The organism is Dermacoccus nishinomiyaensis, assembly GCF_900447535.1.
GTDB lineage: Bacteria > Actinomycetota > Actinomycetes > Actinomycetales > Dermatophilaceae > Dermacoccus > Dermacoccus nishinomiyaensis.
Window position 1 is genome coordinate 791,262 of sequence record NZ_UFXX01000001.1, and the last position, 455,679, is coordinate 1,246,940.

The following is a 455,679-nucleotide window of genomic DNA, read 5'->3' on the forward strand; positions in this document are numbered from 1 at the left end:
CGAGGTCGGCGGCGATCGTCATGTTGCGCACCATCGAGCGCCCGACCATCGCGACCTTGCGGCCGTGGGCCTCGGCGGCGTCGAGCACCTGCTGCACGCGGTGCACGTGCGAGGAGAAGCAGGCCACGATGATGCGTCGCTCCGCCTTCTCGAAGACGCGCTCGATCGCGGGCGTGATGTCCTTCTCCGGCGTCGTGAAGCCGGGCACCTCGGCGTTCGTCGAGTCGGTGAGGAACAGGTCGACGCCCTCCTCACCGAGCCGCGCGAACGCGCGCAGGTCGGTGATGCGGCCGTCGAGCGGAAGCTGGTCCATCTTGAAGTCGCCGGTGCACAGCAGGTTGCCTGCGGGCGTGCGGACGAAGACGGCGAGCGCGTCGGGGATCGAGTGGTTGACGGCGACGAACTCGCAGTCGAACGGGCCGATCTTCTCGCGCTGGCCCTCCTTCACCGTCATCGTGTACGGGCGGATGCGGTGCTCCTTGAGCTTCGCCTCGATGAGCGCGAGCGTCAGCGTCGAGCCGATGAGCGGGATGTCGTTCTTCATGCGCAGCAGGTACGGCACCGCGCCGATGTGGTCCTCGTGACCGTGCGTCAGGACGATGGCCTCGATGTCGTCGAGGCGATCCTTGAGGTAGTCGAAGTCGGGCAGGATGAGGTCGACGCCCGGGTGATCCTCGGGGAAGAGGACACCACAGTCGATGATGAGCAGGCGTCCGCCGTACTCGACGACCGTCATGTTGCGGCCCACCTCGCCGAGACCGCCGAGCGCGATGACGCGCGCACCGTTCTTGGGCAGTGCGGGCGGCGGGCCGAGTTCGAGCGAACTCTTCATCACAGCAGCCCCGCCTTCGTCAGGCCGTCACGCAGGACGGCGTACATCGCCTCGTCCGCGGGCAGCAGCGGCAGGCGGATGGCGTCGGAGTCGATGACGCCCTGCTCCTTGAGGGCGGCCTTCACCATGATGGCGCCCTGGGAGGTGTTCATCAGCGCGTCGATCGCGGGGATGAGCTTGGTGTGGATGGCGCGCGCCGTCGCGAGGTCGCCCGCGTCGACAGCGTCGATCATCGCGCGGAACTCGTTGCCTGCCACGTGGCCGACGACGGAGACGACGCCGACGGCGCCGAGCGCGAGCCACGCGAGGTTGACGACGTCGTCGCCCGAGTACCACAGCAGGTCGGTCTCGTCCATGAGCTTCGTCGCCTCGAAGAAGTCGCCCTTGGCATCCTTGACCGCGCGCACCTGGTCGATCGTCGCGAGCTGACGGATCGTGTCGCTCGCGAGCGCCGTCCCCGAGCGCCCGGGGATGTCGTAGGCCATGGCCGGCAGGTCGGTGGCGCCGACGACGGCCTTGAAGTGCTCGACGATGCCCGCCTGCGTCGGCTTGTTGTAGTACGGCGTGACGACGAGGACGGCGTCCGCCCCAGCGTCCGCGAGTGCCTTGGCGGCGCGTACCGAGTGCGCGGTGTCGTTCGTACCGACCCCGGCGGTGATCGCTGTGCGGCCCTTGACGGCGTCGGCGACGGCGCGCACCGTCTCGATGTTCTCCTCGTCGGTCGTCGTCGCCGACTCCCCCGTCGTGCCGTTGACGACGAGGCCGTCGTGCCCGTTCGCGACGAGGTGCTCGGCGAGCTTCTTCACTCCGTCGTAGTCGATCGAGCCGTCCGGTTTCATGGGCGTCACCATGGCCGTGACCATGCGCCCGAAAGGTGTCGTCGTCGTCATGCGCCCAGGTTAGTGCACGAGCGTCCACGTGTGCGGACGCCCGCCGCGCGCGACGTCGCCACCACCAACTCGCCACCACGAAGCGGACGCCGCAGGCGCCTTGTCACCGGCGCGTCCTACAGTGAGGCGCGTGGAGCAATATCACGCACTGCTGAGGCGCATTCTCGACGAGGGCACCCGCAAGGACGACCGCACGGGCACGGGGACGCTCAGCGTCTTCGGTCATCAGATGCGCTTCGACCTGTCCCAGGGGTTTCCCGTTCTCACGACGAAGAAGCTGCACCTGCGCTCGATCTTCGGCGAACTGCTGTGGTTCCTGCGCGGCGACACGAACGTCGCATGGCTGCACGAGCGCAAGATCTCGATCTGGGACGAATGGGCCGACCCCGACGGTGACCTCGGGCCGATCTACGGCCACCAGTGGCGCTCGTGGCCGACGCCGAACGGCGAGACGATCGACCAGATCGCGCGCGTCGTCGAGTCGATTCGCACGAACCCCGACAGCCGTCGTCACATCGTCTCGGCGTGGAACGTCGCCGACGTCGACGACATGGCGCTGCCGCCGTGCCACACGATGTTCCAGTTCTACGTCGCCGACGGAAAGCTGTCGTGCCAGCTCTACCAGCGCAGTGGTGACGTCTTCCTCGGCGTCCCGTTCAACATCGCCTCGTATGCCCTCCTGACCCACATGGTCGCGCAGGTCACGGGCCTCGCGGTGGGCGATTTCGTCCACACGCTCGGCGATGCGCACCTCTACGTCAATCACCTCGACCAGGCGCGCCTCCAGCTGACACGTACGCCGAAGCAGCTGCCGACGCTCGTGCTCAACCCCGACGTGACGGCGCTCGACGCGTTCGAGCTCGACGACATCCGCCTCGACGGTTACGAGGCCGACCCCGCGATCAAGGCCCAGGTGGCGGTATGAGCGATGCGCCCCAGCTGACGAGCATCGCCGCTGTCGCCGAGAACGGCGTCATCGGCACGGGCGGCGACATGGCGTGGAACATCCCCGCCGACTTCGCGCACTTCAAGGCGACGACGATGGCTCACCCCATGATCATGGGGCGCACGACGTTCGCGACGATGGGCACCCTGCCCGGGCGCCGCTCGATCGTCGTGACGCACGATCCCGAGTTCGCCCCCGCACAGCCGGCGCGTGACGACACGTCCGTCACCGTCGTTCACTCTGTCGACGAAGCCCTCGAACAGGTCGCCGGCCAGGACGCGTTCGTCGTCGGCGGCGCGCAGATCTACGCCGCGACGATGGACCACGTCACCCGTCTGCTCATCAGCGAGATCCCCCTCGCGCCTGAGGGCGACGCCCACTTCCCCACGATCGACCCGACCGTGTGGGTCGAGACGCAGCGCGCACCGCGCGACGGGTTCACGCTCGTCATGTACGAACGCCGCACCTCGTGAGCGACGCCCGGCGCGAGACGTCGGGAGGTGACGCGCCCGTCGACGTCCGTCATCACCGGACGGCGCACACCCCTGGCGACCACTCCGACCACGACCATCCCGACGCCCTCCACGAGGACGCCGCGGCCGTCAAGAAGGACTCGGTCTCCCTCGCGATCGCGACGGGCGTGTACGGCGTCAGCTTCGGCGCGCTCGCCATCGCTGCGGGCCTCACGACCTGGCAGACGATGGCGCTGTCGCTGCTGTTGTTCTCCGGCGGTTCGCAGTTCGCCGTCGTCGGGGTGCTCGGTGGCGGTGGGTCGGGAGCGTCGGCCGTCGCGACGTCGTCACTGCTCGGCGTGCGCAACGGCATCTATGGTCTGCAGATCAACCAGTTCCTACGCCCGCGCGGGCTGCGGCGCCTCCTCGCCGCGCAGGTGACGATCGACGAGTCGGCCGCCATGTCGGTCGGGCGCCCCACCGAACAGTTGTCACGCACCGGATTCTGGTGGACGGGCCTGGGCGTCTACGTCATGTGGAACACGATGACGTTCGTCGGCACCGTCGCCGGCAACGCGATGGGCGACCCGAAGAAGTACGGCCTCGACGCCGCCGCCGTCGGCGCCTTCATGGCGCTGCTGTGGCCGCGCCTCGGCACGCTGCAGGGCAAGGTGACGGCGGCGCTCGCCGCGTGCATCGCGCTCGGGTTGTCGCCGCTCACGCAGGCCGGCGTGCCCGTTCTCGCGACGGTCGTCGCGGCCGTCGTCGTCGGCTGGTGGTACTCCACACGGCACGATTCCCCCTCAGCCGACGGCGAGCCGAGCGCCGACGTTCCCGGCGTCGAGACGTCTCGCGCCGATGCGCCCGGTGACGGCGCGACGCCCGGTGGCCCGTCCGACGCCGGCCGGATCGGATCGACGACATGAGCACCTGGACGACGGTTCTGCTCGCGAGCGCGTTGTCGTTCGTGCTCAAGTTCATCGGCTATCTCGTGCCGCCGCGCTACCTCGAGGGCAAGCGGACGTCCAACATCGTCGCGCTGCTACCGGTGGCGTTGCTCACCGGCCTCGTGTGCGTCCAGGCGTTCGTCGGCGACGGCGGCCGGGTCGTCGTCGACGCGCGCGCAGCGGCGGCCGTCGCAGCGATCATCGCCCTGGTTCTGCGCGCGCCATTCATCGTCGTCGTCATCGTCGCGGCCGCGACGGCCGCGATCATCCGGTTGTTCTGAGCCGACGCTCCTGGATTCATGTCTCGCTCCCTCTGGTGGAGTGAGACCTCAGGACGAGCTTTCGAGGGGATCGATGAGGCGCAGCCCGCCGACCCCGGCGAAATCCCGCGCGTTGCGCGTGGCGAGTGCAGAGCCGGCGCCCAGAGCGATACCGGCGATCTGGGCCTCCGCCGTTCCCATGACTCGCCCGACCGACGTGCCACTCGCGAGAACGTGGGCGGTCGCGTGCGCTCACGCAGCGTCTGCAAGAAATTCTTCTCCGGCACGTGGGTCGCTGCCGCGAGAATCGCCCGCACCTCGGCCTCGACGGAACGTCCAGGCTCCGCAGCCTGACGGCGCAGGCGCTCGTGGACGACCTCATCGACATCTGGCATCCTCAGAGTGGCCAAGACGATCACCTCCTCGGCAGCAAAGCGAGCAAGGAGGTGCTCGTCAGCCCATTGCGAGACTCAGGCGGCTTGCGGCTGCACCTGCCGCTGCACGAGCTGCGTGACGTTCTGGGGCTTCCGCTCGAGCTTCGCGGCGTACTCGTTCGGCAGCGACAGGCGGATGATCGCCCACCAGGCCGACGCGATCTGCTTCGGCAGCGGCCCCGTCACGTAGGACAACCCGTAACGGCGAGCTATGTCCTGCACCTGCTCGCTGATCTCCGCGTACCGGTTGCTCGGCAGGTCGGGGAACATGTGGTGCTCGATCTGGTAGCTCAGGTTGCCCGTCGCGATGTGCATGGCCCGCGAACCGCTGATGTTCGCCGAACCGAGCATCTGGCGCAGGTACCAGTCGCCGCGAGTCTCCCCGACGATCGACTTCTTCGTGAACGTCTCGACACCACTCGGGAAGTGCCCGCACATGATGACCGAGTGTGTCCAGAGGTTGCGCGTGAGGTTCGCGATGAAGTTCGCCTTGATCGTCTGCTTGCCCGACCCCGTCAGCGCCGAGAGCAGCGGGTGCGCAATGTAGTCCTTCGTCACCTGCTCACGGATCTTGTGCAGCACCTTGCGACCGTCGCGGGCGAATACGTCCTTGTCCTTGCGCCCCTTGAGGTACTTGCCGATCTCCAGGTCGTACGCGGCGATGCCGTACTCGAAGAAGCACGCGTTGATGAAGTTCCACATCGGCTGTGCGAGGTAGAACGGCACCCACTTCTGATCCTCGTCGACGCGCATGATGCCGAACCCGAGGTCGTTGTCGCGCCCGATGACGTTCGTGTACGTGTGGTGCAGCTCGTTGTGGCTGTGCTTCCACAGGTCGGCGGGCGAGGCGTTGTCCCACTCCCACGTACTCGAGTGGATCTTCGGGTCGCGCATCCAATCCCACTGGCCGTGCATGACGTTGTGGCCGATCTCCATGTTCTCGAGGATCTTCGCCACGGCGAGCCCCGCCGTCCCGATGACGAACGCCGGCTTCTTCTTCGAGAACAACAACAGTGCCCGCGACCCCATCTCGAGGCCACGCTGCACCTGGATGACACGACGGATGTACGCCGCGTCCTTCTCGCCCCGGCTCTCGACGACCCGTGCACGCACCGCGTCGAGCTCCTCACCGAGACGCTCGATGTCGGCGCGGCTCAGGTGAGCGATCGGGTTGTGGTCCTTCTTCTGCAGTGCGGTCATGCGACAGCCATCCTTCTTCGTCGTTCTCGTCGTGCGGTTCGTCATGGTCGTGGTTCGTCGTGGTCGTGGTTCGTCGTGGTCGTGGTTCGTCGTGAGGCGCCCCGAGCCGATCTCGCGCCCGGCCGGCGCCCTGCACAGGCGTCGAGTTCAGCGTCCGATCGTGCAGTCCCCGGCGGCGGAGGAGATGCAGGTCTGCACCATGACGCCGTCGCCGTCAGTGCCGCTCGCCACCTCACCGGTGCGCATGTCGCGCACCGCGCCGGAACGCAGCGGCAGCACGCAGCCGTAACAGATGCCCATGCGGCACCCGCTCGGCACGAGGATGTCGGCGGCCTCGGCCGCGTCGAGGATCGACGTCTCGCCGCTGACGGCGACCTCCCGCGTCGTCGTGCCCATGACGATGGTCGCGGTGCCGCCCTCCCCCGGTTCGGCAAGCTCGACGACGAAGTTCTCGGTGTGCAGCTTGTCCTCGACGCCATTGAGTTCGGCGAACTCGCGCAGCATCCGCAGCATCCCGGCGGGGCCGCACGCGTACACCTCACGATCGCGCCAGTCGGGTACGAGATGGTCGAGCTCGGCCGGTTCGAGCCGGCCCTCGAGGCGTGTGTGGCGCTCGACGAGGGTGATGGCGCCACGCTCGTGCAGCCCGCGCAGCTCGTCGGCGAAGATGACGTCCTCGGGGTGGCCGGCCGAGTGCACGACGACGATGTCGTGCGTGCGTTCGCCGTCGGAACGCTCGCCCTCGGCGGCGAGACGGTGGCGCAGCATGCCCATGACGGGGGTGATGCCGGAGCCGCCGGTGACGTACAGCGTCGGCTCGACACCTCCCGTCCAGACGAACTCGCCGCTCGCCTGTTCGAGGTGCACGATCTGGCCGGAGCGCAACGACTCGTGCAGGTGGGAGCTGACGAGCCCGCCGGAGAGCGACTTGACGGTGATCGTGATGCGCCCGTCGTCGCGCGGCCCCGACGTCACCGAGTACGCGCGCCACAGGCGCACCCCGTCGACGTCGACGCCGACGCGGATGAACTGCCCCGGCACGTGCCCTGCCCAACCGAGGCCCGGCTGCAGCGTGACGGTCGCGGCGTCCGCCGTCTCGGGGTGCACGTCGACGACGCGGGCGCGCAGGTAGCGGGGGCTGCGCAGCGGGTCGACGAGGTCGAGGTAGTCGTCGGGCAGCAGCGGCGTCGTCAGGGTGCGCACGGCGTTCCAGGCGAGATGCTTCAGGCGGGCGGAGGCCCGCCGCTCGTCCGACGAGCGGGCCATCGTGGTTGATGAGGAGACAGCGTGCGGCATGCGACCAGCGTATTTGGCGCACAGCTGATAATTCTTGACCGCGACCTCACATGATCTTTTCGGGATTTGTTCGTAGAGTGTGAACATGTCGACTCTGCGGCAAGACACCATTGCCACCCTGCGAGAGCACCTGCCGAACACGGCCAGCGGGTGCGTCGAGGCCATCATCCGAGAGGTGCCCGGCTACGACCGCGAGTTCGGCGACACACTGCGCGCGAACATCGAGGCGGCCGTCGCGATGGCCCTCGCGGCCTTCCTCGACACCCTCGGTGACGACGGCGACACGACGTCCGCCACGGCCATGCGCACCGGCGCCTACCGCCTCGGCCAGGGCGAGGCGGAGACGGGGCGCTCGAGCGACGCGCTGCTCACGGCCTACCGCGTCGGCGCCCGCGAGGCGTGGACGCACTTCGCCGAACGCGCCGTCGCGCAGGGCGAGTCGGCCGCGAGCATCGCGAGCCTCGCTGCGGGCACGTTCGCGTTCATCGACGAGTTGTCCGTCGAGAGCCTCGCCGGCCACACCGCGGCCATGACGGCCCGCACCCGTGAGCTCGCGCGCCGACGCGACCAGCTGGCGGCGGCACTCGTCGCGGGCGACCAGCCCGACACGCTCGAGCATCTCGCCGAACGGGCTCACTGGAACCCGCCGCGCACCCTCACGGCGCTGGCACTGACGGGCGACGCCCCGGCGGCCGTCGCGAGCGCCGTCGGTGAGAAGGCCCTGTGGTCGCGCACCCCGGACGGCTCGCCGCTCGTCCTCGTGCCCGACCTCCCACCCGGCAACCGCGCGCGCGTCCTCGCTGCCTGCGCTACGACCACAGCAGCCCTCGGGCCGACGCTCGCCTGGAGCCGCGCCGCCGAATCGGTGACGCGCGCCCGACGCGCGCTGCGATTCGCCCGGGTGAGTGAACCGGCGGACGCCGACACGCTGCTGCCCGAACTGATCCTCGACGCCGACCCGCTCATCGCGCAGATGCTGCGCGAGCGCGCCCTGGCGCCGCTTGCCGACGTCTCGGAGGCCAAGCGGGCCGTGCTCGCCGAGACGCTGCTCGCCTGGCTGCTGCACCACGGACGCCGCGAGGAGGTCGCCGAGGCCCTCCACGTCCACCCCCAGACGGTGCGCTACCGCCTGGGCACCCTGCGCGAACACTACGGTGACACGCTCACCGACGCCCGCGCCGGCCTGGAGCTGACGCTCGGGCTGATCGCCGACCGATCGAGGACCCCGCAGTGAACACCCCCGCAACCGACCGTCCGCAACCCGCAGCAGCCGAACCGACGAACGCCGACAACACGAACCCCGACGCCATGACCCTCGACCCGATGATCCATGAACCCACACGGTCGGCTCTGCCTGACGGGCACGGCGAGTCCACTGGGCACGGCGAACATGGTGAGCACCCCGCGGGCGAGGCCCTGGCGGTGGCGATGAAACCCCTGCTGCGCGGGTGGCTGCACCTCGTCCTCGCGCCCCTGTGCCTCATCGGTTGTCTCGTGCTCGCCCTGCTCGCCGACACGACCCCGGCGCGCGTCGGGGCGCTCGTCCTCGGTGCTACGGCGACGATGCTGTTCGGCACGTCGGCGCTGTATCACCGCCGATACTGGAGCCCGCGCGCCGACACGATCCTGCGCCGCCTCGACCACTCGAACATCTACCTCATCATCGCCGGCACGTACACGCCGTTCGCGCTGACGCTGCTCGAGGGCCGGCAGCGGGTGAGTCTGCTCGTCATCGTGTGGGTCGGCGCGCTGCTCGGCGTCGCTTTCCGCACGTTCTGGGTGCATGCGCCGCGTTGGCTCTACACGCCGATCTACGTCGCGCTCGGCTGGGTCGCGATCTTCTACGCCGGGCCGTTGCACGCCGCGGGCGGCACGCTCGTCATGACGCTCATTGCCACCGGCGGCATCCTCTACACGCTCGGGGCCGTCGTCTACGGCTTCCAACGCCCTGATCCGTGGCCGCGCGTGTTCGGCTTCCACGAGATCTTCCACGCCTGCACCGTCGCCGCGTTCATCGCCCACTTCATCGCGGCGGCCATCGTCCTCACGCGCTGACGGCGGCCTCCCCGCGTGCGCTGCCCGCCTCGGCGTCGGCGCGGGCCACAGGATCGCCACCGTGGGCCTCGTCTCCGCCACGCAAGCACCGACCGGCGCAAGTCGTCCCGTCAGGCGGTGTCGCCGGCTGCCTGCGCGCCGTCCCCGAGGAGTTGCTCGCTCGCGCGTCGGATGTGCGCGTCGAGCAGATCGGCGGCGCGCGAGCCGTCGCCGTCCGCGAGCGCCGCGGCGATGGCCTCGTGCTCCTCGCGCAACCGCGCGCGCACAGCCGGCCAGTCGTCGACGCGGTTCATGCCATGACGGATGGGGCTGCGCATGGATTCGCGGATGGCGACGGTGAGGTCGGTGGCGAGCGCGTTGCCCGCGGCCCGCGCGATGGCGACGTGGAAATCGGTGTCGCACGCGTTGAAGACATCGGGCGGCAGGTCGTCGTCACGCATCGCGGTGATCAGGTCGGCGAGGCGCGCATGGTCGGCGTCGGTCGCGTTGCGCGCGGCCAGCCGCGCCGACAGGCCCTCGAGGCTGCAGCGCACGTCGACGACGTCGAGGAGGCTGAACTGCGCGAGCGCCACGTGCATGCGCAAGAACCGGTTGAGCGCCTCTGTCGGCACGGCCGTGATGACGGTGCCGCCGGCCGCACCGGCTCCGACGCGCGAGTCGACGACCCCGATGGCGTGCAAGGCGCGCACGCCCTCACGCACCACGGCACGGCTGACGGCGAGTTGCGCGGCGAGGTCACGCTCGGCGGGCAGCACGTCGCCGACACGCAGACGGCCCGAGACGATGCCGTCCTCGACCCACTGCACGACACCCTCGTAGGCACGCCCCGATCGTGACGCGACCGGGTTGGCACCCTGCGCGCCAGCCGGAGTCTCGACCTGGACGGGCGTCGCGTCCGGCGCGGGGGCCGGTTCCGACGCCGGCTGCCCCGGGTTCGACAGACCGGATTCCTCGGCTGCGGGCGGCGGGCCCGGTTCGGGCGAGGCGGGCGCGCAGGGGTGGGTCATGGGCGGCATGCTACGCGGCCTCGACTTCTTGACCGTCGGGGGTCATGCTTCTAGAGTGAGACGCAGCACATTGGTCAGACCATTAAGGATGCCGTCGTGACGATCGCCCCCACCCGCCCACGCGTCGCGATCTTCGCGACCTGCTTCAACGACACGATGTTTCCCAAGGCGCCGATCGCGACGGTGAAGCTCCTACGCCGCCTCGGGGTCGACGTCGAGTTCCCCACCGAGCAGACCTGCTGCGGCCAGATGTTCACCAACACCGGGTACGCGAACGACGCTAAGGGCCTCGTGCGCGGGTTCGTCGACACGTTCGACGCGTTCGACTACGTCGTCGCCCCCTCCGGCTCCTGCACCGGATCCGTCCGCGAGCAGCACGAGATGATCGCCGAGCGGGTCGGCGACCAGGGCCTCGCCCGCGAGGTCGACGCGCTCGCCCCGCGGGTGCTCGAACTGTCCGAATTCCTCGTCGACGTGCTCGGCGTCACTGACGTCGGCGCCTACTTCCCCCACCGCATCACCTACCACCCCACCTGCCACAGCTTGCGCATGCTCGGCGTCGGCGACCGTCCGCTGCGGCTGCTGCGCGCGGTCGCCGGTGCCGACCTGCGCGAGTTGCCCGCCGCCGAGCAGTGCTGCGGTTTCGGGGGCACGTTCAGCGTCAAGAACCCCGACGTCTCCGTCGCCATGGGAAACGACAAGGCGCGCCACGTCGTCGAGACGGGCGCGGAGTACGTCGTCGCCGGCGACAACTCGTGCCTCGCCCACATCGGCGGACTGCTGCACCGCGGACGCACCGGCGTCAAGACCATCCACCTCGCCGAAGTGCTCGCCTCGACCGAACAGGACCCCGCATGAGCTGCCAGCCCCGCACCGCCGCCGACGCGGGTCTGCCCGTCGGCACGACGACCGCGACTTTCGTCGGGATGCCCGCCTTCCCGCACGAGGCGAAGTACGCCCTCGACGACGCCCAACTGCGCGCCAACCTGCGTCACGCGACCGGCACGATCCGCGCCAAGCGCGCCGAGGTCGTCGGCGAGGTCGACGACTGGCAGCAACTGCGCACGCGCGGCGCCGCCGTCAAGGACGACGTGCTCGCCGACCTCGACACGCTGCTCGTCACGCTCGAGGAGTCGCTGACGCGCGCCGGCGCGACGGTCCACTGGGCGCGTGACGCCGAGGAGGCCAACCGCATCGTCGTCGACCTCGTCAAGGCGACAGGCACGCAGGAAGTCGTCAAGGTCAAGTCGATGGCGACGCAGGAGATCGAGCTCAACGAGGCCCTCGAAGCCGCGGGCATCGACGCGTGGGAGACCGACCTCGCCGAGCTCATCGTCCAGCTCGGCCACGACCGCCCGTCGCACATCCTCGTGCCCGCGATCCACAAGAACCGCAGCGAGATCCGCGACATCTTCCGCACCGAGATGGGCGAGGTCGGCCGCCCGGCCCCCGAGAACCTGAGCGACGATCCCGCCGCGCTCGCCGACGCTGCCCGTCGTCACCTGCGCGAGAAGTTCCTGCGCGCCAAGGTCGCGATCTCGGGCGCCAACTTCGCCGTCGCGGAGACGGGCACGCTCACCGTCGTCGAGTCCGAGGGCAACGGACGCATGTGCCTGACGCTGCCGGAGACGCTCATCTCCGTCGTCGGCATCGAGAAGGTGCTGCCGACGTGGGACGACCTCGCCGTCATGCTCGAACTGCTGCCACGTTCGTCGACCGGTGAGCGCATGAATCCCTACACGTCGATGTGGACGGGGTCGAGCGAGGCCGACGGCCCGCAGGACGTCCACGTCGTGCTCGTCGACAACGGCCGCACGCGCGTGTTGTCGGACACCGTCGGGCGCGAGGCGCTGCGCTGCATCCGCTGCTCGGCGTGCCTCAACGTCTGCCCCGTCTACGAACGCGCGGGCGGGCACGCCTACACGAGCGTCTACCCCGGACCGATCGGCGCCATCCTCACCCCGCAGATGCGCGGCCTCGACTCCGATCGCGACAAGGCGCTGCCCTTCGCGTCGTCACTGTGCGGCGCGTGCAGCGAGGTGTGCCCCGTCAAGATCGACTTTCCGAAGATCCTCGTCGAACTGCGCACGCAGGTCGTCGAGAAGAAGCGCGCCGCCTCGCGCGTCCCGAGCTTCGAGCGCACCGCCATCGCGGGCGCCGAATGGGCGCTCGCCTCCGGCAAGCGCATGGGGCGTCTGCAGACGCTCGCGACGGTGGCCGGCAAGGTCTTCAAGCGTGAGGACGTCTCCTACCTCGGCGCGATTCCCGGGCCCCTCGCGCCGTGGAGCGCAGCGCGTGACATCCCCGCTCCCCCGACCGAGACGTTCCGCGAGTGGTTCGCGCGCACCGACGGCGGCCGGCTCGACGAGAGCGGCCAGGCCGCAGCGGGGTCGCGTCCGAACCGCGCCGGAGTCGACGTCGAGGGCCACTACGGCACGAGCGCCCGCGACGCCGGGCTCCCCCACCCCACCAGCGACAGCGAGGACGAGGCATGAGCAGCGCACGCGAGGAGATCCTGCAGCGCATCCGGACGGCCAACGCGAACGCCGGGGTGACGAGCACGTCGTCGCAGCGGGCCGATTCGGCGACGACGCAGCGGGATTCGTCGTCGGGCAGCGCCGGCGCCCAGGCGACGTCACCTGATGCGGACGGTTCGCGTGCTGCGGCCGACGTCACCCCCGCGGCGGGGTCGCCCGACCTCGTCGACCTGTTCGTCGAGCGCACCGAGGACTACAAGGCGGTCGTCGAACGTGCCTCGGCAGCTGACGCCGGCGCGCGTGTCGCCGCGGCGCTCGAGGGCGCGAACGGCGTCCTGCTGCCGGCCGGGCTGCCCGAGGCAGTCGTCGGCGCGGTCGATGCGTCGATGGCGCGCGAAGACCCGGGCACGCCCGACGGTCTCGACGCCATCGAGGCGGTCGTCACGACGTGTGCCGCGGCCATCGCCGAGACGGGCACGATCGTCCTCGATCACACTGCGGGGCAGGGGCGTCGTGCGCTGACGCTCGTGCCCGATCTGCACGTCTGTCTCGTGCGGGCCGACCAGATCCACGCGGACGTGCCGGCCGCCGTCAGCGCCCTGCGCGCGAGCGTCGAGGCGGGGCATCCGCTGACGTGGATCTCCGGTCCGAGCGCGACGAGCGACATCGAGCTCGACCGCGTCGAAGGGGTGCACGGCCCGCGGCGCCTGCACGTCATCGTCACGACTGACTGACCTCGACGGACGACGCCGCGTCTCGGGTGGAATCACCACTCGCGGCGTGGTTTTCGCGCGTCATGCGGCGTTTCGTTCGGACGTGGCGCACGCCTTCGAGCAGCGCCGCGACCGCCATCGCGAGCCCCATGCCGGTGAGGATGCCCGCGAGGTGGTTGTCGCCGAACGCACGGCCGCCGATGTAGCCGATGAGGCAACCGTGCAGGGCCCACAGCAGCGTCGCGAGCAGGTCGTGCGGCGTGAACTGCCGCAGGAGCGGGTAGCGTGCAGCGCCGAGCGACATCGTGCCGACGCTGCGTCCGCCCGGGATGAAGCGCACGACGAGCAACGCCCACGACCCTCGTTCGTGCAGCACGCGCGAGACCTTCTCGAACGTGCGAGCACGCCGCGAACCGTGCGCCCCGAGCGAGCGGGCACCGACGACCCGGCCGATGCCGTAGGAGAGGTGATCGCCCAGTGCCGCCCCCAGCGTGGCCACGAGCACGACGAGCACGAGCTGCGGCCCGTTCGGATCGGACGCGGCGTACACCCCGGCGAGGATGAGCGGGGCTTCGCTGGGAAAAACAGGCACGAACGCGTCGAGGGCGCACAGGCCGAAGAGCGCCGGGTAGATCCACCACGACGTCATGAGGTGTTCGAGCGGCGCGAGCACGGCATCGAGCATTCCAGAACGCTAGCCGCGCGACGTGGCCCCGACCTGACGCCCAGGTGTCCGGCAGGCGACGCCAGCGCGACCGTCCGGACCTTCGACGTTCACGCGGACGGACGCTGTCGGCGCACCGTCCGGGCCGACCTCAGGCCCAGACGGAGCATCCGAGCTCAGAGCCCGAGGAAGTTTTCCAGGCCCACCGTGAGCCCCGGGGTCGTGACGACGCCGCGCACGCCCGTCAGCACGCCCGGCATGAAGCTCACGCGCTCGAAGCTGTCGTGACGGATCGTCAGGGCCTCACCCTCGGCGCCGAACTGCACCTCCTGGTGCGCGACGCGCCCGCGCATGCGGATCGCGTGCACCGGGATGCCGTCGACGCGGGCGCCGCGCGCGCCGTCGGGGTCGGATTCCGTCGCGTCTGGCACCGGCCCCAGCCCCGCCTGCTCACGTGCCTCGGCGATGGCGCGCGCCGTGTGCGCGGCCGTGCCGGACGGCGCGTCGACCTTGTTCGGGTGGTGGATCTCGACGACCTCGACGCTCTCGTAGAACTTCGCCGCCTCGCGGGCGAACTTCATCATGAGCAGCGCACCGATCGAGAAGTTCGGCGCGATGAGCACACCGACGCCGGGCGCCGCGTCGAGCTGCGCCCGCAGCGTCGCGAGCTTCGCGTCGTCCCACCCCGTCGTGCCGACGACGACGCTGACGCCGCGCTCGATGCACTGCGCGACGTTCGTCGGGGACGAGGCGGGCACCGTCAGCTCGATCGCGACGTCGGCACCCCCGAGGTCGCCCAGGTCGTCCCCGGCGTCGAAGCCACCGACGAACGTCATGTCGTCCGCGGCCTCGACGGCCTTGACCGCCTCGCTGCCCATGCGCCCGGCGGCACCGATGACTGCAACCTTGATCGTCTCGCTCATGGACGCGACCCTATCGACGAAGGTGCGCCACGCGCGTCAGGATCCGAATGCCGAGTGGCTGCCACGTGTCGAGACGCTTCGACTCACCGTCACCCTCGATGCGGATGTCGCTGACGACCCGCGTGTGCGGGTGCTCGAGGTCGCCGTCGCGGATCTCGCCGGTCAGCCAGCGGAAGTCGAGACCGTCGCCCGTCACCTCGACGACTGCGAGGTTGTTGTCGAACCACGGCCCGTGCGTCGTGCGCCAGCGGAACGACGGCGTGCGCACGCTCGTGCGCTCGACGACGGCGCGCAGCGGGAACGCGAGGCCCTTGCCGATCATCGCCTGCAGCGCGCGCACGTGGCGCGGCAGCGGGTTACGGATCGGCGAGCAGACGGCCTGGAAGATGCGCGACGTCAGCTCCTCGCCGCCGTTGACCTCCGACAGGAACGAGTTGTGGATGTCGCCCGACAGGAACGTGATCGTCCTCGGCGCTCGGCCACGCTCACCACGCGCGACCTCGAACAGCATGTCGCTGACCTTGAAGAACGTGTCGCTGAACGCCGCCCAGTGCTCGAGGTCGACGACCTGACGCAGCTTCTCCCCCAAGAACGCCGCCGGACGGCCCCACGTCCCCTCGGCCGCGGCCTCGTCGAGCGCCTCGAGCATGTGCAGGCCCTCGGGCATGAAGAACGGCAGCGAGGTGCCGATGAACAGGTGCTCGACGTCGCCGCGCAACTCGTCATCGAGCCAGCGCAGTTCGTCCGCGTCGAGCATCGCGCGGTGATCGGGACGTAGGTCGCGCGCCGCCCGCGAGTCGACGACGATGAGCTTCGACTCGCCCAGATCACGGGTGTAGGAGAAGCGGTACGTCGTCGGGTCCTCGTCAACCCGCTCGGCAAACGCGTCGACGGCGGCGGTGATGTCGAGCTCGTCGTCCCCGGTGTGCGACGTGATGAGCTGCCACAGCTCGTCATCGGCGAGCGCCTCGGGCGAGAGGTTGCCACAGTGCTGATAGACCCAGTACGACCCGAGTGCGCCGACGATGCGCTCGTGCCACCAGGGCGTCGCGTTCATCTTCTCGTGCCACGTCTGCGACGTGTTCCAGTCGTCACGCACGTCGTGGTCGTCGAAGATCATCGCGCTCGGCAGCGTCGACAGCAGCCACCTCACCGCCGGTTCGCTGTAGGCGAGGCGGTACAGGTGCGCGTACTCGACGTAGTCCTTGAGCTCCTCGCCGGGCGGCGCGTCGAGCCCGCGGCGCGCCTCGATGTACTCCTGCATCGCCTCCGACGTCTCGTCGGCGTAGACCTGGTCGCCGAGCAGCACGACGAGGTCGGGCCACCGCTCGTCGTGAGGGTCGCGGGCGATCTCGTGCGCGACGGCGCGCAGCGAGTCGATGCCGTTCTTGCGGTTGCTCTTCGCATCGTGCGGTTCGCTCGTGCGGCAGCTGCCGAACGCCATCTTCGTGGGGCGTGAGTGCAGCAGCGTCTTGAAGAACGGGTCGGGGAACGGCGAGTCCGCCAGGGGCCACGCCTGTTCGCCGTTCACCTCGACGCGGTAGCCGTACGTCTGCCCCGGCTCGAGACCGTCCAGGATCACGAGGGCGTAGTGATGCCCGTGTGCGCCGAACGTGCGCGCGCTCCAGCGCCCACCGTCGGTGATGACGGCGACCTCCCCGGCGTCGCGGGTCTCGACCCACATCGACGCTTCGCATTCGCTGGTGTAGCGCACCATCGGCCCCAGGACGATCGGCTCGTCGCTGGTCTGCATCACCGTGTCATTCTTGTTCGTCACCATGGTCTGCTCCCCCATCATTCGCTCCCGTCCGCGCTGCTGCGATCCTCGTTCTCGGCGTTCAGGCCCCACATGCCGCTCGGGCGCATCGGGTGGCGAGTCTGCAACCAGTCGTCGTGAGCCCGCACCGCATCCTTCCACCGCACGTCGAGATCCGAGGGCTGATCGGCGAGACCGTCGCCGTCCTTGTCGAAGACGACGTCGATGGATTCGTAGTTCTTGAACCGTTGCATCTGCGCCTGCCCCGCGTACGCCTGCTGGTCGGCGAGCGTCAGGTCGACGTCGTCGGTGAACTGTGTCATGAGGGAACGCGGGTACAGATGCTTGTGCAGCACGACGTTGATCTCGGTGCCGATGACGAACGACAACGACATGAGGTAACTGGCGAGAAGCAGCGTCAGGATGCCGCCATAGGTGCCGTAGGTGCCTGTCGAACGGGCCCCGAAGATGTTCGTGAAGGTCGTGCTGTTCGCGACGAAGAACTGCCAGGCGAAACTGATGAAGAACGCGCCCGGCGCGAGACGCCCCCAGCCCTCGCCGCGCGCGTTCGTCATCTTCATGAGCAGCAGGAAGATGCCCGTGCCGAACACGACGTTGAGCAACCACGCCCAGCTCTGCAACGGCTTCCACAGCGTCGGCAGGATGCCGATGGCGATGAGCGCCGCCCCGAGGAACATGATGATGGCGCCACTGCGCACGCGCATGAGGATCGGGTTCGGGCGGCTGTTGCGCGGCACCGCCCAGCAGTGGTTGCTCGTGTGCTGGATCGCCTGCGCCACGCCGAGGCCACCGTAGAGCGCCACGATCGCGCCGATGACGATGGCCGACACGCTGCCCGTCAGCGACTCGATCGACGCGGAGTGCAGCGACGGCCCGAGCACCGGGATCTGCGCGAGCACCGAGTCGAGGATCTGCTGACGCAACCGGTCGTCACCGTCGATGACGAAGCCGAGAACCGACTGCAGCAACAGCAGGAGCGGAAAGATCGACAGGAACCCGTAGTACGTGATCAGCGCCGCGAGGTAGGCGCCCTGGTCGTCGACGAACTTGTAGATGACACCGATCGGGTAGCCCAGCGCCGGATGTCGACGCTGGAACCCGTCGGCACGCTCCACTGAGTTCACCTGCGCATCATCCCATGCGCCCCACACGGGTGAGATGACGAACCCGCCCCCGAGCCGCGGATCGGGGGCGGGTTCGTCGGACGGAGCAGCTCACCTCAACGGTGGGCGCGCTCCCTCACGTGAGCGGCTCAGGCGTCCTCGGACGTCGCGGATGCCGCCTGGTCGTCGTCACCGGCGTCGACGAGCTGGTCGGACGCGGCGTCACCGCGGCCCTCGGCAGCGTCGTTGCCGCGGCCACGGCCACGGCCGCCACGACGACGCTGACGCGGCTTGCGCTCGCCGTCCTCATCGCTCGCGTGACCGGAGTCCATGTGGCCCGCAGCGTCGGCGATCTTCGCGGCGGCGTCAGCGCTGTCGGCGTCGACGTCGGCCGGAGCGGCCGGCGTCGTCTCGTTCGGCGCCTCGGGCGCGTCGTCGGCCTTGGCCTCCTCGACGACACCGAGCGACAGCTTGCCGCGCGGGTCGATCTCCTTGAGCTCGACCTGGACCTTCCGGCCGATCTTGAGGACGTCCTCGACGGCGTCGATGCGCTTGCCGCCGATGAGCTTGCGCACCTCGGAGATGTGCAGCAGGCCGTCCTTGCCCGGCAGGAGCGAGACGAACGCGCCGAACGTCGTCGTCTTGACGACGGTGCCGAGGAAGCGCTCGCCGACCTCCGGCATCTGCGGGTTCGCGATGGCGTTGACGGCGTTGCGCGCAGCCTCGGCGCTCGGGCCGTCCGTCGCACCGATGTAGACCGTGCCGTCGTCCTCGATCGACAGGTCGGCGCCGGTGTCCTCCTGGATCTGGTTGATCATCTTGCCCTTCGGGCCGATGACCTCACCGATCTTGTCGACGGGGATCTTGACGGCGAGCACGCGCGGAGCGAACGGCGACATCTCGTCGGGAGCGTCGATTGCCTCGTTCATGACGTCGAGGATGTGCAGACGCGCGTCGCGGGCCTGCGTCAGCGCGCCGGCGAGCACCTGCGCGGGGATGCCGTCGAGCTTCGTGTCGAGCTGGATGGCCGTGACGAACTCGCGCGTACCGGCGACCTTGAAGTCCATGTCGCCGAACGCGTCCTCGGCGCCGAGGATGTCGGTGAGCGCGGCGTACTGCGTCTCACCGTCGATCTCGGCGGAGACGAGACCCATCGCGATACCGGCGACGGGCGCGCGCAGCGGCACACCGGCGTTGAGCAGCGACAGCGTCGAGGCGCAGACCGAACCCATCGACGTCGAACCGTTCGAGCCGAGTGCCTCGGAGACCTGACGGATGGCGTACGGGAACTCCTCACGCGTCGGCAGCACCGGCATGAGCGCACGCTCGGCGAGCGCGCCGTGGCCGATCTCGCGACGCTTCGGCGAACCGACGCGACCCGTCTCACCCGTCGAGAACGGCGGGAAGTTGTAGTGGTGCATGTAACGCTTGCGCGTTCTCGGCGACAGCGAGTCAATCTGCTGCTCCATGCGCAGCATGTTGAGCGTCGTGACGCCCATGATCTGCGTCTCGCCGCGCTCGAAGATCGCGGAACCGTGCACGCGCGGCAGCACCTCGACCTCGGCCGAGAGCGCGCGGATGTCGGCGAGGCCACGGCCGTCGATGCGGACCTTGTCGCGCAGGATGCGCTCGCGCACGAGCTGCTTCTGCAGCGAGCGGAACGCGGCGGAGACCTCGGACTCGCGGCCCTCGAACGGCTTGCCCTCGCCGGCCAGCTCGGCCTTGAGCGCGTCCTTGATCTCGTCGAGCTTGCTCTCGCGCTCGGCCTTGCCCGCGATCGTCATCGCGGCGGCCGTCTGGTCGGTGCCGTCCTTCGCGACGGCCTCGTACACGTCGTCCTGGTAGTCGAGGAAGACCGGGAAGTCCTGGACCTCCTTGGCCGCCTGCTTCGCGAGCTCCATCTGGGCCTCGCACAGGACGCGGATGAACTTCTTCGCGGCCTCGAGGCCCTCGGCGACGACCTCTTCGGTCGGGGCCTGTGTGCCGTTCTTCACGAGGTTCCACGTCGACTCCGTCGACTCCGCCTCGACCATCATGATGGCGACATCATCACCCACGATGCGGCCGGCGACGACCATGTCGAACGCCGAGCGCTCGATGTCGGAGAAGTTCGGGAAGGCGACCCACTGGCCGTCGATGAGGGAGACGCGGACGCCACCGATCGGGCCCGTGAACGGCAGACCGGAGATCTGCGTCGACGCGGACGCACCGTTGATCGCGAGGACGTCGTACTGCACGTCCGGGTTCTGCGCGAGCACGGTGATGACGACCTGGACCTCGTTGCGCAGACCCTTCTTGAAGGCCGGGCGCAGCGGGCGGTCGATGAGACGGCAGGTGAGGATGGCGTCCGTCGAGGGGCGACCCTCGCGGCGGAAGAACGAGCCGGGGATCTTGCCGGCGGCGTAGCTGCGCTCCTCGACATCGACCGTCAGCGGGAAGAAGTCGAAGTGCTCCTTCGGCTGCTTGCTGGCCGTCGTCGTCGACAGCAGGCACGTGTCGTCGTCGAGGTACGCCATGACGGCGCCATTGGCCTGCTTGGCCAGGCGGCCCGTCTCGAAGCGGACGGTGCGGGTGCCGAACGAGCCGTTGTCGATGACGGCTTCGGCGAACTGGATCTCGGGACCCTCCATGTGGGGCCTCCTTCTTGTTTCATCTTCGTCTCGGGACGCGCATCGTCGTTGTGCGCGGCCCGTTTCTTGCTGCTTCGAGGCGACGCGGCGCGTGCCTCGAAAACACCGAGAGGCGGCCACCCTTTCAGGGATGACCGCCACTCGGCGTCAGATCATGGTGATCAATGCGATCAACGGCGCAGGCCGAGACGCTTGATCAGCGAGCGGTAACGCTCGATGTCGACCGACTCGAGGTAACGCAGCATGCGCTTGCGCTGACCGACGAGCAGGAGCAGACCACGACGGCTGTGGTGGTCGTGCTTGTGCGTGCGCGAGTGCTCCGTCAGGTCCTTGATGCGCTGCGTCAGCAGGGCGATCTGAACCTCGGGCGAGCCGGTGTCGCCTTCGGACGTGCCGTACTCGGCGATGATCTTCTTCTTCGTTTCAACGTCCAGGGGCATACCTGACTCCTTTGAACTCTCGCTGCGCGGTGCTCCCAGGCCTGTTCACTGGGGCGCTCTCGATCCGCGGCCGGTCTACGGCTTCGTTCAGGCTATCAGCGGCAGGAGGTGGCGGCCTAATCGACGAACTCGCCCCGGGCCTCGAACGCGGCCCGGCGCGACGCGCGTCGCAGCGCCGTCATCACGGGCCGGCCGACGGCCAGGACGAGGGCGACGTTCGTGATGACGCGCCCCAGATCCCAGCCCAGCGACGTGGCGAGGCTGAACGCGACGAAGTGCGCGAGGTTTGTCGCAAGCTGCGCCCCGGGACGGGGCTGATGCCGGGGTCGCCGGTCGTCGAGAACGGCCAGAACGACATGTTGAGGACGAAGCCGTACGCGAGTGACGCGAACGCCGTGTAGCCGCACAGCAGCGCGAGCTCGGCGGGCCAGCGCAGCCCGCGCCGCCACGGCAACAGGCCGGCACCGAGCGCGACCCAGCTCGCACCGAGCATCTGGTAAGGCAGCCACGGGCCGATGCCGGCCGTCAGGATCGCCGAGGCGAACATGCTCGTCGCGCCGAGCGCGAAACCGAACCCCGCGCCCGCCTCAGGCGCCCCGACGTGCGATGGCATCCCACACAGCGCGCCCGATGGGTGCCGCCACGCGTCCGCCCTCGCCGCCCTGGTCGACGCGCACGACGACGACGTAGCGGTGCCCCGCGACTGGCTCGGGCATGTAAGAGGCGAACCACGCGGTCGCCTGCTTGCCGTACACCTCGGCGGTGCCGGTCTTGCCGCTGATCGGGAAGCGGGCGAGGTCGAACCCGGCGAAGGCGTCCGACGCCGTCCCCGAGCGCAGGACGCGGGCGAGACCGTCGCGCTCGACGGCCAGCATCGCGGGGTCGAGGTGCAGGCTCGTGGTCTCCGTCTGCGCGGACGTCGCGTTGGGCACGAGCGTCGGCGTCACGCGTGTGCCGCCCGTCGCCACCGCGGCGTACGTCGCCGCCATCTGCAGTGGCGTTGCGCTGACGTCGCCTTGACCGATCGCGAGGTTGACCGCGTCACCGGCGTGCAGCACGTACCCGCTCGTGCAGTTCTCCTGCGCCACCTGCTTCAGGTAAGCCGCCCGCGCCTTGTCCGTGACCTCGGGGTAGCCGCGCTTCGCGCGCTCGCAGCTCTGGGCGCGCGTCGCCTCCCAGTCGCGTCGCTTCTGCGCCCGGTCGGTGACGGCGCCGCTCGCCTCGCCGGGCAGGTCGACGCCGGTGCGGGCACCGAAGCCGAACGTGCGGGCGGCTGCGGCGAACGCGTCGGGTGCGTCGACGGAGGCTTTCGCCCCGCCTGCGTCGAGCCAGCTGCGGTAGGCCCAGCGGTAGAAGACGGTGTCGCAGGAAACCTCGAGGGCCGTCGGGATGTCGATGCGACCGTGCGCCTCCGACTCGAAGTTGGTGAACGTGCGGTTGCCGATGCGCAGCGAACTCGGGCAGTCGTACGCCCCCTTCGGGTCGACACCAGCCGCGGCCGCCCCGAACAGCGACACCGCCTTGAACGTCGACGCCGGCGGCCCTGCCACCGTCACCGCACGGTTCGAGAGCGGGTCGGAGCCGCCGCGCGTCAACGTGTCCCACTCGGCCTGGGTGATGCCGCCGTTCCAGACGCTCGGGTCGTAGGTGGGCTGGTTCGTCAGCGCCGCCACCTGACCCGAATCGGCATCCATGACGACGACGGAACCCGAATCGGCCTTCGACCCGCCCTTACGGGCCGCGGCGATCCCCTTCGTGAGCGCGTCGGCCGCGGACTTCTGCAGCCCGGGGTCGAGGCTCGTGCGCACATCGGCGCCGTTCGTCGGCGCCTCGTCCGCCACGACGCGCTCGGCCTCCCCCGTCGGCGTGATGCTCACGACGCGGCGTCCGTCGCGGCCGCGCAGTTGCGTGTCGTACTGCTGCTCCAGGCCCGCGCGCCCGAGCAGCGCCGTCGTCGCGGGAGCTTCGCGGCCGGCCTCGCGCGCGGCGGTGACGTCGTCCGCCGTCGTCGTCGTGAGGTAGCCGAGCACCTGCGCGAGCGAGCTGCCGCTCGGGCCGTACGTGCGTGTGGGGCGGGTCGTCGCCGCGACGCCCGGGTAGCGCTCCGGCTGTTCGAGGATGCCGCTGACGGCCTCCGTCGGGACATCCGAGGCGATCGGCACGGGCTCGAACGGCTGACCGGAAAAACACACCGGTGCCGGCGCGGCGCCCTTCGTGCCGCAGGTCGCGGTGCGCCGTTCAAGGTCGGCGACGGGGCGGTCGATGGCGTGCGCGACGCGGCTCAGGATGCGATGAGCGTTCTCCGGACGGCGCAGTTGGTCGGGCGTGATCGTCAGCGTCGTCGTGGAGCCGTTGCCGACGAGCACACTGCCGTCCGCGGCAAGGATGCGTCCGCGCACGGCCGGGACGACGGCGGCCCGCGTCGTCATCGCATCGGCGGCCGCGCGGTTCGCCCGAGCGTCGACGAGCTGCAGTTGGGCCAGGCGTCCGACAAGCACGATCGCGGCGACGAACGTCAGGACGAGGTAGATCGCGAGGCGCCGTTGGGCCGCCGAGGTGCCACCCGTACCTCGCCGAGAACCGATGCGTTCCGGCAGGAGAAACGGCCCCAGCGTGGCGCGTCGGCCACCCGCGGCACGCGAACCGGTTCGTGGCCGGCTGGCCTGACGGCGGCGCCCGGGCACGGCATGGCCACGAGAGGCACGTCGCTCCGGCCTCGAGCCGACGCGACGACGGAGCCGCGCGAGCCGCCTCATGCCCGGCCTCGCGCTCGTTCACGAGCCGCCCAGCGGTTCCAGCGCCCGACGACGGCGAGGCCAATGACGCCGCCGACTACCACACGCACGAGCAGCGGCAGGACGGCGACGCCGACGCGGCCGCTCTGTGTCGCGGCGAGTGCGACAAGCGTCAGGTCGTGCACGAGGACGGCGAGAGCGGCGAGCGCCGCAGCCGACCAGGCACTCACCGTCGCGGCCACCCGCAGGCGTCGCAGGACGAGCACGGTCGCGATGATCGCCGCCGCATGCGCGACGATGTCGACGCCGCCGGGCGGCAGCACGACGGAGAGCACGAGCCCGGCGAGCAGCCAGCCGAGCGCGGCGAGCGCCCCCGCGTCGAGCACGACACTCACCGCGAGCGGCGCGCCCAGCCACGCCACCCATTGGCCCAGGTGCGGGGGCAGCAGGACGGCGACGACGCCCGCGCCGAGCGTCCACAGAGCCCGCGTCGCGGCGAGCGCGGACGGGCGCGCGAGGATCGTCGCGGGCTCGCGCAGCGGTTCGGGCGCGAAGAGGACGCGCTGTTCGGCGCTCGTCATCGCGACGCCCGCGGGCGCAGCACGCCGACGACGTCGAGGCTGCTGGGGTCGACGGCGGGGCGGACGGTGGCGCTGCGCTCCAGGCGGCCACGGTCGGGGTCGATCGAGGTGACCGTCCCGATGGGCAACCCCGCCGGGTACGGCCGGCCCTGGGGGCTGCCGGCGGTGACGACGCGGGCTCCCTTCGTCGCCGAACCGCCCGCCGCGAGAACGAGACTGACGGATCCCTCGGCGCGCGCGGCCACCCCGTCGGGCGCCGCTCCGCTGACGCGGGCCAGCGTGCCGCCCGGTTCGAGGCGCGCTCCGACGACGCTCGCCGGGTCAGTGATGAGCGTGACCGTCGCGGCGTGCTCGTCGACCGCCGTGACCCGTCCGACGAGCCCGCCGGCCGCGACGACGGCCTGCGCCGTCTCGAGCCCGGCGTCCCGGCCCGCGTCGATCTGGACGCGCCGGGCGTCACCGGCCGCCGTCGCGGGCGTGAACGCGACGACGCGCGCTGTCACGACGTCGCGTCCTGACGCGGCGAACGAGCGCGACAGCTTCGAAGCCTCGTCGACGACGTGGTCGGCGTCGCTGACGGCGGCGGCCCGCGCCTCGGCGCGGATGCGCGCTTCCTTCGCCTCGCGCAACGCGTCGTCGCGGGGGGTCACCCAGCCGGCGATCGCACCGAGCGCACCCGAGGTCAAGTGCTGACCCCGTGCGCGCAGCGCGGGTGAGGCGGTGAGCGCGAGCAGCAGGACGGCGAGCACGGCCACCGCGACGAGTCGGCCGCGGCGGTGCGGGTCGCGTCGCGGCGGGGCAGCACCGAATTCACCCGACGACCGCCGAACCGATCGCCCCCCGCGCCCGGATCTCGCCGTCGGTGACGACGTCGACCTTGTTCGCGCCCGGCGCGGGTTCTTCACCGCGTCACGGGCATGAGCAGCCCACGCATGAGGTCGTAGTTCTCGACGCACGCACCGGCGCCGAGGACGACGGCGTTCGCCGGGTCGGCGGCGACGCGGACGGGAACGGCGAGTTCGTGGTGCAGGCGCACGTCGAGCCCGCGCAGCTGCGCTCCCCCGCCGGTCAGGACGATGCCGGTGTCGAGGATGTCGCCGGCCAGCTCCGGCGGGCATGCGTCGAGGGTGGCGCGGACGGTGTCGCAGATCGCGAGCAGGGTCGGTTCCAGCGCGCGCCGGATCTCGACGCTCGTCACGGTGACGCTGCGCGGCAGCCCACCGATGAGGTCGCGTCCGCGCACCTCGCACGTCAGTTCCTCGGTGAGCGGGAAGGCGCTGCCGACGTCGAGCTTGATGCGTTCGGCGGTGCGTTCGCCGAGCAGCAGCGCGTATTCGTTCTTCAGGTGGGCTGCGATCGCGTCGTCGAGTTCGTGGCCGCCGAGGCGGACGGAGCGTGAGCGCACGACCCCGCCGAGGCTCGTGACGGCGACGTCGCTCGTGCCGCCGCCGATGTCGACGACCATCGACGCCTGCGTGGCCTGCACGTTGAGCCCGGCGCCGACTGCGGCGGCGACGGCTTCTTCGATGACGTCGACGTGGCGCGCGCCGGCGCGCATCGCGGCGTCCTCGAGGGCGCGGCGTTCGACGCCGGTCACCTCCGAGGGGACGCAGACGACGACGCGTGGGCGGATGAGGCGGGAGGGTCGCGAGCGGGCGATGAAGTAGCGCAGCATGCGCTCGGCGGCGTCGGCGTCGCTGATGACGCCGCCGACGAGGGGGCGGACGACGGAGACGCGCCCGGGGGCTCGTCCGAGCATCTCCTTGGCGTCGTGGCCGGCGGCGAGCAGGTCGCCGGTCGCCGCGTCGAGTGCGACGACGCTGGGTTCGTCGACGACGATGCCCTGCCCGCTCTCGTAGACGAGCGTGTGCGCGGTCCCGAGGTCGATCGCGAGATCACGCGAGGGGGTCTTCAGTCGTCCGAGCACCGGGTGAGTATTTCAAAGTTGTCTGGGTGCCGCCGTTCGCCGAGCAAGGGGCGGACGCAAATTCGCTGGCCGGGCGCCGCGCCGCGCCGGCACGGCACGATGACCGTGGCGCCGCCTGCGCCCAGCTCACGCCCGGCCTCAGCCCGGATGCGTCGGAGCGAAGGGAAGCGGATTCTCAGGCGGATCATCTCCCGCAGCATGCGCCTGACGCGTCGTGCGGCTGGGGCGTTCTCGACGCGCGAAAGCGATTGACATGACCCGAGATGCCGATTTCAAGAAGTTCGTGCGCGCCCGGATGGCCGCGTCTGACGCGACCTACCTGCAGGCACGCACCGAACTGACGCGGACGCAGCCTGCGATCGAACAGCCTCCGACCGACCGGGCGGCGTCCCCCATCCCGAACGGCGCGCCAAGCCCTCTCGCCCAGGACCCCATCATCCCGACGGCTCTGGGGAAGTCGGCTCGTCAGTTCTTCGACGACAGCCGCCTGCGCACCATCCCCACGAAGCGAACGAAGCGCATGGCCGTGCTCCTCGTCTCGTCACGCGTTTCGAACCGCGTCGAGCGTACCCGGAGGCCGAGGTGTCGCGGATGCTGGCTGAGGTCCACGAGGACCATGCGTATCTGCGCCGCGAGCTCGTCAACGTCGGTTGTCTCCGGCGCGAAGCGGGTGAGTGCACGTTGGCACCTGCGCCCCCGGCCCGCGACGTTCGGTGGGCCAGGAGTTTCCCCGCGAGAAGGCCGACGTGTTCGCGGCGCTGCGGCAGCGCACGCCGCAGCGGTGACGCCCGGCGTGCCTGCGTGGCGCTTCGACGGGGCGCGTGACGCGGCGGTCGTCTTGAGGCGTCCCCGTCCCGACGCGACGCACTGCGGTGCAGCTCGGCCCACTGTCGCTCGTCCCGGTGCCGTGGCGGGTTGGCCGACGGTGACCGTACGATGGGGGCATGACCCCGGACGCTGCTCGCGCGCTGCTGGTCGAGAAACGTCGGGAGACGGTGGCTCGCCTGCGGGGGTTGGATGAGAGTTGGGCCGACATCGTCGAGTCGGCGCGCGATGCGAACATCGACGACGAGCACGACCCGGAGGGTTCGACGGTCGCCGTCGCCCGGGCGCAGGTCTCGTCGCTGGCTGACGAGGGACGTGGCCGACTCGCTGCGATCGACGCTGCGCTCGCACGCGTCGACACGGGAACGTTCGGTGTGTGCGAACGCTGCGGCGCGACGATTCCGGACGCTCGTCTCGAGGCTCGCCCGACAGCCACCCGCTGCGTCACGTGCGCGGCAGCGCGCTGAGCCCCACCCCCTGCCCACTGCCGTCCGGGTGAGCCCGATGTGCAGTCAACGCCTCACCGCACACCGATCCTCGCTCGGTGGCATGCGCATCCGATCAGCGCCTCACCGGAATCGACCCTCGATCCACGCGAACGCGGGCCCGGGATGACGGACGCCGCCCCGGCCGGACACCGAGCGTGCGAGGTGAGCGGTCGAGGCGGCGTCCGTCATCCCGCCCGAAGCTGTGTCGCTCACCGGAAGACACAGCGAGGGAAGGTCAGAACCAGATCGCGATCTCGCGTTCGGCGGATTCGGTGGAGTCGGAACCGTGGACGATGTTCTGCTGCACCTTGAGGCCCCAGTCGCGGCCGAGGTCGCCGCGGATGGATCCGGGGGCCGCGTCCGTGGGGTTGGTGGCGCCGGCGAGGGAGCGGAAGCCCTTGATGCAGTCGTTGCCTTCGATGACGGCGACGACGATGGGGCCGGAGCTCATGAATTCGACGAGCGGTTCGTAGAAGGGCTTGCCTTCGTGTTCGGCGTAGTGCGCAGCGAGCTGGTCGCGAGTCGCCTCCGTCACCTGCAGCTTGGCGATCGTGTAGCCCTTCGCTTCGATGCGGCGCAGCACCTCGCCGGTGAGGCCGCGGCGGTAGCCGTCGGGCTTGATGATGACGAGGGAGCGTTCGAGCTGTGCGGTCATGGTGTCCTCCAGGCAGAGAGTGCGGATCTGCCCCCAACCTATCGAAGGTCGGGGGCAGATCATGAATGCCGTTCGTCGCGGCGGGCGCGTGGATCGCTCAGTTGACGGCGGCGTCGATCGTGCCGGTCGCGAGCAGCCCGAAGACGACGAGTGCGAGCGCGATGCGGTAGATGACGAACGGGCGGAAGTTGTGCGTCGAGATGTATCGCATGAACCAGGAGATGACGGCGTAGCCGACACCGAACGCGAGCAGTGTCGCGATGGCGATCATGCCCCAACTGCCGGAGTCGTGATCCTTGCCCTTGCTGATGACGTCCATGAGTTCGAGCAGGCCGGACGACAGCACCGCCGGGATGGCGAGCAGGAACGAGTAGCGAGCCGCGGCGGGTCGGGAGTAGCCCATGAACAGACCACCGGCGACGGTGCCGCCCGAGCGCGAGACGCCGGGGATGAGGGCGAGTGCCTGGAAGAAGCCGTACTTGACGCCGTCGGCCCACGTCAGCTCGTCCAGGCCCTTCTCGTGATGGCCTTCCTCGACGCGCTTGTCGGAGACGACATCGGCCAGCATGATGACGAGCGCGAAGACGAGCAGCATCGTCGCGGTGATCCACAGGTTGCGCAGCGTGCCCTCGATCGCGCTCTTGAACAGGATGCCGAGGATGCCGATCGGCAGGGTGCCGATGATGACGAGCCAGCCCATCCGCGCGTCGGGGTCGTCCTTCGCGACGTGGCCGCGCAGCGAGCCGAACCACGCCTTGATGATGCGGACGATGTCCTTCCAGAAGTACACGAGGACGGCCGTCTCCGTGCCGAGCTGGTTGATGGCGGTGAACGCGGCGCCGCCGCCGTCGTTGTCGAAGAACACGCGACCGACGAGCAGTTGGTGCGCCGACGACGAGATCGGCAGGAACTCGGTGAGCCCTTGCACGATGCCGAGGACGACGGCCTCGAGCCAGTTCATGAATACTCCCTCATGAAGTTACGGGTGAGCTCGTCCATCTTGTCGCCCTGTACGAGCGCCGTGATCCACAGCGCGAGGAAGATGAGGCCGACGACGAGCATGGACGGGACGACGAACGCGGTGAGCAGCGTCGCTGCCTGCAGCACCCATCCCAACGGAATGCCGAGCGGTTTGCGCATCGACGCGCTGGAATACAGGCAGAGCACAGCCAGCGCAATGCCGACCCAGAGCAACGTCGTCGCGTTGCCGCCACCGTCGGGGTGTCGGGAGTGGTCGAGGCCCCACGCGACGAGCGCGAAGAAGAACAGGACGAACGCCTGGCAGCCGATGACGGCGCCCGCGAGCTGTCGCGTCTTTTTCTCGCCGACGCCGGTGAAGCGGAGGCGGCGGATCCATTCGGCGATCATGACGACGTCACCCCCAGCAGCATGCGCACGTCCGCGGCCGTGACGACGGAGCCCGTCGCGAGGACGCCACCTCCGACGCCTTCGTCGTCGGCGAGGGCCGCCGCGCGGTCGAGGGCGTCCGGCAGGCTGTCGACGACGGTGACGCGATCGTCGCCGTACAGTTCGGCGGCGAGCTGGCCGAGTTCGCGCGGATCCATCGAGCGCGGCGACGTGTTGCGCGTGACGACGACGTGGTCGAGCGTCGGTTCGAGCGCGAGCAGCAGCTCTTCGGCGTCCTTGTCGGCGAGCACGGCGACGAGCCCGACGAGGCGGTTGAACTGGAAGGAATCCGCGAGCGCCTCACGCAGTGCCTGCGCGCCGGCCGGGTTGTGCGCGGCGTCGACGAGGACTGTCGGCGAGCGCCGCACCACCTCGAGTCGCCCGGGCGAGGTGACGGCGTCGAGCGCGGCGCGCAGCACGCCGTCGTCGATCTTCGTCTCTCCTCCCCCGAGGAACGCCTCGACGGCGGCGATCGCCGTCGCGGCGTTGTGTGCCTGGTGCGCGCCGAACAGGGGCAGGAAGAGGTCGTCGTACTCACCGGCGAGGCCCTTGACGGAGATCATCTGCCCGCCGACGGCCGCCTCGCGCGCGGTGACGGCGTACGCGTCGCCCTCGCGCAGCATCGTCGCGTCGACCTCGAGGCACTGTTCGCGCAGGATCTCGTCGACCTCCGCCACCTGCGCGGCGACGACGGCGAACGCGCCGGGCTTGATGATGCCCTTCTTCTCGTGCGCGATGTCCTCGACCGTGTCACCGAGCAGCCGCTGGTGATCGAGCGCCACGGGCGTGACGACGCTGACGACGCCGTCGGCGACGTTCGTCGCGTCCCACGCGCCGCCGAGGCCGACCTCGACGATTGCGACGTCGACGGGCGCGTCCGCGAACACGGCGTAGGCGAGGACGACGACGACCTCGAAGTACGTCATCCGCACGCCGCCGTTGCTCGTGCTCTCGTGGTCGACCATCGCGATGAACGGTTCGATGTCGTCCCACACGCGCACGAGTCGTTCGACGTCGACGGGTTCGCCGTCGAGGCTGATGCGCTCACGGAAGTCGTGCAGGTGCGGTGAGGTGAACCGCCCTGTCTTCAAACCGTGTTCGCGCACGAGCCGCTCGACGATGCGGGTCGTCGACGTCTTGCCGTTCGTGCCCGTGAGGTGGATCATCGGGAAGCTTGTCTGCGGGTCGCCGAGCAGTTCCATCGCGCGACGCACACGTTCGAGGGACGGTTCGGGGTTGTTCTCCGGGGTGCGCGCGAGGATCTCGTCCTCGATCTCGCGCGCCCGCAGCCGCAGCGCTGCAGCTTCCTCGGCCTCGCGAGCGGCGGCCCGGGGGTCGCCGCTGCGCTGGGCCTTCTTGCTCACGAGGTTGTCGCCGACGATGCCCGTCGTCAGGGCGCGCTCCGTGGGGTCGGCGGCGTCGCCCGTCTCAGCGCCCGGGCCGGCCGAGCCGTCACCGATGACGTGCTCGGCGACGTACTCGTCGAGATCCATCTCCTCGTTCGCGTGCCCGAACGATTCGCCCTGGATGCCGAACGTCGCGTACCCGTCGCGCGGGCTCTCACCCTCGACGAGGTGTTCGTTGACGTCGGCGCCGTCGAATCCGTCGCCGTCGTAGTCGTTCTCGTCGCGCGGACGCTGGTCGCTCATTTGTTCTCCACCTTCTTCACGACGATACGCACCTGCTGCTTGTCGCCGACCTCGGCGCTCGTGCCGACGCCGTCGGGCAGCTGGTGCTGCGTGCCCGCCGAGCCGAACTGCACCGCGAGCGTCTCACGCATGATGAGGTCCTGGTGCGCGACGGTCGCCGCCCACACCTCGTCGTCACCGGTGATGGTGAGCGAGATACGGTCGGAGATGTCGAGACCGGCGTCGCGCCGGGCCTGCTGGACGGCGCGCACGACGTCGCGCGCGAGGCCCTCGGCGGCGAGCTCCGGCGTCACCTGCGTGTTGAGGACGACGAAGCCACCACCGGGCAGCATCCCGGCGGCTGTGTCGGCGCCGGCCTTCTCGGTGTCGACGACCATGTCGAGCGTGTACTCGCCCTCCTCGAGCGCGAGCCCACCGGCGGTGACGACGCCGTCGGCGCCCAGCGACCAGTCACCGGACTTGCTGCCCTTGATGGCCTCCTGCACGTTCTTGCCGAGCCGAGGGCCGGCCGCGCGAGCGTTGACGGTGAGGCGCCGGCTGACGCCGAGCGCATCCGCGTCGACGTTCGCCGAGTCGGCGAGCACGACGTTCTTGACGTTGACCTCGTCGGAGATCAGATCGGCGAACTGCTCCAACGGGTGCGGGTTCTCACCGACGAACGTCACCGACTCCAGCGGCAGGCGCACGCGCAGCTTCTCGGCCTTTCGGATGGCGAGCGTCGCGGAGCACACCTCACGGGCGCGGTCCATCGCCGTGACGAGGTCGGCGTCCGCGGGCAGGTCGTCGGCGACGGGGAAGTCGGTGAGGTGCACCGAGCGTCCGCCCGTCAGGCCGCGCCAGATCTGCTCGGTCTCGAACGGCAGCAGCGGCGCCGCGGCGCGCGTCACGACCTCGAGCGCGGTGTAGAGCGTGTCGAACGCCTCGTTGCTCGACGCCTCGTGCTCGGTGCCCGTGCTCGCGGACGATCCGGTGCCCCAGAACCGCTCGCGGCTGCGGCGGATGTACCAGTTCGTCAGCACGTCGAGGAAGCTGCGGACGCTGTCGCACGCCCCCGCGATGTCGTACGCGTCCATCTGCGTCTGCACCTGCGCGACGAAGTCGTGCAGCTTGGCGAGCAGGTAACGGTCTAGCACGTCGTTCGACGCCGTCGACCACTGCGCGTCGTAACCCTCACCACCGTTTGCGGCGTTCGCGTAGAGCGCGAAGAACGAGTACGCGTTCCACAGCGGCATCATGACCTGACGCACGCCGTCACGGATGCCCTGCTCGGTGACGGACAGGTTGCCGCCGCGCAGGATCGGGCTCGACATGAGGAACCAGCGCATCGCGTCGGCGCCGTCACGGTCGAACACCTCGGACACGTCCGGGTAGTTGCGCAGCGACTTGCTCATCTTCTGCCCGTCGCTGCCGAGCACGATGCCGTGGCAGATGACGGAGGAGAACGCGGGCTTGTCGAACAGCGCCGTCGCGAGGATGTGCAGCGTGTAGAACCAGCCGCGCGTCTGACCGATGTACTCGACGATGAAGTCGGCCGGGAAGTGGTTCTCGAACCACGCCTCGTTCTCCATCGGGTAGTGCACCTGCGCGTAGCTCATCGAGCCCGAGTCGAACCAGACGTCGAGGACGTCGTCGACCCGACGCATCGTCGCCTTCCCCGACGGGTCGTCGGGGTTGGGGCGCGTCAGTTCGTCGACGAACGGACGGTGCAGGTCGACCTCGCCGTCAGCATTGCGGGGCAAGGCGCCGAAGTCACGTTCGATCTCCTCGAACGAGCCGTAGACGTCGAGGCGCGGGAACTCCGGGTTGTCCGACTTCCACACGGGAACGGGGCTGCCCCAGAAGCGGTTTCGGGTGATCGACCAGTCGCGCGCGTTCTCCAACCACTTGCCGAACTGGCCGTGCTTGACGTTGCCCGGCACCCAGTCGATCTCCTCGTTGAGCGCGAGCATGCGCTCCTTGATCGCCGTCACCTCGACGAACCAGGAGCTCACCGCCATGTAGATGAGCGGCTGACGGCAGCGCCAGCAGTGCGGGTAGGAGTGGTCGTAGCTCTCGCGGCGCACGAGGACGGTGCCGTCGCTGGCGTGCCCGGCGTTCGCAATGTCGCCCTTGGTCGCCGCTTTGAGGTGGTCGATGACGTGCGGGTTCGCGTCGAACACCTGCATGCCCTCGTAGTCGCTCACCGGGTAGGTGAACCGGCCGTCGGGGCCGACGGGCACGACGACGGGGATGCCGGCCGCGTCGGTCGCGGCCTTGTCCTCCTCACCGAACGCGGGAGCCATGTGGACGAGGCCCGTACCGTCGTCGGTCGTGACGTAGTCGGCCGACAGGATGCGCCACGCCTTGCCCACGACGCGCTCGTCGTCGAGGAAGTACGTGAACGGCGCGGTGTAGGTGAGGCCGACGAGCTCGGAGCCCTTCATGCGACGCACGACCTTCGCGGCAAGCGCGTCGGCGTCGAGCTTCTCGCCGAACAGGTCCTTGCTGTAGGCCGCGAGGCGCGCCTCGGCGATGACGTACTTCTCGTCGCTGCCGGTCGGGCCGGAGGCCTCGACGACGACGTAGTCGATGTCCGGGCCGACGGAGACGGCGAGGTTGCTCGGAAGCGTCCACGGCGTCGTCGTCCAGATGAGGGCCTTCTCCCCCGTCTCGAGCGTGAAACCGACCGTCACCGCCGGGTCCTGACGGTTCTTGTAGACGTCCTCGTCCATGCGCAGCTCGTGGTTGGACAGCGGCGTCTCGTCGTTCCAGCAGTACGGCAGCACGCGCAGGCCCTCGTAGATGAGGCCCTTGTCGTAGAGCGACTTGAACGCCCAGATGACCGACTCCATGTAGCCCGAGTTGTACGTGCGGTAGCCGCGCTCGAAGTCGACCCAGCGGCCCATGCGGGTGACGTAGTCCTCCCAGTCGGAGGCGTATTTCATGACGCTCTTCTTCGCGGCGTCGTTGAACTTCTCGATCCCCATGTCGAGGATGTCGTCCTTGGTCTTGAGGCCGAGCTGGCGCATCGCCTCGAGCTCGGCGGGCAGGCCGTGCGTGTCCCAGCCGAAGACGCGGTCGACGCGCTTTCCGCGCATCGTCATGTACCGCGGGACGAGGTCCTTGACGTAACCCGTCAGCAGGTGGCCGTAGTGCGGCAGGCCGTTCGCGAAGGGCGGGCCGTCGTAGAAGACGAACTCGTTGTCGCCGTTCTCGCCGGCGTCGCGCTGCTCAATCGAGGCCTGGAACGTGTCGTCGCGCCGCCAGTAGTCGAGGACGGCCTTCTCGATGGACGGGAAGTTCGGGCTGCTCGGCACGCCCTTGGGGATGCCGAACGCCTCGCCGGTGCCGGGGGTCGTGGCGGCCGCTCCCGCTGCGTCATCGGGGGTCGCTGCCGCGTGCTCTCGCGTGAGGTCGACCTTGGGGTAGGTCATGGTGGCATCCTTTGCGCGTCAGATCGTCGAGCAAGGACGACGTCGCCGGCGTGTGCCGGGTGGCCGCGGTACCACCTTGCTTGCCATCTCGAACCCGCGCTCTCGCCCGGTGGCGGGCGCACGAGGAGCGACATGACCGCTTCATGCCGGCTGTGACGGGCCACTCCCGCCCGGTTCTACTGGGGTGCGCTCGCGGTGTGCGCAACCTGTTCTTCCGGGGACTCGCCGCTGATGACGGCTCGAACGTCGTTGCCACCATGTTACCCGCCGTGGCGGAGTGTTCGATCGCACGGGCAAGCCGGTGCCCCCGGCCTGTTGCCACCTGCCCCGGAGCGACTCGACGAGCCCGGACCAGCTGCACCAGTGGTGAGTCGGCCAGCCCGGGCCGACTGCATGAGTAATGTGCATCTGCACGACTTTCATGACGCACATTCCTCGTGCAGATGCACGATTCTCGGGCAGCTGAGAAACCGGCCGCTGCGGGCAGGATCTGTGGGGCCGGGAAGCGCAGCAACGGGCCCACCGAGCAGACGGAGCCGGGCCCGCCGCCAGGTCTTCGTTACCGTGAGTCCAGCCCCGCCGCCCTGCCGACCATGCCTGTCGACGGGCCCACCCTTTTGAGGAGAACATCATGACGTCTCGCCCCACCGTCCTCGTCACCGGCGGTACGCGCGGCATCGGCCGCGCCATCTGTGACGCCCTGGCCGCCGATCACGACCTCATCATCGGCGGCACGTCCGCCGACGCCGTGGCCGAGGCGTGTGCGCGATACGAGAACGCCCGGCCGTTCGTCGCGGATCTGGCGGACGAGGCCTCGACGACTCGCGCCGTCGAAGCTCTCGGATTGACGCGTCTCGACGGCGTCGTCCACTCCGCCGGTGTGCTCGGCAGCGGCGCGCTGACGGATCTGCGTCGTGACGACTGGCGCCGCACGTTCGAGATCAACGTCGTCGCCGTCGCCGATCTGACGCGGCTGCTCCTGCCCGCCCTGGAGGCGGCTCGCGGCACCGTCGTCGTCATCAACTCCGGTTCGGGGCTGACGGCGGGTGGCCCCGGCGGCGTCTACTCGGCGTCGAAGTTCGCAGCCCGCGCCCTCACGGACGCGATGCGAGAGGAGCTGCGCCCGAGGGGGATCCGCGTCTCGTCCGTGCACCCGGGGCGGGTGGCGACCGACATGCAGGTCGAGCTCAATTCCTTCGAGGGCCGCGAGTACGACGAGGCGAACTACCTGCGGCCCGAGTCGGTCGCGAGCGCCGCCCGCCTCGCCCTCACGGCGACGCCGGACGCGAACGTCGACATGATCTCCGTCCGCCCCGGCCCGCGATGAATCACCTGAGCGACACCATGGGCACGCGTGTCCCTGGTCAGTGCAGCACCCACTGAGAGAAACTCCACGCGCCCCACAGCATGAGGAAGAGGCTCCACGAAGTGACCAGCACGATCGTCAATCCGCACCCGATGTCTCCGGCGCGTTCACGCCAGCCGGCTGTGTAGCCCTCCTGCGGGGCCCGATCCCCGTGCCATCGCCGCGGCTCGCCCGCCTCGACACGCAACTGCGCAACCTGCGGCGCCGTGGACACCATGCGAACCCGTCTGGGGATGCTGCGCCACTGCGCCGCAGGCCCTCCGCGGAAGGTCCGCCACGCGGCAATTGCTTCTCGCGCCACTTCGTCGTCGCGCCCCAGGACGAAGAGCAGCGCGCCCGCCGCGGGCAGATCCCCCATCTCGAGGTGCACCTGCGCGAGCAGCGCGATGACCTCGTCGTCGGGCGACTCCACGAGATAACTCGTCAAGCGCTGACGAGCCATCCAGAGGCGGCCTTGCGCAATGTCGCCGCGGGCTCGGTCGAGGGCGGTCATGGCCCTGATGATGCCCTACCGGCGGGCCGACGCACGACCCCATTCTCAGCGCGTCATTCCACCGTCACCGACTTGGCGAGGTTGCGGGGCTTGTCGACGTCGTGCCCGAGCACCTGCACGTCACTCGCTCAGCGCTGGCGCGCCATTCGCCCGGTATGACAAAACACGCCCCACTTCCATTGAAGTGGGGCGTGCTTTGTCGATCCTCACCGAGGTGGGTGTTCGGGGCTCCCGCAGGTCAGCGCATGACCACAGGCTGGCGAATCAGCGCTGACGCTGCTCGCGCACCATGCGGTGCGTCAGGAGGGCGTGCTGGACGCCGTCACCCTTCGTCAGTGCGTCGGGGCTGACGGTGCCGCCGAGCGGCAGCATCGGCGTGAACGAGTAGAGCTCGCCCTCACCGAGCAGCCCCAGCTTGGTGCGCGCACCCTGGTGCGGTCCGCGCAGGTCCGCGAGGTGCGACGACGGCCCGACGAGGTGCTCGGCGAAGAACTCGTCGGCCGACTCTGCAACGACGAGGTTGGTCAGGAAGTGCGGGTCGAGGCACTGCACGCGGCCGTCCTCGTCGAGGTGGTAGACGTGGCCGAAGCTCGTGACGGCGAACGGGATGCTCGCGACACCGACACCGAACCACTCCTGCAGCACGGGCGTCCACACGGCGGGGTCGACGAGCTGCAGCTCCTGCTTGCCGTACCAGCCGATGCCGTGGTCGCGGTACAGCGCGAGCAGAGACTGCGGCAGCCGGTCGGCCGCGTACTCGACGAACGCGGGCCCCACGGGGGTGACGTCGCTCGGTGCGAAACGCGCGACGAAGGGCTCGATCGCGGCGGCGCCGCGCGGCGTGGCGTTCATGTTCGTGTGCTCCCTCGTCCGAGCGACGTCTCGCCCTGATTCTCCTGCGCGCCCGGCATGTGGGCGCGTCGTCGGCCATCTGCTCATAGCCTAGGCCCCCGCCCCGGCGTTGTCGCACCGAGCCCGCCTCGTCGCCGCCGGTCGCACCAGTGCGTCAGGCATGGAAAAATGACCCCATGACTTCCGACACCACCCCAGCCCAGCAGACGCCGCCCGGCGCCCGCACGATGCCCGACAAGCCCACCGTCGACGGCCTCGAGGACGTCTGGGGTCAGGTATGGAAGGAACGCGGCACGTACATGTTCGACCGTGAACGCGCCCTGCAGCTGCCGCGCGAGCAGGTTTTCGCCATCGACACTCCCCCGCCGACGGCGTCGGGCAGCCTGCACGTCGGGCACGTGTTCAGCTACACCCACACCGACTGCATGGCGCGCTACCAGCGCATGCAGGGGCGCGAGGTCTTCTACCCGATCGGCTGGGACGACAACGGCCTGCCGACGGAGCGTCGCGTCCAGAACTACTACGGCGTGCGCGGCGACGCGACGAAGCCCTACATCGAGAACTACACCCCGCCACTCGAGGGCGCCGAGGGCAAGAGCGTCAAGGCCGCCGACCAGCAGCCGATCGGGCGCAAGAACTTCATCGAGCTGTGCGACGTGCTCACCGTCAAGGACGAGGAGACGTTCGAGGCACTCTTCCGCCGTCTCGGCATCAGTGTCGACTGGAACGTGCAGTACCGCACGATCGACGAGCGTTCGCGCGCCGTCGCGCAGCAGGCGTTCCTGCGCAACCTGAAGCGCGGCGAGGCCTACCAGCAGGAGGCACCGGGGCTGTGGGACGTCACGTTCCAGACGGCCGTCGCCCAGGCTGAGCTCGAGGCACGCGACTACCCGGGCGCCTATCACCGCGTCGCCTTCCACACGAGCGACGGCGAGAACGTCTACATCGAGACGACCCGCCCCGAACTGCTGCCCGCCTGCGTCGCCCTCATCGCCCACCCCGACGACGAGCGCTACCAGCCGCTGTTCGGCACGAACGTCAAGAGCCCGCTGTTCGACGTCGAGATCCCCGTCCTCGCGCACCCGAGCGCCGAGATGGACAAGGGCGCCGGCATCGCCATGTGCTGCACCTTCGGTGACCTCACCGACGTCCAGTGGTGGCGCGAGCTGCAGCTGCCGACGCGCTCGATCATCACGCGCAACGGCCGCATCACGGGCGAGGTGCCCGAGTGGATCGCGGGCGGCCCGGGCGAGCAGCTGTTCGCCGACGAGCTCGCGACGAAGACGACGTTCACCGCACGCGAGAACGTCGTCAAGGCGCTCATCGCCTCCGGTGACCTCGACGGTGAGCCGAAGAAGACGCAGCGCAAGGCCAACTTCTTCGAGAAGGGCGACAAGCCCCTCGAGATCGTGACGAGCCGCCAGTGGTACATCCGCAACGGTGGCCGTGACAAGGATCTGCAGTCGGCGCTCGTCGCACGCGGCAACGAGATCGACTGGCACCCCGCGTTCATGCAGAGCCGCTACACGAACTGGATCGAGGGCCTCAACGGCGACTGGCTCATCAGCCGTCAGCGTTTCTTCGGCGTCCCGTTCCCGATCTGGTACCCGCTGGACGCGAACGGCGAGGCCGACTACGACAACCCGATCGTGCCCGACGAGTCCGAGCTGCCGATCGACCCGCAGGGCCAGGCGCCGAAGGGCTACGACGAGAGCCAGCGCGGCCGGGCCGGCGGGTTCATCGCCGACCCCGACGTCATGGACACGTGGGCGACGTCGTCGCTCTCCCCGCAGATCGCGACGGGCTGGCCGATCGCCGACGGCACCGCGCACAAGAGCGACCCCGAGCTGTTCGACAAGATCTTCCCGATGGACATGCGCCCCCAGGGCCACGACATCATCCGCACCTGGCTGTTCGCGACGGTCGTGCGCGCGCATCACGAGAACGACACCGTGCCGTGGAAGAACACCGCCATCTCCGGCTGGATCCTCGACCCCGACCGCAAGAAGATGTCGAAGTCGAAGGGCAATGCGCAGACACCGGAGGACGTCGTCAGGGAGTTCGGCGCCGATGCCGTGCGCTACTGGGCCGCCTCGGGCCGCCTCGGGACGGATGCCGCCTACGACACGGGCCAGATGAAGGTCGGCCGTCGCCTCGCGATGAAGGTGCTCAACGCCTCCAAGTTCGCGCTCATGACGCCTCCGGTGACGCCCGATGCCGACGCCGCACCGACGATCGAGGCGCTGCTGCCGCACGTCACGCAGCCTCTCGACGTCTCGCTGCTGACGGCCCTGCGCGACGTCGTCGAGAACGCGACGAAGAGCTTCGAGACGTGGGACTACACGCGTTCGCTCGAGTTGACGGAGACGTTCTTCTGGGCGTTCTGCGACGACTACATCGAGCTCGTCAAGGAGCGCGCCAACAACCGTGACGGTGCGTTCGACGAGGCCGAGTCGGCGTCGGCGCGTGCCGCCGTCCGCATCGCGCTCGACGTCCTGCTGCGCCTGTTCGCGCCGTTCCTGCCGTACGCCACCGAAGAGGTGTGGTCGTGGCAGCACGCCAAGTCGGTGCACCGCGCCACCTGGCCGACGCGCGACGAGCTCGCGTCCCTGCCCGACGGTGACCCGCTCGTCCTCACCGCCGTGTCTCAGGCTCTCGCCGGTGTGCGCCGCGCGAAGTCAGAGGCCAAGCTCGGCATGCGCGCCGAGGTGACGGCGATGACGCTCGCCGGCCCGGCGGCGGCCCTCGCCGCCGCAACCAAGGGTGAAGCCGACCTGCGCGCAGCCGGTCGCATCAGCGCCATGACGAGCGTCGAGGAGGAGACGGAGAACGGCGTCCTGCTCGTGCGCGACACCGAGCTGCTCGCTCCCCCGCCGAAGGTCAAGAACTGACGAACGACTGAGAGCCGCGACCTGCCCGGCAGGATCGCGGCTCTCAGTGCGTCAGGACGCGCGCGTCAGGCAGCGCGACGTCGCACGATCGTCGGGGTGATGCGGTCGAGCACGACCTCGCGCGTGATGACGACCTTGTCGATGTCGTCCTCGCTCGGCACGTCGAACATGACGGGCAGCAGGACCTCTTCGAGGATGGCGCGCAACCCGCGCGCGCCGGTGCCGCGGCTCATCGCCTGCTCGGCGACGGCGTCGAGGGCGTCGGGCGTGAACTCGAGCTGCACACCGTCGATCTCGAACATGCGCTTGTACTGCTTGACGAGTGCGTTCTTCGGCTCGGTGAGGATGCTCACCATGCCCTCGCGATCGAGCGGCTCGACGGTCGTGATGACGGGCAGGCGGCCGATGAACTCGGGGATGAGACCGAACTTCATGAGGTCTTCGGGCTGCACGTCGGTCATCGACGCATCCCCACCGGCGGGCAGGTGCAGCTGCGAGCCGAAGCCGAGCCCCTTCTTGCCCTTGCGGTCCTCGATGATCTTCTCCAGGCCCGCGAACGCGCCACCGACGATGAACAGCACGTTCGTCGTGTCGATCTGGATGAACTCCTGATGCGGGTGCTTGCGCCCGCCCTGCGGCGGCACCGACGCGGCCGTCCCCTCGAGGATCTTGAGCAGCGCCTGCTGCACGCCCTCACCGGAGACGTCACGCGTGATCGACGGGTTCTCGCTCTTGCGCGCCACCTTGTCGATCTCGTCGATGTAGATGATGCCGGTCTCGGCGCGCTTGATGTCGAAATCACTCGCCTGGAGCAGCTTGAGCAGGATGTTCTCGACGTCCTCACCGACGTAGCCGGCCTCCGTCAGCGCCGTCGCGTCGGCGATGGCGAACGGGACGTTGAGCATGCGCGCCATCGTCTGCGCGAGGTAGGTCTTGCCGCAGCCCGTGGGGCCGATGAGCAGGATGTTCGACTTCGCGATCTCGACCGGATCCTTCGACCCCGACGCCTCGGCGGCCTGGACGCGCTTGTAGTGGTTGTAGACGGCGACGGCGAGCGAGCGCTTCGCCGCGTCCTGTCCGATGACGTACTCACGCAGGAAGTCGAAGATCTCGCGCGGCTTCGGCAGCTTCTCGAGGCCGATGTCGACCGAGTCGGTCAGCTCTTCCTCGATGATTTCGTTGCACAGGTCGATGCACTCGTCGCAGATGTAGACGCCCGGGCCGGCGATGAGCTTCTTGACCGACTTCTGGCTCTTGCCACAGAACGAGCACTTGAGCAGGTCGCCGCTCTCTCCCACGCGTGCCATCCGTCATCCCTTCGTCGAGCGACCCGCCGCGAGACGGGTGTGCGTACCCGACGACGGTAGTCGACGGGGCCCTCGCTGCCCCTCATTGAATCCCGCGTGGCGGGCGCCGGCCAAGGCTGTTCGCGCTGGGCGCAACGGACGCGGAGTCCCCGCACGCCTCGCGTCGCGAATCACTCTCAAATGGACACACGACCAACACCTGTTGTTCATTTCCAGGACACCTTGCCAGGACAACCTTTGCGCGTGCTCGAAGACCCCCCCACGCTCTCGCCGCAGGCGCACCCGCCCGCGCCCCTCGGCCCCCCGCCGCCACGCCGCGGCCGGCCCGTCGGTGAATGGTTGACGGCGGCAGCGCTGCTGCTGCCCAACCTCGCGCTGTTGGCCGTGTTCACCTACCGACCACTGATCGACAACATCCGGTTGTCGTTCACCGACTGGACGCTGTCGGCGCCGACGCTCAACTACATCGGTCTGCAGAACTACTCGACGTGGCTGCACGACGCCAACGCGCACCAGGTGCTGCGCAACACCGCCATCTTCACCGTCGCGACGGTCGGGTTGTCGATGATGATCGGTCTCGGGCTCGCGCTGCTGCTCGATCGTCAGCTGCGCGGTCGCAACCTCGTGCGCTCGGCGATCTTCGCGCCGTTCGTCCTGTCCGGCACCGCTGTCGGCCTCGCGTTCCAGTTCGTCTTCGACCCGCACTTCGGTCTGCTCTCCGACCTCGCGCACCGCGTCGGGCTCAGCGTCCCGGACTTCTACCAGGATCCGAACTGGGCCCTCGTCATGGTGACGCTCACGTATGTGTGGAAGAACATCGGCTACACGTTCGTCATCTACCTCGCCGCGCTGCAGGGTCGCCGCACCGACCTCGACGAGGCCGCGGAGATCGACGGCGCGTCGTCATGGCGTCGCTTCACCAAGGTGCTGCTACCGCAGCTGCGCCCGACGACGTTCTTCCTGTCGATCACGGTGCTGCTCAACTCGGTCCAGGTCTTCGACATCATCCAGATCATGACGCGCGGTGGCCCCCAGGGCTACGGCACGTCGACGCTCGTCTACCAGGTGTACCAGGAGACGTTCGTCAACCAGCGCGCCGGCTACGGCGCCACGATCGCGACCATCATGTTCCTCATCCTGCTCGTCGTGACGGTCGTGCAGGTGCGGGTCATGGACAAGGAGCAGAAGGCATGAGCACCGCAGCCCCGCAGGAGAACGCCGCTGCGGCCACGCCGAAGCGGTCGGGTTCCTCCCCGTTCCGACGACGCCCCCGCGAGGAGGCGCACAGCAACGAGGTCCTCGACCACGGCGGGTTGCCGATGACGATCGCCGGTTACGCCGCGATGATGATCGCGTTCGCGATCGTCGCGATCCCGCTGTACTGGATCTTCATGACGTCGATCAAGCACCGCAGCGACATCTACACGACGCCCGCCGTCTGGTTCCCGCACTCGGTCACGGGTGAGGGTTACAAGACCGCGACGCAGTCGATCCCCTTCTGGGACTTCTTCCGCAACTCGGTCATCGTCACCGTCATCCTGTCGCTCGCCAAGATCGTCCTCGGTGTCATGAGCGCCTACGCCCTGAGCCTCATCCGCTTCCCCGGGCGCAACCTCGTGTTCATCGTCGTCATCGCGGCGCTCATGGTGCCGAACCAGATCACCGTGATCTCGAACTACGCCCTCGTCAGCCAGCTCGGCTGGCGCAACACCTACCAGGGCATCATCCTGCCGTTGGCGGGCGTCGCGTTCGGCACGTTCCTCATGCGCAACCAGTTCCTGTCGATCCCCAGCGAGATCATCGAGGCCGCGCGCATGGACGGGGCCGGGCCGATGAAGCTGCTGCGCAAGGTCGTCATGCCGATGTCGTGGCCGACCCTCATCGCGTTCTCCATCATCACCGTCGTCAACGAGTGGAACGAGTACCTGTGGCCGTTCCTCATGTCCGACGACCAGCGCACCGGCACCCTGCCGGTCGGCCTCACCCAGTTGCAGAACAACGAGGGCATCACGGACTGGGGCCCTGTCATGGCCGCCACGATGCTCGCCATGCTCCCCGTTCTCGCCCTGTTCCTCGTCCTGCAGCGCCACATGATCAAGGGCCTCACGGCCGGCGCCGTCAAGGGCTGACCCTCTCCCCCACGCTTCACCCAGACGAAGGAAGAAACTCATGTCCACACTCTCGCGCCGCAACCTCTTCGGCCTGACGGCTGGTGCCGTCGTCACCGCAGGCCTCAGCGCCTGCGCCGGCTCCGGCGGCTCCTCCAGCGGTGGTAACAACGGTGGCGGCGACTCGAACACGATCGAGTTCTGGAGCAACCACCCCGGCAAGTCGAAGGCGACCGAGCAGAAGCTCATCGCCGAGTTCGAGAAGGCCAACCCGAACCTCAAGGTCAAGCTCGTCGACGCCGGCAAGAGCTACCCCGACGTCGCGCAGAAGTTCAACGCGGCCCTGTCCGGCGGCAGCCTGCCCGACGTCGTCATCGTCTCCGACACGACGTGGTTCAACTTCGCCCTCAACGACCGTCTGGCCGACATGTCGGCCCTGACGTCCGAGAACAAGCTCTCGACGGACGACTACGTCAAGGGCCTGTACGACGACTACAAGTACGAGGACAAGCACTACGCCCTGCCGTACTCGCGCTCGACGGTCATCTTCTACTACAACAAGGACGCCTGGAAGAAGGCCGGTCTGCCGGACCGTGCGCCGACCTCGTGGGACGAGTTCGAGCAGTGGGCGCCCAAGCTGCAGTCGGCCATGGGCTCGGGCAAGAAGGCCATCGTCCTGGACGACGGCTCCGACTACCTCGACTGGACGTTCCAGTCCATCGCGTGGAGCTACGGCGGCGGCTACTCGAAGGACTGGACGCCCACCATGGCGTCCGAGGGCACCGTCAAGGCCGCCACGAAGATCCAGGGGTGGGCCAAGAAGGGCTGGATGCAGACGTCGAAGGACAGCCAGGCCGACTTCGCCTCGGGCATCGGCGCCTGCGCCATCGAGTCGACCGGTGGCCTCGCCGGCGTCATCAAGGACGCAAGCTTCAAGGTCGGCATCGGCTTCCTGCCCGCGCCGGGCGGCATCAAGACCGTGCCGACGGGTGGCGCCGGCCTCGCGGTGCCGAAGGGCATCTCCGCCGAGCGTCAGAAGAACGCCGTGAAGTTCATCGAGTTCATGACGAACAAGGACAACACGATCACCTTCTCCCAGGCGACCGGGTACCTGCCGGTGCGCACCTCCGCCATGGACGACGCGAAGGAGAAGGCGTACCTCGAGAAGAACCCCGAATACGCCGTCGCCGTCAAGCAGCTGCCGAAGGCCCGCCCCCAGGACAACGTCCGCGTGTTCCTGCCCGGCGGTGGCATCGACATCGGTACCTCGCTCGACAAGATCATCGCCGGCTCGGACGTCAAGTCGACGCTCGAGGCGCTCGACAAGGCGCTGCAGGCGAAGTACGACTCCCAGATCAAGCCCAAGCTGAAGAAGTAATTCATGGCATCCGTCACCTTCGACGAGGCCACCCGCCTGCACAAGGGTGCGCCCCGTCCCTCCGTCAACAAGGTCACGCTCGACATCGCCGACGGGGAGTTCCTCGTCCTCGTCGGCCCGTCGGGCTGCGGCAAGTCGACGACGCTCCGCATGCTCGCCGGCCTCGAACCGGTCGACGAGGGCCGCATCCTCATCGACGGCCACGACCAGGCCGGCGTGCGTCCCCGTGATCGCGACGTCGCGATGGTCTTTCAAAGCTACGCGCTCTACCCGACCATGACGGCACGTCAGAACATGGCGTTCGCGCTCGAGAACGCAGGCACCTCGAAGGCGGACATCAACGCCCGCGTCGAGGAGGCGGCGAAGATCCTCGAGCTCGAGCCCCTCCTCGACCGCAAGCCGGGCGCGATGTCGGGTGGCCAGCGTCAGCGTGTCGCCATGGGTCGCGCGATCGTGCGCCAGCCCAAGGTGTTCTGCATGGACGAGCCGCTGTCGAACCTCGACGCCAAGCTGCGCGTCTCGACGCGTGCGCAGATCGCGGCGCTGCAGCGACGCCTCGGCGTCACGACCGTCTACGTCACGCACGACCAGGTCGAGGCGATGACGATGGGTCACCGTGTCGCGGTGCTCAAGGACGGCATCTTGCAGCAGTGCGACACCCCGGAGGAGCTGTACGAACGGCCGCGCAACACGTTCGTCGCAGGCTTCATCGGTTCGCCGTCGATCAGCCTCATGGACGCCGCGCTCACCGGCGGTGACGCGACGTTCCACGGCATGCGGGTGTCGTTGTCGCGCGACATCAAGGCGACGTCGGATCGCGTGACGATCGGGGTGCGCCCCGAGGCGTTCGTCGTCGCGCAGCCCGGTGAGGCGGGTGCGCTCGAGCTCGAGGTCGAACTCGTCGAGACGCTCGGCTCGGAGGCGTTCGTCTACGGTCGCCCCGCGGGCGAGCCTGACGGCCCCCGCATCGGCACGCGCGTCGACAAGCGCGTGCGCCCGACGCAGGGTGACCGGTTCGCGGTGAAGCCTTTGGCCGGCCACGTCCACGTCTTCGACACGGAGACCGGCGAGCGGCTGTGACACCCGGGCCGCTCCCCCGCCGCGGGTGATGCCGACGTGACGAATGTGCCCGCCCCTTCCACACGGAAGGAGCGGGCACATTCGTCGTGGCGGGTCAGGCCCGGTGGGCCCGGAGCCGTCAGCTCTCCAGCGACGCCTTGCGGCTCGTCAGCACCTCGTCGATGAGGCCGTACTCCTTGGCCATCTCGGCGGTGAGGATCTTGTCGCGGTCGATGTCGGCACGCACCTGCTCGATCGAGCGGCCGGAGTGCTTCGCGAGGGTCTCCTCGAGCCACTCACGCATGCGCATGATCTCGTTGGCCTGGATCTCGACGTCGGAGGCCTGGCCGCCCGAGCCCTCCATCGCCGGCTGGTGGATGAGCACGCGCGCGTTCGGCAGCGCGTACCGCTTGCCGGGCGCGCCGGCGCCGAGCAGGACGGCGGCGGCCGAGGCAGCCTGTCCCAGGACGAACGTGTGCACGTCCGGGCGGATGTACTGCATCGTGTCGTAGATCGCCGTCAGCGCGGTGAACGAGCCACCGGGGCTGTTGATGTACATGACGATGTCGCGGTCCGGATCCTGCGACTCGAGCACGATGAGCTGCGCGATGATGTCGTCGGCCGACGCGTCGTCGACCTGGACGCCGAGGAAGATGATGCGGTCCTCGAACAGCTTCGTGTACGGGTCGAGGCGCTTCGTGCCGTACGAGGTGCGCTCTTCGAACTGGGGCAGGATGTAGCGGCTCGTCGGCATCGGCGCGGTGACGCCGCCCATCGGGTGGCCCATGGAGCTGTGGGTGTTCATGAAGGTCTCCTTCGTGGGCGAGATCAGTGGTCGGACGACTCGGAGAATGCCGCAGCGTCCCCGGTCGCGTCCTTGGTGGCGTCCTGCGAACGCTCGAAGACGTGGTCGACGAAGCCGTACTCCTTGGCCTCGGCCGCGGTGAACCAGCGGTCGCGGTCGGAGTCGGCCGAGATCTTCTCGACCGGCTGGCCCGTGTGCTCGGCGATGAGCTCGGCCATCTGCTTCTTGATGTGCAGCAGCTGCTCGGCCTGCGTCTTCACGTCGGAGGCCGTGCCCTGGATGCCGCCGAGCGGCTGGTGCATCATGATGCGCGCGTGCGGCGTCGCGTAGCGCTTGCCCTTGGCGCCGGCGGACAGCAGGAACTGACCCATCGACGCGGCCAGACCCATCGCGACGGTGCACACGTCGTTCGGCACCCACTGCATCGTGTCGAAGATGGCCATGCCGGCCGTCACCGAACCACCGGGCGAGTTGATGTAGAGCCAGATGTCCTTCTCCGGGTCCTCTGCGGCGAGCAGCAGCAGCTGCGCGCAGATGGCGTTCGCATTGTCGTCGCGAACATCCGAACCGAGGAAGATGATGCGCTCCTTGAGGAGCCGGTTGTAGATCTGGTCGTCGAGGCCGGCGGCCATCTGCGGGCCTGCCATGACCACGTCCGAGGACTGGGCATTCGTCAAGGGATCACTCCGTTCCGAATCTGCCACCCCGAGCGGGTGACATCACGCTTGAACTCTTCACTGACCCTAACGCGCGGGCCCGAGCGTTTCGTCCCCGTCTCGGGGCTTGTTCGCCGTCAGCGCAAGGCTCGACGTTCGCCTGGGCCCGGACGCGACGAAGGGCCGCCCGATTGCTCGCGCGGCCCTCGTCTCAGACGTCAGTGACGACTCACTCGCCGTCGACAGCCTTCTTGGCCGTCTTCTTCGCAGCGGTCTTCTTGGCGGCGGTCTTCGTCGCCGTCTTCTTCGCAGCCGTCTTCTTGGCGGCTGCCTTCTTGGCCGGCTTCTCCGCGGCCTCAGCGGAGTCGGCGTCAGTGGCCTCGGCAGGGGCGGCGACCTTCTTCGTTGCCGTCTTCTTCGACGCGGCCTTCTTGGTCGTCGTCTTCTTCGCGGCAGCCTTCTTGGCGGGCTTGTCCGCAGCGTCGGCGTCGGCGTCCTCGGAGGCGACCGGAGTGGCGTTCTCACCGTCGGCGGCGTCGGCGGCCTGCGCCTCGTCCTCGTCATCGCCGGTGTCGACGGCGGCGTTCAGGTCGACGACGTTGCCCGCCGTGTCCTTGACCGTGGCGGACTCGAGAACGGTGGCGAGCGCCTTGCGGCGAGCGACCTCACCCATGATGGCGGGCACCTGGCCCTGCGCGTCGAGCGCCTGCGCGAACGTGTTCGGGTCCATGCCGTACTGCTGCGCCGACATGATGAGGTACTCGATCAGCTCGTCCTGGCCGACCTGGATCTCGTGCTTCTCGACGATCTCGTCGAGCAGGAGCTGCGTCGCGACCTGCTGACGCGTCGATTCGGTGACCTCGGCGCGGTGCTCGTCATCGTCGAGACGGTTCTCGCCCTCGAGGTGGTTCGTCACCTCTTCGGTGACGATGGACTCGGGCACCGGGATGTCGAGCTGCTCGAGGAGGACCTCGAGGACCTTGTCGCGGGCCTGGACGCCCTGCTCGAAGCGCTTGGTGCGCTCGACCTCGGCGCGCAGGTCGGCCTTGAGCTCGTCGATCGTGTCGAACGACGACGCCAGCTGGGCGAACTCGTCGTCGAGCTCGGGCAGCTCACGGACCTTGACCGACTCGACCTTGACGGTGCACTCGGCGTTCTCGCCCTCGTGCTCACCGCCGGCGAGCGGCGAGGTGAACGTCGCCTCCTCGCCGGCCTTGAGGCCCGTCAGCGCCTCGTCGAGACCGTCGAGCATCGTGCCCGAGCCGATCTCGTAGGAGACACCGGAGACCGCGTCGATCTCGTTGCCGTCGATCGTGGCCGACAGGTCGATCGTGACGAAGTCGCCCTTCTTGGCCTTGCGTTCGACCGACTCGAGCGTGCCGAAACGCTCGCGCAGCTCGGCGATGCGCTCGTCGATGTCGGCGTCGGAGACCTCGATCGGCTCGACCTCGACCTCGAGCGTGTCGAACGCCGGGAGCGTGATCTCGGGGCGGATGTCGACCTCGGCGGTGAAGCTCAGGCCCGCGCCGTCCTCGAGCGGGAACTCGGTGATGTCGACCTCGGGCTGGCCGAGGACCTTGACGTCGTTCTCGACAATCGCGTTCGTGTACAGCTCCGGAAGCGCCTCGTTGACGGCTTCCTGGATGACGGCCGCGCGGCCGAAACGCTGCTCGATGAGCTTCGCGGGAACCTTGCCCTTGCGGAAACCGGGGATCTGAACCTGCGAGCCGATGGTCGTGTAGGCCTTCTCGATGCTCGGCTTCAGTTCGTCGGCCGTGACGTCAACGGTGAGCTTGACCCGGGTCGGGGTTAGGTTTTCGACAGCGCTCTTCATCAGCGGTGCACTCCAGTCGATCGGTGATGGTGGGCGCGCCCGCACTGGCCGGCCGATCATCGGCCCTGCCTGCGGCGCGGCGCACTCCTCTTACTCGTCGTTCATGCTAACGGTCGGGGTGACAGGATTCGAACCTGCGGCCTTCCGCTCCCAAAGCGGACGCGCTACCAAGCTGCGCCACACCCCGTCAGCCCCGCTCACCAGAGGCGAGGCGGGCCGCTCCGCGCGCGCCGTCCTGCTGCGATCGCGCCGGGGCGCGCTCTCGCAAGACGAACGGCGGCCCCCGCGGGAGCCGCCGTCGCGGTGCTGGAGCGGGCGACGAGAATCGAACTCGCGTGATCAGTTTGGAAGACTGAGGCTCTACCATTGAGCTACGCCCGCACGTTTCTCGGACACATTACCCGAACACGCCGTGACGCCCCAATCCGCGGGGGCTGACCTAGCCCGCCGCCGTCGCCCCCGTGCTCGCGCGAAGCGCCGCCGACGGTCGTCTTGGCCACCGAGACGTTCGCCAACGAACGATGCCGGCGGTCTCGACGCCGCCCCCGCGCATGTGCTTCGGTGAAGATGAGTCCGGTTCGCCGGAGCACTTCCATTCGCAGGAGGCACATCATGGGCATTTTCGACAGCGCCAAGGACAAGGCCAGCGAGTTCGCCCAGGACAACCCCGACAAGCTCGACCAGGGCGTCGAGAAGGCCGGCGACTTCGCCGACGACAAGACGGGCGGCCAGCACGCCGACCAGATCGACAAGGGCCAGGACTTCGCGAACGAGAAACTCGACGGCGCCTTCGGCGGCGAGTGAGCTGCCTCCGTTGAACGCTGACGGCGCCGCTCCCCGGTGGGGGGCGGCGCCGTTCGTCGTTCAAGCAGGATAGGTCGATCGGGCAGATGCACTCGCTCAGAAGGGCGCGCTCACTCAGACGGACGCGGTTCCGCGCGCGTGGCGCGATTCGGACGACTCAGGCACGGGCCGCCAGATGACGACAACGGAGCGATCGTCCTGCCCCCCGGTGCGCGCCGAGGCCTCGCAGATGCGCTGGGCCGCCCCCTCCGGGCCGGCGCTGATGGCCCGTTGCGCGAGGCCGAGCATCTGCTGCGTCCCGGCCGCGAGGTCGCCGTCAGGGCCCTCGACGACGCCGTCGGTGTAGAGGAGCAGGACATCGCCGGGCTCGAGCACCCCGCCGGCGCGCGCGTAGTCCTGCGGCCCCTGGTCGAACAACCCGAGCAGCAGACCGGCCGCGCCGGTGATCATCTCCCAGCGGCGCGTGCCCGCGTGATAATGCGCGGCGCTCGGGTGACCGGCCGTACCGACGCAGTACTGGCCGTCCTCGACGTTGATCGAGACGTGGATGGCGGAGGCGAACCCGTCGCGCCAGCCCTGGCGGATGAGGTAGCGGTTCGCGCCGGGAAGAAAATCCTCCGGGCGCGTCTCCCCCAGCAACCCTGCGAGGGCGCCGGAGAGCAGCAGCGCACGCATCCCGGCAGACGGGCCGTGCCCGGAGACGTCGGTGAGGGCGAGGTGCAGGTGGTCGTCGCGTCGGGCGGCGACGACGAAGTCACCGCTGAAGGCATCCCCGCGTGAGGGCATGACACAGTGCTCGACGCGCATCCCGTCCGGCATCTCGGGTGGCAGGGCCTGGGTGTCGAGCCGCTGGCGCAGATCCTTGAGCATGCTCGAGCCGACCGAGAGCGGCACACCCATCGTGAAGCGCTGACGGTTCGCGAACGCGACGATGCCGACGATGAGGGCGAGAGCCACCGCGACGGACCACTGCGTCGGCGCGTCGGACCAGGTGATCGCGGCCGTCGTCACATAGCCCGTCAGGACGATGGCGATGGCGAGCGCCAGGCGACGCCCCGACAACAGGAACGCTGCGGCGACGATGAGCGGGATGAAGACCGCATGCGACATCGTCGGCGTGAGCGCGATGGCGGCGGCACAGACGATCGCGGTGAGCAGCGCGAACGCGACGACGACGCTGTGCGGCTTGGAGATCGGAGTGGCCACGGCACGCTGCACCGACTGACGCAGGCGCGTCTGTTCGCGTTGAGCCTCCAGAACCACGCGCGCCAGCCTATAGGGGTTGCCTCACGCGCACCAGGGGTGGTGGAGCATGCACCTGCGTGGGTGACAGGCTCCACCGACCCGGGCCGACGGCCCGTCACACGGCGAGAAGATCGCGCCGGGCGGGCCGTTCGAAGGCCTCAGTCCTCGGAGGGCAGCGTGCCGTCCCGTTCGTACTTCTCGACCATCGCGAGGCGGCGCGCGTGACGCTCGACGCCCGCGTACGGCGTCTCGATGAAGGTGCGGGCGATCTGCTTGGCCTCGTCGATCGAGACGAAGCGACCACCGATCGACAGGATCTGCGCACCGTTGTGCTCGCGTGCGAGAGAGGCGAACTCGGGCGTCAGGCACAGCGCGGCACGGATGCCCTTGACCTTGTTGGCCGCCATCTGCTCGCCGTTGCCGGACCCGCCGAGAACGATGCCGAGCGAGCCCTCGTCGTCACGCACGCCCTCGGCGGCACGCAGGACGTAGACCGGGTAGTCGTCCTCGGCGTCGTACTCGCTCGGGCCGTGGTTGATGACCTCGTGACCCTGCTCGGTCAGGTAGGTCAGCAGGGCCTGCTGGGTCTCGAAAGCTGCGTGGTCGCCACCGATGTGAATGCGCATGTGTGCTCGTCCTTGTCGCGAAGATATGGCCTGAGGGGCAGTGGTGGTGCGGAGGGTCAGCTGAAGTCGGGGCCGACGTCGCGGCTGCGCTTGAGTTCGTAGAAACCGGGCGTGCCCGCGACGAGGAGGCAGCCGTCCCACAGGCGCCCGGCGTCCTCACCCTTGGGCGCCGGCGTCACGACCGGGCCGAAGAACGCGGTGCCGCCGAACGCGACGACGGGGGTGCCGACGTCCGTGCCGACGAGGTCGGTCGCGCGCTTGTGCGCGGCCCGCAGGGCGACGTCGACATCGTCGCCGGGCACGTTGGTCGCCGCGTCGACGAGCTCCGGCTCGAGACCGCACTCGGCGAGCGACTCCACGAGCACGCGCCGCACGCTCTCGGCGTCACGCGGGTCGGCGCCGCCGGGGTGGAAGCGGGTGCCGATCGCGTCGTAGAGCGGCTTGACGACGTCGTCGCCGTGCGCCTGTTGCGCCGCGATGACCAGGCGTGCGGGCGCCCACGCCTGTTCGAGGAAGGCCCGGTAATCATCGGGCAGGTCGCGGCCCTCGTTGAGGACGGCGAGGCTCATGACGCGCCAGGTGACGCGCACGTCACGCACCTTCTCGACCTCCATGAGCCAGCGGGACGTCATCCACGCCCACGGGCACATCGGGTCGAAGAACATCTCGACGGTAGGGGCTGCGGACTCGGGCTGATTTTCGCTCACCGTCCCATCCTGCCACCTCGAGCGCTCGTGCAAGGATGGGCAGCACCGCCCGAACGGCTGTGGCGCACACCACTTCGCGCACCGCCGTTCCTCAACCCTGCTGGAAGGACACCACTGACGTGAACGGGGCCAACCTCACCCGCGACGACGCGCAGACCCGCGGCGAGAACATCACCGTCGACTCCTACGCCGTCACCCTCGACCTCACCACCGGCCCGACGACGTTCGCGACGTCGAGCGTCGTGCGCTTCAGCGCGCAGCCCGGCAGCGAGACATGGCTCGATTTCCTGGGCGAGTCCGTCAGCCGCGTCGTCGTCAACGGCGAGGAGCGTGACGTCGACTGGAACGGGGCGCGCATCCGCCTCACCGATCTCGCCGCCGAGAACGAGGTGCGCGTCGACGCCGTCGGCGTCTACATGAACACCGGTGAGGGCCTGCACCGCTTCGTCGACCCCGCCGACGACGAGGTCTACCTCTACTCGCAGTTCGAGGTGCCGGACGCGCGACGCATGTACCCCGTCTTCGAACAGCCCGACCTCAAGGCGACGTTCCAGTTCACCGTCACGGCGCCCGCGCGCTGGCAGGTGCTGTCGAACGAGACGACGCCGGAGCCGAAGCCCGCGACGCAGACCTACACGGGTCCGAACGGGGTGAGCGAGCCGGCCGCGACGTGGGAGTTCGCCCCCACCGCCCGCATCTCCTGCTACGTCACCGCGCTCGTCGCGGGCCCCTACGAGGCGTACCGCGACAGCGTCGAGACGCGCGCCGGCACCATCCCTCTCGGCGTGTTCTGCCGCAAGTCGCTCGCTCCGCACATGGACGCCGACGAGATCTTCGACATCACCAAGCGTGGCTTCGCGTTCTTCGAGAACGAGTTCGACCAGCCCTACCCGTTCACCAAGTACGACCAGATCTTCACGCCGGAATACAACGCGGGCGCGATGGAGAACGTCGGCTGCGTGACGTTCTCCGAGATCTACGTCTTCCGCGCCAAGGTCTCGGAGGCCGTCGTCGAGCGCCGTGCGCTGACGGTGCTGCACGAGCTCGCGCACATGTGGTTCGGCGACCTCGTCACGATGAAGTGGTGGAACGACCTGTGGCTCAACGAGTCGTTCGCCGAGTGGGCCTCGACGACGGCGCAGGCCGAGGCGACTCGTTGGGAATCGGCGTGGACGACGTTCGGCACGTCCGAGAAGGCGTGGGCCTACCGTCAGGACCAGCTGAGCTCGACGCACCCCATCGTCGCCCCGATCCGCGACCTCGCCGACGTGGAGGTCAACTTCGACGGCATCACGTACGCCAAGGGCGCTTCGGTGCTCAAGCAGCTCGTCGCCTACGTCGGGCGTGAGCCGTTCACCGCCGGTCTGCGCGCTTACTTCGCGCGCTATGCGTGGCAGAACACGACGCTGCCGCAGCTGCTCGCCGAGCTCGAGACGACGAGCGGACGCGACCTCACGCAGTGGTCGAAGCTGTGGCTCGAGACCGCCGGCGTCAACACGCTGCGCCCGATCGTCGAGACCGACGACGACGGCCGCATGACGAGCGTCGTCATCGAGCAGAGCGCCGCCGACGACTACCCCACGCTGCGTCCGCACCGCCTCGCCGTCGGCTGCTACATGCTGCGTGACGGCGCCCTGACGCGCACCGCGCGCGTCGAGCTCGACGTCGACGGTGAGCGCACCGAGGTGAGCGAGCTCGTCGGCACGCCGCAACCCGACCTGCTGCTCGTCAACGACGACGACCTCGCCTACGCGAAGATCCGTCTCGATGCGCGCAGCCTCGCCACGGCCATCGCCCACCCGCGCGCGTTCACGGATTCGCTGCCGCGCGCCCTCGTGCTCGGCGCCGCCTGGGACATGACGCGCGATGCGGAGATGTCGGCGCGCGACTTCATCGACATGGCCCTCGCGACGCTGCCGGGCGAGAGTGACTCGACGCTGCTGCGCACCCTGCTCGGGCAGCTGACGACCGCCGCGCGCACGTACACGGCACCGGAGCACCGCGACGACGTCGTCGCCCTCGTGGCCCGCACTCTGCGCGGTCTGCTGCTGTCGGCCGAGCCCGGCTCCGATGCGCAGCTCCAGCTCGCGCAGGCGTTCACGTCGTTCGCCGCGAGCGCCGACGACCTCGCGTTCGTCCGCGGCCTGTTCGAGGGCTCGTCCGTGCTCGACGGTCTCGCCCTCGACACCGAGATGCGCTGGACGCTGCTCACGAGCCTCGTCGCCGGTGGCGTGCTCGGCGAGCTCGAGATCGCGGCCGAACTCGAGCGGGACAACACCGCGACCGGCGCTGAGCGCGCCGCGCGTGCCCGGGCGGCGATGCCGACGGCCGAGGCGAAGGCCGCGGCGTGGGCGTCCGTCGTCGACTCCGACGCGCTCGCGAACCAGACGATCGCCGAGACCGCCGCGGGCTTCGGGCACGTGCACGACGAGGCACTGCTCGAGCCGTACGTCGAGCGCTACTTCGAGATGGCCGAGGGCTACTGGGCCTCGCGCACGCACCACATCGCGGAGCTGACGATCGGGTCGTTCTTCCCGTTCACCCTCGCCGGGCCCCAGCTGCTCGCGCAGGCCAACACCTGGCTCGACGCCCACCGTGACGCCCCGGCCGGTCTCGTGCGCACCGTTGCCGAGAACCGCGACACCGTGGCGCGCGCCGTCGAGGCTCAGCGCTTCGACGCACAGGCGGCGCGACAGCACGGCTGAGCCCGCCGCGACGGGCGGTGATGCGCGCGAGCCGTGAGTGCTCGTGCTTCCCGCGTCGTGATGCACGTGATGCGGCCCGGGACGGTTTCGATCGTCCCGGGCCGCATCGTGTGTGCCATCGCGACGCAGCTGCGCCGGCGGCAGTGATCTCGCAGAGCCCGGGGAGCCTGGGCTCTGCGAGACTCTCGCTTCACGTGGGGCGGCAGCGAATCGGCCCACGTCGGTCGTTCGAGACGAGCTGGGCGCGGGTGATTGGATGACGGCATGTCATCGATTCCCCTGAGCCTCGTCCCACTGCGCACGTCGACGATGGGCGATCTGTGGCACCACGTCGGTGGCACTCCGGTGCAGGTGGTCATCATCGTCGTCGCGGCCGTCGCGGTGCGTTGGCTCGCCCACCGCGCGATCTCGCGGGCCGTCGAGGCGATGATCGCCCGCCCCCGCTCGACGCGTTCTGGGCAGGACGAGACACGTGGGGCCACTGACGAGGCCGGTCAGCAGACGGGCGCCGCCGCCCCTTCCGCCCAGGCGCCAGAAGGCGCGGGCGACGCTGCGGGAGAGGCGGAAGGCGCTGCGGGGAGCACCGCCGTCAGCGCGGGCGACCTGCTCGCTCCGACCCGCGCCCGGTTGCGTGCCGCCGCAGGTCTCGACGACGAGCGTCGCCGTCAGCGCGCCGCGACGATGGGGTCATTGCTGCGCTCGATCACGACGGTGGCGGTCGTCGTCGTCGCGACGCTGACGATCGCCGCGCAGTGCGGCATCCAGCTCGGCCCGATCATGGCGAGCGCCGGAGTCGCGGGCGTCGCGCTCGGCTTCGGCGCGCAGTCGCTCATCAAGGACTACCTGTCGGGCATCTTCATGATCTTCGAGGATCAGTACGGCGTCGGTGACGTCATCGACACCGGCGAGGCGATCGGAACCGTCGAGGAGGTGACGCTGCGCATCACGCGGCTGCGCGACGCGAACGGTGTCGTCTGGTACGTCCGAAACGGTGAGATCGTGCGCGTCGCCAACCGTTCGCAGGGATGGTCGACGTCGCTCGTCGACATCCCGGTCGCCTACGACTCGGACATCCACACCGTCACCCATGTGCTCGAGGGCGTCGTCGACGCGCTCGAGGCCGACCCCGAGTGGAGCGAGAAGCTGATCGAGCGCCCGAACGTCGCGGGTGTCGAATCGGTGGCGGGCGGCACGATGACGTTCCGCATCATCGCGAAGACGGCGCCGAACGAGAACTTCGGCGTGAGCCGCGAACTGCGCCGACGCAGCGTCATCGCGCTCGAGGACGCAGGCGTCAAGGGCCCGCCGGCCCAGCCGTTCGCCGCCGTCAACACCGCCCTGCCGAGGTGAGGCCGACCTCGGCACCGATGAAGGGACCTCCGGCCACGCGACGGCCGTGGCGCGCGGGTGAAAGACTGGACGCATGAGTGAGCCGACGCTGTACGACCGCATGGGCGGCCACGCCACGTTTCACCGTCTCGTCGAGGTGTTCTACGACGGCGTGGCGCAGGACGCGACGCTGCGAGCGATGTACCCCGAGGCCGATCTCGAGCCCGCGAAGCGCCGTTTCGAGATGTTCCTCGAACAGTACTGGGGCGGCCCGACGACGTACTCGGCCGAGCGCGGCCACCCGCGCCTTCGGATGCGACACATGCCGTTCGCCGTCACCCCCGAGCAGCGCGACCGCTGGCTGACGCACATCATGGCGGCGTGCGACGACGTCGCCCTGGAACCGGAGCTCGACCGCCTGCTGCGCGACTACCTCGTGCGCGCGGCCTACAGCCTCGTCAACACCCCCGGGCCGGAGCCGGAGCACCCGGTTCGCTGACGCGCCGCCGTCACCGAGTCGAACGGCTCGGGCAGCGATGGGCCTGTCGGGCCCCTCTCGGCCGCGGGTGATGCGGACGGTTTCGTCCCAGCGCCCGTGGTTGGCAGACTGGGGCGGTGAGTGAACAGACTTCGTGGATCAAGCAGACCTCAGCGACGCACGTCGGCCTCGGCGGCCAGGAATGGTGGCGTACGTCCGCCGTCTACCAGGTGTATCCGCGCTCGTGGGCCGATTCGAACGGTGACGGTGTCGGCGACCTGCCCGGCATCACCGCCAAGCTGCCCTACCTGCGCGACCTCGGCGTCGACGCGCTGTGGATCTCGCCGTTCTACATCTCCCCGATGGCCGACGCGGGCTACGACGTCGCCGACTACCGCGACATCGACCCGCTGTTCGGCACCCTCGCCGACGCCGACAAGCTGATCGCCCGCGCGCACGAGCTCGACCTGCGCGTCATCGTCGACCTCGTGCCGAACCACTCCTCCGACGAGCACGAGTGGTTCAAGGCGGCCCTCGCGGCCGGCCCTGGTTCGCCGGAGCGCGAGCGCTACCTGTTCCGCGACGGCAAGGGCGAGAACGGTGAACTGCCGCCGAACGACTGGCAGGCGATCTTCGGCGGCAACGCGTGGACGCGCGTCAGCGACGCCGACGGCAACCCCGAGCAGTGGTACCTGCACCTGTTCGACCCCAAGCAGCCGGACTTCAACTGGAACAACCCCGAGGTCCGCGACGAGTTCGTCTCGATCCTGACGTTCTGGCTCGACCGCGGTGTCGACGGCTTCCGCGTCGACGTCGCGCACAGCCTGATCAAGGCCGACGGGCTGCCCGATCACGCGGCGCACGCGCAGATGGCCGGCACCGGCGATGCGAGCCACGACAACGGCGGCCCGATGTGGGATCAGGAGGGCGTGCACGAGATTTACCGCGCGTGGCGCGAGTTGCTCGACTCCTACAACCCGCGCGACACCGAGGGTTACGACTCCGCCGCCGACCGCGCGATGTGCGCCGAGGCGTGGGTCAGCCCGCCCGAGCGCCTCGCCCGCTACGTGCGCCCGGACGAGTTCCACCAGGCGTTCAACTTCGCCTTCCTCGAGACACCGTGGCGTGCCGCCGACCTGCACGAGAGCATCACGTCGTCGTACCGCTCGAACGACTCCGTCGGCGCACCGACGACGTGGGTCCTGAGCAACCACGACGTCGTGCGTCACGCCACTCGTCTTGCGCTGCCCGTCGGGCAGCCGCGCCCCAACGGCATCCGCGCCGAAGACCCGCAGCCCGACGCGGCACTCGGCCTGCGTCGCGCCCTCGCGGCGACGGCACTCGAGCTGGCACTGCCCGGCGGCGCCTACCTGTACCAGGGTGAGGAACTCGGCCTGCCCGACCACACGACGATGCCCGACGAGGCGCGTCAGGACCCGACGTGGGAGCGCTCCGAGCACACCGAGGCCGGCCGTGACGGCTGCCGCGTGCCGATGCCGTGGGTCAAGGACGCGCCGTCGTTCGGGTTCGGCCCGTCGGAGGCGACGTGGCTGCCGCAGCCCGAGGTCTACGGTGACCTCGCCGTCGACCAGCAGGACGGCGTGGCCGGTTCGACGCTCGAGTTCTACCGCCGCATGCTGCGCGAGCGTCACGCCCGCGAACTGGGCTCCGGCTCTCTCACGTGGGTCGAGGGTGCCGGCGACGACGTCCTGGCGTTCGTCAACAGCCGTGACGGCCACGAGGACCTGTGGGTCGTCACGAACTTCGGTGAGCCGGTCGCCCTGCCCGACGACGCGTTCGTCGTCCTGAGCAGCGGTGAGGCCGACAGCCTCACCGTCGAACGCGACGTGACGGTCTGGTTCACGCGAGCCTGATCGAGGCCCACCCGGTCGCAGCGCGACGCGATGATGGCGGGTAACTCACGCGTAGTCGCGTCACGAGGCGCCTACCTGTGAGTTACCCGCCATCGTGCGTCGACGGTAGCCGGAGCTGTCGTGTGTGCGTCCTGGCATGACGCGTGCTTGGCGCACGGTCACTCCCCCGGGTAGACCACCCCGAGCTGACGGCGGATCTCGTCCATGAGACCCATGACGCGCAACGTCTCGGCGTGTGGCATGAGGGGCGACTCGCGGCGGCCGTCGCTGATGCAGTGGGCCACCTCGACGGCCTCGAAGTGCAGCGCGTGCAGGTCGTCGGCACCGTCGAAGGTGTCGAGCACCTCGCCGTCGTTGCTGACGAGACGCACCTGCGTCGGGAAATAGAACCACCCGTCGAGTTCGAGGCGCCCTTCGGTGCCGGCGACGACGGCGGTGTTGGGCGTCTGCGTCGCCATCGTCGTGCCGAGACCGGCGATGGAACCACCGCCGCGCAGGGTGATCGTCTCGCATTCGTCGACGCCCTGCGGCGTGAGGATGCCGGTGGCGACGACGTCGTCGACCTGCGGCATGAGCATCGCCGCGAAGCTGAGCGGGTAGATACCGAGGTCGAGGAGCGCACCGCCGGCGAGGGCGGGATCGGACAGGCGCCGGGGCCCCTCCGGGTAGAGCGCCTGACCGTGGTCAGCGGCGATCCAGCGCACGTCACCGATGAGGCCGGCGTCGATGGCCTGACGGATCACGTCGTAGTGCGGCAGGAAGCGCGACCACATGGCTTCCATGACGAACACGCCGGCGCGCTCCGCCGCCTCGAGCACCTCCCGAGCCTCGGCGGCGTTGCGCGTGAATGCCTTCTCGACGAGGACGTGCTTGCCCGCCTCGATGGCGAGCAGTGCGTGGTCGCGGTGCGCGCTGTGTGGCGAGGCGACGTACACGACGTCGACGTCGTCGTCAGCAACGAGCTTGCCGTAGGATCCGTAGGCCGTTGCTCCGGAGGCGAATTCGTCGACGAACTCTTGCGCCCGCTGAACATTTCGAGAACCGACGGCGACGATGCGTTGCGACGTCCGCGCCGTGAGCGCTTGCGCGAACGTGCGGGCGATGCCGCCGGGCGCGATGATGCCCCAGCGCAGGCTCGGTGCGTCCATGGGGTCGAGGGTGCGTGGCTGCGGTAGTGAACGGTGCGTCATGGTCACGACGATAACCGCGCAGGCACCCTTCGTTCGGCTCGGCGGGCTCGCGTGCACGGCGCCGGATGCCCGACCGCTCAGGTGCGGAGGATTTCGACGGTGACGCATCGCACCCGAACGCGCGCCGCCAGGTGCGCACCCCGCGTCAGCAACGTCGCGCACCCCAGCCGATCGGCACGCTCGCGGTCCGAGCGACGAGCGACATCCCCCGCCCGCGCGGCCCACCCTTGAGGTGCGCAAACCCGCGTCAACGACGCCGCGCGCCCCGAGCCATCAGCGCACGAGAACGTGCCCGACGTCTGTCGAGACGCGATGCCAGCGGGCCGTGCCGTACACCGTCGCGACATCGCCGACGGCGAATCCGAGCGCGTACAGCCCGAGCGCGGCCCCGGTGGGCAACCCGTCGGCGCCGCCGAGATCACCCTCGATCGGGCGGTTCCAGACGCGTTCACGGAGCTGTTCGACGGCTGCGGCACCGGCGCCCTCGGGGGTTCCGGTGGCGACCTCCTCGATGCCGACGCGCGCGACGTGCACGAGACCGTCGACGGGCAGGCGCGCCAGCGGCGACCATCCGCTGCGCGGGGGCGTGACAGCAGCCCAGGACGTGCGCACCGTCATCGGCGGGATCTCGAGCGTGAAGGCGCCATCGGATTCGTCGACGACCTGGGGGCTTGCACCGGGCGCGGCGTTCGGTACCGCACCACGCGGCGAACCGCTGCGAGCCAGACGATCGGCGACCGCCGCCAATGGGACGACGACGTCGACCGGCTCGTCGACGGCGCGCGCGAGCGGCAGCACCCGCAACCCTATGACGGTGCCCTCCCCCATGAGTCCGCGGCCCTTGCGCACGCCGACCCACGCGGCGAGCGTCGCTCCACTCGCCTGGAGGCGGATCGCGCCGTCGGCGTCGAGCGTGCGCGCGCGGGCGACGTACGTCGTCAGGTCTGCGGCGACCTGGACGTCCGCGAGCTCCAACCCGTCGCTCACGCCGAGGCCTCGCGGCGCTTCTCGGCAGCGCGGTGGCGGAACGGCACGGGCGGGCCGACGAAGCGTCGCAGCTGTGTCTTGTCGTGCTCCTCGAGCCGGCGCGGCCGCTCGGTTTGGAAGTCGTAACCGACGAGCGTCGTCTCCGCGAGCGCGTACGTCGTCGAACCGTGCCCCCCGTCGCGCACCTCGTACCCGACGTCGTACGCCGCGCCGCCGAGGTGCGTGATCCACATGGCGACCTCGATCGGCTCGATGCGGAACAGCAACGGCGCCCGGTACTCGATCTCGTGACGCGCGACGATGATGCCTTCGCCGACGACGGAACGCTCACGACCGAACCACTGCGCGAACGCGAGGATGCGGGCGTCCTCGAGCAGACGCAGGAACTGGACGTTGTTGACGTGGCCGTAGGCGTCCATGTCCGACCACCGCAGCGGAACGGGCACGACGGAGGCATAGTCGGGCGCGTAGGTCATGGCGGTCATTATCCCCCGCGCCCAGGCCCGATCACCAACCGACGGCGGTGTCATGTCACGCGGTTGCGCGCGGGAGGCGCCGTTCATGGGTAGCCTCGCCTCGTGACTTCCCTCGTTTCGATCGAACCGTCCGACGACCCGGTCGGCGACCTGCTGAACATCCTCGACGTCCGCCCGGTGGGCAGTGCAACGATCTCCGCGTCCTTCGACGAGGACGGTGAGCGCCGCGTCGACCTCGGTCAGAGCGCCGCGGACCTGTTCGTCGGCGAATCGCAGCCGCAGCCGCACGGGCGCATCTTCGGCGGGCAGGTTCTCGCGCAGTGCATCGTCGCGGCCGGCCGCACCGTCGGTGAGATCAAGCCCGGGGCGCCGCGCCACATCCACTCCCTGCACGGGTACTTCCTGCGCCCGGGGGACGCTGCGCAGCCGGTGCGTTTCGCCGTCGAGCGACTACGTGACGGTGGGTCGTTCTCCGCTCGGCGCGTTCACGCGATCCAGAACGGCGCGCCGATCCTCAGCGTCATCATGAGCTTCCAGGAGGACGCCGGCGGCATCGACCACCAGGTGACGATGCCGGACGTGCCGGCCCCCGAGTCGCTGCCCACGACCGCGGACATCGTCGGCGACATCGATCACCCGATGGCGCAGCACTGGGCGCGCGGACGCGCTGTCGACGTTCGACACGTCGAGGGCGGGCTCTATCTCGCGCCGGCGGACGAACGTCAGCCGTTCCAGAACCTGTGGATGCGCACACTGCGTGAGGTGCCGAACGACCCGCTGCTCAGCGCTGCGATCCTCGCGTACGCCTCCGACTACTCGATGCTCGAGGCGGCGATGCGCGCCAACGGCATCGCCTGGTCGTCACCCGGCTACCGCGCTGCGAGCCTCGATCACGCGATGTGGTTCCACCGACCCGTGGATCTGACGCAGTGGATCCTGTTCGCGCAGGAATCACCCTCGACGTCGGGTGGGCGCGGCCTCGGCGTGGGGCGCATGTTCACCGAGGACGGCACCCTCGTCGCCACCGTCGCGCAGGAGGGCATGATGCGCCTCAAGGACGCCCCCCGCCCCTGACCTCGCGTACCGCCATCCCCTGCACGACTGCGATTCCCGTCCCCATCTGCGATGTTCGTGCCCATCCGCGATTCTTGGTCACATCCGTCGGGCTGCGACGCATGGGCGCTACGTTGAGGGGCATGACTGATTTCGACGCTGACATCACGCTGACCGGGTCCTTGGTGCGGTTGGAGCCCTTGACGCTCGAGCATCATGACGGCCTCGTGGACGCCGTCAACGACGGCGAGATGTGGACGCGCTGGTACACGAGCGTTCCGCGCGCTGACGGTGTTCGCGCGATGATCGAGCAGCGCCTCGCATGGCGCGAGTCGGGGTTCATGGTGCCGTTCGTCGCGGTGCGGCTGGCGGACGAGCAGGTGTTGGGGTGCACGACGTTCTACGACATCGTCGACGCGGTGCCGCGCGTGTCGATCGGCTACACGTGGAATCGCGCGTCCACGCACGGCACGGGCACGAACGCGGAGAGCAAGTTGTTGCTCATGACGTACGCCTTCGAGACGATCGGGGTCGAGTGTGTGCGGTACGAGACGAGCTGGATGAACCAGCAGTCACAGGCCGCGATCGAGCGTCTCGGCGCCAGGCGCGACGGCGTGTTGCGCGCCGATCGTCGCGAGGGCAACGGCGCATTGGGCGACAAGGTTGTCTATTCGATCCTTGCGCACGAGTGGCCGGCCTCGAAGGCTTCTCTCGAGGCGCGCCTCGCGAAACGGCGCTGACCCGTCAGCCCGACGGTCCGGATCCCCAGACCGCGGCACTGACTGCGCCGGCGATGCCGGCCGGCTCTGACGTCGCGGCGGCACCACGAGCACGCGTCATGACGCAGCCCTTCCCCGAGCCCAATCCGTCCCCCACCTCACGACGCAGGGACAGCGGACAGTGACCCGGCGCACCATGGACTCTGGATGACAGCAACGCCCCTCACGAACACCGAGCGTGCGAGGTGTGAGTGAGAGGCGTTGCTGTCATCCAGCCCGAAGGCCTGTCGCACCGAGGTGGCGCGGCGCTCCTGGGCGAGCCCGCGAGCTCAGGATCCGCGCCGCCCGGAAGACGGGTCGAGGGAGTATCAGTCGCGTGTCCTTTCCGCGACTTCGTCAGCGCTCGCTGCGGCAGGATCCTCGCTTCGCTGCGGTCCTACCTTCGCGCGCTTGATCCTCAGTCGCGGGTGAGCCGGCGGTGTGTGACGCGGTGGGGGCGCGCTGCTTCGGCGCCGAGGCGTTCGATCTTGTTCTTCTCGTAGGCGTCGAAGTTTCCTTCGAACCAGTACCACGCGGCGGGGTTCTCGTCGGTGCCTTCGTAGGCGAGGATGTGCGTCGCGACGCGGTCGAGGAACCAGCGGTCGTGGCTGATGACGACGGCGCAGCCGGGGAAGCTGAGCAGCGCGTTCTCGAGGGATCCGAGGGTTTCGACGTCGAGGTCGTTGGTCGGTTCGTCGAGCAGCAGCAGGTTGCCGCCCTGCTTCAGGGTGAGGGCGAGGTTGAGGCGGTTGCGTTCACCGCCGGACAGGACGCCGGCCTTCTTCTGCTGGTCGGGGCCCTTGAACCCGAACTGCGAGACGTAGGCGCGTGCGGGGATCTCGACCTGGCCGACCTGGATGTGGTCGTTTCCTTCGGAGACGACCTCGAACAGAGTCGATTCGGGGTCGATGCCGGCGCGGTTCTGGTCGACGTAGCTGATGTTGACCGTCTCACCGATCTTCACGGTGCCGGCGTCTGGCTCTTCGAAGCCGACGATCGTCTTGAACAGGGTCGTCTTGCCGACGCCGTTGGGGCCGATGACGCCGACGATGCCGTTGCGCGGCAGCGTGAACGACAGCCCGTCGATGAGGACGCGGTCGCCGAAGCCCTTCTTGAGGTCGTTGACCTCGATGACCTGCGCGCCGAGGCGCGGGCCCGGCGGGATCTGGATCTCCTCGAAGTCGAGCTTGCGGGTGCGCTCGGCTTCGGCGGCCATCTCCTCGTAGCGCGCGAGGCGTGCCTTCGACTTCGTCTGGCGGGCCTTCGCGTTGGAGCGGACCCACTCGAGTTCTTCCTTGAGGCGCTTGGCGAGCTTCGCGTCCTTCTTGCCCTGGACGGTGAGGCGCTCCTGCTTCTTCTCGAGGTACGTCGAGTAGTTGCCTTCGTACGGGTAGAGACGACCGCGGTCGACCTCGCAGATCCAGCCGGCGATGTTGTCGAGGAAGTACCTGTCGTGGGTGACGGCGAGGACGGCGCCCGGGTAGCTCGCAAGGTGCTGTTCGAGCCAGAGGACGGATTCGGCGTCGAGGTGGTTGGTGGGCTCGTCGAGCAGGAGAAGGTCGGGCTTCTGCAGCAGCAGCTTGCACAACGCGACGCGGCGCTTCTCACCACCGGAGAGGACGGAGACATCGGCGTCACCGGGCGGGCAGCGCAGGGCGTCCATGGCCTGCTCGAGCTGGGAGTCGATGTCCCACGCATCGGCCGCGTCGATCTTCTCCTGGAGCTTGCCCATCTCCTCCATGAGGGCGTCGAAGTCGGCGTCGGGTTCGCCCATCTCGGCGGAGATCTCGTTGAACCGGTCGAGGTCGACCTTGATCTGGCCGAGGCCTTCCTCGACGTTGCCGCGCACGTCCTTCTCCTCGTTGAGCGGTGGCTCCTGCAGCAGGATGCCGACGCTGTAGCCCGGGGACAGGCGTGCCTCGCCGTTGCTGGGCTGGTCGAGCCCCGCCATGATCTTGAGGATGGTGGACTTGCCGGCGCCGTTGGGGCCGACGACGCCGATCTTGGCGCCGGGGTAGAACGACATCGACACGTCGTCGAGGATCACCTTGTCGCCAACGGCCTTGCGCGCCTTGGTCATGGTGTAGATGAACTCAGCCATGCGCCCGAGGCTATCGGTTGCAAGCCGTTCGACGCGACTTTCCGCGGCGCGTGCGGGGCCCGACGTCCGCCCGGCCGGGCGGTGACGTGCTCACCGTCCGGCCGGCCTCGCCGTCTCAGGCGTCGACGAGCGCGCGGCGCCCCTCGGTGGCTTCCTCGTCGGACGCGGGTTCGCTGCGGCCGAACTGCTCGTTCTCCACCGTGCGCGTCACCTCCGTGACGATGTCGTCGGCGAGGCGGTGGGAGCTCGGGATGACGGGGTCGGAGCACTTCGTGAACGACGTCTGCCCGAACTTGTGGGAGGCGCCGATGTCGTGCGCGTCGATCTGCACGCTCATGCGCTGCGAGCCGTCCTGCGCGACGTACTGACTGAGCCGCAGCCGACCCGAGACCATGACGTGCTGACCCTTCGCGAGCGAGTGATAAGCGTTGCCCGCGAGCGTGCGGAACGCCGTCACGCTGAAGAACTGCGACGCACCGTCGCTCCACGTGTTCTCCTGCGCGTTCCAGCGGCGTTCGTTGACCGCCATCCGGAACGTGAGGAACGCATCCCCTGTCTTCGTCTGGCGCAGCACCGGGTCGGTGACGACGGTGCCGCTGATGTCGATCGCTACCTCGTTCATGGTGGTTCCTCCACTGCGGCCGCGGCCGCGTCAGGCGTCGCGCCGGCCACCTCGGCCGGTCGTGATCCCGACGCTAGGCAGGTTCGTCCGCCCCGCGCGTCCCACCGTCACCGATGCTGTGGATAGGCCCTCCCGAGCGCTGCCTGGGAGGGCAGATTCACAGCTGGCACGCCTCGCCTGGGGACGGCCGCGACGCAGCGTCACCATCCCCAGCCCGGAGCCGAACCACGGTCCCCCCGCGCCTGACCCACGGCCGTACTGTCCGCAGAGCCCCCACCCACCAGCACCGCAACCATCGCCCGCGGCTCAGGCCGACGCCTCCGTGAGCGCCCGTGCCGTGTCGTCGTGGCGCCTCACGACCGCCTCGACGGGCGCGATGATGCGCTCCGACGCCACCTGCGCGATGGCCTCGTCGAGGCGCTCCTGCGCATCCTGACGTGCGCGTCGGGCTCCCGTCCGAGCGAGGGTCCGCGTGAGGACCGTGAGCAACAACCCCGCGAGCAACCCGCCGGCGAGCATGACGAGCGGGATGGGCAGCCAATCACCCGCCATCGTCGGGACGCCCACGTGGATCTGCATCGTGCCGAGCAGCGCGAGCACGATCAACCACGCGGCCCCGGCCAGCGCGACACCGGCGAAGGCCCACTGCAGCGCCGACGCCGCGGCCCACCAACCCGGGAAGCGTCCGCGCAACGGCGTCCGCAGCACGGCCTGGTCGAGCGCGTCGGCCATGGCGCCGTCACGCCCCGTCGCGGCGCTGCGCACCTCGTCTGCCCAGGGGTCCGGCAGGCCGTCCGCAGCCTTCTCCCCGAGACGCCTCGTCGCGAGGTCGACCGCAGCGCACGCGGCCGGCGTCGCGGGAGGCAGCGACGACTTGCCGAGCACGACGCGCCGATCACCGCGGCTCATGCCGTCGGACACCTGCTTGTCGAGCCCGAGCCGCGCGAGCGGCCGCGCCTTGAGCTTCTGCGACCATCGCGTGAACGGCCATCCGGTGCGCCGTGCCGCCTCTGTGCGGTAGTCGCGCTCGACGGCGTCGAGCACCACCCCCACACCGGCCGACTGCGCGAGGGCGGAGACGAGCTCGGCGTTCGTCCCACTCGTGCGATGCTCGCGCACCGCTCCGACGTGCGAGCTGAGCCGCTGGGCCTGATGCCGCAGATCGCCCGCGAGGCGCCGATCGGCGGCATTCTTGGCCTGCACGACGTCCGCGAGAGCGTCGACGAGGGTCGTCACACCGCCGTCGACGACCGTCGAGGTGGGCAGCACGAGCGCGTCCGTCAGCCCGTCCTCGACGAGGAGGCGACTCAGGTCGGCGAGGCAGCTGTCGGCCCCCTCCGGCGTCAACCGATCGGCCTGGTTGAGCACGACGATCGACGTCGCCTTCGCGACCGCGAGCTGACGGACGTACTGCTCGTGCAGCACCGCGTCGGCGTACTTCTGCGGGTCGGTGACCCACACGAACAGATCGCACAGCTCGAGCACGCGATCGGCCTCCGCACGGTGCTCACGCACACGGGAGTCGAAGTCGGGAAGGTCGAGCAGGACGAGCCCGTCGAGTTCGGCATGGCGTGGCATCGCGGCGTGCACCTGATGGCGTGAAGGCACGTCGAGCCAGTCGAGCAACTCGCTCGGAACGCTCTCACCCCAGATCGCCGCGGCGGCCCGTGACGTCGTCGGGCGGCGCGCGCCGACCCGCGAGACGGGCTCGCCGACGAGCGCGTTGAACAGGCTCGACTTGCCGGAGCCGGTCGCCCCGGCGAGCGCGACGACGGTGTGGTCACCGCCGATCCGTGAGCGCTCGGCGACGCGCGCCAGCAGCTTGCGGGCGACGGCGACATCGTCCGCGGGCAAGGCGGGCCCACCGAGCGTCAGCGCGCGTTGCAGCGCGGCGGCGCGGCCGTCGACCTCCTCGCGCGTGATGGGAGCGACGACCTCGGCGCGTTCGCGCCGCTCGCGTCCGAACGGCTTCCAGCTCATCGCGCCTCCTCGACGTGGGTGAGCGCCGTCTCGATGCGAGCCGCCGCCTGCTTCGGCAAAGCCACCTCACCGAGCGCAGCGTCGTAGCGACGTTCCTCGGCGGCGAAGAGCGCCTCGACGCGCTCGATGAGCAGACCGCGGGCCGCCTTGGCGAGCGAGCGGACGGCCTGGTCGCCGAAGATCGCCTCGAGCAGGCGCTGCGCGAGCACGGACGAGCCGGCGGAGATGCCGACCTCAGCGCCCGTCAGGCCGCCGGTCGAGGCGAACGTCACGATCATGAGCAGCACGGCGATGCCGTTGACGCCGAACGCGAGAAAACGCGCCGTCGAGCGCTTCTCACCGGCTTCGGAGCGGACGAGCTCGAGCACGTCGCCCTGCCAGTCGCGCACGAGCCGCTCGATGTGGTCGGCCACCTGCGGACTGGCTGAGGTCAGCTCGGGGTGACGCGCCACGAGCGGTTTGCCCGCGTCGTCGAGGCGCCAACCGCGGCCGGCGTCGAGGGCTGCCGATTCAGCGTGTGAGGTGACCAGCTGTGCCACCCCGGACTGCAGCGCCTCCCCCAGATCCCTCGCGGGTGCGGCCTTCTCCGTCCGCGCGGTGAACATAGCGGAGACGCGGTCGCGCAGGCGGCTGACGCCGGCCTCGAACTGCTTGAACAGCTCACCCGTACCGACGAACTCCTGCCACCGCGCGAGCACCTCGCCGCGCAGCAGCGTGCCGTCCTCAAGACCTTCGGCCACCTCCTGCAGGTGCTCGCGATAGGCCTCGTGGGCCACGTCGCTCAGCCGGGCGTGGGCGTCCTCCTGGGCCCGCGCCGCCGCGACGCTCGCCCGTGCCCGCGGCGCCAGCGAGTCGAGGGCGCCGTCGAGGGTGCGGCGGATAACGGCCTGCCGCGACATCGCGTCACTCGCGAGCGAGTTGAGCCACTCGGTGATGCGCGCGACTTCGGCCTGCGGCAGCATGCCGAAGTCGTCGAGCGGCGATTCGGCGACCGCGAACACCGGCGCACGGCCCAGCCCCTGCGCGGCGAGCATGCGCGCGAGGTCGGCCTGCACCTCGTCGATCGCCTCGCGCGGCACCCGGTCGAGGACGACGGCGACGGACGTCCCGCGCTCCGTGGCCTGCTCGAGCATCTCCCACGGCACCGCGTCGGCGTAGCGCACCGCGGTCGTGACGAACAGCCACAGGTCGGCGGCCGACAGCAGCTGTCGGGCCAGGTCGCGGTTCGCGGAGACGACGGAGTCGATGTCGGGCGCGTCGAGCAGCGCCAGCCCGCGCGGCACGGACGCCGACGCGACGAGCCGCAGCGACGACGGGTCGTCACCCTGCGTCGCACTGCCGGTCAGGCGTGACAGGCCGGGCAGCACCCGCTCGTCGATGAACCAGTGCGTGTCGCTCGGGTGGTGGATGAGAACCGACGCGCGCGTCGTCGGGCGCAGGACACCCGAGCGCGTCACCTGCTCGCGCACGATCGAGTTGACGAGCGTCGACTTGCCCGCACCCGTCGATCCACCGATGACGGCGAGCAGCGGCGCGTCGAGCGATTCGAGGCGGGGCATGACGTAGTCGTCGAGTTGCGCGACGAGCTCGTGCTGCGAGCGCCGAGCGACCGCCGCGTCAGCCGTCTCGAACGGGAGGACGTTGGCCGCGACGGCGGCGCGCAGCTCACCGACTGCTGCGTGCAGCCGGGCGGCGTTGAAGGGTTCGTTCACCCTGTCAGTCTTGCCGGTGCGCGCGTGCGGCTCAACTCGCTCGGCGCATCGACCGTTCCCGGATGCCATGACGGCGCTGTGGCATCAACGCCTGATGCCCTGCCGACCACGTCGCCATCCCGCGCGCTGCTACCTCCGAGCGTCGTCGCCTTTGAGCGTCGTAGCGCTTCGAGCGCCGCCGCGCCGTCAGCCCTCGAGCAGCGTCTGCCCGACGTAGGAACCGTCGCGCGCGCCCGGCGGAATGGCGAACAGCCCGGATCCGGTGTGCTGCAGGTATTCCATGAGGGCATCCTCGCGGGACATGCGCATCTGCATCGGGATGTACTGCGTCGACGGGCGGCGCACGTACGCGAGGAAGAACAGCCCCGCGTCGAGGCGACCGAGCGCATCGTTGCCGTCGGTGAAGTTGTAGCCGCGCCGCAGCATCTGGACGCCCTTGTTGTTCTTCGGGTGGGCGAGGAAGACGTGCGAGTTCTTGGCGATGAGGGGCTTGTTCTCGCGGCCGGTGACGTCGAAGCGTGGTTCGTCGAACTCCTTGCCGCCCGACAGCGGCGCTCCTTCGGCGCGGTCGCGGCCGATGAGGGTCTCTTGCTCGCGCAGGCTCGTGCGATCCCACGTCTCGAGGTGCATCGTGATGCGGCGCGCCACGAGATACGAGCCGCCGGCCATCCAGTCGGCTGCGGCGTCGTCGCCCTTCGAGACCCACACGTGCTCGTCGACGACGTCCTGCGACTCGGCCTTGATGTTGGCCGTGCCGTCCTTGAACCCGAACAGGTTGCGCGGCGTCGCCTGCGCCGTCGACGTCGAGCTGGTGCGACCGAAGCCGAGCTGCGCCCAGCGCAGCGCGGCGAGGCCGAAGGCGATGCGGGTGAGGTTGCGGATGGCGTGGACGGCGATCTGCGGGTCGTCGGCGCAGGCCTGGACGCAGAGGTCACCGCCGCTTCGATGCGGGTCGAGCTTGTCGGCCGGGAAGTGCGGCAGCTCGCGCAGTTCCTTCGGCTGCTTCTTCGCCAGGCCGAAACGATCCTTGCCGTCGCTCGTGCGGAACAAGGTGGGGCCGAAGCCGAACGTGATCGTCAGGCCGGCCGCGCCGAGCCCGTCGGCCTCACCCGTGTCGGCCGGGGGGGCGTCGTAGGACGTCACCTCGTCCGACGCCGGCAGCCCGCGCATCATGCGTTCGGCGGCGGAACTCCAGGCACGTAGGAGCGTCTCGAGGTCGTCTCGGGTGCTCGCGGTGACGTCGAACGCGGCGAAGTAGAGCCGGTCCTGTGCCGGGGTGACGATGCCGCTCTGGTGGGCGCCGAAGAACGGGTAGGTGCGCGCCGAGGCGTCGGGAGCCGGGTTCGCGGAAGCCTGAGAGGCACCCCACCCCCCGGCGAATCCGGCCAGCCCTGCGGCTGCGCCGCCTCCTGCGACACCGAACATCCCGCGGCGCGACAGCTGCGTCACTTCACCCATCCTTCTGCACGTCGTGTCGATCCGCTCTGACGCGGATCCGGTCGCTGCGATCGTCGTGACGACCACCGTCGAAGCGCCCCACCCAGGGTAGGGCGCTTCGACGCCGGTGTCAGGACGTGACGGTCGCCGTCAGCTTCGACAGCGGTTCGCTGAGCGCGTTGACCGCGTCGGAGAGTTCCTTGACCTCGGCCTTCGACAGCTTGTCGTAGCTCTTGAAGACGGCGTCGTCTCCGGAACCGGAGACGCGGTGCTTGTCGAGCAACTTCTGCAGCGCCGCGAACTTCGTCGCGATCGACGTGTCGAGCTTCGCGTCCTTCTTCTTGAGCAGCGGACGCAGGTTCTCCCACGCGATGCGTGCGCCGTCGACGTTGCCCTGGAAGTCGTAGAGGTCGGTGTGCGACCAGATCTCCTCCTCGCCGGTGACCTTGCCCGTGGCGACCTCGTCCATGAGGGACTTCGCGCCGTTGGCGATCTTGTCGGCGGTGAACGTCGTCGTCTTGGTGCGCGTCTCGAACGTCTTGGTATCGCTGAGGAGCTGGTCGGCGATCTTGTTGCGCTCGGTCTTGCTCATCTCGGTGTAGCCCGACTTCGGCGGCCACAGATCCTTCTCGATGCGGTGCCAGCCGGTCCACTCCTGGCCCTTCTCGAGGTCGGCCTCGCGCAGGTCCATCTTGGGGTCGAGGTCGCCGAACGACTCGGCGACGGGCTCGACGCGCTCCCAGTGCAGGCGCGCCTTCGCGTAGAGGGCGCGCGCCTCGGCGTCCTTGCCGCTCTTGTAGAGGTTGACGAACGTCGTCGTCTGCGCGCTCAGCTGCGTCGCCTGATCCTTGACGTAGGCCTGGTACTGCTTGTCGGCCTCGTCGACGAGCGCCTTGTCGGCCCCCGTCGGTGTGAGGTCGGCGCCGGAGTCGGTGACGGTGAACTTCGACTGGATGCCCTTGCCGACCATGCCCGGCTTGCAGGCCGTGTAGTACGTGCCCGGCGCGGCCTTGACGACGAGTTCACGCGTCAGGCCCGGTGCGATGTTCTCGACCTCGCCGACGATGCGGAGGCGGTCCGAACCGAGCAGGTAGAACTCGGTGACCTTGTCGCCGTCGTTCTTGACGCTGAACGACAGGGTGCCCGAGGGTGCCTCCGAGGCCGAGACCTTGCACTCGCTCGACGTGGAGGAGACCGTCAGCTTGCCGTTGCCCTTGGAATCCTTCGAGTTGCTCGTGCACCCGGTGAGCGCCAAGCCGGCGATGCTGGTGAACGCGAATGCCCGTGCGGTGCGGGTGGGGAGAATCATGCTGTTGCCTTCTGCTTCGTGGCCACGGCGGAGCCCGAGGCCTTCGGGGGGTGGGGTGCGCGCACGCGCACGATGAACATCGGCAGGACGATCGCGATGTAGGCAACCCAGACGGCGAGCTCGAACCACGTCGTCGCCGGTGAGAAGTTGAACGTGCCCTTGAGCAGCGTGCCGATCCACGACGACGGCGGGATCTGTTCGCTGACGTCGAACGCGAGGGAGTTGAGGCCCGGCAGCACACCGCTCTCCTGCAGGTCGTGCACGCCGTACGCGAGGACGCCGGCCGCGACGAAGATGAGGAAGCCGCCGGTCCAGGTGAAGAACTTCGACAGGTTGAGCGACAGCGCACCGCGGTAGAGGAGGCAGGCGATGACGACGGCCGTCAGCAGGCCGAGCCCGGCGCCGATGAGCGGCGCGCTCGACGAGCCCTCCCCCGAGCTCGCAGCCTGCGTGGCTGCCCACAGGAACAGGGCCGTCTCGAGGCCCTCACGGCCGACGGCGAGCATCGCCACGACGACGAGGGAGGCGCGCGAGGCGTCCGCGGCGCGGTCGACGTGGCTCTTCAGATCGCCCGACAGGCTGCGGGCGGAGCGTGCCATCCAGAAGATCATCCAGGTGACGAAGCCGACGGCGACGATCGACAGCGTGCCACCGATTGCCTCCTGGGCCTCGAACGTCAGGCCGCGGGGGCCGTACGTGAGGGCGGCGCCGAAGGCGAGGGAGATCGCGATGGCGGCGGCGACGCCGAGCCAGATGCGCCCGAGCAGGTGGCGCCGACCCGACTTCACCAGGTAGGCCACGAGGATGACGACGACGAGCGACGCCTCCAGCCCCTCTCGAAGCCCGACCAGATAGTTGCCGAACACCACGCACTCCTCACAGCCAAACGTTTAGGTAAGGCAAACCTAAAGCATGGAGGAGTCTGAGAGTGCATCGGGGTGCATGAGGGCATGGTGATGTGACGTGATTCGCGTCGCGAGGAGGTGATGTGGGGCCCACGACCCCGATGTGGCGGAGGCGGGCGGCTCAGCGCGCGGAGCAGGGGCGTCATGAGCGAGACATGGGCGTGACATCGGCGCGCGACGACATGGCGTCGCCTTAGCACGGCAGCGCAGCGCACGCCGCGGTCGAGCCGCTTCGGTGCCCCCGGCGAGATTCGAACTCGCGACCTAGAGATTAGAAGGCTCTTGCTCTATCCAGCTGAGCTACAGGGACTCACCCGCCGAGAGCGGGTAAACAAGAAAACCCCCAGATCGCTCTGGGGGCCACTTGCTTGGGGTGAGTAACGGGACTTGAACCCGCGACATCCTGGACCACAACCAGGTGCTCTACCTGCTGAGCTATACCCACCATGCGCCGTCCACGTCACCGTGTCAGGCAGCGCGGACGAATATACCCGAAACAGGGCCGCCGCGCCCAATCAGGGACGCGTCCGGCGTCAGGGGCCAACCTCGTAGCGCTTGGCGATGACCTGCGCCTCGTTCGACGTCGGGCCGGGAGCGGGCACGAAGACAGCCTCGCGATAGTAACGCAGCTCCGCGATCGACTCGCGGATGTCGGCGAGGGCGCGGTGGCCGCCGTGCTTGGCGGGCGCGTTGAAGTAGGCGCGGGGGTACCAACGCCGCGAAAGTTCCTTGATCGACGACACGTCGATCGTGCGGTAGTGCAGGTGCCCCGCGAGCTGCGGCATGTCGCGCTCGAGGAAGCCGCGGTCGGTCGAGACCGTGTTGCCACCGAGCGGCGCCTTCCCCGCCTCGGGCGCATGCTGCATGACGTACTCGAGCACGAGCGCCTGCGCTTCCTCCATGCTGACCCCTTCGTCGAGCTCGGCGAGCAGCCCGGACCTGGTGTGCATGTCGCGCACAAAGTCACCCATCTGCTCGAGGGCTGCCGGCTCGGGCTTGATGACGACGTCGACGCCGTCACCCAGCTGGTTCAGCTCGAAGTCGGTGACGAGCGCGGCTACCTCGATGAGGGCGTCGTTCTCCAGGTCGAGGCCCGTCATCTCGCAGTCGATCCAGACGATGCGGTCGGTGTGGGCGCGGTCGTTGTCAGTCACGGCGAACATCCTAGCGAGCCTCGCCCCCGCCATGACGATGCCGCCCCACCCCGCGCTCGGCGGGGTGGGGCGGCAACGTCACGGCGGCGAATCGCGCTGAACAGGTGCTCAGTTCGCCGTGGTGTTCGAGAACCAACGGCGACGGCGCTCCTCGCGCTCCGCCGTCACGGCGCGGTACTCGCGCGTGTTCGGGTGCTCGTAGCGGTTGCGGGCATTCTCGACCTCGGCCCACTTCTCCTCGAGCGGACGCTCGGCCTCGGCCTTCTTGCGCTCCTTCGCGCGCTCGGCCTCCGCCTTCTTCTGCTCGGCCTCGACCTTGTGACGCTGCGCGTCACGACGCTCCCGCTCCTCACGCTTGTGGCGGCTCTCGGCGAGCGCACGACGGCGACGCACCTCGCGCGCCTCGGCGATCTCCGCCGCCTCGCGCTCCGCGGCGTCGTCCGTGGCGCGACGACGCGTCACGCCGTCCGCGCGTGAGACGCCGGAGCCGTCCGCGAGGTCGGGGGCCTCGTCCTTCGTGGCCGCGGCGAGCGCCGGAGCCGCTTCCTGCGTCTTCGACTGCGGACGCGTCGGACGCTTCTCGCTCGAGCCGGCCTGAGCGGCCATCGTGCGCTCGTCGGAACGCTCCTTGGGAGCCTCGGGCAGCATCGTGCGGACGGCCTCGTCCGGCACGCCGGACGACAGGCGCAGGGGGTGGGCCTGCTCGACGAGCGCGTCGTACTTCTCTGCCTTCTTGTCGATGCCCTTCTCATCACGCACGGGCAGGAGGATGAGCTCTTCGGCCGGGTAGCCGGTCTTCAACTGGCGCGTGCGCAACGTCTCGGAGTCGAACTCCGCACCGAAGAGCATGGCGAGGTTCGTGATCCACAGCCACAGCAGCAGGATGATCGGCGTCGCCATCGGGCCGTACGTCTTGCCGTAGTTGCCCATGTTGGACACGTACCAGGCGAAGGCGATCGTCCCGATCGCCCAGATCACGAACGCGAGGACGGCGCCCGGGTTGAACATCGCCTGCTTGAAGGGACGCTTCACGTTCGGCGTACCCCAGAACAGCAGCGAGATGATGAAGATGACGACGACGATGACGAACGGCACCTTCGCCCAGTCCCACACCGTCGCAGCCTGCGTGCCGAGACCGACGGAGTCGAAGATCTGCTCCGCGATGCCACCCGAGACGACGAGCGAGAACGCGGCGAGGATCGCGAGGACGAACGCCACGATCGTCACGAAGTAGAGCCACAGCCGCAGCTTGAAGACGGGGCGGCCCTCGGCAACGTCGTAGATACGGTTGCTCATGCGCGAGAAGGCGTTGACGTAGCCCGACGCCGACCACAGCGACAGCAGGATGCCGAGGATGAAGGCGAGGCCGGCGCCGCCGCCCTGCAAGTTGTTGATGAAGGTCGTGAACCCCTCGGGGATGTCGTCCTTGTTCTTGCCGACGATCTCCGCGATGGCTTCGATGACGCTGTCCGTCGTCTTCTGCCCGTTGCCGAACAGCCCGATCGTCGAGACCGCCGCAATGATGGCGGGGAACATCGCCTGCACCGAGTAGTAGGTGAGCGACGCGGCCAAGTCGGTGCACTGGTCCTGCGAGAACTTGGCCGCAGCGCGCTTGAACGCGACCTTGTAGTCGGGTTTGGCGTCGAGCTTCGGCGGATCGCCGTACGGGCGCTCCACTCCGGCTTCAGGAAGGCTCGTCATGAGTCGTCTCCGGTGTGTTGTGGTCAGAACTGTTCTGTCTCGAATCTATCGCCCCGATCGCGCCGCGTCCCATCCCCCGCTGGGCGCGTCGGAGGCGTATCGTGTTGCGCCGCACGCGAGGCGCGGCTCGAAGTTGGCCCGAAGTGCCGCTGTCGTCTATAGTTCTTTCTCGTTGCGCCAATAGCTCAATTGGCAGAGCAGCTGACTCTTAATCAGCGGGTTCGGGGTTCGAGTCCCTGTTGGCGCACCAGAAAAGCCGTTACAGCCGAACGACGTTCGACGTCGGCGCCGCGGTGTCGAAGGGCCGGTGAACACGTGTTCACCGGCCCTTCGCCGTGCGCCTTGACTGCGACACGACGTCACGCCAGGTCGGTTCGACGATCATCGGCGACGGGAACGCTCAGTCGGCGTCGTCGGTGGAGATGACGTCCGCCTGCGAGTTCAGCTCGTGGGCCGGCACCCCCATCTCCTTCTCGGCGTCGCTCTGCTCGTCTCGCGTCGTGTTCTCCTCGTTCGCGGACGTGGCGTTGTTGTCGTTCTCACCGGGCATGGTTGCCTCCCTGCGTTGACGGCGTTCACTGTCGCCTCAACCCTTTCACGGGGCGCCCCGGGCCGCCATCACCTTGCGGTTGATGCCCGACCCGGCACAGGCGCCTCACGAGCCGGGGCACTCGAACCCGAGCATGCGAGAAGGCCCACCGTGAACGGTGGACCTTCTCCGGAGTGGTGCGCCAACAGGGACTCGAACCCCGAACCCGCTGATTAAGAGTCAGCTGCTCTGCCAATTGAGCTATTGGCGCAACGAGGAGAAACACTACATGAACGGCAGGTGCGAGGCCAAATTCGTGTCAGCGCCTGCGCCTCCCCCGTCGCGACGGCTCGGAGAAACACGCGTGGCCCGCTCGTCGCGGGACGAACGGGCCACGTCGGGGGGCGCCGTGGGGCGCCCAGTGTCAGGATCGAAGGCGCTTCGCGAGGCCGACGAGCACGAGCAGCCCACCGAGGCCGCCGAGACCCATCGCGACACGGTCGGAGCGCAGGTCGCCGTCAGCAGTGCGGGTCGCGTCGGTCAGCGCGAGGCGAGCGCTCTCGGTCTGACGCTTGGCGATCTCCTTCGGCTGCGCGCGGAACGCGAGCTCGTCGATCGTGCCGGCGAGGCGCGAACGCGACGCGGCGAGCTCAGCTTCGATCTGCTTGGCCGTCTTGGGTGCCATGGTGGGTCTCCTTGCCACATGCGGAAAACTAGGATCTTGACTCAAAGGTTAACGCACCAGACGGATTCGCTCAGGAGGACTTCACCCATGGCACGCCTCGAAGCTGGTACACGCGCCCCCGACTTCACGCTGACGAGTGACGCCGGCACCCAGATCTGCCTTGGCGACTACGCCGGCCGCAAACTCATCATCTTCTTCTACCCCGCCGCGATGACGCCAGGATGCACCACGGAGGCCTGCGACTTCCGCGACTCGCTCGCACCGCTGCAGGCCGCGGGCTACGAGGTCATCGGCATCAGCCCCGACGCGCCCGCCAGGCTCGCGACGTTCGTCGAGAAGGAGCAGCTGACGTACCCGCTGCTGTCGGACGAGTCGAAGACGACACTCGAGGCGTACGGCGCCTACGGCGAGAAGAAGCTGTACGGAAAGCCCGTCGTCGGCGTCATCCGTTCGACGTTCGTCATCGACGAGAACGGCGTCATCGAGCTCGCGCGCTACAACGTCAAGGCCACCGGACACGTCGCGTCACTGAAGAAGGCCCTGAAGTTCGAAGCCTGAGCGCGCCCTGACGCAGGGTGGGCGCGGCCCCGCCGCGGTTCTGCCCCACGCAGGATGGCGGACAACTCACGTGTAAGCCCGTCACGACTCGCCTCCTCGTGAGTTACCTGCCATCCTGTGCAAGCGTCGGCGTCGGCATGGGCTCGGACGACGTGACGTAGGATCGTCGGCGCTGCGCCTGTGGCGGAATTGGCAGACGCGCCAGATTTAGGTTCTGGTGTCTTAGACGTGGGAGTTCAAGTCTCCCCAGGCGCACCGAGGACGAGGGCGGCACTCGCAGACGCGGGGCCGTCCTCGTCGCATGTCGGGTGCGGTGCTCGGGTGGGCTCGAGTTGACGGGCCCCACTCGGCAGGCGAGCGGCCATCGCCCGGATCCAAGACCCGCCCAGGTTGGCCCGCTCCCTCACCTCGCGGGCAACCGAGACCGATTCGCAACCGAAAACGCCCTCCCCTGACGTCGCGGCGGCTCTACTGTGAGCCCAGCACGTCACGACGCCCCAGCCGAGCACGAACGCCCCAGCTCGTCCCGGCCGGCGCACCCGTCGTCGGAGGAAGCCATGCGACACACCATCACGGCTGCAGTCTCACTCTGCGCCCTCACCACCCTCGTCGGGTGCTCGAGCGGATCGTCGACGAGCGGTGACGCCTCGTCATCAGCGTCGACGTCGGCCTCAGTGTCGGCGGCGTCCACGCCCCCATCGTCCACCGCCTCGGCTCCTGCGAGCGGGTCGTCGTCGGCAGCGCCGTCATCGAGTGCCAGCGGCACGAACGGCGCATCCTCGAGCGCAACGAGCGCCGGCGCCTCGAGCACCACGGCCCCCTCCCCGACCAGCCCGGCGCCGTCGTCGTCCGGCGCGTTCAGAGTCGAGATCACCTCCGTGACGTACGCCAACGGCGCGTACGACGCGGTCGTCACGACGCGCCCCGGCGCCACGTTCTTTCTGGCCCCGACCTCCCCGGGTGCCAACGGCATGTCCCCGTCAGCATCGGCGGGGGGCGTCTGCACCGCGGGAACCAAGGGCGTCCAGGGCATGCTGACGACGTACTCGCTGCACTGCCCGGGCGAGCAGAATGCTGCGACGCTCCTCATCGTGCGCGTCGCGGGCGGCGGCTCGGGAGCCAGCGTCGCCACCCCCCTGGCTGTCGGCACGACGCCGTGAAGCGCGCCCGTCGCGCGATCGCGGTCGCGACGCTCCTCGCGCTCACCGGCTGCTCCGCGCAGGCCATCACCCCGGCGTCCCCGTCGTCGAGTCGCATGACGCGGCCCTCCGTCGTCCCCACCATCGATCTGCCCGAGGGCACGGGCCCGACGGATCCGGATGTCCCCGCCGAAGGTTCGACCGATGCGCCCGAATTCGTCCCGACACAGATCTGGGTTCGTTCGGCGACCTACACCCGGGGCTCGTACGCCCTGACGCTCGCGACTGCGCCCGAGGCCGACTTCGTTCTTCAGGACACGCGAGCCGCGGGCGGTGGGCAGCTCATCCCAGGAGGTGACGCTGATCCCCAGTGCAGCAAGACCTCGGAGAAACCCCTGTCTGCACCGATCAAGGGTGCCCTGAAGAACGTCACCCACCTCGTGACCCTGACGTGCCACGTCACCGGCGCGCTGAAGCGTCCTGCCATCTCCGGCCTCTGGGGCGACGCCACGCACACGGGCGCGACCTCGGCGATCTTCGCGCTCGGCGATGCCAAGGCCCAGGGCAGTCCGCAGACAGATCCGGACGCGCCGATCCAGGCCGACCAGCCCGTCGACACGCAGGTCGTGTCCGCCCACTACCAGGGCGAGAACGTGACGGTGACGGCGTGGGCCACCGAATATGCCGCACTCACGCTCGCCGTCGCTGAGGCCCAGGACACGAATGAGTTCCCTGAGTGCACGACGGCCTTGTCGCCCGAACATCGCCCGGGTGTGAAGACGCCGACACAGCAACGGCTGTTCACGATCACCTGCTCGAACGTCAAGCGCCCGACGACGTGGGGGCTCGACGTCGCTCAGGCCACGGGAGAACTGGGTCAGGAGGCGGTCTTCACGAGCACGACCGTGCAGCTGCCGTGGAAGGCAGCGCCATCTGGTGCGCGGTCAGCATCCGCGTCGGTTTCATCGACGTCGGCGACGGCATCGACCTCGGCGAAGTAGCTCCGCTGAGCCTCAGACGAGCGCCGCCACCTGCGGCAGGATCGCGCGGAAAGCTCGCCCGCGATGGCTGATGGCAGCCTTCTCGTCCGCGGTGAGTTCGGCCATCGTCCGGCCGTCGGGCAGTTCGAAGATCGGGTCGTAGCCGAACCCGTTCATACCACGCTGATCGCGCGTCAGGCGCCCTTCGACGTGGCCGAACTCCACCTGCGTCGACTCGTCGGGAACTGCGAGCGCCACGCAGCACATGAAGCGCGCGGTGAGCTCGTCGGCGGGCACGTCGCCGGTCTGGGCGAGCAGCAGGTCGATGTTCGCCTGATCCGCGCCATGCGTGCCCGACCAGCGTGCCGAGAACACGCCCGGACAGCCACCGAGGACGTCGACGGCAAGCCCCGAGTCGTCGGCGAGCGCCGGCAGACCTGTCGCGCGCGCGACGTCATCGGCCTTGAGGCGCGCGTTCTCCTCGAACGTCACACCCGTCTCGACGGTGTCGGCCAGGTCGGCGAACTCGCCGACGCTCACGACGTCGATGGGCAGCTGCGCTGCGTCGAGCAGGTGCTGGAAATCCGCGATCTTGCCGGCGTTGCGGGTCGCGAGCACGACGCGGGTACGTGCCTCGGCGGGGCGAGCGTCGCTCACTGCAGGCGCTCGCGAGCGTCGGCGGCGAGAGCGTCGCGCTGCTTCGTCGTCAGGTCGGCGATGCCGTCGGCGGCGAGGTCGAGCAGGGCGTTGAGCTCGTCACGGCTGAACGGCGCACCCTCGGCGGTGCCCTGCACCTCGACGATGCCGCCCGAACCCGTCATGACGACGTTCATGTCGGTCTCCGCCGTCGAGTCCTCGGGGTAGTCGAGGTCGAGCACCGGCTGACCGGCGACGATGCCGACGCTGATCGCGGCGACCGAATCCGTCAGCGGCTTCGCCTTCTTCGCGATGAGACCGCGCGCCTGAGCGTCGGCGATGGCATCCGCGAGCGCTACGTACGCGCCGGTGATCGACGCGGTGCGCGTGCCGCCGTCGGCCTGCAGGACGTCGCAGTCGATGACGATCGTGTTCTCCCCCAGCGCCTTCGTGTCGATGACGGCGCGCAGGCTACGCCCGATGAGGCGGCTGATCTCGTGGGTGCGGCCACCGACCTTGCCCTTGCGCGCTTCGCGGTCGCTGCGGGTGTTCGTCGAGCGCGGCAGCATCTCGTACTCGCTCGTCACCCAGCCGGTGCCCTGGCCCTTGAGCCAGCGCGGCACGCCCTCGGTGAACGACGCAGCGCACAGCACGCGCGTGCGACCGAACTCGACGAGGCAGCTGCCCTCGGCATGATCGAGCCAGTTGCGGGTGATGCGCACCTCGCGCAACTGATCGGGGGTGCGGCCGTCGTGGCGGGGGGTGGGCGTGGCTGCGTCAGTCATGGCGTCAGCCTATCGAGTGCGGCGAGGCCTGCTGAGCGGCACCGCAGCCTGGAGATGCCGCTCGCGCTCGCCTGACGGCCGTGGACCCGCCATCCTGTGGGGGCTCACACGCTAGGAGCGCCAGGTGAACGCCGGCTAGTGCGTGCCGGCACCGGCTCGCCGGGCATCACACGAAGGTCTGACGAATCTCGTGGCGTGCCCCGTCGACGACGACGTGCGCGAGGGATCCGTTGATGAGGACGTTGCCGGGTGGCACGTGACCGAAGTCGACATCGGCGACGATCGGCACGTTGAGGCTCCCCAGCGCATCGAGGATCGCGTCGTCCTGCGTCAGACCGGCTCGTTCCGGCGCACCGGTCCGGCCGATGAGCACCGCTGATGCCCCCTCGAACCACCCGGCGAGGCGCAGCCCGTGGAGCATGCGCGCAGCATCGAGCGAGGGTGCCTCGCAGTTCTCGAGGTAGACGATGACGCCGTCATCCTCGTGGTCACGAGCGAAGCGGCGCACGTCGCCGTACGGGGTGCCCGCGAGATGGCACACGACGTCGAGGCACCCGCCGATGAGACGCCCGGAGACGTCGACCCGTGACCGGCCCGCGAGAACCCGCCACGACGTGGGCTCGCTCAGATCCATGCGATCGGCGCAGGGGTGACGCTCCCAGTCGTCGAACCACCGCGCCGACGCACGCGTGGGTCCTCTTGGACGAAAGACGCCCCGGCCGGCATCGCGGCGACGTCGAGCCAGTGCGCGGTGCCCTGCGGCAGTTCGTACGGCGCGTCCATGAGGTTCTGGCCATGCATCGTCGCGACGCCGGAGCGCAGCGTCAGCGGGAGCAGCAGCGTCGAGATGTCGCTCCACCCGACGACCCAGGTAGGGTCCGCTCGCAGCGCGTCGTGGTCGAGCAGGTCGACGAGGTCGATGGCCAGCTCCCCGCCCCACGGCGGGACGACGGCGCGCACCGCTTGGTCGCGGACGAACGCGTTGAACTCATCGGCCCGTGCACGCGCGGAGCCGCTCGTGATGCCGTCACCGATCAGGCACTCGCCGAGGACCACCTCGAAACCGCGGCCACGCAGCCAGTCAGTGACAAAAGTCAGCCGTGCCTCGTGTTCGGGTCGAACCGGCGCCGACGGGGCAGTCACCGCAACCGTGTCACCGGGACGCAGCGGGCGGGGGTAGCGAATCTCGGTCGACATGCCGTCATCCTGGCATTCGACCGTGAGCAGGCGCACGCGAATTTGCTCCGCCCCCGGTGCGCGCCCCCGTCAGCCGGTGTCGTTCTGCCGGCGCGACACTGCGCCACCCGAGGATGGCGCGTAACTCACAGGTAGGCATGCAGCAAACCCCTACCTGTGAGTCATCCGCCATCCTGGCGCGACGGCACGCCGTCCGTCGACGGCGCGCGACGCCCGTCAGAGCTCGTAGGTCTCCCCCGCGACGGCGACCTCGACGTCGCCCTCCCACACGGTGCGAGCATCCCGCAGGCAGTCCTCGACGGGCGTCCACGTCGGGATGTGGGTGAGCATGAGCCGCTTCGCCCCCGCGTCCTTGGCCGTCTGCGCGGCGCGCGAGCCGCTGAGGTGGACGCCGCGCATCTCGTCGTCGCGACCGTCGACGAAGGCCGAGTCGGTGAGGACGAGGTCGGCGTCCCGCTCGAGCTCGACGAGTCCCGGGCAGGCGTCCGTGTCACCCGTGTACGCGAGCACGGCGCCATCGGCCTCGACGCGGAGCCCGTACGCCTCGACGGGGTGGTTGACGAGGTGCGGCGTGATGCGCAGCGGGCCGATCTCGAACGTCTGACGGTCGACGAGGTCGACGAAGTCAAAGGCTGTGCCCAGGTCTTCGGGCTTGCCGACGGCGTAGGCGCGCGTCAGGCGCTCGCGTGCGCCCGCGGGTGCGTGCACCGGCAACTTGGCGTCGAAACGACCGAGCGGGTCGTAGTTGCGCACGACGTAATAGCTGCACAGATCGAGGCAGTGGTCCGGATGCAGGTGGCTGATGACGACGGCGTCGATCTCGTCGACCTCGCGGTAGCGCTGCAGCGCGCCGAGCGAGCCGTTGCCGAAGTCGAGCAGCACCGAGGTGCGCCTGCCGTCGGCCTCCGCCTCGACGAGGTAGCAGGAGGCGGGCGATTCAGGGCCCGGGTAGGAGCCTGAGCAACCGATGATGGTCAGTTTCACAGCGCCGCCTCACGCGTCACCGCGGTCACCTCGGGGCCGAGGAAGCGCCGCGCGAGGGTCTCGAACGCGGCCGGGTCGCCCGTCGTCATCCACTGGTGCTGCGTCGCGCCGAGCTCGGGATCGCGCAGCTGACCGATGTCGGCGAGCACGCGGTAGACGTCCTTCGCCGTCTCCTCCGCCGACGACACGAGCGTCACCGTCGAGCCCACGACGTAGCTGATGACACCGGTCAGCAGCGGGTAGTGCGTGCAGCCGAGGATGAGCGTGTCGACGCCTTCGTCGACGAGGCCGTCGAGGTACTTGTGCGCGACCGTCAGCAGATCCGGGCCGGAGGTGATGCCGGCCTCGACGAACTCCACGAACCGCGGGCACGGGACGCTCGAGATCTTGACCTGCGGCGCGGCGGCGAAGCTGTCGGTGTAGGCACCACTCTGGTGCGTCGCCTCCGTCGAGATGACGCCGACGCGGTTGTTGCGCGTCGCCGCGGCGGCACGGCGCGTCGCCGGGCGGATGACCTCGACGACGGGCACGTCGTAGCGCTCGCGCGCGTCGTGCAGGACGGCTGCGGACGCCGAGTTGCACGCGATGACGAGGGCCTTGACGCCCTGTTCGACGAGCGAATCCAGGCATTCGATGGCGTACTGCCGCACCTCGGCGATGGGCCGCGGGCCGTAGGGGGCGCGGGCGGTGTCGCCGAGGTAGATGATCTTCTCGTGCGGCAGCTGGTCGAGCACGGCGCGCGCCACGGTCAAACCGCCGTAGCCGGAGTCGAAGATGCCGATCGGTGCGTCAGTCACGCTTTTCAGGGTAAGTCGTGACGTGTGGTGCTACTCACCGGTTGCGACCTGACGAGGTGTGAGGCTGCCCATATCGCATCGCTTCAGCCGCCCGGAATGGGCGCCGTCAGGCGTCGTCCTCGTCAGCGACGTAGGTGTTGGCGAGCACGCCGATCTCGGGGATCTCGACCTCGACGCGCTGCCCCGCCCGCACCTGGCCGACACCCTCGGGGGTGCCGGTGAGGATGACGTCCCCCGGCAGCAGCGTGAACGCCTGCGACGCGTGCGAGATGAGCTGCGCGACGTCGTGGATCATGTCGGACGTCGGCCCGTCCTGCTTCACCTCTCCGTCGACGCGCGTCGTCACGCGCGTGGCGGACGGGTCGAGCTCGGTCTCGATCCACGGCCCGAGCGGGCAGAACGTGTCGAAGCCCTTGGCGCGCGACCACTGGCCGTCACTCTTCTGAAGGTCGCGGGCGGTGACGTCGTTCGCGATCGTGTAGCCGAAGACGACCTTCATCGCTTCCTCGACGCTCACCTTCTTGCACATGCGCCCGATGACGACGGCGAGTTCGCCCTCGAAGTCGACGCGCTCGCTGATCGACGGCATGACGACGGGGTCGTTCGGGCCGACGACGGCGGTGTTCGGGATGAGGAACATGAGCGGTTCCTTCGGCGCCTCGCCGCCCATCTCGCGCGCGTGCTCGGCGTAGTTCTTGCCGATGGCGACGATCTTGGAGCGCGGGATGACGGGCGCGAGCAGACGCACGTCGTCGACCTGGTGGACGGCACCCGTCAGCTCGATCTTCGTGTAGAGCGGGTCGCCCGTGATCTCGGCGATCTTCTCGCCCGCCCCGTCGACCAGACCGAACATCGGGTCATCACCCGTCGTGAACCTCGCGATACGCATGTGCCCATCCTATTTCGTCGTCGCCGGCCCGCTGACGGGGTGTGTCGGCAGCAGGCGGTGGAGCGCAGCGCCGTGGGTCGAGTTCTAGGATCGACGGGTGAGGGAGCAGGTCGAGGTGATGACGCCGGCGCAGTGGCGCGAGGCGGTCGCCGCCCACGAGGCACGCGTGGCCCCGCACGTCGAACCGCATCTCGGTCGTCGCAAGGAGCACCGCAAGCATCCCGTCGAGGATTTCCTCTTCGTCTACTACTCCTACTCCCCCGGCAAGCTGCGGCGCTGGCACCCGGGCGCAGGCGTCGCGTTGCTCGTCGACGAGCGCGGTCGCACGCCCATCACCGACGACCGGTTCACCCGCCGCATCACGACGGCCGAGGGGGATGCCGATGTCCTTGACGTCGACGAGTTCGTCGACGCACGCGACGGCACCATCGCGTTCGTCAGGTCGCTGCTCACCGCGACGCTCGCGCGCGCACCGCACCTGGGGTGCTTCGGGATGCACGAGTGGGCGATGGTCTACAAGCTCGCGCCGGGCGAGCAGCGTCACGAGCAGTTGCCGCTGCGCCTGAGCCAGGCCGCGACGGACGACGTCGTCGAGGCCGCCGACATCCGCTGCACGCATTTCGACGCCTACCGCTTCTTCACGCCCGACGCCGTCGAACTGAATCGCGAGCGCCCGACGCGCGAGCGTCAGGTCGAGTTCGAACAGCCTGCGTGCCTGCACGCAGGGATGGATGTCTACAAGTGGGCGCACAAACTCGCGCCTCTCGTCCCGAGTGACCTCGTGCTCGACGCGTTCGAACTCGCCAAGGAGATCCGCACCCTCGACATGGAGGCCAGCCCCTACGACGTGCGCGGCCTCGGCTACGGCGTCGTCCCCGTCGAGACGCCGCGCGGGCGCGCTGAGTACGTTCGTCGTCAGCGAGAGTTCGCCGAGCGGTCGCAGGAGTTGCGACGACGCCTGCTCGACGTGCTGGACCGTGCCGCCCCCGCGCCCTGAGACATCTGCGACTGACGTCCACTTCTGGAACCGTTCTCAACCTGGTCGATGAATCGCGAATATGGACGAAAGTCGCAGAGGGGGACGAGATTCGCCGACGTGAACAGGATCAGCCGCTGAGGATCAGGGGTGGCAATCGAGGGTGAGGTGGCGTTCGAGGTAGCGGGCGACGCCGTCGGCATCGTGGGGGCCACAGGTGTCGTCGGCGATCGCGAGCACCTCGTCGTGAGCGTTCTCGACGGCGACGCCGCGCCCGGCCCATGTCAGCATCGGGATGTCGTTGGGCATGTCGCCGAAGGCCCACACGTCGTTCGCCTCGATGCCCCGCTCCGCGCACCAGGCCTCGAGGCGGGCCGCTTTCGTCACGCCCGGGGCGCTGATCTCCGCAAGCCCTGCCGCTCCTGAGTAGGCCAGCACTCCACGCCCACCGAGGCACTCCGTCAACGCCTCGACGAACGCATCGCCGCGCCACGCCTCGTCGCGCAGCAGAATCTTGCCGACGACGACGTCGGGCGGCAGCGCGGTCAGCTCACAGTCACGGACGGCGGCGTCGTGCGCCGGCATGCCGGCGTGGGCGTCCGGGTAGGCGGCGCTTCGGAACATGCCACGCTCGGTCTCGACGGCCGCTCCCGCATCCGGGAAGCGTCGCCGCAGGTGCTCGACGACGGCGAGTGCCTCATCCGCGGTGAATCCATCGGCCTCGATGACGCGCCGTGTCGCGAGGTCGTAGACGAACGCCCCGTTCGCGCAGATCGCCAGGGTGTGGGCGCCGACTTCGTCGGCTGTCGACTCCGGCGATCCGGCAGCACCCACGAGTTCCGCGAGGTGATCGAGCCAGCGCGGTGGACGCGCGGTGACGACGATCGTCTCGATGCCGCGCGCACCGAGCCCCGACCACACCGTGCGCGTGTGATCGCTGACGCGCCCGTCGGTGTCGAGCAGGGTGCCGTCGAGGTCACTCGCGACGAGACGCGGGATCGGCCCGGCACCCGTCGCGCGGGATGCCGGGCCGTCACACCGAGCAGTCGTCATGGGGCGCGGCCCGTCGTCAGACCAGGCGCGTCATCCAGCCGCGCGTGTCCTCCGCGGTGCCCTTCTGGATCGCGAGGAGTGCCTCGCGGATCTTCGTCGCGTACGGGCCGGCCTCGCCCTCGGGTCCGGACGTCACCTCACCGTCCGTCCACACGAGACGCCCCACGGGCGTGACGACGGCGGCCGTGCCACACGCGAAGATCTCGCTGATCGTGCCGTCGTTGCAGCCCTCGATCCACTCCTCGATCGTCACGCGACGTTCGACGGGCGTGAGGCCCAGGTCCTTCGCGAGTTCGAGGATCGAGTCGCGCGTGACGCCCTCGAGGATCGTGCCGGTGAGCTGCGGCGTGACGAGCTCGCCGTCCTTGGTCACGAAGAAGACGTTCATGCCGCCGAGCTCCTCGACGTACTTGCCCTCGACCGAGTCGAGGAAGACGCTCTGGTCGCAGCCGCGCTCGTTCGCCTCGATCTGTGCGGCGAGCGAGCTCGCGTAGTTGCCGCCGCACTTCGCGGCGCCCGTGCCACCGACGCCGGCACGCGAGTAGTCGCGCGACAACCACAGCGACACCGGCTTCACGCCGCCCTTGAAGTACGCACCCGCGGGCGAGGCGATGACGCAGTAGGTCACCTCGCGGCTCGGACGCACCCCGAGGAACGCCTCGGACGCGAACATGAACGGGCGCAGGTAGAGGCTCGCCTCGCCGGCGTCGAACGCGGGCACCCACGACTCGTCAGCCTTGACGAGCGCCTTCAGCGACTCGACGAAGTCGTTCTCGTCCATCTCGGGCAGCGCGAGACGCTTCGCCGAACGGTTGAAGCGCGCCGCGTTCTTCTCGGGGCGGAACGTCCAGACCGAACCGTCCTCGTGACGGTAGGCCTTCATGCCCTCGAAGATCTCCTGCGCGTAGTGCAGGACGGCCGCCGCCGGGTCGAGCTGGAACGGGCCGTACGCCTTGACCTCGCCGTCACCCCACCCGGAGCCCTCGCGCCAGATCGAGACGACCATGTGGTCGCTGAACTTCTGTCCGAAACCGGGGTTGCTCAGGATCTCGGCGCGCTCCGCGTCAGCGCGCGGGGCGGGGTTCGGCGTCATCGGGAACGTCAGGGCCATGGTCTTCTCCAAGTTGGCAAAAAGTGGGATGCGTCACTGTGTGGCCCCAGGTTAACGCCGAAGCAGCACGGCGGGCGTCATCGGGTCCGGGGCGAGCGCGGAGCGTCGACGATGTTGCCCGGGTTTCGCGGCACCCGCGCCGCGAAACCCGGCCAGCATCGGGAAGATGTCAGAGGCGGGCGGCGATCGCGTCACCGATCTGCGACGTCGAGCGGGTGGCGTCACCGCGTGACGCGACATCCTCGGCGACGGCCTTTTCGACACGGCGTGCCTCGTCGCCGCGCCCGAGGTGTTCGAGCAGCAGCGCGGTCGACAGGATCGTCGCCGTCGGGTCGGCCTTGCCCTGGCCGGCGATGTCGGGGGCCGAGCCGTGCACGGGCTCGAACATGCTCGGCGCATTTCCTTCGGGGTTGATGTTGCCCGATGCGGCGAGCCCGATGCCGCCGGTCACGGCCGCGGCAAGGTCGGTGACGACGTCGCCGAACAGGTTGTCGGTGACGATGACGTCGAAGCGCGAGGGATCGGTGACGAGGTAGATCATCGCCGCGTCGATGTGCGCGTAGTCGTGCGTGACGTCGGGGTATTCGGCACCGACCTCCTCGACGGTGCGGCGCCACAGGTGGCCCGCATACGAGAGCACGTTGTGCTTGTGCAGCAGCGTCAGCTTCTTGCGCTCACGCCTGTTCGCGCGCTCGAACGCGTCGCGGACGGTGCGCTCGATGCCGAAGCGGCTGTTGACGCTCACCTCGGTCGCCATCTCGTGCGGCGTGCCGACACGCAGCGCACCACCGTTGCCGGTGTACGGGCCCTCGGTGCCTTCACGGACGACGACGAAGTCGATGCCGCCGCGCGCAATGTCCTCACGAAGCGGCGTCGAGACACCCGGCATCAGCTTGCTGGGGCGCAGGTTGATGTAGTGGTCGAGCTCGAACCGGATGCGCAGCAGCAGCTCGCGCTCCAGCAGGCCGCTCGGCGCGCTGGGGTCACCGATCGCCCCGAGCAGGATCGCCTCGTGGCCGCGGATCTCCTCGAGCGCCGAGTCGGGCAGCGTCTCCCCCGTCGCGTGCCAACGCTTGGCGCCGAGGTCGTACTGCGTCGTACTCACCCCGCCGTCGGTCACGGCGTCGAGAACCTTGAGGCCTTCGGTGACGACCTCGGGGCCGATTCCGTCGCCTGCGATGACTGCGAGATCGATGTTGCTCATGCCCCGCAGATTAGCTGCTCGTCTTGCCATGCGAAACGCAGGTCTCGCGATGCGAACCGCGCAGGGCGCAGCCGTCAGGCGCTCGCCACCAAGGCGATCCCTGCGAGCACGACAAGCGCGCCGACGAGCTTGCGCGCCACCCCGCGCTCCTTGAACATCCACGCCCCGAGCAGCGCACCGACGACGATGCTGCTCTCCCGTGCCGGTGCGACGAGGGCCACGGGCGTCGACTGCATCGCGACGAGGACGAGGACGTACGCGAGCGGCGACAGCACGGCGATGACGGCGGCCTCCCGCCACCAGCGCCGACAGATGGCGGCGACCTCGGCGCCCGCCCGGCGCGAGCGTTCGAGCCCCGGCGTCAGCAGGACCGTCTGCCACGCGGTGCCGAGGGCGAAATAGACGACCGGGTCGAGGCTCAGGTGCGTGACGCTCACGTCGTCCCACAGCGTGTACCCCGCGATCGCCGCGCCCGTCAGCGCGCCCCACTTCAATCCGTCCGCGACGCTGTGATGCCGCTCGCCATCCCGCGCGCTCGCGACGACGACGATGCCCGCGATGATGACGAGCCCGCCGAGCAGCGCGGCCGGCCCGGGCCGTTCGCCCCCGAACGCGACAGCGACAAGCATCGTCAGCAACGGTCCGACGCCGCGCGCGAGGGGGGTAGACGACGCCGAGGTCGGCCCGGTCGTAGGCGGTCTGCAACCACAGTTGGTAGACGATGTGGATGACGCCGGAGACGATCGGCGCCCACAGCAGCGACCACGTCAGCGGCCACCCCTGGGAGGCGAGGACGGCCAACCCGATCGGCAGCCACACGATCGCCGACAGCACGTCGTAGAACCAGACGAAGACGTATCCGTCCCCCACGACGCGTTTCGCGGCGATGTTCCACACGGCGTGCAGGAGTGCTGCGGTCAGCACGAGAGCGAGGCTCGTAGCGCTCATGAAGTCCTTGCCATCACGCAGGTCCGCGCCGGAGCGGACATGCGAGGAGCCGACGAAGGCGCCCGCCGGGGCGAACCGATCGGTTCGGCGCGGCGGGCGTCGCCGGGGAGGGAAGTGGTCAGTCCACCTTGCGCGCGGCGCCCTTGTCGGCGCTCTGCGCGAAGCGCGCGAAGATCTTGAGTGCCGCCGAGACGGGGCGGTGACGGTCGACGGGCTCCCAGCCGCGCTCGTCCTGCTCGGCGCGACGGCGCACGAGTTCGGCGTCGTCGACGAGCAGGTTGACGCGACGGTTGGGGATGTCGAACTCGATGACGTCACCGTTCTTCACGAGACCGATGGCGCCACCGGCCGCAGCCTCCGGCGACACGTGCCCGACGGACAGACCCGAGGAGCCCCCGGAGAAACGACCGTCGGTGATGAGGGCGCACTTCGGGCCGAGCCCGACGCCCTTGAGGTAGCTCGTCGGGTACAGCATCTCCTGCATGCCGGGGCCGCCCTTGGGGCCCTCGTAGCGCACGACGACGACGTCGCCGGCGTCGATCTCGCCCTTGAGGATCATCTCGACGGCCTGCTCCTGGCTCTCGGCCACCTTGGCCGGGCCGGAGAAGTTCCACTGGTGCTCGGGCACGCCGGCCGTCTTGACGATGCACCCGTCGGGGGCGAGGTTGCCGCTGAGCACCGCCAGCCCACCCTCGCTCGTGTAGGCGTGCTCGACGGAGTGGATGCAGCCGTTCTCCGGGTCGGTGTCGAGGCTCTTCCAGCGGTTCGTCGAGCTGAACGCCTCCGTCGTGCGCACCCCGCCCGGCGCGGCGTGGAACAGTTCGGTGGCCTTCTCGGTGGCTGAACCCGAGCGGATGTCCCAGTCCGCGAGCCACTGCTCGAGCGATGGGCTGTGCACCGAACGGACGTCGCGGTTGAGCATGCCACCGCGATCCAGCTCACCGAGGATGGCGGGGATGCCACCGGCGCGATGCACGTCCTCCATGTAGAACTGGTTGCTGTTCGGCGCGACCTTGACGAGGCACGGCGTGACGCGCGAGAGCTCGTCGATGTCCTCCTGGTCGAAGTCGACACCCGCCTCCTGCGCCGCGGCCAGCAGGTGCAGGATCGTGTTCGTCGAACCACCCATCGCGATGTCGAGACGCATGGCGTTCTCGAACGCCGGCTTCGCGGCGATCGCGCGCGGAAGCACCGAGTCGTCGTCGCCGTCGTAGTAGGTGCGGCACAGGTCGACGACGAGTCGGCCCGCGTCGAGGAAGAGTTCCTTGCGCGCGGCGGCCGTCGCCAGCGTCGAACCGTTGCCCGGCAGCGACAGACCGAGCGCCTCCGTCAGGCAGTTCATCGAGTTCGCCGTGAACATGCCCGAGCACGAGCCGCACGTCGGGCATGCGCTCTGCTCGATCTTCGTGATCTCCTCGTCGGAGACCGTGTCGTCGACCGACTTGATCATCGCGTCGATGAGGTCGAGACGCGTCTCAGCCGTGCCGTCCTCCCCGATGACGGCCTTGCCGGCCTCCATCGGCCCGCCGGAGACGAACACCGTCGGGATGTTGAGACGCAGCGCGGCGAGCAGCATGCCCGGCGTGATCTTGTCGCAGTTGCTGATGCAGACGAGCGCGTCGGCCTGATGCGCGTTGACCATGTACTCGACGGAGTCGGCGATCACCTCGCGGCTCGGCAGCGAGTACAGCATGCCCGAGTGACCCATCGCGATGCCGTCGTCGACGGCGATCGTGTTGAACTCACGCCCGACGCCGCCGGCCTCCTCGATGGCGCCAGCGACGAGCTGACCCATGTCCTTGAGGTGGACGTGACCCGGCACGAACTGCGTGAAGCTGTTCGCGATCGCGACGATCGGTTTACCGAAGTCGCCCTCCCCCATGCCGGTCGCGCGCCACAGGGCACGCGCACCCGCCATGTTGCGTCCGTGAGTCGTCGTGCGTGAGCGAAGTTCAGGCATGCGTTCAGTCTCCCAATTTCGAGCAAGCGGTGCGAGAGGCGTTCAGAGAATGACCGAACCCGGCCACCTCGAAGGGTGTCCGGGCCCGGCTCAGCAGCGGCTAAGGCTTCAGGATCAACGGCCATCTTCTTTCGGCCGCTTCGTCAACGCTCGCTCCGGCAGGATCCTCACTACGTTCCGGTCCTACCGCCGCTCGCTCGATCCTCAGCGGCCAGCCGAACCCTCGACATAGTCCGAATCCGTGTCCGAGTCCTTCAGCCACGACATGAGGCCACGCAGTTCCTTGCCCGTCTTCTCGATCGGGTGCGAGGCGCCCTTCTCGCGCAGCTTCTTGAACTCCGGCGCGCCGGCGTCCTGGTCGTCGATGAAGCGCTTGGCGAAGTTGCCGTTCTGGATGTCGGTGAGAACGGCCTTCATGTTCTCCTTGACGCGCTCGTCGATGACCCGCGGGCCCGAGACGTAGTCGCCGAACTCGGCCGTGTCGGAGATCGACCAACGCTGCTTCGCGAGGCCACCTTCGACCATGAGGTCGACGATGAGCTTCAGTTCGTGCAGGCACTCGAAGTACGCGACCTCCGGCTGGTAGCCGGCCTCCGTCAGCGTCTCGAAGCCGTACATGACGAGCTGGCTCGCGCCACCGCACAGGACGGCCTGCTCACCGAACAGGTCCGTCTCGGTCTCCTCGGTGAACGTCGTCTTGATGCCGCCGGCACGCAGGCCGCCGATGGCCTTCGCGTACGCCTTCGCGAGATCCCAGGCCGAACCCGAGGCGTCCTGCTCGACGGCGACGATGACGGGCACGCCGCGACCGTCGACGTACTCACGACGCACGAGATGGCCGGGGCCCTTCGGCGCGACCATGACGACGTCGGCGTCCGACTCGGGCGTGATGTAGCCGAAGCGGATGTTGAAGCCGTGGCCGAACAGCAGCGTCGTGCCGGGCTTGAGGTTGGGCTTGATGTCGTTCGCGTAGACCGTGCGCTGCACCTGGTCGGGCGTGAGGATGACGACCACGTCGGCTTCCTTCACCGCGTCGGCGACCGAGAGAACCGTGAGGCCCTCGTTCTCGGCCTTCTGCTTCGACTTGCTGCCCTCGGCGAGGCCGATGCGCACGTCGACGCCCGAGTCGCGCAGGTTGAGCGCGTGGGCGTGGCCCTGCGAGCCATAGCCGATGACGGCAACCTTCTTGCCCTGGATGATCGACAGGTCGGCGTCGTCGTCGTAGAACATGTCAGCCACGGGAGAAACTCCTCTTCATCACGTCCGCCGCATCGAAGCGGCGGCCTGTTCGGTTCGATTCTGCCCGAGCACTCACTCGGGCGGAAAGTTCAGTTCTTCTTCTTGTCGCGCGCCGAGATGGCCTTGGAGCCGCGACCCAGACCGACGACGCCGGACTGCACGAGCTCGCGGATCCCGAACGGCTCGAGCGTCGTGAGCAGCGCCTCGAGCTTCGTGAGCGTGCCCGTCGCCTCGATGACGACCGACTCGTTGGTCACGTCGATGATGTTGGCGCGGAACATCGTCACGAGATCGATGATCTGCGAGCGCGTCGCGGCGTCAGCCTTCACCTTGAACAGCACGAGCTGACGTTCGATGGCGCTCGCGTGGTCGAGTTCGACGACCTTGAGCACCTCGACGAGCTTGTTGAGCTGCTTGACGACCTGCTCGAGCGCGACGTCGTCGGCGTCGACCGTGACCGTCATGCGCGAGACGTGCGGATCCTCCGTCTCCCCCACGGCGAGGGAGTGGATGTTGAACCCGCGTCGCGAGATCAGCCCGGAGATGCGCGCGAGCACACCCGACTTGTTCTCGACGAGCACGGACAGGATGTGGCGGTTCGTCGTCATCGCTGCTGCTCCTTCGTCTGCGCGGCGTCGGCTGTGGCAGCGCCATCCTCGCGGGCCGCTTCGACCGCCTCGTCCTCGTCCGGGATGTTGACGTCGTCGGCGTCGTCCTCGTCGCGATCCCAGACGGGCGTGATGTCGCGCGCCATCGTGATGAGGTCGTTGCTCACGCCGGCGGGCACCATCGGCCACACCATCGCGTCGCGCTCCACGACGAAGTCGATGACGACGGGACGGTCGTTGATCTCGAGCGCCTGCTTGATCGTCGCGTCGACGTCCTCGGGCCGCTCGCAGCGCAGGCCCACGCAGCCGTAGGCGTCGGCGAGCTTGACGAAGTCGGGGATGCGGCTGCCGCCGTGCGAGGTGTGCAGGTCGGTGTTCGAGTAGCGCTCGTTGTAGAACAGCGTCTGCCACTGGCGCACCATGCCGAGGCTCGAGTTGTTGATGACGGCGACCTTGATCGGGATGTCGTTGATGACGCAGGTCGCGAGCTCCTGGTTCGTCATCTGGAAGCAGCCGTCGCCGTCGATCGCCCAGACGGTGCGCTCCGGCTCGGCGGCCTTCGCACCCATCGCGGCGGGCACCGAGTAGCCCATCGTGCCGAGGCCGCCGGAGTTGATCCACGCGTTCGGACGGTCGTACGTCACGAACTGGGCCGCCCACATCTGGTGCTGGCCGACGCCGGCGACGTACGTGCCCTCGGCCCCGGTGAGCGCCGAGATGCGTTCGATGACGTACTGCGGCGCGAGCTTGTCGTCCTCCGGCGTCGCGTAGCCGAGCGGGAACTGCTCCTTCCACGACGCCGTCGTCTCACGCCACGTCGCGTAGCGCGAGGTGTCGACGTCGTCGAGCGCACGCGCCAGCTCGAGCAGCACCTCGCGCGCGTCGCCCACGATCGGGACGTCGGCGTATCGGTTCTTGCTGATCTCGGCCGGGTCGATGTCGGCGTGGATGACCTTGGCCTCGGGCGCGAAGCTGTCGAGCGCACCGGTGACGCGGTCGTCGAAGCGGGCGCCGATCGTGATGAGCAGGTCGGCGCGCTGCAGCGCCGTCACGGCGGGGACGCTGCCGTGCATGCCCGGCATGCCGAGATGCAGCTCGTGGCTGTCGGGGAAGGCGCCGCGCGCCATGAGCGTCGTCACGACGGGGATCTGCGTCTGCTCGGCGAGCGCCTTCAGCTCCTTGCTCGCCTCGGCGCGGATGACGCCGCCGCCGATGTAGAGCACCGGGCGCTCCGCTGCGCGGATCATCTCGGCGGCCGCCTTGATCTGCTTGGCGTGCGGCGTCGTGACGGGGCGGTAACCGGGCAGTTCGAAGCGCGGCGGCCACGAGAATGTCGTCTTCGACACGAGCGCGTCCTTCGTGATGTCGACGAGGACCGGGCCCGGGCGGCCGCTGCGCGCCACGTGGAACGCCTCGGCGATGGCGCGCGGGATGTCGGCCGGGTCCGTCACGAGGTAGTTGTGCTTCGTGATCGGCATCGTGATGCCGCGGATGTCCGCTTCCTGGAACGCGTCCGTACCGATGGTCTTGGAGCTGACCTGGCCGGTGATGGCGACGATCGGCACGGAGTCCATGTACGCGTCGGCCAGGGGCGTGACGAGGTTCGTCGCGCCGGGGCCGGAGGTCGCCATGCAGACGCCGACCTTGCCGGTGGCGGCGGCATAACCCTGCGCCGCGTGACCGGCGCCCTGCTCGTGGCGGACGAGGATGTGGCGGACGGAGACCGAGTCGAGCAGCGGGTCGTAGGCCGGCAGGATCGCACCGCCGGGCAGGCCGAAGACGGTCTCGACGCCCTGCGCCTCGAGCGCGAGGACGAGGCTCTGCGCGCCGGTGACGCTCACCTGCTCGCCTGCGCGCTTCGCCGCGACGTCACCCGGGGTGGGTGTGCGATCGGTCGTCGCCGTATCGCTCATCAGTACTCACCACTTTCACCTGGAGGTCGTGCACGAGGGTCTGGCATCAAAAAATCCCCCAGCCTGTGCGGCGATGAGGGATCAGCGTGCGTCGTGTCGGTCGAACCGATCAGAACGCACGCTGCGTGAGTACGAGAACCTGTGCCATGTCACATAGTTTTGTCGCGGGGTTACTCATGGGTCAACATCGTGAGACGCGCATCTCACGATGCGGTCAGCGAAGGGCGGCGTTCGCTGGCGGCGTCAGCCCGCCGTCCCAGGGCGAGCGGTGGTGAGGCTCGCGCCGCCGGGCAGGAACGAGGTCCACGCTCCGGTGGTCTCGAGCACGGCAGCCGAGGCCGGCACGAATCCGCGCGTGACGACATCGATGTCCGCGCCCTCGCCGGCACACAGGTCATGGGCAAGCTGCGGCAAACCCGGCGCGTGGCCGACGACGATCGCGCTCGTCGCCTCGGGCGCCGTCGCGTCGAGTTCGTGGACGACGGCCAGCAGCGCCTGCGTGTCGGCTTCGTAGACGGCGGGCTCCATCGTGATGATGACGCCATGGCCCGTCTCGTCCTGGATGGCGGCCCACGTCTCGCGGGTGCGCAGCGCCGGCGAGCACACGACGACATCGCCGAGCCGCCCCTCGTTCTTGAGCCACCGGCCGACGGCGCGGGCCTCGCTCACGCCACCGTCACTGAGGTGGCGCGCTTCGTCACCGTCAGGGCCGGCCGGTTCGGCGGTGGCGTGACGAAGGAGTACGAGACGTCGGGTGGTTTCACTCACCTGCTCATCTTCGTAGCCGCGTACGCCTCACGCCAAACGCGGCCACGCGGCCCGCATGAGGCCTCGACGCTCTGGCCGCCATCGTCGCTCGGCGTGGCCATCGACGATCGCATCGGCGTCGGCCGTTCGGCCTTCGGTCGGAGGTCCGTGCCGGACCGATCTCAGGCGGGGCTCGCCCAGACGACGAAGTTGTTGGTGTGGTGCTGCGCGTTGGCCCAGCCGCTCGAGGAGTCGCAGGTGACGAGTGCGAGGACCGGGGCGGCGCTCGCGCCCCACACGCGCGAGTCGTTCTGCAGCGCGTTCTTGTCGACGCTGGCCTTCGAGGTGATGACGAAGTCCTTGTGCGTGCCGTCGGCGTAGGAGATCGTGACCCGGCCACCGACCGGGGCGCTCGACAGCTTGTAGAACACGTCGGGCCCGTTGTAGGTGACGTGGCCCGCGAGCACACTGATGCCCGGCTTGCCCGGGGTCACACGCCCGTATCCGGTGAACTGCTGGATGACGCCGCTCGGCGGGTTCAGCACGCCCCCGTTGAGCCCGCCGGGCACGATGCTGTGATCGAGCCCGATGCTCGGGATCGAGATGTTGACCGCGGCGGACCTCGGAACCGCGACGCTCGCGCCACCGCTTCCTCCGCCGGGTTTGGAGACGCCGCTCGATGCGCTCGCACGCGGCGTGGCCGAGCCGCTGGGACGCCGGGCTGACGATGGGCCGCTGGTCTGAGGGGCCGGGGCAGCCGACGACGACGCGGCCGACGTGCTCGACGCTGCCGTGCCCGACGGCGAGGGCGCGGAGCTGGACGACGTGACCGAGACGGACGACGGCGATGTCGACGATGCTGAGACGGAGACGGATTTGTCCGAGCTTCCCCCACCGCTACCACACGCACTCAGACAGAGCGCGACCGAGACCGCGCCGACACACTTCCCCAAGGTGTTCTTCATGGCGTCAGTCTAGGTCGCCCTGGACGCGGTGACGCCGGGATCCGTCGAGGACCCCGGCGTCACCGTGCATCGCGAGACGCTCGTCAGCGGCGCGCGCGACGCGCCACGACGAGCCCGCCACCCGCGAGGGCGAGGGCGCCCAGGCCGGCCGCGGCAGCGGTGGTGTCGTTCTGGTTCGTGACGACGCGGTCCGTCTCGACCTTCGGGCCCTGACCCGTGGTGGTCGGGGCCGGCGTGGTGGGAGCCGGCTTCGTCGGCGCGGGCTTGGTCGGAGCCGGCTTCGTCGGCGCGGGCTTGGTCGGAGCCGGCTTCGTCGGGGCCGGCTTCGTCGGCACCGGCTGCGCGGTGGGCTTGCCTGCGGCGGACCAGTCGGTGACCGGAAGGACAGTGGGCAGGCCGGCACAGCTCGACGGAACGCGACCCGAGACGCTGAAGGAGGAACCGGTCGACGCAGCATGTGCCGTCACCGTGATCGCCTTGCCTGCGTAACCCCCGACGGCGTAAACGGTACGGCTCGCCGTGTAGGGCGAGACGTTCTTCGTCACGAGCGGCGTGAAGCCCGAAGCCGTGAACGTGACCTGCGACTCCGTCTTGTTCAGCGTGCGGTAGCCGAATGCGAAGTTCGGCTTGCCCTTGTCGCACCAGTAGGTCATCGACGTGTACTGCAGGTTACCGCTGATATGCGTCTCAGCCGCCTGCGATGCGCCTGCACCTGCGAAGGCGAGCGCGCCGACGCCGACCGCTGCGAGACCAGCAAACTTCTTCATGATGGCACCTTTCGAGATTTCCTTTGGACTCGGCGGTGCGTCATGCTCTGCGCGGCCCCCGCAGGGATCGCGGTGAACGCTGACCCCTCCCCGCCTGTGATTCAGCTAAGCACAGGCTGGGAGGATTGTCAGTGGTACTGCGCAGTAATGCAGATGAATCATCCGGAAACGGGTTTCGTCCACACGACGAAGTTGTTGAGGTGGTGCTGGCCGACGAGCTTGGATTCGGCGTCGCACGTGATGAGCACGAGGCTGGGTGTGCTCGAGGAGCCCCACACGCTCTGATCGGTGCGTAGGGCCTGCTTGTCGACCGACTTCTCCCGCACCACGACGAACTTCTTCGACGAACCATCGGCGAACACGACGCTGAGCTGATCGCCGACCTTGACCTTCTCGAGGTTGGCGAACACGTCGGGGCCGTCATAGGTGACGTGCCCGGCGATGACCGAGATGCCGTTCTGGCCCGGGCTGACGGTGGCGTTGTACCACTGCGTCACGCCGGGGGGCGGCGAGATCTCGCCGTCGTCCGTGAGACCCATGCCCGTGAGCTTGCGGTCGAAATCAATCGACGGGATCGTCAGCTTCACCGGCACGCTGCCGCCGCCCTTCGACGCCTTCGCGGTCGGCGCCACGGACGTCGTGGGCACTGAAGCCGTATGGTCCGACGACGAGCCGCCCGATGAGCACGCCGTGGCGCCGAACAGCGCGGCGCCGACTACCGTCAGAAATCCTCGACGATCCATGGGCGTCCCTTCGTCCGTCACATGCCCGCTCGCGCTCAGGCCTGTCCGAGCTGGGTCAGGATGATCGTACGGGCCTTGGCCGCGTCGGCCTGGCCCTTCATCTCTTTCATCACCTGGCCGATGAGCGCGCCGGCGGCCTGCACCTTGCCGTCACGCACCTTCTGCGCGACGTCCGGGTTGGCGTCGATGACCTTGGCGACTGCGGCCTCGAGCGCGCCGTCGTCCTGCACGAGTTCGAGGCCGCGGGCATCGGCCACCTGGGTCGGCTGGCCCTCGCCGGCGAGCACGCCCTCGAGCGTCTGACGGGCCATCGAGTCGTTGAGGCGCCCCGACGTCACGAGTCCGTCGAGCTCGGCGATCGTCGCCGGCGTCACGTTGCGCTCAGTGGCGAACTCGACGAACGGCAGGCCGGCCTTGTTGGCCAGGCGGGCGATCTCGCCCGTCCACCACTTGCGGGCACCGGCCGGCGTCGCGCCGGCAGCGATCGTCTCCTCGATCGTCTCGACGGCGCCGGCGTTGTAGACGTCGCGCATCTCGAGGTCGGAGAAACCCCACTCGCCCTGCAGACGCTTGCGGCGCTCCGCGGGCGGTTCGGGCAGCGTCGCGCGCAGCTCCTCGACCCATTCGCGGCTCGGCGCGACGGGGACGAGGTCGGGCTCGGGGAAGTAGCGGTAGTCGTCGGCGTCCGACTTCGGGCGCCCGGAGGTCGTGACGCCCGTGTCCTCGTGCCAGTGGCGCGTCTCCTGCAGGATGGAGCCACCGTCGTCGAGGATGGCGGCCTGGCGCGTGATCTCGTAGCGCACCGCGCGCTCGACGGAACGCAACGAGTTGACGTTCTTCGTCTCCGTGCGGGTGCCGAACTCGTCGGCGCCCTTGCGCATGAGCGAGACGTTGGCGTCGCACCGCATCGATCCCTGCTCCATGCGGGCGTCCGAGACGTCGAGGGCGCGCATCAGCTCACGGATCGCGGCGACGTACGCCTTTGCGATCTCGGGCGCGCGCTCCCCCGCTCCGACGAGCGGCTTCGTCACGATCTCGATGAGCGGGATGCCCGCGCGGTTGTAGTCGAGCAGCGAGTGGTCGGCGCCCTGGATGCGACCGGTCGCACCACCGACGTGCAGCGACTTGCCCGTGTCCTCCTCCATGTGCGCGCGCTCGATCTCGACGCGCCACGGGGTGCCGTCCTCGAGCTCCACGTCGAGGTAGCCGTCGAACGCGATCGGCTCGTCGTACTGCGACGTCTGGAAGTTCTTCGGCATGTCCGGGTAGAAGTAGTTCTTCCGGGCGAAGCGGCACCACTCGGCGATCTCGCAGTTGAGCGCGAGACCGATGCGGATGGCCGACTCGACGCCCTTGGCGTTCACGACAGGCAGCGCGCCCGGCAGACCGAGGCAGACGGGGCACGTCTGCGTGTTGGGCTCGGCGCCGAACTCGGTGGCGCAGCCGCAGAACATCTTCGTGTTCGTGTTCAGCTCGACGTGCACCTCGAACCCCATGACGGGGTCGTACGTCGCGAGGGCCTCGTCGTAGTCGAGGACGGCGTCCATCAGTTGTTCTCCTTCAGTGCCGGAGCCTTCGCGAGCAGCGGCCCGCCCCAGGTCTTCTCGAGTGCCTTCTCCAGCGCGGCCCCGACCTCGTACATGCGCTCGTCCTTCGTCGCGGGTGCGAGGATCTGGAAGCCGACGGGAAGCCCGTCGTCCGACAGACCGGCGGGCAGCGACATGCCGGGCAGACCGGCGAGGTTGGCGGGGATCGTCGCGACGTCGTTGAGGTACATCGCCATCGGGTCCTCGAGCTTCTCGCCGAGCTTGAACGCCGTCGTCGGGCACGTCGGGCTGACGAGGACGTCGGCCGTCTCGAACGCCTTGGCGAAGTCGCGTGCGATGAGCGTGCGCACCTTCTGCGCCTGGCCGTAGTAGGCGTCGTAGTAACCGCTCGAGAGGGCATACGTACCGAGGATGATGCGTCGCTTCACCTCGCTGCCGAAGCCCGCGTCACGGCTGGCGGCCATGACCTGCTCGGCCGACGGAGCCTCGACGCCCTCGGGCGAGACGCGCAGGCCGTAGCGCATGGCGTCGAACTTCGCGAGGTTGGAGCTGACCTCCGACGGCATGACGAGGTAGTAGGCGGCGAGCGCCTGTTCGAAGCTCGGGCACGAGACGGTCACGACCTCGGCGCCGGCGTCGACGAGGGCCGTAACGGCCTCGTCGAAGCGCGCCTTGACACCGCTCTGATAACCCTCACCGTCGAGCTGCTCGATGATGCCGATCTTCATGCCGGAGACGTCGCCGCGCTTCGCCGCCTCGACGACGGGCGGGACGGGGGCGTCGATCGACGTCGAGTCCATCCCGTCGTGCCCGCCCATGACGTCGTGCAGCAGCGCGGCGTCGAGGACGGAACGGGTGCACGGGCCGGCCTGGTCGAGCGAGCTCGCCATGGCGATGAGGCCGTAACGGCTGATGCCGCCGTACGTCGGCTTCGTGCCGACGGTGCCGGTGACGGACGCGGGCTGACGGATCGAGCCGCCCGTGTCGGTGCCGACCGCAAGGGGCGCCTCGAAAGCCGCGACGGCGGCGGCCGAACCGCCACCGGAGCCGCCCGGGATGCGCTCGAGATCCCACGGGTTGTGCGTCGGACCGTAGGCGCTGTGCTCGGTCGAGGAACCCATCGCGAACTCGTCCATGTTCGTCTTGCCGAGGATCGGCATGCCGGCAGCGCGCAGCTTCGTGACGATCGTTGCGTCGTACGGCGGGATCCAGCCCTCGAGCATCTTCGAACCGGCCGTCGTCGGCTGGCCCTTCGTCGTCACGACGTCCTTGACGGCGACGGGGACACCGGCGAGGGGGTGCAGCGTCTTGCCGGCGGCGCGGTCGGCGTCGACCTGCGCGGCCGTGGCGAGCGCCTCCTCGGCGTTGACGCGGAGGAAGGCGTGGACGTCACCGTCGACCGCCGCGATGCGGTCGAGGTGGGCCTGCGTCAGCTCGACGGAGGTGAGGCTGCCGTCGGCGAGCTTGCTCGCCATCTCGGCGGCGCTGAGGCGGATGATGTCGGTCACGGTCGAACCCTTGCTCGTCTCGTCGGTCGTGTCAGCACTCATGGATCAGTCCTCGCTGAGGATGCGCGGCACCGCGAAGCGCTGCTGCTCGCTCGCCGGGGCCATCGCGAGCGCCTCCTCGGCGCTCAACGACGCTCGCACCTCGTCAGCACGCGTCACGTTCGTCAGGGGCAGCGGGTGCGACATCGGCGGGATGTCATCGGCCGCGACCTCGCTGACGCTGGCCACGAAGCCGACGATCGAGTCGAGCTGGCCGGCGAACGTCTCCAGTTCGTCGTCCGAGAGCTGGATGCGGGCCAGGCCGGCGACGTGCGCCACCTCATCGCGGGAGAGAGAAGACATGGGCGTCATCCTATGTGGTGTGTGGATCGGCGTGCTCGGGTGGGCACTCAGCCCACGAGCGCCTTCTTGACCAGGGCCGGGTCGGGGTTGGTGTGGGGACGGCCGTCGATGACGACGGTGGGCACGACCTCGTTGCCGTCATTGACCATCGCGACGAACTCGCGAGCCTCCTCGTCCTCCCAGATGTTGCGCCACGTCGCGCGCGTGCCGTCGGCGCCCAGCGCGCGCTCGAGGCGGGTGCAGAACGGGCAACCCGGCCGCCAGTAGATCGTCACGTCACTCATCGTCAGGTTCCTTCGTCGTGGTGTCGGCCGGTGCGGTTCCACCGTCCGTGGTTTCATCGTCCGTGGCGGCGGGCTCCGGATCGACCGGAGCGTGAGCTTCTTCGAGCGCGTCGTCGACGGCAAGCTCGGACACTTCGTCACCCGCTGCGCCTTCGTCGTCGCCCACTCCGTCACCGAGAGCGGCCGCGCCGCCCTCGAGCAGGCGCGTGAACTGGGCCTCGTCGAGGATGCGCAGACCCAGCTCCTCGGCCTTCGTCGCCTTCGACCCCGCGTTCTCGCCGAGCACGACGTAGTCGGTCTTCTTGCTCACGCTGCCGGATGCCTTGCCGCCGCGCGCGATGATCGCCTCCTTGACGCCGTCACGCGTGAAGTTCTCGAGCGAACCGGTCGCGACGATCGTCAGACCGGCGAGGGTCTGCTCTATCGACTCGTCGCGTTCGTCCTCCATGCGCACGCCGCTCGCGGCCCACCCGGCGACGATGTTCTCGTGCCAGTCGACGGCGAACCACTCCTTGATCGAGTGGGCGATGACGGCGCCGACGCCGTCGGTCGCGGCGAGCGTCGCCTCGTCGGCGTCACGGATTGCGTCGATCGAACCGAACTGGGTCGCGAGCGCGCGCGCCGCCGTCGGGCCGACGTGTCGGATCGACAGGGCGACGATGACGCGCCACAACGGTTGCGTCTTGGCGACTTCGAGGTTGGCGAGCAGTTTCTCCCCCGTCGCCGAGACGATGCGTCCGTCGCGCACCTTGGCCTCCGGGTCGCTCTTCTTCGCGACGCGCGTGTAGAGGGGCACCCGGGCGAGGTCGTCGTAGGTGAGGTCGAACAGGGTGGATTCGTCCGTCAGCACCCCCGATTCGAGCAGCGAGATGGCGCCCTCCCAGCCGAGGGCCTCGATGTCGAAGGCGCCACGGCTTGCGAGCGAGAACAGGCGTTCACGCAACTGGGAGGGACAGGTGCGGCCGTTCGGGCAGCGGATGTCCTTGTTGCCCTCACGTTCGTAGGCGAGCTCAGTGCCGCAGGCCGGGCAGTGCGTCGGCATGACGAACTCCCGCTCGTCGCCCGTGCGCGCCTCGACGACGGGCCCGACGATCTCTGGGATGACGTCGCCCGCCTTGCGCAGCACCACGGTGTCGCCGATCAGCACGCCCTTGCGCTTGACCTCGAACGCGTTGTGCAGCGTCGCCATCGACACCGTCGAGCCGGCGACCTTGACGGGCTGCATCATGCCGAACGGGGTGACGCGGCCGGTGCGTCCGACGTTGACCTCGATGTCGAGCAGCTTCGTGTTGACCTCTTCGGGCGGGTACTTGTAGGCGATGGCCCAGCGGGGCGCGCGTGACGTCGCGCCGAGGGCGCGCTGCACCGCGATCTCGTCGACCTTGACGACGACACCGTCGATCTCGTGCGTGACGGAGTGCCGGTGCTCCCCGTAGTGGGCGACGAACTTCTGCACCTCGTCCATCGTGTCGAGGACCTTGGCGTAGGGCGACGTCGGCAGCCCCCAGTCGGCGAGCAGTTCATAGGCCTCGCTCTGGCGGGTGATGTCGAACCCGGTGCGCGCACCGATGCCGTGGACCAGCATCCGCAGCGGCCGCTTGGCCGTCTTCGCCGGGTCCTTCTGTCGCAGCGAGCCCGCCGCCGCGTTGCGCGGGTTGGCGAACGGCGACTTGCCTTCTTCGACGAGTGAGGCGTTGAGCGCCTCGAACTCCTTGACCGGGAAGAACACCTCACCGCGGATCTCGACGAGCTGAGGTAGGTCGTCGCCGTGCAGTTCGAGCGGGATGCCCTGGATCGTGCGGACGTTGAGCGTGACGTCCTCGCCCGTGCGCCCGTCGCCGCGCGTCACGCCGCGCACGAGCTTGCCGTTCTCGTAGAGCAGGTTGATGGCGAGCCCGTCGATCTTCAGCTCGCACAGGTAGTGGAAGCTCGTGTTGGCCTCGCGCACGACGCGGTCGCCCCATTCCGCGAGTTCCTCCGGGCTGAACGCGTTGTCGAGGCTCAGCATGCGCTCGACGTGGTCGACGGCCGTGAACTCCGTCGAGTACGTGCCCCCCACTCGCTGCGTCGGCGACTCCGGCGAACGCAGCTCGGGGTAGCTCTCCTCGACGCCCTGCAGTTCGCGCAACAACTCGTCGTACTCGCCATCGCTGATCGTGGGCGCATCCTTCACGTAGTACGCGAACTGGTGGCCGTCGATCTGCTCGGTCAGTTCCGCCGCGCGGTGGCGCACCGCGTCGGGTACGTCGGTGCGCAGCGTGTCCGCCTTCGCCTGGCGGCCCTTCCTGGGCGTCGTCTCGCTCACGTGCTCCATCCTGCACCACCGGCACGACAACCCCGGAATTCCGCGGCTGAGGCCACGCGAGGCCGGTGTGCTGCTTGCGTCAGGTTCGACGCTCTCGTCGGCAGGACGAGCTATGGCACCAGATGCGTCGACGACGTCAGCCGACGCTTTCTCGCAGCATCGTGGCCGCTTCGATCGCGAGGCGCTGAATGCGAAGGGCGTCCTTGGGCGGCAGCGTCGCCAGACCACACGCGGGGGTGACGACGAGACGGTCGAACTCCTCAGCCCCGAATCCGATGCGGTTCCACATCGCGAGGAACCGTTCGACGTGGACGCGCGGGTGACGCTCGGTCGACGTGGTTGGCACGAGCCCGGCCCACAGCGTCATCCCGCCGTCGATCGCCTCACCCAGGGCGTCGAACTGGGGCTCGGCGACGAGCGACGTGTCGAGCGCGACACCGTCGAGGCCCGCGCGACGCAGGAGCGCGATCGGCGCGTCGGGCGCGCAGCAGTGCGCCGTCACGCTCGCCCCGCTCGCCCTGACCGCGTCGACGACGTCGCGCAGAACCTCACCGGCCCGCCCCTCGTCGACGGGATGCAGCCGGCGCATGCCGGACAGCGAGCGAATCGAGCCGGCGAGCACGGCGGGCAGGCTCGGTTCGTCGAGCTGGACGACGACGTCGGCGCCGGGCACGAGACGTCGCAGGTGCTCGACGTGGCCGACGGCGCCCGCGGCCAGCGACTGTGCCAGATCTCGCGACGCCCCGGCGTCGCTGACGACGCGTTCCCCGCGGGGCAACCACAGCGACGCGGCCAGCGTCCACGGACCGCACACCTGCGTCTTGAGCGGTCCGACATAGCCGTCGTAGGCCTCGGCGACCTCGTCGAGATCCTGTTGCAAGAACCCTTGAGCGCGGCGCAGGTCGCGCCCGCGAGCCGAGCCCGGGGGCGTGAGGCGCCAGCCACTAGGCTGCAGGTCGACCGGCATCTCGACGAGCAGGTCGGCAGCTCGGCCGATCATGTCGGCGCCCGGCCCACGCGCCGGTTGCTCGGGAACGTACGGGATGCCGAAGCCGTCGGGAACATCCCCGACGAGCAGGTCGCGCACCTGCCGCACGGCGTCGCGCGACCCGACGTCGGGCAGCGAACCGACGCCGCTCGTGCGAGGCCCGAGAAGATCTGCCACGGCCTACTCACTCGCCCCCGACGCTCGGGGAACCGTCAGAGCTTGTCGTCGAATCTCCCACCGTAACAACAGAACTCGACTGACGCGGCGCACGTGACGTAGCGGTGATCGTCGCCGACCCGACGACGCGCGTGCCCTCGTACAGCACGACCGACTGCCCCGGCGCCACGCCGCGTGTGCGCGCGTCGAGCCGCACGACGACGCGGTCATCGTCAGCGGTCACGGTCGCAGGAAACTCCTCGCCGTGCGCCCGAAGCTGCGCGCCGAGCCGCACCTCACCGACGGGCGGCGGGCCGGGCCAGCGGGCGTGCGAGCCTTCGATGACGTCGACGCCGAGCAGATCGGCCGTTCCGACGACGACGGTGTTCGTCTTCGGCTGGACGTCGACGACGTACCGCTTCGCGTGGTCGTCGCGCGGCACCTTGAGTCCGAGCCCGCGACGCTGACCGACGGTGTACGCGTACGCGCCCTCGTGCCGGCCGACGACCTCACCGTCGGTGTCGACGATGTCGCCGGGCTTCTCACCGAGCCGCTTCGTCAGCCACGCCTTGGTGTCGCCGTCGGCGATGAAGCAGATGTCGTGGCTGTCGGGCTTGTTCGCCACGTAGAAGCCCTTGGCCGCGGCCTCCTCACGAATCTGCGGCTTCGTCGTGTCGCCGAGCGGGAAGAACGAGTGCGCGAGCTGCTCGGCGTCGAGCACCCCGAGGACGTACGACTGGTCCTTCGCCATGTCGACGGCCCGATGCAGCTCCTTGCCGTTCGGGCCCTCGACGATCTGCGCATAGTGACCGGTCGCGACGGCGTCGAAACCGAGCGCGAGCGCCTTGTCGAGCAGCGCCGCGAACTTGATCTTCTCGTTGCAGCGCAGACACGGGTTGGGGGTACGTCCGGCTTCGTACTCGGCGACGAAATCCTCGACGACATCGGCCTTGAACCGCTCGGCCATGTCCCACACGTAGAACGGGATGCCGAGGCGATCAGCGACGCGGCGCGCGTCACCGGCGTCCTCGATCGTGCAGCAGCCGCGAGCGCTCTCGCGCAGCGTGGCAGCGGACTGGGACAACGCGAGGTGGACCCCGACGACGTCGTGGCCCGCCTCGAGCATGCGCGAGGCGGCCACGGCGGAATCGACTCCACCGCTCATCGCGGCGACGACGCGCATCACGACACCTTCCTGGTAGCTTCCTGGGCTCTGCGGGCGCGTTCGGCGACGGCCGGCAGCGCCTCCAGAAAGGCGTCAACGTCGGCCTGCGTCGAGGTATGCCCGAGGGTGAGGCGCAATGCGCCGCGCGCTCGTTCCTCGGGGATGCCCATGGCGAGCAGGACGTGGCTGGGACGCGGCACGCCGGCCTGGCACGCCGAGCCCGTCGAGCACTCGACGCCCGCGGCGTCGAGCAGGTAGAGCATCGAGTCGCCGTCACAACCGGGAACACGCAGGTGGGCGTTGCCGGGGAGCCGTGACGTGCTGTCGCCGCGCGTCCAGGCGCCGCTGATCTCGATACCGAGGTCGAGCGCGAGGGCGCCGTCGATGAGGGCGTCACGCAGGCCGACGAGACGCACGGCCTCATCTTCGCGTGCGGCACAGGCGAGTTCGACGGCGATGGCCAAGCCCCGGATGCCGGCGACGTCGAGCGTTCCGCTACGCACCTGACGCTCCTGGCCGCCGCCGTGGGTCAGCGGGTCGAGCTTCGCGTCGCGGGCGAGCAGCAGCGCTCCGACGCCTTGTGGCCCGCCGAGCTTGTGGCCGGTGAGCGCGAGCATCGTCGTGTTCGATGCGGCGAAGTCGACGTCGACGTGGCCGATCGCCTGCACCGCGTCGGTGTGGAACGGGATCGCGAACTCCGCGCAGACGGCACCGATCTCGGCGATGGGCTGCACGGTGCCGACCTCGTTGTTCGCCCACATGACGCTGACGAGCGCGACGGTCTGCGGCCCACCGTCAGCCTCGATCGCGGCACGGACGGCTGCTGCCGTGATGACACCGTCGCTCGTGGGTTCGACCCAGGTGACGGCCGCACCCTCGTGCGCGACGAGCGCCTCGACGGCGTCGAGGACGGCGTGGTGCTCGATGCCACTGACGACGAGCCGGCGCCGCGCGTCATCGATGCGGCGCGTCGCGCGGTAGGTGCCCTTGATGGCCATGTTGTCGCTCTCGGTGCCGCCGGAGGTGAAGATGACCTCCGACGGACGCGCCCCCAGAGCCGCTGCGATCCGCTCGCGCGACTCCTCGACGACGCCGCGCGCATTGCGGCCACTCGTATGCAGGCTGGACGCATTGCCCACGATTGCCATCTGTTTCGCCATCGCGTCGATCACCTCGGGGTGGATCGGCGAGGTGGCAGCATGGTCGAGATACACGCGATTCGGCACCCGCCAAGCTTAGTCCCGCCCGCCGACAGCGCCATGTCGCGCCCGATGAGCCTGGTGAACGCCTGGCGCGCAGGCCCGGTGTGGTCCCTGGAAATTCGGATGCATGCGGCGGACCTCACGGGTCACACTGACGGCGATGACCACCTCACCTGAATCCTCAGTCGGCCTCCACGACGCCATCACGACCGCTGCCCTGCGCGACGTCCACCCCCGATTGCGCGACTGGTACGACGAACCGACGCTGGCCACGAACATGCGGGCCCACCTCGCCGAAGGTGCCGAGTGGGTCGGAGACGAGGAGTTCGGCGCCGCCTACCGCGACGGCGTCGCCGTCATCGACGTGCCCGATGCCGTCGACTGGGCCAATCGCCTCCTCACCCTGCCCTGCGGTGGCTGGGCCGTCACCGGGATCCGGTTTCGAGGTCGCGACCTCACCAAGCCGTTCGTGGAGATCGCGGCGCACGACGTCGGCGACGCGTCGTCGGGCGATCACTGGCACGCCATGGCCGACGAGATCGCGCGGGCCTACGCCCCGTTCGCGCCCGGGAGGCTCCAGGTCTTCACGTCGTCGCCGGACTCGGCGCGCGTTTCCCTTGAAGCCTTCGGGTTTCAGACAGAGGTGGACACCTACCTCGTGGCCGGTCTCATTCGCGAGTTGCGAGAGCGTCCTCGGAGCACGAGGTTCGACGACGTGACCCTCGCGCCCATCTCGGCATCGGCGGCGTCGCGGCTCGCGGAGCGGGTCCACGACGATCTGGCGGAACAGAACCCCGAGACGCGTCTGTGGTCCACGCCCCAGACCCCGGAGGAATTCGACGAACACGCCGCGGCGGGAACGCTCTTCGGCATCCACCTCGCCGACCGACTCGTCGGGATCATCGCCGCCTTTCGCTGGAACGCCCATGGCATGACGGGATTCACCGTCGCCGAGAACGTCATCGACGCGCCGCACCGCGGCCAAAAGCTCGCCCCCGCTGCGATGCAGCACCTCTTCGAGATGCTGCCGGCCGCCGACGGCGACGTGCTGTGGGGCACCATCCACCCCGACAACACACCGTCACTGCACAACGCGTTGCGCGTCGGCCGCGAGATAGTCGGGGCTCACCTATGGCTCACGCCGGCGGGGTGGCCCGGCTGGTGACGCCGCCCCGACATCACCCTGCGCTCTCAGCATCGGGTGCCGGGATGTTGCGTACGGCATCTGAGAACGTCCCAACGGCTGCCGCGAGCAACAACAGGACGGCCACGCCCCCGGCGAGCGCCTCGAAGCCTGCCCAGTCGAGCACCAGACCGGACAATGCTTGCGCGCTGGAGCTGAACACGAGAGAAGCGAGGCCCGCGGCCGTCAGCACGCGTCCCCGCAGCTCGTCCGGAATGAGGCCGAGCAGGTAGGGCTGCGCCGCCACAGCGACGGTGGGCACGGGCATGAAGAGAAAGAGTGCGAGACCCACCATCCACCTGAAACTATGCGTGACGGCGAGAACGCTGGCGATCACCGCCATGGTGAGCATGGCTCCTGCTATGAGTTCACGAGCCGGCCAGCGTCCCATGACCCGGTGGGCGAGCATCCCGCCCAGCACGAGGCCGATTCCAGCGACGCCGTCCACCACACCCACACGCCAGGCGCCCTGACCCGTTGCCTGCAGGTGCAGGTTGAGCCCGATGGCGAGTGAGATGACCGCGCAGTTCCCGATGAGCCCGAGTAGCAGGAGCGTCTGGGCCGCGCGCGAACGACGCAGCCACCCGAACCCTGCGAACAGCGCGGCATGCAGAGGCTCGGTGGGCCGCTCGCGGTCAAGTGTGCCGAGCCGGCGAGGCAAGCGCGTCGTGAATGCCCACTCCATTGCCGAGAGCACCATGTTGGACACGAACGGCACTACGGGCCCGATGCCGTAGAGCACACCACCGAGGGGCGGGCCGAGGGTGGCGATCACCGCGTCCCTCGTCTGCATGCGCGCGACGGCCTCTCCTAATTCATCCTCCTCGACGAGGTCAGGCAGAACGGTGTGGCGCACCGAGCCCAGTGCCCCACTGCACGCGCCTTGGATGACGGCCAGCGCTGCGAGCAGCCCGAGACTCAGCACGTCGGTGACGATGAAGGCAGCGAGCACGCCGTAGAGGAGCACCTCTACCCCGGCGTCGAGGAGGAGCAGGCTGCGACGGTCAAGGCGATCCGAGATCAGCCCGCCCGGTAGCACGGTGACGATCTGAGTGGCGGTGCGCAATGCACCCACCAGCGCCGCGGCCCTGACGTCGTGCGTCACGGAGTAGGCGAGGAGCGTCCACCCAAGCATCGCCAAAGACGTGCCCAGCTGCGACACGGTCTCGCCCGCGAACCACAGGGAAAAAGCAGAGCGACCTTTGGTAATCGTCATAGAACAGCTTCCCCGAGGACACTTTTGCAGACATCGATCGACAGTCTTCTCAGCGACAGGTCGAGGGCGCCAAGCCCATGCTCAGCCCCCCATACTCCGCGAGCCGTATGCGCAGGGGAGGACGTTCCCAAATCCAAGCGGCGGCCCAGCTGCGCGCGGTTGGCGGCGAGCCACGCCTGCGCGCTCGACGCATCGAGAGTTCTCAGCAAACCCGCCAAGCCGGCGTGCCACCCGAGACTGTGACTGTAAACGGGTCGAGAAAGACGATTTCGGAACATATCCAGACCGTGACTCACGCGGCGCCCGCCCACCTCAAGAGCTTTGGCGGCAAGAAGGAGGCCAGCAGCTCCCTCGACGAGATGAGGACTGCGCGCATCTGCCTGAGCGATAGATGGGAGTGAGTCTTGACTCACATTCAACATATTCAAACGACGCGAGACGTGGCGCGTGCAGGCGTCCAAAACATCATTCGTGAGCCGGCCGACGATCGGTGGGTTTGCCGGAAGTAGAGAGCAGACAATCTTCTCTTCACCCTGAGCCTCGAAACATGTATTTTCCAACCAGAAACCGGCAGCCCCTCGGAACTGCCCCAGTAGTCCCACATGGGCACCCCACCCCACGACGCGAGCCCCACCGCTCCAAATCAGTGATCCGACTCGGTCTGGATCAGAAGCGAGCTGATCACTGAGAAACAGGTCTTACTCGGGTGCCCTTCAGCGCGTCGACAGTCGGCGCGGACTCGATGGACTGCATTTCAATCGGTTGTATGGTGCTCTCCCAGAGTTTACACAATGTCAACTCTGGGAGGCTTGACTTCCTTGAGTATACTCGTAGAACTTTTCAAAGTTCGCTTTATGAGGCAGCCAGTTCTCGCGGTCGGCAGCGAAGCACGCTTCGCTGATCGTCGGACCCCCGCCGCGCGAGGCAGACCCCGGCAAGGATGAGTCAACGCTCGACGCCCCCGGTGTCGCACGTGTCGACGATCAGGCGCCTCGCGTTCTGGAAGGTGCAGCGACGACCAGCGAGTACTCCCCCGGCGACGAGGGTGGATCATGTCCCAACAGCGATCAGCAACCCACCGGGTGATGCCGCACCGGCGGCCCAGGACGGACCAAACGGCTCGCGGGCAACGGTTGGTATGACGAAGGCGCCCGGCCTCCCTGATGGGAAGCCGGGCGCCTTCGACGCGCGAGAGGTGCGTCAGGTCAGTTCTTGGCCTTCGCGACGGCCTCGGTGGCCTGCGGCAGCACGTTGAACAGGTCGCCGACGACGCCGAAGTCGACGAGCTCGAAGATCGGCGCCTCCTCTTCCTTGTTGACGGCGACGATCGTCTTGGACGTCTGCATACCGGCGCGGTGCTGGATGGCACCGGAGATGCCGGCGGCGACGTACAGCTGCGGCGAGACCTGCTTGCCCGTCTGGCCGACCTGATTGGTGTGCGGGTACCAGCCAGCGTCGACGGCGGCGCGCGAAGCACCGACAGCCGCACCGAGCGAGTCGGCGAACGCCTCGACGGGCGAGAAGTCACCGTTCGTGCCGCGACCACCGGAGACGACGATGCGCGCCTCGCTGAGCTCGGGACGACCCGACTTCTGCTTCTCCTTGCGGTCGGTGATCTGGGCGCTCTTCGCCGCGTCCGAGACGGACACGGTGACGGCGACCGGAGCAGCCTGCGACTGCGACGCCTGCGGCGTCGCCGAGTTCGGCTTCACCGTGATGATCGACATCGGCGTCGTGGCCTGTGCCTTGAGCGTCCAGGAACCGGCGAACACGGACTGCGTCGTCACCGGCGCACCACCGTCGCCGGCCTCGACGTTGACGGCGTCCGTCGTCAGACCCGAGTTGGTCTTGACGGCGAGGCGCGCCGCGGCCTCGTTGTTCGTGCCCGACGAGGGCAGCAGGACGGCGGCCGGCGAGGCCTGCTCGACGACGGCGGCGAGCGCCTCGGCGAGCGGGGCCGGGTGACCGTCGACCTCGGCGGAGTCGATGACGTAGACCTTCTCGGCGCCGAACTGCGCCAGACGCGGGCGGGCGGCGTCGACGTTCGAACCGACGAAGACGGCGGACGGCGTGCCGAGGCTGCGCGCGAGCGTCAGCAACTCAGCGGTGACCTTGCGGACCTGGCCATCGACGTGGTCGACCAGGACGAGAACTTCAGCCATGGTGTGTTTCTCCTCAGTCAGAAAGTGTCGGTGGCGATCAGATGAGCTTGGCGCCGGAGAGGAACTCGACGAGCTTCGTGCCGCCGTCGCCCTCGTCCGTGACGATCTCGCCCTGCTCGCGCGGGGGGCGCTTCGTCGTGTCGAGCACCTTGGTGGCCGCGGCGTCGAGACCGACCTGGCCGGCGTCGACACCGAGGTCGGCGAGGCTCATCTCCTCGACCGGCTTCTTCTTGGCCGCCATGATGCCCTTGAAGGACGGGTAGCGCGGCTCGTTGATCTGGTCGGTCACCGACACGACGGCCGGCAGCGACGCGACGACCGTCTCGGACGCGACGTCGGAGTCACGACGACCCGTCGCCTGAGCGCCGGAGACCTCGAGGGTCGAGACCTGCGTGAGCTGCGGCAGGCCGAGGCGCTCGGCGACCATGGCCGGGATGACACTCATGCCGCCGTCGGTCGAGGCGAGACCGAACATCACGATGTCGGGCTGGCCGACCTTCTTGACGGCCTCGGCGATGACGAGCGACGTCGCGAGGGCGTCGGAGCCGGCGATGGCGTCGTCGCTGATGTGGATGCCCTTGTCGGCGCCCATCTGCAGCGCCTTCTTGACTGCTTCGGCTGCGTCGGCGGGGCCGACGGTCAGCGCCGTCACCTCGCCGCCTTCGGACTCGACGATCTTGAGTGCTTCTTCGACCGCGTACTCGTCGAGCTCCGACAGGAGGCCGTCGACGTTCTCGCGGTCGGTGGTGTTGTCCTCGGAGAAGCCGCGCTCGCCCTGGGCGTCGGGCACGTGCTTGACACAGACGACGATGTTCATGCGTCTACCGTCCTTTTCGTAGGAGCTTGTCCGTCCGAGATTACGTTACCCGTCGGTAACGTCGGCGTCGAGCCCTCGCACGGATCGTGGATGTGAGGAAGTGAATCAGCCGTGCGTCAGCTTGACGACGAGCAGACCGATCAACGTCAGCGCGACGATGATCCAGGGCAGCAGACGGTTGACGAGAGTCGAGGCGGCACCCGTCTCCCCCTGTGTGAAGTCGGCCTTGCGGCCGAGGAGCGCGTCGACGATCGCGGCCGCGATCGCGATGACGAGGCCGACGACGAACCAGATCGTGGGGTTCGCGCCCCACACCTTGTCGACGTCGCGCACCATGCCGGTCCAGCCCAGCAGGGCGAAGAACATGCCGACGAGCCCGGCCAGGGCCAGCACGATGGCGCGCGTGCGCGCCTGGCCCGCCTCGCGGGCGGTCAAGGGCGATGACACGGGGTAGTCCTTTCCGTAGGCGACGGGATCTCCGAAGATCTCGCGTGCCGTCTTGTTCTGGCGGATGCAGGCGTCGTCGACGTCGCCGAGGGCGTCGTCACGCTGCGCGGGGGTCGCGCCCCGATCGGCGAGAGCCGCGAGGAACGGCTCCTGCCAATCGGGTTCGACCTTCCACTGCTTGATCATGCTCAGCGGCCTTCGAACTGCGCCTTGCCCGGCCCCTGCTCGACGAACGAACGCATGCCGATCTCGCGGTCCTTCGTGGCGAACAGGCCGGTGAACAGCTGCGACTCGATGGCGAGCCCCGTCGCGAGGTCGCCGTCGAGGCCACGGTTGATGGCCTCCTTCGCGGCGCGCAGGGCGACACGCGGGCCGTTGACGAACGGCTTGACCTTCGCGAGCGCCGCCTCGTACGTCGTGCCGGGCTCGACGAGTTCGTCGACGAGACCGATCTCCAGCGCCTCGTCAGCCTTGACGAAGCGACCGGAGAAGACGATGTCCTTCGCCTTCGACGGCCCGACGAGACGAGCGAGCCGCTGCGTGCCGCCCGCACCCGGGATGACGCCGAGCAGAATCTCGGGCTGGCCGAGCGTCGCGTCGTTCGCGGCGATGCGGAAGTCCGCCGTCATGGCGAGTTCGCAGCCGCCGCCGAGGGCGTACCCCTCGATGGCGGCGACCGTCGGGAACGGCAGCTCGGCGAGCGCGCGGAACGCGTTCTGCAGCTTCGTGCCACGTTCGACCATGTCGACGTAGTCGAGCTGCTGCATCTCCTTGATGTCGGCGCCAGCCGCGAACACCTTGTCTCCACCGGTGATGATGGCGGCGCGCACGTCGGCGTCGTCGAGCAGGTCGGCCGCGACACGCGCGAGCGAATCCTGGATCTCCGCGTCGAGCGGGTTCATCTTGGGTCGATCGATGCGGATGGTGGCGACACCGTCCGTCACATCCAGCTTGACCCACTGGCCGTAGGCGACCTGCTCAGCCATGGCTCAGGCCTGCCCGCCGGCGGGCGCGTCACCCTCGCCGGGCTGCGCGAACGCGGGGACGCCGCCCTCGGCCGCGTGCGGGCCGTCGGAGCTGGCGCTCTGGTGCCACAACTGCGTCGCCTGCAGGATCATCTGCGTCGTCGACGGCAGCACCATCTCGAGGTCGAGATCCGGCGTCACGAGGTGCTCACCGGAGACGACGACCATGTCGCGCGCGATGCCGACCTTGACGATGTTGAGGCTGAGGGTGACGTCGTTGGCCGCGTTGAGGCGCTTGGTCAGGTCGGACGTGATGTCGTCCGTGATCTGCCACTGACCGAACAGGCGAATCAGAGCGATCTCACCCTCCATGACGCGCACGAAGAGGTTCTGGTCCTCGACGGAGTACATGATGTCGCCGTCGGAGTCGATCTGCGGGTTGAAACCGAAACCGCCGAGGATGCCGACGATCTTGTCCGTGAGGGAGGCCGCGCCGGAGGTGTCGCCGGCGCCCGTGCCGGGCGCCGGAGCGGGCTGGCCGAAGTTGGGCAGAGCTGTGGGATCAGTCATGTGGCCAACCTACCGACTCTTATCCTGGTTCGCATGGCCGACCCGCAACGAGTCTTCGTCCGCACCCCTCGTCCGGGCGTCACGCTCGAGCGGGACGGCGCGATCTTCTGCGTCGTCGCGGCCCACGCGAGCGCAGTCGAACTGTGCCTGTTCGGCACGCAGGATGCCCCGGCGGGCGAGTCGCGCGTTTCGATGATGCGCCTCGACGGCGGCCATTGGGCGGCGTTCGTTCCGGCGGCCGGCCCCGGGACGACGTACGGGTACCGCGCGCACGGAGCGTGGGCGCCCGCGGCGGGCCTGCGTCACAACCCCGCGAAGCTGCTGCTCGACCCGTATGCGGGCGCCGTCAGCGCCGAGATGACGTGGCGGCCCGAAGTGTTTGGGCACGTCGTCGACGACGCGTTCGCGGGCGACGCCCGGGTGCGGGATGACCGCGATTCCGCGCCGTTCGTGCCGCGCGGCGTCGTCGTGAGCCACGATTTCGACTGGGGCGGCGACGCCCGCCCCCAGGTGCGTGACGCCGACCGCGTCATCTACGAGGCGCACGTCAAGGGTCTGACGGTGCAGCATCCCGACGTCCCCGAAGAACTGCGCGGCACCTACGCGGGGCTCGCGCACGCGTCGATGACGACGTACCTGCGCGATCTCGGCGTGACGAGCGTCGAACTGCTGCCGGTGCATGCGTTCGTCGACGAACCGCACCTGGTGAAGCTCGGGCTCAGCAACTACTGGGGTTACAACACGCTCGGTTTCTTCGCGCCGCACGCGGCGTATGCCCATGCGAGTGATGCGCAGGGGGTCGTCGACGAGGTCAAGTCGATGGTGAGGTCGCTGCACGCGGCGGGGCTCGAGGTCATCCTCGACGTCGTCTACAACCACACGTGCGAGCAGGGCGGCCACGAGGGCGCGATGTTGTCACTGCGCGGGCTCGACAATGCGACCGCCTACCGTCTCGGCGAGCACGGCGAGGACATCGACGTGACCGGCTGCGGCAACACCCTCGACGTGCGCGAACCCGCCGTCATGCGCCTCGTGCTCGATTCCCTGCGGCACTGGGTGAGCGAGTATCACGTCGACGGTTTTCGCTTCGACCTCGCCGTCGCACTCGGGCGGGCGCCCGGTGATGACTTCGACCCCCGGGCGGCGCTGCTCATGGCGATGCAGGCAGACCCGGTGCTGTCGCAGGTGACGCTGATCGCCGAGCCGTGGGACATCGGCCTCCACGGGTGGCGAACAGGGCAGTTTCCCGCCGGCTTCGCCGAGTGGAACGACCGGTTCCGCAACACGGTGCGTGACTTCTGGCTCGCCGACCTTGCGGCGGCATCACGAGGCGACGGTGGCGGCGGGCAGCACCCCGGCGGCGGGGTGGCGGATCTCGCGACGCGTTTGACCGGGTCGCAGGACCTGGTCGGCGGCCCGCTGCGCCGGCCGCAGGCGTCGATCAACTACGTCACGGCGCACGACGGTTTCACGCTCGCCGACCTGACGGCCTACGAGACGAAGCACAACGAGGCCAACGGGGAAGACAACCGCGACGGCACGAGTGACAACCGGTCGTGGAATCACGGTGTCGAGGGTTGGCCGAGTGACGCGGTCGACGAGTCGGGTGGTGAGCCGACGTCAGACGCCGCTGCCGGGAGCGTCTCGGGTGGTGCGGGCGATGTGGCAGCGGATCTCGCAGCCCGACGACTGCGCTCGATGCGCAACATGCTCGGCACGTTGCTGCTGTCGGCCGGCGTGCCGATGCTGACCGCAGGCGACGAGTTCGCTCGAACGCAGCATGGCAACAACAACGCCTATTGCCAGGATTCGCCGATCGGCTGGGTCGACTGGAATCACTCCCCGGCCCAGCGTGATCTGCTCGCGACGACGCGGCACCTGCTCGCCCTACGGCGCCGCTTCGGCGTGCTGCGCCATCCCGATTTCTATCCCGGCTCCCGCGCCGTGGCGGGTGAGCCTGACGTGCGCTGGTTCTCCGCGGCCGGGGTCGGGCTGAGTGACGCCGAGTGGACGTCCCCCTCGACGCGGACGCTGCAGGCCTTGTTCGACGCCAGCAGCACTGACGACGAGTCGGTGCTGCTCGTCCTGCACGGGGCGCTCGACGCTGCATCGGTGACGTTGCCGCCGTCACCGCACGGGGGCGGCTGGAGCGTCGTGTGGGATTCGGCGCAGCCGGCGCCGCTGTCAGGGGGCCGGTTCGTCGCGAGCGGTGACACGTGCGCCGTCGACGGCCCGTCGATGCTCGTGCTCACGCCGTCGCGCGGCTGAGCTCCCGGAAAGGGTCGAGGAGAAACGCGCTCCAAGAAGCGCGAATCTCCACAACCCCTACCTGTCGTCACGACGACGCCAGCCACAGCCGCTGCACGACGCAACGAGCAACAAGTGATTCGGCTGCGGGCGCTCGTCCGTCACGGAACGCGACCGCGGACGCAGCGTGACCGGGATGGCGCAGGTTCAGCGGGTGGCGTTGCGGCGCAGCCACCACAGGCCGACGATCGGCAGGATGAGCGGGACGAAGCCGTAGCCCTGGCCGAAGTGCGACCACACCGTCTTGTCGTGGAAGGCGCTGGGCTGCAGGACACTCCACAATCCGACGATGAGAACTCCGGCGAGCTCGAAGGTGATCGTCGCCCGTGCGAGGCGCACGGACGCGTGGTTGCCGCGCGCGAGCGCCACCGTCGCGACGATGTAGATGACGGCGGCAAGCGCCGATAGCAGGTACGGCACGGGCGCCTTGTCGAACGACTGCGCGATCTGCATGATCGAGCGCCCCGTCGCGGCGAGCGCGAACAACCCGTAGACGGCGACGAGCATGCGCCCCGGCCCGGTGTTGACGCGCCCGCGCGAACCCGACTCGTCGGGCGTCGGCGGCGTCGAATACGCCGCGCCGGGGGTGACGGGTGACGCGCCGTCAGGAAGTGCGTTCGTGGTCTTGCGAGGGGCTTCAGGCATCAGGCGTGTCCGTTCCACAGTTGCACGAGGCGGCCGATCATGACGGCGAGGCCGACGGCGCCGACGAGGAGCACCCCTGTACCCCAGCGCGATTCGCGTTCGGCGATGGCCCAGAACCCGGCGACGGGCAGCACGAAGATCAGACCGACGAGATAGGCGATGAAGACGCCGACGTTCATGTGCGGATCCGCCGAAGCCGACGTCGCGATGCCGACGATCAACTGGATGACGAGAAGAACCTCGATGGCGATCGTCAGGTAGAACATCGGGTTGTCGATCGGGCGTGCGCGGACGGTGGCGACGAGGGCCAGCAGGGCGAGGACGCACGTCGTCACGAGCAGCGCGACGGTCAACGGCAGAAACACCCGAACATCGTAGTCCCGCGGATGAGTACCAGCCCTACGACGCAGTCGCCGTCACCTCGCGGCGCGTGTCACTGTCCACGAAATCGCCGCCGGGAGGCGGTTGTCGGTGGCATTGGGTAGCGTGACGGACGTGACAGTTTCTCAGCCAGGTGAGATGCCCCCGTTCCCCGACTCAGAGCCCCTGACGTCAGATCTCACTGCCACGTCGGCCAGTGTCGACGACCTGGGCGCACCCGCCGCGTCCACCCCGGCGAGTTCCTCGCCCGAGACCGGCCGCTACACGCCCGACACCGAGGAGAAGCGTCCCGAACCGGACGCGCACGCACCCACCGTCGCGCGCGCGGATGACGCACCGCGCGGCATCGGCCGCATCCCCGTCACCGACGTCATGCCGATCGTCGACTGCGGCAACCTGCCGACGAAGTCGGTCGTCGACGAGCCGTTCACGGTGCGCGCCACCGTGTTCCGCGAGGGTCACGACGCCGTCAACGCCTCCCTCGTCATGACGTCGCCGCACGGCGTCGAGCGGATCGTCCCGATGACGTGCGTGAACCCGGGGCTCGACCTGTGGACGGGCGAGGCCGAAGCCGACCACGAGGGCGTCTGGCACTTCCGTGTCGAGGGCTGGAGCGACCCGTACAGGACGTGGGATCACGACGCGACGATCAAGGTCGCCGCGGGTGTCGACGTCGAGGTCATGTTCGAAGAGGGCGCCCGTGTGCTCGAGCGCGCGTGTGCGACCAACACCTACGACGATGCTGACGAGCGCGTCCTGCGCGACGCCGTCACGACCCTGCGCGACACCTCGCGCAGCGACGACGAGCGTCTCGCGGCCGGCACGTCTACCGAGGTCAAGGACGTGCTCGAGCGGCTGCCGCTGCGCGACTTCGTCTCCCCCAGCCGCGACTACCCCTGGCTCGTCGAGCGCAAGCTGGCGCTGACGGGCGCGTGGTACGAGTTCTTCCCCCGCTCCGAGGGTGCTCACTTCGACGAGGAGACGCAGAAGTGGGTCTCGGGCACGCTGCGCACCGCCGCCGAGCGTCTGCCCGCCGTCGCCGACATGGGTTTCGACGTCGTCTACCTCACCCCGATCCACCCGATCGGCGAGGTCAACCGCAAGGGCCCGAACAACACGTTGACGGCTGGCCCGGAGGATCCTGGTTCGCCGTACGCCATCGGGTCGAAGGACGGCGGTCACGACGCCATCGAGCCGTCGCTCGGTGACTTCGACGACCTCGACGCGTTCGTCGCCCGCGCGAACGAACTGGGCCTCGAGGTGGCGCTCGACATCGCGCTGCAGTGCGCGCCCGACCACCCCTGGGTCACCTCGCACCCGGAGTGGTTCACCACGCGCAGCGACGGCACGATCGCCTACGCGGAGAACCCCCCGAAGAAGTACCAGGACATCTATCCGCTCAACTTCGACAACGACCCGGCCGGCATCTACGCCGAGGTGCGTCGCGTCATCCAGGTGTGGATCGACCACGGCATCACGATCTTCCGCGTCGACAACCCGCACACGAAGCCCGTCGAGTTCTGGCAGTGGCTGATCGCCGACGTCGCGAAGGACCACCCCGAGGTGATCTGGCTCGCGGAGGCCTTCACGAAGCCCGCGATGATGCACAACCTCGGCCGCATCGGCTTCCAGCAGAGCTACACGTACTACGCCTGGCGCCACCAGCCGTGGGAGATCCGCGAGTACCTCGACGAACTCATCGGCGACACGGCGAGTTACATGCGTCCGAGCTTCTGGCCGACGACGCACGACATCCTCACGCCGTACATGCAGTACGGCGGCCCGGCGGCCTGGAAGCTGCGCGCGGCGCTGGCTGCCACGCTCGTGCCGACCTACGGCATCTACGCCGGGTACGAGCTCATGGAGTCGGTGGCGCGCCCCGGCGCCCAGGAGCAGAACGACAACGAGAAGTACCAGTTCAAGGACCGTCGCTGGGCCGACTACGCCCCCGGCGGGCCCAAGGAGGGCCAGTCGATCGACTGGTACCTGCGCCGGCTCAACGAGATCCGTCGCGCCCACCCGGCGCTCGAGCACCTGCGCAACCTGCGCTGGCACGGCGTCGACGACGAGAACTTCATCGTCTTCTCCAAGAGCCGCGACATCGGTGACGGCGCCAACGGCGGCCAGGACACGGTCATCGTCATCGCCAACACAGACCCGCACGCGACGCGCGAGACCTGGGTGCACCTCGACATGGGCGCGCTCGGACTACGCGGGGACGAAGGGTTCGTCGCGCACGACCTGCTGAGCGACGCCACCTGGCACTGGGGCGAGCACAACTTCGTCCGGCTCGGGCCGGACGCCGAAAACGTCCACATCATCCACGTGAGGAAGTTCTGAGCATGCAAGGTCTTGGTCTGCACCAGCCGGGTCTGAAGCACGACCCGCAGTGGTTCCGTAAGGCCGTGTTCTACGAAGTCCTCGTGCGCGGTTTCAGCGACTCGACGGGCAACGGATCCGGCGACTTCTCGGGCCTCATGGCCCGACTCGACTACCTGCAGTGGCTTGGCGTCGACTGCCTGTGGCTGCCGCCGTTCTACGCCTCGCCGCTGCGCGACGGTGGATACGACATCGCCGACTACAAGCAGGTGCTGCCCGATTTCGGCACGCTGCCCGAGTTCCAGGAGCTCGTCGCGCAGGCGCATGCGCGCGGCATCCGCGTCATCACCGACTTCGTCATGAACCACACGAGCGACCAGCACGCGTGGTTCCAGGCGAGCCGAGAGGACCCGGAAGGCCCGTACGGCGACTACTACGTCTGGTCCGACACGGACGAGAAGTACGAGGACGCGCGCATCATCTTCGTCGACACCGAGGAGTCGAACTGGACCTTCGACCCGGTGCGTCGTCAGTTCTTCTGGCACCGCTTCTTCTCCCACCAGCCGGACCTCAACTTCGAGAACCCGGCCGTGCAGGAGGAGATGTTCGACATCGTTCGGTACTGGATGGACATGGGCATCGACGGCTTCCGCCTCGACGCCGTGCCGTACCTGTTCGAGGAGGAGGGGCACAACGGCGAGAACCACCCGAAGACGCACGAGTTCCTCGTCGAACTGCGCCGGATGGTCGACGAGGAGTACCCCGGCCGCGTCCTGCTCGCCGAGGCCAACCAGATGCCGCACGAGGTCGTCGACTACTTCGGCACCGAGGAAGAACCGGAATGCCACATGTGCTTCCACTTCCCCGTCATGCCGCGCATCTACTACTCGCTGCGCGAGGAGAAGGCGACGCCCATCATCGACGTCCTCGCCGAAACGCCCCCGATCCCCAAGGGCACCCAGTGGGGCACCTTCCTGCGCAACCACGACGAGCTGACGCTCGAGATGGTGACGCCGGAGGAGCGCGCCGCGATGTACGGCTGGTACTCCCCCGATCCGCGCATGCGCGCCAACGTCGGTATCCGTCGTCGCCTCGCGCCGCTGCTCGACAACAGTCGCGCCGAGATCGAGCTGATCAACGCCCTGCTGCTGTCGCTGCCCGGCTCGCCGTGCCTGTACTACGGCGACGAGATCGGCATGGGCGACAACATCTGGCTCGACGACCGTGACGCTGTGCGCACGCCGATGCAGTGGACGCCGGATCGCAACGCCGGTTTTTCGACGGCCGACCCGGGCAAGTTGTACCTGCCGGTCATCCAGAGCCTCGTGTACCACCACAACAACGTCAACGTCGAGGCGCAGATGGCCTCGAGCGCGTCGTTGCTGCACTGGACGCGCGGCATGCTCTCGGTGCGTTCGCGCTACCCCGCGTTCGGCATGGGCGACTTCGTCGTCGCCCCGGCCGACAACGACGCCGTCCTCGCGTTCACGCGCTCGATGTCGGACGAGGACGCGAAGGCCGAGAACACGACGACGAAGCACCTGCTGTGCATCAACAACCTGAGCTCGCGCCCGCAGGGCGCCCGGGTGCAGGTCGCTGCCAAGTTCGCCGGCGCGAAGCTCACCGACATCTTCGGCGGTCAGGGCTTCGGTCAGATCGGTGAGGACGGCACGGTCACCGTCATGCTCGGTTCGCGCGGCTTCTACTGGCTGGCGATCGAGTCCGACGTCAGCGCCGACGACGCGCTGCCCGCCGCGACCGGTACCCCGGAGGCCAACGCCTCCGAGGTGCTCGACGAGTTCAAGGACGACACCACCTCGGACGCTGAGGGAAAGGACCTCTGATGGTCGCCGAGATCCACTCCGGCGCCACGTTGTCACCCGGCAAGCTCGAACTGCTCACGCCGTGGGTGGCGACGCAGCGCTGGTTCCAGGCCAAGGGCCGTGAGCCGCACCTGCGCAAGGTGAGTGCCTTCCGCTTCGAGGACCCGGCAGGTGAGGTCGGCCTCGAGGTGTTGTTCCTGCGCGATCTCGACGCCGAGCACGAGACCACCTACCAGGTGCCCGTCACCTACCGTGGTGAGCGCGCGCCGGAGCTGGAGCACGCCTTCATCGGCACGATCGAGCACTCCGCGCTCGGCACGCGCTACGTCTACGACGGCCCGCACGACCCGGTGTTCGCCGCCGTCCTGCTCGCGACGATGGCGTCGGGCGGCACGCAGGCCGAGCGCAGCGACGGTGTCGTCGAGATGAGCGTCGCAGGCCGGCCCGGTCCGCAGAGCGCCGATCTCGCCACGATGCGCGGCGCCACGGTGCTGCGTGGCGAGCAGTCGAACACGTCGATCATCTACACCCTCGACGACGGCGAGCAGCTCATCGCCAAGCTGTTCCGTGTGCTCAACGTCGGCGCAAACCCCGACATCGAGGTGACGGGGGCCCTGACGAGCGCGGGCAACACGCACGTGCCGGCGCTGCTGGCATCTCTCAGTGGTTCGTACACGGAGGGGCGTCACTCTCGCGAGCAGCTCGTCGCGGACCTCGCGTTCGCGCAGGAGTTCATGCCCGACGTGCGGGACGCCTGGCGTGAGGCCCTCGACGCGGCTCGCGAGAACCGTGACTTCACCGACGGCGCCCGCGAACTCGGTCGTACGACGGCGCAGGTGCACCGCACCCTCGCCGAGGTGCTGCCGAGCGTCGAGGCCGACACCGACCGTGTCGATGCCCTCGTCGACGAGATGCACGAGCGAGCGGCAGCGGCCCTCAACGACGCGCCGCAGCTCGCGGAGCGCGCCACGCAGATCGCCCACCGCATCGACGCCGGGCGCAGCGCGCAGTGGCCGAGCTTCCAGCGCATCCACGGCGACTACCACCTCGGCCAGGTGCTCGATGTGCCCGGGCGTGGGTGGGTCCTGCTCGACTTCGAGGGCGAGCCACTGCGTCCGCTCGAGGAGCGCTCGGCACCGGACGTCGCCGTGCGCGACGTCGCGGGCATGCTGCGTTCGTTCGACTACGCCGGTGGCACGATCGAGAACGAGATCGCCGGCGCCGGCGGCGACCGCCGCGCGTGGGTCAGCGCCGCTCAGGACGCCTTCCTCGCCGGTTACGAGAGCGAACTCGGCGCCGTCGACCGCGACCTGCTCGACCTGTTCGTGCTCGACAAAGCGCTCTACGAGTGCTCGTACGAGGCCCGCAACCGCCCCGACTGGCTGAGCATCCCCGCCGACGCCGTCGGCCGCATCCTCACCACCTCCACCGACTCGTCCGCGACCCACGGCGAGGCGCCCACGATGACGCCCGCCGACGAGGACGACGCCGCGCCCACCGGCGCCGCGGAAAGGAGCACCATGACCTCCGACGACAGCACGACGCCTACTCCTGCCTCGATGAGCCCGTCCGACACGAACGGCGCTCCCCTCGTCTCGACGCAGGATGCCGACGCTTCCGGCGCCGCTCCGCTCGTCGCGCCGCAGGGCGCACCCGCGACGGGTGACACGACCGTCGCGGCTGCGGGAGACAAGCCCGAGGCGGCCGCGAGCGACGCGGGTTCTGGCGGTGGCCTGAGCGCCGCCGGTGAGACGAGCAACGCTTCGACCACCGACGCGAGCGCCCTCGGCGCCGCCTCGCCCGCCGTCACGCCGTCGCGCGTCGAGGTGAGCGAACTCGACGCCGTCGTCGCCGGTGAGCACCGTGACCCGCACCGTGTGCTCGGCGCGCATGTCGAGAACGGCGTCATCACGTTCCGCGTCGTGCGCCCGATGGCGCGTGGCGTCGTCATCGACATGGGCGAGACTGTGCTCGAGCTCACGCACGAGCACGACGGCATCTGGGCCGGCGCGATTGCGGGTGAGTACATGCCCGACTACCGCGTCATCACGACGTATGACGACCGCAGCGAGCACCGCGGCGACGACCCGTACCGCTTCATGCCGACCCTCGGCGAGATCGACCTCCACCTCATCGGCGAGGGGCGCCACGAAGAGCTGTGGAACGTCCTCGGCGCCCACGTGCGCACCTACCCGAGCATCAAGGGTGACGTCTCGGGCACCGCGTTCGCCGTCTGGGCGCCCAATGCCAAGGCCGTGCGCGTCGTCGGCGACTTCAACCACTGGGACGGTGTCGGCCACGGCATGCGCACGCTCGGGGAGTCGGGCGTGTGGGAGCTGTTCGTCCCCGACGTGCGCGAGGGCACCGCGTACAAGTTCGAGATCCTGTGCAGCGACGGCGTGCGTCGCGCGAAGGCCGACCCGATGGCGCGCCTCGCGGAGACGGCGCCCGCGACGGCGTCGAAGGTGACGAGCTCGCACTACGAGTGGAACGACGACGCGTGGATGACGAAGCGCGCCGAGACGAACGCGCACCACGGCCCGATGTCGACGTACGAGGTGCACCTCGGTTCGTGGCGTCAGGGGCTCAGCTACCGCGAGATGGCCGAGCACCTCGTCAACTACGTCAAGGATCTGGGCTTCACGCACGTCGAGTTCATGCCCGTGATGGAGCACCCGTACCCGCCGAGCTGGGGCTATCACGTCACGAGCTACTACGCGCCGAACAGCCGCTTCGGCGACCCGGACGACTTCAAGTTCCTCGTCGACCGCCTCCATCAGGAGGGCATCGGCGTCATCCTCGACTGGGTTCCCGGCCACTTCGCCACCGACGAGTGGGCGCTCGCCCGTTTCGACGGCCAGGCGCTCTACGAGCACCCGGACCCGCGCAAGGGCTGGCACCCCGAGTGGGGTTCGAACATCTTCGACTACGGCCGCCCGCAGGTGCGCAACTTCCTCGTCGCCAACGCGCTGTACTGGCTCGAGGAGTTCCACGCCGACGGTCTGCGCGTCGACGGTGTCGCCTCGATGCTGTACCTCAACTACGCCCGCAAGGACGGCGAATGGGTGCCGAACAAGTTCGGCGGCCAGGAGAACCTCGAAGCCGTGCAGCTGCTGCAGGAGACGAACGCGACGGCGTACAAGCGCACGCCGGGTGCCGTCATCATCGCCGAGGAGTCGACGTCGTGGCCGGGCATCACCCGCTCGACGGACACCGGCGGCCTGGGCTTCGGGCTCAAGTGGAACATGGGCTGGATGCACGACTCGCTCGACTACGTCGCACGTGAGCCGATCTACCGTCAGCATCATCACCACGACCTGACGTTCGCGCTCGTCTACGCGTTCAGCGAGCAGTTCGTGCTGCCCGTCAGCCACGACGAGGTCGTTCACGGCAAGGGCAGCCTGCTGCGCAAGATGCCCGGTGATCGCTGGCAGCAGCTCGCCAACGTGCGCGCCTACCTCGCGTACATGTGGGCCCACCCCGGCAAGCAGCTGCTCTTCATGGGTTCGGAGTTCGCGCAGGAGGCCGAGTGGGCCGACGGTCGCAGCCTCGATTGGTGGTTGCTCGACCAGCCCGCGCACTACGGCGTGCACGCGATGATGAAGGACCTCAACCGCGCCTACCGCGAGCGCCCGGCCCTGTGGGCTCTCGACCACTCGGAGGAGGGCTTCTCGTGGATCAACGCCGACGACGCGGGCCGCAACGCCTACACGTGGCTGCGATTCGCGCCCGCCGAAGCTGACGGGTACCGCCCCGTCGTCGCGATCGCCGCGAACTTCGCCGGCAACCCGCACCACGGCGTCCGCGTGGGCCTTCCCCACCTTGGTACGTGGAACGAGATCGTCAACACCGACGCCGAGGCGTACGGCGGCTCGGGCGTCGGTAACCTGGGTTCGGTCGAGGCCGAGGAGATCCCCTGGGACGGTCAGCCGTACTCGGCCGAGATCACGATGCCGCCGCTCGGTGTCGTGTGGTTCGAGCCGGCGACGCGCCCCGACATGACGCAGGTGGCTGCGCACACCGCTACCGAGCAGGCCGGTGGCGCCGATTCATCGTCCACCGCAACGGCACGACAGGAGAACACGATGAGCGACCAGAACGCAGCGACGAGTTCGTCCGACAAGCAGCCGTCCGAGGCCCTCATCGCGGGCGCGCCGCTCGAGGACGCCGCAGGCAACCCGGGCGCACTCGATCAGCCGCTCGACGGTTCGCGAGGCGGCGCGCAGGCCGAGGACGCTCAGGGAGCGGCCGGCGACCAGCAGGCGCGCTCGCGCACCGGCATCCCGGCGACGCACCCCGTCGACCACGCGGACGAGGGTGGTTTCGACGTCGAGCAGACCGAGTCGAAGGCGCACGAGCGTGCCTTCACGCCGGCCGGCGAGGACGAGACGGGTGACGAGCCCGTCGAGCACCTCAAGGGCATCACCGGCACGCCCGGTGGCGGCCTCGACGAGGACGTCGAGGGTGGCCGCTGGGGCGCCGACGACGAGGCTCGCGACGCCGCCGACCAGACGCGTCAGCGCGACTGACGACCCGCTCGATCGAGCGCATGAGGCCGGCCGTACCCGCCAGGGGTGCCGCCGGCCTCGTCACGTCTGCCCCGCCTCGCTCGAGGCATCGGTTCGGGCGTTTACGTCGCCGCTCAAAGAGGGCAGGATGAAGGCATGAGCAACCGCGCGGGCCAGTTGGCCGAACCTCGTGACCTGATCGACGTCCCCCACCTCGTCACGGCGTACTACACGCTGACGCCCGACCCTGAGAACGTCGACCAGCAGGTGGCGTTCGGCACGTCGGGGCACCGCGGTTCGAGCCTCAAGACCGCGTTCAACGAGGCGCACATCCTCGCCACGACGCAGGCGATCGTCGACTACCGCCGCTCGCAGGGCTTCGACGGGCCGTTGTTCCTCGGCCGCGACACCCACGCCTTGTCCGAGCCCGCATGGGCGAGCGCCATCGAGGTGCTCGTCGCCAATGACGTCCTCGTCCTCATCGACGATCGTGACGGTTACACGCCGACGCCCGCCGTCAGCCACGCCATCCTGCGCGCGAACAAGGGCAAGGATCTGACGAACGGCTCGGGTCTCGCCGACGGCATCGTCGTGACGCCCTCGCACAACCCGCCCGCCGACGGCGGGTTCAAGTACAACCCGCCGCACGGTGGCCCGGCCGACTCGGACGCGACGAAGGTCATCGCGGCCGCGGCGAACGAGCACATCCGTGACGGGCTCAAGCGTGTCAAGCGCGTGCCGCTGACGCAGGCGATGGGCAAGGTCCAGCGCTACGACTTCCTCGGCACGTACGTCGACGACCTGCCGAACGTCGTCGATCTCGACGCGATCAAGCGCCCTGGCGTGCGCATCGGCGCCGACCCGCTCGGCGGCGCGGCCGTCGCGTACTGGGGTGAGATCGCGGAGCGTCACGCGCTCGACCTCACCGTCGTCAACCCGCTCGTCGACCCGACGTGGCGCTTCATGACGCTCGACTGGGACGAGAAGATCCGCATGGACTGCTCCTCCCCCAACGCGATGGCGTCGCTCATCGGCGAGCGCGACGAGTACGACATCGCGACGGGCAACGACGCTGATTCGGACCGTCACGGCATCGTCACGCCCGACGCGGGGCTCATGAACCCCAACCACTTCCTGTCGGTCGCGATCCAGTACCTCTACGGTGGCGCGCGCCCTCAGTGGCGCCAGGACGGGTTCATCGGCAAGACGCTCGTCAGCAGTTCGATGATCGACCGCGTCGCCGATGACCTCGGCCGCACGCTCGTCGAGGTGCCCGTCGGGTTCAAGTGGTTCGTGCCGGGCCTGCTCGACGGTTCGGGCCCGTTCGGCGGTGAGGAGTCGGCGGGCGCGTCGTTCTGCCGCTTCGACGGCTCCGTCTGGACGACGGACAAGGACGGCATCCTGCTCGCGCTGCTCGCCTCGGAGATCAAGGCGACGAAGGGCAAGTCGCCGTCGCAGCTCTATGGCGAGCTGACGGCGAAGCACGGCGAACCCGCCTACGCGCGCGTCGACGCCCCCGCCACGCGCGAGGAGAAGGCCAAGCTCGGTGCACTGACGCCCGAGGCCGTCACGGCGGACACGCTGGCCGGCGAGCCCATCATCGCCAAGCTCACGGAGGCGCCCGGGAACGGCGCGAAAATCGGCGGCCTCAAGGTCGTCACTGATTCGGCCTGGTTCGCCGCGCGCCCGTCGGGGACCGAGGACGTCTACAAGATCTACGCCGAGTCGTTCCAGGGCCCCGAGCACCTTGCACAGGTGCAGGCTGAGGCGAAGGACGTCGTCGCGGCAGCCCTGGGCAACTGAGGCTCGGTTCCGTCACAACACGAACGAAGGGCTCGCTCTAGGTGGAGCGAGCCCTTCGCGTCCGTCACCCACCGCCGACAGCAGGGCGGCTACGTGCCTGCGTGCAAGTGCACCCGGGGCACTTGCACGCAAGGGGTCAGTGCGTCGTTGCCAGACGTCGCCCGGCCCGCCGGGGCTGTCAGTACAGCGCCGACATCAGCGCCGTGCGTGCCTTCTTGACGCGCGGGTCGGTGGCGCCGACGACGTCGAACAGCCCGATGAGGTGCTCGCGCGCGGCGTTGCGCTCGTCGCCGGAGGTCGCCTTGACGACGTCGACGAGACGCGCGAACGCGTCTTCGACGTGGCCACCGAGGACATCGAGGTCGGCGACCTGCGTCTGCGCGGTGACGTCGGCCGGGTTCTTCGCGGCGGCGTCACGTGCAGCCTGGAGGTCGACGCCTTGCGTGCGCTGCATGAGCTTGACCTGGCCGAGGGCGAGACGCGCCTCCTCGTCCTTCGGGTTCTCCGTCAGTGCCTGCTCGAACGCGGCGATGGCGCCGTCGTAGTCGCCCTTGTCGATCGACTCGTACGCGAGCTGGTGCAGCGGCGGCAGCTCGGGCTCGGCCTGCTCGCCGCCCTCAGCGCCGGCCTGGCCCGTTGCGTTCGGGTCGTAGTTCGCCACGCGGCCCGCAAGACCGTTCTGCACAGCGATCTGGACGATCTGGTCGACGAGCTCGCGCGTCTGCGCGTCTTCGACGACAGGCGGAATCGGGATCGGCTGGCCCTGGACGAAGGCCGCCGCGAGAATCTGCCCCGGCTGGCCCTGCTGCGCGGCCTGCTGCGAAAGCTGAGCGAAGACCTGACCGATCTCGGGCGCGGTGTCGAGGTCGGCGACGCCCATGAGGACGCGCCCCTCTTGCGCGCGCACCGCGCGCGCGAGCGAAGCGACGGGCGCCAGGGACGCCGGTTGTGAACCCGCCCAGATCGCGATGATGACGGGGTGCTGCACCGACTGCTGCACGAGGCCCTGGAAGTTCTCGGCTGTCACGTCGACGACAAGACCGTCGTGACGGAACGTCTCGGCGATGACGGCGTCGTCGGCGCCCTGCGGCATGGGGGCCTGCCCGGGATTCGCAGCGCTCGGCGCGTTTGCCGGCGCCGCAGCGCCGGCGTTGCCGGTCGGTGCGCCAGCGGCCGATGCGGGGCGCCCGGCAGGAGCGCCACCCTGCGGCTTCTTGAGCGAGGACAGGTCAACGGCACCGCGCAGCGACGCGGCGTTCAACGGCTGATTCGACATGCCCTCATTGTTGCAGGGCGCACCGGGGCGGGCGACGCATGATCGCGCACAGCGAACACCTGGCCACACGTGGCGAGGCGCGTCCCTCGGGTCGGACCGTCACTCCGCGGCGGGTCCTCGCGCCCGGGCCGTCAGCCCCGCGGGCGCACCATCCGCAGGTCGTACGAACCCGAGGTGTCGTCCTTGCCGACGCCGTCGAGTTCGAACCCGTGCTTGCGGTAGAAAGCCTGCGCACGCTCGTTGCCGTCGACGACCCAGAGGTAGGCCTCTTGGTCGCCGAGTTCGCGTGTCATGAGTTCGTGCGCGAGGCCCGTGCCGTGGTGCGCCGTGTCGAGATTGAGCACCTGCAGTTCGACGTCCGCGGGCGCGTCGTCGTCGCGGGCCTTGCCGATGCAGATCCACCCGACGAGCGCACCGCTCGAGCGGTCGAATGCCCCGACGACCCGAGGCGCCTCGGCGGAGGTCAACCACGCGCGCCAGCGCTTCGCACCGTCGACGGGATCGAGCCCGTCGAGCTTCTCCTGCGGGATGAGCCCGGTGTAGGTGTCGCGCCAGATCGTGACGTGGAGCTGGGCGAGCTCGTCGGCGTCATCGCTTGTCAGGCCACGGATCTCGTAGCGCTCGTCGATGGTCATGTCGACGTCCTCTCTCGTGGTCATTATCCGCGCCCGGCGAGGCCCGGGCGTCAGTTCGACTCGGCGAGCCGGGCTTCGACGCGCTCGACCTTCGCGTCGAGCTGGCCGGTGTAGCCCGGGCGGATGTCGGCCTTCAGCACGAGCGAGACGCGCGGGGACGCGACTTGGACGGCCTCGCAGGCGCGCTTGATGACGTCCATGCACTCGTCCCACTCCCCCTCGAGGGTCGTGAACATCGAGTCGGTGCGGTTCGAGATGCCCGACTCACGCACGACGCGGATGGCTGCGGCCACCGCCTCGCTGACGGAACCGTCCGGGTCGTCCGTCGTCGACGGTGCGACGGAGAAAGCGACGAGCATGATGATCTCCTCGAAGGTGATGGGAACGATGCAGTCAGGTTCGCACGTCGGCCACCGCGCGCGGCGTGCGACGAGCGTCGCGTCTTGGGCCCGGCAGGATCAGCTCGCGCAGGCGTCCGGGTCGCAGGTCCCCGTCACGACGGCCTCGAGCCAGTGGTGAACGAGCGTCACGGCCCCCGCGCCCTCACCCGACGCCGCGGCGACGCGCTTCATCGACCCGGCGCGGATGTCGCCTGCGGCGAACACGCCAGGCACGCTCGTCGCGAGCGCTTCCGGGGGCAGCCCGTCACGCCAGAACTCCTGCGGCACGTCACGACCGGTGAGCACGAAACCCTTGGCGTCACGCGCCACGGTGCCGTCGAGCCAGTCGACGCACGGGTGCGCGCCGAGCAGGAGGAACAGCCCGCAGGCGGGAACCGTCAGCTCCTGGTCCTTCTCGTTGAAGCGGATCGTCACGTGCTGCAGCCGATCGGTGCCGCTCGCCCCGACGATCTCCGCATTCGTCTTGACGACGATTCGCGGGTTCGCCTCGATCTCGCGGATGAGGTAATCCGACATCGTCTCCGCGAGCCCGTCGCGACGCACGACGATGCTGACGGAGCGCGCGAAGCGTGAGAGGTGGATGGCGGCCTGGCCCGCCGAGTTGCCGCCGCCGACGACGAGGACGTGCCCGCCCTCGCACTCGCGGGCAGCCGACGACGCCGCGCCGTAGTACACGCCGCGTCCGACGAAGCCTTCGACCTCCTCGACGCCCAGGCGACGGTAGGCCACGCCCGTCGAGATGAGAACGGCGCGGGCGCAGACCGGCCCATCGTCGGTCTCGAGCACGTGCGGTTCGCCGCGATAGCCGGGCGTGAAACCGGTGACCTCGGTGGCCGAGTAGATGCCCGCGCCGAACCGAGTGGCCTGGAACCGTGCGCGCTGCGCGAGGCGCATGCCCGAGATGCCGCGGGGAAAGCCCAGATAGTTGCGGATCATCGCGCTCGTGCCGGCCTGCCCGCCCACGGCGTCGGCCTCGATGACGGCTGTGCTCAGCCCCTCGCTCGCGCCGTACACCGCGGCAGCGAGGCCGGCCGGGCCCGCACCGACGATCGCAAGGTCGACGACGTGGCCCTCACCCAACTCGTCGACGGTGGCGCCGAAGGCGCGCCCGAGCACACGGACGTCAGGGTTGGCGTGAACCTCGCGCTCGGCGATGCGCACGAGCGGATAGGCGATCTCGATGCCCTGCGAACGCGCCATCTCGAGCGTCTTGGCTGCGTGCGGAGCCTCCGGCGGCCAGACCCCCGTCGGGATGCCCTGGCGATCGAGGAAGTCGCGCAGCACCCCGACGTTGGGGTCGCCTGGGGGCGCCACGATGTTGACGAGCTCGATCTCGGGGCCACCCGCCGACCACCCCCAGTCCGAGAGCAGCTCGGTGACGGCGGTGTGAAACTCCTCGTCGCGCGGGCCGCTCGGCAGCAGGAGCGCGGCCTCGATCTGGCCGCTGATCTGCGCGACGCGCTGCTCCTCGACCGCCCACGGTTCGCTGCGCAGGCGCACCATGACCCGCTTGGCCGCCGGCATGACGGCATGCAGGCACTGCAGCGTGACGAGGCCCGTCGCGTCGCCCACCTGCGTCGTCGCGGCGAACATCGCGACCGGGAGGCCGCGCGCGTTGAGGCCCTGCGCCATCGTCATCGATTCGCTGAGCGTCGTGGCGAGTTGCAGGTCGTAGTCGGCAGCGTAGCGGTGGGCGAATTCTTCCCGCATCTCTTCGGCGTGCTCAGCGGCCGCGATGAGCATGATGACGGGCGTGGGAGGCTTCATGCTCCGAGTGTAGGCACCGGCGCCGACAACCCCGATATTCGGCGGAATCAGAGCTGATACCGGCCGTCGACGCACGTCCGAACTCGCTCTTGCGACGCCTCGCCGCCATGGGCTCTCGCGCGGTTTCGGGACGCGCATCGAGCCCCTCACCCTCAACCCGCGACGGCCTGCGCCGCGGCGTAGGGGTCCAGAACCCCTCGAGCGACAGCCTCAGCGAGATCCTCGAGCTTCACCTCGGCGTTGGGGCGTTCCCAGCGCTCACGCAGTCGCCGCAACGCGAGCTCTTCGATCTCGCCCGCAGCCCGACGTCGGCGACGCAGGCTCAGCTCATCGTGCTCGCTCAGCCACGCTCGGTGGGTCGCGATGGCGTCGATGACGTCCGCCGCCCCTTCGCCGCGTTCTGCGACCGTCGTGACGATCGGTGGGCGCCACTGCCCCGGCTCCCCCGTCTGGCCGAGCGAGATCATGGCGCGCAGGTCGCGCACGGTCGCCGCCGCGCCGTCGTGATCGGCCTTGTTGACGACGAAGACGTCCGCGATCTCGAGGACCCCGGCCTTCGCGGCCTGGATGGAATCTCCGGCCCCGGGCGCGAGCAGGACGATCGTCGTGTCGGCGAGCGAGGCGATGTGCACCTCCGACTGGCCAACGCCCACCGTCTCGACGAGCAGGATGTCGAAGCCGGCGGCGTCGAGCAGCCGCAGTGCAGCGGGCGCCGCCGCCGACAGCCCGCCGAGGTGGCCGCGGGTCGCCATCGAGCGGACGAACACCCCGGAATCACCCGAGTGACCGACCATGCGGATGCGGTCGCCGAGCAGCGCGCCACCGGAGAACGGCGACGAGGGGTCGACCGCGAGCACCGCGACGCTGAGGCCGTGCGCGCGATAGGCCGCGACGAGTGCGTCCGTCGACGTCGACTTGCCGACGCCGGGCGGCCCCGTCAGACCGATGATCTGGGCGTGGCCCGTGAACTGGGCGATGGCTGCACCCAGTTCCGGCAGCGCCGGGTGGTCGTTCTCGATGGCCGTGAGCAACCGCGCGAGGGCGCGCCGGTCACCGCCACGCATCCGCGTGACGAGTGGGTCGACGACGATCTCACGCGGCATGCTCGGGCCGTGTCCTGGTCAGCGCTCAGGCGTCGACGCGCACGATGAGCGCATCACCCTGGCCGCCACCGCCGCACAGGGCAGCAGCACCGACGCCACCACCGCGGCGTTTGAGTTCGTGGGCGAGGGTCAGCACGAGACGCGCGCCCGACATGCCGATCGGGTGGCCAATCGCGATGGCGCCGCCGTTGGGGTTGACCTTCTCCGCGTCGAGGCCGAGTTCCTTCGTCGAGGCCAGGCCGACGGCGGCGAACGCCTCGTTGATCTCGACCACGTCGAGGTCGGCCGGCGTGAGGCCCTCCTTCTCGCAGGCCTTCGCGATTGCGCGCGCCGGCTGGCTCTGCAGCGTCGAGTCGGGGCCGGCGACGACGCCGTGCGCGCCGACCTCGGCGATCCAGGTCAGGCCCAGCTCCTGGGCCTTCGTCTTGCTCATGACGACGAGCGCCGCGGCACCGTCGCTGATCTGGGAGGCGGAGCCTGCCGTGATCGTGCCGTCCTTGCTGAAGGCGGGGCGCAGCTTGCCGAGCGACTCAGTCGTCGTGTCGGCGCGGATACCCTCGTCGTTCTTGAACACGACTGGCTCGCCCTTGCGCTGCGGGATCTCGACGGGGATGACCTCGTCGTCGAAGAGGCCCTTCTCCCAGGCCGCGGCGGCCTTCTGGTGAGAGGCGGCCGAGAACGAGTCCTGCTCTTCGCGGCTGAACTCGACGTCGCCAGCGTTGGCCTGCTCGGTGAGGTTGCCCATCGCCTGGTCGGTGAAAGCGTCCCACAGTCCGTCGAAGGCCATGTGGTCGCGCATCGTCACGTCGCCGTACTTGTAGCCCTCGCGCGACTTCTCGAGCAGGTGCGGCGCGTTCGTCATCGACTCCTGGCCGCCCGCGACGACGACGTCGAACTCGCCCGCGCGGATCAGCTGGGCCGCGAGCGCCACGGCGTCGAGCCCGGACAGGCAGACCTTGTTGATCGTCAGCGCCGGCACGTCCATCGGGATGCCGCCCTTGACGGCGGCCTGGCGCGCGGGGATCTGGCCGGCGCCGGCCGTCAGCACCTGGCCCATGATGACGTAGTCGACCTGGTCGCCCTTGACGCCGGCCTTCTCGAGCGCACCCTTGATGGCGAGGCCACCGAGGTCGGCACCTGAGAAGCCCTTGAGCGAGCCGAGCAGGCGACCCATCGGGGTGCGCGCTCCGGCGACGATGACGGCGGTGGTGTCGGTCATGGTTCCTCCAGTGAGCGGGCGGGCGTGGGTCACGGTGCCGCACGGCCGCCGGTTCGTGTCGATCGCCCGAGTTAATCGTCGTTAACCCGGCTTCCTCGTCCAAGCAAACCATAGAGTGACGTCATGACCGGCGAAATCACGCACTTGTTCGAGGCCATCGACCACGTCGGCATCGCGGTGCCCGACCTCGATGCCGCCATCCGTTTCTACGAGTCGACGTACGGCATGACGTGCGCGCACACCGAGACGAACGACGAGCAGGGCGTGCGTGAGGCGATGATGACGGTCGGCCCGGCCGATGCCCCGCACAGCCACATCCAGCTGCTCGCGCCGCTGTCGCCGGAGTCGAGCATCGCGAAGTTCCTCGACCGCTCCGGCCCCGGCATGCAGCAGCTCGCCTACCGCGTCCGCGATCTCGACGCCGTGTGCGCGACGCTGCGCGAGCGCGGCATGCGGTTGCTCTACGACGCGCCGAAGATCGGCACCGGCGGCAGCCGCATCAACTTCATCCACCCCAAGGATGCCGGCGGCGTGCTCGTCGAACTCGTCGAGCCGGCGGCTGAAGGACACTGAGGCAGCCCATCGTTTCTACCCCAAGGCTCGGCGTCGTATCAAAACGTTCGTTTGAGCTACGTCGCGGTGGGTGTGCGTAGCTCGTCAGGTGCTGCTGCCCCGGAGGGGTGTGACGTGTTCAGGCGCGCAGCGTCGTCGCCCGACGACCGTGCCCCGCAAAGGCTGCGCCTAGGCAAGCGGCGCGGACAGTGTGCTGGAACGTGCGTATACGGCGGGACTACCGTTGTGACGGCGACGGACATGGCGCTACGCAGCTTCACACGTTTCGCTTGGCCAGGGCGCCGCAAGAATCTCACGCCCGATGACACGAAGGAAACATGCTGGTGAGCACTCTTTCCACCTCAGACGCCCATCTCGACTCGGGCCGTGATGGACGCCAAGGCCCGAGTCGTAGCGTGACCATCGTGGGGGTAGGCCTGACCCTGGTAATCGTTGTGATCGGGCTGGCGTGGGCCAAGTGGATCCCGTATGACGACAAAGCTCACGCCCTCGCGAAATCGGGTGCGTGGAGTGGCAAGGCCATCTTCGGCGAGGCCGGCCACCCCGGTGACGCGCCAAGCTGGCATGGAGCCCTCGATTTCACCCGTGCCTACGTCAAAGCCGTGTGGAAGGCTGCGCTCGTCGCGATCTTGGTGGCCTCAGCACTCGAAGCATTCATCCCGAAACGGCTCCTGTTGAACGCCATGAACCGCCGCAGCTCATGGGGCCAAGGCCTCAGTGGCGGGCTACTCGCCCTGCCGAGCATGATGTGTACCTGCTGTACCGCGCCGGTAGCAATCGGTTTGCGTCGCCGCGGTGCACCCGCGGGTGCGGTGATGGCGTACTGGCTCGCTAACCCGCTACTCAACCCCGCTGTCATGCTTTTCCTCGGTCTGACGATGTCCTGGCAAGTGGTCTCCACCCGTGCCGTCGTCGGCGTCGTCGTCGTCCTGGGTGCCGCCTTCATTGCTCAACGTCAAGCACGCGAGGTCGATGCCGACGAACTCATCGACGTCGACCACGACCCGCAGGGCGTCGCTGGCATGCCGTGGCGCTTCGCTAAAGCCCTCACGCGTTATGTCGCCATCGTTGTGCCTGAGTACCTGATCCTCGTCGCACTGACCGGTTTGTTCTCCGGGTGGCTGTCCGACTTCACCCACCTAGGGAACGGGTCTGGCCTTCTGGCCTTGCTCCTCGTCGGTGTGGTCGGCGCCCTGCTCGTCATCCCCACCGGTGGGGAGATTCCCGTCGTCGCCGGTTTGAGTGCCGCCGGCGCGAGTCTTGGTGTTGCAGGGGTTCTGCTCATCACCTTGCCGGCGCTCAGCATCCCGTCGCTGGTCATGGTGGCACGCAGCTTCGGCACTCGGACCACCGTGAGCGTCATCGCTTGGGTCATCGCCGGGGGGCTGTTGTCAGCCGCTTTGCTCACCGCCCTCACCTGAGGGCCGCAGGCGGGGTGTAGCAGCCAGGGACGGGATCACTGAGATCAGGGATGCCGATGCGAAAACGGTGGGTTGAGCCACGAGGTCGACCCGATGGTGCAAAAACCTTCGTTTGAGCCACACGTTCTGCGTGGCGAGCAACGCGGCGCTCCACCGGTCGAGCCGCTGACGTGGCTGCTCGGCGGTGAGGTGGGTGAGGCCGATGCCATGGTAGTTGGGCAGCCAGTTCTCCACGACGGGGTCGGCCTGGGCCGCGGTGAGAGGATCGCTCTATGCCCACTCAGCCCTCATGGCCGCTTCGCACTGAGCGCCTAGCGCTGCGCCGCTACCGCTCCGACGACGTGGGATGGATGGCGTCCCTTTACGCTCGCCCCGATGTCGCGCGCTTCCTTCTCGAAGACCCCTGGACGCCCCAGCAGGCGCAGGAGAACCTGACCAAACGCATGACGAAGAACGGTCTCGAGGGGCCATCTGGTGCGCTGTCGCTCACTATCGACAAGGGCGAGCAGAGCATTGGCGACGTCAGCGTGTGGTTCACCGACCAGCCCCACCACGTCGCAGAGATCGGATGGGTGCTCGACCCCAGCCACGGTGGCCACGGGTATGCCCGCGAGGCCGTTCGCGCGGTCATCCGCTTTGCCTTCGATGAGTACGCCCTGCACCGTCTCGTTGCGCAGATGGATGCCCGAAATGAGGCATCGGCGCGTCTGGCGGCGTCAGTGGGAATGAGGCAAGAGGCCCATCACCTGCAGGACTGCTGGAGCAAGGGCGAATGGACTGACACTCTCATCTTTGCGCTGCTCTCTACAGATCCGCGCTGACTCACCGCGTGATGGCGGGCCAAGAGCCAGTGGGGAGCGTAGAGCAGAGTCCGTCGTTTCAGCTGCGCCAGGAACATCCGTCGCTGGGCCCCTGCGACGTCACAGTGATGGGCGTAGCGTCGAGTCATGGCAAGCGTTCGCCCTGCTCGCGTGGATGACGGGCCGCGTCTGGCCGAGATCGACCACGCTTGCTGGTCGCCGATGACCGACCCGGGGAGCCACTGGAGCCCGGGTCGCCCCTTCTTCGGAGTGCCGACAGGAACGCTCGTCGACGAAGTTCTGGTCGCTGCTGAAGGTGATGAAGTGCTGGGGTTCATCAAGATTCGACGAGAACCTAGTGAGTTCGGCCAGTGGTATGTGGGTGGGCTCGGTGTGGCACCTATCGCCCGCCGTCAAGGCCTAGCGCGGAAGCTCATACACGCTGCACTGACAGCAGTTGAGGCCAGGGGTGATGACAGCGTATGGCTCAGGGTGCTCTCATCCAACGTGGGAGCTGTTGCGCTCTATTCGGCGCTCGGGTTCGCCGAGGTGGCTCGGTTCGCCGACGCATTTGAAGATCGCCCGGGGGTGGATGACTTGCGACTGTCGGCGCAGCTGCCTCTCGCAGGCGCACGAACGGCGGGTTGAGCTACCGGACCGCTGCGATGGTGCAGAGCCTTTCGTTTGAGCTACACCTGTCGGACGGCTTCGATGATGATGACGCAGGCAAGAACGGCGTAGACCGTGGCCGCCAGGTAGTTCAACGCCGCGCTAGCTCGCGGACTGCTGGTGAATCGCTCATGAAAAGTGCCCGCGAGAGCACCGATGGTGCCGTAGAGCACGAACTCGGTGCACACGTTGACTGTGCCGAGCAGGGCCATCTGCGCTGTCGTGTTGGTGGCGTGGCCGGCGAAGCGCGGGAGGACGGCGAGGAAGAACAGGATGATCTTGGGGTTCGTCAGGCTGACCGACAGACCCCGCAGGTACCACCGCCCGGCGGCGACGTCGCCGATCGTGGACATCTCGCGAGCATGGCGCACGGTAGTCACCGACAGCCAGAGCAGATAAGCAGCCCCAAGCAGCTTCAGGCCGGTCAGCAAATTAGGGTGACTTCTGGCGACCTCACCCAGGCCAACAACGACTGCGGCGGCGTAGACGCTCATTCCGGTAGCGATGCCAAGGATCGCTTTGAGCGCGGCCCTCCGCCCTCCCTTGAGTCCGACCGCGAGCATGTACGCCATGTCTGGGCCGGGTGGGATGAGGAACACCAGAATGACACCGAGGAAGCCCGGTAGTACGGACAGGTCGACCACGAGCGTCCTCTCCGCTGGCCGCGACGCCCTCGTGGCGCCGCCCTCACGCTACTGCGTCTTCTCCCTAGGGCAGGGGCGCTGGTTCCCACGCTCCACGAAACCGTTCGTTTGAGCCACACCATTCAGGCGGGCTGAGATCGCTGCGCGATGATCACGGCTTGCGCGTCTTCTTCCGAGCCCACAGGTGACCGCTCCAGTTGAGCGCTCACCGTGAGTCCATGCTCCTCCAAGAGAGTAGTCAGGCTCTCGACACTTCGGTGGTATCTGGTCATCACCACGTCATAGCCGCGTGCCGCATATCCGCGACCTACCCGGCGCATGCCGTGTCCCACCTGGAAACCGAGGAGCAGCACCCCTTCCGGGCGCAGTACGCGGGCCATCTCCGCAACCATGACTTCGAGGTCTACATCCGGGTTGTGAATGGTGGAGTACCAGGAGAAGACGCCGTCGAAGACTTCGTCTGCGTAGGGCAGGTGCGTCAGGCTCCCCACGGCGACGGTGAAGTCAGGGTGGTCGGCTCGTGCCCTGCGGACCATGTTGGGTGAGAGGTCGATGCCCTCCGGGTGGCATCCGAGCCCAGCCAAATGGGGCAGCATTCGCCCTGCCCCGCAGCCAGCATCCAGGACCACGCGAGGCTCGTGCAGGAGTGCGACGAAGTGGTCGATCATGGCCAAGTCGATCGGCTGTTCGCCTTCGGTGGTACGGAAGTGGTCGGCGTACGCGTCGGCCACAACGTTGTAGGCGGTCCTGGTGAGAGCCTCCTCTGTTTCCGGCATGGCTCTAAGCCTGCCAAAACGTCGCGCTCAACCGCGAGGGAACTGGTGCACAAACGGTCGTTTCTGCACCACTCAAGCTGGGGTGGCCCTGCACGTGGTCATGCCCCGGTCAGGGGGTAGCAGAACGACGTGCAAAACCTCGCGGCGCCGAACGTCAGTGTCGACAACCGGTCCGAGACAGCCACCAAGGGTGCCCGGGCTCACAGAGGCGCCCACCGCTTGCGTGTCAACTCAGCCCTCGACCACGAGCGAAGCGTCGACCTCGGTCGGCAGGCCACCCTCGGGCAGCTTCGACGGCGCGACGATGCGCACGATCTCGTCGAGCACGCGCCGCACGTACTTCTCCCCCACCCACAGGTGCTTCGCGCCATCGACGCCGATGACGTCAGCCTGCGGAATGGCCGCGAACCGCTCGCGCGCCTCGTCGGGGCGCAGGTTGTCATCCAGTTCGGGCACGAGCGCCGTCACCGGCTTGCGCGATTCGGCCCACGCCGCCAGGTGCTCGGGCTGCGACCACCGCAGCGGCGGCGACAGCAGGATCGCGCCCTCGATCGACGGATCGAGCCCGTGCATGAGCGCCAGATCCGTGCCGAAGCTCCACCCCACCAGCCAACGATTGGTCAGCGCCGGCGACTCGTGGAACTCCGCGAACTCGATGGCGGCGGCGACGTCGAAACGCTCGCCGTCAGCCGAGTCGAACGCACCCTCCGACGTCCCGCGCGGCGACGACGTGCCACGCGTGTTGAACCGCAGCACCGCGATGTCCGCGAGCGCCGGCAGCCGGTTGGCGGCCTTCTTGTAGACATGGCTGTCCATGAAACCGCCGTGCGTCGGCAGCGGATGCAGCGTGACGAGCGTGGCCACCGGGTCTCGCTCGAGCGGCAGCGCCAACTCACCGACGAGCGTCAACCCGTCGGCGGTGTGCAGTTCGACGTCCTGACGGCGCGCAGCGAGCACCGTGTTCGAGCGAATCTCCTGCAGGCTCAACGCCCCTCCTCGACGATCACGACGAAACCCGGACTTCGTCGTCCGCCCTCGACCCTATGCGACCGCGAGCGCACACTCACCGCCACGAACCCCGCGGCGGACGGCGATCTCGCGCTCGCCAGCAACTCGTGTGCCAGTGACGACGATCCGTCACGTCACCCAGCCGATCATTCGGCCACACGACGACGTGCGGCAGCGATGACGCCAACTGCTGCTGACACCCCGGGCACGTGTAGATCTTGCCGTCGGCGTTACCGCGCAGGACCCGCACCGTCCACTGGCCGCCCGCGTAGGTCTGCACCGTGTCGACAGGACGAAACGCGCGGCTCACGTCGCCGCGCGTCTCGTCCTGCGCTCTGTTGTTGCGCCGTGGCATCAGCCTCGGAAGGACCGCTCCGCGAGCAGGTGCTCCGTCAGCAGCGGCGACGGCACGAGGTGCGTCTCCCCCGCCTCGAAGTACATCTCCGACAGCACACCGGAGACGTCGTCGTAGCCAGCCTCGTCGAGCAACTCGAACGGGCCCTTCGGGTAACCGCAGCCGGCCTTCATCGCCGTGTCGATGTCCTCGACGCTCGCGTAGCCCGAGTCCAACATCTTCACCGCGTCGTTGAGGTGCGGGTAGAGCAGCGCGTCGACGACGAGGCCCGCGCGGTCCTTGCCGACGACCGGCGTCCAACCCGCAGCCGCGGCGAGCGAGCGAACGGCCTCGACCGCGTCGTCCGCGATGGCGACGCTGCGGCCGATCTCGAGCACCTGGCCGGCGCGCTGCTTCTCACGCAGGACGACGGGAACGACGCGCGCATCGAGCGACGGCTCACCGGTCGCGGCCTCCGTCGCCGCGCCCTCACCGAGCGTGGCGATGACGCCGCCGTCACCGATCGCGTCGCGCACGGCGCGCATGAGCGGCTTCTCATCGATCTGCAGCGCGTGCTCGGAGACGTCGCCCTCGACATGACCGCACGAGCACTCGTCACCACAGGCGCACGAGCCGCCGCAGCACCCGTCATCCTCGACGCCGCCGTCGACGGCGAAGACGAACGTGACGTCCTCGAGCGCCGACGCCTCGTCAGCCGCCGTGACCCGCACGAGCTCGAGGCCCGCTGACGACATCTCCTCGGCGAGCGAGTCGACGAGCTCACCCTCGCCGACGAGACCGACGCGGCCACTGTGCGCCTTGCTCTCACCGGGCGTGCGCTCGTCGGCGACGAGGGTGCCCGAGCCGGCCGCCTCGTACGTGTAGAAGCCCTTGCCACTCTTGCGACCGAGGTAGCTGGCCGCCACCATCTGACGCAGCAGCGGCGGCGACGCGACGCTCGGATCATGTGTCGCGTCGTACAGCACGCCGCAGACCTCGTGGACGACGTCGAGGCCGATGAGGTCGCACAGCGTCAGCGGGCCCATCGGGAAGCCGACACCGGCCGCCATCGCAGCATCGAGGTCCTCACGGGAGGCGAGACCCGTCTCGTAGGCGCGGATCGAACGCGCGAGATAGGCGATGAGCAGCGCGTTCGCGACGAAGCCCGCACGGTCGCCGACGACGACCGGCTTCTTGCCCAGGCGGACGGCGAGTTCGCGGACGCCCTCGACGACCTTCACGCCCGTCAGCAGCGAGTGGATGACCTCGACGAGCGGCAGCACCGGCGCCGGGTTGAAGAAGTGCATGCCGATGACGCGCGACGGCTCCTTCGTCGACTTCGCGATCTCGGTGATCGACAGCGACGACGTGTTCGTCGCGAGCACGCAGTCGTCACGAACGATGTCGTCGAGCGTCGTGAAGATCGACGTCTTGATCTCGAGCAGCTCCGGCACCGCCTCGATGACGAGGTCGGCGTCCTTCATCGCGGCGAGGTCGTCGCCGAACGCGACACGGCCGACGATCTCGTCACGCTCACTCTCGGAGAGCTTGCCCTTGCTCACGGCACGCCCGAGGGACTTCGTGAGGAACCCCTTGCCGCGCTCGGCGAGCTCCGCCGAACCGTCGACGGCGATTACGCTGAGCCCCGCCTTGGCGAAGACTTCGACGATGCCGGCACCCATCGTGCCGAGCCCGATGACACCCACTGTGTTGATCATGCGCCCAGTCTTTCAGATGCGACGACCAACCGCTCGTGGGACGATCTACCGCGTGATGACCTCATGATCTTCGGATTGCTCGGCGCCCTCGTCGCCGCCCTCGCCTACGGCGGAGCGACGATCGTCCAGGCGATTGGCGTGGCGCGCATGAGGGAGGCGCCCGACGGCGCCGACCTCATCACCCGTGCGCGCTTCGGCTGGCTGTACGGCGTCGGCCTCGCGCTCGACGGCGTGGCCTTCCTCGCCTCGAGCGGCGCCCTGCGTACCCTGCCACTGTTCCTCGTGCAGTCGGTCATCGCCGGGTCGGTCGCGGTGACGGCCGTGCTCGCCGTCGTCGTCCTGCACGCCAAGCTGACGCGACGCGAGATCATGGCGCTCGTCGGAGTCGGCGTCGGTCTCGTCATGCTCGCCGTCTGCGCCAAGGAGGGTCACGCCACCGGGGTGCCGACCTGGCTGGCCCCCGCCGCGCTCGTGGTCGCGGCCCTCCTGGTGCCGTTCGGGTACGCGGCGTATCGCGCCCGCAACAGCGCGCTTCTCGCCGTCACCGCGGGGCTCGGATTCGCAGGTATCGCGATCGGCGCGCGCATCCTGCCGTGGGACGGCAACGTCCTGCACACGATCGCGAGCTGGCCGTTCTGGGTGCTCATCGCCCACGGCATCATCGCGATGACCGCCTACGGCTTCGCCCTCGACGCGGGAGAGGCGACGTCCGTCGCCGCCATCACCTTCGCCATCGAGACGGTGGTGCCCGCTGCCATCGGCCTCGCCCTGCTCGGTGACGCCGTGCGCGGCAGCACGTGGCCGCTGGCCATCGCGGGGTTCGTCATCACGCTCGGCAGCTGCTTCGTCCTGGCCGGGCAGTCGGAGCCCGACGCGTAAGGTTGTCCGGTGCGAATCGTGATTGCCGAATGCAGCGTCGACTACGAGGGACGCCTGCAGGCCCATCTCCCCCTCGCCAAGCGCCTGCTCATGGTCAAGGCCGACGGCTCGGTGCTCGTCCACTCCGACGGCGGCTCCTACAAGCCGCTCAACTGGATGGCGCCGCCGTGCACGATGGCCGAGGTCGAACCCGAGGACGTCGAGGTCGCCGACGGCGTGACGAGCGTGTGGCTCGTGCAGCACGGCAAGTCGGACGACCGGCTGCGCATCCGGTTGCACACCGTCCATCACGACTCGGCCCATGACCTCGGCGTCGACCCGGGCCTCGTCAAGGACGGCGTCGAGGCGCAGCTGCAGAAGCTGCTCGCACAGCACATCGAGACCCTCGGTGAGGGCTACACGTTGATGCGGCGCGAATACATGACGGCGATCGGGCCGGTCGACATCATGTGCAAGGACTCGGGCGGAGCCACCGTCGCCGTCGAACTCAAGCGCCACGGCACGATCGACGGAGTCGAGCAACTGACGCGCTACCTCGAACTACTCAACCGCGACCCGCACATCGCCCCCGTCAGCGGCGTCTTCGCCGCCCAGACGATCAAACCGCAGGCCCGCACGCTCGCGGAGGATCGCGGCATCCGCTGCGTCGTGCTCGACTACGACGCGCTCAAGGGCATCGACGACTCCGAGCGCCGGTTGTTCTGATCCGCCTCGAGGTTCGGGGGTGCTCAGGTCGCGAGGCTGGGCGCACGCGTGCGTCGTGCCTTCGCCACGCGTCAGGCCGTGCGCGTCAGGCAGTGCGCGCCAGCGGGACGTAGCCGCAGGCGCCGGAGACGTTCATGACCCGGTCGAGGCGGGTGCCTGCGAGCAAACGGCACAGACGCGGCGAGGCATCGGCGACGACGAGGCGACGCCGCCGACGCTCGGCCCGGTGATGCGCGCCGACCATGACGCCCAGCCCGGCCGCATCCCACACCTGCGCGTTGGCCAGGTGGACGACGAGGTCGCCGTCACCGCCCGCCAGTGCGGTGTGCAATGCCGTGCGGACGCGGTCGCTCGTGCGTGCGCTGACGGGGCCGTTGATGATGATCTCCCGCCCGGGGACGGGGTGGTCGATGACGAGGTGCGCACCCGTCGCGAGTGTCTCGGAGCGCGACGCGTGCGTGCGCCTCGTCGTCTCGGCCATGATCGCCCCCCTCGTCACTCGCCCGTGCGGGCCGAGCTGTTCGTGGACGGCCGGCGCGTCGCGCGCCCCACCCGGCGTGGAGGCGTCGCCTCCGGCGGGTGCCGTCATTGGTAAAGACGCACGGCGCCGGGTGAACGTTCGCCGCACGGCGTAACGAAGTGGTCACGGTCTGAACGCCTCCCATCGGGCGTACGTGAAACAGTGGGGGCATGGTGGTTCTCAGCACGATCTACACCCGCACCGGTGACGACGGGAGCACGGGCCTCGGCGACTTCAGCCGGACGTCGAAGAACGACCCGCGCCTCGTCGCCTACGCCGACACGGACGAGGCGGGCGTCGCGCTCGGCCTCGCGCTCACGTGTGCCCCCGATCTGCCTGAGCGGCTGCGCCCAGTGCTCCTGCGCATCCAGAACGACCTGTTCGACGTCGGCGCCGACCTGTCGACACCCCTCGTGACACAGCCCGCGCACCCTCCCCTGCGCGTCCAGCAGGAGTGGATCGACGAACTCGAGACCGCCTGCGACGAGTTCGGTGCCGACCTGCCGACGCTGCGTTCCTTCGTCCTCGCCGGCGGCACTCAGGCGGCGGCCTATCTCCACCTCGCGCGGACGGTCGTGCGGCGCGCCGAGCGTGCCTGCTGGGCGGCCATCGACGCCCACGGGAGCGAGAGCGCCGAGCCCGACGACGAGCGTCCCGGCGGCGTCAACCCGCTGACGGCCAGGTACCTCAACCGGCTCTCGGACGCCCTGTTCGTGTTCGCGCGCTACGCCAACGCCCAAGGCCCGGGCGACGTGTTGTGGCAGCCCGGCGGGGGGCGCTGAGCCCCAGCCCGCTCCAGACGTGGGATGCGGCCGACAGGGCGGCCTTGGGAAGGAGGCGCGCTCTCCGTGCCAAACCCGACCATCGCGGCGGTCGAGGTCGCGAAAGCAATGCCGCTGGGCGGGGCGTCGACCGTCAGAGACGCCGGACGGGGGTCTCAGACCAGGGCGTCCGCGTGCAATCCGGGCGGTGCGGACTCGCTCCACGAGCGCATCGCGGTGTAGTCACCGGGCGCCATGGCGATGGTGAAGGCCTCTTCACCGCAGCGCACGTCGACGCTCACCGCGTCACCCGACAGGGCCGCCGGGCGGTCACCGTCCGCGAGCTGAGCGCGCGAACCGAGGAAGAAGTCGCCGCGCGCCCAGGTGCGCCGCGGCGACATCGTCATCGAGCGGAACGAGAACCACTCGAGACGATCGTGGCGGTACCGCACCATCCCGGTGCGCCACGACGCGCCGGGGTAGCGAACCGCCATGACGGCGAGGTTGCCGTCGCGGCCGATGGCGCGCGTGCGAAGCACCATCGCCGCCAGAGCCAGCAAGACCACGATGGCGGCCAGCGCGAGAGTGATCTCGCCGGCCGTCATCGCTGAATCCATGGTTCGAAACCGCCTCAGACCCCGGCCATCTCGACGTGCTGAGCGACGACCGTCACCACGTCCTTGTCGACGGAGAGGAATCCGCCGTCGATCTTGACCGTACGGCGCTCGCCCTGCGCGGGCACGACGACGACGTCGCCCTCGACGAGGACGGACAGGATCGGCTGATGACCCGGCAGGATGCCGATCTCGCCTTCGGTGGTCCGTGCGATCAGGCGGCTCGCCTCGCCCTCCCAGACCTCACGGTCGGCAGCGACGAACTTGACGTTCAGGGTGCTCATGCGGGCTTCCTCTTCGAGTCGGTGATTTCCCCCATGATAGCGGGCGAATCGGGCCGGGGCGCGCGGCCCACCCGGTGGGTGTGCACGCCCGTGTGACAGGGGTCGTCAGCGACGCCCGTCCGCGTGCGCGTCGGCCTCGGCCGACGCGCCCGCGACGGACGCACCTTCGTGCGGCAGCGGCGCGAGCGGATCGGCGAGCGCCCCCGAAACCCGCGCCCCGGCGCGCATGAGGTGGAACACGACGACCGCGGCGAAGGTACCGAGGGCGATGCCGGCAAAGGCGACGTCACCGATCGTCCACGTGTAGTCGGCGATGCCGACGATGAGCGCGACCGCAGCCGTCATGAGGTTGACGGGGTTGGCGAAGTCGACGCGGTTCTCCATCCAGATGCGCACGCCGAGCATGCCGATCATGCCGTAGAGGACCGTCGCCGCTCCCCCGAGGACGCCGGGCGGGATCGTCGAGATGATCGCGCCGAACTTCGGCAGGAACGACAGCCCGATCGCTGTGATGGCCGCGACCCAGTAGGCCGCCGTCGAATACACCTTCGTCGCCGCCATGACGCCGATGTTCTCGGCATACGTCGTCGTGCCCGAGCCGCCACCGAAGCCGGCGAGCGTCGTGGCGAGGCCGTCACCGAGCAGCGCACGCCCCGAGACGTCGTCGAGGTTGCGGTCCGTCATCTGCGCGACCGACTTCACGTGGCCGATGTTCTCCGCGATCAGCACGAGCACGACCGGCACGAACAGCCCGACGACCGACCACGAGAACGACGGCGACGCGAAGTGCGGCAGTCCGATCCAGGCGGCGGAATCCACGGCGTCGAAGTCGACCTCACTGCGCAGGCACGCGACGAGATACCCGGTGAGCACACCGATGAGGATGCTGAGGCGCCCGAGCAGCCCCTTCGCGAGCACCGTCACCGCGAGGATGACGACCAGGGTGACGAGCGCCGTCACAGGCGCCTTCATGAAGTTGCCCTTGGCCGCAGGCGCGAGGTTGAGGCCGATGAGCGCGACGATCGTGCCCGTGACGACCGGCGGCATGAGCGCACGCAACCAGCCGTCGCCGGCGACCTGGACGACGAGCCCGACGAGCGCCAGAGCCAGGCCCGCCATGACGACGCCGCCCAGCGCCGTCGCCATGTCGTGCGCCTTCGTCGCGGCCGTCAGCGGCGCGATGAACGCGAACGACGAGCCGAGGTAGCTCGGCACGCGCCCCGCCGTCAGCAGCAGGAAGACGACCGTGCCGACGCCGGAGAAGAACAGCGTCGTCGACGGCGGGAAGCCCGTCAGCAGCGGCACGAGGAACGTCGCACCGAACATCGCGACGACGTGCTGCATGCCGATGCCGATCGTCTTCGGCCACGCCAAGCGCTCGTCCGGCGCGACGACCGCGTCACCGCGCGTGAGGTCGTCCTCACGCACCCGCCACTTCAGACCCAGATCCATCCCTGCTCCTCATTCCTGCGCGCCGCGACTCAACGACGCGCCCTGCTCACGATGCACGACGAAGGGCCGGGGGTCGAAAACCCCCAGCCCTTCGTCGTTCTCACTCGCCGCCTCGGGTCATCCCCGCCGCGGCGCGCAAATCAGTCCTGCTTGGCCAGCTCCGCGGCCTGACGCTCGACGTCGTCGAGGCCACCACACATGAAGAAGGCCTGCTCGGGGACGTGGTCGTAGTCGCCGTCCGCGATCTTCGTGAAGGCCTCGATCGAGTCCTGCAGCGACACCGTCGAACCCTCGATGCCGGTGAACTGCTTGGCGACGTAGGTGTTCTGCGACAGGAAGCGCTGGATGCGGCGAGCGCGGTTGACGAGGATCTTGTCCTCTTCGGAGAGCTCGTCGATACCGAGGATCGCGATGATGTCCTGCAGTTCCTTGTTGCGCTGCAGGATCGACTTGATGCGAACCGCCGTCTCGTAGTGCTCCTTCGAGATGTAACGCGGGTCGAGGATGCGCGACGTCGACGTCAGCGGGTCCACGGCCGGGTAGATACCCATCGACGCGATGTCACGCGAGAGCTCGGTCGTCGCGTCGAGGTGCGCAAACGTCGTCGCCGGGGCCGGGTCGGTGTAGTCGTCAGCCGGCACGTAGATGGCCTGCATCGACGTGATCGAGTGACCACGCGTCGAGGTGATGCGCTCCTGGAGCACACCCATCTCGTCGGCCAGCGTCGGCTGGTAACCCACGGCGGACGGCATGCGGCCGAGCAGCGTGGAGACCTCGGAACCGGCCTGCGTGAAGCGGAAGATGTTGTCGATGAACAGCAGCACGTCCTGCTTCTGCACGTCGCGGAAGTACTCCGCCATCGTCAGCGCCGACAGGGCGACGCGAAGACGCGTTCCCGGCGGCTCGTCCATCTGGCCGAACACGAGCGCGGTCTGGCCGAGGACGCCGGCCTCTTCCATCTCGACCATGAGGTCGTTGCCCTCACGGGTGCGCTCACCGACACCGGCGAACACGGACACACCACCGTGGTTGCGAGCGACTCGAGCGATCATCTCCTGGATCAGAACGGTCTTGCCGACACCGGCACCACCGAACAGGCCGATCTTTCCGCCCTGGACGTACGGGGTCAGCAGGTCGATGACCTTGATGCCCGTCTCGAACATCGTCGTCTTGGACTCGAGCTGGTCGAACGCGGGCGCCGTACGGTGGATACCCCAGCGCTCCTTGACCTCGAGCTGCTCGCCCTCTTCGAGGTCGAGGCAGTCACCCGTCGCGTTGAAGACGTGGCCGAGGGTGACGTCGCCGACCGGTACGGAGATCGGCCCGCCGGAGTCGCGCACCTCGGAGCCGCGGACGATGCCGTCCGTCGGCTGCAGCGAGATGGCGCGAACCATCCAGTCACCGATGTGCTGGGCGACCTCGAGGTTGATGTTCTTCTGCTCGCCGTTGAGCGAGACCTCGAGCGTCAGGAGGTTGTAGACCTCCGGCATCGTGTCGGCCGAGAACTCGACGTCGACGACCGGGCCGATGACGCGCGAGACGCGGCCCACGCCGCCCGCGGCCGGGGCCGCGGTTGCGCTTTCGTTGATGGTGGCAGTCATGAGGATTCCTTTACGTGAAGGCGGTCAGCTGGCATCGGCGAGGGCGCTGGCGCCACCCACGATCTCGCTGATCTCTTGCGTAATCTCGGCCTGACGGGCCTGGTTGGCCAGTCGGGTGTAGGTCTTGATGAGTTCGGTCGCGTTGTCCGTGGCGGACTTCATCGCGCGCTGGCGGGCAGCGAGCTCGGAAGCGGCCGACTGCAGGAGCGCGTTGAAGATGCGAGCCGTGACGTACTTCGGCAGCAGCGCATCGAGCACGCCCTCGGCGTTCGGCTCGAAGTCGTAGAGCGGAAGCGGTCCGTCGGGCTTGCCGTCGCCGTCGAGGTCGAGCTGACCCTCGGCCACCTCGAGCGGCAGCAGACGGATGACGCGGGCCTGCTGCGTCACCATCGACTGGAACTCGGTGTAGACGACGTGCAGTTCGTCGACCCCGCCACCCTCGGCACCGGCATGGAAGTCGGCGGTCAGACGCTCACCGATCTCCTCGGCGTTCTCGAACTTGGGGCTGTCGGTGAAGCCCGTCCACTCTGCCTCGTACTCGCGACGGCGGAACTTGTAGTAGCTCACGCCCTTGCGGCCGACGAGGTAGGGGACGACCTCCTTGCCCTCGTGCTCGAGCTTGGTGATGAGCTGCTGGGCTTCCTTCATCGCGTTGACCGAGTACGAGCCGGCGAGGCCGCGGTCAGCCGTGACGATGAGGACGCCGGCGCGCTTGACGTTCTCGCGCTCCGTCGTCAGTGCGTGGTCGATGTCCGACGTGGAGGACGCGACCGAGGAGACGGCTCGGGTCAGGGCCACGGCGTAGGGCGTCGACTTCGCGACGGCCTCGCGCGCCTTGACCACGCGCGAGGCAGCGATGAGCTCCATCGCGCGCGTGATCTTCTTGGTCGCCTGGACGGACCGGATGCGCTGGCGGTAGACCCGCTGCTGCGCTCCCATAGCTTTCCGCCTCTCTGTACTGGTGCTGGCTTGGGTGGTGGTGTCGACCTGGCGGCCGACCTCGGCGGGTGCTCGTCACACCCGCCGAGGTGCGATCACGAAGATCACGGCTTGTGCTTGGTGATCTTCTCCTGGTTGATGTGGTCCGCAGCGATCTCGTCGAACTGCTCGGAACCCTCACCACCGTGGTCGGACGACGCCTGGAACTGCTTGCGGAAGTCGTCCATCGCACCGGCGAAGACGTCCTTGCCGTCGTCGGCCAGCTTGCCGCTCTCGCGGATCGCCATCATGAACTCACCGTGGTTGCGGTGCATGTACTCGAGCCACTCGGCCTCGAAGCGCTGCACGTCCTCGGTCTTGACGTCGTCGAACTTGCCCGTCGTACCGGCCCACAGCGACGCGACCTGGTCCTCGACCGGGTACGGGCTGTTCTGCGGCTGCTTGAACATCTCCATGAGACGCTCACCGCGAGCGAGCTGACGGCGCGACGCGGCGTCGAGGTCGGAGGCGAACATGGCGAACGCCTGCATCTCGCGGAACTGTGCGAGGTCGACCTTGATCGAACCGGTGACGGCCTTCATGGCCTTCGTCATGGCCGCACCACCGACACGCGACACAGAGATACCCACGTCGACAGCCGGGCGCTGGTTGGCGTTGAACAGGTCGGCCTGGAGGAAGATCTGGCCGTCCGTGATCGAGATGACGTTCGTCGGGATGTAGGCCGAGACGTCGCCGGCCTTCGTCTCGATGATCGGCAGGCCCGTCATCGAACCGGCACCCAGGTCGTCCGACAGCTTCGCGCAACGCTCGAGCAGACGCGAGTGCAAGTAAAACACGTCACCGGGGTAGGCCTCGCGGCCCGGCGGGCGGCGCAGCAGCAGCGACATGGCGCGGTAGGCCTCGGCCTGCTTGCTCAGGTCGTCGAACACGATGAGGACGTGCTTGCCCTGGTACATCCAGTGCTGGCCGATCGCCGAGCCGGTGAACGGAGCAAGGTACTTGAAGCCCGCCGCGTCACCCGCCGGAGCGTTGACGATCGTCGTGTACTCCATCGCGCCGGCCTCTTCGAGCGTGGCGCGGACCTCGGCGACGGTCGAGTTCTTCTGACCGACGGCGACGTAGATGCAGCGAACCTGCTTCGACGGGTCACCCGTCTCCCAGTTCTGCTTCTGGTTGATGATCGTGTCGGTGGCGATCGTCGTCTTGCCCGTCTTGCGGTCACCGATGATCAGCTGACGCTGACCGCGACCGACCGGCGTCATGGCGTCGATCGCCTTGATGCCCGTCATGAGCGGTTCGTGGACCGACTTGCGCTGGACGACGGTGGGCGCCTGCAGCTCGAGGGCGCGACGGCCTTCGGCCTCGATGTCACCCAGGCCGTCGATCGGCTGACCGAGCGGGTTGACGACGCGGCCCATGAACGCGTCACCGACGGGAACCGAGAGGACCTCGCCCGTGCGCTTGACGCTCTGGCCCTCTTCGATGCCGCCGAACTCACCCAGGATGACGACGCCGATCTCGTGGACGTCGAGGTTCTGGGCGATACCGAGCGTGCCGTCTTCGAACTGAAGCAGCTCGTTGGTCATGGCCGAGGGAAGACCCTCGACGTGTGCGATGCCGTCAGCGGCATCGACGACGCGGCCGACCTCTTCACGGGAGGCCGCGCCGGGCTCGTAGGACTGAACGTAACCGTTCAGTGCATCCCGGATCTCCTCCGGACGGATCGAAAGCTCCGTCATCATCACTCCTTGTCATGGGCCCGCATCGGGCGCCGTGCTTCTTGGCTCAGGGCCGCGGATGCGGCAATTCTTTGGGCGTCGATCAGCCGGACAGGTGCGCGCGGGCCTCGTCGAGGCGACGCGCGATCGTTCCGTCGATGACGTCGTCACCGACAGCCACCTTGATGCCGCCGACGACCGAGGGGTCGATGACGACGTTCGTCTGCACGGGCTTGCCGTACATCTTCGTCAGAGCCGCGCGCAGCCGCTCGTTCTGCTCCGGGGTCAGCTCGACCGCACTCGTGACGATCGCGCTCGACTGGCCGCGGCGCCCGGCCACGCCCTCGAGGAACTCCTCGATGGCCCGCTCGAAACCGCGCCCACGGGGGGAGCCTGCGGCGCGAGTGGCGAGCAGCGCCGTCTCGGGGGCGACCTTGCCCTCGAGCAGACGGGCGACGAGCCCGGCCTTGTCCGCACCGCTGCGAGAGCGGTCGGACAGGGCATCCCTGAGGCCCGCGTCGGAAGCGACGGTCCGCTCGAAGCGGAACAGCTCGTTCTCGAAAGCATCCGCGCGACCGGCCTTCTCCGCCGAAGCGGTGGCGGCCTCGACCGCAAGACGCTCCAGAGCGTCACTGAGGTCGCGCTCGCTCGACCAGCGTTCACCGGCGACAGCCGTCACGACCGCCATCGCGTCGTAGCCGATCTTGCCGCTGAACAGACGCTGGACAAGGCCACGCTTGGCCTCGCTCTCGCGCGACGGGTCACCCAGCGCGCGACGCAGCGTCGCGTTGGAATCGATGACGTCGACGACCGCGAAGAGCTCACGAGCCGTGTTCATCGGGTCACCGGGGCCGGACAGGGTGCCGTTGAGCACCTGCCGGGCCGCGGAGAGAGCCGTCCTCGACGAACCCTGCATCAGGCTTCGACCCGCGTGCTGCCTGCGCTCGAGGCGGCGGCCTCGGAGCCGGCGGTGGCGGACTCGGGACGGATTCTGCCCGCCTCGAGCTCGGCGAGGAACCGGTCGACGATGCCCTTCTGACGGGCTTCGTCGTGCAGCGACTCACCGACGATGCGGCTGGCGAGCTCGGTGGACAGGCCACCGAGCTCGCTGCGCAGCTGGACAAAGGCCTGCTGACGCTCGGCCGCGATCTGCTTCGTCGCGTTCTCGGTGATGCGGGCGGCTTCGGCGCCGGCCTGCTCACGGCTCTCCGCGATGATGGCCGCACCCTGGGCGCGGGCGTCCTCGCGGATCTTGGCCGCCTCAGCACGCGCGTCGGCGAGCTGCGACTCGTACTGCTGCTTGGCGGCGGCGGCCTCCTTCTGGGCCTCCTCCGCCTTGGCGATGCCGCCCTCGATGGACGCCGTACGCTCCGCGTACATGCGCTCCATGTTCGGAACGACCTTCGTCTTGTACAGCCAGTACAGGATCGCGAAGGCGATGAGCCCGATGATCATCTCGGCGGGGTGCGGGAGCAGCGGCAGCTTCTCCGGCCAACCTGCACCTTCAGATGCGAGGAACACCTTGGCTTCCTATCTGTTGGGGGGACTGGTCAGTTCGAGGAAAGAGCTCAGCCCTTGAAGACGAACGCGAAGACCAGACCAAGGATGGCGAGGGCCTCGGTGAGGGCCATGCCGGTGAAGGCGATGGTCTGCAGCATGTTGCGAGCCTCGGGCTGACGCGCCACACCGTTGATGTAGGCGGCGAAGATCAGACCGATACCGATGCCGGGGCCGATCGCAGCAAGGCCGTAGCCGAGGAACGCGAGGTTACCGATGTTGCCGGTCATGTGCTTTTCCTTTCGAGTGGCACCGGGACCTGTTCCCGGTGTCGCTGAGGTTCAGAAGGGGTACAGAGTGCCGATCAGTGGTGATCGGAGACCGCGTCTGCGATGTACAGGGCGGCAAGCATGGTGAAGATGAAGGCCTGCAGGAACTCGATGAGCAGCTCGAAGAAGGTCATCACGATGGCAGCCGCGAACGAGAGGACGCCAGCTCCATTGAGGCCGATGTTGCCGCCGTGCAGGAGGAGGTACTCACCGCCGACGATGAATACGAGGAGCATGAGGTGTCCGGCCATCATGTTGCCGAAGAGTCGCAGCGCGAGCGTCAGCGGGCGGATGATGAAGTAGGTGAGGAACTCGAGCACGAACATGATCGGCTTGAGCCACCCCGGCAGGCCCGGGGGGATGAGCGAGCCCATGTACTTGCCGAAGCCACCCTTCGCCTTGACCGCCGCGACGTGGTACGTGATGTACACGATGACCGTGAGGACGATCGGGAACGCGATGCGACCCGTGCTCGGGTACTGGATGAAGGGGATGATGCCGGCCACGTTGTTGAACAGGATCAGGGTGAAGCAGGTCAGCAGCAGCGGCAGAAAGCGCAGGAAGTCCTTCGAGCCGATGATGTCGCGGCCGATCGTGTTGCGCACGAAGCCGTAGACGCCCTCGGCCATGAACTGGCGCTTGCTGGGCACGACCGAGAGCTTCTTGCCTGTCACGCTGACGAAGAACCAGCCGATGAGCAGCGCCGACACGAGGAGGACCACGGCGGGGCGCGTGATGGCCCAGTTGCTGTCGCCACCGATCAGGGGCCACCAGAAATCGCTCGTGCCCGGGGACTTGAACGACTCCCCGTCGGCAACCAGGGCAGCGCCCGCGATGAAGCTCACAAATTCTCCTCAGTCAGCATCCAGCAAAAAAGTTCAGTGTGTCTGTTGCAGTGGCACCGCCCCTGCCCTCTCGGGCTGGTCGGCGGCTCGAGGTGCACGCCGGAGACACTGCGTATCCTACCCGACGCTGTGCCGCGGTTCACTGGGAGCCGCCGCTCGTCGTCGAAGCGCCTGACGCGTCCGGGTCGTAGACGTACTGCCGCGTCCGCATGAATGAGCGCACCTGGAAGATCTGCCAGGCCACGACCACGATGGCGACGGTGATGCCCGTTGCAGGCCCGTCGAGGGATTCGACCTTCGTCGCGAGGACGAGGACGACACCGAGCACGATCACCTGGGCGAAGAAGACCGCCATCGCCGCAGCCATGATGGCGACCGGGCTGAGCGTGCGCAGCGTACGAAGGACAAGCAGACCGCTCGCGAAGAAGGCGAGGGCGAGAACCGTGGCGAACAGTGACGACACTCCCCCGGCCACGCCGTTGAGCACCGCGAACACGACCGCGCAGACGACGCCCACTGCGGCACTCGGCACGAGCGAATCCCGCAGCATCGCAGCAAACGGCGACACGTTGGTCACCGGGTGCGAGGTGGAGGCGGAGTCCATGGAGGAAGGGCTCACAATCTGCTTTGGCGCGGGGATCACGTCGTCGGGTTCGGGCTCGTCACCAGGGTGAATCCATCACCTGAACCTGCTTGTGAAAACTATCACAAGGCCTTGCGGCGTCGCCAACGGGGCAGCCCCCACGTCAGCGCGAAGGCGAGGACCGTCAGCCCCGTGAGGGCGGCGAGCGAGCGCTCGACGGGCCAGTACGCCATCGAGACGAGGCCGAGGGCGATGCCGATCGACCACAGGTAGAGGATGAGCACGGCCGCGCGGTGCGTGTGCCCGATCTTCAGCATGCGGTGGTGCAGGTGGCGACCGTCCGCCTCCCACGGTTTCTGCCCGGAGCGCAGGCGACGCACGATGGCCGCGGCGAAATCCCACAGCGGCACCGCGAGGATCGCGAGGGGCACGAGCAGCGGGAGCAGGAACGCGACGGAGGCGTCACCCGAACCGGAGACGGCCGCCGGGTCGAGGTTGCCGGCGAACGAGATCGTGGCGGCCGCGATGAGCGTGCCGAGGAGCAACGAGCCGGCGTCCCCCATGAACAACCGCGCCGGATGAAAGTTGTGCGGCAGGAAGCCGACGCAGACACCCACCGTCGCCGCCGCGATGAAGGCTGACGTCGTGAACACCGACTTGTCGCCCCACTGCACGGCCTGTTGGTAGGCGTAGACGAAGAATGAGAACGAGGCGATGCCCACCATGCCGGCTGCGAGACCGTCGAGACCGTCAACCCAGTTCACGGCGTTGACGATGACGAGAATGACGAGCACCGACAGCACGACGAGCACCGGCGTCGGCAGGACGGTCTGCTCCCCCAGCGGCAGGAAGAGAAACTGCACGCCCGAGACGACGAGGACGCAGGCCGCGAGCGCCTGACCACCGAACTTGATGGCCCAGTTGAGCTCCGCGAAGTCGTCCCACGCGCCGAGCCCGCACATCATGGCCGCGGCGATCGTCGTGCCGATGGCTTCGCGACTGTCGAACACGTGCGACAGGTACGGCAGCCGCGAGGCGACACCGACGGCGGCGAGGAAGCCGACGAACAGCGCCACTCCCCCGAGCCGCGGGATCGGCAGGGCGTGCACGTCACGCGCACGCACCTGCGTCACCGCACCGAAGCGAACTGCCGACCACCGTGCGAGCGGCGTCATCACGAACGTGACGATCGCAGCGACGACGCTGATGAGGACGTACTCACGCACGGCAGGCGGTCAGATTTCAGCGGGCGTAAGCGGGGAAACGCGTGACGAGATCGGTGACCTGCTCGCGGATCTCCTGCGCGACGGGGTGCTCGGGCGTGCCGTCCGTCTCGGTGACGGCGCGGTGGATGACGTCGGCGATGACGTCCATCTCGGCAAGGCCCATGCCCTGCGTCGTGACGGACGGGGTGCCGACCCGGATGCCCGAGGCGATGTTCGGCTTCTGCGGGTCGAACGGGATCGCGTTCTTGTTGAGTGTGATGCCCGCGACGTCGCAGCGCAGTTCGGCGTCAGCGCCGGTGACGTCGACGTCACGCAGATCGAGCAGCGACAGGTGCGTGTCGGTGCCGCCCGTCGTCGGACGGATGCCCTTGGCCTTGAGCCCCTCGGCGAGACGCTGCGAGTTGGCGATGACGTCCTTCGCGTACTGCTGGTACTCGGGCGTCGCGCACTCCTTGAAGTTCACGGCCTTCGCCGCGATCGTGTGCATCTGCGGGCCACCCTGCATCATCGGGAAGACGGCCTTGTCGATCGCCTTCGCGTGCTCTTCCTTGCAGACGATGGCGCCCGAGCGGGGGCCGCGCAGCACCTTGTGCGTCGTGAACGAGACGACGTCGGCGTGCGGCACCGGCGACGGAATCGCCTTGCCGGCGACGAGACCGATGAAGTGAGCCGCGTCGACCCAGAAGATCGCGCCGACCTCGTCGGCGATGGCGCGGAAGCGCTCGAAGTCGATGAGACGCGGGATGGCGGAGCCGCCCGCGAGGATGACCTTCGGCTTGTGCTCCTTGGCGAGATGCTCGACCTCGTCGTAGTCGATGTCCTCCGTCTCGGGGTCGACGCCGTAGCCGACGGCGTTGAACCACTTGCCCGAGAACGACACCTTCGTGCCGTGCGTGAGGTGGCCGCCCATGGGCAGGCTCATCGCGAGGATCGTGTCACCGGGGTTCATGAACGCGCCGTACACGGCCTGGTTCGCCGAAGCACCCGAGTGGGGCTGGACGTTGGCGTGCTCGGCGTCGAACAGCGCCTTCGCACGCTCGATGGCGACCGTCTCGGCCTTGTCGACCTCGGCGCAGCCACCGTAGTAGCGACGGCCGGGGTAACCCTCGGCGTACTTGTTGCTCAGCGTCGAACCGAGCGCGGTGAGGACGGCCGGGCTGGACATGTTCTCACTCGCGATGAGCTGCAGGCCGCCGCGCAGGCGGTCGAGCTCGGAGATGAGGACACCGGCGATGTCGGGGTCGAAGGATTCGAGGGCGGCGTAGTCGGAGCCGTAGAACGGGGTCGTCATGCTCGCAACCTTAGTGGTTCTGCTCGCCCGGGCGGCCAGGAAGCTCCACGCTCGTCACGCTCTCGGGCTCGAACGGCGGTTCCGCACCGATGCCGCCGAGAGGGATGGCCTGCGTCGCCTCGCCCGCCCGCGCGCGAGCTCCCATGGCCTCGAGACGCTGACGTTCGGCCGTGCGCTCGTCGTCGGTCGACTCGGGCGCGGGGTTCGAGGCCGACTCATGCTGCTGCGGGTTGTCCGTTTCCGGGGCATCCTGGGGTGTCTCGGACAGCGGCGCACCCGTCGAGTCGAGCAGGCTGATGGGCCCGAGCACCTCACGCAGCTGTGCCGGAGTGATCGTGCCGCGGCGCAGCATGACGGGGTCGGGCTTGGTGCAGTCGAGGATCGTGCTGGGCAACCCGTCGTCGCACGTTCCCCCGTCGAGATAGACCTCGACCGCCGGGCCGAACGCGAAACCGGCCTCCGTGATCGTCGTGACCGGCGGCTGGCCCGTGCGGTTCGCCGAGCTGACCGCGAGCGGCCCCGTCGTCTGCAGCAGTTCGAGCGCGATCTCGTGATCGGGCATGCGCAACCCGACCGTGCCGTTCGTGTCACCCAGATCCCACATGAGCGACGGCTGCGCACGGAAGATCAACGTCAGCCCGCCCGGCCAGAAGCGCTCCATGAGGCGACGCGCGTAGGACGGCACGTTCATCGCGAGGCCCTCGACCGTCGCCGGGTTCGGCACGAGGACGGCCGGCGGCTTGTCGCGCCCACGCCCCTTCGCCGCGAGCAGCGCCGCGACGCCGTCAGGGTTGAAGGGGTCGGCGCCGACGCCGTACACCGTGTCGGTGGGCAGGACGACGAGTTTGCCCTCGCCGACGGCAGCATGCGCCGCCTCGATGGCGGGGTCGCGCTCATCCGAACCGGAAACGTCGAAAACGGGGCTCACGCCACTCTCCTAGAAGTCGAAACCACCCATGTCGCCCCCGAAGTCTCCCCCACCGAAGTCGCCCCCGTCGAACCCGCCGAAGTCGCTGCCCCCGGCGAAGTCCTGGCCGCCGTCGAATCCGCCACCGTCGGCAACGTCGTTTCCGCCGCCGTCGCCCCCACCGTCCTGGTAGCCATCCTGATATGCGTCCTGCATGTCGTGGGAATCGAACTCGTTGCCCCAGTCGTCGAACATCGCATCGGCGATGGCGGTGCCGACGAAGGCGCCGGCGACGCTCGTGAGCAGCATCGAGCCCATGCCGCCCATCCCCATCCCCATGCCGCCGCGACCGAAGCCGCCGCCCATGCCGTAACCACCGAACGAGCTCTGGAGGAACCCGGGCTGACGCATCTCGGCCCGAGTCGCAGCCCGCGCCAGCGCCTGCGGGTCTGCGCTCTGCGGAGCATCCTGCGGGCTGTCGGTCGCGAGACGCGTGAGCACCTGCTGACGCTGCTCCGGCGTCAACTTGGCGAACGCCTCGGCGTGCGCCTTCTCGATCTCCTCCGGCGGGGCCGTCTTGAGCATGTACTCGTAGCGGGCGATGGCGCGCTCGTCCTCGCTCATCGACGCGCCCGGCGTCTGTCGAGGCGCGCTCGACGCCTGACGCGGGTAGCCCTGCTGGGCATACCCCTGCTGCTGGTTGCCCTGCGCCGGATACGCGGGCTGCCCGTATCCCTGCTGCTGACCGAAGCCCGGCTGGGCTCCCCCACGACCGAAGAGACGATCGAAGATCCCCATGGTGCGTTCCTCACGTCCGAGGCCGCCCAGCACGCTGCGGGCGGCGCGATTCGGCTCCCACTCTAAGCCCGGGTCCGTGGCGCACACACGTCCTCGCCGCCGGCCGGCGAGGCCGCACCAGCGCGCTGACGCGGCGTCCTCGCCCAACATCGTGACGGTGGCCGAGACGCAGGGCGGGGCGGTGCGAGACCGACATCAGAAGAGGCGCAGGCCCCTGACGCCGACCTCGCGGTGTGTGCCTCAGCGGTGGCCGAGGGCGACGGGGACGCTCGACTCCTCGACGTCGTCGAGTGCGATGGTGTCGTCGGGCTGCAGTTCGTCGACAGACGTGGCGCTACCCGCTGTCGCGTCCGGCGTCGCCCGGGCGCTGACGAGGGCCGCGAGCTCGCGCGGCCACACTCGTTCGCTCGTCGTCTCGAGGTCGCGAACCGACCACCAGCGCCAGCGCTGCATCGTCACCTGCTCCTCGGGCGTGAGTGCCCCCGGGTCGGGCTCGAAGCGTGTCGTGCGCACGGCGTAGAACACGTCGTCCTGACGCACGACCGAATCGGAATACCCGTGGACGACGCGGCGCCGCGCGATCGGCCCGACGAAGGCATCGGCCTCGACCTGCAAACCGGTCTCCTCGAACAACTCACGCACCGCGGCGTCGCGTTCGCTCTCTCCGGGGTCGATGCCGCCACCCGGGGTCGACCACCACGTCGCGGGCGGCGTGAGGCCCTGGTCGGAATCCTCGTAGAGGAGCACGTCGCCGGCGTGGTCGAGCACGAGCAGCCTGACGGTCGCGCGGCGCCTCACCGGGCGTTCTGCGGGGCTTGTGGGCACCTCGAAGCGCGAACCGCCCTCACGGCGGGCCAGCGTCATGCGGGGCTTGCCGGCGAGGTCGGCCTCGTCCCGCGCCCACTCGAAACCACGCCGATCGAGCAGCGCCTCGGGCAGGGATTCGCCCTGGGCGTCTGCATGCTCCATGACGAGCAGACCGCCGGGCTTCAGCAGGTGCGCGGCGCGTTCGGCGATCTCGAGCGGAAAGCGAAGGCCGTCCTCGCTACCGCCGTACAGCGCGATCTCAGGGTCGTGCTCGGCAACCTCGGGGTCGATCGGCACCATGCCGGTGGGCACGTACGGCGGGTTGCTCACGACGACGTCGAAACTACCCTCGAGCTCAGGTAGAGCCTGGCGCGCATCCTCAACGCTCAAGTTGACAGTGAGGCCAATCTGCTTGCAGTTCAACGCTGCCCACGCCGCCGCTTCTTCGGAGAGTTCGACGGCGTAGACCTCGAGGTCGGGACGCTCAGCCTTGATCGCCAGGGCGATGGCGCCCGATCCGGTACACAGATCGACGATGCGCCCCCCGTACGGGGCCGCCTCGAGGGCGGCATCGACGAGCATCTCCGTCTCGGGGCGCGGCACGAACACGCCAGGGCCGACACGCAACTCCAGGCTGCGGAAAGGCGCCCGACCCGTCAGGTGCTGCAGCGGAACACGCCGTGCGCGCTCGTCGACGAGCGCCTCGAAGCGGGCCATGTCCCCGTCGCTGAGCTCGTGGCCGAGCACCTCGCGACGGCGCACCTCGCCCAGCTCGCACCCGAGAACATGGGCGAGCAGCAGCGCCGCATCACGATCCGCGGATTCGATGCCGGCATCCGCGAGCCGCGCCGCAGCACGACGCAGCTTCGCGCGCAACGCCGTCACGCCCCCGACTCCCCCACTGCTGCGAGACGCGCCGCCTCGTCGGCGTCGAGCGCCGACTGGACGACAGCGTCGAGATCGCCGTCGAGCACCGCGTCGAGGTTGTACGACTTGTAGCCCGTGCGGTGATCTGCGATCCGGTTCTCGGGGAAGTTGTACGTGCGGATGCGCTCACTGCGGTCGACCGTGCGCACCTGCGACTTGCGCGCGGCCGAGGCCTCCGCTTCCTTGCGCTCGATCTCCATCTGACGCAGCCGCGCCTTGAGCACGCGCAGCGCGGACTCCTTGTTCTGCAGCTGCGACTTCTCGTTCTGGCAGCTGACGACGACACCCGTCGGCAGGTGGGTGATGCGCACGGCCGAGTCGGTCGTGTTGACACTCTGCCCACCCGGGCCGGAGCTGCGATAGACGTCGATCTTGAGGTCGTTCGGGCCGAACTCGATCTCGTCGTCGTCCTCGTCGAGATCCGGCATGACGAGGACGCCCGCCGCGCTCGTGTGGATGCGGCCCTGACTCTCGGTGACGGGCACGCGCTGCACGCGGTGCACGCCGCCTTCGTACTTGAGGCGCGCCCACGGGGCCTCGCCCGGTTCGGGCAGCCCCTTCGCGCGGACCGTGATGCGGGCGTCCTTGTACCCGCCGAGATCGGCGTCGGTCGCGTCGGCAATCTCGGCCTTCCAACCGCGGCGTTCCGCGTAACGCAGGTACATGCGGACGAGGTCGCCGGCGAACAGCGCCGACTCGGCGCCGCCCTCGCCGGCCTTGACCTCGAGGACGACATCGCGCTCATCGTCCTCGTCGCGCGGCAGCAGGAGCGTGCGCAGTTTGTCGGCGCTCGCCTCCAGATGGGTCTGCAACGCCGGCAGCTCCGCGGCGAACGCGGCGTCCTCGTCGGCCAGCTCTTCTGCCGCACCGAGGTCGTCCTGCGCGATCTTCCAGGCGTGATAAGCGGCGACGGTCGGTGCGAGGGCCGCGTAACGCTTGTTGAGGCGGCGCATCAGCGTCGGGTCCGCATGCGTCGCCGGTTCGGCCAGCTGCTTCTCGAGATCGTCGTACTCGGCGACGATCGTGGCGGCGGAATCAAGCATGACGCTCCTCGCGGACTGAAGTGATGGGGGCGCAGCGCCGGCAGGCGGCGTCCACGGGAATGCAAAACGCCGACCCCGCCCTGATGGGCTGGGGTCGGCGTGGTGCGAAGACTACTTGGCGTCCTTCTTGCCGTAGCGAGCCTGGAAGCGGGCGACACGACCACCCGTGTCCATGAGCTTCTGCTTGCCGGTGTAGAAGGGGTGGCAGTTGGAGCACACTTCGACGTTCATCTTGTCGCTCTTCGACGTGCTGCGCGTCTCGAACGTGTTGCCGCAGGTGCAGGACACCGTCGTGGCGGTGTACTCGGGGTGAAGGTTCTTCTTCACGGGGTTCTCCTAGCTGTTGAGGATGCCGCCGGGTCGTCATCACCGGGATGGTGGACGTGAACCGGAAGCCAACAAACAATCTTGCCAGATCGCCTGACATGGTTCAAAACATCGAGGTGGGACGAATCATTCCCGCCGCCACCCCGCCCGACACGATCGCCCCCGTGACCACTCGCCGCAGGGGCGTCGGGTCTCGGGGGCGTCGTCAGGTGACGTCGTCAGGTGACGTCGTCAGGCGCCTTCAGACGTGGATCAGTTGTCCTCGTCGTCGAGCTTGATGTTCGACGTCTGCTGCACCTGCATGAGGAACTCGACGTTGCTCTTCGTCTTCTTGAGACGGTCGATGAGCAGTTCGACGGCCTGCTGCTGGTCGAGGGCAGCGAGCACGCGACGCAGCTTCCACATGATCTTGAGCTCTTCGCCCGACAGCAGGATCTCCTCGCGACGCGTCGACGAGTTGTTGACGTCGACGGCCGGGAAGATGCGGCGGTTCGCGAGCTGACGGTCGAGCTTGAGCTCCATGTTGCCGGTGCCCTTGAACTCCTCGAAGATGACCTCGTCCATCTTCGAACCCGTCTCGACGAGAGCCGTCGCGAGGATCGTCAACGAGCCGCCGTTCTCGATGTTGCGCGCCGCACCGAAGAACTTCTTCGGCGGGTACAGCGCGGCCGAGTCGACACCACCGGACAGGATGCGACCGCTCGCCGGGGCGGCGAGGTTGTAGGCACGCCCGAGCTTCGTGATCGAGTCGAGCAGCACGACGACGTCGTGGCCCATCTCGACGAGGCGCTTGGCACGCTCGATGGCGAGCTCCGCGACCGTCGTGTGGTCCGTCGCCGGACGGTCGAAGGTGGAGGCGATGACCTCACCCTTGACCGCGCGCTGCATGTCGGTGACTTCTTCGGGACGCTCGTCGACGAGGACGACCATGAGGTGGCACTCGGGGTTGTTCGTCGTGATCGCGTTGGCGATCGACTGCATGACCATCGTCTTGCCCGCCTTCGCCGGGGCGACGATGAGGCCACGCTGGCCCTTGCCGACGGGCGAGACGAGGTCGATCATGCGAGTCGTCAGCACGTTCGGGGTCGTCTCGAGACGCAGGCGCTCCTGCGGGTACAGCGGCGTCAGCTTGCCGAACTCGACACGCTTCTTCGCCTGCTCCACCGTCATGCCGTTGACGGAGTCGAGACGCACGAGCGCGTTGAACTTCTGACGCGCCGGCAACTGCTCACCCTCGCGCAGCGCACGCACCGCGCCGGTGACGGCGTCACCCTTGCGCAGCCCGTTCTTCTTCACGATGTTCATCGGGACGTAGACGTCCGTCGGGCCGGCGAGGTAACCGGTCGTGCGCACGAACGCGTAGTTGTCGAGGACGTCGACGATGCCCGCGACGGGAATGAGGACGTCGTCCTCGCGCACCTCGGGAGCGTCGTCGTCGTAGTCGCGGTTGCGCCCGCGACGGTTGTTGCCGCGCTCGCCCCGGTCGCGGTCGCGGTCGCGGCCGCGCTGACGGCGACGACGGCCACCGCGCTCGTCGTCATCGTTGTTGTGGTTGCGCTCGTTGTTGCGCTCGCGACGGTTGGAGCCGCCGTTGCCGCTGTTGTTGCCGGAGTCGCGGTTGTCGCGCTTGTCGCGGCCGTTCTCGCCCGAGGCGCTGTCGCTGTTGTCGCGACGCTCGCGGCGAGCGCCGCCGTCGGAGTTCTTGTCACCGGAGGGCTCGTTCGAGCCGTTCTCGCGGCGCTGACGACGCTCGTCGCGTTCGCCGTCACGACGGCCACGGCTCTCGCCGTTCGAGGCGTCGTCCTTTGCGTCGACGTTCTTGCCATCGACGGTCTTGCCGTCGGCGTCGTTCTCGGAGCCGGTGTCCTGCGCGGCACCTTCACGCTGAGCGTCGCCCTGGTCGGAACCTGAGTTCTCGGAGGCGCGCTTGCGCTCCTCGCCACCGCGGCGGCCACGACGGGTGCGCTGCTCGCGCGGCTGCTCCTGTTCGTCGCGCGTGGAACGCTCACCCTCGCGGGAGGCAGCGTCGCCTTCGCGGGCGCCGGCGTCACGAGTGGCGCGGCGGGGCTCGTCATCCTGCGGCGCCGGAGCGTCGCCCTGCTCACGGCGGGGCGCCTCGGTGGCGGACGGCGCAGCCTCGGCCTGCTCGCTCGTGGCGCGACGGGCCGTCGGAGCGGTCGAGGTGACGCCCGCGGCCTTGGCGCGGCTGCCGCCGACACCGTTGGCCTCGGCGCGCGCGGCGCGGATCGCCGTCACGAGGTCGACCTTGCGCATCTTGGAGATGCCGGGAATGCCCATGCTCTGCGCGAGCTGCTTGAGTTCGTCGAGACGCATCGCGGAGAGCGCTCCGCGCGGGCTGCTCTGGGCCGGGGCGGGCGCAGACGGTTGTTCTGACACGAAGGTTCCTTCCCCCTCGTTCGGCCCGCGACGAAGAGCGCGGGCGGGATGAAGTTCAGGGGCCGTTCAGATCAGACCCCTGGTTCCCGCCGTCGGAATGACAGCACAGACGGGAACAGCGCACCTGGAAGCGAATGATGACCTGCAGCGAGGCTGAGGCGAGAACGGTGACCCAGAGGTCACGGGCCTGGCGCGACGACAGCGTCGCGTCGTGTGGCATGGTCGAACTCGAGCACCACCCGGGTGCACCAAAACGGTACACCCCGGCGGCGGATCAGCGCGACATGGGGGTGATTCCGCGCGTCGGAACGCTCAGTTCGAGCACCTCGCCGCCCCCAGCGGCATCGTGCACCGCGCTCAGGGCGAAACGTGATGCCAGCGCGAGCACCGTCGGACCCGCGCCCGAGATGACGGCGGGGACGCCGGCGTCACGCAGCGCGTCGACGAGCGCCATCGAATCCGGGTAGGCCGAACGGCGCTGCTCCTGGTGCAGGGCATCGAGCGTCGCGGGCATGAGTAGCGACGGCTCGGTGGTGATCGCGTGAGCCAGCAGCGCTGCGCGCCCCGAATTGCGCGCTGCCACGGCGAGCGGGACGCTCTCGGGCAACGCGGCGCGAGCCGTCGCCGTCGACAGGCGCTGCGCCGGGACGATGACGACGGGCACGACATCGGGGTGCGGGCGCAGGACGGCGGTGTGCCAGTCGCGCGGCGCGTCGGGGCCCTCGAGCACGTCGGCCCAGCTCACCGTCACGCTGCCGTAGACGGAGGCCGACGCGTTGTCGGGGTGGCCCTCGATGCTCGAGGCGACGTCATTGACGAACGCGAGCGTCGCGGCGTCGTCGAGATCGTGCCCGGCGAGCGCCGTCGCGAGCGCGACGCCCGCGACGATCGCCGTCGCCGAACTGCCCAGGCCGCGCGAGTGCGGCACGGCGCCTGTGTACCTCAGCTCCAGCCCTGCGGGCGGCGCGACGTCGAGCGCTTCCCATGCCGCCCCCATCGAGCGCACGACAAGGTGCGAGCCGTCGAGCGGCACCTCACCCGCGCCGCTGCCGCGCGCGTCGACGACGAGGCCGCCGTCCGTCACCTCGGCGCGCGCGTCGTCCCAGACGTCGAGGGCCATGCCGATCGAGTCGAAACCCGGCCCGAGGTTCGCCGTGCTCGCGGGCACGCGAACGTGCGCCGTCGACCCGACCTGAGGCGTGCGGCTCGGCCGGAGGCGGGAGGCGCTGAGCGAACGGGCCATCGTCAGGCGTCGAGGCCGAGCGCGCGCGCCACGGAGTAGGCGTCGGCGGAGACGCGCTCGGGCTGGATGTCGTCGCCGTCGGCGCCTCGCAGGGCCCACTGCGGATCCTTCAGGCCGTGCCCGGTGACGGTGCAGACGATCGTCGCGCCCGCGGGCACGCGGTCCGCGTCGCTCATCTTGAGCAACCCGGCGATCGAGGCGGCCGACGCCGGTTCGACGAAGATGCCCTCCTCGCTCGACAGGATGCGGTGCGCGGCGAGGATCTCGTCGTCACTGACGGCGTCGATGACGCCGCCCGAGTCGTCGCGGGCCTGCTCGGCCTGCCTCCACGATGCGGGGTTGCCGATGCGGATGGCCGTTGCGATCGTCTCCGGCTCGTCGAACGGGTGGCCCGCGACGAGCGGCGCGGCGCCCTCGGCCTGGAAGCCCCACATCGCCGGGGTCTTCGTCGCGACGGCGGCGAGCTCGCGGCCGTCCACGGTCGTGAACGGCGCCGCGTACTCGCGGTAGCCCTTCCAATAACCCGTGATGTTGCCGGCGTTGCCGACGGGCAGGACATGGATGTCGGGCGCGTCGCCGAGCGCGTCGACGATCTCGAAGCTGGCCGTCTTCTGGCCCTCGATGCGGGCCGGGTTGACGGAGTTGACGAGCTCTACGGGGTAGCTCTCGGCAAGCTTGCGCGCGACGTCGAGGCAGTTGTCGAAGTTGCCGTCGACCTGCAGCAGCTGCGCGCCGTGCGCGATGGCCTGGCTGAGCTTGCCCATCGCGATCTTGCCGTCGGGCACGAGGACGGCGCACGTCATGCCGGCCTTCGTCGCGTAGGCCGCGGCGGAGGCGGACGTGTTGCCCGTCGAGGCACAGATGACGGCCTTCGCGCCGTTCTTCGCGGCCATCGACATCGCCGTCGTCATGCCGCGGTCCTTGAACGAACCGGTCGGGTTGAGGCCCTCGTACTTGACGAACACACGCGCACCGACCCGCTCGCTCAGCTTCTCCGCCGGGATGAGCGGAGTGCCGCCCTCCCCGAGCGTGACGACGGGAGCACCGTCGAGCATTGGAAGTCGTTCGGCGTACTCGGTGATGACGCCGCGCCACAGGTGAGCCATGTCAGTTTCCTTCTGCGCGAAGCACGGACGAGACGCAGTCGACGTCCGCGAGCTTCTTGATCGAGTCGACCGTGGCCGCGAGCGCGGCCTCCGGTGCCTGGTGGGTCATGAAGGTGAGGGAGGCGAGGCCATCCTCGGAGCGGCGCACGCCCTGGCGCATGCTCTCGATGGAGACGCCGTGCTCGCCGAACGCGCTCGTCACGCGCCCGAGGACGCCCGGTTCGTCGGCGACCTCGACGCGCACGACGTAACGCGTCAGGGATTCGCCGATCGGCAGGATCGGCAGGTCGGCGTAGGCCGATTCCCCCGAACCGCGCCCGCCGGTGACGCGGTGGTGCGCGGCCTGGACGATGTCGCCGAGGACTGCTGACGCCGTCGGGTCGCCGCCCGCCCCGCGGCCGTAGAACATCAGCTCCCCGGCGAGCTTCGTCTCGACGAAGACCGCGTTGAATGCTTCATGCACGCTCGCGAGCGGGTGCGAGCGCGACAGCAGGACGGGGTGGACGCGGACGTTGACGCCCGCTCCCCCGTCTGCCTCGCCGCGTTCGACCTTCTCGGCGATCGCGAGCAGCTTGATGACGCAGCCCGCGCGGCGCGCGGCGGTGATGTCCTCCGCCGTGATGTTCATGATGCCCTCGACGTGCACGTCACTCGTGCGCACGCGCGTGTGGAACGCGAGGGAGGCGAGGATGGCGGCCTTCGCCTGCGCGTCGTAGCCCTCGACGTCGGCCGTCGGGTCGGCCTCGGCGTAACCGAGCTCCTGCGCCTCGGCGAGCACGTCCTGCAGGTCGGCGCCGGTGCGGTGCATCTTGTCGAGGATGAAGTTCGTCGTGCCGTTGACGATGCCGAGCACCTTCGTCACCCCATCGCCCGCGAGCGACTCGCGCAACGGACGGATGAGCGGGATGGCGCCCGCGACGGCGGCCTCGTAGGACAGGTCGACGCCGTGATCCATCGCGAGCTGGTACAGCTCCGGGCCATCGCTGCCGAGCAGGGCCTTGTTGGCCGTGACGACGCTCGAGCCGTTGCTCAGGGCGCGCGTGATGAGGCTCTTGGCGGGCTCGTCACCACCCATGAGCTCGACGACGATGTCGGCACCGTCGACGAGCGCCTGCGCGTCCGTCGTGAAGGCGTCGGCCGGCAGGCCCGTCTCCGAGCGGTCCTTGCGCGTGTTGCGCACCGCGACGCCGACGATCTGCAGCGGCGCACCGATACGGGCCTCGAAATCGGCGGCGTTCTGGGTCAGCTCGCGGGCGACGGACGTGCCGACGACGCCGCTGCCGAGCAGCGCGATCGTGATCGGCTCGCGCGGGGTCGTCGAGTCGGACGGCATGGCGGATGCGGTGGTGGTCATGTCATTCCCCTTCGAGGGCGAGCAGGTCGTCGATCGTCTCGCGGCGCAGCAGCACGCGAGCGTCGCCGTCCGCGACGGCGATGACGGGCGGGCGCGGGACGTGGTTGTACTGCGAGGCCAGCGCACGACAGTAGGCGCCGGTCGCGGCGACGACGACGAGGTCGCCGTCACGGGTGTCGGACGGGAAGTCGATGTCGCGCACGACGACGTCGCCGCTCTCACAGTGCTTGCCGACGACGCGGGTCGGCGTCAGCTCGTCGCTGCCGCCGCGGTTCGCGAGCGCCGCGTGATAGTCGGCCTGGTAGAGCGCGGGGCGCGCGTTGTCGCTCATGCCACCGTCGACGCTGACGTACGTGCGCACGAGGTCGTCGCTCGCCTGAACGAGCTTCACCGTGCCGACGCGGTAGAGCGTCACGCCGCCGGGGCCGACGATGCTGCGGCCCGGCTCGATCGAGACGCGCGGCACCGGGACGTCGGCGTTCTGGCACGCCTCGCGCACGATGTTGGCGAGCTGCGTCGCCATCTCGGCGGGGTCGAGCGGTGCGTCGCTGGGCAGGTAGGCGATGCCGAAACCGCCGCCGAGGTCGAGCTCCGGCAGTTCGACGCCGTGCTCCTTCGCGACCTGCAACTGCAGGGCGATGAGGCGCGTCGCGGCCTCCTTGAAGCCGGCGGACTCGAAGATCTGGCTGCCGATGTGGCTGTGGAAGCCGAGCAGGTGAAGCTCCGGGCGGGCGAGGACGCGGGCGACGGCGTCACCGATCTGGCCGTCGGCGGCGGAGAAACCGAACTTCTGGTCCTCGTGCGCCGTCGCGATGAACTCGTGAGTGTGCGCTTCGACGCCGAGCTTGACGCGGATCATGACAGGCGCCGTGATGTGGTGGCGCGCAGCGGCGTCGGCGACGCGGTCGATCTCCTCGAACGAGTCGACGACGATGCGCCCGACGCCGTACGCGAGGGCGTCGTCGATCTCGGCGACGCCCTTGTTGTTGCCGTGCATGCCGATGTTCTCGCCCGGCACGCCCGCCTTCTTCGCGATCGCGAGCTCACCCCCCGAGCAGACGTCGAGGCGCAGCCCCTCCTCGGTGACCCACTGCGCGACGTGCGACGACAGGAACGCCTTGCCCGCGTAGTACACGTCCGCCTGGGTGCCGATGGCCGCGAACGCACGCGCGAACGCCTCACGGTAGGCACGGGCGCGGCTGCGGACGTCGGCCTCGTCGATGACGTACGCCGGCGTGCCGAAGCGTTCGGCGATCTCGTCGAGGCCGATGCCGGCGATCTCGACGACGCCGTCATCACGGCGGCGCGCGGTGCGCGGCCACACGATCTGCTCGAGGGCGCCCGTGGGGGCGGCCGACCTGACGCTCACGTGGTCTCCTTGCTGCCTTCTCGCGAGGGGGACGGCGCTGCGCCGAAACGGCCCGGCAGCCCCCGCTGCGCGCGGATCGGACCCGCAGCGATCGCACGCCCACCGCCGCCGGCCGCATCGAGGATCGACGCGTTCAGTACGGCACGGGCGCTGCGACGCAGGCAGCGTCCAGGGTTTCTCGCACGATGCTACGGGCCGCGCTCAGCGCGGGCACATCCGTCCGCGTGACGGGCGCAGCCTCGACGTGACGCAGCATCGCCACCGCCAGATCGTCGATCGCGAGCAACGCAGGACGGGTGCGGCCGGTGCGCGCCGCGTCGTGAAACGCCCGGGAGGTGAGGAGAACAGCCACCCGCAACGGTGCGGGGGTGACGTGGTCCCCACCGTCCGGCGAACGAAAGAGAGCGGCAGAACCGCCGACGGCGAGGTCGTCGCGGGCCGGGGTGTCGGCGCCGTCTCCGTAGGCCAGGGGCTCTACGTCGAAGGTGTCGGCGTCAAGGGCGCCGCTGTCGAGCAGTCCGGTCGCGGCCTCGAGCCGTAACATCGCGGCTGCCTGAGCACGGCGGGCACGAGCGAGGGGGTTCGCGTCGCGGCGGCTCGACAGGTCGTCGAGGCGCTGCCCCAACGTCAGCGGTGGCGTCTTGGACGCACTGAGCAGCGACGCCCACACGAGCGCGTCGAGGCCGACGTCCTGTGCGACGGCGTCCCAGGTGAGGCTCTGGCCGAAGGAGCGCAGCGGCGGGCGGACGCGGCGGACGTCTGCGGCCGCGCCGGCGATGATGCCCGTCTCGGCCCCGCAGCGACCGAGCCACCCGTCCGACGACAGGTCGACCTCGACGTTTCCGCCAGAGGGTCGAGCCACAGCCGATAGCCCCAGGTGCGCGGTGATGAGTGCGGCGATCCGCTGAGCCCTGCCCAAGTCATCTCGATCGGTGGCGGAGCGCTCACGCGACGCCGCGACACGCGGCGCAGGGGTGACGACCCGCCCGTCGGCATCCACGGAAAAAAAGACAGACACCCCGACGTCGCGATCCAGCGCTACCCAAGGATCTGCCGACATCACCGGGCCAGGGTATGCCACGCCGGCTTGATCGCAGGCCGCGACAACGCCCCCTGCAGGACCCGCCCTCCTCGCTACGCTCGTCGTCCTCCCGAATCCTTCGAGCTTGATACAAGACGAACGGAGGCCCGATCCGGCCGCGCGAAGCGCGGCCGGATCGGGCCTCCGTTCGTCTTGTGCCCCCTGCAGGATTCGAACCTGCGCTCCCGCCTCCGGAGGGCGGTGCTCTATCCCCTGAGCTAAGGGGGCATGCGCTCCAGGAGCGCGAGACGAAACCTTACCAGCAGTTCCCGGCGACGGCGGGCATCATCACGCGCGCGGGCGCGCCTGGTCAGCCCGGACGACCGACGCCGACTCGGCCCGCGACGCTCCGGCCAACGCGCGCGCGTCGAAGCGCTGCGTCGCGTCCGCGACCTCGCCGACGAGTTCCTCGAGCACGTCCTCGAGGAACACGACACCGCTCGTGCGCCCGTCGTCACCGACGACGCGCGCGAGGTGCGCGCCCGAGTTCTGCATCGTGACGAGCACGTCCTCGACCTCGTCCCCGGGACGCACCGTCGCGAGCAGCCGGATGCGGCGCGGCGGAACAGGCTCGGTGTACGCCTCGTCCTGCGCGTATAGCACGTCCTTGAGGTGGATGTAACCGCGCAGCTCCCCCGACGTCGTCATGACCGGGAAGCGCGAGAACCCGTGCTTGGCGACCATCGCGTCGACATCGGCGGGCGTCGCGCCCAACGAGAGCGTGACGAGCGAGTCGAGCGGCACGGCCACGTCGCTCGCGACCTTGTCGGTGAACTCGAGGGCCTCACGCACGCGGCGCTCCTGCCCCGACTCGAGCAGACCCTCTCGGTGCGACTCCTCGACGATCATCTCGACCTCCTCGGTCGAGAACGTCGAGGCCGCCTCGTCCTGCGGTTCGATGCCCATGCGTCGCACGATGGCCTTGCTGACGTTCTCGAGCACCGTGACGAGCGGGCGGATCGCCTTCGTCACCCACAGCAGTGCGGGCGCGAGCAGCAACGCTGCCCGGTCGGGCCCGGCGATGGCGAGGTTCTTCGGCACCATCTCACCGAGCACGACGTGGAAGTACGCGACGATGAGCAGCGCGAGCAGCAGGCTGACGACGTGCGTCAGCCCGTCCGGCATGCCCGTCGCCTCGAGGGGGCCGGCGATGAGGTGGTGCACCGCGTCCTCGGCGACGGCACCCAGCAGCACCGAGCAGACCGTGATGCCGAGCTGCGCGCAGGCGAGCAGCGAGGCGACGTTCTCGAGGGCCTCCAACGCCGCAGAGGCGCGCTTCGAGCCCTCCGCGGCCATCGGTTCGAGCTGCGAGCGCCGCGCTGCCATGACGGCGAACTCGGCGCCCACGAAGAACGCGTTGCCGAGCAGCAGCAGGAGCGAGATCCAGAGCATCATCGGGCCTCACCGGCCCGGGTTGCGCCGCCGATGACATCGTCCATCGACTGCCCCTGCACCGCCGGGGTGAACCGGACGCGGTTGACGCGCCGGCCGTCCATCGACACGACGCGCAGGCGCCATCCCGGCAGCATGAGTTCGTCCCCGACCTCGGGAATGCGGCCGACCTGTTGCATGACGTAACCACCGAGCGTCTCGTAGGCGCGATCGTCGGGCACGGGCGCGCCGATGCGATCGACGACCTCGTCGGGGCGCCACAGCCCGGGCACCGTCCAGGACCCGTCGGGCAGGTGACGGCTCGCGTCGTGCAGCTTGTCGTGCTCGTCGCTGACCTCACCGACGATCTCTTCGATGACGTCCTCGAGCGACACCAGGCCCGAGGTTCCGGAGTACTCATCGATGACGATGGCGAGCTGCAGCCCCGCGCCACGCAGGAGCACGAGCAGCGGTTCGAGCGTGATCGTCTCGGGCACGAAAGTCGGCTTGACCATGAGAGCGGTGACGGGCACATCGCCGCGGCGTTCGACGGGCACGGCGATGGCCTTCTTGACGTGGACGACACCGTGGACGTCGTCCCAGTCCTCCCCCAGCACCGGGAAGCGCGAGTGGCCCGTCGACCTCGCTAGCCGGACGACGTCATCCGCCGTCGCGTCGCGATCGACGGCCTCGCAGCGCACGCGCGGGCTCATGACGTCGGACGCGGTGCGCTCACCGAAGTTGAGCGAGCGCGTCAGCAGGTGCGCGGTGCCCTCCTCGATCGTGCCGGCCTCGGCGCTGCGACGCACCATGGAGCTCAGCTCCTGCGGCGTGCGGGCGGCGGACAGTTCCTCCTGCGGTTCGATGCCCATGGAGCGCAGCAGCAGGTTCGCCGATCCGTTGAGCACGACGATGAGCGGCTTGAAGAGGGCGGCGAACACCTGTACGGGCCGCGCGACGATCTTGGCGACGCGAAGAGGCGCGGAGATACCAAGGAACTGCGGGACGAGTTCACCGAAGATCATCGAGAAGGCGGAGGCGAGAACCATCGCGAGGACGGTCGAGGTCGCCGAGGCCGCGCCGCCGGTGACGCCGATGGCCGCCAACGGGGTGCGCAGCAACGCACCGACGCTGGGTTCGACGATGAAGCCGAGGATCAGCGTCGTGAGGGTGATGCCGACCTGCGCGGCCGACAGCTGCGTCGACAGCCCGCGCAGCGAGGCGAGGACGGGGCGGGCGCGTTCGTCGCCGTCGTCGATGGCGCGCTGGACGGAGTGACGATCCAGCGCGACGAGAGAGAACTCGGTGGCGACGAACAGTGCCGTTCCGAGCGTGAGGACAACTCCGAGGAGGATCAATATCCACTGCGTCATGACGCAGTGAAATTACCACGGGCGCAGCCGTTCACCGGGCTCGTTCCACCTCCCGGGCTGGCCTCGACCGGCGAGGCCCGCGCAGTCTCGCGCCGGGGTGGGCCACCTCACCACCGACCGCCTCTCGCGGCGGCGGCGCGGGAGCGATAGGGTGGCAACGTATGCCGTGTACCACACGGCAGTGGAGTGGTTCACCTCGCTCCTGCCTGACACGGCCACGCGCCGCGTCATGGCGGGGGCAACGGGACGCCTCCCGCACGTGTACGTGAATCGACGCGAATGAAAGAGGCGCATCTGCGTGTCATCCCAGTCCCCCAGCTCTGAGCACGACGACTTCGGCGCGAACGAGTGGCTCGTCGAGGAACTCTTCGAGCAGTACACCAAGGACAAGAACTCCGTGGATGCCGCATGGCAGGAGTTCTTCGCGACCTATCAGCCGGGCTCGTCGAACTCCTCGGCGCCGGCCTCCACGTCCACGTCGGGCTCGGGCGCGAAGGCCGCTCCCCGAACCGAGAAGCCGATGGCCGCCGAGGCACCGCGCGACCAGCAGGAGGCGCCTGCACAGCAGGCCGCCGAGCCGACGCGCACCGCCGAGAGCGAGCCGCAGAAGCTCGACCCGAAGCAGGCCGAGGGCCACACACCGCTGCCGACGCCGCGCGACCAGGGCGACGGCGCCCTCGGTGACGTGCCGGCGGCGGACGACAAGGACACCCCGCTCAAGGGCATCGCCGCCAAGATCGTGCAGAACATGGAGGCCTCGATCGAGGTCCCGACCGCGACGTCGGTCCGCGCCGTCCCTGCGAAGGCGCTGATCGACAACCGCATCGTCATCAACTCGAACCTCGCCCGCGGCCGCGGCGGCAAGGTGAGCTTCACCCACATCATCGGCTACGCCATCATCAAGGCGCTGCGCGTCATGCCGGAGATGAACGCTTCCCTCTCGGTCGACGAGAAGGGCAAGCCCGTCCTGCACCAGCCGGGGCACATCAACTTCGGCCTCGCCATCGACCTGCAGAAGCCCGACGGTTCGCGCACGCTCGTCGTGCCGTCGATCAAGGGCGCCGAGGCGATGACGTTCGCGCAGTTCTGGGCCGCGTACGAAGAGATGGTCAAGAAGGCGCGCAACAACAAGCTGACGCTCGAGGACTACGCGGGCACGACGATCTCGCTGACCAACCCCGGGGGCATCGGCACGGTGCACTCGGTGCCGCGTCTGATGAAGGGCGCGGGCGCCATCATCGGTGTCGGCGCGCTCGACTACCCCGCCGAGTGGCAGGGCGCGAGCGAGGAGACGCTCAACCGTAACGCCGTCAGCAAGATCCTGACGATCACCTCGACCTACGACCACCGCATCATCCAAGGTGCGACGTCCGGGGAGTTCCTGCGTCAGATCCACCAGCTGCTGCTCGGTGAGAACAACTTCTACGACGAGATCTTCGAGTCGCTGCGCATCCCCTACGAGCCGGTGCGATGGGTGCAGGACATCTCCGCCAACCACGACGACGACATCAACAAGGTCGCGTGCGTGCAGGAGCTCATCCACGCCTACCGCGTGCGCGGTCACCTCATGGCCGACACCGACCCGCTCGAGTACAAGCAGCGTCGTCACCCCGACCTCGACGTCACGAGCCACGGCCTGACGCTGTGGGATCTCGACCGCACGTTCGCCACGGGCGGTTTCGGCGGCGCCAACTTCCTCAAGCTGCGCAAGATCCTCGGCATCCTGCGTGACTCGTACTGCCGCACGGTCGGCGTCGAGTACATGCACATCCAGAACCCCGAGGAGCGGGCCTGGATGCAGAACAAGCTGGAGAAGACGTACTCGAAGCCGACGTCGGACGAGCAGGAGCGCATCCTGCGCAAGCTCAACCAGGCCGAGGCGTTCGAGACGTTCCTGCAGACGAAGTTCGTCGGCCAGAAGCGCTTCAGCCTCGAAGGCGGCGAGTCCGTCATCGCGATCCTCGACCGCATCCTGTCGGAGGCCGCGGACGCCGGCCTCGAAGAGGCCGCGATCGGCATGCCGCACCGTGGCCGTCTCAACGTGCTCGCCAACATCGCGGGCAAGTCGTACGGCCAGATCTTCCGCGAGTTCGAGGGCACCGCCGCTCCCAACTCGGTGCAGGGCTCCGGTGACGTCAAGTACCACCTCGGCACCGAGGGCGAGTTCGTCTCCGATGAGGGCAACCACACGAAGGTCTACCTCGCCGCCAACCCGAGCCACCTCGAGGCCGTCGACCCGGTGCTCGAGGGCATCGCCCGTGCCAAGCAGGACCGCATCAACCTCGCCGGCACGGCGTTCACGGTGCTGCCGATCCTGCTCCACGGCGACGCCGCGTTCGCGGGCCAGGGCATCGTCGCCGAGACGTTGAACCTGTCGCAGCTGCGCGGCTACCGAACCGGCGGCACGATCCACGTCGTCATCAACAACCAGGTCGGCTTCACGACCGCGCCGAGCTCGTCGCGTTCATCGACGTACTCGACGGACGTCGCGCGCATGGTGCAGGCGCCGATCTTCCACGTCAACGGTGACGACCCGGAGGCCTGCGTCCGCGTCGCGGAACTCGCGTTCGAGTACCGCCAGACGTTCAACAAGGACGTCGTCATCGACATGGTGTGCTACCGCCGCCGCGGTCACAACGAGGGCGACGACCCGTCGATGACGCAGCCGCTCATGTACAAGCTGATCGAGGCGAAGAAGTCCGTGCGTCGCCTGTACGCCGAGGCCCTCGTCGGCCGCGGCGACATGGACCAGGAGCGTGCCGACGAACTGCTCAAGGACTACCAGCAGCAGCTCGAGCGCGTCTTCGTCGAGACGAAGGAGGCGACGAAGAAGGCCGCTGCCGACAGCGCCGCGCAGAGCGCTTCGTCCGATTCCAGCCAGGGCACCGACGCCGAGGGCCACGGCGGCCTCGAGCGCCCGTCCGCTCAGCTCGAGGACGACGCGAAGAGCGCCTACTCCTCGGGCCGTTCCTCCGCGATCACCGAGGCCGCTCTCGAGCGCATCGGCGCGGTGTGGACGAACCCGCCGGAGGGCTTCACGCTGCACCCGAAGCTCAAGCAGCTGCTCGAGCGTCGCACGGCGATGGTCAAGGACGGCGGCATCGACTGGGCCATGGGCGAGCTCATCGCGTTCGGTTCGCTACTCATGGACGGCACGCCGGTGCGTCTGTCCGGTCAGGACACCCGACGCGGCACGTTCGTGCAGCGTCACGCCGTCCTCATCGACAAGGCGAACGGCAACGAGTGGACGCCGCTGCGTTACCTCACGGATGACCAGGCGTGGCTGTGGATCTACGACTCGCTGCTCAGCGAGTACGCCGCGATGGGCTTCGAGTATGGCTACTCGGTCGAGCGTCCCGACGCGCTCGTGCTGTGGGAGGCGCAGTTCGGTGACTTCGTCGACGGTGCGCAGACCATCATCGACGAATTCATCTCGAGCTCGGAGCAGAAGTGGGCGCAGCGCAGCTCCGTCGTGCTGCTGCTGCCGCACGGCTACGAGGGTCAGGGTCCGGACCACAGCTCGGCGCGCATCGAGCGCTTCCTGCAGCTGTTCGCCGAGGACAACATGACGATCGCTTACCCGTCGACGCCGGCGTCGTACTTCCACCTGCTGCGTCGCCAGGCGCACGCGCGACCGCGCAAGCCGCTCATCGTCTTCACGCCGAAGCAGCTGCTGCGCGTGAAGGCCGCGACGAGCTCGCCGGCCGACTTCACCTCGGGCCAGTTCGAGCCGGTGCTGAAGGACCAGAAGCAGCTCGACGGTTCGAAGGTCGAGCGGGTGCTGCTCGCCTCGAGCCGCGTGGTCTACGACCTCGAGGCGGAGCGTGAGAAGCGCGGTGACGACACGACCGCCATCGTGCGTGTCGAGCAGCTCGCGCCGATCCCGGCCAAGGAGATCGCCGAGGCGGTCTCGGCGTACCCGAACGCCGAGATCGTGTGGGTGCAGGACGAGCCGAAGAACCAGGGCGCCTGGCCGTTCATGTACTTCAACCTGCCCGACCTGCTCGAGAGCCACGGCGAGACGCGACGTCTGCGCGTCGTGTCGCGTCCGGCGTCCGCGTCGCCCGCGACCGGCAACAACAAGCGTCACGCCGCGCAGAACGCGGAGCTCATGGAGCAGGCGTTCGCGCGCTGAGGTTCACGTGAGCAGCCGTTGATGGTGCGTTCCTGATGAAGCGGTGCCCTCCCCCACGCGGGGTGGGCACCGCTTCGTCGTGGGCGCGCGACGCCTGCGGGGTGGGCACCGAGCTGACGGACGATAAGCTGGGCGCGTGTATTTCACGGATCGGGGTATCGAGGAGCTCGCGGCGCGCCGCGGCGAAGAAGACGTGACGTTCGAGTGGCTCGCGGAGCAGCTGCGTCATTTCGTCGACCTCAACCCGGAGTTCGAGATCCCCGTCGAGCGCCTCGCCACATGGTTGGCACGGCTCGACGACGACGATGACGAGTGAGTGAAGGCGGTCGTAGCGTGTCCTACCCCACCGAAGGCAGCGAGCCCGAGTTCCGGCCGAGCGCCGATTTCCACGTCGCCGAGGGTGAGCGCCGTGTCGGCCTCGTCTTCGTCGGCGACAGCTTCGTCAACGGCTACGGCGACCCGAAGGCCCTGGGGTGGGTCTCGCGGGTCGTCGCGCGTACGCCGCACGAGGGCGTCAGGCTGACGACGTACAACCTCGGCGTGCGCGGCGACAGTTCCTCTGACGTCCTCGCGCGCTGGCGGGGTGAGGCGGCGCTGCGGTGGAAGAACTGCAACGAGCGCCGACTCGTCATCGGCTTCGGCACGAACGACGCCGCGCAGGGTCTGACGACAGCACGTTCGCGCCTCAACCTCGCGAACATCCTCGACGATGCGTCGACGAACGGCATCGCGACGTTCGTCGTCGGCCCGCCGCCCACGAGCGACCCGGAGATGAACGCGAAGCTCGAGGTGCTCGTCGACGCGCACGCGGACGTCTGCGCGCGTCGTGGCGTGACGTATGTCGACTGCTTCCGCCCGCTGCTCGGGCACGATCAGTGGCAGTCGGATCTTGCCGCCAGCGACGGCTACCACCCCGGCCAGGCGGGCTACGGCCTCATGGCGTGGCTCGTGCTTCACGCCGGTTGGCAGGACTGGCTCTCCGTCTGACGGCCCTCATCGCACCTTCGAGCGCCTCACGTCGTCGACGTGGGGCGTTCGTCGTCCCGACAACCACGTTCTGACCCCCCTTCGGGGGGCCGGCCGGAAGGCGAGACAAGGGAATGTCAGTACGCGCCGTCGCGTGCGAGGACGGCGCGGAGGGTCTTGAACATGATGACGAGGTCGCCGGACAGGGACCAGTTCTCGACGTAGTAGAGGTCCTTGCGCACGGATTCTTCCCAGGAGAGGTTCGAGCGTCCGCCGACCTGCCAGGGTCCAGTGATGCCTGGCTTGACGTTGAGGCGGCGGTGGACGTGGTGGTCATAGGCTTCGACCTCGCGGGGCAGTGGGGGGCGTGGTCCGACGAGTGACATGCTGCCGGCGATGACGTCGAACAGTTGCGGCAGTTCGTCGAGGCTGTAGCGGCGGATGAAGGCGCCGACGCGGGTGGTGCGGGGGTCGTCTTTCATCTTGAACAGTAGGCCGGAGCCGTCGTTCTGTCGTTCGAGTCCGGCGAGGCGCGCTTCGGCGTCGACGGCCATCGAGCGGAACTTGGTCATCTTGAACAGCGTTCCGTTGACGCCTACTCGGGTCTGGCGGAAGAAGATGGGCCCGGGGCTGTCGAGGCGGACGGCGATGGCGATGGCGAACAGGATCGGGGCGACGAGGACGACCATCCCGGTGGCGATGACGAGGTCGAAGGCCCGTTTGAGGGAGTACTTGACGCCGCTGTAGCGGGGCATCTCAACGCTCATGAGCGGCAACCCTTCGATGGGGTGCCAATGGATGCGGGGGCCTGCGACGTCCGTCATGCGGCTGGCGAGGGCGAGACGGATGGTGGTGTCCTCGAGCTGCCAGCCGAGTTCGCGCAGCTGCTTGCGGTTGATGCGGTTATGGCCGGCGACGATGATCGTGCTGGCCTCGTAGCGGTGCACGGCGTCGACGACGTCGGCGATCGCGCCGGCCTGGGGCACGACCACTCCGTTGGCGAGCTCGAACGTCGGAGCATCGGTCGTGTCCGTCGCGACGGCGCGCACTACTAGGCCCGCAGCCGGGTTGCGGGCTATGCCTTCGGCGACGTAGCGCACCTCATGCGGTGAGCCGACGACGACGACGCCGTCGACGAGCATCGCGCGGCGGCGTCGCGCGAGCACCCAGCGGCGGACCAGGAGACGTTCGATGAGAAGCAGGACGAGCCCGAGTGGGAGGGCGACGGCCAGGAAGCCGCGCGCTACCTGCCAGCGCAGCAGGACGAGGACGATCGCGAGCGCGCCGAACGTGAAGAACGTGGCGCGCACGACACGACGATATTCGTCGGTGCCGATCGCGATGATCTCCATGTTGTACGCCTGATTGAGAAGCAGCGAGGCCTGCCATCCGAGGATGAGGGCGGGCACGACGACGAGGTAGAGGTTGCCCTGCGAGCGAACGGTGTCGAGCGACGCCTCCGCCATTGCGAAGCGCGCGAAGAACCCGGCAGCCACGGCGAGTGTGATGACGCCCAGGTCGAGGACAAACAGCAGCAGGAACAGGTTGCGCCGCCAGTTGCCACGCATCCTGGCGAGCAGGTCGCGCCTGCCTCTCGCCCCGTCAGTCATGCTCGCCGGCGCCTTTCCCACAAAACCCTGTTTCCCTTCGTCGGACGCGTCCGAATTCCCCTCGTTCCCGTTCGGCTGCGTCCCCCGCACCGCGGTCGTCTCGAGCCTGCTCCTCAGGCCCGCGCGCGCTCTGCAGCGCGCTCCTGCTGAACGACGCCGGACGCGGCGAGTCGTGCACGCCAGTCACCGATGCTCGGCCCGCGCGGTGAGCGTGCGAGCACGCTGTAGGCGGGCCTCGGCGCGGGCCGCTGGAACGCCTCCGACGTCGTCGGGCGCACGCGCTCAGGATCCAGGCCTGTGAGGCGGAAGGCCTCCTGGGCGAGGTCGAACCACGACCCTTGCCCGGAGCTCGTGCCGTGGTAGAAACCGCCCGGGCATTCCTGCTCGATCAGCCCGACGATGGTGTCCGCCAGGTCGCCCGCCCACGTCGGCTGTCCGACCTGGTCGGCCACGACGTCGAGGGTGTCACGGTTCTGGGCGAGCTTCAGCATCGTCGCGACGAAGTTGCTTCCGTGCGCTCCGTAGAGCCATGCCGTGCGCACGATGAGCGCGTCGGGGTGCGTGGCACGAACGGCCCATTCTCCGGCCGCCTTGGTGCGTCCGTAGGCCGACTGCGGGGCCTGCGGGTGCTCGACATCGTACGGTTCCTCGGCGCGGCCGTCGAAGACGTAGTCGGTCGAGACGTGGACGAGCTGGGCATCCGCGGCCTGCGCGGTTCGAGCGACGTTGAACGCACCCGTCCCATTGAGTGCGAACGCCGCGGCCTCGTCGCTCTCAGCGGCATCGACGGCCGTGTACGCAGCACAGTTGACGACGACGTCCGGCGCGTGATCGCCGATGACGCGCTGCACCGTCTCCAGCTCGGTGACGTCGCATCCGGCGGAGCCGAGCGAGACGACGCTCTCACCGCGGCTGCGCAGCAGCGCGTCGAGATCCTGACCGAGCATGCCCGTGCCTCCGAGGACGAGCCAGCGACGCGCCATCGTCATGCCCCTTGACCGGTGGCGGTGTCAGCAGGCGCCGCGACGACCTGCTGGCTTGCGTACTTGGCCTCGGTGGCGTCCTTGAACGGACGCCACCACGACTCGTTCTCTCGGTACCAGGCGATCGTGGCGGCGAGGCCGTCGTCGAACGACGTGTAGCGCGGACTCCAGCCGAGTTCCTCGCGCAGCTTCGTCGAGTCGATCGCGTAGCGGCGGTCGTGGCCGGGCCGATCGGTGACGTGGTCGAAGTCGTCGGCGTCACGCCCCATCCCGGTGAGGATGGCCTGCACGACGGTCTTGTTGTCGAGCTCACCGTCGGCGCCGATGAGGTAGGTCTCCCCGATGCGCCCGCGCTCGATGATGGCCCAGACGGCCGCGTTGTGGTCGTCGACGTGGATCCAGTCGCGCACGTTGAGCCCGTCACCGTAGAGCTTGGGGCGCACGCCGTCGATGAGGTTAGTGATCTGGCGCGGGATGAACTTCTCGATGTGCTGGCGCGGACCGTAGTTGTTCGAGCAGTTCGAGATCGTCGCCCTGACGCCGAAGCTGCGCACCCAGGCACGCACGAGCATGTCGCTGCCGGCCTTGGTTGAGCTGTACGGGCTCGACGGGTTGTACGCCGTCGCCTCGGTGAAACGCTCCGGGTCATCGAGCTCGAGGTCGCCATACACCTCGTCGGTGGAGATGTGGTGGTACCGGACGTCGTGCTTGCGCGCCGCCTCGAGCAGCGTGTAGGTGCCGACGATGTTGGTCTGGACGAACGGCCACGGCTCGGCGAGGGAGTTGTCGTTGTGCGACTCGGCGGCGAAGTGGACGACGAGGTCGGACGCGGCGACGAGACGGTCGACGAGCGCGGCGTCGGCGATGTCGCCGCGCACCAGCTCGACGTGCTCCCCCAGCCCGTCGAGAGATCTCTCGTTGCCCGCATACGTCATGGCGTCGAGAACGACGATGCGCGCCTCTGGGCGCTCCTTCACCGTCAGGTGGACGAAGTTGCCGCCGATGAAGCCGGCTCCGCCGGTGACCAGGATCTGCACCCTGCCAGCATAAGGTAGGCCTATGAAGGGAATCATTCTCGCGGGGGGATCGGGAACGCGACTTCACCCGATCACACGGGGCATCAGCAAGCAGCTCATGCCGGTGTACGACAAGCCGATGATCTACTACCCGATCTCGACGCTCATGATGGCCGGAGTCCGCGAGATCCTCATCATCACGACGCCGCACGACAGCAAGCAGTTCCAGCGGCTGCTGGGCGAGGGATCCGACTGGGGTGTCGAGATCAGCTACGCCGTGCAGCCCTCGCCCGACGGCCTCGCGCAGGCGTTCATCATCGGCGAGGAGTTCATCGGCGACGACTCGGTCGCCCTCGTCCTCGGCGACAACATCTTCCACGGCGCCGGCATGGGGACGGCGCTGCAGGGCCACGCTGAGCTCACCGGGGGCCACGTCTTCGCTCATCACGTGACGAACCCGAGCGCCTACGGCGTCGTCGAGTTCGACACGGACGGCAACGTCGTCTCGATCGAGGAGAAGCCGGAGCAGCCGAAGTCGCGTTACGCCGTGCCCGGCCTGTACTTCTACGACAACGACGTCGTCGACATCGCGAAGAACCTCGAGCCCTCCCCGCGTGGCGAGCTGGAGATCACGGGCGTCAACGACGAGTACCTGCGCCGCGGCAACCTCACGGTGACGGTGCTGCCGCGCGGCACCGCGTGGTTCGACACGGGCACCTTCAAGGGCCTCATGGACGCCTCGCAGTTCGTCCACGTCCTCGAGGAGCAGCAGGATCTGAAGGTCGGCTGCGTCGAGGAGATCGCGTGGCGTCAGGGCTGGATCGACGACGCGCAGTTCTCCGCCCTCGCCGACTCCCTCGTCAAGTCCGGTTACGGCGCCTACATGCACCGCGTCCTCGCCGAAGGCCACATCACCCCCGCCGTCCGCAAGGCCCTGTGATGGACATCCAGCCGCTGAAGATCGGCGGCGCCTACGTCGTCACGCCCCGCCAGTTCCCCGACGGGCGCGGCGTGTTCATGGAGGGCTTCCGCGGGGACAAGCTCGCCGAGCACCTCGGCCACCGCATGGACGTCGTCCAGTCGAACATCTCGGTCAGCAGCCGCGGCACGGTGCGCGGCATCCACTTCGCCGACGTGCCGCCGAGCCAGGCGAAGTACATCACTGTCCTGTCGGGCTCGATCATCGATTTCATCGTCGACATCCGCGTCGGGTCGCCGACGTTCGGGCAGTGGGAATCGGTCGTGCTCGACACGAGCGAACGCAAGGCGGTCTACCTCGCCGAGGGGCTCGGCCACGCGTTCTGCGCCCTCGAGGAGGATTCGACGGCGATGTACCTGTGCAGCGCGCCTTACACCCCCGAGCGCGAGCACGGCATCAACCCCCTCGACACGACGGTGGGGCTGACCCTGCCCGACGACATCGAACCGCTGCTGTCCCCCAAGGACGAGGCTGCGCCGTCGCTGGCGCAGGCCGAGGCGTCGGGTCTGCTGCCGCGATACGACGACTGCGTGCGCTTCTACGACTCGTTGCGCTCGGCCTGATCGCAGCGGCCCGCGTCCTGCATGATCACGCGTGACGCACGTCTCACGAGGCGGCTCCAAGGTCGCTGCACGGGCATGGTGTCGCGCGCACGAGGCGGGCCGTAGGTCACGATCCCGCATACTTATGTCGTGTCGCTCGCCCGGGGCGAGGCGCGGTGGCATGCTATGGCCATCGTCTCCGACGGCTCGCGCCGTCCCCATGCCGAAAGGCCCGCCCATGCGTCGTACCACCGCCCCCGCCCTCGCCGGCCTGAGTGCCACCGCCCTGCTGCTGTCGGGTTGTGGCTCCGACTCCCTCGACGACTCCAAGAGCTCTGCCTCCTCGGGCGCTGCGGGCGCGTCGAGCAAGGCCGCCGAGGTGACGAAGGACGACTCGCTCGCCAAGCTCGTCCCCGCCGCCATCGCCAAGGAGGGCACCCTGACGATCGGTTCGGACGCGTCATACGCCCCGAACGAGTTCACGGCTGCCGACGGCAAGACGATCCAGGGCATGGACATCGACCTGCTCAACGCCGTCGCCGCGAAGCTCGGTCTCAAGCTCACCTTCCAGAACGGCGACTTCGGCACCCTCATCGGCGGCGTCAACGCCGGCAAGTACCCGGCGGCGATCAGCTCGTTCACCATCAACGCCGAGCGCCTCAAGACCGCGAACATGGTGCAGTACTACAGCGCGGGCACCGCCTGGGTCACCGCCAAGGGCAACCCGAAGAAGCTCGACCCCGACAACGCGTGCGGCCTGACGATCGGCGTCCAGAAGGACACCGTGCAGCAGACCGACGACCTGCCCGCACGCAACAAGAAGTGCACCGCCGCGGGCAAGAAGCCGATCACGATCGTCAGCGAGGTCGCCCAGTCGAAGGTGACCGCCGACCTCATCGCCGGCAAGGTCGACGGCTTCGCGGCCGACTCCCCCGTCGCCAACTGGGCCGTCGCGAAGAACGACGCGAAGCTCGAGAAGGTCGGTTCGAAGTACGCCTCGGCCCCGTACGGCATCGTCGTCAAGAAGGACAACACGGCGTTCGCCGAGGCCATCTCGAAGGCCCTTGAGGCCCTCGACAAGGACGGCACCTACAAGAAGATCCTCGACGCCTGGAGCAACGGTGACGGCGCCGTCACCTCGTTCCCGGTCAACCCCAAGCCCTGATCGCGAACGACATGACCGACACCACCACCACCGAGCGGCCGGGCGTCATCGACGCCCGGCCGGTCCGGCATCCCGGCCGATGGGTCGCCCTCGCCGTCATCGCCGTCCTCGTCGCGATGATGATCAGCTCCGTCGTCACCAACAAGGCCTGGGACTGGCCGTTCGTGCTCAAGGTGATGAACTACTCGCCCGTGCTCGACGGACTGCTCAAGGGCACGATCATCGTGACGATCGTGTCGATGATCCTGGGCGTCGTGCTCGGCGTCATCCTCGCGATCATGCGCCTGTCGGACAACCCCGTGCTGCGCGGCGTGGCGTTCGTCTACATCTGGTTCTTCCGGGCCGTGCCACGCTACGTCCTCATGACGATCCTCGGTCTCGGCGTCCTGACCCTCTACCCGACCCTCGATCTCGGCGTGCCGTTCGGCAAGGACCTCGGGCTGACGTTCTACACCCTCGACGTCAAGACGATCAGCTCCGGCATCACCGTCGGCATCATCGGCCTCGGACTGTCCGAAGCCGCCTACATGGCGGAGATCGCGCGCGCCGGCATCCTGTCCGTCGACAACGGTCAGCGTGAGGCCGCCCAGGCCCTCGGCATGAGCAACGGCAAGGCCATGCGCCGCATCATCCTGCCGCAGGCGATGCGCGTCATCGTGCCGCCGACCGGCAACGAGGCCATCTCGATGGTCAAGGACACGTCGCTGCTGACGGCCGTGCCCGTCACCGCCGAACTGTTCAACCAGGCGCAGAACGTCGCCAACAACACGTACAAGGTGATGCCGAGCTACGTCGGCGCCCTCATGTGGTACCTCATCCTCTGCACGCTGCTCATGCTGCTGCAGAGCTGGCTGGAGCGACGCTTCGCGCGCGGCTTCGGGGCGCAGGGCACCACGACCGGCGGGTTCCGCTCACGTCTGTCCTCGATCGGAAGTGACCACTGATGAGCACCGCCGCCGCCGGGGCGAGCAACGCCCAGCCGCGACCGTCCGCAACCACGGCCCCCGTGGCCTCACGCTCCGATGAGCCACTCGTGCGCGCCGTCAACGTCATGAAGTCGTTCGGCAAGCACGAGGTGCTCAAGGGCATCGACCTCGACGTCCACCCCGGCGAGGTCGTCGTGCTGCTCGGCCCGTCGGGCTCGGGAAAGACGACGTTCCTGCGCTGCATCAACCAGCTCGAGACGATCGACGGCGGGCGCATCTGGGTCGACGGCGACCTCATGGGTTACGCCGACAAGGGCGGGCAGCTGCACCGCCTCACGGACAGGAAGATCGCCGCGCAGCGCCGTGAGATCGGCATGGTCTTCCAGCGCTTCAACCTCTTCCCACACATGACGGCCCTCGAGAACGTCATGGAGGCGCCCGTCCAGGTCAAGGGCGTGGGCAAGGCCGAGGCGAAGGCGGAGGCCGAGCGGCTGCTCGAACGGGTCGGGCTCGGCGACAAGACGAAGCACTACCCCAGCCAGCTCTCGGGCGGCCAGCAGCAGCGCGTCGCCATCGCCCGCGCGCTCGCGATGCAGCCGAAGCTCATGCTGTTCGACGAGCCGACGTCCGCCCTCGACCCCGAACTGGTCGGCGAGGTGCTCGCCGTCATGAAGGAACTGGCCAAGGACGGGATGACGATGGTCGTCGTCACGCACGAGATGAGTTTCGCGCGGGACGTCGCGGACCGTGTCGTGTTCATGGACGCCGGCGTCGTCGTCGAGACCGGCGCGCCGCGCGACGTCATCAACAACCCGCAGCACGAGCGCACCAAGAGCTTCCTGTCGCGCATTCGCAGCGAGCACGAGGCGATCGCCGCCCTCGTCGACGACGAACTGCTCTGACGCTCGCCCAGCTGCACCCCACTACCCTGGTGGGATGCAGCTGGGCTTCGTCGTCGTCAGGGGTCGCTCGATGGAACCGACCTACGTTGACGGCGACGTCGTCCTCGTCGCCTGGGGTGCGTCGCCCCGGGTCGGGCGCTGCCACGTCGTCCGCCTCCCTGACGGCGACGACGGCCCCCGCCCGCTCGCGATCAAACGGGTGACGAGGCGCGAACGCCTCGCCGACGGCGCGTCGGGCTGGTGGGTGGAGCGTGACAACCCCCGTGAGGGGGTCGACTCATGGCTCGTCGGGGCGCTGGGGGACGAGGCGATGCGGGGGCGGGTCGTCAGCCCCGACTCCCCAGTGATGACGCAGATTCTGCGACGTTGTCGCACCTGCGTCAGCACCTTTCGCCGGGGCCGTGTCGCGCGATAGGTTGAGGGCAGTGCTGCCGCTCGGCAGCTGATCACCAGCAGCAAGGAGTCCCTCATGCTGAAGCGTTTCTTCACCCCCACCGTCGAGGCCTCGGCTCACTGCGACCTGCCCTGCGGCGTCTACGACCCTGCCCAGGCCCGCATCGAGGCCGAGTCGGTCAAGGCCATCATCGCCAAGGTCGCCGACAAGCCCGGCGACGAAGACTTCAAGATGCGCGCCACGATCATCAAGGAGCAGCGCAGCCAGCTCGTCAAGGAGCACCTGTGGGTGCTGTGGACGGACTACTTCAAGCCCCCGCACTTCGAGAAGTACCCGCAGCTTCACACCCTCGTCAACGAGGCGACGAAGCTCGCCGGTGCAAGCGGCACCAAGGGCGAGTGGGACATCGCCAAGGCTGACGAGTTGCTCGGCAAGATCGACGAGATCGCTCGCATCTTCGCGGAGACGAAGCAGGCCTGAGCCTCCCTCCCGCAACGAGAACGGCCCGGCATCCCCCTTGGATGCCGGGCCGTTCTCGCTGCCTCACCTGCGGTTCTCGTTCACCGTCGCGAATCCCGTCCCCTCCTGCGATTTCCGTCCACATCGGCGATTCTCGTCCACCTTCATGACGTCAGGTGCGTCAGTGCACGAGGCGGAGGATGACGTCGAGCAACGCCACCCCGGCGACGGTGTACACGCCGGCCCAGATGAGGCTGCCGACGGCGACGGCCGGCAGGTAGCGCACGAGCGGCATCCGGCCGGCCCCGGCCATGAGGTTGACGGCCGTCTGCACGCCGACCGTCAGGAACGACAGCGGGACGGCGAGCGGGCCGAAGCGGTGCACCATGCCCTCGGCGCGCTTGACGGAGCGCGCGTCGAGGTGGTGGGCGTACTTCGGATGCCGACGCCAGCCGCCGATCGCGCCGCGGCCGATCCAGTATGTCGCGTTGGCTCGCGCCATGACGATGCAGAACAGGATGCCGAACGCGAGCGCCACGGGCATCTCACGGATCGATTCCATGCGTTCAGACGGCCTCGGCCCGAGCGTTCGCACCCGCGGGGTAGCAGGCGTCCAGCGCGTCGAAGACGGCGGCGTTGAGGGCGAAGGCGCGACCGGCGGCGTCGAGGGCCTCGTCCTGCTCCTGCGTCGTGAGGGCCAACTCATCGAGGCGGGCGCGGTAGGCGTCCTTGTACGTCTTCGGCTTGGCGATGTCGAAGCGGTAGAAGGTGAGGACATCGTGAGGCGCGTCGTAGTGGCGGCGCATGAGCGTCGCGATGATCTGCCCGCCGGACAGATCCCCGAGGTAGCGCGTGTAGTGGTGGCCGATGAGCGTGGCCGGCGAGGCGGCGCAGGCGACGAGGTCGTCGACGTAGCGCTGCGTGGCGGGCAGGATCGCCGTGGCGTCCGCATAGCCGAGGCGTTCCAGCGCGGCGAGGTCGTGACGCAGCGATGCGGCGCGCTCGAGTGCCGGGTCCAGCAGCGGCGCGAGGCGCGGGTCGTCGCGGTGCGTCGCGCACGCCGACTCGAGGTGGTCGTACACCGGCAGCAGCTGACGCTGCAGCCCCTGGTGCGCGCCGATGCTGCTCTCGCCGCCCATGAGGCGGGTCATGAAGCCGCGGTTCTCGGCGTGCTCGTGCGCGGCACGGGTGTGGTCGCGCAGCGCGGCCGACAGGGGCGGGGTGAGGGTCGTCGTCATGGATCCGAGCCTTTCTGATGAGGTAAGGCCCACCTTAATAAGGTCCACCTCCGCTCGGATCAATCGAACGGTTGATCCGAGACTCCACCTCCCCACCACGCCAGGCCGACGAGAGCGAGCCGCCTCTCGCTGCGCGGATGCCCGCAGGGGGCACGAGCGCGATGTGACAGAATGGGGAGGTTGGCCCCCGACGTACCGGGGGGAAGACCCCGAACCAGGGAGCAAGACCATGAGCAAGCGCGCACGCAAGCGTCGCAGCCGCAAGGGCAAGGGCGCGAACCACGGCAAGAAGCCCAACGCCTGAGCATCTGCCGCAGACGCGAACGAAGGCCGACCACCCTCACGGGATGGTCGGCCTTCGTCATGCTCGGTTCGGCGTCAGGCCTCGTAGCGCACCTCGGTGCGCTCGTAGGTGATGCGCGTGAGGATCGACGAGCGCAGTTGCTCCGGCGCCTGTTCACAGGCGCAAGCGCGCTTGATGAGCTTCTTGAGCAGCATGTCGCGCTCGTACTCCGTCAAACACGGGGGGCAGTCGAGCAGGTGAGCCTTGATCTCCTCGTACTGCTCGGCCGTCAGCTCACCGTCGATGTAGGCGTAGAGACGATCGACGTACTCGGGGCACTTGTCGCTCATTTCTTCGCCCCTTTCGCGGTGTCCGCCTCACCCTTGAGGAAGCCGCGCCCACGCGCGTAGTCCTCGAGTTGTTCACGCAGCAGCTTGCGTCCGCGGTGCAGGCGCGACATCACGGTGCCGATCGGCGTGTCCATGATCTTGGCGATCTCCTTGTAGGGGAAACCCTCGACGTCGGCGTAGTACACCGCGAGACGGAAGTCCTCCGGCAAGGCCTGCAGCGCCTTCTTGATGTCGCTGTCGGGCAGGTGATCGAGCGCTTCGTTCTCGGCCGACTTCAACCCCGTCGACGAGTGCGCCTCGGCCCGCGCGAGCTGGTAGTCCTCCACCTCGGCGGCGTCGGACTCGAGCGGCTGACGCTGCTTCTTGCGGTAAGAGTTGATGTACGTGTTCGTCTGGATGCGGTACAGCCACGCCTTGAGGTTCGTGCCCGGCTTGTACTGGTGGAAGGCTGCGAACGCCTTCGCGAACGTCTCCTGCACGAGATCCTCGGCGTCGCTCGGGTTGCGCGTCGTGCGCAGGGCGGCGCTGTAGAGCTGATCGAGGTACGGCATCGCGTCACGCTCGAAGCGCGCGGCCCGCTCGGCCGGGGTCTCGGTGCTCGGGTCGAAATCCTTGGAATCGGTGACGCTGCGTGGCGCCGCGCCGCCGTCTGGCTGCGGCGCGCCGAGGGCGTCGACCGTCGTGTTGTCTGTCATCGCGCTCAACCCTAGCGCGGGGTGCGGCGCGACACGAGACGCGCGCGTGCCCACGCCACCGAAACCGGTGGTGAGGCTCAGCGCGGACGGTTCGACCGGAACCACGGGTGCTACCAGCATCGTGCTCACTTTCGACGTTCGAATGGCCCTCGTGGGCTTTCTGATTCGCCGTCGTCAACACGATGAGTGGGCTGCGCTATTCCCCGCCCCGCTCTCGATAGGAGTCAGGACGCGGCGGCCAGCCACCGGCGCACGGCGTCGACGACATCCTGCGGCTGCTTGCTGAATCCGTGCGGGCCCGCGACGGCGGCGACGTCGGCGCCGGGCAGCGCGGCGCGGATCGCGTCGGGGTCGCCGAAGGTGTCAGTGGCGCCCTGCACGACGAGCAGGGGAACGACCGCATCGAGCACGGCTTGCGCCTCGTCCGTGCGCCATTTCGACGGGTCGTCCGCCTTGCCCGGCGGCGCGAGCGGAAAAGCCAGCGCGACGACGGCGTCAGCGCCCGTCTCGACGGCGGTGCGGCACGCGACGCGGGCACCGGCGGAACGACCACCCTGCACGAAGCGGCCCGTGATCTCGCCCGCCTCGCGCAAGTGGCTCACGACGGCGCGCCAACCCTCGTCGAGGGTCTTCGGGGGCGTGGCGATCTTGCGGCCCGCGAGCACCCAGGGCTGGTCGACGAGGACGACACGCCACCCGTCATCGGCGAGGTCGAGCAAGCCCCACAGGTCGAGCGTGTTCGTGCCCTTGCCGGCGCCGTGTCCGAGGACGAGTGTTCCGACGGGCTGGTGTTTGCCGGTCGTCGTGACCGCCGCAGTCTCAGCGTTCGCAGACTCGGTGCTCGAGGACTCGGAGTTCTTCACCTCGGTGTTCGCGGGACCACCGACCGGATCGATGACGTAGGCGCGTGCCGGCCCGGCGTCCGTCTCGATGTCAAGAACGCGGTGCGCTCGTTCCGGCGCGACAGAGCGAGACGGGCGAGGTTCGGCGGTCACTTCTCAGCCCCGATGATCTCGCCGGTCGCGGGGTCGACGACGCCGACGAGGTCGGACTCGGGCGCGGGTTCGATGAGGCCTGGGCCGTTCGTCCGGTTGGAACTGACCGCGCGCGAGACGGGGTATGCCTCGAAGGGGCTCGAATCGCCGGGCGTGAGGAACGCGGCGACGTCGGCGTCATCCGTCAGCGTCGGGTCGAGCCAGTCGGCCCACTGCTCGCGTTCGAGCGCGAGGGGCTGACGGTCGTGGATGCGGTCGAGGCCCTCCCCCGCGCTCGTCGTGATGATGGCGAACGTCGTCAGCCACGCCGCCGGGTCGCCGTCGGGCAGCGAACGATCGCACCAAAACTCGTAGAGGCCGGCGAATGCGACGTCCGTGCCGTCGACGCGGCGCATGTAGAACGGCTGCTTGCGCGGTTTGCCCTTGGCGTCGAGCGCCGTCGGTGACAGCTGCCACTCGTACCAACCCGACGCGGGCACGAGGCAGCGACGCGCGCGGGCGGCCTTCGCGAACGACGGTTTCTCGAGCAACGTCTCAGCGCGCGCGTTGATCATGCGCACGCCACCCTTGGTGTCCTTCGACCACGAGGGCACGAGCCCCCACGTGAGGTGACGCAGCTGACGTTTCGCCTCGCCGCGCGAGCCGTCGTCGAGCCGCTCGGGACGGGTCAGGACGACGGGCGCCTGCTTCGTCGGCGCCATGTTGTAGTCGGGCTCACCGACAGGCGGGTTCTGCGGCGACGCGAGCAGCGACCGCGTCTGCTCGCCCGTCGCGTCGACGTCGACCTCGAACTCCTCGACCAGCTCACCCGTGCTCGCACTGGCTGCGTATCTGCCGCACATGCGAGAAAGCCTAGACCGCTGGGGCGTGCCCCCGTCTCGTCAGCGTCGTCGACGATCCGCGGCGGCGGCGCGGGTACTCCCCCTGGGGCCATGACGCGGCCTGCGCGATGTCGTCCTCACCGAGCCCGTGCTTGAACGCGCTGGGGTGCAGCTTCACGCGGCGTAGTTGTTCAGTGCCCGGCGAATCGCCTCTGAACGGGAGAGGTGCTCGCGTTCGACGACACGATCGAGCGCAGCGAGCTCGTCGGACGTCAGCCTGACCGCGACGACCAGCACCGGCCTGGCTCCCCGTCCGGGCCGACCGCGTCCTCGACGCTTCAACGGCTCGACGGCGTAGCCGGCTTCAGCCTCGGCAACCATGGACTCGATCATCGCATCGGTGACCTGATCCTCATGCATGCGTTTCTCGTAAACGACATCTTCGGTTCGCCTGCAGGGTGGAGGGACCGGCCGCTGCCCAGGATCGCGCGGTCTGTTGCCCTCGGTGCTCGCATGTTGTCGGTGGCGCCGACTAACGTGGGAGGCCAAGGCGTCGACGATCGACGCCGACCTTCACAGGAGGAGGAACCATGATCCGTCGCATCGCGCGTACCGCGCTCGCCAGCTACTTCCTCAACGAGGCGGCCAAGGCGTTCACCAACACGAAGTCGCAGGCCGCCGAGGCCGCGCCGTTCGTCGAGTTCGTCAGCCGCGAGAGCGGCAGCAAGGTGCCGAACGACCCCGAGATGATCGTCAAGGGCCAGGGCGCGCTCATGGGTGCCGCCGGCACCGCCCTCGCGCTCGGCAAGTTCCCGCGCCTGTCCGCGGCTCTGCTCGCCCCGACGGTCGGCGCGAACGCCTACATGCACGAGGCGTTCTGGGCCGAGAAGGACCCGGAGGTGAAGGCACGCAAGCAGTCCAACTTCTTCCGCACTGCTGCCATCGTCGGTGGCGTGCTGCTCGCCGCCGCCGACACCGCGGGCAAGCCGGGCCTCGCCTGGCGTACCTCGCACGGCGTCGACGTCACGCGCCGTGAGGCCAAGCGCGCCGCGAAGACGGCTCGTCGCGAGGCCAAGCTCATGGCCGCCGTCGCCGGGAGCAAGCTGCCCTCATGACCTCCGGCAGTACGAGCGCTCGCGCAGCGGGCCTCGACATGAAGAACTCCGACATGACGACCACCGCCGCGACGAGCGCCGCTTCCGCGAACCCGACGAGCGACTGGCCCGCACCTCGCGCGGACCGGCCGGTCGTCGGCGCGTTCAGCGTCCCCGGCTCGAAGTCCCTGACGAACCGCTACCTCGTCCTCGCCGCCCTCGCCGACGACGACTCTCTCCTGCGGGCGCCGTTGCGCTCGCGCGACACCCTCCTCATGGCGCAAGCACTGCGCGCGATGGGCGTCCAGGTCGAGGACGTGCCCGGAGACTCCCCCGAGGGCGACGACTGGCACGTCACTCCTGCACCCTTTCGGGGCCCCGCACAGGTCGACTGCGGCCTCGCCGGCACCGTCATGCGCTTCCTCCCGCCGGTCGCCGCCCTCGCGGACGGGCCGGTCGCCTTCGACGGCGACGAGCACGCCCGCAATCGCCCCATGGGTCCTGTCCTGCAGGCCCTCGCCGACCTCGGCGTCCGCATCGACGACGACAGCCGCCGCGCACTGCCGTTCACCGTCCACGGCACCGGAGCCGTCACGGGCGGGCGCGTCGAGGTCAACGCCTCGACGAGTTCGCAGTTCGTCTCCGCACTGCTGCTCTCCGGCGCGCGCTTCGACGAGGGCGTGACGATCGTCCACACCGGCGCAACGCTGCCGAGCATCCCCCACATCGACATGACGGTCGAGGTGCTGCGTGACGCGGGCGTCGTCATCGAGGTCGGTGACGACGTCGACGCCGACGGGCGCGGCAGCTACGCGTGGAGCGTCGAACCCAGCGACATCCGCGCGCTCGACGTCATGGTCGAGCCCGACCTGTCGAACGCTGCCCCCTTCCTCGCGGCGGCCGCCGTCACGGGTGGCGAGGTGTTCATGGCCGACTGGCCGACGTTCACGACGCAGCCGGGCGATCACATCCGTGGCGTTCTCGAGCGCATGGGCTGCAAGGTGACGCTCGATCGTGACGGTCTGCGTGTGCGCGGCCCCGAAAGCGGTCGTCTGCGGGGCATCGACGTCGACCTCACCGAAGCGTCCGAGCTGACGCCCGTCGTCGTCGCCCTGTGCGCGCTCGCCGACGGTGGCAGCCGCATCCGCGGCGTCGCCCACATCCGCGGCCACGAGACCGATCGGCTCGCGGCGCTCTCGCGCGAGTTCACGGCGATCGGGGCGCAGGTGCACGAGACCGAGGACGGTCTCGTCATCACCCCGGTGCCGCGAGAAGTGCTGCACGGCGGGCTGTTCCACACGTACGACGATCACCGCATGGCGATGGCGGCTGCGGTCGTCGGGCTCGTCGTCGACGGCATCGTCGTCGAGAACGTCGGCACGACCGCCAAGACGCTGCCGCACTTCGACCGGCGGTGGGAGGCGCTGCTCGACGGCACGAGTGCGGCGCACGAGCCGGCGCTGCAGCGGACGGTCTGAGATGGCGAGTCGCAACTGGAGTGAGTCCGACGTGCGCGTGCGCCCCAACCGCAAGGGATCTCGGCCCCGCACGAAGGATCGCCCCAAGCACGCCGACGCCGTCATCGGCATGGTGACGGGTGTCGACCGCGGCCGCTGGTCGGTCCTGCTCGACGGACGGCAGATCACGGCGATGCGCGCCCGCGAGCTGACGCGCACGCCCATCGTCGTCGGTGACCGTGTTGCGCTCGTCGGCGACACGAGCGGTCACGAGGGCTCGCTCGCGCGCATCGTGCGCGTCGAGGAACGCTCGAGCGTGCTTCGCCGCACCGCCGACGACACCGACCCGTACGAGCGCGTCATCGTCGCGAACGCCGACCAGCTCGTCATGGTGACGGCGGTCGCGAACCCCGAGCCGCGGACCGGCCTCATCGACCGCTGCCTCGTCGCCGCCTACGACGCGGGGCTCGACCCGCTGCTCGCGCTGACGAAGGCCGACCTTGGCGACCCGGCGCCGTTCCTCGCGAATTACGCCGACCTCGACGTGCCGCACAGCGTCACGTCGGCGCACGAGCTGAGCGACGCCCAACGGGACGAGCTGATCGCGTCCGGTGGTCGTGTCGCCCGTGACCTCGACGGTCTCGACGACCTGCGCGCCCGCCTCGCCGGGCGTGTCAGCGTCCTCGTCGGGCACTCCGGCGTCGGCAAGTCGACACTCGTCAACGCCCTCGTTCCGGATGCCGCGCGCACGACCGGCCACGTCAACGACGTGACGGGACGCGGGCGCCACACCTCGACGTCGGCGATCGCCCTCGAACTTCCCGGGCCGGAGGGCGGCTGGATCATCGACACCCCCGGCATTCGTTCGTTCGGCCTCGCACACATCGACCCGACGACGATCGTCGACCACTTCCCTGAGCTCGCCCCCGGCACTGCCGAATGCCCACGCGGCTGCTCGCACGACGAGGCAGACTGCGCGCTCGACGCCTACGTCGCCGCGGGTCACGCCGGCACGACGGGCCCGGCGCGCCTGGCGTCGTTGCGTCGTCTGCTGCGCTCGCGCCACGTGCCCGACAAGGACGAGCACCTCGAGCGACGCTGAACCCGACCGCGGGGTAGACGAGTGAGCACTCACTCGCCTACCCCGCCACCGCGTGCTCGCGGTGCCGGCGAGCCGGTAGCGTGGGCGCAATGAGCGACACCCTGCGCGACCCCAGCCCGTACCACGACGACCTGCGCCTGGCCCACGTCCTCGCCGACTCGGTCGAAGAGATCACGATGTCGCGCTTCGGCGCCGCCGACCTGCAGGTCGAGTCGAAACCCGACCTCACCCCCGTGACGGAGGCCGACCGCGAGGCCGAACGCGTCATCCGCGAGAACCTCAAGCGCGCGCGCCCGCGCGACGCCATCAAGGGTGAGGAATTCGGCACGAGCGGCGACGCCGATCGGCTGTGGATCATCGACCCCATCGACGGGACGAAGAACTACGTGCGCGGTGTGCCCGTCTGGGCGACCCTCATCGCCCTCGTCGACGCGGGCACGCCCGTCGTCGGTCTCGTCGCCGCACCCGCACTGCACCGCCGCTGGTGGGCCGCGCAGGGCACCGGCGCGTGGACCGGACGCAGCCTCACGAGCGCGACGTCGATCAGCGTCTCGAAGGTCGACAGGCTGGCGGACGCCTCTCTCAGCTATTCCTCGTTCAACGGCTGGGCCGAACGTGGCAAGGACATGGACCTGTTCCGCCTGTCGAAGGAATGCTGGCGTTCACGCGCCTACGGCGACTTCTTCTCGCACATGCTCGTCGCGCAGGGAAGCGTCGACATCGCGCCCGAACCGGAGCTCGAGGACTACGACATGGCGGCGCTCGTGCCCATCGTCACCGAGGCGGGCGGCCGCTTCACCGGCCTCGACGGACGCCCCGGCTGCTGGAGCGGCAACGGCGTCTCGACGAACGGCCTGCTCCACGACGAGGTGCTCGCTCGTCTCGGCGACGACTCCCCCGCGCCGTCCCTCATCCCGGGCGAGTGACGACGACGGCGCCCCGCTCGCGTGAGCGGGGCGCCGTCGCGCATCGCACGGATTCGTGCGACCGGAATCAGGCCTTCGGCGTCTCAGACTGCTTCTCGAGCGCCGGCGCGTCCGCACCGTCAACGGCTTCGAGCTGCGCGCTGCCCTTCGACAGCTCGAGCAGGCCGGGCACGTCGACGCTCGGGTGGTACTTCTCCCCGAGTTCGGCGATCGCGAGACGCGCGTGGACCTGCTGCTCCGTGGTGGTGCGCTCGTCGCGGCTGTCGCTCGCGAACGCGACGGCCCAGCTCAGCATCGTCGACAGGCGCGACTTGAAGCCGATGATGTAGACGAGGTGAACGCCGAGCCACATGAGCCACGCGATGAACCCCTCCGTCTCGAGGCGGCCCACCTTCGTCACGGCCGAAAAACGGGAGATCGTCGCCATCGAGCCCTTGTCGAAGTACTTGAACTTCGCCGGGGCCGGCTCACCCTTGACGCCCGCGAGGATCGACTTGGCCGCGAACTTTCCGCCCTGGATCGCCACCTGCGCGACGCCGGGCAGCTTGTCGAGGCTCATCATGTCGCCGACGACGAAGATCTCCGGGTGGCCGGGCAGCGTCAGGTCGGGCTGCACGGAGATGCGCCCGGCGCGGTCGACCTCGGCGCCCGTCTTGTCACCGAGCAGCTTGCCGAGCGGGCTCGCGGCGACGCCTGCGGCCCACACCTTGCACGCGGAGTCGATGCGGGTGACGGTGCCGTCCTGCGTCTTCATCTCGATGCCCGTGGCGTCGACATTCGTCACCATCTGCCCGAGCAGCACCTCGACGCCCATGCTCTCGAGCTGCTTCTTCGCCTTCTCGCCGAGGTTCTTGCCGAACGGTGGCAGCACCTGCGGCGCCGCATCGACGAGGACGATGCGCGCGTCCTTGGGGTTGATGTGGCGGAAGTCCTCGGCGAGGGTGCGGTTGGCGAGTTCGCTGATCTGCCCGGCCATCTCGACGCCCGTCGGGCCGGCCCCGACGACGACGAACGTCAGCAGCGTGCGCACGTCGTCCCACTCGCCGGCGGCCGCGGCCACTTCCGCTGTCTCGAAGGCACCGAAGATGCGACCTCGCAGCTCGAGCGCGTCGTCGATGCTCTTCATGCCGGGCGCGAACTCGGCGAAGTGGTCATTGCCGAAGTACGACTGCCCCGCGCCGGCCGCGACGATGAGCGAGTCGTAGTCGTACGTCTGGGTCGAGTCCAGCAGTTGCGCGAAGACGCGCTTGTTCTGGACGTCGATGTCGCTGACCGTCCCCTGGAATACCTCGACGTTCTTGACCTTCTTGAGCACCTCGCGCGTGCTCGGGGCGATGACGCCCTCGCTGAGGATGCCGGTCGCGACCTGGTACAGCAGCGGCTGGAACAGGTGATGCGTCGTCGAGGAGATGAGGACGACGTCGACGTCCTCGTCCTTGAACTGGGTCGCGGCGAACAGACCGCCGAAGCCGGAGCCGATGATGACGACGCGGTGGCGCGTGGCGCTCTTGTGTGCAATACCCATGGATTCCTCGCAGATCTCGCGTGCGTGTCGCCTGGCCCGATCACGCTTGGACGCTGCCCCCAGCTTACTCATTCCCGACGCCCACCCATGGGTGTGTCGCGGCCGGTAGGCTGCCCCATGACACGGGCGCGCCCGACCACCGACATCGGCGGGCCGACACCCGGATGACAACGACGGATCGACGTAGGACGGGACGGCGCCCCGCGCCGCGAACGGAGTGGACGATGAGCGAACGAGGCCGCGAGCCGTACCCCATCCAGTGGAACGCGCCCGCCACGGGCACCGCGCAGCCGGCGTGGGCCGGGCCGCGACCAGATGCTCAGCTCGACGCGCCCGCCGGCCAGGCTGACGCTCCGGCTGCCGCCGGCGGACGCTCGTCGGGCGATGCCCCGGCCACGCCGCAGCAGAGGGATGCGCGACAGACGGACGCGAGCTCGGCCGACGAGCAGGGCGTCGGCCCGGCCGCTCCCGGGCAGCTCGGCAACCCGTGGAACGACGCCCAGCCCGCCGCCACGCCCGTGGGGTGGGCAGGCGAACAGCAGCCCGCCGGGCGGCCTGCGCCCGGCGATGCAGGTCAGCACGCGGCGCCCTCGGCGCCTCACGCGGTGGGCTCCGACCCCGCTGACGGTGCATCCGAGTCGCCGCGCCACGACCAGGCCGACGGCGACGCCGACCAGGCACCCCGCGGTGGCGCCTCACCCGTCGGAGCCGTGCCCGCGCCGGCAGCCGACGCGCAGGCGACGAGCCCGTCGAACGGCTACCCGTCGGCACCTCCGTCGGGTGGTTACCCGTCCGCACCTCCGTCTGGGGGCTATGCGTCGGCTCCCCCGTCGAACGGGTACTCCTCGAGCGGGTACGAGTCGGCGCCGCCGCAGGTCGTCGGCCAGAACGACGATCTGCCGGAGGACTCGCTGACGATCGGGCGCAGCCGCAGCAACAGCATCGTGCTCGACGACATGCTCGTCTCGCGCCGGCACGTCGTCATCACTGCGGACGATGAGGGTCTGCTGCTGCGCGATCTCGGGTCGCGCAACGGCACGTTCGTCAACGGGCGCCGCGTCGAGCAGACATTGCTGCACGAAGGCGACCGCATCGGCATCGGCGCGTCCACCTTCGAGGTGCGCGACGGCTGGCTCGTCTCGGTCTGAGCCGCGAACACCCGTCCGGGCCGGCCGCGATCCAGCCCGGACATCGACCACAGCAGCGCCCGTGGGCGCTGGGACGCTCCGGGAGGGAAGCGTGGGGATGCAAGAACTGACGGTGCAGGTCGACGGGCACGTCGTGCGGTTGCAACCAGGTGAGAGCGCGACGATCGGCCGCGGCCGCGACTGCGACATCACGATCGTCGACGTCGACGTCTCGCGACGCCACGCTCAGGTGAGCGCGCAGGGCGAGTGGTGGCAGGTGCGTGACCTCGACAGCTCGAACGGCACCTGGGTCGACGGCCAGCGCGTGCGCGGTTACCGCGATCTGCGCGGTGGTGAGGACGTCCGCCTCGGCGGGCCCCGTGGGACGCGAGTCGAGTTCTCGCGAAGTTCCACCCCAGCAGGTGAGCAGGTCGCGCGCAGTGTCGACCCGAACGGCGCTAGCCCGTCACAGGCCCCGCCCGAGGCGACCTCGATCTCCGTGCCGATGCCGCGTCGCAGCAGCGGCGCGTCGAGCGCTGCGCCCACGCCCGACGCCACGACCGGTTCGAGCCTGAAGACCGGCCCGATCCGGCTGCCCCGCCCCCCGCAGGCCCCCGCCGAGCGACGTGCGAGCGGCGACGTGTTCCAGGGATGGACCGGGCAGCTCGAGCCCGAACCCACCGGCCGCATGACCGTCCAGGGCGCCGTCCCACAAGCCATGGCCCTGCCGTCGGGCACCATCACCATCGGTCGCGGCACCGAGAACGAGATCGTCGTGCGCGACCTGCTCGCGAGCCGGCGTCACGCCCGCCTTGTGCCGCAGGGCGACAGCTTCGCCGTCGAGGATCTCGGCAGCAGCAACGGCACCTACATCAACGGTGCGCGCATCACCCGCGGCACCTTGCGCGAGGACGACCTGCTCGCCGTCGGCCACACCCGATTCACGCTGAAGAACGGGCGTCTCGTCGCGAGCGAGGACGAAGGCGACGTCACCTTCGTCGCCAACCACCTGTCGTTCTCGCTGCCCGACGGCAAGAAGCTGCTCGACGACGTCAGTTTCGGCCTCGAAGGATCGAGTCTCGTCGCCGTCATCGGCCCCTCGGGTGCGGGCAAGTCGACGCTGCTCAAGGCCCTCATCGGCGCCCAGAAGGCTACCGAGGGCGAGGTCTACTACGACGGACGAGACCTCTACGACAACTACGAGGATCTGCGTCACCGTATCGGCGTCGTCCCGCAGGACGACGTCGTCCACCCCGAGCTGACGGTCCGTCAGGCCCTGCGGTACGCGGCCGAGCTGCGCTTCCCCGCCGACCTCGATCGTGAGTCGCGCGAGGCCCGCGTCGAGGAGGTCATCGACGAACTAGGGCTGACGGAGCACGCCGCCACCCAGGTCTCACGCCTGTCCGGTGGCCAACGCAAACGCACGTCCGTTGCCCTCGAGCTGCTGACGCGCCCGTCGCTGCTCTTCCTCGACGAACCGACCTCCGGCCTCGACCCGGGCCTCGACAAGCGCGTCATGCTGACGCTGCGCGGCCTCGCCGACGGCGGCCGCACCGTCGTCGTCATCACGCACAACGTCGCGAGCCTCGGCGTCTGCGACCGGGTGCTCATGCTCGCACCGGGTGGACGTGTCGCCTACTTCGGCCCGCCCGACGAGATGCTGCCCTACTTCTCGGCGAGCGATCACGCCGATGTGTTCAACACCGTCACCGACGACCCGCAGCGCTCGCAGGATGTGTTCCGCTCCTCGGCGATGATGGACAGCCAGGTGTCCGCTCCCCTGAGCGCGCCGCGCCCGTCCGCGGCGTCGCAGCGGGACGTGCCACCGCGTCAGCAGTCGATCTTTCGTCAGCTGTCGACGCTCATCCGACGCCAGTTCAGGGTCATCGCGGCCGACCGCGGCTTCGTCGCCTTCATGCTGCTGCTCCCCATCGCCCTCGCGGGCCTGGCGATGCTCGTACCGGGCACGCACGGGCTGAAGACGGTCTTCTTCGAGCAGGAACTCATCGCCAACGGGGGCGACCCCGGCAAGGTGACGCTGCGGGCTGAAGGAACCCAGATCATGACGCTCATCGTCATGGGATCGGTCTTCATGGGGTTGGCCGCCACCATCCGCGAACTCGTCGCCGAGCGCCCGATCTTCTTGCGGGAGAAGGCCGTCGGACTGTCACCCTTCGCCTACATCGGCAGCAAGGTCGTCACGTACGGGCTGCTCGTCGCGGTGCAGTGCGCCATCCTCGTCCTGCTCGTCATCGCGGGCAAGGGCGCGCCGACCGCCCCCGTCGCGCTCGCCAACACGACGCTCGAGACGTTCGTCCTCGCCTTCCTGACGGGGCTCGCGGCTGTCGCGATCGGCCTCGCGTTGTCGAGCTTCGCGAAGACGAACGAGCAGGTCATGCCGATGCTCGTCATCGTCATCATGGGCGCGCTGGTCTTCTCGGGTGGGCTGTTCGATCTCGACAGCCAGCTCATGCGCGGCCTCGGCAGCATCTTCCCGAGCCGTTGGGGCCTGGCCATGGGTGCCCAGACCGCCGACGTCAAGACGAGCATGACGATCCCCGGCCGTTCCCGCTCGTGGGATCCGTTCTGGGTGCGGGACACCGACCACTGGCTCATCGCCGCGTCCGCGCTGATCGCCATCTTCGTGGTCGGCACGACCATCGCCTGGTGGAGCTCGCGCCGCCGCAAGAGCATGTGAGGCCCGCCGGGCTCACGAGTCCTCGAACATCGCCCGGAAACGCGTCAGCCCCGACGCGTATCCGAGCGACGTTCGTCAGGGGGTGTTCCGTCAGTAGCGCAGGTCGCTCCACACGCCGGCATGATCAGTGCCGGGGACGGTGAAGGTGCCCGCGTCGACGGGCACGAAACCACGCGTGAGGATGTGGTCGATCTGGGCGAACGGCGGCACGACGGCGTCCTGCGGCCACGTCGGCGGCCAGTTGCCATGCCGGGCGGGAAAGGCGTCGATGAGTCCGTCCGCGAGATGCCGGAACGCCGGGTGCGCCGCCGAGGCGTTGAAATCGCCCGCCATCACGAGGTGCGGCGCGTTCTCGCCGCGTTGCCAGCGTCCCAGCGCCTCGAGCTGCGGGCGCCACTGGTTCGCGCCGTCCTGCAGCGGCGGGTAGGTGTGCACGCCGTGCACGGTGACATCGGCGCCGGGTGCTGCGACCGTCACGATCGGCATCTGCAGGTCGTAGGCGCCGAGGTGGCGGCCGTCGTCAAGCGTGTGCAGCGGGTAGCGCGACAGGACGGCCGTGCCGCGTGAGCCGTCGTCGACGAGCCCCGAGGCGCGGTACGGCAACTGCCCACCCAGACCCGCGGCGTCGAGCAGGCGCAGCTTCACGGCCGTTGTCTCGGGCATGACGACGACGTCCGGGCGCACCCGGGCGACCTCAGCGGCGACGGCGCCTGCGTCAGCGCCTCCGAACTCGAGGTTGAGCGCGAGGACACGCAGGTGCCGCTGGCCGGCAGCATGCTGCACCGACGACGGCGGGCTCGGATGCTGCGCGAGTGCCACGCCTGCCGCCGTTGCAGCGACGAGCATGGGAAGCGCCGCGAGGAGCGCCGCGCGCCGGCGTACGAGCACCGCCGCGACGAGCATCACCGCGGCGATCAGCACCCAGACCGGCGTGAGCGCCTGCAGAACGGGCACGACGTTGCCGATGAGCACGTCGCACCACATGAGAGCGCACAGCGCGGCAGTGAGCAGGCACGCGAGCGCGATGACGACACCGAGCACGCGACGAACGCGGCCTGCGGGCCTCGTCACCCAGCGTTTCGACTTGCTTCCCGACCGATCCTCGACGGCGCTTCGCCCGAATCGTGCCCTCCGCCCGCTCGAGCCGCCCTTCTCTCGATCATCGACCGCGTTCACCGTGGTCGACGCAGGTGAGCTGCCGGCATGCTCTCCGGCGCACTGATCACCGTCGGCCTGCGCACCCTGATCGCTCACCGCGCTCCCCCGTGACGCAGGCGCTCCATCTCACGGCGGTCTTTCTTCGTCGGACGCCCAGCGCCGCGGTCACGCACCGGGATCTGCGGGATGATCTCGCGCTGGCGCGGCGGCGTCGACTCGACGTAGCACTGCGCCGCGACGGGCGCCCCGACGCGCTTCTTGACCAGGCCCGTGACATGCACGATGCGGTCGAAGCCCTGCTGCCGCACGCGCAGATCGGCGCCCACCGTCACGCTCGTCGACGGCTTGACGGTCGCACCGTTCATGCGGACGTGCCCGGCGCGACAGGCGGTCGTCGCCGCCGAGCGGGTCTTGTACAACCGGACAGCCCACAACCAGGCATCGATGCGGACGCTGCCCTCCACCCCCGACGTCATGCTCATGGGCGCCAGGGTAGGCCACCTCCCTGCACCGACGCTGGGCCGGCTCGCAGATCTCGCGGCGCCCAGCCGGATGGCGACTGACTCACAGGGAGGCACGTCATACGCTGCTTCCCTGTGAGTTCGTCGCCATCCTGCGTTGGGCTCGCCCGCGGCATCGTCCTACGACCGGGCGTGCATCGTGGCGTCTCGACCCTGAGCACCTGCCCCCGTGCTCGTCGCTGATCGCGCTCGTCGCTCGCCGCTCATCGGGCGCGGCGCAGGCGGCGCGTCGCGCTCAGCAGTGCACCCGCCGCACCGGGGAACGACACGACCAGCGCGCCCGGGTCGCGATCGCTCGATACGTGGTCGGTCTCGACGACCGGGCCGACGCCCGGAGGCGTCTGGCTGGGGCGCCTCGCAGGTGGCGGCAGCGTCGAGCTCGGGTGGGTCGCCGGAATCGAACCGTCCTCGACCGGCCCGGTCGGTGACCATCCGGACGTGGGTGTACCGCCGGCCGGAGTACCGCAGTGCAGGTCCGTCGCGATCTTCGCAGCGACCGCGCCGGTGCGGGGGTCGACGAACGCGAGTGTGTGGCGCCCGTCCGGCACCCCGAGTGCGCCATAGTCATGGCTCGCGGGCCGAACCTGAGCGCCCGCGTAGCCGACCCCGTCGAGGGTGACGTTCCACCGCGCCGGCGTGTTCGCGAAGTTGACGACCCATCCCGGCATAGCCGTAAGCCCCTGTCACACGTCGTGCCGAGGAACGCGGCGGCCGCCGGGTAGGTGACACCGATGCTTCCGGCGATGTCGCGTCGTTCCGCCGCCGTCCCGTGCTTGATGGCCCAGGCGAGCATCGCGTCGTCGGAGGTCGCCGCGGCCGCGCTCGCGGGCACGGGCATGGCCGAACGGCTCGCGCGAGATTCCGTGACCGACCCGTTGCGCAGACGGCCCACCAGCCCCCAACCGAGACGAATCAGGTGGCCTACGACGCGATGCGAGCTCACACGATGGCTCAGGTTCGAGCCCCGAGCAGGTGGCATGCTGGTGAATCGGCCGGCGACCGGACGACGTCAGCGCGTCGGGTGCGGCTGTGTTGCCCGTCTGCTGCGCGCGATCGCGGCGGCGAGCGTCAGCAGGATCGTCAGGCTGAGCACCGGGACGGCCTCGCTGATGACGGTCTCGAGAGGGTCGTGGTGCAGTTCGGATCCGTTGTCGCGCGGCACGCTCTGGTACATCCCGGTGAGCACCCAGAGCCCGAGCAGGAAAGCCTGCGCCGCGATCGCCGGGTACAGCCCCTTGGCCCAACCGCGCGTCGCGAGGATCGCCCACACGGCGAACAGCGGCACGAGGACGAGGTGGTGGTACCAGGTGACCGGGCTGACCGCGCCCGTCGTGACGAAGATGACGAGGACAGCGCCCACGTCGTCGTCACGACGCAGCAGCGCGGCCGTGACGAACACCCCCGCCACGAGCGCCGCCGCGATGACGAGCAGGCGGACGAGGCCGGCGCCCGGCACGTCGTGCATGACCCGCGCGACGAGGCCCGACAGCGACTGGTTCCACTCACTCTCCGGCGCGCCGGGCCGGCTCGTGTCCCACAACGCCGACGTGAAGTACGTGACGACCTCGTGCGGCAGCACGATCGTCGAGACGACCACGGTGACGACGCCCGCCCCCAGCGCGCGCAGGGCGCTCGCGTCGTCGCGGGTGAACAGGCGCGGGACGGCGGCGAGCGCCGGCGTGACCTTGACGCCCGCAGCCAGGCCGGTGAGCATGCCTGACAGCCGAGCCCCCGCGAGGCGCCGGCGGCCGAGACCGAGGTAGTCCTCGACGACGAACCAGGCCATGACGAGGTTGATCTGGCCGAAGGCGAGCGTGCCGCCGACGGCGTCCGAGCGCGCGGCGAGCAGCACCCCACCCGCGGCGGCGAGGGGCGTGAGGGCTCCCGTCGCCAAGCCGGGGGCCGGGGCTCGCTCCCCCAGCCTCCACTGTGCGATCGAGCGATCCGCGAGCAACCAGCAGATGCGGAACAGTGCGACAAGGCTGCCGAGCGTCAGCAGCCCCGTCGCGACAGACCGCGCCAATGCGGCGAGCGGCGCGAAGGCCAGGACGGCGAACGGCGGATAGGTGAACGGCCAGCCGTCACCGAACCGGCCCTCGTACAGATCGGCTGTGCCGTTCAGCGTCTTCGCCGTCGCGTCGAGGTAGATGCGGGTGTCGAACAGCGTCCAGTTCCAAGAGCGCAGCTGCAGGATGGCGCTGACGGTCACGCACGCGCAGGCGAGCAGGTACACGAGCCACGCCTCGCGACGAAACGAACGGCGCCCCATGAACTCTCCCTCATACGGCCACCTCGGGTGGCCGGCCTGCTCGACAGTGAGCCACCGTCGGCGCACTGAACTCGATGTCATCACCACGACGATCGCACCAAAAAGCCCGCCGCCTCTGAGATCAGAAGCGGCGGGCCACATGGTAGCGGGGACAGGATTTGAACCTGCGACCTCCGGGTTATGAGCCCGGCGAGCTACCGAGCTGCTCCACCCCGCGTCGGTATGCCTTAACTTTACGAGCAGATGAACAAAGAATGCAAATCGGATGCCGCGTGAGCCTCGTCACCTCTCGCGAGACGCCTCCGCGCTGTGCCCTGCTCGAGCGTCTGCCCCCGTTCTCCCCTGCGTGCAAGTGCACCCGGGTGCACTTGAGCGCAAGAGGATGCGAGTGGTCACGGAGCCGTGGAGATGGTCGTCGCCGGGTGGTCGCCGCCAGGCCACGTCATCAGGCCAGCGTCGCCTTGAGGGCCTCGACGAGCCCCGGCGCGATGTTCGTGCCGATCGCGACCTTGTCGTCATCGTCCTCGGCACGACGTCGCACGAGGGTGATGATCTCGCCGTTGCGCAGCGCCGCGACGAGCAGGCGCACGTCCTCACGCTGCTCGTGGGTCGCCAGCCGCTGCGCATTCGTCCCGCCGCGACCGAACGTCTCGATCTCGGCCTGCGGCGGCACGATGATGCGCTCGACCGCGAGCGCCACCCCGTCGACGTCCGCCGGCCAAGCCGTGTGCCCTAGCGCCTTCTCGAGGTCGTCACCGCGGATGACGCCCTCCTGCTCGATCGCGGAGAACTCGTCGGGGTCGACGTCGCCGAGCATCGCCGCGAGGGCCGGCTGACGACGCAGCAGCTCACCGTTGCGGGCGAGGGAGAACAGGCGCGCCGGTTGACCCCACCCGTCTGTCGCGACGTGCGCCTCGGTCTCGAGAGCAGCGCGGGTGAGAGGGGACAGCACGGGCTTGACGGCACTCATGCGACCCATCGTAGGGGCGCTCAGCCGCAGCGCGGCAGCCCCTGCGTCGAACCGTCGGCGACGTGCTCGACCGTCGAGATGGCGTCCTTGATCGTCGCGACGCGGTAGACGTCGAGCCCGTTCGGCACGTGGCCCTTCAGTTCGGCGCAGTTGTCGGCCGGGGCGAGGAACGCCGTCGCACCGGCCTGGCGCGCGCCGACGACCTTCTCACGGATGCCGCCGATCGCGCCGACGTCACCGGCTGAGTCCATCGTGCCCGTGCCCGCGATCTGCTTGCCACCGGTGAGCGCACCGGGCGTCAGTTCGTCGTAGATCGCGAGGGCGAACATCGTGCCGGCGCTAGGGCCGCCGACGTCGCCGACGGAGATGTTCACCTTGAACGGCATCGTCGCCTTCGGATTGAGCGTGAGCCCCATGACGGCGCGGTCGTCGACCTTCGTCGTCGGCACGGCGAACGTCATCGCCTTGCCGCCGCGCGTGATGCCGAGCTGCACCTTCTGCCCCGGCGTGACCTTCTTCATCTCGCGCTGCAGCGACAGCGAATCCGCAATCTTCACCCCGTTGACGGAGACGATGACGTCCTTGACGCGCAGCAGCTTCTTCGCCTCGCTCGACGAGTCGGAGATGCCGGCGATCTCGATCATCTCGGGCACGTCGTAGCCCGCCTGACGCGCGGCGACGACCTCGGCCGACGACTGCGACCCCGTCATCTCCGCCTCGTTCTGCTGCTGCACCTGCTCCCGCGTGGTCTGCGGCGCGAACAGCTGCGACTCTTCGTAGATCTGCGCGTGATCGTCGAGTTTCGCGAGCCCGTACTCGATGAGGCTGGGGCGGTTGCCGGGGCCGCCGACCATCGAGACCGTCGTGAAGTGCAGGCCGCCCGAGGTCGGGTAGGTCTTCGCGCCGCTCAGCGTCAACACCTTCTTTCCCTCGAAGGTGCCGAGGGTGTTCGGCGCCGGGCCGGGGCGCAGGATGACGTAGGGCACCTTGATGCCGAAGCCTGCGACCACGGCGAGGAGCACGACGACGAAGATCGCCAGCATCACCTTGGTCCGCGTGCGCATCGACGCCCAGCGTGACGGGCGGCGCTCGGCCGCGTCGACGGTTCGGGAACTCATGGGCGCCTCTCGCTGTTGTACGTCACGAAGGAGTCGAACAGCCGTCATCCTCTCACCTGCCCGCAGCGGCGCGGGGCGCACGCTCAGGCCCGCCCGCCACACGCGCGGCGCCGACGACGGCCGGTAGTGTCGGCTCCAGACGGACACGAACCTCTCGGAAGGTGCGCACCATGGCTGATGACCACAACCCGATGAACCCCTACGGCGGCCGCAAGGACGACGACGAGCGTGGCGACGCGAACGGCGGCGACGGTCTCGAGGAGATGCTGCGCGGCCTCATGGGTGGGGGCACGCCCGACCCGCAGATGATGGATGCGCTGCGCCAGATGGGTATGGGTTCGATGGACCCGGCGCAGATGGGGATGATGCAGGCGCAGCTGCAGGCGATGATGAGCGGCGACTCGGGCTCGGCGTTCAACGAACAGCTCGCGGCGAACGTCGCGCGCCAGGTTGTCTCCGCGGAGGGTGACCCGAGCGTGCCCACCTCGACGAAGAGCGACGTCGCGCAGGTCGCGGCCGTCGCCAACCTGTGGCTCGACGCCGTCACCGACTTCGCCGCTCCCGGCGCCCCGGCCCGTGCCCTGTCGCGCAGCGAATGGGTCGAGGCGACGATGCCGACCTGGCGCAAGGTCGTCGAACCCGTCGCGGGCGGCGTCGGCAACGCCGTCGCAGACGCGATGATGAAGCAGCTCGGCTCGTTCGACGCGAGCGACCTGTCGCAGCTCGGCATCCCCGAGGGCATGTTGCCGCCAGGCTTCGACATCTCCAGCCTCAGCGCTCAGATGACGCCGATGCTCAAGCAGATGAGTGCGCAGATGTTCGGCGTGCAGGTCGGCCAGGCCATCGGCGCGCTCGCGAAGGAGAGCGTCACCGGCACCGAGGTCGGCCTGCCGCTGCTGCGTCCCAACGCCGTCACGATCCTGCCGCACAACGTCGCGTCGTTCGCCGACGGCCTCGAGCTCGACGCCGGCGAGGTGCACCTCTACCTCGCGGTGCGCGAGGCCGCCCGCGTGCGCCTGTATGAGCGCGTGCCGTGGCTCGACGCGGCCCTCATCGCCGCCGTCCAGACGTACGCCGGTGACATCCGCATCGACACCGACGCCATCGAGGAGAAGCTGCGCGACATCGACCCGCAGGACGCCGAGGCCCTGCAGGGAGCGCTCGCCGGCAACCTGTTCTCCCCCGAACCGTCGGATGCGCAGAAGCGCACGCTCGCTCACCTGGAGAACCTGCTCGCTCTCGTCGAGGGGTGGGTCGACGTCGTCACCGACGCCGCGATCGTGCAGCACCTGCCGAACGCCGCGGCCCTCGCCGAGGTCGTGCGGCGCCGTCGCGCCTCCGCCGGCCCGGCCGAGAAGGTCTTCAGCTCGCTCGTCGGGCTCGAACTGCGCCCGCGCCGCCTGCGTGAAGCGGCAGCGCTGTGGACGCAGCTGACCGACGCGACGGACGCCGCCACCCGCGACGGCGTGTGGTCGCACCCCGACCACGTGCCCAGCGCCACCGACCTCGACGACCCGTCGACGTTCATCGCGCGCGCGAGCGGCGAGGAGACTCCCGAGACGGGCCGCGATGAGATGGACGACGCCCTCGACGCGCTGCTGGCCCAGGGGCTCGCCGAGATGGGCGAGTCGAGTTCGGCCGGCGGTGAAGGCTACGGCGGTTCATCGACGGGCCGTTCGTCGTCGGATGACGCGTCGGCCGGTGCCGCGTCCGGTGAGCAGGCCGCCATGAACCCGCGCGATCCGCGTCATGACGGTCTGGACGACCGCGCGGACGAGGCCCCCGGTGAGGTCGACTCGGCGGGCAGCGCGAAGGGTGGCACGTCGGAGGACGAAGGCGGCGCCGGCGACGGAGACGGCCAGGACGATCCGACGCAGGGTGGAACGCCGGGCGCGTGAACCACTCCACGACATCCGACCACGGGGCCGGGCGGGTCGAGACCCGTTCGGCCCCGTCGTCGCGCGCCGAGCCCGCCATGCCCGAACAGTTCACGGCGCTGCACTCGCAGGCGCTCGCCGACCTGAGCACCTGGACGGCCCCGAGCCCGCCGCAGGAGCAGATGCGCGCCCGCATGGTCGAGACCCTGCGACTCGATGCGACAGCAATGTGGCGTCATCACAGCCGAGCCCACTTCACGACGTCGCTGGTCGTCGTCGATGCCGACGCCCGCCGCGTGGCGCTGACGCTGCACGCGAAGGCGAAGCGGTGGTTCCAGTTCGGCGGGCACCTCGAGTGCGGCGACGCAACGCTCGAGGCGGCGGCCCTGCGGGAGGGCCTCGAAGAATCCGGCCTCGCCGACCTGCGGCTGCTGCCTGGGCTGCTCGCCGTCGACATCCATGCTCTCGACGGGGCGTTCGGATGGTGCACGGAACACCTCGACGTGCGGTACGTCGCCGTGGCAGGCGGCGAATCCCTCACGGTGAGCGACGAATCCGACGATGTGCGTTGGTTCGACGTCGACGCCCTGCCCGAGGATGCCGAACCGGCGCTGCGCGAGGCCATCGCCCTCGCATGCGAGCGCGTCCGCGCCAACCCCGGGCTCTGAGCCCACTCGGCCGCGATCGACGCGGCCGTCACGGCTCCCTCGTCGGGTCGGCGACGTCTCCTTCCTCTTCGCCGAGGTCGTCATCGAGTGACGCCGACGGCGCGGGCGCGGCACGGCGTGCCCCGAACGAGGCGCCGGCGAGGAAGGCCTGGGCGCGTTCGTGCTCCGGGTAGCGGCGCACGATCTCCTGGAAGCGCGGCCCGTGCCCGCGCTCGAGCAGGTGCGTGACCTCGTGCAGGAGCACCGCGTCGACGACGTAGTCGGGCATGCCGACCATCGCGTCGGAGAGCCGGATCGAAGCATCCCCCGGTGAGCACGACGCCCACCTGGTCGTCATGTTCGACACCCACCGCACCGAGGCAGGCTCGGGCGCGCCGGGCACGAAGCGTCGGCCGAGCGCCACGGCTCGCCGCATCAGGGTGTCGTCGTTGCGCTGCGAGCGACTCTTGCGCAGCATCTTGCGCACGAGATCTTCGACGATGCGTGTCTCCTCGCGCGCCGAGAGCGTCGCCGGGGCGAGCACGACGACGACGCCGTCCTCGAAGCGTGCCTGCACGGATCGCGTGCGGCGCGCGCTACGCCGGATCTCGACGTCCTGACCGTCGACGGTGATTCGCGTGGGCGCGGGGGCGGTGGTTCTCGGCATGCCCCGAGGCTATCGACAGCGACTGACAACCCCGGGATCCTGCGTCATCCCCAGGTGTGACGCCTGTGGACGAGCCCTGCGGCGATCTGCGCGCGCGAGGCAGGCTCGAAGACATGACGGGCACGGCCCGTCGTGCTGGATCACCTGCTCTGGTGCGCCGGCCAACCGTTCGCGTGGGCGCCCGACCGTGCCCTCGCCACCCACTCGCCGTCCTCGGTATCCGTCCCATCCGCGTCACCCACCCACAGGAGCCTCTCGTGTCCGACACCGTCATCACGCCGCGTCCCCACGTCGCCGAGCGCCGCGCCCTGCGTCACCTCGTGCTGAACGACCTCGACGACACCTCGCTGCACGCCCTCACCGACCCCGAACCCGGTTCCGGTGCCCCCGCCCACGACGCAGGCTGGCGCGACCTCGTCGCCGCCGTCACCCACCGCCCGCGACGCACGACGCGCACCCTCGTCACCGGTCCTGCGGCGCTCGAACGAGCCGTCCTCGACGTCGTCGCCCCGCTGTGCGACGGGGCCGGGGTGTGGGACGGCCGCGCGAGTGCATCCGCGCCCGATCTGCTCATCGGGGCGCTGCCGTGGCGTTACGAAGAACTGGGTGACGTCCCCGATCTGCCCGGCCCGCTGACCGGCCCGGCGCCAGCCGTCCTGCCGCTCGCGTTCACGGCTCGCACCGTCACCGTCGGCCCCGTCGCTGGCGCAGGCGGCGCGTGCGCCGGGTGCGTCAACCCGGCCTATTCGAGCGGGACGCGGCGCCCAGACGCCGCCCTCAGCCCCGCCCTGTTCGCCTTCGCCGCGGGTGCGGCCGGGTTGTTCGTCCGGGCGTTCGCGGCGGGCAACGTCACGGCCTGCTCGATCAGTCTCACCTTCGACATGGCCGCGCCGCACGTCGAGCACCGCCTGTGGTCGTGCACCCCGACATGCCGAGACGCTGCCTGAGCAGCAGCTCGGGCAGCGTGTCGGGTGCATCGGTACCCCGGGTCATCGCGCGCTTCGGGGCGGGCGGTAGCGCTCACGCGGCGTTCTTGCGCGGACGCCCACGCGGGCGCTTGCGCGGCACGACGACGCCGCGTTCGAACAGCTCACCGCCCCACACGCCCCATGGCTCCTGACGCTCCTTCGCGCCCGCGAGGCACAGCTGCGCCGCGGGGCAGGTGGCGCAGAGCGCCTTGGCGAACTCGACGTCCGCCGGGGACTGCGCGAACCACAGCTCGGGGTCAGCGGTGGCGCACGGCGTGTCAACGTCACCGCCCGCCAGGGGTATCAGGGCGTCGGATATCAGGTCTTCGAACATTGCAGTCATGTCGGTCTCTCGCTCTTGCTCCGGAAAGGATGTGGGCCCCGGTGTCGGGGAGTTTCTGGTGGGGGCCCTGAGCCTCGTTCGCGAAGACGCTCGATGCTGGATCGGTTCGTCACACGAAAGAAGCCGCGGACCCGGGTTCGGATCTCGCGGCTTTCGCTGACGTTCGCAGGTGGCTAGACCACCTGCGCCGTGCAGGAGAGCGGGAAGAACCGAGGGGTGTGGGGGCGACGCTCGGCGCTGAACGGCACGCCCACCTCGTGGAAGATGTGGCGGGCTTCAGAGCCATTGATGCCGGCGGCGTGCAGCCCGGAGCCGATGACGGCCTGGGCAGACGTCTCCCCCGAAAGATCGAGGAGGAACGCCTGAGCGCTCGGGCGCAGGGAAGCACGCAGGGAGGCGGCGTACGTCGTCATCGTCGTGATGATGTCCATGAGGCACCTCCTGGGTCGGCGGTTCGCGTCGGGCGAACTCGGTTCGTTCGTGCGGATCGTTCGCGGCGCACCCAAGGCGCGGCGCGAAGTGGTCTCAGGCTAGCGGCGCCCGCGAGAAGGGAGCAACCGAATTATCGAGAAAGTTCTTCGGCGGCTTCTCAGGCCGGGTCGAAGTCGCCGAAATGCGACGGCTTCTCGACCTCGTCGAGCGGTTTCGCGCCGCCCAGGACGGCGAGGACGGACGCGCCGTACTTGGAGATCTTGGTGTTGCCGACCCCCGCGATGGCGCGCAGGCCGGCGGGGTTCGCCGGCAGCGTCTCGGCGATGGCGACGAGCGTCGCGTCGGTGAAGACGACGAACGCCGGTACCTTGTCTCGCTTCGCGACCGCGGCGCGCCATTCGCGCAGCGCCTCGAACTGGGCCTCGTCATAGGTCGCAGGGCATTCGGTGCAGCGGCCGATCTTGCGCTCGGGCGCGGAGTACAGATCCTTGCCGCAGGTGCGGCACTTCGCCGTCGAGCGCTTGGGGGCGGGCGCGGCGCGCTTCGTCTTCGTCGCCGCGACGACGGCGCCCTCGAGCGAGTCGCCCAGCCCGTCGAGGAAGCGTGACGGGTTGCGCGACGCCCGGCCACCTTCGTGGCGGCTGCGCGAGTAGCTGAGCTGCAGGAAACGGCGCGCACGCGTGATGCCGACGTACATGAGACGCCGCTCCTCCTCGATCGCCTCGGGCGCACTCGCCATCATGATGGGCAGCAGCCCGTCGCTCGCGCCGACGAAGAACACCGCGTCCCACTCGAGTCCCTTGGCCGCGTGCAGCGACGCGAGCGTCACGCCCTCGACCTTCGGCGCGTGCTGCTCGGACGCACGTCGGTCGAGCTCGGCGACGAAGTCGCGCAACCGCGCGCCGGGGACGGTGCGGGCGACGTCCTTGCTCAGTTCCGCGAGGGACTGCAGCGACTCCCACCGTTCACGGCTCGCCCCCGCCGCGGGCGCCTGCTGCGACCAGCCGGCGCCGCTCAGGACGTCGGCGACGACGTCGGGCAACGGTTTCGAGCCGTCGTCGCTGCGGGCCGCGCCGCGCATGAGCAGGACGGCCTTGCGCACCTCGTCGCGGTGGAAGAAGCGTTCACCGCCGCGTATCTGGTAGGGAACGCCGGCGTCGGCGAGCGCCGTCTCGAAGGCCTCGGACTGCGCGTTGGTGCGATACAGGACGGCGACGCCGCTGGCCTTCACGCCGTCGGCGAGGAGCCGCTTGATCTCCTTCGCGACGCCCCGCGCCTCCGCCGGATCGTCGGGGTAGGTGACGAGCTTCGGCGTGACGCCCCCGTCGCGCTGCGCCTGGAGCGTCACGCTGCCGAACGCCTGATCGGCGCGCTTCATCACGTCGTTGGCGAGGCGGACGATGGGCGGGTCGGAGCGGTAGTTGCGCACGAGCTCGACCTTCGCGGCACCCTCGAAGCGCTGGGCGAAGGTGCGCAGATGCCGCGGCGAGGCGCCGGTGAACGAGTAGATCGTCTGCGCCGGGTCACCGACGACGCACAGATCCTTGCGCTCACCGACCCACAGCGACAGCAGGTACTGCTGGACGGTGTTGACGTCCTGGTACTCGTCGACGACGAAGTGGCGGTACTGATCGCGCACCTGACGGGCGATGTCCTCGCGCTCGGCGAGGATGCCGGCGGCCAGGAGCAGGACGTCCTCGAAGTCGATGACGCCGCGCGCGGACTTGACGTCCTCGTAGGCATCGAGCAGTCGCGCCATCGCCGTGACGTCGAGATCGGCGGGCTGACGGCCGGCGCGCCGTGCTGCGGCCGGGTAGGTCTCCGGGGTGAGCATCGAGACCTTGGCCCACTCGACCTCACCGGCGAGGTCGCGCAGCCCGGTGCGATCGACCTGCAGACGCAGCCGCCCCGCCGCCTCGCCGACGAGGCTGCCCTTCGTCCCGACGACCTCCGGCGCGCCCCCACCGATCGCCTGCGGCCAGAAGTAGCGTAGTTGGCTCAGCGCCGCGGCGTGGAAGGTGCGTGCGACGACCTGCGGGACGCCCAACTCGCGAAGGCGCGTGCGCATCTCGCCCGCAGCACGCGCGGTGAACGTCACCGCCAGCGTGCGCTGACCGACGAGAGCGCCCGAGTGCACGCCGTACGCGATGCGGTGCGTGATGGCGCGCGTCTTGCCCGTGCCCGCGCCGGCGAGGACGACCATCGGGCCGAGCGGGTTCGCCGCGACCTCCCGCTGCTGCGGGTCCAGACCCGCGAGCACCGAATCGGCGTCATGCTCGTTCACTGCTCAGGTACTCCTCGAAATGGTCGTTCGTCGCGATGCGGGTGGGCGGGTTGGTCGGTCGGATCGTGCGCCGCCGTCACGGGAGCGGCTCACCGTACCAATGCTCGATGAGAGCGCGCGCGATCGACAGGCGCCCCGGCAGCGCGAGGGAACCGTCGGCGAGGCCCTGACGGACGTCGGCGCGCGAGTACCACCCGATCTCCTCGATCTCGCCCTCCTGAGCGCGCAGCGGTGTCGTCACCGCACGCGCGATGCAGCCGATCATGAGGGAGGCGGGAAAGGGCCACGGCTGGCTGCCGAGATAGCGCACGTCGGTGACCTCGACGCCGGACTCCTCGAACGTCTCGCGCGCCACGGCCTGCTCGAACGACTCCCCTGGCTCGACGAAACCCGCGAGCACCGAACGGTGCGGGCCCTTCCAGCGTGGGCCGCGGGCGAGCAGGAGGCGCGAGTCGTCGGGGTCGGACTCGTCGACGATCGCCATGATGACGGCCGGGTCGGTGCGCGGGAAGTGATGCGAAGCGTCCGCTTCGCAGCGACGCACCCAGCCCGCCTCGACGACGATGGTGGGCGCCCCGCAGCGCGGGCAGTGCGTGTGCGTCTCATGCCACTGGGCCAACGCGACGGCCGCGGTGACGCAGGCGAGGTCGTCGCCCGACAGTTCGAGCCCGATGTCGCGCAGGGTGCGCCACGACGGCGCGTCGTCGCCGTCATCCTCCGACGTCGTGGCGGTAGCCGCGTTGCCAGGGCGCTCCCCCGTCGGCGCAGGGACCGGTGCGTCGTCCTGCGGGCGAAGCACGGCGAGCGCGGGGCCGTGGGACGTCTGACCGAGGTAGAGGACGACACCGCCGGTGTCGAACCACTGCCGATCCTGGGCCTGTGGTGCGCGCCAGAGCAGCTGGCTGCGCCGTTGCGGCACCGAGGCGCCGCGCACGTCGAGGACCCGCGTCGTCGCGACGGCGAGCAGCCGCTCGATGAGATCCGGTTCGGAGCGCCGCAGCGCATCACGGTCGACGACGGCGTCGCCGAGGACGAGATCGGGCAAAGGTCGCGTGGCGTCGGGCATGCCTCCCAGGCTAGACGCCACCTCCGACATACGGTGTGGGGGTGATGCGCTCGCCCCTGCTCCTCGCCGCCCTCGCCGACGCCGCCGTGCCCGGAATCCGCCCCATCAAGGTCGAAGGCCTGCCCGTGCCGGCCGGCGACCTCTACCAGAGTGCCCACATCACGGGCGCCGACGGCCGGGTCTGGCTCGTCCGCTCCGCGCTGACTGGAGCCGCAGGCGCCGAACTCGCCGCATCCGACGCCCTCGTGCAATTGCTCACGCGACGCGTCGACTTCGACGTGCCCCGCGTCGAGGGCTCCGCCCGCCCGAAGGAGGGATCGGCCGTTGCCGTCTACGCGCGCCCCCGCGGCAAGGCGCTCGACTGGCGCCACCTCGCCGGACGCTCCGCCGCGGCGCGTGCCCTCGGCCAGGCGCTCGCGCACCTGCACGGCGTCGACCCGCGCGTCGTCGAGGAGGCCGGCCTCGCCACCTACGACGCCGACACCTACCGTCAGCGTCTGCGCGCCGACGTCGATCGCGCCGCCGCGACGTCCCGGGTGCCGTCGGCCCTCATCGCCCGCTGGCGCGAGGCCCTTGACACGCCGGCGTTGTGGCGCTTCTCGACGACGGTGACGCACGGGCCGCTGCGCGGCGCCGACGTCCATGTCGACGAGGGTGAGGTGAGCGCCATCAGCGGCTGGGAGCATGCCGGCGTCGCCGACCCCGCGCGCGACTTCGCGCTGCTGTGGAACTCTGCGCCGCAGCAGGCGTTCGACACCGTGTTCGAGGCCTACGCCGCCGAACGCGCCGAGAGGCCCGACCCGAACCTGGAGCGCCGCGTCCGCCTCATGGGCGAGATGGAACTCGCGTACGCGCTGCTCGCAAGCCGCACGATGGGCGACGACGCGCGCGTCGAGCGTCACGCCGCGGCGCTCGAGGAACTCGCCTTCGAGGTGGAGGGCGACTCGAGTCTCCTGCCGCCGGCGCGCCGTGCGGGCACGGCGCCGATCGACCTCGTCCCCCCGCTCGACCCCGCCGACATCGAGGTCGTCGACGCCGAGGTCGGCGAGGAGGACGCCACCGTCGAGATCCCCGTGCGCCTGGCCCAGGAGCGAGAGGACCGCTCCGAGCACGCGGGCGCCACGCGCGTCGATGGCGACGCCGCGCGCACCCGACTGCCTCACGGCTCGTCCGAGGAGCCCGCGGCCTCGAGCGACGACTCGGCAGGCGCCGTCGCCGACGAATCGTCCGGCGGGAACGCGACCTCCCGCTGACCGCTCGGGCCGCACCCGCGGGACGCCCCGCCTCCGCGACCCGAGCGCGACAAGCACCGCCGTCAGCCCCCGACCGACCCGAGAAGCTCCTCGAGGTCGCGCTGCGACGCAACGCCGGGGCGATACGTCTCCCCCGTGGCGGCGTAGAAGAACGCGGCGTCGACGTCCTCGGGGTCCAGGCCGCGCAGGCGCGCGTAACCGAGGGCGTAGGCGGCGAGCTGCAGCGAGCGATGACGCAGGGTCGGCCCCGCCGGCTTGGCTCCGGTCTTCCAGTCGACGACCGTGAACCCGCCGCCGTCACGCGCGAAGACGGCGTCGATGCGGCCGCGCACCGCGTACCCGGCGACGACGGTCTCGAGGGCGACCTCGACGTCGACCGGCACCCGATCCGCCCACTCGCTGGCCAGGAAGTTGGTCTGCAGCACGGGCAGCATCTCGTCGGCGGCCACGTCCTCGTCACCGAAGCCAGGCAGTTCGTCGAGGTCGACGAGGGCCGCAGCACCGTAGTGCCGCTCCACCCAGGCGTGGAACGCGGTACCGCGCCGCGCCGCCACCGCCGGTTCACTCGGCATCGGGCGCCGTAGGCGCCGCGCGAACAGGTCCTTGTCGCTCGCGAGTGCGACGAGCTGGGAGGCGGACAGGTGCGAGGGCAGCACGACGTCGCTGCGCAGCCGGGTGCGTTCGCGCTGTCGTTCGGCCAGGAGCAGCTCCATCTCCTGCTCCCTGTCCTCGATCGTCCCCTCCAACCCGAGCGCCAGTTGCCCGGTCGGCTCGAGGGCCTCCCCGTTCTGCAGCCGGGTGCGCAGCGCGCGCACCTGGTCCGCGGCAGGGACGAGGTGGGCGCGTTGGTCGGCCATCGCGTCGAGCGGCCACGTCGCCGTCAGGACGTCGGCGTCGAGCGGGTTGCTCGGGCGCTCGCCGTCGACCTGCGTCGGAGGCATCTGCTCCCAGTGCAGACGCTCGATGCTCGCGCCGAGATCGGGTTCCTCGAGCAGTTCGGTGAGGAAACGAGACGTCTCGCGCGGGGTCGTGCCGCTCGCGTACCAGATCGGAGCGGTGAGCAACATGGTGCTGCGCGCGCGGGTGAAGGCCACGTACGCAAGGCGGCGTTCTTCCGTCACCGCGTGCTTAAGGCCCTGCTCGCAGAACTCGGTGAACCGGTCGGCCAGCTCGTCGGAATCCTCCGCACCCGTGACGGCGAGTGCGGGCAGCCCCTCCCTGTCACCGCGCAGATCGTAGGGGATCGACTGAAGACCACTCAGCCAGCCGCGCGCCTTGTGCGGCTTGTACTGCCACTGCTCGCCCTCGGCCCGCGTCGAACCGCCGAGGCTCGGAAAGACCCCTTCGACGAGGCCGGGCACGACGACGACGTCCCACTCGAGCCCCTTCGCGGCGTGCACGGTGAGCACCTGAACCGCATGCGGGTTGACCTCGATGGCGGGCATCTCCAGGCCGCGTTCCTCCTGCCGGGCCGCGTCGAGCCATTCGAGGAACCCCCCGAGCGTCGGACGTTGGGCCTGGACCGAGAACGTCCCCGCGATGTCGGCGAAGGCGTCGAGGTGGGCCCGGGCGCTCGACGGGTCGTACCCCGGGCGGGCAAGCACCTCGATGTCGAGACCGAGCACGCGTTCGGCCTCCCCGACGAAGTCGGCGAGCGGCAGCCCGGAGAGCAACCTGAGGCGTTGCACCGACGTGTGAAACCCCCGCAGCCGCTCACGGGCGACGTCGCAGAGGTACTCGCCGTCGCGCCCACGCCATGACGCGTCGGGCAGTTCGCCGATCGCCTCGACGAGGCTCACCTCGTCCCGCGTGTCCTGCGCGAGGTCGCGCTCCGCCCGCGCGCCGCGCCTGGCCGCCTCCCCATCAGGCCCGGGTACAGGCTCAGACGGCGCGCCCTCCCCCGCGTCGGATTCGCTGCTCGCCGGTTCGGCGCTGCCGCCCTCGGCGCGCTCCTCGGTGGCTGCCGCGGCGTCGTCCTGGTGTCGCTGGTGCAACTCCTTGGCCCACGACCCGAGCGCTGCGATGTCGGCCGCACCGAGACGCATCGCCGGGGAGGTGAGCAGGCGCATGAGATGGTCGCCGCGGCTCGGGTCGTCGACCACCCACAGCATCGAGACGAGGTCGACGATCTCGGGGGTCTGCAGCAGGCCGCCGAGCCCGACGGCCTCCGCGGGGACGCCCGCGTCGTGGAGGGCATCCAGCATCGGCACGAACTGAGATCGCTTGCGGCACAGCACCGCAGCGGTTCGGGGCGCCTCGCCCGGACGCAGTGGACGGCGTCGTTCGGCCACCCACTGCGCGACGGCGCGTGCCTCGTCCGCCTCCGTCAGGTAGCGGGCGGCGGCCAGGGCGCCGGGGCCTGCGTCGGGGCGGGGGCGCAACGTCGCCACGGGCACGCGCGAGGCCCTGTTCAGCGGCGCGGCGGTGACGTTGGCCGCGTCGAGGACGGCGGCGTCGTTGCGCCACGACGTCGCGAGCGAGGCGACGGGCGTGAGGTCGGATCCCGGTAGGGCGAAGGAGCGACGGAAGGCCGACAGGGTCGTCGCGCTCGCGCCGCGCCAGCCGAAGATCGACTGGTGGGGATCCCCCACCGCCACGACGCCCGGACGCTGCTGCGTCTCCCCGGCGGCGAAGACGGCTGCGAGGAAGGCGATCTGCGCTGAGCTCGTGTCCTGGAACTCATCGAGCAGCACCATGCGGTAGCGCGCGCGCTCGATCGCGCCGATGGCCGGGAAGCGGTCGGCGAGTTCGGCGGCGAACGCGATCTGGTCGGAGAAGTCGAGCGCCGACCTGTCCTTCTTCAGCGATTGATACCGCTCGATGAGCGGGAGGATCTGCTGGTGGCCCTTCGCCTTCGCCGTGAGCGCCTTGCCCGCGTCCCCGAGGGAACGCTTTCGCGGCGCGAACGGGGTCGCGTCGAGCGAGCCGAGGAGGGAGTCGTAGTAGGCGCGCAGCTCGTCGACGCTGCGCCGATGCTCGCTCAGTTCACCCGCGGTCGCGAGGACGGCCGCCGTCACGCTCGGCAGCTTGACGGCGACCTGCGACATGTCGCCGTCCCACCCACTCGCGACCTCGTGCGCGAACTGCCACGCGGCGGCCTCCGACAGCATCCGCGCATCCGGCTCGATGCCGAGGCGCAGACCGTGCTCACCGACAATGCGCCCCGCGTACGCGTTGTACGTCGAGATCGTGGGGCTCTCGCCGAGGCTCGGCGTGCCGTCCGGATCATCGGGCGGGCTCCACAGGCCACTCGCCTCGAGCATGCGCAGGCGCTGGTTGACGCGTTCGGCGAGCTCACCGGCGGCCTTGCGGGTGAAGGTGAGGCCGAGGATCTCCTGCGGGCGCACCAAGCCGTTCGCCACGAGCCACACGACGCGCGAAGCCATCGTGTCCGTCTTGCCCGAGCCGGCTCCCGCCACCACGAGCAGCGGCTCCAGCGGCGCCTCGATGACGGCGACCTGCTCGGGTGTGTGGTGATAGCGCTCCAGCGCGTCGGCGATGGCGTCCGCGCTCAGACGAGCGGGGCGGTCCTTCGCCTCGGAGCCCTGTGGCACCGACGGGTCGCTGGTTGCTGGAGTGAGGTCGTCGGTCACAGCGTTCGGCCTTCCGGCTGGATGGGGCAGGAGCTCTTGACGGGGCACATCGTGCAGTTCGGGTTGGCGGCCGCGACGAAGGTGGCGGCGCCCATGCCGTCAGCCGTGCGTTGCATGAGGTCGAACGCCCACCCGCGGGTGCCGACGATCGGTTCGTCGCCCGCCCCGGGCTCGCCGTCACTCGCGGCGTCCTCGTCGGCGACGAGGGGCGGCTGGGCCTGGACGCGAGCGGTGCTGTTCGCGCCGGTGCCGGCGGCCTGGCCGAGCTGCACGAGAGCAGCCCCGGCGCTGGGACGCCCCGGGCCGAACGCGTCTGCCTCGAGCGCGGCCTGGTAGGCGGCGAGCTGCGGGTGCGCTGCGACTTCCTCGTCCTTCGGTTTCGAGCTGCCCGTCTTGTAGTCGATGACGCGCAGCCCGCGCTCGGGGTGGTGCTCGAGACGGTCGATCGAGCCGGAGATCTTGGCTCGCCCGACGATCGCGGAGAACCGTCGTTCGGCGGCCTCGCCGGCCCATCCCGTGGCCGCCGCGTCGCCGAGGTAGCCCTGCAGCTTCTTCACCATGCTCTGAGCGCGCGCCTTCTCGCCGCGCGACACCCACGAGTCGCCGAGGCCGAGACGCGGCCACCGCTTCTCGAGCGCTTCGTCCATGAGAGCGGGTTCGTCGGCGAACTCCTCGGCGAGTTCGTGCACGAGCGTGCCGATCGTGCTCGCCCCGACCGACGGGCCGAAACCACCGTTGGTCGTGAGGAGCCAGTTGAGACCGCAGCGGTGGAATCCCTCGATCTTCGACGGGCTGACCCGCACCCACTCCTGCGGCGGGCGGACCGGCCTGTCGTCGCTGCGGCTGACGAGGGCCCACCACTGCTCGGGGTCGGCGCCCGGCACGTCGTGCTCGGCGAGGCGCGCCAGACGGCGGGCGCCCTCGTCACGGACGGCCTCGTCCTGGTCGGCGAGCATGCGTCGGGCCTCGGCGACGAGCCCGGCGAGGGTCATCGGCCGGGCGACAGGGGTGAACTCTCGCATCGCGTCGGCCGCAGCGCCCGGCGCGAGCGGGTCGACGATGTCGAGGTAGACGCTCGGTTGCTCGTCCTCGTCACGCACGGCCGTCACGACGACGTGCTCGCGCGCCCGGCTCATCGCCATCGCGAACTGCCGCGTCTCGTCGTGCCGGACGGCCGCCTGCCGCGCGGGGAGCGAGCGCCCGCGACCGCTGAGGATGTCGACGAGATCCTCCGAGCCGAGCACCGAACCGCGCAATCGCAGGTCGGGCCAGACGCCCTCCTGGACGCCCGCGACGACGACCGTGTGCCACTCGCCGCCCGCCGAGCCGGCTGCGGTGACGAGCGCGACGGCGTCTTCGTCGGGGGCTGCGGCGACGAGGCGGTCGCCCGGCACGTCCTGGCTGCGGACGTGGTCGAGGAAGTCGGCCACGCCCGCGCCGGGCAGCCGCTCGACGAACGCTGCAGCCGCTGCGAAGAGCGCGAGCAGCGCATCGAGGTCACGGTCGGCGCGGGTTCCGGAGATTCCCCCGGCCAACGCGTTCGCCTCCCACGCCTCGGCGAGGCCGCTGGCCTGCCACATCTGCCACAGCACGTGCTCGGCGTCGTCGTGGGGCGGAGCGGCCCTCAGCGCGGCCGCCCCTGCCGCGAGAACGCGCGACACCCGGCGCGCAGGCGCCGCTTCGGGGCCGAGGGAGACGAGCAGCGCCGGTTCGAGCAGGCAGGCGCCGAGCAGCTCGTCGGAGACGCGGTTGCCGCCGGCGGCCAGTTCCTCACGGCGCAGCGAACGTCGCAGTCGTCGCAGCACGACCGGGTCGGCTCCGCCGAGCGGCGAGGTGAGCAGGTCGAGGGCGAGGTCGGCACTGACGCCCGCCCGCGAGGCATCGGCGTCGCCGTCCACCGGGGCCTGTTCAGAGCCACGCGTCCGGCTCGTCACGATCTCGAGGGCGTGCAGGAACGGCCGCACGGCGGGTTCGTCGCGCAGGGCCAAGGACGCCGGAGGGACAGCCACGGGCACCTTGGCCGCGTTGAGGGCGCGCCGCAGCGCCGACGTTCCGGCAGCGGCTCGCACGATGACGGCCATGTCCTTCCACGCCACCCCGTCCTTGAGGTGTGCTCGACGCAGCACCCCCGCGATGTGGGCGGCTTCCTGCGCGCCGCTGCGCAGCAGCGCGACGTCGACGCCCCCACCGGGGCGCGTGACGACGCTGCGGTGCGCGATGCCGTCGACGCTGCCGATGCGCGCGGTGACGCGTTCGACCACCTCCGCGAGCCTTCGGGGCTGACGGTGGCCGTAGCCGAGCACGAACCGTCGACTCGCGCCGTGCTGTGCCGCGACCTGCTCGAGGTAGCGCGGGTCGGCGCCGCGGAAGGCCTGCACCGTGACGTCGGGGTTGCCGAGCAGGACGAGCCGCTGACCCGGGCCGACGAGTTCGGTGAGGAAACCGACGGACGCGCGCGTGAGTTCCTGCGCGTCGTCGATGACGACGAGTCTCAGCTGCGCCCGCACCCGCTCGCGCAGCGTCTCGTTCTCGCGCAACGCCTGCGCCGCCGCACCGAGGATCCAGGCCGGGTCGAACGCTCCCGGACGTGACAGGGCGGTGACGTCGTCGTATTCGTCGAGGACGTCCGCGGCCGCGATCCACTCGTCGCGCCCGTGCTCGGCGCCGAGCCGGCGCAGGTGGTCGCTGCTGACGTCCCACTCCACCGCGCGCATGATGAGGTCGCGCAGTTCGTTGCGGAACCCGCGCGTCGTCAGCGCCTCCGCCAGATCCTCGGGCCAGGCAGGCGCCGCGCCGAGGCCGAGGCGGTGGCCTTCGAGCAGTTCCTTGAGCACGACGTCCTGCTCCGGACCGGCGAGCAGGCGCGGCGCCGGCAGGTCGTCCATCGCGGCGCGCATGCGCAGGATGCCGAACGCGAGCGCCTGCGGGGTGCGCGCGATCGGCTCGCTCGAGGTGCCGCCCACGCGGGTCGTGACGCGGGCGCGCAACGCCCCGGCTGCCACGCGCGTCGGTGAGAGCAGGACGCACTCATCGGGACGCGCACCACCCTCCACGGCCTGCGCGACGAGTTCGACGGCGAGCGTCGTCTTGCCCGTGCCGGGCGCGCCGACGACGTGGAGCACCCGATCGTCGGCCTCGAGCACGGCCTGTTGCGCAGGATCGAGATCGAGCGGCGCCGCCGCTTCGGTCTGCGTCGCGCCACGCAGCGCCGGGGTGAGACGCGTCGGATCGACGCTCGCCACGACGCCCTCGACCACGCTCGGCGGCAGCGCAGCGATCGGCAGGGCGGCCTCGCCCTGGACGGGCGCGCCGGCCGGCGTCTGCGCCGTCAAACCCTCGTGATTCGTCATGATGTCATCCCAGCACAGCGCGCCGACAACGCCGGGATTCCGCGGAATTTTTCGTCACCCACCCGTCAGAACGGAGGCACCCAACCAGCCCGACGCAGGTCGACTCCCTCACCTCGCGTCGGCGTCCCCTCCGCCTCGTACTGCTCGAACGCCTGCGCCCTCAGCGCCTCCGGCAACAGCCCCCGCGCGTTCGTCACCCGCCACCACGGCCACCCCGGCCGACCGTCCGCGAGGATGCGCCCCACCTGACGTGCGCCCGTGCCGACGACCGCGGCGACGGCACCGTACGTCGTCACGCGCCCCGGCGGCACGTCGGCGACGACCTCGGCGACCGATTCGCTCAGTTCGTCGCGCGCCCCGCCCGTCATGCCGGCCTCATGACGCCGCCGCCAGGCCCCCACGCACACTCAGGATGCGACCCGAGCGCCTCGACGATCCATCAGCCGCCGCATCATCGCCCGGCGTCACATCCTGACCAGAGGCCGCCTCCCGGCCCGACGCAGCAGCATGCTCTATCGCACTCGCACTCGCACCCAGCACCCCCGCGGCCGCACGCGAACGCGCACCGCGCGCACAGACGAGCACGACGTCGCGCTCCCCCACCCGCGCGTGCACGGACGCTCGCGTCGTCTCGTTCCAGCCGCCGGCCCAGGGTTCGACGAACGTCTCGTCGGCGCCCACCGTCATCCATGGGGGCAACGGCGCCGCCTCGACCTCATCGGGATTGCGCACGTCGACGAGGACGAACCCCGCGTCCGGCCACTCCTGCGGCCCGATCTCGGCCACCGCGCCTGACGCCGCCGCGCGCCCGTCGGCCCCAGGGCCACCCGCCGCACCGAGACCACCAAAACCACCAGATCCACCGAAATCAGCGAACCCTGGAGGCGCATCCACCCCCTCGAGGCCGGCAACCCCCTCGAAGTACCCCGCTTCGAGCCCACAGACGCCACACTCGGGGTCGCGCGCGACGGGCAGCGTCGCCATCGTCGCGCCGAGGGCGTCGTACAACCGGATCGCATCGCGCGCCGGAGCGCCGATGCCGGAGCACAGCTTGATCACCTCGACGGCCTGCATCGCGCCGAGCACGCCCGGCAGCACGCCGAGCACCCCCGCCTCCTCGCACGTCGCGAGCCCGGCGACGGCCTGCGGATCGGGGAAGACGCACCGATAGCACGGCCCGACTGCGGGCTCGACGACGCCGAACTGCCCTGCATACTGCGCGATCGACGCCCACACGAGCGGTACGCCGAGCAGCACGCAGGCGTCGTTGAGCACGTAGCGAGCCTCGATGCTGTCGGTGCAGTCGACGACGACGTCGACCTCGGCGACGAGTTCGAGCGCCCGCGTCACGCTGAGGCGCTCGGGCAGCGCACTCACCTCGACACCACTGTTCTGCGCCGCGACGGCGCGCTGCACCGACGTCACCTTCGCCGTGCCGATCGCGGCTTCGGTGTGGATGAGCTGACGCGGCAGGTTGGAGATCTCCACGACGTCCGGATCCATGACGACGAGGTGCCCGACGCCGCAGCCGGCGAGCGAGGAGATGACGGGTGAGCCGAGCCCGCCGGCGCCCACGACGAGCACCCGCGCCGCTGCCAACCGTCGCTGCCCGGTCACCCCGAAGCCGGCCAGCGAGTGGTGGCGCGCGTATCGTCGGGCGCCGGGATCGTCGGGCCGGGCGTCTCGCACAGGCACCTCATTCCGTGACCGGGCCACCGAGATGGCCCATGGGCGATAAAGTCGCACCCAGCTTATGACCGACGAGCAAGGAGCCTCATCCATGACCCACGTGGACGATTCGACCAAACGCGGACGCCTCCCCCGATCGGCGCGGCGAGCCCAACTCATGGAGGCGGCGCAGTCCGTCTTCGTCGAATCCGGCTACCACAGTGCGGCGATGGACGAGATCGCGGAGCGCGCCCACGTCAGCAAGCCGGTGCTCTACCAGCACTTTCCCGGCAAGCTCGACCTGTACCTGGCGCTGCTCGAGCAGCACACGCGTGAGGTGCCGCTCCTCGTGCGCGAGGCCATCGAGTCGACGTCCGACAACAGCCAGCGCGTCGCCGCGGCGATCGGCGCGTTCTTCGCCTTCGTCGAGCGCGAGGACGCGGGTTTCCGCCTCGTCTTCGAATCGGATCTGACGAACGAGCCCGCCGTCAGCGAGAAGGTCGAACGCATGCTGACGGAGACCGCGGCCGAGGTCGCCAAGGTCGTGCAGGAGGACACGGAGCTTCCGACGGAGCAGGCGACGCTCGTCGCCGTCGCCCTCGTCGGCATGTCGCAGGTCGTCGCGCGCTACTGGATCACGACGGGTTCGCCGATCCCCCGCGCGGAGGCCGCACGCATCGTCGGTCTGCTGGGCTGGCGCGGCCTCGGCGGGTTCCCGAAGACCGGCGGGGATGAAATCGAGCGCTGAGGCGTTGCACCCATACGACGGGTGAGTCGCGCGGCCTCTCACCCCTGGGATGATTCCGGCGTCGCCGATGGGGCACGCTGATCTCACCCACACGTCCACCACTGATCGCGTTCCGCACGCGACGAGAAGGAGGAGAACCATGGAGGTTCGAATCGGCGTCCAGAACGTCGCCCGCGAGGTCGTCATCGACTCGCACGAGAACGCCGACGCGGTGCGCGAGCACGTGCGCGCGGCTCTCGACAGCGGCACCCCGCTCACGCTGAGTGACGAGCGCGGCCACAGCGTCACCGTGCCGGCTTCCGCCATCGGCTACGTCGACATCGCGGCGGAGCAGAAGGGCCGCGTCGGCTTCGGCGGCTGACGTTCACCCGAAGCGGTCACGGGCGTTCACCCCAAAGGGGTGAACGCCCGCCGTCGCGTAACGAAGGAATAACGCATCTAGCACCTCGCCGGTCTCGATGGTTGAAATGCGACCGCCGATTGGCTTAGGTGGAGACAAACGTTGGGACGTACCGGAGCCCAGCCGAACTCATAGGAGACTCACCATGGGCATCATCAGCTCGATCATCGGCGGCCTCATCATCGGCGCCCTCGCCCGCCTGTTCCTCAAGGGCGACCAGAACATGGGGATCATCATGACGATCATCCTCGGCATCGTCGGCTCCGCCCTCGGCTCCTGGCTGACCACCCAGTTCGGCTACAAGAACTCCAACGGCGGCTTCGAGATCATCCCCTTCATCGTGGGCATCATCTGCGCGATGGTTCTGATCACCATCTACCTCACGCTGGTGGGTCGCAAGAACCGCGTCTGATCCGTCGCTCGCGCAGCTCCGCTGCGCAGGTGAAGAAGCCCGGCCCCTCGTGGGGCCGGGCTTCTTCGTTTCCGCGATCAGGTCAGAGGTCAGGCGCTCACGCCGTGAGCCCCAAGGCCTCCATGCGGCGCGTGTGATTCGACGTCAGTCGCTCGAACATGCGCGTCAGCTCGGCGAGGTCCGCGCCGACGCCGGAGCCGTCGTCGACGAGCAGGGCCGTCAGCCCGTCGTGGGTCGCCGCGACGCGCTGAGCCTGACTGAGGGCCTCACCGACGAGGCGGCGCCCCCACAGTGCGAGACGCGAACCCACTCGCGGGTCGGCCGCGATGGCGTCGCTGAGCACGCTCATGATGAACGCGTCCTGCTCATCGCTGTCGACGGCACGCTCGACGAGCGAACGCGTCTCGGGGTCGACGTAGCGCGCGATCTCCGAATAGAAATCCGTTGCGATCGCGGCGCCGGCGTAGGCCTTCATGAGGCCCTCGTACCAATCGGCGGGCGGCGTACGACGGTGCCATTCATCGATGGCGGCCGTGAACGGCTGCATCGAGTCCTCGGGCTCGACGCCGAGGTCGCGCAGACGGCCGGCGAGCTGCTCGTAGTGGTCGAAGTCGCCGCGCGCCATGCGCGCGAGCGCCAGCTTGTGGTCGAGGCGCGGGGCGCGAGCGGCGTCCGCCACCGTCGCGAAGGCGCCGGAGAGCTCGCCGTAGGCGATGACGCTCAGCAGGTCGATCACCCCCGCCCGGTACGTCTCGTCCTCGATCGTGCGTGAAGGGCTCGGATCAGGCGTCACAGGCTCGCTCATGCAGCGATCGTAGCGTGGCGTCGAACAGGTGTGGCGCGCGTGGGTAGACTCGAGATGACCACGGGTGACCGATCGGCCCCTCCCGGCACGTGCGGGCGTCATACGACAGACGCCCACTCCCGCCGCCCACCTCCGCACGCGAGGCCGCGCGGCGCGCAGACCTCCGATCGGCTCTCATCATCCCCGGCGCGGCCTCCGAGGCCCCGGGGCGACACAGGAAGCACGATCGTGATCAACGACAACCAGCCCACGGCTGCCGAGCTCGACTCCGCCGGCATCACCTCCATCGAGGCCGAAGCGGCCCCTGAGCCCATCGCCGAGCAGACATTCGCCGACTTCGGCATCCACCCCGACATCGTCGCCGCCCTCGAAGAGAAGGGGATCGTCCATCCCTTCCCCATCCAGGCGATGACGCTGCCCGTCGCGCTCTCGGGGCACGACATCATCGGCCAGGCGCGCACCGGCACCGGCAAGACCCTGGGCTTCGGAGTGCCGCTGCTCAGCCGCGTCACCGCGCCGGGTGAGACGTCGAAGGCCGCCGTCCCCGCGCCCGAGGGCAAGCCGCAGGCGATGGTCGTCGTCCCGACGCGCGAGCTCGCCGTCCAGGTCGCCTCCGACCTCGAGGCCGCCGCGAAGAAGCGCGGCATCCGCATCGCGCAGATCTACGGCGGTCGCGCGTTCGAGCCGCAGGTCGAGCGCCTCGAGAAAGGTGTCGAGGTCATCGTCGGCACGCCGGGTCGCATCATCGACCTCGCGACGCGTGGTCACCTCGACCTGGCGTACGTCGGCTGCCTCGTGCTCGACGAGGCCGACGAGATGCTCGACCTGGGCTTTCTGCCCGACGTCGAGAAGATCCTCGCGATGACGCCGGGTGGGCGTCAGACGATGCTGTTCTCCGCGACGATGCCGGGCGCCGTCGTCACCCTCGCGCGTCGTTACATGACGCAGCCGACGCACATCCGCGCCATGCAGGACGACGCGAGCGAGGCCGAGACGGCCTCCAACATCGAGCAGTTCGTCTACCGCGCGCACGCGATGGACAAGGTCGAGATGCTCGCCCGCATCCTGCAGGCGAAGGACCGCGGCCTGACGATCATCTTCAGCCGCACCAAGCGCACGGCCGCCAAGGTCTCCGACGAGCTCATCTCGCGCGGCTTCGCGGCCGCTCCGCTGCACGGCGACCTCGGCCAGGGCGCCCGAGAGCAGGCGCTGCGTGCGTTCCGTTCGGGCAAGGTCGACGTCCTCGTCGCGACCGACGTCGCCGCGCGCGGCATCGACGTCGAGGACGTCACGCACGTCATCAACTACCAGTGCCCGGAGGACGAGAAGACGTACGTCCACCGCATCGGCCGCACCGGCCGCGCGGGCAAGACGGGCATCGCCGTCACCCTCGTCGACTGGGACGACCTGCACCGCTGGGCGCTCATCAACAAGGCCCTCGACCTCGGCATCCCCGAACCCGAGGAGACGTACTCCAGCTCCGAGCACCTGTTCGAGGATCTCGAGATCCCCGCGAACGCGACCGGCAGCCTGCCCAAGTCGGCGCGCACCCGCCAAGGCCTCGACGCCGAGCGCGTCGAGGATCTCGGAGAGACGGGGCGAAGCGACTCGCGTCAGCGCGGCGAGCGTCGTCCGCGCCGTGACGACGAGCGCGGCCGCTCAGGCGGACGAGGCGGGCGCTCCGGTGGTCGCGGCGGCGAACGTCAGGCCTCGGGTGGCTCGAGCGAGCGTCGCCCGCGCCGTGACGCCGCGAGCACCGAGGGCTCCGGCGGTTCGTCGCAGCCGCGCCGACGTCGCCGTCGCACCCGCGGTGGCGCGGGTGAGACGTCTGCCGCCGACTGACGCACCCTCCCGGCGCGAGGCGCCCGGCGCCGTCCGCACTCGTTCAGACGTGACGCGGGCGAGCACCGGGCGCCTCGCGCCGCATTCGCGCCTGTGTCATCACTCTCAGTACGCTTCACGACAAATGAGCGTTGATCCGAAAGGGCACCCATGCCTGCCTCACCTCCGGACCCGGCCCTGACGCCGCCCGCGGCCGATGACTCGACGCCGCTACCGGCCGATTCCGCCTCGCCTCCGTCCACCCCGCCCGAAGAGCGCGACGAGCTGACGCTCGACGCACGCAACCGCGATGCCCGCGTCGAGAAGCAGGACCCGCACGAGCCCGAGTCACGGGCGTCCGAGGACCGCTCGCGCATCATCTCGGACGGTTTCGCCTCGTTCGCGCGCTGGTCGTTGCGGATCAGCATCATCATCGTCACGTTCTATCTCGTGTGGCGAGCGCTCACACCGTTCTGGGTCATCATCCTGCCGCTGATCCTCGGTCTCTTCATCACGACCGTCCTGTGGCCGCCTGCCGCCTGGTTGCGTCGCCGCGGCGTGCGCCCCGCCCTGGCGGCGCTCTCGAGCGTGCTCGGCGGATTGCTCGTCGTCGGTGGCATCATCGCCGCGATCGTCCCGACCGTCGCAGCCGAGGCGCCCGAGCTGGCACGCAAGTCGATGGAGGGCGTCTCCCAGATCCAACGCTGGTTGCAGGGCCCGCCGTTGAAGATCCCGGCGACCCAGATCGACAACGCAGTCAACGTGATCAACGAGAAGCTCAAGACGTCGGGCGATGCCATCGCCTCGGGCGTCTTCAGCGGCGTGACGACGGTCGGCAGCATCCTCGTCACCCTCGTCCTCAGCCTCATCCTCGCGTTCTTCTTCATCAAGGACGGGGACCGCTTCCTACCGTGGGTGCGGCTCGTCACGGGTGAGCGCACCGGCGCTCACGTCACCGAGGTGTTCACCCGCGCGTGGCAGACCCTGTCCGGGTTCATCCGCACCCAGGCGATCGTCTCGGCCATCGACTCGGTCTGCATCGGCATCGGTCTCATCGCATGCGGTGTGCCGCTGGCCCTGCCGCTGTGCGTCATCACGTTCTTCGGCGGGTTCATCCCGATCGTCGGTGCGACGGTCGCCGGCGCACTCGCCGTCCTCGTCGCGCTGGTGACGAAGGGGGTGACGACAGCGATCATCGTCCTCGTCATCATCATCCTCGTGCAGCAGCTCGAGGGGCACATCCTGCAGCCGCTGCTGCAGAGCCGCTCGATGTCGTTGCACCCTGTCCTCGTGCTGCTCGGCATCGCGGCCGGCTCCGAGGACCATGGCGTCATCGGCGGTTTCCTCGCCGTCCCCGTCGTCGCGACGCTGGCGGTGCTGTTCCGCTACATCGGTGAACAGGTGGACCTGCGCTCCGGCACCGTCACCGTCGCCGACCTCGAGTACCGCACCGATCGAGGGCGCATCGCGGCGCTGCGCACCGAGCGCCTCCGCCGCCTCGGCGAATGGGGCGCACGCGAGACCGACGAGGAGAAGGCTTCGCGCGAGGCCGTCGCGGACGGCGACGGCGACGCTCTCGCCGCCTCGACCACGAAGCAGCCCACGCATGGCCTGGGAGCCGTCGTGAGTGCGTTGCGTTCGCGCCTCAAACGCTGAGGGGAAGATGATCGGGTGCCCGGGTTCGAGCCGGGGCCACCTCGATCAGGCATCCGTCGACGACGCGTCCGGCGCCGGGGTGAGCAGGGCTCGCTCCGGCGCCGTCGTCATGCCCGCCGGACGCCCGGCACCCGCCGTCAGCACCGCGTCAGCGCCCGCGCACGACTCCCACGTCACTCGTCGCGAGCGCGACGAGGCGTTCGTACTGGTCGGGCTCGGTCGTGTTCTCCCCCAGTCGATTCGGCTTGCCGTCGCCGTGGTAATCGCTCGAGCCGGTGACGAGCAGATCGTGCGTCCGCGCGAGGTCGCGGGCGTGGCGCACCTGCTCGGGCGTGTGGTCGCGGTGGTGGGCCTCGAGGCCGAGCAACCCGGCGTCGATCATCTCCTCGATGACGGCGTCGTCGACGACGCGTCCACGGACGTCCGCGAAGGGGTGCGCCATGACGGGCACCCCGCCGGCCGCCCGCACGAGGGTGACGGCGCGCACCGGGTCGATGGCGTAGTGACCGACGTGGTAGGGGCCCGAATTGCTCAACAGGTGCTCGAAGGCGGTGCTGCGATCGGGCACGACGCCGTTCGCGACGAGCGCATCGGCGATGTGGGGGCGCCCGATCGTCGCGTCCGGCCCCGCCTGCGCGAGCACCTGCTCGTACGTGATCGGCACGTCGCGTCCGAGCCGCTCGACCATGCGCTCGGCGCGCGTCACCCGCGACTCGCGGGCACGTTCCATCTCGTCGAACAGCTCTCCCTCGGGAGCCGGAAGGTAGGCGAGCAGGTGGATGCTGATGCCACGATGGCGGCAGGAGATCTCGATGCCCCGTACGACGTCGATGCCGACGCGGCGCGCGGCGTCGGCGGCGTCGTCCCACCCGCGGGTCGTGTCGTGGTCGGTGAGCGCGACGACGTCGAGCCCCGCCTCCGAGGCCTGCGCGACGACGTCGGCGGGGCTCGTCGTGCCGTCGCTGCGGTTCGAGTGGGTGTGCAGGTCGATACGCATGGGTGACAGGTTAGTGTTGCTGCCCGTGAGAGCAGGCATGGGTGAGCACGCGCCGCGTCCGGTGCGGCGGGCCGTTGCCTGCATGATGGCCGGTGCGCTCGTGCAGGCCGTCTCGACGCTCGTGGCATGGCTCGATCGTGACGGCACCCGCGCTCAGACGGCGCGGCTCGCGCACGAGTTCCAGCGGCGCACCCTGCCCGCCGGGGAGTTGGAACGGGCGACGGATCAGGCCCGCTGGTTCGGTCTCGTCACGGGCGCATCCTTCGTCGTGCTGTGGTTACTCGTGGCGCGCCTGTGTCTGCGCGGTCGCGCCTCCGGGCGCACGTGCGCGACCGTCCTCGCCATCGTCTACACCTTCACCTTCCTGCTGTCCGGCGTGCGCTCGTTCGGCCCCGGCGCCCTCATCGGCGCGGTGACGATGACGCTCGGCCTCGCGACCGTCTACCTGCTGTGGCGTCGCCCGGTGACGCCGTGGTTGTCATCACAGGGTGCTGCCCGCGCCGCGCGCCGCACACGCTGAGACCGCTCGCGTCGCTAGAGTTTCGACCATGGTGAAGCAGGGCCCCCTCGACATGACCCCGCGTGCGCTCCGCCGCTCGCTCCGTCGGGCCGCATGCGGCGTCGCAGCGCTCGTCACGGCCACCGGCCTCGTCGCGTTGAGTGCGTGCAGCTCGGGAGCCGACCCCAAGGACGTCTCGGCGACCCAGACCCCGTTCAGCGCGAGCTCCTCGGCGACGACGGCGTCGTCCAACCCGAGTGCCATCACCTCCCCCAGCCCCGGGTCCGTCGTCAGCTCGGACGGCGCGTTCAACTTCGTCGTGCCGGCTGGGTGGAATCTCACGTCCCAGCCGAAATCGGTCGCCTACCTGTCGTCGTCGACTCTCGCGCACGACGTCGCGCCCACGATCGTCGTCGCGCGTTCCAGCGTCACGCCTGCGCCCGAGCTGGCGGGCACGCTGCGCCGGGCGTCGCTGCAGGCCAAGCAGAGCGGCGCATCGGTGGCCGCCCTGCCCGACCGCACCGTCGGCGGTGAGAAGGCCGTCGGCTTCACGGCGACCTCGACGGAGAAGAACGTCGACCTCAAGCGCAGCTACGTGATGCTCGCGCACGACAAGGTGCTGTACTCCGTCACCCTGACCGGCGCGAAGGCTGACGCCGCCCGCGACGAGTCGGCGTTGACGGCGCTGCTCGCCAGCTGGTCGTGGACCAAGAAGGGCGACGCCGGCTCGACGGCCAGTGGCACGACTCCGGCGGCGGTACCGACGACGAGCGTCGCGCCGTCGTCGTCGGGCGCATCGTCGTCGGGTGCGTCCTCGGCGCCGGCCTCGTCATCCGCAGCATCGAAGCGCGCCCAGAGCTGGGGCACCGCCCGCCCGCCCAGCGCAACCGCCTCGAGCACGGCCCGCTGACGCACTCCGCGCCGCTCAGGCGGCGGTGTCGTTCGTCGTCTCGCTGACGGTTCGTCGCACGACGCGCGCGGTGAGCGAGTCGGCGCCCGCGCTGACCTGACGGCCGAGCAGCGTGCCGAGCGACACCCCGACTGACAGCGTGAGGCCCATGAGGACGGCGTTGAGCAGAGTGGTCTGCCACAGGGTGTTCTCGCCCTCGGTGATGAACATCATGATGCCCCAGTAGACCGCCTGCCCCGGCAGCAAGGGCACGATGCCCGCGGTGATCAGTGCGATGCTCGGCACGTGCACCCGTGTCCCCACGAATGGTGCCAGCGCCCCGACGACGAGGGCCGCACCTCCTGCGGCGACGGGCTCGCTGGTGCCGACACCCCACATGAGCGTCCCGAACAGCAGCCACGAGAATCCGCCGGTGAGAACGGCGGCGAGCACGGTGCGCGGAGCGCAGTACGCGGAGACGGCGAAGGCACCGGCGATGAGTGCGGCTGCCACGATCTGGGTGAGAACAGAGCCGGCGAAGCTGCTGGAGCGTTCGACGATGACGAGGTCGACGCCGAAGCGCTGGGCGATGCTCAGGACGAGCAGCACGCCCGCGACGACGCCGCCGGTGAGCAGGACGACCTCATAGGTGCGCGCGCCGGCGGTCAGGTAGAAGCCGTCGAGTGTGTCCTGCGCAGCCGTCACGACGCTCATGCCTGCGAGGAGCACGACGACGCTGGAGGCGACGACCAGGGAGGGTCTCACCTGTCCGAGCCACATGATCGTCTCCGCGTGTTGGTGGACGACGAGCAGGCCGACGGCGATAGCCGTCGCGAACATCGCACCGAGCATCTGCCCGAAGAACGCGGAGACACCGGCGCGCGCGACGGCGTACTGGATGCGGTCGACGACCGCCGTGGACAGCCCGGCGACGAGGACCATGGCCGTGCTGCCGCCGAGCAGCATCGCGACGCCTGCTCCCATGAGCGCCCACGCGATGGTGATGACGCCGCGGCGGTACACGTGCGGTTGCTCGAGGATGCGTTCGAGGGTGTAGAGGTTGTCGTCGATCTCGCCCGGGTCGTCGGGGTCGCGGGCGATGTCGCGCACGAGGGCGTGCAACGCCTCGAGCCGCGAGTAGTCGGTGCCGAAGTGCGCGATGATGCGCATGACGGTGATCGGGTCGCGGTGCACGCCGCGATGCATCGAGATCGTGACGGACGTGTAGGTGATGTCGACGTGCGCGCCCTGGAGCCCGTAGGCGCGCCCGACGCGCAGCAGCGACGCGGTGGTGTCGGCCACGGATGCGCCGGTGACGAGCATCGCCTCTCCGAGGCGGAGGCAGAAGTCGATGACGGCGCGCGTGTGCCACTCGGAGACGCGGTCGTTGGTGCCGCGCACCGAGATCGGCTTCGTCGGCGGCCCGCTCGGACGGATGACGGACATCGCCCGACCGCGCACCCGCGTCGCGCCGGTACGTGGCATCCGCGGGGCGCTCGTCGTGGCCGCGGCGGGTTTCGTGGGGTGGGCCTGCACAGGGCGGCTCTCGGGGCTGCTCGGCGCGGCACGACGCGGCGCCGGCAACGGGGTCGCCGACGGCGGTGTCGGGGTGGCCTGGGGGCCGTCGGGATTCACCATGTCGCGCCTGCACCTCGTCTCGTCACTTCTGTCGGCCCAGCCATTGTGGGGGATGCGGCGAACTGGGCGCACACCGTCCGCCACATGTCGGGGGCCGGGGTGCAGAATGGACGGGTGAGTGAGAAGCAGCAGACAGCAGAGCACCGCAGCCGCCCGGGTGGGGCGGCCTTCCGAGAGTTCGTCGCCTCCGGGTGGGCGCCGCGCGGCACCGAGCCGACGCCCCGCGCCGAGGTCGCCGACCTGACGCCCGCGCGACGCGAGGCCCTCTCGGCGGCCTTCGAGGGGGCCCGTCTCGTCGTGCCCGCCGGCGGGTTGAAGGTGCGCAGCAACGATTGTGACTACGTGTTCCGCCCGCACACCGCGTTCGCGTGGCTGACGGGTCTCGGCGCGGACCGCGAGCCGGACGCCGTCTTCGTCCTGGAGCCGCTGGCCGAGGGCGGGCACGAGGCGCAGATCTTCTTCCGCCCGCTCGCCGGGCGCGACACCGAGGAGTTCTTCGGTGACAGCCGCTACGGCGAGTTCTGGGTCGGTGCGCGACCGACGCTCGAGGACATGGCGAACGAGCTCGGCATCACCGCTCGTCACATCGATGAGTTCCCCGACGCTGCGGCCAAGGACGCGGGCGCGACGGAGGTGCTCGTCGTACGTGACGCTGACGTCGACGTCACGGCGCAGGTCGAGCAGATCCGCGCCCACCTCGACGAGGCCACCGCCGAGAAGGCGCAGGAGCGCGATCTGGAGCTCGGCCGGTGGCTGTCGACGGCGCGGTTGACGAAGGATGCGTGGGAGGTCGGCCAGATACGCGAGGCGTGCGACGCGACCGCGCGCGGGTTCGAGGCCGTCGTCGCCGATCTGCCGGAGGCGGTGCGTCGCGGGCGCGGTGAGCGCTGGGTCGAGGGTGTCTTCGGCCTGCATGCACGCCATGCGGGCAACGGCGTCGGCTACGACTCGATCTGTGCGAGCGGTGATCACGCGAATACGTTGCACTGGATCAAGAACACGGGCGACGTCAAGGACGGCGACCTCATCCTCGTCGACGCGGGCGTCGAGGTCGACTCGCTGTTCACCGCTGACGTGACGCGCACCCTGCCCGTCAACGGCACGTACTCCCCTGCGCAGCGTGAGGTGTACGAGGCGGTGCTCGCGGCGCAGGAGGCTGGGCTCGCGGCGGCGAAGCCGGGCGCGAAGTTCTCGGACGTGCATGCCGCGACGATCCGCGTCATCGCGGAGCGTTTGCACGGCTGGGGTCTGCTGCCTGACGGCGTCGACGTCGAGGCGACGCTCGACCCGGAGAACGGCCAGTTCCACCGTCGGTGGATGGTGCACGGTACGAGCCACCACCTCGGCCTCGACGTCCACGACTGCGCCCTTGCGCGCAAGGAGGACTACATGGACGCCGAGTTGAAGCCGGGCATGATCATCACGATCGAGCCGGGCCTGTACTTCAAGGCGGACGACGAGTTGGTGCCGGATCGTTTCCGCGGCGTCGGTGTGCGTATCGAGGACGACATCCTCATCACGGAGGACGGCAACGAGAACCTGTCGGCGTCGCTGCCGCGCGACCCCGACGACGTCGAGGCCTGGATGCGCGACGTCTGGAGCCGGTGAATCGTCCTCACGCTGATCCGGCGGGCAGATGACGAGGGCTTGCGGGCTCGCCCTCGTCATCTGCCCGCTCGGTGCGACACCGCGCGGGCGTCCAGCTCGAAAAAGGAACTGATCTGGGCAGGCGACCTGCGGCGCGGCTAGAGCTGCCGGGCGCCCGACGGTGTGCGGCCGCGATGCCGCAGAGCGCGACATCACGAGGCACCGGCCCCGCCGGTGAACACCATCGACGCGGACGCCGAAACGCCCGCATCCGCCGAGTTCTCGACCGAGCCTGCGAGGTCGAGAACGAGAAGCGGGTGCGGGCGTTTCGGCCCGAACGGCCGGCGCACCGAGCGAACACGACGGCCGGGGCGCATGCGCCCCGGCCGACGGTGAGCCGGAAGCCGGCCCGTGAGAGGAATCAGTACACGCTGACGGCTTCGCCGATGTAGAGCAGCTTGGAGCCGATGAGGAAGTCCTGTGCGGCGCAGGACATGCGGCAGCAACCGTGGGAGGCGGGGTAGGCCGGGATGTCGTTGGAGCCGTGCAGGGCGATGCCGCCGTTGAAGTAGAACGGGCGGTAGAGGCCACCGAGGGCGCCGTAGTCCCAGCCGGAGGTGACGGAGCGGTACGTCTTGTATTCACCGGAGGGCGTGACGGCCTTGATGCGTCGGCCGTAGTAGGTGAAGGTCTGGCCGTTGCCGGTCGAGGTGTTGAAGATGTACTTGACGGAGCCGCCGCGCACGACCATGACGATCTGGCGGCTCTTGTCTACCTCGATGCGGTTGCCGCCGCGACGGCTGCTTGGACGGACGCCGCGGTTCAGCGCATCCCATGAGCGGGCGCCGACGACGCCGTCGCGGGCGAGGCCTGCGACCTTCTGCACGGCGAGGACTGCCTGCTTGGTCTGGGCGCCGAAGGCGCCGTCGGGGTTGCCGCACCAATAGCCGAGGGCGTTGAGGCGCTTCTGGAGGGTGGTGACGGCGCTGCCCTTGCTGCCGGTCTGCAGGACGGGGTTCGCGGCGGACGCCGTGCCCGAGCCGATGAGGCCGACGACGGCGAGCGTGCCGGTGGCGCCGGCGCCGGTGACGATGGCGCGACGGCTGATTTCGTGGTGCTGCATGGCACTTTCCCTTCGATCGAGATCGTGGTGAGCGATCTGGGCTCTGGCGCGGCCCGTGTACGTCTGGGACGCGCGCCGGCCGATCTCGGTTTCCCCCCCGGCTCGTCGTGAGTCGTGCAGAATCCGTACCGGTTCACCGATTCCTCATCATGCCAGAGGTCGTGGTAATGGGGGCGGGCTCGACGGCGGCGTCCTGCGCCGCGCAGCGCAGCTGCCGACGGGCGGGTGGGGATCGTTCTCCGCGTCGTTGCAGGGGTGCGACGCAGTCTCACAAGAGCTGCGGGCCTCGGCTCACGGCGATTCGCGCCCGTCGTTCGCAACGAAATCGTGATGAAACAATGAGGGTATGACTGCCGCGAAGCCTGCCACCGACCGTCTTGTCACCGAGGCCCTCGCCAAGTCGGGGTTGCTGTGGATCACCTCGCCTGCCGGCTCGGCGCCGGTCTGGCACGTCCACCTCGCCGGGGTCGCGTACACGGTGAGCGGCCCGGGCGAGCAGTTCTCCCCCGAGCACCTCGGCCGCGTCGAGGTGGTGGCGCGTTCGAAGGAGTCCCGCGCTCGCCTCGTCTCCTTCGAGGCGGACGCCGACGTCATCACGCCCGAGGACGAGGTGTGGGAGGTCGCGACATTCGCCCTCAAGGCCGAGCGGCTCAACGCGCCGGCCCACGACATCGTCGCGCGCTGGGCGCAGGAGTGCCGTGTCACGCGCTTCACCCCCGACCTGGCGACGGTGGTGCTGCGCGGTGAGCGCCTTGATGCGCCGGCGCAAGATGACGCAGAGACCTCGGCCACTGCGGAGGCGGAGGAGACCACGTCCCGGCCGGCGCCGGCAGCAGCGAGAGCGGCGTCCGGGTCGAGAGCGACGCCCGCGAAGAATGCCGCGGCAGGTGCCTCCCCGGAGGCGCAGACGAGCCCCGCCGCGGCGCAGAGCGCTCCCGCGGCCGATCTCGGTACGAGCGCGCCGGGCGAACCGCGCCCCGCCGCTGCCGCCGCGGAGCGTGAGCACCGCGCCGCCGTGCGTGCCGAGGAGGCGACGCCGGAACCCGGCGGGTCCAGCAAGCCCGCCGACCCAGCGAACGCCCAACCGGGCGTCGATAGGGTGAACCCGTGAGCACCCGTGTCTTCGTCGCCCGTCTCGTCGGCCTCACCGTCTTCGACCCTCTCGGCGACCGCGTCGGGCGGGTGCGTGACGTCGTCGTCGTGTTCGGCAAGAACCCGAGCCCGCGCGTCATCGGCCTCGTCGTCGAGGTCGTGCAGCGGCGCCGCGTGTTCCTGCCGCTGACGCGCGTGACGTCGATCGATGCGGGCAAGGTCATCACGACGGGCCTGGTCAACATGCGCCGCTTCGAGCAGCGTCACAACGAGACGCTCGTATGCGCCGAACTCTTCGACCGCCAGGTGACGGTCCGCGAGCCGGACGGCGAGACGTTCACCGGCACCGTCGAGGACATGGCGATGGAGCAGAACCAGCGTCGCGACTGGGACATGACGAAGGTGTTCGTCCGTGCGCAGGAGCAGTCGTCGGGCGCCTCGCGCGCCATGCACCGTCTGACGCGTCGGCGCACCGGATCGACCAGCCTGCACGACATCCGCGATGTCTACGGCCTCAACCGGCAGCACACCGAGCAGTCGGCTGAGCGGCTGCTCGAGACGTACGACGACCTGCGCGTCGAGGATCTTGCCGAGGTCATCCACGACCTGACGCCGAAGCGTCGCGCCGAGGTGGCGCGCGCCCTCGACGACGGCACGCTCGCCGATCTACTCGAAGAGTTGCCCGAGGACGACCAGGTCGAGATCATTGCCGCCCTCGACACCGAGCGCGCGGCCGACGTCCTCGAGGCGATGGAGCCCGACGACGCCGCCGACCTGCTCGGTGATCTGCCGCCCGAGACGGCCGAGGATCTGCTGCAGCGCATGGAGCCGGCCGACGCCGCTCCCCTGCGCCGGCTGCTCACGTACGACGAGAACACCGCGGGTGGTCTCATGACGACCGAACCGGCCATCCTGGGCCCGGAGGCGACGATCGCCGAGGCCCTCGCCGTCGTGCGCCGTGAAGAGGTCGCGCCGGCGCTCGCGTCGGCCGTGTTCGTCGTGCGCCCGCCGCTCGAGGTGCCGACGGGGCGCTTCCTCGGCATGGTGCACACGCAGCGGCTGCTGCGCGAACCGCCGCACACGTCGCTCGGCAACGTCGTCGACTCGACCGTCGACCCGGTCAACGTCGACGCGCCGCTCGGCGAGGTGACGCGCACCCTCGCGCAGTACAACCTCGTGTCGCTGCCGGTCGTCGACGACGACGGGCGCCTGCTCGGCGCGGTCACCGTCGATGACGTGCTCGACCACATCCTTCCCGAGGACTGGCGCGAGGAGCGCCATGACTTCCGCCAGGACAAGACCTTTCCGGGGGTGACGCAGTGAGCCGCGAAGTGGGTTCGCGCCGTGAGCGCGGGCGTGACGAGAAGCGGGACGAGCGTCGCGACGCCAAGGAATCCCGGGAGGAATCGCGTCGCAAGGAGGCATTGAAGGAGGCTCGTCGGGACTCACGCGACGAACGCGACGCCGCCGGCCGCCTCGATCAGCCGCAGGAGAAGCGGGCGCGCGTGCTGCCACGCATCGACCTCGACTCCGAGGGCTTCGGCGTCGCGAGCGAGAAGTTCGCGCGCTACATGGGTACGGCGAACTTCCTCATCCTGATGTCGGGCTTCATCATCATCTACGTGGTGGTCAACATGACGCCACTGAAGTTCGACGAGTACCCGTTCGTCTTCCTCACGCTCCTGCTGTCGCTGCAGGCCTCGTACGCGGCGCCGCTCATCCTGCTCGCGCAGAACCGTCAGGACGATCGCGACCGCGTCGCCATCGAACAGGATCGCTCGCGCGACGAGCGCAACCTCGCCGACACCGAGTTCCTCACCCGAGAGGTCGCCTCGCTGCGCCTCGCGATGCGTGAGACGGCGACGCGTGACTTCGTGCGCTCCGAGCTGCGTTCGCTGCTCGAGGAGATGGAGGAGCGCGGCATGCTCGCCATGCCCGATGCCGAGGACGACGATGCCGGCTCGTCGAAGCAGGAGAAGAAGGCCGCGAAGAAGCAGGCCAAGAAGGACGCGTGCCCGGAGGCATAAGGGCGCGAGTGCCCGGGTGGACGTGACTCAGGCCACTCACTACCACGCCGTACGATGGAGGGCATGACCACCCCCACTCTCGACGCCATCGGCGCTGCCCTGGCGACCGTGGAGGATCCGGAGATCCACAAGCCCATCACCGAACTCGGCATGGTCGAGTCGGTCGATGTCTCCGAGTCCGGCCACGTCGCCGTCACCATCCTCCTGACGATCGCGGGCTGCCCCCTCAAGGCGAAGCTGACGGAGGACACGACGAAGGCCGTGATGGCCGTCGACGGTGTCACGGGCGTCCAGGTGAACCTCGGCGTGATGAACGATGAGCAGCGCAAGAACCTGCGCGAGCAGCTCAAGGGCTCCTCCCCCGAACGTGAGATCCCGTTCGCCAAGCCCGGTTCGATGACGCGCGTGTACGCCGTCGCGTCCGGCAAGGGCGGCGTCGGCAAGTCGTCCGTGACGACGAACCTCGCCGCCGCGCTCGCCGAGCAGGGCCTCAAGGTCGGCGTCGTCGACGCCGACATCTACGGCTTCTCCGTGCCGCGCATGCTCGGCGTCGCGCACCGCCCGACGCAGGTCGACGACATGATCCTGCCGCCCGAGGCGCACGACGTGAAGGTCATCTCGATCGGCATGTTCGTGCCCGGCAACCAGCCCGTCGTGTGGCGCGGCCCGATGCTGCACCGCGCGCTCCAGCAGTTCCTCGCCGACGTGTTCTGGGGCGACCTCGACGTCCTCCTGCTCGACCTGCCGCCCGGCACAGGCGACATCGCGATCTCCGTCGCGCAGCTCATCCCGACCGCCGAGATCCTCGTCGTGACGACGCCGCAGCAGGCCGCCGCCGAGGTCGCCGAGCGCGCCGGTGCGATCGCCCTGCAGACGAAGCAGCGCGTCGCCGGCGTCATCGAGAACATGTCGTGGCTCGAGCTGCCCGACGGCACGCGCCAGGAGATCTTCGGCGCGGGCGGCGGCGCCACCGTCGCCGAATCGCTGACGCAGTCAATCGGCGCGCCCGTCGAGCTGCTCGGCCAGATCCCGCTCGACACGACCCTGCGTGAGGGCGCCGACCACGGCATCCCCGTCGTCGTCGGCCACCCCGACGCGCCCGCCGCCGTCGCCCTGCGCGGCATCGCCAAGGGCCTCGGCACGCGCGCTCGCGGCCTCGCCGGACGCAGCCTCGGGCTGACGCCGAGTACCAAGCTGTGAGTTGACGCGCCGCTCGCGCACAGCGAGCACACCGACGAGAGCCGCAACCCTGCACGTCAGGGATGCGGCTCTCGTCGGTGTGCGCGGAAGCTGAAACTCCCCCGCGAGGTCGGTCAGCGCTCGACCGGCACCGGTTCGGTCGAGCTCAGGTGGCGTCGTCGTCGAAGGGCGTGACGCGGTCGGGGTGGTATTCGGCAGTGACGAGGGAGCGCGGGGCGGCCGGCACGCCGTAGGCGTCCTCACCGCCGGTGCCCTCCGCTCCGATCCCTCCGGCCCCGACGCCGTCGGCTCCGCTATCGCTGCTGTATGCAGCTGCGCCGGCCGCACCCACGGCGCCCGCCGCTGTCGCGCCGGTCGACTGCGCGGTGCGCTCTCTCAGCCCGATCTCGCCCGCGATGTCGGCGTCGGGATCGTCGAACAGCGCCTCGCGCACGATCTTGCGCGGGTCGTACTGGCGGGGGTCGTACTGGCGCCAGTCGACGTCCTGGAACTCGGGGCCCATCTCCGTCTTGAGCTGCGTCTTCGCTCCCTCGGCCATCTCCCGCGCGGTGCGGATGAACGTGCGCAGCTTGTCGACATAACCCGGCAACCGCTTCGGCCCGATGAGCACGAGAGCGATGATGACGATGATGATGAATTCGCCCGAGTTGATGTCGATGAATGGAATGTTCACGCGTACGTCACCCCTGCGAACTCGCTCATGGGGCCATTCTGCCTGATCCGGCGCGACTCACCGTCACCCGCTCACCGTGCGTGACCTCGCGGCTGCCCGCGACATCGATCGTCGGGGGCGCGATCCTGTCGCTTCCGACGCTCGCCATGCGGCTGCGCTCCGGCGCCATCGGCGCGGAATGCGACGGTGTGACGAGCACGAACGCGCCCACGCATGCCGCGGTCGAGCCGAGGCCCGCGAGACCCGCGACGAGCCCCGCCCGCACGTTCGAGCGGCGCCGGCGCGCTGCCGGGTGCTGGCGCGTGGCATCCTGCCACGCGATCTCGTCCTCCCGGGAACCAGCCGCAGCGCGGTGGGGCGCCGCCTCCAGCACCATGGCCTCGTCGGCGCAGGAGCCAGGCGCCGCTGACGGCGGCCGCGACGCGCACTCCGGCGCCAGAGCGAGCAGCCCTGCGACGAGGGAAGCATGACGGTCGGGGTCGACGGGCACCGCGCGCACCTCACGAACGATGGCGCGTTCCGCGTCGACGTCACGGCGGCACACCGAGCACACGAGCAGGTGGCGCGCCGCGCACCGCATCGACACCGCGTCGAGTCTGGCGTCGACGTACAGGTCGATGGCTTCGCCCAGGTGCCCCGAGCGATACCGGCGGATCACGTGAGCCCCACGGCCGGGCGTCGCGTGAGCCCCTCCTTCGCGGCCTGGACGACGCTACGACGTCGCGCCTCACGAGCGGCGGGCGAGCGATGCGCGAGCGACTCGCGCAGGGCGGCCCGGCCGCGGTGGATGCGTGAACGCACCGTGCCGAGCTTCAGTCCGAGAGTCTGGGCGATCTCCTCGTACGTGAGGCCCTCGATGTCGCACAGCACGACCGCCGCGCGGAAGTCGGGGGCCAGCGCGTCGAGCGCGCGCTGCACGTCGTCGTCCAACTGCGCGTCGAGGACGACCTGCTCGGGCCCGGCCGCTCCGGAGGGCAGCCGGCCGTCGGCGTCGTCGGCCAGGGCGTCGAAGCGGATGCGCTGCTTGCGGCGCATGCGATCGAGGAACATGTTCGTCGTGATGCGGTGCAGCCAGCCCTCGAAGGTGCCGGGACGGTACGAACCGAGCGAATTGAACACGCGCACGAAGACGTCGTGCGTCAGGTCCTCTGCGTCGTGGACGTTGCCGGTGAGGCGGTAGGCGAGTCGGTAGACGCGCGCACTGTGCTCGGTGACGATCTCCTCCCACGTCGGCGGCTGCCAGCCAGGCGGCGCCTGCTCGGCGACATGCACACGCGAGCGCGTGTTGACGGGGTGAACGGGGTCGGCAACTGCGCCCCGGGGGTTCGACATCGACATGGGTCCTCCCGACCGCATCTCGGCGCTGGCGCGCCGCGAGCATTCATTATCCCCGGCATGCCTGTGGACTTGCTGAGGGACCCGCCGGCTGGCCGCCTCGTGCGGCTGAGGCCCAGTTGCGTTCAGAATTCGTGGGGCCCATTGCGGATGCTGCATTCTCGTCGCGCATTCCGAACGCTGCCCTGCTGCTGAGACGTCGAGCGCCTCGGGCCGCGGAGCTCGACGGCCGTCATCCGCGCACAGTGGGCTGCACAGGGGCTGGCGCCGCACTGCGCGCAGAGTCGGCTGCACTGGGCCTGGAGCCGCCATCGGCGCACAGCCGCGTGCCGACCCACGGATCGGGTGGGGCTGCGAGCGCCCCTAGGATGTCCCCCATGACCAGTTTCAAGCCCGCGAGCTGGGCGTACGCCGAGGATTTCGCCGACGAGCCCCAGCACATCGAGGCTGCCCGCATCCAGGGCGAGCACCTCGGCGCCACCCCGGTGACGAGCGCCGCGGGCGCTGCCCTGCGCATGCTCGCGGCGTCGACAGCGGCGCGCACCGTCGTCGAGATCGGCACGGGCGCCGGTTCGTCCGGGCTGTGGCTGCTCGACGGCATGCCGGCTGACGGGGTGCTCACCACGATCGACATCAGCATGGAACACCAGCGCGCCGCCCGCGCGGCGTACCAGCGCGCGGGTTACCCGCCCCAGCGCACCCGCATCATCTCCGGCAGCGCCCTGACGGTGCTGCCGCGCCTTGCGGATGCCGCCTACGACCTCGTCCTCGTCGACGGTGAGAAGGACGAATACCCCGCGTACGTCGAGCAGGCGCTGCGTCTCGTGCGGCGCGGCGGCGTCATCGTCCTCGACAACATGCTGTGGCATGACCGCGTCGCCGACCCCGCGGTGCGCGACGAGACGACGAAGCGTCTGCGCGCCCTCGGCAAGGCGCTGCGCGAACGTGACGACCTGCTCACGACGCTCCTGCCCGTCGGCGACGGCCTCCTCGTCTGCGTCAAACGCTGACGCTGGCCTGCGCGCCCTCTGCGACGAGTTGCGCGAGCGCGAGGCGCGCCATGCGCTGACTCCCGCCTGCTCACCCTCGGCCACGAGTTTCGCGAACACGAGTGGCGACACACAGCGCGGCTGCCTGTCGCGCTGCCACCCAGCCGCCGGCGCTGGCACGACGCGAACAGGCGCCTCATCCCCGGAGGGATGAGGCGCCTGTTTCGAGCGGTGCGTGACGAACGCGTCAGCCGACGCAGTCGGTGATCGCGGCGCCGAGGGCCTTGGCCTCGTCAGCGTTCATCTCGACGACGAGACGTCCGCCGCCTTCGAGCGGCATGCGCAGCAGGATGCTGCGGCCTTCCTTCGCGACCTCAAGGGGACCGTCACCGGTCCGCGGCTTCATCGCTGCCATGGGTTGACCCCTTTCGAGAACGCGCCACGCGGCGCGCTAGGTTCTGCCACATCGTCGAAGCGTGCCGCGATCCTCCGTCGCGCCGAACATGGCTCCCCGCTCTCGCAGGGGGCCGATGTGCTCGTCGATCAGCTTGTTACCCACCATTATTGCGCGTCCTGCCAGGCAGACGAAATCCATGTGTGAAACTCATCACCATGTCCGCCACCTCTGAAGTTCTCGTCGACGTGAGCGACGCCGTCGCCACCGTCACGCTCAACCGCCCCGACTCGCTCAACTCGCTGACCGACACGAGCAAGACCGCGCTGCTCGCCGCCATCAGGCAGGTCGCCGACGATGCGTCGATCCGAGCCCTCGTCCTGACGGGGGCCGGGCGCGGATTCTGCGTCGGCCAGGATCTGCGCGAGCACGCCGAGCAGCTCGGTGCCGGGTCGAAGGGCCCGTTCGAATCGGTGTCGCGGTACTACAACCCGATCGCGATGACGCTCGCGCAGATGCCGAAGCCAGTCATCGCCGCCGTCAACGGCGTCGCGGCAGGCGCCGGGTTGTCGCTCGCGATGCTCGCCGACTTCCGGATCGCCGCGCCCACGGCCAAGTTCACGACGGCGTTCGCGGGCATCGGGCTCAGCTGCGACACGGGCGCGAGCTGGAGCCTGCAGCGACTCGTCGGCTCGGCCCGCGCGCGCGAACTGCTCTTCGAGGCGCGGACGATTGACGCCGACGAGGCCGTACGCATCGGCCTGGTCAACCGCATCGAGGACGACGCCCTCGCCGCAGCGCAGTCATGGGCGGCCCGACTCGCGGCCGGCCCGACCCTCGCCTACGCCGCGATGCGCGATGCGCTCGAATTCGCGTCGAGCCACTCCCTGGTGGAGTCGTTGGCCCACGAGGAGCCGCTCATGATCCGCACGGGATCGAGCGACGATCACCGACGCGCCGTCGACGCCTTCCTCACCAAGCAGCCCCCGACCTTCGAGGGCCGCTGACCCATCGGCGATTTTCGTCCACATTCGCCTACGGCGACGGCGGCCCGTCGCTCCCCCCGTTCGCAGGTTGGTGCTCCAAGAGCCGCGCGAAGGGCACCCTGTGTCTGACGGTCGTCCCCGCCGGTAGTTTGGGGGGTGCCGAGGCGGTGCCGAGCGACGGTCCCTAGGGGGCGCGGCACAGATTGCCTGCGTTCGGCGCGCACCCCCGCCGTCAACGTGATGCTCGGAGGGCTCACGCCGACGACGCAGCCGTCACGCCCGACCCGCCGACGGCGCCGGGCACCGGGCGCCTCGACCTCACCCCGCCAGACGTTCGATGGCGTCGCCGGCAACACACCCTGCTGCGTGGTCGTTGACGTACCCGCACGCCTGCATGAGCGAGTAGCAGGTCGTGGGTCCGACGTACGCGAAGCCGCGCCGTTTCAGTTCTTTCGCGAGCCCGGTCGACTCGTCCGACGACCCGACGACGTCCGCCACGGTCGTCGGGCGCTCGTGCGCCGCAGGCGGGAAGGTGTCGATGAGCGCCTCGAGCCCACCGTCGGCACGCAGCTCGACGACGGCGCGCGCGTTCGTCACCGCAGCCTCGATCTTGCGGCGATTACGCACGATCGAGGCATCGCCCATCAACCGCTCGACATCGGTAGCCCCGAACGCCGCCACGGCATCCGGCTCGAACCCGACGAAGGCCGCCCGGAACGCCTCACGCTTGCGCAGGATCGTCAGCCACGACAACCCCGATTGGAACGACTCGAGCGTCAGCCGCTCGAACAGTTCCCGCTCACCGCGCACCCGTCGCCCCCATTCGTCGTCGTGGTAGGCGACGTAATCTGGCGCGCTCGTGGCCCATGCGCAGCGGGCGACACCGTCGTCACCGACGACGAGCAGGCTCATGCGTCGCGGTCGCTCGACGACTCCCGCGACGCCGTGTGCCGGCCTCCCGGTGCATCACTGCCAACTGGCTCATCGCCCTTGTCGAGCGCCACGGCCCCGCGCACCGCGGTCTCAGACGCCTCGTCCTCGCGCTCGTGCCCGAGCGAACGGCGCTCGCGACGACGGAACTGGACGATCTCGGCCGCCTCGTCACCGGCCGGGCGGCTACGAGACGCACCCTCCGCGTCGGCCACGGCGTCAGGGCGAGCCGTCGTGGCGCGCGCACCGTCGGGCTTCTCGCCGAGCTGCGATTCCAACTCACCGATCTCTTCGAACAGGCGGTCGAGCACCGCGTCGACCTGACCCATGTTGTACCCGCGCAGTGCCTGGTCGAAACGAACGGCGTCCACGCCCTGTGCGCCCAGGGGGCCGGGCGGCAACTCGAACGATGACGTGCTGCTCGGGCCCGACATCGAGTCGACGCCGATGCGCCCGGCGAGAACCGCGACGAGCGCCCCGATGATGACGATCAGGACGACGATGAGGACGATCATCATGATGGTGCTCCTCAGGCCTCGACGGGACGCTCGCCCGCGCGAGCGGCGCGGTGAGCGTCACGGATGAACGCGAGGGCTTCTTCTGCGGTGTCGATGATGACCATGCGGTCGACGTCGCGCTCAGAGATCATGCCCTCGGCGAGCACCGTCGCGCGCAACCATTCGCGCAGCGGGCTCCAGAACGCGGTGCCGACGAGCACGATCGGGTAGTGCGTCACCTTCTGCGTCTGCACGAGCGTGATCGCCTCGAACATCTCGTCAAGCGTCCCCACACCGCCCGGCAGCACGATGGCGCCCTGCGTGTACTTGACGAACACCGTCTTGCGCACGAAGAAGTAGCGGAAGTTCACGCCGAGGTTGACGAAGCGGTTGAGCCCCGTCTCGAAGGGCAGTTCGATGCCGAGCCCGACGGACGTGCCGCCTGACTCGAAGGCGCCCTTGTTCGCGGCCTCCATCGCGCCCGGGCCCCCGCCGGTGACGACGGCGAAGCCCTCCTTGACCAGGGCGCGCCCCACCTGCTCGCCCACGGCGTACGCCGGATGCTCGGACTTGAGCCGCGCCGAGCCGAACACGCTGATGGCGGGCCCCAGCTCGGCGAGCGCGCCGAAGCCCTCGACGAACTCGGCCTGGATACGCATGACGCGCCATGGGTCGGTGTGGACCCAGTCCGCCTCGAAGTTCGAGTCGAGCAGTCGCTGGTCGGTCGTCGTGCGCGGCACGTGCTTGCCGCGCAGCGTGACGGCACCCTTGTGGTAGTCGTGCTCGGGGCCGGCCTTGCGGCGTTCTGCCTCGTCACGGCGGGCCGCGAGACCCGAATCGGCAACCGGGCCGGGCTGCGACGCGACGTCGACCATCTCCTCGCTCCCGCGGGCGCTACGCGCGTCGCGCTCGTCGTCGTGGTGCGCCATCAGGCCAGCCACCCCTTGAGCAGCTCGAGCGCGGTGACGATCTGATCCTCGGGGCACCACTCGTCGTCCATGTGGGCGACGTTCGGGTCCCCGGGGCCGAAGTTGACCGCAGGCACGCCGACGGCGGAGAAGCGCGCGACGTCCGTCCACCCCTCCTTCGCGACGACAGGCAGGCCGAGCGCGTCGACGAACGCCTTCGCCGCCGGGCGGTCGAGACCGGGACGGGCGCCCCCGGCGAGATCGTCGCACTCGATGTCGAAACCATCGAAGAACGTCGTGACGTACGCGAGCGCGTCCTCGGCGCTCTTGTCCGGCGCGAAGCGGTAGTTCACCGTCACCGTGCACGCGTCGGGGATGACGTTGCCCGCGATGCCGCCGGAGATGTTCACCGCGTTGAGGCCCTCGTGGTAGTCGAGACCGTCGACGGTGACCGTCTGCGGTTCGTACTCACGCAACCGGTTGAGGATGTCGGAAGCCTTGTGGATGGCGTTGTCACCCTTCCAGGGCCGCGCCGAGTGGGCGGCGATTCCCTTGGTGCGCACGTGAACCCGCAGCGTCCCCTTGCAGCCGCCCTCGATACCGCCGTTGGTCGGCTCGAGCAGGACGGCGAACGCGGCCCCCTCGAGCAGCTCCGGTCGGGTGCGCGCAATGCGCCCCAGACCGTTGTGCTGATCCTCGATCTCCTCGCCCTCGTAGAAGACGAAGGTGATGTCGCGGTTCGGCTCCGTCAGTTCTTTGGCGATCTTGAGCTGGACGGACACCCCGCCCTTCATGTCGGTCGTGCCGCGCCCGTGCAGCTTGCCGCCGACACGCTTGACGGGCAGGTTGGCGGGATCCTTCGTCAGCGGCACCGTGTCGATGTGGCCGGCGAGGACGATGCGTTCGTCACGCCCCAGGTTCGTGCGGGCGACGATCGTGTTGCCGTCGCGTACGACGTCGAGGTGGTCGAGCGTCGCGAGCTCGGCCTCGATCGCGTCGGCGAGGTTCTTCTCATCGAGAGAGACCGACTCGATGTTGCACACCGATTCGGTGAGCGCGACGACGTCCTGCGTCAGGTCCAGAGAAGCCATGCCCACACCCTATGACCCGTCGCCGACAACCGTGGCACGGGAGACGAACGTCCATCGCCCGGGGAGCGAATGTGTGCGCGAATCGCAGACGGGTCGGCCCGCCACCCGGACGAGCCCACCCACAGCCGCGAACCCCTCGGTAGCCTGGGCGTCATGACTGATGCACGCACCGCCTGGGGCTACGGCCTCGCCACCGTGACCGCCGACGGCACCGCGCTCGACACGTGGTACCCCTCCCCCGCGCTCGGCACACCCGACGACGCCACCAAGGCTCCGTCCGCGCTCACCGCCCTCGAGACGAAGGACGACGCGCGCACGGTGACGACGAAGGTCGTGCGCACCGTCATCGACCTCGACGCCGCCCCGGACGACGTTCCCGACGCGTACCTGCGCCTGCATCTGCTCAGCCACCGCCTCGTGCTGCCGAACACCATCAACCTCGACGGCATCTTCGGCCGGCTCGCCAACGTGGTGTGGACGAACTTCGGCCCGTGCGCCGTCGACGACTTCGAGATGACGCGCGCGCGTCTGCGTCAGCGTGGCCCCGTCAGCGTCTTCAGCATCGACAAGTTCCCGCGCATGACCGACTACGTCACGCCCAGCGGTGTCCGCGTCGCCGACGCCGACCGCGTGCGTCTCGGCGCCCACCTCGCCGAGGGCACGACCGTCATGCAGGAGGGTTTCGTCAACTTCAACGCCGGCACGCTCGGGCACTCCATGGTCGAGGGGCGTATCACGCAGGGCGTCGTCGTCGGCGACGGCTCCGACATCGGCGGCGGCGCCTCGATCATGGGCACCCTGTCGGGCGGCGGCACGCAGCGCGTCAGCCTCGGCGAACGCTGCCTGCTCGGCGCCGAATCGGGCCTCGGCATTGCGCTCGGTGACGACTGCGTCGTCGAGGCGGGCCTCTACCTCACCGCCGGCACCAAGGTGACGATGCCCGACGGCACCGTCACCAAGGCCGTCGAGCTCTCCGGTGGCGCCAACATGCTGTTCCTACGCAACTCCGAGACGGGCGCCGTCGAGTGCCGCGCCCGCGCCGGCAGTGGCATCGAGCTCAACGCGGACCTGCACAAGAACTGACGCCACAGGCGGGCATGCGGGGTCGCGGCCATCCGAGCCGCGGCGCCTCGCGGCATTTCATCACCCGTTCAACCCCACGGACCGTCAGCCAGGCGCCACACTGTGAGCGCCCCACGCACGAGGAGACGACGATGACGAGCCACCCCGACCGAACGCACGTGGACGGCCCGAGCCCACGCGAGGACCTGCGGGAGCCGCACGAGACGCGGGTGCCCGTCAGCGAGCGCAAGCAGGTCCGCGAGAGTGGCTTCGACGCCTACTCGGCGCCGGAGCTGCAGGCCGCGTCGTCGATGAGCGGCGCGAGCAGGATGCAGCGCATCGTCGCACTCTTCCTGCTGCTGGGCCTGCTCGCGACGTTCGGGATCTCGTTCATCGGCTGACGCCCGCCGCTCGCCGCTGCGACCGATCGAACCCAGCGCGCGCTCTTGCGTGGGGCGACACCCCCCGTCCCTGACGCGGGGAAGGCCGTCGTACCGGCCGGACGTCAGGCATGATGGAGGGGCTGCTCACCTTCGATGGTGAACAGCCCCTTCGTCCGACGGTGCGAACGCGATCAGCGCCGCGCCGGCGTCACTTCGTCGGGTAGTCGCGCTCGGTCGCGCCGACGTACACCTGACGCGGACGGCCGATCTTCTTCGCCGCGTCCTTGTTCTGCTCACGCCACTGCGCGATCCAGCCGGGCATGCGGCCGATGGCGAACAGGACGGTGAACATGTTCGTCGGGAAGCCCATCGACTTGTAGATGAGGCCCGTGTAGAAGTCGACGTTCGGGTACAGCTTGCGCTGCACGAAGTAGTCGTCCTTCAGCGCGCGCTCCTCGAGGCCCATGGCGAGCTCGAGCTGCTCGTCCTTGCCGTTCTTCTCGAGGATCGAGTGGGTCGCCTTCTTGACGATGGCGGCGCGCGGGTCGTAGCTCTTGTAGACGCGGTGGCCGAAGCCCATGAGCTTCACGCCGTCGACCTTGTTCTTCACCTTGTCCATGAAGTCCTCGGCCGAGTCACCCGTCGACTGGATCTTCTCGAGCATCTCGAGAACAGCAGAGTTCGCGCCACCGTGCAGCGGGCCCGAGAGTGCGCCGATGCCGGCGGTGATCGACTGGAACAGGTCCGCCTCGGCGGAACCAACCATGCGGACGGTCGAGGCCGAGCAGTTCTGCTCGTGGTCGCCGTGCAGCGTGAAGAGCATGTCGAGCGCATCGGCGGTGGCCTGGTCGACGTCGCCGCCGAACATCATGTGCAGGAAGTTCTCGACGTACCCGAGCGAGGCGTCGGGCGCGATGAACGACTCACCGATCGACTTGCGGTACGAGTACGCGGCAAGCGTCGGGACGGCGCCCAGCAGGACGGCCGTCGCCTTGTCGATCGCGGCGTCGTCCTTCACCGACAGCGCGTCGGCGTAGTACGTGCCGAGCGCCGGGACGACGGAGGCGAGGTTCAGCATCGGGTGCGCGCCCTTGGGGAACGCGTCGAAGATCTTCTCCAGGCCCTCGGGCAGGACGGACGCCTTCGCGACGGCCTGGGTGATCTCGTCGAGACGAGCCTGCGACGGCAGCTCACCGTCGATGAGGAGCGCGGCGACCTCGAGGAACGAGGCGTTCTCCGCGACCTGGTCGATGGGGTAACCGCGGTAGCGCAGGATGCCCTGGTCACCGTCGATGTAGGTGATGGCGGACTTGCACGACGCGGTGTTGACGAAGCCGACGTCGAGGGTGACGTTGCCCGTCTCCTTCATGAGCGCCGAGATGTCGTAGCCGCTGCAGCCCTCGACGGCCTCGACGATCGGGAACTCGAGTTCCTTGTCGTCGGCCGTGAACGTGGCGTTGCCCTGAGAAGTCATGTGGGTTTTCCTCCTTGCGGACCGGCAGGGGTGTACCGGGTTAGCGAATGAGACGTTACCTGAGAATTTCCGCTGCTTTTAATCCGCTACCACCGGGTAGATGAAAAACTTTGACTCTCCGTCAACCCGCTGTGAGGCGCCTCACAGCGGCGTCGACCCGTTCGTCGGTGGCCGTCAGCGCGATGCGGACGTGCTGCTCGCCCGCGACGCCGTAGAAGTCGCCCGGCGCAGCGAGGATGCCGAGCTCGGCGAGCGCGTCGATCGACTCGCGGCAGGGGCGTCCCTGCGTCGCCCACAGGTACAGACCGGCCTCGGAATCGTCGATCCGCCAGCCTGCCGCCTCCAGCGCAGGTTTGAGGGCGGCGCGGCGGCGCGCGTAGATCGCCTTCTGGGCGGCCACGTGGGCGTCGTCCTCGACCGCCGTCTTGAGCACCCGCTGCACCGGCCACGGCACGATCATGCCGGCGTGCTTGCGGACGTCGACGAGCTGCTTGACGATCGCGGGGTCACCCGCGACGAAGCTCGCACGGTATCCGGCAAGGCTCGACTGCTTGCTCAGGGAGTACACCGACAGCAGCCCGGTGTGATCTCCACCGCACACGCGGTCGTCGAGAATGCTCGGGGCGCTCAGCTGCCCCGCCTCGCCGGCGCCGTCACGCCAGTCGAGCTCGGCGTAGCACTCGTCGCTCGCGACGATGACGCCACGCGCGCGTGCCCAGTCGACGACCTTCTTGAGGTGCTCGACACCGAGAACCTTGCCGTTCGGGTTGCCGGGGCTGTTGATCCACAGCAGCTTCGGCGCCTGCGGCCCGAACTCGGTGAGGCCCCGCATCGGACGTGGCGTCGCGCCCGCGAGGCGAGCGCCGACGTCGTACGTCGGGTAGGCGACCTCGGGAAAGGCGACGACGTCCCCGGCGCCCAGGCCGAGCAGCGTCGGGAGCCACGCGACCAGTTCTTTAGAACCGACCGTGGGCATGACGCCGTCGGGGTCGACGTGGCTCGCGTTGCGGCGGCGTGCGTACCAGGCGGCGATCGCCTCACGCAGATCGGGGGTCCCCCACACCTGCGGGTAACCGTGGGCGTCGGCGTTGGCCGCGAGTGCGTCCTGCAGGATCTGCGGCGTCGGATCGACGGGCGTGCCGACGCTGAGGTCGACGATGCCGTCAGGGTGCTCACTCGCGCGCGCCTTGGCCGCGGCCAGCGAATCCCAGGGGAAGTCAGGAAGGTTGAGCGCCATGCCGCCATTCTCGCACCTGCCACCGACATCCCCACCCTGCCCGAACCCCCGCGCCGCCAGGGCCGCATGCCCATCGGCTAACGGCGTCCACTCCTGCGATCTTCGTCACCATTCGCGATTTCCGTCCACCTCTGCGAATCACCTCCCCCGCTGCGATCTTCGTCCACTGTTGCGATTTTCGTCCACCTTCGCGGTCGACCCACGTGCTGCGCCGACGACGTAAATGTGGACGACAATCGCCAATGTGGACAGGAATCGCCGGAGGGGACGTAGATCGCGAAGGTGGACGGGATTCGCAGATGTAGACGTAGATCACAGATGGGTGCGGGACACGACGAACCCCCGCACGAGCCGTCAGCAGCTCGCGCGGGGGTTCGATTGGCGCGGGGTTCGAAAGGGCAGGATTCTATTGGCGCGAGCGAGGTTCGCGTGCAGGCACGCAAGCGCCCAGCACCTTTGGGGCACAGACGTCGGCCTGCCGGTCCTCGTCAGGCCTCACCGTCAGCCCTGGCCACCAGCCCTGGTCGTCAGTCCTGGTTCTGCGGGGGCAGGACGGCGATGATCGGGTGATCCTTCTTGATGACGCCCATCTTCGCGGCGCCACCGGGCGAGCCGAGGTCGTCGAAGAACTCGACGTTGGCCTTGTAGTAGTCGGCCCACTCCTCGGGCGTGTCGTCCTCGTAGTAGATGGCCTCGACGGGGCACACCGGCTCGCACGCGCCGCAGTCGACGCACTCGTCGGGGTGGATGTAGAGCGAACGCTCACCCTCGTAGATGCAGTCGACGGGGCACTCTTCGATGCAGGCCTTGTCCTTGACATCGACACAGGGCTGGGCGATGACGTACGTCACGGGTAGCTCCTCGGTGGTCGCGTTGCGCCCGCCGGCCGACCCGTGCAGAGGCGAGATGCGGACAGCGAACGTTCTTGGTATCCGAGCGTCACGGTGCGATGTTCGGATGGTTGCCTCCTAGTATGCCGATGTGCGCGACTCCGCCGAAAACAAGCCCACCCTTGCTTCCACCCTGCGAGAGGGCGCACGGGTCATGATTCGCCGGCGGCTGACAGCCGGCGAGATCGCCGCCGCCGCAGGCACGCTCGACGCGAACGCGACCCTGACGGACATCGTCGGCACCGTCCGCTCCGTCGACGTTGGCCATGTCGTCGTCGACACCCGGCGCGGCGAGGTGCGCGTCGCCATCACGCACATCGTGACGGCGAAGGCGCTCGGCCCACGCCCCGGCCGGCGTGGCGCGCCGCATCGCGCGGTCTCCGTCGAGGATCTCGAAGAGCTCATGACGGACGGCTGGCCGCCCCACGAACGTGAGTGGTTCGGACGCTGGATGCTGCGCGCTGCCGGCGGTTACACCGGGCGTGCCAACTCGGCTCTCGTCCTCGGCGAACCCGGCCCGTCGACGGCCGACGCGCTTGCCACCGTTCGACGCTGGTATGACGCTCGAGCGCTGCCGCCCCTGATCCAGGTGCCTCTCTCACCCGGCTTCTCGGCCGACGACGACCCCCTCGTCCAGGAGGCCACCACTCTCGGCTGGGAGGCGCTCCGCCCGGTACGTGTCATGACGGCCGCGAGCGCCGACGTCGCTGCGGCTGCGCGGCGCACGTCGACCAGCTCGAGGCGCACGAACGTCTCCCCCGCCCTCGACGACGCGTGGTGGTCGCTCGCCGATGACCGGGCCCGCACGCACGAGAGTGACGCCCGGCGCGTCCTGGAAGGCTCCGAGAAGCAGGTCTTCCTCGCGCTCACGCCGCCCGTTGACACGGACGGCATCACCTCCGGTGCGGCGGGCGCGCCCTCGGGAGCCGTCGCCCACGCTCGCCTGGCGCTGTCGCCGGGATGGGCCGGAGTGTTCGCCCTCGCCACCCGCCCCGACGTCCGCCGTCAGGGCCTCGCACGACAACTCCTGCGCGCCTGCGCCGACGAAGCGCTGCGCGCCGACGAGGCGTCGATGTACCTGCAGGTCGCCGCCGACAACGCACCGGCCATCGCTCTGTACGAATCGCTCGGCTTCACGACGCACCACAGGTACGTCTACCTCCAGCCGAACTGACCACCGAGGCACCGACCTCCGCGATCATCGCCCGGATTCGCGTCGCGCACGACGCGAATCCGGTCAGAGATCCACGCGCGCAGGCAGGGCGATGCCTCGAGAGACGCCGTTGACCCCCCTGCCCGCACTCAGGGCTCAGACGCCCTGACCACCTTGAGCGTCGTCGAGCAACTGCGCGAGGTGGATACCGCGATGTTCGGTGAGGTCGGCGATCTGGGTGCGGCACGAGAACCCATCGGCGAGCAGCGCAGCGTCGGGCTTGGCGTCCATCGCCGGCAGCAGCTGTTGTTCGGCGACCTTGACGCTCACCTCGTAGTGCCCCTGCTCGACGCCGAAGTTGCCTGCGAGGCCGCAGCATCCGCCGAGTTGCTGCAAGTTGGCGCCGGCGTCGCGCAACAGCGCGGCATCGGGCGACCAGCCCATCACCCCGTGATGGTGGCAGTGCGGCTGCGCGACCACGTCGACACCGGACAGGTCGGGCGCCGTCCACCGGTCGTCACCGGCGAGGAACTCCGCGAGCGTCGACGTCGAGCGCGCCACCAGCGCGGCGTCCTCGTCGCCGGGCAGTAGCTCGGCGGCGTCACCGCGCAGCACGGCCGTGCACGACGGTTCGAGCCCGATGACGGGCACGTGACGACGCACGACGGGCGCGAGGTCACCGATCAACCCGCGCAGTTGCTTCTTCGCCCCGTCGAGCTGGCCCGTGGAGATCCACGTCAGACCGCAGCAGCCGGCGCGTTCGACGACGAACGGTTCCCAGCCTGCGCGCCGCAGCACACGAACCGCGGCCTGACCGACCTCGGGCGAGAAGTGGTCGGTGAACGTGTCGACCATGATGACGACGGCGTTGTCCGGCACCACGCCACGACGGTCGGCGTCCTCGAAGAACCCGACATCGTTCGTGCGGCACCAGTCACGGAACGACTCACGCGCCAACGACGGCACCGAGCGTCGCGGATCGACGCCGGCGAGCTTCTTGAGCACCGGCACCTTGCCCGTCACCGCGAGCGCCAGGTTGAACACGCCGGACGCCTTGTGTCCCAACCGAACCCAGCGCGGAAGCTGCCCCAACGCGTAGTGCGAGCGCGGACGCACGCGCCCCTTGTACGTCTGATGCAACACCTCCGACTTGAACGCGGGCATGTCGATACCCGTCGGGCAGTCCGATGTGCAGCCCTTGCACGACAGGCACAGATCGAGCGCCTCGTGCACCTCCGGCGAGCGCCAACCGTCGTTGACGAAACCGCCGGAGAGCCCGCCCTGCACCATCTCCTGCAGCAGCCGCGCGCGTCCGCGCGTCGAGTCCTTCTCGTCACCGGTCGCCGCGTAGCTCGGGCACATGACGTTCGTCGTCCCGATCGTGCTCGCGCGGCACTTGCCGATGCCGGTGCAGCGGTGGACGGCGCGCGCGAAGTCGCCGCCGTCATGCGCGTACGCGAGTGCGAGGTCCTTCGTCAGTGGCGGTACGTGCGCCATGCGGACGTCGGCCGCCGCCGGCGCGGGATCGACGAGGACGCCCGGGTTGAGCAGGTTCGTCGGGTCGAAGATCTCCTTGACGCCGGCGAACAACGCGAGCGCCTGCGACGAGTACATCGAGCTGAGGTACTCGCTGCGGGCGCGCCCGTCGCCGTGCTCACCGGACATCGACCCGCCGTAGCGCGCCACGAGCTGCGCCGACTCGTCGAGGAATTCGTGCAGCACCTGCGTGCCGCCCGGCGCGCTGAGCGGAAAGTCGATGCGGATGTGCAGGCACCCGTCGCCGAAGTGTCCATACGGCAACCCGGAGAGGTCGTAGGTGTCGAGCAACGCGTCGAAGTCACGCAGGTACGCGCCAAGCTTTTCGGGCGGGACGGCGGCGTCCTCCCAGCCGGGCCACGCGGGCAGGTCCTTCGGCGAGCGCCCCGCAAGGCCGGCGCCGTCCTCACGCACCTTCCACAGCGCACTCGTCTCCGCGGCGTCGAGCACGACGCGCCCGTCGATCGCCCCGCAGCCGACGAGACACGCCTCGGCGCGCGCGAGCACCTCGTCGCGATCGTCGCCGGCGATCTCGACGAGCAGCCACCCCGACCCCTTCGGCAGCGCCGGGACGGCCTGCGCGCCGCGCCGCGCGATGAGGACGTCGACGAGCCGCCGGTCGATGCCCTCGCACGCCGTCGGCGTGAACTGACGCACGAGCGGCGCGGCGTCACCGGCGGCCGGCATGTCGTCGTAGCCGAGGACGACGAGGATGCGGAACGCCGGTTCCGTCACGAGCCCGACAGTGGCCTCCGTCAGCACCCCGAGCGTGCCCTCGGTGCCGGCCATGAAGCGTGTGACGTCGAACCCGCGTTCCGGCAGCAGCGTCTCCATCGCGTAGCCGGAGACCTGACGATCGAAGCGCCCGAACTCCTGCCGGATCGTCGCGAGGTTCGCGCCGACGAGGTCGTCGAGGCGCCCAAGGGAGGGGTGCGCGGCGGTCAGCGCGTCGCGCGACGCCCCGTGATCGAGGCGCACGAGCTCGCCCCCCGCCGTCGCCATCTCGAGCGAGAGCAGGTTGTCGCTCGTCTTGCCATACGCGAACGCCCGCGACCCGCACGCGTTGTTGCCGATCATCCCGCCGATCGTGCATCGCGTGTGCGACGACGGGTCCGGCCCGAAGCGCACCCCGTGCGGCAGTACCGCGCGCTGCAGGCTCTGATGCACCGCGCCGGGTTCGACGACGGCGCGCCGGTTCGCGACGTCGAGGTCGAGCACCTTGTTCATGTGCGTGCTGAAATCCATGACGATGCCGGGCCCGACGGCGTTGCCGGCGCATGACGTGCCCGCGCCGCGTGCGGTGATCGGCACGCCCAGACTGCGCGCGACGGCGAGGGTCTCGAGCACGTCATCGGTGTGGCGCGGACGCACGATCGCGCGCGGCAGCACGCGGTACAGGCTCGCGTCGCTCGAGTACGCGGCACGCTCGACACCGCTGACGAGGACGTCGGTGACCTCGTGATGACGCAGCTCGTGCGCGATGCGCCCGACGTCGATCGTGGCGGCATGCGCCGTGACGTCGGCGGCGGGCGTGAACGGGATGCTCGGCGTACTCACGCGTTCATTGTGCCGCGCCGCACCTGGGCGCGTCGGGCAGCGTCGTAGATCAAGACAGGCCCCGGGTTCGTACGGCACAGTGGCGTCATGACGACCGCGACGCACGAAGCTACTGTCGAACAGACCTCCCTGACCACCGATGACGGCCTGACGCTCGCCGCGACGTGGCACCGACTCGCCGTCTCGTCGGCTGACGAATCGTCGGCTGGCGACTCGTCTGACGAAGGCATGCCAACCGGCCGCGCGCCGAAGCGTCCCGTCGTCATCGCGGTGCACGGCTACCCTGACGACCAGCGGGTCTGGGACGCGATGATCCCCCACCTCATCCCGCGCGCCGACGTCCTCACCTACGACACCCGCGGGTCGGGCCGTTCCGACGCGCCGCCGTCACACGACGGCTACGCACTCGACAAGTTGCGCCGCGACGTCGATCGGGCCGTCACCGCAGCCGCCGAGAACGGGCATGAGGTCCATCTGCTCGCCCACGACTGGGGTTCGATCCAGGCCTGGCAGGCCGTGACGGACGACGGCGCGGCCTCCTGCGTCAGCAGCTTCACGACGATCTCGGGCCCATGTCTCGATCATGCGTCGCGCTGGATGCACGCGATGGCCCGTGGTTCGACCCACGATCGTCTGCTCCTCGCGCAGCAGGCCGCGTCGTCGACGTACATCGCGTTCTTCCAGACCCCGCTGCTTCCGGAACTCGTCATCCGCAGCGGCGCGTTCGGCCGGCTGTTGCAGCGCGGCGACGGTGCCGAGCGCGAGCGCCGCGACATGCTCGATGGCCTCGAGCTGTACCGCGCCAACATGGGGCTGCGCCGGCACGGCTCCAGCGCGGACGCGACCTCCGGGCCACGTCGCACCGACGTGCCGACTCAGATCGTCGTGCCGACGAAGGACCGCTACGTCCGCGAACCCATCGCCACGTACGGCGCGGCCTACGCCGCGACGTCCCGCGTGCGGCGTCTCGACGCCGGGCACTGGGCCGTGCGCTCGCACGCCGGCGACGTCGCCGACCTGGTCATCGAGCACGCGGGCCTGTAAGACCGGCGCGCCGACATCACGACGAGCCGACGCAGGTGATGATGTCGTCGGGTTGGTACTTCGTGTGGATCTTGTCGGTGCGCACCACGTTCGAGCCCTTCTTGAGGGTGCGCCACACGTCGACCTGGAAGCCTGGCGTGCCGTTTCCGACGGAGTTCTCGCACCCCTTGACGTCCTTCACGGTGCGTTGCTTCGGCTGCACCACGTCGGTCTTCGGCCCCGTCTTCGTCGACACGTCGTACTGGCGTGTGCCGTAGAAGTCCATGACGACCTTGTTGCCGCTCGTGCCCGCCTTGATGAGGATGAGGTGGCCGGTGTCGTTCGTCCACGTGTTGTCGACGCCGGGGTTCCACAGGGTTGCCTCACGACCCATCGGGTAGCGATCGATGTAGACGTCGTGCGGGGTGTGCTCGTCGAGCTGCACGCCCGCGAAGAACGCCGTGTTGTAGAGCACCGTCGAGACCTGGGAGACGCCGCCGCCCATGCCGTCGACGTGGATGCCGCCCTGCAGCGTGCCCGCCTCGACGTAGCCCTTCTCCTTCGTCAACGAGTACCCCAGGGCACGCAACAGTGAGAACTGCTCACCGGGTCTGACCACCATCCCGTTGAGCGTCGCGAGCGCCGTCTCGATGTTGTGGGTGCGCGCGGCGTTCTCGGCGCCGCCGGGCAACTTGGACTCGAAGTGCGCCATCGACGTGGTGGGCAGCGACGAGACGTCGATGTCCTTCTCGGTCACCTGCGGCTGCATCGGCTTCATGGGCAGGTTCGCGACGTGGTTGCCCGTCAGTGCTGCCGCGACGACCGACTGCACCTTCGAGGCGTCGATCTGCTGGCCGGCCTTGCCCGGCTGCACGCTCGGCTTCCCGTCCTTCCACACGACCTTCGCGTCCGTCGCGATGTCGTTCTGCATGTCGGTGCTGCGCTCGAGGACGTGGGCGAGCAGTGCGTCCGCGTCGACCTTGATGGAGGGCTGTCCGTGCGCGTCCGTGTCGGAGGAGATGACCTCGGAGACATCGGAGGGTTTCATCGTCACGGTCTCGCCATTGGCCTTGACCTGCAGCGGCTCGGACATCGCCTTCTTCGCATCGCCCGCCGCGAACGCGGTGACGGCGTCCTGCGTCGCGTCGGCCTGCTTGTCGACGAGCTTCGTGGTGTAGGCCGTGGTGCCCGGCCAGTGCTCGGCGACGTCCTTCGCGACCGCCTTCTCGTCGACGCTCTTGCCCGGCGCGCCCTTGACGACGACGACCTCACCGTTGATGAACTTCACCTTGCCCTGCGTGGGCGCGCCCTTGATCGAGGTGCCCGCCGAGCTTTTGACGAGACGCGCCAGCGCCGCTTCGTCGACCGTGTACCGCGGCGTGACGGCGCCGCCGTCACCGCTGATGTGATGGATGAGGCGGGTAGGCGACAGGCTGAACCCGGTGACGCCGTCGAGCGTGCGCGCCACGTCCGGCTTCCATGCGCTGGACGGCTCGAACGCGAACTTCTGCCCGTCGGCCGTGACGGTGGCCTGCTGCTGCGCCCCCGGGCCCGGCAGGCCGGAGACCTGACGCGAGGCCTGTTCCATCGTCATCCCGCCGATGCTGCGGCCTGCGACGGTGGTACCGCCCGCGATCGTGTCCTTGTAGTGGTAGCAGGCCCCGACGTAGCCGATCGCCGCCACGGCGAGTACACCGGCGCCCCCGAACCAGGCCAGATGCCTGCGCCGACGCGTGCCGTCCGGCTGCGTCGCCTGCACCTGCTCGTCGTCCGCCACGGTGACCTCCTGCATGTCTCGAACCCGCGAAAACCCCGCGCCACGGGTCGCACCATTGCACCACGAACGGCGGCGTCCGACGATCTGGGCACGAGCGACGCGTCAGCGCAACCGGCCGAATGCGCCCCGGTAATACGTGAGGGCGTCCTCGGGAGCGTCGCCGACGGCGAGCGTCAGCACCTCACCGACGACGATCGTGTGGTCGCCCGCGTCGAGGGTCGAGACCGTGCGGCACTCGAACTCCGCGAGGGCGTCGTCGACGAGGGCGAGGCCCGTCGCGTCACCGCGGTGGTGCGGCACGCGGTCGAGCTGGCCGTGCAGCGGACGCCCGCGCGTCGCGAGCCACGACGCGATCGGCTTCGCACTGGCACCGAGCAGGGAGACCGCCCATTCGCCGCGCTCCATGACCGCCTCGAAGAAGCGGGCCTCGCGTTCGACGCTGATGAGCATGAGAACAGGGTCGAGCGAGACGCTCGTCAACGAGTTGATCGTCATGGCGTGGTCGATGTCGCCGACGCGCGTGGTCACGACGCTGACGCCCGTGGCGAGACGGCCGATGGCCTTGCGGTAGTGGTCGGGGTCGACCGGTTCGTGGTGGGAGGTCATGCGATCAGCTCCGGGCGGGTCGCGCTCGGCGTGGCGTTCTCGGCGCCGACGATGCGGCGGCGAGCGCGGGCGTCGTACTCGGTGAACCCCTCACGTCCTGAAAGACGTGCGGCGACGTCGTTGGAGAGCGCGTAGACCTCGTCGGCGACGCTGACCTGCGTGCGGTGCTCGCGCAGCGCCTTGATCTGGAGGCTGACGGCCGCGTCATCGACGACCGCGTGCGTCACCTCGTCGTCGGGCACGACGGACGGCGGGTAGGCGTCGCCGCGCTCGGGGAGGACGAAGCCCGTCTCCCGGAGGAACTCGGGCGAGCACATCGCGTGCAGCCAGGCGCGGTCCTCCTGTGCCCACGACTGCGGCGTCAGGGTGATGAACAGCCTCGGACGCGCGGTCGATGCGGCGAGCGCGGCGACCGTCACCTCGTGCGCGCGGATGTGGTCGGGATGGCCGTAGCCGCCCTGCTCGTCATACGTGACGACGACGTCGGGCGCGAGCGCGTCGACGTACGCGGCGACGTCGGCAGCGACGGCCTCGATGTCGGCGCCCGTGAACGCCCGGGGGTGGGATGCCGACGGCGTGCCTGCCATGCCCGAATCGCGGTACGTGCGCGCCTCAGGGCGGTTCGCGAGGGCGCGGAAGGCGTCGTCACCGAGGACGACCGACGACGTCACCCCCATCGCCGTCATCGCGCGGCGCAGTTCCTCGCGACGCACCGGAGCGAGCTCGTCCGCGACGTCGTCGGGACGCGCTGAGCCGGCGGGCAGTTCGAGGTGCTTGAGGTCGTCAGGGATGACCTCGCCCTCCTCCCCCAGCGTGCAGGTGAGCACGTGCACCTCGTCACCCCGCGCGACGTGATGCGCCATCGTCACACCCGTCCACAGCGATTCGTCATCAGGATGCGCATGCGCGAAGAGAAGCCGAGCCATGAGGTCAACCTTCGTCCTCCACGCGCCGAAACGCAAAGAGCGCAGTGGCTGCATGCCTGGGGTCGAAGGCTCAGCGGCGGTAGCGCGCCGCCCCGTCCTCGAACCGGAACCCGATCGGAAACGCCATGGTGATGACGCCATCGGCGTAGTTCACATGCACCGTCGGCCCACTCTGCCGCCTCCTCGGCCGTCGCGAACACCCTGAGGACGGTGTTGTGGGGCGTCTCGTCGTGCTGAACGATCCAGACGCCCTCCCGGTTCTTGTTCATGGCCCCACTCTGCCGCACGCGAAACGGCCGGCCACCCTCGTTCGAGAGTGGCCGGCCGTTCGTCGATCGTCAGCTGATCAGGTCAGCTCTTGTTCGCGTTGCGAACACGCGACGCGGTGCGCGCGCGCTCACCGGCGTTGAGCACGACCTTGCGGATGCGCACGGCCGTCGGGGTGACCTCGCAGCACTCGTCCTCACGGCAGAACTCGAGGCTCTGCTCGAGGGAGAGCTGACGCGGCGGGATGACCTTCTCGAAGTTGTCGGCGGACGACGCGCGAACGTTCGTCAGCTTCTTCTCCTTGGTGATGTTGACGTCCATGTCGTCGGCGCGGCTGTTCTCGCCGACGATCATGCCCTCGTACACCTCGGTGCCCGGCTCGACGAACAGCGTGCCGCGCTCCTGCAGGTTGACCATCGCGTACGACGTGACGGGGCCCGTGCGGTCGGCGACGAGCGACCCGGCGACGCGCGTCGTGATGGTGCCCGCCCACGGCTCGTAACCCTCGGACGTCGAGTGCGCGATACCCGTACCGCGCGTCTCGGTGAGGAACTCGGTGCGGAAGCCGATGAGGCCACGCGCCGGGACGACGAACTCCATGCGGATCCAACCGGTGCCGTGGTTCGTCATCTGCTCCATGCGGCCCTTGCGGGCAGCGAGCAGCTGCGTGATGGCGCCGAGGTACTCCTCGGGCGTGTCGACCGTAAGGCGCTCGAACGGCTCGTGCAGCTTGCCGTCGATCTCACGCGTGACGACCTGCGGCTTGCCGACGGTCAGCTCGAAGCCCTCGCGGCGCATCTGCTCGACGAGGATGGCGAGCGCCAGCTCACCGCGGCCCTGCACCTCCCAGGCGTCGGGACGCTCGGTCGGCAGGACGCGCAGCGACACGTTGCCGATGAGCTCCTTGTCGAGGCGGTCCTTGACGAGACGCGCGGTCACCTTCGTGCCGCGCTCCTTGCCGACGAGCGGCGAGGTGTTCGTTCCGATCGTCATCGAGATCGCGGGCTCGTCGACCGTGATGAGCGGCAGCGGCTCCGGGTTCTCGGCGTCGGCGAGGGTCTCGCCGATCGTGATGTCGGGGATGCCGGCGACGGCGATGATGTCGCCGGGGCCCGCGGCCTTCTCGGACGGCTTGCGCTCGAGGCCCTCCGTCATGAGCAGTTCGGTGATCTTCACCTTCTGCTGCGTGCCGTCGGCCTTGCACCACGTCACCTGCTGGCCCTTGGCGATCTCACCGTTGAACACGCGCAGCAGCGCGAGTCGGCCGAGGAAGTTGTCCGAGTCGAGGTTCGTCACGTGCGCCTGCAGCGGCGTGCCCTCCTCGTACGTCGGGGCGGGGATCGTCTCGAGAATCGTCTTGAACAGCGGCTCGACGGAGTCACCCTCGGGCAGGCCACCGTCGTCGGGACGCACGGTCGAGGCGATGCCGTTCTTCGCCGACGCGTAGACGATCGGGAACTCGATCTGGTCCTCGTCCGCGTCGAGATCCATGAACAGTTCGTAGACCTCGTCGATGACCTCGGCGATGCGGCTGTCGGGACGGTCGACCTTGTTGATGCACAGGATGACGGGCATCTTCGCGTCGAGGGCCTTGCGCAGCACGAAGCGCGTCTGCGGCAGCGGACCCTCGGAGGCGTCGACGAGCAGGACGACACCGTCGACCATCGACAGACCGCGCTCGACCTCACCACCGAAGTCGGCGTGACCGGGGGTGTCGATGATGTTGATCGTGACGAACTCACCGTCGTCGAGGCCCGCGACCTCCTTCGCGGCGGGGCCCGCGTAGTGGATCGCGGTGTTCTTCGCGAGGATCGTGATGCCCTTCTCACGCTCGAGGTCACCGGAGTCCATGACTCGCTCTCCGGTGGTCTCGACGGTGGCGCGCTCGGCGAACACGCCGGCCTGCCAGAGCATCTTGTCGACGAGGGTGGTCTTGCCGTGGTCGACGTGGGCGACAATGGCGACGTTGCGAACGTCGTTACGAGACTTCAAAGCCATGCTTGCCATTGTCGCAGGGTTTTCGACCTGCCGGGGACGCGGTCCATCCGAGGCTCCGCACGACGGCGCGCACAGGGTGCGGATGATGGACGCACCTGATGGTTCGACCGGCCGCAAGGCCGTGCCCTCGGGGTGCGGGCTGAGCCGAAGCCACCGTGACCGGACTCATCGAAGCCTCACCTACGTGGCGCTCGCATCGTCGATCGCGCACGATGCGCGTCATGACGACCATGACTCCCCACAGCGGCGAGGCCCACGACGCCGGGCATGCCGCGAAGCTCAACTGGCTGCGCGCCGGCGTTCTCGGAGCCAACGACGGCATCGTCTCCGTCGCCGGCCTCGTCATGGGTGTCGCCGGAGCGACGGCTGAGCGCACCCCCATCATCATCGCGGGTGTCGCGGGCATCGTCTCTGGTGCGCTGTCGATGGCCGTCGGCGAGTACGTCTCCGTCTCGACGCAGCTCGACAGCGAGAAGGCGCTCCTCGCCAAGGAGAAGCTCGAGCTCGCCACGATGCCCGACGAGGAACTCGCCGAACTCACGCAGATCTACGTCGACAAGGGTCTCGACGAGCCCCTCGCTCGCGAGGTCGCCGTCCAGCTCACCGAGAAGGACGCGCTGCGGGCGCACGCCGACGCCGAACTCAACCTCGACCCCGACGACCTCGCGAACCCGTGGACGGCCGCCGGTGCGTCGTTCGTGTCGTTCGCCCTCGGTGCTCTCATCCCGCTACTCGCGATCCTGCTGCCGTCGCCGTCACTCAGGGTGCCGGTGACGGTCGTCGCCGTCGTCATCGCGCTCGCGATCACCGGCTTCGTCAGCGCGCGCATCGGTGGCGCCCAGCGCGGACGCGCCGTCGCCCGCAACGTCGGTGGCGGCGTACTCGCCATGGCCATCACCTTCGGCGTCGGTTCGCTCGTCGGCACGGGCGTCGCCTGAGCTGTCTGACCTGAGCGGCTGTCTGACCTGTACGACCGGTGGGTCTGCCCGGGTGTCCGCATCTGCCCGGCTGACGCTGCAGCTGCTCGACTTTTGCGCATCTGCGCGAGGAATGTGACGCACATTCCTCGCGCAGATGCGTATTTCTCGCGCAGCTGGGTTTGGTTCAGTGAGTGGCTGGCCCCCGCGGGGAGTTCCATCAGGACACGAGGTGCTGCGCCGCCCGCGTCGATGTGACGAGTTGTCCACAGGGCCTCAGCGGCCGGGCCTCATTCTCGACCAGGCTGGGCTCATGACGACGATCCCCCGCGCGAGCGCCGGCGGCGCGGTCCGCTCCGACACCGCCCCTCAGGACGCTCGGGCCTTCACTCCGAACGACACCGCCGCGAGCGTCCGCCACCCGGTCCACCCCGATACCGACCCCTCACCGAACGCCCGTGGTGCGGCCGCCTCCGACGCGAGCGCCGCCGGCGTGACGATTCCCGACGTGCTCCTCGCACTGTCACGGCTGGGGCATTTCACGCGGGCGCAGGCCCTGGGCGCGGGCGTCACCGATTCGCAGTTGCGACGCTGGGGGCAGGCGGGTGTGCTGACCCGTCTCGGTCAGGGTCTCTACGCCGTACAGCCCGCGCCCGGCATGGCCGGTGGCGTCACGCGCACAGATAGGCCAGACGACCCCTGGCAGGCAGCCCGTGAGGATCCCCTGCGGCGGGCGGTCGCACTGCTCGAGGCCATTCCCGGCAGCTACCTCACCGGTGTGACGGCCGCGCTGGCCCGCCAGCTGCCGGTGCTCACCATGCCGACCACGGTCGAGATGCCCCGTCGCCCGTACGGACCCAGCACCCGCCCCGGCCTGGAGATGCGTCGGCCGTGGGGCGCCGGGCCGGCCGACGTCCCCATCGTCGGCATCGCGCGGCCCGTGTAGGGCCTGGCCCAGGTCGGCATCGACATCGCGGCCCACCACGGCATCCCCGACGGTGTCGTCGTCGCCGACGCAGCTCGCCGTCTGGGCCTCGACGCCGATGCCCTCGTCGCCGCGGCGGACGCCTTCGGAACTCGCGCGGGCGCTCATCATGCCCGAACGGTGGCACGGTTCGCGGATCCGCGAACCGAGTCGGCTGCGGAATCACGGGCCCGCTGGGTGCTGGCGACGTTGGCGTACACCGTCATCCCGCAGTTCGAGGTGTACGACGCGCACGGACGGTTCGTGGCGCGCGCCGACTTCCTCGTGGCGGGGACGAACGTCATCGTCGAGGTCGACGGGCTGCTCAAGTACACCGACCGCGAAGCGTTGCGCCGCGAGAAGCTCCGCGAGGTCGCCCTGCAGCGACTCGGCTACCACGTCGTCCGCGTGCTCTACCGCGACCTCGACCACCACGAGCGCGTGAGGTCACTCGTGCGCGAGGCCGTCGCGCTTGCGGCACGAGCCTCCTGAACGAGCGACCTCGGGCGGGCACCCGCCGCGCCGTTGAACGAGCGGGCCACCCGCCTCACCGCGCCACGAGAGCCCAGCTGCACGAGAAATGTGCATCTGCACGAGGAATGTGCGGCACATTCCTCGTGCAGATGCACATAAATCGAGCAGCTGATCCGTCGGCCCGCCGGCCGCACGTCAGCGTCGGGCCTGTGCACCGGCCGCGGGGGCTTCAGCCGTCGCGCGGGTCGACGAGACCGGAGCCCTCGGGCGCGTGGGCGGGGTCGGTGCCACGTTCGACGATACGGTTGTCGCCGTCGACGAACACGACACGCGGCTCGTGCGTCGCGACCTCGTCGGGGCCGAACATTCCGTACGCGATGAGGATCACGGTGTCCCCCACCCCGACGAGGTGAGCGGCGGCACCGTTGATGCCGATGCGCCCCTCACCCGCAGGGCCGGCGATGACGTAGGTAGTGAGTCGGTGGCCGTTGTCGACGTCGACGATGTCGATCTGCTCGCCCTCGACGAGGTCGGCGGCCTCCATGAGGTCGGACGAGATGGTGCACGAGCCGACGTAGTGCAGGTCGGCGTGCGTGACGGTCGCGCGGTGAATCTTGGCTCGCATCAGGGTGCGCAGCATGAGGGCCTCCTCGTCGAAACGGCCTCAAGCGTACGTCCACGAGGCGTCGTCCCCCAGGAAGCGGAGGACCGCCACCCTGCGGCAGGCGATCACCGACGTCTCGACAGGTCACCCCAGAGGCGGAGGCCCACGGACTCGCACGTCGCGTGGCGGCGTGATGGGATCGAGCCATGCCCCGACTCGGTGACCTCTCCGCCCTGGCCGGCCGCTCGTTCGCGGCCGTGCTGTTCGACAACGACGGCACGCTCGTCGACTCGACGCCCGCCGTCATCCGCTCATGGGTGGCGTGGGCGCGCGAGTACGACATCGACCCGCACCTGCTCTGCCAGCATCACGGGGTGCCGGCGTCGGGCATCATCGCGCAGATCGCGCCGCATCTGAGCCCCGGCGAGGCGGAGGTCGCGCTGGCCCGCATCACGGCGATGGAACTCGCAGACACGGACGGGGTCGTCGCGCTGCCCGGAGCCGTCGACGCGGTCGCGGCGCTGCTGCCCCGTCGGTGTGCGGTCGTGACGTCGGCGACGCATGAACTTGGGTTGGCGCGCCTGCAGGCCGCGGGCATCCCGCTCCCGGACGTGGTCGTGACGTTCGACGACGTCGAGCACGGCAAGCCGCACCCCGACCCGTTCCTCGTGGCTGCCGAGCGTCTCGGGGTCGCCGCCGAAGAATGCCTTGTCGTCGAGGACGCACCAAGCGGTCTGCGCGCGGCGAAGGCCGCAGGATGCGCGACGCTCGCGCTGACGTCGACGACGAACGTCGCCAACCTCGACGCGACAACGGACGCCGACGCAATCGTCGATTCCCTTGCTGCTGTTCGCTTTTCAGTGACGAACTCTACGGTGCAGATCGCGACACCTTGACCCTGCGGGGCGGCGCGGCACCGCACCCCCGCGGGCTCCTGTCGAGGCAGTACAGCCTGAATACACGCGGCGGAAACTCCCAAGCTCGGGCCCCGGAGGCCCGCGGGGTCGCGGGTCGGCTGCCAAACTCCCAAGCTCGGGCCTCTGAGGCCAGCGGTCACGTGACGAGCCCTCCCCGCCTGTCATTCGATGTTCATGTTCACTGCACCGGCAAGGTGCTCCACACGACGGAACAGACCGGGCCGGCGGCGTAGCGTTGAGGTCATGAGCGATCGCGTTGTTCTCATCGGTGCCGGTGACGTCGGGGTGGCGTACGCGTACGCCCTCGTCAACCAGGGTCTCGTCCACGAGTTGTCCATCATCGACATCAACACTCAGAAGGTGACGGGCGAGGTGATGGACCTCAACCACGGCGTCGTGTGGGCGCCGTCGCCGACGCGCGTGACGGTGGGGTCATACGACGACTGCGCCGACGCCGACCTCGTCGTCATCACCGCGGGTGCGGCGCAGCGCCCGGGTGAGACGCGGCTCGACCTCGTCGGGCGCAACGTCGAGATCTTCCGCTCGATCGTCGGCTCCGTGATGGATACGGGTTTCGACGGCATCTTCCTCGTCGCCAGCAACCCGGTCGACGTGATGGCCTACGCCACCTGGAAGTTGAGCGGTCTGCCGTCCGAGCGTGTCATCGGTTCGGGCACGACGCTCGACTCGGCGCGCCTGCGTTTCATGCTCGGCGAGCTGTACGACGTCGCACCGTCGAGCGTGCACGCGTCGATCATCGGTGAGCACGGCGACACCGAGGTGGCCGCACTGTCGTCCGCGAACGTCGCGGGCGCGCCGCTGTCACGCGACCTCGAGAGCGTGCCGGGGCGCCGTGAGGAGATCGAGCGTGTCTTCACCGACACGCGTGAGGCGGCCTACCGCATCATCGACGCGAAGGGTTCGACGTCGTACGGCATCGGCATGGCCCTCGCGCGCATCACCCGCGCCATCCTGCGCGACGAGTACACTGCGCTGCCGGTCTCGACGAAGCTGCACGGCACGTACGGCATCGACGACCTGTTCATCGGTGTGCCCACGGTGCTGGGGCGCAGCGGAGTCAAGAGCGTCGTCGAACTCGACCTGAACGACGCCGAACGCGACGCCCTCGCCCACTCCGCCAAGGTACTCAGCGGCGTCGTCGACTCGACGGGGCTACGCGACTGAACGCTCCGAGACGACGACAGACGACGAAAGGGGTTGTGGAGGTTTGCGCGTCTGAGCGCACGAACCTCCACAACCCCTTCGCCGGTGGGAGGGCTCGTCAGGCGGACGGGTGCGTCATGTCGGCGGGCACGACCCAGCGGTCGAAGTCCTCGCCCGTCACGTCGCCGGACGCGAGCGCCGCTTCGCGCAGCGTCGTGCCCTCCTTGTGCGCCTTCTTAGCGATGGCGGCGGCCTTGTCGTAGCCGATGTGACGGTTGAGCGCCGTCACGACCATGAGGTTCGAGGCGAGGTTGGCGTCGATGCGCTCCCGGTTCGGCTCGATGCCACGTGCGCAGTGCGCGGTGAACGAACGACACGCATCCGAGATGAGGCGGATGCTCTCCAGCACGGCGTGCGCCATGACGGGCTTGAACACGTTGAGCTGGAAGTTGCCCTGCGAGCCGGCGAAACCGACCGTCGCGTCGTTGCCGAACACGCGGGTGGCGACCATCGTCATCGCCTCGCACTGCGTCGGGTTGACCTTCCCCGGCATGATCGAGCTGCCCGGCTCGTTCTCCGGGATGACGAGTTCGCCGATACCGTTACGCGGCCCGGACGCGAGCCAACGCACGTCGTTCGCGATCTTCATGAGCGCCCCGCCGAGCAGCCTGAGCGACGAGCTGACGGCGACGAGCTCGTCGTGCGCCGACAGCGACGCGAACAGGTTGTCGGCCTGGTGGAAGCTCTCGCCCGTGATCTCGGAGATCTTCTGCGCGGCGAGCATGCCGAAGTCGGGGTGCGCGTTGAGCCCCGTACCGACGGCGGTGCCACCGATCGCGAGCGCCCGCGTCGCCTGCTCGGCCTGACGCACCTGCGACAGCGCGAAGTCGAGCTGCGCGACCCAGCCGCCGATCTCCTGACCGAGACGGATCGGCGTCGCGTCCTGCAGGTGGGTGCGCCCGACGCAGATGACGTCGTCGAACTCCTTCGCCTTGGCGTCGAGCACGTCACGCAGCTCGGTGACGGCCGGATAGAGGCGCTCGACGAGGTCGAGGACGACGGCGATGTGCATCGCCGTCGGGAACGTGTCGTTCGACGACTGACCACGGTTGACGTGATCGTTGGGGTGAACGGGCTTCTTCGAGCCGCGCTCTCCGCCGGCGAGTTCGATCGCGCGGTTGGAGATGACCTCGTTGGCGTTCATGTTCGACTGCGTGCCCGAGCCTGTCTGGAACACGACGAGCGGGAACTGATCGTTCAGCTTGCCGTCGATGACGTCGTCCGCGGCCCTCTCGATGAGCTCCGCGACGTCCTTCGGGAGCTGCTCGAGATCGGCGTTCGCCTGCGCGGCGGCCTTCTTGAGGATGCCGAGTGCCCGCACCATGACGGGCCCCCACACGAACGTGTCACGGCCGATGTCGAAGTTCTCGATGCTGCGCTGCGTCTGCGCGCCCCAGTAGGCGTTCTCGTCGACCTCGATCTGACCCATGCTGTCGGTTTCGATGCGCTTGACCATGCCTCCAGCTTAGGCACGCCTCACCACGATCGCGAACGCCCGGAGGGGTGCGCGGCGAGGCCACCCTCGTCGTCAGCGCCCAGCCGTAACCCTCTGCGTCCTGATGCACCCGGGTGCATCAGGACGCAGGTGGGCGGGGAGGTCACAACCAGTCGTTGTGGCGGAAGATCGCGTAGAGCCCGCCCGACAACGCGACGATGACGACGACGCTCATGACGAGCCCCGAATGCGCCTGGAAACCGGGGTAGGGCACGTTCTGGCCGAACCAGCCCGTCACGGCCGTCGGCACCGAGATGATCGCGGCCCACGCGGCGAGTTTCTTCATGATCGTGTTGAGCCGCACGTCCTGCAGCGACAGGTTCGTCTCGAAGACGGTGCTCACCATGTCACGCAGCGACTCGGTCCACTCCGAGGCACGCAGCACGTGGTCGTACAGGTCGTCGTACCAGGCGTCGAGCGGCCCGCCCGTGCGCCCGCGGTGACGCATGAGCGCGTTGACGACCTCACGCATCGGCAGGACGACGCGGCGCAGCGCGACGAGATCCTTGCGGATCGCGTACGTCGTGCGGACGAACTCGCTGCCGGTGCGCCGCTCCGCGAACAACGTCTCCTCGAGGCCCTCGAGAGCGTCGTCGAGCGACTGGATTGTGTCGAAATGGCCGTCGACGACGTAGTCGAGCAACCCGTGCACGAGCGCGCCGCTGCCCTGCGTCATGAGTGAGGCGGAATCATCCCAGCGCTTCACGACCTCACCCATGTCGAACGCTTCGCAGTGCGGCGAGCTGACCCTGATCGTGATGAGCGCCCGCGGCAGCACGATGCCGCTGATGCGCGTGACGCTGAGGTGGCTGCCCCCGTCAGCGTGCTCGGCGAGGGTGTCGGTCGCGAGCTGCGTGGCGTACACGGTGAAGAACAGATGGTCGGCGTGAGCCGTCACCTTGGCGCGCTCGTGCGGAGCGAGAGCATCCTCGACCACAGTCCCGCTCACGCCCAACCGCAGGACGAGCTGACGCAGTTGCTCCGGCGACGGGTCGAGCAGGTCGACCCAGACGAGGTTCTCCTCGTCGCGCATCGCGTCGGCGAGCGCACCCGCCTCGATGGAGCGCGCCTTCGCCTCTTTCCTGCGCCACACCCGCGCGTCAGCGATATCGAGACCCTCGATCATGACGGCTCACCGGCGCGCGGGGGGTTCGAGCGAAGCGGAGCAGGACGAATCATGAGCGCATTGTGACGCATCGCCCCGACAAGACGCTGTGGATCGCGCCGACAGGACGCTGGGATCGTCGCGGCCCGGTTCACGGGGCGGAAGCACCCACGGACCATCGCGCTACTCGCTTCGTCGTTCGTCGCGGCCCGCTCACGGGTCGCAGGCCCTAGGCTGACGGCATGTCCTTCACGGAGTACTTCAGCCCTGACCGTTTCGACTCCCCCGCCACCGAGGACGACCTCACGCACGCCGAGGAGAAGCTCGGCGTTACCTTTCCCGACGACCTGCGCGCCTTCTGGCTGACGACGGCGACGTACAACGGCAACGTCCACATGGCCGACGGCACCGACGGGCCCTACCTGCGCGTGCTGCACCCGAGTTCGGTGACCAAGACCGGCGACATCGTCGTCTTCGGCCGCGGCGAGGACTGGGACTTCGGCGTCGTCCCCGGTCACCCGACGCGCTGGGTCGACGTCGAGCGCGACAGCGGCGAGGAGCTCAGCGAGCTCGGCGCCACGTTCGTCGGCTTCCTCGAGTCGCTGCGCAACGAGCACGCCGAGCAGGACGACCTGTTCGCCTGAGCGCGGCGATCAGGGCGCTATGACGCGCCCACGCTGACCAGGACAACCGGGCATCAGGCGTGATGACGGCGCCGGGCGCGGCGCGTGGTGCGTCATCACGACGCATCGGCGAGGCGCTGCTCCGTCGTCACTGCGCCTCGAACCACTCGGTCCACGAGCGCCCGCGGTCCTCGGAATGGCGGGCATCTCGACACCGGCGAACCTCCAGTGCCACCGCGCCGGCACACCCGTCAGAGCGTCTCGACGAGCCGGATGCGCTGCAGCACGACGGGCGTCGCATCGTCGACGACGAGGTCGGGGTCGCCGAGCTCGGCCCGCATCGCGTCGGAGGCCCAGAAGCGTTCGTGCGCCCCGCGCCATTCGTCGACGCTGCGGAACCCCTCCCCCTCGTCGACGGCGTGCTCGAGGTCAACCTCTCCCAGCGGGACGACGCGCACCTCGACTGTCTCGGTGACGCCGACGGGCATCCCCGCCGACGAGATGAGCACCTCGCGCTCACCGACCCGCGGCAGTTCATCGTCCGCTGAATACGCGGCTGCCAGGGATGATGTCGCCGTCTTGGCACCGCGAAGGATCGGCGCGAGCAGCGCGTCCCGCTGCGGGCCCGCGAACCCGTACAGACCGGGTCGGGCACCGGGCCACTGCGCGTCGATCGCGATCTGACGAAGCCTCTCCACGTAGCTCTCCCAGGAGAACTCGTCGCCCCACGGCAGGTTGGGGTTCGCCTCACGCATGCCGACGCGTCCGTCGAGCAGTTCGCGCAGGACGTCGACCTGCCCCGCGTGGCGGGCCACCTCCACACTCAGGTGGACGAGTACGCGGTGCAGGGTGACGTCGGGCTGCGGCCACCACGGCACGTGGCCGGCGGCGTCGAGGTCGAGGCTCGCGATCGTCTCGTCGGCGTGTGCGACGGCCCGGCGGTAGAGGCGCACAACGCTCTCCACGGTCTCGTCGGACGTCGCCCACAGGTCGGCGTTGGGCTCGGCGTCCTGCCCCATCCACGGCAGCTCCTCGCCGGGGCGGTCGAAGACGTGCCCGAGGTAGCCGTGCTCCATCGCTGCGAGGTGCTTGACGATGCCGAGCAAGTTCGACCCCGTCGACGTCATCGGCCAGCGCAGCTGCCACTCGTCGAGGCCCTCGAGCTTCCACAGGATCGCCGAACGCAGCGAGTCGAGGTACGTCTTCAGCGTGGCCTTGCCGTCCATTCGACCAGGGTAGGTGGCAGCGGTGACAATGGAGCGCATGCCCACCTCGACTCCCACGACGTCGTTCACCGCAGCGCAGAGCCGCGCCCTCATCCGCTCGGTGTTCGGCATCTTCCTCGTCAACGGCCTGATGATCGGGGCCTGGGGCGGTTCGCTGCCCGGCCTCCGTGAACGCCTGCACACCGACGCGTCGGGGATCGGGCTCGTCCTCCTGCTGGCCGGGGGCTCCGCGATCGTGGCCATGCAGGTGAGCGGCCGCGTTTCCGACCGGTTCACACCGCGCCTGCCGTCACTCGTCGGCGGAGTCGGCCTCGCCATCGGGTTGCTGGTGGTCGCGTTCGCCCCGAACTACCCCACCCTCGTGGTCGGCGGCGTGATGATCGGCGCGTGCAACGGTGTCATGGACGTCGCGATGAATGCCCTCGGCGTCGACGCCGAGCGGGCCTCCGGTACGGCGATCATGAGCCGGTTCCATGCGTTCTTCTCGCTCGGAGGTTTCCTCGGCGCCCTGCTCGTCATGGGCTCGGCGAAACTGCAGGGCGGCGACGGGGCTGATCCGAGGTGGGCCCTCGTCGCGGCAGCGATCTTTGCCGGGGCGGGGCTCACCGCACTGTTCGCTCTGACGCCGCAGGCACCGCATGTCGAGGACAGCACGGACGACGCCGCGCCGATCAGCCCCAGGAGCGGCGACGCACCGCCGCGACCCGGCATCCCGCCGCAGGCGTGGCTGCTCGGCGTCATGGCCTTGTTCTTCGGGTTCACGGAGGGCACCGCGATCGACTGGGCCTCGATCCACGTCACGGACGTCGCGCACGTCGACCCGGGGGTCGGCGCGGCCGGTCTCGTCTGCGTGTCCGCGACGATGGTCGTCATCCGGCTGCTCGGCGACTCACTCGTGGCACGATTCGGGCGCGCCGCCGTCGTGCGCTTCGGCGCGCCCGTCGCGGTGGCCGGGTTCGGCGTCGTCATCACCACGTCGTCGCTGCCGCTCATCCTCGTCGGCTGGCTGCTCGTCGGGTTGGGTGTCGGCATGATCGCCCCGCAGATCTACGCCATCGCCGGCCACATCGGCGGCGGCCGCGTGCTCGCCATCGTCACCGCTTTCGGCTATACCGCGTTTCTCGCCGGGCCCGGCATCATCGGCTTCCTCAGCAACCACTTCGGCATCCAGCGCGCGATGATCCTGCCGTTTGTCGCGGGCCTGCTGTTGACGGGGCTGACGTTCACCGCGGCGTTGCGCGACCCACAGGAGAGCTGACGCCTCGTCCCCGCCGGGTCAGTCGAGCGCCTGCCCCCGACGTTCGGGCAGCGCGAGCGCGGCGAGCGTCGCGACCGCGAAGGCTGCGGCGATGACACCGAACGTCCAGCCCTCGCCGTGATGGGTGAACACCCAAGGCACGACGAGCGGCGCCACGATCGAGGCGATGCGCCCGAACGCCGTCGCGCCGCCGGCGCCGCCCGCGCGCATGAGCGTCGGGTAGATCTCGGGCGTGATGGCGTACAGCGCACCCCACGCGCCGAGGTTGAAGAAGCTGAGCGCGCACCCGGCGGCCATGATCGTCGTCTCCGACGTGGCCTGACCGAACAGCAGCGCCGACACCGTCGAACCTGCGAGGAAGAGCGCGAGCGTCGGTCGGCGTCCGATCTTCTCCACGCACACCGCAGCCACCGCGTATCCGGGCAACTGTGCGATCGTGATGACGAGGGTGAAACCGAACGACTTCGCCACCGGAAAGCCGTTCGCGACGAGGAATGTCGGGATCCACAAGAAGGCCCCGTAATAGGCGAAGTTGACGCCGAACCACGTCGCCCACAGAGCGGCAGTCCGCGTTCGATACGGCGCCGAGAACGGGCTCGCCGGCTCTGACGTTCTGGTCGTCTCGACGTCGACGGCGGTTCCCTGCGCGCCCGCGTGGGTGTCGGCAGCGTCGTCGAGGTGCGCGCCGTCGCTGCGCTGCGCCGGACCCGCCGCGGCCTCGAACGAGCGCACGATGCGTTCGGCGTCGTCGTCGCGGCCGACCTTCTCGAGGAAGCGCACCGACTCGGGCAACCCGCGGCGCACGTGAATTGCGTAGAGAGCGGGCACGAGCCCGAGCGCCATCGCCCAGCGCCACCCGTTGTCGTGCGGCACGATCGTGAATCCGATGACGGCCGCGAGCAGCCACCCGAGCGCCCAGAACGACTCGAGGGCGACGACCATCCGTCCACGCAGGCGCTTCGGGGCGAATTCGCTCACCAGGGTCGAGGCCACCGGGAGTTCCGCGCCGAGGCCGAGCCCGACGACGAAGCGCAGGGCGCACAGGACGAGGAAGCTCGGTGCGAGCGCCGACAGACCCGTCGCGAGGCCGTAGACGACGAGTGTGCCCGCGAACACGGTGCGGCGCCCGATGCGGTCGGCCAGGGCGCCGCCGACACCGGCGCCGATCGCCATGCCGACGAAGCCGATCGAGGCGAGCACCGACAGGTCGCCGGTCGTCAGCCCCCACTCCTTCTTGACCGCCACCATGAGAAAGCTGATGAGCCCGACGTCCATCGCGTCGAGCGCCCAGCCGACGCCCGAACCGACGAGCATCGAGCGATGACGCGCCGTGAACGGCAACCGATCGAGCCGCTCGGTTCGACTCGCGGGAGCCGAGAGTGGGGTGGGACGGACCGTCATGGCGCCGCTCTTTTCGTCACATGGGAAAGAAAGGAATGACGTCCACCCTAACGCCTTTGTGTCATGGCGATGAATAAAACGTCACGCCGACTTTCGGCGGGGCACGAACGCGAGCAGCGCAACGGCTGCAACGACGGCGAGGCAGCACAGCGTCGCGTAGGTCGTGGCGCCGGCGACGACGCCTGCGCCGATGCCGCCGCCCGCTCCGGCAAGTGCGACGAGGACGTCGCACGTTCCCTGTGTGCGGGCGCGGGTCGCGCTCGAGGTGGCGTCGACGAGCATCGCCGTGCCGGCCAGCAATCCAGCGTTCCAACCCAACCCCAGCAGCACGAGCGCCGCGATCATCACATCCCCTTGGCCCCCACCCTCCCCGGTGAACTCCCCCTGCTACGTGGTTGGTGCTGGCGCCCCTCGACTCGAGGGTGGGCCTGTCGGCTGAATATGTGGCGCTGAAGGCGCAGCTGTGCACCCCCGGGTGAGGTGTCGGGGTGGACGCGACGGCAGGTGCTGCGTCATCTGGCGCACTTGCAGGCCCACGGGTTGGCGCAGGTCTCGGCGAACGCCGAGTGGACGCGCCCCCAGACCCTGCCGACTCTCGAGGCGGCGTCCGTCGAGCAGGTGGTGCGTGACCGAATCTCGTTGGAACGACAGGTCTTTCGTGAGCGTGCGTCGGCGTGGGTGCTGGCGCGGCGCGCGTCGATCGCTGCGTGCCAGGAGCGCGCACAGCGATGGTGGGCGGGCTTGGACGTGGGTGAGCGGGCGTTGCGGGTGCAGCGGCTGAGCGGGGAGTTCTCGCGTCTGAGTGTGTGACAGCAACAGCAGCACAAGCGCGTGTGGGAGGAACGTAACCTGCGCCGTGGTGTCGATCCGGCACAGCGGCACGTGGACTGGTTGCACGCGCAGGATCGACGGGAGTTCGAGCGGCGCCGTGAGGAGCGACGCGTGTGGTTCGCGAATCTGGCTGAGCCCCTGCGTCAGGCGTACGCGTCGAGCTGGGATGACCACCGCCGCCGCTACGGCTACCCCACGTCGGTGGATGGGGGGCTCTGAGCCGGGGTGAGCCAACCTAGGCGGCCCGTCGTGGCCCATAATCGGGCAGGACGCACCTCACACGAGATGCACACCTACAGGGGATGGCGTGGCGAACAAGAACCTCGGCACGGCTCGCAAGCCAAGCGTGACGAGTTCTGACGGCGTCGATGTGGCCGGGTGCACCGTGCACACGGATCGCGGTCGCAATTCAAGAGCCGCAAGTTCGTGCACGCGGCCCTTCCAAAAGCCAGCCTCGACAGTACGAGTTCTCTCGTCGCCCACTGAAGGAGAACGGTCATGCCGGTCGCGTTCGACACCACTATCCCGATCGCGACGCCGCAGCGCCGTGAAGATCTCATCGACGCCATCATCACCGCCGCGGACAAGCATGGAGAGACTCACTGGCTCGAGTGGAAGAGCGAATGCGACCTGGGTGCCAAAGCTGGCATGTTCGAGTTGGCCAAAGAGATACTCGCTCTGGCCAACCGCGACGTCTCAACGGCACAAGCTGACTGCGGGGGGTTCGGCTACCTTGTCGTCGGGGCGAGCGAGTCCGGCCTTCACGGCGCACCCGCCTTCAGCGCCACCGAGATACAGCAAAAACTGGCGACCTTCTTAGGAACTGGCCTTGAAGCGCCCGCCTGGACAGCGCACCACGTAGCCATGGGGGAAAAGACAGTCCTCGTGATCGAAGTAGCTCCTCCCGCTGACGGCGATCCGCTACGTGTCCTCCAACGCGACTTCGGAAAAGCACGGGCCGGCACGGTCTATGTGCGACACGGTGAGATCGCCTCACCAGCAACTCCGGATCAAATCAGGATGCTTCAGGCGCGCTTCCTCGCAGGCCGATTCGACGACCTCGTCACCGAGCGGCTCGCCCTAGCCTGTGCAACACTCAATGCAGAGTTGGAGTGCCGCCCCAAGGCTGGGCCATGGCACCCCACGGCACGCATCCGACCCCGCACCTACGCGGGCGAGTGGCCCGAAGAAATCCTTGTCATGACCGCACCACAAGGCTCCTTCGAACGCGCGGTACCTGATGCCCACCTACTCAGTCCCCTGCAAGCCGCAGGCATGATCATCGTCTTCCCTGAAGGCGCCGACCTTCTCCATGCCAGTCAAGAAACCCAAGCTTTCCTGCAGGATCAGGGCATTCGTCTTGCCGACAACCACATGGGCCCACGCAAGCCGATCGCGCTGTGCGGCGCTGGCTTCGCACATCTGCACCAGAGCGTGCAGTGGCTCCTCATCGCAGCGTCGCAAAACGGTCAGCTACCTATGTCGATCGGCTTCCACTGCTTACAGCTTTCTGGCCCGAACGACCAGTCCTAGCTGTACCACCCACGCGCCATCCGGCGAGCATTGCTCAGCCGTCACCGCCCGCCGATGTCAGCTCATCGCCACCGCAGCGTCCAGGCTGGGATGGTGATGCATAGGCGCCGTTGCCGGCGATGACGTCGTAGATGAGGCGGCGCGAGACCCCAAGGTCGGTCGCGAGCTCAGCCTTGTTCGCGCCGGCGGCTGCTGCCTGGCGCACATGGGCGATCTGTTCGTCGCTGAGGCGGCGGGCGCGACCCTTGTACACGCCGCGTGCTTTGGCCAGGTCGATTCCTTCGCGTTGGCGTTCGCGGATGAGGGAACGCTCGAGTTCGGCGACGGCGCCGATGAGTTGGCGTTGGAACGTCGCGAACGGCTCGGCCGCGGCGTCGGGTGAGAAGGTGAGGCGTTCCTTGACGAACTCGACACTCACTTTGCGCGCGGTGAGGTCGGAGACGATCTGCTCGAGGTCGATCAGTGATCGCGCGAGCCGGTCCATCGATGCGACGCGCAGCGTGTCACCTCGGCGCACGTAGCGCAGCGCGTCCGCCAGGCCGGCGCGATCGGCTCGGTTCTTGCCGGATTGGTGATCGGTGAACAGCTCGTCGACCGCCCCGAGTGCTTCTAGTTGTCTGGCTAGATTCTGTGATGTCGACGAGACGCGCGCGTACCCCACAATTTGTCCCCGCATGTCTAGACCCTACCCGCAAAGTGGGCAACAAGGTGGCGACCGACCCTATTTGCACGCGAGCCACATAGCGGAGCAACTGTGCAAATAGGGTGTACCCCACCCCACGCAAGTAGGAACCCCCTCAGATGCACACTCTCGGACAAGGGGAATCTAGGGATGGCCCTATCGGCACACTCGGGCGCTCGGGTCGGCGGCTTCGCACCAATCGGTCAGCCGCAGTCCTCGGCTGTTGCAAAAACCTTCGTTTGTGCGACAGGCAAAACGCAGGTGAGTGGTTGGGTGGAGTCATGACCCTTCTCCTGACTGATGGCGACCTCGACAGCGTTGCCCCAGGCGATGCGGTGGCCTGGATGCTGGAAGCTCTGCAGCTGCGGGCTAGCGGTGCGCTTTCGAGCCCGCCTCGGGTTCATGCGTCCCTGGTGTCCGGCAAGATCGTCATGACCGCCGGGCAAACCGCGACCCATTACGGCTATCGCGTCTACGACACGCTGCCCACGACCGCCGGGCAGCAAATCGTTGCCGTGCACGACGCGTCCTCTGGGGACATCGCGGCGGTCCACGTCGGCAACAAGCTCGGTGCCATGCGCACTGGAGCGCTAGGGGGAGTTGCCGCTTCTCTCCTTGGACCGCAGGGCCCAGCGCATCTAGCCATCATCGGAGCCGGTCACCAAGCATGGGCGCAGCTGTGGGCAATCTCGGGGGCTACTGACATCGCGCACGTTGCTATCACGAGTCGTTCAGAGGACTCCCGCAAACAGTTGGCGGCGCAGGCCCAGGAGTTGGGTATCGATGCGCGACCGGTCAGCTCGGTGCGCGAAGCGACCGAAGGTGCCGACATCGTGGTGCTGGCTACGAATTCTTCCACCCCGGTCCTCGACGCGACATGGCTCAAGGATGACGTGCTTGTCACGACACTTGGACCCAAACAGGTTGGGCGCGCTGAGTTTGATCTTGCCCTGCTGGACGGTGCCACGGTCGTCACCACGGACTCACCGGACCAACTGCGCGCTTACGACCCGCCGGCACTCGTAGCGGATGCCGGCCTAAGTGCTGGCGTAGTGGACTTGGCCACCCTGGCAGCGGCAGATCGAGGGCAAACGGAAAGCTCGGTGCGCACTGGTCGACGCGTCTATCTCTCGGTTGGACTGGCAGGCACAGAAGTGCACATGCTCGCGCGCATCTACGAGCAAAGAAGCAGTGCATAAACGGTCGTTTGAGCACGCGTTCTGCTACACGAGGTTGTGCACGTAGTTCTGCTACCGCTCGAGCGTGGCAGAACTACGTGCACAACCGCATCCGGCCGACATGTAGCAGAAACGACCGTTCCTGCACACCTGCGCAAGTGAATTTTTCAACACAGCCGGACGTTTAGTCGCTCCACTTCAGTCCGAGCTTCGCCCAGGCCACTTCGGAGTCTTTCGCTCCGAGCCAGGTGACGGCGTAGGCCACCTCGTCAGGGCAACGCGTCACGATCCAGCCCAGGCGAAAACCAAGAAACGATCGCTGCCTGCGCTCCGAAGGGTGAGCGACTGCCACGAAAATTCCGCTCTCGAGCTCTCTGAGGAGGGGCCAGTCCGGACCGTAGTCCTCTTCGGGGGGTTCAGTCGAGCCATCGGGCCATGCCATTAGAAAGAAGGGCCATGGGCGTCCGTTCCACATGGCCCCGACCTCGCAACCAAGGTAGGCAGACACGCGGCCATCCCGAGACAACGTGGCAACCCGATGGTGGTACCGGTTGAGGTCTGGGGTGTTGGATGCCGGATCGCTTGTCACAGACCCATTGTGCCGAGCGCCGCTAGCCGCCACGGCCAATGGATGCGCGTCGTAGCTCAAACGAAGGGTTCTGCCCCGCCGAGGCGAGCCGGTGGCTCAACCCACCGTTTCTGCACCGACAGCAAGCGCGTACTTACCAGCGGTCGGAGAGTTCTTCGGGGAAGGCCGTCATCCAATAGTCGGGCAGGACGTCACGCAGTGACTTCCATATGATCCGTGTTGCGTCCTCACGGTCAGCGACAGCAACGAGGACGTCTGGGCCGTGAACGGCGAGTCGCTCTCGGCAGACTCCGCAGGGGCTCAGGACGAGGAATCGTCCATCTTCATGTCGGTGCAAGCAGATGGACGCTTTGATTCCCTGATTAAGCCGGTATGCCGCCGCGTAAGGTTCGATTTCGTGGCACACCTCGACTGAGGGGTTGACCGCGCTTGGCGCTGTACCTGTGACGATCGTGCCGTCGGCCAGGAGCATGGCTGCGGCACCATCGTGCCCCCCTTCAGGGAAGCGGTCTTCGATCAGCACGCGGCACGCCTGCGCCGTGGCGTCTAGTTGTGATGACCAGCCAGGTTGTCCAACCGGGTGATGGGCGCGACTCTGCCGATGGCTGAGTGGGGCCGGTGGTGGTTGTACTGGTGGATCCATGGTGCCAGCGCCGCGAGCCGGGCGTCTTCGCTGTCGTAGAACTTCGCGAAGGCCCACCCGTCGGCCAGGGTGCGGTGGAAGCGTTCGATCTTGCCGTTCGTCTGTGGACGGTACGGGCGGGTGCGCTTGTGCACGATGCCAAGTTCGGCGCAGGTGTCACGCCAGTGGTGGCTCTTGTACGCTGAGCCGTTGTCACTCAGCACGCGTTGGACGCTGACGCCGCGCGCAGCGAACCATGCGACAGCGTTGCGCAGCACGGCCGCTGCGGTTTCTTTCTTCTCATCGTCGTGGGCTTCGACGTACGCGACGCGGGAGTGGTCGTCGATGACGGTGTGCAGGTAGCACGTTCCCAGGCGGGGTGCGTGGGTGCTGTTACGGGTGGCGTGGCCGGCTTTGACTGTGGCGATGCGGTTCTGCCCGCCTTGGGCGCGTCCGACGTAGCGGTGGCCGCCGCCGTCGGGCACGCGCCCGAGTTTCTTCACGTCGACGTGGATGAGATCGCCGGGGCGCCCGTGTTCGTAGCGGCGTACTCGTTCGCCGGTGGCGCGGTCGATGTGGGTGAGCCTATTGAGGTGGCAGCGTGTCAGGACGGCGTGCACGGTTGAGGCGGGCAGGCCCAGTTTCGCGCCGATTTCGATGGGTCCGAGGCGTTGACGCAGCCGGGTCTTGACGATCTTGCGGACCACGTGTGGTGGCGTCTTGTTCGGTTGGTGGTGGGGGCGGCTGGAACGATCCAGGAGACCGTCGGCGCCTTCAGCTTCGTAGCGGCGGGCCCATTTCGCGGCGGTCTTCCAGGACACGTCGTAGCGTTCTGCTGCGCGGGCGATGGGCCATTCGTCGTCGATGATGAGGCGGGCCAGGCGTAGGCGGGCGCGGACTGTGAGCGCGGCGTTCGAGTGGGTAGCGTGGGCCATGAAGACCTCCCGGTGCGTGGTGTGGGACCTAGACAGCTCCACTGCACAGCGAGAGGTCTTCGCTTGTCATCCGTTCAGGTCAACGAGTCGCAATGACTCGACCAACGTGCCTGGTCATCACATCTAGTTGGTCGGGGCTCATGCGGCAATCCTAGGTCGGAGCTCTTTCCGTGCAGCTCAAACGCCGCCGCCCGGTCTGAGCGCAAGTCCTGCTGTAGCTCAAACGAACGGTTCTGCGCTACTTCTGGCGCCTCCTTCTATGCCGCCGCATCTTCACCTGAAACCAGACGGCCGGAACGAAGATCAGAGCCAGCAGCACTGCCACGATGACCAAGACCCACCACGGCAGGTCGTCAGAGGCGCCGGGGTTCAAGACCTCCGCATGAACAAGGCACTCCATCGTGTCAGCATCGCACGGAGCGCAAACGAAGGTTTCCGCCCTTCACGGGTGCCGGTAACTCAGCGGGTCGGTGTGGGCCTCGGCTATCCGAGTCAGGATCTTGGCCAAGCGATGGCGGTTTCTCGTTGGCTGGCGCGCGGGCCGCGTTCCGCTTCGCTGGGTGCGCGGCCAATGGCGGTCATCGTGACGACGTCCCAGTGAGGCGGCACCTCAAGTAGCCGGCCGACGGCGTCTTTGTCGAAGGCCCGGAATTGTCGGCAGGAAAGGCCCATCGAGTGCGCCTGGATGGTCATGTGAGCTACTGCCTGACCCAGGTCGTAGATCGAGAACTCGCTAAACTCCCAGTCGGTGTCTTCGACGTAAACGTGGCTGAGGTTCACCACTAGAGCGCTGGCCTGGGACGCCCACGGGCGGGAGCTGCCCGCGAGATGTTCCGTCAGCGCACGCCATTCGGGGGTGTTGCGCCGTGCAACATGAAACGCCCAGGGTTGGGAGTTGCCTGCGGAGGGCGCCCATCGCGCAGCCTCCAGGAGTACGTCAGCGTCTTGGTCACTGAGGTGGTGTGCAGGATCGAAAGCGCGAGGGCTCCATCGTTCGCGCAGGACTGGTAGCAGTTCGCTGGACACCGCCTCATCCAAGCACTCGATGGAAACCCGCCCTCGACGTGTAGCTCAAACGAAGGGTTTTGCGCTCTTCCACCAGCCTGCGGCGACCTCGACGGGTGCGCACAATTACTCATCCCATGCGACCGGTCGAGCTGGTGGGATGAGCAGCATGAACACCTTCTCCTCAGCGCTGTTTCGCGCTGTCGTCGCAGCCGGCGCACCCGTGGCCATCTTCTGGGCTCTCGACTCGCGCTTGAACCCCGAGCAAGGACCGGACATTGGTGGCGGGTTCTTCATGCTCCTGGCGCTGTTCGCTATCCCACTGGTGTGGGCTTGGTTCGATGGCCGTCGTCATGTGCTGCGCTCGACTCTTACAGTCTGGATCGTGGCTGCCGCGCTGGTGTCTCTCGCCGGTGTTGTCCGGTTCATGACCAGTGGTGGTTTCAGCGTTGCCGACACGGGCGAGGCCATCTTCCTCGCAGTCTTCCTCGCCATGCCGTTCCTGGCTGGCGGATGCGTCGGCGCTCTCCTCGGTGGCGCTACATCTCACCGGCGCGCCTGACGTGATGAAGTGCTGCGCCCGGACTGGCCCGGCTTCACCTAGGCCCTGAAGCCCTACGCCGCTCGACCTCACTCACGTGGTGCTCAAACGAACGGTTCTGCACCGCTTCGACAGTGACAGACTGGGACGGAAGATCGCACGGAGGTGGCAGGTGACGTTTCGAGAGTGGACCAAGGCATACGGAGGCACCTACTCGACGGTTTTGCTTGTCGCGATGATGGTGTCGATTGTGGTGGCGAACGAGTACGCACAGGATTCCCTGTGGATGTACCTAGTCATCGGGCTACCACTGCTGCTCACGCTTCAGTTTGGGCTCAGCGTTATCGCTTGGCAGTTCACGGAGCACCGTCGGCGGGGCATGCCCGGTCAAGACTCGACCCATGAGGACTAGCTACTTGGGAGCCCTTGAATCCCGCCTCCGGCGCGCGTGACGGTGTAGCTCAAACGAATGGATCTGCACCAGTGGTGCCGCCCTTCTGTCTGAGGCGGCTGCGCTCGAAGAAAAAACGTTCCATACGACGTGTGCCGTTCCACCACGCCAGGAACGGCAGCGCCAAGAGGCATAGGCCCAGGGGCATCAAAGACCAATCTTGATCGGCCGCGGCGGCGTAGACAGCCGCGATCAGCACAGGTCCACTGATCAGCCACATTATGGCGAACGTGCACCTCCAGTGAAGCGCCCTGGGTTTCGTTCCGCGCTTATGTGGTGACGAGGGTGCTCGTGTGGGATTGATCGTAAGCCGCTTCGACCTCGACTGGGGTGCGGTAGCCGAGGGCTTCGTGCAGGCGCTGGTGGTTCCACCAGCTCACCCACTCCAACGTCGCCAACTCAACCGCCGACGTCGACGGCCACGTCGTGCGCGAGTAGATCAGCTCGGCCTTGTACAAGCCGTTCACCGTCTCAGCCAAGGCGTTATCGTACGAATCGCCCACTGTCCCAACGGAAGGCGCAACGCCGTGCTCGGCCAACGTGTCGGTGTACGCCAGCGAAACGTACTGGACTCCGCGGTCGCTGTGGTGCACGAGCCGCCCGCCCTGACGCGCCGCCGGGGTCGTGGTGATCGCCTGCTGCAACGCGATCAGCGGCAATGCCTGCGTCGTCAGCGATGACGCGACCGACCAGCCCACGATCTTGCGCGTGCACGCATCGGTGATGAACGCCGTGTACGCGAACCCACCGACGGTGCGCACGTACGTGATGTCCGCAACCCACAGCTCGTTCGGCGCCATCGCGTGGAAGTCACGCTCGACCAGGTCCGGGCGGTGATCGGGCAGCTTCGACGCGACGGTCGTGAACGGGCGACGCCCGCGCCGAACACCGTGCAGCCCAGCGACTTTCATGAGCCGGGCGGTCTGATCGCGTCCGATCATCCAGCCTTCGCGGCGCATCGCGTGCCACATCTTGCGCTGGCCGTACACGCCGTAATTCTGCTGGTGAACGCGCCGGATCTCGTCGATGAGTACCTCGTCACGGATTGCCCGGGCGCAGCGCGGGCGGGCTTTCGCTGCCCGGTAGCCGCGCGACGTGATGAACCCACACTCCATCGCGCCCAGCACGCGACAGATGGACTCGACCCCGAACTGACCCTTGTGTTCGTCGATGAACCGGATCATTTCGTCGTGGGGCGGTCGAGTTCCGCTGCGAAAAAAGCCGATGCTTTCTTCAAGATCTCGTTCGCGCGCCGTGTCTCTGCAAGTTCGCGGCGAAGGCGCCGGTTCTCTTCCTCCAGGGACTCACGTGGCGCTGCCGCGCCCACCATGGCTGGTTGTTCGCCAGCACGGGGCATCCAGTTACGGATGGTCGCCGGCGCGATGCCGAGCGAGGCTCCGACGGCGTCCATCGCGACGCGCTGTGAGCATGCTTCGGCGGAGCGCTTGTCGAGCACCATCCTGACGGCGTGCTCACGCAACTGCTGGTCGTACTTCTTGGGCATGGTCCGATTCTCCTTCAGATGAGTCGGAACCAAACCCAGGGCGCTTCAGAGTGCGGGCAGTTCCTCCTTCTCGAGGGTGTCGTCGTTGGTGACGATGGTGAGGCGGGACTTGGCGAGGATGTCCAAGCCGAGGTAGCGGCGGCCTTCGGCCCATTCGTCGGTCTGCTCGGCGAGCACGGCTCCGACGAGGCGGGTGATCGCGTCGCGGGTGGGGAAGATGCCGACGCTGTCGGTGCGGCGGCGGATCTCGCGGTTCAACCGCTCGTTCGGGTTGTTGGACCAGATCTGCTGCCAGAGCCCTTCGGGGAAGCCGGTGAAGGCAAGGATGTCTTCACGAGCTGCTCCGAGGTGTTCGGCGACGTCGGGCAGGCGGTCGTCGACGTAGTCGATGAGCCGGTCGAACTGGGCAGCCACTGCTGGGGCGTCTGGCTGGTCATAGACGCTGTGGAGCATTGCTTTGACCGCGGGCCACATGTTCTTGGGTGTCACGGACATCAGGTTCGCGGCGTAGTGGGTGCGGCAACGCTGCCAAGCCGCTCCGGGCAGGTTCGCGGCGATCGCGTCCTTCAACCCGGGGTGGGCGTCGCTGGTGACGAGTCGGACTCCGGTCAGCCCGCGGGCGACGAGGTCGGCCAGGAACGTGTTCCAGGCCGGTCCGGTCTCACTCGTGGCGACTTGGAGCCCGAGGACCTCACGCCTGCCGTCAGCGTTCACGCCGGTCGCGACCAACACGACGGCCGAGACGACTCGGCCGCCTTCGCGGACCTTCATCGTGAGCGCGTCAGCGGCGACGAACGTGAACGGCCCCGCCTTACCCAATGGACGGTGGCGGAACTCAGCAACGATCTGGTCCAGATCGGCAGCCATCCGGCTCACCTGGGACTTCGACAGCGAGTTGATGCCGAGCGTCTTGACCAGCTTGTCCATCCGCCGGGTCGAGACGCCGGCGAGGTAGCAGTCCGCGACCACGGTGATCAGTGCGGACTCGGCTCGCTTCCTGCGCTCCAGGAGCCAGTCGGGGAAGTAGGTTCCCGAACGCAGTTTCGGGATCGCAACATCGATCGTGCCGACCCTGGTGTCCAGATCGCGGTGCCGGTAGCCGTTGCGCTGGGCCGTCCGGTCCGGCGAGGGACGACCCCACTCGGCACCAACCACAGCGTCAGCGTCGGCCGAGAGCAACGCGTTGATGATCGACTGCAGCAACGACCGCATCAGGTCCGGACTGGCATCGGTAAGGGCTTCGCTGAGCAGGCCAGCAGGGTCGACAATATGTGGAGCGGTCATCGTGTGGTTCCGTTCGAGAGATCTGTGGAAGGTGAACTCGAAGGATCACGCGGTGGCCGCGTCGATGTCCATCACGACGACGAACTCGGCGACCGCGCTACACCACTATCAGGGACTCAACTGCGAAGTCGCTCGCTACGGCGGGCCCGGCACCTATCGCGCGGCCATCGCTGACGCGGGCGCGTGGCGCAACGCGCGCCGCCCGAAACCCTCACGTCTTCACCGCGACACGGCGCTGTCGAGCCTGGTCGCGGCGAAGCTGGAACGAGGGTGGTCACCCGCCCAGATCGCCCACTGGCTACGGCGCGAACAGCAGGATTCGTTGTCGCACGAGTCGATCTACCACGCCCTGTACACCGGCCAGATCCGTGCGCCACGACAGGGAAGCCTCTTGCGATCAGGGCGATCCCTGCGCCATGCGCGCGTCGCGAAACCCCGACAACGCCGCGGCGTGTTGCGGAACATGACCTCCATCCACGATCGACCCACCAGCGTCGAAGACCGGGCCGAAGTCGGCCATTGGGAAGGTGACCTCGTCATGGGCCGACGCCCATCAGCCGTGGCCACCCTCGTCGAACGCTCCACCCGCCTGGTGCGCGTCGTCGCCCTGCCAAACGGGTACAAGGCTGACGCCGTCAGGGACGCTCTCATCGAGAATCTCGCCGACATGCCGCCGCAGTTTCGTCGGTCGTTGACGTGGGATCGCGGCAGGGAAATGGCCTTCCACGACCAGGTGACGCACGCCCTGGGCATGCAGGTGTTCTTCTGTGACGCCCGTTCGCCATGGCAGCGCGGCACGAACGAAACTCCCCCGCGCGCTTCGCCCCAAGCGGGAGGTGCCCCCAGCGAACCGCCTGCTGCGTCAGTACCTCGCGAAGAACGCCGACCTACGCTCCTTCACCCAGACCGACCTCGACACCATCGCGGCGCGAATCAACGAACGGCCCCGCAAGGTCCTCGGCTGGGCCTCATCCCACGACGCTTACGCCGATAGCCTGAACACCATCAATGGTGCGTTGACCGGTTGAATCCGCCGTCATTTGAGCTACGCGGTCAGACGGGCGCGCTCCCGCTCTCATCGCCGAGGTCGACGGTGACGCTGCCGACGAGATGCTCGACCTGATGTCCAAGTTCCTCAACGAAGTCTTCCAGGGCTCCGCGCGCGTCGCACGCATCACGGCACGCCGCACCGGGTTGACAGAGTGACTCCATCCGCGTGAGTTTTCTCGCGCGCCACTCCTCTCAGGGCGTTGAGAGATCCCCGCAACACTATCTCCTGAGGCAGAGTTAGTATCGTCTTAATGTTACTAACTCTGCATGGGAGGTGTGTGTGAAGGCGTCACACGCTGTCACGACGCTCGAGGAGCTGGGTGCCTCCCAATGGGGGCTCATCACCACTGCCCAAGCTCAGGCCTACGGTGTCTCTCGCGTCACCCTGGGCCGGCTGCGCGAGGCCGGCATGGTGCATCCGCTGCGCCGTGGGGTGTACGCCCTGCCCTCGAGCGGTCAGGGTCCGTTACAAGACCTTCGGGCCGCCTGGCTCGCCACGAACCCAGCGGTGCTCGCCGAGGATCGTTTCCACCGCACCGGCGAGTCATTCGATGAGGTGGTGGTCTCTCACCTTTCCGCGGCTGCCGTTCACGGTCTGGGTGACGTGATGCCCACACATCACGAGTTCACGACCCCCCGTCGGCGCACGAGCAGCCACCCCGACGTCGTTTTTCACAGGCGGACCCTAGATGCGGACGAGCTGAGCATTGTTGACGGGCTGTTGGTGACGTCGATCGAGCGAACCGTCACCGATCTGTGCAGCCCCGGCGTCGACCTCGACCACTTCGCCGAGGTCGTGCGCGACGCGTTGGCCCATGGGCACGTCGATGCGCACCGGCTTGCCAACGCCCTCACACCGGGCGCGAAGCGTCTCGGGTTCTCCACGGGGGCTGCTCTCATCGAAGAATGCCTCGAGCGAGCCGGCCTTCCGGCCCCCGTCGTGAACACGCTCCCGCTGTGGCACGCGGCGCTCGTCCGGCAGCTCCAGCAGGCCATGCCCCTCCCGAAGATGGACTTCACTGCACTGTGGTCTTCGACCGGCCTTAACGCGTTGCCGCAGTCGCAATGGCGACAGCTTCAAGAATCCATGCAGCAGATCGCAGCCGAACACGTGCGTGCAGCGACGAGCGACATCGTGAAGCAGCTCGCGATTCCATCCATGCCCCACCTGGGTCTGGCGGCACGCATGACCCCGCCCATCTCGCAACGCGTCATCGACGATGAACATGATGCCGCCGGGCCGGCAGTCCCCCGCGGGCGGGAGGATGTCGCATGAGCACCCCCTCGCCGCGCCCGCAGACGCCTCAAGCACTGCGCCGTTCTCTGGACGCCAAACTACGAGCAGAGGCGCGTGCGCAGGGCGCGAACATCACCCACGTGCGTAAGCAGTACGTCTTCACCCTGCTGTTTAAACGCCTCTTCCACGACGCGGATGGATCATGGGCCCTCGTGGGCGGCAACGCGCTACTCCTGCGCACCGGCGGCGGCCGATTCACCGACGACGTCGACCTGACCTACACCCAGACCTGGGAGGATGCCGAGCAGCTGCGCACCGAACTCACCCGCCTCGCCTCCCACGACCTAGGCGACGGGTTCACATTCCGCTTCACCCGGGCCGACAACCGCCGCCAGCCCGACGACTTCGGCTACGGCACCACCAGCGCCAAAGTCGCAGCCGACGCTCTGCTCGCGGGCAAGGTCTTCGAGACCTTCACTCTGGACATCGCCCTCAAACGCCACGTGCAAGACCCGGTTGACTACGTGCCCGCGCGCCCCGTCATCGAGCACCCCACCCTCGACGACCTACCCCGCGTGCCAGTCGTGCACATCGAAAGCCACCTCGCCGACAAGATCTGCGCGATGTACGAAACCCACCACGGCGGGAAACCCTCCACCCGCTACCGCGACCTCGCCGACATCGTGCGCATCGTGACCAACCTGCCCATCGACGCCGCCCGCCTCCCGCAGACGCTCGAGCGCGAAGCCGGCCGCCGCCACCTCGAGCTGCCGTCCCAGCTCATCTCGCCTCACGAGCAGTGGCAACGCGCGTACCCAGACGCGGCGAAAAAGTTCTCCGAGTTTCCCGCCGAGTACCAGTCCCTCGAGGCATCACTCGCTCGCGCAGCGCAGTGCCTCGCCCCCGTCCTGTCACGAGAAGTCCTCGCCGGAACGTGGGACCCGCACACACGCATCTGGATCGACGCCTGAGACCCCATCTCTAGCGGTCCAGAAACCTTGGCGGATTCAACCGGTCAACGCACCATTGATGGTGTTCAGGCTATCGGCGTAAGCGTCGTGGGATGAGGCCCAGCCGAGGACCTTGCGGGGCCGTTCGTTGATTCGCGCCGCGATGGTGTCGAGGTCGGTCTGGGTGAAGGAGCGTAGGTCGGCGTTCTTCGCGAGGTACTGACGCAGCAGGCGGTTCGCTGGGGGCACCTCCCGCTTGGGGCGAAGCGCGCGGGGGAGTTTCGTTCGTGCCGCGCTGCCATGGCGAACGGGCGTCACAGAAGAACACCTGCATGCCCAGGGCGTGCGTCACCTGGTCGTGGAAGGCCATTTCCCTGCCGCGATCCCACGTCAACGACCGACGAAACTGCGGCGGCATGTCGGCGAGATTCTCGATGAGAGCGTCCCTGACGGCGTCAGCCTTGTACCCGTTTGGCAGGGCGACGACGCGCACCAGGCGGGTGGAGCGTTCGACGAGGGTGGCCACGGCTGATGGGCGTCGGCCCATGACGAGGTCACCTTCCCAATGGCCGACTTCGGCCCGGTCTTCGACGCTGGTGGGTCGATCGTGGATGGAGGTCATGTTCCGCAACACGCCGCGGCGTTGTCGGGGTTTCGCGACGCGCGCATGGCGCAGGGATCGCCCTGATCGCAAGAGGCTTCCCTGTCGTGGCGCACGGATCTGGCCGGTGTACAGGGCGTGGTAGATCGACTCGTGCGACAACGAATCCTGCTGTTCGCGCCGTAGCCAGTGGGCGATCTGGGCGGGTGACCACCCTCGTTCCAGCTTCGCCGCGACCAGGCTCGACAGCGCCGTGTCGCGGTGAAGACGTGAGGGTTTCGGGCGGCGCGCGTTGCGCCACGCGCCCGCGTCAGCGATGGCCGCGCGATAGGTGCCGGGCCCGCCGTGGCGGGCGACTTCGCGGCTGATGCTCGTGTGATGCCGTCCCAGCCGAGCGGCGATGCCACGGCACGACAAGCCGGCGGCGAGGCCGCGGGAGATCTCTTCACGTTCACTCAGCGACAGGTGCCGCCGGTTCCGGGCGCGCGGCGACGGCTTCACTCCGCCATGGCGGCGCAGCAGCGTCCGGACTGGGGTTTGGCTGACGCCGATCGTGCGGGCGATGAGCCTGATCGACTCACCCTTCGCCCACAACGCCCAGACGTTCTCCTGCTGCTCGTTCGACAACCCGGCCATGACACCCACGATCCCCTATCGGTGGTGGTGCGTTGACCGGTTGAATCCGCCACCGTTTGAGCTACAGGCGGCGTGCCAGATCTTGACTCGACTCAGACGAATCCACTCTCAGTTCACCGGTGTCGTTGTCACACCCCGCGGCAGGAACTCACGCATCGAGCCGCACATCGTGCAGGTGAGAACCAGCGACTCCTCGCTCGCCCAGGCAAGGTCGAAGAATTCAGAGGCAGCTGAGTTCAGCTTGGCCCGACGCTGCCAGAAGCGGTCAAAGCCGCAGTGGAGGCAGACGATCGACTTGCTCGCTGCTACTGCGGTGAATTCGGGTGCTGAACGTGAGCTGAACAATCCCATGCCGAGCCTTTCTCACAAAGTTGCCGGAATCATGTCATGAGACACCGGTGTGAGGCCTGGGTCTCCTATCGGTACGGGTGCAGCGTCGCACGTACACGCTGAGGCGAGTCACCGACTGCTGCGATGGTGCTGAACCCAGCGATTCCCCGAAAAGGACCACCCCGTCACGCTGAGCATGGACAACGCCGGCGCCCAGGTCGCCAGCACGAACGACGGCTGGAAGGAGCACCTCAGCTACTGGGGTTGAGCCCAGACCAAGGGTGCGCCCCCGCTGCCATGAGAACCCACCAGCGCCCAAGGAACCGCCAGCCAAACGCAACCAAACCGTTAGCCAGATCTCACTACCGCCACCTGCGATCCACCTATCCTCGTCGAAACGGCCGCGCTGCGGCCATACGAAGAAAGGGCAGGCCATGATCTTCTGGATCATCGTTCTCGTCATCGTTGCGATCGCTCTCGGCCTCGCGTGGAAGAAGGATCGCGACCGTCGTGCCGTCCATTCCACGCATGACAGCTTCGGCAACCACGCCGAGCAGCGCCTCCTTGAGGAAGACCACGGCGTCACCATGCACGGCGGGCCCGGCGAATCTGTCGCACCCGCCTCGACCCGCCAGGGCGAGGGCAGCTCCATCAGCTACTACGGCGGCGGCCCCGCCAGCCACACCAATGGGGGCGGCGGCGTCTTCTGATCGCACCTCATGGTTCGCGGATGCGAACCATGAAACGCCAAGCAGCATGACAAGGTGGGTCGCGTCCTTTCAAGGGATGCGACCACCTCGCTGTCACAGCGCGAACGTCAGAACCTCCTCGTAGCCCGGTCCTGGGACTGCTGCACGAATGGGTGACGTTGATGATGGAAGGGCCCCGCCGGCGGCGCGTGTGACTCCATAGGTGACTGGCAGGCGCTCAGCTTTGCCTTGCAACTGATTCGCCCACGTGCCGTCGGTGCGGGCATCCGAGTCTGGTTCGCGCTGGCCGGGGTGAGCATGACTTCATACGAGCTTGGCTGCGACCCCATCAACGTCTTGTCTGCCCCACCCCCGGCCAGCGCGTGCTCCCCGCGAAGAGAAGCACGAGTCCCATCATGACAACACCTACCCTCGAAGTCACCGCAGCCTCGCACGTCGTTGCGGGCGTCGACACCCACAGCGACACCCACCACGTCGCTGTCCTCGACTCGGCCGGCCGGCGCCTGGGCGACCACGAATTTCCCGCGACCCCGGCCGGATACGAGCAACTTCACGCCTACGTGAAAGCCTTCGGGTCCATCGCCTTGATCGGCATCGAAGGCACCAGCTCCTACGGCGCAGGCCTGACTCGCTACCTGAGCATCCGCGACGTCCCCATCCGAGAAATCATCCGGCCCAAACGCGCACCACGGCGCGCGGGCAAGTCCGACCCGATCGATGCCTACGCCGCAGCCCGGCAGGCACTGAGCGAACCCGAAACCCTCCCTCACGCGAAGAACAGCGACGGGCACACCGAGCAGATCCGCGTCCTGCTGGCCACCCGCCGCAGCGCGATCAAAGCCCGCGTCGCCGCCGCCCGCCAAATTAAGTCTCTGCTGGTCACAGCCCCCGACAGCATTCGCACGCGCTGGCGCGCGGTCAGCGACAAGGCACTCATCGCCGGCTTGGCCGCGACACGACCGTCTGGCGCCATCACGAGCGTGGGCGCTGCGACCGCGATCACGCTACGGCGCCTGGCCCGCCGGTGCGCTTACCTCGATCAAGAGATCACCGATGTCGACGAGGAACTACGCGTCCTGGTCGCTACCGCAGCGCCAGCGATGATTGCGACCAAGGGCTATGGCGTCGTGACCACCGCGACACTGTTGATCACGGCCGGAGCCAACCCGCAGCGGATGCATTCAGAAGGCTCGTTCGCCGCGCTGTGCGGGGCCAGCCCCATCCCGGCGTCCTCGGGCAAGACCACCCGCTATCGCCTCAACCGCGGTGGCGATCGGCAAGCTAACTGGGCACTCCACCAAATCGCGCTCGTCCGCCTGTCCAGCGACCCTCGCACCAAGGCTTACGCAGCTCGTCTACGCGGCACTGGGAAAACGAAGAAGGACATCCTGAGATGTTTGAAACGTGCCATTGCGCGTGAAGCCTTCCGCCTGTTGACCAAGCCCCACCTCGTGCCCCGCACCGACGACCTAGGCCGTGTTGCTAAATGCTGGTTCGGGGCCTTCGGGTGATCCTTGAGGCGTGTCGCGAGATGTCATCACGGACGAGGTCTGGGAGCTGATCCGGGACGTGTTCCCGCCGGTGAGGACACGGGGCCGTCCTCCGGTGGATCGGCGCACGGTGGTCGAGGCGACCGCGTGGCGGTTCCGCACGGGATCGGCGTGGCGAGACCTGCCCGACCGGTTCGGGAGCTGGAACACGATCTACAAGAACTTCCGGCGATGGGCGACCGACGGCGTCTGGGAGGACCTGCTCACCCATGTGCAGAAGCGGGCGTCGCTTCAGGGTGAGATCGACTGGGTCGTGTCGGTGGATTCCTCGATCGCGCGTGTCCATCAGCATGGCGCGACCCTGCCCCGGGTCACAGGGGGATCCATCGAACTACAAGAAGTCGGGGCCGGAGCCTCCTGACCACGCGATCGGCCGGTCACGGGGTGGTTTGACGACGAAGATCCATCTCGTCTGCGACGGGCAGGCCCGGGCGCTGGCGTTCGTCCTCACCGGCGGGCAGGTCGCAGACACGAGCATGTTCACCGACGTACTCGACGAGATCCACGTCCCCGGCCGAGGGCCTGTGCGCACGAGGCCGGATCGGGTGCTCGCGGACAAGGGCTATCCGTCGAAGAAGAACCGGGCCTGGCTGCGCGAGCGCGGCGTCAAGGCCACGATCCCCGAACGGGGCGACCAGATCGCTCACCGCCGCAAGCGTCCGGGCCGTCCGATCGACTTCGGCGATGAGCAGCGGGAGCGTTACAAGGGCCGCAACGTCGTCGAGCGGTGCTTCAACTTCGTGAAGCAGGGTCAAGTGAATCGGCCTGGGTTTCGTTCCTATCGGTTTCCCTGTCCGGCGGTCGCCGGGAGGCCTGATTCGAGGTCAGCGTAGTACGCGTCCTCGATCTCGATCGGGGTGCGCATGCCGAGTTCGCCGTGCAGGCGTTGATGGTTCCACCACCACACCCATTCGAGCGTCGCGAGCTCGACCTGCTCGACGGTCCTCCAGGGGCCGCGCTGGCGGATCAGCTCGGTCTTGTAGAGGTTGTTGACCGCCTCGGCGAGGGCGTTGTCATACGAGTCCCCGACGGTTCCCGTCGAGGGTGTTGCGCCAAGCTCGACGACCCGGTCGGTGTAGACCATCGACATGTAGTTCGAGCCGTGATCGGCGTGATGGATCAGCCCGTCCAGCGGGCCGTCCGCGCCCCAGGCGGCCATGTCCAGCGCTTGCAGCGGCAGCACCTCCGCGCGCAGCGTCGCCGCGACGTTCCAGCCCACGATCCGACGTGAATAGACGTCGGTGACGAACGCGACGTATGCGAAGCCCGCCCAGGTGGCCACATACGTGATGTCTGCAACCCAGAGTCGGCGCGGCGCGTCCGCACGGAACCGCCGCTGGACGAGGTCGCGCGGTAGGGCCTGCGCCTTGTCCGGCCTGGTCGTGAACACCTTCTTCGACTTGCGAACCCCACGCACTCCCGCGAGGCGCATGAGGCGCTCGGTCTGGTCGCGGCCGATGTCCCACCCCTGCCGTTTCAGGAGAGCATGCATCTTCCGCCACCCGTAGACGCCGTAGTTCTCCGCATGCAGCCTAGCGACCTCGGGCACCAGCAGCTCGTCGCGCAGCTGCCGGGCGGAGGCTACGCGGGTCTTCGCGGCGCGATACCCGCGGGACGTGATGAATCCCTGCACTGCCGGGCGCAGCGTCCGGCAGATGAGCTCGACCCCGAACCGCTCTCGATACTCGTCGATGAAGCGGATCATCTCGGTCAGGGCCGGTCGAGCTCCTTCGCGAAAAACACGCTCGCAGCCTTGAGGATCTCATTCGCCTTTCGCAGCTCGGCCACCTCGCGGCGCAGGCGCTTGTTCTCCTCAGCGACATCGCTCGGGACACCGGGCTTCGCGCCGGCGTCGACCTCGCGGCGGCGATGCCACACCCGCAGCGTCTCCGCGCTCATGCCGAGGAGCCCCGCAACATGCCGCACGGCGGACATCAGATTCGAGTGCTCACCGGAGGCCTTGGCCTCATCGAGCATCCGCAGCGCGCGCTCGCGCATCTCGGGAGAGTACTTCTGGTTCATCGTGTTCCATCCTTGCTTCAAGAACGGAACGAAACCCAGGCCGATTCAGCCTCAGCGGATGGCCAACGAATGTGAGGGGAAGTCACGACTCGACTCGAGCACTGGATCGGCATCCTCGCCTTGGCAGGAGCCGTTGTTGTTGGTTTGAACCTTGGCCAGGTCTTCGAGGGGATTGACCTGTTGACGCCCGGCATCGGCACTGCCCTCGGCGCGGCTGCCGGGACCGCGGTGCACGCCGCGAAACAGAGACAGTCTGGCGATGACTTCGACGCGATTCGAGTCGATGCAACTCTTCTGCCGTTTGCGCTGGAGGGCAACAGGAGCGAATTCCATGCTTGTACACAGGCGGGATGAGCTCACGACGGGACTGGGCGAGCCGGCGCGACCCGCTAGTCGCAGGTGCTCTCGAATTGATCGCGCGGCACGGTCTCGCCCGAGTCGCCGACCAGTACGTGGCCGGCACTGAGCTGCGTCAGCCATCGCGGTGCGACGACCACTCCGCTGCCGTCCAGTTCAGTGGTGGTCGAGGCGGCGTCGACGCTGACCTCGCCCCGCTGCGGCCATGAGATCCCAGCGCCGCGCTGACCTTGTGGCATAGAGAAGGACCACCCTCGACAGAAGCGGCGCCGAGGGTGGCGGGCGCGACCTTACGCTGTGAACCGGTGCACAACCAGAGCCATCGAGTGACCCCCAAGGTCAGGTGGCGCCCCCTCGATGGCGGCGCGGCACCCGGAGCCTAGGAGCCAAGCTGGCCAGCGTCCGGCGAACCGCGAATTCGCCCCGCGACAAGGCCGCGCCGGATGGCCGCCCTCGGACCGCGACGCTGCGGCTGGCGAGGGAGCGGACCAGGGTCAGACCGAGGAGAGCGCCCTTGCCTTGATCTGGTCGAACTCCTGCTGGGTAATCGCTCCCGAGTCGAGAAGGGCCTTCGCCGAGGCGATCTCATCGGTCGGGCTCGATCCGGCGGAGCCGCCGGCGACGGACTTGATGTACTCATCCTGCCGCTGCTGGAGCTCCTGGTGCGCCTCGACCGCGCGGTCGGTCATCCCCCGACCTCGAACAAGCAGGTACGCGAGCATTCCGATGAACGGCAGCACGATGATGAACACCACCCACAGCGTCTTCGCGAAGCCGCCGAGGTCCTTGCTGCGGAAGAGATCTCCGAAGATCCACCACAGGGACATGAACCATGCGAAGAAGATGAAGAGCTCGAACATGGCGAGCAGGAATGAGCCGTTGTCGTCGAACATCTGCTGACTGCCTCCTGACTGGATGGACGCTGGCCGAGCGGTCCACGCGGACCCCAGCGCACGACGGTTAGGAACAAGGACGTGCCCGGGCCGTCGCCGAACCACGTTAGCGGCTCTTCCTCACCAAGCGTGGTAGCCGGGTTGCGACACGCTGACCGGGTTGGGCTGGTGAAGACGGGCCTGGGACTCCACGATTCGTAGCGACCAAGCAACGGATCGAGAGGAGTCCCAGGTGAGTGTTGAGGCTACCGTCCTGCCCGCTGCGATGCTCGGCATCTCGGGGTTGGTGGTGCTTGCCGCCGGTGAGTACGGCGGTGAGCTGGAGCTGTTGGTGGAGACCTCCGAGTCGGTGACCGGGTGCCCGCGGTGCGGGGTGGTCGCGGTGGCCCACGGCCGGCGTGAGCATCTGGTGCGTGACATCCCCTCGGCGGGGCGGCCGGCGCTGCTGGTGTGGCGCAAGCGGCTGTGGCGGTGCGCCGAACCGGCGTGCCCGCAACGGACGTGGTCGGAGCGGCACCCGCAGGTCGCGCCGCGGGCGGCGCTGACCGAACGGGCCCGCCGGTGGGCGTGTGAGCAGGTCGGCCGCGACGGCCACACCGTCGAGGCGGTCGCCGACCGGCTCGGCGTGGGGTGGAACACCGTGATGCGCGCGGTCAAGGCCTACGGCCAGCCACTGCTGGATGCCGAGGACCGGCTGCAGGGGGTGCGCAGCCTTGGGGTGGACGAGCACGTGTGGCAGCACGCCGGCCCACGGCGTCGCACCGGGTTCGCCACCGGCATCGTCGACCTCACCCCCGGCCGTGGCCCCCGGGTGCTGGATGTGGTCCAGGGCCGCAGCGGCAAGGTGTACGCAGACTGGCTTGCAAGGCAGCAGCCGGCGTGGCGGGAGCGGATCAGCGTGGCGGCGTTGGACCGGGCGTGTCAGATGGTCTGTGTAAGCCGTACCGAGAGGAACGGTAAGAATCATGACCATGACCGACGAGAAGACGCCGGGAGGGCCTTCGGGCCAGGACCTGGTCGAGCAGCTGAAGGCCTCAGGGCAGCTTGATGCCCTGTTCGAGCAGATCGACGAGGGAAGGGTCGAGCTGACCGGGGACGGTGGGTTCGTGCCCGCGCTGGTCAAGGCCGCCCTCGAGCGAGGACTGCAAGCAGAGCTGACCAGCCACCTCGGCTACGGGAAGGGCTCTGAGGACGCGTCGAAGCACGCCAACTCCCGTAACGGGACGACGCCGAAGACGGTTCAGTCCGAGGTCGGGCCGATCGCGCTGGACGTCCCCAGGGACCGTGCCGGCTCGTTCACGCCGCGCCTTGTCCCCAAGGGCCAAAGGCGCCTGGGAGGGCTCGATGACATGATCATCAGCCTCTATGCCGGCGGGATGACGATCCGGGACATCCAGCACCACCTGGCCTCCACGCTCGGCACGGACCTGTCGCACGAGACGATCTCCAACATCACCGACGCCGTGCTCGAGGAGGTCGCAGCGTGGCAGGCGAGGCCGCTGGAAGAGTTCTACCCCGTCCTCTACCTCGACGCGATCCGGATCAAGATCCGAGAGAACAACCAGGTCATCAACCGCGCGGCGTATATCGCGGTCGGAGTGGATCTGGGCGGGGTCAAGCACGTGCTGGGGATCTGGGTCCAGGACACCGAAGGCTCGGCGTTCTGGGCCCACGTCTGCGCCGACCTCGCCAACCGCGGAGTGCGGGACGTGTTGATCGTGTGCTGCGACGGGCTCAAGGGCCTGCCGGAAGCGGTCGAGGCGACCTGGCCGGACTCGATGGTCCAGACCTGCGTGGTCCACCTGATCCGGGCAGCGACGCGGTTCGTGGCCTACCAGGACCGCAAGAAGGTCGCCGCCGCACTGAAGCCGATCTACACCGCGCCGAGCGAGGACGCGGCCTGGGCGGCGCTGGTCGAGTTCGAGACCTCCGAGCTGGGGCAGAAGTACCCCTCGACCGTCATGACCTGGAAGAACTCGTGGGATCGGTTCGTGCCGTTCCTCCAGTTCCCGCCCATGCTGCGAAAGGTCATCTACACGACCAACGCGATCGAGTCGTTGAACTACCAGCTGCGGAAGGTCACGAAGAACCGCGGACACTTCCCCTCGACGGACGCGGCCGTGAAGCTGCTCTGGCTCGCGATCTGCAACATCGAGGACAAACGCGCCGCCGATCGAGCCCGAGACCGCGGCAAGCCCGCCAGCGAGCGGAAGGCCCAGGGCCGGCTCGTCGAGGGCCAGATCGTCACGAACTGGAAGCAAGCCCTCGCCCAACTCGCCGCCGCCTATCCCGACCGGATCACCCCCTACCTGTGAACACCCCGCTTACACAGACAAATTGACAGGCCCCCATCACCGGCGTGGCCAACGTGGCCTCCAGGACACTGGCGGCCCTGCGCGCCACATCAGGAACCTCTAGCTCCAAAGCACCGGCGATGGCATGCAACATCTCCGAAGAGGGGTCCTTCAACCCGCGCTCGATCTCGGAGAGGTACTGCGCCGACAGGCCTGCTCGTTCGGCGACATCGGACAAGCGCTCGCCTCGCCCGACACGCTCTTGTCGGAGGACATCACCGAGGGACTCTCTCCACAAGAGCCCGGCCTGGATCTCGACCGGACCGCTGAAAGGAACTAGGCCGTGTTGCTAAATCCATTGCAAGGCGGCGGAGAGGCAGAGCCCTGCCGCGTATGACCGGGCGGTCTTGTCGTAGCGGGAAGCGAGTCCTCGCCACTGCTTCACGAAGTTGAAGCACCGCTCGACGACGTTGCGGCCCTTGTAACGCTCCCGCTGCTCATCGCCGAAGTCGATCGGACGGCCCGGACGCTTGCGGCGGTGAGCGATCTGGTCGCCCCGTTCGGGGATCGTGGCCTTGACGCCGCGCTCGCGCAGCCAGGCCCGGTTCTTCTTCGACGGATAGCCCTTGTCCGCGAGCACCCGATCCGGCCTCGTGCGCACAGGCCCTCGGCCGGGGACGTGGATCTCGTCGAGTACGTCGGTGAACATGCTCGTGTCTGCGACCTGCCCGCCGGTGAGGACGAACGCCAGCGCCCGGGCCTGCCCGTCGCAGACGAGATGGATCTTCGTCGTCAAACCACCCCGTGACCGGCCGATCGCGTGGTCAGGAGGCTCCGGCCCCGACTTCTTGTAGTTCGATGGATCCCCCTGTGACCCGGGGCAGGGTCGCGCCATGCTGATGGACACGCGCGATCGAGGAATCCACCGACACGACCCAGTCGATCTCACCCTGAAGCGACGCCCGCTTCTGCACATGGGTGAGCAGGTCCTCCCAGACGCCGTCGGTCGCCCATCGCCGGAAGTTCTTGTAGATCGTGTTCCAGCTCCCGAACCGGTCGGGCAGGTCTCGCCACGCCGATCCCGTGCGGAACCGCCACGCGGTCGCCTCGACCACCGTGCGCCGATCCACCGGAGGACGGCCCCGTGTCCTCACCGGCGGGAACACGTCCCGGATCAGCTCCCAGACCTCGTCCGTGATGACATCTCGCGACACGCCTCAAGGATCACCCGAAGGCCCCGAACCAGCATTTAGCAACACGGCCTAAGGCAGCTGCGCCACGAGCGAGGCGCCACCCTGCTCGACGTCGCCCTCAGCCTCGGCGCAGAACCCGCACGCATCTCCGAACTCGAACGAGGCCGACGCCCCAACGCCGAACTCGCAACCGCCTACCGGGCCTGGCTCGACGTTGCTTGACACCTATAGGAGCATCGTTGAGGTCGTCGACAGCGACGACGGCGTGCGAGGTCGCGAGCTGCTTCGTGATGGCGTGCAGTGTGCTCGCGCGGTGCTGGGCGACGGCGGCGTGCTCTCGCGCGAGACGAGCTCGAGCCTTGATGCGGCCCGTCGTGGGCGTGCCGTGCTGGCCACGCGCCGCGAACGAGTCACCGGGCGCGACGGCGGCGAACAGCGCCGCAGCCGCGAGGATGCCGCCGGACGCCCACGCCATCGGAATCGGGCCGACCCTGTCGACGAGGCGACCCGTCAGCAGCGACGGCAGATACATCGCGCCGACGTGCAGGCTGATGACGAGCCCGACGTGCGCGAGGTCGTGATGGTGCGCCTTCAGGTGGATCGAGCCCGCCGACGAGCACGCAAGCCTGCCGCGTGGCCCGCGACGCGCAGCGTCGGCCCAGCCCTGCACTGACCAGCGGGCGCCCCGACGCGTCACGTCTCACCCCGGAGTGCCGAGACGAGCGCGGGCAGCGCGGCGGCGGCGGGCGCACGCCAGACGAGCGTCGCGTCGTCGCTCAGTTCGGTCTCGGCGGGGTTGATCTCGACGGCGGGCACGCCCCGCGTCAGCGCCCGGTACGGCAGCCCGGCCGCGGGCTGCACGACCCCGGACGTGCCGACGCTGAGGACGAGATCGGCGCGCTCGAGCGCGGCCTCGGCGTGCGCGAACGGCTCCTGCGGCAGTTCTTCGCCGAACCACACCACGCCGGGGCGCACCGCTGCGCCACACACCGGGCAACGCGGCGGGGCCAACCGCTCGACGGGGTCGGACGGCAGCGCGAGTGCCGGGGCGTCGGTTTCGTCGAAGGGGGTGTCGCACTCAGAGCAGCGCAACGCGAAGATGCTGCCGTGCAGGTGCGCGAGGACGCTGCTGCCCGCGCGTTCGTGGAGGTCGTCGATGTTCTGCGTGACGATCCACAGGTTCGCCCGCTCGGCGTCGGCCCAGTCGGCGAGTGCGCGATGGCCGACGTTGGGCTGGACATCGCGAATGAGCTTGGCCCGCCAGCGATACCAGGCCCAGACGAAGTCGGGGTCGCGCTCCCACGCGTCGATCGTCGCGAGCTCCTCCGGGTCATGGCGCTCCCACAGGCCCGTCTGCGCGTCGCGGAACGTGGGGATGCCGCTCTCGACGCTCATCCCCGCGCCCGTGAGGACGACGACGTCACGCGCATCGCGCGCCAGGTCGAGGACTGCGTCGAGGGGTTCCGAAGCTGGCGTGGGCATGCCTCAGCGTAGGCGCCACCCCAGCTGCGAGGTCGCCCGCGCCGCCGAGATGCCCGACCGAACGTGCCCCAGACCAGACGATCGCCTAGGTTAGGTAGACCTCATTCATCGCGACGACGCGGAGGCTCTCATGCCACTCAGGACGATCGAACGCGGGCTGCATGCCGCGTACTCGGCGGCCGCCTCGCTCACCATGGCCCTGCCACCGGAGCGCGAGACCTGGCCGACGACACCCGCCGAGGTGCGCGCCGTCGAAGCGCTGTGCCCGGCCTTCACCCGCGTCACCCTGCACGCCGAGATGTTCCGCACGCTCGAACTCACCGGTCCCGACGAGTACTTCGGCCTCTTCATGCCGCCGGCCGGCGCACCCGTCGTCACCCCGCCTGATGACGAACGCGACCCCCGCAGCGCCGTCGCCGCCATGGACGATGCCGTGCGCCCGCAGCTGCGCTGGTACACGATCCGGATGCTGCGCCCCGAGCACGCCGAGATCGACGTCGACATCGTGGACGTCGGCCACGACGGGCCCGGCGCGCGCTGGCTGCGCGACGTCAGGGTCGGTGACGAGGTCGGGGTGCGCGTCCAGTCTGCGCTCTACAGCGCGGCGCCCGCGGGCGGGCATCACGTGCTCGTCGCCGACGAGACGGGCCTGCCCGGCATGCTCGCCATCGTCGACGCAGCCCGCGAACGGGCGACTGGAAAAGGTGAAGACTCGCAGAACACGCAACCCCGCCTCACCTGCGTCGTCGAGGTCCCTGATGCGACATACCTGCACCCGGAGGTCGCCGACGCCGGCATCACCGTCGTGCAGCGCGGCACGGATGCGTCCGGTTCGGCCGCCGTCGCGGCACTCGCAGACCTCGACGTCGACGACGCCGACTACGCGTGGGTGTGTGCGGAGGGCGGCGCGGTGGCCGCGATCAAGCGTCACCTGACGAAAGAGCGCGGCCTGTCACGGCGCGCCATCACGGCGAGTGGCTTCTGGTCGGTGGGCCGCCCGCGCCCGTGAGGCCTCGCCCATGCGGCCGGCGCTGGGCATCTCATCATGTGGGGCGACATAGCCATGCACACCGAGCGCGACGACCATGATGTGAGCAACACCTCACACACTCGGATGCAGACCCCATGCGCGACACTCGTCGCAATGCTTCAGCCCTCATCCTCATCGGCGGGCTCACCCTGACGGCCCGCGGAACGGACGCGGCGGATTCGTCGCCCAGCAGTGCGTCCCCCAGGGCTGCGGCTGCGTCGTCGCTGCCCGTCACGCCGGCGATCAGCGCGTCGAGCACGAACAAGCAGTCGGCGTTCACCGTCACGCAGTTCGACAGCACCAGCGATTCGGGCTGGACGGCCACGTTCCAGGTGCTCAGCTCGCCGGCCGGCAACATCCTCGTCGACCCCGGCATGTAAGACGCGGAGGTCGCCGACTACGTGAAGTCGATCGGCGGCGTCGACGCGATCATGATCACCCACGGGCACTGCGACAAGCTGCGCGGCCTCGCCGTGGAGATGAAGACGAATGCGAAGGCCGTCGCGTTGATCCACGAACTCGACCAGCCCTACCTGCACGATCCGAAGCGCAACTGCTCCATAGCGGAGGGCACCTCGCGCACGACCGACGCGAAGACCTCCACCTTCAAGGAGTCCACGACGACGATCGCCGGCCACCGCGTCCCGCCCATCCACCGGCAGGACACACCGCGGGCAGCACGATCTTCTGGTTCCCGGACGACAACACGATGATCGGCGGCGACACGGTCATGAGCACGCAGATCGGCAGCGCCTCGCACCCGGGCGGCATCGAGGCCTCACGCACCGCGCCGATCGCGAAGTTCAAGAAGCTGACGTTCCCCGCGGATGCGCGCAGATACAACGGCCACGACGCCTCGACGACGTACGCCGAACTCATGAAGTCGAACTCCGACCTCGCCTGAGCCCCTTCTCCGACACCGTAGGTCTGGCACCGCTGAGCCCCGCCCTATTGAGCGATGCTCAACAAGAGTGATAGACAGGGTGAGGCGCGTCACGCGCCACGTCCCCGAGCAAGGAGCCACGGTGCAACGGACACTACGAGACGAGGACAAGGCCCTGCAGCGCGAGCTGCGCGCCTTTGCCGAGAGCTTCCCCGACCACATCAAGACCGGATACATCGCTGACGGCGAGGTCGTGCCCGAGTTGCTGCGCGAAGGTCAGCGCATCCTCGACGACGCCGACCTGGCCGCACCCCACTGGCCGACCGAATGGGGTGGGCGCGGCTGGGACGAACTGCAGCTGCACATCTACCGTTCCGAACTGCAGCGTGCCGGCGTGCCGATGCCGCTCGCGTTCAACACGAGCATGGTCGGCCCCGTCATCGCCGCGTTCGGCTCGCAGGAGCTCAAGGAGCGTTTCCTGCCGAAGACGAAGAGCTGCGAGATCTGGTGGTCGCAGGGCTTCTCCGAGCCGGACGCTGGCTCCGACCTCGCGTCCCTGCGCACGACGGCGGTGCGCGAGGGCGACGAGTACGTCGTCAACGGACAGAAGACGTGGACGACGCTCGGGCAGTTCGGTGACTGGATCTTCACCCTCGTGCGCACCGACCCGAGCGCCGACAAGCCGCAGAAGGGCATCTCCTTTCTCCTCATCGACATGTCCTCCCCCGGCCTCACGGTGCGCCCGATCAAGCTGATCGACGGCCGTCACGAGGTCAACGAGGTGTTCTTCGACGACGTCCGCGTGCCCGCCGACCAGCTCGTCGGCGAGGAGAACCGCGGCTGGGACTACGCGAAGTTCCTACTCGGCAACGAGCGCACGAGCGCCGCGCCCGTCGGCTCGATCAAGGCGGCGCTCGCCGCGGCGAAGGAGCACGCGAAGGCCACACGCAGCCCTCACGGCACCGCGCTCGACGAGCCGCTGCTCGCCGCGCGCTTCGCCCAGCTCGAGGCCGAGGTCATGGCGCTCGAACTGACGGTGCTGCGCGTCGCGGGTGACTCGCGTGACGGGCGCCCCGACCCGGCGTCGTCGATCCTCAAGCTGCGCGGCAGCCAGCTGCAGCAGGACGTCTACGAACTCATGGTCGACGTGGCCGGCGTCGACGCCCTCACCTGGTACACGGGCGAGTGGGGCAGCGAGACGCTGCCGCGGTACCTCAACTATCGCAAGGCGTCGATCTACAGCGGTTCCAACGAGGTTCAGCGCAACATCATCTCCGGCGGCATCCTTGGACTGAAGGGCTGAATCATGGACTTCACACCCACCGAAGAACAGCGCGCGTTGCAGAGCGCGGTGCGCGACCTTGCCTCGAGCCTCACGCCGAAGGACACCGGATCCGGCGCCCCCGCCGGCCCGCAGCCGTTCGACGCGGACGCCTGGGGCAAGTTCGCCGAGATGGGCCTGCTCGGGCTCGCCTTCGCCGAGGAGAAGGGCGGTTTCGGCGCGTCGGCCATCGAGGTGACGCTCGCCGCCGTCGAGCTCGGCGCGGCTCGCGTCACGCTCCCCTACGCCGATGCGATGGCGGCTGCGACGGCCCTCGACGCGGCGAACTCGCCGCTGCTCGCCGACGTCATCAGCGGCGAGAAGCTCGTGCTCACCGCGTTCGGCGAGTCGGGTGCGACGTGGTCACCGGCCGCGAGCGCCCGCACCGCGTCGGGTAGCGAGCTGGCGGGTGAGGCTCGCGGCAACACCGACCTGTCGTCGGCTGACGCCATCGTCACGACCGCCGGCACGGGCGACGACGTCGGGGTCTACCTCGTCGAATCCCCCACCGTCGACGGCCCGAAGGTGACGCTCGACGGCGCTCCCGCGACGCGGCTCGGCGGCCGCGAGGTGCTCGACGCCGCGCTCACACTGGGCAACGTCGCACAGTGCGGCGAGGCGCTCGGAGCGATGGGAGCCGCGCTCGCGCTGACGGTCGAGTACCTCAAGACGCGCAAGCAGTTCGGCGTGCCGATCATGCGGTTCCAGACCCTCACGCAACGCGCCGCCGACATGTACGTCGGCGTCGAGCTGACGCGCAGCGCCGTGCTCTACGCCGCGATGGCGCTCGCCGACCCCGGTGAGGGCGACGACGCGCTCGACCTCGACGCCATCGTGTCGCGGACGAAGTACCTCGTCGGCACCTACGGCCGGCTCGTCGGCCAGGAGGCGATCCAGTTGCACGGCGGCATCGGCATGACGGCCGAGTACGCCGTCGGCCACTACACCTCGCGCCTCGCGACGATCGAGCGAACCTTCGGCGACACCCGTCAGCACCTCGCGGCCCTGGCGGCCGGCGTCGGCGATCACACGTCGGTCGACGTCGTCTGAGACTGCTCGCACGACGGCGGCCGACGACGAATGACGAACGGCGGGACGAGCATCCAAACTCGTCCCGCCGTTCGTGTGTCATGCGCTCGTCGCCGACAAATCCGGCCCGCCGCGCAGCGTCAGCCGATCGTCATCACGACGCGTTCGACGACTCGTCGCTCGCGGCATCGCGGTCGAGTCGCGCGAACCGGTCGAACACGGCCGCACCGATGGGCAGCGCGCGCTCGTCGAGCATGAACGCAGGGTGGTGCAGGTCGGTCTCGTCGCTGTCGCCGTCCCAGACGCCGAGGCGCAGGTAGATGCCGGGGATCTCTTCGGTGTACCAGCCGAAGTCCTCGCCACCGGACGACTGGTCGGCCTCGCCGACGCCGTCCTCGCCGAGGACGTCGGTGACCGCCTGGGCTGCGAGCTGCGCGCACGCCTCGTCGTTGACGACCGGCGGCACACCTTGCACGTAGTTGACCTCGGCCTTCACGCCGTACAGCTCGGCGATGCCCGAGATCGCGGGCGGCACGACGTCGGGCAGCTGCGCCCACGTGTCGCGGCTCGCGGAGCGGACGGTGCCGACGAGCGTCCCCTTCGACGGGATGACGTTCGCGGCGCTGCCGCCGGCCTCGATCGAGCCCCACGTCATGACGGTGCCCGAGCGCGGGTCGATGCGGCGGTCGATGACCTGGGCCGCGCCCGTCGCGATGCTCGCGAGCGCGTAGATGAGGTCGCCGGTCTCGTGCGGACGCGCGGTGTGCCCGCCGTCGGAGGTCAGCGTCACCTCGATCTTCGCGTTCGAGGAGGTGATGGCGCCCGCGTGCACACCGACGTCACCGACGACGCGGTGCGGGTCGCAGTGAAGCGCGATGATGCGGTCGACGCCCTCGATCGCGCCGTCCTCGACGCAGTCGACGGCGCCGCCGGGCATCTGCTCCTCGGCGGGCTGGAAGATGAGGCGGACGGGGCGCGGCGGCGGGTTCTTCGCGAGCAGCGTCGCGGCGCCGAGCAGCATCGCCGTGTGCGCGTCGTGGCCGCAGGAGTGGCTGACGCCCTCGTTCGTCGAGGCGAACTCGAGGTCGGTCTCCTCATCCATCGGCAGCGCGTCGATGTCGGCGCGCAACGCGACGAGGTCGTCGGCCGTCGCGTCGTCGGCGGCGGGCACGTCACAGATCAAGCCGGTGCCGACGGAGAAACGTCGCACCTCGAACCCGAGACCTTCGAGCTGTTCGGCGACGTAGTCCGTCGTCGCCTTCTCCTCATAGCTCAGCTCGGGGTTGGTGTGCAGGTGGCGGCGCCACTCGACGAGCTTGTCCCGCAGGTCGTCGTCGATGCCGTCGTACGCCATGGCGGCCTCGTGTGCCGCGTCGACGTCGGGCTCGGAGTTCTTCCCACCCGTGTTCGCGTCGTTCTTGTCGAAGTCACTCACCGAAGATCCTTTCGCAGAAAGCCAAGACCCGCTGTTCCATGTCCCAGCGGTTGTTGAGACGTTCGAACTCGTGCCCCTCGTCGGGGAACAACAGCATCTCCGCCGGCACGCCCCGCGACGCGAGCACGCCCAGCGCCTGGTAAGCCTCGGAGACGGGGACGTTCGAGTCGAGCTGGCCGTGGATGAACATCACGGGCACGTCGACGCGGGAGAACTGACGCAGCGGGGAGGCTTGCGCGAGCAGGTGCCGGTCGAGCTTGGGGTCGCCGTATTTGGGCATCGCCGCGGAGGCGATCCACGGGTCGGTGTCACGGTAGAACGTCTCGAGATCCGACATGCCGCACGCCGCGATGCCGCCGGCCCAACGCCCGGCGTGCCGGGTGAGCGACGCGTGCACGAGGTATCCGCCGTACGAGCGGCCCATGATGACGGCCTGGCCGTCGCGGGTGATCCCTGCGTCGATGAGGTGGTCGAGCGTGTCCTCGGCGTCGTCGATCGCCGCGAACCGGCCGTAACGGTCGTCGGCCTGCGAGAAGCGCCGCCCGCGTCCTGCTGAGCCACGCACGTTCGGCAGGAACACCGAGTGCCCGGTCGCCGCGAGCTTGCGCAGCACGTTGTTGTAGTCGGGGCGCGCCTGTCCCTCGGGGCCGCCGTGGAAGTAGACGATCGTCGGGGCGGGCTCGCTCGGCGCAGGCCCGACGGCCCGGTAGAGCCACCCGGACAAGCGCATGCCGTCGCGCGCCTCGTAGTGGAGCAGCTCGGGGATGATGTCCGCTTCGCCCCACGCGGACAACACCGGCCGGCCACGTTCGTCCGTCGGGCGCGCGGGTGACATCGTGTCGAGGCCGTCCTGGTCGGCCAGTGCGTCAGCGCCGCTCGCGCCGACGTCGTCACCGGTCGCTGCGTGCCCGGCCGTCTCGTCGTCCGAGCCGCTCTCACGGGGACGGTTCTCGGCCACGCTCTCACCGACGGCGTCGCTCACCGCGTCGTCGACCGCCGTTGCGACAGCGCGGAACTCGTCGCCGACCCAGCGTCGGGCGGCCACGTCGTAGACGACGACGGTGGGCGGAAACTCGGGTCCGGCGACGGTGAGGGCGAGCAGCGACCCGTCCGCCGTCAGCGACGGCGTCGTCGCGATGAGCGACGGCAGCTCGGGCAGGTCGACGACGCGGGCGCGCCCACCCGTCAGGTCCACGATCTGCAGGTCGCACCACCCCTCGTCGTTCCACAGGACGGCCGCCACGGAACCGTCGAGGGAGACGGCGAACTCCTCGACGTCGGCGTCCTCACGTTCGAGGAGCACCTCGACGTCGTGGGCGTGCTCGGTGGGGGTGAGCCGCAGCAGTCGGAAGCGTTCGGCGCTGTGGTCGCTGCGCACGATGAAGCTGGGGCGATCCCCCTCGAACGTGACGAATCCGCGGTCGGTCGTCGAGCCGTTGTCGACCGGCATGATGGGGCGCCAGGTGCCGCCGCCGTCGACGGCCAGGAGCTCACGGTTGCCGCGCGAACCCACGCGGAACAACGAGACGTTGCCACGCGAGTGCGTCAGGGCGCCGCCGGTGCGCCGGTCGACGACGCGGGTCTCCCCCGTCACCGGATTGAACAGGCGGCCCTCGACGGTGCCCTCGCGGTCGAAGACGGAGACGGCGACGAAGTCGTCGTCCCAGCTGACGAGCTCGACCGTCTCGTACGCGGCGAGGTCGACGGTGTACGAGTTCGCGTCGTCCGGGTCGGAGGTGACGAACCAGATCTGCTCGCGGTCACCACCGTCGGGTGCGACCTCGCAGGCGAGCCAGTGCCCGTCGGGTGAGTACAGGACGCGCCGCACACCGCCTTCGACGGGAAGACGCACCTCGCGCTCCTCGCCGACGATCGGAACCCCGTCGTCGTCGAGCGGCATCTGCAGGGCGAAGGGAAAACGATCCTGTTCGACGACGACGCACGCGAGCAGCCGCCCGTCGGGCGAGAGCGCAGGGTCCTTGACGTAGCGGTCCAGCGTGCGCGGGCGTGGGGGGGCGCGGTGCTCGGCGGGCGGCGCGTAGGAGGTCAGGACGTGGGCATGCTCGGGTTCGGGCGGGCTGACGTCGTTCACGTCAGCCGATCCTAGGCGCCCGGGGGGCCAGACCTCCAGAGCGAGCGCGCCTGGTTCGTCTCCGGATGCCGGAGAACCGACCTCGCGGGTCATGATCGAGGTGGTGCCGCGGAGTCGTCGGGGCCAGGAACATCACCTGACGCAACCGTGGCGGCGTCACCGCGATCGGCGCCCACCGCGGTCTCTGACGGGGTCTGCGAGGAGGCTGCAGCCGGCGCTGTCGGTGCAGGTGAGCGCAGGATCCACGTGTCCTTGCCGCCACCGCCGCGGGAGGTGTTGACGATGAGCGAACCAGCCGGGGCCGTTCGGGTGAGGGCGGTGGGGACGGTGTGGGCGCTCAGCTTGCGCGCATCGAGGACGCTGGGTTCCCCCGACTCGCCGGGCGCACTCCCGGGCTGCTCGGTGGCGCGAACGTGCACGAACGCCCGCAGGTCGACGTGCCGCGGGTGGATGCAGGTGCGTCCGCTCTCGTCGGCGGCGTAGGTGGGCAGCGTCGACAGGCGCACGATGTCCTGCGCGATGAAGTGGTCGGGATGCGCCCGCAGCTGCTCGGCGCGTTCGTCGAGCTCGGCTGGGGAGCACTCCGGCCCGATGGTGATGCCGGCGCCGCCGTAGCCGTCGACGGGTTTCACGACGCGTTCGTCGAGCCGTGCGATGACCTCCTCGACCTTGCCGGGTTTGTGGCACAGATCGGTGGGGACCTGCTCGAGCAGGGGCTCCTCGTCGAGGTAGAACCGGATCATGTCGGGCACGAGCGCGTAGACGGCCTTGTCGTCGCCGACGCCGTTGCCGAATGTGTTGACGAACGCGAGACGGTGGTGGGCAAGGGCGTCCTCGAGTCCGGGGCCGAGTGGCTGACCGTCGCAGCCGAGGGCTGCGAACAGTTGATCCTTCTCGATGCGCGCGTAGACGACGTCGAGTGGGCGCAGCGTCGTCGCGTCCTGCAGGTGCAGGCGCCCGTCGACGACGCAGAGGTCCGCGGGCGTGCAGACGGGCATGCCGACGAACTCGGCGATGCGGCGGTGCTCGAACCAGGCGGAGTCGCTCTCGCCCGTCGAGACGAGCGCAAGCCCTGGGTCGTCGGGGTTCGCGGCGTGCGCAGGTGCCGCGGCCTGCAGCGTCTCGCGCAGCATCGCGAATCCGTCGCGGGGGTTGAGCAGGTCGTACTCGCTGATCACGTCGGCGAACGTGTCGTTCGCCATCGCGCGAAGGAAGTGCGAGAACACCACGCCGGAGGGAACGCGAAGGTTGTCCTCGAGGACGAGCCATCGTCCGTCGGCGCACACGAGATCCATGCCGCAGATGTGGGCTCGCACGGACCCGGAGGGTTGGAGGCGGCCTTCGTCGACGTAGCCCGGTGAGCGTTCGATGTCGTCGGCGTCGACGACCCCAGCCTCGATGATGCGTCGCGGCCCGTAGATGTCGTCGAGGAACGCGTTGAGGGCGCGGGCGCGTTGTTCGAGGCCCGCGCTCAGGTCGGCCCACGTGTCGGCGTCGATGATGCGGGGGATGAAGTCCGTCGGGAAGATCCGGGGTTCGTCCTCACCGCTGACGCGGAAGGTGATGCCCTCCGCCTTCTCCATGGCCTCTGCTCGTTCTTGCCGGGCCGCCCGCTCGTCATCACTGAGCGCCGCGATCGCTGCCAGGGCTGCGACGTAGGCGAGGCGGGGCGCGCCGTCCGCGTCGACGGCTTCGTCCCAGGCCTTCGCGACCGACGTGAGGCCGGCTTCGGTGGCTTCGAGCGTCTGTGTTTCGGCGTTCGCGCCCGGGTGCACGTCGGTGGGGCCGTTGTCGTGCAGCCCGAGCAGGGCGCCCTCGTTAGACAGGCCTGACGACGGGTCGTTCTCAGAGGCGGGCATGCCTCGTTTATACGCCGCCGCCGGACCGCGCAGACCCCGAATCGGCTTTTCCACCACACCGATTCGGGGCGTTCGATGCTCGGACGACGATCAGACGACGCCGAGCGCGAGCATCGCGTCGGCCACCTTGACGAAGCCCGCGATGTTGGCGCCGCGCACGTAGTCGCCCGGCACGTCGTAGGCGTCGGCCGTCTCCTCGCAGGTGCGGAAGACGCCGTTCATGATGGCGCGCAGGCGTTCTTCGGTGTGGTCGAACGACCACGAGTCGCGGGAGGCGTTCTGCTGCATCTCGAGGGCGCTCACCGCGACGCCGCCGGCGTTCGACGCCTTGCCGGGCGCGAACAGGACGCCTGCCTCCTGCAGCAGGGCGGTCGCTGCGGGCGTCGTCGGCATGTTGGCGCCTTCGGCGACGGCGATGCAGCCGTTGGCCACGAGGGTGCGAGCTGCGTCGTCCGGGAGCTCGTTCTGGGTGGCGCAGGGCAGGGCCACGTCGCACGGCACGTCCCAGATGCTTCCTTCGGCGACGAATCGGGCGCCCTCGTGCTCGTCCGCGTATTCGCTGATGCGTCCGCGCCTGGATTCCTTGAGTTCGCGCATGGCGTCGATGTCGAGGCCCCGCTCGTCGACGACGTACCCGCCGGAGTCGCTCATCGCGACGACGGTGCCGCCCAGCTGGGTGACCTTCTGTGCGGCGTAGACGGCGACGTTGCCGGAGCCGGAGATGACGACCTTCGCGCCGTCGAAGGAACGGTTCTGCGTCGCGAGCATCCGTTCGGTGAGGAACACGAGGCCGTACCCGGTGGCTTCGGTTCGCGCCTGCGCGCCACCCCAGGTGAGGCCCTTGCCCGTGAGCACTCCGGCCTCGTAGCGGTTGGTGATGCGCTTGTACTGGCCGAAGAGGAAGCCGATCTCGCGGCCGCCGACGCCGATGTCGCCGGCGGGTACGTCCGTGTACTCACCGATGTGGCGGTACAGCTCCGTCATGAACGACTGGCAGAAACGCATGATCTCGGCGTCGGAGCGGCCCTTCGGGTCGAAGTCGGAGCCGCCCTTGCCGCCGCCGATGGGCATGCCGGTGAGCGCGTTCTTGAAGACCTGTTCGAAGCCGAGGAACTTGACGATGCCGAGGTAGACGCTGGGGTGGAAGCGCAGGCCACCCTTGTATGGCCCGAGCGCTGAGTTGAACTCGACGCGGAATCCTCGGTTCACCTGCACGCGGCCGTCGTCGTCGACCCATGGCACGCGGAAGATGATCTGACGCTCGGGCTCCGCCAGACGCTCGATGATGCTCGACTCGACGTAGTCGGGGCGACGCTTCAGCAGCGGGCCCAGGCTGGCGAGCACCTCGTCGACGGCCTGGTGAAATTCTGACTCGCCGGGGTTGCGGCGAAGGATCGTCTCGCGCACGGTTTCGAGTTGGGGTTCGAGCCGCTCAGGCATGTGTTCTCCTCATCGTGGTGTCCCGCCACCTTACGAGCGGATGCCTGCGACGGCCATGTGACGTTGGCCCGGTTCGTAATTCCACTCGAGTGTGGGCGAGTCATGACTCGCCGAGAAGCCTTGCCAGCTCCTGCGCCAACGGAGTGAGACGCGAATCGACGACCGCCCACACGATCTCGTGCTCGACCACCCCGTACTCACGGGCACGGATGTTTCGCATCCCATAGATGCGCTCTAGACGTCGGCAACATAGACAACCTCCGCCTGCGCGAGAGCTGAGTCGCGGAAGTACGGGTTGCGGATGGCGCGCTTCGCCACGAGGTCAACATCGCGTTCGAGGATCCTGCTCAGGTCGTCACGGAGGGCGCAGAAGTCCTCCAGCGGATCGGGGCGATCAGGGAGGAAATCGACCAGAGAGTCGACGTCGCTGTTGTGATGAGAAGTCCCCGCAGCAGCTGAGCCGAACAGGGACAACTCGGCCACGCCGGGACGTTCTGCGACGCGGCTGATCGCCTCGTGGTCCAGGCTCACGACGGAAGGCATGCCCTGCGTATCGCACCGCAGGCTGGATCGACCACAGCACCGGCGGACGCCCGCGACGGGTCGCCTGCGTCCACCACAGGGATCGAGTCAGTCCGTGTAGCCGATGCGCATGTCGACGTCGGCGATGTCGCCGAGTGTCAGCAGTTTGCACCTTCTGCCGGCGCCGCAGCTTGCGTGCGAACGCCTGCCGGATTTCGCGGTTCTTCCCACGCCTGCATTGGGGGCAAGAATAGCCCGTGTGGATTCTCTGCCTAACCATTCTCCCGCTCCGCCCACCATCGTCGAGCGCACTCCTCAGAGACTCGTCCTCGCCGATAGAAGTGAGGTGCGCAGCCAACTCACGACCGATATCGTGTGACACCGCACGATGAAACGGGGAATCGGACGTGTACATGCTCAGGCTGGCCCCGAGGCACGTCGGCGGCGGCGTATCTGTCGCTGCTCGCCGGTGAGGCGACGATGACGACGACCGTCGAGGCGTTCGAGAACGTCGAATCGGCGCACTTCAAGGCGAAGGACATTCTGGGCGCCTCGCGCTTCGCCCTGCTGCCGACGGACAACCCGCACGTCACGTCGGATCTGAAGAAGATCGCCGACGGCAGGGCGCTCAGCCCGGTGCTGCTCGTGCGTGGTGACGCGACGAGCGGACGCGACGCCATCATCGCCGACGGTTATCACCGGGTCTGCGCGAGTTATCACACGGACGAGAACACCGACGTGCCTGTGCGCATCGTCGACCTCGCGCACCGTTCCGCCTGAGGTCGCGACGGACGTGAACTTCGCGCAACTCGCTCTCATCTGTCTCGTCGCGGTGCTCGGGCCGCTGTTGTCGTTGCCGCGCGCGGTGAGGTTGCCGGTCGTCATCGGCGAGCTTGTCGTCGGGCTCGCGCTCGGGCAGACCGGCGCGCGGGTGCTCGACCCGCATGACGGCACGTTCGCGTTTCTCGCGGACGTCGGGTTCGCGCTCGTCATGTTCGTCGCCGGCACGCACGTGCCGGTGCGCGACAAGGCGCTGCGCACGGGTGCGTCGATCGGCGTGGCGCGGGCGGTCGCCGTCGGGGTGCTCGCCGCGCCCGCAGGATGGGCGATCGCGCACGTGTTCGGCACGGGGCACGCGGGGCTGTACGCGGTGCTGCTGGCGAGTTCTTCGGCGTCGATCGTCATGCCGGCGCTGCAGGGTATGCCGCTGACGGGGCCCTCGATCGTCGCGATGCTGCCGCAGTTGGCGCTCGCGGACGCGGCGTGCATCGTCGCGTTGCCGTTCGCGATCGATCCGGCGCACATGTCGCGGGCGGCGATCGGCGCTGTGGCGGTCGTGACGGTGTCGCTCGTCGTGTTCGTCGTGCTGCGGTTCGTCGAGCAGCGCGGGTATCGACGGCGGGTGCACGAGGTGTCGGAGAATCGCGGGCTCGCGCTCGAGCTGCGGGTGACGCTGACGATCCTGTTCGCAGTCGCGGCGCTCGCGCAGTGGCGGCACGTGTCGATCATGCTCGCGGGATTCTGCGTCGGGTTGGCCGTTGCGGGGGTCGGTGAGCCGAAGCGCGTCGCGAAGCAGGTGTTCGCGCTGACTGACGGGCTGTTCGCGCCGATCTTCTTCGTGTGGCTCGGGGCGTCGCTCAACCTGCGTGACCTCGCGGCGCATCCGGATGCCCTCGCGCTCGGTCTCGCCCTGGGGTTGAGCGCTCTTGTCGTGCACGGCGCGATGGCGATGACGAAGCAGCCGTGGCCGGTCGCCGTCACGACCGCGGCGCAGATGGGGGTGCCCGTGGCAGCCGCGACGACGGGGACGCATCTCGGGTTGCTGCGACCTGGCGAGGACACGGCGATGCTGCTCGGCGCGCTCGTGACGATCGTCGCGACGGCGGCCCTCAGCGGTCCGCTGGCGAAGGTGGCGCAGCAGGACGACCGCGTCGATCCGCCACCCACCCCTTAAACATTGAAGCGGAACTCGACCACGTTCCGTAGCCGAATAACCTCTCGACCCACCGCTCCACATCATCCCCGAGCGGCACCCAATGCCGTAGCTCGGTCCAGACCCCGTTTCCATTCTTCGACCTGACGTACTTCTCACGGGGACAGGGGGCGATCAGATGTCAGAATCTGATCGCGCTCGCTCTCCTGCAAGCGCCCGGCGCAACAACTCCACCATCTCCTCATGATGAGTGCGCACATCTGCGTCGTTCCAACTCCCGGTCTCCGCCCGCCGTGCCATCAGCTCGAGTTTCAGGCTCTGCCGGCGAGCATCGTGGTTGTTCGCCTTCTGCGCAGGGAGGTAGTTGCTGAACTTCGAGTTGGTGCTCACAGTGACCAGCGCCAAGTTCCCGAACCAGTCGAGAAGGTGCGGATCCTCCAGGCGGTATGCGAAGGAGGAGTGCTCGATGTCCTCGGTGCCCGGGGAGAAGTGCTCCACGGAGGTGCGGTAGCTGAAGGTGAAGTCCCATTGGTTCATCTCCTCCACCAGCAGGTAGTCCAGGTACGTGAACACGATGCGCGGGATGGCGAAGCCGAGCGCCATCCCATCCGGGCCGGTCTCCTCCTTGTCCGGGTCCGGGGTCACCGCCTCGCGCAGGCGCTCGTGGGCATGGGACTCGAGACAGTGGAGGAAGCCCTGAGCTGTGATCGGCTCATCGTGATCGGTGAGCTCGGTGACGTAGCGAAGTGCATCGGTCATCCAGTGCATCGTGCGCGGGGAGGTGTAGGTGATGCGCAGCGCCGACTGCAGCAGCAGGATCCGTCGGTGCAGGCTGCGCGGGCCGGCACCGGATTCGTCAGCGGCGAAGGTCGAGGGGTACCGGGGAGTGTCCTGCCCGTTGTTGCCGCGACGGGACGATCCTCGCGCGAGCCGGTACAACGACCAGCTGCCAGGTTCCTCGTCCGTGGTGGATTCGTGCCCGGTGGTCAGCGTCGCATCACGCTTGAGAATGAAATGATCGAACAGGTAGCGGATGCGCAGCAGGTCCGTGGTGAACTTGCGCACCCAGTCAATCCGCTCCGGCGGCGGTAGTGAATCGACGCGTGCAGAGAAGCGCTGCACTAGCAGTTTGTCGTCGAGCTGACGATCATCCTCCCGTGCGGAGCCCCTGCCTGCTCCCTCCACCGCGAGAACCTGCAGCAGCAGAGTCGGGAACGTGATCTGCGATGTGAATCGCTCGCCGCCGTCGGCATCTTCCGACTCGGTCCTGACCGTGGTCTGGGAGTAGGCAGCCACCGCATCGTCGAGGGTCAGCGCGGTGGATTCGGGTGTGTTCGAAGCGTCGTCGGCGGCGGGCGAGGCCGCTTCGGAGGTGGTGTCGATGAGTTGTGCACGCAAGCGGGAGAAATCTGCTGTCGGCATCTGGTCCCAGTCGGGGCCGAAGACTTCTGCGCGTTGGGAGGTGTTTCCGGCAGTGGCGCTCATCCCCACGTAGTGCTCCATGTCGGAGCATGCTGTCCAGACGCGGTTCAGCAGGGCGCGATCGAGGGGGTCAGACAGGTATCGGAGGAGTCGCGCCTTGACGATGTCCACGGGACTGAGCTGCGCACCGCGCGTATTCATGATCTCGAAGTACCGATTCAGATCGGTGCTCCGGTCGATCGGCATGCGGACGACGAGGACCCTGGTGAGCAGATAGTCGATCACCTGGGGAGTCTGTAAACGGTCACCGTCGGCCCCGCCGTCCAGTAGCTGTTCGATAATCATCGATGCGCGGAGGATGCCGGAGTCCTCTCGATCCTTCTCATCCTCCGCCGGCTCATCGATCGTATCGGCGACGCCGCGGAGAGCGCGGGTGGCCTTCTCCCGAGCCTCGTAGGTGAGCGGCCGAAGCGGACCGATGCGGTCCTTCAAACCCGGCCGGGAAGAGAGCTTGACCAGCAGGATATACAAGGTGGTCAGGCGCTGCTGTCCGTCGATCACGTCGAGCGGCTCATCGGCCCGTTGCGGAGGGGCGACCACGAGGTTGCCAAGGAAGTAGTCCTTGGCCTCCTCCTGCTCGGCCTCGTCGAAGACGTCGTGGATCAGGCGGTGTATCTGCTCCTCGCCCCAGGTGTAATTGCGCTGGTAGAGGGGAATCGAATAGCTGGGAGCGTCCGGGCTGAAGAGCTGCCCGACGGGGATGGCCTGGACGTCATCCTGAGCGATGGTCTGTGTCATCTCAGCGGGACTCCTTCAGCAGGGTGAGGAGCCGTGCATCCTCCGGGTTGTCAGTCCGCGCCGTGCGCGGGGCGCTCATGTTCTCCAGCTCGATCTCCCGCGGATCGAGACTGTCGCGGATGGCGGAGAACAGGTTCACCTTGTTCAGGCCGTCCATATTGGTGCTGATCCCTCGTGCGTAGTTGTCCGTGGTTCTCCAGCCCAGACGCTCGTACGCCAAGCGGAGGGAGTATGCCCAGCGGAAGAGGTGGCGTCGTACCTGCGGCATATCGGCCTCGGAGTACTTGTTCGTGTAGTACAGGACCGCGGCGACGTACAGCTCCCGGCAGTACCTGAATCGCGCCCCGTCGTGGAAGACCGTGCGATCCGCAGTCGTGAGACCGGCTGTGTTGGCGTCGGAGAAGAGTTCCTCGTCCAGCCGCTCATACTCCTCGAGCATGAACGCGGCGTAGTCGAAGAAGGACTTACCCGCAGCGACCGGAGCATCGAGCTGGTGCTGGGCCCGCTTGAGATCTCTGCGGGTCACCGAGTCGGCATCAGGATAGGACCACTCCTGCAGGCCGGGAAGCACCGCCTTGGCAGCGCGATGGTATTCGGCCCCCGGCAGGCGGCGAGTGGATCTGCCGACTCCCTTGAAGAGGTCGAGGTCATCGGTGGTATATGCATGCGCTGGCATGTTGCGGCTCCACCAGTGGATGCGGGCCAGGTAGGTGCCGAAGAGCCGGTCCAGCTCGTTCTCGTCGGCCTTCTCCCATTGCTCGACCACGGCGCGCTGCTCGGCAGTGCTGGCATCTGCCATTTCGCGCAGGTGGAAGGCCTTGAGCAGGTCGTGCGGGCGCAGTGATTTGCCTCGGAAGTTCTGCGAGTCGAAGAACTGGAATGCCTCATCCTCGTCATCGGTGACGATCTTCAGAACTTTGGCTTCGGCGTCGAGGAATTCCCGGTACCTGTCGAGGCGCCCCGGAGAACGTTCGAGGTCGGCGACCCGTCGCGAGAGTTCCTGATGGACGTGGTGGATCGGGGTGTCCCCTGATTGGAGATGGGGGATTCTCTGGCCGCGCAGAAGCGCCCGCAGCAGATGGAGGGTCAGGATTCTCTGCTGTCCATCGACCACCTCGAAATGCGACTCCTGGGGACGCCTCAGGAGGATGACGGTGCCCATGATGTACGAATGCTCCGGCCTGCTATCGAGAGCCTCCGCGACATCCGTGAACAGCTGTGCCGCGATGCGTGGGGACCAGGAGTACGGGCGCTGGAAATCCGGTATGCGCAGGTCGGGACCTTGAGTGCCGAGCAGTTCGTCGACGGAGACGAACTGCAGCATCTCGGTGTTGATCGTCATGGTGTCGACGGTAATCGATAGGTAGGACGCTGTACCAGGGGTCGGGATCCGAAATTGCATCGTGCAGTCAGTGCTGGAGTGCATGCAGGAGCATGGTGTGCGGGCAACAACGACAAAACGGTCAAGATCGCAACTGCGATAACACTCCAGAGCTGGATCACTGAGCCCCCTTAGGTTAGACCGGAACTCGACTACACATTGAACCTAAATTCCACCACGTCGCCGCACATACCAACCTCTGCGCGTGCACAGCTTCCTGGACCCCGTCATGCCGTCTCCCCACAGCCCAGTCGCGAAGAACGATCCCCATCTCGGGCTCACGCATGCTGTTAGGACCTCGCGCCCGTGCTCGTAAGCATCCAAGCGCACAGAGATTGAGACAACTCTCGGTAGTAGGTAGACTGACCTACCTACTACCGGAGGGCGACATGAATCAAGGATCAGCGCGAGAGCGGCTGCTCGATGCCGCAGCGAGACGCTTCTACGAGGACGGCGTGCACGCGACAGGGATCGACACGATCACTTCTGAGGCCGGGGTCGCGAAGAAGAGCCTCTACAACAACTTCTCGTCCAAGGCAGAGCTCGTCAGCGCTTATATCGATTCCCGCCACGAGGAGTGGCTCGGCCTCCACCAGGCACGTGCGGTGAAGGCGTCTACGGCAGCAGACCGAGTGCTGGCAGTGTTCGACGCCTACATCGACCACGCGAACGATGCCTACGGCAAGGGCTTCCGGGGATGCGGGCTGCTCAATGCGGCCGCCGAGTTCCCGGCCGGACACCCTGCTCGCTCGGCCGTGCGCGCGCACAAGGAGCAGGTGGAGCGGATTCTCGTCGAGAACCTGGAAGTCATGGCCACCGACGCCGAGGCGCTGGAGCTGGCCGAGCACTTCAGCTTCCTCCTCGAAGGAGCCGTCGCACGGGCAGGTCTCGAGGGCACCCCGGCGCGCCTGGAGCACGCCCGAGCCATCGCATCGCGGATGCTGGCCGCACTGTGAAGCGAGGCTCCCCCACCGGCATCTTCGCGGTGCTCGCCGCCGCCCTCCTGTGGGGTACCACGGGGACTGCGGCGACGTTCGCACCGGCAGTCGGCCCGCTGGCCATGGGCGCGGCCGCGCTCGGCATCGGCGGGATCCTGCAGGCAGCCATCGCGGCCCCCTCGCTCCGCCGGGAACGACCCGCACTGTCTTCGCAACGTGGGACAGTGCTCGTCGGAGCCGCAGCCGTGCTGATCTACCCGCTGGCCTTCTACAGCTCGATGCATCTGGCTGGCGTCGCGGTCGGCACTGTTGTGTCCCTCGGCTCTGCCCCCATCGCCTCGGGCCTTCTGGAACGAGTGATCGAGCGACGCAGACTCAGCGGCTGGTGGATGCTCGCCGTAGCGCTCGGCATCGCGGGCAGCGCAGTACTGTGCGCTGCGAAGATGCACGACTCGCCGAGCGAGACGCTCCCCACGGTCGCCGGCGTCATCCTCGGCCTGGTTGCTGGCGCAACCTACGCCATGTACTCGTGGAGCGCTCACCGCCTCATGAACCGCGGCGTCGGGCGCGCGGCAGCGATGGGCGCTGTCTTCGGTCTGGGCGGCATTGCGCTGATGCCCGTACTCATGCTCACCGGCGCACCACTCATCGCTTCCGCCCAGCCCATGATGGTCGGGCTCTACATGGCAATGGTCCCGATGTTCCTGGGCTATCTGCTCTTCGGGTACGGCCTCACGCGCGTCACTCCAAGCGCCGCGACAACGCTCACCCTCGCTGAACCCGCAATCGCCGCCCTCCTGGCGGTGGTCATCGTCGGTGAGCGCCTCCCCGCCCTCGGCTGGGTTGGACTGGCGGGCATCTGCGCCTCGCTCCTGGTCCTCTCGCTCGCACCTGCGACACAGGCGCGTGCCGCCGAACCGTCGCGTTCTAGCGAGCTCCCGATAGGTCAGGAAGTCTGAATCAGTCGGCCTGAGATAGACGTCGGGCAAGACCTGGAGATCCGCCCAGGACCGGGATCAAATCACTTGGTGCGGCCCAAATAGCTCTGTGGAGAGGCTAAAGCGCAAATCTAAATTCCACCACGTCGCCGTCCTGCATGACGTAGTCCTTGCCTTCCATGCGGGCCTTGCCCTTCGCGCGAGCCTCGGCCACCGAACCACACTCGACGAGATCGTCGAATGAGATGATCTCAGCCTTGATGAAGCCCTTCTGGAAGTCGGTGTGGATGACGCCGGCGGCCATGGGCGCCGTCCAGCCCTTGCCGATCGTCCAGGCGCGCGTCTCCTTCGGCCCGGCCGTCAGATACGTCTGCAGCCCGAGCGTGTTGAAACCCTTGTGCGCGAGCTGCTCCAGGCCCGGCTCGGTGATACCGACCGACTCGAGCAGCTCCTTCGCGTCGTCCTCGTCGAGCTCGGCGACCTCGGACTCGAGCTGCGCATTGAGGAAGATCGCCTCCGCCGGCGCGACGAGCGCCTGCATCTCGGCCTGGAACGCCTCGTCCGTCAGCTGCGACTCGTCGACGTTGAACACATAGATGAACGGCTTCGCCGTCAGCAGCCCGAGCTCGCGGATCTCGCTCGTGTCGAAACCGACGGAGCTCAGCGTCTTGCCCTCCTCGAGCACCTTCTGCGCGGCCAGGGCAGCGTCATAGACCGACTTCTCGGTCTTCTTGCCCTTGACCTCCTTCTCCAGACGCGGCACAGCCTTCTCCAGCGTCTGCAGATCGGCGAGGATCAGCTCGGTGTTGATCGTCTCCAGATCCGAACTCGGCGACACCTTGCCGTCGACATGGTGCACGTCGTCATCGACGAACGCGCGCACGACCTGGCAGATCGCGTCCGCCTCACGAATGTTGGCGAGGAACTTGTTCCCCAGCCCCTCCCCCTCGGACGCACCCTTGACGATGCCCGCGATGTCGACGAACGACACCGTCGCCGGCAGGATCGCCGCCGAACCGAAGATCTCCGCGAGCTTCTTCAACCGCGGATCCGGCAACGGCACGACACCGACGTTCGGCTCGATCGTTGCGAAGGGATAGTTGGCAGCGAGCACGTTGTTCTTCGTCAGAGCGTTGAACATGGTCGACTTGCCGACGTTGGGGAGACCGACGATTCCGATGGTAAGAGCCACGAGAGAAGAGTCTACGTGCCACCGCCCGCGCCGGCTTCATCCGACGGACGCCTTCGACATCAGCGGCGCTGACACAATGACGCCATGCTCGTGCACCTGCGTCTCAACGTGCCGACGGACCTCACCGACGCCGTCCGCGACACCCTGAGCGACGACGCCCGCCTCACCAACCTCACCCACCTGCGCGGCGCGTCCCTCAAACCGGCCGGCGACGTCTTCGAAGCCGACGTCGCCCGCGAAGCCGCCACCGCCGTCCTCGACGACCTCAACGCCGTCGGCCTCGGCCACCGCGGCGGCATCGTCATCGACCAACCCCTCGGCACCCCGTTCGACGCCGCGCACGACGTCGAAGAAGCCGCGCACGGCGACCCGGACGACGCCGTCATCTGGCACCTCGTCGAGCGGGAGGCGGAGAAAGCGAGCACACCGACGGCGACCTACCTCGTCTTCCTCTGCATCGCAACAGCCCTCGCGAGCATCGCCGTCATCACCGACTCGGCCGTCCTCGTCGTCGGCGCGATGGTCGTCGGGCCCGAGTTCGCCGTCATAGCCGCGATCTGCACCGGCATCGCCCTCGGACGTTGGCGCCTCGCCGCGCGCAGCGCCGCCACCCTGCTGTGGACATTCGCGTTCGCCATCGTCGTCATCATGCTCGCCGCCCTGCTCGCGGCATCGCTCGACGTCGTCTCGGCCGCCGACGTCACACGCCCCCGCCCTCAGACGGGCTTCATCTGGCGCCCCGACCTGTGGTCGTTCATCGTGGCGCTGCTCGCCGGCACGGCCGGGGTGCTCGCCCTGGCGACCGACAAGACGAGCGCCATGGTGGGCGTCTTCATCTCCGTCACGACGGTGCCCGCCGCCGGAAACCTCGCCCTCGGCCTCGCCATCTTCGACGCGGCCGAGATCACCGGATCCGCCGCGCAGCTCGGGATGAACCTGGCCGGAATGATCATCGCGGGCGTGCTGACGCTCGTCGTGCAACGCCTCGTCTGGCGCCACCTCAGCGACGCCATGCGCCACCGTTCCTCCGAACGGTGGCTACGCGCGCAACTCGGGCCGAGCCCGACCTCACCCGCCGCGGTCGCCACACGGGAGCACTGACCCCGCCACCGCACGGTGGTGACAGGCACCGACCTGGCACCTCCACCGCACACGCAGCGCACCGACAAACCGCGCCGTTCCGGGGTTGTCGGCGGCAGATGCTTGAGTTTCACCCGTGCAGACAACAGCCATCTTCGTGACGTTCGTCGCCGGCCTCGCCCTCGGAGCCCTCGCCATGTGGGTCGCCCTGCGACGCACGGCCGTGACCCCGACGGACGACGTCGCACAGCTCGCCGCGGCGCAGGCCGAGCGCGACGTGCTGCGTGAACGCATCGTCGACCTCGAGGCGACGGTGAGCGACGACGCGCAGACGGCCGCCCTTCTGGGGCCCCTGCGTGACGCCCTGAGCCGCGTCGAGCGCCAGGTCGCGACGCTGGAACGCGACCGTGTCGAGCAGTTCAGCTCTGTCGACGTCGCCCTGCGCCGCGTCACTGCCACGACGGACGAGCTGCGGCGCGAGACCTCATCGCTGGCCGGTTCGCTCAACGCCTCGAGCGTGCGCGGGCAGTGGGGCGAATCGCAGTTGCGGCGCATCCTCGAGCTGTCGGGCATGCTGCGTCGCTGCGACTTCGACGAGCAGTGGCGCGGGCGCAACGACACCGGTGACGACGTGCGCCCCGACGTCGTCGTCCATCTGCCGGGCGAGCGTTCGCTCGTCATCGATGCCAAGGCGCCGCTGAGTGCGTTCCTCGCGGCGCAGGAGGCGGACCTCGACGAACGCGCCCGCAGCGCCGCGTTGGGGCGCCACGCCAAGCAGCTGCGCTCGCACGTCGACACGCTCGCCTCGAAGCGTTACTGGACGGCACTGCCGCAGGCGCCCGCGTTCGTCATCTGCTTCGTGCCGGGCGACGCCATTCTCGCGTCCGCGCTCAATGCCGACCCCGGTTTGCTCGAGGAGGCGATGGAGCGTCACGTCGTGCTCGCCTCGCCGAGCACCCTCATCGCGACGATGCGCAGCGTCAGCGCGATGTGGCAGCAGGCGACGCTCGAGGAGAACGCGCGTGAGCTGCTGACGCTCGGCCGCGAGCTCTACGACCGCATCGGAGTGCTCGCCAAGCACACCCACGATCTCGGCGGCTCGTTGCGACGCAGCGTCGAGGCGTACAACCTGTTCGTCGGCTCGCTCGAGAGCCGCGTGCTCGTCACCGCGCGCCGGATGCACGACCTCGACGTCTCCGCCACCCCGCCGCGTGGCGTCGCGCCCCTCGACGTGACGCCGCGCCCACTCACCCACGAGGCGCTGCTCGAGCCCGTGCTCGCCGAACCCGCGCCGGGCAACCCCTCGGACGAGCGGGGCTGACGGTGCGCGGCCGGGCATGCTGGATGGGATGTCGAAGGCCCCCGCTCCGACACGGAGCGAGGGCCCGGCGCCCGCACGCGTCAGCGTGGCGGCATGTCTCAGTGAAGCGAGTCGGCGCCCTGAACGACCTGCTCGCCGCCGCGCATCGAGTCGGACATGCCGCGCGCCTTGAGGTCACGGCGCAGTTCGTTGGGCAGCGCGAACAGCAGGCTCTCCTCGGCGGCGACGATCGGCTTGACGTCCTCATAGCCGCGGGCGGCGAGGTAGTCGAGCACGCCCCGCACGAGGATCTCCGGCACCGATGCCCCCGAGGTCACACCGACGGTCGTGACCCCGTCGAGCCATGCCTCGTCGAGCTCATCGGCGTAGTCCACGAGGTGCCCGGCGCGCGAACCGTGCTCCAGCGCCACCTCGACGAGACGGACCGAGTTCGACGAGTTGCGCGAGCCGACGACGATCATGAGGTCGCACTCGGGCGCCATCTGCTTGACGGCGAGCTGACGGTTCTGCGTCGCATAGCAGATGTCGTCGCTCGGCGGATCCTGCAGGTGCGGAAACTTCTCGCGCAACCGGCGCACCGTCTCCATCGTCTCGTCGACGCTCAGCGTCGTCTGCGACAACCACACGACGCGCTCCGGGTCGCGCACCTCGACGTTGACGACATCGTCGGGCCCGTCGACGAGCGTGATGTGCTCGGGCGCCTCACCCGCAGTGCCGACGACCTCCTCGTGCCCCTCGTGCCCGATGAGCAGGATGTCGTAGTCCTGGCTCGCGAAGCGCGTGGCCTCGCGGTGCACCTTCGTGACGAGCGGGCATGTGGCGTCGATCGTCTTGAGGCTCAACGCCTTCGCCTCCTCGTGAACGACGGGAGCGACCCCGTGCGCAGAGAAGATGACGGTCGCGCCCTCAGGCACCTGGTCGGTCTCGTCGACGAAGATCGCGCCGCGTTTCTCGAGCGTCGTCACGACATGCTTGTTGTGGACGATCTCCTTGCGCACGTACACCGGCGGGCCGTAGAGGTCGAGAGCCTTCTCGACGGTGATGACGGCCCGATCCACGCCCGCGCAGTATCCGCGCGGCGCGGCCAGGAGAACTCGCTTCGTCTGGGTATCCACGCCCACCATCGTAACGACCACGGCCTCCGAGGCCGAGCGAGTGGGAGCGGCATCACGCGTCGTGGGGTCGCGAACGCGAGCGCCGCAGACTGTTCGCTCCCGCAGAGCGCACCTCACCGCCGCATTCGTCCTTCGCACCCGAGCGTGGCGCCTCGCCCCCGTAGAGTTGCCCCGTGACGAGCACACCCCCAGGCACGGGCACGCCGGCGGGCCTTCCGGCCCTCGCGGGCGACACGACCGCCGAGCAGCCGTGGCCGGTGCGCGTGCTCAGCATGAAGATCGCGCAGTACGTCGATCGCATGTCGCCGCTGTGGGTCGAGGGGCAGATCGTGCAACTCAACATCCGCGCCCGCACGGCGTATTTGACGCTGCGGGACGCCGACGTCGACATGTCCCTCTCCCTCACCGTTCCGACGAACACGCTCAACGCGATGGGCCCCGCGGTTCGTGAAGGGGCGCGCGTCGTCGTGCACGCCAAACCGACGTTCTGGACGAAGCGCGGCAGCCTCATGATGGAGGGCCGCACGATGCGGCCCGTCGGCGAGGGCGAACTGCTCCTGCGCCTCGAACAGCTCAAGCGCACGCTCGCCGCAGAGGGCCTGTTCGCCCCCGACCGCAAACGGCCGCTGCCGTTCCTGCCCCGCGTCATCGGGCTCATCACCGGGCGTGAGGGCGCAGCCGAGAACGACGTCGTCGAGAACGCGCGACGCCGCTGGCCGGCCGCCCACTTCGAGATCCGCCACGTTCCCGTCCAGGGCCCCGACTGCGTCACCGCCGTCAGCGGCGCCCTGCGCGAACTCGACGGTCTCGACCACGTCGACGTCATCGTCATCGCGCGCGGCGGCGGCTCCTTCGAGGACCTGCTCGGGTTCAGCAACGAGACGCTCGTGCGCGCCGTCAGCGCCGCGCGTACGCCCGTCGTCAGCGCCATCGGGCACGACGTCGACACGCCGCTGCTCGATCACGTCGCCGACCGACGCGCCTCGACCCCGACGGACGCCGCCAAGCTCGTCGTACCGGATCTGGCCGCCGAACAGACCGCCCTCGCGCAACACCGCACGCGGCTCAGCCAAGGCCTGCGCGGCCGCTTCGCCGCCGAACGGCGCCACCTCGACTCCCTCGTCGGGCGGCCCGTGCTGCGCGAACCGGGCACCCTCGTCACCCAGCAACGCGACGAGGTCGACCGCCTCACGAACCGCAGCGCCTACGCGATGCGGCAGCGTCTCACCCGCGCGCGCGACCAGATCGCTCACGGGCGCGCCCAGGTGATCGCCCTGTCCCCGCAGAAGACCCTCGACCGCGGGTACGCCGTCGTCCAGCACGCCGACGGCTCCCTCGTCATGGCCCGTGACGACGTCAGCGTCGACGACATCCTCAAGGTGACCGTGTCGCAGGGCAACTTCGCCGTCACGCCCTATAGCGGCAAACCCCGGACGCGCCGAGCGGGGACGCCGGCGACAACGAAGGCGCGCACGGCTGCATCGTCTAAGAAGGCGACGCAGGGCCGCGCGTCCGATGCCCCGAAGACCAAGAAGAAGAATGCACCGGCGACGGCTGACGATGCGACGCCCACCACCCGATCCGAGACCACCGAGGACGACGCATGAGCGACACTCACGAGGCACCCGCGAACGAGGCGTCCGACGACGTCATGAACCACGACTCGACCGATGCCGCCCAGGCCGGCACCCCTGGCACCGTGCCCGCGAGCGCGCCCGACGCCGCGAACGCCGACATCGCGAGCATGGGTTACGAACAGGCTCGCGACGAGCTCGCCCAGATCGTCACGACGCTCGAAGGTGGTCGCGCGCCGCTCGAGGAGAGCATGCGGCTGTGGGAGCGCGGCGAGGCCCTCGCCGATCACTGCACGCGGTGGCTCGACGGGGCACAGTCGCGCATCGAAGAAGCCGTCGCGCGCCGAGAGAACGGCAGCGAAGGAGCCTGACGCGCCGCGCATCTGACACTGCGCACGCCCGGCCTCAGCGGGTCCGAGTTCAGCGTTCCCGACGCTCGCGTTGGCTCACTTCGCGATCTGGCTGTACGGCTTGGCCGCCGCGGCGATCTGCTGCAACTGGGCCCACGAGCCCTTGCCGGTGACGACGGTGTCGAGCCCGGCGAGCGGCTGCGAGCGCACGAGCCCCTTCTGGCCCGACTGCATCTCGACCTTGCGCCAGCTCACGCCCCCGAGGTCGACGCTGCCGGCATCAGAGCCGGATGCGACGTCCTTGATCCAAGCTGCGCCGCCGTCCTTGCGCTGCTGGATCGAGACGTAGTCCTCACCGTCACCCTGATAGCCCGCGCGCCAACGCTCCGCGTGATCCTTGTCGCCCGGCACGATCGCGACGTTGACGGCACGCCACGGCGAACCGAGCCCGTCGGCGACGGCGACGTCCCAGTGCTTCGTCGACGACACCTCGCGCGCGATCTGTGACGCCTGCACGGTGGGCAGTTTCGTGGCCCCCTGACGAGGAATGAGGGCCAAAATCACCAAACAGCCGGCGATACAAGCGATCATGGACAGGACCATGCTCTTGGCGTTTCCCTGCATCCCGCGCCGCTTCGGCGGAGGGGGCGGGGGCATGGCCGGCGCTGACGCAGGCTGTGTCGGCTCGGTGGTCGTGGCCTTCTCGTGCGGGGTACTCACTCCCCCATGTTCGCCGACGCACCTGCGTCAGCGGAAACCGGGGCGGCCCGCCGCCCCGGCCACGCCGCCTCGAGCACCGCGGGAGCCAGCCGCCACACCAGTGCGACATCGAGGAGACACCGACCGTGACATCGAAGCTGCCCACCTACCAGATCCCCGACCGCAACCTGGCGCTCGAACTCGTGCGCGTCACCGAGTCAGCCGCCATGGCCGCCGGCCCCTGGGTGGGTCGTGGCGAGAAGAACCTCGCGGACGGCGCCGCCGTCGAGGCGATGCGCACCCTCATCTCGACGGTGAGCATGAACGGCACCGTCGTCATCGGCGAGGGCGAGAAGGACGAGGCCCCGATGCTGTTCAACGGTGAGCAGGTGGGCGACGGCACGGGCCCCGACGTCGACGTCGCCGTCGACCCGATCGACGGCACGACGCTGACGGCGAAGGGCATGCCGAACGCCGTCTCCGTCCTCGCCGTCAGCGAGCGCGGCTCGATGTACGACCCGAGTGCCGTGTTCTACATGGACAAGCTCGTCACCGGCCCCGAGGCCGCAGACGTCGTCGACATCCGCCTGCCCGTCGCCGAGAACATCCGCCGCATCGCGAAGGCCAAGAACACGACGAACAACGGCGTCACGGTCGTGCTGCTCGATCGCCCGCGCCACGAGCCGCTCGCGCAGGAGATCCGTGACGCCGGCGCGCGCATCAAGTTCATCTCCGACGGTGACGTCGCCGGTGCCATCATGGCCGCCCGCCCCAACACGGGTGTCGACCTGTTGCTCGGCATCGGCGGCACGCCTGAGGGCATCATCACCGCGTGCGCGATCAAGTGCATCGGCGGCGTCATCCAGGGCCGTCTTGCGCCGAAGGACGACGAGGAGAAGCAGCGCGCGCTCGACGCGGGCCACGACGTCAATCGTGTGCTGACGACGAACGATCTCGTCCGCGGCGACAACTGCTTCTTCGTCGCGACGGGCATCACCGACGGTGAACTGCTCAAGGGTGTGCGCTACCGCGAGAACGGCTGCACGACGAGCTCGCTCGTCATGCGCAGCAAGAGCGGTACCGTACGAACCATCGAGGCCGAGCACCGCCTGAGCAAGGTGGCTGAATACGCTTCGGAGCAGTACCAGTAAGTCGGGGCAGCGCATGACGCCGGCCGCGGCGACGAGACGCCAGGAGCCGACGCATGACCCAGCCCAACACCGCCACCACGCTCGTCATCGGTGAGGCCCTCATCGACGTCGTCCATCCTCGCGACGGCGAGAGCGCGGAACACGTCGGTGGCAGCCCGCTCAACGTTGCGGTCGGGCTGTCGCGCCTCGGCCACCCCGCCGTCCTCGCCACGCACCTCGGTGAGGACGAGCGGGGTCACCGCATCCAGCGCCTGCTCACCGACGAGGGCGTCGAGCTGACGGTCGCGAGCTTCGACCTCGACGCCACGTCGACAGCTCAGGCCCACCTCGATGACGACGGCGCCGCGACGTACGACTTCGCCATCGACTGGCCGGCGGTCACGGGCCTGCCGACGGATGTCGCGCACGTCCACACCGGCTCGATCGGCGCCTCGCTCACCCCGGGCTCCGCGTCGGTCTTCGAGGCTTTGAAGGCCGCTCACGCGTCCGCGACGACGTCGTTCGACCCGAACGTGCGCCCCTCCCTCATGGGCAGCCCCGACGACGAGCGCGAGCGCGTCGAGCAGTTCTGCGGGTACGTCGATGTCATCAAGTCCTCCGACGAGGACGCGCAGTGGCTCTACCCGGGCCGCAGCGTCGAGGAGATCGCCGAGTTGTGGGCCGGCCTCGGGCCGCGACTCGTCATCATCACCCGCGGCGGTGACGGAGCGCACGTCCGCCTCGCCGAGAGCGGCACCTTCGAGGTGGCCGGGCGCTCCGTCGAGGTCGCCGACACCGTCGGCGCCGGCGACTCGTTCATGTCAGGGCTCATCTCGGGGCTGCTCGACCTCGGGCTGCTCGGCGGTGTCGAGGCCCGTCAGCGCCTCGCGCACGCCCGCGAGGACGACGTGCGCCCCGCCCTCGTGCGCGCCATCGCCACATCCTCGACGACGGTGACGCGCGCCGGCTCGAACCCGCCCACGCGTGAAGAGATCGCCGGCCTCTGAGCTCGCACCAGGTCTCGACGCTTGCGCCAGTGCACCCGGCGCACAACCACGGCCCGACGGCGACACAGCACAGCCATGCCGAGCACCGTCCTTGCGAGGGCAGCGTCCTTGCAACGCAGCCCCACCGCGCAGTATTCGGATGCCGCACGAACACAGCACGAGGGCCCGCATCGTCACCGATGCGGGCCCTCGACCTCTACTGGAGCGTGACCTCAACCGATGCTCGGGGTGAACCCAAGCATGAGGCTCACATCAACGCTCAGACGTCCGTTCCTCCGGAGATGGCGCCGCGGGCGTCACGCTCCTTGGCACGCTGCAGCGCGGCCTTGCGCTGCTTCTCCGAGTTCGCCGCGATCTGGGTGGCCTTCTCCTCGTTGCGCGTGTAGTTGTGGCCCGATTCCGGGTCGAACACGTGCATGTGTGCCGGGTCGAACGCGAACTCGACCTCGTCGCCCTCGAAGATCTGCGAGCGAGCGTCGAGGTTGACGACGAGCTGGCTGCGAGCGCCTTCACCGTCGAGGTCCTTCTCGAGCGCGTCGAGGTGCTGCTTCGCGGCCGGGTCCTGCTCGAACGGGATGTAGGCGTACTGCTCGTTGCCGAGCCACTCCGTCTGGTCGACGACGGCCTTGAACGTCGCACCACCGGAGACCGGGTTGACCTCGGCGTCCTTGATGTACTCGGGGCGGATGCCGACGATGACGATGTCCTTGCCCGCGACGTCGCGGGCAAGCTGCTCCGTCATCGGCACGGTCGCGAACGGCAGGCGCAGCGTGGTGCCCTCGACGCGTGCGGGTACGAAGTTCATCGGCGGCGAGCCGATGAAGCCCGCGACGAAGAGGTTGGCGGGCTGTTCGTACAGCTCGCGCGGGCTCGCGCACTGCTGCAGCACGCCCTTCTTCAGCACGGCGACGCGGTCACCGAGCGTCATGGCCTCGGTCTGGTCGTGCGTGACGTAGATCGTCGTGATGCCGAGGCGACGCTGCATGCGCGCGATCTCCGTCCGCATCTGCCCGCGCAGCTTGGCGTCGAGGTTCGACAGCGGCTCGTCGAACAGGAACGCGTCGGCGTCGCGGACGATCGCGCGGCCCATCGCGACACGCTGACGCTGACCACCGGAGAGGTTGCCGGGCTTGCGCTCGAGGTGCTCGTCGAGTTCGAGCATCTTGCTCGCCTCGCGCACCTTGCGCTGGATCTCGTCATCGCTCACCTTGCCCTTGTTGAGCCGCAGCGGGAACGCGATGTTCTCGAACACCGTCAGGTGCGGGTAGAGGGCGTAGTTCTGGAACACCATCGCGAGGTTGCGGTCGCGCGGTGCGAGGTCGTTGACGCGCGTGCCGTTGATCTCGAGGTCACCGGAGGTGATGTCCTCGAGGCCGACGACCATGCGCAGCAGCGTCGACTTACCGCAGCCGGACGGGCCGACGAGGATCATGAACTCGCCGTCGGCGATGTCGAGGCTGACGTCGTTGACGGCCGGGAATCCGTCGCCGTACTTCTTGACGATGTTCTTGAGCTGGATGCTGGACATGAGGTGTCTCTCCTAAAGAGGCGGGCGTCAGCCCTTGACGGCGCCGGAGGTGAGGCCGGAGACGATCCGACGCTGGAAGATCAGGACGAGGATGATGACGGGGATCGTCACGATGACGGCGGCCGCGGCGATGGCGCCCGTCGGCTGCGTGAACTGGCTGGCGCCGGTGAAGAAGCTCAGCGCGGCGGGCACCGTGCGGGCGTTGCCCGACGTCAGCGAGATGGCGAACACGAAGTCGTTCCACGCCGTGAAGAACGTGATGATGGCCGTCGTGAAGACACCCGGGCCGGCGAGCGGCGCGATGACCTTGCGGAACGCCTGCCACGACGTCGCACCGTCGACCTGGGCGGCCTGCTCCATCTCCCACGGGATCTGCTGGAAGAACGCGGACAGTGTCCAGATCGCCAGCGGCAGCGTCAGCGCGAGGTACGGGATGACGAGGCCGGGGATCGTGTCGAACAGCCCGATCTGACGCCACATGTTGAACAGCGGCGTCACCATCGCGATGACGGGGAAGAACGAGACGGCGAGCGCCATCGTCAGGATCATCTTCTTGCCCGGGAAGTCGAGGCGGGCGATCGCGTAGGCGCAGAACGTCGCGAGGATGACAGAGATCAGCGTGGCGAGCAGCGACACCACGATCGAGTGCCACAGCGCCGGCATGAACAGGTCGGACGCCCCGCCCTTGAGGATCAACTCGTAGTTGTCCCAGCTCGGGTGCGTCGGGAAGAAGTTGCCGAAGCTGTTCTCCTTGCCCGTCGTGTCCGTGAGGGCGGCGTCGCTCTTGAGCGACAGCGCGAAGATCCACACGAGCGGCAGCAGCGTCCAGATCATGACGGGGATGGCGAAACCGAACATCCCCCACTTGGCCTTGTTCGAGACGTTGGTTTCCATCAGTTGTTCCTCCCGGCAGCGAGGTCGACCTTGAAGCCCTTGACGAAGATCGCCGCGATGATGAGCACGCAGAGGAAGAGGATGACGGCGAGGGCGGAGCCCATGCCGATCTCCACGCGATCGATCGCCTCACGGGAGACGAGCATCGAAAGGCTCGTCGTGTCATTGGCGCCGCCGGTCATGACGTACGGGTTGTCGAAGATGCGGAAGGCGTCGAGCGTGCGGAACAGCAGGGCGACCATGATGGCGGCCTTCATGTTCGGCAGGATCACCTTCGTGAGGCGCTGCCACCAGGTGGCGCCGTCGACCTTGGCGGCCTCCTCCATCGAGGAGTCGACCTGTGCGAGGCCCGTCAGCAGCAGCAGTGACATGAACGGCGTCGTCTTCCAGATCTCCGACAGGCAGATGACGAACAGCGAGCTGCCCCGCTGACCGAACCAGTCGTAGTCGAGCGGGAACGAGCCGAACGTCAGGGTGTGCAGCCAGTGGTTGACGAAGCCGGTGCTGACGTCGAAGCCGAACTTCCACGCGAACGCGGAGACGACCGTGATGATCGCGTACGGCAGCAGGACGACGGTGCGCAGCGTGCGTCGTGGCATGACGATCTTGTTCATGAGCATCGCGATGGCGAAGCCGAGGATCAGCTCGACGACGACCGTGACGATCGTGATGATGAGCGTCGTGCCCATGGCGTTCCAGAACAGCGAGTCCTTGAGCGCGGAGGCGTAGTTCTGGAACCACACGAACTTCTTGCCCGCCGGGTCGGTGAGGCGGTACTTGAAGAACGACAGGTACAGCGCGTTGAGGATCGGGTACAGCGTCACGAGACACATGACGACGAACGCCGGCCCCGCGAGCTTCCACCCGAGGTTGCGCTCGGCGCGTGCGCGATCGGAGAGCGGCGCCTTCTTGCGCTTCGCCCCCGTTGCGACACCGGTGGCCGCACTCTTCTCCATGGATGCAGCGGTACTCACAGCAGGGCCTTCCCCTTCAGGACGTCGAGGATGAACTTCTGGGCCTCGGCCGGAGTGTTCGGCGTCACCTTCGACGGCGGCGAGAACTGCTGCTGCAGAGCCCCGGAGATGTCGCCCCAGTAGGGCGAGAGCGGACGCGGCACGGCCTTGTCCAGCGAGGTGCGGATCTGGGCGGCGATCCCGTTCGGGAAGGCCTTCTTGACGTCCGCCGAGTCGTACGAGGCCTTGCGGCTGCTCGGGTTGCCCGAGGCAACCATGTACGCCGTCGTGTTCTTCTCGTTCGTGATGCACTCCGCCGCCTGGTAGGCGAGGTCGGTGTGCTTCGAGTTCTTGCCGACGGCGAGCTGGATACCACCGAACGGAGGCGCGGCGTCGTGCGAGGCGTCGGTGCGCGGGTAGACCGCGGCCGCCACGTCCTCGGCCACCTTCGGCGCGGCCTTCTGGATGGCACCGTAGGAGTAGGGCCAGTTGACGAGGAAACCGCCGCTCGGCGACTGGAACAGCGTCAGCGACGCCGTCTCGTCGGACGAACCGATCGCGGGGCCGCCGACGCCCGACGTCGCGACCTTGTTGATGATCGACGCGGCCTTCTTGCCGGCGTCCGAGTCGAGGCCGAGCTTGATGTTCTCGTACGTCGCACTCGGGTCCTCGACGATCTTGCCGCCGCCGCCCGCGACGAGCGCGTTGATCCACACGGCGTAGCCCTCGTAGAGCTTGCCCTGGACGCCGACGTTCGTCTTCGTCTTCTTCGCGGCGTCGATGACCTGATCCCACGTCACCGGCTTGCTCATGTCGAGACCGGCCTTCTGCGCGACCGACTTCTTGTACCAGAGCAGCTGCGTGTTCGCCCAGAACGGCACGGACGTCAGCTTGCCCTTGTACATCGAGGCGTCGATGGAGCTCTGGACGCGGTCCTCCGTGAAGTTCTTCTGCATCGACTCCGGCACGGGCGCGAGGTAGCCCGCAGCAGCGAACTCGGTGACGAACGCCGGGTCGGTGCTCATGAGGTCCATCGAGCTGTCGCCCGCGGCGAGGCGACGCAGCAGCTGCGTGCGCTGGTCGGAGGCCGAGTTCGGCAGCAGCTCGACCTTGATCTTGTACTTGCCGCCGGAGGCCTTCGTGCAGTTCGCGGCGAGTGTGGCCTGGCCACCCTTGGAGGCGTCGGAGTTGCCGACGTCCGGGTTGATGTACCAGGTCAGCGTGGGCGTGCCGCCCCCGCTGTCGCCACCGCACCCGGCGAGCGCGGTCGTCGCGAGCATCGCCATCGATGCTGCGGCAGCCACTCGCCTGCGTGACTTGGATGTGTTCATGAACACCGCTCCATCCTTGTTAATCGACAACTCATCATCCACGCACGCTGTGATGGGCGCCATACCCGCGCCGCCATGGAGACCAAACGGTTATTGAGCCGTTACACGATCGCGCGATCAGGGGTGCTACGTTCGCCCTCCCCGCCTGCGATCTGCGTCCACATCTGCGATTTTCGTCAGCATTCACACCCCACCCGCGCATGCCCTGACGGCGGCGCCGCCGGCTCGTCGGGCCGCAGCCGCGTCGCGCTCCGATAGTCTCCACGCATGGCTGATTTCGCGTACTCCGACCTGCTGCCCACCGGCGAGGACACGACCACCTACCGCAAGCTGACGAGCGACGGGGTGCGCACGCTCGAGGGCCCCGGCGGGCGTACCTTCCTCGAGGTCGACCCCTCGGCCCTGGAGACGTTGTCGGCCACCGCGATGCACGACATCGCGCACTATCTGCGTACGTCTCACCTCGCGCAGCTGCGCAAGATCCTCGACGACCCCGAGGCGAGCAACAACGACAAGTTCGTCGCGCTCGACCTGCTCAAGAACGCGAACATCGCGGCGGCGGGCGTCCTGCCCATGTGTCAGGACACGGGCACGGCGATCGTCATGGGCAAGAAGGGTTCGCAGGTGCTCGTCGCGCGTGACGAGCACGACCCCGCTCCCGACGAGGCGTCGCTCGCGGAGGGCGTCTACGACGCGTACACGAAACTCAATCTGCGCTACAGCCAGATGGCGCCGCTGACGATGTGGGACGAGAAGAACACCGGCTCGAACCTGCCCGCGCAGATCGAGATCTACGCCGACAGCCAGCCGGGCCACGAGACCACCTACAAGTTCCTCTTCATGGCCAAGGACGGCGGCAGCGCCAACAAGTCGTTCCTGTACCAGGAGACGAAGGCTATCCTCAACCCCAAGCGCATGCTCGAGTTCCTCGACGAGAAGCTGCGCAGCCTCGGCACCGCCGCGTGCCCGCCGTACCACCTCGCCGTCGTCATCGGCGGCACGAGCGCCGAGTTCGCGCTCAAGACCGCGAAGTACGCGAGCGCGAAGTACCTCGACGAGCTGCCGACGTCCGGTGACGCCGCCACCGGCCACGGCTTCCGCGACCCGGAGCTCGAGGAGCAGATCCTCGAACTGACGCGCAACTTCGGCATCGGCGCGCAGTTCGGCGGCAAGTACTTCTGTCACGACGTGCGCGTCGTCCGCCTCCCGCGCCACGGCGCGTCGCTGCCCGTCGCGATCGCCGTCAGCTGCTCGGCCGACCGTCAGGTGCTCGGCAAGATCACGCGCGAGGGCGTGTTCATCGAGCAGCTCGAGACCGACCCGGCGCAGTTCCTGCCCGACGTCACCGAGGCGCACCTCATCGAGAGCGGCGACGAGGCAACCGGCGCGGGCTCGACCGGCAAGGGCGCCGCCGTCGACATCGACCTGAGCCGCCCGATGGACGAGATCCGCGCCGAGCTGAGCAAGCATCCCGTCAAGACTCGCCTTTCGCTGACGGGGACGCTCGTCGTCGCGCGCGACATCGCGCACGCGAAGATCAAGGAGCGCCTCGACGCCGGCGAGGAGATGCCGCAGTACCTCAAGGACCACCCGGTCTACTACGCAGGCCCCGCGAAGACGCCGGAGGGCATGGCGTCCGGTTCGTTCGGGCCGACGACGGCCGGGCGCATGGATTCGTACGTCAAGCAGTTCCAGGCCGCCGGCGGCTCGATGGTGATGCTCGCCAAGGGCAACCGCAGCGCCCAGGTGACGGAGGCCTGCCAGGAGTACGGCGGGTTCTACCTCGGCTCGATCGGCGGCCCGGCCGCGCGTCTCGCCCTCGACTGCATCAAGAAGGTCGAGGTGCTCGAATACCCTGAGCTCGGCATGGAGGCCGTGTGGAAGATCGAGGTCGAGAACTTCCCCGCGTTCATCGTCGTCGACGACAAGGGCAACGACTTCTTCGCCGCCACGGCGAAGCCCACCGCCATGACCATCACCACCCGCCCCGGCCTGAGCTGACGGCGCCGACGTCATCACCAAGGAGCCACCATGAGCAGCACCCTCACGCCGCAGCAGGCCTGGGACACCCTCGTCGAGGGCAACCGACGCTTCGTCTCCGGCACGACGCAGCGCCCGCACAGTGACGGCGAGCGCCGGCGCGAGCTCGTCGCCGGGCAGGCACCCCAGGCCGTCATCTTCGGGTGCGGCGACTCCCGCGTGCCGGCCGAGATGATCTTCGACCAGGGCCTCGGCGATCTGTTCGTCGTGCGCACCGCGGGCCACGTGCTTGACCCCAGCGTGCTCGGCTCGATCGAGTTCGGCACCGAGGTGCTGCGCGCACCGCTCGTCGTCGTGCTCGCGCACAAGAGCTGCGGCGCCATCAACGCGACGCTCGCCGCCGAGGAGACCGGCGACATGCCGCCGGGGTACCTCCACACGATCATCGAGCGCGTCATGCCGTCGATCCTGCACGGGCGCAAGCACGGGCTGACGACCGGCGAGCAGTTCGAGGCCGAGCATGCCCGGGCGACGAGCGAGCTCCTCCCCCAGCGCAGTCAGCTGATCCGTGATCGCATCGACGCCGGCCGGCTCGCCGTCGTCGCCGTGCACTACGACATCGGTGAGGGCGAGGCGCACGTCGTCGGCACCCTGGGTGACATCACGGCCTGATCGTCCGCCGTTGTCGCCATGCCGCCATCCCCAGCGGGTGGCGGCACGCCTGATGTCGCGGCACGCACAGGCTGCTGTGCGCCCCTCCCGGGCCACTCGCACACTCCGGGGCCTCGGGAGGGCCCGCAGGGACGTTCGGCCCTGACGCGGCGGGCCGGCTCGGCCTACCGTCAGTGGTGACCCGACGTCTTGTCCGGGAACCCGCCGACGAAATGAGCCGTCATGCCCAAGCCCGCCGTTCGCGTTGCCGTCAGCGGAGCCGCTGGCGCCATCGGTTACAGCCTCCTCTTCCGCATCGCCGCGGGTGAACTGCTCGGCCCCGACCAGCCCGTAGAGCTGCGCCTGCTCGAGGTCGACGAAGCGCTCCGCAAGCTGGAGGGCACCGTCATGGAGCTGCAGGACTGCGCGTTCCCAATGCTCGCAGGCACGGAGACCGGCTCCGACGCGCGCCGCATGTTCGACGGCGTCAGTCACGCGCTGCTCGTCGGCGCGAAGCCGCGCGGGCCGGGCATGGAGCGCGGCGACCTGCTCGAGGTCAACGGCCACATCTTCGGCCCGCAGGGAGAGGCGCTCAACGACGCTGCCGCCGATGAAGTGCAGGTCACCGTCACCGGCAACCCGGCGAACACGAACTGCCTCATCGCGATGCATGCGGCACGTGACATCCCGAACGAACGCTTCAGCGCGCTGACGCGCCTCGACCAGAACCGCGCCGTCGCGCAGCTCGCCGCGAAGACGGGTGCGAGCGTCACCGACATCCACGACGTCATCATCTGGGGCAACCACAGCGCCACGCAGTACCCGGACGTCACGCACGCGACGATCCATGGCCGTGCCGCGCGCCTCGAGGTGGGCGATGACGCCTGGCTCAACGACGTCTTCATCCCGACGGTCGCGAAGCGCGGCGCCGCGATCATCGACGCCCGAGGCGCGTCGTCAGCGGCGAGCGCCGCGAGCGCGACGATCGATCACGCCCGCGACTGGGCTCTCGGCACCGACCGGATCGTCGCCATGGCCGTGCCGTCGGACGGCTCCTACGGCGTGCCCGAGGGGCTCGTGTCGAGCTTCCCCGTCACCGTCACCGAGCGCGCCTGGCGGATCGTTCCCGACCTCACGATCGACGAGTTCAGCCGCGCCCGCATCGACGCGAGCGTCGCCGAGCTCGAGAGCGAGCGCGACGCCGTCCGCGCACTCGGGCTCATCTGAGCCCAACGACTCGCGGCGGCGCGTCAGGAGACCAGGGGGTTCCTGACGCGCCGACGTGCATCCCACGAACAGTAGGGCCCGAGCGACCGGCGCCGTCTGACGTAGCCGGCACGACTGGTGCACCGCAGGACGTCACAGCGTCATGACGAGCTACCGACGAACCTCACCATCCGGTCGAACGCCTCGTCGAGCTCATCGCTCGCGACAGCGAGGCTCATCCGCATGAACCGGTGCCCGTCGACGGGGTCGAAGTCGATCCCGGGGGTGATGGCGACGCCCGTCGCGGCGAGCACGTCGGCGCACCAGCGCACGGAGTCGTCGGTGAGGTGCGTGACGTCGCACCAGGCGTAGAACGCGCCGTCCGGTGGCGCGTAGGTCGTCACCCCGATCTCGGGAAGGCGCCGCTGCACCAACTCACGATTGCGCCGGTACGTCTCGACGTGCCCCTCCAGCTCACCGCGTGCCGCCTCGCCGAGGGCCGCGAGCGCCGCATGCTGTGACACGGCCGGCGGGCAGATCGTGAGATTCGAGGCGAGAATGGCGACGCGTCGGCGCAGGTGCGCGGGCACGAGCATCCACCCGACGCGCCAACCCGTCATGGAGAAGAACTTCGACACCGAACCGATGACGGCGCCCTGGCGCGACGTCTGCCACGCGCTCGACGTCGCGCGCCCGAACGAGATGCCGTGGTAGATCTCGTCGCTGACGAGCAGCACGCCGTGCGCGTCGCACCAGCGCGCGATGGCTGCGAGTTCGTCCGCGTCGATGATCGTGCCCGTCGGGTTGGCGGGGCTCGCGACGACGAGCCCCTTCGGCGCGGCGCCGCGCGCGACACGTTCCGCCTCGAGCATCGCGACGGTGGGTTGGTAGCGCACCTCGGCGCCGCACGCGAGCTCCACGGCGGACATCCCCAGCGCCCGCAGCGTGTTGCGGTAGGCGGGGTAGCCCGGGCGGGTCATCCACACCTCGTCGCCGCCGTCGAACGCAGCGAGGAACAGCAGCGTGAACGCGCCCGACGACCCGGTCGTGACGATGACGTCGTCAGCACTCACGTCGTCGACGCCGAGGTCGCGGTGATACGCGGCGATCGCCTCACGCAGCGGCCGGATGCCGACCGTCTCGGTGTACCCGAGCGCATCGGCCTCGATCGCCGCGGCAGCCGCCTCCCGGGCTGCGCGCGGCGCGCCCGTCGAGGGCTGGCCGGCGCACAGGCTGATGACGTCGCCGTGCGTACGCTGACGTTCCGCTGCCGCGGCGAGCACCTCCATGACGTGGAACGGCTCGACGTCGCTGCGTCGACTCGGCTGGGCGGCTGGCAGGCTCATGCCTGCCACTGTGACACACCCCGCACGCGTGACGGCCGTCGGCGCTGTCCGTCAGCTCCCGTCGACAGCTCGCCGGGCCACCACACGACTGGGAGGCACACGACTGCGCCCAGATGCACCCGGGTGCATCTGGGCGCAGGACGAAAGCGCGCAGCCGGCAGTTCAGTCGATCGACAGCTCGCGCTTGACGACGTCGGCGAGGTGCGTCGCGACGGCCTGCGCGCGTTCGGCGGTGTCGGCCTCGACCATGACGCGCACGACCGGTTCGGTGCCCGACTTGCGCAGCAGCACGCGCCCGGCGCCGGCGAGGTCGCTCTCGGCGGCGCGCACAGCGGCCTGCACGCCGTCGTGCGAATCGACGGCCGACTTGTCGACCCCCTTGACGTTGATGAGCTTCTGCGGCATCCGCTGCATGACGGCGCCGAGCTGGGCGAGCGAGCGCCCACTCGAGGCCACGCGGGCAGCAAGGAGCAGGCCCGTGAGCACGCCGTCACCGGTCGTGCCGTGGTCGAGTGCGATGACGTGCCCCGACTGCTCGCCCCCGAGCGAGTACGACCCGCGGCGCATCTCCTCGAGCACGTAGCGGTCGCCGACACCGGTCTGCTTGACGGCGATGCCCTCGCGCTCCATCGCCTTGATCATGCCGAGGTTGCTCATGACCGTCGCGACGAGCGTGTCCTCGGCGAGCACGCCGCGCTCCTTGAGGTCGAGCGCGAGGATCGCCATGATTTGGTCACCGTCGACCACCTCACCCGTTCCGTCGACGGCGAGGCAGCGGTCCGCGTCACCGTCGAAGGCCACACCGAAGTCGGCTCCATTCGCGACGACCGCTTCCTGCAGCTTCTCCAGGTGCGTCGAGCCGTAGCCGTCGTTGATGTTGAGCCCGTCCGGCGTCGCACCGATGACGACGACGTCCGCGCCCGCGCGGCGGAACACCTCGGGCCCGACGACGGAGGCCGCGCCGTGCGCGCAGTCGACGACGATCTTGAGGCCCTCGAGGCGGTGCGGAAGCGCGCCGAGCAGGTGACCGATGTACTTCTCACCGCCCTCGGCGTAGGGATGCACACGACCGACCGACGCACCCGTCGGACGCTCGTACTCCTCGTGCAGGTGCGCCTCGATCGCGTCCTCGAGCGCGTCGGGCAGCTTGTGGCCGCCGCGGCTGAAGAACTTGATGCCGTTGTCTGGCATAGCGTTGTGCGAGGCCGACAGCATCGCGCCGAGGTCGGCGTTCATCGTCGCCGTCAGGTAGGCGATGGCCGGCGTCGGCAGCACGCCCGCGTCGTAGACGTCGACGCCCGCGCTCGCGAGCCCGGCGACGGTGGCCGCACCGAGGAACTCCCCCGACGCGCGCGGGTCGCGTCCGACGACGGCGACAGGACGCTCGTGATCGGCCGAGACCTCCCCGGCCTCGACGAGTACCCGTGCTGCTGCGACGGACAGCCCGAGTGCGAGCTCTGCCGTGACGTCCTGGTTGGCGACGCCACGCACACCGTCAGTGCCGAACATGCGGCCCATGTGCCCCTCCTGAGGTCTTCGGAATCTCTCTCCACAATACGCGGCGGTACGCGAATCGCTCCGCACCCGGCGCATGGGCCGGATACGGAGCGATTCGAGCAGTGCAGCGCGTGGATCAGCGCTTGCTGAACTGCGACGCCTTGCGGGCCTTCTTGAGGCCGGCCTTCTTGCGCTCCGGAACGCGTGCGTCACGCGTGAGGAAGCCGGCCTTCTTGAGGATCGGACGGTTCAGCTCTTCGTCGACGCCGTTCAGCGAACGGGCGACGCCGAGGCGAACGGCACCGGCCTGGCCCGAGGGGCCACCGCCGTGCACGCGCACGAGGACGTCGTACGCACCGTCCAGCTCGAGCACCGTGAGGGGCTCGTTGACGATCTGCTGGTGCACCTTGTTCGGGAAGTACTCCTCGAGGGTGCGGCCGTTGATCTTCCACTCGCCCGTACCGGGGACGATGCGGACGCGGGCGATGGCCTGCTTGCGGCGGCCGGTCGCGGCGCCGGGCGCGGAAGCGGACGGGCGACGAACCTCGCCGTTCTCGCCGACGGGGCCGGTCGACTCGCTCGTGTATTCGGTCAGCTGCGGCTCGTCCGTCTCGAGGACGTCGAGCTCAACGTTCTGGTCTGCCACGGTTCTCCTAAGAATTCAGCAGCGCGCGCGATTACTGCGCGACCTGGGTGATCTCGAACGGCTTGGGCTGCTGCGCGGCGTGCGGGTGCTCGGCACCGCGGTACACCTTGAGCTTGGCGATCTGGGCGCGGCCCAGCTTCGTCTTGGGCAGCATGCCTCGGACGGCCTTCTCGACGGCCTTCTCCGGGTCCTTCGCCATGAGCTCCGTGTAGGAGGTCGAGGTCAGACCGCCGGGGAAGCCCGAGTGACGGTAGGCCTTCTTCTTCTCGAGCTTGGCGCCGGTGAGGGCGACCTTGTCGGCGTTGATGATGATGACGAAGTCACCGGTGTCGATGTGCGGCGCAAACGTGGGCTTGTGCTTGCCACGCAGCAGCGATGCAGTCTGGGACGCGAGGCGACCCAGAACGACGTCGGTGGCGTCGATGACGTGCCAGGTGCGGTCAGCCTGAGCCGACTCCTGGTTGGGGGTGAACGTACGCACGGTCGTTCCCTTCGTTCTGTCGTTGACGATGGGCGGCCACTTCGTGCGCGGTCACCGCCCGGGCGACAGCCCGCATGCGACCAGCTGCGACGAAGCAACAGTCAACCAGTCTACGGCAGATGCACACCCGGTCGAAATCGTGCAGTCATGACGTATCCCCTTGCGCCGCAATGTCTTTCACGGATCGCCACACCCGTCGATCGACGCGCTCCGGGTCGATCGCACAACTATTGTGCAAAATGGACGCCTCCGTCGTCGCGCCATCGACTCCGGTAGCCTCGGGCCATGAACACGGCCGCGGGCAGCGACCCCTACCGCGTCATCGCCCATCCGATGCGTTCGCGCATCCTCGCGCACCTGCGTCTGCACGGCGGTTCGACGTCTGCCGAACTGGCCCGAGCCCTCGGCACGCACACCGGGGCGACGAGCTACCACGTGCGCGTGCTCGAGGGCGCAGGCCTGGTCGAGGACACCGGGCTCGGCAACGCGAAGACGCGCGTCTGGGCTCTCGTCGACGAATCGGACGACACCGATGACGCGAATCCCAGCGATGCCCTCGAGTTCCTCGACGACGCCGACGCCGAAGACGCGCGCTGGCTTGAGCACGACTTCATCACGCACGTCAGTGAGCGCGCCCACGCCTGGGTCGACGAGCAGGACGCCTGGCCCTACGTGTGGCAGGACGAGTGCCGCGCGTTCGACTCCCCCGTCCTCGTGAGCGAGGAGCAGATGAGCGCTCTGCGCTCCGAGATGGAGGCGCTTCTTGCGCGGTATCGCCGAGCCGGCGCAGGCACCCCGGGTGCGCGACGGGTCGCCGTCACCGTCGTCCCGCTGCCGCTGCCGAACGTCACGTGAGCACCGGCCCAGGCGAGCTCCATGACCGGCCGATGAATGCGAGCGAACGGGCCGAATCTACGCGTCCTGACACTCGCGTCCGGCCACTCCGCTCGTATTCGCCGCGCTGACGTCGAGGCAGCGGTCGCGATGGGCTCAGGTTGCCCCATCGAGGTCAGCCGCCGAACGCATGACGCGCGACGCCGCATCGCGCGCCGCGAACTGATCGGGACTCGGGTAGCTGACCTCCTCGAGGCACAGCCCGTGCGGCGGCATGACGACGACGCCCGGGTCGCGTCGCCCCGCAGTCAGTACCTGCGCGGGCCAGTCGATCGGGCGACGCCCCTCCCCCACCGGCACGACGCCGCCGATGAGGGCCCGCACCATCGAGTGGCAGAACGCGTCGGCCTCCAACCGCGCGGTGAGCACGCCGTCCGTCTCGCGCGTCCACGCGTAGTCGAGCAGCGTGCGGATCGTCGTCGCACCCTCGCGGGGCTTGCAGTAGGCCGCGAAGTCGTGCAACCCGACGAGCAGGGCCGACGCGGCGTTCATCGCGTCGACGTCCAGGTTTCGCTTGACGACGACGGTGTCGCGCCGGCGAAGCGGGTCGAGGCGCGCCGCATCGTCGAGCAGGCGATAGCTGTAGCGGCGCTTCAGCGCCGAGAAGCGAGCATCGAAACTCGCGGGCTGCTCACTGGCGGCCTTGACGACGACGTCCCCCGCCAGGACGCCGTTGAGGCGCGTGACGAGCGCCTGGGCGGGCGCACGCTCGCTTCGCCCCGGCAGCGCAGCCCACGCGTCGGCGTCGATGTCGCCGTGGCACACCCCACCGCGCGCGTGGACGCCGGCGTCGGTGCGCCCGGCCACCGTCAGTCGGACATCGTCGCGGCGCAGGACGCGCGTGAGCGCACCCGTCAGTTCTCCCTCGACAGTGCGACGTCCGGGCTGGCGGGCCCACCCCGAGAAGTCGGTGCCGTCGTAGGCGAAGTCGATCCTGAAACGCATGCCGCCCAACCTATCCCGCGAACTCGACCACGGACGCGACGATGCCCGCCTCCCCCGAGGGGGAAGCGGGCATCGTGCGTGACAGGTCGATCAGGCGTCGCCGTCAGCCTTCGAGGCACCGCCGGACGTCTCCGTCGCGGCAGGGGTCACGGGCGTGACGTCCGCTGCCGGAGCGGCCGCAGCGTCTTCCTTGACCGCGCGCTTCGTGGCGGCCTCGGCCTCCTTGACCGTCGACTGCTTCGCGGAGTAGGCCTCGCGAACCAGTTCGATGACGACCATGGGGGCGTTGTCGCCCTTGCGCGGCGCGATCTTGGTGATGCGCGTGTAGCCGCCGGGACGCTCGGCCATGTCGGGTGCGATCTCCGTGAAGAGACGGTGCACGGCCGACTTGTCCGAGATCTTGCGCATCACGCGTCGACGCGAGGCGAGGTCGCCGCGCTTGCCGAACGAGATGAGGCGCTCGGCGTACGGACGCAGGCGCTTGGCCTTCGCCTCCGTCGTCGTGACGCGGTCGTGGGTGAACAGCTGAGTGGCCATGTTGGCCATGATCAGCCGCTCGTGCGACGGGCTGCCGCCGACGCGGGCGCCCTTCGTGGGGGTAGGCATGTTTTCTCCTTGGTCTACCGGTCAGCTGCGAGAATGCTCAACTCAGCGAGCAGGCTCACCGCTGTACCGAAAAGCTGCTCAGTACTGCTCGTCCTCGGCGAGGTCCGCGCCGTCGGAGTCCTCGTCGTAGCGGTCGGCGATGACGCTGGCGTCGAACCCGGGCGGGCTGTCCTTCAGCTGAAGGCCCATGTCGCGCAGCTTGTCGGCGACCTCGTGGATCGACTTCGAACCGAAGTTGCGAATGTCGAGCAGGTCGGCCTCGCTGCGGGACACGAGTTCACCCACGGTGTGGATGCCCTCGCGCTTGAGGCAGTTGTAGGAGCGGACGGTGAGGTCGAGGTCCTCGATCGGCAGAGCGAGGTCCTCGGCGAGCGCTGCGTCGGTCGGGGACGGACCCATGTCGATGCCCTCGGCCTCGACGTTGAGCTCACGCGCGAGACCGAACAGCTCGACGAGCGTGGAGCCGGCCGAAGCCATGGCGTCACGCGGGGCCATCGAGTTCTTCGTCTCGACGTCGACGATGAGCTTGTCGAAGTCGGTGCGCTGCTCGACACGCGTGGCCTCGACCTTGTAGGTCACGGCCAGCACCGGCGAGTAGATGGAGTCGACCGGGATGCGGCCGATCTCCTGCTCCGCCGACTTGTTCAGCGCCGCCGAGACGTAGCCGCGGCCGCGCTCGACCGTCAGCTCCATCTCGATGCTGCCCTTGTCGTTCAGCGTCGCGATCTCGAGGTCGGGGTTGTGCACCTCGACACCGGCCGGGGGCGCGATGTCAGCAGCGGTGACGACACCCGCGCCCTGCTTGCGCAGGTACATCACGACGGGCTCGTCGTGCTCCGAGGAGACGACCAGACCCTTGATGTTGAGGATGACCTCGGTGACGTCTTCCTTGACGCCGGGGATCGTCGAGAACTCGTGCTGGACGCCGTCGATGCGGATGCTGGTGACGGCGGCACCCGGGATGCTCGAGAGCAGGGTGCGGCGGAGCGAGTTGCCGAGCGTGTAGCCGAAACCCGGCTCCAGGGGCTCGATGACGAACCGCGAACGGCTCTCGGAAACCACGTCCTCGGAGAGCGTGGGGCGCTGTGCGATGAGCACTCTCGTTGTCCTTTCCTACGGCGACCACTATTTGACGCCGGGTGAACGAGCAGGAATCGAGTCCTGCGCCGGTGCGAGCTCTGTCTCTCGGACCGGCAGGTGGAAGGTGGCGCCTCACGCGGCGCGAAGCGCCACCTTCCGATGCGAAGCTCGGATCAGTTCTTCGAGTAGAGCTCGACGATGAGCTGCTCGGTGAGCTGGCTGTCGATCTGCTCGCGCGTCGGGAGCTGGTGGATCAGCACCTGCAGCGTGCCCGGGACGACGTGCAGCCACGCCGGAACGGGACGCTCGCCGAACGTCTCGCGAGCGAGCTGGATCGGGAACGCCTCGCGCGACTTCTCACGGACCGTGATGATGTCGTACTGCTCGACGCGGTAGGACGGGACGTCGACGCGCACGCCGTTGACCTCGAAGTGACCGTGCGTGACGAGCTGGCGGGCAGCGCGGCGCGTGCGGGCGAGGCCGGCGCGGTAGATGACGTTGTCGAGGCGGGACTCGAGGATGATGAGCAGGTTCTCACCGGTCTTGCCGGGGCGGCGCGCCGCCTCCTTGTAGTACCGGACGAACTGCTTCTCCATGACGCCGTAGGTGAAGCGGGCCTTCTGCTTCTCCTGCAGCTGGTGAAGGTACTCCTTCTCCTGGATTCGACCGCGGCCGTGCTGGCCGGGCGGGAAGGGGCGCATCTCGAAGTTCTTGTCACCACCGACGAGGTCGGTCTTGAGTCGACGCGACTTCTTGGTGATCGGGCCGGTGTAACGGGCCATGTGGGGTGTCTCCTAGTTCGTCTTCGTTCGCGGTGTCTGGGTGATCAGACGCGGCGACGCTTGGGCGGGCGGACGCCGTTGTGCGGCGTGGGCGTGACATCGCTGATCGCGCCGACCTCGAGGCCGGTCGCGGTGAGCGAGCGGATGGCGGTCTCACGACCGGAACCCGGGCCCTTGACGAAGACGTCGACCTTGCGCATGCCGTGGTCCATGGCACGACGCGCAGCGGCCTCGGCGGCCATCTGCGCTGCGTAGGGGGTCGACTTGCGGGAACCCTTGAAGCCGACCTGGCCGGCGGACGCCCACGAGATCACGGCACCGGTGGGGTCCGTGATGGAAACGATGGTGTTGTTGAACGTGCTCTTGATGTGGGCCTGGCCCGCAGCAACGTTCTTCTTCTCCTTGCGGCGCACCTTCTTGGCGCCCGCGGCCATACGGCTCTTGGGAGGCATAGTTCGAATCTCCTGTTTCGACGCTCAGTTGAGGAAGTAGTCGTGATCAGCCGAAGCTGCTCGACTCACTTGGCCTTCTTCTTGCCGGCCACGGTGCGCTTCGGGCCCTTGCGGGTACGAGCGTTCGTCTTGGTGCGCTGACCGTGCACGGGCAGGCCACGGCGGTGGCGCAGACCCTCGTAGCTTCCGATCTCCACCTTGCGGCGGATGTCGGCGGCGATCTCACGGCGCAGGTCACCTTCGAGGCGGAAGCTTGCCTCGAGGTGGTCACGCAGCTTGACGAGTTCTTCCTCGGTGAGGTCGCGGACGCGCGTGTCCGGGTTGACGCCGGTCGCGGCCAGCGTCTCCTGGGCACGGGTACGCCCGACGCCGAAGATGTAGGTGAGGCCGACCTCGACGCGCTTCTCGCGCGGCAGGTCGACACCGATGAGACGTGCCATGTGTTCTCCTGATCATGAGCGGAGGTCTGGGGCAGCACCGTTCCCGCTATGGCGTGAGCCTCGATGCTCGTGATGAGCGGTGGGACTCGCGGGTCCTCGGCCTCCGCGCCGAGGGTGACGTCCACTGGCGTGTCTCTGGATCAGATCGCTCTGAGAGATCTCGACGATTCATCCTGTCGGATCCTCGTCAGAGCCCAGTGGGGCCGGGTGCTGCAGTTTCATGTGTTGCGTCCTGGTGAAGACGCTGTGAGCTGGTGCTCGGTGGATCAGCCCTGGCGCTGCTTGTGGCGCAGGTTCTCGCAGATCACCATGACTCGGCCGTTGCGGCGAATCACCTTGCACTTGTCACAGATCTTCTTGACGCTCGGCTGAACCTTCATCTGCCTGCTGTCTTGTCGATCGCGCTCTCGACACACCGACACGCTGCGACCATGCGGACGCAGCGCGGGGAGCGAGAACTGGGTTGAATCAGCGGTAACGGAAGACGATACGGCCGCGGGTCAGGTCATAGGGCGAGAGCTCGACGACGACCCGGTCCTCGGGGAGGATCCGGATGTAGTGCTGACGCATCTTGCCCGAGATGTGAGCGAGAACCTTGTGACCGTTCGTGAGCTCGACCCGGAACATCGCGTTCGGGAGAGCCTCGACGATCGTGCCCTCGATCTCGATGACACCGTCCTTCTTGGCCATAGCCTCCGCATTTCGCTGCACGAAACCGTCCCGGATGGACGGAATCTGTTGGCCGGCCTACCCGGTCGCGTGACGCTGAGCGCCACATACCACGACAGACCGTCCCTCAGTCTACGAGACGCGCTCGGCTTCCCCAAATCGCCTCGACCCGCCTCCGTTCCGATGAGAGGGGCTCGAGCGTTGGGGGACCCGGACGGCGTCGCGTCCGCGTGGGCCCTCAGTCGTCCAGGCCGCCGTACAACCCGAGCGGCTCGAGACGCGAACGTCCGCCGTCCTGCGCCGTCAGCACCCACAGGCCCTTCTCCGTCACCGCCACGGTGTGCTCGAAATGCGCGGCGAGGGAGCCGTCGTCGGTCTTGACGGTCCAGCCATCGTCGAGCTCATGCGTCTCGTACGTGCCGAGCGTGACCATCGGCTCGACGGCGACGACGAGACCAGGCTTCACCTTGGGGAGCCGCTCGTTGACGTACTCGTTGTAGACCGTTGGATCTTGGTGCAACTCACGACCCACACCGTGGCCCGTGTAGCCGTCGACGATCTCGAAGCTGGGCATCTCCGGCGGCAACCCCGCGAGGCGCTCCGGAGCGTTGAACTCCTCGAGCAGGTCTTGTACGCCCTCACCGACGTCGTTGAGGCGCTCGCCCACCTGAAGCGCCTCGATACCGGCCCACATCGACGCCTCGGTCGCGAGCACGAGAGCGCGGCGCAGGTCGCCCTGCGCCCACGCCACGACACCCTCTCGTCTGATCGCCGGCTCATCACCCGCGTGACGCGCCGCCACGCGCTGCGCCGAGCTCGCGTCGTCCCTCGCCGCCCCGACGACGAACGTCAACGCCGAGTCGCCGTGCCACCCGTCGACGATCGCTCCGCAGTCGAGCGAGACGACGTCGCCGTCTTGCAGCACGCGCTCCCCCGGGATGCCATGGACCACCTCGTCGTTGACGGAGATGCACAGCGTCGCGGGAAAGCCGTTGTACCCGAGGAACGACGGCGTCGCACCGCGTTCGAGCATGTGGGCGTGGGCGATGGCGTCGACGTCCTTCGTCGTCATGCCCGCGCGCGTTCCGAGTGCCGACGCGCGAAGCGCCGAGCCGGTCACGAGACCGGCCCGGCGCATCGCGCGGATGTCGTCACTCGACTTGAGATCCAGTCGGGTGCGTCCGAACATCAGTTCTTCGCCGCGACCTCGTCGAGTGCCGCGCCGATCCGCGCCTCGACCTCGTCGATCGAGCCCATGCCGTCGACCTGGACGAGGAGGCCACGCTCGGTGTAGGCGGCGGCCAGCGGCGCCGTCTCGCGCACGTAGAGCTCCTGACGCTCGCGGATGACCTCTTCGGTGTCGTCCGCACGGCCCGACGTCTCGGCGCGCTTGAGCAGGCGCTGCACGAGCTCCTCGCCATCGACGGTGAGTTCCAGGGCCGCGTCGAGGGCCTGGCCCTTCGCCGCGAGCATCTCCTCGAGCGCGACGACCTGGCCCGCGGTGCGCGGGTACCCGTCGAGCAGGAAGCCGTTCGCGGCGTCCTTCTCGTCGAGGCGGTTCTTGACGATCTCGTTCGTGATCTCGTCCGGGACGTACCCACCGGAGGCCAGGATGTCCTTGACCTTGAGGCCGAGCTCGGTCTCGTTCTTGATGTTGGCGCGGAAGATATCGCCGGTCGAGATGTGCGGGATGCCCCGGCTTTCGGCCAGACGCTCCGCCTGCGTTCCCTTGCCTGCCCCGGGGGGTCCGAGAATGATGAGTCGCATTACCGCAAGAACCCTTCGTAGTTGTGCTGTTGCAGCTTGGAGTCGACCTGCTTGACGGTCTCCAGACCCACGCCGACGAGGATGAGGATGGACGCGCCACCGAACGGAACGTTCTGGTTCGCGTCGAAGAGCGCCAGCGCGATCAGGGGTAGCAGCGCGAGGAACGCGATGTAGATCGCGCCGACGGTGGTGATGCGCGTCAGGACGTAGCTGAGGTACTTGGCCGTCGCGGAGCCGGCGCGGACTCCCGGAATGAAGCTCCCGGCCTGCTTGAGGTTGTCCGCCACCTCGTCGGGCTGGTAGGTGATCGACACGTAGAAGAACGTGAAGAACAGGATCAGGACCGTGTAGATCGCCATGTAGACGGGGTGGTCGCCGCGCGCCAGGTAGGTGTTGATCCACTGCGCCCACCCGGGCGGATTCGTCTTGTTCGCCGCGAACTGCGAAACCATGACAGGCAGGGAGAGCAAGGACGTCGCGAAGATGATCGGGATGACGTTGGCCATGTTGACCTTCAGCGGGATGTACGTCGTCGTCCCGCCGTAGGAGCGACGTCCGACCATGCGCTTCGCGTATTGGACGGGGATGCGTCGCTGACTGTTCTCCACGAAAACGACGGCGGTCGTCACAGCCAAGCACATGATGACCACGGCGATGAAACGCCCCCAGCCCTGGTTGTGGATCGCCCACAGACTCTGGGGCACGCGGGCGGCAACGGCGGTCAGGATGAGCAGCGACATACCGTTGCCGATACCCCGTTCCGTCACCTGCTCACCGAGCCACATGATGAGGCCGGTGCCGGCCGTCAGGGTCAGAATCATGAGCAGGACGGTCGGGATCGAGTCGTCCGTCATGATCGTCGAACACGTGGTCGGGCTACCACCGAGAATCGTCCACGGGCTACGAGCGGCGGTGATGAGCGTCGAACTCTGCAGGAGCGCTAGCGCGATCGCGAGATAGCGGGTGTACTGCGTCATCTTCGCCTGCCCGCTCTGGCCCTCCTTCTTGAGGGTCTCGAAACGCGGGATGACGACCGTCAACAACTGAATGATGATCGACGCGGTGATGTAGGGCATGATGCCGAGCGCGAAGATCGACAGCTGGAGCAGCGCGCCACCTGAGAACAGGTTCGCGAGCCCGAGGAGGCTGTTCGAACCACCGGCCGCGGCCTGACACTTGGCCACGAGATCGAAGCTGATCCCCGGCGTCGGAATGTGCGAACCGAGCCGGAACAACGCCATGATGGCCAGCGTGAACAGGATCTTGTTGCGCAGTTCGGGCGTCCGGAAGGCGCGTCCAAAACTGGTCAGCACAAAAACCTCCTGAGCCGTGACGCGTCACGGCTGAATACGTAAAGGGCTTGCCGGGTGGCCCCGACGACGGCGTCGCACCCGACGCGGGCGACCACCGTCAACGAATAGACGATACCCTCCCCCGCGTCCCGACGACGAAAGAACCCCGCCGGGAGCACCACATCGTGGCACCCCGGCGGGGTCCTGTCTCAGACGCGTCACTCAGCGGTGACGGAACCGCCTGCGGCCTCGATCTTGTCCTTGGCCGTGGCCGAGAACTTCTGCGCCGTGACGTTCACCTTGACGGTGATGTCGCCAGTGCCGAGCACCTTGACGGGCTGGCCCTTGCGGACGGCACCCTTCTCCACGAGCGCCGCGACGTCGACGTCGCCGCCCTCGGGGAACAAGGTGGAGATCTTGTCCAGGTTCACGACCTGGTACTCGACCTTGAACGGGTTCTTGAAGCCGCGGAGCTTGGGCAGACGCATGTGCAGCGGCGTCTGACCACCCTCGAAGCGAGCGGGAACCTGGTAGCGAGCCTTCGTACCCTTGGTACCACGACCCGCGGTCTTGCCCTTGGAGCCCTCACCGCGACCCACACGGGTCTTCGCGGTCTTGGCACCCGGGGCGGGACGCAGGTTGTGGATCTTCAGGGCCGACCCGTTGGCCTTGGTGTCAGGCATTTTCAGTCAACCTCCTCGACGGTCACGAGGTGCGCGACCGCGCGGACCATGCCCCGAAACTCGGGGCGGTCCTCCTTGACGACCGTGTGGCCGATGCGCTTGAGGCCCAGCGAACGCAGGGTCTCACGGTGCTGCGGCTTGCCACCGATCTCGGAACGGATCTGGGTCACCTTGAGCTGAGCCATCACGCACCTGCCTTCTCGGCCATCGCGTGCTGCATCGCAGCGGGGACGACGTCGTCGATCGGCAGGCCACGGCGAGCGGCCACGGCCTCCGGACGCTCGAGACCCTGGAGGGCCGCGACCGTCGCGTGGACGATGTTGATCGAGTTGTCGGAGCCCAGGGACTTCGACAGCACGTCGTGGATGCCTGCGCACTCGAGGACGGCGCGCACCGGACCACCGGCGATGACACCGGTACCGGGCGATGCCGGCTTCAGCAGGACGACGCCCGCCGCAGCCTCACCCTGAACGGGGTGCGGGATCGTGCCCTGGATGCGGGGGACGCGGAAGAAGTTCTTCTTCGCCTCCTCGACACCCTTGGCGATGGCTGCGGGAACTTCCTTGGCCTTGCCGTAGCCGACACCGACGGTGCCGTCACCGTCACCGACGACGACGAGGGCGGTGAAGCTGAAGCGACGACCACCCTTGACGACCTTGGCGACACGGTTGATGGTGACGACGTTCTCGACGTACTGGTTGCGCTCTTCCTCGCGGCCGCGGCCGCGGCCGCCGTCACGACGACCGCCATCGCGGCGGTTGTCACGCTGGTTGTTGTCGCGCTCGCCGCCCGTCTGGGCGGTACCGGCGCCTCGACGCTGGGGTCCAGCCATCAGACATTCCTCTTCTCGGCGTTGTTCTGGTTGGTCATCACAGGCTCAGGCCACCTTCGCGGGCGCCGTCGGCGATCGCGGCGACGCGGCCGGCGTAGCGGTTGCCGCCACGGTCGAACACGACTGCCTCGATGCCCTGGGCCTTGGCACGCTCGGCCACGAGTTCGCCGACCTTGCGGGCCTTGGCGGACTTGTCACCCTCGAACGTGCGCAGGTCGGCTTCCATGGTGGACGCGGACGCGACGGTCTTGCCGACCGTGTCGTCGACGACCTGGACGAAGACGTGACGGCTGGAACGCGAGACGACCAGGCGCGGGCGAACCGCGGTCCCCGTGACCTTCTTGCGCAGGCGCAGGTGACGACGGCCGCGAGCTGCGGACTTGCTCGTCGAACGCTTGACGATCTTTGCCATGGCTTACTTACCAGCCTTTCCGACCTTGCGGCGGATGTGCTCGCCTTCGTAGCGGACACCCTTCGCCTTGTACGGGTCGGGCTTGCGCAGCTTGCGGATGTTGGCCGAGACCTCACCGACGAGCTGCTTGTCGATACCGGAGACCGAGAAGCGGGTCGGGTTCTCGACGACGAACGTGATGCCCTCGGGGGCCTTCACGAGGATCGGGTGCGAGTAGCCGAGCGCGAACTCGAGGTCGCTGCCCTTCGCCGTCACGCGGTAACCCGTGCCGTGGATCTCGAGCTTCTTGGTGTAGCCGTCGGTGACACCGACGACCATGTTGTTGATCAGGCTCCGCGTCAGTCCGTGACGGGCGCGCGCGTCGCGCTCGTCGTTGGGTCGCGTCACCTCGACGGATCCGTCCTCGCCCTTGGCGACGGTGATCGGCGCGGGAACCGTCAGGTCAAGGCTGCCCTTGGGGCCCTTAACCGTGACGTCCTGGCCGTCGATGGTCACCTCGACACCGGACGGGACAGGAACCGGGAGACGTCCAATACGTGACATCTGTTTCTCCTCCTAATTCCTGATTACCAGACGTAGGCGAGGACTTCCCCGCCAACACCCTTGGCCGCCGCCTGCTTGTCGGTGAGCAGACCGGAGGACGTGGAAAGAATGGCAATGCCGAGGCCACCGAGAACCTTGGGGAGGTTGGTGGACTTGGCGTAGACGCGAAGGCCGGGCTTCGAGACGCGGCGCACTCCGGCGATGGAGCGCTCACGGTTCGGGCCGTACTTCAGGTTGATCGTGAGCGTCTGGCCGACGCGGGCTTCTTCGACGGTCCAGCCGGCGATGTAACCCTCGCGTTCAAGAATCTCAGCGATGTGGGACTTCAGCTTCGAGAACGGCATGGACGTCGAGTCGTGGTGCGCCGAGTTGGCGTTCCGGACTCGCGTCAACATGTCCGCGATCGGGTCGGTCATGGTCATTGGGCTTCTCCGCCCTTCCTCACCGGGGTTTCAACCCGCGTGTGTTGGGTCGACCTACGGTGTAGAACGAACTAATGAAAGTGGTGGGTTCTTACCAGCTGGACTTGGTCACGCCCGGCAGTTCGCCGGCGTGTGCCATCTCGCGCAAGCAGATGCGGCACAGGCCGAACTTGCGGTAGACCGAGTGCGGGCGGCCGCAGCGCTGGCAGCGCGTGTAGCCACGAACCTTGAACTTCGGCTTGGCGTTCGCCTTGTTGATCAGTGCGGTCTTCGCCATCGTCACTTCTCCTTGAACGGGAATCCGAGGGCGCGCAGCAGGGCGCGGCCTTCGTCGTCGTTCGCGGCGGTCGTCACGACGGTGATGTCCATGCCGCGGACGCGGTCGATCTTGTCCTGGTCGATCTCGTGGAACATCGACTGCTCGTTCAGACCGAACGTGTAGTTGCCGTTGCCGTCGAACTGCTTCGGCGACAGGCCGCGGAAGTCGCGGATACGCGGCAGCGCAACCGAAACGAGGCGGTCGAGGAACTCCCACATGCGGTCGCCGCGCAGCGTGACGTGCGCGCCGATCGGCATGCCCTCACGCAGCTTGAACTGGGCGATCGACTTGCGTGCCTTGGTGACAGCCGGCTTCTGGCCGGTGATGGCCTCGAGGTCGCGGATGGCGCCCTCAATCAGCTTGCTGTCCTTCGCGGCGTCGCCGACACCCATGTTGACGACGACCTTGACGACACCCGGAACCTGCATCGCGTTGGCGAAGTTGAACTCGCCCTGCAGCTGGCCCTTGATCTCGTCCTGGTAGCGCGTCTTCAGACGCGGGGTGGTCTTCGTGGTCTCAGACATCACAGGTCCTTACCGGAACGCACGGACACGCGGGTACGCACGGTCTTGGTCTTGCCGTCGCGCTCGACCTGCTCGACGCGGGTGCGCACACGGGTGGGCTTGTTCGTCTCCGGGTCGACGAGGGCCACGTTCGAGACGTGGATCGGCGCCTCGACGACCGTGAGGCCGCCGGTGCCCGCACCGGGCTGACCGGCCTTGACGTGCTTCGTGACGCGGTTGATGCCCTCGACGAGGACACGCTGCGTCTCCGGGAACACGGCGATGACCTTGCCCTGCTTGCCCTTGTCGCCGCCATTCTTCTCGGAACGGCCGCTGATGACCTGGACGAGGTCGTTCTTCTTGATCTTCATCTTGGCCACCATGGTTCAGAGCACCTCCGGGGCAAGCGAAATGATCTTCATGAACTTCTTGTCGCGCAGTTCACGGCCGACGGGGCCGAAGATGCGCGTACCACGCGGGTCGCCGTCACCCTTGAGGATGACTGCCGCGTTCTCGTCGAAGCGGATGTAGGAGCCGTCTGCACGACGGCGCTCCTTCTTGGTGCGAACGATGACGGCCTTGACGACGTCACCCTTCTTGACATTGCCACCGGGGATGGCGTCCTTGACGGTGGCCACGATGGTGTCACCGATGCCGGCGTACCGGCGGCCAGAACCGCCGAGCACGCGGATGCACAGGATCTCCTTGGCACCGGTGTTGTCGGCGACACGAAGTCGCGACTCCTGCTGAATCACAGTTTCTACTCCTGTCGTCTCACTGGTTCTCGCCCGATCTGAGCGAGCCTTGCGGAACGTTTAATGGTCTCACACCGATCGGCGCACGCGAAAACCGGGAGAGTCCCCCGCGCCGGTGGGGCGACGACGAGATCGCCGCCCCACCGATGACGGGCGTGGACTTCCCGGCTACGCGCGTGCCTCGCGGCTTACTTGGCGCGCTCGAGGATCTCGACGACGCGCCAACGCTTCGTTGCCGAGAGCGGGCGGGTCTCCATGATGAGAACGCGGTCGCCGATGCCGGCGCTGTTGTTCTCGTCGTGGGCCTTCACCTTGCTGCTGCGGCGCATGACCTTGCCGTACAGGGCATGCTTGACGCGGTCCTCGACCTCGACGACGACGGTCTTGTCCATCTTGTCGCTGACGACGTAACCCTGACGCGTCTTGCGGTAGTTGCGCTCTGCCTGCTCGGTCACAGCGGTCTCCTGCTTGTCAGTCATGGTCAGCCAACCTTCTCATCACGGCCGATGTTGAGCTCGCGCTCACGCATCTCCGTGTAGATGCGCGCGATGTCCGTGCGAACGGAACGCAGACGGGCCGAGCTCTCGAGCTGGCCGGTGGCCGACTGGAAGCGCAGGTTGAAGAGTTCCTTCTTCGCCTCTGCGAGCTTCTGCGTCAGCACCTCGTCCGTCATCTCGCGCAGTGCCTTCGGCTGCAGGTCTTCCGAACCCTTGGCCATCAGATGTCACCACCTTCACGCGCGACGAAGCGGCACTTCATCGGCAGCTTGTGCATCGCGAGACGCATGGCCTCGCGCGCAACCTCTTCGGACACACCGTTGACCTCGAACATGACGCGGCCCGGCTTGACGTTGGCGACCCACCACTCCGGCGAACCCTTACCGGAACCCATGCGGGTCTCGGCGGGCTTCTTCGTCAGCGGACGGTCCGGGTAGATGTTGATCCACACCTTTCCGCCACGCTTCATGTAGCGGGTCATCGCGATACGAGCGGACTCGATCTGACGGTTCGTGACGTAAGCCGGCTCGAGAGCCTGGATGCCGTAGTCACCGAACGTGACCTGCGTGCCGCCCTTGGCGGTGCCGCTGCGCTTCGGGTGGTGCTGCTTGCGGTGCTTCACTCGACGGGGAATGAGCATCAGGCTTCGCCTCCCTCAGTCTTGGCGGGCTCGGTGACCTCGGTCGTCGTCTCGCTGGTGACAGCGGTCTGCTCGGCGCGCTGGCCACGACCGCGCCCGCGCTCACCACGGTCGCCGCGCGGGCCGTCGTTGCGGCGGCCACGGGCCGGACGCTGCGGGGCGGCGGCCTGCTCACGAGCGAGCTCCTTGGCCGTCAGGTCGCCCTTGTAGATCCAGACCTTGACACCGATGCGGCCGAACGTCGTACGCGCCTCGTAGAAGCCGTAGTCGATGTTGGCGCGCAGCGTGTGCAGCGGCACACGACCTTCGCGGTAGAACTCCGAGCGCGACATCTCGGCGCCGCCGAGACGACCGGAGCACTGGACACGGATGCCCTTGGCGCCGGCGCGCTGCGCGGACATGATGCCCTTGCGCATCGCACGACGGAAGGACACGCGCGCCGAGAGCTGCTCGGCGATGCCCTGCGCGACGAGCTGAGCGTCGGCCTCGGGGTTCTTGACCTCGAGGATGTTCAGCTGAACCTGCTTGCCCGTGAGCTTCTCCAGGCGCGAGCGGAGGCGGTCGGCCTCGGCGCCGCGGCGGCCGATGACGATGCCCGGACGCGCCGTGTGGATGTCGACGCGAACACGGTCACGCGTGCGCTCGATGTCGACGCGTGCGATACCGGCGCGCTCCATGCCCTCGGACAGGAGCTTGCGGATCGCGACGTCTTCCTTGACGTAGTCGCTGTAGCGCTGGCCCGGCTTCGTCGAGTCGGCGAACCAGCGGCTCTTGTGCTCGGTCGTGATGCCGAGGCGGAAACCGTTCGGGTTGATCTTCTGACCCATCAGCGGTTACCTCCCTTCGAGTCGCGCTCGCCCACAACGATGGTGATGTGGCTCGTGCGCTTGAGGATGCGGCTCGCGCGGCCCTGGGCACGCGGGCGGAATCGCTTCATGGTCGGACCTTCGTCGACGAACGCGGTCGTGACGACCAGTGCGTTCTCGTCGAAGGGTGCGGAGTTCTTGTCCGCCGTGAAACGCGCGTTCGCAATGGCGCTGTTGAGCGTCTTGAGAACGGGCTCGCTGGCAGTCTGCGGAGCAAACTGCAGCAGAGCGATCGCGTCAGCGGCCTGCTTGCCACGGATCATGTCCACGACGCGGCGGGCCTTCATCGGCGTCACGCGGACGTGCCGCGCCTGCGCCTTGGCTTCCATCGCTGTCCCTTTACTTTCGTTCGTCATGTTGGGTTACCCCGCCGCGTCAGCGACGGCGACCCTTCTTGTCGTCCTTGTCGTGACCCTTGAAGGTACGAGTGGGAGCGAACTCACCCAACTTGTGGCCGACCATGCTCTCGGTCACGAAGACCGGAACGTGCTTGCGACCGTCGTGGACGGCCAGGGTGTGGCCGAGCATGTCCGGGGTGATCATCGAGCGGCGCGACCACGTCTTGATGACGCTCTGCGTGCCGGCTTCGTTCTGGGCATCGACCTTCTTCGCGAGGTGCTCGTCGACGAAGGGGCCCTTCTTGAGGCTACGAGGCATTTCGAAAGGCTCCTATCAGCGCTTCTTGCCAGTACGACGGCGACGCACGATGAGCTTGTCGCTGTCCTTGTTCGGGCGGCGGGTGCGGCCTTCCTTCTGGCCCCACGGGCTCACCGGGTTACGACCACCGGAGGTCTTGCCCTCACCACCACCGTGCGGGTGGTCCACCGGGTTCATCGCGACACCACGGACGGTCGGGCGCTTGCCCTTCCAGCGCATGCGGCCGGCCTTGCCCCAGTTGATGTTGCTCTGCTCGGCGTTGCCCACCTCACCGATCGTCGCGCGGCAGCGGACGTCGACGTTGCGGATCTCACCGGAGGGCATGCGCAGCTGGGCGTAGGGGCCGTCCTTCGCGACGAGCTGTACGCGAACACCCGCGGAACGGGCGATCTTCGCGCCGCCACCGGGGCGCAGCTCGACACAGTGGATGACGGTACCGACGGGGATGTTACGCATCGGCAGGTTGTTGCCGGGCTTGATGTCGGCCTCGGGACCGTTCTCGATGCGGTCGCCCTGCTTCAGCTTGTTCGGCGCGATGATGTAGCGCTTCTCGCCGTCGGCGTAGTGCAGCAGCGCGATGCGGGCGGTGCGGTTGGGGTCGTACTCGATGTGAGCGACCTTGGCCGGGATGCCGTCCTTGTCCGCGCGGCGGAAGTCGATCACACGGTAGGCGCGCTTGTGGCCACCACCGATGTGACGGGTCGTGATACGGCCGGAGGCGTTGCGGCCACCGGTCTTGGTCAGGGGGCGCACCAGCGACTTCTCGGGCGTGGAGCGAGTGATCTCGACGAAGTCGGCCACACTCGAGCCACGACGACCGGGGGTCGTGGGCTTGTACTTGCGAATAGCCATGGGTCTAAGTCGTCCTCAGTCTTGGATTGATTCGGCGATCGTCATCGAGGGTCAGGAGGCCTGACCGAAGATGTCGATGTTGCCTTCCGTGAGCGAGACGATGGCGCGCTTGGTGTCCTTGCGCTTGCCCATGCCGAAACGCGTACGGCGCGTCTTGCCCTTGCGGTTCAGCGTGTGCACCGATGCGACCTTGACGTCGAAGATCTGCTCGATGGCGATCTTGATCTCCGTCTTGTTCGCACGCGGGTCCACGATGAACGTGTACTTGCCCTCGTCGAGGAGTGCGTAGGACTTCTCCGAGACGACGGGCTGGATGATGACGTCGCGGGGGTCCTTGTTCAGGGTGCTCACTTGGTGTCCTCCGACTTCTGGCCGCCGGCGACGAATGCGTCGAACGCAGCCTTCGTGAACGCGATGTCGTCGGCGCACAGCACGTCGTACGTGTTGAGCTGGTCGCTCCAGAGCACGTGGACGTTCGGCAGGTTGCGAACGCTGAGCTCGGAGACCGAGTCCATGCGGTCGATGACGACGAGGAGGTTCTTGCGGTCCGAGAGCGTGCCCAGGAACTTCGCGGCAGCCTTCGTCGACGGCGCCTCACCGGCGACGACGGACTCGAGAACGTGGATGCGCTCGAAACGGGCGCGGTCCGAGAGGGCTCCGCGCAGGGCGGCGGCCTTCATCTTCTTGGGCGTGCGCTGGCTGTAGTCGCGCGGCTGCGGGCCGTGGACGGTGCCACCGCCCGCGAACTGCGGCGCGCGGGTCGAACCCTGACGGGCGCGACCGGTGCCCTTCTGGCGGTACGGCTTGCGCCCACCACCACGGACCTCGCCGCGGGTCTTGGTCTTGTGCGTGCCCTGACGAGCTGCGGCCAGCTGCGCCACCACGACCTGGTGGATCAGCGGGACGTTGGTGGCGACATCGAAGATGTCGGCCGGCAGTTCGACAGAACCGGACGTCTTGCCCTCGGGGCTCAGGATGTCAACGGTAGTCATGCTCAGGCTCCCTTGATGGCCGTGCGCACGAGAACGACAGCGCCCGCGGGGCCGGGAACGGCACCCTTGATGAGCAGCAGGCCCTTCTCAGCGTCCACGGCGTGGATCTGGAGGTTCTGGGTCGTCTGGCGAACGCCACCCATGCGACCGGCCATGCGCATGCCCTTGAAGACTCGACCCGGGGTGGCGCAGCCACCGATCGAACCCGGCTTGCGGTGGTTGCGGTGCGCACCGTGCGAGGCCGAGACACCGGCGAAGCCGTGACGCTTCATGACACCGGCGAAACCCTTGCCCTTGGTGCGGCCGACGACGTCGACCTTCTGGCCGGCCTCGAAAGCCTCTGCCGTCAGCTCCTGGCCGAGCGAGTACTCGCCGGCGTCGGAGGTGCGCAGTTCGGCCAGGTGGCGGCGCGGCGTGACGCCGGCCTTCTCGAAGTGGCCGGTCAGCGGCTTCGTGACCTTGCGCGGGTCGATCTGGCCGTAGCCGATCTGAACCGCGTTGTAGCCGTCGACGCCTTCGCTGCGCAACTGCGTGACGACGCACGGGCCGACGGCGACGACGGTGACGGGGATGAGGCGGTTGTCGGCGTCCCAGACCTGGGTCATGCCGAGCTTCTCGCCGAGGAGGCCCTTCACGGGGCGCTCAGTGGTTGCAGTCATGAGTCAAACCCTCGCTTACAGCTTGATCTCGATGTTGACGTCGGCCGGGAGGTCGAGTCGCATGAGCGAGTCCACCGCCTTCGGCGTCGGGTCAACGATGTCGATGAGGCGCTTGTGCGTACGCATCTCGAAGTGCTCGCGGCTGTCCTTGTACTTGTGCGGCGACCGGATGACGCAGAAGACGTTCTTCTCCGTCGGCAGCGGCACCGGTCCAACGACCGTTGCGCCTGCACGGGTCACCGTGTCGACAATCTTGCGCGCCGAGCTGTCGATGACCTCGTGGTCATACGACTTCAGTCGGATGCGGATCTTCTGTCCCGCCATTCGCGTGAGTCTCTCTTCTCGCCGATCATGTTCGTGTCCGGCTCCCCCACCCACGCGCTCGGGCGTGTCGCGCGCCCTCCGGGCGCGATCTTCCGGCAGGAAGATCTGGAGGCCTTTCAGCCGGTGCTTGCGCTTCCCTGGACGCACGCCGTTCCATGAGAACGTGTGCACTTCGTGAGGGAAGTGCGAACAAGTGCGTTTCAGAGGCGGCAGTGCAGGTACGGACCTTCACCACGCGTCAAGCAACTTGTCCATAGTGCCAGATCGCCCCCGCCGCCTCCAAATCGGGGCGTCGGGGGCGCTGATGGCGAGGGCATAGTGCGGCGGTCGCGGCGTCTCAATCCCGCGCGTGCTCGAGCGCCGCGATGAGGACGCACAGGGCCACGCCCGCCATGGCCTCCTCGACCTCGGCCAGGGGCGGCAGGCTGGGCGCGAGCCGGATGTTCTCGTCCAACGGGTCCTTGCCGTACGGGAACGAGGCGCCTGCCGGTGTCAGGGCGATGCCCGCCTCCTTGGCGAGTTCGACGACGCGGCTCGCGGTGCCGGGCACGACGTCGAGGTTGACGAAGTAGCCGCCCTCCGGCTTGTTCCAGCGTGCGACCCCGTACTCACCCAGCCGCTCGCTGAGGGCTGCGTCGACGGCAGCGAACTTGGGCGCCATGATGGCGGCGTGCTTGCGCATGTGCTCGCGCACCCCCTCTGCGTCGCCGAAGAACTGCGCGTGGGCCAACTGGTTCACCTTGTCCGGGCCGATGGAGCCGTGCCCGAGGTTCGCCAAGTACCAGCCGACCGTCTCGCGCGAGCCGGCCAGGAACGCGACGCCGGCACCGGCGAAGGTGATCTTCGACGTGGAGGCGAACATGATCGGGCGATCGGGATGGCCCGACGCCTGGGCCAGGCTCACGATGTCGGCCGACTTCGCCTCGTTCATGCTGAGATGGTGCACGGCGTACGCGTTGTCCCAAAAAATGCGGAAATCAGGCGCGGCGGCCGGCATCGCCGCCAGCTTCGCCGCGACCTCCTGCGAGCAGATCGCGCCGGTGGGGTTGGCGTATGTCGGCACGATCCACATGCCCTTGATGCTCGGGTCGTGCGCGACGAGGTGGGCGCACTCGTCCGCGTCGGGCCCGTCCTCACGCATCGGCACGTTGATCATCTCGATGCCGAGGCTCTCGAGCAGCCCGAAGTGGCGGTCGTACCCGGGCACGGGTGCGAGGAACTTGACGCTTCCCTCCTGTGACCACGGGCGCGGCGAGCCGAGGCCGCCTCGCAGCAGGTGATAGACGAGAACGTCGTGCATCATCGTCAGGCTCGAGTTGTTGCCCGCAACGATCTGATCGACGTCGACCCCGAGCAGGTCGGCGAAGATGCTTCGGATCTCCACGAGACCGGGCAACCCCCCGTAGTTGCGGACGTCGACCCCTGACTCGTCCTTCGTCCCCTCGGGCAACGACAGTAGCGCGTTCGACAGGTCGAGCTGCGCTGACGACGGCTTGCCGCGCGTGAGATCGAGACTCAGCCCGCGCGCACGTAACTGTTCGTAGTCGGCCTGGACGCGCTTCAACAGCTCATCACGCTCGGCGCGGGTGAGGTCGGCGAGTGACACGATGTCTCCTAGGTGCTGCGGTCGGTCTTGTCATCATCCTTTCACGGCGGGCGCGTCCCCCACGGGGCCGGCGCGCTCTGGTGGTCCACATCGCGGGCTTCGTCGAACGGCCCGCTCATGAGGGCCACGGAACCGCTCGGTCGCCGGTGCCGTCACAGCCATGAACGCGTTCGAGACCACGAACGGACCCGAGGCAGAGGAGAGCACGATGAAGACCCCCCGCATGGCAGCAGCGGCCCTGACGTTCGCCGCCGCGCTGTCCCTCACGGCATGTCAGGACGAGCAGGCCGCGACCACCAAGGGCTCGGCCTCGTCCCCGACGTCGTCTGCGTCCACGGCAACGGAGTCCTCCCCCACATCGTCGTCGTCGAGTGCCGCCGAGACTTCACCCTCTTCGGCACCGCCGTCCGCCTCCGCCGGCAGTGACGCTGCGGCCGCCGGCCCCACCGGCGCCCGTCCCAAGGCACCCGAGAAGGTGACGCCGCCCGCGGGCTCCGTGATGACGAACGCGAGCGTCGTCATGGCGGGCGGATACAAATCCGAACCGAGTTCCCAGTACGCGAAGCTGTACAGCGTCTGGAAGATCGATGGCACCGGCCCCGGCGTCGCCACGATCCAGTACGAGATGCTGGACGGCGACAACAAGGTGCTCGCGACGGCTGAGAGCTCCATCAACGTGGGCAAGGGCCGCCAGATGACCAAGGTCGACAACGGCCTGAGCAAGGCGCCCGCCGGCAGCGTCAAGGTGCGCATGCGCATCACCAAGGTGGAGCCCAACCCGCACGCAGACGACATCGCGGTTTCCGATGTCAAGGTCATTCCGGACGGGTACGAAGGTTTTCGACCCCGCATCACCGGCAAATATGCGGCCGGCCCCGAGTCGCAGGTCTATGGCTTCAGCGCGGTGTGCTACGAGCGCGCGAGCGGACGTGTCGTCGTCGGCAACGGCATGGCCGACGACGGTGGCGCGAAGAGCGGTACCTTCACCCTCGATCTCGGCGCCGCCCCAAGCCACTGGCACCCCACGCAGTGCTTCGTCGGCCAGAGCGGCAGTGGTGCTTGACACCCGTCGCAGCGCACCATCGGGAACGCAGGAGGGCCCGAGCACCTCACGGTGCTCGGGCCCTTCTTCGATGATGTCACTCCCTCACGGGAGCGAGATCACTTGATGATCTTGGTGACGCGACCGGCGCCGACCGTACGACCACCCTCACGGATGGCGAACTTGAGGCCTTCCTCCATGGCGATGGGCTGGATGAGCTCCACCGTCATGTCGGTGTTGTCGCCGGGCATGACCATCTCGGTGCCCTCGGGCAGGTGCACGACACCCGTGACGTCCGTCGTACGGAAGTAGAACTGCGGACGGTAGTTGTCGTAGAACGGCGTGTGACGGCCACCTTCGTCCTTCGACAGGATGTAGACCTGAGCCTCGAAGTCCGTGTGCGGGGTGATCGAACCCGGCTTCACGACGACCTGGCCACGCTCGACGTCCTCGCGCTTGATGCCGCGAAGGAGCAGACCGACGTTCTCACCCGCGCGACCCTCGTCGAGCAGCTTGCGGAACATCTCGATGCCCGTGACGGTCGTCTTGGCAGCCGGACCCTCGTGGATACCGACGATCTCGACGTCCTCGTTGACGTTCAGGACACCGCGCTCGATGCGACCGGTGACGACGGTGCCACGACCGGTGATCGTGAAGACGTCCTCGACGGGCATGAGGAAAGGCTTGTCGATGTCGCGCTCCGGCTCCGGGATCGACTCGTCGACAGCGTTCATGAGGTTCATGAGCTTGTCGCCCCACTCGGCGTCGCCCTCGAGCGCCTTGAGCGCCGAGACCTGGACGACGGGCAGGTCGTCACCCGGGAAGTCGTAGGAGGACAGCAGTTCGCGGACCTCCATCTCGACGAGCTCCATGATCTCTTCGTCGTCGACCATGTCAGCCTTGTTCAGCGCGACGACGATGTAGGGAACGCCGACCTGGCGAGCCAGGAGGACGTGCTCCTTCGTCTGCGGCATCGGACCGTCGGTCGCGGCGACGACGAGGATGGCGCCGTCCATCTGCGCCGCACCCGTGATCATGTTCTTCACGTAGTCAGCGTGACCGGGGCAGTCGACGTGAGCGTAGTGACGCTGCTCCGTCTGGTACTCGATGTGCGCGATCGAGATGGTGATGCCGCGCTGCTTCTCCTCGGGCGCCTTGTCGATCTCGTCGAACGGCGTGAAGGGGTTGAGCTCGGGGTACTTGTCGTGCAGAACCTTGGAGATTGCTGCCGTCAGCGTCGTCTTGCCGTGGTCGATGTGACCAATGGTGCCGATGTTGACGTGCGGCTTGTTCCGCTCGAACTTTGCCTTCGCCACTTGGGTCCTCCTCAGGACTTGTGTTGGTCAAACGCTGTGTCGCCTTCGGGTGAAGGCGCCGGGACGCGTCTGTTGGTTACAGGTGGTGTACGGGTCAATCGACGGGGATGAACCCGTTCACTCGCCCCGGATCTTCTTGATGATCTCGTCCGCGACGCTCCGGGGAACCTCGCTGTACGAGTCGAACTGCATCGTGTAGTTGGCACGACCCTGCGTCTTGGAACGGAGGTCGCCAACGTACCCGAACATCTCCGACAACGGAACCAGGCCGCGAACGACCTTGGCGCCACTGACGTCCTCCATGGCCTGGATCTGGCCACGGCGGGAGTTGATGTCACCGATCACGTCACCCATGTACTCCTCGGGCGTACGGACCTCGACAGCCATCATCGGCTCGAGGAGCACGGGGTCGGCCTTGCGGACGGCCTCCTTGAGCGCCATGGAACCGGCAATCTTGAACGCCATCTCCGAGGAGTCGACGTCGTGGTAGGCACCGTCGACGAGGATCGCCTTGATGCCGACCAGCGGGTAGCCCGCGAGGACACCCTGCTGCATCGCATCCTGGATGCCGTTGTCGACCGACGGGATGTACTCGCGCGGCACGCGACCACCGACGACGGCGTTCTCGAACTCGTAGAGCTCGCCCTCGGCCGTGTCCAGGGGCTCGAAGGTGATCTGGACCTTCGCGAACTGGCCCGAACCACCGGTCTGCTTCTTGTGCGTGTAGTCGTACTTCGGGACGGCCTTGCGGATCGTCTCGCGGTAGGCGACCTGCGGCGCACCGACGTTTGCCTCGACCTTGAACTCGCGCTTCATGCGGTCGACCAGGATGTCGAGGTGGAGCTCGCCCATGCCTCGGATGATGGTCTGACCGGTCTCCTCATCGAGCTCGACCTGGAAGGTCGGGTCTTCCTGAGCCAGCTTCTGGATGGCCGTGGAGAGCTTCTCCTGGTCACCCTTCGTCTTGGGCTCGATGGCCACGGAGATGACGGGCTCCGGGAACGTCATCGACTCGAGAACGATCTGCTCGTTCACGTCGGACAGCGTGTCACCGGTGGTGGTCTCCTTGAGACCGATCGCCGCGTAGATGTGACCGGCCTGTGCTTCCTCGACCGGGTTCTCCTTGTTGGCGTGCATCTGGAAGAGCTTGCCGACGCGCTCCTTCTTGCCCTTCGTCGAGTTGACGACGGCCGAGCCGGCGGAGATCTTGCCCGAGTAGACGCGGATGAAGGTCAGCGAACCGAAGAACGGGTGCGCGGCGACCTTGAACGCCAGGGCCGAGAACGGCTCGTCGAGAGCCGGCTTGCGCGTGATCTCGGTCTCCTCGTCGCCCGGCTTGTGGCCGATCATCGGGGGGACGTCGAGCGGGCTCGGCAGGTAGTCGACGACGGCGTCGAGCATCGGCTGGACACCGCGGTTCTTGAAGGCCGAACCACACATGACCGGGTACAGCTCGGAGTTGACCGTGAGCTTGCGGATGCCGGCCTTGAGCTCAGCCGTCGTGAGCTCCTCGCCACCGAGGTACTTCTCCATGAGGTCGTCGTCCGACTCGGCGACGCGCTCGACGAGCGCGTTGCGGTACTCATCGGCCTTGGCCTGCAGGTCGGCCGGGATCTCCTGGATCTCGTACTTGGCGCCCATGGTGACGTCACCCTTGGCGTCACCGGGCCACACGAGCGCCCGCATCTCGACGAGGTCGACGACACCGATGAAGTCGTTCTCCGCACCGATGGGGAGCTGGAGGACGAGGGGCTCGGCGCCCAGACGGTCCTTGATGGTCTGCACGGTGAAGTAGAAGTCCGCGCCCATCTTGTCCATCTTGTTGACGAAGCACATGCGCGGAACGTCGTACTTGTCCGCCTGACGCCAGACCGTCTCGGACTGGGGCTCGACGCCCTCCTTGCCGTCGAAGACGGCGACGGCGCCGTCGAGCACGCGCAGGGAACGCTCGACCTCGACGGTGAAGTCGACGTGGCCCGGCGTGTCGATGATGTTGATCTGGGTGCCGTTCCAGAACGACGTCACAGCAGCGGACGTGATCGTGATGCCACGCTCCTTCTCCTGCTCCATCCAGTCGGTCGTCGACGCACCGTCGTGCGTCTCACCGATCTTGTGGTTGACGCCGGTGTAGAACAGGATCCGCTCGGTCACCGTCGTCTTGCCGGCGTCGATGTGCGCCATGATGCCGATGTTGCGGACCTTCTTGAGGTCAGTCAGCACGTCCTGTGCCACGGTGTCTCTTCTCGTTCGAAGTTCAGTGTGAGTAGCTGGAGCGAGCCGGGACGGCGGCCCGAACCCATCCTACGGAGAGGACGGGCCGCCGACCCAACCGCGATCACCAGCGGTAGTGCGCGAAGGCCTTGTTCGACTCGGCCATCTTGTGCGTATCCTCGCGGCGCTTGACCGCGGCACCCAGACCGTTGCTGGCGTCCAGGATCTCGTTCATCAGACGCTCGGTCATCGTCTTCTCGCGACGCTGACGCGAGTAGCCGACGAGCCAGCGCAGCGACAGCGTCGTCGCGCGGCCCGGCTTGACCTCGATCGGCACCTGGTAGGTCGCACCACCGACGCGGCGGGACTTGACCTCGAGGGCCGGCTTGATGTTGTCGAGAGCGCGCTTCAGCGTCACGACCGGGTCGGTACCCGTCTTCTCACGGCAACCTTCGAGGGCGTCGTACACGATGCGCTCGGCGATGGACTTCTTGCCGTCGAGCAGGATCTTGTTGACGAGCTGCGTGACGAGCGGCGAACCGTAGACCGGGTCGACGACGAGGGGGCGCTTAGGAGCAGGACCCTTACGAGGCATTACTTCTTCTCCTTCTTGGCGCCGTAGCGGCTACGAGCCTGGTTGCGGCCCTTGACACCCTGGGTGTCGAGCGCGCCGCGGATGATCTTGTAGCGCACACCGGGAAGGTCCTTCACACGGCCACCACGCACGAGCACGATCGAGTGCTCCTGCAGGTTGTGGCCGACGCCCGGGATGTAAGCCGTGACCTCGATGCCAGAGGTGAGCTTCACACGGGCGACCTTGCGCAGAGCCGAGTTCGGCTTCTTCGGGGTCGTGGTGTAGACGCGGGTGCACACACCGCGTCGCTGGGGGCTGCCCTTGAGAGCCGGAGTCGAGGCCTTCGTGGCCTTGTCCTGGCGACCCTTGCGGACGAGCTGGTTGATCGTAGGCAACCTAGTTCTCCGAACGTGTCGTATCTGTTCTGCCTGCAGGATGAATCGCAGGCTCCTTGGTCTCGTCGCGGATCGTGCGCCGAAGGGCGCAACAGGCGCGACCCCTCCCCTGCACTTTCGTCGCGGGGCGCATGCACGACGTTCGAGACGCCGTGCCCGACCCATCGCGGCGACTGCCCGGCGAGGGTGTGATCATGAGTGGAGTCCGGACAGACTCCTGCCATGCACCCGAGTAGTTTACCGACTCTCCCGGGCCCCGGCCAAATCGCGGGAGCATGCACGTTCCGACCGCAACGCGACACGCCGACGAACCTGAGGAGACCGCGAGGGGCACCCCCTGCCTGTGCAGGAGATGCCCCTCGCGGCGTGGATCTGCGTCGATCAGCTGTCGAAGCCGAGCGTCGCGTCGTCCAGTCGGACGGCCTCGCCCGAGCCCGGGCCAAAGACCGGGTAGTCGTACGGCTGGTAGTCCGGCAGCGCGTACATCGCGGCCTTCGCCTCCTCCGTCGGCTCCACCTTGACGTTGCGGTAACGGCTGAGGCCGGTACCCGCCGGGATGAGCTTTCCGAGGATGACGTTCTCCTTGAGGCCGAGCAGCGGGTCGCTCTTCACGTTCATGGCGGCCTCGGTGAGGACGCGCGTCGTTTCCTGGAACGATGCCGCCGACAGCCACGACTCGGTGGCTAGCGAAGCCTTCGTGATGCCCATGAGCTCGCTACGACCCGACGCCGGACGTCCGCCCTCGGCGATCGCCTTGCGCGAGGCGTCCTCGAAGCGCGCGCGGTCGGCCAGCTCACCCGGGAGCAGGTCGGTGTCACCCGCCTCGATGATCGTCACGCGGCGCAGCATCTGACGCACGATGACCTCGATGTGCTTGTCGTGGATCGACACACCCTGCTGGCGGTACACGCCCTGGACCTCGTCGACGAGGTGCTTCTGCACCTCACGCGGGCCGAGGATGCGCAGCACCTGCTTCGGGTCGATCGCACCCTGCACGAGCAGCGTGCCGACCTCGACGCGCTGGCCGTCCTCGACGAGCAGGCGCGCACGCTTGCTCACCGGGTAGGCGTGCGGCTCCGAGCCGTCGTCCGGGATGAGGTTGATGCGACGAGCCTTGTCGGTCTCCTCGATCTCGATCTTTCCGGATGCCTCCGCGATCGGGGCGACACCCTTCGGCGTGCGAGCCTCGAAGAGCTCGACGACTCGGGGCAGACCCTGCGTGATGTCGTCACCCGCGGCACCGCCGGTGTGGAAGGTACGCATCGTCAGCTGCGTGCCCGGCTCACCGATCGACTGCGCCGCGATGATGCCGACAGCCTCGCCGATGTCGACGAGCTTGCCGGTCGCGAGCGAACGGCCGTAGCACTTCGCACACGTCCCGACGCGCGACTCACAGGTGAGGACCGAGCGGACCTTGACCTCTTCGATGCCGGCGTCGATCAGCTTGCTGAGCGCGACGTCACCGAGGTCGTCGCCGGCCTGCAGGAACGTCTCGCCGTCGATCTCGACCGTCTGCGCCACGTTGCGGGCGTAGACCGAGCTCTCGACGTCCTCGTGCTCGACCAGCTGGCCGTCAGAGTTGCGCTGCGCGATCGGCAGGACGAGACCGCGCTTCGTGCCGCAGTCCTCCTCGCGGATGATGACGTCCTGCGAGACGTCGACGAGACGACGCGTCAGGTAACCCGAGTCGGCCGTACGCAGAGCGGTGTCGGCCAGACCCTTTCGTGCACCGTGGGTCGAGATGAAGAACTCCAGCACCGACAGGCCCTCACGGAAGTTGGCCTTGATCGGACGCGGGATGATCTCGCCCTTCGGGTTGGCCATGAGGCCTCGCATACCCGCGAGCTGGCGCAGCTGGAACCAGTTACCACGGGCACCCGAGTTGACCATGCGGTAGATCGGGTTGTCCTTCGGGAAGTTGTTCTCCATCTGCTTGGAGACCTCGTTCGCCGCCTGCGTCCAGATCTCGATGAGCTCCTGACGGCGCTCGTCGTCCGTGATGAGACCACGGTCGAACTGCAGCTGCACCTTCGCGGCCTTGGCGTCGTAGCTCTCGAGGATCTCGTCCTTGTTCGAGGGCATGACGACGTCCGAGATGGCGACGGTCGTGCCCGAGCGCGTGGCCCAGTGGAAACCGGTCTCCTTCAGCGCATCGAGCGACGCCGCGACCTGGACCTTCGAGTAACGCTCCGCAAGGTCGTTGACGATGGCCGAGAGGACCTTCTTGTCGACGGGCTTGTTGATGTACTCGTAGTCCTCCGGCAGCGTGCCGTTGAAGATCGCGCGACCCAGGGTCGTACGGATCCGCAGCTCGGAGACGAAGCCGTTCTGGTCCGCCTCGACGCCGTCGGGCAGCACCGTGCCGGCCGTCGGGACGAAGTCGCGAAGACGCACCGAGATCGGCGTGCCGATCTTGATCTCGCCCGCGTCGAAGGCCATGCGGGCCTCGGCGACGGTCGAGAACGCGCGGATGTCCTCGTCCTTCATCTCGTCGGCGTCGAGCACCTCGGAGGTGAGGTGGAACAGACCGATGATCATGTCCTGCGTCGGCATCGTCACGGGACGACCGTCGGCGGGCTTGAGGATGTTGTTGCTCGAGAGCATGAGGATGCGGGCCTCGGCCTGCGCCTCGGAGCTGAGCGGCACGTGGACGGCCATCTGGTCACCGTCGAAGTCGGCGTTGAACGCCGAGCAGACGAGCGGGTGGATCTGGACGGCCTTGCCCTCGACGAGCTGCGGCTCGAACGCCTGGATGCCCAGACGGTGCAGCGTCGGCGCGCGGTTGAGCAGCACGGGGTGCTCACGGATGACCTCTTCGAGGACGTCCCACACGACCGGGCGGGCACGCTCGACCATGCGCTTCGCCGACTTGATGTTCTGCGCGTGCTCGAGGTCGACGAGGCGCTTCATGACGAACGGCTTGAACAGCTCGAGCGCCATCTGCTTGGGCAGACCGCACTGGTGCAGCTTGAGCGTCGGACCGACGACGATGACCGAACGACCCGAGTAGTCGACTCGCTTGCCGAGCAGGTTCTGACGGAAACGACCCTGCTTGCCCTTGAGCATGTCGGACAGCGACTTGAGCGGCCGGTTGCCCGGACCGGTCACCGGTCGGCCACGACGGCCGTTGTCGAACAGCGCGTCGACGGCCTCCTGAAGCATGCGCTTCTCGTTGTTGACGATGATCTCCGGCGCACCGAGGTCGAGCAGACGCTTGAGTCGGTTGTTGCGGTTGATCACACGGCGGTACAGGTCGTTGAGGTCGGACGTCGCGAAACGGCCACCGTCGAGCTGCACCATCGGGCGCAGGTCCGGCGGGATGACCGGGACGCAGTCGAGAACCATGCCGGCCGGCTTGTTCTCGGTCTGCTGGAAGGCCGTGACGACGCGCAGACGCTTGAGCGCACGCGTCTTCTTCTGGCCCTTGCCCGTCGCGATGATCTCGCGCAGCAGCTCCGCCTCGGCGTCGAGGTCGAAGTTCTCGAGACGCTTCTGCAGCGCCGCAGCGCCCATGCCGCCCTCGAAGTACAGACCGAAACGGTCACGCATCTCGCGGTAGAGGATCTCGTCGCCCTCGAGGTCCTGGACCTTGAGGTTCTTGAAACGATCCCAGACCTGCTCGAGGCGCTCGATCTGCTGATCCGCGCGCTTGCGGATCTGCGTCATCTCGCGCTCGGCCGACTCGCGGACCTTGCGGCGGGCGTCAGCCTTGGCGCCCTCCTTCTCGAGCTCGGCGAGGTCGGCCTCGAGCTTCGTCGAACGCGTGTTGATGTCCGCGTCGCGACGGTTCTCGAGTTCCTTCTTCTCGACCTCGATCTGGTTCTCGAGCGACGGCAGGTCGGCGTGACGCTGCTCCTCGTCGACCGAGGTGATCATGTAGGCCGCGAAGTAGATGACCTTCTCGAGGTCCTTCGGCGCGAGGTCCAGCAGGTAGCCCAGACGGCTCGGGACACCCTTGAAGTACCAGATGTGCGTGACCGGCGCGGCGAGCTCGATGTGGCCCATGCGCTCGCGACGAACCGCGGAACGCGTGACCTCGACGCCGCAGCGCTCACAGATGATGCCCTTGAAACGGACGCGCTTGTACTTGCCGCAGTAGCACTCCCAGTCGCGCGTCGGGCCGAAGATCTTCTCGCAGAAGAGTCCGTCCTTCTCGGGCTTGAGGGTGCGGTAGTTGATGGTTTCGGGCTTCTTGACCTCGCCGTGCGACCACTCGCGGATGTCGTCCGCGGTCGCGAGGCCGATGCGAAGCTCGTCGAAGAAGTTGACGTCCAGCACGTTGCTGATTCCTTCTCTCGCCTAAATCTGAAAAGTCTGATCGTTGCTGTTGTGGTTGTCCGGTCGGCTCGTTCGAGCCGCGGACCTACGTCTGCGCCGGCTGATCCGACACGCGGTGGGCCGGGCGATCATCTCGATCGACCCACCGCGTGTCGGGCGCCGTGATCAGACTTCCTCGACGCTGCTCGGCTCGCGGCGCGACAGGTCGATGCCCAGCTCCTCCGCGGCCCGGAACACTTCCTGCTCCGAGTCGCGCAGGTCGATGGCGGTGCCGTCACTGCTCAGGACCTCGACGTTGAGGCAGAGCGACTGCATCTCCTTGATGAGGACCTTGAACGACTCCGGGATGCCCGGCTCGGGGATGTTCTCGCCCTTGACGATGGCCTCGTACACCTTGACGCGGCCCGTCACGTCGTCCGACTTGATCGTCAGCAACTCCTGCAGGGCGTATGCGGCGCCGTAGGCCTCGAGGGCCCACACCTCCATCTCACCGAAGCGCTGACCACCGAACTGCGCCTTACCACCGAGCGGCTGCTGCGTGATCATCGAGTACGGACCCGTCGAACGCGCGTGGATCTTCTCGTCGACGAGGTGGTGCAGCTTCAGGATGTACATGTACCCGACGGAGACCGGCTCCGGGAACGGCTCACCCGAGCGGCCGTCGAACAGCTGCGCCTTGCCGGAGTCGCCGATGAGGCGCACGCCGTCGCGCGTCGTGTTCGTCGACTCGAGCAGGCCACGGATCTCCGTCTCGCGCGCACCGTCGAACACGGGCGTCGCAATACGGGTGTTCGGGCCCGTCTCACGTGCATCGGCCGGGATCTTGGCCGCCCACTCCGGGTCACCCTCGATCTTCCAACCACGCGAGGCGGCCCAGCCCATGTGCAGCTCGAGCACCTGACCGGGGTTCATTCGCGAGGGAACACCGAGCGGGTTGAGCACGACGTCGACCGGCGTGCCGTCCTCGAGGAACGGCATGTCCTCGACCGGCAGGATCTTCGAGATGACGCCCTTGTTGCCGTGACGGCCGGCGAGCTTGTCACCGTCGGTGATCTTGCGCTTGTTCGCCACGTAGACACGCACGAGCTGGTTGACGCCCGGGGGCAACTCGTCGCCCTCGTCACGGTCGAAGACCTTGACGCCGATGACCGTGCCGGTCTCACCGTGCGGAACCTTCATCGACGTGTCGCGGACCTCGCGGGCCTTCTCACCGAAGATGGCGCGCAGCAGGCGCTCCTCCGGCGTCAGCTCGGTCTCACCCTTGGGCGTGACCTTGCCGACGAGCAGGTCGCCGTCACGAACCTCGGCGCCGACGCGGATGATACCGCGCTCGTCGAGGTCGGCCAGCACCTCGTCGGAGACGTTCGGGATGTCCCGCGTGATCTCCTCCGGGCCCAGCTTCGTGTCGCGGGCGTCGATCTCGTGCTCCTCGATGTGGATCGAGGAGAGCGTGTCGTCCTGCACGAGGCGCTGCGACAGGATGATCGCGTCCTCGTAGTTGTAGCCCTCCCACGGCATGAACGCCACGAGCAGGTTCTTGCCGAGCGACATCTCGCCGCCGTCGGTGGCGGGGCCGTCAGCGATGACGGCGCCCTCCTCGAGGCGCTCACCCTCGTTGACCACGACACGCTGGTTGTAGCAGGTGCCCTGGTTCGAGCGCGTGAACTTCGCGATGCGGTACGTCGAGTACGTCGCGTCGTCGTTGGCGACCGTGACGAGGTCGGCGGAGACCTCCTGCACGACACCCGCCTTCGTGGCTCGCACGACGTCACCCGAGTCGAGTGCCGCACGGTACTCGATGCCGGTACCGACGAGCGGAGCCTCCGAACGAACGAGCGGCACCGCCTGACGCTGCATGTTGGCACCCATGAGGGCGCGGTTGGCGTCGTCGTGCTCGAGGAACGGGATGAGTGCGGTCGCGGCCGACACCATCTGACGCGCCGAGACGTCCATGTAGTCGACGTCCTCGATCGCGACGTCGCTCGCCTCTCCGCCCTTGGTGCGCGCCATGACGCGGTCCTCGGCGAAGTGGTTGTCCGGCGTCAGCGGCGCGTTGGCCTGCGCGATGACGAACGTGTCCTCCTCGTCCGCCGACAAGTAGTCGACGTCGTCGGTGACCTGGCCGTCGACGACCTTGCGGTACGGCGTCTCGACGAAACCGAACGGGTTGATGCGACCGAACGACGCGAGCGAACCTATGAGACCGATGTTCGGGCCTTCCGGCGTCTCGATCGGGCACATGCGGCCGTAGTGCGACGGGTGGACGTCACGGACCTCCATGCCTGCGCGGTCCCGCGAGAGACCACCGGGGCCCAGCGCGGACAGACGACGCTTGTGCGTCAGACCGGCGAGCGGGTTGTTCTGGTCCATGAACTGCGACAGCTGCGACGTTCCGAAGAACTCCTTGATCGACGCCACCACGGGGCGGATGTTGATCAGGGTCTGCGGCGTGATGGCCTCGACGTCCTGCGTCGTCATGCGCTCACGAACCACGCGCTCCATGCGGGACAGGCCCGTGCGAACCTGGTTCTGGATGAGCTCACCGACGTTGCGCAGGCGGCGGTTGCCGAAGTGGTCGATGTCGTCGATCTCGACGCGGACGTCGATCTCTTCGCCGTGACGCGTGCCCTTCATCGTCTCCTCGCCGGCGTGCAGCGCGACGATGTACTTGATGGTGGCGACGATGTCGTCGATGCCGAGCGTCGAGTCTTCGAGCCCGCCGTCGACGCCCAGCTTCTTGTTGACCTTGTAGCGGCCGACCTTCGCGAGATCGTAGCGCTTGCCATTGAAGTACAGGTTGTCGAGCAGCTGCTGGGCAGCCTCACGCGTCGGCGGTTCGCCCGGGCGCAGCTTGCGGTAGATCTCGAGCAGCGCGGCGTCCTGGTCGGCCGTGTGGTCCTTCTCCAGGGTGGCGCGCATCGACTCGTACTGGCCGAACTCCTCGAGGATCTGAGCCTCGGTCCAGCCCAGCGCCTTGAGCAGCACCGTCACGGACTGCTTGCGCTTGCGGTCGACGCGGACACCGACCATGTCGCGCTTGTCGATCTCGAACTCGAGCCACGCACCACGGCTGGGGATGACCTTCGCCGTGTAGATCTCCTTGTCGGAGGTCTTGTCGATGGAGCGCTCGAAGTAGACGCCCGGCGAACGGACGAGCTGCGAGACGACGACGCGCTCGGTGCCGTTGATGACGAACGTGCCGCGGTCCGTCATGAGCGGGAAGTCGCCCATGAAGACCGTCTGGCTCTTGATCTCGCCCGTCTCGGCGTTCATGAACTCAGCCGTGACGAACAGCGGAGCCGCGTACGTCATGTCGCGCTCCTTGCACTCCTCGATGGAGTACTTGACGTCCTCGAATCGGTGGTCGCGGAAGCTCAGCGACATCGAGCCGGAGAAGTCTTCGATCGGCGAGATCTCCTCGAAGATCTCCTCCAGACCGGAGCGCTCGGGCACGTCGACACGGCCCTCCGACTTGGCGGCGGCCACGCGGGCCTGCCACTTCTCGTTGCCGAGAAGCCAGTCGAAGCTCTCGGTCTGCAGCGCGAGCAGATCCGGGATTTCGAGGGGCTCACGAATTTTGGCGAAGGTGAGACGGCCGGAGGCAGTCTTCGCCGAGGACAGAGTCTGGGTCGCGGTGCGCGAGGCAGCCAAGGAGGGTCCCTTCCAGAGGCCTTACAGATCGGCAGTGCGCGCCACCTGCCGTACGGGTCCTCCCCCCTCGACGCTCCTCGGACGGCCGGCGTCATGATGTCGCGACCAAGCAGAGCGGGCAGCTCTTCGTGGTGGCGTCTTGACGCGGAATCCGGATCGGGTGTCGGGGGCAGGCGCAGACAGGGCAGCGCAAAATAGCAGGATAGTACCCAGAGAAGAAGGATGCAAGCCGACGAACTCGGAACCCGAGTCTGTCGCACCGCGCGCCCATCCTGACGAGCCCGGGTGGACCGCATCGACCGCTATGATCCGGCGCCTCCCCCGGCGCCGTCTTGACCCCACGAGAATGACGCAGGGCGGGCGCACAGTCAAGCAGCGACGCGCCGGTCGCCCGTCACCCCGCCAGGTGCGACCAGCGCGTCTCGAGCTCACGCCACGGGCCGGCGTCCGCAACCCTGCCCGCCTCCAGGACGACGACGCGGTCGGCCCGGGCGAGAGCCGAACGCTTCGACGTCGCCCCGACGACGGCGCTGCCACGCGCACGCAACGCGTCCCACAGCTCGAGCTCGGTGCGCGCGTCGAGCGCGCTCGAGACGTCGTCGGCCAGGAGCAGTTCGGCCTCCGTCGACAGGGCTCGCGCGAGCGCCAGCCGCTGAACCTGCCCACCGGACAGGCGCACCCCGCGGTGGCCGACGAGACTGTCCCGGCCGCCCGCGTTGTCGATGTCGGGGGTGAGACGCGCAGCGTCGACGGAAGTGTCGAACTCGCGCTCGTGACCGAGGAGCACGTTCTCGGCGAAGGAGCCGGAGAGCACTCGGGGCGTCTGGGCGACGTAGGCGACCTGGCCGGGGCGGAGGAAGAGCTCTGGCTCGCTCACCTCTCGTCCGTTCCACGTGAGCGAGCCGGTGTGGTGCACGAGCCCCGCGAGTGCCGCCAGCAGGCTCGACTTGCCGGAGCCCACGGCGCCCAGGAGCAGCACGAGCTCGCCCTGCCCGACGGTGAGATCCACGCCTTCGACGCCGACCGTCCCGTCATCGTGCAGGGCGGCGAGGTCGCGCAACGCCAGTTCGCGCAAGGGCTCCCTCGGCGTCTCAGGTACCTGAGGTGCCGCACCGGAGGGCAGGTCGAGGCCAGCCGGGAGGTCGACGAGATCGGCCCCGCCGGCGAGTTCGCTCGTCGCCCTGAGCCAGGCCCGCGTTCCGGGCGCCTCGGTGACGACCGACCCGGCGACCCGGCCGAACCAGTCGAAGTTGGACGCCGCGTTGACGACGAGCAGCGCCGTCGCAAGGCCCCAGGTGCCGTACAGCGCCCCCGCCCAGGCTGCCACGATGCCTGCCTGCACCATGAGCGTCGGGACGCCGTCGAGCACGGCGGCGACTCGGTGCTCGCGCACCGCGGCCTCGACGCGCGTGCGGTCGACGGCGGCGAGGTGTTCGCGGATGCGCCCGGTGCGACCCGCGAGCTTGATGGTGCGCGCTGCTTCGAGCGAGGAGACGAGGGCGCGACCGAACTGGGCACGGGACGCCGACGCCCGCGCGGCGGAGCGGCCCGCCACGCGCCGTCCGAGGGCGGAGGCCAGCGCCGAGCCGACCATGATGACGAGCAGGACGAGACCCGCGAGCCAGGTGCCACCGAGCACAGCGGTGAGAACGACGATGACGAAACCGTTGGTGAAGTCGATCCACCGGTCGGCATAGCGGACGAAGCGATCCGAATCCATCGCGCGCGCGACGACCTCGCCGGGAGGCGTGCGCGGCAGCCGGTGCTGCCCCGTCTGTCCGATGAGCACGCGCATGCGCACCCGCAGGGAGATCTCGATCCACCACCGCGGGTAACGGATGACGGCCACCGCGAGCGAGACCGGGCCGAGCATCACGCACACCGCGACCGCTGCGGCCCAACCCCATGCGGGGGTGCCGTCCGCCAGGGCCTGCACGGTGTGACCCCAAGCCCAGCCCGTGACGCTGCCGATGGCACCGAAGATGGAGAACGCGAGGAACGCGAAGATGGCCACGACGCCCCACTCGGGCCGCACCTTCAGCGCGTTGATGATCGCGCGTGCGAGGGACGAACCCTCGGGGATGTCGCGCGTGACGGGCGCCGCGCCCGTGCGTCGCGCGTGCGCGACGTGCGGGGCCTCGTGGTCCGGGGCGGGGACGGCGGACGCGCCGGCGGCTTCGGTGAGGTCGCGGAAGTAACCGGGTGTCTCGAGCAGTTCGTCACGGCGACCGAACTGCACGAGGCGCCCGCGCTCCATGACGCCGATGAAGTCGGCCCGCTCGATGGTGCCGAGACGATGCGCGATGAGGATGCCGGTGCGCCCCTCGAGCAACCGTGCAGAGGCCGCGACGACGCGGGCCTCCGTCACCGGATCCATGCGGGCGGTCGCCTCGTCGAGCACGATGACGCGCACGTCGCGTGCGAGCAGACGGGCGAACGCCAGCAGCTGTTCCTCGCCGGCCGACAGGCTCACGCCACCCGGGCCGAGCACCGTGTCGAGGCCGTCGGGCAGGGTCGAGACCCACGGGCCGAGACCGAGCGTCTCGACGACGTCCTCGATCTGAGCGCGCGGCAGCGGCTCGAAGACGGTGATGTTCTCCGCCAGCGTGCCGGCGAGGATCTCGGTGCGCTGCGTGACGACACCGACGCCCCCGCGCAGCGCCTCCAGGTCGAGGTCGCGCACGTCGACGCCGCCGAGGAAGAGCGAACCGGGCGGCGGCTCGACGGCGCGCGAGACGAGGGAGGCCAACGTCGACTTGCCGGATCCGGTGCGTCCCACCAGGGCGAGAGTCGACCCGGCCGGCACGTGCAGGTCGACGTCCTGCAGCGCGAACGTGCCGGTGCCGTAGCTGAAGTCGAGGTGACGTACGTCGAGATCCAGCGGGCCCTCCGGCAGCGCTCGTCCGCCCTCGGGTTCGGCCGGAACGGCCAGGAGGGCGCGCAGGCGCACGATGGCGCCGAGGCCCGCCTGCATGTCCGGGAACTGCTCGGCGACCCGTGCCAGCATGCCGACGAACGTGCTCGTGACGAGGAACATCGTGACGAGATCACCGACCGACATCGACGTGCGCGAGGCGAGCGCGACACCGGCGAGCACGACGAGGACGAGCAGCAGGTGCAGCGACAGGCCGGTGCGCAGCAGCAGCTTGACCTCGAGGCGCACGACGGCCAGGAACCGCTCGTGCACGCGCGCCGACAGCTTGGCGAGGCGCGCGACCACGAACGGCTGGCCGAGGCTCGTGCGGATGTCGTCGCGGCCCGCGACGCCCTCCTCGAAGATGGCGGCGTGCTCGGTCCAGGCGGCCTCCTCGAGCACCTTGCCCGCCGCGATCGGGGCGAGCAAGGAACGCATGAGCACCCACGTCAGCGCCGCGAAGAGCGGGAAGAGCACCCAGGCCGGCCACCACGTGATACCCGCGACGATCCACATCGGCACCATGGCGAGCGTCATCCGCAGCACCATCCAGATCTGCTGACGCAGCAGGTTCGAGATCTCGTGGGTGTCGTCGTCGACACGGTCGAGGATCTCACCGCCCGCCTGCTCCGACAGGGCCTCGAGCGGTTGCGCGAGCACCGCGTCGACGAGGTCGCGACGCAGCTGCCCGGCGGCACGATCGACCATGCCCGCCCACAGGAAGCGCCCCGCGGTGTCGACGAGCGCCCCACCGAGGACGGTGACGGCCAGCAGCGTCACGAGGCGAGCGCTCGTGTGCTCGGCCAGCCGGCCCGCGATGACGGACGCCGCCGTCGTCGCCAACGCTGTGACGGCCGCGAGGATGACGGCGGCCCACGTACTGGGGACGGCGATGCGTCGCCATCCGATCTGGCGGGATGGCGAGGCGTGCGGCGCGGGTGGTGTCGTCATGGCACGTCACAGGCTACGGGTGAACACCGACAACCGCACTCGAATATCGCGCGCGTCATCGGCGGCACCGGCCTCGGCAGGGTTCCTCTGGCGCGACGCCAGGTCTGCCGGCATGCGAAAGCGGGCCGCACCGTGATGGTGCGACCCGCTTCGACGCGATGTCTCGCGATCAGTGCCCAGGCAGTGCCCGGGCAGAGATCACTTGACCTCGACGGTGGCGCCGGCGCCTTCGAGGGCTTCCTTGGCCTTGTCGGCAGCGTCCTTGGCGACACCTTCGAGAACCGGCTTCGGGGCGCCGTCGACGAGGTCCTTGGCCTCCTTGAGACCGAGGGACGTGAGGGCGCGCACCTCCTTGATGACCTGGATCTTCTTGTCACCGGCCGAGGCCAGGATGACGTCGAACTCGGACTTCTCCTCGGCAGCGCCGGCGTCGCCGCCGCCTGCAGCCGGAGCAGCCGCGGCAGCAACCGGAGCAGCAGCGGTGACGTTGAAGGTGTCTTCGAAGAGCGTCACGAACTCGGAGAGCTCGATGAGCGTCATTTCCTTGAAAGCCTCGAGGAGCTCGTCGTTGGAGAGCTTCGCCATGATGGGCGTCCTTTCTGTTCTGTCGGACCCGGACCGATGTGGTCGTGGGATCCGTGCCGTGAGTGGCGTTGTGGTGGGTTTGCGCTGATGCCGGTCAGGACCGGATCAGGCCTCGTCGCCACCCTCGGCGACGTCTGCGGTGGCCGCTTCGGCAGCCGGGGCTGCGTCGGTGGCCGGTCCCTCGGTCTCGACCTTGGCACGCAGGGCGTCGACGGTGCGAGCAGCCTGCGACAGCGGGGCCGCGAAGAGGTAGACAGCCTGGCTGAGCGAGGCCTGGAGGCCCCCGGCCAGCTTGGCGAGCAGGGTCTCGCGGGACTCGAGGTCCGCGAGCTTGTTGATCTCCTCGGCCGACATGGCCTTGCCGTCAAGGACGCCGCCCTTGATGACGAGGAGAGGGTTGGCCTTGGCGAAGTCACGCAGCTTCTTCGCCGTCTCCACCGGGTCACCGGTGACGAAGGCGATAGCGGACGGGCCCTGGAGCTGGCCGTCGAAAGCCGTCACGCCGGCTTCGGCAGCCGCACGGGCGGTCAGCGTGTTCTTCACCACGGCGTAGGTGGCGTGCTCACGAATGGAGTTACGCAGATCGGTGATCTGCGCCACGGTGAGACCGCGGTACTCCGTCAGCACGGCAGCATCCGAGTTGCGGAAGTTGTCCGCAAGCTCGGCAATGGCTGCATCCTTAGCGGCGGTAGCCATGCGCGCCTCCTTCGGTGGTGAGTGCCAGTCGCTCGGGCGACACGAAAAAGAGCCTCGGCGCAGGCGCGCTGAGGCTCTGAAAACATGCTGACGAACAACACGATCATCGACTGAAGCTCACCTGCGCCGGACGCTCACTGCCGTGAGGCCTTCGGTCACATCCACCCAGAGGCAGAGTGCAACAACCGGCGGTCATTGGTCCTCCCAATGTACCGGGCGGGCGGCGGGCGGCCAAATCGGTGCGATCGACGCCGGTGGGCACTGGTGCACAGGCCGCAGAAACCTGACGAAAAACTTACCGTCGCGATCGGGTGCGACACGCGCCGGGCTGGTGAGACTCGAGGAGTGGCCGGTGACGCACCGGGCGCTGCCTCACCGCCTACCGAAGGACCAAGCATGCCCGACGCACCCACCCCCGCAGCTGCTCTACCCGACGATGGCGCGACCGCACGTCGTGGACTTGCCGGGCGCCATCTCGCGCCACGTGGGGTCGCCGCGATCGCCCTGGCCGCGGCCGTGACGACGGCGGTGAGTGGGTGCGGCGACGACTCGACGGCCGATGCCTCGACGAGCACCATCGCCCCCTCCGACATGAGCCGCATCGCGGCCGGCAACACGCCGCGTTCCAGTTCGACTGACCCTTCTACGTCGTTGCGCAGCGCCGCCTCGTCGGCGCCCGCGACCTCGCGGAGTGCTTCGGTCGCGTCGAGCGCATCCGGGACGACATCCAAGGCCGGCGCCGCCGCAGTCGTCATCCCCGACGCCGCCAAGGCCCACACCAAAGACGGCGCCAAGGCCTTCGTGAAGTTCTACTGGGAAACCCTCGACCAACTGGACGCGGCACCCAAGGAAAACGTCCTGGCCAACCTGTACGCGCCGACTTGCACTGGCTGCGACCAGCAGGCTCTTGGGGTGGCAGAAAACGCTCGCACCGGAGTACACATCGAGGGATCCCGCACCACCCTCACCAAGCTCCAGGAAGCACCCACCTCATCACTGGACGAGCCCGTCTTTACCTTCGATCAAGCAGAGACACCAGCGACCCGGGTCGAGAGCGGAGGCAAGCGCACCGAGCTGAGCGCCATCAAGCTTAGGGGCGCCGTTCGACTCATGTGGGACGGCCAGCACTGGCGAGTGGGGATGTACGGTGCAGATCGCGCTTAAGACATCAGCGCCGCTGCTCATGGCCACAGCCGTCCTTGCCTCTGCCCCAGCCGCGGCATCGGGAAATCCCTGCGAGGGGACAAACCGGCAAGCGTGCCTCGGCGGCGACACAGTCTCCGTCGTGGTGGTGGCGGGTAAGAAGGAAGGCCGCGGCCAACTGCCAGACGGGCCACAACGTCCCCAGAACGCGCGCCCGGGAACAGGCACCCTGCCCCACATAAGCACTGGCTCAGCCGCCCCACATCCAGGAGCCCCGGAAGGCACCGGAACCGGCCGAGCCGCCACCACGGGAACAACGACCGCAACCGTCGATGCGACTGTGAACACCCGTTTAGCAGACATTCCGTGCGCGACAGGGGAAGGACAGACCCCGAAGCTATCGTGCGTCAACTACACCACCGCGCCACCTGCACCCACGATGACCACCCCCGCATCAGAAACCGCCACAGCGCCAGCAGCTCCGGCCGCGCCCACCTACACCGCCGAACAAGCAGCCACCCAGGCCTGGACGACTCAGACCTTCACGAAGGCCACCGTCGCCATCCAACCCGCCGGCAACACCACGCTCACGGGCCTGCCCACCTACTTCCAGGCGACCTACGGCCCCGACGGTCTCGCCCCCGGTGAGACGACCACAGTCACCCTGCTCGGACACACCATCACCCTGCGCCCCACCGACGTCACCTACACCTACCACTACGGCGACACCGCCACCCACGGCCCCACCACCGACGCGGGCGGGCCCTACCCCACCGGCACCGTCACTCACACCTACCCCACCAAGGGCACCGTCACCACCCGCATCGACACCACCCTCAGCGGCCAGTACCAGGAGAACAACGGCCCCTGGCGCACCATCCCCGGCGCCACGACGATCACGGGACAGCCTCAACGGCTCACCATCGCCACCCTCCAATCACGCCTCCACCACTGACCACCGCACCCAGAGAACACACCCGCCGCCCGACCGCTCGCACCCACCCGCCAGCTGCACCACGAATGCGCGACTGCGCGCACGTTCCCCGTGTGGGTGCACAAGTCCCCAGCAGAGTCGCTGCACCAACTGTTCACCCACTGGCCACGATGACGCACCCTGCGCGCCGCGGCCCGCCGCCTACTGTCAGCTCGTCCTGTTGCTGAACCAACGAAAGCCCCTCATGCCACTGCTTCCCCAGCGCCCCACCGCCATCGTCACCGTCGCCGCAGCCGTCGCGGGGCTGACGTCGTTCTCGCTGTCCACCGCAGGTTCGGCGCAGGCTGCGTCGACCACCGTCACGATCAGCGAGGTGTTCGGCGGAGGCGGCAACAGCGGCGCACCGCTGCGCAGCGACTTCGTCGAGCTCTACAACACCTCGAGCGCGCCCGTCGACCTCACCGGCTGGAGCGTCCAGTACTGGTCCGCGTCGGGCACGAGCGCCCAGAAGACTCCGCTCAGCGGCCAGGTCGCACCGGGACACCACTTCCTCGTCAAGGAAGCCGACGGCGCGAACGCGTCCGCGCCCGCCCTGGAGAATCCTGACGTGACGGGCACGATCGCGATGTCGGGCACCGCGGGCCGCGTCGCCGTCGTCGACCCGAACGGCGCCACCGTCGACCTCGTCGGCTGGGGCGGGGCGAGCGTCGCGGAGGGTTCCCCTGCCCCCGCGACGACGAACTCGACGTCCGTCTTCCGCAAGAGCGAGTGCACCGACACCGACGACAACGCTGTCGACTTCACCGTCGGCACCCCGACGCCGACGTCGTCGGCGGCCGGCGCGACGGCCTGCACCCCGCAGGCGCCGCACGAGCCGTCGACGGTGACGATCCAGCAGATCCAGGGTTCCTCGCACCTCTCGCCGCTCAGGGACGAGCGCGTCAGCAAGGTCAGCGGTGTCGTCACCGCCATCAATGCCACCGGGTTCTGGATGCAGGCCCCGAGCGACGACGACGACGCGACGAGCGACGCCGTCTTCGTCTACACCAAGACCGCGCCCACCGCCGTCGTCGGTGACGCCGTCAGCGTCGACGCCACCGTCTCCGAATTCCGACCGGGCGGCGCCTCGGGCAACGACAACCTGACGACGACGCAGCTGACGAGCCCCGTCGTCACCGTCACCGCGTCCGGGCAAGCGCTGCCGGCGCCTGCCGTCCTCGGCAAGGACCGCATCGCCCCACAGCAGAACGTCGAGTCGGGCGACCCGAAGAACGTCGAATCGGCAGCGGCCACCTTCGACCCGACGAAGAACGCGATCGACTTCGACGAGTCGCTCGAAGGCATGCGCGTCGCCCTCGACGATGCGCGCGCCGTCGGCCCGACCAACCCCAAGTACCGCGAGACCCCGGTCGTGCCCGGCCAGAACGTCGACGCGCTGACCACGCCGCGCGGTGGCGTGCTCTACTCCGGCTACGACCACCCGAACGCGATGCGCGTCATCCTCGACGACCAGGCCAAGCCCGCCAACCCGCTGCCCGTCAGCACCGTAGGTGACGTCTACACCGGCCGCACCACCGGCATCATGGACTACTCCTTCGCCATGCCGCACGTGCACGTCACCGACGTCGCGGGGCACCGCAGCGCCGGCCTGAAGCGCGAGACGACGAAGGCCCAGGGCCTGTTCGAGATGGCCGTCGCGACATTCAACGTCGAGAACCTCGCACCCAGCGACCCCCAGACGAAGTACGACCGCCTCGCCGGCCAGATCACGGGCAACCTGCACTCCCCCGATGTCCTCGCGCTCGAAGAGATCCAGGACAACAACGGCGCCCAGAACGACGGCACCGTCGACTCGTCCACGACCGTCAAGAAGCTCGTCGACACCATCAAGGCCGCCGGCGGCCCGACGTACCAGGCGCGCTGGGTCGACCCCGAGAACGGCAAGGACGGAGGCCAGCCCGGAGGCAACATCCGCCAGGTGTTCCTCTACCGCACCGACCGCGGCACGTCGTTCGTCGACAAGGGAACCCCCGGCGCGACGACGGCCACCGGCGTCACCGGGCGTGGCCTGTTCACCGACCTCACCGTCTCGCCCGGCCGCATCGACCCGACGAACACCGCCTTCACCGACTCGCGCAAGCCGCTCGTCGGCGAGTTCAAGTTCCGCGGGACGAAGGTGTACGTCATCGCCAACCACTTCAACAGCAAGGGCGGCGACGACCCGCTCTTCGGCCGCTGGCAGCAGCCCGTGCGCTCGTCCGAGACGCAGCGCCACGCGCAGGCCACCGTCGTGCGCGGATTCATCGACAAGCTGCTCGCCGCCGACCCCAACGCTCGCATCGTGACGCTCGGTGACCTCAACGACTTCGAGTTCAGCCGGACCACCGACATCCTCGTCGGAAACCGCAAGACAGCGATGACGGACCTGCCGCGCACCCTGCCCGCCAACGAGCGGTACTCGTACGTGTACGAGGGCAACAGCCAGATCCTCGACCACATCCTGCTCAGCCCCAAGCTCGCCCAGCCCTGGCTCGGCCTCGCGAAGCCGCCGTTCAACTACGACATCGTCCACACCAACAGCGAGTTCCCCGACCAGGACTCCGACCACGACCCGCAGATCGTCCGCATGACCGTCACCCCGTTCTGAGGTCATGCGGCCGGCCATGTGATCTGGACGGCACAACAGGCGAGGCCCGCACCCCGAACGAATCGGGATGCGGGCCTCGCCCGTCGAGAAGCGTCGACCGCTCACGTAGAGCGATCGAGCGAGAAGCCGATCAGGCCTGCTCGGCGCCGTCCTCCATGAGGTTGCGCGTGCGCGACTGGTCGATCAGGATGCCAGGGCCCATCGTCGTGGCCATCGTGGCCTTCGTGATGTAACGACCCTTCGACGCCGACGGCTTCAGCCGCAGGATCTCATCGAGCGCAGCCGCATAGTTTTCGACAAGAGCCTTTTCGTCGAACGAGGACTTGCCGATGATGAAGTGCAGGTTCGCGTGCTTGTCGACACGGAACTCGATCTTTCCGCCCTTGATGTCTCCGACGGCCTTCGCGACGTCCATCGTCACCGTTCCCGTCTTCGGGTTCGGCATGAGACCACGCGGACCGAGCACCTTACCCAGGCGACCGACCTTGCCCATGAGGTCGGGCGTCGCGACGACGGCGTCGAAGTCCGTCCAGCCACCCTGAACCTTGGCGATCAGGTCATCCGAACCAACGAAGTCGGCGCCGGCAGCCTCGGCCGCCGCAGCCTTGTCACCGTTGGCGAACACGAGGACGCGAGCCGTCTTACCCGTGCCGTTCGGCAGGTTCACCGTGCCACGAACCATCTGGTCCGCCTTGCGCGGGTCGACACCGAGGCGCATCGCAACCTCGACCGTCGAATCGAACTTCGTGCCGGCCGTCTCCTTCGCGAGGCGAACAGCCTCGAGCGGCGAGTACAGCTTGCCTTCTTCGATCTTCTCTTCCGCCGCGCGGTACGTCTTGCTGCGCTTCATCTCAAACTCCTTCAACAGGGAGATCGTGGTTCTACGAGCCAGCGCCGGCCCAACCACTTTCGGGCTCCGCGCCCCCGACACCAGGTCGATCCTGACGCCGCGATGCCACACAGGCAACCGGTTGATCTTACGTGACGTGCGGGGGTGGGGTGAAATCGGCGACGGAGCACGAAGCCCCTGACCCAGGTGAGGGCCAGGGGCTTGCGTCGAACCGGGAGAACCGTCAGACGATTTCTTCTCGACTGATCGACCCGCCGAAACGTCACGGCGGCATGAACATCACCGACCGTACCGAAGGTGCACTCTCAGACACTTTTTCTCGACTGAACGCACCCCGGCCGGAACGTCACGGCAGTACGAACATCACTGCCCGTACCGAGGATGCACTCTCAGACACTTTTCCTCGACTGAACGCACCCCGCCGGAACGTCACGGCAGTACGAACATCACTGCCCGTACCGGCGGTGCACTTTCAGTCGGTGGTAATCCCCATCGAACGCGCCGTACCCGCAATGATCCGCGACGCCATGTCGAGATCGTTCGCGTTGAGGTCCTGCATCTTCTGCTGCGCGATCTCACGAACCTGATCCGCCGACAGGTGCGCGACCTTCGTCTTGTGCGGCTCGCCGGAACCCTTCTGGACGCCCGCAGCCTTCTTGATGAGCTCAGCAGCCGGCGGCGTCTTCGTGATGAACGTGAACGAACGGTCCTCGTAGACCGTGATCTCGACCGGGATGACGTTGCCGCGCTGGGACTCCGTCGCAGCGTTGTACGCCTTGACGAACTCCATGATGTTCACACCGTGCTGACCCAGCGCCGGACCGACCGGCGGAGCCGGCGTCGCCGCACCGGCCTGGATCTGCAGCTTGATGAAACCGGAAACCTTCTTCTTCGGAGGCATGAAGCCACCTCTTTCCTGTCATGGGCCGACGCCGTGGGCGATGACCCGGTTGCATCCTCACCACCCGGACAGGCGATGAGAGGTTGATGACGACCGCCGCGACGAAACGCGCGGCAGGTCGAAGGATCAGATCTTCGCGACCTGGTTGAAGCCCAGTTCGACCGGCGTCTCGCGACCGAAGATCGACACGAGCACCTTGATCTTCTGCGTGTCCGCGTTGATCTCGGAGATCGTCGCGGGCAACGTCTCGAACGGGCCTTCCATGACGGTGACGGACTCGCCGACGGTGAAGTCGACATCCGCGGACGCCGACGACGCGGAGCCACTCGACGCGGCCGCACCCTCAGCCGAAGCCTCCGGCTCCTCGAACGTCGGGTTCAGCATCGTGACGACCTCGTCGATCGACAACGGGTACGGCTGGTGCGCGTTGCCGACGAAGCCCGTGACACCCGGGGTGTGACGCACTGCGCCCCACGACTCGTCCGTCAGATCCATGCGCACGAGCACGTAACCCGGGATGCGCACGCGCGTACCCGACTTCTTCTGCCCGTTCTTGATCTCGGTGTAGTCCTCCATCGGAACCTCGATCTGGAAGATGTAATCCTCCATGTTGAGGCTCGTGATGCGCTGCTCGAGGTTCGTCTTCACACGCTTCTCGTAGCCCGCGTAGGAGTGGATGACGTACCAGTCACCGAACTGCGACTTGAGCTCCGCGATGAACGCCTCGCGAGGGTCGACCGCGTCAGCCTGCTCGGCCGGGGCGACCTCGGCGTCGACGACGGCCTCCTGCTCCACCTCGCGCTCGGCGTCGTCGGCGTGGGCCTCGGCGGCGCTCGGCAGTTCGCCGACCTCGCCCTGCTCGGGCGCCAGGTCAGCGTCAGGCGTGCGCACAGCGCCCGCCGCGAATTCGGCCTCTTCCGCCGCAGCCGGCGAAAGCTGCTCGGGGTTCTGCTCGGTCATCGACCTGCTTCCTTCACATGTGGGGACGTACGTCGCGTGCTCTCACACGAACGCCGCCCGCGCGGCCCCCGCGGGGGCGCTCAGGCGGCGAATCTTCGAGATGGGCCCGGGACTCAGTTCGAACCGAAGACCCAGGAGACCGCACGCGTGAACAGCCAGTCTAGACCGTTGACGTACGCCATGATGACGGCGAGGAAGACCAGGACCGCGATCGTGTACGTCGTCAACTCGTCACGCGTCGGATAAACGACCTTGCGCATCTCGCCGATGACCTGCCGGATGAACAACAGGATGCGGCCGAAGAAACCGCGGCGCTCAGATTCACCCGCGACGGAAGCCCCCGTCACGACATCGGAATCTGCCACGGCCCCGCCCTCTCGGATCAATACGCTGTGCAGGGCACGAGGGACTTGAACCCCCAACCCCCGGTTTTGGAGACCGGTGCTCTGCCAATTGAGCTAGTGCCCTTCGCGAGCGAACCCGCGCGACGCGGCGGTTGAGTGCCGTGTCGACCCCCAACTGTACGGGACGACGACGCTCGAACGGAAATCTTGCCCTCCCCCGTGCGTGATGCGCGGCAGCCGTCGCGCGAGGGCGGTGACAGGATGAGCGGGTGACGAGTCGCGACACCTCCCCCAGCCGCTCCCGGCAAGACCTCGACGCCCTGCCGAAGGCGCACCTGCACCTGCACTTCACCGGCTCGATGGCGTTCGACACCCTGCTCGACATGAGCGTGACGCACGGCGTCCGGCTGCCGGACAGCCTGAGGCGCAGCTGGCCTCCTCAGCTCGCATCGGCCCGCGACGAGCGGGGTTGGTTCCGCTTCCAACGCCTCTACGACGCCGCCCGCGCCTGCGTGCGTAGCGAGGATGACATGCGCCGCATCGTCGACGAGGCCGCCGCGAGCGATGCGCGTGAGGGCTCACGATGGTTGGAGATCCAGGTCGACCCCACGTCCTACGCACCGTTCGTCGGCGGCATCACACCCGCCTTGGAGATCGTGCTCGACGAAGCTGCGCGGGCCGGTGAGCGTCACGGCATCGGGGTGGGCGTCGTAGTCGCGGCGTCACGGCTACGGCATCCCCTCGACGCGCGGACGTTGGCCCGGCTCGCGGCGAAGAACGCCGGCGGTGTCGTCGGCTTCGGATTGAGCAACGACGAACGCCGCGGCGACACCTCCGCGTTCGCGCCGGCGTTCCGCATCGCGCGCAACGCGGGCCTCGCCTCACTGCCCCACGGGGGCGAACTGCTCGGCGCCGACGCCGTGAGCGAGACGCTCGACGCGCTGCACCCCACGCGGCTCGGGCACGGGGTGCGTTCCGCGGAATCGCCTGAGGTGTTGGCGCGCGTCGTCGATGCCGGCGTCGGGCTCGAGGTGTGCCCCGGCAGCAATGTGGCACTCGGCGTGTACGAGAGCGCCCCGGAGGTGCCCCTGCGTCCCTTGTTCGACGCAGGCGCGCGGATGGCGCTCGGCGCCGACGACCCGCTGCTGTTCGGCTCACGCCTCACGGATCAGTACCGCACCGCGCGCGACGTCCACGGATTCAGCGACGCCGAACTCGCCCAGCTCGCGCGCGACAGTTTCACGATCTCGAACGCGCCGGCGGACGTCGTCGCGGCCGCGGACGCCGACATCGACGCCTGGCTCGCCGCACCGCCTGCTTGAGCGCTCAGCCGGCCTCCCAGATTGCTGCGTCGCGCTCGAGCATCGAGTGCGCGGACGCCGGAGGTGGGCGGAGCGGGTCAGGCGATCGGTTCGAGCCCGACCCACACGGGCTCGGGCACGAGACGCACGCCGAACGCGGCCTCGACGCCGTCGACGATCTCGGTGGCGAGGGCCACGACGTCCGATGCGCTGGCATCGCCACGGTTCGTCAGAGCGAGCGTGTGCTTGGTCGACAACGCCGCCGGGCCGGGCATGTTGTACCCCTTGCCGAAGCCGGCCTTGTCGATGAGCCAGGCCGCCGACGTCTTGAGCAACCCCGGGTGCGCCGCGCCGGCGGGGAACTCGGGCGGTGTGGGTCCGTCGGCGCCGAGGCGCTCGGCCGCTCGCTCGCGGATGCGCGCCATGACGCGTTCGGAGACGATCGGGTTGGTGAAGAACGAACCGCACGACCAGGTGTCATGATCGGCCTCGACGACGACCATCCCGCGCTTGGAACGCTGGGCGAGGACGGCCTCGCGGGCGTCGGCGAGCGGAACGCGATCGCCCTGCTCGACGCCGAGCCCCGCGGCGAGATCCGCGTACGCGATGGGCTGGCTGCGATCGGCCTTGCGCAGCTGGAACGACACGTCGAGCACGACGTAGCGACCGCTCGCGTCGCCGTCACGGAAGGGGGTGTTCTTGAAGATGCTGTGACGGTAGGTGAAGTCGCAGTCGGCGTTGGCGAACGTCTTGATCTGCTGGGTGACACGGTCGTACGTCCGTACGCTCGCGACGGTCTGCGCGACCTCCTGGCCGTACGCGCCGACGTTCTGCACGGGCGTCGCGCCGACGAGCCCCGGGATACCCGACAACGCCTCGATGCCGGACCAGTCGTGGCTGCAAGCGTACGCGACGAACTCGTCCCACACCATGCCGGCACTGACACGAACCGTCACGCCCCCGCAGTCGGAGTCGTGCTCGACCTCGAGGGTGTCGTTCGCGATCTTGACGACCGTGCCGGGAAAACCCTCGTCCGCGATGAGCAGGTTCGAACCGCCCGAGAGCACGAGCAGCGGCTCCTCGGCGTCATCGACCTCGCGCACGACGTCGACGATCTCGTCGATCGTCTCCGCGACCACGAGACGTCGAGCAGGGCCACCGACATGCATCGTCGTCAGGCTCGCGAGCGGGACGTCGAACTGCTCCTGCATGAAGACCTCGATCAGAGTTGGATGACTGCTCTCGTTCGACTCAAGACCTTAGTGCCTGCCACCGACACCGCCGCGTCCAGCGTCACCCTGCCCGCGTCGTCGTCGCGCGAGAACAGCGAGACGACGATGTCGACGCGTGCATCGCCGCCGGCAGGCACGACGACGGGCGCGGCGAAGCGGGTGCCGAAGGAGACGATCAAGTGCCCCTGCGCCAGCTCCTCGATGCGTGAGGCGACCAGCCCCATCGTCAGCATGCCGTGGGCGATGACGTCGGGCAGGCCGACGCTCTTGGCGAACGCCTCGTCCTGGTGGATCGGGTTCTGATCGCCGCTGGCGTCGGCGTAGGCGACGAGATCGGCGCGTCGAAGCGTTTCGCTCGTCTCGAGCAACGTGTCGCCCGCGCTCGCGGACGTGAGGTCGACGCTGCGGTGTTCGTGCTCGCTCATGCGTGTGCCTCCTCTGCCCTGATGACGACGACGCTCGTCGTGTCAGCTCGATGCGACCCATCAGCGGTCGTGACGGCGGTGGCGAGCGTGACCATGTCGTGTCCGCCGGCCGAGCGAACGCGCGCGACGGTCGTCTCGGCGATGAGCGCCTCTCCCGCGACGATCGGCGCGTGATGCGTGAACGTCTCCTCACCATGGACGAGGCGCGAGAAGTCGACGCCGGCCTCCTCATCGCGCATGAAGAGCGCCTCCGCCTGCTGGGCGAGCGTGACGGCGAACGTCGTCGGCGCGACGATGTCCGTGTGGCCCGCGGCGCGGGCGGCGTCGACGTCGAGGCAACGGTCGTCGCTCGTGCGGACGGCGCGGGCGAACGTCACGATCTCATCGCGCGTGACGACGTGCGCCTGCGGCATGCGGTAGGTGCGGCCCTCGACCGCCGGGTTCACTGGCATGTCTCGACGCTAGAGGTGCCTCGGCGTTACTCGGAAGTCGGAGAGGCGCGAGGTCGAGGCGCGCACAGGTTCGAAGACGGCAGCACGACGGACGTCAGACGCATGTGACCGAAAATCGCAGATGGGGACGAAAATCGCGAAGGTGGACAGGATTCGCCGATGGGGCGGGAATCGCAGATGGGGCGGGGTTGCGAAACGGCCGTCACCCTCGAGGGGTGACGGCCGTGACGTGTGGTTCAGACGAGATCAGCGGGTCTCGCGGTGAGCCGTGTGCTTCGTGCAGCGCTTGCAGTACTTCGCCAGCTCGAGACGGTCGGGGTTGTTCCGACGGTTCTTCTTGGTGACGTAGTTGCGCTCCTTGCACTCGGTGCAAGCCATCGTGATCTTCGGGCGAACGTCAGCGCTCTTCGAGGCCATGTCCTACACCTACTCTCAAAAAAGTCGAAAACTGTCGTGAGACAGACTGTCGGGAAAAACTTGGTAGCGGGAGCGGGACTCGATCCCGCGACCTCACGATTATGAGTCGTGCGCTCTAACCAGCTGAGCTACCCCGCCATGCCATGGTCGCCGTCTCCGGCGCTCACGCGAGCCCCCAAACGGAATCGAACCGTTGACCTTCTCCTTACCATGGAGACGCTCTGCCGACTGAGCTATAGGGGCCTCACGCCACTACCGCCGAGGCTGTTTCAGCTGCTCAGCGCGTTTCAGGCGCGAGGAACACCTTACACGGCGCCCGAACGAACACGAAATCGACGAGACCACGGCGCCGGACGCGGTGCCGCCGCGGATCGCCCCACGAAGTCGGGGTCGGGTCGTCGCCACCGTCCCGGCGCCGAGACGTGCCACGCACGAGACGCGGGATCCCGACGGCACGTCATACCGTCGGGATCCCGCGTCTCAGGGGGTGTGCCTCACAGCGGACGGATCGTGCCCCGAGCGTGCTCCGTGCCCTTCTTGGCGTTGCGCAGCGCGAGGTCGAACGACCCCGGCCTGCCCGCGGACTGCGCGATGAAACGCGCCGTCGACGGGATGAGCACCGGCTTCTTGAACGCAACGTTCACCTCGTAGGCGTCGGGCAACCGGTTCTCGAGCGCGCCGAGCATGCGGGCCTTGCTCCACATGCCGTGCACGATCGTCGTCGGGAAGCCGAGCGCCTTCGCGGCGAGCGGGTTCATGTGGATCGGGTTGACGTCGCCCGACACCTTCGCGTATCGGCGTCCGAGGTCGCCGGCGAGGCGCCACGTTGCACCGAAACCGTCGATGGCGTCCGGCTCGTCGACCTTCGGCGGCACCTCTCCGTCGACCTTCGCGCCGCGAAAGAGGTACGACGAGCGGTCCTCCCACACGAGTTCGCCGTCGACGTACGCCTCACCGACGAGGTCGGCCTGCGCACCACGGAAGTGCGGGCGCAGGTTCTCGACCCGCGCGCGCAGCTCCAGCGTCTCGCCCAACAGCACCGGACGGTGCTGACGGATCGTGTTCTCGAGGTGCACCGAACCCATGAGGGCGAACGGGAAACCCGGATCCGACATGAGCGCGACCTGCAGCGGGAAGACGAGCACGTGCAGGTACGTGCTCGGCACCCGGTTGCTCAGCGCGAACCCGCAGACCGCGTCGTAGTCGGCGACGTCCGCGACGTTCGGCGTCACGTCGCGTCGCACGACCTCGAGGTCGGGCAGCGTCCGCCCCTTGCGCTTCGACCCGGTGACGACGGCCTTCGCGAACATGGGGCCGAGCTTCGGCTCGCCCTTCAGCTCGATCGTGCGCGTCACGTCAGGCTCCGATCTGGCTCTGCCCGCACACGCGCAGCACCTGGCCGGTGACGCCCGCCGAGCCCGGCTCGGCGAAGAACGCGATGGCCTCGCCGACGTCGATCGGGTTGCCGCCCTGCATCATCGAGTTGAGGCGGCGGCCCACCTCGCGCGTCGCCATGGGAATCTTGGACGTCATGTCGGTCTCGATGAAGCCGGGCGCGACGGCGTTGACGGTGATGTCGCGCTCGGCCAGCTTCTCCGAGAGCTCACGCACCATGCCGATGACGCCGGCCTTCGACGCCGCGTAGTTCGCCTGACCGCGGTTGCCGCCGATACCGGAGGTCGAGGCGACCGACACGATGCGTCCGCCGTCCTTGAGACCACCCTTCGTCGCCGGGTCGAGCAGCACCTCGTTGATGCGGAACTGCGCGCCGAGGTTGACGTCGACGACCGAGTTCCAGCGCGCCTCGTCGGTGTTGACGAACAGCTTGTCGCGCGTGATGCCCGCGTTGTGGACGATGACGTCGAGCTTGTCGGCGTGACGGGCGACGGCTTCGGCGATCTTCGTGCCCGCGTCGGGTGAGGTGATGTCGAGCCCGAGCGAGGTGCCGCCGATCTCGTTGGCGACCTTGCTCAGCGCGTCCCCGGCGGCCGGGATGTCGACGGCGATGACGTGCGCACCGGCGCGCGCGAACACGCGCGCGATCTGCGCGCCGATGCCGCGCGCCGCACCCGTGATGACGGCGACCTGGCCTGCGAACGGCTGGTGCCAGTCGGCGACCTCGGTGACGGCGTGCTTGCGGATGCGGATCGGCTGACCCGACACATACGCCGAGCGGCTCGAGCCGAAGAAGCGCAGCGGCGCCTCGAGCACGGCCGCGTCGCCCTGGGCGTCGGGGTCGATCCAGAACAGGTTCGCCGAGCCGCCGGCGCGCAGTTCCTTGCCGATCGAGCGCGTGATGCCCTCGAACGCCTGTGCCGTCGCGGCGGCTTCGACGTCGTCGAGCGCGGACGGCGTCGTCGCCATGACGATGACGCGCGCCGACCTGCCGAGCGCCTTGACCGCCGGGATGGCGATCTCGCGGAACGTCTCGAGGTCGGTCAGCTTCGTCGCCGCGGTGACGTCGATGACGAACGCGCCGAGCTTGTCGGAGTACGTCGCCTCTGCGGTGGCGTCGACCACGTCGGCGCCGGAGCCGCGCAGGATCGCCGCGGCCGTCGAACCGACGACGCCGGAACCGACCGTGCCGACGGCGGCGGGGCCGTCGAGCAGGTCCTGACCGACCTCGTAACGGCGCAGGACGGGCGGCTGCGGCAGCCCGATCTGCTTGGCGAGCTTCTTGCCGAAACCGTTGTTGACGAAGTTCGAGTAACCGTCAGCCATCACACTGCCTCCAGAATCGCGACGACGCCCTGGCCACCAGCGGCGCACACGGAGATGAGGCCGCGGCCGGAGCCCTTCTCGTGCAGCTGCTTGGCGAGCTGCGCGATGATGCGGCCACCGGTGGCCGCGAACGGGTGGCCCGCGGCGAGCGAGCTTCCGTTGACGTTGAGCTTGCTGCGGTCGATCGAGCCGAGCGGCGCGTCGAGACCGAGCTTGTCCTTGCAGAACTCGGGGCTCTCCCAGGCCTTGAGCGTGGCGAGCACCGTCGAGGCGAACGCCTCGTGGATCTCGTAGAAGTCGAAGTCCTGCAGGCTCAGACCGTTGCGCGCGAGCAGGCGCGGCACCGCGTACGCGGGGGCCATGAGCAGGCCCTCCTTGCCGTCGACGTAGTCGACCGCGGCGGCCTCGCCGTCGACGAAACGGGCGAGCAGCGGCAGATTGCGCTCCTTCGCCCACGCCTCGCTGCCGAACAGCACGGCCGAGGCGCCATCCGTCAGCGGCGTCGAGTTGCCGGCGGTCATCGTCAGGCCCTCGCCCTTGCCGAAGACCGGCTTGAGCTTCGCGAGCTTCTCGGCCGTGCTGTCGGGACGCAGGTTGTTGTCCTTGGCGAGGCCGAGGAACGGCGTGATGAGGTCGTCGAAGAAGCCACGTTCGTAGGCGGCGGCCATCTTCTGGTGCGACGCGGCGGCGAGCTCGTCCTGGGCCTCACGCGTGATGCCCCACTCCTTGGCCGTGATGGCCATGTGGTCGCCCATCGCGAGGCCGGTGCGCGGCTCCGAGTTGCGGGGCTGCTCGGGCGCGAGCTGGTTCGGGCGGATCGAGGCGAACGCCTTGAGGCGATCCGGCGTCGTCTTCGCGTAGTTCGCCTTCATGAGCGTCTTGCGCAGACCCTCGTTCAGTGCGAGCGGCGCGTCGGACGTCGTGTCCGTGCCACCGGCGATCGCCGAGTCGATCTGGCCGAGCTTGATCTTGTTCGTCACGAGGATCGCAGCCTCGAGACCCGTCGCGCAGGCCTGCTGGATGTCGTAGGCCGGCGTCGTCGGCGCGAGGTGGCTGCCGAGGACGGATTCGCGCGTGAGGTTGAAGTCGCGCGAGTGCTTGATGACGGCACCGGCGACGACCTCACCGAGGCGCTCACCCGAGAGGGAGAAGCGCGAGACGAGGCCGTCGAGGGCCGCCGTCAGCATGTCCTGGTTGGAGGCCTTGAGGTAGGCGCCGCCCGAGCGGGCGAACGGGATGCGGTTGCCGCCGATGACGTAGGCGTCACGGATCGTGGTCATGAATCGCTCCGGTTGAGTCGTGGTGGGTCGTGCGCGAGTCGATGACGAGGCCGCGCGGACGTGAGCACTCGTCAAAACTTACCGATACGGACAGTAGCAGGTACGGCGCGTACGCGATACCGTGTCAGGCATGTCCACCACCACCCAAGCAACGAGCGCCCAACCCGACGGACGCGACGCGCGCTGGGCCGCGCATCGCGTCGCCCGCCGTCGCGAGCTCGTCGACGCCGCCCTGCGCGCCATCCGCCGTCACGGCGCCGGAGTGGGGATGGACGAGATCGCGGCCGAGGCCGGCACGAGCAAGACCGTCATCTACCGCCACCTCGGCGACCGGCTGGGGCTCTACCTCGCCGTGTGCGAATCGGTCGACGCGCTCATCCTCGCCGAGATCGACGCGGCCGCGAGCGCCACGTCGGATGGTGACGGCGACGCCCGCGCCACCGGTTCGTCCGCGCGACGCACGCCGCCCGGGCCCGCGATGCTCGGCGCCGTCATCGACTCCTACCTGCGCCTCGTCGAACGCGATCCCGAGGTGTACCGGTTCGTCGTGAGGCGCCCGGACGTGACGCTGCCGGAGGGTCCTGGCGATCCCGTCACCGGCCTTTCGGGACGGATCGCCGACAACCTCTTCGACCTCCTGCTGGCCTTCGGCCCCGACACCGAGGAAGCTCGCGGGAGAGCGCGAGCGTTCGCGTGGGGCGTCGTCGGCCTCGTCAAGGAATCGGCCGACCGGTGGCTGGAGAGCCCCGGCGGATTGAGTCGCGCGCAACTCGCCGCCCACCTCGCCGCGCTCGCCCACGGCGGCCTCGCCGGGGCGCTGGCGCGAGACGCGCCAGGGCCGGCCGATGCGCACATCGCTACTGCTGGCCCCGGCGGCGTCGACCAACCCGACCGCCCCGCCGACACCGGACGCGACGAGCGAAGCATCCACGACGACACTGCCCGATCCGACGAAACACCGACGTTCGACCCGGCCGGATGACACGATCCGTTCCGAGGCAGCTCTCACCCGCAGGCCGCACCGCGGCGCCCGCGGCCGACAAGGAGGACGACATGAGCACGACTCCCGAGACCACGACCGAGAACACTTCGCCCGCGCCCGCGACGAACGACGTCGTCGAGCAGATGCGCATCGCGCTCGACGGGCCGTGGCGCGACCTGCGCGAGCGGATCCGCGGCGAGCTGCCGTGGGAGGCCATCAGTGGCACGCCCGGCGAGTCGATCGAGGCTCAGCGTGAGCGAGTGACGCGTCAGGTGCTCGCGCTCGCCGACAAGGGGTACGGCTCGATCGGTTTCCCGACGCAGTACGGCGGCACGCTCGACTACGGCGCGTCCTGCGTCGCGTTCGAGATGGAGGCCTACGGCGACCTGTCGCTGCTCATCAAGAACGGCGTCCAGTTCGGTCTGTTCGGCGGCGCCGTCTCGCGCCTCGGTACCGACAAGCACCTCGCCGCGTACGTGCCCGACATCATGAGCGGCAAGCTCATGGGCTGCTTCGCGATGACGGAGGTCGGCCACGGCTCGAACGTCGCCGCCGTCGAGACGACCGCGACGTACGACGTAGAGACCGACGAGATCGTCGTGCACTCCCCCACCGTTTCCGCGACGAAGACGTACATCGGGAACGCCGCCAAGGACGGACGCGCGGCCGCCGTGTTCGCGCAGCTCGTCGTCCCGAGCGTCGGTGACGTCGCCGACGGCGAGGAGGAGACCCCGAGCAAGGGCGTCCACGTCGTCGTCGTGCCGATCCGCGACGAGGACGGCAACCCGATGCCGGGCGTCACGATCAGCGACAACGGCGTCAAGGGCGGGCTGCCCGGCGTCGACAACGGCACGATCGCATTCGACCACGTCCGTGTGCCCCGCGAGAACCTGCTCGACAAGTTCGGTGGCATCGACGAGACCGGCACCTACGTCTCGGAGATCGACAACATCAACCGGCGCTTCTTCACGATGCTCGGCACGCTCGTGCGCGGCCGCGTGTGCGTCGGCGGCGGCGCGGGTGCGGCGGCGCAGAAGGCGCTCGCCATCGCCGTCCGCTACGGCGACCAGCGGCGTCAGTTCTCCGCTCCCGGCACGCCCGACGAACTCGTCGTCCTCGACTACCTCGCGCATCAGCGGAAGCTGCTGCCGCGCCTCGCGAAGTCGTTCGCGCTGCGCTTCACGCAGAACGCCATGACGGCACGCCTGCAGGAACTGGAGGACGCAGCGACGTCGTCGGAGAAGGAGACGCCCGGCGCCGACCACGAGGACGCTCAGCGTGAACTCGAGGCGTGGGTCGCCGGCATGAAGGCGCAGACGACATGGCATGCGCTCGACACGATCCAGGCGTGCCGCGAGGCGTGCGGCGGCGCCGGGTACATGGCGGCCAACGGGCTGACGCAGATGCGCGCCGACGTCGACGTGTTCGCGACGTTCGAGGGCGACAACACCGTCCTCATGCAGCTTGTCGCGAAGGGGCTGCTGACGGAGTACAAGGACCAGTGGGGCGATCTCGACATCGCGGGAACGATCGCGAAGGTCACCGCGCAGACCGTCGAGGGACTCGTCGAGAACACGCTGAAGCGTGCCGGCCTGCAGCGCCTCATCGACGGCGCGACGCCGCGCAACGACGAGACGGCGCTCGACTCACGCGGCTGGCAGGAGTCGATGTTCTCCGAGCGCGCGTCGCACCTGCTCGAGACGGCCGCGATGCGGCTGCGCAAGGCGGGCAAGAGCGACGGGTTCGCCGTGTTCAACGCGGCCCAGGATCACATCCTCGCCGCGGCGAAGGCCGACATCGACCTGCGGATCTTCGAAGCGTTCAAGGAAGGCCTCGAGGCCATGCCCGAGGGCGAGGCGCGCGAGCTCATGGCGAAGGTGTTCGACCTCTACGCACTGGCGTCGATAGAGGAGGACAAGGGCTGGTTCATCGAGCACGGCCGCATCACGGCGTCACGTTCGAAGGCCGTCACGACGCGCATCAACGAGCTGTGCGCCGAGCTGCGTCCCCACGCCGTCGACCTGACGAAGGCGTTCGGCATCCCCGAGTCGTGGCTCGAGAACGACCTCATCGACCTCGGGCAAGACCGCGCGGGTGTGACGGCCTGACGACGGGTTCGACGCCTCGCGGGTTACAGGGCGCTTCGGCGGCCGACGCATCGCGGCGCGAATGCTGACGGGCGCCTCACCTGGCTGGTGAGGCGCCCGTCAGGCGTTCTGTCCGCGCGTCTGGTGATGTGCCTGGCCGCACGCGGGGGCGTCCCGGGGCTCAGCGCACCGGTTCGCTGGAGGCGACGAGCTGTTCGAACGTCATCGCCTCCTGCCCGGTGAGCAGTCGCACGTCGTTGCTGACGACGTCGAGCTCCCCCGCGGCGATCGCCGTGTAGGTGCTCACCCATGCGTCCATCTCGAACGGCTGCGGGTCGTACTTCTGCCGTGACGCGCGCGCCTGCTCGATCGTCTCGGGTTCGTAGCGGAAGTCGCGGTCGCGACCCGCGCTGAGGATGGCGGCGATCTCGTCCAGCGTCAGGGCCTGCGGGCCGGTGAGATCGTACGTGCGGCCCGCGTGCTCGCCCGGTGCGAGGAGCACCGCGTGCGCGGCACGGGCGACGTCCGCTCGGGCGACGGGCGCGACGCGTCCGTCACCCGCCGGGCCGCGGAGGACGCCGTCCTCGTCGGCGAAGTGCTCGAAGACGTCGGCGTAGAAGCTGTCTCGCAGGAACGTCCACGCCATGCCGGAGGCCTTGATGTGCTCCTCCGTCGCGAAGTGGTCGCGCCCGAGCGTGAACGTCGAATCGGGCGCCGCATTGAGGAACGAGGTGTAGACGATGTGCTGCACGCCCGCCTTCGCGGCCTGGTCGACGAAGTTGCGGTGCTCCTCGACGCGCGTCGGGCTCTCGGCCGCCGACACCATGAACAGGGTGCCGACGCCCTCGAGCGCGGCGGCGGCGTCGGGGGCTCCGTACTCGGCGACGGCGACCTCGCTCTCACCGTCGACGTCACCGAGATGTGGCAGGCGCGAGACGTCGCGCAGGAGAAAGCGAACCGGGCGTCCCGGTGCCGAGACGAGGCGCGCGACGGCGCCGCCGACGGCACCCGTCACACCGGTGACACCGATGCGGGGAAGAGTGGTGGAATCTGCGCGAAAGGCCATGTGCCCATCATGCCCGTCTATCGTGTCGCGCATGAGAACGATTCAGCACATCGCGGTGGCGGAGGAGTGGCGGGACGCGCTCGAGAGCGGCGAGTACGTGTGGTCGACGATCGGCATGACGATCGAGCAGGTCGGCTACCTGCACGCGAGTTTCCCCGAGCAGGTGCGGCCGACGCTCGAGCGGTTCTACTCGGACATCGACGTGCTGCTGGTGCTGCTGACGTTGGACGCGGACGCCATCGTCGCGGCGGGGCTCGAGGTTCGCGTCGAACCCGCGGTGCCGGGCGGGGACGACAGCGAGAAGTTTCCGCACGTCTACGGTGGCGCCCTGCCGACGTCATGCGTGAGCAACGTCGAGCCGATCGAGCAGCCGCCGGCTGCGTGAGCGCCGCACCCGGTCGACGCACGGCCCGGACATGGCAAGAGCCCCGCAGACGAATCTGCGGGGCTCTCGGTGCACCTGTGGTGCCAGGTGAAGGATTCGAACCTTCGTAGCTTTCGCGACGGATTTACAGTCCGCTCCCATTGGCCGCTCGGGCAACCTGGCGCGCGTGCTCGGAAACCATAGCAAGAGCGCGCGCGGTTGAGCGAATCGGCGGGGCACGCGCGGGTGCGCGAGGTGACGGCGGCGTGGCGGCATCGCCGTCAAGGCATGACGCTGGCTGGGACGTCGGCTCGACCGCGGGCGGGACGGTGGCGCGACGGCGCGGGATCGGCGTCACGGCATAATGAGGCGCAGGAAGCGCCCGCGTTCAACGAAGGAGAAACCGTGGCAGACAGCTCGTTCGACATCGTCAGCAAGATCGACAAGCAGGAGGTCGCCAACGCGGTCAACCAGGCCGCGAAGGAGATCGGCTCGCGCTTCGACTTCAAGAACGTCGGCGCGTCCGTCGAACTCTCCGGCGAGTCGATCGTCATGAAGGCCAACTCCGAGGAGCGCACGCTCGCCGTCCTCGACGTGCTGCAGACCAAGCTGGTCAAGCGTGGCGTCTCGCTCAAGACACTCGACTACGGCGACGACGACCCGACGCCGAAGCTGTCGGGCAAAGAATACCGCCTCGAGGCGAAACTCAAGGAGGGCATCTCGAGCGAGAACGCGAAGAAGATCAGCAAGATCATCCGCGATGAGGGCCCCAAGAGCGTCAAGGCCCGCATCGAGGGTGACGAACTGCGCGTCACGAGCAAGAGCCGCGACGACCTGCAGGAGGTGCAGGCCCTGCTCAAGGGCTCCGACCTCGACGTCGCACTACAGTTCACGAACTACCGCTGATCGGCGTTCCTCACCGATCAGGTGGACGAGGCCCCGCACCGATTCGTTCGGTGCGGGGCCTCGTCGTCGGCATCCTCGACGTCAGCGCCAGGGGTGGCGCAGGATCAGTTCGGTGTTGCGGTCGGCGTCGGCGCCCATGAGGGCGGCGGAGCGGTTCGGATCGTTGTAGGACAGCTCGCGGTACAGCGACGCCAGATCCGCCTGGTCCTGCCCTGTCGTCGACGCTGCGTACGGCGCGGCCGACTCGACCAGCGTCGTGTACAGGCTGAGCGTGCCGTCGGCGTTGTCACAGAGCTCGATGATGCGCGCGTGCTGCGGGAAGTCGACGTGGCTCGCCGTGTTGATCTCCCAGAACGACCGTCGCGGATCGGCGTGACGATGCGCGGTGATGCGGTTCTCGTGCGTGTGCCCGTTGACCCACGCCACGACGTTGCGGAAGCGCATGAGCGTGTCGCGCACCTCGCGCCCGGCGTGCCGCAGTTCGGGCGTGGCCGGGTCGAGCAGCACGTTCGTCATCGTCGTGCTCGTGTGATGGCTGAAGATGACGAACATCTCGTCGGCGACGGCATGGCGTTGTGTGCGACCCCAGAAGTCGACGTACGTGCTGCTGCCCGCGGTGAGGACACGCTGCAACCACAGGAACTGCTCGTGCCCGAGGCTGCCCTCGGTGAATCCGGCGCGGTTCGTCGAATCGAGCGAGATGCCCGTGACACCGTCGGCGATGCGGAACGTGTAGTAGCCGCGCCCGGTCGCCACGTTCTCGTCCGTGAAGCCATGGCCGCCGCTCGGCAGGTGCGCGCGCATGTACTCCGTCGGGGTGAACGGCCTGCGGCGCTCATCGGGTGTGACGTGCCAGGTGTTCTTGGTGCTGCTGCTGACGCCCTTGATCGCCGTGCTGCCGGTCGCGAAGGTGCGTCGCAGTGCCGCATCGGACGTGCCCGAGGTGAAGCCGGTGAACTTCACGTCGCCGGTGTACATCGCGGCCAGTGCACCCCAGTCGGACGGCAGGACGCCGCTGACGGAGTCGTCGTGGTTGCCGAAGACCGAGAACCATCGCACGTTCAGCCCCGGGCTGCGGTGCGCTGCCGTGGCGCGGCGGAAGAAGCCGTCGAGGACCGGGAAGCCTGCGCTGACGTACCGGTCGCGGACGGAGGCATTCTCGACGTTGTAGTACTGCGGGTTGCCGCTCGTCTGCGCGCCCTCCCACCGGTCGCTCGCGCCCGTGTTCGGGGTGATGACGCCGCCGTTCATGACTGCGAGGTACCACTCGAGCTCGACGTGCTCGTGGTTGTCCGTGTTGTCACCCGTCGAGACGACGCAGTCGAACCGGCGCCCGGTGAACGGACCCCTCGCGAGGTCGTTGATGCGTTTGACCAACTGAGCCGCGCCCTGCGTTCCTAGAGCCTCCTGCGGGCGACACGCGCTCGAGTTGACCGTGTTGAGGAACTCGAAGCGCACCGGGCTCTGCGCGTCGACGACGTGCAGGTCGGTGAACTGGACGATGCTCGCGAGGCCGGTGCGGGTGTCGTCGCGGGAAGGTCGCGGCTCGGCGAGGTCGGCGCGCACGACGAGGGGGTAGCCCGGCCCGGCCGTCAGACGCGTGTAGCCGCTCGTCGCCACCGGGGCCGCAGCCTGCTCGAGCGTCGTGCCGCGGGTGTAGACCGAACGATCCGCGGCCTGCGCGAGTTGGGCGTTGGTCGCGGCGAGCGCTGCGGTGACGAGGGAGCCGGCGGCGCCCTTGAGGAACGCGCGACGTGTGGGGCGAGACATGACGACAACTCTCCGTCGGGGATGAGGAGGTGCCAGCGTGCCCCTGGCGCGGGGCATGGACGTGACGGGCGGCTGAATGCGACGTGAACTCGTAGCTCCTCAACCGACCTGATTCTCGGGCCCGACAACGAGGCATTCGAGGCGCGGATCATCGAGGAACCGCTGGGCCAACGACGCCTCGGCGGCGAGGTAGGTGCTCACGAGATCGGTGTCGTTCGCCAGGCACCACGCGCCGGATTCGGGGTAGACGATCGAGACCGTGTGCCAGTCGTCGACGAGGACGATCTCGTCGAAAGCGCCGGTGAACGGCACGATCTCTCGCTCCGGTTGGTCGATGCGACATTGTGTGGCGCCCTCGACGTCCAACCCGCCGATGCCGGCCCAGATCCCCTGGACGATGCGGGACGCATCGGCACGCCGCCTGAGATCGTCGCGCAACAGCTGATGGATGACACGGCGCTCGGGCTCCGGAATGACCCCCTCGACGAGCTCGACGCCGCGTTCGCTCTCGAAGTCGAGGTCGATCAAACCATCAGGACGACGATCGGGGCGCCAGCCCGGCTCGTCGAGTCGGGCGTCGGGCAGGGCACTCCATCGCAGGCGCGTGATGTCGTCGTCGCGCTTCTCGATCGGGTGCAGGATGCGGACATACGCGTCGAATCCGCGCCCGACGAGCCCGTCGACCGTCGAGAACCCGCCGAAGGACGGTTGCCAGGCCAGCACATCGACGGGGTGAAGGGCGAACCCGTCGCTCCAGTGATCCGCGCGAACTCGGACGCCTCGCTCTGCGACGAGGCACTGCGCCGGCGTGAGATCGGCGTCGGGATCGACGGAGAAACCGACGCTCACCGCGCCGGCACGCTGCCCAGCCGGGGCCAGTTCCATCGGCAGGGTTCCGGGCATCTCGTCGAGAAGGGCCTCGAGCTCTGCCTCGTCGACGTCGTCCTCCGTGACATCCGGCGTGGGCGGGAAGAGCGCGAACCGGGTCTTGACGGCGAGCGCCGTCACGAAGAGAAGTGGGAAGCGGGCCCGCTCGCCGCGCGGCCACCATCGCGGGGCTGACAGTTCGTACCACCCGAACTGCTTCGGGCCGCGCCACGATCGCCAGTCGATGAGGTAGTCAGCGCTTCGCATCTCGTCCCGGGTCATGGCATTGACGCTATGGGGCGCCTGCTCACCCCGTCCACACTTTTTCTGGTGCCCCCGCCTGACGGCCAGCTCCTACGGTGTTCCTCGAACCGTGGATGAGGTGCGCATCGCGACGGCGCCGAGACCATCGCAGCGGTTACGTAAAGGTAAGGATCGCAGCCCGGCGACAAGTACCTGTGACGGGGCGTACCATGCAAAGAGCGATCAAGCTACCCATGAGTTAAGAAAGGCGGCGTCCCATGCCCCGCAACATCTACGACGAAGACCACGAGGCGTTCCGCGCTTCCGCCCGCGAGTTCGTCGAGCGCACCCTCGCCCCGCGTGCCGAGGAGATGATCCGCGATCACGTCATCGCGCGTGACATCTGGCTCGAGGCCGGCAAGCAGGGCTTCTTCGGCCTGTGCATCCCGGAGGAGTACGGCGGCGCCGGCATCGACGACTACCGCTTCAACGCGATCTTCGCCGAAGAGATCAGCAAGTTCACCGCCGCCGTCGCGTCGTGCTTCGGCATCCACTCGGATGTCACCGCGCCGTACATCGTCAGCCTCGGCACCGAGGAGCAGAAGCAGAAGTACCTGCCGCGCGTCGCGACGGGTGAGCTGATCCTGTCGATCGGCATGACGGAGCCGTCGGGCGGTTCGGACCTCGCCAACCTCAAGTCGACGGCCGTCAAGGCTGACGACGGTTCGGGCGACTGGATCCTCAACGGCTCGAAGACGTTCATCACGAACGGCCACCAGTGCGACGTCGCCGTCGTCGCGGCACGCACGGACCCGAGCAAGGGCGCCAAGGGCATCTCGCTGTTCCTCGTCGAGGCCGGCACGGAGGGCTTCACGAAGGGCAACAAGCTCGACAAGGTCGGCCAGGTCGAGTCCGACACCTCCGAGCTGTTCTTCGACAACGTGCGCCTGCCCGCCGACGCGCTGCTCGGCCCGCAGGACCTCGGCTTCATCGCGATGATGAAGCACCTGCCGCAAGAGCGCATCGGCAACGCCATCGCGAACATCGCGAACGCGAAGCAGATCCTCGCCGAGACGATCCAGTACTGCAAGGACCGCAAGGCGTTCGGTCAGCCGATCGGCTCGTTCCAGCACAACACCTTCAAGATCGCCGAGATGGTGACGAAGATCGAGGTCTCCGAGGCGTACATCGACGACTGTGTCGCCGCGCACGCCGAGGGCAAGCTGACGGCCGTCGACGCCGCAAAGGCGAAGTGGTGGGCCGCCCAGGTGCAGTGCGACGTGCTCGACGAGTGCGTGCAGTTGCACGGTGGCTACGGCTACATGAACGAGTACCGCGTGGCACGTGCGTGGCGTGACGCTCGCGTGCACAAGATCTGGGCCGGTTCGAACGAGATCATGAAGATGATCATCGGGCGTGACCTGGGTTTGTGACGAGCGAATACCGAAGGTCGAGGGCCATGGCGATCGCGCGCAGCGCGATCGCCATGGCCCTCGACCGTAGGTGAGCGTCCGGCGAAGGGTTGTGGAGGTTCGTGCTACCCAGAGCACGAACCTCCACAACCCTCGTGGGAGCGGCTGCCACCCGTCAGGCGAACGCGTCGGCGGCTGTCGTCGTCGAGCCCACCGCGTCAGGCTGCTTCGTCCAGGACGCTTGGGCGTTGAGGACGCGGATGGCTTCGTCCGGGCCGTAGGGCAGGCCATTTTCGCGCATGTCGGCGGTCGTGTGCGCGTCTTCGACGAGCGTCATGTCGTAGCCGCGGTGGATGCCGCCGTAGAACGTCGAGCGGATGCAGGCGTCGGTCTGGGCGCCGCAGAGGACGATGCGTTTGACGTCGCGCTCCTGCAGACGTTCGGCGAGGTCGGTCTCGACGAACGCATCACCCACGTCTTGTGGACGACCAGTTCGCCAGGTGCCGGAACAAGCTGCGGGACGACCTGCCATGCGTCGCTGTCACGCGGCATCCCCGGGTCGGAGTGCTGCACCCAGATGACGGGCACACCCTGCTCACGCGCCCGATCGACGAGCGATGAGATCTTCGCGACGACGTCGTCGCTGTTGACGGATTCGGCCATGACATCGTTCTGCACATCGACGACGAGAAGTGCTGTTTCGCTCATGCAGTCAGCGTAGGTGGCCCCGGTGACAACGCTGCCCGGACGTCCCACTCGATGCAGAACGACGCCAGGCGGAGACGCGGCGGCCCGCGGACGTCCCACTTCATGTCAGGTGGCGCCATGTGGGGAAGTCATCAGGCCTGACGGGCAGTGCGCAGGACAACGCCATCCAGTTGTTGAGCAATGCTCAACAAGATGCCCCAGGAGCGTTGTCGGTGTGGTGTGATGTGATGCACAGCACAATCAACGTCTGGAGTGCACATGTCCGAGCTGCCCCTCGTCTCCACCACGCTCTCCCTCGCCAGCGTGCTCGCCGAACCGGCACGCCGCACCCCTGACGCTCTTGCCCTGATCGAGGGCGAGCGTCGACTCACGTACGCGGAGGTCTGGCGCGAGGCGCGCACGGTCGCCGCGCAACTTATCGCGGACGGCGTCACGCCCGGCGACCGCGTCGCGCTGCTGGCGCCCAACGTCGTCGAGTTCGTCACGAGCTACTACGGCATCCTCGCGGCGGGTGGCGTCGTCGTCCCCGTGCCGACGCTGCTGCAAGGGCGCGAGGCCGCCTACCTCCTGGAGACGGCCGAGGTGAGCCGCCTGCTCCACCACCCGGCTGTCGCGGCGACGGCGACGAAGGCGTCGGAGATCACCGGTGTCCCCGCGGTCGACATCACCACGTACGCGGCCGGCGCCGAACCCATCAGCAACTTCGTGGCACGCGAGCCGCTCGACCCCGCCGTCATCTTCTTCACGAGCGGCACGACGGGCAAGCCCAAGGGCGCGATCCTCACCCATCTCAACTTGGTGATGAATTGCACGGTCAGCGCGTTCGACGGCAACGGCGTCGCGGCGGGCGCCGTCGTCCTGGGGTGCCTGCCGTTGTTCCACATCTTCGGTCAGTCCGTCTCGCTCAACGCGGCGTTCCGGCGTGGCGTCACCGTCGTCCTGCAGCCGCGTTTCGACGCGACGGAGGCGCTGCGCCTCATGAACGCCGAGGGCGTGACGATGATCTGCGCCGTGCCGACGATGTACATCCAGCTACTCAAGGCGGTCGGCGAGCACCCCGAGATCCCCGTCCCGCAGCTCGCTGACGCCATCAGCGGCGGCGCGTCGCTGCCCGTAGCCGTGCTCGAGAAGTTCGAGAGGGTGTTCTCGACGAAGATCCACGAGGGCTACGGCCTCAGCGAGACCTCGCCGTCGATCACGTCGAACCAGGAGGCGCTCGGCGTCGAACCGGGCACCGTCGGACACGCACTGTGGGGCATCGACATGGGCATCGCCGACCTGACGGTGCCCGAACGCGTCGAGCTGCTGCCGCCGGGCGAGCGCGGCGAGGTCGTCTGCCGCGGCCACGCCATCTTCGCCGGCTACTGGAACAACCCGGCCGCGAGCGCCGAAGCCCTGCAGGACGGGTGGTTCCGCACCGGCGACATCGGCATCCAGGACGAGACGGGGCGGGTGCGCATCGTCGACCGGACGAAGGATCTCGTCATCCGCGGCGGGTACAACGTCTACCCGCGCGAGGTCGAGGAGACGCTGATGCGCTATGACGGCGTCGCGCAGGTCGCCGTGATCGGCGTGCCCGACGAGCAGTACGGCGAGGAGATCATGGCCGTCGTCGTGCCGTCCGACGACGCTGCGCTCGACGCTGAGACGCTCGTCACCTGGAGCCGAGAGCAGCTCGGATCGCACAAGTACCCGCGCCGCGTCGACATCGTCGAGGCGCTGCCGCTCGGGCCGAGCATGAAGGTGCTCAAGCGCGAACTTCGCACGAGGTACGCCGAAGGGGCATAGTGTTGTTGAGCAACGCTCAATAGCGTTGCGTGCGTCTTTCGAGAGGAATGCTTCATGACTGCACAGGCCAGCCGCTTCACCGGCAAGGTCGCGATCGTCACCGGCGCGAGCCGCGGGATCGGCCTCGCCATCGCCCAGCGCTTCGTCGACGAGGGCGCGAACGTCATCATCACCGCGCGCGGTCAGGAAACGCTCGACGCCGCCGTCGCGCAGCTCGGCGACGCGGCCGTCGCCGTCGCCGGCAAGGCGCAGGACAAGGCGCACCAGGACGAGGTCGTGCGCACCGCGATGGAGCGCTGGGGCCGCATCGACGTGCTCGTCAACAACACGGGCATCAACCCCGTCTACGGCGGCCTCATGGACCTCGACGACGACGCGGCGCGCAAGATCGCCGACGTCAACCTGCTCGCGACGCTGTCGTGGACGCGCGCCGTCTGGAACGCGTGGATGAAGGACAACGGCGGCTCGGTCGTCAACCTCGCGAGCATCGCCGGGCTGCGCGCCGCACCCGGCATCGCGTTCTACGGCGTGACGAAGGCCGGCGTCATCCACATGACAGAGGAGCTCGCCGCCGAACTCGGCCCGAAGGTGCGCGTCAACGCCGTCGCCCCCGCCGTCGTCAAGACCGACTTCGCGAAGGCCCTGTACGAGGGCCGCGAGGAATCCGTCGCCAAGCCCTACCCGCTCAAGCGCCTCGGCGCACCGGAGGACATCGCGGGGCCCGTCGCGTTCCTCGCCTCCGACGACGCCGCGTGGATGACGGGCCAGACGCTCGTCGTCGACGGCGGCATCACCGTCACCGGCGGGCTCGTCTGAGACCTGCTGCCGGCAACTACCGGCCGTCGCTGTTTGCGTGCACGTGCACGCGAGTAGATGAGCCACGAAACCTGAACGACCACCCGCCCCACGAAAGGACTTCTCCATGACCCAGCGAACCGCCATCGTCACCGGAGCCGCGCGCGGCATCGGCGCCGCCGTCGCCAAACGCCTCGCTGCGGACGGCATGAAGGTCGCCGTCCTCGACCTCGACGAATCCGCTTGCGCGGCAACGGTCGAGGCCATCAAGACCGCCGGCGGCGACGCCCTGGCCGTCGGCTGCGATGTCGCCGACGAGGAGAGCGTCAAGGGCGCCGTCGCCCGCGTTGCCGACGAGCTCGGCGCGCCGACCGTCCTCGTCAACAACGCCGGCATCCTGCGCGACAACCTGCTGTTCAAGATGTCGGCCGACGACTGGGACATGGTGATGAACGTGCACCTGCGCGGCTCGTTCCTCATGTCGCGCGAGTGCCAGGCGCACATGACGAAGGAGGGCTTCGGCCGCATCGTCAACCTGTCGTCGAGCTCCGCGCTCGGCAACCGCGGCCAGGCGAACTACTCGGCCGCGAAGGCGGGGCTGCAGGGCTTCACGAAGACGCTCGCCATCGAGCTCGGCAAGTTCGGCGTGACGGCGAATGCCATCGCCCCGGGCTTCATCGAGACGGACATGACGGCGGCGACGGCCGAGCGCGTCGGCGTGCCGTTCGAGGACTTCATCAAGGGCGCCGCCGAGATGACGGCCGTCAAGAAGGCCGGCCAGCCCGACGACATCGCCAACGCGGCGTCGTTCTTCTGCGACGAGCGCTCCGGGTACGTCTCCGGGCAGGTGCTGTACGTCGCCGGCGGACCGCTCTGCTGAACCGGGACGAGGAGAACACCATGCGAACGTTCAACGGACTCGACGAACTCAAGACGGCTGTCGGCGAGCATCTCGGCACGAGCGAGTGGCACGAGATCACGCAGAAGATGGTCGACCAGTTCGCGGACGCCACCGGCGACCACCAGTGGATCCACGTCGACCCCGAACGCGCCAAGAGCGGCCCGTTCGGCACGACCATCGCGCACGGCTACCTGACGTTGTCGCTCGCGCCGATGCTGTCGTCGGAGATCTGGACGATCGAAGGCATCACGATGGCCGTCAACTACGGCTCGAACAAGGTGCGCTTCACGCAGCCCGTGCCCGTGGGGTCGCGGGTGCGCGGCAGCATCGTGCTCGACAGCGTCGACGAGAGCCCCAAGGGCGCCCAGGTCGCCATGACGCTGACCGTCGAGATCGAGGGTCAAGAGCGACCCGCGTGCGTCGCGCAGACGCTGAGCGTCATCGTGCCCTGACGATCGGCGCCGCTGCGCTCGTGTTCGAGCGCGCACGATGGCGGGTGACTCACGAGGTGGAGGGCAGTTTCGAACCAACCAGTGAGTTACCCGCCATCATGCGTCAGGCCTGCGATTCGTCGGTCCCGGGGTCGATGAACGCGGCCCCTATTCTGCGGGACTCCTCGTCCCCCAACCACTCGAGCGCATGAATCGGGGCGGGGCGACCGCCCTGCCTGACCCCTGTCCACTCTCGTCGAGCCCACTGTTCGGTCTCGGCCTCGATTGCCGCGCCGTCACTCAGCCAGATGTCTGTGCACACTCCGTCCGGCAGGTCGAGCCACAGAATCGCGTTCTCGTAGGGTGCCGACCAGCATCGCCACCACAGATGACCACTCTCGAGCGTGGCGAGGCGAACCGATTCGACGTACAGAACTCCTGAGCGACCATCGGGCAACGTGGCACGCGCCGCGCGATCGCGAAACGGGTCGAGACACGGATCGGGCACGAACCCCGTCTCGAGATCGGGCTTTGGTGACAGCCCGGTCAGCCCTCGACGAACGCGGCGCGCGAGGCGAGGACCTCACGCACGAGGGCCTGCTGATCGACGACGGCACGGCGCACCGATGCGGGCAGGTCGCGCTCGAGCATGCGGCGGGCTTCGACGTCGAGTTCCTCGCTCGCGAGGGCCGTCGGGAACGCAAGCGACGCGACGCGGGCGAGCGCGTCCTCGCCCACCCACGCGCGCATCGCGGGAACGTCGCTGACGTAGCGCTCGATGTACGGCGCAAGGGTGGCCTCGTCGTCGGCCGACCAAAAACCCGTGGCGAGCGCGTTCATCTCGTAGTTGCTGTGCGCCGGCGTGTCATCGGTGGGAGCGGCCGTCAGCTCCTCCCACGCCCATTCCTTCGCCTCCGCGGTCGGGAACGACGCCCGTGCCGTGAGATAGCCGAGCTGACCCGACATCGTCTCGTCAGCCGCGAGGGCGTCGCCGAGCTCGGCGATCGTCACCGCGTCGAGCTGTGCGAGGCGACGCGCCACGCGCCACCGGAACGGTGCGTCACCGTCGAGCCCCGCCGGCAGGCCCTCCCCCGCGAACCACGGACGCAGACGCTCGGCGTCGCCCGTCGAGGCGACGAGACGCGCCCCCGCGAGGAGGCGGGGATCGTCGACGGCATCGACCCGTGCGCCCGAGGACGCACCGGCCGAAGTCGATGACGGTGCGCCGGCAGGGCTCAGCGAAGATGCGCCGGCAGCGCTCGACGACGGGCTGGCAGTGCTCGTCGAGGACGCCGCTGACATGGCGCTCGTCGAAGAATCCGATGCCGCAGCCATGAGCTGCTCCCCCACCGCGGCGAGACGTGCCGCAGCGTCCGAACGCTCGGACCACGGCATGAAGCGTCCGACGACCTGCCCCAGGGCCACGCCGACGGCGACGTCGAGCACGGGCATCTGCGTCTCGGCCGGCAGCGCGCCCTCGGCGATGGCGAGCACCTGCTGCGGGGAGACGACAGCCGTCGCGAGGCCGTGGGCGAGTGCCGTCCAGATCATGCCGCGCGTGGTTGCGTCGGCGATGCCGGACAGTGCTGTCGGCAGCGCAGCGAGGGTCGCGGCGTCGAACTCGACGCCTGCCCACGTCAGGTCACCGGCGTTCGGGATGATGGCGGCGACCTGCTCACCGCGCGCCATCGTTCCGCTCACCTCGGGCAGGTCGACGAGGCCCGCAGCGCCCGTCAGGTCGTCGACGGCGACGAGGGCGCCGTCGGCTGAATGGGCGCTCACGCGGAGGGTGTGCGTGCGCTCGGCAGGCCACTGCGTGTTGGCCTCGATGACGAGGTGGGGCGCGCTCGTCGTGTCAGCCGCGGCGGAGGCATCGTGATCCGAGGGAGCGGACGCAGCCGGGTCGCGGGCGTCGTCGAGCGAGCGGGTGGTACGTGCTGCGTCATCGGTACCCTCGGTCACCACACCGCGGGCCGCGCCGACGAACCCGTCGACGCGGAGGGTGTCCATGCCGGCCGTCTCGAGCCACGCGGCGGCCCATCGCGTCAGGTCGGTGCCGGAGGCCTCTTCGAGGGAGGCGAGGAAGTCGGCGAGCGTCGCGTTGGCGAACGCGTGCCGCTGCAGGTGCAGTCGAACGCCCGCGATGAACGCGTCGTCACCGATGTGGTGGATGAGCTGACGCAGCACCGCCGAACCCTTGGCGTAGGAGATGCCGTCGAAGTTCTGCAGCGCCGTGTCGGTGTCGGGCGCGGGCGCGCCCGCGACGGGGTGCGTCGACGGCGACCGCTCCGCCGCGTAACCCCATGCCTTGCGGCCGGCGGCGACGTCGACCCACGCGTCGTCGAACTCGGTGGCCGCGACGAGCGTGCGGTTGGCCATGTACTCGGCGAACGACTCGTTGAGCCACAGGTCGTCCCACCACTGCATCGTCACGAGGTCGCCGAACCACATGTGCGCCATCTCGTGGCTGATCGTGTTGGCGCGCGACAGGTGTTCGGTGCGGCTCGCGGCGCCGGTGAAGACGAGCTGGTCGCGGAACGTCACGCACCCCGGGTTCTCCATCGCGCCCGCGTTGAACTCAGGAACGAACACCTGGTGGTACTCGCCGAACGGGTATCGGATGCCGAACAGCTGGTGGTAGTAGTCGAACGACTCGCGCGTCACGGTGAGCATCTCGTCGGCCTGCGCCTCGAGCCGGTCGCGCAACGAGGCGCGCGCGTGCAGCGCGAGGGGAATGCCGTCGTGCTCAGCCGTGACGGTGGCGAAGGGGCCGGCGCAGACGGTGACGAAATACGTCGCGAGCGGTTTCGTCGTCGCAGCGCGCCAGAGCTGCGGTTCGACCTCGCGCATGGCGCCGTTGGCGACGACCGTCCACCCCTGCGGGGCGCGCACGGTGACGTCGTACGGCGCCTTGAGGTCGGGCTGGTCGAAGCAGGCGTAGACGCGCGATGCCGCGTCCATGAACAGGTGGCCGTAGACGTAGTCGTTGCTGTCGGCGGGGTCGGTGGCCCGGTGCAGGCCCTGCCCGTCGCGCCCGTACGTCATGCGCGCGGTGACGACGAGTTCGTTGCGCTCGGCGAGATCGTCGAGGCGCAGGCGACGACCGTCGAGGGCCGTGGTGACGTCGAGGTCACGCCCGTTGAGCGATGCTGACAGCAGCTCGTCGGGGTCGAGGTCGACGAACGTCGACGCTCCGGCCTGCGCGTCGAACGTCAGCGTCGTCGTCGAACCGAACGTGCGGGGCCCCGCGTCGAGATCGAGGTCGATGCGGTAGGCCGTCGGATGCACGATCGCGGCTCGTGCTTGCGCTTCGTCACGCGTCAGAGTCATGCTGCCATCCTGCCAGCCCAGGGTGTGCCGCAGGTGGAACGCGGTTACCGACGGCGCGGGCCTCAGAAGAAGCGCAGCAGCAACGACGGCAGGATGCTCGTCGCGACGAGCACGAGCGCCATCAGCGCGATGACGACGCGGTGGCCGCGCGTCGTGACGACCAACGGCGAGGCCGCCGCGCCTGCGGACGTACCCACGACGGTCGCGCCCGCCCCCTCGACGGAGTCAGCGGCCGGCGCATCGGATGCGTCGCCCGTCGCGTCACCGATCGGCACGAACATCGCGACGATCCAGCGCAGGTACACCGCCACGCCGAGCAGCGTGTTGAGCACCGCGAACCCGAGCAGCCACCACGAGTGGTCGACGGCGACGGGTTTCATCGCGACGACCTTCGCGACGACACCGACGATGCTCGGCGGCAACCCGGCGAGCGCGAGCAGGCCGAGCGCCATCGTCGCCGCACTCAGCGGATGCGAGCGGAACATGCCGCGCAGCGAGTCGATCTGCACTGCCCGGCCGGACCGCTCGAACGCGGCGAGGACGACGAACACCGCGGCCGTGCCCAGCGTGTAGAGCGCAAGATACTGTGCGGCTGCATGCGTCGAACCGGCCGAGACGCTCGTGAGCGGCAGCAGCACCCAACCGGCCTGCGCAACCGTCGACCACGCCATGAGACGCAGCAGATCGACCTGACGCAGCGCCATGACGTTGCCGAGCGTCATCGACAACGCCGCGATGATGCCGAGGGCCGTCTGCGCCGGCGAACCGAGCGCGGACGCCGCCGACACGACGACGAGCATCGCGCCGAGCGCGCCCACCTTGGACGTCGTCGCGAGGAACGCCGCGACCCACGTGCCGGACCCCGCGAACGCCTCCGGCGTCCAAGCGTGGAACGGCGCGAGCGACAGCTTGAAACCCACACCGGCGAGCACGAGCATCATCGCGACGACGGCGAGCGGCTTGCGGGCCGGGTCGGCGAACGCCGTGATGACGGCGTCACCGCTCATCGCGATGGTGCCCGTCGCAGCAAACCACAACGCACACCCCAGCGCGAGCACGGCGAACGACGCGAGCGCCGTGACGAGCAACGTCAACGCACCGTGCGCGGCCGCCCGGCCACCACGCAACGCGACGAGGGCGATGCTCGGCAGCGTCGCGAGTTCGAGGAGCACGAGCCACGATGCGAGGTCTCGCGCGGCGACGACGCCGACGCATCCGGCCGTCGCGGACAGCACGAGCATGGCGCGCACCGCGGCGCGTTGAGGGGACGTCGGACGCACCGGCTCGAGCGCCGCGAGCACGACGACGACGAGCGCCGAGACGAGCGCCAACCCCACGAGGCCCGTACCCGGCGCGTCGAGACGCCACCAGCATTGCCCGCCGGAGCACAACGTCGCCACGTGCCCTCGGCGCCCCGCGACGACGAGGGCACCCAACGCACCGACCAGACCGAGAGCCGCGATGATCCACGGCAACCGCGCCTTGGCGTGGAAGACCACGTCGACGAGCAGCACGAGAAGCGCCGCGACCATCGGCGCGGCAGCCGGTGCGAGGGCGAGAGCGTCGACGGAGATCTTCACTTGACGCCTCCCAGCAGCGTGACGAGCTCGTCGTTCATGAGATGCATGAGGGGGCTCGGGGCGAGACCGAGGGCGATCGTCGCGAGCGTCAGCACGCCGATCGCGAGCCACTCCGCGCCCGTGACGCGCTGCGTGGCCGCGGCGCCGTCGGCCGGCGACGCGACGGCTGCCACGCCATCCGACGCGTCGGCGACGACCGTCGCGTCGAACGAACTCGCACCGGCCGGTTCCGCGCCGAGCTCGGTCGTCCTCGCGCCAGGCTGTGCCGCCGCGTCAGACGCAGCGTTCGCAGTCGCTCGACGGGCGTCATCGACAGCCGCGCGACGAGCGTCGTCCTCGAGGTCGCCGGCCCAGACGGCGCGCAATACGCGTGCGCCGTAGACTGCGGCGAGCACGGCGCCGAGGGCGGCGAGTGCCGTCAGCACGTGGAACAGGGTGTTGGGTCGTGACGGCGCATCCCACGCCGCGAAGAGTGCGAGGATTTCGCCCCAGAAACCGGCGAGCCCCGGCAGCCCGAACGCAGCGGCGACCCCGACGACCAGGGCGAACCCGAGTCGCGGATCGGTGTCACGCAATCCGAGCGCGGGCGCGTCGACGTCGACCGGCCCACGGCGCGCCTTCAGCGCACCGACGATCGCGAACAGCAGCGCCGAGATGACACCGTGCGCGATGTTGCCGTAGAGCGCGGCGCCGAAACCGATGACCTGCCCGGCCGCGAGCGCCAGCATGACGAAACCCATGTGGGCGATCGACGACCACGCGACGAGGCGTTTGAGGTCGTGTTCGACGAGACAGACGAGGCCACCGACGATGATGCCGGCGACCGCCAGGATCGCGACGATCGGCGCGATGCGGCGCCATGCGTCCGGCATCGGCAGCGCGACGAGACGGACGAAACCGTACGTGCCCAGCTTGAGCAGCACGGCGGCGAGCATCATCGAACCGGCAGTCGGTGCCGCCGTGTGAGCGCGCGGCAGCCACGCGTGCACGCCGAGCAGCGGCACCTTGACGGCGAGGCCGACGCTGATGAGCGTCGCGGCGATGAGCGTCGTCGTGAATGGCAGACGGTGTGCGGCCGTCGTGAGGTGGTCGAGGTCGCTCGTGCCGGTCGCGGCGACGAGCACGAGCAGCCCCGCGAGCATGAGCATGGAGCCACCGACGGTGTAGAGCGCGAACATCCACCCGGCGCGACGACGCTCGGCGGGCGCAGCGTCACCGAAGCGGTCGATGAGCACCCACATCGGCACGAGGGCGACCTCGAAGGCGATGAAGAAGCCGATGACGTCGCGCACCGTGAACGCGGCGACGGCCGCGCCGAGCACGACGAGCAGGCTGCCGTAGAACAGCCCCGGCGTGCCCTTCGGACGCTGACGGGACGACACGGCGACGGCGAGCAGCGTCACCGCTGCGGCGAGCACGACGAGGGGCGCGCTGATGCCGTCGATCGTCAGGTGCAGGCGCAGCCCGATCTGCGGCACCCACGGCCGGTCGACGACGGCGTCCCCCATCGCCGCGGCGAGGCCGGCGCCGAGCGACGCAGCCGCGGTCAGGAGGGCGATGCACCAGGCGGCGGTGTGCGACAGCGGACGTCCGAGACGGTCGGCCGCCATGAGAGCGGCGCCGAGACCGAGCGGCAGGGCGCTGGCGAGGAGCAGGGCGATCACCACAACGTCACCCCCACGACCGAGGCGACGACGACGCCGACGATGACCCACGACAGGCCCGTCGAGGGGCGGCGCGTGTGCGGTGCGTCGGCGAGGTCGCCGAGGCGCGCCATGCCGGCAGGCAGCGTGTCGTGCGCTGCGGCGAGACGAAGATCGGTGCCGTGGACGACATGGGCGAACCACACGATCGGCCGCGCCAGCGCGAGGTAGGCACGGTCGAGGCCGAACCCGCGCGTGGCGAGCAGCGTCATGCGACGCGGCAGGCGCCGGGAGGCGTCACCGTAGAGCTGACGCAGCGACATGATGCGCACGACGAGCACCGACGCGAGCACGAGCAGCACGGTGGCCCCCATCATCGGCAGGTTGAGATGCCGGGTGTCGATGTCGATGAGCGGCGTCAGCGCGAGGGCTCCACCGAAGATGCCGCCGAGGGCGAGCACCCACATCATGAACCGCACCATGACGCCGGGGCGCGGCAGCACCTCGTCCTCGTCGTACTCCTCGACGGCGGCGATCTCCTCGCCGTGCTCGTCGACCTCGGGCGAGGTGCGCAGTAGTTCGACGATGTCGACGTCGCGAACGACGTGCGAGTCGTTGAGGACCTGACGTTCACCGCGGCGCTCCAGCGTCGTGCGGTGCTGCAGGATGAGCCAGGCACGCATCGAATACGCGGCAGTCGCGGCGACGATGAGGAACAGCATGATGAACCCGATGAGCCCTTCGACGTGTCCGTCCGCCTGCGAGCGCGCTGCGTCGTTGATCATCGCATCCTTCGAGACGAACGCGATCGTCGGCGGCAGCCCCGCCATGGTGAACAGGCCGAGGGTCGCCGGAACGAACGTGCGCGGCAGGCGACGCAGCGACCCCGACATGCGACTCGCGAGCGTGCTGCCGATGACGACGGACAGCCAGCCGAGCAGCAAGAACAGCATCGACTTGAAGAAGGCGTGGCCGACGAGGTGGAGCAGCGCGGCGTCGGCCGAGTCACCCGGCGGGACGGCGCCGACGGCCAGCAGCATGAGCCCGACCTGGCTGACGGTCGACCACGCGAGCAACCGCTTGAGGTCGAACTGGCAGAACGCGGCCAGCGCCGCGAGCAGCGACGTGACACCGGTGACGAGGACGAGCGTCAGGCGGGCTGTCGGTTCGAGCGCGAGCAGCGGCTCGAACTGGGCGAGCACGACGGTGCCGGCGGCGACCATCGTCGCGGCGTGGATGAGCGCGGAGGCGGGCGTCGGGCCCTCCATCGCATCAGGCAGCCAGTCACTGAACGGCAGCTGCGCCGACTTGCCGAGCACGCCGCAGACGAGGCCGAGCAGGACGGCGAGTCGCAGAGGGCCGTCGATGTGCGTCCACGTGCTGAGGATGTCGCTGAAACGCGTCGTGTGCGCGACCATCGCGAGCGCCGCGAGGCCGACGATGAACGGCGCGTCTGCGAGGCGGGTGACGACGAAGGCCTTGAACGCTGCGCGGCGGGCCGCAGCACGCTCGCTCTCGTGACCGATGAGCAGGTACGAGCACCAGCCCATGACCTCCCAGCCCATCAGCGTGAGCAGCACGTCGTTCGACAGCACGACGAGCACCATCGCTCCAGTGAACAGCGCGACGCTGGAGGCGAACACGCGATAGCGCGGATCGGAGTACAGGTACCAGCGCGCGAAGAGCTGCACCGTCAGTGACACGAGAAGCACGACGGCGACGATGAGCGCGCTCGTCGCGTCGTCGCGCAACTGCAGCGGCACCCGCAGCGTGGGCCCGAGCGGCAGCGCGTCGAGCGTCGTGACGTCCTGCGCCACCCCCGAACCGAGATGACGCAGGACCAGCCAGACGGACGCGCCGAGCGCCGCGGCCGTCGTCACGGAGGCGAGGACGAAGGCGACGACGTTGCGGCGTCCGAGGACGAACGCCAGCAGCGCGCCGATGAGCGGCAGCGCGAGAGCCGCCTGCGCGAGGTGAGACGTCACGCTCGTCACGAAGTCACCTCCGGCGAGGATGATGAGGATGCCGGCGACGTGGTCGACGTCGCGGCCGGCGAAGCTGCGGTGGCCGTCGCGCTCGCCTCGCGAGCGCCGCTGTTCTCGCCCGTGACCTCACGCGTGTCGGCGCGTACCTCGTCGGCGTCGAGTCCTTCGCCGAGGTCGATGTGACCGCGCGCGCGGAACGCATACAGGATGATGCCGAGCGCGAGCGTCACCTCGGCGGCGGCGAGGGTGATGACGAACAGGGACATGATCTGGGCGGAGCCGCCCGGATCGGGCAGGATCGCGCTCGTCGTGACGAGCACGAGGTTCGCGGCCGCGAGCACGAGTTCGACACCGATGAGCATGAGCACGGCGTTGCGGCGCGCGAGGATGGCGTAGACACCGGCGCCGGCGAGGATCGAGGCGAGGCCGAACGGCAGCACGAGGTGGATCATCGACCGCCTCCCGAGCGTCGCGAACCGATCATCGCGAGGGCCCCGACGAGGGCGGCGAGCAGGACGAGCGAGACGACCTCGAACGGCCACGCGAACCGGCCGAACAGGTTCTGCGCGAGGTCGGTCGTCGTGCCCGAGTCGATGCGCGCGCGGCGTGTGCCGAACGCCGAGACGAACGCCGAGAACAGCAGACCGCCCGTCGCCGCGGCGATGACGAGGGCGGCCATCCGCGTCATGATGGGCGCGTCGTGGTCGCCGCTGCGCCCGATCGGCGCGCGCGTCAGCATGACGGCGAACAGGACGAGGACGACGACCGCGCCGACGTAGACGAGCAACTGCACGAGCGCGACGAGTTCGGCGCCGAGGACGAGGTAGCAGCCCGACAGCGTCGCGAGGCACACCGTCAGCCACAGTGCCGCGTGGACGATCTGCCGCGTCGTCACCGCACAGATCGCGGACGCGGCGCTGATGAGGCCGAGGCAGGCGAACAGGGCGTCATGGACGGTCATGGTCGCTCCCCCCTGGTCCTGGCTGTCCGGCTGCTGATGGGCGTGTCGGCTTCGGTGTGGCGGGCGGTGGCCCGCGTCGTCGTGGTGCTCGCGTTCACTGCGTCGGCCGACGTCGTTGCACGCGTGCGGGTTTGCTCGCCGCAGCCACCTCGGCGGCCCCGGGTGCGCCGTCGTCGAGATCGGGCGGCGCGGGGACGGTGCGCATCCACGCGCCGAGCTCGTCCTTCTCCTGCAGCAGGTCGCGGATGTCGTTCGTCGCGTACTCGAACTCGGGGCTCCAGAACAGCGCGTCGAACGGGCAGACCTCGATGCAGATGCCGCAGTACATGCACAAGGAGAAGTCGATCGCGAACCGGTCGACGACGTTGCGCTGACGATCGCGCCCACCGGGCGCCTCGCTCGGCACCGTCTCCTTGTGCGAGTCGATGTAGAGGCACCAGTCGGGGCACTCGCGCGCACACAGCATGCAGGCGGTGCAGTTCTCCTCGAGCAGCGCGATGACGCCGCGGCTGCGAGGCGGCAGGTCGGGCTTGACGTCCGGGTACTGCTGCACGGACGTCTTCTTCGTCATCGTGCGCGCAGTCGTGCGCATCCCGGCGAGCAGGCCGCGGATCGGACCCGCCTCACGCCCGGAGGAGGGCAGCGGGTGGACGTGGCGACCGAGATCGCGCGGGGCGTCGGGAGTCGCGTCGCCCGAGGTGGACGCGTCGTTCTCGTGAGGCTGAGTCATGCGGTGTAGATCACTCCTGCCGCGGTGAGAGCGAGTTGGACGAGTGCGAGCGGGACGAGCACGAACCAGGCGAAACGCTGCAGCTGGTCCTCACGCAGCCGCGGCCAGCTCATGCGCATCCACAAGATGACGAAGGCGACGACGGCCGTCTTGAGCAGCATCCACACGAACCCGAGCGCGCCCTCGAACGGGCCGTTCCACCCGCCGAGGTATAGCGCGGCGAACAGTGCCGACATCACGACGATGCCTGCGTACTCGCTCAGCAGGAACAGCGCGAAACGCAGGCCGGTGTACTCCGTCATCACGCCCATGACGACCTCTGAGTCGGCGACGGGCATGTCGAACGGCGGGCGTTGCAGCTCGGCCGTCATCGCGACGAGCAGGACGAACGCGCCCGGCAGCTGCCACAGCAACCAGATCGGGTGCCACTCGTGGACGATGCCGGAGATGCTGAGCGAACCCGCAGCCATCGCGAACGACGCGCACGCGAGGATGAGCGGCACCTCGTAGCTGACGAGCTGCGCGGCCGACCGGAACGCGCCGAGCGTCGCGTACTTGTTGCCCGAACCGAACCCTGCCATGAGCGTCGCGACCGTGCCGATGCCGGAGACGGCGAGTACGTAGACGAGCGACGCGGGCAGGTCACCGGCGACGAGGCTCGGCGTGAACGGGATGGCCGCGAGCGCCAGCAGATAGCTGAACATCGACACCGCCGGCGCGAGCTTGAACACGCCCCGGTCAGCGGCGCGGGGCGTCACGTCCTCCTTCTGCGCGAACTTGACGCCGTCGGCGACGAGCTGCGCCCACCCGTGAAAACCGCCGGCCTCCATCGGGCCGAGGCGCCCCTGCATGTGCGCCATCACCTTGTGCTCGACCTGGCCGAGCACGAGCGGCAGCACCATGAAACAGGCGAGCACGGCCACGCTGCGCAACGTGACGTCGAGAACGCTCATCGCGGCCCCCACGTGTCGTCGGGGACGCCCGGCGCCATGACCTTGCGGCGCTTCGCCGCTCCCGCGCGAGGGCTCTCACCCTTGGACTCGCCGGGGTCCTTGATGCCCGGCCACTCCTTGCTCGCGCGCGCCGTGAGGACGAACGACTTTCGCAGCGGCGTGCCGATGAACGTCTCGGGCAGCAGCAGCTTGCGCAGACCGGCGCCCGTGCCGTCGTCGAACCCGTCGAAGACGATGCCGAACATCTCGAACGTCTCACGTTCGTGCCATGCCGCGCCGCGCCACAGGCCGGTGAGGCTCGGCGCGTGCGCCGGGTCGTCACCCGAGGCGAGCGGCACCCGTGCGCGCGTCATGACACTCGCGCGCACGCCGGGGACGTCGCCGTCACCGATCTCATAGAGGTGGCTGACGAGGTCGAAACCGGCCGGCTTGTCGGGCAGATCGCGATCGGTCTCGTCGACGGCGGTTACGAAGTCGAAGAACGTGTAGCCGTCGGCGCGGTGCGCTTCATGCGTGGCGATCCACTCGTCGAGCGCGACGTCGACGCGGCGCGGTTCGCGGCTCATGCGTCATCACCGGTCGTGGGGGTGTCGGGTGTCGGGGCGTCGGCCTTGGTGGCGCCCGTCGTCTTCTTCGAGGGGACGTCGTGCCCCGGCTTCGTCACGAGCGGACGCTGGACGGACGCGGCGCTGCGGCGCTTGGTGGAGAACGGGTTGAGGCGCGACATGATGCTCTCGCCGGTCAGCTTCTCCTGCGCGATCTGGTTCTGCAGCGTGACGATGCCCTGCAGCAGCGCTTCGGGGCGCGGCGGGCAACCTGGCACGTAGACGTCGACGGGCACGAGCTGGTCGACGCCTTTCGTCACGGAGTAAGAATCCCAGTACGGCCCACCGGAGTTCGAACACGCGCCGAAGCTGATGACGTACTTCGGCTCGGGCATCTGGTCGTAGAGGCGACGGACGGCGGGCGCCATCTTGTCGGTGACGGTGCCGGAGACGACCATGAGGTCGGCCTGACGTGGGCCCGGCGCGAAGGGGATGACGCCGAGGCGGATGAAGTCGTGGCGCGACATCGAGCCGGCGATGAATTCGATGGCGCAGCAGGCGAGGCCGAAGTTGAACACCCACAGTGAGTAGCGGCGCCCCCAGTTGAGGACGAGCCGCATCGGCTTCGGTGCATGCTCCTGCGCCATGCCGACGTGGGGACGCACCGTCGGCATCGGCAGGTCGACGGCGGGCGCTGCGGTGGCTTCGATCGGCCCTGCCGTGGGGGAGGTCGCGTCGGCGGCGGGCGTGCGGGAATCGTCGGTCATCGTCGGGTCACCTCACAGCCAGGCCAGCAGGCCCCGGCGCGCGGCATGCGCGAGGCCGACGAGCAGGACGAGGATGAAGATGCCCATCTCGAACAGTGAAGCGACGCCGAGACCGCTCGTGCGCAGGACGAGCGCCCACGGGAACAGGTAGACGGCGTCGACGGCGAACACCACGTAGAGAAACGCGAACGCGACGTACCGGAAACCGGACTGCTGCCAGTTGCCGGCGATGGGGTCGACGCCCGACTCGTACGTCGTCAGCTTCGTCGGGCTGGGCACGCGCGGTGCGAGGACACGACGGACCACCATGGCAGCGACGAAGAGCGCGACGCCCCCGAGGGTGACGCCGAGCACGACGAGGTAGCCCAGCAGACCGGAATTCACCGGCCCAGCCTATCGGGGCGCGCCACCTGCGCCCGCGAGGCTGGCGCGTGTGTCTCGCCTGTGGGCGTTCTGCGGTGACGCCGGGCATCGTGCGGCTGCCCTCTCACAGATGGAGTGGGGAGCCTGTCTGCCCCTGCTACCGACGGGGGTTCGTCGAGGCTGAAGGCCCACACCCGCAGCCGTGGCGTTCATAGGCTCCTGCCGGCAGGTGCGATGTCGCCGATGGGACGCAAGAACCCCGGAATCCCGCGGTTGTCGGAGGCAGCGTCTACTGTCTGTGACGTGGCACTCATCCTGCATCGGGAAGCTTCCCCGACCGCGCTCGCCGAGCAGCTCGGCTCGCTCCTCGCGAGCGATCCGCTCGACGTGTTCGACCGTGAACTCGTCATCGCGCCCTCCCCCGGCGTCGAGCGCTGGCTGAGTCAACGTCTCGCGCACGAGCTCGGCGCGAACATCGGCGACGACGGGGTGTGCGCCGGGCTGAGCGTCCACACGCCGTACTCGTTCATGTCGTTCGCCCTCGAGCGCGAGTTCGACGACCCGTGGCACCCCGACCGGCTCGCCTGGCTCGTCCTCGAAGCCGTCGACGCGGCCGTGCAGCGCCCCGGGTTCGAGACGCTCGCCCACCACCTCGGGGCCGATGCGCTGCCCGGCGGCGCGTCGAAGAACGACGCGTGGTTCCACCGTGCCCGCCAGTCTCGTCGGTACGCGGTCGCGCGGCGCCTCGCGGGGCTGTTCGCGCGCTACAGCGACGAGCGTCCCGCGCTCGTTCGTGCCTGGGAGAGCGGTGCCGGCGGCGACGTCGCGCCCGACCTCGCGTGGCAGCCCCGGTTGTGGCGTGACGTGCTCGACGTGGCGCGCGCGCACGGCATCGACGAGTCGCCCGTCGCGCGGCTCGACCGCGTGTGCACCAGCCTGCGCGACGGCACGCTGACGCTGTCCCTGCCGCGGCGCGTCAACTTCTTCGGCTACACGCGGGTGTCGACGGCGACACTCGACCTGTTCGAAGCGATCGCCGCACGTCACGAGACGCACCTGTGGCTGCCGCACCCGAGCGACGCCCTCTGGCAGCGGTTGCGCCAGCTCGATTCCGGCGGCCTCCGGCGCCGCGACGACGACAGCGCGCGCGCCGCGGAGCACCCGTTGCTCGCCACGCTCGGGCGTGACATCCGCGAACTCGAACTGACGCTGCTGCGACGCGACGTCGAGGACGCGAGCGCACCGGCGGCCGCCCCGTTTGGGCAGGGGCCTGCCGGTGAGGGATCCTCGCGCGGGGCTGCTGCCGGCACGCGCCTCGAGCAGCTGCAGGCCGACATCCGCGCCAACCGCGCCCCGAGCGCCGTCTCGACCATCGACGACACGACCTCCTTCCAGGTTCACGCCTGTCACGGCCCGGCCCGTCAGGTCGACGCACTGCGCGAGACGCTGCTGTGGCTGCTCGACGAGTCCAAGGGCAGTCTGCAGCCGCGCGACATCGTCGTCATGTGCCCCGACGTCGAGACGTACGCGCCGCTCATCAAGGCGGCGTTCGCCTCCGTCGACGACGACGGCGCGCACCATCCCGGTCGGCGTCTGCGCGTGCAGCTCGCCGACCGCGGCCTCGCCGCCACCAACCCCCTCGCCGAGGTGGCCCTGAGACTGCTCGGCCTCGCCGGCGGGCGCGCCACCGCATCCGAGGTGCTCGACTTCGCGCACCTGCCCGCCGTGCGCCAGAAGTTCGGTTTCGACACGGATGCCCTCGACCGCATCAGCCGGTGGGTGCGCACGAGCGGTGCACGTTGGGGTTACGACGCCGAGCACCGCCGCGAGTACGGCCTCCTCGAAATGCCGGCCAACACGTGGACGCTGGCTCTCGACCGGCTCGCACTCGGCGTCGCGATGAGCGCCGACACAGAAGCTCCGGCGGGCGCCCTGCTGCCGATCGACGATCTGGGCACCTCCGACATCGAGACGGCGAGCGCCTTCGTCACCCTCATGACGGAGGTGACGGCGGCCGCCAAGGCCGTGCGCGGCACGAGCTCAGCGGGCGTCGACCTTACCCGGGGCAGTTTCACGCCGCAGGAATGGTTCGACTGGTTGCGGCGTCACGTGGGCGCCGTCGCTGCTCCGTCACGCGACGAGGCGTGGCAGCTCGGAGCGTTCGAGCGCGAGTTGGCGTTCCTCGCCGAGGGCAGCACCCGCACCGGTCTGCGCCTCACCGACATGCGCGTCATGCTCGAGCAGCGCTGGGGCCCGCGCCCGTCGCGCAGCAACTTCCGCAACGGCGCCGTCAGCGTGTGCACGCTGACGCCGATGCGTTCGGTGCCGCACCAGGCCGTCATCCTGCTCGGCCTCGACGACGAGAGCTTCCCCCGCTCCTTCGTCGCCGACGGTGACGACGCGCTCGCTCGCGACCCTCATCTCGGCGAGCGCGACCCGCGCAGTGAGGACAGGCAACTGCTCCTCGATGCCGTCATGGCGTCGCGCAAGCACCTCATCGCGTTCTACTCGGGCTTCGACGAGCGTGACGGCACTCGCCGCCCGCCCGCCGTCCCGCTGCAGGAGCTCATCGCCGCGGCCGCCGCGACCGGCGCGCCGACCCCCGAGGACGCCGAGCGTCACCCCTTCGAGTTCGTCCACCCGCTGCAACCGTTCGACGAACGCAACTTCACGTTCAGTTCACCCCTGCCGGGTGGCTCGTACGACGCGGCCGCGCTCGCCGGCGCGCGTTCGTTGCGGCAGGCGCGTGAGAGCGGACGCGACGTCGCCGACGAGACCTCGCTGCCGCCGCTGCTCACCGGCCTGCTGCCGGCCCGCGAACCCCGTGACGTCACCCTCGACGAGCTCGTGAGGTTCATCGAGAACCCGGCCCGCACGTTCCTGTCCGACCGGCTGCAGACGGGCGTCACGTACGAGGCCGACGAGACCGAGGATGCGCTACCGATCGACCTCGACCCGCTCGAACAGTGGGCCGTCGGCGATCGCCTCCTGCGTCGCACCCTCAGCGGGGTGCCGCTGGAGCAGGCGAGCGCCGAGGAGAGCCACAGTGGCGCGTTGCCACCGAGCCCGCTGCCGTCGAAGATCGGCGACATCACGCGCAAGGTCGGCGCCATCCTTCAGGGCCTGCCGCCGGGTGAGCGACGCAGTATCGACGTGTCGATCCCCCTCACGCTCAACGGGCCGAGCGGGCCGGCCTCCGTCCGGCTGACGGGTGTCGTCCCGCACGTCATCGGCGACGAGATCCAGATCGTCAACTACAGCTCCGTCAGTGCTCGGCACCTCGCGCGGGCCTGGGTGAGCGTCCTCGCGGTCGCCGCCTCGCGTCCTGGGCAGGAGTGGAGCGCCGCCGTGCGCGGCAAGTACGGCGAGTGCCGCCTCACCGCACCCGATGACCCGCTCGGCGCGCTCACCGACCTCGCGGCCCTGCGCCTCGACGGTCTGCGCGCGCCCCTGCCGGTGCCGGCGAAGACGTCGCTCGCGTTCATCGAGGGCTACCGCACCGGGCGACGCTCGCGCAACGCCACCGAAGAACTCGCCCTCAACGTCGGGGCGAGCAAGGCCCGCCCGGTCTGGGAAGGCACCTTCGATCGCGAGGGAGAACGCGACGACCCCTGGTGGCAGCGCGTTTACGCGCCACAGGTGCCCTCACTCGACCGGCTCAATGCGGGCAACGTGTTCATCGACCGGAGCAAACGGCTGTGGATGCCGCTGCTCGACCAGAAGGGACCGATCGGGCGATGACCGAGACCCCAGCACCCGTCGCGACGAACCCGCTCGGGGCACCCGCGCCGCCGCCGTCCGTGCAGTTCGACGTCACGGCGCCCATCCCGCACGGCACGACCCTCATCGAGGCGAGCGCCGGAACGGGCAAGACCTGGACGCTGAGCGCCCTCGTGACCCGTCTCGTGGCCGAGGAGGGGCTACCGCTCGAGGAACTGCTCGTCGTGACGTTCTCCCGCGCCGCCAGCCAAGAACTGCGCGAACGCGTGCGCGAACAGCTCGAACGCGTGCTCACGCGGCTGCGGCAGGCGCCCCGCGACGACGACGGCGTCCTCGTCGCAGCCCTGCGCAGCGACGACCCAGGCATGCTCGCCGAGCGCTGCGACCGCCTCGCCCGGGCGCTCGCGTCGTTCGACTCGGCGCTCATCGCGACGATCCACCAGTTCTGCCACGACGTGCTCAAGGGCCTCGGCGTCGCCGGCGATTCCGACTCGTTCGCGACGCTCGTCGAGGACACGACCGGCCTGCGCGACGAGGTCATCGACGACCTTTACGTCGCCCGCCGCGCGCAGGATCCGTCGTTCGACCTCTCGCACGAGCGGGCACGATTCATCGGCCACTGCGTATTGACGAACACCGGCGCCGCCCTCGACGCGCCCGCCGACGACAGCCAACGCGCCGTCATCGACTTCGCTGAGGCGCTGCGCAACGAGTACGCGCGCCGCAAGCGCCGCGCCGGCATCCTCGAGTACGACGACCTGCTCGTCGACCTGCGCACCGCACTGCGTGCAACCCCGTCGATCGCCCGCGAACGGATGCGGGCGCGGTGGAGTGTCGTGCTCGTCGACGAGTTCCAGGACACCGACCCCGTGCAATGGGAGGTCTTCCAGACGGCGTTCTCGGAGGCGGGCCGCTCCCTCATCCTCGTCGGCGACCCCAAGCAGGCGATCTACGGTTTCCGCGGCGGCGACGTCCACACCTACCTGCGGGCGTCGCAGACCGCCGAGCACCGTTCGACGCTGCCGACGAACTACCGCAGCGACGGCCCGCTCGTCGACGCCCTCGGCCGCCTCATGGGCAACGTGACGCTCTCGCCCGGCATCGTCGCGCACCCCGTCACCGCCGACCGCGAGACGTCCCGCCTCGTCGGCGACGCCGCGCCGATCGAGATGCGCTGGGTCAACGGTGACCCGCTGCCCGCAGCTGGCGCGCGCAGCGCCGTCGCGCACGACCTCGCGGTGCGCGCCAGCGAGCTGCTGGCGAGCGGGACGACGTTCGCCGACGCGCCGCTCGCGCCGCACCACATGGCGGTCCTCGCGCGCACCCACGCACAGCTGCTCCAGGTCCGCGAGCAGCTGCGTGCCGCCGGCATCCCCGCCGTGATGATGAGTGGCGACTCCGTACTGCGCAGCAGCGCCGGGGCCTGGTGGCTCGAGCTCCTGCTCGCCCTCGAACAACCCCATCGCGCGCAGCGCGTGCGAGCGGCGTGCCTGACGCCCCTCATCGGCTGGGACGTCGCCCGCATCGACGCACTCGAGACGGCCGACGCCGACGAATCCGCCGAACTCGTCCACGCGCTCGCGGCGCAGTTCGACGAGGGCGGCATCCCCGCCGTCGTGGATGCGCTGCGAGCGCACGGCATGCTCGAACGCCTCCTCGCCCGCGTCGGCGGCGAACGCGACGTCACCGACATCGAGCACTGCGCGCAGTTGCTGACGGAGCGTCAGCTCGCGACCGGCGGCGGCATCGCGGCGCTCGTCGCGTGGGTGCAGGAGCAGAGCGCCGCGGATGCCAAGGTCACCGCCGACGCGCGCCTCATGCGTCTCGACTCCGACGCGCAGGCCGTGACACTGTCGACCATCCACGCGAGCAAGGGGCTGCAGTACCCCGTCGTCTTCGCGCCGACGCTGTGGAACCGATGGGACAAGGACCGCTCGGTTCCCGACATCGTCTACACCGAGGCGGGCCGTGTCGTCTCGTTCGATCCGGGCGTCATCAACGCGTCGCGATCGCACGAGGAGGCCTCCGGCGAGGAGATGCGCCTCGCGTACGTGGCGATGACGCGCGCGCAGAGCAAGGTGGTGTTGTGGTGGGCACCGACGGCACGCAGTACCTCGAAGAGCGCTCTGCACCGGCTGCTGTTCGGTCAGGCCGCCGACCCCGCGTCGCTGGGAGAACTGCTGACGCGCCGCACGAGCGACAAGCGCAGCGAGGTCATCACCACGACCGAGCAGAACGGCCTGCCGCGCGGTGACAAGCTGTTCGAGACCCTCCAGACCTGGGCTGAACACCGGGCCTTCACCCTCACCGAGGTCGTGCCCGGCGCCAAGCCGACGCCCGTTCACGTCGCCGTCTCGAGCGACGAGATGAACCTCTCACGGTTCGACCCACGCCTCGTCGACACGTCCTGGCGACGCACGTCGTACTCCGCGCTGTCGGCCGCCGGCGAGCGCGCCGACGAGCTGGCGGGCGTCGTCAGCGAGCCCGACGCCGTCGGCGCCCAGCTCGACCCGGACGTCGACCTCGCGCTGCCGCAGGCGCCGTCGGCGCCCGATGTCCTGGGGGCTGACGCTCTCTCCCCCATGCACGACCAGCCGCTCGGCGCGACGTTCGGCTCGCTCGTGCACGGTGTGCTCGAGGAGGCCGACTTCCAGGCCGACGACCTCGACGCCGAGCTGCACCGGCACATCGTCGAACAACAGCTGCGCTGGCCGGCCGACGTCGACGTCGACGCCCTCGTCGAAGCGCTGCGCGGGGTGCTCGCCACCCCGTTCGGGCCCCTGGCCGACGACGTGTGCCTGCGTCGGATCGCAACGAGCGACCGCATCGCCGAGATGGACTTCGAGATCCCCCTCGGTGGCGGTGACACCCCCCACGCCCGGGCGACCCTGCGTGCGTTCGCCGACGTCCTGCGCCGTCACCTGCCGGAAGACGACCCGCTGCGTCCCTACGCCGACCACCTCGAAGCCTCCCTGCTCGGCGAGGAGACGCTGCGCGGGTACCTGACCGGCTCGATCGACCTGACGTTCCGTCACGGCGGGCGCTATTTCGTCGTCGACTACAAGACGAACCGCCTGGGTGATCCGGATGCCCCGCTCACGTTGTCTGCTTACGGCCCCGAGGCCCTCGCCGCGGCGATGAATCACTCGTCCTACCCGCTGCAGGCAATTCTGTACGCCGTCGTCCTGCACCGCTACCTGCGCTGGCGCCTGCCCGGCTACGACCCCGAGACCCACCTCGGCGGCGTCATGTATCTCTACGTGCGTGGCATGGCGGGGGCTGACACGCCCCGCGGTGACGACGACACCCCCTTCGGCGTCTTCACGTGGCGCCCACCGGCAGCGCTCGTCGTCGCGCTGTCCGCCATCATCGACGGTCGCGAGCGAGGGAGGCTGCGATGACCAACCACCATGTCGAGACTGCGCCCGAATCGGCGGTTGTCGCACCCGACGCGGGTCGCGCAGACGGACGCCACCCACTCGACGTCCTCGCCGAGCACGAGTTCGTCAGCCGCGGCGACGAACTCGTGGCCCGTCGCATCGCCCGCGCCGTGGGTGAACCCGACGGGTGGCCGCTCGCGCTGCTCGCTCTCGCCGTACGCGCGGCCCGAGAAGGATCGAGCGCGCTCGACCTCACAGGCGTCGCCACGACGGGCGCCGAGGTCGCGCGTGACCAGGAGGACGAGGTCGACCTCGCGGTGATGACGCTCGCCGAGGTGATCGCCGTGCCCGACCCTGCGGCCCTCGCCGATCTCGTGCGTGCGAGTGCGCTCGCGCACCAAGGCGTCGTGCACGTGCGCGGCGACGGCGCGGACGCCGCAGATCCGCCGCTGCTCATCATGGATCGTCATGACCGCGACGAGAACCTCATCGCCGACCTCATCGCACAGCGGCAATCACTGCTGGCTCCCCTCACCACGCAGTCGCAGGCCGAGGCCGACGTGGCCATCGCCGGCATCGCGCTCGACGACGCGCAGCGCGGAGCGGTGCACTCGGTCCTGACGCGATCGCTGACCGTCCTCACCGGTGGCCCGGGCATGGGCAAGACCTACACGCTCGCTGCGATCATCCGCGCCGCCCACGCGGGGCTCGGAGCCGACCTACGCCTTGCGCTCGCGGCTCCCACCGGCAAGGCGGCGGCGCGCATGACGGAGTCGTTGCGTGAGAACGGCGTCAGCCCCGACGCGGCCCCCGACGCCATCACCCTGCATCGCTTGCTCGGGTGGGATCGCACGAACTCGCAGCGCTTCGTGCACGACGCGAGCAACCCGCTGCCGCACGATCTCGTCGTCGTCGACGAGGCGTCGATGCTGTCGCTCGCGATGACGGCGCGCCTGCTCGAAGCGCTCAAGCCGACGGCGCGCCTGCTCCTCGTCGGCGACCCCGATCAGCTCGCATCCGTCGAGGCCGGTTCGGTGCTGAGCGACCTCGTCTCCGGGCTCGACGACGCGCAGATCGTGCGCCTCACGACGCATCACCGGCTCAGCGAATCCCGCCGCGATCTCGCGCTGGCCTTCGCGGCGCCGACGCCGGACGAACAGGTCGCGGGCGTCACCGCGGTGCTGCGCGGTGGGCGCGGCGACGTCGAACACCTCAGCGAGGGCGACGTCGACCTGGCCGCGCTGCCGCACGTCGCGGAATCGGCGTGGCAGCTGCGTCAGGCGGCCGCTGCCGGGGATCGTGACGCGGCGCTGGGCGCCCTGCGTCACCACCGTCTCCTGTGCGCGCACCGCACCGGACCGTACGGTGTCGCCCGCTGGAACCGCCTCGTCGAGGCCTCGCTCGCCGATCGGGGCGTCGACATCGTGGCGGGCCGCATGTACGTCGGCCGGCCCGTCATCGTGACGAAGAACGACCCGAGCCTCGGGCTTTTCAACGGTGACACGGGCGTCGTCATCGACGCGGGCGGGCACCTCGTCGTCCTCGTCGACCGCGGGCAGAAGGCGGGCGAGGAGACGAAGAAACGCACCGAGTTCTCACCGTGGCGCCTGGCCGACGTCGAGACGATGCACGCGATGACGGTGCACAAGGCGCAGGGCAGCCAGGCCGAGCACGTCACGGTCATCGTGCCGCCGGTCAGTTCGCGGCTGCTGACGCGCGAGATGCTCTACACCGCGCTGACCCGCGCGAGTGCGCACCTCACCGTCGTCGGCACGGACGACGCCATCGAGCACGCGGTGCGCACCCCGGTGCGCCGAGCGTCAGGGCTGGCGCGGCGCCTGCGTGAGACGAACATCCAGCGCGAGACGAAAACCGAGAATGGATAGATTTCTGATGCACTGACCGGTGTCACCTGCCCCGCCGGGATCACCCGGCCCGACGACCGATGGAGAAGCGTGGCTGACGAGCAGCGCCAAGGCACGATCTACGGCTTCCTCGCCTACCTGGCGTGGGGTCTGTTTCCGCTGTACTTCCATGCCCTCGAACCGGCGGGCGCGTGGGAGATCCTCAGCCATCGCATCCTGTGGACGCTGCTGCTGTGTCTCGTCCTGCTGGCGATCACCCGCAATCTGGGCTTCCTGGGCGGGTTGTTCAGGGACGCGCGCAGGCTCGGCGCCATCACGATCGCGGCGCTCCTCATCGCCGCGAACTGGACGATCTACGTCGTCGCCGTGACGAGCGGCCACGTCACCGAGGCCGCGCTCGGGTACTTCCTCAACCCTCTCGTGACGGTGATGCTCGGCGTCCTCGTGCTCGGTGAGAAGCTGCGGCGTCTGCAGTGGCTCGCCGTCGCGATCGGTGTCGTCGCGTGCGTCTACCTCGCGATCGACTACGGCAGCCCGCCGTGGATCTCCATCTCCCTCGCGCTGTCGTTCGCCGCATACGGCCTCATGAAGAAGCGCATCGGCGGCCACCTCAGCGCCCTCGAAGGGCTGACAGCGGAGACCGTCGTCCTCGCGCCGTTGGCCGCCGCGCTGCTGCTGTTCGTGCTGCCGTCGAAGGATCTGACGTGGAGCGGGCACGGCGTCTCGCACAGCGTTCTGCTCGCCTTCAGCGGCGTCGCGACGGCCATCCCGCTGCTGCTGTTCGCCGCCGCTGCCCGTCGCATCCCGCTGACGACGATCGGGCTGCTGCAGTTCATGACGCCGATCATGCAGTTGCTGTGCGGCGTGCTCGTACTCGGCGAGCACATCAGTGCCGGACGCTGGGTCGGCTTCGGCCTCGTGTGGCTCGCCCTCGTCGCCCTGACGCTCGACTCGCTGCAGCACGCCACCCGCAGCCGCCGCGCCCGACGCGTCGCAGCCGCCGCCTGAACACGCAGCCACTCGGATCATGGCGCCGACGCGCGCCGGGTCAGCGAGGTCATGCCACGTCAACCGCACGACGATGAAGCCAAGACGCTCAAGACGCAGGTGACGCAGCTTCTCGGCCTGCAGGGCGCGCGGGCTGTCGTACTTGCCGAGCCCGTCGAACTCGATGAGGACACGAGTACTGCAACCCGGAAATCAGCCCGGGCGAAGACGTGGCCCGTCTCGTCGCGAATCGGGTGTTGCGGCTCCAAGGCGATCCCGTAGGTGTGGCACAACCAGCGCAGCCGGCTCTCCCCCGGCGACTCGACCCGGGCGTCCGCGAGATCGACGACGACGCGCGCCATGCTCACCCCCCTTGCGACGGTCATAGAGGGCAAGCACGTCTGGCAGTGCCGTGAGCGTGGCGGCAACACGGCGTCGCGCCAATTCGCGGCGCCACACCGCCGGATTCTCGGACGTCGGCGGCGTCACGATGTGATAGCTGCCGTTGCCGAGCGATTCGAGCCAACCGTCACGGACCCAGCGTCGGACGTGGTCATGCGTCAGCCCATGGGTGGCGAGTTCACTCACGTGCAGATGATGGGGTCCGTGCTGCATTCGCTGCCGCAGCAGCTCGGGTGGCGGATTCACTCTCACACTGTCGCCCATCGAGGGCACGGCGTGCTGGGCGAACGACGTCGCCCTGTGGACAACCAACCACGATCGAGCGAATCGGTGGGATCAAGCACTGCAGCGCTCGATCCCACCGATTTCGCTCGTGTTCGGCCCGGCTCGGCCCCGTGCGCCCAGCCGTCAGGCCCCGAGCACCTGTTCCAGATACGGGTTGGCGAACACCCGCTGCGGGTCGAGACGATCGCGCAGGGCGACGAAGTCGTCGAAACGCGGGTAGACCGAGCGCAGGTAGTCGGCGTCGTAGTCGTGCATCTTGCCCCAGTGAGGGCGCGCGCCGAGTTCGCGGGCGACGTCCCAGAAGTGCGCGAAGTAGGCGCGGTGGTCGGCCTTCACGTATTGGTGGATGGCGATGTAGCAGCTGTCACGCTCGTTGGCCGTCGACATCCAGCGATCGTCACCGGCAGCCCAGCGCACCTCGACGGGGAACGCGACGGGTTCGGCGGTGCGCTCCACCCACCGCTGCATCTCCCGCAGGATCGGCTCTGCGGCCTCGAGCGGCACGGCCATCTCCGATTCGCGGAACCGAACCGTTCGCGGTGAGGCGTACACGGCGTGCGAGCGATCCGAGAACTCGCGCGCCGACAGCGTCGAGGCGGAGATGCCGTTGAGGCGCGGCACGAGCGACGGCCGTCGCACCGCGAGCTCGTTGAGCCACCCGAAGACGGTGTTCGACAGGAACTGATCCTCGAGTCGTCCCTTCCAGCGCGGCAGCGGCTTCACCGCCGCGTCACCGCCCCTGCGGACGTTGCGTTTCGTCATCACCTTGTCGGTGTGCGGAAACCAGTAGAACTCGTAGTGGTCGATCTCGGCGAGCGTCGCGCCGAGGCCGGCGAACTCCGCCGTCATCGTCGACGGGCCCTCCGTCGCGGCCAGCGTGAACGCCGGCACGCACTGCATCTCGACCTCGGTGATCACCCCGAGCACCCCGAGCGTGACGGCGAGGGCCGGCACGAGGTCGGCGTTCTCCCCGCCATCGCTCCAGCGCAGAACCTCGCCGGTGCCCGTCACCATCTCGCCGCCGACGACGGCGCCACCGAACCCGGTCCAGCCGAGCCCTGTGCCGTGCGTCGACGTCGAGACCGCCCCCGCGATCGTCTGACGGTCGATGTCGCCCATGTTGGGCAGCGCGAGCCCGTGTTCGGCGAGCCGCTCGACGAGGTCGTACAGGTGCGTCCCCGCCTTGATGCGCACTCGGTTCGTCGCCTCGTCGACGACGATGCCACTCAGCGCATCGAGACGCACCTGGACGTCGACGGGCTCGGCGATCGCCGTGAACGAGTGCCCTGCACCGACCGGTTTGACACGCCCGCCCGACGCCGCGGCGCGCCGCACGAGCGCAACCACCTCGTCGCGTGATCGCGGCGTGACGACCTCGCGCGGCGTCGCCGTCACGTTGCCGGCCCAGTTGCTCCACTCAGCCAAAGTTCTGCCCTTCTCCCCGATAGGTCGCGACCTCGTCGACGAGGGCGCCGTTCTCGACGACGAGGATCGAGTCGAACCGCTCGCACATCTCACCCGCCTTGGAGTGGCGGAACCACACGTGGTCGCCGATGCTCAACCCGCGCGCGGACGCTCCGTGCAGCGGCGACTGCACCTCCCCCGCGCCCAGCTGGCCGTAGTACTTGAGCCCACGCGGATGCACGGGCACCGGCACCCGCGAGCGTGACGGCGGCCCGGAGCCGATGTAGCCGCCCGAATACGTGACGGCGGTCTGCGGGTCGGGTTTGCGCACTACGGGTGAGACGAACCAGCAGGCCGGTTCGGTGCGCAGCGCGCGGTAGCCGTCGAACAGACGCGGCGCGAACAGACCGGAGCCGACGGCGATGTCGCCGAGCACGCCGTCACGCCCGCTGATGTGCGCCGATCCCGTGCCGCCTCCGTTGATGATCTCGAGGTCGGAGTACGCCCGCAGGGCGTCGACGACGGCGCGTCGGCGGCCCTCGATCTCGCGCATCGACGCCCACTTCATGAGGCGGTGACCGGGCGTCGAATCGGGCACGCCCGCGATCTGTGCCTCGTAGAACATGCAGCCGACGAGTTCGACGCCCGGCGTCCGCTCGATGCACTGCGCGAGGCTGACGGCGTCCTCGGGCGTACGCACGTCGGACCGGTGCGCGCCGGCGGTGAACGGACCGACCTTGAACGTCATGTCGACGTCGATGGCCACGCGCAGCACGACCCCCGCCTGCGTGGCGCCGCGCGCGATCATCGCGACGTGCTCGGGCGAGTCGACCATGAGCGTGACGGTGGCGCGTGCGTCCTCGTCGTCGGCGATGGCGCGCATCGCGACGACGTCGGCGCTCGGGTAGGCGACGAGCACATCACGTAGCCCGTGAGACACGAGCCACCGCGCCTCGGCGACCGAGTAGGCGAGCAGACCGCTGCAGCCGTCGTGGCGCAGCGCCTCCTCGATGAGCGAGCGCACGCGGATCGACTTCGTCGCGATGCGCAGCGGCACGGGGGCCGCGACGTCGCGTAGCGCCGTCAGGTTGCGCGTGAACGCTGCGCGGTCGAGGACGGCCGTCGGCGCCCCGATCGGCCCCAACGGTGTGTCGAAGACGCTCACGCGGACACTCGGTCGGCGAACAGGCCGGCGAAGGCGTCGAGGACGGCGAGCGCCTTGTCGTCATCACCGTCGGCGAGCCAGGCGAGGGCGACGCCGTCCGTCATGGCGATGACCATGCGCTGGACGACCTCGGTCGGGATGCCGAGGTCGTTCGACCAGCGTGTCTGGAAGGTCTCGACGAAGTCGTGGACGATCGCGTAGTTCGTGGCGAAGATGCGGCGCGCGAGCTCGGGGCCCGAGTCTTCCTGACGCACGAGGTAGGCGACGAGTTCGTAGACGAGTCGCTGCCGGTCCGCCTGCGCACCGCTGATCGACCAGTAGTAGCGGAACGCGGCGCGGATGGCGTCGACGGGCGAGACGTCGTCCGGCAACGGCAGTGACGCCGCCTCGATGTCGCGAGTCGCGATCGACTCGACCATGGCTTCGAGCAGCGCTTTCTTGCTGTCGAAGCAGTAGTGGACGGTGCCGAGCGAGACGCCCGCCTCCGTCGCGATACGGCGGACGGTCGTGTTGTCCAGGCCGTCCCGCAGGGCGATCGCGACGGCCGCCTGGATGAGTTGCGCGCGTCGCGTTTCGATGTCTAGCCGAGGCATAACTGCGACTCTAACGCCCCCTCAACTGGACATGTGTCTTGCACCACATTCGACACCCAGATGGTCACCTGCTGAACACCCGGCGTTCACGCCTCGGGACGGAACGCGGTGTCAGCACGTGGTCTCAACGTCCCCGCACCGGCGTCCGTCACGCCGAACGCGTCGCGACGCTCAGCGGAACCTCCTTGAGCGCGTCCTGCACCTCGCCCTCGCCGAGTTCGTCGATGAGAGCGGCGGCTTCGCGCGCTGTCGTCAGCGTGTGCGCGCGGGCCTGCTCCATGGCGGGGTGCGCGCGCAGCAGCTCGAGGGCCTCGGCGTGCTCGGCGTCGTCCGTCAGTGGCCTCGCGAGCAGTGCCTTCAGGCGCGCGTCGGCGGGGTCGCTCGAGGCGTTGACGTAGAACGTCGGCAGCGTCGCGACGCCCTCACGCAGGTCGGTGCCCGGGGTCTTGCCGGACGTCTCGGCCTCGCTCGCGATGTCGAGGATGTCGTCGCTCAGCTGGAAGACGAGCCCGACGAGCTCGCCGTAGCGGCCCAGCACCTCGACGGTGCGCTCGTCGCAGCCGGAGAACATCGCCCCGTACTGCGCGGCGGCGGCGATGAGGACGCCCGTCTTGTCGGCGAGCACCTTGAGGTAGTACTCCATCGGGTCGGCGCCGTCGGGTGTCTGACGCTCGTCCTCGATCTGGCCGGCGCACAGGCGCACGAACGTCCGGGCCTGCAGGATGACGGCCTCCGGGCCGAGGTGGGCGATGAGTTCGGATGCCTTGCCGAAGAGCAGGTCGCCGATGAGGATGGCCGTCGAGTTGCCGTACACCGCGTTGGCGCTCGGCACACCGCGGCGGATGTCGGCCTCGTCCATGACGTCGTCGTGGTACAGCGAGGCGAGGTGCGTCAGCTCGACGCCGGCCGCCGCGTCGACGACCTCGTCGCTGATGCCGGTGCCGAGCATCGAGGTGAGCAACGTCAGCATTGGGCGGAAACGCTTGCCGCCGGCGTCCACGAGGTGGTGGCTGGCCACACGCACGAGCGGGCTGTCGTGGTCGACGATGACGTCGAGGCGTGCGTTGACGCGCTGCAGCCCGTCGACGAGGCGGTCGCTCAGCTCCGCCGAGGCGTCCGGGACGATCGCGGACGCGACCGACTGGGCGCTCGAGGTGCGCGCGGATTCAGCACTCATGGTTCAACTCTTCCTGGGCCGTTCACGCGTTGGGCGCGAGGCGGGTCAGCACGGTGTACAGGCGATCGGTGGCGCTCTTGCCGCCCGGGTCGGCGAGGTTCGCCATCACCTTGACGATGATCTTCATCAGGTCCTCGCGCGGCAAACCGTACGTGACGGCGAGCTTCATGATCTGCGGATTACCGATCATCGTGGCGAAGTGGCGTCCGAGCGTGAAGTAGCCGCCGAGGGCCTGCTTCATGACGTCGGGGTAGGTGGCGAGGATGCGTTCGCGGGCGACGTCGCCGCCGTTCTTCGCGGCGCCGAACGCGTCCGCGACGACGCTCGAACCGAGGCGCGCGGCCTCCATCGCGTACGCGATGCCCTCACCGTTGAACGGATTGACCATGCCGCCGGAGTCGCCGACGAGCATGAGGCCGTCGGCGTAGTGCGGGGTGCGGTTGAAGCCCATCGGCAGCGCCGCTCCGCGGATGTCGCCGACCATCGTCGCGTCGCCGAACGTCCACTCGGGCGGCATCGTCGCGACCCAGCGGCGCATGACCTCGCGGTAGTCGGTCTTGCCGAACGCCTTCGAGGTGTTGAGGATGCCGAGGCCGACGTTGCTCGTGCCGTCCCCGACGCCGAAGATCCACCCGTAGCCGGGCAGCAGGATCTTCTCGCCGCGCTCGTTCGTCGACGGCAGTTCGAGCCAGCTCTCGAGGTAGTCGTCGTGCGTGCGCGGGCTCGTGTAATAGGCGCGGACGGCGACGCCCATCGGCCGGTCCTCGCGCTTCTGGCGGCCGACGGCGAGCGCCAGGCGGCTCGAGTTGCCGTCGCAGGCGACGACGAGCGGGGCACGGTACGTCGCCTTCTCGCCGGTGGCACGCCCGTCCTCGCCGAGGAGCTTCGCCTCGACGCCGGCAACGCGGCCGTTCTCGACGATGGGCGCCGTGACGTTGACGCCCTGCAGCAACCGCGCGCCCTGGGCGACGGCGTGCTGGGCGAGGATGTCGTCGAAGTCCTGGCGCGTGCGCACGAGACCGTAGGCGGGGAAGGCTCCCTCGTCGGGCCAGTCGACCTGCAGACGCATGCCACGCCCGACGAGGCGCAGCCCCTTGTTGCGGATCCACCCCTCGCTCTCGGGCGTTGGGATGCCGAGCGCGTCGATCTCCTTGACGGCGCGCGGCGTCAACCCGTCACCACACACCTTCTCGCGCGGGAAACGGGTCTTCTCGAGCAGCAGGACGTCGAGGCCGGCCTGCGCGAGGTACGCGGCCATCGTCGAACCACCCGGGCCGGCACCGACGACGATGACGTCGGCGCTCTCGATCGCCGCCTCGGGGCGCGTGCCGACGGCGTCGCTCACGCCGCGCCGCCCTTCTTCTTCACCTGCTGGTTCTTCGACTGCTGGTTCTTCGGCGCATTCTTCGCCGCGGGCTTGACCGCGCGATGCAGCGCGACGATGCCGCCGGTGAGGTTGCGCCACTCGACGTCGGCCCAGCCTGCCGTCTTGATCTGCTCGGCGAGCTCACGCTGCGCGGGCCAGCTCTGGATCGACTCGGCGAGGTAGACGTAGCTCTCCGGGTTCGAGCTGACGGCGCGCGCGACGGGCGGCAGCGCCTGCATGAGGTACTCGGTGTAGGCGCGGCGGAACGGCCCGTTCGTCGGGTGGCTGAACTCGCAGATCAGCAGGCGCCCGCCGGGCTTCGTCACGCGCGCGAACTCGGCGAGCGCGCCCGTGACGTCGACGACGTTGCGCAGGCCGAAGCTCATCGTGACGGCGTCGAACGAGGCATCGGCGAACGGCAGCTTCGTCGCGTCGGCGGCGGTGAACCCGAGATCGGCGCGGCGCTTCTTGCCCTCGCGCAGCATGCCGAGGCTGAAGTCGGCGGGCACGACGTGGGCGCCCGCGGCGTCGAAGGGCTCCGACGAGGTGCCCGTGCCTGCGGCGATGTCGAGCACGATCTCGCCCGGCTTGGGGTCGAGCGCCGTCAGCACCTGCTTGCGCCAGCGACGGTCCTGGCCGAGGGAGAGCAGATCGTTCATGATGTCGTAACGCGCCGCGACGTCGTCGAACATGCGCGCGACATCGCTGGGTCGCTTGTCCAGGCCAGCACGATTCATGGGGCCATTCTCGCACTCGCGCGCGCGTGCCCTCGCGGCCACCTGAATGAGCAGGCGCGCGGGGCGTCATCACGTGTCGCTGACGGCGGTGCCTCGCGCCACCGAGCCGTCCGCGGCACGGGGTTAGGCTGGTGTCTCGTGAGCCTTTCCCCATCGCCCGCCGACGCCGCGCGCACGCCGCACCTGCGGGTGCGCACCCAGGAGCTCGCCGACCCGGGCGATCTCGTCTCGCTCGTTCCGGCGGGCCGCCCGGCCGAGGACGTGATGTCGTGGGTGCGCCGCGGTGAGGGTCTCGTCGCGTGGGGGCGCGCCGCGTCGATCGCGACGAGCGGTGACGAGCGATTCGCCGACGCCGAGTCGTGGTGGGATGCGCTCGTCGCGGCAGCCGACGTCGAGGACGAGGTCGCCCTGCCCGGCAGTGGACTCGTCGCGTTCGGCTCGTTCAGTTTCCGCAACTCCTCCGACGAGGGTTCGGCGCTCGTCGTGCCCGAGATGGTCGTCGGGCGCCGCGGCGGGCGAGCGTGGCTCACGACGATCAACCGCACGAGCGACCGCCTGCCCGACGTCACGCCGGCGCTGGCACCGACGGGCGTCGAGGCCCGTGACGGCGCGCTGACGCCCGCGCAGTGGCGCAGCGCCGTGAGCGACGCCATCGAGATGATCCGCACGGGGCGCATCGGGAAGGTCGTGCTCGCGCGTGACGAGATCCACGTCGCGGACGCCGACATCGACCCACGCTGGCTGCTGACGCGTCTGGCGGCGCGTTATCGCGACACGTGGGCGTTCGCCGTCGATGGTCTCGTCGGCGCGACGCCGGAGCTGCTCGTGCGCTCGGAGAAGGGGCTCGTCACCTCACGCGTCCTCGCCGGGACGATCCGTCGCGCCGGGGCCGGCGCCTCCAGCGAGGAGCAGGATCTGGCGCTCGCCGCGAGCCTTGCGCGCAGTTCGAAGGACCTCGAGGAGCACGAGTATGCCGTCCGCTCCGTCGAGGCGGCGCTGCGGCCGCACTGTTCGTCGATGAACGTGCCCGACGCGCCGTTCGTCCTCAATCTGCCGAACGTGCTGCACCTCGCCACGGACGTCTCCGGCGCGCTCGCCGGGGGTGCGTCGTCGCTGACGCTCGCGGCGTCGCTGCACCCGTCGGCTGCGGTGTGCGGGACGCCGACGAACGAGGCGGCGCTCGTCATCGACGAGCTCGAACACATGGACCGCGGACGCTATGCCGGGCCCGTCGGCTGGATCGACGCCGCCGGCGACGGCGAGTGGGGCATCGCGCTGCGCAGCGGCCAGATCGACATCGAGAACCCCTGCCGCATCAGGCTGTTCGCCGGGTGCGGCATCGTCGCCGGGTCCGATCCGGTGAGCGAGGTCGCCGAATCCGTCGCCAAGCTCTCACCCATGCGCGAGGCGTTGCGCGACGACTGACGCGCGAGGAGGGCAGGTTTGGCGACGTCGCTCCGGTTCTTGTGCGCGTTCGGAGCTGCGATCGCGCCATGCCGACTTTCAGCCCTCACGGTGCGAGTTGAGCGCCACAACCCTGCCATGCGGTACTTCAGCTCCGCGCGGGACGGCTGGTTCCACGCTCGGCGGCCGGGCGGTAGCGTCGATCAGATGAAGCGTCTTCTCGTCATCAGCCACGCACCGACCCTGGCCACGGTGTCCCTGCGCGATGCAGTGATCGCGGGGGCGAGCGACCCGGAGTTCTTCGACGGACTCGTCGAGGTCGTCGCGATCGAGGCGCTGGAGGCGACCGACCCGCGGGCCTACCTCGACGCCGATGCGTATGTGTTCGGCACACCGGTCAACTTCGGCTACCTCTCCGGCGCACTCAAGCACAGTTTTGACTCGACGTACGGCGCGCTGCAGGGGCACGTCCGCAGGCGCCCGTTCAGCTACTGGGTTCACGGGCGCAGCGACGCGACGGGCGCGCGCCGCGCTCTCGACGCCATCACGACGGGCCTCGAACTGCGCCTCGTCGCCGAGCCCTTCGAACGTCTCGGCGGCGTGGGTGATGACGACCTCGCCGCTGCCCGCGAGTTCGGAGCCACCGTCGCGGCACACCTGTTGGACTGAGCATCCACCTCGCCGTCTGCGCTGGGCTGGTGAACTCACATGGGCTGGTGCATTCAAGCGCGTGACCATGCCGGCGCGGCGCCGGGCCACTCGGTCGTGACGCGCGACAACCGGCACCCGCCAGAGGGCAGCCCCGATCGCCCCGGAAGCGCCCGCGGTGGGCGGCGCAACACATAGGGTGAGGCGGCAGTCACCGCGCGGTGACGCGGAGAGGCCCCACCGATGTCAGCGTTCCGTCCCCGACAGGGCGAGTCCAAGCCTGCGCGCACCTGGACGGCCATCGTCGTCGCGTTGGGTACCGCCCTGGCCCTCGTCGCGGCCTTCGGCGGGCCGAAGGACGTGCGCCGCACCGATGGAGGCAACGTCGCCTTCGCGATCGGGGCCTGCGGCGCGTCCGAACCGAAAGCCTTCCCGAGCGGTGTCATCGCCAACACGGATCGGCACACGGCCCGAATCATCGCCATCACGCCGAGCGCTGGATCGTCGCGTGTCGACGTGCGCGATTTCGCCGTCATCGACGCGGGGCCTGCCGAAGGCAGCCTCGATCCCGAGACGCCCATGAGCGTCGGGTTTGCGTCACTTCCCGCCGTCGCGCACCCACACGAAATCTTGCCCGGGCATCAGGCGATCATCGAGGTTCGCGTGACCTCGAGTGGTCGCCCGTCCCACCTGACCGGCTACGACATCACAGTGGCGAACGGCCCCGCCACGCACGTGGTGCATGACGAGGCCGACGTGACCTTCACCGGGGCCTGCTCGGCCCCCGCGTGAGGCGTGATTCAGACGATGCGGTTCAGACGGCGTGGTCCGTCGGCGTTCCCGGGTCGTTGCTGACGATGGTGCGCGTGGGGTCACCTTCGTCGATCGAACCAGCCTTGTCGGTTGCGTTCTGAGCCGTCTCTCCGGTCCTGTCGGACGCGCCGCTCAGGCGCGCCTTGAGCTGCTCTATGAAGTCGGTCAGTGCCATGCTCGTCATCTCCTCGTGTCGTCGTCTCGCGCATCATGCCCGGGCGCCCGCAACCTCGCGAGCGGCCGGGCAGCGCGATCAGTTCTCCTGCAGTTTGTCACCGTCGAGGCCGGAGTGCGGGACGTTGTCCTCGTTCACCGTGTCGGCCTCGCCGCCGGCGTCGGGGGTGTCGATGTTGGAGGCGTCCTGCTCGCTCAGACGCTCACCGTCGTTGTCGCCGTCCTCGGGCATCTCGAACACTGCGTCGGTCGCAACCGTCATGTCGTCTCTCCTTCATCGTGTGGCGCGCCACCATGTGGGCTGCGGCGCCCCGGGCGGGCGCCGCCTCCTGCCACTCTTGCCGAGATGACGCGGGCGCGCACCATACCTGAGGGTGGGGCGCGTCAACGACGTTCGTAGCGCGCGTCCATCTCACCGGCGTCGGCGACGGCGTCGATGGCGGCCGCGAAAAGGTCGTGGCGCGCCTGACGCTCGAGGTGACGCTCGATGCGCACCTCGATGACGTTCAGCCCGGGCGCCGGGTCGCTGACGCGCTCGATGAGTTCGTCACGCGACCCGATGAGCGAATACCCGACACCGCGGGCCTCGCACACGAGCGCGAGGTCGGCGTTCGTCGGCGTGCCGAAGACGCGCTCGAAGTGCTCGGCGAGTTCGCTGCGCCCCTGCTCGAGCGTGCCGAAGATGCCGCCGCCGTCGTCGTTGATGACGACGATCGTCAGGTCGGGGCGCGGCTCGCCGGGGCCGATGAGCAGGCCGTTGCTGTCGTGCAGGAACGTCAGGTCGCCCATGAGTGCGAAACTCGGGCCGTCGTGCGACAGCGCGATGCCGACGGCCGTCGAGACCACTCCGTCGATGCCCGACAACCCGCGGTTCGCGACGGAGCAGACCCGACGCGCGATGCGCTGCGGGTTGCGACCGAGATCGAGGTCACGCGCCGTGTTCGACGACCCGATGAGCAGCGCCGACCCGGCCGGCACGTGCTGCACGAGCGTCGACGTCGCGGCCAGGCCGGACGGCCACGACCGCGCGACGAGCGGCCCGATGCGCTGCGCGAGACGCTGCCCTGCGATGCGCCAACTGCTCGACCACCGACGGTCCGCGCACGCCGCGACGAGTTCGTGCGAGCGCGCGATGGCGGCCCACTCGTGCACGCGCTGCACGACGTGCGACGGGTCGGCCCACGACGTCGAGGCCGTGATGACCTCGACGGTCACCTCGGGGTGACGCAGCAGCTTCGCGACGTCGCGCGAGAGCGTCATGCGTCCGGCGACGAGAACACGCTCGGGCAGGTGCTCGTCGAGCCAGTCGTGGGCGGCGAGGATGAGCGAACCGTGCGGCATGGCGCGCCCGCGGTGGTAATCGCCGAACGGCTCGGCGATGACGGGCCAGCCCGCCGCGTCGGCGAGTTCGGCGACCTCGGCGGCCAGCTTCGGATCGGGCAGATCACCGAGCAGGACGAGCGTACGCGGCACCGGTGCGATGCCCGGGCCGGGCGCGACGGTGACCGTCGATGCCGGAGCACGCAACTGCATCCAGGGGCGCCCGCGATCCCGCCCCTCGAGGCTTTCGGGCCACACGGGTGCCGTCGCTGGGGGGGCGTCATCAGCCCGGCCTTCCTCATCGGACGTCGCGCTCGTGTCCCTCGCCACGATCGCCCCCGCGCCCGCAACGGCTCCGGCCATCGCGAGGTCGGCGACGTCGGGCGTCAGCGGCTCGCGGAACGGCAGGTTGAGGTGGACCGGCCCGACGTCGCCCGTCGGGACGCCCGTCGCGTGGGCGAACGCGCGACCGACGACCGAGCGCCACACCGTGTTCTGCCCAGCGCGCTCGCTCGGCGTCGCGAACTCGTGGAACCACCGCGTCGCGGAGCCGAAGATCTTGACTTGGTCGGTCGTCTGGTTGGCGCCCGTGTCGCGTAGTTCTGCGGGGCGGTCGGCGCTCATGATGATGAGCGGCACCTGCGCGTGATGTGCTTCGAGGACGGCAGGGTGAAGGTTTGCGACGGCCGTGCCGCTCGTCGTGATGACGGGCACCGGGTTGCGCGAGATCTTCGCGAGACCGAGGGCGAGGAACCCGGCCGAACGTTCATCGACGCGCACGTGCAGACGTAGCCGTCCAGCCTTGTCGGCCGCGGCCACCGCGTACGCGAGCGGCGCCGAACGCGAACCGGGCGAGAGCACCACGTCCTTGACGCCGAGCCGCACGAGTTCGTCGATGATCACGCTTGCCATGGCAGTCGAAGGATTCACGCTCACCATCTTGGCGCATGGCGCCGACAACCCCAACGACGCGCCCGTTCCCTACGCTGTGGGCGTGACGAACGACGAGCAGCCCACCCTTCCCAGCGGCACGCAGTGGCACATCAGGGCGTCCGGGTACGAGGCGACGATCGTCGAGGTCGGCGGCGGGTTGCGGACGCTGCGCCACGACGGCGAGGACATCGTCCATGGATACGCCGAGGACACCATGGCCGACGCGGCCCGCGGGCACGTCCTCGCGCCGTGGCCGAACCGCATCGCAGGCGGGCGCTACGCGTTCGACGGCGACACGTACCTGCTGCCGCTGACCGAACCGGAGCACGCCAACGCCGCCCACGGGCTGGTGCGCTGGCAACCGTGGCAGCTCGTGGAGCACGCGACGCATCGCGTCACCGTCGGCGTCACGCTGCACCCGCAGCCGGGATGGGCGTGGACGGTGCGATTCGAGATGACGTACGTGCTCGGCCCCGACGGCCTGACGATCACGCCGCGCGCCACGAACCTCTCCGACACGCCATGCCCGTTCGGGTTCGGCATGCACCCCTATCTGACGGCAGGTGAGAGCTCACTCGACGACGTGACGCTGACCGCCCCTCTAGACGAAGCCCTTACCGTCGACGAGCGGCTCATCCCGGTGGGGCGTGGACCAGCCTCGATCGACTTCACCGAAAGCGCATCATTGCGCGGCGTCACCCTCGATACGTGCTTCACCGGTATCGGAGCCCGCCCGGGCAGCGGAATGCCCTCGCGGCCTGCAGACGCGGCGCCACGGGCTGACGGAGCCGCGTCGTCGAGCAACGACGCCGCACGCTGGGAGGTCAGCGTCAGCACGTCGTCGCGGGTGACGACGTTGTGGGCCGATGCGCGCGAGTTCGGCTACGTGCAGCTGTTCACGGGCGACGGGTTGCCGGAGCCGAAGAACCGACGCTCGGGCTTGGCCGTGGAGCCGATGACGTGCCCCGCCAATGCGTTCAACACGGGCGAGGGCCTCATGGTGCTGCACCCCGGCCGAACATGGACAGCCTCCTTCGGCATCTCCTCACGCCACTGATCCTCACGACCCCGACCCTCAAAACGCTGGCCCCACCCGTCCCCATCCGCGATCCACATCGGCGATTCCTGTCCACCTTCGCGATCCACGTCCACATCCGCGATTCCTGTCCGCATGTGCGAATTTCGCTCATATTCAGCAGGCCGTCATACCGCGCACTCGAGCCCCCGCCCACCCAGCCGACGTCCATGGTGCGCTCTGCCGTCTCGCCACAGACGTCTTCACCGGATGTCGAGGTGCCCCCGGCCGCGCCGCCGACTACCGTGGTGCGGGTGCCCAGAGCCGCGCGCAGTTTTGCCGATGATCTGAGGGCCCGCAGCGACGACGAGCTCGCGGCCCTCCTGCTCGCGCGCCCCGACCTCACGCGACCGGCGCCGGCGGACATCACTTCCCTCGCGGCTCGCGCCGCGACGCGCGCCAGCGTCCAGCGTGCGCTCGAACATCTCGACGGCGGCGCGCTGCGCCTCGTCGAAGCCCTCCTCGTCGTCGGTGCTGACGGCGCCGCGGCCGCGCTCGGCGCGTCGAAGAAGGCCGTCGAACAGGGGATCCGGGAGCTCTGGGCGAAGGCGCTCGTCTGGCGCGCTTCCGACGGCTGGCGAACGGCTCGCGCGGTCGGTGAGATCCTCACGCACCCAGCAGGATTGGGACGTTCGGCCGCCGAGCTGGTGACACATCCGAGCACCCTCGCGCTCTCGCCCACGACCACCCCCGACGAGGTCGCCGACGCCGAAGCACGTCTCACCGATCGCGCGCGCGCCGTCATCGAGCAACTGCGCTGGGGCAGCGCCCGCGCCTCGTTCACGACGCCCGCCCTGCGCGCCGTCCGTGACGAACTCGTCCGCGCCGGGCTCATGGTCGCCCTCGACGGTGACGACGCCGTCATCCCGCGCGAGGTGGGCCTCGCCCTGCGCGGCGGCCGGCTGTCGCGCGAACCGTGGGCGCCGCCACAACCCGAGCCACGTCACGTCGACCAGGCCGACGCCGACACGGCTGCCGCCGGGGAGGTGCTCGATCTGCTGTGGCGACTCGACGACGTCGCCGCCGCCTGGGATGAGGAGGCGCCGCGTGTCCTGCGCACCGGTGGTCTGTCCGTCCGCGATCACCGTCGTCTCGCCGCGAGGCTCGATGCGTCGAGCGAACTGACCGCCTTCGTCCTCGAG

Annotated in this window: 425 protein-coding genes, 13 tRNA genes and 6 pseudogenes (2 of these 444 running past the window's edge); 149 read left to right on the forward strand and 295 right to left on the reverse strand. The window is 68.8% G+C overall.

Translation table 11 applies throughout. The features are described 5' to 3' along the window. Both DYE07_RS03715 and dapA read right to left on the reverse strand, forming a co-directional pair. Positions 1–832, reverse strand: the start of a protein-coding gene (locus DYE07_RS03715) for a ribonuclease J (RefSeq protein WP_115296375.1). 848 nt of this gene lie to the left of the window's left edge; the window shows 832 of its 1,680 coding nt (coding positions 1–832); the start codon lies at positions 830–832; its stop codon lies off the left edge, out of view. After that, positions 832–1,722 (reverse strand): 4-hydroxy-tetrahydrodipicolinate synthase, encoded by an 891-nt coding sequence (gene dapA / locus DYE07_RS03720; RefSeq protein ID WP_074040532.1) that lies wholly within the window; start codon positions 1,720–1,722, stop codon positions 832–834. Before dapA ends, DYE07_RS03715 begins: the two co-directional genes overlap by 1 nt. A 130-nt stretch (positions 1,723–1,852) precedes the next feature. Here dapA and DYE07_RS03725 point away from each other — a divergent pair, with 130 nt between their 5' ends. Genes DYE07_RS03725 through DYE07_RS03740 form a run of 4 tightly spaced genes read left to right on the forward strand, consistent with a single transcriptional unit; the run spans position 1,853 to position 4,348 of the window. Next, entirely contained in the window at positions 1,853–2,647 is a 795-nt protein-coding gene (locus tag DYE07_RS03725) for a thymidylate synthase (protein WP_115296376.1), read from the forward strand. Beyond that, positions 2,644–3,141, forward strand: coding sequence for a dihydrofolate reductase (locus DYE07_RS03730; protein ID WP_006946351.1), 498 nt, complete (start codon positions 2,644–2,646; stop codon positions 3,139–3,141). Before DYE07_RS03725 ends, DYE07_RS03730 begins: the two co-directional genes overlap by 4 nt. Continuing rightward, positions 3,138–4,046 carry an AzlC family ABC transporter permease gene (locus DYE07_RS03735; RefSeq protein WP_115296377.1) on the forward strand — a complete coding sequence of 303 codons (909 nt, stop codon included), beginning with the start codon at positions 3,138–3,140 and terminating at the stop codon, positions 4,044–4,046. The genes DYE07_RS03730 and DYE07_RS03735 overlap by 4 nt, the downstream gene beginning before the upstream one ends. Further along, positions 4,043–4,348 (forward strand): AzlD domain-containing protein, encoded by a 306-nt coding sequence (locus tag DYE07_RS03740; RefSeq protein ID WP_115296378.1) that lies wholly within the window; start codon positions 4,043–4,045, stop codon positions 4,346–4,348. Before DYE07_RS03735 ends, DYE07_RS03740 begins: the two co-directional genes overlap by 4 nt. Positions 4,349–4,632: 284 nt before the next feature. On the opposite strand, the pseudogene DYE07_RS15465 reads toward DYE07_RS03740, so the two are convergent. The 3 genes and pseudogenes from DYE07_RS15465 to DYE07_RS03750 all read right to left on the reverse strand — a co-directional run. Then, positions 4,633–4,722 (reverse strand): annotated as a pseudogene (locus DYE07_RS15465) (FitA-like ribbon-helix-helix domain-containing protein); the annotation flags it as partial. A gap of 75 nt (positions 4,723–4,797) precedes the next feature. After that, the gene (locus DYE07_RS03745; protein WP_038570627.1) at positions 4,798–5,961 is read right to left on the reverse strand and encodes a fatty acid desaturase family protein; all 1,164 of its coding nucleotides are present in this window, start codon (positions 5,959–5,961) and stop codon (positions 4,798–4,800) included. Positions 5,962–6,108: 147 nt separating this feature from the next. Next, complete coding sequence (locus DYE07_RS03750; RefSeq protein ID WP_006946368.1) at positions 6,109–7,257, reverse strand: ferredoxin reductase; 1,149 nt, start codon at positions 7,255–7,257, stop codon at positions 6,109–6,111. 85 nt (positions 7,258–7,342) lie between these two features. Here DYE07_RS03750 and DYE07_RS03755 point away from each other — a divergent pair, with 85 nt between their 5' ends. Then, positions 7,343–8,491, forward strand: a complete 1,149-nt coding sequence (locus DYE07_RS03755) for a PucR family transcriptional regulator (RefSeq protein WP_115296380.1) — start codon at positions 7,343–7,345, stop codon at positions 8,489–8,491. Further along, positions 8,488–9,312 (forward strand): PAQR family membrane homeostasis protein TrhA, encoded by an 825-nt coding sequence (trhA, locus tag DYE07_RS03760; protein WP_074046021.1) that lies wholly within the window; start codon positions 8,488–8,490, stop codon positions 9,310–9,312. Before DYE07_RS03755 ends, trhA begins: the two co-directional genes overlap by 4 nt. Positions 9,313–9,422: 110 nt before the next feature. Here trhA and DYE07_RS03765 read toward each other — a convergent pair whose 3' ends face one another. Beyond that, the gene (locus DYE07_RS03765) at positions 9,423–10,319 is read right to left on the reverse strand and encodes a FadR/GntR family transcriptional regulator (protein WP_083607271.1); all 897 of its coding nucleotides are present in this window, start codon (positions 10,317–10,319) and stop codon (positions 9,423–9,425) included. 96 nt (positions 10,320–10,415) lie between these two features. Between DYE07_RS03765 and DYE07_RS03770 the strand changes: the two genes are divergently transcribed. Genes DYE07_RS03770 through DYE07_RS03780 form a run of 3 tightly spaced genes read left to right on the forward strand, consistent with a single transcriptional unit; the run spans position 10,416 to position 13,530 of the window. Beyond that, positions 10,416–11,177: a (Fe-S)-binding protein gene (locus DYE07_RS03770; RefSeq protein ID WP_074046022.1), complete on the forward strand. Its 762-nt coding sequence runs from the start codon at positions 10,416–10,418 to the stop codon at positions 11,175–11,177. Continuing rightward, entirely contained in the window at positions 11,174–12,814 is a 1,641-nt protein-coding gene (locus tag DYE07_RS03775) for a LutB/LldF family L-lactate oxidation iron-sulfur protein (RefSeq protein WP_115296381.1), read from the forward strand. The genes DYE07_RS03770 and DYE07_RS03775 overlap by 4 nt, the downstream gene beginning before the upstream one ends. Next, positions 12,811–13,530: a LutC/YkgG family protein gene (locus tag DYE07_RS03780; protein ID WP_115296382.1), complete on the forward strand. Its 720-nt coding sequence runs from the start codon at positions 12,811–12,813 to the stop codon at positions 13,528–13,530. Before DYE07_RS03775 ends, DYE07_RS03780 begins: the two co-directional genes overlap by 4 nt. Here the strand turns inward: DYE07_RS03780 and DYE07_RS03785 are convergent. The 11 genes from DYE07_RS03785 to DYE07_RS03835 form a co-directional block, all read right to left on the reverse strand. Continuing rightward, entirely contained in the window at positions 13,517–14,194 is a 678-nt protein-coding gene (locus DYE07_RS03785; RefSeq protein WP_115296383.1) for a DedA family protein, read from the reverse strand. The two genes, DYE07_RS03780 and DYE07_RS03785, sit on opposite strands and share 14 nt — an antisense overlap. A 155-nt stretch (positions 14,195–14,349) precedes the next feature. After that, positions 14,350–15,096: a 4-hydroxy-tetrahydrodipicolinate reductase gene (dapB, locus tag DYE07_RS03790; protein ID WP_006946352.1), complete on the reverse strand. Its 747-nt coding sequence runs from the start codon at positions 15,094–15,096 to the stop codon at positions 14,350–14,352. A 10-nt stretch (positions 15,097–15,106) separates the two neighbouring features. Continuing rightward, on the reverse strand, positions 15,107–16,849 hold the full coding sequence (locus DYE07_RS03795; protein ID WP_115297073.1) for an alkaline phosphatase D family protein: 1,743 nt from the start codon (positions 16,847–16,849) through the stop codon (positions 15,107–15,109). 41 nt (positions 16,850–16,890) lie between these two features. After that, positions 16,891–17,997 (reverse strand): YihY/virulence factor BrkB family protein, encoded by a 1,107-nt coding sequence (locus DYE07_RS03800; protein ID WP_062257533.1) that lies wholly within the window; start codon positions 17,995–17,997, stop codon positions 16,891–16,893. A gap of 128 nt (positions 17,998–18,125) precedes the next feature. Continuing rightward, the gene (locus DYE07_RS03805) at positions 18,126–20,606 is read right to left on the reverse strand and encodes a polyribonucleotide nucleotidyltransferase (RefSeq protein ID WP_062257521.1); all 2,481 of its coding nucleotides are present in this window, start codon (positions 20,604–20,606) and stop codon (positions 18,126–18,128) included. A 170-nt stretch (positions 20,607–20,776) separates the two neighbouring features. Next, entirely contained in the window at positions 20,777–21,046 is a 270-nt protein-coding gene (gene rpsO, locus DYE07_RS03810; RefSeq protein ID WP_006946370.1) for a 30S ribosomal protein S15, read from the reverse strand. A 181-nt stretch (positions 21,047–21,227) separates the two neighbouring features. Beyond that, complete coding sequence (locus DYE07_RS03815) at positions 21,228–21,659, reverse strand: hypothetical protein (protein WP_062257519.1); 432 nt, start codon at positions 21,657–21,659, stop codon at positions 21,228–21,230. Next, positions 21,634–23,730, reverse strand: a complete 2,097-nt coding sequence (locus DYE07_RS03820) for a penicillin-binding transpeptidase domain-containing protein (protein WP_172462936.1) — start codon at positions 23,728–23,730, stop codon at positions 21,634–21,636. The genes DYE07_RS03815 and DYE07_RS03820 overlap by 26 nt, the downstream gene beginning before the upstream one ends. Before the next feature lie 68 nt (positions 23,731–23,798). Beyond that, the gene (locus DYE07_RS03825) at positions 23,799–24,362 is read right to left on the reverse strand and encodes a hypothetical protein (protein ID WP_074046025.1); all 564 of its coding nucleotides are present in this window, start codon (positions 24,360–24,362) and stop codon (positions 23,799–23,801) included. After that, on the reverse strand, positions 24,359–25,117 hold the full coding sequence (gene mreC / locus DYE07_RS03830) for a rod shape-determining protein MreC (protein WP_074046026.1): 759 nt from the start codon (positions 25,115–25,117) through the stop codon (positions 24,359–24,361). The genes DYE07_RS03825 and mreC overlap by 4 nt, the downstream gene beginning before the upstream one ends. A gap of 146 nt (positions 25,118–25,263) precedes the next feature. Then, positions 25,264–26,289, reverse strand: a complete 1,026-nt coding sequence (locus DYE07_RS03835) for a rod shape-determining protein (RefSeq protein ID WP_074040534.1) — start codon at positions 26,287–26,289, stop codon at positions 25,264–25,266. Between the two features lie 549 nt (positions 26,290–26,838). On the opposite strand from DYE07_RS03835, the pseudogene DYE07_RS15325 reads away from it, so the two are divergent. Beyond that, positions 26,839–27,114 (forward strand): annotated as a pseudogene (locus tag DYE07_RS15325) (DUF2087 domain-containing protein); the annotation flags it as partial. A gap of 119 nt (positions 27,115–27,233) precedes the next feature. Continuing rightward, positions 27,234–27,581 carry a TraR/DksA family transcriptional regulator gene (locus DYE07_RS03850; RefSeq protein WP_006944406.1) on the forward strand — a complete coding sequence of 116 codons (348 nt, stop codon included), beginning with the start codon at positions 27,234–27,236 and terminating at the stop codon, positions 27,579–27,581. A 256-nt stretch (positions 27,582–27,837) separates the two neighbouring features. Here DYE07_RS03850 and ndk read toward each other — a convergent pair whose 3' ends face one another. The 5 genes from ndk to ileS all read right to left on the reverse strand — a co-directional run bounded on the left by ndk (position 27,838) and on the right by ileS (position 34,726). Next, complete coding sequence (gene ndk, locus DYE07_RS03855) at positions 27,838–28,257, reverse strand: nucleoside-diphosphate kinase (protein WP_006944410.1); 420 nt, start codon at positions 28,255–28,257, stop codon at positions 27,838–27,840. Positions 28,258–28,354: 97 nt separating this feature from the next. Continuing rightward, a complete protein-coding gene (locus tag DYE07_RS03860) occupies positions 28,355–29,218 on the reverse strand; it encodes an undecaprenyl-diphosphate phosphatase (RefSeq protein ID WP_006944409.1) in 864 nt (287 codons plus the stop codon). Continuing rightward, positions 29,215–29,625: a DUF4233 domain-containing protein gene (locus tag DYE07_RS03865; RefSeq protein ID WP_074046029.1), complete on the reverse strand. Its 411-nt coding sequence runs from the start codon at positions 29,623–29,625 to the stop codon at positions 29,215–29,217. The genes DYE07_RS03860 and DYE07_RS03865 overlap by 4 nt, the downstream gene beginning before the upstream one ends. Beyond that, positions 29,622–31,313 carry a bifunctional folylpolyglutamate synthase/dihydrofolate synthase gene (locus DYE07_RS03870; protein WP_115296386.1) on the reverse strand — a complete coding sequence of 564 codons (1,692 nt, stop codon included), beginning with the start codon at positions 31,311–31,313 and terminating at the stop codon, positions 29,622–29,624. The genes DYE07_RS03865 and DYE07_RS03870 overlap by 4 nt, the downstream gene beginning before the upstream one ends. Continuing rightward, on the reverse strand, positions 31,310–34,726 hold the full coding sequence (ileS, locus tag DYE07_RS03875; protein ID WP_115296387.1) for an isoleucine--tRNA ligase: 3,417 nt from the start codon (positions 34,724–34,726) through the stop codon (positions 31,310–31,312). Before ileS ends, DYE07_RS03870 begins: the two co-directional genes overlap by 4 nt. Positions 34,727–35,357: 631 nt before the next feature. Between ileS and DYE07_RS03880 the strand changes: the two genes are divergently transcribed. Then, positions 35,358–36,053 carry an SDR family oxidoreductase gene (locus DYE07_RS03880; protein ID WP_006944403.1) on the forward strand — a complete coding sequence of 232 codons (696 nt, stop codon included), beginning with the start codon at positions 35,358–35,360 and terminating at the stop codon, positions 36,051–36,053. A gap of 37 nt (positions 36,054–36,090) precedes the next feature. Here the strand turns inward: DYE07_RS03880 and DYE07_RS03885 are convergent, their stop codons facing one another. Together DYE07_RS03885 and DYE07_RS03890 are read right to left on the reverse strand one after the other, a co-directional pair. After that, the gene (locus tag DYE07_RS03885; RefSeq protein WP_040014439.1) at positions 36,091–36,585 is read right to left on the reverse strand and encodes a DUF6584 family protein; all 495 of its coding nucleotides are present in this window, start codon (positions 36,583–36,585) and stop codon (positions 36,091–36,093) included. Positions 36,586–36,849: 264 nt separating this feature from the next. Then, positions 36,850–37,437, reverse strand: a complete 588-nt coding sequence (locus DYE07_RS03890) for a GAD-like domain-containing protein (RefSeq protein WP_006944396.1) — start codon at positions 37,435–37,437, stop codon at positions 36,850–36,852. Between the two features lie 176 nt (positions 37,438–37,613). On the opposite strand from DYE07_RS03890, the gene valS reads away from it, so the two are divergent. Next, a complete protein-coding gene (valS, locus tag DYE07_RS03895; RefSeq protein WP_115296388.1) occupies positions 37,614–40,328 on the forward strand; it encodes a valine--tRNA ligase in 2,715 nt (904 codons plus the stop codon). A 65-nt stretch (positions 40,329–40,393) separates the two neighbouring features. On the opposite strand, the gene clpX is transcribed toward valS, so the two are convergent. After that, a complete protein-coding gene (clpX, locus tag DYE07_RS03900) occupies positions 40,394–41,635 on the reverse strand; it encodes an ATP-dependent Clp protease ATP-binding subunit ClpX (RefSeq protein ID WP_006944413.1) in 1,242 nt (413 codons plus the stop codon). Between the two features lie 243 nt (positions 41,636–41,878). Here clpX and DYE07_RS03905 point away from each other — a divergent pair, with 243 nt between their 5' ends. The 4 genes from DYE07_RS03905 to DYE07_RS03920 are packed head-to-tail and all read left to right on the forward strand — an operon-like array spanning position 41,879 to position 46,201. Then, positions 41,879–42,829 carry a carbohydrate ABC transporter permease gene (locus DYE07_RS03905; RefSeq protein ID WP_170957207.1) on the forward strand — a complete coding sequence of 317 codons (951 nt, stop codon included), beginning with the start codon at positions 41,879–41,881 and terminating at the stop codon, positions 42,827–42,829. Then, a complete protein-coding gene (locus tag DYE07_RS03910) occupies positions 42,826–43,764 on the forward strand; it encodes a carbohydrate ABC transporter permease (RefSeq protein ID WP_006944415.1) in 939 nt (312 codons plus the stop codon). The genes DYE07_RS03905 and DYE07_RS03910 overlap by 4 nt, the downstream gene beginning before the upstream one ends. Before the next feature lie 40 nt (positions 43,765–43,804). Beyond that, positions 43,805–45,121, forward strand: coding sequence for an ABC transporter substrate-binding protein (locus DYE07_RS03915; RefSeq protein ID WP_074041100.1), 1,317 nt, complete (start codon positions 43,805–43,807; stop codon positions 45,119–45,121). A 3-nt stretch (positions 45,122–45,124) separates the two neighbouring features. Next, positions 45,125–46,201 carry an ABC transporter ATP-binding protein gene (locus DYE07_RS03920; RefSeq protein WP_115296389.1) on the forward strand — a complete coding sequence of 359 codons (1,077 nt, stop codon included), beginning with the start codon at positions 45,125–45,127 and terminating at the stop codon, positions 46,199–46,201. Positions 46,202–46,319: 118 nt separating this feature from the next. On the opposite strand, the gene DYE07_RS03925 is transcribed toward DYE07_RS03920, so the two are convergent. The 5 genes from DYE07_RS03925 to DYE07_RS03945 all read right to left on the reverse strand — a co-directional run bounded on the left by DYE07_RS03925 (position 46,320) and on the right by DYE07_RS03945 (position 49,856). Further along, entirely contained in the window at positions 46,320–46,985 is a 666-nt protein-coding gene (locus DYE07_RS03925; protein WP_006944395.1) for an ATP-dependent Clp protease proteolytic subunit, read from the reverse strand. Between the two features lie 23 nt (positions 46,986–47,008). Next, on the reverse strand, positions 47,009–47,632 hold the full coding sequence (locus DYE07_RS03930; protein ID WP_038567538.1) for an ATP-dependent Clp protease proteolytic subunit: 624 nt from the start codon (positions 47,630–47,632) through the stop codon (positions 47,009–47,011). Positions 47,633–47,870: 238 nt separating this feature from the next. Further along, a complete protein-coding gene (gene tig / locus DYE07_RS03935) occupies positions 47,871–49,475 on the reverse strand; it encodes a trigger factor (RefSeq protein WP_074041098.1) in 1,605 nt (534 codons plus the stop codon). 113 nt (positions 49,476–49,588) lie between these two features. Then, positions 49,589–49,662 (reverse strand) — tRNA-Pro (locus DYE07_RS03940). Between the two features lie 120 nt (positions 49,663–49,782). After that, positions 49,783–49,856: transfer RNA gene (locus DYE07_RS03945), tRNA-Gly, on the reverse strand. A gap of 231 nt (positions 49,857–50,087) precedes the next feature. On the opposite strand from DYE07_RS03945, the gene DYE07_RS03950 reads away from it, so the two are divergent. Continuing rightward, entirely contained in the window at positions 50,088–50,279 is a 192-nt protein-coding gene (locus DYE07_RS03950) for an antitoxin (protein ID WP_006945905.1), read from the forward strand. Positions 50,280–50,393: 114 nt separating this feature from the next. Here the strand turns inward: DYE07_RS03950 and DYE07_RS03955 are convergent, their stop codons facing one another. The 3 genes from DYE07_RS03955 to DYE07_RS03965 all read right to left on the reverse strand — a co-directional run bounded on the left by DYE07_RS03955 (position 50,394) and on the right by DYE07_RS03965 (position 52,857). After that, positions 50,394–51,542, reverse strand: a complete 1,149-nt coding sequence (locus DYE07_RS03955; protein WP_062258277.1) for a PP2C family protein-serine/threonine phosphatase — start codon at positions 51,540–51,542, stop codon at positions 50,394–50,396. 140 nt (positions 51,543–51,682) lie between these two features. After that, positions 51,683–52,150 (reverse strand): ribose-5-phosphate isomerase, encoded by a 468-nt coding sequence (locus DYE07_RS03960; RefSeq protein WP_006945927.1) that lies wholly within the window; start codon positions 52,148–52,150, stop codon positions 51,683–51,685. 56 nt (positions 52,151–52,206) lie between these two features. Further along, complete coding sequence (locus DYE07_RS03965) at positions 52,207–52,857, reverse strand: mycothiol-dependent nitroreductase Rv2466c family protein (RefSeq protein ID WP_082740853.1); 651 nt, start codon at positions 52,855–52,857, stop codon at positions 52,207–52,209. A gap of 119 nt (positions 52,858–52,976) precedes the next feature. Here DYE07_RS03965 and pepN (DYE07_RS03970) point away from each other — a divergent pair, with 119 nt between their 5' ends. The 4 genes from pepN (DYE07_RS03970) to DYE07_RS03985 all read left to right on the forward strand — a co-directional run bounded on the left by pepN (DYE07_RS03970) (position 52,977) and on the right by DYE07_RS03985 (position 59,243). Beyond that, positions 52,977–55,562, forward strand: coding sequence for an aminopeptidase N (pepN, locus tag DYE07_RS03970; protein ID WP_040014777.1), 2,586 nt, complete (start codon positions 52,977–52,979; stop codon positions 55,560–55,562). Positions 55,563–55,826: 264 nt separating this feature from the next. Continuing rightward, on the forward strand, positions 55,827–56,912 hold the full coding sequence (locus DYE07_RS03975; protein WP_237723946.1) for a mechanosensitive ion channel family protein: 1,086 nt from the start codon (positions 55,827–55,829) through the stop codon (positions 56,910–56,912). 73 nt (positions 56,913–56,985) lie between these two features. After that, positions 56,986–57,390: a globin gene (locus tag DYE07_RS03980; RefSeq protein WP_006945874.1), complete on the forward strand. Its 405-nt coding sequence runs from the start codon at positions 56,986–56,988 to the stop codon at positions 57,388–57,390. A gap of 116 nt (positions 57,391–57,506) precedes the next feature. Next, on the forward strand, positions 57,507–59,243 hold the full coding sequence (locus DYE07_RS03985) for a glycoside hydrolase family 13 protein (RefSeq protein WP_115296390.1): 1,737 nt from the start codon (positions 57,507–57,509) through the stop codon (positions 59,241–59,243). A gap of 158 nt (positions 59,244–59,401) precedes the next feature. Here DYE07_RS03985 and DYE07_RS03990 read toward each other — a convergent pair whose 3' ends face one another. The 3 genes from DYE07_RS03990 to DYE07_RS04000 all read right to left on the reverse strand — a co-directional run bounded on the left by DYE07_RS03990 (position 59,402) and on the right by DYE07_RS04000 (position 61,896). Next, positions 59,402–60,433 carry a Gfo/Idh/MocA family protein gene (locus DYE07_RS03990; protein ID WP_237723945.1) on the reverse strand — a complete coding sequence of 344 codons (1,032 nt, stop codon included), beginning with the start codon at positions 60,431–60,433 and terminating at the stop codon, positions 59,402–59,404. Positions 60,434–60,706: 273 nt separating this feature from the next. Continuing rightward, positions 60,707–61,420: a DUF8185 domain-containing protein gene (locus DYE07_RS03995; protein ID WP_115296392.1), complete on the reverse strand. Its 714-nt coding sequence runs from the start codon at positions 61,418–61,420 to the stop codon at positions 60,707–60,709. Further along, positions 61,417–61,896, reverse strand: a complete 480-nt coding sequence (locus DYE07_RS04000; protein WP_038567517.1) for an acyl-CoA thioesterase — start codon at positions 61,894–61,896, stop codon at positions 61,417–61,419. The genes DYE07_RS03995 and DYE07_RS04000 overlap by 4 nt, the downstream gene beginning before the upstream one ends. Positions 61,897–61,998: 102 nt before the next feature. On the opposite strand from DYE07_RS04000, the gene DYE07_RS04005 reads away from it, so the two are divergent. Then, positions 61,999–62,970, forward strand: a complete 972-nt coding sequence (locus DYE07_RS04005) for an acyl-CoA thioesterase (protein ID WP_006945875.1) — start codon at positions 61,999–62,001, stop codon at positions 62,968–62,970. A 122-nt stretch (positions 62,971–63,092) separates the two neighbouring features. Then, positions 63,093–63,689: a GNAT family N-acetyltransferase gene (locus DYE07_RS04010; protein ID WP_115296393.1), complete on the forward strand. Its 597-nt coding sequence runs from the start codon at positions 63,093–63,095 to the stop codon at positions 63,687–63,689. 436 nt (positions 63,690–64,125) lie between these two features. Here DYE07_RS04010 and ettA read toward each other — a convergent pair whose 3' ends face one another. From ettA to DYE07_RS04065, 11 genes are all read right to left on the reverse strand, one after another. Further along, positions 64,126–65,808, reverse strand: coding sequence for an energy-dependent translational throttle protein EttA (gene ettA, locus DYE07_RS04015; RefSeq protein ID WP_006945958.1), 1,683 nt, complete (start codon positions 65,806–65,808; stop codon positions 64,126–64,128). Positions 65,809–65,923: 115 nt separating this feature from the next. Continuing rightward, positions 65,924–66,430 carry a single-stranded DNA-binding protein gene (locus DYE07_RS04020; protein ID WP_115296394.1) on the reverse strand — a complete coding sequence of 169 codons (507 nt, stop codon included), beginning with the start codon at positions 66,428–66,430 and terminating at the stop codon, positions 65,924–65,926. A gap of 306 nt (positions 66,431–66,736) precedes the next feature. Beyond that, positions 66,737–68,410: a GTPase family protein gene (locus tag DYE07_RS04025; RefSeq protein ID WP_115296395.1), complete on the reverse strand. Its 1,674-nt coding sequence runs from the start codon at positions 68,408–68,410 to the stop codon at positions 66,737–66,739. After that, complete coding sequence (locus DYE07_RS04030; RefSeq protein WP_115296396.1) at positions 68,407–70,122, reverse strand: dynamin family protein; 1,716 nt, start codon at positions 70,120–70,122, stop codon at positions 68,407–68,409. Before DYE07_RS04030 ends, DYE07_RS04025 begins: the two co-directional genes overlap by 4 nt. Before the next feature lie 186 nt (positions 70,123–70,308). Beyond that, positions 70,309–71,580, reverse strand: coding sequence for an iron uptake transporter deferrochelatase/peroxidase subunit (gene efeB / locus DYE07_RS04035; RefSeq protein WP_050786543.1), 1,272 nt, complete (start codon positions 71,578–71,580; stop codon positions 70,309–70,311). Between the two features lie 109 nt (positions 71,581–71,689). Next, on the reverse strand, positions 71,690–72,868 hold the full coding sequence (gene efeO, locus DYE07_RS04040; protein ID WP_062258049.1) for an iron uptake system protein EfeO: 1,179 nt from the start codon (positions 72,866–72,868) through the stop codon (positions 71,690–71,692). After that, positions 72,865–73,734, reverse strand: a complete 870-nt coding sequence (gene efeU, locus DYE07_RS04045; protein WP_062258054.1) for an iron uptake transporter permease EfeU — start codon at positions 73,732–73,734, stop codon at positions 72,865–72,867. Before efeU ends, efeO begins: the two co-directional genes overlap by 4 nt. A 275-nt stretch (positions 73,735–74,009) precedes the next feature. Then, positions 74,010–74,083: transfer RNA gene (locus tag DYE07_RS04050), tRNA-Arg, on the reverse strand. Positions 74,084–74,142: 59 nt separating this feature from the next. Further along, positions 74,143–74,218 (reverse strand) — tRNA-His (locus DYE07_RS04055). Between the two features lie 88 nt (positions 74,219–74,306). Continuing rightward, complete coding sequence (orn, locus tag DYE07_RS04060) at positions 74,307–74,936, reverse strand: oligoribonuclease (RefSeq protein ID WP_062258050.1); 630 nt, start codon at positions 74,934–74,936, stop codon at positions 74,307–74,309. 99 nt (positions 74,937–75,035) lie between these two features. Continuing rightward, a complete protein-coding gene (locus DYE07_RS04065) occupies positions 75,036–76,628 on the reverse strand; it encodes a YihY/virulence factor BrkB family protein (protein ID WP_083607311.1) in 1,593 nt (530 codons plus the stop codon). Positions 76,629–76,802: 174 nt separating this feature from the next. Here DYE07_RS04065 and DYE07_RS04070 point away from each other — a divergent pair. Continuing rightward, positions 76,803–76,878 (forward strand) — tRNA-Lys (locus DYE07_RS04070). A 150-nt stretch (positions 76,879–77,028) separates the two neighbouring features. On the opposite strand, the gene DYE07_RS14640 is transcribed toward DYE07_RS04070, so the two are convergent. The 3 genes from DYE07_RS14640 to DYE07_RS04080 all read right to left on the reverse strand — a co-directional run bounded on the left by DYE07_RS14640 (position 77,029) and on the right by DYE07_RS04080 (position 77,842). Next, on the reverse strand, positions 77,029–77,178 hold the full coding sequence (locus DYE07_RS14640; RefSeq protein WP_170957206.1) for a hypothetical protein: 150 nt from the start codon (positions 77,176–77,178) through the stop codon (positions 77,029–77,031). Between the two features lie 174 nt (positions 77,179–77,352). Continuing rightward, a tRNA-Lys gene (locus tag DYE07_RS04075) sits at positions 77,353–77,428 on the reverse strand. A gap of 153 nt (positions 77,429–77,581) precedes the next feature. Further along, a complete protein-coding gene (locus tag DYE07_RS04080; protein ID WP_006946019.1) occupies positions 77,582–77,842 on the reverse strand; it encodes a DUF3618 domain-containing protein in 261 nt (86 codons plus the stop codon). A gap of 87 nt (positions 77,843–77,929) precedes the next feature. Here DYE07_RS04080 and bcp point away from each other — a divergent pair, with 87 nt between their 5' ends. Together bcp and DYE07_RS04090 are read left to right on the forward strand one after the other, a co-directional pair. After that, positions 77,930–78,400 (forward strand): thioredoxin-dependent thiol peroxidase, encoded by a 471-nt coding sequence (gene bcp / locus DYE07_RS04085; protein ID WP_062256415.1) that lies wholly within the window; start codon positions 77,930–77,932, stop codon positions 78,398–78,400. A 174-nt stretch (positions 78,401–78,574) separates the two neighbouring features. Then, positions 78,575–78,655 (forward strand) — tRNA-Leu (locus tag DYE07_RS04090). 232 nt (positions 78,656–78,887) lie between these two features. Here DYE07_RS04090 and DYE07_RS04095 read toward each other — a convergent pair. Then, complete coding sequence (locus DYE07_RS04095; RefSeq protein ID WP_144708082.1) at positions 78,888–79,274, reverse strand: hypothetical protein; 387 nt, start codon at positions 79,272–79,274, stop codon at positions 78,888–78,890. 4 nt (positions 79,275–79,278) lie between these two features. On the opposite strand from DYE07_RS04095, the gene DYE07_RS04100 reads away from it, so the two are divergent. Continuing rightward, on the forward strand, positions 79,279–79,560 hold the full coding sequence (locus DYE07_RS04100) for a hypothetical protein (RefSeq protein WP_006945861.1): 282 nt from the start codon (positions 79,279–79,281) through the stop codon (positions 79,558–79,560). Beyond that, a complete protein-coding gene (locus DYE07_RS04105; protein WP_115296397.1) occupies positions 79,557–80,540 on the forward strand; it encodes a hypothetical protein in 984 nt (327 codons plus the stop codon). Before DYE07_RS04100 ends, DYE07_RS04105 begins: the two co-directional genes overlap by 4 nt. Positions 80,541–80,552: 12 nt before the next feature. Here DYE07_RS04105 and rdgB read toward each other — a convergent pair whose 3' ends face one another. From rdgB to DYE07_RS04135, 7 genes are all read right to left on the reverse strand, one after another. Next, a complete protein-coding gene (gene rdgB, locus DYE07_RS04110; RefSeq protein ID WP_074046187.1) occupies positions 80,553–81,176 on the reverse strand; it encodes an RdgB/HAM1 family non-canonical purine NTP pyrophosphatase in 624 nt (207 codons plus the stop codon). Beyond that, positions 81,173–81,940: a ribonuclease PH gene (gene rph, locus DYE07_RS04115; protein WP_006945987.1), complete on the reverse strand. Its 768-nt coding sequence runs from the start codon at positions 81,938–81,940 to the stop codon at positions 81,173–81,175. The genes rdgB and rph overlap by 4 nt, the downstream gene beginning before the upstream one ends. A 166-nt stretch (positions 81,941–82,106) precedes the next feature. Next, the gene (locus DYE07_RS15060) at positions 82,107–82,574 is read right to left on the reverse strand and encodes a S66 peptidase family protein (protein ID WP_237723939.1); all 468 of its coding nucleotides are present in this window, start codon (positions 82,572–82,574) and stop codon (positions 82,107–82,109) included. Beyond that, positions 82,565–83,137, reverse strand: a complete 573-nt coding sequence (locus tag DYE07_RS15065) for an LD-carboxypeptidase (protein ID WP_237723937.1) — start codon at positions 83,135–83,137, stop codon at positions 82,565–82,567. The genes DYE07_RS15060 and DYE07_RS15065 overlap by 10 nt, the downstream gene beginning before the upstream one ends. A 216-nt stretch (positions 83,138–83,353) precedes the next feature. Continuing rightward, on the reverse strand, positions 83,354–84,121 hold the full coding sequence (locus DYE07_RS04125) for an MBL fold metallo-hydrolase (RefSeq protein WP_062257689.1): 768 nt from the start codon (positions 84,119–84,121) through the stop codon (positions 83,354–83,356). Then, entirely contained in the window at positions 84,118–84,918 is an 801-nt protein-coding gene (gene murI, locus DYE07_RS04130) for a glutamate racemase (RefSeq protein WP_115296398.1), read from the reverse strand. The genes DYE07_RS04125 and murI overlap by 4 nt, the downstream gene beginning before the upstream one ends. A 106-nt stretch (positions 84,919–85,024) precedes the next feature. After that, positions 85,025–85,807: a fumarylacetoacetate hydrolase family protein gene (locus tag DYE07_RS04135; protein WP_038567485.1), complete on the reverse strand. Its 783-nt coding sequence runs from the start codon at positions 85,805–85,807 to the stop codon at positions 85,025–85,027. A gap of 97 nt (positions 85,808–85,904) precedes the next feature. Here DYE07_RS04135 and DYE07_RS04140 point away from each other — a divergent pair, with 97 nt between their 5' ends. Next, the gene (locus tag DYE07_RS04140; RefSeq protein WP_337905410.1) at positions 85,905–86,804 is read left to right on the forward strand and encodes a 3-methyladenine DNA glycosylase; all 900 of its coding nucleotides are present in this window, start codon (positions 85,905–85,907) and stop codon (positions 86,802–86,804) included. Positions 86,805–86,927: 123 nt separating this feature from the next. Here DYE07_RS04140 and DYE07_RS04145 read toward each other — a convergent pair whose 3' ends face one another. The 10 genes from DYE07_RS04145 to DYE07_RS14645 all read right to left on the reverse strand — a co-directional run bounded on the left by DYE07_RS04145 (position 86,928) and on the right by DYE07_RS14645 (position 98,171). Then, the gene (locus tag DYE07_RS04145; RefSeq protein WP_074046185.1) at positions 86,928–87,836 is read right to left on the reverse strand and encodes an HAD family hydrolase; all 909 of its coding nucleotides are present in this window, start codon (positions 87,834–87,836) and stop codon (positions 86,928–86,930) included. A 16-nt stretch (positions 87,837–87,852) separates the two neighbouring features. Beyond that, positions 87,853–88,947 carry a branched-chain amino acid aminotransferase gene (locus DYE07_RS04150; protein WP_074046184.1) on the reverse strand — a complete coding sequence of 365 codons (1,095 nt, stop codon included), beginning with the start codon at positions 88,945–88,947 and terminating at the stop codon, positions 87,853–87,855. Positions 88,948–89,116: 169 nt separating this feature from the next. Continuing rightward, positions 89,117–90,151 carry a 3-isopropylmalate dehydrogenase gene (locus DYE07_RS04155; protein WP_083607309.1) on the reverse strand — a complete coding sequence of 345 codons (1,035 nt, stop codon included), beginning with the start codon at positions 90,149–90,151 and terminating at the stop codon, positions 89,117–89,119. Positions 90,152–90,225: 74 nt separating this feature from the next. Beyond that, entirely contained in the window at positions 90,226–90,780 is a 555-nt protein-coding gene (locus tag DYE07_RS15330) for an EamA family transporter (RefSeq protein ID WP_337905409.1), read from the reverse strand. 437 nt (positions 90,781–91,217) lie between these two features. Continuing rightward, positions 91,218–93,059: a dihydroxy-acid dehydratase gene (gene ilvD / locus DYE07_RS04165; protein WP_006945871.1), complete on the reverse strand. Its 1,842-nt coding sequence runs from the start codon at positions 93,057–93,059 to the stop codon at positions 91,218–91,220. 204 nt (positions 93,060–93,263) lie between these two features. Beyond that, positions 93,264–94,298 carry a ketol-acid reductoisomerase gene (gene ilvC / locus DYE07_RS04170; RefSeq protein ID WP_006945953.1) on the reverse strand — a complete coding sequence of 345 codons (1,035 nt, stop codon included), beginning with the start codon at positions 94,296–94,298 and terminating at the stop codon, positions 93,264–93,266. Positions 94,299–94,387: 89 nt separating this feature from the next. Beyond that, positions 94,388–94,906 (reverse strand): acetolactate synthase small subunit, encoded by a 519-nt coding sequence (gene ilvN / locus DYE07_RS04175; RefSeq protein WP_006946034.1) that lies wholly within the window; start codon positions 94,904–94,906, stop codon positions 94,388–94,390. Continuing rightward, positions 94,903–96,819 (reverse strand): acetolactate synthase large subunit, encoded by a 1,917-nt coding sequence (locus DYE07_RS04180; RefSeq protein WP_006946012.1) that lies wholly within the window; start codon positions 96,817–96,819, stop codon positions 94,903–94,905. Before DYE07_RS04180 ends, ilvN begins: the two co-directional genes overlap by 4 nt. Before the next feature lie 243 nt (positions 96,820–97,062). Further along, positions 97,063–97,587, reverse strand: coding sequence for a SixA phosphatase family protein (locus DYE07_RS04185; RefSeq protein ID WP_074046182.1), 525 nt, complete (start codon positions 97,585–97,587; stop codon positions 97,063–97,065). 161 nt (positions 97,588–97,748) lie between these two features. Then, positions 97,749–98,171, reverse strand: coding sequence for a class F sortase (locus DYE07_RS14645; protein ID WP_255356535.1), 423 nt, complete (start codon positions 98,169–98,171; stop codon positions 97,749–97,751). Between the two features lie 172 nt (positions 98,172–98,343). Between DYE07_RS14645 and DYE07_RS14650 the strand changes: the two genes are divergently transcribed. Continuing rightward, positions 98,344–98,544, forward strand: coding sequence for a hypothetical protein (locus DYE07_RS14650; protein WP_050786539.1), 201 nt, complete (start codon positions 98,344–98,346; stop codon positions 98,542–98,544). 70 nt (positions 98,545–98,614) lie between these two features. Here DYE07_RS14650 and DYE07_RS14885 read toward each other — a convergent pair whose 3' ends face one another. From DYE07_RS14885 to DYE07_RS04240, 10 genes are all read right to left on the reverse strand, one after another. Beyond that, complete coding sequence (locus DYE07_RS14885) at positions 98,615–99,298, reverse strand: hypothetical protein (protein ID WP_174897344.1); 684 nt, start codon at positions 99,296–99,298, stop codon at positions 98,615–98,617. A gap of 158 nt (positions 99,299–99,456) precedes the next feature. Continuing rightward, positions 99,457–99,945, reverse strand: a complete 489-nt coding sequence (locus DYE07_RS04200) for a class F sortase (RefSeq protein ID WP_237723936.1) — start codon at positions 99,943–99,945, stop codon at positions 99,457–99,459. Positions 99,946–100,076: 131 nt separating this feature from the next. After that, positions 100,077–101,588, reverse strand: coding sequence for an Asp-tRNA(Asn)/Glu-tRNA(Gln) amidotransferase subunit GatB (gene gatB / locus DYE07_RS04205; RefSeq protein ID WP_006945911.1), 1,512 nt, complete (start codon positions 101,586–101,588; stop codon positions 100,077–100,079). Next, the gene (gatA, locus tag DYE07_RS04210; protein ID WP_115296401.1) at positions 101,588–103,138 is read right to left on the reverse strand and encodes an Asp-tRNA(Asn)/Glu-tRNA(Gln) amidotransferase subunit GatA; all 1,551 of its coding nucleotides are present in this window, start codon (positions 103,136–103,138) and stop codon (positions 101,588–101,590) included. Before gatA ends, gatB begins: the two co-directional genes overlap by 1 nt. 3 nt (positions 103,139–103,141) lie before the next feature. Beyond that, a complete protein-coding gene (gene gatC, locus DYE07_RS04215) occupies positions 103,142–103,438 on the reverse strand; it encodes an Asp-tRNA(Asn)/Glu-tRNA(Gln) amidotransferase subunit GatC (RefSeq protein ID WP_006946031.1) in 297 nt (98 codons plus the stop codon). Positions 103,439–103,485: 47 nt separating this feature from the next. Beyond that, positions 103,486–103,722 carry a glutaredoxin domain-containing protein gene (locus DYE07_RS04220; RefSeq protein WP_006945997.1) on the reverse strand — a complete coding sequence of 79 codons (237 nt, stop codon included), beginning with the start codon at positions 103,720–103,722 and terminating at the stop codon, positions 103,486–103,488. Next, positions 103,715–106,027: an NAD-dependent DNA ligase LigA gene (gene ligA / locus DYE07_RS04225; protein WP_083607316.1), complete on the reverse strand. Its 2,313-nt coding sequence runs from the start codon at positions 106,025–106,027 to the stop codon at positions 103,715–103,717. Before ligA ends, DYE07_RS04220 begins: the two co-directional genes overlap by 8 nt. 136 nt (positions 106,028–106,163) lie before the next feature. Next, positions 106,164–107,192, reverse strand: coding sequence for a uroporphyrinogen decarboxylase/cobalamine-independent methonine synthase family protein (locus DYE07_RS04230; RefSeq protein ID WP_006946016.1), 1,029 nt, complete (start codon positions 107,190–107,192; stop codon positions 106,164–106,166). Positions 107,193–107,199: 7 nt separating this feature from the next. Then, complete coding sequence (gene mnmA / locus DYE07_RS04235; protein WP_074046202.1) at positions 107,200–108,354, reverse strand: tRNA 2-thiouridine(34) synthase MnmA; 1,155 nt, start codon at positions 108,352–108,354, stop codon at positions 107,200–107,202. Beyond that, positions 108,354–109,496 carry a cysteine desulfurase family protein gene (locus DYE07_RS04240; RefSeq protein ID WP_235006282.1) on the reverse strand — a complete coding sequence of 381 codons (1,143 nt, stop codon included), beginning with the start codon at positions 109,494–109,496 and terminating at the stop codon, positions 108,354–108,356. Before DYE07_RS04240 ends, mnmA begins: the two co-directional genes overlap by 1 nt. A 202-nt stretch (positions 109,497–109,698) precedes the next feature. On the opposite strand from DYE07_RS04240, the gene DYE07_RS04245 reads away from it, so the two are divergent. Beyond that, on the forward strand, positions 109,699–110,703 hold the full coding sequence (locus tag DYE07_RS04245; RefSeq protein ID WP_115296403.1) for a GNAT family N-acetyltransferase: 1,005 nt from the start codon (positions 109,699–109,701) through the stop codon (positions 110,701–110,703). 13 nt (positions 110,704–110,716) lie between these two features. Here DYE07_RS04245 and DYE07_RS04250 read toward each other — a convergent pair whose 3' ends face one another. The 6 genes from DYE07_RS04250 to DYE07_RS04275 form a co-directional block, all read right to left on the reverse strand. Then, positions 110,717–111,937: an MFS transporter gene (locus DYE07_RS04250; protein ID WP_115296404.1), complete on the reverse strand. Its 1,221-nt coding sequence runs from the start codon at positions 111,935–111,937 to the stop codon at positions 110,717–110,719. 1,205 nt (positions 111,938–113,142) lie between these two features. Further along, entirely contained in the window at positions 113,143–114,099 is a 957-nt protein-coding gene (locus DYE07_RS04255) for an electron transfer flavoprotein subunit alpha/FixB family protein (protein WP_115296405.1), read from the reverse strand. 37 nt (positions 114,100–114,136) lie between these two features. Then, positions 114,137–114,916: an electron transfer flavoprotein subunit beta/FixA family protein gene (locus tag DYE07_RS04260; RefSeq protein ID WP_062257725.1), complete on the reverse strand. Its 780-nt coding sequence runs from the start codon at positions 114,914–114,916 to the stop codon at positions 114,137–114,139. Between the two features lie 105 nt (positions 114,917–115,021). Then, positions 115,022–115,549: a hypothetical protein gene (locus DYE07_RS04265; RefSeq protein ID WP_115296406.1), complete on the reverse strand. Its 528-nt coding sequence runs from the start codon at positions 115,547–115,549 to the stop codon at positions 115,022–115,024. Positions 115,550–115,551: 2 nt separating this feature from the next. Further along, positions 115,552–116,349, reverse strand: a complete 798-nt coding sequence (locus DYE07_RS04270; protein ID WP_006946011.1) for an enoyl-CoA hydratase/isomerase family protein — start codon at positions 116,347–116,349, stop codon at positions 115,552–115,554. A 3-nt stretch (positions 116,350–116,352) separates the two neighbouring features. Next, positions 116,353–116,898: a T3SS (YopN, CesT) and YbjN peptide-binding chaperone 1 gene (locus DYE07_RS04275; protein WP_006945928.1), complete on the reverse strand. Its 546-nt coding sequence runs from the start codon at positions 116,896–116,898 to the stop codon at positions 116,353–116,355. Between the two features lie 33 nt (positions 116,899–116,931). On the opposite strand from DYE07_RS04275, the gene glgX reads away from it, so the two are divergent. Then, entirely contained in the window at positions 116,932–119,166 is a 2,235-nt protein-coding gene (gene glgX, locus DYE07_RS04280) for a glycogen debranching protein GlgX (RefSeq protein WP_006946008.1), read from the forward strand. Positions 119,167–119,352: 186 nt separating this feature from the next. Here the strand turns inward: glgX and DYE07_RS04285 are convergent, their stop codons facing one another. Together DYE07_RS04285 and DYE07_RS04290 are read right to left on the reverse strand one after the other, a co-directional pair. Continuing rightward, on the reverse strand, positions 119,353–119,850 hold the full coding sequence (locus tag DYE07_RS04285) for a hypothetical protein (RefSeq protein WP_006945960.1): 498 nt from the start codon (positions 119,848–119,850) through the stop codon (positions 119,353–119,355). Continuing rightward, the gene (locus DYE07_RS04290; protein WP_006946006.1) at positions 119,850–120,215 is read right to left on the reverse strand and encodes a hypothetical protein; all 366 of its coding nucleotides are present in this window, start codon (positions 120,213–120,215) and stop codon (positions 119,850–119,852) included. The genes DYE07_RS04285 and DYE07_RS04290 overlap by 1 nt, the downstream gene beginning before the upstream one ends. Positions 120,216–120,369: 154 nt before the next feature. Here DYE07_RS04290 and DYE07_RS04295 point away from each other — a divergent pair, with 154 nt between their 5' ends. From DYE07_RS04295 to pgm, 4 genes are all read left to right on the forward strand, one after another. Then, on the forward strand, positions 120,370–122,571 hold the full coding sequence (locus DYE07_RS04295; RefSeq protein WP_255569625.1) for an alpha-1,4-glucan--maltose-1-phosphate maltosyltransferase: 2,202 nt from the start codon (positions 120,370–120,372) through the stop codon (positions 122,569–122,571). Positions 122,572–122,573: 2 nt separating this feature from the next. Continuing rightward, positions 122,574–124,394 (forward strand): maltose alpha-D-glucosyltransferase, encoded by a 1,821-nt coding sequence (gene treS, locus DYE07_RS04300; RefSeq protein WP_006945942.1) that lies wholly within the window; start codon positions 122,574–122,576, stop codon positions 124,392–124,394. Further along, a complete protein-coding gene (gene glgB, locus DYE07_RS04305) occupies positions 124,394–128,902 on the forward strand; it encodes a 1,4-alpha-glucan branching protein GlgB (protein WP_115296408.1) in 4,509 nt (1,502 codons plus the stop codon). Before treS ends, glgB begins: the two co-directional genes overlap by 1 nt. A gap of 135 nt (positions 128,903–129,037) precedes the next feature. Then, a complete protein-coding gene (gene pgm, locus DYE07_RS04310) occupies positions 129,038–130,684 on the forward strand; it encodes a phosphoglucomutase (alpha-D-glucose-1,6-bisphosphate-dependent) (protein ID WP_115296409.1) in 1,647 nt (548 codons plus the stop codon). A gap of 178 nt (positions 130,685–130,862) precedes the next feature. On the opposite strand, the gene DYE07_RS04315 is transcribed toward pgm, so the two are convergent. From DYE07_RS04315 to DYE07_RS04340, 6 genes are all read right to left on the reverse strand, one after another. Beyond that, the gene (locus tag DYE07_RS04315) at positions 130,863–131,960 is read right to left on the reverse strand and encodes a co-chaperone YbbN (protein WP_115296410.1); all 1,098 of its coding nucleotides are present in this window, start codon (positions 131,958–131,960) and stop codon (positions 130,863–130,865) included. A gap of 131 nt (positions 131,961–132,091) precedes the next feature. After that, entirely contained in the window at positions 132,092–132,595 is a 504-nt protein-coding gene (locus DYE07_RS04320) for a GNAT family N-acetyltransferase (protein WP_006946004.1), read from the reverse strand. A 50-nt stretch (positions 132,596–132,645) separates the two neighbouring features. Further along, positions 132,646–132,954, reverse strand: a complete 309-nt coding sequence (locus DYE07_RS04325) for a thiamine-binding protein (protein ID WP_006945955.1) — start codon at positions 132,952–132,954, stop codon at positions 132,646–132,648. 99 nt (positions 132,955–133,053) lie between these two features. After that, positions 133,054–134,763 carry an NAD(P)/FAD-dependent oxidoreductase gene (locus tag DYE07_RS04330; RefSeq protein ID WP_074040751.1) on the reverse strand — a complete coding sequence of 570 codons (1,710 nt, stop codon included), beginning with the start codon at positions 134,761–134,763 and terminating at the stop codon, positions 133,054–133,056. 152 nt (positions 134,764–134,915) lie between these two features. Next, positions 134,916–135,866, reverse strand: coding sequence for a methylmalonyl Co-A mutase-associated GTPase MeaB (meaB, locus tag DYE07_RS04335; RefSeq protein ID WP_115296411.1), 951 nt, complete (start codon positions 135,864–135,866; stop codon positions 134,916–134,918). 25 nt (positions 135,867–135,891) lie between these two features. After that, on the reverse strand, positions 135,892–137,085 hold the full coding sequence (locus DYE07_RS04340) for an acetyl-CoA C-acetyltransferase (protein ID WP_062257749.1): 1,194 nt from the start codon (positions 137,083–137,085) through the stop codon (positions 135,892–135,894). Between the two features lie 123 nt (positions 137,086–137,208). Between DYE07_RS04340 and mce the strand changes: the two genes are divergently transcribed. From mce to DYE07_RS04360, 4 genes are all read left to right on the forward strand, one after another. Beyond that, positions 137,209–137,658 carry a methylmalonyl-CoA epimerase gene (mce, locus tag DYE07_RS04345; protein WP_038567399.1) on the forward strand — a complete coding sequence of 150 codons (450 nt, stop codon included), beginning with the start codon at positions 137,209–137,211 and terminating at the stop codon, positions 137,656–137,658. 317 nt (positions 137,659–137,975) lie between these two features. Beyond that, positions 137,976–139,079 (forward strand): permease, encoded by a 1,104-nt coding sequence (locus tag DYE07_RS04350; protein WP_115296412.1) that lies wholly within the window; start codon positions 137,976–137,978, stop codon positions 139,077–139,079. A 272-nt stretch (positions 139,080–139,351) separates the two neighbouring features. Next, positions 139,352–139,900 carry a GNAT family N-acetyltransferase gene (locus DYE07_RS04355; RefSeq protein ID WP_115296413.1) on the forward strand — a complete coding sequence of 183 codons (549 nt, stop codon included), beginning with the start codon at positions 139,352–139,354 and terminating at the stop codon, positions 139,898–139,900. A gap of 126 nt (positions 139,901–140,026) precedes the next feature. Beyond that, entirely contained in the window at positions 140,027–140,527 is a 501-nt protein-coding gene (locus tag DYE07_RS04360) for a GNAT family N-acetyltransferase (protein WP_115296414.1), read from the forward strand. Positions 140,528–140,568: 41 nt separating this feature from the next. Here DYE07_RS04360 and DYE07_RS04365 read toward each other — a convergent pair whose 3' ends face one another. The 5 genes from DYE07_RS04365 to DYE07_RS04385 form a co-directional block, all read right to left on the reverse strand. Then, positions 140,569–141,192, reverse strand: coding sequence for a LysE family translocator (locus tag DYE07_RS04365; protein ID WP_115296415.1), 624 nt, complete (start codon positions 141,190–141,192; stop codon positions 140,569–140,571). 122 nt (positions 141,193–141,314) lie between these two features. After that, positions 141,315–141,968: a class I SAM-dependent methyltransferase gene (locus tag DYE07_RS04370; protein WP_115296416.1), complete on the reverse strand. Its 654-nt coding sequence runs from the start codon at positions 141,966–141,968 to the stop codon at positions 141,315–141,317. Positions 141,969–142,199: 231 nt separating this feature from the next. Next, a complete protein-coding gene (locus DYE07_RS04375; protein ID WP_006946044.1) occupies positions 142,200–142,955 on the reverse strand; it encodes an alpha/beta hydrolase in 756 nt (251 codons plus the stop codon). A gap of 76 nt (positions 142,956–143,031) precedes the next feature. Continuing rightward, positions 143,032–143,331, reverse strand: a complete 300-nt coding sequence (locus tag DYE07_RS15480) for an Rv1322 family protein (protein ID WP_006945959.1) — start codon at positions 143,329–143,331, stop codon at positions 143,032–143,034. After that, entirely contained in the window at positions 143,331–145,028 is a 1,698-nt protein-coding gene (locus tag DYE07_RS04385) for a 3-hydroxybutyryl-CoA dehydrogenase (RefSeq protein ID WP_115296417.1), read from the reverse strand. The genes DYE07_RS15480 and DYE07_RS04385 overlap by 1 nt, the downstream gene beginning before the upstream one ends. A gap of 63 nt (positions 145,029–145,091) precedes the next feature. Here DYE07_RS04385 and DYE07_RS04390 point away from each other — a divergent pair, with 63 nt between their 5' ends. Both DYE07_RS04390 and nucS read left to right on the forward strand, forming a co-directional pair. Next, complete coding sequence (locus DYE07_RS04390; protein WP_115296418.1) at positions 145,092–145,907, forward strand: hypothetical protein; 816 nt, start codon at positions 145,092–145,094, stop codon at positions 145,905–145,907. Positions 145,908–145,916: 9 nt separating this feature from the next. Beyond that, positions 145,917–146,612 carry an endonuclease NucS gene (gene nucS, locus DYE07_RS04395; protein ID WP_038567383.1) on the forward strand — a complete coding sequence of 232 codons (696 nt, stop codon included), beginning with the start codon at positions 145,917–145,919 and terminating at the stop codon, positions 146,610–146,612. A gap of 85 nt (positions 146,613–146,697) precedes the next feature. Here nucS and DYE07_RS04400 read toward each other — a convergent pair whose 3' ends face one another. Beyond that, the gene (locus DYE07_RS04400) at positions 146,698–147,201 is read right to left on the reverse strand and encodes an STAS domain-containing protein (RefSeq protein WP_115296419.1); all 504 of its coding nucleotides are present in this window, start codon (positions 147,199–147,201) and stop codon (positions 146,698–146,700) included. 101 nt (positions 147,202–147,302) lie between these two features. Here DYE07_RS04400 and DYE07_RS04405 point away from each other — a divergent pair, with 101 nt between their 5' ends. Further along, entirely contained in the window at positions 147,303–147,914 is a 612-nt protein-coding gene (locus tag DYE07_RS04405) for a cob(I)yrinic acid a,c-diamide adenosyltransferase (RefSeq protein ID WP_115296420.1), read from the forward strand. Between the two features lie 155 nt (positions 147,915–148,069). On the opposite strand, the gene DYE07_RS04410 is transcribed toward DYE07_RS04405, so the two are convergent. The 27 genes from DYE07_RS04410 to DYE07_RS04540 all read right to left on the reverse strand — a co-directional run bounded on the left by DYE07_RS04410 (position 148,070) and on the right by DYE07_RS04540 (position 176,375). Next, on the reverse strand, positions 148,070–148,510 hold the full coding sequence (locus tag DYE07_RS04410) for a DUF2550 family protein (RefSeq protein WP_074046541.1): 441 nt from the start codon (positions 148,508–148,510) through the stop codon (positions 148,070–148,072). 14 nt (positions 148,511–148,524) lie between these two features. Beyond that, entirely contained in the window at positions 148,525–148,791 is a 267-nt protein-coding gene (locus DYE07_RS04415) for a F0F1 ATP synthase subunit epsilon (RefSeq protein WP_006945873.1), read from the reverse strand. A 105-nt stretch (positions 148,792–148,896) separates the two neighbouring features. After that, on the reverse strand, positions 148,897–150,243 hold the full coding sequence (locus tag DYE07_RS04420; protein WP_115296421.1) for a uracil-xanthine permease family protein: 1,347 nt from the start codon (positions 150,241–150,243) through the stop codon (positions 148,897–148,899). Between the two features lie 140 nt (positions 150,244–150,383). Then, positions 150,384–151,844, reverse strand: a complete 1,461-nt coding sequence (gene atpD, locus DYE07_RS04425) for a F0F1 ATP synthase subunit beta (protein WP_062256367.1) — start codon at positions 151,842–151,844, stop codon at positions 150,384–150,386. 24 nt (positions 151,845–151,868) lie between these two features. Continuing rightward, complete coding sequence (locus DYE07_RS04430) at positions 151,869–152,783, reverse strand: F0F1 ATP synthase subunit gamma (RefSeq protein ID WP_006946039.1); 915 nt, start codon at positions 152,781–152,783, stop codon at positions 151,869–151,871. A gap of 104 nt (positions 152,784–152,887) precedes the next feature. Continuing rightward, positions 152,888–154,522 carry a F0F1 ATP synthase subunit alpha gene (gene atpA, locus DYE07_RS04435; protein ID WP_038570542.1) on the reverse strand — a complete coding sequence of 545 codons (1,635 nt, stop codon included), beginning with the start codon at positions 154,520–154,522 and terminating at the stop codon, positions 152,888–152,890. 82 nt (positions 154,523–154,604) lie between these two features. Then, positions 154,605–155,417 carry a F0F1 ATP synthase subunit delta gene (locus tag DYE07_RS04440; protein WP_062256364.1) on the reverse strand — a complete coding sequence of 271 codons (813 nt, stop codon included), beginning with the start codon at positions 155,415–155,417 and terminating at the stop codon, positions 154,605–154,607. Next, entirely contained in the window at positions 155,417–156,022 is a 606-nt protein-coding gene (locus DYE07_RS04445) for a F0F1 ATP synthase subunit B (RefSeq protein WP_074046545.1), read from the reverse strand. Before DYE07_RS04445 ends, DYE07_RS04440 begins: the two co-directional genes overlap by 1 nt. A gap of 47 nt (positions 156,023–156,069) precedes the next feature. After that, positions 156,070–156,288 (reverse strand): ATP synthase F0 subunit C, encoded by a 219-nt coding sequence (gene atpE / locus DYE07_RS04450; RefSeq protein ID WP_006945976.1) that lies wholly within the window; start codon positions 156,286–156,288, stop codon positions 156,070–156,072. 74 nt (positions 156,289–156,362) lie between these two features. Further along, complete coding sequence (atpB, locus tag DYE07_RS04455) at positions 156,363–157,172, reverse strand: F0F1 ATP synthase subunit A (RefSeq protein WP_006945865.1); 810 nt, start codon at positions 157,170–157,172, stop codon at positions 156,363–156,365. Between the two features lie 139 nt (positions 157,173–157,311). Further along, entirely contained in the window at positions 157,312–157,776 is a 465-nt protein-coding gene (locus DYE07_RS04460; protein ID WP_115296422.1) for a Cg1360 family ATP-synthase-associated protein, read from the reverse strand. Positions 157,777–157,877: 101 nt separating this feature from the next. After that, entirely contained in the window at positions 157,878–158,981 is a 1,104-nt protein-coding gene (locus tag DYE07_RS04465) for an MraY family glycosyltransferase (RefSeq protein WP_062257499.1), read from the reverse strand. Between the two features lie 16 nt (positions 158,982–158,997). Beyond that, on the reverse strand, positions 158,998–160,272 hold the full coding sequence (gene glyA, locus DYE07_RS04470; RefSeq protein WP_115296423.1) for a serine hydroxymethyltransferase: 1,275 nt from the start codon (positions 160,270–160,272) through the stop codon (positions 158,998–159,000). Positions 160,273–160,282: 10 nt separating this feature from the next. Next, on the reverse strand, positions 160,283–161,200 hold the full coding sequence (locus DYE07_RS04475; protein ID WP_062257503.1) for an L-threonylcarbamoyladenylate synthase: 918 nt from the start codon (positions 161,198–161,200) through the stop codon (positions 160,283–160,285). 9 nt (positions 161,201–161,209) lie between these two features. Beyond that, positions 161,210–161,977, reverse strand: coding sequence for a hypothetical protein (locus DYE07_RS04480; RefSeq protein WP_115296424.1), 768 nt, complete (start codon positions 161,975–161,977; stop codon positions 161,210–161,212). Positions 161,978–162,217: 240 nt separating this feature from the next. Further along, positions 162,218–163,669, reverse strand: coding sequence for a peptide chain release factor N(5)-glutamine methyltransferase (prmC, locus tag DYE07_RS15335; RefSeq protein ID WP_115296425.1), 1,452 nt, complete (start codon positions 163,667–163,669; stop codon positions 162,218–162,220). Further along, positions 163,666–164,754, reverse strand: a complete 1,089-nt coding sequence (gene prfA, locus DYE07_RS04490) for a peptide chain release factor 1 (protein WP_062257153.1) — start codon at positions 164,752–164,754, stop codon at positions 163,666–163,668. Before prfA ends, prmC begins: the two co-directional genes overlap by 4 nt. Positions 164,755–164,865: 111 nt before the next feature. Further along, on the reverse strand, positions 164,866–165,081 hold the full coding sequence (gene rpmE, locus DYE07_RS04495; protein ID WP_006945964.1) for a 50S ribosomal protein L31: 216 nt from the start codon (positions 165,079–165,081) through the stop codon (positions 164,866–164,868). Positions 165,082–165,333: 252 nt separating this feature from the next. Continuing rightward, the gene (rho, locus tag DYE07_RS04500; RefSeq protein WP_218564389.1) at positions 165,334–167,415 is read right to left on the reverse strand and encodes a transcription termination factor Rho; all 2,082 of its coding nucleotides are present in this window, start codon (positions 167,413–167,415) and stop codon (positions 165,334–165,336) included. Between the two features lie 337 nt (positions 167,416–167,752). Beyond that, the gene (locus tag DYE07_RS04505; protein ID WP_237723931.1) at positions 167,753–168,646 is read right to left on the reverse strand and encodes a homoserine kinase; all 894 of its coding nucleotides are present in this window, start codon (positions 168,644–168,646) and stop codon (positions 167,753–167,755) included. A 77-nt stretch (positions 168,647–168,723) separates the two neighbouring features. Then, the gene (thrC, locus tag DYE07_RS04510) at positions 168,724–169,827 is read right to left on the reverse strand and encodes a threonine synthase (protein ID WP_074040422.1); all 1,104 of its coding nucleotides are present in this window, start codon (positions 169,825–169,827) and stop codon (positions 168,724–168,726) included. Between the two features lies 1 nt (position 169,828). Continuing rightward, complete coding sequence (locus DYE07_RS04515; protein WP_062257147.1) at positions 169,829–171,181, reverse strand: homoserine dehydrogenase; 1,353 nt, start codon at positions 171,179–171,181, stop codon at positions 169,829–169,831. Between the two features lies 1 nt (position 171,182). Next, entirely contained in the window at positions 171,183–172,550 is a 1,368-nt protein-coding gene (gene lysA / locus DYE07_RS04520) for a diaminopimelate decarboxylase (RefSeq protein WP_062257145.1), read from the reverse strand. A 133-nt stretch (positions 172,551–172,683) separates the two neighbouring features. Next, complete coding sequence (locus tag DYE07_RS04525; RefSeq protein ID WP_136788686.1) at positions 172,684–173,412, reverse strand: hypothetical protein; 729 nt, start codon at positions 173,410–173,412, stop codon at positions 172,684–172,686. A 375-nt stretch (positions 173,413–173,787) separates the two neighbouring features. Continuing rightward, positions 173,788–173,859 (reverse strand) — tRNA-Arg (locus DYE07_RS04530). 60 nt (positions 173,860–173,919) lie between these two features. Continuing rightward, positions 173,920–175,026 carry a hemolysin family protein gene (locus DYE07_RS04535; protein ID WP_006945979.1) on the reverse strand — a complete coding sequence of 369 codons (1,107 nt, stop codon included), beginning with the start codon at positions 175,024–175,026 and terminating at the stop codon, positions 173,920–173,922. Further along, complete coding sequence (locus DYE07_RS04540) at positions 175,023–176,375, reverse strand: hemolysin family protein (RefSeq protein WP_006946029.1); 1,353 nt, start codon at positions 176,373–176,375, stop codon at positions 175,023–175,025. Before DYE07_RS04540 ends, DYE07_RS04535 begins: the two co-directional genes overlap by 4 nt. A gap of 298 nt (positions 176,376–176,673) precedes the next feature. On the opposite strand from DYE07_RS04540, the gene DYE07_RS04545 reads away from it, so the two are divergent. The 3 genes from DYE07_RS04545 (at position 176,674) to DYE07_RS04555 (ending at position 181,497) form a co-directional block, all read left to right on the forward strand. Continuing rightward, positions 176,674–180,510, forward strand: a complete 3,837-nt coding sequence (locus DYE07_RS04545; protein ID WP_115296428.1) for a multifunctional oxoglutarate decarboxylase/oxoglutarate dehydrogenase thiamine pyrophosphate-binding subunit/dihydrolipoyllysine-residue succinyltransferase subunit — start codon at positions 176,674–176,676, stop codon at positions 180,508–180,510. Between the two features lie 136 nt (positions 180,511–180,646). Beyond that, positions 180,647–180,826: a DUF6104 family protein gene (locus DYE07_RS04550; protein WP_006946035.1), complete on the forward strand. Its 180-nt coding sequence runs from the start codon at positions 180,647–180,649 to the stop codon at positions 180,824–180,826. Between the two features lie 17 nt (positions 180,827–180,843). Further along, positions 180,844–181,497: a GDSL-type esterase/lipase family protein gene (locus DYE07_RS04555; RefSeq protein WP_006945919.1), complete on the forward strand. Its 654-nt coding sequence runs from the start codon at positions 180,844–180,846 to the stop codon at positions 181,495–181,497. Positions 181,498–181,613: 116 nt separating this feature from the next. Here the strand turns inward: DYE07_RS04555 and DYE07_RS04560 are convergent, their stop codons facing one another. From DYE07_RS04560 to rfbB, 3 genes are all read right to left on the reverse strand, one after another. Continuing rightward, a complete protein-coding gene (locus DYE07_RS04560; RefSeq protein ID WP_144708212.1) occupies positions 181,614–183,086 on the reverse strand; it encodes a sugar transferase in 1,473 nt (490 codons plus the stop codon). Positions 183,087–183,199: 113 nt separating this feature from the next. Continuing rightward, positions 183,200–184,069: a dTDP-4-dehydrorhamnose reductase gene (gene rfbD / locus DYE07_RS04565; RefSeq protein WP_115296430.1), complete on the reverse strand. Its 870-nt coding sequence runs from the start codon at positions 184,067–184,069 to the stop codon at positions 183,200–183,202. A 2-nt stretch (positions 184,070–184,071) separates the two neighbouring features. Then, positions 184,072–185,106, reverse strand: coding sequence for a dTDP-glucose 4,6-dehydratase (gene rfbB, locus DYE07_RS04570; protein WP_115296431.1), 1,035 nt, complete (start codon positions 185,104–185,106; stop codon positions 184,072–184,074). 22 nt (positions 185,107–185,128) lie between these two features. On the opposite strand from rfbB, the gene rfbA reads away from it, so the two are divergent. From rfbA to sodN, 7 genes are all read left to right on the forward strand, one after another. Continuing rightward, positions 185,129–186,025, forward strand: a complete 897-nt coding sequence (gene rfbA, locus DYE07_RS04575; protein ID WP_115296432.1) for a glucose-1-phosphate thymidylyltransferase RfbA — start codon at positions 185,129–185,131, stop codon at positions 186,023–186,025. Next, on the forward strand, positions 186,025–186,627 hold the full coding sequence (locus DYE07_RS04580) for a dTDP-4-dehydrorhamnose 3,5-epimerase family protein (protein WP_115296433.1): 603 nt from the start codon (positions 186,025–186,027) through the stop codon (positions 186,625–186,627). The genes rfbA and DYE07_RS04580 overlap by 1 nt, the downstream gene beginning before the upstream one ends. Positions 186,628–186,844: 217 nt before the next feature. Continuing rightward, positions 186,845–187,771: an ABC transporter substrate-binding protein gene (locus DYE07_RS04585; protein WP_006945918.1), complete on the forward strand. Its 927-nt coding sequence runs from the start codon at positions 186,845–186,847 to the stop codon at positions 187,769–187,771. An 11-nt stretch (positions 187,772–187,782) separates the two neighbouring features. Further along, on the forward strand, positions 187,783–188,715 hold the full coding sequence (locus DYE07_RS04590) for an amino acid ABC transporter permease (RefSeq protein ID WP_006945891.1): 933 nt from the start codon (positions 187,783–187,785) through the stop codon (positions 188,713–188,715). Next, the gene (locus tag DYE07_RS04595; protein ID WP_006945930.1) at positions 188,715–189,599 is read left to right on the forward strand and encodes an amino acid ABC transporter ATP-binding protein; all 885 of its coding nucleotides are present in this window, start codon (positions 188,715–188,717) and stop codon (positions 189,597–189,599) included. The genes DYE07_RS04590 and DYE07_RS04595 overlap by 1 nt, the downstream gene beginning before the upstream one ends. Before the next feature lie 34 nt (positions 189,600–189,633). Next, positions 189,634–190,014, forward strand: a complete 381-nt coding sequence (locus tag DYE07_RS04600; RefSeq protein ID WP_006945900.1) for a S24/S26 family peptidase — start codon at positions 189,634–189,636, stop codon at positions 190,012–190,014. Positions 190,015–190,068: 54 nt separating this feature from the next. Further along, entirely contained in the window at positions 190,069–190,473 is a 405-nt protein-coding gene (sodN, locus tag DYE07_RS04605) for a superoxide dismutase, Ni (RefSeq protein WP_115296434.1), read from the forward strand. Between the two features lie 160 nt (positions 190,474–190,633). Here the strand turns inward: sodN and DYE07_RS04610 are convergent, their stop codons facing one another. Next, the gene (locus tag DYE07_RS04610) at positions 190,634–191,014 is read right to left on the reverse strand and encodes a DedA family protein (protein ID WP_062257127.1); all 381 of its coding nucleotides are present in this window, start codon (positions 191,012–191,014) and stop codon (positions 190,634–190,636) included. A 4-nt stretch (positions 191,015–191,018) separates the two neighbouring features. Next, a complete protein-coding gene (locus DYE07_RS04615) occupies positions 191,019–191,690 on the reverse strand; it encodes a biliverdin-producing heme oxygenase (protein ID WP_172462938.1) in 672 nt (223 codons plus the stop codon). A 229-nt stretch (positions 191,691–191,919) separates the two neighbouring features. On the opposite strand from DYE07_RS04615, the gene DYE07_RS15340 reads away from it, so the two are divergent. After that, the gene (locus tag DYE07_RS15340) at positions 191,920–191,994 is read left to right on the forward strand and encodes a 50S ribosomal protein bL37 (protein ID WP_369798754.1); all 75 of its coding nucleotides are present in this window, start codon (positions 191,920–191,922) and stop codon (positions 191,992–191,994) included. Between the two features lie 74 nt (positions 191,995–192,068). Here DYE07_RS15340 and rsrA read toward each other — a convergent pair whose 3' ends face one another. From rsrA to DYE07_RS04640, 6 genes are all read right to left on the reverse strand, one after another. After that, positions 192,069–192,323, reverse strand: a complete 255-nt coding sequence (gene rsrA / locus DYE07_RS04620; protein ID WP_006945939.1) for a mycothiol system anti-sigma-R factor — start codon at positions 192,321–192,323, stop codon at positions 192,069–192,071. After that, on the reverse strand, positions 192,320–193,138 hold the full coding sequence (locus tag DYE07_RS04625; protein WP_237723930.1) for a sigma-70 family RNA polymerase sigma factor: 819 nt from the start codon (positions 193,136–193,138) through the stop codon (positions 192,320–192,322). The genes rsrA and DYE07_RS04625 overlap by 4 nt, the downstream gene beginning before the upstream one ends. A gap of 104 nt (positions 193,139–193,242) precedes the next feature. Further along, positions 193,243–194,013: an alpha/beta hydrolase family protein gene (locus DYE07_RS04630; RefSeq protein ID WP_115296437.1), complete on the reverse strand. Its 771-nt coding sequence runs from the start codon at positions 194,011–194,013 to the stop codon at positions 193,243–193,245. Beyond that, on the reverse strand, positions 194,010–194,855 hold the full coding sequence (locus DYE07_RS04635; RefSeq protein ID WP_115296438.1) for an SOS response-associated peptidase: 846 nt from the start codon (positions 194,853–194,855) through the stop codon (positions 194,010–194,012). Before DYE07_RS04635 ends, DYE07_RS04630 begins: the two co-directional genes overlap by 4 nt. A 10-nt stretch (positions 194,856–194,865) precedes the next feature. Then, positions 194,866–195,012 (reverse strand): hypothetical protein, encoded by a 147-nt coding sequence (locus DYE07_RS14670; RefSeq protein ID WP_172462939.1) that lies wholly within the window; start codon positions 195,010–195,012, stop codon positions 194,866–194,868. Then, a complete protein-coding gene (locus DYE07_RS04640; RefSeq protein ID WP_006945986.1) occupies positions 195,009–195,254 on the reverse strand; it encodes a ribbon-helix-helix protein, CopG family in 246 nt (81 codons plus the stop codon). The genes DYE07_RS14670 and DYE07_RS04640 overlap by 4 nt, the downstream gene beginning before the upstream one ends. A 170-nt stretch (positions 195,255–195,424) precedes the next feature. Here DYE07_RS04640 and DYE07_RS04645 point away from each other — a divergent pair, with 170 nt between their 5' ends. The 4 genes from DYE07_RS04645 (at position 195,425) to hisN (ending at position 199,413) form a co-directional block, all read left to right on the forward strand. Then, positions 195,425–195,949: a DoxX family membrane protein gene (locus DYE07_RS04645; protein ID WP_062257114.1), complete on the forward strand. Its 525-nt coding sequence runs from the start codon at positions 195,425–195,427 to the stop codon at positions 195,947–195,949. Further along, on the forward strand, positions 195,946–197,406 hold the full coding sequence (gene aroA / locus DYE07_RS04650; protein ID WP_231729431.1) for a 3-phosphoshikimate 1-carboxyvinyltransferase: 1,461 nt from the start codon (positions 195,946–195,948) through the stop codon (positions 197,404–197,406). The genes DYE07_RS04645 and aroA overlap by 4 nt, the downstream gene beginning before the upstream one ends. Before the next feature lies 1 nt (position 197,407). Further along, positions 197,408–198,487 (forward strand): ribosome small subunit-dependent GTPase A, encoded by a 1,080-nt coding sequence (gene rsgA / locus DYE07_RS04655; protein WP_006945866.1) that lies wholly within the window; start codon positions 197,408–197,410, stop codon positions 198,485–198,487. A gap of 89 nt (positions 198,488–198,576) precedes the next feature. Then, positions 198,577–199,413, forward strand: a complete 837-nt coding sequence (gene hisN / locus DYE07_RS04660) for a histidinol-phosphatase (protein WP_040014769.1) — start codon at positions 198,577–198,579, stop codon at positions 199,411–199,413. A gap of 67 nt (positions 199,414–199,480) precedes the next feature. Here the strand turns inward: hisN and DYE07_RS04665 are convergent, their stop codons facing one another. Then, complete coding sequence (locus tag DYE07_RS04665) at positions 199,481–200,938, reverse strand: NAD(P)/FAD-dependent oxidoreductase (protein WP_006945907.1); 1,458 nt, start codon at positions 200,936–200,938, stop codon at positions 199,481–199,483. Positions 200,939–201,162: 224 nt separating this feature from the next. On the opposite strand from DYE07_RS04665, the gene DYE07_RS04670 reads away from it, so the two are divergent. After that, a complete protein-coding gene (locus DYE07_RS04670) occupies positions 201,163–202,086 on the forward strand; it encodes an FHA domain-containing protein (RefSeq protein WP_172462940.1) in 924 nt (307 codons plus the stop codon). Positions 202,087–202,183: 97 nt separating this feature from the next. Then, entirely contained in the window at positions 202,184–204,763 is a 2,580-nt protein-coding gene (locus DYE07_RS04675) for an FHA domain-containing protein (protein ID WP_237723969.1), read from the forward strand. A 90-nt stretch (positions 204,764–204,853) separates the two neighbouring features. On the opposite strand, the gene DYE07_RS04680 is transcribed toward DYE07_RS04675, so the two are convergent. The 7 genes from DYE07_RS04680 to DYE07_RS04710 form a co-directional block, all read right to left on the reverse strand. Further along, positions 204,854–205,834, reverse strand: a complete 981-nt coding sequence (locus tag DYE07_RS04680; RefSeq protein WP_147286882.1) for an endonuclease/exonuclease/phosphatase family protein — start codon at positions 205,832–205,834, stop codon at positions 204,854–204,856. Between the two features lie 179 nt (positions 205,835–206,013). Continuing rightward, positions 206,014–206,403, reverse strand: coding sequence for an RNA-binding S4 domain-containing protein (locus tag DYE07_RS04685; protein ID WP_144708223.1), 390 nt, complete (start codon positions 206,401–206,403; stop codon positions 206,014–206,016). A gap of 242 nt (positions 206,404–206,645) precedes the next feature. Then, positions 206,646–207,110, reverse strand: a complete 465-nt coding sequence (locus DYE07_RS04690; RefSeq protein ID WP_115296441.1) for a hypothetical protein — start codon at positions 207,108–207,110, stop codon at positions 206,646–206,648. A gap of 341 nt (positions 207,111–207,451) precedes the next feature. Continuing rightward, complete coding sequence (locus DYE07_RS04695; RefSeq protein ID WP_172462941.1) at positions 207,452–208,711, reverse strand: glycosyltransferase 87 family protein; 1,260 nt, start codon at positions 208,709–208,711, stop codon at positions 207,452–207,454. A 140-nt stretch (positions 208,712–208,851) separates the two neighbouring features. After that, positions 208,852–208,928: transfer RNA gene (locus DYE07_RS04700), tRNA-Met, on the reverse strand. A 228-nt stretch (positions 208,929–209,156) separates the two neighbouring features. Beyond that, entirely contained in the window at positions 209,157–209,681 is a 525-nt protein-coding gene (locus tag DYE07_RS04705; protein WP_038567306.1) for a PPA1309 family protein, read from the reverse strand. Positions 209,682–209,701: 20 nt separating this feature from the next. Beyond that, positions 209,702–210,799 carry a YlbL family protein gene (locus tag DYE07_RS04710; RefSeq protein WP_006943443.1) on the reverse strand — a complete coding sequence of 366 codons (1,098 nt, stop codon included), beginning with the start codon at positions 210,797–210,799 and terminating at the stop codon, positions 209,702–209,704. Positions 210,800–210,969: 170 nt separating this feature from the next. On the opposite strand from DYE07_RS04710, the gene DYE07_RS04715 reads away from it, so the two are divergent. Together DYE07_RS04715 and DYE07_RS04720 are read left to right on the forward strand one after the other, a co-directional pair. After that, the gene (locus DYE07_RS04715) at positions 210,970–212,697 is read left to right on the forward strand and encodes a zinc-dependent metalloprotease (RefSeq protein WP_237723928.1); all 1,728 of its coding nucleotides are present in this window, start codon (positions 210,970–210,972) and stop codon (positions 212,695–212,697) included. Positions 212,698–212,774: 77 nt separating this feature from the next. After that, the gene (locus DYE07_RS04720) at positions 212,775–213,344 is read left to right on the forward strand and encodes an NUDIX hydrolase (protein ID WP_040014202.1); all 570 of its coding nucleotides are present in this window, start codon (positions 212,775–212,777) and stop codon (positions 213,342–213,344) included. A gap of 28 nt (positions 213,345–213,372) precedes the next feature. Here the strand turns inward: DYE07_RS04720 and DYE07_RS04725 are convergent, their stop codons facing one another. Further along, positions 213,373–213,990 carry a M48 family metallopeptidase gene (locus DYE07_RS04725; RefSeq protein WP_115296445.1) on the reverse strand — a complete coding sequence of 206 codons (618 nt, stop codon included), beginning with the start codon at positions 213,988–213,990 and terminating at the stop codon, positions 213,373–213,375. A 257-nt stretch (positions 213,991–214,247) separates the two neighbouring features. On the opposite strand from DYE07_RS04725, the gene DYE07_RS04730 reads away from it, so the two are divergent. Next, on the forward strand, positions 214,248–214,937 hold the full coding sequence (locus DYE07_RS04730; protein WP_050786405.1) for a hypothetical protein: 690 nt from the start codon (positions 214,248–214,250) through the stop codon (positions 214,935–214,937). Between the two features lie 73 nt (positions 214,938–215,010). Here DYE07_RS04730 and DYE07_RS04735 read toward each other — a convergent pair whose 3' ends face one another. The 4 genes from DYE07_RS04735 to nudC form a co-directional block, all read right to left on the reverse strand. Beyond that, entirely contained in the window at positions 215,011–215,292 is a 282-nt protein-coding gene (locus DYE07_RS04735) for a WhiB family transcriptional regulator (RefSeq protein WP_006943409.1), read from the reverse strand. Positions 215,293–215,474: 182 nt separating this feature from the next. Next, a complete protein-coding gene (locus tag DYE07_RS04740; protein WP_006943441.1) occupies positions 215,475–215,732 on the reverse strand; it encodes a hypothetical protein in 258 nt (85 codons plus the stop codon). A gap of 158 nt (positions 215,733–215,890) precedes the next feature. Then, positions 215,891–218,017 carry an ATP-dependent DNA helicase UvrD2 gene (locus DYE07_RS04745; RefSeq protein ID WP_115296446.1) on the reverse strand — a complete coding sequence of 709 codons (2,127 nt, stop codon included), beginning with the start codon at positions 218,015–218,017 and terminating at the stop codon, positions 215,891–215,893. A gap of 76 nt (positions 218,018–218,093) precedes the next feature. Then, positions 218,094–219,083, reverse strand: a complete 990-nt coding sequence (gene nudC / locus DYE07_RS04750; protein ID WP_172462942.1) for an NAD(+) diphosphatase — start codon at positions 219,081–219,083, stop codon at positions 218,094–218,096. A gap of 44 nt (positions 219,084–219,127) precedes the next feature. Between nudC and DYE07_RS04755 the strand changes: the two genes are divergently transcribed. After that, positions 219,128–220,336, forward strand: coding sequence for a phosphotransferase (locus DYE07_RS04755; protein WP_115296448.1), 1,209 nt, complete (start codon positions 219,128–219,130; stop codon positions 220,334–220,336). A gap of 62 nt (positions 220,337–220,398) precedes the next feature. Here the strand turns inward: DYE07_RS04755 and DYE07_RS04760 are convergent, their stop codons facing one another. The 4 genes from DYE07_RS04760 to DYE07_RS04775 form a co-directional block, all read right to left on the reverse strand. Further along, positions 220,399–223,929: an ATP-dependent helicase gene (locus DYE07_RS04760; RefSeq protein WP_237723926.1), complete on the reverse strand. Its 3,531-nt coding sequence runs from the start codon at positions 223,927–223,929 to the stop codon at positions 220,399–220,401. Then, the gene (locus DYE07_RS04765; RefSeq protein WP_083603888.1) at positions 223,926–227,279 is read right to left on the reverse strand and encodes an ATP-dependent helicase; all 3,354 of its coding nucleotides are present in this window, start codon (positions 227,277–227,279) and stop codon (positions 223,926–223,928) included. The genes DYE07_RS04760 and DYE07_RS04765 overlap by 4 nt, the downstream gene beginning before the upstream one ends. A 65-nt stretch (positions 227,280–227,344) precedes the next feature. Continuing rightward, complete coding sequence (locus DYE07_RS04770) at positions 227,345–227,647, reverse strand: MGMT family protein (protein ID WP_115297078.1); 303 nt, start codon at positions 227,645–227,647, stop codon at positions 227,345–227,347. Positions 227,648–227,654: 7 nt separating this feature from the next. Continuing rightward, positions 227,655–228,968 (reverse strand): HesA/MoeB/ThiF family protein, encoded by a 1,314-nt coding sequence (locus DYE07_RS04775; RefSeq protein ID WP_006943444.1) that lies wholly within the window; start codon positions 228,966–228,968, stop codon positions 227,655–227,657. Between the two features lie 91 nt (positions 228,969–229,059). Between DYE07_RS04775 and DYE07_RS04780 the strand changes: the two genes are divergently transcribed. From DYE07_RS04780 to DYE07_RS04790, 3 genes are all read left to right on the forward strand, one after another. After that, the gene (locus tag DYE07_RS04780; protein ID WP_038567284.1) at positions 229,060–229,695 is read left to right on the forward strand and encodes a TetR/AcrR family transcriptional regulator; all 636 of its coding nucleotides are present in this window, start codon (positions 229,060–229,062) and stop codon (positions 229,693–229,695) included. Between the two features lie 139 nt (positions 229,696–229,834). Then, entirely contained in the window at positions 229,835–230,056 is a 222-nt protein-coding gene (locus DYE07_RS04785; RefSeq protein WP_006943432.1) for a DUF3107 domain-containing protein, read from the forward strand. 184 nt (positions 230,057–230,240) lie between these two features. Then, on the forward strand, positions 230,241–230,507 hold the full coding sequence (locus tag DYE07_RS04790; RefSeq protein WP_006943429.1) for a GlsB/YeaQ/YmgE family stress response membrane protein: 267 nt from the start codon (positions 230,241–230,243) through the stop codon (positions 230,505–230,507). Between the two features lie 97 nt (positions 230,508–230,604). Here the strand turns inward: DYE07_RS04790 and DYE07_RS04795 are convergent, their stop codons facing one another. Further along, the gene (locus tag DYE07_RS04795; RefSeq protein ID WP_040014196.1) at positions 230,605–231,312 is read right to left on the reverse strand and encodes a ferritin-like fold-containing protein; all 708 of its coding nucleotides are present in this window, start codon (positions 231,310–231,312) and stop codon (positions 230,605–230,607) included. 228 nt (positions 231,313–231,540) lie between these two features. Between DYE07_RS04795 and DYE07_RS04800 the strand changes: the two genes are divergently transcribed. Continuing rightward, a complete protein-coding gene (locus DYE07_RS04800) occupies positions 231,541–233,154 on the forward strand; it encodes a DEAD/DEAH box helicase (protein WP_115296451.1) in 1,614 nt (537 codons plus the stop codon). A gap of 150 nt (positions 233,155–233,304) precedes the next feature. Beyond that, positions 233,305–234,789, forward strand: a complete 1,485-nt coding sequence (locus DYE07_RS04805; RefSeq protein ID WP_006943440.1) for an AI-2E family transporter — start codon at positions 233,305–233,307, stop codon at positions 234,787–234,789. A 148-nt stretch (positions 234,790–234,937) separates the two neighbouring features. On the opposite strand, the gene DYE07_RS04810 is transcribed toward DYE07_RS04805, so the two are convergent. Continuing rightward, a complete protein-coding gene (locus DYE07_RS04810) occupies positions 234,938–235,786 on the reverse strand; it encodes a PHP domain-containing protein (RefSeq protein WP_074040429.1) in 849 nt (282 codons plus the stop codon). A 37-nt stretch (positions 235,787–235,823) separates the two neighbouring features. Here DYE07_RS04810 and DYE07_RS04815 point away from each other — a divergent pair, with 37 nt between their 5' ends. Then, on the forward strand, positions 235,824–236,306 hold the full coding sequence (locus DYE07_RS04815; RefSeq protein ID WP_115296452.1) for a hypothetical protein: 483 nt from the start codon (positions 235,824–235,826) through the stop codon (positions 236,304–236,306). 28 nt (positions 236,307–236,334) lie between these two features. Continuing rightward, positions 236,335–237,195: a DcrB/PsbP domain-containing protein gene (locus DYE07_RS04820; RefSeq protein WP_115296453.1), complete on the forward strand. Its 861-nt coding sequence runs from the start codon at positions 236,335–236,337 to the stop codon at positions 237,193–237,195. Positions 237,196–237,210: 15 nt separating this feature from the next. Here the strand turns inward: DYE07_RS04820 and DYE07_RS04825 are convergent, their stop codons facing one another. After that, positions 237,211–238,812, reverse strand: coding sequence for a threonine/serine exporter family protein (locus DYE07_RS04825; protein WP_115296454.1), 1,602 nt, complete (start codon positions 238,810–238,812; stop codon positions 237,211–237,213). Between the two features lie 114 nt (positions 238,813–238,926). Here DYE07_RS04825 and DYE07_RS04830 point away from each other — a divergent pair, with 114 nt between their 5' ends. Further along, positions 238,927–240,420: an aminopeptidase P family protein gene (locus DYE07_RS04830; protein ID WP_172462943.1), complete on the forward strand. Its 1,494-nt coding sequence runs from the start codon at positions 238,927–238,929 to the stop codon at positions 240,418–240,420. A 400-nt stretch (positions 240,421–240,820) separates the two neighbouring features. Here the strand turns inward: DYE07_RS04830 and DYE07_RS04835 are convergent, their stop codons facing one another. Then, positions 240,821–241,522, reverse strand: coding sequence for a L,D-transpeptidase family protein (locus tag DYE07_RS04835; protein WP_006943417.1), 702 nt, complete (start codon positions 241,520–241,522; stop codon positions 240,821–240,823). A gap of 346 nt (positions 241,523–241,868) precedes the next feature. Here DYE07_RS04835 and DYE07_RS04840 point away from each other — a divergent pair, with 346 nt between their 5' ends. The 4 genes from DYE07_RS04840 (at position 241,869) to DYE07_RS04855 (ending at position 245,841) form a co-directional block, all read left to right on the forward strand. Next, complete coding sequence (locus tag DYE07_RS04840) at positions 241,869–242,633, forward strand: hypothetical protein (RefSeq protein WP_115296455.1); 765 nt, start codon at positions 241,869–241,871, stop codon at positions 242,631–242,633. Next, complete coding sequence (locus DYE07_RS04845) at positions 242,630–243,937, forward strand: magnesium transporter MgtE N-terminal domain-containing protein (RefSeq protein WP_006947455.1); 1,308 nt, start codon at positions 242,630–242,632, stop codon at positions 243,935–243,937. Before DYE07_RS04840 ends, DYE07_RS04845 begins: the two co-directional genes overlap by 4 nt. After that, positions 243,934–244,641 (forward strand): DUF1003 domain-containing protein, encoded by a 708-nt coding sequence (locus tag DYE07_RS04850; RefSeq protein ID WP_370447730.1) that lies wholly within the window; start codon positions 243,934–243,936, stop codon positions 244,639–244,641. The genes DYE07_RS04845 and DYE07_RS04850 overlap by 4 nt, the downstream gene beginning before the upstream one ends. 63 nt (positions 244,642–244,704) lie before the next feature. Further along, positions 244,705–245,841 (forward strand): Mrp/NBP35 family ATP-binding protein, encoded by a 1,137-nt coding sequence (locus DYE07_RS04855; protein WP_006947406.1) that lies wholly within the window; start codon positions 244,705–244,707, stop codon positions 245,839–245,841. Between the two features lie 145 nt (positions 245,842–245,986). Here DYE07_RS04855 and DYE07_RS04860 read toward each other — a convergent pair whose 3' ends face one another. Genes DYE07_RS04860 through sigE form a run of 3 tightly spaced genes read right to left on the reverse strand, consistent with a single transcriptional unit; the run spans position 245,987 to position 247,852 of the window. Continuing rightward, positions 245,987–246,514 (reverse strand): twin-arginine translocase TatA/TatE family subunit, encoded by a 528-nt coding sequence (locus DYE07_RS04860; RefSeq protein ID WP_074040392.1) that lies wholly within the window; start codon positions 246,512–246,514, stop codon positions 245,987–245,989. A gap of 25 nt (positions 246,515–246,539) precedes the next feature. Then, entirely contained in the window at positions 246,540–247,172 is a 633-nt protein-coding gene (locus DYE07_RS04865; RefSeq protein ID WP_006947441.1) for a hypothetical protein, read from the reverse strand. Beyond that, complete coding sequence (gene sigE / locus DYE07_RS04870) at positions 247,169–247,852, reverse strand: RNA polymerase sigma factor SigE (RefSeq protein ID WP_006947438.1); 684 nt, start codon at positions 247,850–247,852, stop codon at positions 247,169–247,171. The genes DYE07_RS04865 and sigE overlap by 4 nt, the downstream gene beginning before the upstream one ends. A 374-nt stretch (positions 247,853–248,226) precedes the next feature. Here sigE and DYE07_RS04875 point away from each other — a divergent pair, with 374 nt between their 5' ends. Beyond that, positions 248,227–248,859: an O-methyltransferase gene (locus DYE07_RS04875; protein ID WP_115296457.1), complete on the forward strand. Its 633-nt coding sequence runs from the start codon at positions 248,227–248,229 to the stop codon at positions 248,857–248,859. 226 nt (positions 248,860–249,085) lie between these two features. On the opposite strand, the gene DYE07_RS04880 is transcribed toward DYE07_RS04875, so the two are convergent. Then, the gene (locus DYE07_RS04880) at positions 249,086–249,253 is read right to left on the reverse strand and encodes a DUF3117 domain-containing protein (protein WP_006947428.1); all 168 of its coding nucleotides are present in this window, start codon (positions 249,251–249,253) and stop codon (positions 249,086–249,088) included. 197 nt (positions 249,254–249,450) lie between these two features. Here DYE07_RS04880 and DYE07_RS04885 point away from each other — a divergent pair, with 197 nt between their 5' ends. After that, positions 249,451–250,239, forward strand: coding sequence for an enoyl-CoA hydratase/isomerase family protein (locus DYE07_RS04885; protein ID WP_115297080.1), 789 nt, complete (start codon positions 249,451–249,453; stop codon positions 250,237–250,239). 297 nt (positions 250,240–250,536) lie between these two features. Here DYE07_RS04885 and DYE07_RS04890 read toward each other — a convergent pair whose 3' ends face one another. Genes DYE07_RS04890 through dapE form a run of 4 tightly spaced genes read right to left on the reverse strand, consistent with a single transcriptional unit; the run spans position 250,537 to position 253,644 of the window. Continuing rightward, positions 250,537–251,130: a DNA-3-methyladenine glycosylase I gene (locus DYE07_RS04890; RefSeq protein ID WP_115296458.1), complete on the reverse strand. Its 594-nt coding sequence runs from the start codon at positions 251,128–251,130 to the stop codon at positions 250,537–250,539. Further along, on the reverse strand, positions 251,127–251,666 hold the full coding sequence (locus DYE07_RS04895) for a DivIVA domain-containing protein (RefSeq protein ID WP_115296459.1): 540 nt from the start codon (positions 251,664–251,666) through the stop codon (positions 251,127–251,129). Before DYE07_RS04895 ends, DYE07_RS04890 begins: the two co-directional genes overlap by 4 nt. Positions 251,667–251,677: 11 nt before the next feature. Next, positions 251,678–252,574: an LOG family protein gene (locus tag DYE07_RS04900; RefSeq protein ID WP_237723924.1), complete on the reverse strand. Its 897-nt coding sequence runs from the start codon at positions 252,572–252,574 to the stop codon at positions 251,678–251,680. Then, the gene (dapE, locus tag DYE07_RS04905; RefSeq protein ID WP_040015149.1) at positions 252,574–253,644 is read right to left on the reverse strand and encodes a succinyl-diaminopimelate desuccinylase; all 1,071 of its coding nucleotides are present in this window, start codon (positions 253,642–253,644) and stop codon (positions 252,574–252,576) included. The genes DYE07_RS04900 and dapE overlap by 1 nt, the downstream gene beginning before the upstream one ends. A 153-nt stretch (positions 253,645–253,797) precedes the next feature. Between dapE and dapD the strand changes: the two genes are divergently transcribed. Together dapD and DYE07_RS04915 are read left to right on the forward strand one after the other, a co-directional pair. Further along, positions 253,798–254,727 (forward strand): 2,3,4,5-tetrahydropyridine-2,6-dicarboxylate N-succinyltransferase, encoded by a 930-nt coding sequence (dapD, locus tag DYE07_RS04910; protein ID WP_115296461.1) that lies wholly within the window; start codon positions 253,798–253,800, stop codon positions 254,725–254,727. Positions 254,728–254,858: 131 nt separating this feature from the next. Continuing rightward, positions 254,859–255,107, forward strand: coding sequence for a hypothetical protein (locus tag DYE07_RS04915; RefSeq protein ID WP_006947437.1), 249 nt, complete (start codon positions 254,859–254,861; stop codon positions 255,105–255,107). 190 nt (positions 255,108–255,297) lie between these two features. On the opposite strand, the gene DYE07_RS04920 is transcribed toward DYE07_RS04915, so the two are convergent. The 3 genes from DYE07_RS04920 to fdxA form a co-directional block, all read right to left on the reverse strand. Then, positions 255,298–256,563, reverse strand: coding sequence for a citrate synthase (locus tag DYE07_RS04920; protein WP_115296462.1), 1,266 nt, complete (start codon positions 256,561–256,563; stop codon positions 255,298–255,300). Between the two features lie 121 nt (positions 256,564–256,684). Next, entirely contained in the window at positions 256,685–257,800 is a 1,116-nt protein-coding gene (dapC, locus tag DYE07_RS04925; RefSeq protein ID WP_038567239.1) for a succinyldiaminopimelate transaminase, read from the reverse strand. Between the two features lie 527 nt (positions 257,801–258,327). Then, positions 258,328–258,651 (reverse strand): ferredoxin, encoded by a 324-nt coding sequence (gene fdxA / locus DYE07_RS04930; protein WP_006947414.1) that lies wholly within the window; start codon positions 258,649–258,651, stop codon positions 258,328–258,330. 193 nt (positions 258,652–258,844) lie between these two features. On the opposite strand from fdxA, the gene DYE07_RS04935 reads away from it, so the two are divergent. Next, positions 258,845–259,864 carry a GNAT family N-acetyltransferase gene (locus DYE07_RS04935; protein ID WP_115296463.1) on the forward strand — a complete coding sequence of 340 codons (1,020 nt, stop codon included), beginning with the start codon at positions 258,845–258,847 and terminating at the stop codon, positions 259,862–259,864. Between the two features lie 135 nt (positions 259,865–259,999). Here the strand turns inward: DYE07_RS04935 and DYE07_RS04940 are convergent, their stop codons facing one another. After that, positions 260,000–262,936 (reverse strand): FAD-binding and (Fe-S)-binding domain-containing protein, encoded by a 2,937-nt coding sequence (locus tag DYE07_RS04940; protein WP_202775052.1) that lies wholly within the window; start codon positions 262,934–262,936, stop codon positions 260,000–260,002. Positions 262,937–263,023: 87 nt separating this feature from the next. Here DYE07_RS04940 and DYE07_RS04945 point away from each other — a divergent pair, with 87 nt between their 5' ends. Next, positions 263,024–263,980, forward strand: coding sequence for an alpha/beta fold hydrolase (locus DYE07_RS04945; protein WP_115296464.1), 957 nt, complete (start codon positions 263,024–263,026; stop codon positions 263,978–263,980). A gap of 16 nt (positions 263,981–263,996) precedes the next feature. Here the strand turns inward: DYE07_RS04945 and DYE07_RS04950 are convergent, their stop codons facing one another. The 4 genes from DYE07_RS04950 to typA form a co-directional block, all read right to left on the reverse strand. Further along, a complete protein-coding gene (locus DYE07_RS04950) occupies positions 263,997–265,751 on the reverse strand; it encodes a VanW family protein (RefSeq protein WP_115296465.1) in 1,755 nt (584 codons plus the stop codon). 87 nt (positions 265,752–265,838) lie between these two features. Further along, positions 265,839–266,342, reverse strand: a complete 504-nt coding sequence (locus tag DYE07_RS04955) for a flavin reductase family protein (protein ID WP_006947412.1) — start codon at positions 266,340–266,342, stop codon at positions 265,839–265,841. Continuing rightward, the gene (locus DYE07_RS04960; protein WP_115296466.1) at positions 266,339–267,268 is read right to left on the reverse strand and encodes a PIG-L family deacetylase; all 930 of its coding nucleotides are present in this window, start codon (positions 267,266–267,268) and stop codon (positions 266,339–266,341) included. Before DYE07_RS04960 ends, DYE07_RS04955 begins: the two co-directional genes overlap by 4 nt. A gap of 351 nt (positions 267,269–267,619) precedes the next feature. Next, positions 267,620–269,533: a translational GTPase TypA gene (gene typA, locus DYE07_RS04970; protein ID WP_040015152.1), complete on the reverse strand. Its 1,914-nt coding sequence runs from the start codon at positions 269,531–269,533 to the stop codon at positions 267,620–267,622. A 212-nt stretch (positions 269,534–269,745) separates the two neighbouring features. Here typA and DYE07_RS04975 point away from each other — a divergent pair, with 212 nt between their 5' ends. The 3 genes from DYE07_RS04975 (at position 269,746) to DYE07_RS04985 (ending at position 271,906) form a co-directional block, all read left to right on the forward strand. Then, entirely contained in the window at positions 269,746–270,471 is a 726-nt protein-coding gene (locus DYE07_RS04975) for a VIT1/CCC1 transporter family protein (RefSeq protein WP_202775061.1), read from the forward strand. 292 nt (positions 270,472–270,763) lie between these two features. Continuing rightward, the gene (locus DYE07_RS04980; protein ID WP_172462945.1) at positions 270,764–271,396 is read left to right on the forward strand and encodes a type IV toxin-antitoxin system AbiEi family antitoxin domain-containing protein; all 633 of its coding nucleotides are present in this window, start codon (positions 270,764–270,766) and stop codon (positions 271,394–271,396) included. Positions 271,397–271,555: 159 nt separating this feature from the next. After that, on the forward strand, positions 271,556–271,906 hold the full coding sequence (locus DYE07_RS04985; protein WP_172462946.1) for a DUF559 domain-containing protein: 351 nt from the start codon (positions 271,556–271,558) through the stop codon (positions 271,904–271,906). 211 nt (positions 271,907–272,117) lie between these two features. On the opposite strand, the gene panD is transcribed toward DYE07_RS04985, so the two are convergent. Then, entirely contained in the window at positions 272,118–272,528 is a 411-nt protein-coding gene (gene panD, locus DYE07_RS04990; protein WP_006947480.1) for an aspartate 1-decarboxylase, read from the reverse strand. Between the two features lie 170 nt (positions 272,529–272,698). On the opposite strand from panD, the gene DYE07_RS04995 reads away from it, so the two are divergent. Further along, positions 272,699–273,388, forward strand: coding sequence for an HAD family hydrolase (locus DYE07_RS04995; RefSeq protein ID WP_115296469.1), 690 nt, complete (start codon positions 272,699–272,701; stop codon positions 273,386–273,388). A 264-nt stretch (positions 273,389–273,652) separates the two neighbouring features. Next, positions 273,653–274,594: an L-lactate dehydrogenase gene (locus DYE07_RS05000; protein ID WP_006947407.1), complete on the forward strand. Its 942-nt coding sequence runs from the start codon at positions 273,653–273,655 to the stop codon at positions 274,592–274,594. A gap of 97 nt (positions 274,595–274,691) precedes the next feature. Here the strand turns inward: DYE07_RS05000 and fumC are convergent, their stop codons facing one another. Then, positions 274,692–276,089, reverse strand: a complete 1,398-nt coding sequence (gene fumC / locus DYE07_RS05005; protein ID WP_062255828.1) for a class II fumarate hydratase — start codon at positions 276,087–276,089, stop codon at positions 274,692–274,694. A gap of 142 nt (positions 276,090–276,231) precedes the next feature. Then, positions 276,232–277,254 (reverse strand): magnesium transporter CorA family protein, encoded by a 1,023-nt coding sequence (locus DYE07_RS05010; protein WP_115296470.1) that lies wholly within the window; start codon positions 277,252–277,254, stop codon positions 276,232–276,234. Positions 277,255–277,475: 221 nt separating this feature from the next. On the opposite strand from DYE07_RS05010, the gene DYE07_RS05015 reads away from it, so the two are divergent. Next, the gene (locus DYE07_RS05015; RefSeq protein WP_074040379.1) at positions 277,476–277,877 is read left to right on the forward strand and encodes an SMI1/KNR4 family protein; all 402 of its coding nucleotides are present in this window, start codon (positions 277,476–277,478) and stop codon (positions 277,875–277,877) included. A 230-nt stretch (positions 277,878–278,107) separates the two neighbouring features. On the opposite strand, the gene DYE07_RS15080 is transcribed toward DYE07_RS05015, so the two are convergent. Beyond that, positions 278,108–279,082, reverse strand: a complete 975-nt coding sequence (locus tag DYE07_RS15080; protein ID WP_115296471.1) for a mycothiol transferase — start codon at positions 279,080–279,082, stop codon at positions 278,108–278,110. Positions 279,083–279,119: 37 nt separating this feature from the next. Between DYE07_RS15080 and DYE07_RS05025 the strand changes: the two genes are divergently transcribed. Beyond that, positions 279,120–280,340, forward strand: a complete 1,221-nt coding sequence (locus tag DYE07_RS05025) for an MFS transporter (RefSeq protein WP_237723920.1) — start codon at positions 279,120–279,122, stop codon at positions 280,338–280,340. An 18-nt stretch (positions 280,341–280,358) separates the two neighbouring features. Here the strand turns inward: DYE07_RS05025 and DYE07_RS05030 are convergent, their stop codons facing one another. Beyond that, positions 280,359–281,741 carry an MFS transporter gene (locus DYE07_RS05030; RefSeq protein ID WP_115296473.1) on the reverse strand — a complete coding sequence of 461 codons (1,383 nt, stop codon included), beginning with the start codon at positions 281,739–281,741 and terminating at the stop codon, positions 280,359–280,361. A gap of 81 nt (positions 281,742–281,822) precedes the next feature. Further along, positions 281,823–282,086: a hypothetical protein gene (locus DYE07_RS05035; RefSeq protein ID WP_115296474.1), complete on the reverse strand. Its 264-nt coding sequence runs from the start codon at positions 282,084–282,086 to the stop codon at positions 281,823–281,825. 135 nt (positions 282,087–282,221) lie between these two features. On the opposite strand from DYE07_RS05035, the gene DYE07_RS15345 reads away from it, so the two are divergent. From DYE07_RS15345 to DYE07_RS05045, 3 genes are all read left to right on the forward strand, one after another. Beyond that, a complete protein-coding gene (locus DYE07_RS15345; protein WP_337905407.1) occupies positions 282,222–282,551 on the forward strand; it encodes a hypothetical protein in 330 nt (109 codons plus the stop codon). A 21-nt stretch (positions 282,552–282,572) separates the two neighbouring features. After that, positions 282,573–282,791 carry a hypothetical protein gene (locus DYE07_RS14475; RefSeq protein WP_143181598.1) on the forward strand — a complete coding sequence of 73 codons (219 nt, stop codon included), beginning with the start codon at positions 282,573–282,575 and terminating at the stop codon, positions 282,789–282,791. A gap of 279 nt (positions 282,792–283,070) precedes the next feature. Continuing rightward, entirely contained in the window at positions 283,071–284,105 is a 1,035-nt protein-coding gene (locus DYE07_RS05045; protein WP_115296476.1) for an AlbA family DNA-binding domain-containing protein, read from the forward strand. Between the two features lie 34 nt (positions 284,106–284,139). On the opposite strand, the gene DYE07_RS05050 is transcribed toward DYE07_RS05045, so the two are convergent. Next, a complete protein-coding gene (locus DYE07_RS05050) occupies positions 284,140–284,781 on the reverse strand; it encodes a recombinase family protein (protein WP_115296477.1) in 642 nt (213 codons plus the stop codon). A 287-nt stretch (positions 284,782–285,068) separates the two neighbouring features. Between DYE07_RS05050 and DYE07_RS05055 the strand changes: the two genes are divergently transcribed. Further along, on the forward strand, positions 285,069–285,986 hold the full coding sequence (locus DYE07_RS05055; RefSeq protein WP_172462947.1) for an NAD(P)-binding domain-containing protein: 918 nt from the start codon (positions 285,069–285,071) through the stop codon (positions 285,984–285,986). 701 nt (positions 285,987–286,687) lie between these two features. On the opposite strand, the gene DYE07_RS05065 is transcribed toward DYE07_RS05055, so the two are convergent. The 3 genes from DYE07_RS05065 to DYE07_RS15350 all read right to left on the reverse strand — a co-directional run bounded on the left by DYE07_RS05065 (position 286,688) and on the right by DYE07_RS15350 (position 289,137). Next, positions 286,688–287,197, reverse strand: a complete 510-nt coding sequence (locus DYE07_RS05065; RefSeq protein ID WP_115296480.1) for a cytidine deaminase — start codon at positions 287,195–287,197, stop codon at positions 286,688–286,690. Then, complete coding sequence (locus tag DYE07_RS05070; RefSeq protein WP_115296481.1) at positions 287,101–288,111, reverse strand: IS481 family transposase; 1,011 nt, start codon at positions 288,109–288,111, stop codon at positions 287,101–287,103. The genes DYE07_RS05065 and DYE07_RS05070 overlap by 97 nt, the downstream gene beginning before the upstream one ends. A 492-nt stretch (positions 288,112–288,603) precedes the next feature. Beyond that, entirely contained in the window at positions 288,604–289,137 is a 534-nt protein-coding gene (locus tag DYE07_RS15350) for a nitroreductase family protein (RefSeq protein ID WP_202775050.1), read from the reverse strand. Between the two features lie 148 nt (positions 289,138–289,285). Here DYE07_RS15350 and DYE07_RS05080 point away from each other — a divergent pair, with 148 nt between their 5' ends. Further along, the gene (locus tag DYE07_RS05080) at positions 289,286–289,678 is read left to right on the forward strand and encodes a hypothetical protein (protein WP_139023507.1); all 393 of its coding nucleotides are present in this window, start codon (positions 289,286–289,288) and stop codon (positions 289,676–289,678) included. Between the two features lie 440 nt (positions 289,679–290,118). Here DYE07_RS05080 and DYE07_RS14480 read toward each other — a convergent pair whose 3' ends face one another. The 3 genes from DYE07_RS14480 to DYE07_RS05095 all read right to left on the reverse strand — a co-directional run bounded on the left by DYE07_RS14480 (position 290,119) and on the right by DYE07_RS05095 (position 292,896). After that, a complete protein-coding gene (locus DYE07_RS14480) occupies positions 290,119–290,328 on the reverse strand; it encodes a hypothetical protein (protein ID WP_147286884.1) in 210 nt (69 codons plus the stop codon). A 49-nt stretch (positions 290,329–290,377) separates the two neighbouring features. After that, a protein-coding gene (locus DYE07_RS05090; protein ID WP_237723917.1) for an IS3 family transposase occupies positions 290,378–291,612 on the reverse strand; the annotation gives its coding sequence in 2 pieces (ribosomal slippage) (positions 290,378–291,330 and positions 291,330–291,612; 1,236 coding nt in all). Between the two features lie 45 nt (positions 291,613–291,657). Continuing rightward, positions 291,658–292,896 (reverse strand): IS256 family transposase, encoded by a 1,239-nt coding sequence (locus tag DYE07_RS05095; protein WP_115296484.1) that lies wholly within the window; start codon positions 292,894–292,896, stop codon positions 291,658–291,660. 121 nt (positions 292,897–293,017) lie between these two features. On the opposite strand from DYE07_RS05095, the pseudogene DYE07_RS05100 reads away from it, so the two are divergent. From DYE07_RS05100 to DYE07_RS05110, 3 genes and pseudogenes are all read left to right on the forward strand, one after another. Further along, positions 293,018–293,924: pseudogene (locus tag DYE07_RS05100) on the forward strand (IS30 family transposase); the annotation flags it as partial. Between the two features lie 302 nt (positions 293,925–294,226). Further along, entirely contained in the window at positions 294,227–295,222 is a 996-nt protein-coding gene (locus DYE07_RS05105; RefSeq protein ID WP_172462949.1) for a type IV toxin-antitoxin system AbiEi family antitoxin domain-containing protein, read from the forward strand. Beyond that, positions 295,219–296,154, forward strand: a complete 936-nt coding sequence (locus DYE07_RS05110; RefSeq protein WP_115296487.1) for a nucleotidyl transferase AbiEii/AbiGii toxin family protein — start codon at positions 295,219–295,221, stop codon at positions 296,152–296,154. Before DYE07_RS05105 ends, DYE07_RS05110 begins: the two co-directional genes overlap by 4 nt. A 36-nt stretch (positions 296,155–296,190) precedes the next feature. On the opposite strand, the pseudogene DYE07_RS05115 reads toward DYE07_RS05110, so the two are convergent. Both DYE07_RS05115 and DYE07_RS05120 read right to left on the reverse strand, forming a co-directional pair. Continuing rightward, positions 296,191–297,370, reverse strand: a pseudogene (locus tag DYE07_RS05115) (IS30 family transposase). Positions 297,371–297,478: 108 nt separating this feature from the next. Continuing rightward, positions 297,479–297,721, reverse strand: coding sequence for a hypothetical protein (locus tag DYE07_RS05120; RefSeq protein ID WP_115296489.1), 243 nt, complete (start codon positions 297,719–297,721; stop codon positions 297,479–297,481). A 413-nt stretch (positions 297,722–298,134) separates the two neighbouring features. On the opposite strand from DYE07_RS05120, the gene DYE07_RS05125 reads away from it, so the two are divergent. The 4 genes from DYE07_RS05125 to DYE07_RS05140 all read left to right on the forward strand — a co-directional run bounded on the left by DYE07_RS05125 (position 298,135) and on the right by DYE07_RS05140 (position 300,793). After that, the gene (locus DYE07_RS05125; protein WP_006943483.1) at positions 298,135–298,410 is read left to right on the forward strand and encodes a hypothetical protein; all 276 of its coding nucleotides are present in this window, start codon (positions 298,135–298,137) and stop codon (positions 298,408–298,410) included. A gap of 395 nt (positions 298,411–298,805) precedes the next feature. Beyond that, positions 298,806–299,921: an IS110 family RNA-guided transposase gene (locus DYE07_RS05130; protein ID WP_237723915.1), complete on the forward strand. Its 1,116-nt coding sequence runs from the start codon at positions 298,806–298,808 to the stop codon at positions 299,919–299,921. Positions 299,922–299,931: 10 nt separating this feature from the next. Further along, positions 299,932–300,321, forward strand: a complete 390-nt coding sequence (locus tag DYE07_RS05135) for an IS5 family transposase (protein WP_115296490.1) — start codon at positions 299,932–299,934, stop codon at positions 300,319–300,321. After that, entirely contained in the window at positions 300,251–300,793 is a 543-nt protein-coding gene (locus DYE07_RS05140) for a transposase (protein WP_115296491.1), read from the forward strand. The genes DYE07_RS05135 and DYE07_RS05140 overlap by 71 nt, the downstream gene beginning before the upstream one ends. On the opposite strand, the gene DYE07_RS05145 is transcribed toward DYE07_RS05140, so the two are convergent. The 3 genes from DYE07_RS05145 to DYE07_RS05155 form a co-directional block, all read right to left on the reverse strand. Then, a protein-coding gene (locus DYE07_RS05145; RefSeq protein ID WP_370447731.1) for an IS3 family transposase occupies positions 300,739–301,982 on the reverse strand; the annotation gives its coding sequence in 2 pieces (ribosomal slippage) (positions 300,739–301,697 and positions 301,697–301,982; 1,245 coding nt in all). The two genes, DYE07_RS05140 and DYE07_RS05145, sit on opposite strands and share 55 nt — an antisense overlap. Before the next feature lie 51 nt (positions 301,983–302,033). Beyond that, positions 302,034–302,315 carry a hypothetical protein gene (locus DYE07_RS14485; protein ID WP_147286886.1) on the reverse strand — a complete coding sequence of 94 codons (282 nt, stop codon included), beginning with the start codon at positions 302,313–302,315 and terminating at the stop codon, positions 302,034–302,036. A 518-nt stretch (positions 302,316–302,833) separates the two neighbouring features. After that, positions 302,834–303,232: an SHOCT domain-containing protein gene (locus DYE07_RS05155; protein WP_115296493.1), complete on the reverse strand. Its 399-nt coding sequence runs from the start codon at positions 303,230–303,232 to the stop codon at positions 302,834–302,836. A gap of 232 nt (positions 303,233–303,464) precedes the next feature. On the opposite strand from DYE07_RS05155, the gene DYE07_RS05160 reads away from it, so the two are divergent. After that, a complete protein-coding gene (locus DYE07_RS05160) occupies positions 303,465–304,280 on the forward strand; it encodes a helix-turn-helix domain-containing protein (RefSeq protein WP_115296494.1) in 816 nt (271 codons plus the stop codon). Next, positions 304,204–305,547 carry an IS256 family transposase gene (locus tag DYE07_RS05165; protein ID WP_115296495.1) on the forward strand — a complete coding sequence of 448 codons (1,344 nt, stop codon included), beginning with the start codon at positions 304,204–304,206 and terminating at the stop codon, positions 305,545–305,547. Before DYE07_RS05160 ends, DYE07_RS05165 begins: the two co-directional genes overlap by 77 nt. Here the strand turns inward: DYE07_RS05165 and DYE07_RS05170 are convergent. Both DYE07_RS05170 and DYE07_RS15355 read right to left on the reverse strand, forming a co-directional pair. After that, complete coding sequence (locus DYE07_RS05170; protein ID WP_256594776.1) at positions 305,531–305,824, reverse strand: helix-turn-helix domain-containing protein; 294 nt, start codon at positions 305,822–305,824, stop codon at positions 305,531–305,533. The genes DYE07_RS05165 and DYE07_RS05170 overlap by 17 nt on opposite strands. A 51-nt stretch (positions 305,825–305,875) precedes the next feature. Continuing rightward, positions 305,876–306,740 (reverse strand): annotated as a pseudogene (locus DYE07_RS15355) (IS5 family transposase). Between the two features lie 81 nt (positions 306,741–306,821). Between DYE07_RS15355 and DYE07_RS15485 the strand changes: the two are divergent. Continuing rightward, entirely contained in the window at positions 306,822–306,941 is a 120-nt protein-coding gene (locus DYE07_RS15485; RefSeq protein ID WP_370447739.1) for a hypothetical protein, read from the forward strand. A gap of 471 nt (positions 306,942–307,412) precedes the next feature. Here the strand turns inward: DYE07_RS15485 and DYE07_RS05185 are convergent, their stop codons facing one another. Beyond that, a complete protein-coding gene (locus DYE07_RS05185) occupies positions 307,413–308,201 on the reverse strand; it encodes an NAD-dependent deacylase (protein ID WP_115296499.1) in 789 nt (262 codons plus the stop codon). A gap of 130 nt (positions 308,202–308,331) precedes the next feature. Between DYE07_RS05185 and DYE07_RS05190 the strand changes: the two genes are divergently transcribed. The 6 genes from DYE07_RS05190 (at position 308,332) to DYE07_RS05215 (ending at position 312,485) form a co-directional block, all read left to right on the forward strand. Then, positions 308,332–309,210, forward strand: a complete 879-nt coding sequence (locus tag DYE07_RS05190; RefSeq protein ID WP_006946106.1) for a siderophore-interacting protein — start codon at positions 308,332–308,334, stop codon at positions 309,208–309,210. A 116-nt stretch (positions 309,211–309,326) separates the two neighbouring features. Further along, positions 309,327–309,611 carry a hypothetical protein gene (locus DYE07_RS05195; protein WP_006946085.1) on the forward strand — a complete coding sequence of 95 codons (285 nt, stop codon included), beginning with the start codon at positions 309,327–309,329 and terminating at the stop codon, positions 309,609–309,611. Positions 309,612–309,632: 21 nt separating this feature from the next. Continuing rightward, entirely contained in the window at positions 309,633–309,944 is a 312-nt protein-coding gene (locus DYE07_RS05200) for an MBL fold metallo-hydrolase (protein ID WP_115296500.1), read from the forward strand. A 17-nt stretch (positions 309,945–309,961) separates the two neighbouring features. After that, positions 309,962–310,135 (forward strand): hypothetical protein, encoded by a 174-nt coding sequence (locus tag DYE07_RS14675; RefSeq protein ID WP_156445010.1) that lies wholly within the window; start codon positions 309,962–309,964, stop codon positions 310,133–310,135. A 121-nt stretch (positions 310,136–310,256) separates the two neighbouring features. Next, on the forward strand, positions 310,257–311,417 hold the full coding sequence (locus tag DYE07_RS05210; protein WP_006946290.1) for an acyl-CoA dehydrogenase family protein: 1,161 nt from the start codon (positions 310,257–310,259) through the stop codon (positions 311,415–311,417). Positions 311,418–311,420: 3 nt separating this feature from the next. Further along, positions 311,421–312,485, forward strand: a complete 1,065-nt coding sequence (locus DYE07_RS05215; RefSeq protein ID WP_115296501.1) for an acyl-CoA dehydrogenase family protein — start codon at positions 311,421–311,423, stop codon at positions 312,483–312,485. Between the two features lie 133 nt (positions 312,486–312,618). On the opposite strand, the gene DYE07_RS05220 is transcribed toward DYE07_RS05215, so the two are convergent. The 6 genes from DYE07_RS05220 to DYE07_RS05240 form a co-directional block, all read right to left on the reverse strand. Beyond that, entirely contained in the window at positions 312,619–313,899 is a 1,281-nt protein-coding gene (locus DYE07_RS05220) for an amidohydrolase (protein WP_083603929.1), read from the reverse strand. Beyond that, positions 313,892–315,991 carry a S9 family peptidase gene (locus DYE07_RS05225; protein WP_074040645.1) on the reverse strand — a complete coding sequence of 700 codons (2,100 nt, stop codon included), beginning with the start codon at positions 315,989–315,991 and terminating at the stop codon, positions 313,892–313,894. Before DYE07_RS05225 ends, DYE07_RS05220 begins: the two co-directional genes overlap by 8 nt. Positions 315,992–316,080: 89 nt before the next feature. Then, positions 316,081–317,850 carry a circularly permuted type 2 ATP-grasp protein gene (locus DYE07_RS05230; RefSeq protein WP_115296502.1) on the reverse strand — a complete coding sequence of 590 codons (1,770 nt, stop codon included), beginning with the start codon at positions 317,848–317,850 and terminating at the stop codon, positions 316,081–316,083. Positions 317,851–317,940: 90 nt separating this feature from the next. After that, complete coding sequence (gene gdhA / locus DYE07_RS05235) at positions 317,941–319,290, reverse strand: NADP-specific glutamate dehydrogenase (RefSeq protein ID WP_074040643.1); 1,350 nt, start codon at positions 319,288–319,290, stop codon at positions 317,941–317,943. 100 nt (positions 319,291–319,390) lie between these two features. Beyond that, positions 319,391–319,510 carry a HepT-like ribonuclease domain-containing protein gene (locus tag DYE07_RS15365; protein ID WP_370447732.1) on the reverse strand — a complete coding sequence of 40 codons (120 nt, stop codon included), beginning with the start codon at positions 319,508–319,510 and terminating at the stop codon, positions 319,391–319,393. Between the two features lie 14 nt (positions 319,511–319,524). Next, positions 319,525–319,833, reverse strand: a complete 309-nt coding sequence (locus DYE07_RS05240; RefSeq protein ID WP_074040642.1) for a nucleotidyltransferase family protein — start codon at positions 319,831–319,833, stop codon at positions 319,525–319,527. A 459-nt stretch (positions 319,834–320,292) separates the two neighbouring features. On the opposite strand from DYE07_RS05240, the gene DYE07_RS05245 reads away from it, so the two are divergent. Next, positions 320,293–320,592 carry a hypothetical protein gene (locus DYE07_RS05245; RefSeq protein WP_006946179.1) on the forward strand — a complete coding sequence of 100 codons (300 nt, stop codon included), beginning with the start codon at positions 320,293–320,295 and terminating at the stop codon, positions 320,590–320,592. Positions 320,593–320,605: 13 nt separating this feature from the next. Further along, a complete protein-coding gene (locus tag DYE07_RS05250) occupies positions 320,606–321,766 on the forward strand; it encodes a cation:proton antiporter (protein ID WP_074040640.1) in 1,161 nt (386 codons plus the stop codon). A gap of 153 nt (positions 321,767–321,919) precedes the next feature. On the opposite strand, the gene DYE07_RS05255 is transcribed toward DYE07_RS05250, so the two are convergent. Beyond that, a complete protein-coding gene (locus DYE07_RS05255) occupies positions 321,920–323,965 on the reverse strand; it encodes a GmrSD restriction endonuclease domain-containing protein (protein WP_006946302.1) in 2,046 nt (681 codons plus the stop codon). Position 323,966: 1 nt separating this feature from the next. After that, positions 323,967–325,307, reverse strand: coding sequence for a DUF262 domain-containing protein (locus DYE07_RS05260; protein WP_006946161.1), 1,341 nt, complete (start codon positions 325,305–325,307; stop codon positions 323,967–323,969). Positions 325,308–325,735: 428 nt separating this feature from the next. Between DYE07_RS05260 and DYE07_RS05265 the strand changes: the two genes are divergently transcribed. Next, positions 325,736–326,302 (forward strand): TetR/AcrR family transcriptional regulator, encoded by a 567-nt coding sequence (locus DYE07_RS05265; protein ID WP_006946191.1) that lies wholly within the window; start codon positions 325,736–325,738, stop codon positions 326,300–326,302. After that, the gene (locus DYE07_RS05270) at positions 326,299–327,243 is read left to right on the forward strand and encodes an EamA family transporter (RefSeq protein WP_115296503.1); all 945 of its coding nucleotides are present in this window, start codon (positions 326,299–326,301) and stop codon (positions 327,241–327,243) included. The genes DYE07_RS05265 and DYE07_RS05270 overlap by 4 nt, the downstream gene beginning before the upstream one ends. A 97-nt stretch (positions 327,244–327,340) precedes the next feature. Here the strand turns inward: DYE07_RS05270 and ychF are convergent, their stop codons facing one another. Beyond that, a complete protein-coding gene (gene ychF, locus DYE07_RS05275) occupies positions 327,341–328,414 on the reverse strand; it encodes a redox-regulated ATPase YchF (RefSeq protein ID WP_006946293.1) in 1,074 nt (357 codons plus the stop codon). Between the two features lie 84 nt (positions 328,415–328,498). Here ychF and DYE07_RS05280 point away from each other — a divergent pair, with 84 nt between their 5' ends. Together DYE07_RS05280 and DYE07_RS05285 are read left to right on the forward strand one after the other, a co-directional pair. Then, a complete protein-coding gene (locus DYE07_RS05280) occupies positions 328,499–329,515 on the forward strand; it encodes a DUF389 domain-containing protein (protein ID WP_115296504.1) in 1,017 nt (338 codons plus the stop codon). A 115-nt stretch (positions 329,516–329,630) separates the two neighbouring features. Further along, positions 329,631–330,815, forward strand: coding sequence for a DNA recombination protein RmuC (locus DYE07_RS05285; protein ID WP_038567159.1), 1,185 nt, complete (start codon positions 329,631–329,633; stop codon positions 330,813–330,815). A 98-nt stretch (positions 330,816–330,913) separates the two neighbouring features. Here DYE07_RS05285 and DYE07_RS05290 read toward each other — a convergent pair whose 3' ends face one another. Continuing rightward, positions 330,914–331,939: a 4-hydroxy-3-methylbut-2-enyl diphosphate reductase gene (locus DYE07_RS05290; RefSeq protein ID WP_115296505.1), complete on the reverse strand. Its 1,026-nt coding sequence runs from the start codon at positions 331,937–331,939 to the stop codon at positions 330,914–330,916. Between the two features lie 164 nt (positions 331,940–332,103). Here DYE07_RS05290 and xseA point away from each other — a divergent pair, with 164 nt between their 5' ends. Both xseA and DYE07_RS05300 read left to right on the forward strand, forming a co-directional pair. Then, complete coding sequence (xseA, locus tag DYE07_RS05295; RefSeq protein WP_115296506.1) at positions 332,104–333,537, forward strand: exodeoxyribonuclease VII large subunit; 1,434 nt, start codon at positions 332,104–332,106, stop codon at positions 333,535–333,537. Next, a complete protein-coding gene (locus DYE07_RS05300; protein WP_115296507.1) occupies positions 333,534–333,875 on the forward strand; it encodes an exodeoxyribonuclease VII small subunit in 342 nt (113 codons plus the stop codon). Before xseA ends, DYE07_RS05300 begins: the two co-directional genes overlap by 4 nt. A gap of 75 nt (positions 333,876–333,950) precedes the next feature. Here DYE07_RS05300 and DYE07_RS05305 read toward each other — a convergent pair whose 3' ends face one another. Then, on the reverse strand, positions 333,951–334,511 hold the full coding sequence (locus DYE07_RS05305) for a DUF4245 family protein (RefSeq protein WP_082740954.1): 561 nt from the start codon (positions 334,509–334,511) through the stop codon (positions 333,951–333,953). A gap of 188 nt (positions 334,512–334,699) precedes the next feature. Between DYE07_RS05305 and glpX the strand changes: the two genes are divergently transcribed. Continuing rightward, complete coding sequence (glpX, locus tag DYE07_RS05310) at positions 334,700–335,704, forward strand: class II fructose-bisphosphatase (protein ID WP_006946101.1); 1,005 nt, start codon at positions 334,700–334,702, stop codon at positions 335,702–335,704. Between the two features lie 53 nt (positions 335,705–335,757). Beyond that, complete coding sequence (locus DYE07_RS05315; protein ID WP_115296508.1) at positions 335,758–336,690, forward strand: carbohydrate kinase family protein; 933 nt, start codon at positions 335,758–335,760, stop codon at positions 336,688–336,690. A 259-nt stretch (positions 336,691–336,949) separates the two neighbouring features. On the opposite strand, the gene DYE07_RS05320 is transcribed toward DYE07_RS05315, so the two are convergent. Genes DYE07_RS05320 through DYE07_RS05335 form a run of 4 tightly spaced genes read right to left on the reverse strand, consistent with a single transcriptional unit; the run spans position 336,950 to position 341,396 of the window. Continuing rightward, positions 336,950–338,218, reverse strand: a complete 1,269-nt coding sequence (locus DYE07_RS05320) for an ABC transporter ATP-binding protein (protein WP_074045768.1) — start codon at positions 338,216–338,218, stop codon at positions 336,950–336,952. Positions 338,219–338,245: 27 nt separating this feature from the next. Beyond that, on the reverse strand, positions 338,246–339,112 hold the full coding sequence (locus DYE07_RS05325) for a carbohydrate ABC transporter permease (RefSeq protein WP_006946055.1): 867 nt from the start codon (positions 339,110–339,112) through the stop codon (positions 338,246–338,248). Continuing rightward, positions 339,112–340,068, reverse strand: a complete 957-nt coding sequence (locus tag DYE07_RS05330; RefSeq protein WP_006946255.1) for a carbohydrate ABC transporter permease — start codon at positions 340,066–340,068, stop codon at positions 339,112–339,114. The genes DYE07_RS05325 and DYE07_RS05330 overlap by 1 nt, the downstream gene beginning before the upstream one ends. 14 nt (positions 340,069–340,082) lie before the next feature. Continuing rightward, complete coding sequence (locus DYE07_RS05335; protein WP_040014836.1) at positions 340,083–341,396, reverse strand: extracellular solute-binding protein; 1,314 nt, start codon at positions 341,394–341,396, stop codon at positions 340,083–340,085. Positions 341,397–341,663: 267 nt separating this feature from the next. On the opposite strand from DYE07_RS05335, the gene DYE07_RS05340 reads away from it, so the two are divergent. The 3 genes from DYE07_RS05340 to DYE07_RS05350 all read left to right on the forward strand — a co-directional run bounded on the left by DYE07_RS05340 (position 341,664) and on the right by DYE07_RS05350 (position 345,254). Next, a complete protein-coding gene (locus DYE07_RS05340) occupies positions 341,664–343,397 on the forward strand; it encodes a fumarate hydratase (protein WP_115296509.1) in 1,734 nt (577 codons plus the stop codon). Positions 343,398–343,427: 30 nt separating this feature from the next. Continuing rightward, on the forward strand, positions 343,428–344,048 hold the full coding sequence (locus tag DYE07_RS05345; protein ID WP_006946116.1) for a carbonic anhydrase: 621 nt from the start codon (positions 343,428–343,430) through the stop codon (positions 344,046–344,048). Positions 344,049–344,270: 222 nt separating this feature from the next. After that, entirely contained in the window at positions 344,271–345,254 is a 984-nt protein-coding gene (locus DYE07_RS05350) for a malate dehydrogenase (protein ID WP_115296510.1), read from the forward strand. Positions 345,255–345,394: 140 nt separating this feature from the next. Here DYE07_RS05350 and DYE07_RS05355 read toward each other — a convergent pair whose 3' ends face one another. From DYE07_RS05355 to rplM, 4 genes are all read right to left on the reverse strand, one after another. Beyond that, positions 345,395–346,579 carry an aminotransferase class I/II-fold pyridoxal phosphate-dependent enzyme gene (locus DYE07_RS05355; protein WP_115296511.1) on the reverse strand — a complete coding sequence of 395 codons (1,185 nt, stop codon included), beginning with the start codon at positions 346,577–346,579 and terminating at the stop codon, positions 345,395–345,397. Between the two features lie 162 nt (positions 346,580–346,741). Next, positions 346,742–348,097, reverse strand: coding sequence for a phosphoglucosamine mutase (glmM, locus tag DYE07_RS05360; protein ID WP_038567134.1), 1,356 nt, complete (start codon positions 348,095–348,097; stop codon positions 346,742–346,744). A 115-nt stretch (positions 348,098–348,212) separates the two neighbouring features. After that, the gene (gene rpsI / locus DYE07_RS05365) at positions 348,213–348,722 is read right to left on the reverse strand and encodes a 30S ribosomal protein S9 (RefSeq protein WP_006946115.1); all 510 of its coding nucleotides are present in this window, start codon (positions 348,720–348,722) and stop codon (positions 348,213–348,215) included. Between the two features lie 31 nt (positions 348,723–348,753). Next, complete coding sequence (gene rplM, locus DYE07_RS05370; RefSeq protein WP_006946227.1) at positions 348,754–349,203, reverse strand: 50S ribosomal protein L13; 450 nt, start codon at positions 349,201–349,203, stop codon at positions 348,754–348,756. 285 nt (positions 349,204–349,488) lie between these two features. Here rplM and DYE07_RS05375 point away from each other — a divergent pair, with 285 nt between their 5' ends. After that, complete coding sequence (locus DYE07_RS05375; protein ID WP_115296512.1) at positions 349,489–350,058, forward strand: helix-turn-helix domain-containing protein; 570 nt, start codon at positions 349,489–349,491, stop codon at positions 350,056–350,058. Positions 350,059–350,193: 135 nt separating this feature from the next. On the opposite strand, the gene truA is transcribed toward DYE07_RS05375, so the two are convergent. The 33 genes from truA to DYE07_RS05540 all read right to left on the reverse strand — a co-directional run bounded on the left by truA (position 350,194) and on the right by DYE07_RS05540 (position 369,692). Continuing rightward, complete coding sequence (truA, locus tag DYE07_RS05380) at positions 350,194–351,042, reverse strand: tRNA pseudouridine(38-40) synthase TruA (RefSeq protein WP_115297084.1); 849 nt, start codon at positions 351,040–351,042, stop codon at positions 350,194–350,196. 90 nt (positions 351,043–351,132) lie between these two features. Continuing rightward, complete coding sequence (gene rplQ, locus DYE07_RS05385; RefSeq protein WP_062258623.1) at positions 351,133–351,648, reverse strand: 50S ribosomal protein L17; 516 nt, start codon at positions 351,646–351,648, stop codon at positions 351,133–351,135. A 78-nt stretch (positions 351,649–351,726) separates the two neighbouring features. Beyond that, positions 351,727–352,746, reverse strand: coding sequence for a DNA-directed RNA polymerase subunit alpha (locus DYE07_RS05390; protein ID WP_115296513.1), 1,020 nt, complete (start codon positions 352,744–352,746; stop codon positions 351,727–351,729). A gap of 155 nt (positions 352,747–352,901) precedes the next feature. Continuing rightward, positions 352,902–353,510, reverse strand: coding sequence for a 30S ribosomal protein S4 (rpsD, locus tag DYE07_RS05395; protein WP_006946058.1), 609 nt, complete (start codon positions 353,508–353,510; stop codon positions 352,902–352,904). Positions 353,511–353,554: 44 nt separating this feature from the next. After that, the gene (gene rpsK, locus DYE07_RS05400) at positions 353,555–353,962 is read right to left on the reverse strand and encodes a 30S ribosomal protein S11 (RefSeq protein ID WP_006946182.1); all 408 of its coding nucleotides are present in this window, start codon (positions 353,960–353,962) and stop codon (positions 353,555–353,557) included. A gap of 65 nt (positions 353,963–354,027) precedes the next feature. After that, on the reverse strand, positions 354,028–354,402 hold the full coding sequence (gene rpsM, locus DYE07_RS05405; protein ID WP_006946278.1) for a 30S ribosomal protein S13: 375 nt from the start codon (positions 354,400–354,402) through the stop codon (positions 354,028–354,030). A 266-nt stretch (positions 354,403–354,668) separates the two neighbouring features. Further along, positions 354,669–354,782: a 50S ribosomal protein L36 gene (rpmJ, locus tag DYE07_RS05410; protein WP_006592630.1), complete on the reverse strand. Its 114-nt coding sequence runs from the start codon at positions 354,780–354,782 to the stop codon at positions 354,669–354,671. Positions 354,783–354,870: 88 nt separating this feature from the next. Beyond that, entirely contained in the window at positions 354,871–355,092 is a 222-nt protein-coding gene (gene infA / locus DYE07_RS05415; RefSeq protein WP_006946284.1) for a translation initiation factor IF-1, read from the reverse strand. 217 nt (positions 355,093–355,309) lie between these two features. Next, the gene (locus DYE07_RS05420; RefSeq protein ID WP_115296514.1) at positions 355,310–356,260 is read right to left on the reverse strand and encodes a type I methionyl aminopeptidase; all 951 of its coding nucleotides are present in this window, start codon (positions 356,258–356,260) and stop codon (positions 355,310–355,312) included. Next, positions 356,260–356,838, reverse strand: a complete 579-nt coding sequence (locus DYE07_RS05425; protein WP_115296515.1) for an adenylate kinase — start codon at positions 356,836–356,838, stop codon at positions 356,260–356,262. Before DYE07_RS05425 ends, DYE07_RS05420 begins: the two co-directional genes overlap by 1 nt. Beyond that, a complete protein-coding gene (secY, locus tag DYE07_RS05430; RefSeq protein WP_115296516.1) occupies positions 356,838–358,151 on the reverse strand; it encodes a preprotein translocase subunit SecY in 1,314 nt (437 codons plus the stop codon). The genes DYE07_RS05425 and secY overlap by 1 nt, the downstream gene beginning before the upstream one ends. Positions 358,152–358,348: 197 nt before the next feature. Then, complete coding sequence (rplO, locus tag DYE07_RS05435; RefSeq protein ID WP_006946289.1) at positions 358,349–358,813, reverse strand: 50S ribosomal protein L15; 465 nt, start codon at positions 358,811–358,813, stop codon at positions 358,349–358,351. A gap of 2 nt (positions 358,814–358,815) precedes the next feature. Further along, the gene (gene rpmD / locus DYE07_RS05440) at positions 358,816–358,998 is read right to left on the reverse strand and encodes a 50S ribosomal protein L30 (protein WP_038567114.1); all 183 of its coding nucleotides are present in this window, start codon (positions 358,996–358,998) and stop codon (positions 358,816–358,818) included. Then, the gene (rpsE, locus tag DYE07_RS05445) at positions 358,998–359,645 is read right to left on the reverse strand and encodes a 30S ribosomal protein S5 (RefSeq protein WP_062258619.1); all 648 of its coding nucleotides are present in this window, start codon (positions 359,643–359,645) and stop codon (positions 358,998–359,000) included. The genes rpmD and rpsE overlap by 1 nt, the downstream gene beginning before the upstream one ends. A gap of 37 nt (positions 359,646–359,682) precedes the next feature. Continuing rightward, complete coding sequence (rplR, locus tag DYE07_RS05450) at positions 359,683–360,057, reverse strand: 50S ribosomal protein L18 (RefSeq protein WP_006946162.1); 375 nt, start codon at positions 360,055–360,057, stop codon at positions 359,683–359,685. Positions 360,058–360,060: 3 nt separating this feature from the next. After that, a complete protein-coding gene (rplF, locus tag DYE07_RS05455; protein ID WP_006946061.1) occupies positions 360,061–360,600 on the reverse strand; it encodes a 50S ribosomal protein L6 in 540 nt (179 codons plus the stop codon). A gap of 23 nt (positions 360,601–360,623) precedes the next feature. Then, on the reverse strand, positions 360,624–361,022 hold the full coding sequence (gene rpsH, locus DYE07_RS05460) for a 30S ribosomal protein S8 (protein ID WP_006946236.1): 399 nt from the start codon (positions 361,020–361,022) through the stop codon (positions 360,624–360,626). Between the two features lie 91 nt (positions 361,023–361,113). After that, positions 361,114–361,299 (reverse strand): type Z 30S ribosomal protein S14, encoded by a 186-nt coding sequence (locus tag DYE07_RS05465; protein WP_006946078.1) that lies wholly within the window; start codon positions 361,297–361,299, stop codon positions 361,114–361,116. A gap of 2 nt (positions 361,300–361,301) precedes the next feature. Next, on the reverse strand, positions 361,302–361,865 hold the full coding sequence (gene rplE / locus DYE07_RS05470) for a 50S ribosomal protein L5 (protein WP_006946222.1): 564 nt from the start codon (positions 361,863–361,865) through the stop codon (positions 361,302–361,304). Further along, a complete protein-coding gene (gene rplX / locus DYE07_RS05475) occupies positions 361,865–362,227 on the reverse strand; it encodes a 50S ribosomal protein L24 (protein ID WP_006946282.1) in 363 nt (120 codons plus the stop codon). The genes rplE and rplX overlap by 1 nt, the downstream gene beginning before the upstream one ends. Positions 362,228–362,230: 3 nt before the next feature. Beyond that, on the reverse strand, positions 362,231–362,599 hold the full coding sequence (rplN, locus tag DYE07_RS05480) for a 50S ribosomal protein L14 (RefSeq protein WP_006946197.1): 369 nt from the start codon (positions 362,597–362,599) through the stop codon (positions 362,231–362,233). A 188-nt stretch (positions 362,600–362,787) separates the two neighbouring features. Continuing rightward, positions 362,788–363,078 (reverse strand): 30S ribosomal protein S17, encoded by a 291-nt coding sequence (gene rpsQ / locus DYE07_RS05485; protein WP_038567110.1) that lies wholly within the window; start codon positions 363,076–363,078, stop codon positions 362,788–362,790. Between the two features lie 2 nt (positions 363,079–363,080). Beyond that, a complete protein-coding gene (gene rpmC, locus DYE07_RS05490; protein ID WP_006946167.1) occupies positions 363,081–363,317 on the reverse strand; it encodes a 50S ribosomal protein L29 in 237 nt (78 codons plus the stop codon). Then, the gene (gene rplP, locus DYE07_RS05495; protein ID WP_006946267.1) at positions 363,317–363,736 is read right to left on the reverse strand and encodes a 50S ribosomal protein L16; all 420 of its coding nucleotides are present in this window, start codon (positions 363,734–363,736) and stop codon (positions 363,317–363,319) included. Before rplP ends, rpmC begins: the two co-directional genes overlap by 1 nt. Continuing rightward, positions 363,736–364,563, reverse strand: a complete 828-nt coding sequence (rpsC, locus tag DYE07_RS05500) for a 30S ribosomal protein S3 (protein ID WP_006946142.1) — start codon at positions 364,561–364,563, stop codon at positions 363,736–363,738. Before rpsC ends, rplP begins: the two co-directional genes overlap by 1 nt. Continuing rightward, positions 364,563–364,931, reverse strand: a complete 369-nt coding sequence (gene rplV / locus DYE07_RS05505) for a 50S ribosomal protein L22 (RefSeq protein WP_006946292.1) — start codon at positions 364,929–364,931, stop codon at positions 364,563–364,565. Before rplV ends, rpsC begins: the two co-directional genes overlap by 1 nt. A 46-nt stretch (positions 364,932–364,977) precedes the next feature. After that, positions 364,978–365,259 carry a 30S ribosomal protein S19 gene (rpsS, locus tag DYE07_RS05510; protein ID WP_115296517.1) on the reverse strand — a complete coding sequence of 94 codons (282 nt, stop codon included), beginning with the start codon at positions 365,257–365,259 and terminating at the stop codon, positions 364,978–364,980. A 15-nt stretch (positions 365,260–365,274) separates the two neighbouring features. Beyond that, positions 365,275–366,111 carry a 50S ribosomal protein L2 gene (gene rplB, locus DYE07_RS05515; RefSeq protein WP_006946059.1) on the reverse strand — a complete coding sequence of 279 codons (837 nt, stop codon included), beginning with the start codon at positions 366,109–366,111 and terminating at the stop codon, positions 365,275–365,277. A 51-nt stretch (positions 366,112–366,162) separates the two neighbouring features. Then, positions 366,163–366,462, reverse strand: coding sequence for a 50S ribosomal protein L23 (rplW, locus tag DYE07_RS05520; RefSeq protein ID WP_006946188.1), 300 nt, complete (start codon positions 366,460–366,462; stop codon positions 366,163–366,165). Further along, a complete protein-coding gene (gene rplD / locus DYE07_RS05525; RefSeq protein ID WP_006946139.1) occupies positions 366,459–367,103 on the reverse strand; it encodes a 50S ribosomal protein L4 in 645 nt (214 codons plus the stop codon). Before rplD ends, rplW begins: the two co-directional genes overlap by 4 nt. A gap of 2 nt (positions 367,104–367,105) precedes the next feature. Beyond that, complete coding sequence (gene rplC, locus DYE07_RS05530; RefSeq protein ID WP_038567101.1) at positions 367,106–367,762, reverse strand: 50S ribosomal protein L3; 657 nt, start codon at positions 367,760–367,762, stop codon at positions 367,106–367,108. Between the two features lie 15 nt (positions 367,763–367,777). Next, complete coding sequence (gene rpsJ, locus DYE07_RS05535) at positions 367,778–368,086, reverse strand: 30S ribosomal protein S10 (RefSeq protein WP_006946210.1); 309 nt, start codon at positions 368,084–368,086, stop codon at positions 367,778–367,780. Positions 368,087–368,423: 337 nt separating this feature from the next. Beyond that, positions 368,424–369,692: an aspartate aminotransferase type Ic gene (locus DYE07_RS05540; RefSeq protein WP_062258617.1), complete on the reverse strand. Its 1,269-nt coding sequence runs from the start codon at positions 369,690–369,692 to the stop codon at positions 368,424–368,426. Positions 369,693–369,900: 208 nt separating this feature from the next. On the opposite strand from DYE07_RS05540, the gene DYE07_RS05545 reads away from it, so the two are divergent. After that, entirely contained in the window at positions 369,901–370,755 is an 855-nt protein-coding gene (locus DYE07_RS05545; RefSeq protein WP_131940629.1) for a hypothetical protein, read from the forward strand. A 98-nt stretch (positions 370,756–370,853) separates the two neighbouring features. Here DYE07_RS05545 and tuf read toward each other — a convergent pair whose 3' ends face one another. The 9 genes from tuf to rplJ form a co-directional block, all read right to left on the reverse strand. Next, the gene (tuf, locus tag DYE07_RS05550; protein ID WP_006946303.1) at positions 370,854–372,050 is read right to left on the reverse strand and encodes an elongation factor Tu; all 1,197 of its coding nucleotides are present in this window, start codon (positions 372,048–372,050) and stop codon (positions 370,854–370,856) included. A gap of 117 nt (positions 372,051–372,167) precedes the next feature. Further along, positions 372,168–374,282 carry an elongation factor G gene (gene fusA / locus DYE07_RS05555; protein ID WP_006946174.1) on the reverse strand — a complete coding sequence of 705 codons (2,115 nt, stop codon included), beginning with the start codon at positions 374,280–374,282 and terminating at the stop codon, positions 372,168–372,170. A gap of 103 nt (positions 374,283–374,385) precedes the next feature. Further along, positions 374,386–374,856, reverse strand: a complete 471-nt coding sequence (gene rpsG / locus DYE07_RS05560; RefSeq protein WP_006946238.1) for a 30S ribosomal protein S7 — start codon at positions 374,854–374,856, stop codon at positions 374,386–374,388. Beyond that, complete coding sequence (rpsL, locus tag DYE07_RS05565; RefSeq protein WP_006946105.1) at positions 374,856–375,230, reverse strand: 30S ribosomal protein S12; 375 nt, start codon at positions 375,228–375,230, stop codon at positions 374,856–374,858. The genes rpsG and rpsL overlap by 1 nt, the downstream gene beginning before the upstream one ends. A 381-nt stretch (positions 375,231–375,611) precedes the next feature. Continuing rightward, positions 375,612–379,508, reverse strand: coding sequence for a DNA-directed RNA polymerase subunit beta' (locus DYE07_RS05570; protein ID WP_115296518.1), 3,897 nt, complete (start codon positions 379,506–379,508; stop codon positions 375,612–375,614). Between the two features lie 165 nt (positions 379,509–379,673). Beyond that, positions 379,674–383,159 carry a DNA-directed RNA polymerase subunit beta gene (gene rpoB / locus DYE07_RS05575; protein ID WP_006946069.1) on the reverse strand — a complete coding sequence of 1,162 codons (3,486 nt, stop codon included), beginning with the start codon at positions 383,157–383,159 and terminating at the stop codon, positions 379,674–379,676. 394 nt (positions 383,160–383,553) lie between these two features. Further along, positions 383,554–387,024, reverse strand: a complete 3,471-nt coding sequence (locus tag DYE07_RS05580; RefSeq protein ID WP_006946251.1) for an ATP-binding cassette domain-containing protein — start codon at positions 387,022–387,024, stop codon at positions 383,554–383,556. A gap of 198 nt (positions 387,025–387,222) precedes the next feature. Then, on the reverse strand, positions 387,223–387,609 hold the full coding sequence (gene rplL, locus DYE07_RS05585) for a 50S ribosomal protein L7/L12 (protein WP_006946083.1): 387 nt from the start codon (positions 387,607–387,609) through the stop codon (positions 387,223–387,225). Positions 387,610–387,714: 105 nt separating this feature from the next. Further along, positions 387,715–388,305: a 50S ribosomal protein L10 gene (rplJ, locus tag DYE07_RS05590; protein WP_040014839.1), complete on the reverse strand. Its 591-nt coding sequence runs from the start codon at positions 388,303–388,305 to the stop codon at positions 387,715–387,717. 396 nt (positions 388,306–388,701) lie between these two features. On the opposite strand from rplJ, the gene DYE07_RS05595 reads away from it, so the two are divergent. The 3 genes from DYE07_RS05595 (at position 388,702) to DYE07_RS05600 (ending at position 393,029) form a co-directional block, all read left to right on the forward strand. Continuing rightward, complete coding sequence (locus tag DYE07_RS05595; protein WP_147286889.1) at positions 388,702–389,469, forward strand: DUF6318 family protein; 768 nt, start codon at positions 388,702–388,704, stop codon at positions 389,467–389,469. A 418-nt stretch (positions 389,470–389,887) separates the two neighbouring features. After that, complete coding sequence (locus tag DYE07_RS14680; RefSeq protein WP_172462951.1) at positions 389,888–390,403, forward strand: hypothetical protein; 516 nt, start codon at positions 389,888–389,890, stop codon at positions 390,401–390,403. 223 nt (positions 390,404–390,626) lie between these two features. Continuing rightward, complete coding sequence (locus tag DYE07_RS05600; RefSeq protein WP_115297085.1) at positions 390,627–393,029, forward strand: DUF8508 domain-containing protein; 2,403 nt, start codon at positions 390,627–390,629, stop codon at positions 393,027–393,029. Positions 393,030–393,159: 130 nt separating this feature from the next. On the opposite strand, the gene rplA is transcribed toward DYE07_RS05600, so the two are convergent. The 5 genes from rplA to DYE07_RS05625 form a co-directional block, all read right to left on the reverse strand. Then, positions 393,160–393,879: a 50S ribosomal protein L1 gene (rplA, locus tag DYE07_RS05605; RefSeq protein WP_006946194.1), complete on the reverse strand. Its 720-nt coding sequence runs from the start codon at positions 393,877–393,879 to the stop codon at positions 393,160–393,162. Between the two features lie 472 nt (positions 393,880–394,351). Beyond that, positions 394,352–394,780: a 50S ribosomal protein L11 gene (rplK, locus tag DYE07_RS05610; protein ID WP_006946271.1), complete on the reverse strand. Its 429-nt coding sequence runs from the start codon at positions 394,778–394,780 to the stop codon at positions 394,352–394,354. A gap of 126 nt (positions 394,781–394,906) precedes the next feature. Continuing rightward, complete coding sequence (gene nusG / locus DYE07_RS05615) at positions 394,907–395,740, reverse strand: transcription termination/antitermination protein NusG (protein ID WP_006946230.1); 834 nt, start codon at positions 395,738–395,740, stop codon at positions 394,907–394,909. A 113-nt stretch (positions 395,741–395,853) separates the two neighbouring features. Next, positions 395,854–396,105, reverse strand: a complete 252-nt coding sequence (gene secE / locus DYE07_RS05620; RefSeq protein ID WP_006946054.1) for a preprotein translocase subunit SecE — start codon at positions 396,103–396,105, stop codon at positions 395,854–395,856. A gap of 30 nt (positions 396,106–396,135) precedes the next feature. Continuing rightward, positions 396,136–396,208, reverse strand: a tRNA-Trp gene (locus tag DYE07_RS05625). Between the two features lie 145 nt (positions 396,209–396,353). Between DYE07_RS05625 and DYE07_RS05630 the strand changes: the two genes are divergently transcribed. Then, positions 396,354–397,406: an adenosine deaminase gene (locus DYE07_RS05630; protein ID WP_115296519.1), complete on the forward strand. Its 1,053-nt coding sequence runs from the start codon at positions 396,354–396,356 to the stop codon at positions 397,404–397,406. 77 nt (positions 397,407–397,483) lie between these two features. On the opposite strand, the gene DYE07_RS05635 is transcribed toward DYE07_RS05630, so the two are convergent. The 9 genes from DYE07_RS05635 to DYE07_RS05675 form a co-directional block, all read right to left on the reverse strand. Next, the gene (locus DYE07_RS05635; protein ID WP_006946263.1) at positions 397,484–398,596 is read right to left on the reverse strand and encodes a UDP-N-acetylmuramate dehydrogenase; all 1,113 of its coding nucleotides are present in this window, start codon (positions 398,594–398,596) and stop codon (positions 397,484–397,486) included. 11 nt (positions 398,597–398,607) lie between these two features. After that, positions 398,608–399,042: a MaoC/PaaZ C-terminal domain-containing protein gene (locus tag DYE07_RS05640; RefSeq protein WP_006946241.1), complete on the reverse strand. Its 435-nt coding sequence runs from the start codon at positions 399,040–399,042 to the stop codon at positions 398,608–398,610. Next, the gene (locus DYE07_RS05645) at positions 399,039–399,494 is read right to left on the reverse strand and encodes an FAS1-like dehydratase domain-containing protein (RefSeq protein WP_074040615.1); all 456 of its coding nucleotides are present in this window, start codon (positions 399,492–399,494) and stop codon (positions 399,039–399,041) included. Before DYE07_RS05645 ends, DYE07_RS05640 begins: the two co-directional genes overlap by 4 nt. A 246-nt stretch (positions 399,495–399,740) precedes the next feature. After that, a complete protein-coding gene (gene rpmG, locus DYE07_RS05650) occupies positions 399,741–399,911 on the reverse strand; it encodes a 50S ribosomal protein L33 (protein ID WP_006946127.1) in 171 nt (56 codons plus the stop codon). Positions 399,912–399,972: 61 nt separating this feature from the next. After that, a tRNA-Met gene (locus DYE07_RS05655) sits at positions 399,973–400,049 on the reverse strand. 32 nt (positions 400,050–400,081) lie between these two features. Then, positions 400,082–400,154, reverse strand: a tRNA-Thr gene (locus DYE07_RS05660). Positions 400,155–400,405: 251 nt separating this feature from the next. Further along, on the reverse strand, positions 400,406–401,266 hold the full coding sequence (locus DYE07_RS05665; RefSeq protein ID WP_202775048.1) for a MaoC/PaaZ C-terminal domain-containing protein: 861 nt from the start codon (positions 401,264–401,266) through the stop codon (positions 400,406–400,408). A gap of 1 nt (position 401,267) precedes the next feature. Next, on the reverse strand, positions 401,268–402,632 hold the full coding sequence (locus DYE07_RS05670; protein WP_172462952.1) for a 3-oxoacyl-ACP reductase: 1,365 nt from the start codon (positions 402,630–402,632) through the stop codon (positions 401,268–401,270). Further along, a complete protein-coding gene (locus DYE07_RS05675) occupies positions 402,632–403,912 on the reverse strand; it encodes an acetyl-CoA C-acetyltransferase (protein ID WP_062258594.1) in 1,281 nt (426 codons plus the stop codon). The genes DYE07_RS05670 and DYE07_RS05675 overlap by 1 nt, the downstream gene beginning before the upstream one ends. A 130-nt stretch (positions 403,913–404,042) precedes the next feature. Between DYE07_RS05675 and DYE07_RS05680 the strand changes: the two genes are divergently transcribed. Then, complete coding sequence (locus DYE07_RS05680; RefSeq protein ID WP_115296521.1) at positions 404,043–404,894, forward strand: TetR/AcrR family transcriptional regulator; 852 nt, start codon at positions 404,043–404,045, stop codon at positions 404,892–404,894. 71 nt (positions 404,895–404,965) lie between these two features. Beyond that, the gene (locus DYE07_RS05685) at positions 404,966–407,002 is read left to right on the forward strand and encodes an acyl-CoA dehydrogenase family protein (RefSeq protein WP_115297087.1); all 2,037 of its coding nucleotides are present in this window, start codon (positions 404,966–404,968) and stop codon (positions 407,000–407,002) included. A 160-nt stretch (positions 407,003–407,162) separates the two neighbouring features. On the opposite strand, the gene DYE07_RS05690 is transcribed toward DYE07_RS05685, so the two are convergent. Next, on the reverse strand, positions 407,163–408,047 hold the full coding sequence (locus tag DYE07_RS05690) for an SDR family oxidoreductase (protein WP_115296522.1): 885 nt from the start codon (positions 408,045–408,047) through the stop codon (positions 407,163–407,165). 31 nt (positions 408,048–408,078) lie between these two features. On the opposite strand from DYE07_RS05690, the gene DYE07_RS05695 reads away from it, so the two are divergent. Continuing rightward, positions 408,079–408,432: a DUF952 domain-containing protein gene (locus tag DYE07_RS05695; RefSeq protein WP_172462953.1), complete on the forward strand. Its 354-nt coding sequence runs from the start codon at positions 408,079–408,081 to the stop codon at positions 408,430–408,432. 78 nt (positions 408,433–408,510) lie between these two features. Here DYE07_RS05695 and DYE07_RS05700 read toward each other — a convergent pair. Next, positions 408,511–408,594: transfer RNA gene (locus tag DYE07_RS05700), tRNA-Tyr, on the reverse strand. Between the two features lie 222 nt (positions 408,595–408,816). Between DYE07_RS05700 and DYE07_RS05705 the strand changes: the two genes are divergently transcribed. Further along, on the forward strand, positions 408,817–409,317 hold the full coding sequence (locus tag DYE07_RS05705; RefSeq protein ID WP_115296524.1) for a YajQ family cyclic di-GMP-binding protein: 501 nt from the start codon (positions 408,817–408,819) through the stop codon (positions 409,315–409,317). Between the two features lie 81 nt (positions 409,318–409,398). Here the strand turns inward: DYE07_RS05705 and DYE07_RS05710 are convergent, their stop codons facing one another. Together DYE07_RS05710 and DYE07_RS05715 are read right to left on the reverse strand one after the other, a co-directional pair. Further along, complete coding sequence (locus DYE07_RS05710) at positions 409,399–411,087, reverse strand: TIGR03767 family metallophosphoesterase (protein WP_115296525.1); 1,689 nt, start codon at positions 411,085–411,087, stop codon at positions 409,399–409,401. Between the two features lie 99 nt (positions 411,088–411,186). Further along, on the reverse strand, positions 411,187–412,236 hold the full coding sequence (locus DYE07_RS05715; protein ID WP_062258582.1) for a hypothetical protein: 1,050 nt from the start codon (positions 412,234–412,236) through the stop codon (positions 411,187–411,189). Between the two features lie 239 nt (positions 412,237–412,475). On the opposite strand from DYE07_RS05715, the gene DYE07_RS05720 reads away from it, so the two are divergent. Further along, positions 412,476–413,630, forward strand: a complete 1,155-nt coding sequence (locus DYE07_RS05720) for an acyl-CoA dehydrogenase family protein (protein ID WP_006946057.1) — start codon at positions 412,476–412,478, stop codon at positions 413,628–413,630. A 154-nt stretch (positions 413,631–413,784) separates the two neighbouring features. On the opposite strand, the gene DYE07_RS15090 is transcribed toward DYE07_RS05720, so the two are convergent. Then, entirely contained in the window at positions 413,785–414,084 is a 300-nt protein-coding gene (locus DYE07_RS15090; protein ID WP_006946100.1) for an isochorismatase family protein, read from the reverse strand. Positions 414,085–414,143: 59 nt separating this feature from the next. Then, positions 414,144–414,317, reverse strand: a pseudogene (locus DYE07_RS15370) (cysteine hydrolase family protein); the annotation flags it as partial. A gap of 258 nt (positions 414,318–414,575) precedes the next feature. On the opposite strand from DYE07_RS15370, the gene DYE07_RS05730 reads away from it, so the two are divergent. From DYE07_RS05730 to DYE07_RS05745, 4 genes are all read left to right on the forward strand, one after another. Continuing rightward, complete coding sequence (locus DYE07_RS05730; RefSeq protein ID WP_115296526.1) at positions 414,576–416,105, forward strand: AMP-binding protein; 1,530 nt, start codon at positions 414,576–414,578, stop codon at positions 416,103–416,105. Between the two features lie 54 nt (positions 416,106–416,159). After that, positions 416,160–416,921 carry an SDR family oxidoreductase gene (locus DYE07_RS05735; protein ID WP_006946150.1) on the forward strand — a complete coding sequence of 254 codons (762 nt, stop codon included), beginning with the start codon at positions 416,160–416,162 and terminating at the stop codon, positions 416,919–416,921. A 106-nt stretch (positions 416,922–417,027) separates the two neighbouring features. Further along, positions 417,028–417,780 carry a 3-oxoacyl-ACP reductase FabG gene (gene fabG / locus DYE07_RS05740; protein WP_006946283.1) on the forward strand — a complete coding sequence of 251 codons (753 nt, stop codon included), beginning with the start codon at positions 417,028–417,030 and terminating at the stop codon, positions 417,778–417,780. 20 nt (positions 417,781–417,800) lie between these two features. Beyond that, positions 417,801–418,253 (forward strand): MaoC family dehydratase, encoded by a 453-nt coding sequence (locus DYE07_RS05745; RefSeq protein ID WP_038567023.1) that lies wholly within the window; start codon positions 417,801–417,803, stop codon positions 418,251–418,253. 525 nt (positions 418,254–418,778) lie between these two features. On the opposite strand, the gene pepN (DYE07_RS05755) is transcribed toward DYE07_RS05745, so the two are convergent. The 11 genes from pepN (DYE07_RS05755) to DYE07_RS05805 all read right to left on the reverse strand — a co-directional run bounded on the left by pepN (DYE07_RS05755) (position 418,779) and on the right by DYE07_RS05805 (position 431,110). Further along, a complete protein-coding gene (gene pepN, locus DYE07_RS05755; RefSeq protein WP_115296527.1) occupies positions 418,779–421,562 on the reverse strand; it encodes an aminopeptidase N in 2,784 nt (927 codons plus the stop codon). A 62-nt stretch (positions 421,563–421,624) separates the two neighbouring features. Continuing rightward, positions 421,625–423,142 carry an NADH-quinone oxidoreductase subunit N gene (locus DYE07_RS05760; RefSeq protein WP_115296528.1) on the reverse strand — a complete coding sequence of 506 codons (1,518 nt, stop codon included), beginning with the start codon at positions 423,140–423,142 and terminating at the stop codon, positions 421,625–421,627. Then, the gene (locus tag DYE07_RS05765; protein ID WP_136788543.1) at positions 423,139–424,806 is read right to left on the reverse strand and encodes a complex I subunit 4 family protein; all 1,668 of its coding nucleotides are present in this window, start codon (positions 424,804–424,806) and stop codon (positions 423,139–423,141) included. The genes DYE07_RS05760 and DYE07_RS05765 overlap by 4 nt, the downstream gene beginning before the upstream one ends. Then, a complete protein-coding gene (locus DYE07_RS05770; RefSeq protein ID WP_115296529.1) occupies positions 424,803–426,779 on the reverse strand; it encodes an NADH-quinone oxidoreductase subunit 5 family protein in 1,977 nt (658 codons plus the stop codon). Before DYE07_RS05770 ends, DYE07_RS05765 begins: the two co-directional genes overlap by 4 nt. Continuing rightward, positions 426,776–427,222: an NADH-quinone oxidoreductase subunit NuoK gene (gene nuoK, locus DYE07_RS05775; protein WP_083603995.1), complete on the reverse strand. Its 447-nt coding sequence runs from the start codon at positions 427,220–427,222 to the stop codon at positions 426,776–426,778. Before nuoK ends, DYE07_RS05770 begins: the two co-directional genes overlap by 4 nt. Next, positions 427,219–427,731 carry an NADH-quinone oxidoreductase subunit J family protein gene (locus DYE07_RS05780; RefSeq protein ID WP_038567014.1) on the reverse strand — a complete coding sequence of 171 codons (513 nt, stop codon included), beginning with the start codon at positions 427,729–427,731 and terminating at the stop codon, positions 427,219–427,221. The genes nuoK and DYE07_RS05780 overlap by 4 nt, the downstream gene beginning before the upstream one ends. A gap of 94 nt (positions 427,732–427,825) precedes the next feature. Further along, entirely contained in the window at positions 427,826–428,461 is a 636-nt protein-coding gene (locus DYE07_RS05785; protein WP_083603994.1) for a NuoI/complex I 23 kDa subunit family protein, read from the reverse strand. Then, positions 428,458–429,414, reverse strand: a complete 957-nt coding sequence (locus DYE07_RS05790) for a complex I subunit 1/NuoH family protein (RefSeq protein WP_115297088.1) — start codon at positions 429,412–429,414, stop codon at positions 428,458–428,460. The genes DYE07_RS05785 and DYE07_RS05790 overlap by 4 nt, the downstream gene beginning before the upstream one ends. After that, positions 429,411–429,980, reverse strand: a complete 570-nt coding sequence (locus tag DYE07_RS05795) for an NADH-quinone oxidoreductase subunit C (RefSeq protein WP_038567011.1) — start codon at positions 429,978–429,980, stop codon at positions 429,411–429,413. The genes DYE07_RS05790 and DYE07_RS05795 overlap by 4 nt, the downstream gene beginning before the upstream one ends. Then, on the reverse strand, positions 429,977–430,726 hold the full coding sequence (locus DYE07_RS05800) for an NADH-quinone oxidoreductase subunit B (protein ID WP_115296530.1): 750 nt from the start codon (positions 430,724–430,726) through the stop codon (positions 429,977–429,979). The genes DYE07_RS05795 and DYE07_RS05800 overlap by 4 nt, the downstream gene beginning before the upstream one ends. A gap of 12 nt (positions 430,727–430,738) precedes the next feature. Continuing rightward, complete coding sequence (locus tag DYE07_RS05805) at positions 430,739–431,110, reverse strand: NADH-quinone oxidoreductase subunit A (RefSeq protein WP_006946140.1); 372 nt, start codon at positions 431,108–431,110, stop codon at positions 430,739–430,741. Positions 431,111–431,392: 282 nt separating this feature from the next. On the opposite strand from DYE07_RS05805, the gene recC reads away from it, so the two are divergent. From recC to DYE07_RS05830, 5 genes are all read left to right on the forward strand, one after another. Then, positions 431,393–434,830: an exodeoxyribonuclease V subunit gamma gene (recC, locus tag DYE07_RS05810; RefSeq protein ID WP_172462954.1), complete on the forward strand. Its 3,438-nt coding sequence runs from the start codon at positions 431,393–431,395 to the stop codon at positions 434,828–434,830. Next, positions 434,827–438,210, forward strand: a complete 3,384-nt coding sequence (locus DYE07_RS05815) for a UvrD-helicase domain-containing protein (RefSeq protein ID WP_115296532.1) — start codon at positions 434,827–434,829, stop codon at positions 438,208–438,210. Before recC ends, DYE07_RS05815 begins: the two co-directional genes overlap by 4 nt. Beyond that, positions 438,207–440,075 carry an exodeoxyribonuclease V subunit alpha gene (recD, locus tag DYE07_RS05820; protein WP_115296533.1) on the forward strand — a complete coding sequence of 623 codons (1,869 nt, stop codon included), beginning with the start codon at positions 438,207–438,209 and terminating at the stop codon, positions 440,073–440,075. The genes DYE07_RS05815 and recD overlap by 4 nt, the downstream gene beginning before the upstream one ends. A 69-nt stretch (positions 440,076–440,144) precedes the next feature. Then, positions 440,145–441,062: an EamA family transporter RarD gene (rarD, locus tag DYE07_RS05825; RefSeq protein WP_006946240.1), complete on the forward strand. Its 918-nt coding sequence runs from the start codon at positions 440,145–440,147 to the stop codon at positions 441,060–441,062. 51 nt (positions 441,063–441,113) lie between these two features. After that, positions 441,114–441,323 carry a hypothetical protein gene (locus tag DYE07_RS05830; RefSeq protein WP_115296534.1) on the forward strand — a complete coding sequence of 70 codons (210 nt, stop codon included), beginning with the start codon at positions 441,114–441,116 and terminating at the stop codon, positions 441,321–441,323. 528 nt (positions 441,324–441,851) lie between these two features. Here DYE07_RS05830 and DYE07_RS05835 read toward each other — a convergent pair. The 6 genes from DYE07_RS05835 to DYE07_RS05860 all read right to left on the reverse strand — a co-directional run bounded on the left by DYE07_RS05835 (position 441,852) and on the right by DYE07_RS05860 (position 448,170). After that, complete coding sequence (locus DYE07_RS05835) at positions 441,852–443,153, reverse strand: D-arabinono-1,4-lactone oxidase (RefSeq protein ID WP_115296535.1); 1,302 nt, start codon at positions 443,151–443,153, stop codon at positions 441,852–441,854. Then, positions 443,146–444,297, reverse strand: coding sequence for an alanine racemase (locus DYE07_RS05840; protein ID WP_115296536.1), 1,152 nt, complete (start codon positions 444,295–444,297; stop codon positions 443,146–443,148). The genes DYE07_RS05835 and DYE07_RS05840 overlap by 8 nt, the downstream gene beginning before the upstream one ends. Next, positions 444,294–444,890 (reverse strand): TetR/AcrR family transcriptional regulator, encoded by a 597-nt coding sequence (locus DYE07_RS05845; protein WP_062258326.1) that lies wholly within the window; start codon positions 444,888–444,890, stop codon positions 444,294–444,296. Before DYE07_RS05845 ends, DYE07_RS05840 begins: the two co-directional genes overlap by 4 nt. 148 nt (positions 444,891–445,038) lie before the next feature. Further along, positions 445,039–446,067, reverse strand: coding sequence for a polyprenyl synthetase family protein (locus DYE07_RS05850; RefSeq protein ID WP_115296537.1), 1,029 nt, complete (start codon positions 446,065–446,067; stop codon positions 445,039–445,041). A gap of 22 nt (positions 446,068–446,089) precedes the next feature. After that, positions 446,090–447,412: a geranylgeranyl reductase family protein gene (locus DYE07_RS05855; RefSeq protein WP_062258392.1), complete on the reverse strand. Its 1,323-nt coding sequence runs from the start codon at positions 447,410–447,412 to the stop codon at positions 446,090–446,092. Further along, positions 447,409–448,170, reverse strand: coding sequence for a demethylmenaquinone methyltransferase (locus DYE07_RS05860; protein WP_074045793.1), 762 nt, complete (start codon positions 448,168–448,170; stop codon positions 447,409–447,411). Before DYE07_RS05860 ends, DYE07_RS05855 begins: the two co-directional genes overlap by 4 nt. 138 nt (positions 448,171–448,308) lie before the next feature. Here DYE07_RS05860 and DYE07_RS05865 point away from each other — a divergent pair, with 138 nt between their 5' ends. The 3 genes from DYE07_RS05865 to DYE07_RS05875 all read left to right on the forward strand — a co-directional run bounded on the left by DYE07_RS05865 (position 448,309) and on the right by DYE07_RS05875 (position 451,014). Beyond that, complete coding sequence (locus DYE07_RS05865) at positions 448,309–449,595, forward strand: isochorismate synthase (RefSeq protein ID WP_006946244.1); 1,287 nt, start codon at positions 448,309–448,311, stop codon at positions 449,593–449,595. A 186-nt stretch (positions 449,596–449,781) separates the two neighbouring features. Then, positions 449,782–450,243: a flavodoxin family protein gene (locus tag DYE07_RS05870; protein WP_040014813.1), complete on the forward strand. Its 462-nt coding sequence runs from the start codon at positions 449,782–449,784 to the stop codon at positions 450,241–450,243. A gap of 339 nt (positions 450,244–450,582) precedes the next feature. Continuing rightward, on the forward strand, positions 450,583–451,014 hold the full coding sequence (locus DYE07_RS05875) for a hypothetical protein (protein ID WP_147286890.1): 432 nt from the start codon (positions 450,583–450,585) through the stop codon (positions 451,012–451,014). A gap of 22 nt (positions 451,015–451,036) precedes the next feature. Here DYE07_RS05875 and DYE07_RS14685 read toward each other — a convergent pair whose 3' ends face one another. The 3 genes from DYE07_RS14685 to menD all read right to left on the reverse strand — a co-directional run bounded on the left by DYE07_RS14685 (position 451,037) and on the right by menD (position 453,441). Then, positions 451,037–451,210, reverse strand: a complete 174-nt coding sequence (locus DYE07_RS14685; protein WP_006946187.1) for a hypothetical protein — start codon at positions 451,208–451,210, stop codon at positions 451,037–451,039. A 78-nt stretch (positions 451,211–451,288) separates the two neighbouring features. Beyond that, the gene (locus DYE07_RS05885) at positions 451,289–451,471 is read right to left on the reverse strand and encodes a hypothetical protein (RefSeq protein WP_006946300.1); all 183 of its coding nucleotides are present in this window, start codon (positions 451,469–451,471) and stop codon (positions 451,289–451,291) included. Positions 451,472–451,593: 122 nt separating this feature from the next. Beyond that, on the reverse strand, positions 451,594–453,441 hold the full coding sequence (menD, locus tag DYE07_RS05890; protein ID WP_237723906.1) for a 2-succinyl-5-enolpyruvyl-6-hydroxy-3-cyclohexene-1-carboxylic-acid synthase: 1,848 nt from the start codon (positions 453,439–453,441) through the stop codon (positions 451,594–451,596). Here menD and DYE07_RS05895 point away from each other — a divergent pair. Together DYE07_RS05895 and DYE07_RS05900 are read left to right on the forward strand one after the other, a co-directional pair. Beyond that, positions 453,425–454,519 carry an aldose 1-epimerase family protein gene (locus DYE07_RS05895; RefSeq protein WP_256594782.1) on the forward strand — a complete coding sequence of 365 codons (1,095 nt, stop codon included), beginning with the start codon at positions 453,425–453,427 and terminating at the stop codon, positions 454,517–454,519. The genes menD and DYE07_RS05895 overlap by 17 nt on opposite strands. Positions 454,520–454,791: 272 nt before the next feature. Next, positions 454,792–455,679: the start of a helicase-associated domain-containing protein gene (locus tag DYE07_RS05900; RefSeq protein WP_237723904.1), read on the forward strand. 1,374 nt of this gene lie beyond the right edge of the window; only the first 888 of its 2,262 coding nucleotides appear in the window; it begins with the start codon at positions 454,792–454,794; its stop codon lies off the right edge, out of view.

What these genes read in the sequence shown, in the direction of transcription:
- dapA (WP_074040532.1), bottom strand. Translation starts at nt 1,722, where the DNA reads ATGACGACGACGACACCTTTCGGGCGCATGGTCACGGCCATGGTGACG.
- DYE07_RS03730 (WP_006946351.1), top strand. Translation starts at nt 2,644, where the DNA reads ATGAGCGATGCGCCCCAGCTGACGAGCATCGCCGCTGTCGCCGAGAAC.
- DYE07_RS03740 (WP_115296378.1), top strand. Translation starts at nt 4,043, where the DNA reads ATGAGCACCTGGACGACGGTTCTGCTCGCGAGCGCGTTGTCGTTCGTG.
- DYE07_RS03745 (WP_038570627.1), bottom strand. Translation starts at nt 5,961, where the DNA reads ATGACCGCACTGCAGAAGAAGGACCACAACCCGATCGCTCACCTGAGC.
- DYE07_RS03750 (WP_006946368.1), bottom strand. Translation starts at nt 7,257, where the DNA reads ATGCCGCACGCTGTCTCCTCATCAACCACGATGGCCCGCTCGTCGGAC.
- DYE07_RS03755 (WP_115296380.1), top strand. Translation starts at nt 7,343, where the DNA reads ATGTCGACTCTGCGGCAAGACACCATTGCCACCCTGCGAGAGCACCTG.
- DYE07_RS03765 (WP_083607271.1), bottom strand. Translation starts at nt 10,319, where the DNA reads ATGACCCACCCCTGCGCGCCCGCCTCGCCCGAACCGGGCCCGCCGCCC.
- DYE07_RS03775 (WP_115296381.1), top strand. Translation starts at nt 11,174, where the DNA reads ATGAGCTGCCAGCCCCGCACCGCCGCCGACGCGGGTCTGCCCGTCGGC.
- DYE07_RS03780 (WP_115296382.1), top strand. Translation starts at nt 12,811, where the DNA reads ATGAGCAGCGCACGCGAGGAGATCCTGCAGCGCATCCGGACGGCCAAC.
- DYE07_RS03785 (WP_115296383.1), bottom strand. Translation starts at nt 14,194, where the DNA reads ATGCTCGATGCCGTGCTCGCGCCGCTCGAACACCTCATGACGTCGTGG.
- dapB (WP_006946352.1), bottom strand. Translation starts at nt 15,096, where the DNA reads ATGAGCGAGACGATCAAGGTTGCAGTCATCGGTGCCGCCGGGCGCATG.
- DYE07_RS03795 (WP_115297073.1), bottom strand. Translation starts at nt 16,849, where the DNA reads ATGCAGACCAGCGACGAGCCGATCGTCCTGGGGCCGATGGTGCGCTAC.
- DYE07_RS03805 (WP_062257521.1), bottom strand. Translation starts at nt 20,606, where the DNA reads ATGGAGGGTCCCGAGATCCAGTTCGCCGAAGCCGTCATCGACAACGGC.
- rpsO (WP_006946370.1), bottom strand. Translation starts at nt 21,046, where the DNA reads ATGCCCCTGGACGTTGAAACGAAGAAGAAGATCATCGCCGAGTACGGC.
- DYE07_RS03815 (WP_062257519.1), bottom strand. Translation starts at nt 21,659, where the DNA reads ATGCCATCGCACGTCGGGGCGCCTGAGGCGGGCGCGGGGTTCGGTTTC.
- DYE07_RS03825 (WP_074046025.1), bottom strand. Translation starts at nt 24,362, where the DNA reads ATGACGAGCGCCGAACAGCGCGTCCTCTTCGCGCCCGAACCGCTGCGC.
- DYE07_RS03850 (WP_006944406.1), top strand. Translation starts at nt 27,234, where the DNA reads ATGACCCCGGACGCTGCTCGCGCGCTGCTGGTCGAGAAACGTCGGGAG.
- ndk (WP_006944410.1), bottom strand. Translation starts at nt 28,257, where the DNA reads ATGACCGCACAGCTCGAACGCTCCCTCGTCATCATCAAGCCCGACGGC.
- DYE07_RS03860 (WP_006944409.1), bottom strand. Translation starts at nt 29,218, where the DNA reads ATGAACTGGCTCGAGGCCGTCGTCCTCGGCATCGTGCAAGGGCTCACC.
- DYE07_RS03865 (WP_074046029.1), bottom strand. Translation starts at nt 29,625, where the DNA reads ATGATCGCCGAATGGATCCGCCGCCTCCGCTTCACCGGCGTCGGCGAG.
- DYE07_RS03870 (WP_115296386.1), bottom strand. Translation starts at nt 31,313, where the DNA reads ATGAGCGACCAGCGTCCGCGCGACGAGAACGACTACGACGGCGACGGA.
- ileS (WP_115296387.1), bottom strand. Translation starts at nt 34,726, where the DNA reads ATGACCTACCCCAAGGTCGACCTCACGCGAGAGCACGCGGCAGCGACC.
- DYE07_RS03880 (WP_006944403.1), top strand. Translation starts at nt 35,358, where the DNA reads ATGACGTCTCGCCCCACCGTCCTCGTCACCGGCGGTACGCGCGGCATC.
- DYE07_RS03885 (WP_040014439.1), bottom strand. Translation starts at nt 36,585, where the DNA reads ATGACCGCCCTCGACCGAGCCCGCGGCGACATTGCGCAAGGCCGCCTC.
- DYE07_RS03890 (WP_006944396.1), bottom strand. Translation starts at nt 37,437, where the DNA reads ATGAACGCCACGCCGCGCGGCGCCGCCGCGATCGAGCCCTTCGTCGCG.
- valS (WP_115296388.1), top strand. Translation starts at nt 37,614, where the DNA reads ATGACTTCCGACACCACCCCAGCCCAGCAGACGCCGCCCGGCGCCCGC.
- clpX (WP_006944413.1), bottom strand. Translation starts at nt 41,635, where the DNA reads ATGGCACGCGTGGGAGAGAGCGGCGACCTGCTCAAGTGCTCGTTCTGT.
- DYE07_RS03910 (WP_006944415.1), top strand. Translation starts at nt 42,826, where the DNA reads ATGAGCACCGCAGCCCCGCAGGAGAACGCCGCTGCGGCCACGCCGAAG.
- DYE07_RS03915 (WP_074041100.1), top strand. Translation starts at nt 43,805, where the DNA reads ATGTCCACACTCTCGCGCCGCAACCTCTTCGGCCTGACGGCTGGTGCC.
- DYE07_RS03920 (WP_115296389.1), top strand. Translation starts at nt 45,125, where the DNA reads ATGGCATCCGTCACCTTCGACGAGGCCACCCGCCTGCACAAGGGTGCG.
- DYE07_RS03925 (WP_006944395.1), bottom strand. Translation starts at nt 46,985, where the DNA reads ATGAACACCCACAGCTCCATGGGCCACCCGATGGGCGGCGTCACCGCG.
- DYE07_RS03930 (WP_038567538.1), bottom strand. Translation starts at nt 47,632, where the DNA reads ATGGCAGGCCCGCAGATGGCCGCCGGCCTCGACGACCAGATCTACAAC.
- tig (WP_074041098.1), bottom strand. Translation starts at nt 49,475, where the DNA reads ATGAAGAGCGCTGTCGAAAACCTAACCCCGACCCGGGTCAAGCTCACC.
- DYE07_RS03950 (WP_006945905.1), top strand. Translation starts at nt 50,088, where the DNA reads ATGGGCATTTTCGACAGCGCCAAGGACAAGGCCAGCGAGTTCGCCCAG.
- DYE07_RS03960 (WP_006945927.1), bottom strand. Translation starts at nt 52,150, where the DNA reads ATGCGCATTCACATCGGTGGCGACCACGCAGCTTTCGAGACCCAGCAG.
- DYE07_RS03975 (WP_237723946.1), top strand. Translation starts at nt 55,827, where the DNA reads ATGTCATCGATTCCCCTGAGCCTCGTCCCACTGCGCACGTCGACGATG.
- DYE07_RS03980 (WP_006945874.1), top strand. Translation starts at nt 56,986, where the DNA reads ATGAGTGAGCCGACGCTGTACGACCGCATGGGCGGCCACGCCACGTTT.
- DYE07_RS03990 (WP_237723945.1), bottom strand. Translation starts at nt 60,433, where the DNA reads ATGACGCACCGTTCACTACCGCAGCCACGCACCCTCGACCCCATGGAC.
- DYE07_RS04000 (WP_038567517.1), bottom strand. Translation starts at nt 61,896, where the DNA reads ATGACCTACGCGCCCGACTATGCCTCCGTCGTGCCCGTTCCGCTGCGG.
- DYE07_RS04010 (WP_115296393.1), top strand. Translation starts at nt 63,093, where the DNA reads ATGACTGATTTCGACGCTGACATCACGCTGACCGGGTCCTTGGTGCGG.
- ettA (WP_006945958.1), bottom strand. Translation starts at nt 65,808, where the DNA reads ATGGCTGAGTTCATCTACACCATGACCAAGGCGCGCAAGGCCGTTGGC.
- DYE07_RS04020 (WP_115296394.1), bottom strand. Translation starts at nt 66,430, where the DNA reads ATGAACGAGGTAGCGATCGACATCAGCGGCACCGTCGTCACCGACCCG.
- DYE07_RS04025 (WP_115296395.1), bottom strand. Translation starts at nt 68,410, where the DNA reads ATGAGCTGGAAGCCGTTCGGACGCGAGCGGCGCGAACGCGCCGAGGTC.
- efeB (WP_050786543.1), bottom strand. Translation starts at nt 71,580, where the DNA reads ATGGGTGAAGTGACGCAGCTGTCGCGCCGCGGGATGTTCGGTGTCGCA.
- efeO (WP_062258049.1), bottom strand. Translation starts at nt 72,868, where the DNA reads ATGATTCTCCCCACCCGCACCGCACGGGCATTCGCGTTCACCAGCATC.
- orn (WP_062258050.1), bottom strand. Translation starts at nt 74,936, where the DNA reads ATGTTCGCCGTGACTGACAACGACCGCGCCCACACCGACCGCATCGTC.
- DYE07_RS04065 (WP_083607311.1), bottom strand. Translation starts at nt 76,628, where the DNA reads ATGACGAGCCTTCCTGAAGCCGGAGTGGAGCGCCCGTACGGCGATCCG.
- DYE07_RS14640 (WP_170957206.1), bottom strand. Translation starts at nt 77,178, where the DNA reads ATGCCCGGTGAGAACGACAACAACGCCACGTCCGCGAACGAGGAGAAC.
- DYE07_RS04080 (WP_006946019.1), bottom strand. Translation starts at nt 77,842, where the DNA reads ATGGCACCCAAGACGGCCAAGCAGATCGAAGCTGAGCTCGCCGCGTCG.
- bcp (WP_062256415.1), top strand. Translation starts at nt 77,930, where the DNA reads ATGGCACGCCTCGAAGCTGGTACACGCGCCCCCGACTTCACGCTGACG.
- rph (WP_006945987.1), bottom strand. Translation starts at nt 81,940, where the DNA reads ATGACTGACGCAGCCACGCCCACCCCCCGCCACGACGGCCGCACCCCC.
- DYE07_RS15060 (WP_237723939.1), bottom strand. Translation starts at nt 82,574, where the DNA reads ATGGATCTGAGCGAGCCCACGTCGTGGCGGGTTCTCGCGGGCCGGTCA.
- DYE07_RS15065 (WP_237723937.1), bottom strand. Translation starts at nt 83,137, where the DNA reads ATGTCGACCGAGATTCGCTACCCCCGCCCGCTGCGTCCCGGTGACACG.
- DYE07_RS04135 (WP_038567485.1), bottom strand. Translation starts at nt 85,807, where the DNA reads ATGCGTATCGCGAGGTTCACGACGGGTGATGACCCGATGTTCGGTCTG.
- DYE07_RS04145 (WP_074046185.1), bottom strand. Translation starts at nt 87,836, where the DNA reads ATGACGACTGCTCGGTGTGACGGCCCGGCATCCCGCGCGACGGGTGCC.
- DYE07_RS04150 (WP_074046184.1), bottom strand. Translation starts at nt 88,947, where the DNA reads ATGGCCCTGACGTTCCCGATGACGCCGAACCCCGCCCCGCGCGCTGAC.
- DYE07_RS04155 (WP_083607309.1), bottom strand. Translation starts at nt 90,151, where the DNA reads ATGAGCAACATCGATCTCGCAGTCATCGCAGGCGACGGAATCGGCCCC.
- DYE07_RS15330 (WP_337905409.1), bottom strand. Translation starts at nt 90,780, where the DNA reads ATGCTTGTCGCTGTCGCGTTCGGGGGCGAACGGCCCGGGCCGGCCGCG.
- ilvD (WP_006945871.1), bottom strand. Translation starts at nt 93,059, where the DNA reads ATGCCTGAACTTCGCTCACGCACGACGACTCACGGACGCAACATGGCG.
- ilvN (WP_006946034.1), bottom strand. Translation starts at nt 94,906, where the DNA reads ATGACGACGAACCGCCACATCCTGTCCGTGCTCGTCGAGAACAAGTCG.
- DYE07_RS04180 (WP_006946012.1), bottom strand. Translation starts at nt 96,819, where the DNA reads ATGAGCGATACGGCGACGACCGATCGCACACCCACCCCGGGTGACGTC.
- DYE07_RS14885 (WP_174897344.1), bottom strand. Translation starts at nt 99,298, where the DNA reads ATGAAGAAGTTTGCTGGTCTCGCAGCGGTCGGCGTCGGCGCGCTCGCC.
- gatB (WP_006945911.1), bottom strand. Translation starts at nt 101,588, where the DNA reads ATGGACGCCGTCCTCGACTACGACGAGGCCCTCGCGACGTACGACCCC.
- gatA (WP_115296401.1), bottom strand. Translation starts at nt 103,138, where the DNA reads ATGAGTGCTGACACGACCGACGAGACGAGCAAGGGTTCGACCGTGACC.
- gatC (WP_006946031.1), bottom strand. Translation starts at nt 103,438, where the DNA reads ATGTCTTCTCTCTCCCGCGATGAGGTGGCGCACGTCGCCGGCCTGGCC.
- DYE07_RS04220 (WP_006945997.1), bottom strand. Translation starts at nt 103,722, where the DNA reads ATGAGTGACGTGACGATCTACTGGCGGCCGGGTTGCCCGTTCTGCACC.
- mnmA (WP_074046202.1), bottom strand. Translation starts at nt 108,354, where the DNA reads ATGCGCGTCGTCGCCGCGATGAGCGGTGGAGTCGATTCCGCCGTGGCC.
- DYE07_RS04240 (WP_235006282.1), bottom strand. Translation starts at nt 109,496, where the DNA reads ATGGCGAAACAGATGGCAATCGTGGGCAATGCGTCCAGCCTGCATACG.
- DYE07_RS04245 (WP_115296403.1), top strand. Translation starts at nt 109,699, where the DNA reads ATGACCACCTCACCTGAATCCTCAGTCGGCCTCCACGACGCCATCACG.
- DYE07_RS04250 (WP_115296404.1), bottom strand. Translation starts at nt 111,937, where the DNA reads ATGACGATTACCAAAGGTCGCTCTGCTTTTTCCCTGTGGTTCGCGGGC.
- DYE07_RS04255 (WP_115296405.1), bottom strand. Translation starts at nt 114,099, where the DNA reads ATGGCTGAAGTTCTCGTCCTGGTCGACCACGTCGATGGCCAGGTCCGC.
- DYE07_RS04260 (WP_062257725.1), bottom strand. Translation starts at nt 114,916, where the DNA reads ATGAACATCGTCGTCTGTGTCAAGCACGTGCCCGACGCCCAGGGCGAG.
- DYE07_RS04265 (WP_115296406.1), bottom strand. Translation starts at nt 115,549, where the DNA reads ATGATCAAGCAGTGGAAGGTCGAACCCGATTGGCAGGAGCCGTTCCTC.
- DYE07_RS04270 (WP_006946011.1), bottom strand. Translation starts at nt 116,349, where the DNA reads ATGGCTGAGCAGGTCGCCTACGGCCAGTGGGTCAAGCTGGATGTGACG.
- DYE07_RS04275 (WP_006945928.1), bottom strand. Translation starts at nt 116,898, where the DNA reads ATGACTGATCCCACAGCTCTGCCCAACTTCGGCCAGCCCGCTCCGGCG.
- glgX (WP_006946008.1), top strand. Translation starts at nt 116,932, where the DNA reads ATGGCCGACCCGCAACGAGTCTTCGTCCGCACCCCTCGTCCGGGCGTC.
- DYE07_RS04285 (WP_006945960.1), bottom strand. Translation starts at nt 119,850, where the DNA reads ATGCCTGAAGCCCCTCGCAAGACCACGAACGCACTTCCTGACGGCGCG.
- DYE07_RS04295 (WP_255569625.1), top strand. Translation starts at nt 120,370, where the DNA reads ATGCCCCCGTTCCCCGACTCAGAGCCCCTGACGTCAGATCTCACTGCC.
- treS (WP_006945942.1), top strand. Translation starts at nt 122,574, where the DNA reads ATGCAAGGTCTTGGTCTGCACCAGCCGGGTCTGAAGCACGACCCGCAG.
- glgB (WP_115296408.1), top strand. Translation starts at nt 124,394, where the DNA reads ATGGTCGCCGAGATCCACTCCGGCGCCACGTTGTCACCCGGCAAGCTC.
- pgm (WP_115296409.1), top strand. Translation starts at nt 129,038, where the DNA reads ATGAGCAACCGCGCGGGCCAGTTGGCCGAACCTCGTGACCTGATCGAC.
- DYE07_RS04315 (WP_115296410.1), bottom strand. Translation starts at nt 131,960, where the DNA reads ATGTCGAATCAGCCGTTGAACGCCGCGTCGCTGCGCGGTGCCGTTGAC.
- DYE07_RS04320 (WP_006946004.1), bottom strand. Translation starts at nt 132,595, where the DNA reads ATGACCATCGACGAGCGCTACGAGATCCGTGGCCTGACAAGCGATGAC.
- DYE07_RS04325 (WP_006945955.1), bottom strand. Translation starts at nt 132,954, where the DNA reads ATGCTCGTCGCTTTCTCCGTCGCACCGTCGACGACGGACGACCCGGAC.
- DYE07_RS04330 (WP_074040751.1), bottom strand. Translation starts at nt 134,763, where the DNA reads ATGAAGCCTCCCACGCCCGTCATCATGCTCATCGCGGCCGCTGAGCAC.
- meaB (WP_115296411.1), bottom strand. Translation starts at nt 135,866, where the DNA reads ATGCCGCGTGAGATCGTCGTCGACCCACTCGTCACGCGGATGCGTGGC.
- DYE07_RS04340 (WP_062257749.1), bottom strand. Translation starts at nt 137,085, where the DNA reads ATGACCGACACCACCGCCGTCATCGTCGCCGGAGCGCGCACCCCGATG.
- mce (WP_038567399.1), top strand. Translation starts at nt 137,209, where the DNA reads ATGACCGGCGAAATCACGCACTTGTTCGAGGCCATCGACCACGTCGGC.
- DYE07_RS04350 (WP_115296412.1), top strand. Translation starts at nt 137,976, where the DNA reads ATGCTGGTGAGCACTCTTTCCACCTCAGACGCCCATCTCGACTCGGGC.
- DYE07_RS04355 (WP_115296413.1), top strand. Translation starts at nt 139,352, where the DNA reads ATGCCCACTCAGCCCTCATGGCCGCTTCGCACTGAGCGCCTAGCGCTG.
- DYE07_RS04360 (WP_115296414.1), top strand. Translation starts at nt 140,027, where the DNA reads ATGGCAAGCGTTCGCCCTGCTCGCGTGGATGACGGGCCGCGTCTGGCC.
- DYE07_RS04370 (WP_115296416.1), bottom strand. Translation starts at nt 141,968, where the DNA reads ATGCCGGAAACAGAGGAGGCTCTCACCAGGACCGCCTACAACGTTGTG.
- DYE07_RS15480 (WP_006945959.1), bottom strand. Translation starts at nt 143,331, where the DNA reads ATGCCACGGCGCAACAACAGAGCGCAGGACGAGACGCGCGGCGACGTG.
- DYE07_RS04385 (WP_115296417.1), bottom strand. Translation starts at nt 145,028, where the DNA reads ATGATCAACACAGTGGGTGTCATCGGGCTCGGCACGATGGGTGCCGGC.
- DYE07_RS04390 (WP_115296418.1), top strand. Translation starts at nt 145,092, where the DNA reads ATGATCTTCGGATTGCTCGGCGCCCTCGTCGCCGCCCTCGCCTACGGC.
- DYE07_RS04400 (WP_115296419.1), bottom strand. Translation starts at nt 147,201, where the DNA reads ATGACGGCACCCGCCGGAGGCGACGCCTCCACGCCGGGTGGGGCGCGC.
- DYE07_RS04405 (WP_115296420.1), top strand. Translation starts at nt 147,303, where the DNA reads ATGGTGGTTCTCAGCACGATCTACACCCGCACCGGTGACGACGGGAGC.
- DYE07_RS04410 (WP_074046541.1), bottom strand. Translation starts at nt 148,510, where the DNA reads ATGGATTCAGCGATGACGGCCGGCGAGATCACTCTCGCGCTGGCCGCC.
- DYE07_RS04415 (WP_006945873.1), bottom strand. Translation starts at nt 148,791, where the DNA reads ATGAGCACCCTGAACGTCAAGTTCGTCGCTGCCGACCGTGAGGTCTGG.
- DYE07_RS04420 (WP_115296421.1), bottom strand. Translation starts at nt 150,243, where the DNA reads ATGGATCTGGGTCTGAAGTGGCGGGTGCGTGAGGACGACCTCACGCGC.
- atpD (WP_062256367.1), bottom strand. Translation starts at nt 151,844, where the DNA reads ATGACTGCCACCATCAACGAAAGCGCAACCGCGGCCCCGGCCGCGGGC.
- DYE07_RS04430 (WP_006946039.1), bottom strand. Translation starts at nt 152,783, where the DNA reads ATGGGAGCGCAGCAGCGGGTCTACCGCCAGCGCATCCGGTCCGTCCAG.
- atpA (WP_038570542.1), bottom strand. Translation starts at nt 154,522, where the DNA reads ATGACGGAGCTTTCGATCCGTCCGGAGGAGATCCGGGATGCACTGAAC.
- DYE07_RS04440 (WP_062256364.1), bottom strand. Translation starts at nt 155,417, where the DNA reads ATGCAGGGTTCGTCGAGGACGGCTCTCTCCGCGGCCCGGCAGGTGCTC.
- atpE (WP_006945976.1), bottom strand. Translation starts at nt 156,288, where the DNA reads ATGACCGGCAACATCGGTAACCTCGCGTTCCTCGGCTACGGCCTTGCT.
- DYE07_RS04460 (WP_115296422.1), bottom strand. Translation starts at nt 157,776, where the DNA reads ATGGACTCCGCCTCCACCTCGCACCCGGTGACCAACGTGTCGCCGTTT.
- glyA (WP_115296423.1), bottom strand. Translation starts at nt 160,272, where the DNA reads ATGACGACCCCGTTCTACGGCTCCGACTACGCCGCCCTCGAATCCTTC.
- DYE07_RS04480 (WP_115296424.1), bottom strand. Translation starts at nt 161,977, where the DNA reads ATGGGGATCTTCGATCGTCTCTTCGGTCGTGGGGGAGCCCAGCCGGGC.
- prfA (WP_062257153.1), bottom strand. Translation starts at nt 164,754, where the DNA reads ATGCTTGATTCCGCCGCCACGATCGTCGCCGAGTACGACGATCTCGAG.
- rho (WP_218564389.1), bottom strand. Translation starts at nt 167,415, where the DNA reads ATGCGTCTCGACGAACTCAAGCAGCTCGCGCAGAGCATGGGCATTCCC.
- thrC (WP_074040422.1), bottom strand. Translation starts at nt 169,827, where the DNA reads ATGGCTCACCTGTGGCGCGGCGTCATCACCGAGTACGCCGAACGACTT.
- DYE07_RS04515 (WP_062257147.1), bottom strand. Translation starts at nt 171,181, where the DNA reads ATGACCACCACCGCATCCGCCATGCCGTCCGACTCGACGACCCCGCGC.
- DYE07_RS04535 (WP_006945979.1), bottom strand. Translation starts at nt 175,026, where the DNA reads ATGATGCTCTGGATCTCGCTCCTGCTGCTGCTCGGCAACGCGTTCTTC.
- DYE07_RS04540 (WP_006946029.1), bottom strand. Translation starts at nt 176,375, where the DNA reads ATGACGCAGTGGATATTGATCCTCCTCGGAGTTGTCCTCACGCTCGGA.
- DYE07_RS04560 (WP_144708212.1), bottom strand. Translation starts at nt 183,086, where the DNA reads ATGACTGACGGGGCGAGAGGCAGGCGCGACCTGCTCGCCAGGATGCGT.
- rfbD (WP_115296430.1), bottom strand. Translation starts at nt 184,069, where the DNA reads ATGGCGCGTCGCTGGCTCGTCCTCGGAGGCACGGGCATGCTCGGTCAG.
- rfbA (WP_115296432.1), top strand. Translation starts at nt 185,129, where the DNA reads ATGAAGGGAATCATTCTCGCGGGGGGATCGGGAACGCGACTTCACCCG.
- DYE07_RS04580 (WP_115296433.1), top strand. Translation starts at nt 186,025, where the DNA reads ATGGACATCCAGCCGCTGAAGATCGGCGGCGCCTACGTCGTCACGCCC.
- DYE07_RS04585 (WP_006945918.1), top strand. Translation starts at nt 186,845, where the DNA reads ATGCGTCGTACCACCGCCCCCGCCCTCGCCGGCCTGAGTGCCACCGCC.
- DYE07_RS04590 (WP_006945891.1), top strand. Translation starts at nt 187,783, where the DNA reads ATGACCGACACCACCACCACCGAGCGGCCGGGCGTCATCGACGCCCGG.
- DYE07_RS04595 (WP_006945930.1), top strand. Translation starts at nt 188,715, where the DNA reads ATGAGCACCGCCGCCGCCGGGGCGAGCAACGCCCAGCCGCGACCGTCC.
- DYE07_RS04600 (WP_006945900.1), top strand. Translation starts at nt 189,634, where the DNA reads ATGCAGCTGGGCTTCGTCGTCGTCAGGGGTCGCTCGATGGAACCGACC.
- sodN (WP_115296434.1), top strand. Translation starts at nt 190,069, where the DNA reads ATGCTGAAGCGTTTCTTCACCCCCACCGTCGAGGCCTCGGCTCACTGC.
- DYE07_RS04610 (WP_062257127.1), bottom strand. Translation starts at nt 191,014, where the DNA reads ATGGAATCGATCCGTGAGATGCCCGTGGCGCTCGCGTTCGGCATCCTG.
- DYE07_RS04615 (WP_172462938.1), bottom strand. Translation starts at nt 191,690, where the DNA reads ATGACGACGACCCTCACCCCGCCCCTGTCGGCCGCGCTGCGCGACCAC.
- rsrA (WP_006945939.1), bottom strand. Translation starts at nt 192,323, where the DNA reads ATGAGCGACAAGTGCCCCGAGTACGTCGATCGTCTCTACGCCTACATC.
- DYE07_RS04625 (WP_237723930.1), bottom strand. Translation starts at nt 193,138, where the DNA reads ATGCTGGTAGCACCCGTGGTTCCGGTCGAACCGTCCGCGCTGAGCCTC.
- DYE07_RS04635 (WP_115296438.1), bottom strand. Translation starts at nt 194,855, where the DNA reads ATGTGCGGCAGATACGCAGCCAGTGCGAGCACGGGTGAGCTGGTCGAG.
- DYE07_RS04640 (WP_006945986.1), bottom strand. Translation starts at nt 195,254, where the DNA reads ATGCATGAGGATCAGGTCACCGATGCGATGATCGAGTCCATGGTTGCC.
- DYE07_RS04645 (WP_062257114.1), top strand. Translation starts at nt 195,425, where the DNA reads ATGATCCGTCGCATCGCGCGTACCGCGCTCGCCAGCTACTTCCTCAAC.
- aroA (WP_231729431.1), top strand. Translation starts at nt 195,946, where the DNA reads ATGACCTCCGGCAGTACGAGCGCTCGCGCAGCGGGCCTCGACATGAAG.
- rsgA (WP_006945866.1), top strand. Translation starts at nt 197,408, where the DNA reads ATGGCGAGTCGCAACTGGAGTGAGTCCGACGTGCGCGTGCGCCCCAAC.
- hisN (WP_040014769.1), top strand. Translation starts at nt 198,577, where the DNA reads ATGAGCGACACCCTGCGCGACCCCAGCCCGTACCACGACGACCTGCGC.
- DYE07_RS04665 (WP_006945907.1), bottom strand. Translation starts at nt 200,938, where the DNA reads ATGGGTATTGCACACAAGAGCGCCACGCGCCACCGCGTCGTCATCATC.
- DYE07_RS04670 (WP_172462940.1), top strand. Translation starts at nt 201,163, where the DNA reads ATGAGCGAACGAGGCCGCGAGCCGTACCCCATCCAGTGGAACGCGCCC.
- DYE07_RS04675 (WP_237723969.1), top strand. Translation starts at nt 202,184, where the DNA reads ATGCAAGAACTGACGGTGCAGGTCGACGGGCACGTCGTGCGGTTGCAA.
- DYE07_RS04685 (WP_144708223.1), bottom strand. Translation starts at nt 206,403, where the DNA reads ATGAGCATGACGTCGGGGGTGGAGGGCAGCGTCCGCATCGATGCCTGG.
- DYE07_RS04690 (WP_115296441.1), bottom strand. Translation starts at nt 207,110, where the DNA reads ATGCCGGGATGGGTCGTCAACTTCGCGAACACGCCGGCGCGGTGGAAC.
- DYE07_RS04695 (WP_172462941.1), bottom strand. Translation starts at nt 208,711, where the DNA reads ATGGGGCGCCGTTCGTTTCGTCGCGAGGCGTGGCTCGTGTACCTGCTC.
- DYE07_RS04705 (WP_038567306.1), bottom strand. Translation starts at nt 209,681, where the DNA reads ATGAGTGCCGTCAAGCCCGTGCTGTCCCCTCTCACCCGCGCTGCTCTC.
- DYE07_RS04710 (WP_006943443.1), bottom strand. Translation starts at nt 210,799, where the DNA reads ATGAGTTCCCGAACCGTCGACGCGGCCGAGCGCCGCCCGTCACGCTGG.
- DYE07_RS04715 (WP_237723928.1), top strand. Translation starts at nt 210,970, where the DNA reads ATGGCTGATGACCACAACCCGATGAACCCCTACGGCGGCCGCAAGGAC.
- DYE07_RS04720 (WP_040014202.1), top strand. Translation starts at nt 212,775, where the DNA reads ATGCCCGAACAGTTCACGGCGCTGCACTCGCAGGCGCTCGCCGACCTG.
- DYE07_RS04725 (WP_115296445.1), bottom strand. Translation starts at nt 213,990, where the DNA reads ATGCCGAGAACCACCGCCCCCGCGCCCACGCGAATCACCGTCGACGGT.
- DYE07_RS04735 (WP_006943409.1), bottom strand. Translation starts at nt 215,292, where the DNA reads ATGTTCGAAGACCTGATATCCGACGCCCTGATACCCCTGGCGGGCGGT.
- DYE07_RS04740 (WP_006943441.1), bottom strand. Translation starts at nt 215,732, where the DNA reads ATGGACATCATCACGACGATGACGACGTACGCCGCCTCCCTGCGTGCT.
- nudC (WP_172462942.1), bottom strand. Translation starts at nt 219,083, where the DNA reads ATGCCCGACGCCACGCGACCTTTGCCCGATCTCGTCCTCGGCGACGCC.
- DYE07_RS04755 (WP_115296448.1), top strand. Translation starts at nt 219,128, where the DNA reads ATGCGCTCGCCCCTGCTCCTCGCCGCCCTCGCCGACGCCGCCGTGCCC.
- DYE07_RS04765 (WP_083603888.1), bottom strand. Translation starts at nt 227,279, where the DNA reads ATGACGAATCACGAGGGTTTGACGGCGCAGACGCCGGCCGGCGCGCCC.
- DYE07_RS04770 (WP_115297078.1), bottom strand. Translation starts at nt 227,647, where the DNA reads ATGACGGGCGGGGCGCGCGACGAACTGAGCGAATCGGTCGCCGAGGTC.
- DYE07_RS04780 (WP_038567284.1), top strand. Translation starts at nt 229,060, where the DNA reads ATGACCCACGTGGACGATTCGACCAAACGCGGACGCCTCCCCCGATCG.
- DYE07_RS04785 (WP_006943432.1), top strand. Translation starts at nt 229,835, where the DNA reads ATGGAGGTTCGAATCGGCGTCCAGAACGTCGCCCGCGAGGTCGTCATC.
- DYE07_RS04790 (WP_006943429.1), top strand. Translation starts at nt 230,241, where the DNA reads ATGGGCATCATCAGCTCGATCATCGGCGGCCTCATCATCGGCGCCCTC.
- DYE07_RS04795 (WP_040014196.1), bottom strand. Translation starts at nt 231,312, where the DNA reads ATGAGCGAGCCTGTGACGCCTGATCCGAGCCCTTCACGCACGATCGAG.
- DYE07_RS04805 (WP_006943440.1), top strand. Translation starts at nt 233,305, where the DNA reads ATGCCTGCCTCACCTCCGGACCCGGCCCTGACGCCGCCCGCGGCCGAT.
- DYE07_RS04810 (WP_074040429.1), bottom strand. Translation starts at nt 235,786, where the DNA reads ATGCGTATCGACCTGCACACCCACTCGAACCGCAGCGACGGCACGACG.
- DYE07_RS04815 (WP_115296452.1), top strand. Translation starts at nt 235,824, where the DNA reads ATGGGTGAGCACGCGCCGCGTCCGGTGCGGCGGGCCGTTGCCTGCATG.
- DYE07_RS04820 (WP_115296453.1), top strand. Translation starts at nt 236,335, where the DNA reads ATGGTGAAGCAGGGCCCCCTCGACATGACCCCGCGTGCGCTCCGCCGC.
- DYE07_RS04825 (WP_115296454.1), bottom strand. Translation starts at nt 238,812, where the DNA reads ATGGTGAATCCCGACGGCCCCCAGGCCACCCCGACACCGCCGTCGGCG.
- DYE07_RS04835 (WP_006943417.1), bottom strand. Translation starts at nt 241,522, where the DNA reads ATGCAGCACCACGAAATCAGCCGTCGCGCCATCGTCACCGGCGCCGGC.
- DYE07_RS04840 (WP_115296455.1), top strand. Translation starts at nt 241,869, where the DNA reads ATGACTGCCGCGAAGCCTGCCACCGACCGTCTTGTCACCGAGGCCCTC.
- DYE07_RS04855 (WP_006947406.1), top strand. Translation starts at nt 244,705, where the DNA reads ATGACCACCCCCACTCTCGACGCCATCGGCGCTGCCCTGGCGACCGTG.
- sigE (WP_006947438.1), bottom strand. Translation starts at nt 247,852, where the DNA reads ATGTCGATGTCGAACCCCCGGGGCGCAGTTGCCGACCCCGTTCACCCC.
- DYE07_RS04875 (WP_115296457.1), top strand. Translation starts at nt 248,227, where the DNA reads ATGACCAGTTTCAAGCCCGCGAGCTGGGCGTACGCCGAGGATTTCGCC.
- DYE07_RS04880 (WP_006947428.1), bottom strand. Translation starts at nt 249,253, where the DNA reads ATGGCAGCGATGAAGCCGCGGACCGGTGACGGTCCCCTTGAGGTCGCG.
- DYE07_RS04885 (WP_115297080.1), top strand. Translation starts at nt 249,451, where the DNA reads ATGTCCGCCACCTCTGAAGTTCTCGTCGACGTGAGCGACGCCGTCGCC.
- DYE07_RS04890 (WP_115296458.1), bottom strand. Translation starts at nt 251,130, where the DNA reads ATGAGCCTGCTCGTCGTCGGTGACGACGGTGTCGCCCGCTGCGCATGG.
- DYE07_RS04895 (WP_115296459.1), bottom strand. Translation starts at nt 251,666, where the DNA reads ATGATGATCGTCCTCATCGTCGTCCTGATCGTCATCATCGGGGCGCTC.
- DYE07_RS04900 (WP_237723924.1), bottom strand. Translation starts at nt 252,574, where the DNA reads ATGGCGCACCACGACGACGAGCGCGACGCGCGTAGCGCCCGCGGGAGC.
- dapE (WP_040015149.1), bottom strand. Translation starts at nt 253,644, where the DNA reads ATGGCTTCTCTGGACCTGACGCAGGACGTCGTCGCGCTCACCGAATCG.
- dapD (WP_115296461.1), top strand. Translation starts at nt 253,798, where the DNA reads ATGACTGATGCACGCACCGCCTGGGGCTACGGCCTCGCCACCGTGACC.
- DYE07_RS04915 (WP_006947437.1), top strand. Translation starts at nt 254,859, where the DNA reads ATGACGAGCCACCCCGACCGAACGCACGTGGACGGCCCGAGCCCACGC.
- DYE07_RS04920 (WP_115296462.1), bottom strand. Translation starts at nt 256,563, where the DNA reads ATGACTTCTCAGGGCAACGCCACGTTCACGGCCGACGACAAGGAACTC.
- dapC (WP_038567239.1), bottom strand. Translation starts at nt 257,800, where the DNA reads ATGGCGCTCAACCTTCCTGACTTCCCCTGGGATTCGCTGGCCGCGGCC.
- DYE07_RS04935 (WP_115296463.1), top strand. Translation starts at nt 258,845, where the DNA reads ATGATTCGCCGGCGGCTGACAGCCGGCGAGATCGCCGCCGCCGCAGGC.
- DYE07_RS04945 (WP_115296464.1), top strand. Translation starts at nt 263,024, where the DNA reads ATGACGACCGCGACGCACGAAGCTACTGTCGAACAGACCTCCCTGACC.
- DYE07_RS04950 (WP_115296465.1), bottom strand. Translation starts at nt 265,751, where the DNA reads ATGCAGGAGGTCACCGTGGCGGACGACGAGCAGGTGCAGGCGACGCAG.
- DYE07_RS04955 (WP_006947412.1), bottom strand. Translation starts at nt 266,342, where the DNA reads ATGACCTCCCACCACGAACCGGTCGACCCCGACCACTACCGCAAGGCC.
- DYE07_RS04960 (WP_115296466.1), bottom strand. Translation starts at nt 267,268, where the DNA reads ATGGCTCGGCTTCTCTTCGCGCATGCGCATCCTGATGACGAATCGCTG.
- typA (WP_040015152.1), bottom strand. Translation starts at nt 269,533, where the DNA reads ATGGCTTTGAAGTCTCGTAACGACGTTCGCAACGTCGCCATTGTCGCC.
- DYE07_RS04975 (WP_202775061.1), top strand. Translation starts at nt 269,746, where the DNA reads ATGCGCGTCATGACGACCATGACTCCCCACAGCGGCGAGGCCCACGAC.
- DYE07_RS04980 (WP_172462945.1), top strand. Translation starts at nt 270,764, where the DNA reads ATGACGACGATCCCCCGCGCGAGCGCCGGCGGCGCGGTCCGCTCCGAC.
- panD (WP_006947480.1), bottom strand. Translation starts at nt 272,528, where the DNA reads ATGCTGCGCACCCTGATGCGAGCCAAGATTCACCGCGCGACCGTCACG.
- DYE07_RS04995 (WP_115296469.1), top strand. Translation starts at nt 272,699, where the DNA reads ATGCCCCGACTCGGTGACCTCTCCGCCCTGGCCGGCCGCTCGTTCGCG.
- DYE07_RS05000 (WP_006947407.1), top strand. Translation starts at nt 273,653, where the DNA reads ATGAGCGATCGCGTTGTTCTCATCGGTGCCGGTGACGTCGGGGTGGCG.
- fumC (WP_062255828.1), bottom strand. Translation starts at nt 276,089, where the DNA reads ATGGTCAAGCGCATCGAAACCGACAGCATGGGTCAGATCGAGGTCGAC.
- DYE07_RS05010 (WP_115296470.1), bottom strand. Translation starts at nt 277,254, where the DNA reads ATGATCGAGGGTCTCGATATCGCTGACGCGCGGGTGTGGCGCAGGAAA.
- DYE07_RS05015 (WP_074040379.1), top strand. Translation starts at nt 277,476, where the DNA reads ATGTCCTTCACGGAGTACTTCAGCCCTGACCGTTTCGACTCCCCCGCC.
- DYE07_RS15080 (WP_115296471.1), bottom strand. Translation starts at nt 279,082, where the DNA reads ATGGACGGCAAGGCCACGCTGAAGACGTACCTCGACTCGCTGCGTTCG.
- DYE07_RS05025 (WP_237723920.1), top strand. Translation starts at nt 279,120, where the DNA reads ATGCCCACCTCGACTCCCACGACGTCGTTCACCGCAGCGCAGAGCCGC.
- DYE07_RS05030 (WP_115296473.1), bottom strand. Translation starts at nt 281,741, where the DNA reads ATGACGGTCCGTCCCACCCCACTCTCGGCTCCCGCGAGTCGAACCGAG.
- DYE07_RS05035 (WP_115296474.1), bottom strand. Translation starts at nt 282,086, where the DNA reads ATGATCGCGGCGCTCGTGCTGCTGGGGTTGGGTTGGAACGCTGGATTG.
- DYE07_RS05045 (WP_115296476.1), top strand. Translation starts at nt 283,071, where the DNA reads ATGCCGGTCGCGTTCGACACCACTATCCCGATCGCGACGCCGCAGCGC.
- DYE07_RS05050 (WP_115296477.1), bottom strand. Translation starts at nt 284,781, where the DNA reads ATGCGGGGACAAATTGTGGGGTACGCGCGCGTCTCGTCGACATCACAG.
- DYE07_RS05055 (WP_172462947.1), top strand. Translation starts at nt 285,069, where the DNA reads ATGACCCTTCTCCTGACTGATGGCGACCTCGACAGCGTTGCCCCAGGC.
- DYE07_RS05065 (WP_115296480.1), bottom strand. Translation starts at nt 287,197, where the DNA reads ATGGATCCACCAGTACAACCACCACCGGCCCCACTCAGCCATCGGCAG.
- DYE07_RS05070 (WP_115296481.1), bottom strand. Translation starts at nt 288,111, where the DNA reads ATGGCCCACGCTACCCACTCGAACGCCGCGCTCACAGTCCGCGCCCGC.
- DYE07_RS05080 (WP_139023507.1), top strand. Translation starts at nt 289,286, where the DNA reads ATGAACACCTTCTCCTCAGCGCTGTTTCGCGCTGTCGTCGCAGCCGGC.
- DYE07_RS14480 (WP_147286884.1), bottom strand. Translation starts at nt 290,328, where the DNA reads ATGTGGCTGATCAGTGGACCTGTGCTGATCGCGGCTGTCTACGCCGCC.
- DYE07_RS05095 (WP_115296484.1), bottom strand. Translation starts at nt 292,896, where the DNA reads ATGACCGCTCCACATATTGTCGACCCTGCTGGCCTGCTCAGCGAAGCC.
- DYE07_RS05110 (WP_115296487.1), top strand. Translation starts at nt 295,219, where the DNA reads ATGAGCACCCCCTCGCCGCGCCCGCAGACGCCTCAAGCACTGCGCCGT.
- DYE07_RS05120 (WP_115296489.1), bottom strand. Translation starts at nt 297,721, where the DNA reads ATGGGATTGTTCAGCTCACGTTCAGCACCCGAATTCACCGCAGTAGCA.
- DYE07_RS05125 (WP_006943483.1), top strand. Translation starts at nt 298,135, where the DNA reads ATGATCTTCTGGATCATCGTTCTCGTCATCGTTGCGATCGCTCTCGGC.
- DYE07_RS05130 (WP_237723915.1), top strand. Translation starts at nt 298,806, where the DNA reads ATGACAACACCTACCCTCGAAGTCACCGCAGCCTCGCACGTCGTTGCG.
- DYE07_RS05140 (WP_115296491.1), top strand. Translation starts at nt 300,251, where the DNA reads ATGGCGCGACCCTGCCCCGGGTCACAGGGGGATCCATCGAACTACAAG.
- DYE07_RS14485 (WP_147286886.1), bottom strand. Translation starts at nt 302,315, where the DNA reads ATGGAATTCGCTCCTGTTGCCCTCCAGCGCAAACGGCAGAAGAGTTGC.
- DYE07_RS05155 (WP_115296493.1), bottom strand. Translation starts at nt 303,232, where the DNA reads ATGTTCGACGACAACGGCTCATTCCTGCTCGCCATGTTCGAGCTCTTC.
- DYE07_RS05165 (WP_115296495.1), top strand. Translation starts at nt 304,204, where the DNA reads ATGACCGACGAGAAGACGCCGGGAGGGCCTTCGGGCCAGGACCTGGTC.
- DYE07_RS05185 (WP_115296499.1), bottom strand. Translation starts at nt 308,201, where the DNA reads ATGCCCACGCCAGCTTCGGAACCCCTCGACGCAGTCCTCGACCTGGCG.
- DYE07_RS05190 (WP_006946106.1), top strand. Translation starts at nt 308,332, where the DNA reads ATGCCACTCAGGACGATCGAACGCGGGCTGCATGCCGCGTACTCGGCG.
- DYE07_RS05195 (WP_006946085.1), top strand. Translation starts at nt 309,327, where the DNA reads ATGCGCGACACTCGTCGCAATGCTTCAGCCCTCATCCTCATCGGCGGG.
- DYE07_RS14675 (WP_156445010.1), top strand. Translation starts at nt 309,962, where the DNA reads ATGAGCACGCAGATCGGCAGCGCCTCGCACCCGGGCGGCATCGAGGCC.
- DYE07_RS05215 (WP_115296501.1), top strand. Translation starts at nt 311,421, where the DNA reads ATGGACTTCACACCCACCGAAGAACAGCGCGCGTTGCAGAGCGCGGTG.
- DYE07_RS05230 (WP_115296502.1), bottom strand. Translation starts at nt 317,850, where the DNA reads ATGCCCGCCTCTGAGAACGACCCGTCGTCAGGCCTGTCTAACGAGGGC.
- gdhA (WP_074040643.1), bottom strand. Translation starts at nt 319,290, where the DNA reads ATGCCTGAGCGGCTCGAACCCCAACTCGAAACCGTGCGCGAGACGATC.
- DYE07_RS15365 (WP_370447732.1), bottom strand. Translation starts at nt 319,510, where the DNA reads ATGCGAAACATCCGTGCCCGTGAGTACGGGGTGGTCGAGCACGAGATC.
- DYE07_RS05240 (WP_074040642.1), bottom strand. Translation starts at nt 319,833, where the DNA reads ATGCCTTCCGTCGTGAGCCTGGACCACGAGGCGATCAGCCGCGTCGCA.
- DYE07_RS05245 (WP_006946179.1), top strand. Translation starts at nt 320,293, where the DNA reads ATGACGACGACCGTCGAGGCGTTCGAGAACGTCGAATCGGCGCACTTC.
- DYE07_RS05255 (WP_006946302.1), bottom strand. Translation starts at nt 323,965, where the DNA reads ATGACACAGACCATCGCTCAGGATGACGTCCAGGCCATCCCCGTCGGG.
- DYE07_RS05260 (WP_006946161.1), bottom strand. Translation starts at nt 325,307, where the DNA reads ATGACGATCAACACCGAGATGCTGCAGTTCGTCTCCGTCGACGAACTG.
- DYE07_RS05265 (WP_006946191.1), top strand. Translation starts at nt 325,736, where the DNA reads ATGAATCAAGGATCAGCGCGAGAGCGGCTGCTCGATGCCGCAGCGAGA.
- DYE07_RS05280 (WP_115296504.1), top strand. Translation starts at nt 328,499, where the DNA reads ATGCTCGTGCACCTGCGTCTCAACGTGCCGACGGACCTCACCGACGCC.
- DYE07_RS05290 (WP_115296505.1), bottom strand. Translation starts at nt 331,939, where the DNA reads ATGGTGGGCGTGGATACCCAGACGAAGCGAGTTCTCCTGGCCGCGCCG.
- DYE07_RS05300 (WP_115296507.1), top strand. Translation starts at nt 333,534, where the DNA reads ATGAGCGACACTCACGAGGCACCCGCGAACGAGGCGTCCGACGACGTC.
- DYE07_RS05305 (WP_082740954.1), bottom strand. Translation starts at nt 334,511, where the DNA reads ATGCCCCCGCCCCCTCCGCCGAAGCGGCGCGGGATGCAGGGAAACGCC.
- DYE07_RS05315 (WP_115296508.1), top strand. Translation starts at nt 335,758, where the DNA reads ATGACCCAGCCCAACACCGCCACCACGCTCGTCATCGGTGAGGCCCTC.
- DYE07_RS05320 (WP_074045768.1), bottom strand. Translation starts at nt 338,218, where the DNA reads ATGTCCAGCATCCAGCTCAAGAACATCGTCAAGAAGTACGGCGACGGA.
- DYE07_RS05325 (WP_006946055.1), bottom strand. Translation starts at nt 339,112, where the DNA reads ATGGAAACCAACGTCTCGAACAAGGCCAAGTGGGGGATGTTCGGTTTC.
- DYE07_RS05330 (WP_006946255.1), bottom strand. Translation starts at nt 340,068, where the DNA reads ATGGAGAAGAGTGCGGCCACCGGTGTCGCAACGGGGGCGAAGCGCAAG.
- DYE07_RS05335 (WP_040014836.1), bottom strand. Translation starts at nt 341,396, where the DNA reads ATGAACACATCCAAGTCACGCAGGCGAGTGGCTGCCGCAGCATCGATG.
- DYE07_RS05340 (WP_115296509.1), top strand. Translation starts at nt 341,664, where the DNA reads ATGGCTGATTTCGCGTACTCCGACCTGCTGCCCACCGGCGAGGACACG.
- DYE07_RS05345 (WP_006946116.1), top strand. Translation starts at nt 343,428, where the DNA reads ATGAGCAGCACCCTCACGCCGCAGCAGGCCTGGGACACCCTCGTCGAG.
- DYE07_RS05350 (WP_115296510.1), top strand. Translation starts at nt 344,271, where the DNA reads ATGCCCAAGCCCGCCGTTCGCGTTGCCGTCAGCGGAGCCGCTGGCGCC.
- DYE07_RS05355 (WP_115296511.1), bottom strand. Translation starts at nt 346,579, where the DNA reads ATGAGCCTGCCAGCCGCCCAGCCGAGTCGACGCAGCGACGTCGAGCCG.
- glmM (WP_038567134.1), bottom strand. Translation starts at nt 348,097, where the DNA reads ATGGGCCGCATGTTCGGCACTGACGGTGTGCGTGGCGTCGCCAACCAG.
- DYE07_RS05375 (WP_115296512.1), top strand. Translation starts at nt 349,489, where the DNA reads ATGAACACGGCCGCGGGCAGCGACCCCTACCGCGTCATCGCCCATCCG.
- truA (WP_115297084.1), bottom strand. Translation starts at nt 351,042, where the DNA reads ATGCGTTTCAGGATCGACTTCGCCTACGACGGCACCGACTTCTCGGGG.
- rplQ (WP_062258623.1), bottom strand. Translation starts at nt 351,648, where the DNA reads ATGCCTACCCCCACGAAGGGCGCCCGCGTCGGCGGCAGCCCGTCGCAC.
- rpsD (WP_006946058.1), bottom strand. Translation starts at nt 353,510, where the DNA reads ATGGCCCGTTACACCGGCCCGATCACCAAGAAGTCGCGTCGACTCAAG.
- rpsK (WP_006946182.1), bottom strand. Translation starts at nt 353,962, where the DNA reads ATGCCTCCCAAGAGCCGTATGGCCGCGGGCGCCAAGAAGGTGCGCCGC.
- rpsM (WP_006946278.1), bottom strand. Translation starts at nt 354,402, where the DNA reads ATGGCACGTCTCATCGGTGTCGACCTGCCGCGCGAGAAGCGCGTCGAG.
- rpmJ (WP_006592630.1), bottom strand. Translation starts at nt 354,782, where the DNA reads ATGAAGGTTCAGCCGAGCGTCAAGAAGATCTGTGACAAGTGCAAGGTG.
- infA (WP_006946284.1), bottom strand. Translation starts at nt 355,092, where the DNA reads ATGGCCAAGAAGGACGGTGTCATCGAGATCGAGGGCACGATCGTCGAG.
- DYE07_RS05420 (WP_115296514.1), bottom strand. Translation starts at nt 356,260, where the DNA reads ATGTTCGGACGCACCCGACTGGATCTCAAGTCGAGTGACGACATCCGC.
- DYE07_RS05425 (WP_115296515.1), bottom strand. Translation starts at nt 356,838, where the DNA reads ATGCGACTCATCATTCTCGGACCCCCCGGGGCAGGCAAGGGAACGCAG.
- rplO (WP_006946289.1), bottom strand. Translation starts at nt 358,813, where the DNA reads ATGCCTGACACCAAGGCCAACGGGTCGGCCCTGAAGATCCACAACCTG.
- rpmD (WP_038567114.1), bottom strand. Translation starts at nt 358,998, where the DNA reads ATGGCTCAGCTCAAGGTGACCCAGATCCGTTCCGAGATCGGTGGCAAG.
- rpsE (WP_062258619.1), bottom strand. Translation starts at nt 359,645, where the DNA reads ATGGCTGGACCCCAGCGTCGAGGCGCCGGTACCGCCCAGACGGGCGGC.
- rplR (WP_006946162.1), bottom strand. Translation starts at nt 360,057, where the DNA reads ATGGCAAAGATCGTCAAGCGTTCGACGAGCAAGTCCGCAGCTCGCGGC.
- rplF (WP_006946061.1), bottom strand. Translation starts at nt 360,600, where the DNA reads ATGTCACGTATTGGACGTCTCCCGGTTCCTGTCCCGTCCGGTGTCGAG.
- rpsH (WP_006946236.1), bottom strand. Translation starts at nt 361,022, where the DNA reads ATGACCATGACCGACCCGATCGCGGACATGTTGACGCGAGTCCGGAAC.
- DYE07_RS05465 (WP_006946078.1), bottom strand. Translation starts at nt 361,299, where the DNA reads ATGGCGAAGACCGCACTGATCAACAAGGCGAACGCCAAGCCGAAGTTC.
- rplE (WP_006946222.1), bottom strand. Translation starts at nt 361,865, where the DNA reads ATGTCTGAGACCACGAAGACCACCCCGCGTCTGAAGACGCGCTACCAG.
- rplX (WP_006946282.1), bottom strand. Translation starts at nt 362,227, where the DNA reads ATGGTGGCCAAGATGAAGATCAAGAAGAACGACCTCGTCCAGGTCATC.
- rpsQ (WP_038567110.1), bottom strand. Translation starts at nt 363,078, where the DNA reads ATGACTGACAAGCAGGAGACCGCTGTGACCGAGCAGGCAGAGCGCAAC.
- rpmC (WP_006946167.1), bottom strand. Translation starts at nt 363,317, where the DNA reads ATGGCCAAGGGTTCGGAAGACCTGCAGCCGAAGGCACTGCGCGAGATG.
- rplP (WP_006946267.1), bottom strand. Translation starts at nt 363,736, where the DNA reads ATGCTCATTCCCCGTCGAGTGAAGCACCGCAAGCAGCACCACCCGAAG.
- rpsC (WP_006946142.1), bottom strand. Translation starts at nt 364,563, where the DNA reads ATGGGTCAGAAGATCAACCCGAACGGTTTCCGCCTCGGCATCACGACC.
- rplV (WP_006946292.1), bottom strand. Translation starts at nt 364,931, where the DNA reads ATGGAAGCCAAGGCGCAGGCGCGGCACGTCCGCGTGACGCCGATGAAG.
- rpsS (WP_115296517.1), bottom strand. Translation starts at nt 365,259, where the DNA reads ATGCCTCGTAGCCTCAAGAAGGGCCCCTTCGTCGACGAGCACCTCGCG.
- rplB (WP_006946059.1), bottom strand. Translation starts at nt 366,111, where the DNA reads ATGGCTATTCGCAAGTACAAGCCCACGACCCCCGGTCGTCGTGGCTCG.
- rplD (WP_006946139.1), bottom strand. Translation starts at nt 367,103, where the DNA reads ATGACTACCGTTGACATCCTGAGCCCCGAGGGCAAGACGTCCGGTTCT.
- rplC (WP_038567101.1), bottom strand. Translation starts at nt 367,762, where the DNA reads ATGACTGCAACCACTGAGCGCCCCGTGAAGGGCCTCCTCGGCGAGAAG.
- rpsJ (WP_006946210.1), bottom strand. Translation starts at nt 368,086, where the DNA reads ATGGCGGGACAGAAGATCCGCATCCGACTGAAGTCGTATGACCACGAG.
- DYE07_RS05545 (WP_131940629.1), top strand. Translation starts at nt 369,901, where the DNA reads ATGAAGACCCCCCGCATGGCAGCAGCGGCCCTGACGTTCGCCGCCGCG.
- rpsG (WP_006946238.1), bottom strand. Translation starts at nt 374,856, where the DNA reads ATGCCTCGTAAGGGTCCTGCTCCTAAGCGCCCCCTCGTCGTCGACCCG.
- DYE07_RS05580 (WP_006946251.1), bottom strand. Translation starts at nt 387,024, where the DNA reads ATGACGACACCACCCGCGCCGCACGCCTCGCCATCCCGCCAGATCGGA.
- rplL (WP_006946083.1), bottom strand. Translation starts at nt 387,609, where the DNA reads ATGGCGAAGCTCTCCAACGACGAGCTCCTCGAGGCTTTCAAGGAAATG.
- rplJ (WP_040014839.1), bottom strand. Translation starts at nt 388,305, where the DNA reads ATGGCTACCGCCGCTAAGGATGCAGCCATTGCCGAGCTTGCGGACAAC.
- DYE07_RS05595 (WP_147286889.1), top strand. Translation starts at nt 388,702, where the DNA reads ATGCCCGACGCACCCACCCCCGCAGCTGCTCTACCCGACGATGGCGCG.
- DYE07_RS14680 (WP_172462951.1), top strand. Translation starts at nt 389,888, where the DNA reads ATGACCACCCCCGCATCAGAAACCGCCACAGCGCCAGCAGCTCCGGCC.
- DYE07_RS05600 (WP_115297085.1), top strand. Translation starts at nt 390,627, where the DNA reads ATGCCACTGCTTCCCCAGCGCCCCACCGCCATCGTCACCGTCGCCGCA.
- rplA (WP_006946194.1), bottom strand. Translation starts at nt 393,879, where the DNA reads ATGAAGCGCAGCAAGACGTACCGCGCGGCGGAAGAGAAGATCGAAGAA.
- rplK (WP_006946271.1), bottom strand. Translation starts at nt 394,780, where the DNA reads ATGCCTCCGAAGAAGAAGGTTTCCGGTTTCATCAAGCTGCAGATCCAG.
- nusG (WP_006946230.1), bottom strand. Translation starts at nt 395,740, where the DNA reads ATGACCGAGCAGAACCCCGAGCAGCTTTCGCCGGCTGCGGCGGAAGAG.
- DYE07_RS05635 (WP_006946263.1), bottom strand. Translation starts at nt 398,596, where the DNA reads ATGCAGGAGCAGTTCGACGTCCCGCTCGCGAGCCTGACGACGATGCAT.
- DYE07_RS05640 (WP_006946241.1), bottom strand. Translation starts at nt 399,042, where the DNA reads ATGAGCGAGCACGAACACCGCAGCGTCGACCTCACGTCCGCGAGCGCG.
- DYE07_RS05645 (WP_074040615.1), bottom strand. Translation starts at nt 399,494, where the DNA reads ATGCCAGTGAACCCGGCGGTCGAGGGCCGCACCTACCGCATGCCGCAG.
- rpmG (WP_006946127.1), bottom strand. Translation starts at nt 399,911, where the DNA reads ATGGCCTCGAAGAGCGCTGACGTTCGCCCGAAGATCACGATGGCTTGC.
- DYE07_RS05670 (WP_172462952.1), bottom strand. Translation starts at nt 402,632, where the DNA reads ATGGCTGACGGTTACTCGAACTTCGTCAACAACGGTTTCGGCAAGAAG.
- DYE07_RS05675 (WP_062258594.1), bottom strand. Translation starts at nt 403,912, where the DNA reads ATGACCACGATCCGTGACGCCTACGTCATCGGCGGCAACCGCATCCCG.
- DYE07_RS05680 (WP_115296521.1), top strand. Translation starts at nt 404,043, where the DNA reads ATGTCCACCACCACCCAAGCAACGAGCGCCCAACCCGACGGACGCGAC.
- DYE07_RS05685 (WP_115297087.1), top strand. Translation starts at nt 404,966, where the DNA reads ATGAGCACGACTCCCGAGACCACGACCGAGAACACTTCGCCCGCGCCC.
- DYE07_RS05690 (WP_115296522.1), bottom strand. Translation starts at nt 408,047, where the DNA reads ATGGCCTTTCGCGCAGATTCCACCACTCTTCCCCGCATCGGTGTCACC.
- DYE07_RS05695 (WP_172462953.1), top strand. Translation starts at nt 408,079, where the DNA reads ATGAGAACGATTCAGCACATCGCGGTGGCGGAGGAGTGGCGGGACGCG.
- DYE07_RS05710 (WP_115296525.1), bottom strand. Translation starts at nt 411,087, where the DNA reads ATGTCTCGCCCCACACGTCGCGCGTTCCTCAAGGGCGCCGCCGGCTCC.
- DYE07_RS05715 (WP_062258582.1), bottom strand. Translation starts at nt 412,236, where the DNA reads ATGACCCGGGACGAGATGCGAAGCGCTGACTACCTCATCGACTGGCGA.
- DYE07_RS05720 (WP_006946057.1), top strand. Translation starts at nt 412,476, where the DNA reads ATGCCCCGCAACATCTACGACGAAGACCACGAGGCGTTCCGCGCTTCC.
- DYE07_RS05730 (WP_115296526.1), top strand. Translation starts at nt 414,576, where the DNA reads ATGTCCGAGCTGCCCCTCGTCTCCACCACGCTCTCCCTCGCCAGCGTG.
- DYE07_RS05735 (WP_006946150.1), top strand. Translation starts at nt 416,160, where the DNA reads ATGACTGCACAGGCCAGCCGCTTCACCGGCAAGGTCGCGATCGTCACC.
- fabG (WP_006946283.1), top strand. Translation starts at nt 417,028, where the DNA reads ATGACCCAGCGAACCGCCATCGTCACCGGAGCCGCGCGCGGCATCGGC.
- DYE07_RS05745 (WP_038567023.1), top strand. Translation starts at nt 417,801, where the DNA reads ATGCGAACGTTCAACGGACTCGACGAACTCAAGACGGCTGTCGGCGAG.
- pepN (WP_115296527.1), bottom strand. Translation starts at nt 421,562, where the DNA reads ATGACTCTGACGCGTGACGAAGCGCAAGCACGAGCCGCGATCGTGCAT.
- nuoK (WP_083603995.1), bottom strand. Translation starts at nt 427,222, where the DNA reads ATGATCCACCTCGTGCTGCCGTTCGGCCTCGCCTCGATCCTCGCCGGC.
- DYE07_RS05780 (WP_038567014.1), bottom strand. Translation starts at nt 427,731, where the DNA reads ATGACCGTCCATGACGCCCTGTTCGCCTGCCTCGGCCTCATCAGCGCC.
- DYE07_RS05785 (WP_083603994.1), bottom strand. Translation starts at nt 428,461, where the DNA reads ATGACTCAGCCTCACGAGAACGACGCGTCCACCTCGGGCGACGCGACT.
- DYE07_RS05790 (WP_115297088.1), bottom strand. Translation starts at nt 429,414, where the DNA reads ATGAGCGTTCTCGACGTCACGTTGCGCAGCGTGGCCGTGCTCGCCTGT.
- DYE07_RS05795 (WP_038567011.1), bottom strand. Translation starts at nt 429,980, where the DNA reads ATGAGCCGCGAACCGCGCCGCGTCGACGTCGCGCTCGACGAGTGGATC.
- DYE07_RS05800 (WP_115296530.1), bottom strand. Translation starts at nt 430,726, where the DNA reads ATGACCGACGATTCCCGCACGCCCGCCGCCGACGCGACCTCCCCCACG.
- DYE07_RS05815 (WP_115296532.1), top strand. Translation starts at nt 434,827, where the DNA reads ATGACCGAGACCCCAGCACCCGTCGCGACGAACCCGCTCGGGGCACCC.
- recD (WP_115296533.1), top strand. Translation starts at nt 438,207, where the DNA reads ATGACCAACCACCATGTCGAGACTGCGCCCGAATCGGCGGTTGTCGCA.
- DYE07_RS05830 (WP_115296534.1), top strand. Translation starts at nt 441,114, where the DNA reads ATGCCACGTCAACCGCACGACGATGAAGCCAAGACGCTCAAGACGCAG.
- DYE07_RS05845 (WP_062258326.1), bottom strand. Translation starts at nt 444,890, where the DNA reads ATGCCTCGGCTAGACATCGAAACGCGACGCGCGCAACTCATCCAGGCG.
- DYE07_RS05850 (WP_115296537.1), bottom strand. Translation starts at nt 446,067, where the DNA reads ATGAGTGCTGAATCCGCGCGCACCTCGAGCGCCCAGTCGGTCGCGTCC.
- DYE07_RS05860 (WP_074045793.1), bottom strand. Translation starts at nt 448,170, where the DNA reads ATGAATCGTGCTGGCCTGGACAAGCGACCCAGCGATGTCGCGCGCATG.
- DYE07_RS05870 (WP_040014813.1), top strand. Translation starts at nt 449,782, where the DNA reads ATGAAGCGTCTTCTCGTCATCAGCCACGCACCGACCCTGGCCACGGTG.
- DYE07_RS14685 (WP_006946187.1), bottom strand. Translation starts at nt 451,210, where the DNA reads ATGGCACTGACCGACTTCATAGAGCAGCTCAAGGCGCGCCTGAGCGGC.
- DYE07_RS05885 (WP_006946300.1), bottom strand. Translation starts at nt 451,471, where the DNA reads ATGACGGTTGCGACCGACGCAGTGTTCGAGATGCCCGAGGACGGCGAC.
- DYE07_RS05895 (WP_256594782.1), top strand. Translation starts at nt 453,425, where the DNA reads ATGATCACGCTTGCCATGGCAGTCGAAGGATTCACGCTCACCATCTTG.
- menD (WP_237723906.1), bottom strand. Translation starts at nt 453,441, where the DNA reads ATGGCAAGCGTGATCATCGACGAACTCGTGCGGCTCGGCGTCAAGGAC.